The organism is Klebsiella sp. PCX (assembly GCF_021869705.1).
In the GTDB taxonomy this organism is placed as follows: domain Bacteria; phylum Pseudomonadota; class Gammaproteobacteria; order Enterobacterales; family Enterobacteriaceae; genus Klebsiella; species Klebsiella quasipneumoniae.
Genome location: NZ_CP091527.1, coordinates 920,454 through 1,381,826, shown reverse-complemented (window position 1 = coordinate 1,381,826; position 461,373 = coordinate 920,454). Strand labels below are relative to the sequence as shown.

At 57.8% G+C, this 461,373-nt stretch carries 417 protein-coding genes, 6 tRNA genes, 3 rRNA genes, 1 other RNA gene, 6 pseudogenes and 1 other annotated feature (1 of these 434 cut by a window edge); of the genes and pseudogenes, 197 read left to right on the top strand and 236 right to left on the bottom strand.

From position 1 onward, the window contains the following. Positions 1-14: 14 nt before the first annotated feature. The 3 genes from GQR96_RS06425 to GQR96_RS06415 are packed head-to-tail and all read right to left on the bottom strand — an operon-like array spanning position 15 to position 6,976. Positions 15-3,107, bottom strand: a complete 3,093-nt coding sequence (locus GQR96_RS06425; protein ID WP_065903720.1) for an efflux RND transporter permease subunit — start codon at positions 3,105-3,107, stop codon at positions 15-17. A 13-nt stretch (positions 3,108-3,120) separates the two neighbouring features. Next, complete coding sequence (locus GQR96_RS06420) at positions 3,121-4,200, bottom strand: efflux RND transporter periplasmic adaptor subunit (RefSeq protein ID WP_004202498.1); 1,080 nt, start codon at positions 4,198-4,200, stop codon at positions 3,121-3,123. 52 nt (positions 4,201-4,252) lie between these two features. After that, positions 4,253-6,976 carry a cation-transporting P-type ATPase gene (locus GQR96_RS06415; protein ID WP_004202496.1) on the bottom strand — a complete coding sequence of 908 codons (2,724 nt, stop codon included), beginning with the start codon at positions 6,974-6,976 and terminating at the stop codon, positions 4,253-4,255. Between the two features lie 501 nt (positions 6,977-7,477). Here GQR96_RS06415 and GQR96_RS06410 point away from each other — a divergent pair. Continuing rightward, the gene (locus GQR96_RS06410) at positions 7,478-7,726 is read left to right on the top strand and encodes a DUF1158 domain-containing protein (RefSeq protein ID WP_069135128.1); all 249 of its coding nucleotides are present in this window, start codon (positions 7,478-7,480) and stop codon (positions 7,724-7,726) included. Between the two features lie 17 nt (positions 7,727-7,743). Here the strand turns inward: GQR96_RS06410 and GQR96_RS06405 are convergent, their stop codons facing one another. Both GQR96_RS06405 and GQR96_RS06400 read right to left on the bottom strand, forming a co-directional pair. Further along, positions 7,744-8,085, bottom strand: coding sequence for a RamA family antibiotic efflux transcriptional regulator (locus tag GQR96_RS06405; protein ID WP_004202492.1), 342 nt, complete (start codon positions 8,083-8,085; stop codon positions 7,744-7,746). A gap of 30 nt (positions 8,086-8,115) precedes the next feature. Then, complete coding sequence (locus tag GQR96_RS06400; protein ID WP_025999133.1) at positions 8,116-9,231, bottom strand: MBL fold metallo-hydrolase; 1,116 nt, start codon at positions 9,229-9,231, stop codon at positions 8,116-8,118. Positions 9,232-9,410: 179 nt separating this feature from the next. Here GQR96_RS06400 and GQR96_RS06395 point away from each other — a divergent pair, with 179 nt between their 5' ends. From GQR96_RS06395 to GQR96_RS06355, 9 genes are all read left to right on the top strand, one after another. Continuing rightward, the gene (locus GQR96_RS06395; RefSeq protein WP_017899014.1) at positions 9,411-9,992 is read left to right on the top strand and encodes a TetR/AcrR family transcriptional regulator; all 582 of its coding nucleotides are present in this window, start codon (positions 9,411-9,413) and stop codon (positions 9,990-9,992) included. Further along, complete coding sequence (locus GQR96_RS06390; RefSeq protein WP_004202487.1) at positions 9,992-10,360, top strand: MmcQ/YjbR family DNA-binding protein; 369 nt, start codon at positions 9,992-9,994, stop codon at positions 10,358-10,360. The genes GQR96_RS06395 and GQR96_RS06390 overlap by 1 nt, the downstream gene beginning before the upstream one ends. Positions 10,361-10,479: 119 nt before the next feature. Beyond that, complete coding sequence (nfsB, locus tag GQR96_RS06385) at positions 10,480-11,133, top strand: oxygen-insensitive NAD(P)H nitroreductase (protein ID WP_004202485.1); 654 nt, start codon at positions 10,480-10,482, stop codon at positions 11,131-11,133. Between the two features lie 247 nt (positions 11,134-11,380). Beyond that, positions 11,381-11,815: a PTS sugar transporter subunit IIA gene (locus GQR96_RS06380; protein WP_002893017.1), complete on the top strand. Its 435-nt coding sequence runs from the start codon at positions 11,381-11,383 to the stop codon at positions 11,813-11,815. Further along, positions 11,808-12,278 carry a PTS sugar transporter subunit IIB gene (locus GQR96_RS06375; RefSeq protein WP_004202482.1) on the top strand — a complete coding sequence of 157 codons (471 nt, stop codon included), beginning with the start codon at positions 11,808-11,810 and terminating at the stop codon, positions 12,276-12,278. Before GQR96_RS06380 ends, GQR96_RS06375 begins: the two co-directional genes overlap by 8 nt. A gap of 14 nt (positions 12,279-12,292) precedes the next feature. Further along, a complete protein-coding gene (locus GQR96_RS06370; protein WP_004202480.1) occupies positions 12,293-13,036 on the top strand; it encodes a PTS mannose/fructose/sorbose/N-acetylgalactosamine transporter subunit IIC in 744 nt (247 codons plus the stop codon). 2 nt (positions 13,037-13,038) lie between these two features. Further along, a complete protein-coding gene (locus GQR96_RS06365; protein ID WP_004176976.1) occupies positions 13,039-13,893 on the top strand; it encodes a PTS system mannose/fructose/sorbose family transporter subunit IID in 855 nt (284 codons plus the stop codon). Between the two features lie 17 nt (positions 13,894-13,910). Next, positions 13,911-14,972 carry a glutamine--fructose-6-phosphate aminotransferase gene (locus GQR96_RS06360; protein ID WP_004176977.1) on the top strand — a complete coding sequence of 354 codons (1,062 nt, stop codon included), beginning with the start codon at positions 13,911-13,913 and terminating at the stop codon, positions 14,970-14,972. 64 nt (positions 14,973-15,036) lie between these two features. Continuing rightward, entirely contained in the window at positions 15,037-16,023 is a 987-nt protein-coding gene (locus tag GQR96_RS06355) for an SIS domain-containing protein (protein ID WP_069135131.1), read from the top strand. Positions 16,024-16,075: 52 nt separating this feature from the next. Here GQR96_RS06355 and GQR96_RS06350 read toward each other — a convergent pair whose 3' ends face one another. The 3 genes from GQR96_RS06350 to GQR96_RS06340 form a co-directional block, all read right to left on the bottom strand. Next, positions 16,076-18,805, bottom strand: coding sequence for a sigma 54-interacting transcriptional regulator (locus GQR96_RS06350; protein ID WP_069734255.1), 2,730 nt, complete (start codon positions 18,803-18,805; stop codon positions 16,076-16,078). A gap of 96 nt (positions 18,806-18,901) precedes the next feature. Further along, the gene (locus tag GQR96_RS06345; RefSeq protein WP_049004319.1) at positions 18,902-19,936 is read right to left on the bottom strand and encodes a hypothetical protein; all 1,035 of its coding nucleotides are present in this window, start codon (positions 19,934-19,936) and stop codon (positions 18,902-18,904) included. 532 nt (positions 19,937-20,468) lie between these two features. Beyond that, the gene (locus GQR96_RS06340) at positions 20,469-21,338 is read right to left on the bottom strand and encodes a helix-turn-helix transcriptional regulator (RefSeq protein ID WP_004202474.1); all 870 of its coding nucleotides are present in this window, start codon (positions 21,336-21,338) and stop codon (positions 20,469-20,471) included. Positions 21,339-21,446: 108 nt separating this feature from the next. Between GQR96_RS06340 and GQR96_RS06335 the strand changes: the two genes are divergently transcribed. Together GQR96_RS06335 and GQR96_RS06330 are read left to right on the top strand one after the other, a co-directional pair. Then, positions 21,447-22,874, top strand: a complete 1,428-nt coding sequence (locus GQR96_RS06335; RefSeq protein WP_069734254.1) for an MFS transporter — start codon at positions 21,447-21,449, stop codon at positions 22,872-22,874. Positions 22,875-22,944: 70 nt separating this feature from the next. Then, a complete protein-coding gene (locus tag GQR96_RS06330; RefSeq protein WP_004202471.1) occupies positions 22,945-24,189 on the top strand; it encodes a mechanosensitive ion channel family protein in 1,245 nt (414 codons plus the stop codon). Between the two features lie 2 nt (positions 24,190-24,191). On the opposite strand, the gene GQR96_RS06325 is transcribed toward GQR96_RS06330, so the two are convergent. Next, positions 24,192-25,172 (bottom strand): LacI family DNA-binding transcriptional regulator, encoded by a 981-nt coding sequence (locus GQR96_RS06325; RefSeq protein WP_004202470.1) that lies wholly within the window; start codon positions 25,170-25,172, stop codon positions 24,192-24,194. 248 nt (positions 25,173-25,420) lie between these two features. Between GQR96_RS06325 and GQR96_RS06320 the strand changes: the two genes are divergently transcribed. Then, positions 25,421-25,837, top strand: coding sequence for an Exc2 family lipoprotein (locus tag GQR96_RS06320; RefSeq protein WP_004202462.1), 417 nt, complete (start codon positions 25,421-25,423; stop codon positions 25,835-25,837). Positions 25,838-25,855: 18 nt separating this feature from the next. Here GQR96_RS06320 and GQR96_RS06315 read toward each other — a convergent pair whose 3' ends face one another. From GQR96_RS06315 to GQR96_RS06295, 5 genes are all read right to left on the bottom strand, one after another. Then, on the bottom strand, positions 25,856-27,007 hold the full coding sequence (locus tag GQR96_RS06315) for a Gfo/Idh/MocA family protein (protein ID WP_069734253.1): 1,152 nt from the start codon (positions 27,005-27,007) through the stop codon (positions 25,856-25,858). 1 nt (position 27,008) lies between these two features. Beyond that, positions 27,009-28,031, bottom strand: a complete 1,023-nt coding sequence (locus tag GQR96_RS06310) for a sugar phosphate isomerase/epimerase family protein (protein WP_004202459.1) — start codon at positions 28,029-28,031, stop codon at positions 27,009-27,011. 16 nt (positions 28,032-28,047) lie between these two features. Continuing rightward, the gene (locus tag GQR96_RS06305) at positions 28,048-29,253 is read right to left on the bottom strand and encodes an MFS transporter (RefSeq protein WP_025999301.1); all 1,206 of its coding nucleotides are present in this window, start codon (positions 29,251-29,253) and stop codon (positions 28,048-28,050) included. A gap of 187 nt (positions 29,254-29,440) precedes the next feature. Continuing rightward, entirely contained in the window at positions 29,441-30,817 is a 1,377-nt protein-coding gene (pheP, locus tag GQR96_RS06300; RefSeq protein WP_032455670.1) for a phenylalanine transporter, read from the bottom strand. Positions 30,818-31,063: 246 nt separating this feature from the next. Continuing rightward, the gene (locus tag GQR96_RS06295; protein WP_017900837.1) at positions 31,064-32,548 is read right to left on the bottom strand and encodes an aldehyde dehydrogenase family protein; all 1,485 of its coding nucleotides are present in this window, start codon (positions 32,546-32,548) and stop codon (positions 31,064-31,066) included. A gap of 159 nt (positions 32,549-32,707) precedes the next feature. Here GQR96_RS06295 and GQR96_RS06290 point away from each other — a divergent pair, with 159 nt between their 5' ends. From GQR96_RS06290 to GQR96_RS06275, 4 genes are all read left to right on the top strand, one after another. After that, positions 32,708-34,009 (top strand): NAD(P)/FAD-dependent oxidoreductase, encoded by a 1,302-nt coding sequence (locus GQR96_RS06290; RefSeq protein ID WP_017900836.1) that lies wholly within the window; start codon positions 32,708-32,710, stop codon positions 34,007-34,009. 13 nt (positions 34,010-34,022) lie between these two features. After that, the gene (locus GQR96_RS06285) at positions 34,023-34,388 is read left to right on the top strand and encodes a cupin domain-containing protein (protein WP_002892824.1); all 366 of its coding nucleotides are present in this window, start codon (positions 34,023-34,025) and stop codon (positions 34,386-34,388) included. A gap of 432 nt (positions 34,389-34,820) precedes the next feature. Continuing rightward, positions 34,821-36,320 carry an APC family permease gene (locus GQR96_RS06280; protein WP_002892820.1) on the top strand — a complete coding sequence of 500 codons (1,500 nt, stop codon included), beginning with the start codon at positions 34,821-34,823 and terminating at the stop codon, positions 36,318-36,320. Then, positions 36,298-36,891 carry a DUF3156 family protein gene (locus tag GQR96_RS06275; RefSeq protein ID WP_049116873.1) on the top strand — a complete coding sequence of 198 codons (594 nt, stop codon included), beginning with the start codon at positions 36,298-36,300 and terminating at the stop codon, positions 36,889-36,891. Before GQR96_RS06280 ends, GQR96_RS06275 begins: the two co-directional genes overlap by 23 nt. A gap of 6 nt (positions 36,892-36,897) precedes the next feature. On the opposite strand, the gene GQR96_RS06270 is transcribed toward GQR96_RS06275, so the two are convergent. The 3 genes from GQR96_RS06270 to GQR96_RS06260 all read right to left on the bottom strand — a co-directional run bounded on the left by GQR96_RS06270 (position 36,898) and on the right by GQR96_RS06260 (position 40,003). Then, positions 36,898-38,013 (bottom strand): class II histone deacetylase, encoded by a 1,116-nt coding sequence (locus GQR96_RS06270; protein ID WP_048323248.1) that lies wholly within the window; start codon positions 38,011-38,013, stop codon positions 36,898-36,900. Between the two features lie 16 nt (positions 38,014-38,029). Further along, positions 38,030-39,202 (bottom strand): MFS transporter, encoded by a 1,173-nt coding sequence (locus GQR96_RS06265; protein WP_049116876.1) that lies wholly within the window; start codon positions 39,200-39,202, stop codon positions 38,030-38,032. 117 nt (positions 39,203-39,319) lie between these two features. Next, positions 39,320-40,003 carry a response regulator transcription factor gene (locus tag GQR96_RS06260; protein ID WP_004202446.1) on the bottom strand — a complete coding sequence of 228 codons (684 nt, stop codon included), beginning with the start codon at positions 40,001-40,003 and terminating at the stop codon, positions 39,320-39,322. Positions 40,004-40,428: 425 nt separating this feature from the next. Between GQR96_RS06260 and GQR96_RS06255 the strand changes: the two genes are divergently transcribed. From GQR96_RS06255 to GQR96_RS06240, 4 genes are all read left to right on the top strand, one after another. Beyond that, the gene (locus GQR96_RS06255; RefSeq protein ID WP_017900833.1) at positions 40,429-41,616 is read left to right on the top strand and encodes an anaerobic sulfatase maturase; all 1,188 of its coding nucleotides are present in this window, start codon (positions 40,429-40,431) and stop codon (positions 41,614-41,616) included. Positions 41,617-41,661: 45 nt separating this feature from the next. Beyond that, positions 41,662-43,395 carry an arylsulfatase gene (locus GQR96_RS06250; RefSeq protein ID WP_049004046.1) on the top strand — a complete coding sequence of 578 codons (1,734 nt, stop codon included), beginning with the start codon at positions 41,662-41,664 and terminating at the stop codon, positions 43,393-43,395. Between the two features lie 86 nt (positions 43,396-43,481). Beyond that, complete coding sequence (locus GQR96_RS06245; protein ID WP_004202438.1) at positions 43,482-44,258, top strand: SDR family NAD(P)-dependent oxidoreductase; 777 nt, start codon at positions 43,482-43,484, stop codon at positions 44,256-44,258. Between the two features lie 25 nt (positions 44,259-44,283). Then, positions 44,284-45,075, top strand: coding sequence for a MoaF C-terminal domain-containing protein (locus GQR96_RS06240; protein ID WP_017901098.1), 792 nt, complete (start codon positions 44,284-44,286; stop codon positions 45,073-45,075). A gap of 779 nt (positions 45,076-45,854) precedes the next feature. Here the strand turns inward: GQR96_RS06240 and GQR96_RS06235 are convergent. From GQR96_RS06235 to GQR96_RS06225, 3 genes are all read right to left on the bottom strand, one after another. Further along, positions 45,855-46,808: an aldo/keto reductase gene (locus GQR96_RS06235; protein WP_057213800.1), complete on the bottom strand. Its 954-nt coding sequence runs from the start codon at positions 46,806-46,808 to the stop codon at positions 45,855-45,857. Between the two features lie 128 nt (positions 46,809-46,936). Beyond that, a complete protein-coding gene (locus tag GQR96_RS06230; RefSeq protein WP_065903692.1) occupies positions 46,937-47,713 on the bottom strand; it encodes an ABC transporter substrate-binding protein in 777 nt (258 codons plus the stop codon). Positions 47,714-47,732: 19 nt separating this feature from the next. Beyond that, entirely contained in the window at positions 47,733-48,911 is a 1,179-nt protein-coding gene (locus tag GQR96_RS06225; RefSeq protein ID WP_004202432.1) for a M20 aminoacylase family protein, read from the bottom strand. A gap of 233 nt (positions 48,912-49,144) precedes the next feature. Here GQR96_RS06225 and GQR96_RS06220 point away from each other — a divergent pair, with 233 nt between their 5' ends. After that, positions 49,145-49,732: a lipid-binding SYLF domain-containing protein gene (locus tag GQR96_RS06220; protein WP_048323237.1), complete on the top strand. Its 588-nt coding sequence runs from the start codon at positions 49,145-49,147 to the stop codon at positions 49,730-49,732. Between the two features lie 60 nt (positions 49,733-49,792). Here GQR96_RS06220 and GQR96_RS06215 read toward each other — a convergent pair whose 3' ends face one another. Beyond that, a complete protein-coding gene (locus GQR96_RS06215) occupies positions 49,793-50,248 on the bottom strand; it encodes an RcnB family protein (RefSeq protein ID WP_065903691.1) in 456 nt (151 codons plus the stop codon). 178 nt (positions 50,249-50,426) lie between these two features. Further along, the gene (locus tag GQR96_RS06210; protein WP_023288700.1) at positions 50,427-50,816 is read right to left on the bottom strand and encodes a hypothetical protein; all 390 of its coding nucleotides are present in this window, start codon (positions 50,814-50,816) and stop codon (positions 50,427-50,429) included. A 269-nt stretch (positions 50,817-51,085) separates the two neighbouring features. Between GQR96_RS06210 and GQR96_RS06205 the strand changes: the two genes are divergently transcribed. The 3 genes from GQR96_RS06205 to GQR96_RS06195 are packed head-to-tail and all read left to right on the top strand — an operon-like array spanning position 51,086 to position 54,087. Beyond that, on the top strand, positions 51,086-52,204 hold the full coding sequence (locus tag GQR96_RS06205) for an ABC transporter substrate-binding protein (RefSeq protein WP_065903690.1): 1,119 nt from the start codon (positions 51,086-51,088) through the stop codon (positions 52,202-52,204). A 60-nt stretch (positions 52,205-52,264) separates the two neighbouring features. Then, on the top strand, positions 52,265-53,293 hold the full coding sequence (locus GQR96_RS06200; protein WP_074194124.1) for a FecCD family ABC transporter permease: 1,029 nt from the start codon (positions 52,265-52,267) through the stop codon (positions 53,291-53,293). Further along, the gene (locus tag GQR96_RS06195; RefSeq protein WP_017898796.1) at positions 53,290-54,087 is read left to right on the top strand and encodes an ABC transporter ATP-binding protein; all 798 of its coding nucleotides are present in this window, start codon (positions 53,290-53,292) and stop codon (positions 54,085-54,087) included. The genes GQR96_RS06200 and GQR96_RS06195 overlap by 4 nt, the downstream gene beginning before the upstream one ends. A gap of 41 nt (positions 54,088-54,128) precedes the next feature. On the opposite strand, the gene GQR96_RS06190 is transcribed toward GQR96_RS06195, so the two are convergent. The 3 genes from GQR96_RS06190 to GQR96_RS06180 all read right to left on the bottom strand — a co-directional run bounded on the left by GQR96_RS06190 (position 54,129) and on the right by GQR96_RS06180 (position 56,394). After that, entirely contained in the window at positions 54,129-55,271 is a 1,143-nt protein-coding gene (locus GQR96_RS06190; RefSeq protein WP_065903687.1) for an HlyD family secretion protein, read from the bottom strand. Further along, positions 55,271-55,615 (bottom strand): DUF3302 domain-containing protein, encoded by a 345-nt coding sequence (locus GQR96_RS06185; RefSeq protein ID WP_004202413.1) that lies wholly within the window; start codon positions 55,613-55,615, stop codon positions 55,271-55,273. The genes GQR96_RS06190 and GQR96_RS06185 overlap by 1 nt, the downstream gene beginning before the upstream one ends. 137 nt (positions 55,616-55,752) lie before the next feature. Then, positions 55,753-56,394: a Crp/Fnr family transcriptional regulator gene (locus tag GQR96_RS06180; protein WP_004202412.1), complete on the bottom strand. Its 642-nt coding sequence runs from the start codon at positions 56,392-56,394 to the stop codon at positions 55,753-55,755. A gap of 238 nt (positions 56,395-56,632) precedes the next feature. On the opposite strand from GQR96_RS06180, the gene GQR96_RS06175 reads away from it, so the two are divergent. The 5 genes from GQR96_RS06175 to GQR96_RS06155 all read left to right on the top strand — a co-directional run bounded on the left by GQR96_RS06175 (position 56,633) and on the right by GQR96_RS06155 (position 63,147). Continuing rightward, on the top strand, positions 56,633-57,556 hold the full coding sequence (locus tag GQR96_RS06175) for an aminoimidazole riboside kinase (protein ID WP_049003806.1): 924 nt from the start codon (positions 56,633-56,635) through the stop codon (positions 57,554-57,556). 164 nt (positions 57,557-57,720) lie between these two features. Next, complete coding sequence (locus GQR96_RS06170; protein ID WP_004202408.1) at positions 57,721-59,238, top strand: carbohydrate porin; 1,518 nt, start codon at positions 57,721-57,723, stop codon at positions 59,236-59,238. Positions 59,239-59,342: 104 nt separating this feature from the next. Further along, positions 59,343-60,713 carry a sucrose-specific PTS transporter subunit IIBC gene (locus tag GQR96_RS06165; protein ID WP_004202407.1) on the top strand — a complete coding sequence of 457 codons (1,371 nt, stop codon included), beginning with the start codon at positions 59,343-59,345 and terminating at the stop codon, positions 60,711-60,713. Beyond that, a complete protein-coding gene (locus GQR96_RS06160; protein WP_065903685.1) occupies positions 60,713-62,113 on the top strand; it encodes a sucrose-6-phosphate hydrolase in 1,401 nt (466 codons plus the stop codon). The genes GQR96_RS06165 and GQR96_RS06160 overlap by 1 nt, the downstream gene beginning before the upstream one ends. Positions 62,114-62,136: 23 nt before the next feature. Further along, positions 62,137-63,147 carry a LacI family DNA-binding transcriptional regulator gene (locus GQR96_RS06155; RefSeq protein ID WP_074384381.1) on the top strand — a complete coding sequence of 337 codons (1,011 nt, stop codon included), beginning with the start codon at positions 62,137-62,139 and terminating at the stop codon, positions 63,145-63,147. Positions 63,148-63,200: 53 nt separating this feature from the next. Here GQR96_RS06155 and GQR96_RS06150 read toward each other — a convergent pair. From GQR96_RS06150 to GQR96_RS06130, 5 genes and pseudogenes are all read right to left on the bottom strand, one after another. Beyond that, positions 63,201-63,804: pseudogene (locus GQR96_RS06150) on the bottom strand (hypothetical protein). Between the two features lie 184 nt (positions 63,805-63,988). Then, positions 63,989-65,011 (bottom strand): ABC transporter permease, encoded by a 1,023-nt coding sequence (locus GQR96_RS06145; protein WP_025999105.1) that lies wholly within the window; start codon positions 65,009-65,011, stop codon positions 63,989-63,991. Positions 65,012-65,030: 19 nt separating this feature from the next. Then, complete coding sequence (locus GQR96_RS06140; RefSeq protein WP_004202401.1) at positions 65,031-66,515, bottom strand: sugar ABC transporter ATP-binding protein; 1,485 nt, start codon at positions 66,513-66,515, stop codon at positions 65,031-65,033. A gap of 32 nt (positions 66,516-66,547) precedes the next feature. Next, positions 66,548-67,471, bottom strand: coding sequence for a sugar ABC transporter substrate-binding protein (locus GQR96_RS06135; protein WP_002892597.1), 924 nt, complete (start codon positions 67,469-67,471; stop codon positions 66,548-66,550). Positions 67,472-67,900: 429 nt separating this feature from the next. After that, positions 67,901-68,920, bottom strand: coding sequence for a LacI family DNA-binding transcriptional regulator (locus tag GQR96_RS06130; RefSeq protein WP_048294337.1), 1,020 nt, complete (start codon positions 68,918-68,920; stop codon positions 67,901-67,903). 103 nt (positions 68,921-69,023) lie between these two features. On the opposite strand from GQR96_RS06130, the gene GQR96_RS06125 reads away from it, so the two are divergent. Next, positions 69,024-70,031, top strand: coding sequence for a Gfo/Idh/MocA family oxidoreductase (locus tag GQR96_RS06125; protein WP_057213776.1), 1,008 nt, complete (start codon positions 69,024-69,026; stop codon positions 70,029-70,031). Between the two features lie 242 nt (positions 70,032-70,273). On the opposite strand, the gene GQR96_RS06120 is transcribed toward GQR96_RS06125, so the two are convergent. The 3 genes from GQR96_RS06120 to iolE are packed head-to-tail and all read right to left on the bottom strand — an operon-like array spanning position 70,274 to position 73,404. Beyond that, a complete protein-coding gene (locus GQR96_RS06120; protein WP_065903681.1) occupies positions 70,274-71,305 on the bottom strand; it encodes a Gfo/Idh/MocA family protein in 1,032 nt (343 codons plus the stop codon). 9 nt (positions 71,306-71,314) lie between these two features. Further along, positions 71,315-72,487: a Gfo/Idh/MocA family protein gene (locus tag GQR96_RS06115; RefSeq protein ID WP_004202397.1), complete on the bottom strand. Its 1,173-nt coding sequence runs from the start codon at positions 72,485-72,487 to the stop codon at positions 71,315-71,317. Then, on the bottom strand, positions 72,484-73,404 hold the full coding sequence (gene iolE / locus GQR96_RS06110) for a myo-inosose-2 dehydratase (protein ID WP_069734252.1): 921 nt from the start codon (positions 73,402-73,404) through the stop codon (positions 72,484-72,486). Before iolE ends, GQR96_RS06115 begins: the two co-directional genes overlap by 4 nt. A gap of 573 nt (positions 73,405-73,977) precedes the next feature. Here iolE and GQR96_RS06105 point away from each other — a divergent pair. Then, the gene (locus GQR96_RS06105; RefSeq protein ID WP_025999107.1) at positions 73,978-74,403 is read left to right on the top strand and encodes a hypothetical protein; all 426 of its coding nucleotides are present in this window, start codon (positions 73,978-73,980) and stop codon (positions 74,401-74,403) included. Positions 74,404-74,534: 131 nt separating this feature from the next. On the opposite strand, the gene lysS is transcribed toward GQR96_RS06105, so the two are convergent. The 7 genes from lysS to GQR96_RS06070 form a co-directional block, all read right to left on the bottom strand. Beyond that, the gene (gene lysS / locus GQR96_RS06100) at positions 74,535-76,052 is read right to left on the bottom strand and encodes a lysine--tRNA ligase (protein ID WP_004202393.1); all 1,518 of its coding nucleotides are present in this window, start codon (positions 76,050-76,052) and stop codon (positions 74,535-74,537) included. A 319-nt stretch (positions 76,053-76,371) separates the two neighbouring features. Further along, the gene (dtpD, locus tag GQR96_RS06095; RefSeq protein WP_004202391.1) at positions 76,372-77,847 is read right to left on the bottom strand and encodes a dipeptide permease DtpD; all 1,476 of its coding nucleotides are present in this window, start codon (positions 77,845-77,847) and stop codon (positions 76,372-76,374) included. Positions 77,848-77,906: 59 nt separating this feature from the next. Continuing rightward, a complete protein-coding gene (gene cadA / locus GQR96_RS06090) occupies positions 77,907-80,054 on the bottom strand; it encodes a lysine decarboxylase CadA (protein WP_002892486.1) in 2,148 nt (715 codons plus the stop codon). Between the two features lie 82 nt (positions 80,055-80,136). Continuing rightward, on the bottom strand, positions 80,137-81,471 hold the full coding sequence (gene cadB / locus GQR96_RS06085; RefSeq protein ID WP_004202389.1) for a cadaverine/lysine antiporter: 1,335 nt from the start codon (positions 81,469-81,471) through the stop codon (positions 80,137-80,139). A 365-nt stretch (positions 81,472-81,836) separates the two neighbouring features. After that, positions 81,837-83,405, bottom strand: a complete 1,569-nt coding sequence (gene cadC / locus GQR96_RS06080; RefSeq protein ID WP_069135180.1) for a lysine decarboxylation/transport transcriptional activator CadC — start codon at positions 83,403-83,405, stop codon at positions 81,837-81,839. 289 nt (positions 83,406-83,694) lie between these two features. Then, positions 83,695-83,967: a YdgH/BhsA/McbA family protein gene (locus GQR96_RS06075; protein WP_004202387.1), complete on the bottom strand. Its 273-nt coding sequence runs from the start codon at positions 83,965-83,967 to the stop codon at positions 83,695-83,697. A gap of 100 nt (positions 83,968-84,067) precedes the next feature. Continuing rightward, positions 84,068-84,988: a Kdo(2)-lipid IV(A) acyltransferase gene (locus tag GQR96_RS06070; RefSeq protein ID WP_004202386.1), complete on the bottom strand. Its 921-nt coding sequence runs from the start codon at positions 84,986-84,988 to the stop codon at positions 84,068-84,070. A 508-nt stretch (positions 84,989-85,496) separates the two neighbouring features. Between GQR96_RS06070 and GQR96_RS06065 the strand changes: the two genes are divergently transcribed. After that, a complete protein-coding gene (locus GQR96_RS06065; RefSeq protein WP_004202384.1) occupies positions 85,497-86,363 on the top strand; it encodes a GNAT family N-acetyltransferase in 867 nt (288 codons plus the stop codon). A gap of 72 nt (positions 86,364-86,435) precedes the next feature. Here the strand turns inward: GQR96_RS06065 and GQR96_RS06060 are convergent, their stop codons facing one another. The 4 genes from GQR96_RS06060 to GQR96_RS06045 all read right to left on the bottom strand — a co-directional run bounded on the left by GQR96_RS06060 (position 86,436) and on the right by GQR96_RS06045 (position 89,381). Further along, positions 86,436-87,740: a citrate synthase gene (locus tag GQR96_RS06060; protein WP_049004659.1), complete on the bottom strand. Its 1,305-nt coding sequence runs from the start codon at positions 87,738-87,740 to the stop codon at positions 86,436-86,438. Between the two features lie 45 nt (positions 87,741-87,785). Beyond that, positions 87,786-87,926 (bottom strand): hypothetical protein, encoded by a 141-nt coding sequence (locus GQR96_RS06055; RefSeq protein WP_032425838.1) that lies wholly within the window; start codon positions 87,924-87,926, stop codon positions 87,786-87,788. Positions 87,927-88,294: 368 nt separating this feature from the next. Beyond that, positions 88,295-88,696, bottom strand: a complete 402-nt coding sequence (gene uraH, locus GQR96_RS06050; RefSeq protein ID WP_002892366.1) for a hydroxyisourate hydrolase — start codon at positions 88,694-88,696, stop codon at positions 88,295-88,297. A gap of 391 nt (positions 88,697-89,087) precedes the next feature. Continuing rightward, complete coding sequence (locus tag GQR96_RS06045) at positions 89,088-89,381, bottom strand: hypothetical protein (protein WP_049092949.1); 294 nt, start codon at positions 89,379-89,381, stop codon at positions 89,088-89,090. A gap of 298 nt (positions 89,382-89,679) precedes the next feature. Here GQR96_RS06045 and GQR96_RS06040 point away from each other — a divergent pair. Further along, positions 89,680-89,817, top strand: a pseudogene (locus GQR96_RS06040) (integrase); the annotation flags it as partial. Positions 89,818-89,832: 15 nt separating this feature from the next. On the opposite strand, the gene GQR96_RS06035 reads toward GQR96_RS06040, so the two are convergent. Further along, positions 89,833-89,909 (bottom strand) — tRNA-Arg (locus GQR96_RS06035). 339 nt (positions 89,910-90,248) lie between these two features. Here GQR96_RS06035 and folD point away from each other — a divergent pair. Further along, a complete protein-coding gene (folD, locus tag GQR96_RS06030) occupies positions 90,249-91,115 on the top strand; it encodes a bifunctional methylenetetrahydrofolate dehydrogenase/methenyltetrahydrofolate cyclohydrolase FolD (RefSeq protein ID WP_004143017.1) in 867 nt (288 codons plus the stop codon). 1 nt (position 91,116) lies between these two features. Further along, entirely contained in the window at positions 91,117-91,329 is a 213-nt protein-coding gene (ybcJ, locus tag GQR96_RS06025; RefSeq protein WP_004143016.1) for a ribosome-associated protein YbcJ, read from the top strand. 45 nt (positions 91,330-91,374) lie between these two features. On the opposite strand, the gene cysS is transcribed toward ybcJ, so the two are convergent. Next, the gene (gene cysS, locus GQR96_RS06020) at positions 91,375-92,760 is read right to left on the bottom strand and encodes a cysteine--tRNA ligase (RefSeq protein ID WP_004204706.1); all 1,386 of its coding nucleotides are present in this window, start codon (positions 92,758-92,760) and stop codon (positions 91,375-91,377) included. A 175-nt stretch (positions 92,761-92,935) separates the two neighbouring features. Between cysS and ppiB the strand changes: the two genes are divergently transcribed. The 5 genes from ppiB to purK all read left to right on the top strand — a co-directional run bounded on the left by ppiB (position 92,936) and on the right by purK (position 96,272). Next, positions 92,936-93,430, top strand: a complete 495-nt coding sequence (gene ppiB / locus GQR96_RS06015; RefSeq protein WP_004151319.1) for a peptidylprolyl isomerase B — start codon at positions 92,936-92,938, stop codon at positions 93,428-93,430. A 3-nt stretch (positions 93,431-93,433) separates the two neighbouring features. Next, positions 93,434-94,156: a UDP-2,3-diacylglucosamine diphosphatase gene (gene lpxH / locus GQR96_RS06010; protein WP_004204708.1), complete on the top strand. Its 723-nt coding sequence runs from the start codon at positions 93,434-93,436 to the stop codon at positions 94,154-94,156. 107 nt (positions 94,157-94,263) lie between these two features. Continuing rightward, positions 94,264-94,602: a hypothetical protein gene (locus tag GQR96_RS06005; protein ID WP_004204709.1), complete on the top strand. Its 339-nt coding sequence runs from the start codon at positions 94,264-94,266 to the stop codon at positions 94,600-94,602. A 96-nt stretch (positions 94,603-94,698) separates the two neighbouring features. Then, entirely contained in the window at positions 94,699-95,208 is a 510-nt protein-coding gene (gene purE, locus GQR96_RS06000) for a 5-(carboxyamino)imidazole ribonucleotide mutase (protein ID WP_004204711.1), read from the top strand. Then, complete coding sequence (gene purK, locus GQR96_RS05995) at positions 95,205-96,272, top strand: 5-(carboxyamino)imidazole ribonucleotide synthase (protein WP_043521417.1); 1,068 nt, start codon at positions 95,205-95,207, stop codon at positions 96,270-96,272. Before purE ends, purK begins: the two co-directional genes overlap by 4 nt. A 148-nt stretch (positions 96,273-96,420) precedes the next feature. Here the strand turns inward: purK and GQR96_RS05990 are convergent, their stop codons facing one another. From GQR96_RS05990 to GQR96_RS05975, 4 genes are read right to left on the bottom strand one after another with little or no spacing between them, the layout of a single operon-like run. Beyond that, positions 96,421-97,314: a carbamate kinase gene (locus tag GQR96_RS05990; protein ID WP_065903585.1), complete on the bottom strand. Its 894-nt coding sequence runs from the start codon at positions 97,312-97,314 to the stop codon at positions 96,421-96,423. Positions 97,315-97,322: 8 nt separating this feature from the next. Beyond that, on the bottom strand, positions 97,323-98,126 hold the full coding sequence (locus GQR96_RS05985; protein WP_057213746.1) for an oxamate carbamoyltransferase subunit AllH family protein: 804 nt from the start codon (positions 98,124-98,126) through the stop codon (positions 97,323-97,325). Positions 98,127-98,134: 8 nt separating this feature from the next. Beyond that, positions 98,135-99,394 (bottom strand): YlbE family protein, encoded by a 1,260-nt coding sequence (locus tag GQR96_RS05980; protein ID WP_043521420.1) that lies wholly within the window; start codon positions 99,392-99,394, stop codon positions 98,135-98,137. A gap of 9 nt (positions 99,395-99,403) precedes the next feature. Beyond that, positions 99,404-101,071 (bottom strand): acyl-CoA synthetase FdrA, encoded by a 1,668-nt coding sequence (locus tag GQR96_RS05975; RefSeq protein ID WP_065903582.1) that lies wholly within the window; start codon positions 101,069-101,071, stop codon positions 99,404-99,406. 314 nt (positions 101,072-101,385) lie between these two features. Here GQR96_RS05975 and allD point away from each other — a divergent pair, with 314 nt between their 5' ends. Genes allD through allE form a run of 3 tightly spaced genes read left to right on the top strand, consistent with a single transcriptional unit; the run spans position 101,386 to position 104,485 of the window. Then, complete coding sequence (gene allD, locus GQR96_RS05970; RefSeq protein ID WP_043521422.1) at positions 101,386-102,435, top strand: ureidoglycolate dehydrogenase; 1,050 nt, start codon at positions 101,386-101,388, stop codon at positions 102,433-102,435. 21 nt (positions 102,436-102,456) lie between these two features. Further along, positions 102,457-103,692 carry an allantoate deiminase gene (allC, locus tag GQR96_RS05965; protein WP_062914527.1) on the top strand — a complete coding sequence of 412 codons (1,236 nt, stop codon included), beginning with the start codon at positions 102,457-102,459 and terminating at the stop codon, positions 103,690-103,692. 10 nt (positions 103,693-103,702) lie between these two features. Continuing rightward, positions 103,703-104,485: a (S)-ureidoglycine aminohydrolase gene (allE, locus tag GQR96_RS05960; RefSeq protein WP_025714221.1), complete on the top strand. Its 783-nt coding sequence runs from the start codon at positions 103,703-103,705 to the stop codon at positions 104,483-104,485. Positions 104,486-104,704: 219 nt separating this feature from the next. On the opposite strand, the gene glxK is transcribed toward allE, so the two are convergent. The 10 genes from glxK to allA all read right to left on the bottom strand — a co-directional run bounded on the left by glxK (position 104,705) and on the right by allA (position 116,745). After that, on the bottom strand, positions 104,705-105,850 hold the full coding sequence (gene glxK, locus GQR96_RS05955) for a glycerate 3-kinase (protein ID WP_065903579.1): 1,146 nt from the start codon (positions 105,848-105,850) through the stop codon (positions 104,705-104,707). A 17-nt stretch (positions 105,851-105,867) separates the two neighbouring features. Then, positions 105,868-107,178 (bottom strand): uracil/xanthine transporter, encoded by a 1,311-nt coding sequence (locus GQR96_RS05950; protein WP_065903575.1) that lies wholly within the window; start codon positions 107,176-107,178, stop codon positions 105,868-105,870. 183 nt (positions 107,179-107,361) lie between these two features. Continuing rightward, a complete protein-coding gene (gene allB, locus GQR96_RS05945) occupies positions 107,362-108,723 on the bottom strand; it encodes an allantoinase AllB (protein WP_043521427.1) in 1,362 nt (453 codons plus the stop codon). 129 nt (positions 108,724-108,852) lie between these two features. After that, a complete protein-coding gene (locus tag GQR96_RS05940; RefSeq protein WP_025714216.1) occupies positions 108,853-110,307 on the bottom strand; it encodes an allantoin transporter in 1,455 nt (484 codons plus the stop codon). A 77-nt stretch (positions 110,308-110,384) separates the two neighbouring features. Further along, positions 110,385-111,641: an MFS transporter gene (locus GQR96_RS05935; protein ID WP_048267517.1), complete on the bottom strand. Its 1,257-nt coding sequence runs from the start codon at positions 111,639-111,641 to the stop codon at positions 110,385-110,387. 54 nt (positions 111,642-111,695) lie between these two features. Beyond that, positions 111,696-112,574 carry a 2-hydroxy-3-oxopropionate reductase gene (gene glxR / locus GQR96_RS05930; RefSeq protein WP_025714214.1) on the bottom strand — a complete coding sequence of 293 codons (879 nt, stop codon included), beginning with the start codon at positions 112,572-112,574 and terminating at the stop codon, positions 111,696-111,698. A gap of 119 nt (positions 112,575-112,693) precedes the next feature. After that, positions 112,694-113,470, bottom strand: a complete 777-nt coding sequence (hyi, locus tag GQR96_RS05925) for a hydroxypyruvate isomerase (protein WP_043521429.1) — start codon at positions 113,468-113,470, stop codon at positions 112,694-112,696. A gap of 13 nt (positions 113,471-113,483) precedes the next feature. Beyond that, entirely contained in the window at positions 113,484-115,265 is a 1,782-nt protein-coding gene (gene gcl, locus GQR96_RS05920) for a glyoxylate carboligase (RefSeq protein WP_065903726.1), read from the bottom strand. An 87-nt stretch (positions 115,266-115,352) separates the two neighbouring features. Continuing rightward, positions 115,353-116,171, bottom strand: a complete 819-nt coding sequence (gene allR / locus GQR96_RS05915; protein ID WP_012737529.1) for an HTH-type transcriptional repressor AllR — start codon at positions 116,169-116,171, stop codon at positions 115,353-115,355. A gap of 91 nt (positions 116,172-116,262) precedes the next feature. Beyond that, on the bottom strand, positions 116,263-116,745 hold the full coding sequence (gene allA, locus GQR96_RS05910) for an ureidoglycolate lyase (RefSeq protein ID WP_025714052.1): 483 nt from the start codon (positions 116,743-116,745) through the stop codon (positions 116,263-116,265). A gap of 208 nt (positions 116,746-116,953) precedes the next feature. Between allA and allS the strand changes: the two genes are divergently transcribed. Both allS and mnmH read left to right on the top strand, forming a co-directional pair. After that, the gene (gene allS, locus GQR96_RS05905) at positions 116,954-117,877 is read left to right on the top strand and encodes an HTH-type transcriptional activator AllS (RefSeq protein WP_043521430.1); all 924 of its coding nucleotides are present in this window, start codon (positions 116,954-116,956) and stop codon (positions 117,875-117,877) included. Between the two features lie 87 nt (positions 117,878-117,964). Further along, positions 117,965-119,044, top strand: a complete 1,080-nt coding sequence (gene mnmH / locus GQR96_RS05900) for a tRNA 2-selenouridine(34) synthase MnmH (RefSeq protein ID WP_043521494.1) — start codon at positions 117,965-117,967, stop codon at positions 119,042-119,044. A gap of 108 nt (positions 119,045-119,152) precedes the next feature. Here the strand turns inward: mnmH and GQR96_RS05895 are convergent, their stop codons facing one another. Continuing rightward, entirely contained in the window at positions 119,153-120,298 is a 1,146-nt protein-coding gene (locus GQR96_RS05895) for a porin (protein ID WP_065903567.1), read from the bottom strand. 91 nt (positions 120,299-120,389) lie between these two features. On the opposite strand from GQR96_RS05895, the gene GQR96_RS05890 reads away from it, so the two are divergent. Next, the gene (locus GQR96_RS05890) at positions 120,390-120,518 is read left to right on the top strand and encodes a hypothetical protein (RefSeq protein WP_032426074.1); all 129 of its coding nucleotides are present in this window, start codon (positions 120,390-120,392) and stop codon (positions 120,516-120,518) included. On the opposite strand, the gene ybbP is transcribed toward GQR96_RS05890, so the two are convergent. After that, a complete protein-coding gene (gene ybbP / locus GQR96_RS05885) occupies positions 120,480-122,894 on the bottom strand; it encodes a putative ABC transporter permease subunit YbbP (protein ID WP_065903550.1) in 2,415 nt (804 codons plus the stop codon). The genes GQR96_RS05890 and ybbP overlap by 39 nt on opposite strands. Continuing rightward, a complete protein-coding gene (ybbA, locus tag GQR96_RS05880) occupies positions 122,891-123,577 on the bottom strand; it encodes a putative ABC transporter ATP-binding protein YbbA (protein ID WP_004146399.1) in 687 nt (228 codons plus the stop codon). The genes ybbP and ybbA overlap by 4 nt, the downstream gene beginning before the upstream one ends. Here ybbA and tesA point away from each other — a divergent pair. From tesA to GQR96_RS05865, 3 genes are read left to right on the top strand one after another with little or no spacing between them, the layout of a single operon-like run. Beyond that, positions 123,548-124,171, top strand: coding sequence for a multifunctional acyl-CoA thioesterase I/protease I/lysophospholipase L1 (tesA, locus tag GQR96_RS05875; RefSeq protein WP_025999119.1), 624 nt, complete (start codon positions 123,548-123,550; stop codon positions 124,169-124,171). The two genes, ybbA and tesA, sit on opposite strands and share 30 nt — an antisense overlap. Then, entirely contained in the window at positions 124,161-124,970 is an 810-nt protein-coding gene (locus tag GQR96_RS05870) for an SDR family oxidoreductase (RefSeq protein WP_074186539.1), read from the top strand. The genes tesA and GQR96_RS05870 overlap by 11 nt, the downstream gene beginning before the upstream one ends. A gap of 58 nt (positions 124,971-125,028) precedes the next feature. Continuing rightward, positions 125,029-125,883 (top strand): co-chaperone YbbN, encoded by an 855-nt coding sequence (locus GQR96_RS05865; protein WP_004204720.1) that lies wholly within the window; start codon positions 125,029-125,031, stop codon positions 125,881-125,883. A 107-nt stretch (positions 125,884-125,990) separates the two neighbouring features. On the opposite strand, the gene fetB is transcribed toward GQR96_RS05865, so the two are convergent. Further along, positions 125,991-126,773 (bottom strand): iron efflux ABC transporter permease subunit FetB, encoded by a 783-nt coding sequence (fetB, locus tag GQR96_RS05860; RefSeq protein WP_004204721.1) that lies wholly within the window; start codon positions 126,771-126,773, stop codon positions 125,991-125,993. Further along, entirely contained in the window at positions 126,760-127,437 is a 678-nt protein-coding gene (fetA, locus tag GQR96_RS05855; RefSeq protein ID WP_032455649.1) for an iron efflux ABC transporter ATP-binding subunit FetA, read from the bottom strand. The genes fetB and fetA overlap by 14 nt, the downstream gene beginning before the upstream one ends. Before the next feature lie 140 nt (positions 127,438-127,577). Between fetA and GQR96_RS05850 the strand changes: the two genes are divergently transcribed. Next, a complete protein-coding gene (locus tag GQR96_RS05850) occupies positions 127,578-128,495 on the top strand; it encodes an SPFH domain-containing protein (protein ID WP_004204723.1) in 918 nt (305 codons plus the stop codon). Continuing rightward, on the top strand, positions 128,492-128,950 hold the full coding sequence (locus GQR96_RS05845; RefSeq protein ID WP_017898886.1) for an NfeD family protein: 459 nt from the start codon (positions 128,492-128,494) through the stop codon (positions 128,948-128,950). The genes GQR96_RS05850 and GQR96_RS05845 overlap by 4 nt, the downstream gene beginning before the upstream one ends. Here GQR96_RS05845 and cueR read toward each other — a convergent pair. Then, positions 128,947-129,357: a Cu(I)-responsive transcriptional regulator gene (gene cueR, locus GQR96_RS05840; RefSeq protein ID WP_002892208.1), complete on the bottom strand. Its 411-nt coding sequence runs from the start codon at positions 129,355-129,357 to the stop codon at positions 128,947-128,949. The two genes, GQR96_RS05845 and cueR, sit on opposite strands and share 4 nt — an antisense overlap. A 106-nt stretch (positions 129,358-129,463) precedes the next feature. On the opposite strand from cueR, the gene copA reads away from it, so the two are divergent. From copA to ybaK, 3 genes are all read left to right on the top strand, one after another. Then, complete coding sequence (copA, locus tag GQR96_RS05835) at positions 129,464-131,965, top strand: copper-exporting P-type ATPase CopA (protein WP_049117079.1); 2,502 nt, start codon at positions 129,464-129,466, stop codon at positions 131,963-131,965. 131 nt (positions 131,966-132,096) lie between these two features. Next, positions 132,097-132,891 (top strand): TraB/GumN family protein, encoded by a 795-nt coding sequence (locus GQR96_RS05830; protein ID WP_023319864.1) that lies wholly within the window; start codon positions 132,097-132,099, stop codon positions 132,889-132,891. A 201-nt stretch (positions 132,892-133,092) separates the two neighbouring features. Then, positions 133,093-133,572 carry a Cys-tRNA(Pro)/Cys-tRNA(Cys) deacylase YbaK gene (gene ybaK / locus GQR96_RS05825; RefSeq protein ID WP_004204728.1) on the top strand — a complete coding sequence of 160 codons (480 nt, stop codon included), beginning with the start codon at positions 133,093-133,095 and terminating at the stop codon, positions 133,570-133,572. A 105-nt stretch (positions 133,573-133,677) separates the two neighbouring features. Here the strand turns inward: ybaK and ushA are convergent, their stop codons facing one another. Then, positions 133,678-135,330, bottom strand: a complete 1,653-nt coding sequence (gene ushA, locus GQR96_RS05820; protein WP_004204729.1) for a bifunctional UDP-sugar hydrolase/5'-nucleotidase UshA — start codon at positions 135,328-135,330, stop codon at positions 133,678-133,680. A gap of 268 nt (positions 135,331-135,598) precedes the next feature. Between ushA and GQR96_RS05815 the strand changes: the two genes are divergently transcribed. Further along, entirely contained in the window at positions 135,599-136,819 is a 1,221-nt protein-coding gene (locus GQR96_RS05815) for an MFS transporter (RefSeq protein WP_004204731.1), read from the top strand. A 225-nt stretch (positions 136,820-137,044) separates the two neighbouring features. After that, a complete protein-coding gene (ybaL, locus tag GQR96_RS05810; protein ID WP_004204732.1) occupies positions 137,045-138,721 on the top strand; it encodes a YbaL family putative K(+) efflux transporter in 1,677 nt (558 codons plus the stop codon). A gap of 34 nt (positions 138,722-138,755) precedes the next feature. On the opposite strand, the gene GQR96_RS05805 is transcribed toward ybaL, so the two are convergent. The 9 genes from GQR96_RS05805 to GQR96_RS05765 all read right to left on the bottom strand — a co-directional run bounded on the left by GQR96_RS05805 (position 138,756) and on the right by GQR96_RS05765 (position 148,139). Then, positions 138,756-140,060, bottom strand: coding sequence for an inosine/guanosine kinase (locus GQR96_RS05805; RefSeq protein ID WP_032455647.1), 1,305 nt, complete (start codon positions 140,058-140,060; stop codon positions 138,756-138,758). Between the two features lie 63 nt (positions 140,061-140,123). Then, a complete protein-coding gene (hemH, locus tag GQR96_RS05800) occupies positions 140,124-141,086 on the bottom strand; it encodes a ferrochelatase (protein WP_017898889.1) in 963 nt (320 codons plus the stop codon). Between the two features lie 128 nt (positions 141,087-141,214). Continuing rightward, positions 141,215-141,859 (bottom strand): adenylate kinase, encoded by a 645-nt coding sequence (gene adk, locus GQR96_RS05795; RefSeq protein WP_002892184.1) that lies wholly within the window; start codon positions 141,857-141,859, stop codon positions 141,215-141,217. Between the two features lie 222 nt (positions 141,860-142,081). Continuing rightward, positions 142,082-143,956: a molecular chaperone HtpG gene (gene htpG / locus GQR96_RS05790; RefSeq protein ID WP_004177228.1), complete on the bottom strand. Its 1,875-nt coding sequence runs from the start codon at positions 143,954-143,956 to the stop codon at positions 142,082-142,084. A 111-nt stretch (positions 143,957-144,067) separates the two neighbouring features. Further along, the gene (gene recR / locus GQR96_RS05785) at positions 144,068-144,673 is read right to left on the bottom strand and encodes a recombination mediator RecR (protein ID WP_002892177.1); all 606 of its coding nucleotides are present in this window, start codon (positions 144,671-144,673) and stop codon (positions 144,068-144,070) included. Further along, entirely contained in the window at positions 144,673-145,005 is a 333-nt protein-coding gene (locus tag GQR96_RS05780) for a YbaB/EbfC family nucleoid-associated protein (RefSeq protein WP_002892173.1), read from the bottom strand. The genes recR and GQR96_RS05780 overlap by 1 nt, the downstream gene beginning before the upstream one ends. A gap of 57 nt (positions 145,006-145,062) precedes the next feature. Next, positions 145,063-146,967 carry a DNA polymerase III subunit gamma/tau gene (gene dnaX, locus GQR96_RS05775; RefSeq protein WP_069734251.1) on the bottom strand — a complete coding sequence of 635 codons (1,905 nt, stop codon included), beginning with the start codon at positions 146,965-146,967 and terminating at the stop codon, positions 145,063-145,065. Then, positions 145,666-145,730, bottom strand: a sequence feature (DnaX frameshifting element). (Overlaps the previous gene by 65 nt.) 92 nt (positions 146,968-147,059) lie before the next feature. Then, a complete protein-coding gene (apt, locus tag GQR96_RS05770; protein WP_004204738.1) occupies positions 147,060-147,611 on the bottom strand; it encodes an adenine phosphoribosyltransferase in 552 nt (183 codons plus the stop codon). A gap of 150 nt (positions 147,612-147,761) precedes the next feature. Then, positions 147,762-148,139 carry a DUF454 family protein gene (locus GQR96_RS05765; RefSeq protein WP_004204740.1) on the bottom strand — a complete coding sequence of 126 codons (378 nt, stop codon included), beginning with the start codon at positions 148,137-148,139 and terminating at the stop codon, positions 147,762-147,764. Positions 148,140-148,208: 69 nt separating this feature from the next. Here GQR96_RS05765 and priC point away from each other — a divergent pair, with 69 nt between their 5' ends. The 3 genes from priC to GQR96_RS05750 all read left to right on the top strand — a co-directional run bounded on the left by priC (position 148,209) and on the right by GQR96_RS05750 (position 149,901). Then, positions 148,209-148,736, top strand: coding sequence for a primosomal replication protein N'' (gene priC / locus GQR96_RS05760; RefSeq protein WP_065903538.1), 528 nt, complete (start codon positions 148,209-148,211; stop codon positions 148,734-148,736). Between the two features lie 12 nt (positions 148,737-148,748). Next, positions 148,749-148,922, top strand: coding sequence for a pleiotropic regulatory protein RsmS (gene rsmS / locus GQR96_RS05755; RefSeq protein ID WP_004204742.1), 174 nt, complete (start codon positions 148,749-148,751; stop codon positions 148,920-148,922). A 67-nt stretch (positions 148,923-148,989) separates the two neighbouring features. Then, positions 148,990-149,901 carry an Rpn family recombination-promoting nuclease/putative transposase gene (locus tag GQR96_RS05750; protein WP_004204743.1) on the top strand — a complete coding sequence of 304 codons (912 nt, stop codon included), beginning with the start codon at positions 148,990-148,992 and terminating at the stop codon, positions 149,899-149,901. A gap of 35 nt (positions 149,902-149,936) precedes the next feature. On the opposite strand, the gene mscK is transcribed toward GQR96_RS05750, so the two are convergent. Continuing rightward, on the bottom strand, positions 149,937-153,284 hold the full coding sequence (mscK, locus tag GQR96_RS05745; RefSeq protein ID WP_004204744.1) for a mechanosensitive channel MscK: 3,348 nt from the start codon (positions 153,282-153,284) through the stop codon (positions 149,937-149,939). 128 nt (positions 153,285-153,412) lie between these two features. After that, entirely contained in the window at positions 153,413-154,063 is a 651-nt protein-coding gene (gene acrR / locus GQR96_RS05740; protein ID WP_004204746.1) for a multidrug efflux transporter transcriptional repressor AcrR, read from the bottom strand. 142 nt (positions 154,064-154,205) lie between these two features. Between acrR and acrA the strand changes: the two genes are divergently transcribed. The 5 genes from acrA (at position 154,206) to maa (ending at position 160,396) form a co-directional block, all read left to right on the top strand. Continuing rightward, on the top strand, positions 154,206-155,399 hold the full coding sequence (acrA, locus tag GQR96_RS05735; RefSeq protein WP_004204747.1) for a multidrug efflux RND transporter periplasmic adaptor subunit AcrA: 1,194 nt from the start codon (positions 154,206-154,208) through the stop codon (positions 155,397-155,399). Between the two features lie 22 nt (positions 155,400-155,421). Beyond that, entirely contained in the window at positions 155,422-158,568 is a 3,147-nt protein-coding gene (acrB, locus tag GQR96_RS05730) for a multidrug efflux RND transporter permease subunit AcrB (RefSeq protein WP_004204748.1), read from the top strand. 484 nt (positions 158,569-159,052) lie between these two features. Further along, a complete protein-coding gene (gene tomB, locus GQR96_RS05725) occupies positions 159,053-159,427 on the top strand; it encodes an Hha toxicity modulator TomB (protein ID WP_002892066.1) in 375 nt (124 codons plus the stop codon). 26 nt (positions 159,428-159,453) lie between these two features. Beyond that, positions 159,454-159,672: an HHA domain-containing protein gene (locus tag GQR96_RS05720; RefSeq protein WP_002892050.1), complete on the top strand. Its 219-nt coding sequence runs from the start codon at positions 159,454-159,456 to the stop codon at positions 159,670-159,672. A gap of 157 nt (positions 159,673-159,829) precedes the next feature. After that, on the top strand, positions 159,830-160,396 hold the full coding sequence (gene maa, locus GQR96_RS05715; protein ID WP_004204750.1) for a maltose O-acetyltransferase: 567 nt from the start codon (positions 159,830-159,832) through the stop codon (positions 160,394-160,396). Here maa and GQR96_RS05710 read toward each other — a convergent pair. Beyond that, entirely contained in the window at positions 160,368-160,490 is a 123-nt protein-coding gene (locus tag GQR96_RS05710) for a hypothetical protein (RefSeq protein ID WP_032426076.1), read from the bottom strand. The genes maa and GQR96_RS05710 overlap by 29 nt on opposite strands. A gap of 42 nt (positions 160,491-160,532) precedes the next feature. On the opposite strand from GQR96_RS05710, the gene GQR96_RS05705 reads away from it, so the two are divergent. After that, complete coding sequence (locus GQR96_RS05705) at positions 160,533-161,003, top strand: YlaC family protein (RefSeq protein WP_004204751.1); 471 nt, start codon at positions 160,533-160,535, stop codon at positions 161,001-161,003. Here the strand turns inward: GQR96_RS05705 and GQR96_RS05700 are convergent. Beyond that, complete coding sequence (locus GQR96_RS05700) at positions 160,972-162,429, bottom strand: MocR-like pyridoxine biosynthesis transcription factor PdxR (RefSeq protein WP_065903537.1); 1,458 nt, start codon at positions 162,427-162,429, stop codon at positions 160,972-160,974. The genes GQR96_RS05705 and GQR96_RS05700 overlap by 32 nt on opposite strands. Positions 162,430-162,529: 100 nt before the next feature. Between GQR96_RS05700 and GQR96_RS05695 the strand changes: the two genes are divergently transcribed. Then, a complete protein-coding gene (locus tag GQR96_RS05695) occupies positions 162,530-163,228 on the top strand; it encodes a GNAT family N-acetyltransferase (RefSeq protein ID WP_064187826.1) in 699 nt (232 codons plus the stop codon). Here the strand turns inward: GQR96_RS05695 and ykgO are convergent. The 3 genes from ykgO to GQR96_RS05680 form a co-directional block, all read right to left on the bottom strand. After that, on the bottom strand, positions 163,225-163,365 hold the full coding sequence (gene ykgO / locus GQR96_RS05690) for a type B 50S ribosomal protein L36 (protein ID WP_002892018.1): 141 nt from the start codon (positions 163,363-163,365) through the stop codon (positions 163,225-163,227). The genes GQR96_RS05695 and ykgO overlap by 4 nt on opposite strands. Further along, positions 163,365-163,628: a type B 50S ribosomal protein L31 gene (locus GQR96_RS05685; protein ID WP_004204754.1), complete on the bottom strand. Its 264-nt coding sequence runs from the start codon at positions 163,626-163,628 to the stop codon at positions 163,365-163,367. The genes ykgO and GQR96_RS05685 overlap by 1 nt, the downstream gene beginning before the upstream one ends. A 116-nt stretch (positions 163,629-163,744) precedes the next feature. Further along, a complete protein-coding gene (locus GQR96_RS05680; protein ID WP_004204755.1) occupies positions 163,745-164,815 on the bottom strand; it encodes a LacI family DNA-binding transcriptional regulator in 1,071 nt (356 codons plus the stop codon). A gap of 270 nt (positions 164,816-165,085) precedes the next feature. On the opposite strand from GQR96_RS05680, the gene GQR96_RS05675 reads away from it, so the two are divergent. Further along, entirely contained in the window at positions 165,086-166,357 is a 1,272-nt protein-coding gene (locus GQR96_RS05675) for a maltoporin (protein WP_004204756.1), read from the top strand. Between the two features lie 136 nt (positions 166,358-166,493). Here GQR96_RS05675 and GQR96_RS05670 read toward each other — a convergent pair whose 3' ends face one another. The 6 genes from GQR96_RS05670 to GQR96_RS05645 form a co-directional block, all read right to left on the bottom strand. Next, on the bottom strand, positions 166,494-166,808 hold the full coding sequence (locus tag GQR96_RS05670) for a glucose PTS transporter subunit EIIB (RefSeq protein WP_004204757.1): 315 nt from the start codon (positions 166,806-166,808) through the stop codon (positions 166,494-166,496). 65 nt (positions 166,809-166,873) lie between these two features. After that, positions 166,874-168,931, bottom strand: a complete 2,058-nt coding sequence (locus GQR96_RS05665) for a beta-galactosidase (RefSeq protein WP_065903535.1) — start codon at positions 168,929-168,931, stop codon at positions 166,874-166,876. A 30-nt stretch (positions 168,932-168,961) separates the two neighbouring features. Next, positions 168,962-170,164 carry a glycoside hydrolase family 53 protein gene (locus tag GQR96_RS05660; protein ID WP_004204760.1) on the bottom strand — a complete coding sequence of 401 codons (1,203 nt, stop codon included), beginning with the start codon at positions 170,162-170,164 and terminating at the stop codon, positions 168,962-168,964. 4 nt (positions 170,165-170,168) lie between these two features. Further along, positions 170,169-171,020, bottom strand: coding sequence for a sugar ABC transporter permease (locus GQR96_RS05655; RefSeq protein ID WP_004204761.1), 852 nt, complete (start codon positions 171,018-171,020; stop codon positions 170,169-170,171). A gap of 10 nt (positions 171,021-171,030) precedes the next feature. Beyond that, positions 171,031-172,338 (bottom strand): carbohydrate ABC transporter permease, encoded by a 1,308-nt coding sequence (locus GQR96_RS05650; protein ID WP_017898898.1) that lies wholly within the window; start codon positions 172,336-172,338, stop codon positions 171,031-171,033. Between the two features lie 62 nt (positions 172,339-172,400). Then, a complete protein-coding gene (locus tag GQR96_RS05645) occupies positions 172,401-173,633 on the bottom strand; it encodes a maltodextrin ABC transporter substrate-binding protein (RefSeq protein ID WP_017898899.1) in 1,233 nt (410 codons plus the stop codon). Positions 173,634-173,987: 354 nt separating this feature from the next. On the opposite strand from GQR96_RS05645, the gene ugpC reads away from it, so the two are divergent. Both ugpC and GQR96_RS05635 read left to right on the top strand, forming a co-directional pair. Then, complete coding sequence (gene ugpC / locus GQR96_RS05640; RefSeq protein ID WP_023319854.1) at positions 173,988-175,097, top strand: ABC transporter ATP-binding protein; 1,110 nt, start codon at positions 173,988-173,990, stop codon at positions 175,095-175,097. Between the two features lie 235 nt (positions 175,098-175,332). Further along, the gene (locus GQR96_RS05635; RefSeq protein WP_004204766.1) at positions 175,333-176,892 is read left to right on the top strand and encodes an EAL domain-containing protein; all 1,560 of its coding nucleotides are present in this window, start codon (positions 175,333-175,335) and stop codon (positions 176,890-176,892) included. 62 nt (positions 176,893-176,954) lie between these two features. Here the strand turns inward: GQR96_RS05635 and GQR96_RS05630 are convergent, their stop codons facing one another. After that, on the bottom strand, positions 176,955-177,227 hold the full coding sequence (locus tag GQR96_RS05630; RefSeq protein WP_004204767.1) for a metal-sensing transcriptional repressor: 273 nt from the start codon (positions 177,225-177,227) through the stop codon (positions 176,955-176,957). Between the two features lie 164 nt (positions 177,228-177,391). Here GQR96_RS05630 and GQR96_RS05625 point away from each other — a divergent pair, with 164 nt between their 5' ends. Next, positions 177,392-178,219, top strand: a complete 828-nt coding sequence (locus tag GQR96_RS05625) for a nickel/cobalt efflux protein RcnA (RefSeq protein WP_048294259.1) — start codon at positions 177,392-177,394, stop codon at positions 178,217-178,219. 44 nt (positions 178,220-178,263) lie between these two features. On the opposite strand, the gene GQR96_RS05620 is transcribed toward GQR96_RS05625, so the two are convergent. Further along, positions 178,264-178,878, bottom strand: coding sequence for a membrane protein YczE (locus GQR96_RS05620; protein ID WP_017898903.1), 615 nt, complete (start codon positions 178,876-178,878; stop codon positions 178,264-178,266). Between the two features lie 88 nt (positions 178,879-178,966). Between GQR96_RS05620 and GQR96_RS05615 the strand changes: the two genes are divergently transcribed. Beyond that, positions 178,967-180,394 (top strand): MocR-like transcription factor YczR, encoded by a 1,428-nt coding sequence (locus tag GQR96_RS05615; RefSeq protein ID WP_017898904.1) that lies wholly within the window; start codon positions 178,967-178,969, stop codon positions 180,392-180,394. A gap of 134 nt (positions 180,395-180,528) precedes the next feature. Here the strand turns inward: GQR96_RS05615 and GQR96_RS05610 are convergent, their stop codons facing one another. The 3 genes from GQR96_RS05610 to ffs all read right to left on the bottom strand — a co-directional run bounded on the left by GQR96_RS05610 (position 180,529) and on the right by ffs (position 181,406). After that, positions 180,529-180,744 (bottom strand): hypothetical protein, encoded by a 216-nt coding sequence (locus GQR96_RS05610; protein WP_004142688.1) that lies wholly within the window; start codon positions 180,742-180,744, stop codon positions 180,529-180,531. After that, positions 180,741-180,998 carry a hypothetical protein gene (locus tag GQR96_RS05605; protein ID WP_004204776.1) on the bottom strand — a complete coding sequence of 86 codons (258 nt, stop codon included), beginning with the start codon at positions 180,996-180,998 and terminating at the stop codon, positions 180,741-180,743. The genes GQR96_RS05610 and GQR96_RS05605 overlap by 4 nt, the downstream gene beginning before the upstream one ends. 311 nt (positions 180,999-181,309) lie before the next feature. Beyond that, positions 181,310-181,406: signal recognition particle sRNA small type (gene ffs, locus GQR96_RS05600), an RNA gene on the bottom strand. 241 nt (positions 181,407-181,647) lie between these two features. Between ffs and GQR96_RS05595 the strand changes: the two genes are divergently transcribed. Together GQR96_RS05595 and GQR96_RS05590 are read left to right on the top strand one after the other, a co-directional pair. Next, positions 181,648-182,055, top strand: coding sequence for a hypothetical protein (locus tag GQR96_RS05595; RefSeq protein WP_049003068.1), 408 nt, complete (start codon positions 181,648-181,650; stop codon positions 182,053-182,055). 66 nt (positions 182,056-182,121) lie between these two features. Next, a complete protein-coding gene (locus tag GQR96_RS05590) occupies positions 182,122-182,433 on the top strand; it encodes an MGMT family protein (RefSeq protein WP_004204778.1) in 312 nt (103 codons plus the stop codon). A gap of 38 nt (positions 182,434-182,471) precedes the next feature. Here the strand turns inward: GQR96_RS05590 and GQR96_RS05585 are convergent, their stop codons facing one another. Continuing rightward, on the bottom strand, positions 182,472-182,963 hold the full coding sequence (locus GQR96_RS05585) for a YbaY family lipoprotein (protein WP_002891903.1): 492 nt from the start codon (positions 182,961-182,963) through the stop codon (positions 182,472-182,474). Positions 182,964-183,179: 216 nt separating this feature from the next. Here GQR96_RS05585 and tesB point away from each other — a divergent pair, with 216 nt between their 5' ends. Further along, positions 183,180-184,043, top strand: coding sequence for an acyl-CoA thioesterase II (gene tesB, locus GQR96_RS05580; protein WP_004204779.1), 864 nt, complete (start codon positions 183,180-183,182; stop codon positions 184,041-184,043). A gap of 51 nt (positions 184,044-184,094) precedes the next feature. Here the strand turns inward: tesB and amtB are convergent, their stop codons facing one another. The 5 genes from amtB to GQR96_RS05555 all read right to left on the bottom strand — a co-directional run bounded on the left by amtB (position 184,095) and on the right by GQR96_RS05555 (position 190,041). Then, the gene (gene amtB, locus GQR96_RS05575) at positions 184,095-185,381 is read right to left on the bottom strand and encodes an ammonium transporter AmtB (protein WP_004204781.1); all 1,287 of its coding nucleotides are present in this window, start codon (positions 185,379-185,381) and stop codon (positions 184,095-184,097) included. A 33-nt stretch (positions 185,382-185,414) separates the two neighbouring features. After that, positions 185,415-185,753, bottom strand: a complete 339-nt coding sequence (glnK, locus tag GQR96_RS05570; RefSeq protein ID WP_002891893.1) for a P-II family nitrogen regulator — start codon at positions 185,751-185,753, stop codon at positions 185,415-185,417. A gap of 243 nt (positions 185,754-185,996) precedes the next feature. Then, on the bottom strand, positions 185,997-187,775 hold the full coding sequence (locus GQR96_RS05565; RefSeq protein ID WP_069734250.1) for a SmdB family multidrug efflux ABC transporter permease/ATP-binding protein: 1,779 nt from the start codon (positions 187,773-187,775) through the stop codon (positions 185,997-185,999). Then, on the bottom strand, positions 187,768-189,540 hold the full coding sequence (locus GQR96_RS05560; protein WP_017898906.1) for a SmdA family multidrug ABC transporter permease/ATP-binding protein: 1,773 nt from the start codon (positions 189,538-189,540) through the stop codon (positions 187,768-187,770). Before GQR96_RS05560 ends, GQR96_RS05565 begins: the two co-directional genes overlap by 8 nt. A gap of 42 nt (positions 189,541-189,582) precedes the next feature. Further along, entirely contained in the window at positions 189,583-190,041 is a 459-nt protein-coding gene (locus tag GQR96_RS05555; protein WP_004204786.1) for an Lrp/AsnC family transcriptional regulator, read from the bottom strand. Positions 190,042-190,156: 115 nt separating this feature from the next. Here GQR96_RS05555 and GQR96_RS05550 point away from each other — a divergent pair, with 115 nt between their 5' ends. Further along, positions 190,157-191,209: a PLP-dependent cysteine synthase family protein gene (locus GQR96_RS05550; protein WP_069734249.1), complete on the top strand. Its 1,053-nt coding sequence runs from the start codon at positions 190,157-190,159 to the stop codon at positions 191,207-191,209. 44 nt (positions 191,210-191,253) lie between these two features. Here the strand turns inward: GQR96_RS05550 and cof are convergent, their stop codons facing one another. After that, entirely contained in the window at positions 191,254-192,072 is an 819-nt protein-coding gene (cof, locus tag GQR96_RS05545) for an HMP-PP phosphatase (protein WP_017898908.1), read from the bottom strand. A 127-nt stretch (positions 192,073-192,199) separates the two neighbouring features. Here cof and GQR96_RS05540 point away from each other — a divergent pair, with 127 nt between their 5' ends. Together GQR96_RS05540 and queC are read left to right on the top strand one after the other, a co-directional pair. Further along, entirely contained in the window at positions 192,200-193,897 is a 1,698-nt protein-coding gene (locus GQR96_RS05540; protein ID WP_069734248.1) for an SgrR family transcriptional regulator, read from the top strand. Positions 193,898-193,963: 66 nt separating this feature from the next. Next, on the top strand, positions 193,964-194,665 hold the full coding sequence (gene queC, locus GQR96_RS05535) for a 7-cyano-7-deazaguanine synthase QueC (protein ID WP_032421067.1): 702 nt from the start codon (positions 193,964-193,966) through the stop codon (positions 194,663-194,665). A gap of 132 nt (positions 194,666-194,797) precedes the next feature. Here the strand turns inward: queC and GQR96_RS05530 are convergent, their stop codons facing one another. The 9 genes from GQR96_RS05530 to bolA form a co-directional block, all read right to left on the bottom strand. Further along, positions 194,798-195,199 carry a YbgC/FadM family acyl-CoA thioesterase gene (locus tag GQR96_RS05530; protein WP_017898911.1) on the bottom strand — a complete coding sequence of 134 codons (402 nt, stop codon included), beginning with the start codon at positions 195,197-195,199 and terminating at the stop codon, positions 194,798-194,800. A 111-nt stretch (positions 195,200-195,310) separates the two neighbouring features. Then, on the bottom strand, positions 195,311-195,679 hold the full coding sequence (locus tag GQR96_RS05525; protein ID WP_048294255.1) for a helix-hairpin-helix domain-containing protein: 369 nt from the start codon (positions 195,677-195,679) through the stop codon (positions 195,311-195,313). A 148-nt stretch (positions 195,680-195,827) separates the two neighbouring features. Beyond that, the gene (gene ppiD, locus GQR96_RS05520; protein ID WP_043521447.1) at positions 195,828-197,702 is read right to left on the bottom strand and encodes a peptidylprolyl isomerase; all 1,875 of its coding nucleotides are present in this window, start codon (positions 197,700-197,702) and stop codon (positions 195,828-195,830) included. 214 nt (positions 197,703-197,916) lie between these two features. Next, positions 197,917-198,189, bottom strand: a complete 273-nt coding sequence (gene hupB, locus GQR96_RS05515; protein WP_002444653.1) for a nucleoid-associated protein HU-beta — start codon at positions 198,187-198,189, stop codon at positions 197,917-197,919. Between the two features lie 209 nt (positions 198,190-198,398). Next, a complete protein-coding gene (lon, locus tag GQR96_RS05510) occupies positions 198,399-200,753 on the bottom strand; it encodes an endopeptidase La (RefSeq protein WP_004151336.1) in 2,355 nt (784 codons plus the stop codon). A gap of 183 nt (positions 200,754-200,936) precedes the next feature. Further along, positions 200,937-202,211 carry an ATP-dependent protease ATP-binding subunit ClpX gene (gene clpX / locus GQR96_RS05505; protein ID WP_002891807.1) on the bottom strand — a complete coding sequence of 425 codons (1,275 nt, stop codon included), beginning with the start codon at positions 202,209-202,211 and terminating at the stop codon, positions 200,937-200,939. 249 nt (positions 202,212-202,460) lie between these two features. Further along, complete coding sequence (gene clpP, locus GQR96_RS05500) at positions 202,461-203,084, bottom strand: ATP-dependent Clp endopeptidase proteolytic subunit ClpP (protein ID WP_002891804.1); 624 nt, start codon at positions 203,082-203,084, stop codon at positions 202,461-202,463. Between the two features lie 308 nt (positions 203,085-203,392). Further along, the gene (tig, locus tag GQR96_RS05495; protein ID WP_004204798.1) at positions 203,393-204,691 is read right to left on the bottom strand and encodes a trigger factor; all 1,299 of its coding nucleotides are present in this window, start codon (positions 204,689-204,691) and stop codon (positions 203,393-203,395) included. Positions 204,692-205,036: 345 nt separating this feature from the next. Beyond that, complete coding sequence (gene bolA / locus GQR96_RS05490; RefSeq protein WP_002891649.1) at positions 205,037-205,354, bottom strand: transcriptional regulator BolA; 318 nt, start codon at positions 205,352-205,354, stop codon at positions 205,037-205,039. 302 nt (positions 205,355-205,656) lie between these two features. Between bolA and GQR96_RS05485 the strand changes: the two genes are divergently transcribed. From GQR96_RS05485 to GQR96_RS05450, 8 genes are all read left to right on the top strand, one after another. Continuing rightward, positions 205,657-206,235 (top strand): lipoprotein, encoded by a 579-nt coding sequence (locus tag GQR96_RS05485; RefSeq protein WP_004204800.1) that lies wholly within the window; start codon positions 205,657-205,659, stop codon positions 206,233-206,235. A 43-nt stretch (positions 206,236-206,278) separates the two neighbouring features. After that, positions 206,279-207,754, top strand: a complete 1,476-nt coding sequence (gene ampG, locus GQR96_RS05480) for a muropeptide MFS transporter AmpG (protein WP_004204801.1) — start codon at positions 206,279-206,281, stop codon at positions 207,752-207,754. A gap of 479 nt (positions 207,755-208,233) precedes the next feature. Beyond that, on the top strand, positions 208,234-209,178 hold the full coding sequence (cyoA, locus tag GQR96_RS05475) for a cytochrome o ubiquinol oxidase subunit II (protein ID WP_004204802.1): 945 nt from the start codon (positions 208,234-208,236) through the stop codon (positions 209,176-209,178). A 19-nt stretch (positions 209,179-209,197) separates the two neighbouring features. Further along, entirely contained in the window at positions 209,198-211,189 is a 1,992-nt protein-coding gene (gene cyoB / locus GQR96_RS05470) for a cytochrome o ubiquinol oxidase subunit I (protein WP_004204804.1), read from the top strand. Then, on the top strand, positions 211,179-211,790 hold the full coding sequence (locus tag GQR96_RS05465; RefSeq protein WP_002891635.1) for a cytochrome o ubiquinol oxidase subunit III: 612 nt from the start codon (positions 211,179-211,181) through the stop codon (positions 211,788-211,790). Before cyoB ends, GQR96_RS05465 begins: the two co-directional genes overlap by 11 nt. Further along, complete coding sequence (locus GQR96_RS05460; protein WP_002891634.1) at positions 211,790-212,119, top strand: cytochrome o ubiquinol oxidase subunit IV; 330 nt, start codon at positions 211,790-211,792, stop codon at positions 212,117-212,119. The genes GQR96_RS05465 and GQR96_RS05460 overlap by 1 nt, the downstream gene beginning before the upstream one ends. Positions 212,120-212,130: 11 nt before the next feature. Next, the gene (gene cyoE, locus GQR96_RS05455; protein WP_002891629.1) at positions 212,131-213,018 is read left to right on the top strand and encodes a heme o synthase; all 888 of its coding nucleotides are present in this window, start codon (positions 212,131-212,133) and stop codon (positions 213,016-213,018) included. Positions 213,019-213,266: 248 nt separating this feature from the next. Next, positions 213,267-213,599: a hypothetical protein gene (locus tag GQR96_RS05450; protein WP_017898918.1), complete on the top strand. Its 333-nt coding sequence runs from the start codon at positions 213,267-213,269 to the stop codon at positions 213,597-213,599. Positions 213,600-213,637: 38 nt separating this feature from the next. On the opposite strand, the gene GQR96_RS05445 is transcribed toward GQR96_RS05450, so the two are convergent. Continuing rightward, a complete protein-coding gene (locus tag GQR96_RS05445) occupies positions 213,638-214,396 on the bottom strand; it encodes an IclR family transcriptional regulator domain-containing protein (RefSeq protein WP_004204808.1) in 759 nt (252 codons plus the stop codon). Between the two features lie 152 nt (positions 214,397-214,548). Here GQR96_RS05445 and GQR96_RS05440 point away from each other — a divergent pair, with 152 nt between their 5' ends. The 8 genes from GQR96_RS05440 to GQR96_RS05405 all read left to right on the top strand — a co-directional run bounded on the left by GQR96_RS05440 (position 214,549) and on the right by GQR96_RS05405 (position 224,362). Then, the gene (locus tag GQR96_RS05440) at positions 214,549-215,370 is read left to right on the top strand and encodes a shikimate dehydrogenase family protein (protein ID WP_004204809.1); all 822 of its coding nucleotides are present in this window, start codon (positions 214,549-214,551) and stop codon (positions 215,368-215,370) included. Next, positions 215,367-217,043 carry an FAD-dependent oxidoreductase gene (locus GQR96_RS05435; RefSeq protein WP_064794535.1) on the top strand — a complete coding sequence of 559 codons (1,677 nt, stop codon included), beginning with the start codon at positions 215,367-215,369 and terminating at the stop codon, positions 217,041-217,043. Before GQR96_RS05440 ends, GQR96_RS05435 begins: the two co-directional genes overlap by 4 nt. A 13-nt stretch (positions 217,044-217,056) precedes the next feature. After that, the gene (locus GQR96_RS05430; RefSeq protein WP_004204812.1) at positions 217,057-217,377 is read left to right on the top strand and encodes an NIPSNAP family protein; all 321 of its coding nucleotides are present in this window, start codon (positions 217,057-217,059) and stop codon (positions 217,375-217,377) included. 10 nt (positions 217,378-217,387) lie between these two features. Further along, positions 217,388-219,079, top strand: coding sequence for an FAD-dependent oxidoreductase (locus tag GQR96_RS05425; RefSeq protein ID WP_032455633.1), 1,692 nt, complete (start codon positions 217,388-217,390; stop codon positions 219,077-219,079). 58 nt (positions 219,080-219,137) lie between these two features. Further along, positions 219,138-219,956, top strand: a complete 819-nt coding sequence (locus tag GQR96_RS05420; protein WP_004204814.1) for a sugar phosphate isomerase/epimerase family protein — start codon at positions 219,138-219,140, stop codon at positions 219,954-219,956. Between the two features lie 10 nt (positions 219,957-219,966). Further along, positions 219,967-221,328, top strand: a complete 1,362-nt coding sequence (locus tag GQR96_RS05415) for an MFS transporter (protein ID WP_017898923.1) — start codon at positions 219,967-219,969, stop codon at positions 221,326-221,328. Between the two features lie 331 nt (positions 221,329-221,659). Continuing rightward, positions 221,660-222,838, top strand: coding sequence for a Gfo/Idh/MocA family protein (locus GQR96_RS05410; RefSeq protein ID WP_004204816.1), 1,179 nt, complete (start codon positions 221,660-221,662; stop codon positions 222,836-222,838). A gap of 159 nt (positions 222,839-222,997) precedes the next feature. Further along, positions 222,998-224,362 (top strand): MFS transporter, encoded by a 1,365-nt coding sequence (locus tag GQR96_RS05405; protein ID WP_004204817.1) that lies wholly within the window; start codon positions 222,998-223,000, stop codon positions 224,360-224,362. A gap of 43 nt (positions 224,363-224,405) precedes the next feature. Here GQR96_RS05405 and GQR96_RS05400 read toward each other — a convergent pair whose 3' ends face one another. Continuing rightward, positions 224,406-224,897 carry a YajQ family cyclic di-GMP-binding protein gene (locus tag GQR96_RS05400; RefSeq protein ID WP_002891465.1) on the bottom strand — a complete coding sequence of 164 codons (492 nt, stop codon included), beginning with the start codon at positions 224,895-224,897 and terminating at the stop codon, positions 224,406-224,408. A gap of 218 nt (positions 224,898-225,115) precedes the next feature. On the opposite strand from GQR96_RS05400, the gene panE reads away from it, so the two are divergent. From panE to GQR96_RS05385, 3 genes are read left to right on the top strand one after another with little or no spacing between them, the layout of a single operon-like run. Beyond that, positions 225,116-226,027 (top strand): 2-dehydropantoate 2-reductase, encoded by a 912-nt coding sequence (gene panE / locus GQR96_RS05395; RefSeq protein ID WP_017898925.1) that lies wholly within the window; start codon positions 225,116-225,118, stop codon positions 226,025-226,027. After that, on the top strand, positions 225,990-226,583 hold the full coding sequence (gene yajL / locus GQR96_RS05390; RefSeq protein WP_064150602.1) for a protein deglycase YajL: 594 nt from the start codon (positions 225,990-225,992) through the stop codon (positions 226,581-226,583). Before panE ends, yajL begins: the two co-directional genes overlap by 38 nt. A gap of 51 nt (positions 226,584-226,634) precedes the next feature. Next, entirely contained in the window at positions 226,635-227,111 is a 477-nt protein-coding gene (locus tag GQR96_RS05385; RefSeq protein ID WP_048323159.1) for an SRPBCC family protein, read from the top strand. A 66-nt stretch (positions 227,112-227,177) separates the two neighbouring features. Here the strand turns inward: GQR96_RS05385 and thiI are convergent, their stop codons facing one another. Then, entirely contained in the window at positions 227,178-228,626 is a 1,449-nt protein-coding gene (gene thiI, locus GQR96_RS05380; RefSeq protein ID WP_065903502.1) for a tRNA uracil 4-sulfurtransferase ThiI, read from the bottom strand. A 181-nt stretch (positions 228,627-228,807) separates the two neighbouring features. On the opposite strand from thiI, the gene xseB reads away from it, so the two are divergent. The 4 genes from xseB to GQR96_RS05360 are packed head-to-tail and all read left to right on the top strand — an operon-like array spanning position 228,808 to position 232,866. Further along, complete coding sequence (gene xseB / locus GQR96_RS05375) at positions 228,808-229,050, top strand: exodeoxyribonuclease VII small subunit (protein ID WP_004204824.1); 243 nt, start codon at positions 228,808-228,810, stop codon at positions 229,048-229,050. Continuing rightward, a complete protein-coding gene (ispA, locus tag GQR96_RS05370) occupies positions 229,051-229,950 on the top strand; it encodes a (2E,6E)-farnesyl diphosphate synthase (protein WP_004204826.1) in 900 nt (299 codons plus the stop codon). Positions 229,951-229,968: 18 nt separating this feature from the next. Then, on the top strand, positions 229,969-231,831 hold the full coding sequence (gene dxs, locus GQR96_RS05365; RefSeq protein WP_004204827.1) for a 1-deoxy-D-xylulose-5-phosphate synthase: 1,863 nt from the start codon (positions 229,969-229,971) through the stop codon (positions 231,829-231,831). 60 nt (positions 231,832-231,891) lie between these two features. Then, positions 231,892-232,866, top strand: a complete 975-nt coding sequence (locus GQR96_RS05360; RefSeq protein ID WP_017898927.1) for an aldo/keto reductase — start codon at positions 231,892-231,894, stop codon at positions 232,864-232,866. Positions 232,867-232,911: 45 nt separating this feature from the next. Here the strand turns inward: GQR96_RS05360 and pgpA are convergent, their stop codons facing one another. The 6 genes from pgpA to nrdR all read right to left on the bottom strand — a co-directional run bounded on the left by pgpA (position 232,912) and on the right by nrdR (position 237,004). After that, positions 232,912-233,415 carry a phosphatidylglycerophosphatase A gene (pgpA, locus tag GQR96_RS05355; RefSeq protein WP_004177266.1) on the bottom strand — a complete coding sequence of 168 codons (504 nt, stop codon included), beginning with the start codon at positions 233,413-233,415 and terminating at the stop codon, positions 232,912-232,914. Further along, on the bottom strand, positions 233,408-234,379 hold the full coding sequence (thiL, locus tag GQR96_RS05350; RefSeq protein ID WP_023319837.1) for a thiamine-phosphate kinase: 972 nt from the start codon (positions 234,377-234,379) through the stop codon (positions 233,408-233,410). The genes pgpA and thiL overlap by 8 nt, the downstream gene beginning before the upstream one ends. 71 nt (positions 234,380-234,450) lie before the next feature. Continuing rightward, the gene (gene nusB / locus GQR96_RS05345; protein WP_004204833.1) at positions 234,451-234,870 is read right to left on the bottom strand and encodes a transcription antitermination factor NusB; all 420 of its coding nucleotides are present in this window, start codon (positions 234,868-234,870) and stop codon (positions 234,451-234,453) included. A gap of 19 nt (positions 234,871-234,889) precedes the next feature. Further along, complete coding sequence (gene ribE, locus GQR96_RS05340) at positions 234,890-235,360, bottom strand: 6,7-dimethyl-8-ribityllumazine synthase (RefSeq protein ID WP_001021161.1); 471 nt, start codon at positions 235,358-235,360, stop codon at positions 234,890-234,892. Between the two features lie 87 nt (positions 235,361-235,447). Beyond that, positions 235,448-236,551 carry a bifunctional diaminohydroxyphosphoribosylaminopyrimidine deaminase/5-amino-6-(5-phosphoribosylamino)uracil reductase RibD gene (ribD, locus tag GQR96_RS05335; protein WP_004204834.1) on the bottom strand — a complete coding sequence of 368 codons (1,104 nt, stop codon included), beginning with the start codon at positions 236,549-236,551 and terminating at the stop codon, positions 235,448-235,450. A 3-nt stretch (positions 236,552-236,554) separates the two neighbouring features. Next, entirely contained in the window at positions 236,555-237,004 is a 450-nt protein-coding gene (gene nrdR / locus GQR96_RS05330; protein ID WP_002890417.1) for a transcriptional regulator NrdR, read from the bottom strand. A 147-nt stretch (positions 237,005-237,151) separates the two neighbouring features. Between nrdR and GQR96_RS05325 the strand changes: the two genes are divergently transcribed. Beyond that, positions 237,152-237,691: a SadB/YajI family lipoprotein gene (locus tag GQR96_RS05325; protein WP_004204835.1), complete on the top strand. Its 540-nt coding sequence runs from the start codon at positions 237,152-237,154 to the stop codon at positions 237,689-237,691. A 300-nt stretch (positions 237,692-237,991) separates the two neighbouring features. After that, positions 237,992-238,876, top strand: coding sequence for a nucleoside-specific channel-forming protein Tsx (locus GQR96_RS05320; protein ID WP_004204836.1), 885 nt, complete (start codon positions 237,992-237,994; stop codon positions 238,874-238,876). Positions 238,877-238,918: 42 nt separating this feature from the next. On the opposite strand, the gene GQR96_RS05315 is transcribed toward GQR96_RS05320, so the two are convergent. The 8 genes and pseudogenes from GQR96_RS05315 to GQR96_RS05280 all read right to left on the bottom strand — a co-directional run bounded on the left by GQR96_RS05315 (position 238,919) and on the right by GQR96_RS05280 (position 245,835). After that, positions 238,919-239,614, bottom strand: coding sequence for a helix-turn-helix transcriptional regulator (locus tag GQR96_RS05315; protein WP_048294246.1), 696 nt, complete (start codon positions 239,612-239,614; stop codon positions 238,919-238,921). A 24-nt stretch (positions 239,615-239,638) separates the two neighbouring features. Next, positions 239,639-240,004, bottom strand: a complete 366-nt coding sequence (locus GQR96_RS05310; protein ID WP_004204838.1) for a VOC family protein — start codon at positions 240,002-240,004, stop codon at positions 239,639-239,641. Between the two features lie 137 nt (positions 240,005-240,141). After that, on the bottom strand, positions 240,142-241,113 hold the full coding sequence (gene secF / locus GQR96_RS05305; protein ID WP_004204839.1) for a protein translocase subunit SecF: 972 nt from the start codon (positions 241,111-241,113) through the stop codon (positions 240,142-240,144). Positions 241,114-241,123: 10 nt separating this feature from the next. Beyond that, entirely contained in the window at positions 241,124-242,971 is a 1,848-nt protein-coding gene (gene secD, locus GQR96_RS05300) for a protein translocase subunit SecD (RefSeq protein ID WP_004204840.1), read from the bottom strand. 26 nt (positions 242,972-242,997) lie between these two features. Beyond that, positions 242,998-243,330 carry a preprotein translocase subunit YajC gene (gene yajC / locus GQR96_RS05295; protein ID WP_002890398.1) on the bottom strand — a complete coding sequence of 111 codons (333 nt, stop codon included), beginning with the start codon at positions 243,328-243,330 and terminating at the stop codon, positions 242,998-243,000. 22 nt (positions 243,331-243,352) lie between these two features. Next, positions 243,353-244,480 (bottom strand): tRNA guanosine(34) transglycosylase Tgt, encoded by a 1,128-nt coding sequence (gene tgt, locus GQR96_RS05290; protein WP_002890395.1) that lies wholly within the window; start codon positions 244,478-244,480, stop codon positions 243,353-243,355. 110 nt (positions 244,481-244,590) lie between these two features. Beyond that, entirely contained in the window at positions 244,591-245,655 is a 1,065-nt protein-coding gene (queA, locus tag GQR96_RS05285; protein ID WP_004204841.1) for a tRNA preQ1(34) S-adenosylmethionine ribosyltransferase-isomerase QueA, read from the bottom strand. Between the two features lie 64 nt (positions 245,656-245,719). After that, positions 245,720-245,835: pseudogene (locus GQR96_RS05280) on the bottom strand (hypothetical protein). 88 nt (positions 245,836-245,923) lie between these two features. On the opposite strand from GQR96_RS05280, the gene acpH reads away from it, so the two are divergent. Both acpH and GQR96_RS05270 read left to right on the top strand, forming a co-directional pair. Beyond that, positions 245,924-246,505, top strand: coding sequence for an ACP phosphodiesterase (gene acpH, locus GQR96_RS05275; protein ID WP_004204843.1), 582 nt, complete (start codon positions 245,924-245,926; stop codon positions 246,503-246,505). A gap of 127 nt (positions 246,506-246,632) precedes the next feature. Continuing rightward, positions 246,633-247,235, top strand: a complete 603-nt coding sequence (locus tag GQR96_RS05270) for a peroxiredoxin (RefSeq protein WP_004178733.1) — start codon at positions 246,633-246,635, stop codon at positions 247,233-247,235. Between the two features lie 144 nt (positions 247,236-247,379). Here the strand turns inward: GQR96_RS05270 and GQR96_RS05265 are convergent, their stop codons facing one another. Next, entirely contained in the window at positions 247,380-247,526 is a 147-nt protein-coding gene (locus GQR96_RS05265) for a hypothetical protein (RefSeq protein WP_048326257.1), read from the bottom strand. A 55-nt stretch (positions 247,527-247,581) separates the two neighbouring features. Here GQR96_RS05265 and GQR96_RS05260 point away from each other — a divergent pair, with 55 nt between their 5' ends. The 5 genes from GQR96_RS05260 to fba all read left to right on the top strand — a co-directional run bounded on the left by GQR96_RS05260 (position 247,582) and on the right by fba (position 251,648). Beyond that, positions 247,582-248,025: a PTS sugar transporter subunit IIA gene (locus GQR96_RS05260; RefSeq protein WP_004204845.1), complete on the top strand. Its 444-nt coding sequence runs from the start codon at positions 247,582-247,584 to the stop codon at positions 248,023-248,025. A 5-nt stretch (positions 248,026-248,030) separates the two neighbouring features. Continuing rightward, positions 248,031-248,318, top strand: a complete 288-nt coding sequence (locus GQR96_RS05255; RefSeq protein WP_017898931.1) for a PTS sugar transporter subunit IIB — start codon at positions 248,031-248,033, stop codon at positions 248,316-248,318. Positions 248,319-248,338: 20 nt separating this feature from the next. After that, on the top strand, positions 248,339-249,730 hold the full coding sequence (locus GQR96_RS05250) for a PTS ascorbate transporter subunit IIC (RefSeq protein WP_004204848.1): 1,392 nt from the start codon (positions 248,339-248,341) through the stop codon (positions 249,728-249,730). A 65-nt stretch (positions 249,731-249,795) separates the two neighbouring features. After that, entirely contained in the window at positions 249,796-250,758 is a 963-nt protein-coding gene (locus tag GQR96_RS05245) for a carbohydrate kinase family protein (RefSeq protein WP_004204849.1), read from the top strand. A 35-nt stretch (positions 250,759-250,793) separates the two neighbouring features. Next, the gene (gene fba, locus GQR96_RS05240; protein WP_072140532.1) at positions 250,794-251,648 is read left to right on the top strand and encodes a class II fructose-1,6-bisphosphate aldolase; all 855 of its coding nucleotides are present in this window, start codon (positions 250,794-250,796) and stop codon (positions 251,646-251,648) included. A gap of 57 nt (positions 251,649-251,705) precedes the next feature. On the opposite strand, the gene GQR96_RS05235 is transcribed toward fba, so the two are convergent. The 3 genes from GQR96_RS05235 to GQR96_RS05225 all read right to left on the bottom strand — a co-directional run bounded on the left by GQR96_RS05235 (position 251,706) and on the right by GQR96_RS05225 (position 254,969). Then, on the bottom strand, positions 251,706-253,574 hold the full coding sequence (locus tag GQR96_RS05235; RefSeq protein ID WP_017898933.1) for an amidohydrolase: 1,869 nt from the start codon (positions 253,572-253,574) through the stop codon (positions 251,706-251,708). A gap of 24 nt (positions 253,575-253,598) precedes the next feature. Then, positions 253,599-254,144, bottom strand: coding sequence for an antibiotic biosynthesis monooxygenase (locus GQR96_RS05230; protein ID WP_004204853.1), 546 nt, complete (start codon positions 254,142-254,144; stop codon positions 253,599-253,601). 183 nt (positions 254,145-254,327) lie between these two features. After that, positions 254,328-254,969: a hydrolase gene (locus GQR96_RS05225; RefSeq protein ID WP_002890357.1), complete on the bottom strand. Its 642-nt coding sequence runs from the start codon at positions 254,967-254,969 to the stop codon at positions 254,328-254,330. A gap of 265 nt (positions 254,970-255,234) precedes the next feature. Here GQR96_RS05225 and GQR96_RS05220 point away from each other — a divergent pair, with 265 nt between their 5' ends. Next, positions 255,235-256,137 (top strand): LysR substrate-binding domain-containing protein, encoded by a 903-nt coding sequence (locus GQR96_RS05220; RefSeq protein WP_004204855.1) that lies wholly within the window; start codon positions 255,235-255,237, stop codon positions 256,135-256,137. On the opposite strand, the gene malZ is transcribed toward GQR96_RS05220, so the two are convergent. The 5 genes from malZ to phoB form a co-directional block, all read right to left on the bottom strand. Next, entirely contained in the window at positions 256,134-257,951 is a 1,818-nt protein-coding gene (gene malZ / locus GQR96_RS05215) for a maltodextrin glucosidase (RefSeq protein WP_048294242.1), read from the bottom strand. The two genes, GQR96_RS05220 and malZ, sit on opposite strands and share 4 nt — an antisense overlap. 151 nt (positions 257,952-258,102) lie before the next feature. Next, positions 258,103-259,476, bottom strand: coding sequence for a proline-specific permease ProY (gene proY / locus GQR96_RS05210; RefSeq protein WP_004204857.1), 1,374 nt, complete (start codon positions 259,474-259,476; stop codon positions 258,103-258,105). 86 nt (positions 259,477-259,562) lie between these two features. Next, a complete protein-coding gene (brnQ, locus tag GQR96_RS05205) occupies positions 259,563-260,882 on the bottom strand; it encodes a branched-chain amino acid transporter carrier protein BrnQ (RefSeq protein ID WP_004204859.1) in 1,320 nt (439 codons plus the stop codon). Positions 260,883-261,296: 414 nt separating this feature from the next. Further along, positions 261,297-262,592, bottom strand: coding sequence for a phosphate regulon sensor histidine kinase PhoR (phoR, locus tag GQR96_RS05200; RefSeq protein ID WP_017898936.1), 1,296 nt, complete (start codon positions 262,590-262,592; stop codon positions 261,297-261,299). 21 nt (positions 262,593-262,613) lie between these two features. Continuing rightward, positions 262,614-263,303 carry a phosphate response regulator transcription factor PhoB gene (phoB, locus tag GQR96_RS05195; protein WP_004204861.1) on the bottom strand — a complete coding sequence of 230 codons (690 nt, stop codon included), beginning with the start codon at positions 263,301-263,303 and terminating at the stop codon, positions 262,614-262,616. A gap of 182 nt (positions 263,304-263,485) precedes the next feature. Between phoB and sbcD the strand changes: the two genes are divergently transcribed. Further along, positions 263,486-264,691, top strand: a complete 1,206-nt coding sequence (gene sbcD / locus GQR96_RS05190; RefSeq protein WP_017898937.1) for an exonuclease subunit SbcD — start codon at positions 263,486-263,488, stop codon at positions 264,689-264,691. Beyond that, the gene (gene sbcC, locus GQR96_RS05185; RefSeq protein ID WP_069734246.1) at positions 264,688-267,831 is read left to right on the top strand and encodes an exonuclease subunit SbcC; all 3,144 of its coding nucleotides are present in this window, start codon (positions 264,688-264,690) and stop codon (positions 267,829-267,831) included. Before sbcD ends, sbcC begins: the two co-directional genes overlap by 4 nt. 200 nt (positions 267,832-268,031) lie before the next feature. On the opposite strand, the gene mak is transcribed toward sbcC, so the two are convergent. After that, complete coding sequence (gene mak / locus GQR96_RS05180) at positions 268,032-268,946, bottom strand: fructokinase (protein WP_048323138.1); 915 nt, start codon at positions 268,944-268,946, stop codon at positions 268,032-268,034. A gap of 91 nt (positions 268,947-269,037) precedes the next feature. Between mak and rdgC the strand changes: the two genes are divergently transcribed. Then, positions 269,038-269,949 carry a recombination-associated protein RdgC gene (gene rdgC / locus GQR96_RS05175; protein WP_002890285.1) on the top strand — a complete coding sequence of 304 codons (912 nt, stop codon included), beginning with the start codon at positions 269,038-269,040 and terminating at the stop codon, positions 269,947-269,949. 70 nt (positions 269,950-270,019) lie between these two features. On the opposite strand, the gene ppnP is transcribed toward rdgC, so the two are convergent. The 4 genes from ppnP to aroL all read right to left on the bottom strand — a co-directional run bounded on the left by ppnP (position 270,020) and on the right by aroL (position 272,108). Then, complete coding sequence (ppnP, locus tag GQR96_RS05170) at positions 270,020-270,304, bottom strand: pyrimidine/purine nucleoside phosphorylase (RefSeq protein ID WP_004204865.1); 285 nt, start codon at positions 270,302-270,304, stop codon at positions 270,020-270,022. Positions 270,305-270,381: 77 nt separating this feature from the next. Further along, positions 270,382-271,062, bottom strand: a complete 681-nt coding sequence (locus GQR96_RS05165) for an AroM family protein (RefSeq protein ID WP_072096489.1) — start codon at positions 271,060-271,062, stop codon at positions 270,382-270,384. A 249-nt stretch (positions 271,063-271,311) separates the two neighbouring features. Next, positions 271,312-271,503, bottom strand: a complete 192-nt coding sequence (locus GQR96_RS05160; RefSeq protein ID WP_002890278.1) for a YaiA family protein — start codon at positions 271,501-271,503, stop codon at positions 271,312-271,314. A 71-nt stretch (positions 271,504-271,574) separates the two neighbouring features. Continuing rightward, positions 271,575-272,108 carry a shikimate kinase AroL gene (gene aroL, locus GQR96_RS05155; protein ID WP_023319827.1) on the bottom strand — a complete coding sequence of 178 codons (534 nt, stop codon included), beginning with the start codon at positions 272,106-272,108 and terminating at the stop codon, positions 271,575-271,577. Between the two features lie 329 nt (positions 272,109-272,437). On the opposite strand from aroL, the gene GQR96_RS05150 reads away from it, so the two are divergent. Continuing rightward, entirely contained in the window at positions 272,438-273,139 is a 702-nt protein-coding gene (locus GQR96_RS05150; RefSeq protein ID WP_004204868.1) for a DUF2076 domain-containing protein, read from the top strand. Here GQR96_RS05150 and GQR96_RS05145 read toward each other — a convergent pair. Beyond that, complete coding sequence (locus tag GQR96_RS05145) at positions 273,136-273,594, bottom strand: YaiI/YqxD family protein (RefSeq protein ID WP_004204870.1); 459 nt, start codon at positions 273,592-273,594, stop codon at positions 273,136-273,138. The genes GQR96_RS05150 and GQR96_RS05145 overlap by 4 nt on opposite strands. 116 nt (positions 273,595-273,710) lie before the next feature. On the opposite strand from GQR96_RS05145, the gene proC reads away from it, so the two are divergent. Beyond that, a complete protein-coding gene (gene proC, locus GQR96_RS05140; protein ID WP_004204871.1) occupies positions 273,711-274,520 on the top strand; it encodes a pyrroline-5-carboxylate reductase in 810 nt (269 codons plus the stop codon). A 67-nt stretch (positions 274,521-274,587) separates the two neighbouring features. On the opposite strand, the gene GQR96_RS05135 is transcribed toward proC, so the two are convergent. From GQR96_RS05135 to GQR96_RS05115, 5 genes are all read right to left on the bottom strand, one after another. Continuing rightward, positions 274,588-274,905, bottom strand: a complete 318-nt coding sequence (locus GQR96_RS05135; protein ID WP_004204873.1) for a PsiF family protein — start codon at positions 274,903-274,905, stop codon at positions 274,588-274,590. A gap of 91 nt (positions 274,906-274,996) precedes the next feature. Then, positions 274,997-276,427, bottom strand: coding sequence for an alkaline phosphatase (gene phoA / locus GQR96_RS05130; protein ID WP_069734245.1), 1,431 nt, complete (start codon positions 276,425-276,427; stop codon positions 274,997-274,999). An 89-nt stretch (positions 276,428-276,516) separates the two neighbouring features. After that, on the bottom strand, positions 276,517-276,777 hold the full coding sequence (gene iraP / locus GQR96_RS05125; protein WP_004204875.1) for an anti-adapter protein IraP: 261 nt from the start codon (positions 276,775-276,777) through the stop codon (positions 276,517-276,519). A gap of 301 nt (positions 276,778-277,078) precedes the next feature. Beyond that, on the bottom strand, positions 277,079-278,278 hold the full coding sequence (locus GQR96_RS05120; protein ID WP_004204877.1) for a multidrug efflux MFS transporter: 1,200 nt from the start codon (positions 278,276-278,278) through the stop codon (positions 277,079-277,081). A 169-nt stretch (positions 278,279-278,447) separates the two neighbouring features. Further along, a complete protein-coding gene (locus tag GQR96_RS05115; RefSeq protein ID WP_057213621.1) occupies positions 278,448-279,131 on the bottom strand; it encodes an extensin-like domain-containing protein in 684 nt (227 codons plus the stop codon). 99 nt (positions 279,132-279,230) lie between these two features. Between GQR96_RS05115 and ddlA the strand changes: the two genes are divergently transcribed. Beyond that, positions 279,231-280,328, top strand: a complete 1,098-nt coding sequence (ddlA, locus tag GQR96_RS05110; protein ID WP_004204880.1) for a D-alanine--D-alanine ligase — start codon at positions 279,231-279,233, stop codon at positions 280,326-280,328. A 32-nt stretch (positions 280,329-280,360) separates the two neighbouring features. On the opposite strand, the gene GQR96_RS05105 is transcribed toward ddlA, so the two are convergent. Beyond that, complete coding sequence (locus GQR96_RS05105; protein WP_004204881.1) at positions 280,361-280,564, bottom strand: DUF2754 family protein; 204 nt, start codon at positions 280,562-280,564, stop codon at positions 280,361-280,363. 252 nt (positions 280,565-280,816) lie between these two features. Here GQR96_RS05105 and GQR96_RS05100 point away from each other — a divergent pair, with 252 nt between their 5' ends. After that, the gene (locus GQR96_RS05100; RefSeq protein ID WP_017898944.1) at positions 280,817-281,119 is read left to right on the top strand and encodes a YaiY family protein; all 303 of its coding nucleotides are present in this window, start codon (positions 280,817-280,819) and stop codon (positions 281,117-281,119) included. Here GQR96_RS05100 and GQR96_RS05095 read toward each other — a convergent pair. The 3 genes from GQR96_RS05095 to GQR96_RS05085 all read right to left on the bottom strand — a co-directional run bounded on the left by GQR96_RS05095 (position 281,116) and on the right by GQR96_RS05085 (position 284,091). Then, complete coding sequence (locus tag GQR96_RS05095; protein ID WP_017898945.1) at positions 281,116-282,222, bottom strand: DUF1615 domain-containing protein; 1,107 nt, start codon at positions 282,220-282,222, stop codon at positions 281,116-281,118. The genes GQR96_RS05100 and GQR96_RS05095 overlap by 4 nt on opposite strands. An 18-nt stretch (positions 282,223-282,240) precedes the next feature. Beyond that, positions 282,241-283,461, bottom strand: coding sequence for a peptide antibiotic transporter SbmA (gene sbmA, locus GQR96_RS05090; protein WP_004204884.1), 1,221 nt, complete (start codon positions 283,459-283,461; stop codon positions 282,241-282,243). A 117-nt stretch (positions 283,462-283,578) separates the two neighbouring features. Next, entirely contained in the window at positions 283,579-284,091 is a 513-nt protein-coding gene (locus tag GQR96_RS05085) for an isochorismatase family protein (RefSeq protein ID WP_074439612.1), read from the bottom strand. A gap of 219 nt (positions 284,092-284,310) precedes the next feature. On the opposite strand from GQR96_RS05085, the gene ampH reads away from it, so the two are divergent. From ampH to GQR96_RS05065, 4 genes are all read left to right on the top strand, one after another. Then, positions 284,311-285,471, top strand: a complete 1,161-nt coding sequence (ampH, locus tag GQR96_RS05080) for a D-alanyl-D-alanine-carboxypeptidase/endopeptidase AmpH (RefSeq protein ID WP_049004148.1) — start codon at positions 284,311-284,313, stop codon at positions 285,469-285,471. Positions 285,472-285,577: 106 nt separating this feature from the next. Next, positions 285,578-286,552, top strand: coding sequence for a porphobilinogen synthase (gene hemB / locus GQR96_RS05075; protein WP_004204887.1), 975 nt, complete (start codon positions 285,578-285,580; stop codon positions 286,550-286,552). 256 nt (positions 286,553-286,808) lie between these two features. Further along, the gene (locus tag GQR96_RS05070) at positions 286,809-287,300 is read left to right on the top strand and encodes an REP-associated tyrosine transposase (RefSeq protein ID WP_072013399.1); all 492 of its coding nucleotides are present in this window, start codon (positions 286,809-286,811) and stop codon (positions 287,298-287,300) included. A 178-nt stretch (positions 287,301-287,478) separates the two neighbouring features. After that, complete coding sequence (locus GQR96_RS05065; RefSeq protein ID WP_032455618.1) at positions 287,479-289,194, top strand: bifunctional ornithine lipid synthase OlsF; 1,716 nt, start codon at positions 287,479-287,481, stop codon at positions 289,192-289,194. 70 nt (positions 289,195-289,264) lie between these two features. Here GQR96_RS05065 and tauD read toward each other — a convergent pair whose 3' ends face one another. The 7 genes from tauD to GQR96_RS05030 form a co-directional block, all read right to left on the bottom strand. Further along, positions 289,265-290,116: a taurine dioxygenase gene (tauD, locus tag GQR96_RS05060; RefSeq protein WP_017898949.1), complete on the bottom strand. Its 852-nt coding sequence runs from the start codon at positions 290,114-290,116 to the stop codon at positions 289,265-289,267. Further along, on the bottom strand, positions 290,113-290,940 hold the full coding sequence (gene tauC, locus GQR96_RS05055) for a taurine ABC transporter permease TauC (protein WP_004204893.1): 828 nt from the start codon (positions 290,938-290,940) through the stop codon (positions 290,113-290,115). The genes tauD and tauC overlap by 4 nt, the downstream gene beginning before the upstream one ends. After that, positions 290,937-291,704 carry a taurine ABC transporter ATP-binding subunit gene (gene tauB, locus GQR96_RS05050; protein ID WP_004178719.1) on the bottom strand — a complete coding sequence of 256 codons (768 nt, stop codon included), beginning with the start codon at positions 291,702-291,704 and terminating at the stop codon, positions 290,937-290,939. The genes tauC and tauB overlap by 4 nt, the downstream gene beginning before the upstream one ends. An 11-nt stretch (positions 291,705-291,715) precedes the next feature. Beyond that, the gene (gene tauA / locus GQR96_RS05045) at positions 291,716-292,678 is read right to left on the bottom strand and encodes a taurine ABC transporter substrate-binding protein (protein ID WP_004204897.1); all 963 of its coding nucleotides are present in this window, start codon (positions 292,676-292,678) and stop codon (positions 291,716-291,718) included. A gap of 240 nt (positions 292,679-292,918) precedes the next feature. Beyond that, complete coding sequence (gene mmuM, locus GQR96_RS05040) at positions 292,919-293,851, bottom strand: homocysteine S-methyltransferase (RefSeq protein ID WP_004204898.1); 933 nt, start codon at positions 293,849-293,851, stop codon at positions 292,919-292,921. After that, a complete protein-coding gene (gene mmuP, locus GQR96_RS05035; RefSeq protein WP_004204899.1) occupies positions 293,838-295,247 on the bottom strand; it encodes an S-methylmethionine permease in 1,410 nt (469 codons plus the stop codon). The genes mmuM and mmuP overlap by 14 nt, the downstream gene beginning before the upstream one ends. A gap of 82 nt (positions 295,248-295,329) precedes the next feature. After that, positions 295,330-295,458: a hypothetical protein gene (locus GQR96_RS05030; RefSeq protein ID WP_161992934.1), complete on the bottom strand. Its 129-nt coding sequence runs from the start codon at positions 295,456-295,458 to the stop codon at positions 295,330-295,332. A gap of 62 nt (positions 295,459-295,520) precedes the next feature. Between GQR96_RS05030 and eat the strand changes: the two genes are divergently transcribed. From eat to eutC, 3 genes are read left to right on the top strand one after another with little or no spacing between them, the layout of a single operon-like run. Then, positions 295,521-296,900 (top strand): ethanolamine permease, encoded by a 1,380-nt coding sequence (gene eat / locus GQR96_RS05025; RefSeq protein ID WP_042939282.1) that lies wholly within the window; start codon positions 295,521-295,523, stop codon positions 296,898-296,900. 9 nt (positions 296,901-296,909) lie between these two features. Then, positions 296,910-298,298: an ethanolamine ammonia-lyase subunit EutB gene (locus GQR96_RS05020; protein WP_023288556.1), complete on the top strand. Its 1,389-nt coding sequence runs from the start codon at positions 296,910-296,912 to the stop codon at positions 298,296-298,298. Then, the gene (gene eutC, locus GQR96_RS05015; RefSeq protein WP_023319821.1) at positions 298,295-299,071 is read left to right on the top strand and encodes an ethanolamine ammonia-lyase subunit EutC; all 777 of its coding nucleotides are present in this window, start codon (positions 298,295-298,297) and stop codon (positions 299,069-299,071) included. The genes GQR96_RS05020 and eutC overlap by 4 nt, the downstream gene beginning before the upstream one ends. 465 nt (positions 299,072-299,536) lie before the next feature. On the opposite strand, the pseudogene GQR96_RS05010 reads toward eutC, so the two are convergent. Continuing rightward, positions 299,537-299,641: pseudogene (locus tag GQR96_RS05010) on the bottom strand (hypothetical protein); the annotation flags it as partial. Between GQR96_RS05010 and GQR96_RS05005 the strand changes: the two are divergent. The 5 genes from GQR96_RS05005 to GQR96_RS04985 are packed head-to-tail and all read left to right on the top strand — an operon-like array spanning position 299,634 to position 304,165. Further along, positions 299,634-300,740 (top strand): ABC transporter substrate-binding protein, encoded by a 1,107-nt coding sequence (locus GQR96_RS05005; protein WP_004147267.1) that lies wholly within the window; start codon positions 299,634-299,636, stop codon positions 300,738-300,740. The pseudogene GQR96_RS05010 and the gene GQR96_RS05005 overlap by 8 nt on opposite strands. A 19-nt stretch (positions 300,741-300,759) precedes the next feature. Further along, positions 300,760-301,659, top strand: coding sequence for a branched-chain amino acid ABC transporter permease (locus GQR96_RS05000; RefSeq protein ID WP_002890128.1), 900 nt, complete (start codon positions 300,760-300,762; stop codon positions 301,657-301,659). Continuing rightward, the gene (locus tag GQR96_RS04995) at positions 301,659-302,708 is read left to right on the top strand and encodes a branched-chain amino acid ABC transporter permease (protein ID WP_002890127.1); all 1,050 of its coding nucleotides are present in this window, start codon (positions 301,659-301,661) and stop codon (positions 302,706-302,708) included. The genes GQR96_RS05000 and GQR96_RS04995 overlap by 1 nt, the downstream gene beginning before the upstream one ends. Then, complete coding sequence (locus GQR96_RS04990) at positions 302,695-303,477, top strand: ABC transporter ATP-binding protein (RefSeq protein WP_017900983.1); 783 nt, start codon at positions 302,695-302,697, stop codon at positions 303,475-303,477. The genes GQR96_RS04995 and GQR96_RS04990 overlap by 14 nt, the downstream gene beginning before the upstream one ends. After that, on the top strand, positions 303,470-304,165 hold the full coding sequence (locus GQR96_RS04985; protein WP_004204908.1) for an ABC transporter ATP-binding protein: 696 nt from the start codon (positions 303,470-303,472) through the stop codon (positions 304,163-304,165). Before GQR96_RS04990 ends, GQR96_RS04985 begins: the two co-directional genes overlap by 8 nt. Positions 304,166-304,281: 116 nt before the next feature. Here GQR96_RS04985 and GQR96_RS04980 read toward each other — a convergent pair whose 3' ends face one another. Next, entirely contained in the window at positions 304,282-304,452 is a 171-nt protein-coding gene (locus tag GQR96_RS04980; protein ID WP_002890108.1) for a hypothetical protein, read from the bottom strand. Between the two features lie 445 nt (positions 304,453-304,897). On the opposite strand from GQR96_RS04980, the gene GQR96_RS04975 reads away from it, so the two are divergent. From GQR96_RS04975 to GQR96_RS04960, 4 genes are read left to right on the top strand one after another with little or no spacing between them, the layout of a single operon-like run. Continuing rightward, a complete protein-coding gene (locus tag GQR96_RS04975) occupies positions 304,898-305,707 on the top strand; it encodes an ABC transporter substrate-binding protein (protein ID WP_002890106.1) in 810 nt (269 codons plus the stop codon). Position 305,708: 1 nt separating this feature from the next. Beyond that, on the top strand, positions 305,709-306,527 hold the full coding sequence (locus tag GQR96_RS04970; RefSeq protein ID WP_004204909.1) for an amino acid ABC transporter ATP-binding protein: 819 nt from the start codon (positions 305,709-305,711) through the stop codon (positions 306,525-306,527). Further along, positions 306,524-307,276 carry an amino acid ABC transporter permease gene (locus GQR96_RS04965; protein WP_065903480.1) on the top strand — a complete coding sequence of 251 codons (753 nt, stop codon included), beginning with the start codon at positions 306,524-306,526 and terminating at the stop codon, positions 307,274-307,276. Before GQR96_RS04970 ends, GQR96_RS04965 begins: the two co-directional genes overlap by 4 nt. Continuing rightward, on the top strand, positions 307,266-307,955 hold the full coding sequence (locus GQR96_RS04960; protein WP_017900979.1) for an amino acid ABC transporter permease: 690 nt from the start codon (positions 307,266-307,268) through the stop codon (positions 307,953-307,955). The genes GQR96_RS04965 and GQR96_RS04960 overlap by 11 nt, the downstream gene beginning before the upstream one ends. A 3-nt stretch (positions 307,956-307,958) precedes the next feature. Here GQR96_RS04960 and GQR96_RS04955 read toward each other — a convergent pair whose 3' ends face one another. From GQR96_RS04955 to GQR96_RS04930, 6 genes are all read right to left on the bottom strand, one after another. Beyond that, the gene (locus GQR96_RS04955) at positions 307,959-308,669 is read right to left on the bottom strand and encodes a fimbria/pilus periplasmic chaperone (protein WP_017900978.1); all 711 of its coding nucleotides are present in this window, start codon (positions 308,667-308,669) and stop codon (positions 307,959-307,961) included. After that, the gene (gene ecpD, locus GQR96_RS04950) at positions 308,638-310,281 is read right to left on the bottom strand and encodes a fimbrial adhesin EcpD (protein ID WP_004204915.1); all 1,644 of its coding nucleotides are present in this window, start codon (positions 310,279-310,281) and stop codon (positions 308,638-308,640) included. The genes GQR96_RS04955 and ecpD overlap by 32 nt, the downstream gene beginning before the upstream one ends. Beyond that, entirely contained in the window at positions 310,271-312,796 is a 2,526-nt protein-coding gene (locus tag GQR96_RS04945; protein WP_065903478.1) for a fimbrial biogenesis outer membrane usher protein, read from the bottom strand. The genes ecpD and GQR96_RS04945 overlap by 11 nt, the downstream gene beginning before the upstream one ends. Positions 312,797-312,821: 25 nt before the next feature. Next, positions 312,822-313,490: an EcpB family pilus assembly chaperone gene (locus tag GQR96_RS04940; protein WP_017900976.1), complete on the bottom strand. Its 669-nt coding sequence runs from the start codon at positions 313,488-313,490 to the stop codon at positions 312,822-312,824. A gap of 57 nt (positions 313,491-313,547) precedes the next feature. Beyond that, positions 313,548-314,135, bottom strand: a complete 588-nt coding sequence (gene ecpA / locus GQR96_RS04935) for a common pilus major fimbrillin subunit EcpA (protein WP_004204919.1) — start codon at positions 314,133-314,135, stop codon at positions 313,548-313,550. Between the two features lie 73 nt (positions 314,136-314,208). Then, positions 314,209-314,751, bottom strand: coding sequence for an ECP biosynthesis operon DNA-binding transcriptional regulator EcpR (locus GQR96_RS04930; RefSeq protein WP_004144585.1), 543 nt, complete (start codon positions 314,749-314,751; stop codon positions 314,209-314,211). An 837-nt stretch (positions 314,752-315,588) separates the two neighbouring features. Here GQR96_RS04930 and phnC point away from each other — a divergent pair. From phnC to phnE (GQR96_RS04910), 4 genes are all read left to right on the top strand, one after another. Next, a complete protein-coding gene (gene phnC / locus GQR96_RS04925; RefSeq protein WP_042939290.1) occupies positions 315,589-316,431 on the top strand; it encodes a phosphonate ABC transporter ATP-binding protein in 843 nt (280 codons plus the stop codon). Positions 316,432-316,453: 22 nt separating this feature from the next. Continuing rightward, the gene (gene phnD / locus GQR96_RS04920) at positions 316,454-317,392 is read left to right on the top strand and encodes a phosphonate ABC transporter substrate-binding protein (RefSeq protein ID WP_032426081.1); all 939 of its coding nucleotides are present in this window, start codon (positions 316,454-316,456) and stop codon (positions 317,390-317,392) included. Positions 317,393-317,458: 66 nt separating this feature from the next. Next, on the top strand, positions 317,459-318,331 hold the full coding sequence (gene phnE, locus GQR96_RS04915) for a phosphonate ABC transporter, permease protein PhnE (RefSeq protein WP_017900974.1): 873 nt from the start codon (positions 317,459-317,461) through the stop codon (positions 318,329-318,331). Then, a complete protein-coding gene (gene phnE, locus GQR96_RS04910) occupies positions 318,328-319,212 on the top strand; it encodes a phosphonate ABC transporter, permease protein PhnE (RefSeq protein ID WP_060656923.1) in 885 nt (294 codons plus the stop codon). The genes phnE (GQR96_RS04915) and phnE (GQR96_RS04910) overlap by 4 nt, the downstream gene beginning before the upstream one ends. A gap of 735 nt (positions 319,213-319,947) precedes the next feature. Here the strand turns inward: phnE (GQR96_RS04910) and GQR96_RS04905 are convergent. Continuing rightward, complete coding sequence (locus GQR96_RS04905; protein WP_065903476.1) at positions 319,948-320,613, bottom strand: HAD family hydrolase; 666 nt, start codon at positions 320,611-320,613, stop codon at positions 319,948-319,950. A gap of 95 nt (positions 320,614-320,708) precedes the next feature. After that, positions 320,709-321,578 (bottom strand): DMT family transporter, encoded by an 870-nt coding sequence (locus GQR96_RS04900; RefSeq protein ID WP_065903473.1) that lies wholly within the window; start codon positions 321,576-321,578, stop codon positions 320,709-320,711. Positions 321,579-321,990: 412 nt separating this feature from the next. Here GQR96_RS04900 and GQR96_RS04895 point away from each other — a divergent pair, with 412 nt between their 5' ends. Further along, the gene (locus GQR96_RS04895) at positions 321,991-322,557 is read left to right on the top strand and encodes an NlpC/P60 family protein (protein WP_004222859.1); all 567 of its coding nucleotides are present in this window, start codon (positions 321,991-321,993) and stop codon (positions 322,555-322,557) included. 44 nt (positions 322,558-322,601) lie between these two features. Here GQR96_RS04895 and phoE read toward each other — a convergent pair whose 3' ends face one another. After that, the gene (gene phoE, locus GQR96_RS04890; protein WP_004204700.1) at positions 322,602-323,654 is read right to left on the bottom strand and encodes a phosphoporin PhoE; all 1,053 of its coding nucleotides are present in this window, start codon (positions 323,652-323,654) and stop codon (positions 322,602-322,604) included. Positions 323,655-323,942: 288 nt separating this feature from the next. Here phoE and proB point away from each other — a divergent pair, with 288 nt between their 5' ends. The 6 genes and pseudogenes from proB (at position 323,943) to GQR96_RS04860 (ending at position 331,640) form a co-directional block, all read left to right on the top strand. Next, positions 323,943-325,046, top strand: coding sequence for a glutamate 5-kinase (proB, locus tag GQR96_RS04885; RefSeq protein WP_004204699.1), 1,104 nt, complete (start codon positions 323,943-323,945; stop codon positions 325,044-325,046). Positions 325,047-325,056: 10 nt separating this feature from the next. Beyond that, a complete protein-coding gene (gene proA / locus GQR96_RS04880) occupies positions 325,057-326,310 on the top strand; it encodes a glutamate-5-semialdehyde dehydrogenase (RefSeq protein ID WP_004147253.1) in 1,254 nt (417 codons plus the stop codon). Between the two features lie 113 nt (positions 326,311-326,423). Further along, positions 326,424-326,499, top strand: a tRNA-Thr gene (locus GQR96_RS04875). Positions 326,500-326,676: 177 nt separating this feature from the next. Beyond that, positions 326,677-327,772, top strand: a pseudogene (locus GQR96_RS04870) (tyrosine-type recombinase/integrase). Between the two features lie 66 nt (positions 327,773-327,838). After that, positions 327,839-329,971, top strand: coding sequence for an ATP-dependent nuclease (locus GQR96_RS04865; RefSeq protein WP_065903471.1), 2,133 nt, complete (start codon positions 327,839-327,841; stop codon positions 329,969-329,971). Then, the gene (locus GQR96_RS04860; RefSeq protein WP_065903469.1) at positions 329,964-331,640 is read left to right on the top strand and encodes a UvrD-helicase domain-containing protein; all 1,677 of its coding nucleotides are present in this window, start codon (positions 329,964-329,966) and stop codon (positions 331,638-331,640) included. Before GQR96_RS04865 ends, GQR96_RS04860 begins: the two co-directional genes overlap by 8 nt. 484 nt (positions 331,641-332,124) lie before the next feature. Here the strand turns inward: GQR96_RS04860 and GQR96_RS04855 are convergent, their stop codons facing one another. After that, the gene (locus tag GQR96_RS04855) at positions 332,125-334,890 is read right to left on the bottom strand and encodes a LuxR C-terminal-related transcriptional regulator (RefSeq protein WP_069734243.1); all 2,766 of its coding nucleotides are present in this window, start codon (positions 334,888-334,890) and stop codon (positions 332,125-332,127) included. A gap of 254 nt (positions 334,891-335,144) precedes the next feature. Here GQR96_RS04855 and GQR96_RS04850 point away from each other — a divergent pair, with 254 nt between their 5' ends. The 12 genes from GQR96_RS04850 (at position 335,145) to GQR96_RS04795 (ending at position 347,914) form a co-directional block, all read left to right on the top strand. Continuing rightward, positions 335,145-336,104 (top strand): thiamine pyrophosphate-dependent dehydrogenase E1 component subunit alpha, encoded by a 960-nt coding sequence (locus GQR96_RS04850; RefSeq protein WP_017901009.1) that lies wholly within the window; start codon positions 335,145-335,147, stop codon positions 336,102-336,104. Positions 336,105-336,115: 11 nt separating this feature from the next. Continuing rightward, positions 336,116-337,135, top strand: a complete 1,020-nt coding sequence (locus GQR96_RS04845; protein WP_065903465.1) for an alpha-ketoacid dehydrogenase subunit beta — start codon at positions 336,116-336,118, stop codon at positions 337,133-337,135. A 3-nt stretch (positions 337,136-337,138) separates the two neighbouring features. Then, positions 337,139-338,674 carry a 2-oxo acid dehydrogenase subunit E2 gene (locus GQR96_RS04840; RefSeq protein ID WP_065903463.1) on the top strand — a complete coding sequence of 512 codons (1,536 nt, stop codon included), beginning with the start codon at positions 337,139-337,141 and terminating at the stop codon, positions 338,672-338,674. After that, a complete protein-coding gene (gene lpdA / locus GQR96_RS04835) occupies positions 338,664-340,061 on the top strand; it encodes a dihydrolipoyl dehydrogenase (protein WP_065903460.1) in 1,398 nt (465 codons plus the stop codon). Before GQR96_RS04840 ends, lpdA begins: the two co-directional genes overlap by 11 nt. A gap of 182 nt (positions 340,062-340,243) precedes the next feature. Continuing rightward, positions 340,244-340,495, top strand: coding sequence for a zinc ribbon domain-containing protein (locus GQR96_RS04830; RefSeq protein WP_023288528.1), 252 nt, complete (start codon positions 340,244-340,246; stop codon positions 340,493-340,495). A 510-nt stretch (positions 340,496-341,005) separates the two neighbouring features. After that, entirely contained in the window at positions 341,006-341,797 is a 792-nt protein-coding gene (locus GQR96_RS04825; protein WP_002889868.1) for a class I fructose-bisphosphate aldolase, read from the top strand. 14 nt (positions 341,798-341,811) lie between these two features. Then, positions 341,812-342,363, top strand: coding sequence for a glycerol-3-phosphate responsive antiterminator (locus GQR96_RS04820; RefSeq protein ID WP_002889866.1), 552 nt, complete (start codon positions 341,812-341,814; stop codon positions 342,361-342,363). A gap of 20 nt (positions 342,364-342,383) precedes the next feature. Continuing rightward, complete coding sequence (locus GQR96_RS04815; RefSeq protein WP_065903456.1) at positions 342,384-343,922, top strand: FGGY-family carbohydrate kinase; 1,539 nt, start codon at positions 342,384-342,386, stop codon at positions 343,920-343,922. An 11-nt stretch (positions 343,923-343,933) separates the two neighbouring features. After that, positions 343,934-344,695 (top strand): SDR family NAD(P)-dependent oxidoreductase, encoded by a 762-nt coding sequence (locus GQR96_RS04810; RefSeq protein ID WP_004204674.1) that lies wholly within the window; start codon positions 343,934-343,936, stop codon positions 344,693-344,695. 16 nt (positions 344,696-344,711) lie between these two features. After that, positions 344,712-345,707 carry a 2-hydroxyacid dehydrogenase gene (locus GQR96_RS04805; RefSeq protein ID WP_053810735.1) on the top strand — a complete coding sequence of 332 codons (996 nt, stop codon included), beginning with the start codon at positions 344,712-344,714 and terminating at the stop codon, positions 345,705-345,707. A gap of 88 nt (positions 345,708-345,795) precedes the next feature. Then, positions 345,796-347,058 carry a PTS galactitol transporter subunit IIC gene (locus GQR96_RS04800; protein ID WP_004204671.1) on the top strand — a complete coding sequence of 421 codons (1,263 nt, stop codon included), beginning with the start codon at positions 345,796-345,798 and terminating at the stop codon, positions 347,056-347,058. A gap of 217 nt (positions 347,059-347,275) precedes the next feature. Beyond that, the gene (locus tag GQR96_RS04795) at positions 347,276-347,914 is read left to right on the top strand and encodes a glutathione S-transferase family protein (protein WP_048323085.1); all 639 of its coding nucleotides are present in this window, start codon (positions 347,276-347,278) and stop codon (positions 347,912-347,914) included. Between the two features lie 40 nt (positions 347,915-347,954). Here the strand turns inward: GQR96_RS04795 and GQR96_RS04790 are convergent, their stop codons facing one another. Both GQR96_RS04790 and GQR96_RS04785 read right to left on the bottom strand, forming a co-directional pair. After that, positions 347,955-348,704 carry an SAM-dependent methyltransferase gene (locus tag GQR96_RS04790; protein ID WP_004204668.1) on the bottom strand — a complete coding sequence of 250 codons (750 nt, stop codon included), beginning with the start codon at positions 348,702-348,704 and terminating at the stop codon, positions 347,955-347,957. A 57-nt stretch (positions 348,705-348,761) separates the two neighbouring features. Continuing rightward, a complete protein-coding gene (locus tag GQR96_RS04785) occupies positions 348,762-349,019 on the bottom strand; it encodes a YjhX family toxin (RefSeq protein WP_002889848.1) in 258 nt (85 codons plus the stop codon). A gap of 462 nt (positions 349,020-349,481) precedes the next feature. On the opposite strand from GQR96_RS04785, the gene glaH reads away from it, so the two are divergent. The 6 genes from glaH (at position 349,482) to csiR (ending at position 356,797) form a co-directional block, all read left to right on the top strand. After that, on the top strand, positions 349,482-350,459 hold the full coding sequence (gene glaH / locus GQR96_RS04780; protein ID WP_025999352.1) for a glutarate dioxygenase GlaH: 978 nt from the start codon (positions 349,482-349,484) through the stop codon (positions 350,457-350,459). A 27-nt stretch (positions 350,460-350,486) separates the two neighbouring features. Next, positions 350,487-351,755 (top strand): L-2-hydroxyglutarate oxidase, encoded by a 1,269-nt coding sequence (gene lhgO / locus GQR96_RS04775; RefSeq protein WP_065903454.1) that lies wholly within the window; start codon positions 350,487-350,489, stop codon positions 351,753-351,755. 23 nt (positions 351,756-351,778) lie between these two features. Beyond that, positions 351,779-353,227: an NADP-dependent succinate-semialdehyde dehydrogenase gene (gene gabD, locus GQR96_RS04770; RefSeq protein WP_065903451.1), complete on the top strand. Its 1,449-nt coding sequence runs from the start codon at positions 351,779-351,781 to the stop codon at positions 353,225-353,227. Between the two features lie 12 nt (positions 353,228-353,239). Beyond that, complete coding sequence (gene gabT / locus GQR96_RS04765; protein ID WP_065903449.1) at positions 353,240-354,523, top strand: 4-aminobutyrate--2-oxoglutarate transaminase; 1,284 nt, start codon at positions 353,240-353,242, stop codon at positions 354,521-354,523. A 135-nt stretch (positions 354,524-354,658) separates the two neighbouring features. Beyond that, positions 354,659-356,059: a GABA permease gene (gene gabP, locus GQR96_RS04760; RefSeq protein WP_064794585.1), complete on the top strand. Its 1,401-nt coding sequence runs from the start codon at positions 354,659-354,661 to the stop codon at positions 356,057-356,059. A gap of 45 nt (positions 356,060-356,104) precedes the next feature. Then, complete coding sequence (gene csiR / locus GQR96_RS04755; protein WP_064794568.1) at positions 356,105-356,797, top strand: DNA-binding transcriptional regulator CsiR; 693 nt, start codon at positions 356,105-356,107, stop codon at positions 356,795-356,797. Between the two features lie 97 nt (positions 356,798-356,894). On the opposite strand, the gene crl is transcribed toward csiR, so the two are convergent. The 3 genes from crl to gpt all read right to left on the bottom strand — a co-directional run bounded on the left by crl (position 356,895) and on the right by gpt (position 359,159). After that, positions 356,895-357,293 (bottom strand): sigma factor-binding protein Crl, encoded by a 399-nt coding sequence (crl, locus tag GQR96_RS04750; RefSeq protein WP_002889793.1) that lies wholly within the window; start codon positions 357,291-357,293, stop codon positions 356,895-356,897. Between the two features lie 57 nt (positions 357,294-357,350). Continuing rightward, positions 357,351-358,595, bottom strand: a complete 1,245-nt coding sequence (gene frsA, locus GQR96_RS04745; RefSeq protein WP_042937964.1) for an esterase FrsA — start codon at positions 358,593-358,595, stop codon at positions 357,351-357,353. A gap of 105 nt (positions 358,596-358,700) precedes the next feature. Next, on the bottom strand, positions 358,701-359,159 hold the full coding sequence (gene gpt / locus GQR96_RS04740; protein WP_002889733.1) for a xanthine phosphoribosyltransferase: 459 nt from the start codon (positions 359,157-359,159) through the stop codon (positions 358,701-358,703). A 257-nt stretch (positions 359,160-359,416) separates the two neighbouring features. Between gpt and pepD the strand changes: the two genes are divergently transcribed. Further along, positions 359,417-360,874, top strand: a complete 1,458-nt coding sequence (pepD, locus tag GQR96_RS04735) for a cytosol nonspecific dipeptidase (protein ID WP_065878128.1) — start codon at positions 359,417-359,419, stop codon at positions 360,872-360,874. 48 nt (positions 360,875-360,922) lie between these two features. Here pepD and GQR96_RS04730 read toward each other — a convergent pair whose 3' ends face one another. Both GQR96_RS04730 and dinB read right to left on the bottom strand, forming a co-directional pair. After that, complete coding sequence (locus tag GQR96_RS04730) at positions 360,923-361,369, bottom strand: GNAT family N-acetyltransferase (RefSeq protein ID WP_065903446.1); 447 nt, start codon at positions 361,367-361,369, stop codon at positions 360,923-360,925. A gap of 2 nt (positions 361,370-361,371) precedes the next feature. Further along, positions 361,372-362,427 carry a DNA polymerase IV gene (dinB, locus tag GQR96_RS04725; RefSeq protein WP_004204641.1) on the bottom strand — a complete coding sequence of 352 codons (1,056 nt, stop codon included), beginning with the start codon at positions 362,425-362,427 and terminating at the stop codon, positions 361,372-361,374. Positions 362,428-362,586: 159 nt separating this feature from the next. Here dinB and GQR96_RS04720 point away from each other — a divergent pair, with 159 nt between their 5' ends. Further along, complete coding sequence (locus tag GQR96_RS04720) at positions 362,587-363,447, top strand: glycerophosphodiester phosphodiesterase family protein (RefSeq protein WP_065903443.1); 861 nt, start codon at positions 362,587-362,589, stop codon at positions 363,445-363,447. Between the two features lie 147 nt (positions 363,448-363,594). Here GQR96_RS04720 and nqrM read toward each other — a convergent pair whose 3' ends face one another. Genes nqrM through GQR96_RS04685 form a run of 7 tightly spaced genes read right to left on the bottom strand, consistent with a single transcriptional unit; the run spans position 363,595 to position 369,655 of the window. Beyond that, entirely contained in the window at positions 363,595-363,810 is a 216-nt protein-coding gene (gene nqrM, locus GQR96_RS04715) for a (Na+)-NQR maturation NqrM (RefSeq protein WP_004204638.1), read from the bottom strand. Positions 363,811-363,812: 2 nt separating this feature from the next. Then, positions 363,813-365,036 (bottom strand): NADH:ubiquinone reductase (Na(+)-transporting) subunit F, encoded by a 1,224-nt coding sequence (gene nqrF / locus GQR96_RS04710; protein WP_004204637.1) that lies wholly within the window; start codon positions 365,034-365,036, stop codon positions 363,813-363,815. Between the two features lie 12 nt (positions 365,037-365,048). After that, positions 365,049-365,645: an NADH:ubiquinone reductase (Na(+)-transporting) subunit E gene (nqrE, locus tag GQR96_RS04705; RefSeq protein WP_004177335.1), complete on the bottom strand. Its 597-nt coding sequence runs from the start codon at positions 365,643-365,645 to the stop codon at positions 365,049-365,051. 6 nt (positions 365,646-365,651) lie between these two features. Continuing rightward, positions 365,652-366,290 carry an NADH:ubiquinone reductase (Na(+)-transporting) subunit D gene (locus GQR96_RS04700; protein WP_002889716.1) on the bottom strand — a complete coding sequence of 213 codons (639 nt, stop codon included), beginning with the start codon at positions 366,288-366,290 and terminating at the stop codon, positions 365,652-365,654. Next, the gene (locus GQR96_RS04695; RefSeq protein ID WP_032455592.1) at positions 366,283-367,077 is read right to left on the bottom strand and encodes a Na(+)-translocating NADH-quinone reductase subunit C; all 795 of its coding nucleotides are present in this window, start codon (positions 367,075-367,077) and stop codon (positions 366,283-366,285) included. The genes GQR96_RS04700 and GQR96_RS04695 overlap by 8 nt, the downstream gene beginning before the upstream one ends. Next, positions 367,070-368,308, bottom strand: a complete 1,239-nt coding sequence (locus GQR96_RS04690; protein WP_004204634.1) for an NADH:ubiquinone reductase (Na(+)-transporting) subunit B — start codon at positions 368,306-368,308, stop codon at positions 367,070-367,072. The genes GQR96_RS04695 and GQR96_RS04690 overlap by 8 nt, the downstream gene beginning before the upstream one ends. 3 nt (positions 368,309-368,311) lie before the next feature. Beyond that, positions 368,312-369,655, bottom strand: coding sequence for a Na(+)-translocating NADH-quinone reductase subunit A (locus tag GQR96_RS04685; RefSeq protein WP_023319787.1), 1,344 nt, complete (start codon positions 369,653-369,655; stop codon positions 368,312-368,314). A 411-nt stretch (positions 369,656-370,066) separates the two neighbouring features. Here GQR96_RS04685 and dpaA point away from each other — a divergent pair, with 411 nt between their 5' ends. Beyond that, positions 370,067-370,807 carry a peptidoglycan meso-diaminopimelic acid protein amidase gene (gene dpaA, locus GQR96_RS04680; RefSeq protein ID WP_032455591.1) on the top strand — a complete coding sequence of 247 codons (741 nt, stop codon included), beginning with the start codon at positions 370,067-370,069 and terminating at the stop codon, positions 370,805-370,807. Here the strand turns inward: dpaA and GQR96_RS04675 are convergent. Both GQR96_RS04675 and lpcA read right to left on the bottom strand, forming a co-directional pair. Then, positions 370,778-371,545 (bottom strand): class II glutamine amidotransferase, encoded by a 768-nt coding sequence (locus GQR96_RS04675; protein ID WP_065903430.1) that lies wholly within the window; start codon positions 371,543-371,545, stop codon positions 370,778-370,780. The two genes, dpaA and GQR96_RS04675, sit on opposite strands and share 30 nt — an antisense overlap. 74 nt (positions 371,546-371,619) lie before the next feature. Next, on the bottom strand, positions 371,620-372,201 hold the full coding sequence (gene lpcA / locus GQR96_RS04670) for a D-sedoheptulose 7-phosphate isomerase (RefSeq protein WP_004145825.1): 582 nt from the start codon (positions 372,199-372,201) through the stop codon (positions 371,620-371,622). A gap of 239 nt (positions 372,202-372,440) precedes the next feature. Here lpcA and fadE point away from each other — a divergent pair, with 239 nt between their 5' ends. From fadE to GQR96_RS04655, 3 genes are all read left to right on the top strand, one after another. Then, a complete protein-coding gene (gene fadE, locus GQR96_RS04665) occupies positions 372,441-374,885 on the top strand; it encodes an acyl-CoA dehydrogenase FadE (protein WP_023319786.1) in 2,445 nt (814 codons plus the stop codon). A 178-nt stretch (positions 374,886-375,063) separates the two neighbouring features. Further along, positions 375,064-375,834 carry an amidohydrolase gene (locus GQR96_RS04660; RefSeq protein ID WP_004204628.1) on the top strand — a complete coding sequence of 257 codons (771 nt, stop codon included), beginning with the start codon at positions 375,064-375,066 and terminating at the stop codon, positions 375,832-375,834. Between the two features lie 249 nt (positions 375,835-376,083). Beyond that, positions 376,084-377,184, top strand: a complete 1,101-nt coding sequence (locus GQR96_RS04655; protein ID WP_053810739.1) for an AI-2E family transporter — start codon at positions 376,084-376,086, stop codon at positions 377,182-377,184. 28 nt (positions 377,185-377,212) lie between these two features. On the opposite strand, the gene eamB is transcribed toward GQR96_RS04655, so the two are convergent. After that, positions 377,213-377,803: a cysteine/O-acetylserine transporter gene (eamB, locus tag GQR96_RS04650; RefSeq protein ID WP_004204623.1), complete on the bottom strand. Its 591-nt coding sequence runs from the start codon at positions 377,801-377,803 to the stop codon at positions 377,213-377,215. A gap of 103 nt (positions 377,804-377,906) precedes the next feature. On the opposite strand from eamB, the gene GQR96_RS04645 reads away from it, so the two are divergent. Next, a complete protein-coding gene (locus tag GQR96_RS04645) occupies positions 377,907-378,788 on the top strand; it encodes a LysR family transcriptional regulator (RefSeq protein ID WP_012968890.1) in 882 nt (293 codons plus the stop codon). A 59-nt stretch (positions 378,789-378,847) separates the two neighbouring features. On the opposite strand, the gene GQR96_RS04640 is transcribed toward GQR96_RS04645, so the two are convergent. Next, a tRNA-Asp gene (locus GQR96_RS04640) sits at positions 378,848-378,924 on the bottom strand. A gap of 133 nt (positions 378,925-379,057) precedes the next feature. Next, the gene (gene dnaQ, locus GQR96_RS04635; protein WP_004204621.1) at positions 379,058-379,789 is read right to left on the bottom strand and encodes a DNA polymerase III subunit epsilon; all 732 of its coding nucleotides are present in this window, start codon (positions 379,787-379,789) and stop codon (positions 379,058-379,060) included. Positions 379,790-379,853: 64 nt separating this feature from the next. Between dnaQ and rnhA the strand changes: the two genes are divergently transcribed. Then, the gene (rnhA, locus tag GQR96_RS04630) at positions 379,854-380,321 is read left to right on the top strand and encodes a ribonuclease HI (protein WP_004204620.1); all 468 of its coding nucleotides are present in this window, start codon (positions 379,854-379,856) and stop codon (positions 380,319-380,321) included. Here the strand turns inward: rnhA and GQR96_RS04625 are convergent. Beyond that, positions 380,318-381,040: a class I SAM-dependent methyltransferase gene (locus GQR96_RS04625; protein WP_065903427.1), complete on the bottom strand. Its 723-nt coding sequence runs from the start codon at positions 381,038-381,040 to the stop codon at positions 380,318-380,320. The two genes, rnhA and GQR96_RS04625, sit on opposite strands and share 4 nt — an antisense overlap. Positions 381,041-381,072: 32 nt before the next feature. Here GQR96_RS04625 and gloB point away from each other — a divergent pair, with 32 nt between their 5' ends. Together gloB and mltD are read left to right on the top strand one after the other, a co-directional pair. Next, positions 381,073-381,828, top strand: coding sequence for a hydroxyacylglutathione hydrolase (gloB, locus tag GQR96_RS04620; RefSeq protein ID WP_004204618.1), 756 nt, complete (start codon positions 381,073-381,075; stop codon positions 381,826-381,828). 71 nt (positions 381,829-381,899) lie between these two features. Then, positions 381,900-383,267 (top strand): murein transglycosylase D, encoded by a 1,368-nt coding sequence (mltD, locus tag GQR96_RS04615; protein WP_004204616.1) that lies wholly within the window; start codon positions 381,900-381,902, stop codon positions 383,265-383,267. Between the two features lie 59 nt (positions 383,268-383,326). Here the strand turns inward: mltD and GQR96_RS04610 are convergent, their stop codons facing one another. The 3 genes from GQR96_RS04610 to GQR96_RS04600 all read right to left on the bottom strand — a co-directional run bounded on the left by GQR96_RS04610 (position 383,327) and on the right by GQR96_RS04600 (position 386,277). After that, a complete protein-coding gene (locus GQR96_RS04610; RefSeq protein WP_032455587.1) occupies positions 383,327-384,097 on the bottom strand; it encodes a class I SAM-dependent methyltransferase in 771 nt (256 codons plus the stop codon). Positions 384,098-384,186: 89 nt separating this feature from the next. Then, positions 384,187-384,984 carry an endonuclease/exonuclease/phosphatase family protein gene (locus GQR96_RS04605; RefSeq protein WP_002889629.1) on the bottom strand — a complete coding sequence of 266 codons (798 nt, stop codon included), beginning with the start codon at positions 384,982-384,984 and terminating at the stop codon, positions 384,187-384,189. A 102-nt stretch (positions 384,985-385,086) separates the two neighbouring features. Next, entirely contained in the window at positions 385,087-386,277 is a 1,191-nt protein-coding gene (locus tag GQR96_RS04600) for an MFS transporter (protein ID WP_065903424.1), read from the bottom strand. A gap of 104 nt (positions 386,278-386,381) precedes the next feature. On the opposite strand from GQR96_RS04600, the gene yafC reads away from it, so the two are divergent. Beyond that, entirely contained in the window at positions 386,382-387,287 is a 906-nt protein-coding gene (yafC, locus tag GQR96_RS04595) for a DNA-binding transcriptional regulator YafC (protein WP_004204612.1), read from the top strand. Between the two features lie 32 nt (positions 387,288-387,319). On the opposite strand, the gene dkgB is transcribed toward yafC, so the two are convergent. The 8 genes from dkgB to gmhB all read right to left on the bottom strand — a co-directional run bounded on the left by dkgB (position 387,320) and on the right by gmhB (position 394,540). Further along, positions 387,320-388,123, bottom strand: coding sequence for a 2,5-didehydrogluconate reductase DkgB (gene dkgB / locus GQR96_RS04590; protein WP_065903421.1), 804 nt, complete (start codon positions 388,121-388,123; stop codon positions 387,320-387,322). 164 nt (positions 388,124-388,287) lie between these two features. Further along, positions 388,288-388,364, bottom strand: a tRNA-Asp gene (locus tag GQR96_RS04585). Between the two features lie 57 nt (positions 388,365-388,421). Continuing rightward, a 5S ribosomal RNA gene (gene rrf / locus GQR96_RS04580) occupies positions 388,422-388,537 on the bottom strand. A gap of 198 nt (positions 388,538-388,735) precedes the next feature. Then, positions 388,736-391,638: ribosomal RNA gene (locus GQR96_RS04575) — 23S ribosomal RNA — on the bottom strand. 169 nt (positions 391,639-391,807) lie between these two features. Continuing rightward, a tRNA-Ala gene (locus tag GQR96_RS04570) sits at positions 391,808-391,883 on the bottom strand. Positions 391,884-391,919: 36 nt separating this feature from the next. Further along, positions 391,920-391,996, bottom strand: a tRNA-Ile gene (locus GQR96_RS04565). 69 nt (positions 391,997-392,065) lie between these two features. Then, a 16S ribosomal RNA gene (locus tag GQR96_RS04560) occupies positions 392,066-393,605 on the bottom strand. The 16S, 23S and 5S rRNA genes sit together here with 3 tRNA genes alongside, the layout of an rRNA operon. Positions 393,606-393,973: 368 nt before the next feature. Continuing rightward, entirely contained in the window at positions 393,974-394,540 is a 567-nt protein-coding gene (gmhB, locus tag GQR96_RS04555; RefSeq protein WP_004204479.1) for a D-glycero-beta-D-manno-heptose 1,7-bisphosphate 7-phosphatase, read from the bottom strand. Between the two features lie 188 nt (positions 394,541-394,728). Between gmhB and metN the strand changes: the two genes are divergently transcribed. From metN to GQR96_RS04520, 7 genes and pseudogenes are all read left to right on the top strand, one after another. Next, the gene (gene metN / locus GQR96_RS04550) at positions 394,729-395,760 is read left to right on the top strand and encodes a methionine ABC transporter ATP-binding protein MetN (protein WP_065904268.1); all 1,032 of its coding nucleotides are present in this window, start codon (positions 394,729-394,731) and stop codon (positions 395,758-395,760) included. Further along, positions 395,753-396,406, top strand: coding sequence for a methionine ABC transporter permease MetI (locus GQR96_RS04545; protein WP_004204478.1), 654 nt, complete (start codon positions 395,753-395,755; stop codon positions 396,404-396,406). The genes metN and GQR96_RS04545 overlap by 8 nt, the downstream gene beginning before the upstream one ends. Positions 396,407-396,449: 43 nt before the next feature. Further along, positions 396,450-397,265 carry a methionine ABC transporter substrate-binding lipoprotein MetQ gene (gene metQ, locus GQR96_RS04540; RefSeq protein WP_002889445.1) on the top strand — a complete coding sequence of 272 codons (816 nt, stop codon included), beginning with the start codon at positions 396,450-396,452 and terminating at the stop codon, positions 397,263-397,265. A 107-nt stretch (positions 397,266-397,372) separates the two neighbouring features. Continuing rightward, positions 397,373-397,780: an Rcs stress response system protein RcsF gene (rcsF, locus tag GQR96_RS04535; RefSeq protein ID WP_004204477.1), complete on the top strand. Its 408-nt coding sequence runs from the start codon at positions 397,373-397,375 to the stop codon at positions 397,778-397,780. After that, a complete protein-coding gene (gene tsaA / locus GQR96_RS04530; protein WP_017900660.1) occupies positions 397,777-398,484 on the top strand; it encodes a tRNA (N6-threonylcarbamoyladenosine(37)-N6)-methyltransferase TrmO in 708 nt (235 codons plus the stop codon). Before rcsF ends, tsaA begins: the two co-directional genes overlap by 4 nt. A gap of 112 nt (positions 398,485-398,596) precedes the next feature. Next, on the top strand, positions 398,597-400,315 hold the full coding sequence (gene proS, locus GQR96_RS04525) for a proline--tRNA ligase (RefSeq protein ID WP_004204474.1): 1,719 nt from the start codon (positions 398,597-398,599) through the stop codon (positions 400,313-400,315). 58 nt (positions 400,316-400,373) lie between these two features. Further along, positions 400,374-400,667, top strand: a pseudogene (locus GQR96_RS04520) (hypothetical protein); the annotation flags it as partial. Positions 400,668-400,856: 189 nt separating this feature from the next. Here the strand turns inward: GQR96_RS04520 and nlpE are convergent. Genes nlpE through GQR96_RS04505 form a run of 3 tightly spaced genes read right to left on the bottom strand, consistent with a single transcriptional unit; the run spans position 400,857 to position 402,553 of the window. Next, positions 400,857-401,555 carry an envelope stress response activation lipoprotein NlpE gene (gene nlpE / locus GQR96_RS04515; RefSeq protein WP_004204471.1) on the bottom strand — a complete coding sequence of 233 codons (699 nt, stop codon included), beginning with the start codon at positions 401,553-401,555 and terminating at the stop codon, positions 400,857-400,859. A 42-nt stretch (positions 401,556-401,597) separates the two neighbouring features. Next, complete coding sequence (gene arfB, locus GQR96_RS04510) at positions 401,598-402,011, bottom strand: alternative ribosome rescue aminoacyl-tRNA hydrolase ArfB (RefSeq protein WP_004204468.1); 414 nt, start codon at positions 402,009-402,011, stop codon at positions 401,598-401,600. Next, a complete protein-coding gene (locus GQR96_RS04505) occupies positions 402,008-402,553 on the bottom strand; it encodes a YaeQ family protein (RefSeq protein ID WP_004204466.1) in 546 nt (181 codons plus the stop codon). The genes arfB and GQR96_RS04505 overlap by 4 nt, the downstream gene beginning before the upstream one ends. Before the next feature lie 196 nt (positions 402,554-402,749). On the opposite strand from GQR96_RS04505, the gene GQR96_RS04500 reads away from it, so the two are divergent. Together GQR96_RS04500 and rof are read left to right on the top strand one after the other, a co-directional pair. After that, positions 402,750-402,950, top strand: coding sequence for a YaeP family protein (locus GQR96_RS04500; protein WP_002889429.1), 201 nt, complete (start codon positions 402,750-402,752; stop codon positions 402,948-402,950). Then, entirely contained in the window at positions 402,937-403,197 is a 261-nt protein-coding gene (gene rof / locus GQR96_RS04495) for a Rho-binding antiterminator (RefSeq protein WP_002889424.1), read from the top strand. The genes GQR96_RS04500 and rof overlap by 14 nt, the downstream gene beginning before the upstream one ends. Positions 403,198-403,209: 12 nt before the next feature. Here rof and tilS read toward each other — a convergent pair whose 3' ends face one another. The 20 genes from tilS to rpsB form a co-directional block, all read right to left on the bottom strand. After that, on the bottom strand, positions 403,210-404,523 hold the full coding sequence (gene tilS / locus GQR96_RS04490; RefSeq protein WP_065904258.1) for a tRNA lysidine(34) synthetase TilS: 1,314 nt from the start codon (positions 404,521-404,523) through the stop codon (positions 403,210-403,212). Between the two features lie 53 nt (positions 404,524-404,576). After that, positions 404,577-404,966 carry a VOC family protein gene (locus GQR96_RS04485; protein ID WP_004204463.1) on the bottom strand — a complete coding sequence of 130 codons (390 nt, stop codon included), beginning with the start codon at positions 404,964-404,966 and terminating at the stop codon, positions 404,577-404,579. A gap of 46 nt (positions 404,967-405,012) precedes the next feature. Next, positions 405,013-407,166 carry a lysine decarboxylase LdcC gene (locus tag GQR96_RS04480; RefSeq protein WP_004204462.1) on the bottom strand — a complete coding sequence of 718 codons (2,154 nt, stop codon included), beginning with the start codon at positions 407,164-407,166 and terminating at the stop codon, positions 405,013-405,015. Positions 407,167-407,279: 113 nt separating this feature from the next. Continuing rightward, on the bottom strand, positions 407,280-408,239 hold the full coding sequence (accA, locus tag GQR96_RS04475) for an acetyl-CoA carboxylase carboxyl transferase subunit alpha (RefSeq protein WP_004204460.1): 960 nt from the start codon (positions 408,237-408,239) through the stop codon (positions 407,280-407,282). A gap of 12 nt (positions 408,240-408,251) precedes the next feature. Next, positions 408,252-411,734: a DNA polymerase III subunit alpha gene (gene dnaE / locus GQR96_RS04470; protein WP_069734360.1), complete on the bottom strand. Its 3,483-nt coding sequence runs from the start codon at positions 411,732-411,734 to the stop codon at positions 408,252-408,254. Positions 411,735-411,751: 17 nt separating this feature from the next. Continuing rightward, on the bottom strand, positions 411,752-412,351 hold the full coding sequence (gene rnhB, locus GQR96_RS04465; protein WP_004204458.1) for a ribonuclease HII: 600 nt from the start codon (positions 412,349-412,351) through the stop codon (positions 411,752-411,754). Beyond that, the gene (gene lpxB / locus GQR96_RS04460; RefSeq protein ID WP_065904254.1) at positions 412,348-413,499 is read right to left on the bottom strand and encodes a lipid-A-disaccharide synthase; all 1,152 of its coding nucleotides are present in this window, start codon (positions 413,497-413,499) and stop codon (positions 412,348-412,350) included. Before lpxB ends, rnhB begins: the two co-directional genes overlap by 4 nt. Next, the gene (gene lpxA, locus GQR96_RS04455) at positions 413,499-414,287 is read right to left on the bottom strand and encodes an acyl-ACP--UDP-N-acetylglucosamine O-acyltransferase (protein WP_004204455.1); all 789 of its coding nucleotides are present in this window, start codon (positions 414,285-414,287) and stop codon (positions 413,499-413,501) included. The genes lpxB and lpxA overlap by 1 nt, the downstream gene beginning before the upstream one ends. 3 nt (positions 414,288-414,290) lie before the next feature. Next, positions 414,291-414,746 (bottom strand): 3-hydroxyacyl-ACP dehydratase FabZ, encoded by a 456-nt coding sequence (fabZ, locus tag GQR96_RS04450; RefSeq protein WP_004145858.1) that lies wholly within the window; start codon positions 414,744-414,746, stop codon positions 414,291-414,293. Positions 414,747-414,851: 105 nt separating this feature from the next. After that, complete coding sequence (lpxD, locus tag GQR96_RS04445; RefSeq protein WP_004204453.1) at positions 414,852-415,877, bottom strand: UDP-3-O-(3-hydroxymyristoyl)glucosamine N-acyltransferase; 1,026 nt, start codon at positions 415,875-415,877, stop codon at positions 414,852-414,854. A gap of 3 nt (positions 415,878-415,880) precedes the next feature. Then, positions 415,881-416,366 (bottom strand): molecular chaperone Skp, encoded by a 486-nt coding sequence (gene skp / locus GQR96_RS04440; RefSeq protein ID WP_002889325.1) that lies wholly within the window; start codon positions 416,364-416,366, stop codon positions 415,881-415,883. Between the two features lie 121 nt (positions 416,367-416,487). After that, the gene (bamA, locus tag GQR96_RS04435) at positions 416,488-418,917 is read right to left on the bottom strand and encodes an outer membrane protein assembly factor BamA (protein ID WP_004204452.1); all 2,430 of its coding nucleotides are present in this window, start codon (positions 418,915-418,917) and stop codon (positions 416,488-416,490) included. Positions 418,918-418,948: 31 nt separating this feature from the next. Beyond that, entirely contained in the window at positions 418,949-420,301 is a 1,353-nt protein-coding gene (gene rseP, locus GQR96_RS04430) for a sigma E protease regulator RseP (RefSeq protein WP_004204451.1), read from the bottom strand. A gap of 11 nt (positions 420,302-420,312) precedes the next feature. Continuing rightward, a complete protein-coding gene (gene cdsA, locus GQR96_RS04425; protein WP_004204449.1) occupies positions 420,313-421,170 on the bottom strand; it encodes a phosphatidate cytidylyltransferase in 858 nt (285 codons plus the stop codon). A gap of 12 nt (positions 421,171-421,182) precedes the next feature. Continuing rightward, entirely contained in the window at positions 421,183-421,941 is a 759-nt protein-coding gene (gene ispU / locus GQR96_RS04420) for a (2E,6E)-farnesyl-diphosphate-specific ditrans,polycis-undecaprenyl-diphosphate synthase (protein WP_002889316.1), read from the bottom strand. A gap of 237 nt (positions 421,942-422,178) precedes the next feature. Then, complete coding sequence (gene ispC, locus GQR96_RS04415) at positions 422,179-423,381, bottom strand: 1-deoxy-D-xylulose-5-phosphate reductoisomerase (protein WP_065904252.1); 1,203 nt, start codon at positions 423,379-423,381, stop codon at positions 422,179-422,181. A 228-nt stretch (positions 423,382-423,609) separates the two neighbouring features. Continuing rightward, entirely contained in the window at positions 423,610-424,167 is a 558-nt protein-coding gene (gene frr, locus GQR96_RS04410; RefSeq protein ID WP_002889308.1) for a ribosome recycling factor, read from the bottom strand. A 150-nt stretch (positions 424,168-424,317) separates the two neighbouring features. Next, the gene (pyrH, locus tag GQR96_RS04405) at positions 424,318-425,043 is read right to left on the bottom strand and encodes a UMP kinase (RefSeq protein ID WP_002889306.1); all 726 of its coding nucleotides are present in this window, start codon (positions 425,041-425,043) and stop codon (positions 424,318-424,320) included. Positions 425,044-425,190: 147 nt separating this feature from the next. Then, positions 425,191-426,042 (bottom strand): translation elongation factor Ts, encoded by an 852-nt coding sequence (gene tsf / locus GQR96_RS04400; protein WP_004151930.1) that lies wholly within the window; start codon positions 426,040-426,042, stop codon positions 425,191-425,193. A 119-nt stretch (positions 426,043-426,161) separates the two neighbouring features. After that, a complete protein-coding gene (rpsB, locus tag GQR96_RS04395) occupies positions 426,162-426,887 on the bottom strand; it encodes a 30S ribosomal protein S2 (protein ID WP_004204447.1) in 726 nt (241 codons plus the stop codon). Between the two features lie 321 nt (positions 426,888-427,208). Here rpsB and map point away from each other — a divergent pair, with 321 nt between their 5' ends. The 4 genes from map (at position 427,209) to GQR96_RS04375 (ending at position 432,073) form a co-directional block, all read left to right on the top strand. Next, complete coding sequence (map, locus tag GQR96_RS04390; protein WP_004204446.1) at positions 427,209-428,003, top strand: type I methionyl aminopeptidase; 795 nt, start codon at positions 427,209-427,211, stop codon at positions 428,001-428,003. A 57-nt stretch (positions 428,004-428,060) separates the two neighbouring features. Then, positions 428,061-430,724, top strand: coding sequence for a bifunctional uridylyltransferase/uridylyl-removing protein GlnD (glnD, locus tag GQR96_RS04385; protein ID WP_017900651.1), 2,664 nt, complete (start codon positions 428,061-428,063; stop codon positions 430,722-430,724). A 30-nt stretch (positions 430,725-430,754) separates the two neighbouring features. Beyond that, positions 430,755-431,579: a 2,3,4,5-tetrahydropyridine-2,6-dicarboxylate N-succinyltransferase gene (gene dapD, locus GQR96_RS04380; RefSeq protein ID WP_002889295.1), complete on the top strand. Its 825-nt coding sequence runs from the start codon at positions 430,755-430,757 to the stop codon at positions 431,577-431,579. A 107-nt stretch (positions 431,580-431,686) separates the two neighbouring features. Beyond that, positions 431,687-432,073 carry a DUF3461 family protein gene (locus GQR96_RS04375; RefSeq protein WP_002889292.1) on the top strand — a complete coding sequence of 129 codons (387 nt, stop codon included), beginning with the start codon at positions 431,687-431,689 and terminating at the stop codon, positions 432,071-432,073. A 116-nt stretch (positions 432,074-432,189) separates the two neighbouring features. Here GQR96_RS04375 and cdaR read toward each other — a convergent pair whose 3' ends face one another. From cdaR to dgt, 3 genes are all read right to left on the bottom strand, one after another. Next, a complete protein-coding gene (cdaR, locus tag GQR96_RS04370; RefSeq protein WP_004204443.1) occupies positions 432,190-433,347 on the bottom strand; it encodes a DNA-binding transcriptional regulator CdaR in 1,158 nt (385 codons plus the stop codon). A gap of 167 nt (positions 433,348-433,514) precedes the next feature. After that, on the bottom strand, positions 433,515-434,948 hold the full coding sequence (gene degP, locus GQR96_RS04365) for a serine endoprotease DegP (RefSeq protein ID WP_004145870.1): 1,434 nt from the start codon (positions 434,946-434,948) through the stop codon (positions 433,515-433,517). Between the two features lie 134 nt (positions 434,949-435,082). Further along, complete coding sequence (dgt, locus tag GQR96_RS04360; RefSeq protein ID WP_065904250.1) at positions 435,083-436,597, bottom strand: dGTPase; 1,515 nt, start codon at positions 436,595-436,597, stop codon at positions 435,083-435,085. Positions 436,598-436,680: 83 nt separating this feature from the next. On the opposite strand from dgt, the gene mtnN reads away from it, so the two are divergent. From mtnN to GQR96_RS04345, 3 genes are read left to right on the top strand one after another with little or no spacing between them, the layout of a single operon-like run. Next, positions 436,681-437,379, top strand: coding sequence for a 5'-methylthioadenosine/S-adenosylhomocysteine nucleosidase (mtnN, locus tag GQR96_RS04355; protein WP_004204440.1), 699 nt, complete (start codon positions 436,681-436,683; stop codon positions 437,377-437,379). After that, on the top strand, positions 437,372-438,172 hold the full coding sequence (gene btuF / locus GQR96_RS04350) for a vitamin B12 ABC transporter substrate-binding protein BtuF (protein WP_004204438.1): 801 nt from the start codon (positions 437,372-437,374) through the stop codon (positions 438,170-438,172). Before mtnN ends, btuF begins: the two co-directional genes overlap by 8 nt. A 36-nt stretch (positions 438,173-438,208) precedes the next feature. Then, positions 438,209-438,835, top strand: a complete 627-nt coding sequence (locus GQR96_RS04345) for a TRIC cation channel family protein (protein ID WP_004204437.1) — start codon at positions 438,209-438,211, stop codon at positions 438,833-438,835. 81 nt (positions 438,836-438,916) lie between these two features. Here GQR96_RS04345 and erpA read toward each other — a convergent pair whose 3' ends face one another. Both erpA and clcA read right to left on the bottom strand, forming a co-directional pair. Beyond that, positions 438,917-439,261, bottom strand: coding sequence for an iron-sulfur cluster insertion protein ErpA (erpA, locus tag GQR96_RS04340; RefSeq protein ID WP_002889275.1), 345 nt, complete (start codon positions 439,259-439,261; stop codon positions 438,917-438,919). Between the two features lie 81 nt (positions 439,262-439,342). Beyond that, complete coding sequence (clcA, locus tag GQR96_RS04335; RefSeq protein ID WP_004204436.1) at positions 439,343-440,761, bottom strand: H(+)/Cl(-) exchange transporter ClcA; 1,419 nt, start codon at positions 440,759-440,761, stop codon at positions 439,343-439,345. A 180-nt stretch (positions 440,762-440,941) separates the two neighbouring features. Here clcA and hemL point away from each other — a divergent pair, with 180 nt between their 5' ends. Further along, on the top strand, positions 440,942-442,222 hold the full coding sequence (hemL, locus tag GQR96_RS04330; protein WP_004204435.1) for a glutamate-1-semialdehyde 2,1-aminomutase: 1,281 nt from the start codon (positions 440,942-440,944) through the stop codon (positions 442,220-442,222). A gap of 136 nt (positions 442,223-442,358) precedes the next feature. Here hemL and fhuB read toward each other — a convergent pair whose 3' ends face one another. The 5 genes from fhuB to mrcB form a co-directional block, all read right to left on the bottom strand. Beyond that, positions 442,359-444,341, bottom strand: coding sequence for a Fe(3+)-hydroxamate ABC transporter permease FhuB (gene fhuB / locus GQR96_RS04325; RefSeq protein WP_004204433.1), 1,983 nt, complete (start codon positions 444,339-444,341; stop codon positions 442,359-442,361). Beyond that, positions 444,338-445,228 (bottom strand): Fe(3+)-hydroxamate ABC transporter substrate-binding protein FhuD, encoded by an 891-nt coding sequence (fhuD, locus tag GQR96_RS04320; RefSeq protein WP_004204432.1) that lies wholly within the window; start codon positions 445,226-445,228, stop codon positions 444,338-444,340. Before fhuD ends, fhuB begins: the two co-directional genes overlap by 4 nt. Then, the gene (gene fhuC / locus GQR96_RS04315) at positions 445,228-446,025 is read right to left on the bottom strand and encodes a Fe3+-hydroxamate ABC transporter ATP-binding protein FhuC (protein ID WP_057213484.1); all 798 of its coding nucleotides are present in this window, start codon (positions 446,023-446,025) and stop codon (positions 445,228-445,230) included. The genes fhuD and fhuC overlap by 1 nt, the downstream gene beginning before the upstream one ends. Positions 446,026-446,070: 45 nt before the next feature. After that, positions 446,071-448,278, bottom strand: coding sequence for a ferrichrome porin FhuA (gene fhuA, locus GQR96_RS04310; protein ID WP_004204430.1), 2,208 nt, complete (start codon positions 448,276-448,278; stop codon positions 446,071-446,073). A gap of 234 nt (positions 448,279-448,512) precedes the next feature. Beyond that, on the bottom strand, positions 448,513-451,068 hold the full coding sequence (gene mrcB, locus GQR96_RS04305) for a bifunctional glycosyl transferase/transpeptidase (RefSeq protein WP_049003560.1): 2,556 nt from the start codon (positions 451,066-451,068) through the stop codon (positions 448,513-448,515). A 587-nt stretch (positions 451,069-451,655) separates the two neighbouring features. On the opposite strand from mrcB, the gene gspS reads away from it, so the two are divergent. Next, positions 451,656-452,030: a type II secretion system pilot lipoprotein GspS gene (gene gspS / locus GQR96_RS04300; protein WP_065904273.1), complete on the top strand. Its 375-nt coding sequence runs from the start codon at positions 451,656-451,658 to the stop codon at positions 452,028-452,030. Positions 452,031-452,069: 39 nt separating this feature from the next. Here the strand turns inward: gspS and gspB are convergent, their stop codons facing one another. Next, positions 452,070-452,627: a type II secretion system assembly factor GspB gene (gene gspB, locus GQR96_RS04295; protein ID WP_048294191.1), complete on the bottom strand. Its 558-nt coding sequence runs from the start codon at positions 452,625-452,627 to the stop codon at positions 452,070-452,072. Between the two features lie 60 nt (positions 452,628-452,687). Beyond that, positions 452,688-455,978, bottom strand: coding sequence for a pullulanase-type alpha-1,6-glucosidase (gene pulA / locus GQR96_RS04290; RefSeq protein ID WP_065904248.1), 3,291 nt, complete (start codon positions 455,976-455,978; stop codon positions 452,688-452,690). 184 nt (positions 455,979-456,162) lie between these two features. Here pulA and GQR96_RS04285 point away from each other — a divergent pair, with 184 nt between their 5' ends. The 5 genes in view from GQR96_RS04285 to gspF are tightly spaced (at most 9 nt apart) and all read left to right on the top strand, a layout consistent with a single transcriptional unit that may run on beyond the window. After that, entirely contained in the window at positions 456,163-456,300 is a 138-nt protein-coding gene (locus GQR96_RS04285) for a hypothetical protein (protein WP_032426032.1), read from the top strand. Beyond that, complete coding sequence (gene gspC, locus GQR96_RS04280; protein WP_065904246.1) at positions 456,285-457,127, top strand: type II secretion system protein GspC; 843 nt, start codon at positions 456,285-456,287, stop codon at positions 457,125-457,127. Before GQR96_RS04285 ends, gspC begins: the two co-directional genes overlap by 16 nt. A gap of 9 nt (positions 457,128-457,136) precedes the next feature. After that, positions 457,137-459,110: a GspD family T2SS secretin variant PulD gene (pulD, locus tag GQR96_RS04275; RefSeq protein ID WP_004204420.1), complete on the top strand. Its 1,974-nt coding sequence runs from the start codon at positions 457,137-457,139 to the stop codon at positions 459,108-459,110. Further along, complete coding sequence (gspE, locus tag GQR96_RS04270; protein ID WP_017901153.1) at positions 459,107-460,600, top strand: type II secretion system ATPase GspE; 1,494 nt, start codon at positions 459,107-459,109, stop codon at positions 460,598-460,600. The genes pulD and gspE overlap by 4 nt, the downstream gene beginning before the upstream one ends. A 1-nt stretch (position 460,601) precedes the next feature. Then, positions 460,602-461,373: the 5' portion of a type II secretion system inner membrane protein GspF gene (gspF, locus tag GQR96_RS04265; RefSeq protein WP_069734361.1), read on the top strand. The gene runs 443 nt beyond the window's last position; the window shows 772 of its 1,215 coding nt (coding positions 1-772); it begins with the start codon at positions 460,602-460,604; the stop codon falls past the right edge of the window.

Here is a 461,373-nt window from a genome sequence, read left to right as displayed (position 1 = left end):
CGGTAACGCCGCGCTTACCCCCGCCGATGTGCCCACTCGCGCATACGCTGAAACAGAACATACAGCGAAGGAATAAACAGGATGCCAACCATCGTCGCCACCAGCATTCCGCTGAACACCGTGGTGCCGATGATCCGCCGGCTCTGCGCCCCGGCGCCGGTGGCGAGCATCATCGGCATGATGCCGATAATAAACGACACCGCGGTCATCATCACCGCGCGGAAGCGGCGGGTGGCGCCCTCGCGCGCGGCGTCGACTATCGACAATCCCTCTTCGCGCCGGCTGCGGGCAAACTCAACGATCAGAATCGCATTCTTCGCCGCCAGGGCGATCAGCAGCACCAGTCCTATCTGGACATACACATCGTTGGCATAGCCCGCCGTCCACAGCCAGAGCAGCGCTCCGCCGATGGCGAACAGCACCGAAAGCATGACGCTCGCCGGCAGCGTCCAGCTCTCATACTGCGCCACCAGGAACAGCCACGCCATCGCCACCGCCGCCAGCACGATCCACACCGCCTGATTGCCGGTCTGCTGCTCCTGCCAGGAGATGCCGCTCCAGGCGTAGTCATACCCCGGCGGCAGATGGGCCTGCAGAATCTGCTCCATAGCCGCCATCGCCGTACGGCTGCTGACCCCCTCGGCCGCTGAACCGCTCACCGACACGGACGGGAACTGGTTGTACTGCTGAATAAACGGCACCCCCACCGTCGGCGTAATGGTGACCAGATTGCTCAGCCGCACCCGCTCGCCGTCGCGGCTGCGGACGTACAGCTCGCTAATCTGCTCAGCCCGCTCGCGCCACTGCATCTCATTTTGCATCACCACATGATAGACACGGTTGTTAAGGCTGAAATCACCGGCGCGCGTGCCGCCGAACGCCGTCTGCAGGCTGCTGAAGATCTGCGCCACCGGCACATCCAGCAGCGCCGCCCGATCGCGGTCGACCGTCAGGGTCAGCTGCGGCACGTTGCTGCTCCAGGTGGTAAACACCCGGCTCAGCTGCGGATGCTGTTTCGCCAGTTGAAGGATCTCCTGCGTCACCTGCTCCAGCTCCGCCGACGACTGACCGGCCTGCGCCAGGATGCGCAGGTCAAATCCCGAGGCATTGCCCAGGCCCGGCAGGGTCGGCGGCGCGAAGGTCATGATCGTCGCCTCCGGCAGCGACAGCAGCTGGCGCTGGATATCCGCCATCACCGCATCCAGCGGCGGCCGCTGATGCCAGTCCTTGAGCATTACCGAGATAAACCCGCCGTTAGAGGCGCTGGTGCCGTTGAGAATGTTGAAGCCGGACACCTGAATCACATCCTCCACCGCCGGGTTAGCCATCAGCAGCTTGCGCGCCTGGGCCATCACCGCTTCGGTACGCTCCAGCGACGCCGCCTCCGGCAGCTGCACGCTGGCAAACAGGTAGCCCTGATCTTCCTGCGGCAGGAAGCCTTTCGGCATTGAGCTAAAGCTGAACGCCACCAGCGCGCCCGCCGCGACCGTCGCCGCCAGCGCCAGCCAGGGGCGGCGGTTCATCCAGCCAACCAGCCGGCCATAGCCGTCGCGGGTGCCGTCGAGGAGACGGTTAAACGCCCGCCACACCGCCGCCGGCCGGGCGGGACGCGGGCGCAGCAGTAGCGCGCAGAGGGCTGGGGTTAGGGTTAACGCCACCAGGCTCGACAGGGCCACCGCGGTGGAGAGCGTCACGGCAAACTGCCGGTACAGCTCGCCGACGATCCCCGGGAGCAGCGCCACCGGCACAAACACCGCCAGCAGCACCAGGGTCGTAGCGATCACCGGCCCGGCGATCTGCCGCAGCGCCTGGGCGGTGGCCTGCAGGCGATCCAGCCCTTCCGCCATTTTGGTTTCCACATTCTCCACCACCACAATGGCGTCATCCACCACCATCGTCAGGGCGAGAATGATCGCGAACAGGCTGAGGGTGTTGGCGCTGTAGCCCAGCAGATAGAGCACCGCAAAGGTGCCGATCAGTGACACCGGGATTGCCAGCACTACGATCAGCGTCGCCCGCCAGCTCTGCAGGAACAGCGACACCACCACGACCACCGCCAGCAGGGTCAGCGCCAGCGAGACGCCGATCTCTTTGATCGTCGCCGCCACAAAGCGGGTGGTATCGAACTTCACCTCCCAGGTGAGATCCGCCGGAAAGCGGGTGTGCAGGCGGTTAAGCTCAGCGCGCACTGCGCTGGCGACCTGCAGGGCATTGGCGGTGGGCGTCGGGTAGATACCCAGATAGGCCGACGCTTTACCGTTCAGCTGCGCGCCGGAGCTGTAGCTGCGGGCGCCCAGCTCAATGGTCGCCACGTCAGCGAGGCGAACCAGCTGCCCCTGCGCGCCGCGGCGGAGGATAATCTCGCCAAAGCTGGCCGCCTCGTTCAGACGCCCCAGCCCGTTGATGGTCAGCGTCTGCTGCTGACCGTTGAATACCGGCGGGGTGCCCACCTGCCCCGCCGCGCCCTGCACATTCTGCTCGCGCAGCGCCTGGGCAACGTCATCCGTGGTGATGTTGAGGGCGTTCATGCGGTCCGGACGCAGCCAGATGCGCATACTGTAATCCCGGGCGCCAAACATCTGCACCTCGCCGACGCCGGGCAGGCGCGCCAGCGCCTCGCGTACCTGGGTGCTGGCGTAGTTACTGACAAACAGCGGCGACAGCGTGCCCAGCGGCGAATAAAGGCTTACCCCCATCAGCAGGTTGCTGGCGCGCTTGCGTACCTGGACCCCATTCTGCTGCACCTCCGCCGGGAGCTGCGCCAGCGCCTGCGACACCCGGTTTTGCACGTCGATCGCCGCCAAGTCGGCATCGGTGCCCGCCGCGAAGGTAATACTCAGGCGGTACGTTCCCTCATCCGAGCTGGTGGACTCCATATACAGCATATGATCGACGCCGTTGAGCTGGGTCTCCAGCGGGGCGGCGATAGCCTCCGCCACGTCTGACGCGCTGGCGCCTGGCCAGCTGGCGGTAACGTTCACCACCGGAGGCGTGATCGCCGGGTACTGCTCCACCGGGATCAGCTTCAGCGACACCGCGCCGACAAAGGTCAGCAGCAGCGCGATCACCATGGCAAATCGCGGACGACGGATAAAAAAGGTCAGCATCCCTTCTCCTTACTTAGTTCAGCACCTGTACCGCGGCGCCTTCGCGTAAACGCTGCGCGCCGTCGGTGATCACCTGCTCGCCCGCCTGCAGCCCTTTCTCAACCGCAAACTGCTGCCCCTGCTGCCCGGCGAGGGTCAGACGACGCTGCCCGGCGGTATGGTCCGGCTTCAGCACCCAGCTGAAAAAGCCCTGCGGATCCTGCTGCACGGCGGCGGCCGGGATCATCACCCGTGACTGCAGCTCCTGCGGACGGAACAGGATTGTTACGCTGCCCCCCGGCAGCAGACGGTGCTGCGGATTGGCGAACTCCGCCCGCACCGCCACGCTGCCGGTGCGGGCGTCAATCCGGTTATCGATGGAGGTCAATACCCCATCGCGCCGTTTGCCATCCACGTCAATCTGCGCCAGCCACGCCTGCTTCAGAGCGTGGATGTCGGCATGCTGGCCGGTTTTGCTGAAAAACGCGGCTTCGTCGAGGGCGAACGACACCCGCACCGGATCCAGCTGCACAATGTCCACCAGCACTCCGCTGGATGGGTTAATCAGCGTCCCGACGTGAAAGGCGCTGTGGCCCACCCGTCCGGTCACCGGCGCCGCAATCCGGGTATAACTGAGCACAATCTGCTGGGCCTCGACGCGGGCTTTCGCCTGCTGCACGGCGGCGGCGGCGACGTCGCGCTGCATCCGGGCTGTGTCGACGTCGTTGCGGCTGATGGAGTGGTTGTTGATGAGTCGCTCGTAGCGAGTGAGCAGCTGTTGCGACTGGCGTAATGAGGCCTCTGCGCTTTTCAGCTCGGCCTGCGCCAGGGCCAGCGCCGCGCGGGGCTGTGCGTCGTCGAGGGTAAACAGCAGGTCGCCCTCGGTCACATACTGCCCGTCCTGGAAGTGGCGCTGAACAATCACCCCTTCGGTGCGCGCGCGAATGTCGACGGCGCGGATTGCCTCGACCCGTCCGGGGATGGCGCGTTCTTCAGCATGAGGAGCCAGTTCGGCCGTGGCGACGCGGACCGGCACCGCCGGCGCGGCGGTGGCCGTCAGGGCGCTGCTGGCCAGGGCGCTAGCCAGCAGCGCAAAGCGGAAGGTTTTAATCATAGGGGATCCTTGCGACAGTAACGCGCGCCTGCGGCGAGGCGCGCGAGATCGATCAGGCCGTTTTGCGGAACCGGCGCGTCAGACGCTTCTCGATTTCCACCACCAGGAACATGGCGATGCCGATGACCAGGGTGACAAACCAGTAGCGCAGCGGCAGCGCTTCCGTGCCAAACATGTTCTGCATCAGCGGGACATAGATAATCACCAGCTGCATCAGCAGCAGGACACCGGTCACCAGCCAGATGCCTTTGTTGCGCAGCAGGCCCATGCTCAGGGAGAAGCTGTCGCTGCTGCGGCAGTTGATCATGTAGACCCACTGCGCCGTCACCAGCATCTGCAGCAGCACGGTGCGGATAAACTCCGAACTGTGACCGCGCGGCGCCAGCCAGGCCTCAAGGATAAAGGCGGCAATAGCAATCATAGACCCGACAAAAGCCACCCGCCACACGGCGAAACCATCCATCACGTGCTGGCCGGTTTTACGCGGCGGGCGGTTCATCACGTTGCGCTCCGCGGCCTCAAAGGCCAGGCCGAAGGAGAGCGTCGCCGACGTCGCCATGTTCATCCACAGAATCAGCACCGGGGTCAGCGGAATCATGTTCCCCGCCAGCAGGGCGATGATGATAAGCAGTCCCTGCGCCAGGTTGGTCGGCATGATGAAGAGGATGGTCTTCTTCAGGTTGTCATAGACCCGGCGCCCCTCTTTCACCGAGCTGGCGATGGTCGCGAAGTTGTCATCGGTCAACACCATATCGGCCGCTTCTTTGGTGACCTCGGTCCCTTTGATACCCATCGCGATACCCACGTCGGCCTGGCGCAGCGCCGGCGCGTCGTTGACGCCGTCGCCGGTCATGCCGACCACTTCGCCGTTATCCTGCAGGGCTTTCACCAGGCGCAGCTTATGCTCCGGACTGGTGCGGGCAAAGATGTCGTACTCCACCGCCGCCTTCGCCAGCGCCGCATCGTCCATGTGCTCCAGCTGGTAGCCGGTCATGGCCTGGCTGCTGTTGGTGATCCCCAGCATCTGGCCGATGCTCATCGCCGTCTGCGGGTGGTCGCCGGTGATCATCTTCACGCGGATGCCGGCGGTCTGGCAGGCGTGGATAGCGTCAATAGCTTCCGGACGCGGCGGATCCATCATCCCGGCTATGCCGAGGAAAATCAGTCCCTCCTGCAGATCCTCATGGTTCAACGTGGTGGCATCAAGGCTGGCCGGCTTACAGGCCGCCGCCACCATGCGCAGCCCCTGACGGGCGAAGCGCGCCATCTCCTCTTCCCAGTACTGCGCCTCGAACGGCACCGCGCCCTGGCGGCTCATCTGCTCACGGCACATGCCGAAGATGACGTCCGGCGCACCGGTGATTAACACCCGGGCATCGCCATCGATGTGCTGCAGCGTGGACATATATTTGTACTGCGAGTCAAAGGGGATCTTGGCCACCAGACGGGCCTCCACCGCCGGGAGCTGCGCTTTCGCCGCCAGCACCTTCAGCGCCCCTTCGGTTGGCCCGCCGGTGATCCCCCACAGGCCGCGCTCATCCTGGATAAGCTGGCTGTCGTTGCACAGGTCGATGGTGCGCAGCCAGGTCTCCAGCACGGTACCCGGCTGAACCTGCACGGGCTCATCGCTCCCCTCAAGGAAGATCCGCCCCTGCGGCTCATAGCTGTCGCCTTCCACCCGGTAGCAGCAGTCGGCGGTGATGATCGCCTTGACGGTCATTTCGTTCATCGTCAGGGTGCCGGTTTTATCCGAGCAGACCACGGTCATGGCGCCGAGGGTTTCCACGGTCGGCAGCTTACGGATAATCGCCCGCTTGCGCGCCATCGTCTGCACGCCGAGCGACAGAATAATTGAGATGATCGCCGGCAGTCCTTCCGGTACCGCGGCCACCGCCAGGCTAATCAGCGACAGCAGCAGCTCGCCCATCGGGATATCCCGCAGCGCGAGGCTGAAGATAAACAGCGCCACCATCATAGCGAGGATAATGACGAAAATCGCTTTGCCGAGCTTATCCATCTGCACCAGCAGCGGGGTGCGGTGCTTCTCAATGCCCGCCATCATCTGGTTAATGTGGCCGAGTTCGGTCTGCGCGCCGGTGGCGGTCACCACGCCGACGCCGCCGCCGGCGCTGACGGTGGTCCCGGAGAAGACCATGTTCACCCGGTCGCCCAGCGGCAGGTCGCCTTCCAGCGCGTCGGTGATTTTATCCACCACCGTCGACTCGCCGGTGAGGATCGCCTCTTCCACCCGCAGGTTGTGCGTTTCAATTAGCCGCATGTCCGCCGGCACGCGGTCGCCGGCGCGCAGGATAACGATATCCCCCGGAACCAGGTCGCGCGTCGGGATAGTCTCATGTTTGCCGTTACGCTGGACGCGGGCATCGCTGGAGAGCATGTTGCGGATCCCCTGCAGGGACTTTTCGGCGTTGCTCTCCTGGATATGGCCGATCAGGGCGTTAATCACCGTCACGCCGAGGATCACCAGGGTATCGACCCAGTGCCCCATGATGGCGGTCAGCGCCGCGGCGGCCAGCAGCACGTAAATCAGTACGTCGTTAAAGTGGGCAAGAAAGCGCAGCCAGGCCGGTTTCCCTTTCTTTTCCGGCAGCGCGTTCGGCCCACAGCTATTCAGGCGCTCGGCGGCGTCTGCGGAACTTAACCCAGCGGCCTGGCTTTTGGTCTGCGCCAGCACTGCGTCAACGGTCTGCTGCCAGACCTGCCGTGGCGCGGTGTCGCCCGAGGGCGTCGTAAACTTTGGGTTATTCATCTTGGTCAAATTACATTTTCCTTATAAATTCCGTGAGTCGGAAAGCCTGAAATCATTCCTGGCCAATGCAGTAAAAGGTGGCGAAAAAGCCGATAAAAATGTGAACCAATACAAGCCTAAATTTTTCGCAAAATAAAAAATATGTGGTAAGTTAATTCCACGAGACAACTATTACAGAATATTAATAAACCAAAACTAAACGAGGTTAAATATGTTTGGAATCTACCGCGGACGCCGTCTGGCGCTGTACATCTTGCTGGCCATCATCGCTGCCACGCTGGTGGGATATAGCACTTATAGTTTTGTAAAAGCGCTGGCATAATAATGACAGTAATTTACAGGAGACTGATTTTAATTTAATTACAAATTATTTCAGATTAATTAACATGGGAATAAAAGGCAGACCATAATATTAAACAGAGGCGCATTAAGGCGAGTAAAATACAAAGCATATTGCGTTAGGGATTATTTTGCCGGACAATATGTTTTTTAACTGATGATTAACATGACATGAAACATCCGCTGGAAACGCTCCTCTCCGCCGCCGGGATCCTGCTCCTGGCTCTGCTCTCCTGTCTGCTGTTGCCCGCGCCGTCGCTGGGCCTGACGCTGGCGCAAAAGCTGGTTGAGACATTCCATATGATGGATCTCAACCAGCTTTATACGGTGTTGTTTTGTTTGTGGTTCTTAGCACTGGGCGCCATTGAGTATCTGGTGCTGCGCTGGGTGTGGCGTCGCTGGTTTTCGCTCGAACTCTAAACCAGGAAGGGCGCGCCTCAGTGGGCGCGACTGTGGTTCTCTTTACGGTAGGCGCCCGGCGGCAGATTGAAGGTCCGGGTGAAGACGCGGGTAAAGGTCTGTTGCGAATCGAAGCCATACTTCAGGCAGATATCGTAGACCCGCTGATCGGTGTCACGCAGATCGCGGGCGGCCAGCAGCAGCTTCCTTTCGCGAATATAGCGCCCCAGGCTCTCCCCTTTATACTGTAAAAACAGCCGTTGCAGATGCCATTTCGAATACCCGGCATGGCGAGCGATATCATCAATACGCAGCGGTTGATGCAGGTTGTCATCAATCCACTCGACGATAGTATCAATCACCTGAGCGGAAATCGTCATATGCTCTCTCCTCTGATACTGCACTGGCGCTTAGCGCCACCAGGCGTTAAATGATTGCGTCTTATCGGCGACCCACACCGGCTCGCCCTGCACAGGCGTCAGCAGACGCCAGGCCCTTCCTTCGCTGGCAGCCGCCAGCCGTTGATACGGTTCATCCCAGCTGTGTTTCGCCAAAACGAATCGTCCTGCATGCCCAGGCAGCACCGCGCGAGCGCGCAGGTCGTCGGCGGCCTGAGCTGTTTCATCCGGCATCATGTGAATATATTTCCAGTCCTGGTCATACTGCCCGTTCTCCATGATCGCCAGATCGACCGGACCAAATTCATCGCCTATCGCTTTAAAGTGCGGCCCATAGCCGCTGTCGCCGCTGTAATAAATCTTTTGCTGCGGGGTAACGAACAGAAAACTGGCCCACAGCGTCTGGTTGCGCTTCAGCCCACGGCCGGAAAAGTGCCGCGCCGGCAGGACGTGGACGGTGAGCTCGTCGTTAACCGGAATCGCCTGCTGCCAGTCCGCTTCGGTAATCAGCGCCCCGTCCATCCCCCAGTAACGCAGGTGCGAGCCAACCCCCAGCGGCGTAATGACCCGCTTAATTTTCGGCAGCAGAGCGCGGATGGTGGCGTAATCCAGATGGTCGTAATGATCGTGGGAGATGATCAGCAGATCGATCTCCGGCATCCCTTCCGCCCGCCACGGATAGTCGCCGGGGAAAGCTTTATTAATAAAGGAGAACGGCGCCGCATAATCGCTGAACACCGGGTCGATCAGGATGCGTTTTCCCGCCAGCTGCAGATACCAGGAGGAGTGGCCGAGCCAGACCATCACGTCCTGCCCGAGGGGCAGCGTCGCCAGATCGGTCTTCACCAGCGGCAGCGGCTGCGCGGGACGGGCGTTTTCCCGTTTAGTCATCAGGAAATCCCACCATGCCGCCAGCATATTTTTTTGCCCGGTGAACCCCGGCGTGGGCAGCTGGTTATGGAACTGGCCATCCCGGTAGTGGGGGGACGCTTCCACCTGGCTAAGCTGTGCCCCCTGCGGCGCCTTACCAAAACCGGCATTGAGGACAAACGGCAATGTCGTTGCTGCTGCGAGTAACATGATGGCGACCACGCTGAAAGTGACACGGTTCATATCCTGACCAGACAAAAGCCCCCATCCCGGAGGCTTTATGATATAACTTGATTATGAGTGAGTACGCACTCATTATTAGGAATGTGATGAAAGTCGTCAAGACGATTTTCAATTTTTGCGTTCCGCCGTTGCAGCAACCAGGTCAGACGTGCAAAGATCGGCGGTTTGTTTAAACCTGCGTGAGGAAAAAAGTAGTGGCTCGTCCAAAGAGTGAAGATAAAAAGCAAGCGTTACTGGAAGCTGCCACCGCGGCTTTCGCCCAGTCCGGCATCGCCGCCTCGACGTCGGCCATCGCCCGCAGCGCCGGTGTGGCCGAGGGGACGCTGTTTCGCTATTTCGCTACCAAGGATGAGTTGCTCAACGAACTATACCTCGCCATTAAGCTGCGCCTGGTGCGCACCATGATCGCCGGGCTGGATCCGGACGAGAAGCGCCCGAAAGAGAACGCGCGCAATATCTGGAACAGCTATATCGACTGGGGCGTGCGCAACCCGATGGAGCACAAGGCGATCCGCCGTATGGCGCTCAGCGAGCGCATCACTGACGAAACCCGCCGCCAGGTGAAAGAGAGCTTTCCGGAGCTCAACGAAATGTGCCAGCTGTCGGTGAAAGAGATATTCCTCAGCGAGGCGTATCGCGCCTTTGGCGACGCCCTGTTTTTGTCGCTGGCGGAAACCACCATCGAATTCGCCAGCCACGATCCGCAGCGCGCCCGGGAGATTATCGCCCTCGGTTTTGAAGCCATGTGGAACGCCCTGCATGAGGCGGACGCCTAATGACGCCGGAAACACTGCATCCCTGCGCTCACCGTATCGCCCTGACCTACCCGTTTACCGAACACTGCTGGCCCTTTGGGCCGGAGTACGATGTGTTTAAGGTCGACGGCCGCATCTTTATGATCACCATGACCATTCGCGGGCGGGCGCTGGTCAACCTGAAGGCCGAGCCGCAGAAGTCGCTGCTCAATCAGGAAATTTATCGCAGTATCGAACCCGGCTACCATATGAACAAGAAACACTGGATCACGGTGGTGCCGGGCGACGACATCAGCGAGGATCTGCTGGCCGAGCTGATTGACGATTCGTGGCACCAGGTGGTGAACAAGCTGAGCAAAAAGGCGCAGCAGCGCCTGCGTCCGCGCTGATTTTCAGCCAAACGCGATAAGTGTTATCGCATTTTTCACCCTTATCATTTTGCGATCTTCGCTGTACTCTTCCTCTCCTGAACGCACCGGTAAGGTGCTGTAAACTGTGAGGAAGAGTTATGGATATCGTATCGGTCGCTTTGAAGCGCTATTCCACCAAGGCCTTTGACGCCACGAAAAAGCTGACTGCCGGGGAAGCGGAACAGCTGAAAACGCTGCTGCAGTACAGCCCGTCAAGCACCAACTCCCAGCCGTGGCACTTTATCGTTGCCAGCACCGATGAAGGCAAAGCCCGCGTGGCGAAAGCCGCCAGCGGTACCTACGTGTTCAACGAACGTAAAATTCTTGACGCCTCGCACGTGGTGGTGTTCTGCGCGAAAACCGCGATGGACGACGCCTGGCTGCAGCGCGTCGTGGATCAGGAAGAGGCCGATGGCCGTTTCGCCACTCCTGACGCAAAAGCCGCTAACCACAAGGGTCGCACCTTCTTTGCCGATATGCACCGCAAAGAGCTGAAAGATGACGATCAGTGGATGGCGAAGCAGGTGTATCTCAACGTCGGCAATTTCCTGCTGGGCGTAGCGGCGATGGGCCTCGACGCCGTGCCGATCGAAGGGGTTGATTTTGCGATCCTCGATGAGGAATTTGACCTGAAAGCCAAGGGCTACACCAGCTTGGTGGTGGTCCCGGTTGGCCACCATAGCGTGGAGGATTTCAACGCTACCCTGCCGAAGTCGCGTCTGCCGCAGTCGACGACCATTACCGAGATTTAATTCCCTTCTGCCGGGAACGCCCGGGCCATGGCGCAGCAGCGTCTCGCCCGGGACTTTCTTCCCCCACTCTTTCCCCTCTTTTTCTGCCGTTTGTGCCAGGTTTCTGGCGCTAATGAGCCCGCTTGTGCCAGGAATAACGCCTTTAGTGTGAACCAGCTAGTTTAACTAATTGATAAATAATATTTTTTATTTCTGGCACGCCCTTTGCTCTTAACAGATACCGCTATCTGGATGAAGGAGAAACCGGGTGAAACATATCTATGTGGCCAGCCACGGCCATTTTGCTCGCGGACTGGTGAACAGTTTGTCGCTGCTGATTGGCGACGAACACGGCGTTATCCCGGTCTGCGCCTATGACGAAGATATCGTGACCACCGAACAGCTGGAGCAAACCCTGGAGCATCTCATCGTCCAGGCGAATGGTGATGAAGTGGTGATCTTCACCGACCTGCTTGGCGGCAGTATCAACAATAGCGCCGTGAGCGTCTTGATGCGACATCGCAACGTTTTCGTGGTCGCCGGCATCAATCTGACTTTGCTGCTGGAGTTTCTGCTGTGCGAAGAAGCCACTACCGAGGCCGCGATTATCTACGCCACCAGCGCGGCGCGTGAATCCATTGTTTTCATCAATCCTCTAATAACACAACCATCCTCTGACCCACAGGGAGAATCTCATGATTAAACTCGTGCGCATTGATTATCGGCTGCTGCACGGCCAGGTGGTTTTTGCCTGGACCCGAGCGCTGGATATCGACCATATCATCGTCGCCAACGCCAAAGCCGCGGCGGATGCCTTCATTACGATGTCGCTTAACCTGGCAAAGCCAGCGGGCGTCACGCTGGACATCGCCACCGTTGAACAGGCGGCGGAAAAGCTTAACAGCGGCAAGTTGGATCATAAAAAAGTCATGGTGGTCCTTGGCAATACTGCGGAAACCCTCGCGCTAGTGGAAAAAATCCCGGAAATTAGCGCAATTAATTACGGTGGTCTGCCACAGAAGGAAGGGGCAAGACAATTCGGCAAGGCCATCTATCTGACCGACGAGGAAATCGCCCATAGCAGAGCGCTAAAAGAAAAAGGCATTCGGCTGGAGATGCGTCAGGTACCCGCCCACTCGGCTGAACTCCTTAACGACCAACTTTAACTTCGGAGGTCACTATGTTGCTCACCGCAACGTTACTCGGCCTGATCGCCGCCCTGGGAATACTTGATGGCCGCCTGCTTGGGGTATCAATGATCGATCGACCGCTGGTGATGTGCGCCCTCACCGGTCTGGTCTGCGGTAATTTGCATGAGGGGATTCTGATTGGCGCTACGCTGGAGCTTATTTTCCTCGGCAACGTCGCCATCGGCGCCGCGCACCCGCCAGATATCGTGACCGGCTCCGTATTGGCCACCGCGTTTTCGATCATGTCCGGCCGCGGTCCGGAGGCTGCGCTCACCATCGCCATCCCTGTCTCAATGCTGGCGCAGACGCTGGGCATCCTGGTGCGCGTGGTGAACGCCCGCTTTGGTCATCTGGCGGATCGCTATGCGGCACGGGGTAATACCCGAATGGTCGGCCTGATGCACCTCGCCGGTCCGACGCTACTCTATTTTTTAAACGGATTTCTACCGGTTTTTTTTGCCATTCTGCTTGGTTCTTCGGCGGTAAGCTGGTTCCTGGAGGCCATTCCACCGGTGATAACCAACGGATTGATCGTCGCCAGTAAGATCCTGCCAGCGCTCGGCTTCGCCCTGCTGATCAGCATGATGCTCAGCAGCAAACTGATGCCGTACCTCGGTCTGGGATTTCTGATAGCGGCATATACCAAACTGGATATCATCGCCATTGCGCTGTTCGCTGTGGTGTTGGCATTTATCATCAGCCAGTTCCTTAATCTTAAGCAGCAGGAGAGCTAATCATGAGCGAAATGACGCAAACTGTGACTGGCGCTACCCAGCCGCAAAGCGATGACGCAAGCCGCATCACCGCCCGCGATTTACGCAGCGTGTTCTGGCGCTCCTTTACGCTACAGGGCTCGTGGAACTACGAGCGCCAGCAGCATATGGGCTACGCCTTTGCCATGTCGCCAGCCCTGAAGCGTATCTATCAGGACCCAACGGAGCTGGGGCGCGCCCTGCAGCGTCATCTGGTGCTGTTTAACACCACGCCCCATCTCTCGACCTTTATCTTCGGCCTGTCGATTGCCATGGAAGAAGAGAACCAGCGTAACCCCGAATTTAATGAGGAGTCGATAAACGCGATTAAAACCAGCCTGATGGGACCGCTGGCGGGCATCGGCGACTCCATTTTCTGGGGATCATTAAAGGTTATCGCCGCCGGGATGGGTATCTATTTCGCCCAGCAGGGCAGCCTGCTGGGACCGATACTGGCGCTGTTAGTTTATAACCTGCCGCATCTTTTGTGCCGCTGGTATGGCCTGAAGCTCGGCTACCGGGCGGGTACGACCTGGCTGATGAGAATTTACCAAAGCGGCCTTATGGACCGGGTGACCTATATCGCATCAATTGTTGGCCTCATGGTCGTCGGCGCGATGACCGCCAGCATGATAGATATCACCACCCCGCTCAGCTTTACCGCCGGGCAGACCACCATGAAGGCGCAGGAGTTTATTGACAAAATTCTTCCTTCGCTGCTGCCGCTGCTTTTCACCCTCGGGATGTACAAGTTGATCCGTAAGGGAGTCAATATTAACTGGATCCTGCTAGGAACCGTCGCGTTTGGCATGGCGGCCAGCGCGCTAGGCCTGCTTTAAGAAGAGGAATATCACCCATGCACGTAGAAGACTATATGAATGAAACACCCGCCCGTTTGCTCGCTATGCTGACGCAGACGCGGGAAGATCTCTGGCAGGCGGCGAAAGCGCTAACGGAGCGCGGCATCACGCGTATTATCCTGACCGGCTCCGGTACCTCTTATCACGGCGCGCTGACCGCCCGCTCGTTTATGCAGCAGTGGTGCGGGCTCCCCGTTGATGTCTACTGGCCTTTTCTGCTGGATGATTCGGCGCTGACCCTCAGCGACAAAGCGCTGGTCATCGGCATTTCTCAGGGAGGCGGCAGCCTCTCTACCCTCGCCGCAATGGAACGCGCCCGGGCAGCCGGGCATCTTACCGCTTCCATGGCCGGGGAAGCGCCAGCCGTTATCGACCGGGCGGCAGATTTGGTCTTAACAGTACCCTGTGGAGAAGAGCGGGCTGGCGCTAAAACCAAAGGGTATCACTGCACCATACTTAATCTGATGCTGCTGGCGCTTGCTGTCGCCAGTCGCCAGCGGCGCCTGAGCGATGAGGAGCGCAAAGCGCTACTCATCCGCATGGATACCACGTTTAATCATTTGCCGACGCTCATTGAGGCCTCGCAGGCGTGGGTTCTCAATCATGCCCGACCGCTTATCGACAGCGCGGACATTCGCCTGACCGGTCCGGCAAGGCTGTTTGGCACCGTTCAGGAAGGTGCGCTAAAGATGCTTGAAACGCTACGCTGTCCGGTTGCCGGTTACGAATTTGAGGAGTTCATCCACGGGATCTATAACGCCTTCGACGAGCGCTCTACCCTGATCATGCTCGATCCGTTTCCCGATGAGCGTCAGGATCGCCTGGCGGAAATACTTGGCGGCTGGACTCAGCATATTTATCGCATTGGTCCACAAGTCGAAAATAACGGCAAAAATATGCCCTTCGCATTTATTAACGATCCCGACTTTGCGGTCTTTGAATATATCATTCCGTTACAAATGGTTTGTGCCCGACTGCCACCAGTGAAGGGCATCGATCCCGCGATACCGAAGGATCCGCAGTTCCACCAGAAAATGAAAAGTAAACAACCCAATTAATTGACGCATAGTAAAAGTTATCCGCTATTCAGCGGAGGACCCGTTACATCTCAAGGAGACCAATATGTCTATAGCTCATAAAAACGCACATACTATTATTCGCGATATTTTATCTAAGCAGCACATTGAGCGCGTATGGTTTGTTGGCTGCGGTGGTTCATTAACCGGTTTCTGGCCGGGGAAATATTTTCTCGATTGTGAAGCTAAAAAGCTGGCCGTCGGCTATGTTACCAGTAATGAATTTGTCCACGCGACGCCGAACGCGTTAGGTAAAAACAGCGTAGTGATCCTCGCCTCGCAGCAGGGCAACACCGCTGAAACGGTGGAAGCCGCCCGCATCGCGCGTCAGAAAGGCGCCGCCACTATTGGACTGGTATATACCCCCGGCACGCCGCTGTGCGAACACAGCGATTACACTATTGAATACTGCTGGGCGCGCTATCCCGAAACCGTCGATCCGACGCAGCAAAAAGCGGCATACAGCCTGTGGCTGGCGCTGGAAGTGCTTACGCAAACTGAGGGATACGCCCATTACGATGAGATGGTCAGCGCCTTTGCCAGTTTTGAATCCGTGGTACGCGGCGCTCAGCAGCAGGTTCAGGCGGATGCGCGCCATTTTGCCGAAGCCTGGAAGAGCGAAAAGGTCATCTACATGATGGGCAGCGGCCCCTCATTCGGCGCCGCGCATCAGGAATCCATCTGTATTCTGCTGGAGATGCAGTGGATTAACTCCGCCAGCATCCACAGCGGCGAGTATTTCCACGGTCCCTTTGAGATTACCGAAGCGGGAACGCCGTTTATTTTATTAAAAAGCAGCGGCCGCACACGCCCGCTGGATGACCGCGCGATCCGCTTTATCGAACGTTACCAGGGAAAACTGCAGATTATTGACGTGGAAAAGGTGGGAATCGACACACTGCACGCCAGCGTGCGCGAGTATTTCTGCGGCCTGCTGCACAACTGCGTACTGGATGTTTACAACCTGGCGCTGGCCACCGCCCGCAACCACCCGCTGACCACCCGCCGCTATATGTGGAAAGTCGAATATTGATTCGCTAACCGCCTGCCAGCCCCGGCGTAACTCTCCGGGGCTGCGTTGAGAATTACCAGCTAAAATCTTCAATACGCAATTCAAAAATATCGTGAATATAGCCAATTTCCGCTACCGGTAGCGCCACGTTATAGAGTATTTTCAGGCGCTGGAACGAGTGATTCACCATGGCAATAAATTCGCCATGCTGGCGGGTAAATCGCTCAAGATCTTTATAATGGCTAATTTCATTACGCATTACCAGACGCTCAATCATACAGCTGAGATGCACATATAAACTGATAATTAAGTTATTATTAAAATGAAAACCAAGCGTATTTTGCCACTCAGCGATAATGGTTTCGATATGACCCATGGTTTTTCCGGCATTCAGTATCGTCAGAGAGTTGACAACGTTATGCAGCGAAAACTCACGAACCATATTTTTATTAATGAGCGCAATTTGCTTTTCATTAAGATAGCCACTTAAGAGCTGACTCAGATGTCGATGCCCCAGCTCGCCAAGTAGTTCCTCAATGCCAACCCAGGGCACTCCGGCCAGCTGCGGGTCGTGGGTACCCACGACCGCAATAACTTCATACTGGTGGAGCAACGATACCGCCGTACGACTGTTTTTTAAGCGCGTATACTCGCAGGCGATGATGTTAATATCAAAATCGTTGAGCAGGCTCTTCTCCATCAGATTTTTAAATTTAAATGCGGTACCGATACCTGTAATACAGGTCACCAGCAGCGCACGCTCTTTTTTTTCTGCGGGCCAGAACACATCCCAACGCGACTGATTAAGCGGCACGATCTCTTCGGCGATTTGTTCGATGTTTTTTCCCAGCGCGATCTCGCTGGCAACGTTCAGCGCCATGCGGGTCGTGACGTTATCCACCACCACCAGCGGGCCGTGAATCACCGACAAAAGCGCATCGGCAATCTCCTTGGTGTAGCCCATATCAATAAGCACCATCACACCCGCACGCGTGTCCGTATGCTGGAGATAATCAACCACGGCGCGACTGACATCGTTAAACGCCACCTCCATCGGCATATCCATGGCCTGGTAGATCTTTTCGCCAATCAGGCGGTTGGCAACGCCGGCAATGCTGCTGGCGGTCGAATAACCGTGGGCGATTATCAGCGCTTTCACTTTTCCGCCGCTGGTCGCATCAATCGCATTGCTGACGATAGCGGCAATCGCCAGGCGGTCAAGCGTATCGATGAGCAGATCGTATTTATTATTGACGACATCCAGTAGTTTCTCCGCGATACGCTGCGCCAGCCCCGCCGAGGAGTCCAGCCAGCGCTGCATCACCAGACGCACGGGCTCAGCAACGCTACGCGGCGCCAGAGGGAGGCTGGTGAGGTAGCGGCCGGTAAGATAAGCGAATTCGACATTTAGCTGAAGGTCATAATTGACAGCGATTGCTTTGCCCACATCTTCAATAAAGCGCAGCCGTTTGTCCTGCAGAGAGACCGTACTCTCCTGATTCATCAGCGCATCAAGATAGAGCGTCACGTTCTGATAAATAAGCTTTTCAAAGGTCCGCACGCTAATATTATCCTGAGCCAACTCCTCGCACAGGCTACAAATATTTTCCGTTAGCCGTTGGTATTCATGGTGACGACCAGAAAAAAGAGGCTGCGCGTCGCCATCGCGGTAAATCATAACCCGCTCGCTATTTTGCTGAAGGGAAAAAGGCGCATCCGCCAGTAATCGGTCGGGCAGCAAACCCGCTTTTATGTGTAAAAGACCGCTATCACGTTCGCCAAATGTCCAGGCGCTGGCGCAAATATTGCGAATCAAATTTTCCAGCCCACCGACATTTCCTTCAAGCGTTTCACGCATGAGCTGGCTGACGATTTCGCCATCCAGCGCCAGATCGTGGTTCAAACGCTGGGCTTCACGGCGGAAAAAGTGGTGGATAAACGCCAGCCGCTCGAATTGGCCGCGTTCAGCGATCGGCAGAATTTTTACAATTACCGGAATACGGCGAATAAAGGTCGCCAGGAAATGTTTTTCCAGATCCTCGGTTGAAGCAAAAATTAGCCGCACCGTGGCGCTGCGCTCATCGGTGCTCTCCCCCAGCCGGCGCCAGCTACCGTTATCCATAAAATGAAACAGCTTTTCCTGACCTTCGGGCGGCAGCCGATGAACCTCATCGATAAACAACACCCCACCGTTGCTGGTCTCGATAAGACCAGGAACGGCTTTATCGGCGCCGGTAAAGGCCCCCTTCGCATGACCAAATAACTTCGAGGTCAGTAGTTCTGGATTATTCGCGTACTCGGCGCAGTTAAATACGGTAAAAGGCGCATCGGCAGGTAAAATGCCTTCATCTATTGCGTAGTGCCAGAGCTGGCGAGCTAGAAAACTTTTCCCAGTGCCAGTAGGGCCCCGCAGCAGCAGCGGCAGACCTGCGCCAGGGTAGCTGATGGCAGCCTTGCACTGGCGCAATGCTTCCTGCAGGCTGCCCTGCGCGCCAATCAGCTGCGCCAGACTATCCTGACGCTCCGCGCACAGCGCCTGAATGGAGGCGTATTCGCCGTGCCGAACCGCCAGGCGGTGATGATCGCGCAGAACGGTAACGGGTAAAAACAGCACCGGGCGACCATTCACTTTGACCACCCGCTGCTCGCGATGGAGATTATTCAGATGATGGCTGATGATGCTGCGTTTTTGCTTCAAGCTATCGGCAATGGCCATAGCGTTAAACTCGCCCAGCGCTTCCGCCGTCAGCGCTCGCCCGGCGATCCGTTGTTCTAGCTGGCGAAAAATCGACTCCTTGTTCATCTCGCTCCCCTGTCAAAAGCGTAAAATTCGCTTATACGACAATTCGCGCAGGACGTCGCTGCCGTCAGCCACACTTCTTTAAAAGCGCTTAATTTTTCATGGCTTAACGTTCCCCGCGTGCCAGATGCGCTCGGCATAACGGCCAATCACCGCCAGCGAGACGGCAAGGATCAGGAAAAACAGCACCTTGTGCATCCCGTTCCAGAAAAACTCAAAGAAGCGGGTATAGAGATTGATCGCCAGGAAGGTTAACCCAAAGCCGCGCAGCATTGCGTCATCGGTTTTCAGACTGATAAAAATGCAGACGCCGGCCGCCGCGGCAAACAGCAGCCCCCACGGCAGGAGTCGCGCCTGGCTTACGTTGTACCAGCTGTCAGCGTCGTAATTGCCGAAAATCGACAGGATCCACAGCGCAATAAACAGATACGTGAGGCCCATCGCCTTGCTGACGGTAAACAGCTGCCGCTGGCGAAGCAGGGACTGCGCGCCGTAGCAGAGCGCCAGCAGCGCGCCGCCGAACAGGACGAAGCGAATCGGGTAGTTCATGCCCAGCCAGTAGGCGCCCCACCCCGAGACGTAGCCGGTTTCTGCGCCAAACCAGTTACCCAGCGCCAGCAGAAAAAAAAGCCACACCAGCCCGGAGCGGGCAACATAGCCGATAGCGCCGTAAATCATGCATCCGGCCAGAAACAGCGGCGCGATATGGCCGCTGCCGTTATCCAGCCGTTCACCCAACTGCCATAGCGCCAACGCGGTAAAGACGACGCCCAGAAACAAAATCGCCTCGGTGCTGTAGTGCCACTGCGTCTCCCGCTGCTGGCGGCGAAAACCCCAGCCGTAGCAGGCGACTGCCAGCAGTGCAGGCAGCAGGATCCGCGTCAGCGCCGAGTGGCTGAACAGGCTCAGCAGCCACGCCACCAGTTCGCTGTCGGCAAACAGACTGCCCAGAGCAATCAGCACGCAGGCCAGCGCGGTCCAGAAGGCATAGCGGCTCAGGCGCCGCCAGTCGAAGGGGGAGACGCGCAGCGTGTGCGCCAGCCGCTGACTGTCCGCCGGGGTTAACTCCCCGCTGGCCTGCCAGGCATTCAGCGCGCGCTGAATAATGCGCTGCTCTTTTCGGGTTACGTTCATAGGCATTCCTTGAGACTGATGACAAACCTGTTTTCGCTAATATGCTCGCCTTTTTGCCGGGTGGCAGCGTACGCCTTACCCGGCCTACAAACCCAAATCACCGCGGGTCCTGGGGCTGCTGAAACTGCCGGTGCTGGCGGCCTCAACATCGCTGAGACGTTCCCGGCAGGCCGGGGCAGCCCGCATGGATGCGGGCTGAGGGCCGTGTTTTGCAGGGACGCTGCCTCGGCCCGACCCGAAGCCTGCAGGGATAAGTCGAAGGCACCGCGCAGCGGCGATGTTGCTGGCCGGAGCCCGGGGGTACAGGGGGGGGCGGCGACTGGCCGCCCCCTGTGCGCTCCCTGCGTCATGAGAGATATAACGCAGAAGACTAACCGGGAGCGCAATGTGCGCTGAAGTCGCAGATAACATAAAAGACTTCCCTGCAGTGCTTTCCCTCACCCTGCCCCTCTCCCGGAGGGAGAGGGAACCGTCCAGCAGCCCGGCCGGGCAATACCCGAAGATGGCACATTCTCAACCATCTGAGTCCTTGTCATGAATGTTGGTCCAGCCACGTCAGCGCCTGCTCGCCCGCCTCGTCCATCGGCAGGTAGACCAGCAGACGCGAACCATTGCGCGGCGCCGAATACCAGTACATCTGCTGCAGGCTGAATCGCCCGAGCTGCGGGTGGTTAAAATGTTTAATCTGGTTTTCCACGCCGCGCACCTCGTAGCGCTGATGCCACAGCGCTTCAAACTCCGACGAGGCGGCGAAAAAGCGCGCCAGTTTGTTTTCCCATGCCGGATCGCCACGGTGCTCGGCCATCGCGGCGCGGAAATAGGAGACAAAAGTCGGCAGCACATCGCGATTTTCAATCCGGCTGCGCCAGGTCTCATGGGTCAGATACAGATAAATGCAGTTGCGATCTTCTTCCGCAAGGGTGGCGAAATCGACACCCATCAGGCGGCAGAAGCTGTCGTTCCAGGCCACAATATCAAAGTTCGGTTTTTGAATGCTGGCCGGCTGCGGCATCAGGCTGTCCAGCATGCGGCGGGTGCCGGGGCTGATGCCTTCGCACGCCGTCACCTGGGTGGCTTCCGGCGGGGTCAGCCCGGCGAGCACGAACAGATGCCGGGTCTCCAGCGGACTGCACTGCAGGGCATTCGCCACCCCCACCAGCACTGCCTCCGACGGATTCACCTCCCGCCCCTGCTCCAGCCAGGTGTACCAGGTAACGCCGACGTCGGCGAGCATCGCTACCTCTTCCCGGCGCAGACCCGGCGTGCGTCGGCGGCCCACCCGGGGTAACCCCAGGCGCTGCGGATCGAGGCTTTCACGGCGGGCGCGCAGAAACGCCCCCAGCTGTTTGCGCCGATCGTCCGGCACGGCGAACGTCGACTCCCGTTGCGGCATCGTGGTCATCACCCCTCCAGCATGGTAGTTCCAGTACCAGTATAGACAGGAACTGGTACCCGTTTAATTTATCGGTAATGCTACGTCGGTCTGCTGAATGACGCAATGGAGATTCCCATGAAAACGTCTGCTGTTTCACCCGGCCGCGCCGGTCTGTTGCTGCTGCTGGGCGGCCAGATGCTGCCGCTTATTGATACCTCGATCACCAATGTGGCGCTGGACGCCATCACCCATACCCTGGCGGCCAGCGCCACGCAGCTGGAACTTATCGTCGCGCTCTACGGTGTCGCCTTTGCCGTCTGCCTGGCGATGGGCAGTAAGCTTGGCGATAACTATGGCCGCCGGCGCCTGTTTATGTGGGGCGTCGCCCTCTTTGGCATCGCTTCCCTGCTGTGCGGGATGGCGAACAGCATCGGCGCCCTGCTGGCGGCCCGCACCCTGCAGGGCGCCGGGGCGGCGCTGATTGTGCCGCAGATCCTCGCGACCCTGCACGTCACCCTCAAAGGCCCCGCCCACGCCCGGGCCATCAGCCTGTACGGCGGGATCGGCGGGATCGCCTTTATCGTCGGTCAGATGGGCGGCGGCTGGCTGGTGTCGGCGGACATCGCCGGGCTGGGCTGGCGCAACGCCTTTTTTATCAATGTGCCGATCTGCCTGCTGGTGCTGGCTCTGAGCCGCCGCTATGTGCCGGAAACCCGTCGTGAGACGCCGTCGCGGATTGACTGGCAGGGCACGCTGTACCTCGCCCTCATCCTCTGCTGCCTGCTGTTCCCGATGGCCCTCGGTCCGGAGCTGCGCTGGCCGCTGTGGCTGCAGCTGATGCTGGTGGCGGTCCTGCCGCTGCTGTTCGCCATGCGTCAGAGCGCCCTGCGCCAGCAGCAGCGCGGCGATCATCCCCTGCTGCCGCCGCGTCTGCTGCAGTTGACCAGCATCCGCTTCGGGATGGCCATCGCCCTGCTGTTTTTCAGCGCCTGGTCCGGCTTTATGTTCTGCATGGCGCTGACCATGCAGGAGGGGCTGGGGATGGCGCCGTGGCAGTCCGGCAATAGCTTTATCGCCCTCGGCGTGGCCTATTTTATTTCGGCGCTGTATGCCCCGCGGCTTATCGCCCGCTACAGCATGGGGCGGATCCTGCTGACCGGTCTGGCGGTGCAGATCGCCGGTCTACTGCTGCTGTGCGCCACCTTCTCCCGCTTCGGGATCGCCACCACCGCCCTGACGCTGGTCCCCGCCACGGCGCTGATCGGCTACGGCCAGGCGCTGATCGTCAACAGCTTTTACCGGATTGGCATGCGCGATATCAGCGCCTGCGACGCCGGGGCCGGGAGCGCCATCCTCAGTACCCTGCAGCAGGCGACTCTCGGCCTTGGGCCGGCTATCCTCGGCTCGCTGTTCCTGGCGCTGGCCCGTCGCGGCGGCGGAAACTATCCGCAGGCGCTGATTGATTTTCTGCTGGTCGAGGTGGCTATGATGCTGTTGCTGGGGGCCATCGCGCTGTGGCTGCGTCATCATCTCAACCGACAGCCGGCGACGGTAGCGTCGTAATACCGGCGGCGGTGATTTGCATAATCGTTATCCAGCGGTCATCATACCCGCTGGATATTCAGGAGACGTTATGCAGGAATTAATATCGCAAATTGCCGCCTTAGGAATCGAAATAACTCCCACCCGCTCGCTGATGATTATCTTCGGCATTATCTTGTTCACCGCCGTCGTCGTGCATCTGATATTGCACAAAGTGGTGCTTCGCGCTTTTGAAAAACGGGCATTGGCCAGCAGCCATCTGTGGCTGCAAATCATCACGCAGAATAAACTCTTTCACCGACTGGCCTTTACCCTGCAGGGGATCATCGTCAACGTGCAGGCGGTGCTGTGGCTGCAAAAAGGCAGCGAGGCCGCGGAAATATTAACCACCGTGGCTCAGCTATGGGTGATGATATATGCCATGCTGTCCTTCTTCTCACTGCTGGATGTGATCTTAAAGCTGGCGCAGAAATTTCCCGCCGCCTCTCAGCTGCCGCTGAAGGGGATATTCCAGGGAATTAAGCTGGTGACGGCGATTATTATCGGCATCCTGATTATTTCCCTGCTGATAGGCCAGTCGCCAGCGATCCTGATTAGCGGGCTCGGCGCCATGGCCGCGGTGCTCATGCTGGTATTTAAAGATCCGATCCTTGGCCTGGTGGCCGGTATCCAGCTCTCGGCCAACGATATGCTCAAGCTTGGCGACTGGCTGGAGATGCCGAAATACGGCGCCGACGGCGCGGTGATCGATATCGGCCTCACTACGGTCAAGGTACGTAACTGGGATAATACCATCACCACCATTCCGACCTGGTCGCTGGTCTCCGACTCGTTTAAAAACTGGAGCGGCATGTCGGCCTCCGGCGGCCGCCGCATTAAGCGCAGCCTCAACATCGACACCACCAGCATTCATTTCCTCGATGAACAGGAGCAGCAGCGCTTGATCCGGGCGAAGTTGCTTAAACCCTATATGGATTCGCGCCACGAGGAGATTAGCGCCTGGAACCAGCAGTATGCCGGGGAACAGTCGGTTCTCAATGAGCGGCGAATGACCAATGTCGGCACCTTCCGCGCCTATCTGCAGGAGTATTTACGTCATCATCCGCGCATCCGCCAGGATATGACCCTGATGGTGCGCCAGCTGGCGCCGGATGCCAACGGCTTGCCGATCGAGATCTATTGCTTCACCAACACCGTGGTGTGGGCGGAATATGAGGGGATCCAGGCGGATATTTTCGATCATGTCTTCGCCGTGGTGGAGGAGTTTGGCTTACGCATTCATCAGACGCCCACCGGCAACGACATTCGCGCGCTGGCGGGCGCCTTCTCCCGCTGACCTCAGGCGCTGGCGCGGGCTATCACGCGCCAGTCCATCATCACCCGCTCGACGGCAGCGTCGGGATCGTCGATGCGTTTCATTAACAGATCCACCGCCGTGCGGCCGATCGCCCGGGAGGGCTGTTCGACGGTGGTCAGCTGCGGGGAGACCACTTCCGCCAGCTCGGTGCCGTCGAAGCCGATCACCGCGATATCCTCCGGCACCCGCAGTCCAGCCTGGTCAATCGCCCGTAGCGCCCCGGCGGCAAGGGAGTCCGAAACGGCAAACACCGCGTCGGGCTTCTCGTCTTGCGACAGCAGCTGCTCCATCGCCCGTTTACCGGCCGCCGCGCTAAGATCCTGCGCGTAGGTCACCTGCTGATACGCCAGACCGTGCACGTGCAGCACGCTTTTATAGCCGCGCTCGCGCAGGCGGGCGTAGCGATAGCTGAGGTCGTGATTAATGAGCGCGATGCGACGGCGGCCGGCGTCGGCCAGCCGGGACACCGCCCCCTGGGCCGCCTCGACGTCGTTAATCCCGACGCAGGAGATGCTGCCGGTATCGGCATACTCCGCACACTGCACCCAGGGCGCATCGCCAATCATGGTGGTCAGTTCCGGCAGGCTGGAGAGCGCGTTCATGGTAATAATGCCGTCGACCATTTTGCCGGAGAGCAGCTGCAGGCCCGAGGTCGAGCGGGCCAGATCCGACCCGGAATTACACAGCAGAATGCGGTAGCCGTTCTTCTCCGCCTCTTCTTCTATCCCTTTCACCACCTCGGCGCAAAAAGGGTTAGCGATATTGGAGACCATCACCAGGATCATATTGCTGCGGGCGGTTCGCAGCTGACGCGCCAGCAGGTTCGGCTGATAGTTGCTCTCTTTGATCGCCTGCAGCACGCGCTCACGGTTTTTGGCTTTTACCGTATCGCTGTTGTTCAGCACCCGCGACACCGTGGCCACCGAGACGCCGGCCAGACGAGCAATTTTCTGAATAGACATAAACCCTGCACTTCCTGCGATAGAGGTGGATCCTGCAGGCTATCATAAATGAGCTCTGGTTGGCCTGCCAGCCTGGCGCGAAAGCGTGGCTCAGTGAGACGGCGTCTCGGGACACTATTAATAATCAGGGCTTCTCTCCCGCCCCGATAACGCGCATCCTTTTGCCGTTTCATATTCTTATTAGCGCAGGAGGCGCAACAGACCGCCTGCGCCCCATTTGTTCTTTTATGATTAAGGATGATATCCCCATGAGGCTCTCCACCGCGATTCTCGCCCTCAGCTGTGCCCTGGCAACGATCACCGGCTGCACCTCGTCAAAATCGTCACCGGAACGCCACGCCTACGCGTTCGTCGCCCACCGCTCCGATTTTGTCGGCGGCAACTTCACCGTCAACCGTCAGGAAAATTACCGTTTAAACCTGCCGACCTTCACGGCGATGTACGCCCGCGGCCAGCAGGATAAAGCCGCTGGCATGAGCGAAAGCGACGCCCGCCGCACCGCGGAGGCCATCAAACAGCAGGCGGCGCAGGGCACCCGCACCGAGCACGCCTTTACCGGCAACGCCAGCGACAAATGGGATAATGCAATGGAAAATAAAGATGCCGTCCTGTTCGGCAACGAACTCTCCGGTGCCTATCTCGACGGCTATCTTGGGGTGAAATAATCCTTCGCTCCCCCGCCCTCAGCGTTCGACGCTCACCCAGCGCTGCTGCTGATGGCTTTTGACGATCGCTTCGATGATGTACATCACATCGGCGCCGTCGTCGAAAGCGGCGAAGCGCCGGGCCCCGGCCTCCGGCATCTTCCCGGCGCGCACCGCCTGATAAAAATGCCCCATCATATTCTTAAAGGCGTCCGGCCAGCCCTCAATATGGCCGCCGGGATAATGGGCGCTGTCAGCGATCTCCGGCCGCAGCAGGCTGGGGTCGTCGCTGAGCCGCCGATCCGGCTGCTCGCGGTGGCCGATCCACAGCCGCTGGGGCACTTCCTGATCCCAGGCCAGAGAACAGCGGCTGCCGTTAACCTCCACCGCCAGACGGTTTTTCCGCCCGGCGCTCACCTGAGAAACCATAAAGCTGCCTTTGCTGCCATCGTCAAAACGCAACAGCACCGAGCCAAAGTCCTCGGTATCGACAGGCCGGGTTTCATATCCCTGCGCCTCGTGAACGGCGCTGAAGGTCGCTTGGCCATTGACCGGCGCTTTACGCGTCGGCCAGACGATAGACAGATCCGCCATCACCTCGACAATCCGCCGACCGGTCATAAACTGCACGGTATCGCACCAGTGGGAGCCGATGTCAGCCACCGTCCGCGATGCGCCGCCCTGCGCCGAATCAACCCGCCAGTTGTAATCGGTCTCCAGCAGCATCCAGTCCTGTAAATAGCCGCCGTGCGCCGCGAAGATTCTGCCGACCTCGCCATGGCGGATCATCGCCGCCGCCTGCTGGACCATGGCGAACTGGCGATAGACGAAGCTGACGCCATGCACCACGCCGGCCCGGGCGGCAAGCGTCACCAGCTCCCGCGCCTCCTCCGCCGTCATACACAGCGGTTTTTCGGAGAAGACGTGCAGCCCGGCGGCGAGGATCTGCCGGTTAATCTGGGCATGCAGATGGTTCGGCGTACAGTTATGCACCACCTGTAGCCCCGGATGGGTCAGCAGCGCTGCCACGCTGTCGTAGGCATGGGCAATATTCAACGCTTGCGCCTTGCGCTGCGCCGCCTCAAGGCTGCTGTCGCACAGCGCCACCACCTCGATATCCCCCAGCCGCCGCAGCGCCTCCAGATGCGCCGGGCCAATAAACCCAGCCCCAATAATCGCAACCTGAATCATGTTATTCCCTCCCACCGGCGGCAAAGTCATCGAAGGCCCGTCCGGCAACGGGAATGATATGGCGACGAATAAACTCGCTGCCCTCGCGCGCGCCGGTCTCGGCATCCTTCAGGCAGCACTCCCACTCCAGCACCGCCCAGCCGTCAAAATCATATTCGGTCAGCTTACTGAACACCCCTTTGAAGTCGATCTGCCCGTCGCCGGGAGAGCGGAAACGGCCAGCCCGCTGCTGCCAGGGCTGATAGCCGCCGTAGACGCCATTGCGCCCGTTGCGGCGAAATTCGGCGTCCTTGACGTGAAACGCTTTAATACGCGCATGATAGATATCGATATAGGTCAGGTAATCCATTTGCTGCAGATGCAGGTGGCTCGGGTCATAGAGCATATTGCAGCGCGGATGGTTATCCACCCGCGCGAGAAAACGCTCAAAGGTCACGCCATCGTGCAGGTCTTCGCCGGGGTGGATCTCGTAGCAGACATCGACCCCCTGCTCGTCGAAGAGGTCCAGCAGCGGCCGCCAGCGCCGGGCCAGCTCGGCAAAGGCCTCATCCAGAAGCGACTGATTATGCGGCGGCCACGGATAAAAAAAGGGCCATGCCAGCGCCCCGGAAAAGGTCGCATGCGCCTGCAGCCCCAGGCGGCCGGAGGCCACCGCCGCCTGGCGCACTTTCTCCACCGCCCAGCGCTGGCGCGCCTGCGGATCGCCGTGCAGCGCCGCCGGGGCGAAGGCGTCAAACGCCGCGTCATACGCCGGATGCACCGCCACCAGCTGTCCTTCAAGATGAGTGGACAGCTCGCTGATGACCAGCCCATGCTCCGCCAGGGTGCCGCGGACCTCGTCGCAGTAGGTCTGGCTCGCCGCCGCCCGCTCGACATCGAAAATCGCCGGGTGGTTGCAGGGGATCTGCAATGCCTTGTACCCCAGGCCGGCGGCCCACTGCGCCATCCCCGCCAGGGTGTTGAACGGCGCCTGCGGGCCGATAAACTGCGCCAGAAAAATGCCCGGTCCCTTGATCGTTTTCATACCCCCTCCTGTAAAATTAGTGCGGCTCTTTCTCGTTGTACTGGAAAGAGAAAAGGAAAATCAGCGCGATAACCGCGGCGGCCACCGCCGGGATCCACCAGAAGGTCACCCAGGCCTGCGGCACGCTCTGGCCGGCCACCAGATGGTTATACAGCGCGCCGGAGATCTGCGAGCCCAGCAGCATGCCGATCCCGTAGGTGAACATCACAATCATGCTCTGCGCCTGGCCTTTGACCTTCTCGCCCGCCACGCGGTCGGTGTAGATAAAGCCGACGACAAAGAAAAAGTCATAGCACACGCCGTGCAGCAAAATACCCAGATAGAGCAGGAAGCGCCCCTCTTCGCTGACCCCGAGGGCGAAAAAGGCATAGCGAACAAACCACGCCGCCATGCCGATAAGCAGCATGTATTTCACCCCGAGGCGACGGAACAGCAGCGGGATCACCAGCATAAAGACGATCTCTGACATCTGGCCGAAGGACATCGCGGTGCTGACATCCTTAACGCCGGCATCCGCCAGATACGACGCGGTATAGGCGTAATAGGTGCCTAACGGCACGGAAATTAAGGTGGCGCAGAGGGAGAAAATCAGGAAATGGCGGGTTTTCAGCAGCGCGAAGGCGTCCGCGCACAGCAGATCGCGAAACTGAACCGGCATGCCTTTGGCCGGCGCCGGGGTGTGGGGCAGCGTCAGGCTGTAGATCGCCAGCGCCACCGAACAGAGCGCCGCCACGGTGAAGATGCCGGTGGTGTCAGAGATGCCGGTCACCCCGATGCAGATCCCGGCGATAATCCAGCCGATGGTGCCGAACACGCGGACCACCGGAAAGGTTTTATCGACGTTAGCCAGGCTGTGGAAGGCGATATTGTTGGTCAGCGCCAGGGTCGGCATATAGCACAGCGTATAGCCGAACAGCAGGCCAATCAGCAGCGCGCCATTCTGCGCCACCAGCGCCTGGGGGACAAACCACAGGATCGCCGCCCCGGCCAGGTGCATCACCGCCATCACCTTCTGCGAGGCGAAAAAGCGATCCACCAGCATCCCTAGCACAAAGGGGGACAGGATGGAGGCGATCGGCCCGGCGGAGAACGCATCGCCGATCAGCAATGACATCTCATAGCGGGTCATCACCAGCCCCAGGGTCACCGACCAGCTGCCCCAGATAAAGAACTGCATAAACATCATTAACGACAGCCGCGGCACCAGAAAACGGTGGCTCACGCGGACACTTTCCCGACCTTCTGTTGTTGTGACCATGTTGCTCGCCCTCAGAAAAGTAATCGATTACAAAATCGCTCCAAACAAAAGTAATCGATTACAAAAAGAAGATCGCCAGGCAAATGCCCCACCTGCGAAGAGGATCACAATAAAAAGCCAGGCAGCCCCGCCGGACGGCGGGGCATCTCGCTTACGCCGGGCGGCGCAGCAGTTTGAAGGCGATAAACAGGAACAGGATCCACACCGGCAGCAGGATCGCCGACAGGCGCATCCCGTCGATAGTGCACATCAGCGCCAGAATCAGCCCAAGGAAAGCAATGCAGAAGTAGTTGCTGGCGGGCGCCAGCAGCGCTTTAAACTTCGATTCGCGCCCTTTGCGGCGCTGGGCGGCGCGGAACTTCAGGTGCGCCATACAGATCATGATCCAGTTCAGCAGCAGCGTCGCCACCACCAGGGCCATCAGCAGTCCCAGCGCTTCATGCGGCAGCAGGTAGTTCAGCACCACCACCAGTGAGGTGATAATCCCCGAGAGCAGCAGAGAGTTCACCGGCACGCCGCGCTTGCTGACGCGGGCGAGGAACGTCGGCGCATTGCCCTGCACCGACAAGCCGAACAACATCCGGCTGTTGGAGTACACGCCGCTGTTATACACCGACAGCGAGGCCACCAGAATGACGAAGTTCAGCGCGGAGGCCACCAGGTTGCTGTCGAGATGATGGAAAATCATCACGAACGGGCTACTGTCGGATTTGACCTCCACCCACGGGTAGAGCGCCAGCAGCACCACCAGCGAACCGATATAGAACAGCAGGATACGATAAACCACCTGGTTGACCGCTTTTGGAATGCTCTTTTCCGGGTTTTGCGCTTCAGCGGCGGTGATGCCGATAAGCTCCAGCCCGCCGAAGGAGAACATGATCACCGCCAGCGACAGGATAAGACCGTGCCAGCCGGTGGCGAGGAAGCCGCCGTGTTTCCACAGGTTGTCGAACCCGGCTTTGCTGCCGCCGTGGCCGCCAAACAGCATCCACAGGCCAAAGGCAATCATGCCGATAATCGCCAGCACTTTTATCAGCGCAAACCAGAACTCCGCTTCGCCATACAGGCGCACGTTGACGAGATTGACGGCGTTAATAATAAGGAAGAAGGCCGCCGCCCAGATCCAGGTCGGGACGTCGGGCAGCCAGTACTGCATGTAGATCCCGGCGGCGGTCAGCTCCGCCATTCCCACCAGCACGAACATCACCCAGTAGTTCCAGCCGGAAAGGAAGCCGGCGAACGGGCCCCAGTATTTGTAGGCAAAGTGGGCAAAGGAGCCGGATACCGGCTCTTCCACCACCATTTCGCCCAGCTGGCGCATGATCAGAAAAGCGACAATCCCGGCGACGGCGTAGCCCAGTAATACCGCCGGACCGGCCATCTGGATAGCGGGACCAATGCCGAGAAACAGGCCGGTGCCAATCGCGCCGCCAAGGGCGATAAGTTGAATGTGTCGGTTCTGTAAACCGCGATGAAGCGTCGGGCCGCTCTCTTCTACGGCATCCGACGACGTTGACGCGTCTTTCACGTCGTTCCCCTGTGTGTTTTTGCGAAGGGGCACCTTTTATCACTTAGGGGGGATTGTCGCAAGTTGCGAGGGGTTATGGCGGCGGCGACATTAACCTTCGCTTGCACGGACTCAGGCCGTGCAAGGCGCCGTCGTCGCCTGGCACATTCGCGGCTGTCCATCCGCTGTCCTTGCCCGGAGGCGCTGCGCTTACCGGGCCTACGCAGACGCCTGAAGCCCGGTTAAGGCTACCTCCACCGACAAAACTTAATAGCGCACCATCACCGACTTCAGCTCCGTGTAGTCATCGATAAACGCGCTGCCGAATTCGCGCCCGATGCCCGAGCCCTTCATGCCGCCGAACGGTACCGCCGGGTCGAGGAAGGTATGCATATTGACCCACACGATGCCGGCCTCAATCGCCTCCGAGTAGCGCAGCGCCAGGCGAATATTATCCGACCAGACGCTGGCCGCCAGGCCATACGGCGAGGCATTGATCCGCGCCAGCGCCTCGTCTTCACTGTGATAACCGATAAAACTGCACACCGGGCCGAAGGTCTCCTCGCGCATCAGGGTGCTCTCTTCGCTGCGCACTTTGACCGCCGTCGGCTGCAGGAAATAGCCCTCCCCCGGCAGGGCTTCGCCGCCGCAGACGATGGTATCGCCCTCGTCGCGCGCGGTCTGAATGAGCCGCAACACTTTGTCATACTGCTGGCGGTTGGCCAGCGGCCCCATCAGCGTGCGCTCATCCAGCGGCGATCCCGGCGCGAAGGCGCTGAGCTTATCTTTCAGCAGCGCCAGCACCGCATCCAGTTTACCCTGCGGCAGATAAAAGCGCTCCGCGGCGGCGCAAATCTGCCCCTGATTCAGGTAGCCGGCTTCCAGAATGCCGTTGACCATCGCCTCCGGCGTCAGATCATCCAGGAACAGCGCGGCGTTTTTGCCCCCCAGCTCAAGGGTCACCCGTTTACCTGACGCACTGGCCGACTGCTGGACTTTCTCGCCAGTGGCCACCGAGCCGGTGAAGCTCACCTTGGCGCAGGCCGGGTGGGTAATCAGCCGCTGAGCAATCTCGCCGCCGGCGCCGTTGACCACGTTAATCACCCCGTCCGGAATACCCACCGCTTTTGCCAGCTCCGCCACGCGCAGCAGCGTCAGCGGCGTATACTCGCTCGGCTTGAGAACAATGGTGCAGCCGCAGACCAGGGCCGCCGCCAGCTTCCAGACGGCAATCATGATGGAGAAGTTCCACGGCACGATGCCCACCACTACCCCCAGCGGCTGACGGCGAGTGAAGGCGGTATATTTCTCCCCGGCCATCGACGGCAGCGACACATTCAGGGTTTCGCCGGTGACTTTCCCCGCCCAGCCGGCGAAGTAGCGCAGGAAAGCGACCGATTGATCCAGCTCGAGCATGCGCGCCAGCGTGATGGTCTTGCCGGAGCAGAGACTTTCCAGCTGCGCCAGCGCTTCGCGATGCTCAGCCAGGGCATCCGCCAGCTTCAGCAGCAAGGTTCCGCGCGCCAGCGTCGGCATTTCGCGCCACTGATTAAACGCCTGGCGGGCACTCTCTACCGCGCGATCCGCCTGGTCGCTATCCGCCGCGGTGACCTCGGCGATCGCCCGCCCGGTGGCCGGGTTGATCACCGCAAACGGCGCGCCGCGGCCCGCCTCTCGCTCACCGGCGATAAACTGCCCGTGCGGCTGGCGTAAAAAGGCGGTCACTTCCGCCAGTAAGGTTATCTCGCTCATCGTCAGTACCCGTTTTTTCAGCAACGTTGGCCCATCACAGCACGGCTTCCCGCCGCCGCCTATCGTTCTAAAGAACGTCATTCTTCCGGACGATATTCAACGCCCGCGCGGCGTGCTGTGATGAGGCACTTGAGCGAGGCAAGACCACAGGGTAACGCGATGAACATCAAAATCGATGCGCTGAACTACTACGGCGCGACGAAGAAATACCACCTCCATTTTCCGGCGCTGCGGGAAGATATTGAAGCCGACGTGGTGATTATCGGCGGCGGCTTCTCCGGTATTAACACCGCCCTTGAGCTGGCGGAACAGGGCATCACCAACGTGGTGGTGCTGGAAGCGCGCCATCTCGGCTATGGCGGCACCGGGCGCAATGGCGGCCAGGTGATGGCCGGTATCGGTCACGACATCGAAGCGGTGAAAAAGCACGTCGGCAAAGAGGGGCTGGAAACGCTGTTTAAAATAGCCAACCTTGGCGCGGGCATCATTCGCGAACGCATCCGCAAATATAATATCGACGCCGATTTCGTCCCCGGCTATGGCTATCTCGCTTATAACCAGCGGCAACTGAAAACGCTGCGCCAGTGGGAGAAGGAGTTTAAGGCTGCCACCCCGGATGAAGAGATCGAGCTGTATACCGGGAAAGAGGTGCAGCAGGTGGTGGGCTCCGAGGTCTACTGCGGCGCGCTGAAACATATGGGCGGCGGCCAGATCCATTCGCTCAATATGCTCCTCGGCTCGGCGCAGGCCGCCCATTCGCTGGGAGTGAAGATCTTCGAATCCTCGCCGGTGGTGGAGGTGAATTACGGCAAACAGGTGCGGGTACGTACCGCGATGGGCAGCGTCAAAGCCGCCAAACTGCTGTGGGCCTGCGACAGCTTCCTCAACAATATGGAGCCGGAGATCTACAACAAAACGCTGGTCACCTACTCCTATCAGGTATCGACCGAGCCGCTCTCCGATGAACTGATCGAGCGCATCAGCCCGCTGCGCGGCGCCTTCAGCGATATTCGCCCGGTGATTAACTACTACCGCGTCACCCGGGAAAACCGCCTGCTGTTCGGCAGCGCCACCCGCTTTGTGGAGTATACGCCGAACGATTTCGCCGCCTGGAACCGCACCCTGCTGGCGGAGGTCTTCCCCTATTTGAAGGATGTGAAGATCGATTTCGCCTGGGGCGGGCCAATGGCCTGTAGCGCCAACCTGTTTCCACAGATCGGCACGCTACGCGATCACAACAACGTCTTTTACGTCCAGGGGTACTCCGGCTTCGGCGTCACCCCATCGCACATCGTGTGCAAAATCCTCGCCGAAGGGATCAACGGCGGTTCAGACCGCTATCGTCTGCTGAGCAGCATCCCCCACGCGACCATCCACGGCCGTGACAGCCTGCGCCTGCTGCTGGTCACCGCCGGAAAATTGATGCATCAAACCGCCGGTTTCTGGAAAGGCCGGAGTTAACCAGGAGAACGCTATGCACGCTTTTAAACTTAAACACCCGGTGCCCGACCTGCAGCCAATCGGCAGCGTCAGCCTGCTCGGCGCGACGCCGACCGCCGGCGACCCGCAGGTGGCCGGGGCGATGATCTACGGCGAGCCGCAGGATGCCTTTACCTGCGGACTGTTTTCGTCCACTGAGGGGAGCTTTACCATGACCTATCCGTTTACCGAACACGCCACCGTGCTGGAAGGCGAAGTAGAGCTGACCGTCGCCGGCGGTGAACCGCAGCGCTTTGCGCCAGGCGATAGCTGGTTTGTTAAACAGGGCACCGAAGTGGAGTGGAAAATCCTGACGCCGCGCTTTGTGAAGCACTACCTGGCGAACGTCGAGACGCGCTAACGCGCTGATACTGCCCGGCGGCGCAGGGGGGGGACCCGGAGGCGACGCATTGCGCCTTCTCCGGGCTACCAAATCGCACAGCGCTGTAGCCCCGGTAAGCGGCAGCGCCACCGGGAGTTTTGAGGCCGCCAACACCGGCAGTTTCAGTCAGCATGGTGAATAAATTAAAGGCAGGCCGCGCGGATCGTAGGCCGGGTAAGGCGCAGCCGCCACCCGGCAGAAACAGGCGCAACGTGGCAAGACGGATGGCCCCGGTTTTCGGGGTCATCTTGTTTATCCACCCTCACATTCATGGACTGCGTCACAGAATCATGCGCCACCCTCCACCTTCCGGACGATATTCGTTGAGCAGGATGCCCGCCTAAATTATGACTATCCGGGAGTGGCGCTGGCTATTCCCTGCCCTACCCCATTATTGTGCAGAGGTTGACTATGTTTAGTAACAGACTTGCCAGCCATCTTGAGCGCGGCGTCGTCGGCTTCCCGACCACCCTCGCCAGCTCCGTCGGGCTGATTATGGCCAGCCCGGTGATCCTGACGGTGACCAGCGGCTTCGGCATGGGCGGCGATACCTTCGCGCTGGCGGTGCTGCTGGCCTTTATTATGATGCAGGCGCAGGTCACCACCTTTGCCGAGGCGGCAACGCTCATTCCCACCACCGGTTCGGTGTACGACTATATCTCCTGCGGCATGGGCCGCTTTTTCGCTATCACCGGCGCGCTGTGCGCCTATCTGATCGTCCATATTTTCGCCGGGACGGCGGAGACGATCCTGGCGGGCATTATGGCGCTGGTGAACTTCGAATCGATCAACGCCCAGATGGCCGCTCACCAAAACACCTGGATGGTGGGCGTCGGCATGGTGGTGATTTTCGGCCTGCTGAACGCCATCGGCGTGGAAATCTTCGGCAAGGTCGAAGTGGTGCTGACCTTCGGCATGTGGACCACGCTGACCATTTTCGGCCTGTGCGGCATTTTTATGGCGCCGGTGACCCATCTTTCCGGCTGGTTCGGCACGCCGCTGAACGTTAGCGATATCAACGGCCTGTTCGGCTATATCGGCATGGCGATGTTTATGTTCGTCGGTTGCGAACTGGTGACGCCGATGGCGCCGGAGATCAAACAGGCCCACCGCACCATACCGCGGGCGATGGCGCTGGGCCTGCTGGGGGTCGCCAGCTGCATGTTTATCTACGGTGCGGCGATCAACCGCCAGGTGGAGAATACCGTGCTCGACGCGGCCAACAACGTCCATCTGCTGGATACGCCGATGGCGATCCCGGCCTTCGCCGAGCGGGTGATGGGCCACGCCGGCCAGTACTGGCTGGGGGTCGGGCTGCTGCTGGCGGGCTGCGCCACCATCAATACGCTGATGGCCGCCGTGCCGCGCATTATCTACGGTATGGCGCTGGACGGCGCGCTGCCCCGCTTTCTGACCTGGCTGCATCCGCGCTTTAAAACGCCGGTAATCGCCATCGCCATCGGGGTGGCGATCCCCTGCCTGCACGCCTGGTATCTGAACGGCGATCTGGACCGCATCGTGCCGCTGATCCTCGCCGCGGTCTGCGCCTGGGGCGTCGCCTATCTGCTGGTGACGCTGTCGGTGGTGATGCTGCGCATTCGCCGCCCGGACCTGCCGCGCGCCTACCGCTCGCCGTGGTTCCCACTGCCGCAGATTATCTCCAGCGTTGGCATTATCATCGCTATCGTCAATATCACCCCGCCGGGGATGGACAGTCGCCAGGTGCTGGTGCCGTTCGGCATTATGCTCGGCCTGACCGCCGCCTACGCCCTGTTCTGGACGGTGTGCGTGCAGCGCGTCAATCCGTTCAAGCCGCTGGTGGTGGAAGAGGTAGTGGAGCGCGCCATCAACAACTACGAAAAACAGACCCGCGGGGAGATGACGCCAGATGTCCTCCGTCCCCTGGTTTGAAACGCCGTTAATGAACGCGGTGCAGCGCGATCTGGCCGGCTGGCCCTGCGAAAAGCTGAGCGAGCGCAGCGCGCTGCTGCGCTTGAACAACGCCACCGCCGTGACCTTCAGCGTGCGTCAGAAGCGGCTGTTTATGGCCAGCATTCACAGCTGCGAGTTTGTCGTCGAGGGGCCGGTGACCCGGCCCGTACGCGGTAAAATTCGCGCCCATCAATCCGGCTGGTGGAAACGCCAGCCGATCCGCTTTATCGGCGGCAAAGGCAGCGAGGCACTCGCCGGCTATCTCAATGGTTTCCCTAATCTCCAGCAGACCTTAAGCGAGCTGGACTACCGCCGCTTTTCGCTGACCTTTAACGGTCGCGGCTGGCGCTGCAGCATTGAACCCTGGGCCGCCAGCGAAGTGGTCTGTAAAATGCCGCCGCTGCGCCGTTATCTGCGGCTGGAAGCGCAGCAGCGGATGCTGCTGCTCAGCGTGCTGGCGATGATCGATCAGGCAGTAAGTCAGTGGATGCGCGGTGAAATCGTAGAAGAGAAAGCATTGACTTCCCCGCCATCACCGCGGGGAAGCTGAGGCGTTTTATAGCAGGCCAAACTGCTGCGCCAGCCGATCGAGAGCCTGCCTCTGGAACTGCGCAAACTCCGCCCGCGGCTGTTGTTGTTGAATAAATTCCCGCAGCGGATCCTGGACCTCGGTGCGGATGCCGCTCAGAGCCTCCATCACCGCCAGGCCGCAGAACGGCACGTAGGATTCGGCGTAGCCGCCTTCGTGCACCATCACCAGTTTCCCGCCGCACAGGCGATCCGCCGCCTGCTGGACCTGTTCAGTCATCGCCCGGAAGCTGTCGCTGTGCAGCTGCATGCGCGCCAGCGGATCCATGGCGTTGGCATCATAGCCGCAGGCGATGATAATCAGCTCCGGCTCAAAGCGCGCCAGCGCCGGAATAACGATGGTTTCCAGCGCATAGCGCCAGCTGTCATCCCCCGCGCCGGCCAGCAGCGGAATATTGATGTTGTAACCCTCCCCCGCCCCCACGCCGCGATCCTCCTCGCCAGAGTAGCCCGGCGGGAAGCAGCCGTCCTGATGCAAGGAGATAGTCAGCACGTCGTCGCGCTGCAGGTAGATGTGCTGGGTGCCGTTGCCGTGGTGAACGTCCCAGTCAATGATCGCCACCTTGCCGAGCCCGAGCAGCGCTTTCGCTCGCTCCACGGCAATGGGGATATTGGCAAGAAAACAGAAGCCCATCGACTGGTCCGGCAGGCAGTGGTGTCCGGGCGGACGCGACAGCGAATAGGCGTTATCCAGTTCCCCCTTCAGCACCGCTTCCACCGCCGCGCAGGCCAGCCCGGCGGAAAGACAGGCGATTTCATAACTGCCCGGCCCCAGCGGCGCCTCTTTGCCCAGCATGCCGCCGCCGTTATCGCTTATCGCCTTGAAGCGCTCCAGATAACTGTCGGGATGGATCCGCCGCAGGTCCGAAAGGCTCGCCGGCGCCGCGCTGCGCAGCGCCAGCTGCGGCGTCAGCCCGGAGACATCCATCAGGTTTTTCATCCGCCGTTTGGTCTCCGGCGATTCGGCATGACCGCCGCCGGCGGGTGGCTGTACCCACCCGCCCACCGGCAGCGTCACTGCGTGCAGCCCGGTACTGTGCCAGAAACAACGTTCATCAAAGAAGAAACCGGTTTTTCTTTTCACTCTATCCTCCCGTGGGCTAACCCTTCCCGGCGGCGGAAGCCGCCACAATTAAAATCAGTGACAGCAGCGCGCAGACACCTGCCGCCGCCAGCAGCGGGTCGGCGCTGGCGAAGTGTTGCAGTAAGGCCCCCGCGAGCGCCGGGCCGGCCGCCATGCCGCCGCCGATCACCAGATTGATGCTGTTCATCAGCCGACCGCTGTTATCGAGCCCGGCGACGCGGGCGAGAATAAAGGGCAGCACGAAGGTCCAGGTGAACTTAAACAGCAGCGCCGCGATGGCGTAGCGCGCCAGCAGCGGCTGGCCAACCAGCAGCCCGACGCTGACGATCAGCAGCCCGTAGCCCAGCCACACCGGTAAGCGATCGGCGCGCCGGGTGCCGCGCAGGGCCGCGCCGCCGGCGCCGATAATGCCGCAAACCGTCGCCGCCGCCAGCACCAGCCCCACCTGCGTCGGGCTCAGCCCCGCCGTGCTGCCGATGGTGCCGATAAAGGTCCACACTGCGCTGAGGCTGATATAGAAAGTGAGCACCGCCAGCACCGCCAGCGCCTGACGCCACAGCGCCGTCGACGGCTGCTGGCGGGAGGCAGAGAGCGGTTGAAAGCGCGGCGGGAAAGCGGACACCAGCGGCAGGCAGCAGAGCATGATGGCGGCGAGGATCAGATACACCACCTTCAGGCCAAAGATCGCGAACAGGCCGGGCAGCGCCAGCAGGCCAAGCATCCCCAACAGCAGTTGCCCGAGCACCCAAAAGGCGTAGACCCGCGACGGGTTCGGCGTTCCCGCCGCGCAGCTGATGCACAGAATCATCAGCGTGCCGCCCGCCAGTGAGGCGATAAAGCGCGCCGCCAGCAGCGTCTCATACTGGGTGACCACCGCCGAGGCGAGGTTGGCGGTCAGAAACACCGCCCCGGCCATCAGGGCGACCCGCCGCCAGTCGAGGCGACTCATCCACCACCACGCCGGGAGCGTCGCCAGGCTCATCGCCCCCAGCTCCGCTGAGAACAGCCAGCCTACCTGCCCGGGTTTTAGCTGCCATTCGCTGGCCAGCTGCGCCGCCACCGCCGGCGCGGTCATCAGAATACCCGGCGCAATAGCGGCAAAAATCACAATCGCCGCCAGCAAACGCAGGGACACCACCAGCCCGGCGGGCCGGGAAAGCGCATTATCAGTGACAGGTGTACTCGACATCGTAGGGCGTGCTCCGGTCAAAAAAGCCTCCCCCCGGAGGATCCTCCAGGGAGTGATACCCACAGGCATCAGGAAAACGCCGTGTTGCCACGGCGCGCGCGGGATGTGAAAGTCAGATCACAGATGCAGCGTCCGCTGAGCAGCCGGCATCCAGGTTCGGGAAACCAGTTCGGTACGATTGACCACTTCGGTCTTGGCGAAGATATTGCGCAGGTGCGTTTTCACCGTCGAGAGCGAGATATCCAGCTGGCGGGCAATCAGCTTATTACTGGCCCCTTCGCGCACCATGCCGACGATTTCCCGCTCTTTGGCGGTCAGGATAGCGGGCAGGTCATCTTCTTCCTGCAGGCAGTCGCGGATCGCCAGCTCCACCAGCGGCAGCACCGCCTGGGCCCGATGACGCTCTTCGCTGGAGAAAGGCACGTCGCGCATCAGCGAGATACCGGCGATGATCCGCCGCTCGCGGCGGATGAAGATCTCGGTCATGTCACGCACGTTATTCGGCAACATAAATTCATGATAATAATGTCGGTTGCGATCGCAGAGCCGCGGCGTCATCGCCGCCACGGTGGTGTTCTGGTGGCTAAAGTGCGCCGGTAAATGCGGATCCAGCGGCTGAAAGTTTTCCAGATATTGTTGGTGCGTATTATCGGAAATATTATGCAATATATAGTTTTCGGGTTTTAACCGGTTATTTACTCGATAAAACACCGCTGAAGTCAGTGGAATTAACTGAGAAATAGTCTGTAAACAACGGGCTATTATCGCATCATTACGGCTGGCTTTTAACAAAGCAGACATGATAGGGCCTCCCCGTCGAGATGATGGTGCATGACACATGGATGACTACCGATAATTGAAGCATACATTTCACATTTAAGTAACACAATCATTAACATATTAACAATGTGATAGCCGTTACAAAATTTTCAGCAATGCATTGTTATATAAAGCATTTAAAAAACACACTCGCCATGCCTTACGATAGCGGCGTTAAAACATAAACAAAAAAGATTAATACCCGGCGTACCTGCCTCTGGTGATAAAAAAACCCTATCCCGGACGCGTCTCTCTCATCCTTAAGAACGATGGATTTCTGTTTTTTTTCACTTATACCCTTAACAGGATGCCATTAATTTTCGCCGCGGCTTAATCATGTGATTACGCCTGACCCGCTGTTGCCAAAATAATAGCAACAGCGCCGGTCATTAACCGAGGATAAGCCGATGCTGAATATCGCCGCCCTGCGCCAGCAGCAAATTCCGCTGGCCGCTGAGCCGCGCTCGCCGGTGCCGTTTCATATTCTGATGAAGCCGATTGGCCCCGCCTGCAATCTCGCCTGCCGCTACTGCTATTACCCCCAGGATGAAACGCCGGTCAACAAAATGGACGAGGCGCGGCTGGAGCAGTTTATCCGCCGCTACATCGCGGCCCAGCCCGTCGGCGCGCGGGAAATCAACTTTGTCTGGCAGGGCGGTGAGCCGCTGCTGGCCGGCCTGAGCTTTTACAAAAAAGCGCTCGCCCTGCAGGCGCGTTATGCCCCCGACGGCGTCACCATCAGCAACAGTCTGCAGACCAATGGCACGCTGATCAACGACGCCTGGTGCCGGCTGTTCCGCGAGCATCGCTTTATTATCGGCTTGAGCCTCGAAGGCAGCGAAGCGCTACAGGACCAGCATCGTCCGGATAAACGCGGCCGGGCCAGCTGGCCGGCGGCACTGCGCGGCATCGGCTTTCTCCACCAGCATCAGGTGGATTTTAACCTGCTGGTGGTGGTGCATAACGAGATGGCGGCCCACGCGGCGGCGATTTATGACCGGCTGGTCAGCCTCGGCGCGCGCTATCTACAGTTTCAGCCGCTGATGAGCGAAGGCGCAGCGTTGCGCGAGGGCTATCAGCTGAGTGCCGATAACTGGGGGCGTTTTATGGTCGGCATCTGGCGGCAGTGGCAGAAGCGCTGCGACAAGGGGCGGGTGTTCGTCATCAATATCGAGCAGGCGTGGGCGCAGTACTTCACTCACACCAGCGGCAGCTGCGTGCACAGCGCCCGCTGCGGCAGCAATCTGGTGATGGAGCCCGACGGAGAGCTCTACGCCTGCGACCATCTGATCAACGCCGAACATCGGCTGGGCCGCCTTGACGACATGACGCTGGCGCACGCGGTCGACGCCTCGGTGCAGCTGCCTTTCGGTCAGCAGAAAAGCCTGCGCCGCGAATGCCAGACCTGCGCGGTCAAAATGGTCTGCCAGGGCGGCTGCCCGGCGCATCTGAACGCCGCCGGCAACAACCGCCTCTGCGGCGGCTACTACCGCTTCTTTAGCGAAATTCTGGCGCCCGTGCGCCCCTTTTCCCGCGACCTTCAAGGGCTACAAGCCTGGCGGGCCGCGTTTGTCGGGGCCGCGCATCCGGCGTAGCCCATTGCTCTGAAAGTGATACCCGCAGAAACAGGAGAATCCGTTGTGAATAAAACAGCCATGGCCGCGGCGGTCAGTGTGATCCTCGCCGGTGGCGCGCACGCCGCCCAGCAAGAGCGTCCGAACGTCATCGTGATTATCGCCGATGATATGGGCTACTCTGACATCAGCCCCTTCGGCGGCGAAATCCCCACCCCCAACCTGCAGGCGATGGCCGAGCAGGGGATGCGCATGAGCCAGTATTACACCTCGCCGATGTCGGCCCCGGCGCGTTCGATGCTGCTCACCGGTAACAGCAACCAGCAGGCCGGGATGGGCGGTATGTGGTGGTACGACAGCACCATTGGCAAGGAGGGCTACGAGCTGCGGCTGACCGACCGCGTCACCACCATGGCCGAGCGCTTTAAAGACGCGGGCTATAACACCCTGATGGCCGGCAAGTGGCACCTCGGTTTTGTTCCCGGCGCCACGCCGAAGGACCGCGGCTTTAACCACGCCTTCGCCTTTATGGGCGGCGGCACCAGCCATTTTAACGACGCCGTCCCGCTCGGGACCGTTGAAGCCTTCCACACCTACTACACCCGCGACGGCGAGCGCGTCTCCCTACCGGACGATTTTTACTCCAGCGAGGCCTACGCCCGGCAGATGAATAGCTGGATTAAAGATACGCCGCCGGAACAACCGGTCTTCGCCTGGCTGGCCTTCACCGCCCCGCACGACCCGCTGCAGGCCCCCGACGAGTGGATCAAGCGCTTCAAAGGCCAGTATGAGCAGGGTTACGCCGAGGTCTATCGCCAGCGCATCGCCCGCCTGAAAGCGCTGGGAATTATCCATGACGATACCCCGCTGCCGCACCTTGAGCTGGATAAAGAGTGGGAGGCGCTGACCCCGGAGCAGCAGAAATATACGGCGAAAGTGATGCAGGTCTACGCGGCGATGATCGCCAATATGGACGCGCAGATCGGCACCCTGATGGAAACACTGAAACAAACCGGGCGCGATAAAAATACCCTACTGGTCTTTTTAACCGATAACGGCGCCAACCCGGCGCAGGGTTTTTATTACGAATCTACCCCGGAATTCTGGAAGCAGTTCGATAACCGCTATGACAACATCGGCCGCAAAGGCTCGTTTGTCTCCTACGGCCCGCACTGGGCCAACGTCAGCAACGCTCCCTACGCCAACTACCATAAGACCACCAGCGCCCAGGGCGGGATTAACACCGATTTTATGATCGCCGGTCCCGGGATCACGCGCCACGGTCACATCGACGCCTCGACGATGGCGGTGTACGACGTAGCGCCGACCCTGTATGAATTCGCCGGTATCGATCCGAACAAATCGCTGGCGAAGAAGCCGGTGTTGCCGATGATCGGCGTCAGCTTTAAGCGCTATCTCACCGGCGAAGTACAGGCGCCGCCGCGCGGGAAATACGGCGTTGAGCTGCACCATCAGGCGGCGTGGGTCGATGGTGAATGGAAGCTGCGGCGGCTGGTGCCGCGGGGCCTCACCGCCGGTGACGCGCCGTGGCAGCTGTTTAATCTGCACGACGACCCGCTGGAGACCCATGACGTCGCGGCCCAACATCCCGATCGGGTCAAAGCGATGAGCGAGGCCTACGAGGCGTTCGCCAGACGCACCATGGTCACCAGGGCGCAGGGCAAGATGATCGATTACGTCGGTATTGACAGCAAAACCGGACGCTATCTGGCGGTCGATCCCGCCACCATGAAGCCGGTTCCGGCGCCGCAGGCGATCCCGGTGAGCGAGATCCATTAACCCCGCGGCTATCGTTCTTCCGGGCGATAGCCGGGAGCTGACGCGCTTTTTAAGGTAATCGGAAACCCCATTACAGGAGAGAGCGAATGGCGAGAGTCGTGGTGATCACCGGCGGCGGAACCGGAATTGGCGCCGCCTGCGCGCGGCTGATGCGCGCCGCGGGCGACCGGGTGTTTATTACCGGACGGCGCGAGGCGCCGCTGCAGGCTGTCGCCGATGAGACCGGCGCCACGGCGCTGATGGGCGATGCCGCCGACGGCGAGGTGTGGCGCCAGCGGCTGTTGCCGGCCATTCTCGACCAGAGCGGCGGTGTTGATGTCCTCATCTGCAGCGCCGGCGGGATGGGCAACAGCCCCGCCGCCGAGACCAGCGACCGCCAGTGGCGCGAGGCGCTGGACGGCAATCTCACCAGCGCCTTCGCCAGCGTTCGCGCCTGCCTGCCCTCGCTGATTACCCGCCGTGGCAACGTGCTGTTTGTCGCCTCCATCGCCTCGCTGGCCGCCGGTCCGCAGGCCTGCGGCTACGTCACCGCCAAACACGCCTTAATCGGCCTGATGCGCTCCGTCGCCCGCGATTACGGTCCCCAGGGGGTGCGCGCCAACGCCGTCTGCCCCGGCTGGGTCACCACGCCGATGGCGGATGAAGAGATGCTCCCGCTGATGCAGGCGGAAGGGCTATCGTTGACTGAGGCTTATCAGCGAGTCTGTCGCGACGTTCCGCTGCGCCGCCCCGCCAGCCCCGAGGAGATAGCCGAGGCTTGTCAGTTTCTCTGTTCGCCGCAGGCCGCCATCATCAGCGGCGCCACGCTGGTCGCCGACGGCGGCGCCAGTATCGTCGATGTTCCCACTCTGGCGTTTGCCTAACGCCCTACTCTGTTCAGGAGCCCCTATGACTTCAGAAGCCGTATTTATCCAGGTCGGCGCGCTGGCCGATGGTTTTGCGCCACACGGTAATTTACTCGCCACCGCCAGCCTGCCCGCAGGCGAGCGCTTTACCTTTTATGTCGCCGGAAGTGAGCCGCAGCAGCTGATCATCGAAGATGAGCAGACGCTAAGCTGGAACGGCAAGCGCGCCCCCTGGCGGGCGACCGCCCTGCGCCCGGATATTCTGTTTATCGACTTCCTTGACCCGGAGCGGGATAACGCCAGCGTCAGCGCGGTATGCAACCTGACGCAGCGCAACGCCACCCTGGTCTACGGCCAGCTGCCGGACGAAGCCGCCGCGCGGCTGGACGCTTTCAGCCGGGTGGAGCGAGGCCTGCCGCTGACCGCGGTAGAAACGCGCTTTGTCTTCGCCCGCCTGGATGCGCAGCCGGGGCCGCTGCCGGGCTTTACCGATGCGCTGGTCGGCATGCGCAATCAGTACACCTACAGCCCGACTGAGCGCTATGAGCACATCTATCTCAACGATAATTTTTACGCCTGGCAATGTCTGGACGGCGTGGAAAAGGGGCTGGCGGATGTCGATCGCTGCCACTACGTGCAGGTGGCGGAGGATCTCTATCTGTTCGTCTGGCGCGAGAAAATCATTCCCACGCTGGGGGTGATCCTGATCGATCTTCAGCAGATGCGCACCGACGGCAAGATCATGGGCTATCAGGGCAGCGACTTCGGCGCCCTCAGCAATTTCCCGGTCGGCGCCAGCGCGAAGATCCTCAACCTCACCCGCCATCAGGAATAAAGGGGCGCCGCCGGGCACGCTTTCAGGCCCCCTGCCCGTCATGTTGCCGGGTGGCGGCTGCGCCTTACCCGGCCTACAGGGTTCGTGCGACCTGTCCTTGATTTACCCACTTGCACGACTGAAACTGCCGGTGCTGACGGCCTCAAAATCGCTGAGACGTTCCCGGAAGGCCGGGGCAGCCCGCATGGATGCGGGCTGAGGGCCGTGTTTTGCAGGGACGCTGCCTCGGCCCGACCCGAAGCCTGCAGGGATAAGTCGAAGGGACCGCGCAGCGGCGATTTTGCTGGCCGGAGCCCGGGGGTACAGGGGGCGGCGGCGACTGGCCGCCCCCTGTGTGCTCCCTGCGCCATGAAAGACATAACGCAGAAGACATATCGGGAGCGCAATCTGTCCGGAAATCACATAGAAGTTGTAGCCCTGCCAGGCGCATTGCAAACAGGGAAATTGACGATTGTGCCGTTATTTCGCCGGGTGGCGGCTGCGCCTTACCCGGCCTACAGGTCCCTATCACAGGCTGATACATCGTAGGCCCGGCAAGCGCAGCGCCGCCGGGCGATGGCAGCGGGTACGGAGCCGCTTTATGCCGGGTGGCGGCTGCGCCTTACCCGGCCTACAGGTCCCTGTCACAGGCTGACACATCGTAGGCCCGGTAAGCGCTGCGCCACCGGGCGATGATAGCGGGTACGGAGCCGCTTTTATGCCGGGTGGCGGCTGCGCCTTACCCGGCCTACGGTCCGCGTCATTTGTCCACCCTCTCCCCACCGGGAAGAGGGCGTGACTCAGGCACTAGCGCTGTCCAGTCGCGCCACCTGCTCCGCGCTCAGGCTCAGCGCCGCCGCGCGGGCAAAACTTTCCACCTGGGCCACGCTGGTGGCGCTGGCGATCGGCGCGGTCACCCCTTCGCGGCCGATCAGCCACGCGAGGGCCACTTCCGCAGGCTTCGCCCCCTGCTCATCCGCGACCGCCACCAGGGTATCGATAATCCGCATCCCGCGCGGATTCAGGTACTTACCAATCTTGCCTCCGCGCTGGCTCTGCGCCAGATCCGACGGCTGACGGTACTTACCGGTTAAGAACCCCGAGGCCAGGCTGTAGTAGGTCACCACCCCGATATCGCGGCTGACGCAGAGATCGCACAGCGCGCCTTCAAACGCGGAGCGGTGGTAGAGGTTATATTCCGGCTGCAGCACCTGCCAGGCAGGCAAGCCGCCCTTGCGCGCTACCTCCAGCGCCCCCGCCAGCTGCATTGCATCGAGGTTAGAGGCCCCCATTGCGCGAATTTTCCCCGCCTGTTGCAGGCTGTGGAAAGCCTCCAGCGTTTCCGCTACCGGGGTTTGCGGATCCGGCCAGTGGGAAAAGTAGAGATCGATATAGTCGGTATTGAGGCGGCGCAGGGAGTCGTCTACCGCCTGCTGGATCCAGGCTTTGCTGAGTCCCTTATGGCCGGGAAGGCCGAGATCGGAGCCGACTTTGGTGAAGATTTTGACCTTATCGCGCATGCCGGGACGCGCCTGCAGCCAGCGGCCAATAATGGTTTCGGATTCGCCGCCCTGGTTGCCCTCTGCCCAGCGGGAATAAACATCCGCCGTATCGATAGCGTCAAAGCCGTGGTCAACAAAAGCATCAAGAAGGGCAAAACTGGTTTTTTCATCAATGGTCCAGCCAAAGACGTTACCGCCAAACACTAACGGGGCGATGGAAAATCCGGTTTTGCCCAAGGGACGTGTCATCATGCCGAGTACTCCTTAGCTTATATTCTGCTTCCCTCAGGTAACCACAGGGGTCAGGAGAGGAGGTCGATTGGATAATCAGAAAAGGAATCTTACGGCGGGCGATCCGTGCCCGCGGGTACACTCAGACATTATGTCCCGGAATAAACATCAAAGCTAAAATATTTGCTGGCTAATTTTTTATAGGTGCCGTCGGCAAGGATCTTCGCAATCGCGCCGTTTATTTCCTGACGCAGCGCCTCATCGTCTTTACGTAAGCCGATAGCCGCCCCGGCGCCAAACAGCGTATCATCCTGCAGATGGCCGCCGACAAAGGCGAATTCCTTGCCCTGCGGCTGCTGCAGGAAGCTGTAGTCGGCCATCATGCCGGAGAGCACCGCGCCGTCGATGCGCCCTGACTCCAGGTCACGCACCACGCTATCGGCCCCCTGGTAGGCCACAATGTTGATCCCCTGCGGACGCCAGTGCTGATTAACGTAAGTCTCCTGCGCCGAGCCCTGCTCGACGCCAATGGTTTTGCCTTTCAGCTGCTCCGGCGTATTGCCTTTCAGGGTATTTTTACGCGCCACGAGGAACACCGGCCCGTTATACAGCTTGTCGCTAAAGGCAATCTGCGCTTTACGCTTCTCGGTCATGTACATCCCGGAAAGGATGGCGTCGAATTTCCGCGCCTTCAGCGCCGGGATAATGCCGTCGAAATTGCTTTCCACCCACACGCATTTCGCCTGCAGCTGCTGGCAAATGGCGTTGCCTAAATCGATATCAAACCCCGCCAGCTTGCCCTGCGGATCCTTCCATTCAAACGGCGCGAAGGTCGGGTCGACGCCAAAGCGGATCGCCTTTTCCCCTTCGGCCAGCGCCGACGTCGACGCCATTAACGCCAGCCATAGCAGTAGTGATTTTTTCATTCCAGTTCTTCTCCAGAGGTTAACGGCAGTGCTTTTCCACCAGACGGGCGAACAGCGTCGCGCCGGTGGTGATAATGTCATCGTTGAAGTCGTAGCCGGGGTTATGCACCATGCAGCCGCCTTTCTCCCCCTTCTCGCCGTTGCCCAGCAGGAAGTAGCAGCCCGGACGTTCGCGCAGCATAAAAGCGAAATCCTCGCTGGCGTTCATCGGCGAGACCGACTCCAGCACCCCTTCGCGGCCAAACACCTCCAGAGCCAGCGCCCGGGCGAAGTCAGTCTCTTCAGGGCTGTTGGTTAATACCGGGTAGGAGTCGTAAACCTCCACCGCGCTGCTGGCACCATAGCTTTTAGCGGTAAATTCGCTGAGCTCGTGAATACGTTTGATCAGCAGGTCGCGGATTTCCGGCTTCATCGCCCGCACGCTGAGCTCCATCACCGCGCTCTCCGGAATGACGTTGGAGGCGATACCGGCCTGGAAGGTGCCGACGCTGACCACCGCCGTTTCGCCCGGCGGCACGTTGCGCGCCACGATGCTCTGCAGGGCCATCACCAGCGCCGCGCCGGCGACAATCGGGTCGACGGTGCGCTCCGGATGGGCGCCGTGGCCGCCGTAGCCGGTAAGGGTGATTTTGACGGTGTCCGCCGAGGCCATAAAGTTGCCGGCATAGAAGCCCAGCTTGCCCACCGGCAACCCCGGCATGTTGTGCAGACCGAAAATGCGTTCGCAGGGGAACTGCTCAAACAGGCCGTCTTTAATCATTAAATCGGCGCCGCCGATAGCCTCTTCCGCCGGCTGAAAAATCAGATGCACCGTGCCATTGAACTGACAGGCCGGCGAGGCGATGTATTTCGCCGCCGCCAGCAGAATGGTGGTATGGCCGTCATGACCGCAGGCGTGCATTTTCCCCGACACCGTGCTGGCCCAGGGTAAACCGGTGGTTTCTTCGATCGGCAGTGCGTCCATATCGGCGCGCAGGCCGATGGTGCGCGGCGAGTCGCCTTTACTCAGGCTGCCGACCACCCCGGTCTTGCCGAGGCCGCGCGTCACCTGATAGCCCCACTCGGTCAGCTTGCTGGCGACCAGTTCGCTGGTATTAAACTCTTCCAGACTTAATTCCGGATTGGCATGTAAATAATGACGCAGAGAAATCATTTCCGCTTCCGTCGCTTTAATTTCTGGAATTACATAATCACTCATGCCGCTCTCCGGGAAATATCGTAAGGACTTAACACGGTATCGTGGTGAAAACTTTATGCAAGCAGGATTTCTAATATCGGAAATGACGGCATCTTATTTAATAATGCGTTCACGGCAGTGTAAAAAGCATTCGAAACGGTGAAATTTAAAAATAAATGTTTATTTTATGGAGGATTAACCGTTATTTACCCTACTATTTCCGGCCGTATTCAGATTTAAATAAAAAGACTTCTATGAGATTACAGACGCTTTTCCTCGTCGCCATGACCGCGCTGGCGGGCTGCAGCGCGCAGGGGGATACCGCCAGCCAGCAGCGGGCCAGTATTCAGAAGATGCGCAACGAAACCCTCAATAAACTTTACACCCTGCAGCCCGAGGCCCGCAGCGATATTCAGCATGCGAAGGGTTATGCGGTCTTCGCCAACAACAGCAGCAAGATCCTGCTGTTCGGATTTGGCAGCGGCTACGGCGTGGTGCGGGATAAGGCCACCGGGAAGGACACCTATATGAAAATGGCCCAGGGCGGCGCCGGCCTGGGGATGGGGATTAAACAGCAACGCACGGTGCTGGTTTTCCATGATAAAGCGGCCCTGGAGACCTTTATCCGCCAGGGATATATGGTCGGCGCCGATGCGAACGCCGCGGCGAAATATGATGACAAAGGCATCGCGCCGATCGCCGCCTCCGCGAACGGCGTAGCGAAGGACACCTCCTCGCTGCCGTCAAAAGTGAACGTCTATGAAATCACCGACAAGGGGCTGGCCGCCCAGGCGATGGTCAATGGCTATAAATACTGGCCGGATGACAAACTGAACCCGTAGCCACGACGGTGATCCATCGCCGGATCAGGTGTTCCCTGCCCGGCGTTGGGAGACGCGCATTTAGTGGCTGAGGGCGCCGCTCACCAGAATCGAGGTAATGATCCCGGTCGCCGCGGCGATCAGCACATAGTTACCGTCGATATAGGACCAGTGATGGCCCTCCGGCGGGGGCGGCAGGCCGCGGTCGCTCCAGTCGCGGACGCGATATTCATCGCCACGGAACGGCGCCGGGGCCGGATGGCCTTTGCGGAAATCGTTACCGCGCCAGGCGAAATGGTCCTGCTCATGCCGTGCCTGATCGCGCTTGTCATGCCCGTCACGATCCGGGCCACGCTGGTCATGGTCACCCTGATGATGCACGTCAGGTCCGCCCTGCGGCGCATGCCCATTATGATCCGGACCGTTCTGCCACACCGTTGGCTGCCCCGGGCGATGGCCGTCGTTCGGGCCATCGGCAAAGGCCGGGACGCTCAGCACAGTGGATAATATTACCGCCAGAGAAATCATCTTTTTCATCGTACACCTCCTGATTGAAGTTCTTTGTAACGGGAAAATGTGAAGAAAGAGTGAGTATCCGCTTAACCAGGACGATTCCTGGCATCTGGGGTTTCTGCTGTCGGGGAAGGCATTATGGGGGAGTACGAGCAATAAAAAAGGCCGCTCTCGCGACCTTTATTCAGACTGATATCAGGACTTACTCAGTCACTTTATTTTTTAACTCTTCAGCGCCGGATTTGGTTTTATCCCAGCCCTTTTCTGCGCCGGATTTGGTGGCGTTCCAGCCTTTTTCGCTGACCTCTTTGGTCTTATCCCAACCTTTCTCAGTCCCTTCTTTGGTCTTGTTCCAGGTCTTCTGCGCGCCTTCGCTCACCTGGCTGCCGACGCTATCCTGTTTGCCTTCGGCCGCATGTTTCGCCTTCAGCTGCTGCTCTTCGCCCTCGTGCTGGGCCTGGTGCAGCTTCTCTTTAGCGGTGTTGGCGTTGGCATTGGCCGCCGCGACGGTATCATCTGTTGCATGTGTTGTCGCAGCAAAAACCGGAGCCGCAACCAGAATAGCCGATAACGCAATCATTGCTTTTTTCATAATATCCTCTCTCACGTGTCGTGTTATGAGTCGTATTCAGGATGGCACAACGAACCGGGGATGACATTAGGAATTAGCCTGAAAAACGTCTTCGACCTGCAACCATGGCAGAAAATGCTGCCGCTGCGCGCCCTGTCGGCGTTGGCATAATTTCCAACATGTTTGTTACATTTCGTGAAATTTGCGCTTGATATACTTGCCGTTGACGTTTACTCGAGAATAATTCTCAGAATCATTATATTTATAAATTGGCAAACGGAACTCATTTTATGGCAAGAAAATCAGTAAGATCGCTGTTGCTTACTGCGCTGATCGCGACTCCCTTCTTCAGCTATGCAACCCAATATCCTCTGACGGTTACTGACCTTGACGGCCGGCAGGTCACCCTGGCTAAAGAGCCGCAGCGTATTATTTTGCAGGATGGCCGCGACATTATGACCCTCGCCCTGCTGGACCGGGACAATCCGTTTAAGCGGCTGGTGGCATGGAATAATCTGGCGAAAAAGCAGGACGTTGCCACCTGGCAGATGCTGAAAACGACGTGGCCGCAGTCGGCCACGATCCTTGACATGGGCTTCAGCGACAAGGGGAATGTCGATCTTGAAAGTGTCATCGCCCGCCAGCCGGATCTGATGATCGCCCAGCTGCGCGCCAGGCCAGCGCTGATGGAGAGCGGCGTCATCGACAAGCTCAGCGCCCTGCACGTTCCGGTGCTGTTTGTCGACTATGAGATCGACCCGGCGAAAGATACCGCTCCCAGCATCGACCTGCTGGGCAAAGTCCTCAACCGCGAGAGCCAGGCCAAAGCCTTTACCGATTACTATCGTCAGCAGCTGCAGTCGATTCGCCAGAAAACCGCGACCATCACGCCGAAGGCCAACGTCTTCGTGGAAGCGCTGGCCGGCAACAGCGACGCCTGCTGCTTTACTCACGGCCGCAGCGGCTGGGGCGGGCTGGTGGAGGCGGTCGGGGCGAACAATATCGGTTCGCAGCTGCTGCCGGGCGCCTCCGGGTTCGTCTCGCTGGAGAAAATCATCAGCATGAAGCCCGACGCCTGGATCATGACCGGCTCGAAGCGCGGAAACAGCCAGGTGCTGCCCCTCGGCTATGAGGTTAAGCCGGAGGCGGTGAAAGCCCAGGCGCAGACGCTGCTGGCGCGACCGGGGGTCAGCCAGATCCCGGCGGTGCAGGAAAAGCGGGCCTATGGCGTCTATCACCACTTCTATAACCATCCGTGGAATATTGTCGGCATGGAATATCTGGCGAAAGATATCTATCCGCAGGCCTTCCGCGATCTCAACCCCGATGAGACTTACCATTATATCGTGCGTCACTTCACCGACCTGCCGGACCAGCCGTTCGTCTTTTCCTGGCAGCAGAGCGAGTAATCCGGCATGCGTTTAACCTCCGACTCCGTGCTCGACGAGCTGCCCGCCGGGACTTCTGGCGTGATGGATCATTATCGCCATATCGTGCGTCGCCGCCTGCTGCTGTTGCTGCTGCTGGCGCTGTTGATTGTCGCTTCACTGCTGTTCGATTTTATGCTCGGCCCTTCCGGACTGCCGCTGCAGAGCCTGTGGCAGACGTTAACCGATCCGGCCAGCGCCGATCCGGGCATTCGCGCCATCGTCTGGGATATCCGCCTACCCTATGCGGTGATGGCGATTATCGTCGGTCTGGCGCTGGGACTGGCTGGTGCCGAAATGCAGACCATCCTCAATAACCCGCTGGCCAGCCCATTTACCCTTGGCGTCTCCTCGGCTGCGGCGTTTGGCGCCGCGCTGGCGATTGTGCTGGGTATTGGTCTGCCCGGTATTCCCGGCCAATGGTTTATCTCGGCCAACGCCTTTATCTTCGCCCTGCTGGCGGCCCTGCTGCTGGATGGCATTACCCGCTGGACCCAGGTGGCTACCTCCGGCGTCATTCTGTTCGGCATCGCGCTGGTCTTTACCTTTAACGCCCTGGTCTCGATGCTGCAGTTCATCGCCAATGAAGACACTCTGCAGGGGCTGGTGTTCTGGACCATGGGCAGCATCGACCGCGCCTCCTGGAGCAAAGTCGCCATCCTGCTGGTCGCCCTGGCGCTGGTGATGCCCCTGTCGCTGCGCAGCGCGTGGGCGCTGACCGCCCTAAGGCTGGGCGAGGACCGGGCCATCAGCTTTGGCATTAACGTTCGCCGTCTGCGCCTGAGCACGCTGCTGCGGATCAGCATTCTGTCGGCGCTTTCGGTGGCCTTTGTCGGGCCAATCGGCTTTATCGGCCTGGTGGCGCCGCATATTGCGCGGATGCTCTTCGGCGAAGATCATCGCTTTTACCTGCCCGCCAGCGCGCTGATCGGCGCCCTGGTGCTCTCCCTGGCCTCCATCGCCTCGAAGAACCTGATACCGGGGGCCATTATTCCGGTGGGGATCGTCACTTCCCTGGTAGGGGTCCCGTTCTTTTTGAGCATTATTTTACGTCACCGGGGGCAAGTATGAGCGACCAGACGTTATCCGGGCTGTCGCTGTCTCACTTCAGCGCTGGCTACCCCAGACGCAAGGTGATCGAGAACCTGACGGTTCCCCATCTGCCGCGGGGGAAAATCACCGCGCTGCTGGGGCCAAACGGCAGCGGTAAATCGACGTTAATGCGAGCGATGGCGGGACTGGGCCCCTGCCGCGGCGAGCTGCGCCTAGAGGGAGAAAATCTGCTGACGCAGCCGTTCTCACGTCGCGCAGAACAGGTGGTCTATCTTCCGCAGACGCTGCCCGCCGGCGTGCATCTGCATGTGCTGGAGTCGATTATCGTGGCCCAGCGCGCCGCCGGGGGACGCCACAGCGCCCAGCAGCAGGAAGAGGTGATGGCGTTGCTGCGACAGCTGGGAATTGCCCACCTGGCGATGAGCTACCTCGATCAGCTCTCCGGCGGGCAAAAACAGTTGGTGGGTCTCGCCCAGTCGCTGATTCGCCAGCCGCGCCTGCTACTACTCGATGAACCGCTCAGCGCGCTTGACCTCAACTACCAGTTTCACGTGATGGATCTGGTGCGCCGGGAGACCCGGCGGCGCAACATCGTGACTCTGGTGGTGGTGCACGACATCAATATTGCCCTGCGTCACGCCGACCACGTGCTGATGCTCAAAGCGGGCCAGCTGCTCGGCGACGGCACCCCGGCCACGGTCATCACCCCTGAGACCCTGGCGGCCGTCTATGGCGTGCGCGGCCGTATTGAACCCTGTTCGCAGGGGGTGCGGCAGGTGATTATTGACGGGCTGGTGGACCGCGAGGCCTGACCGCGGCGCGGGGATGGTTGGTCCTACCCGCGCCCGCCGGCTTAGTGATCGAGATAGATGTAGTTTTCCCAGCTCTTCATGCGGATCAGGATCTTCCTGATCAGCGACAGCTCTTTCAGGTGATCTGAGTAGACCGCCGCCTCGAGGGTAGCACCCTGCGGCAGGGCGTATTCGGCAAAACGTGGATCGGTCACCTTTAGTACCACCAGCGCCCGGCCATGGGTATTGAGCGCGTCCGTGGTCAGCAGTTTGCCCTGGCCCTGAAACTGACTCTCGCCAATCGCCGGCAGCACATCGGCCACTTCCCCGCGGAAGACGGTGCCCGGGATGGCCGGAAACATCAGCTCCGCGGGCTCGCCTTTGTACAGACGCTGCAGGGCGTTCTGGCGAAATGCCGCGACATACTCCCGCGAGGCGTCACCTTCCACCGGCACAAAGGTCATCAGCGGCAGCATCCCCAGCGCGGTGGACATGGTGCCTGGCCGTAAGCCGACGGTGCTGACATAGCCGTCTTCCGGGGCGCGGACGACGGTGTTATCCAGCTGAAACTGCGCCTTCTGCAGCTGCGCCAGCAGGGAGGCCACGGTGGTATTTTTGCCCTTCACCACCGAGTCCAGCGCGTTACGCGCCTGAACCACTTTCGCCTGAGCCGCGCTGACGCTGGCTTCATCGGCTTTCCACGTCTGCAGACGGGTATCGACCATTTGATCGGAGAAGGCGCCCTGGGCATGCCCATCCCGAAAGCGGGCATACTCCCGCCGCGACTGGTCGCGCTGAGCCACCGCTCTGCTCAGCTCGGCCTCCGCCTGGCTTAACGCGGCGTTGAGGGAGAGCGCATCCTGGCTGGCCGCTTTAATCTGCGCCTGCAGATCGTCCACCTTTGCCTGGAACGGCGTCGGGTCGAGAGTAAACAGCACATCGCCCTTATGCAGCCTCTGGTTAGGTCTCACCGGTACGCTCTGCACCCGACCGCGCACCTGCGACACAATCGGTACGGTGCGAAACACCTGATTGCCGACGTCGGTATAGGGGAAGTTGTAATTCATCCCGAAGATCACCGCGCCAATCAGGGCGATACCGCCGAGCACCGCCGTCGGCACGGTCCACTTATTGAGCGGGATGCGGAAGACTTTAAACACCACGATGCATAGCGCGGCGTAGGTCAGCAACATTAACGTTTCCATTATTTTGCCTCCTTAGCTTTCAGAAGGTCCACTTCGCGCTGCACCTGCTCCAGCCGCTGGACCACCGTTTCCAGACGCTGATGCAGCACCTGCTGGTCGTCAGCGATGCGGCGCATCCCCCATCCGCGGTCTTCGCGCCACAGCGTCGCCCAGATCCACAACAAGGGCCACAGGGCATGCAGGGTAAATAAGCTGACCCAGCCAGCATAATGAATCGCATCCTGATGAGGATGGCGCCGCTCTTTGGCGATTTCATAAGGAATATCGTGAATAACAATCACGCCATAAAAAAGTATTAAGGCCACGGCGATCAGAATCGCCAGCGCCACATAGTCCAGGGTCATAAAATAACTCCAGAGTGCAAGGTTAAATAAATAAAACGGCCAGATTCAGGCGTAGCAGGGCCGGGAGAAAACGCGCGCTTAGCGCTTTCCCCGGGCGGATTTTAGCGACGTTATGTCGGGGAGCCGACGAATCTGAATCAGAATTTCTCAGGAATAGAGCGGTCGATGGAAATCAGTTTGCCTTTTTTCACCGTGATATATCCCCCTTCGCGCAGGGCGGCCAGCACCTGATAAACATAGCTGCGCGAGAGATTGGTCCGTTTAATAATAAATGCCGACAGACTTTCATGTTGCCCGCCATCGATTTCACCGCGATATAAATAGCGCGACAGCATCGACTTAATAGTCTGAAAGCTAGTCTGGCTGCCGCGTTCATAGTGGGCATCAAGGGCAAATATACCCATATAGGCCAGGATCGTGGTCAGCTCTTGCATATAGCCCGGCGACGAATGAAAGAATATCCGTTCAAAATCGCTGGCAGATATTTTCGCCAGCTGGCATTCGCCCAGACACTGATAATAGAGCGCCACCGACGGACAATAATGTTCCAGCAACCCTAACGGCATATGCGCGATAACAATCCCGATCAGGTTCTGCTCGTCACCAAAGGCCAGCGTCATTTGCCCCTGCAGCAAAAAATAGAGATAGCCCGGCTGCGGCAGAAACGGCTGGTCTTTACTCAGGCTCAGGGTTTCACTGCAGGCGATCACCGCCGGCAGGTGCGTGGTCAGCGTCAGCTTCTGGTACCGATCGTAAATATCGCCAAAACTGGGGTTCATCGCGCTACGCACTCCTTCACCTTTTATCACCGCGGCGGGGCTAACCGCGGCCTGTGGAACTATACCTAAGCGGGTCAGGAAGGAAAAGTCCAGATCTGGAGTGGCGAAATATTCCGCCTGGCTCACATTTTTCACCCTCGCCCCGCCCTTTCGTCCGCCGATCGTTCCGCTTGCCGCCAGGCTGTGCTTTAATTAGCTAAAACGGTTTAACAAAGTTTAGCTAAGAGGAACTAGTCCTATGAATGGTAAAATCTGGGTACTCGGCGATGCGGTCGTCGATCTCCTGCCCGACGGAGAGGGCCGCCTGCTGCAATGCCCCGGCGGCGCGCCGGCCAACGTCGCGGTCGGCGTGGCGCGGCTCGGCGGCGATAGCGGGTTTATCGGCCGCGTCGGCGACGATCCCTTCGGCCGCTTTATGCGTCACACCCTGGCGCAGGAGAAGGTGGATGTGAACTATATGCGCCTCGATGCGGCGCAGCGCACCTCCACGGTGGTGGTCGATCTCGATCGCCACGGGGAGCGCACCTTTACCTTTATGGTCCGCCCGAGCGCCGACCTGTTTCTTGCGCCTGAGGATCTTCCGCCGTTTGCCGCCGGTCAGTGGCTGCACGTTTGCTCTATCGCTCTCAGCGCGGAGCCGAGCCGCAGCACGGCATTCGCGGCGATGGAGGCGATAAAGCGCGCCGGGGGCTATGTCAGCTTCGACCCCAATATCCGCAGCGACCTGTGGCAGGATCCGCAGGAACTGCGCGACTGTCTCGACCGGGCGCTGGCCCTCGCCGACGCCATAAAACTCTCGGAAGAGGAGCTGGCTTTTATCAGCGGCAGCGACGACATCGTCAGCGGCATCGCCCGGCTGAACGCCCGCTTCCAGCCGACGCTGTTGCTGGTGACCCAGGGCAAAGCGGGGGTTCAGGCCGCGCTGCGCGGGCAGGTTAGCCACTTCCCTGCCCGCCCGGTGGTCGCCGTCGATACCACCGGCGCCGGTGATGCCTTTGTCGCCGGGCTGCTCGCCGGACTCGCCGCCCATGGTATCCCTGACAACCTCGCCGCCCTGGCTCCCGACCTCACGCTGGCGCAAACCTGCGGCGCGCTGGCCACCACCGCCAAAGGCGCCATGACCGCCCTGCCCTACAGGGACGATCTTCAGCGCTCGCTGTGATCCCGTTGGGCCGGCTAACGGCCCACTTTGCTGGCGACATCACAATTCTTAAACCGGTTTAGCAATTTTTATTTTCACCGCATTACCGACATGTTTACCATATTAACTAAACCGGTTTAGCAAACGTTAGCACACTCACTGATTTACCTTTGGATGTCACCAACATGTATAAAAAACGGAAGTTAGCCATTCTTATTGCTTTGCTAACCGGCGCCGCCGCCGCCCATGGGCAGACAGACCTGAACAGCATTGAAGCGCGTCTCGCCGCCCTGGAAAAACGTCTGCAGGATGCCGAGACTCGCGCCAGCACTGCCGAAAGCCGCGCCGCCTCGGCGGAGCAGAAAGTTCAGCAGCTAACCCAGCAGCAGCAACAAACCCAGGCCACCACCCAGCAGGTGGCCAAACGCACCACCCAACTGGAAGAAAAAGCCGAACGGCCCGGCGGCTTTGAGTTCCACGGCTACGCCCGCTCCGGGGTGATCATGAACGACTCCGCCGCCAGCACGAAATCCGGGGCCTATATGACCCCCGCCGGAGAAACCGGCGGCGCCATTGGTCGTCTGGGCAACCAGGCCGACACCTATGTGGAAATGAACCTCGAACATAAGCAGACCCTGGACAACGGGGCGACCACCCGGTTCAAAGTGATGGTGGCCGACGGGCAAACCACCTATAACGACTGGACGGCGAGCAGCAGCGACCTGAACGTGCGCCAGGCGTTCGTCGAGCTGGGCAACCTGCCGACCTTCGAGGGTCCGTTCAAAGGCTCGACCCTGTGGGCCGGGAAGCGCTTTGACCGCGACAACTTCGATATCCACTGGATTGACTCGGATGTGGTGTTCCTCGCCGGGACCGGCGGCGGGATCTACGACGTGAAGTGGAACGACAGCCTGCGCAGCAACTTCTCGTTATACGGCCGCAACTTTGGCGATATCGCCGACAGCAGCAACAGCGTGCAGAACTATATCGTCAGCATGAATAACTTTGCCGGCCCGGTGCAGATGATGGTCAGTGGGATGCGGGCGAAAGATAATGACGACCGCCAGGACGCGAACGGCAATCTGGTGAAAGGCGATGCCGCTAACACCGGGGTTCATGCCCTGCTGGGTCTGCACAATGAGAGCTTCTATGGCCTGCGCGACGGGACCAGCAAAACGGCCCTGCTGTACGGTCACGGCCTGGGCGCCGAGGTCAAAGGCATCGGCTCCGACGGCGCGCTGCGTCCGGGAGCCAACACCTGGCGTTTCGCCAGCTACGGCACCACCCCGCTGAGCGATCGCTGGTTTATTGCCCCGGCCGTGCTGGCGCAGAGCAGTAAAGATCGCTATGTCGATGGCGACAGCTATCAGTGGGCCACTCTCAACCTGCGTCTGATTCAGGAAGTGACGCAGAACTTCGCCCTCGCCTGGGAGGGCAGCTATCAGTACATGGATCTGCAGCCTGAAGGCTACAACGATCGCCATGCGGTCAATGGCAGCTTCTACAAGCTGACCTTCGCCCCGACCTTCAAGGTCGGCAGCATCGGCGACTTCTTCTCGCGCCCGGAGATCCGCTTCTATACATCGTGGATGGACTGGAGCAAAAAGCTGGATAATTACGCCAACGACGACGCGTTAGGCAGCAACGGGTTCAAATCGGGCGGCGAATGGTCGTTCGGTATGCAAATGGAGACCTGGTTCTGACGTGAACCCGGGCGACAGGGTAAGTAAAACATAAATATAAGGTTCGCGGTGCCAGCCATGGCCGGCGCCGCCCACGCCATATCATCATGCATTCAGAGGGTACTATGGATTTTGAACAGATTTCCCGCTCACTGCTTCCCCTGCTGGGCGGCAAGGAAAATATCGCCAGCGCCGCGCACTGCGCCACCCGGCTGCGGCTGGTGCTGGTCGACGACGCGCTCGCCGACCAGCAGGCGATTGGCAAAATCGACGGCGTGAAAGGCTGCTTTCGTAATGCCGGACAGATGCAGATCATCTTCGGCACCGGGGTGGTCAATAAAGTCTATGCTGCCTTTATCCAGGCGGCGGGCATCAGCGAATCGAGCAAATCCGAAGCCGCCGACCTGGCGGCGAAAAAGCTGAACCCGTTCCAGCGCATTGCCCGCCTGCTGTCCAACATCTTTGTGCCGATTATTCCCGCCATCGTCGCCTCCGGCCTGCTGATGGGCCTGCTGGGGATGGTGAAAACCTACGGCTGGGTCGACCCGGGCAACGCTATCTATATCATGCTGGATATGTGCAGCTCGGCGGCGTTTATTATTCTGCCGATCCTGATCGGCTTTACCGCCGCCCGCGAATTTGGCGGCAACCCTTATCTGGGCGCGACCCTCGGCGGGATCCTCACCCACCCGGCGTTGACCAACGCCTGGGGCGTCGCCGCCGGCTTCCACACCATGAATTTCTTCGGCATCGAAGTGGCGATGATCGGCTATCAGGGCACGGTCTTCCCGGTGCTGCTGGCGGTGTGGTTTATGAGCCTTGTCGAAAAACGGCTGCGCCGCGTTATTCCTGACGCGCTGGATCTGATCCTCACGCCGTTCCTGACGGTGATTATCTCTGGCTTTATCGCCCTGCTGCTGATCGGCCCGGCCGGCCGCGCGCTCGGCGACGGCATTTCGTTTATCCTCAGCACGCTTATCAGCCATGCCGGCTGGCTGGCGGGCCTGCTGTTCGGCGGCCTCTATTCGGTGATCGTCATTACCGGTATCCATCACAGCTTCCATGCCATTGAGGCGGGTCTGCTCGGCAATCCGTCAATCGGCGTCAACTTCCTGCTGCCTATCTGGGCGATGGCCAACGTCGCTCAGGGCGGTGCCTGCTTTGCCGTGTGGTTTAAAACCAAAGATGCCAAAATCAAAGCCATTACCTTGCCGTCGGCGTTTTCGGCGATGCTGGGGATCACCGAGGCGGCGATCTTCGGGATTAACCTGCGCTTTGTGAAACCGTTCATCGCCGCACTGGTGGGCGGTGCCGCCGGCGGCGCCTGGGTGGTGTCGATGCACGTCTACATGACCGCGGTGGGCCTGACGGCGATCCCGGGAATGGCCATCGTGCAGGCCAGTTCGCTGCTGAACTACATTATCGGGATGGCGATCGCCTTCGCCGTGGCATTCGTACTCTCTCTGACGCTGAAATACAAAACGGACGCTGAATAATGTCATTACCGTCACGCCTGCCTGCGATCCTGCAGGCCGTTATGCAGGGCCAGCCGCAGGCGCTGGCCGACGACCATTACCCGCAATGGCATCTGGCGCCGGTCAGCGGACTGCTGAACGATCCCAACGGCTTTTGCCAGGTCGCCGGGCGTTATCACCTGTTTTATCAGTGGAATCCGCTCGCCTGCGACCACACCTATAAGTGCTGGGGACACTGGAGCTCAGCCGACCTGCTGCACTGGCGGCATGAACCTATCGCCCTGATGCCGGATGAAGAGTATGACCGCAACGGCTGCTACTCCGGCAGCGCAGTCGAGTGCGAGGGCGCACTGACCCTGTGCTACACCGGCAACGTGAAGTTCCCCGACGGCGGGCGCACCGCCTGGCAATGTCTGGCGACGGAAAATGCCGATGGCACCTTCAGCAAGCTGGGGCCGGTACTGCCGCTGCCGGAAGGCTATACCGGCCATGTACGCGACCCTAAGGTGTGGCGCCAGGACGAGCGCTGGTACATGGTCCTCGGGGCGCAGGATGTGCAACAGCGCGGCAAAGTGCTGCTGTTTACCGCCAGCGACCTGCGGGATTGGCGCCTGGTGGGCGAGATAGCCGGGAATGACGTTAACGGCCTGGCGAACGGTGGCTATATGTGGGAGTGCCCGGACCTGTTTCCGCTGGCGGACACCCACCTGCTGATCTGCTGCCCGCAGGGGCTGGCCCGCGAAGCACAGCGTTTTCTCAATACCTATCCTGCGGTGTGGATGGCAGGCCGTTTCGACGCCGAACGCGGCGCCTTCGACCATGGCCCGCTGCACGAGCTGGACAGCGGATTTGAGTTCTACGCGCCGCAGACCATGCTGGCCGAAGATGGCCGCCGCCTGCTGGTCGGCTGGATGGGCGTCCCGGACGGGGAAGAGATGCATCAGCCCACCCGCGCGCAGGGATGGATCCACCAGATGACCTGCGTGCGCGAACTGGCGTGGCAGGCGGGTGCCCTGTATCAGCGTCCGCTGCGCGAACTGACCGCCCTGCGTGGGGAAGCCCAGGGCTGGCGCGGGCAGACCCTGCCCCTCGCCCCGATGGAGCTGGCCTTTGACATCGCCCCCAACAGCACGCTGGGGCTGGATTTTGCCGGCGCCCTGCAGCTCACCGTCAACCGCGACGGCCTGCGCCTGTCGCGCCGCGGCCTGCAGACGGCGGAGATGCATCATCGCTACTGGCGCGGCGAGGCGCGGCGGCTGCAGATCTTTATCGACCGCTCCAGTGTGGAAATTTTCATCAACGATGGCGAAGGGGTAATGAGCAGCCGCTTCTTCCCGGGCTATCCGGGGCAGCTCATCTTCAGCGGTGCGACGCCGGTGGCATTCTGCCGCTGGCTGCTGCGGCCATGCATGGTAGAATAAGCGTTTTGCTTTCAGGCTCCCGGGTGCTGATGAAAACCAAACGCGTAACTATCAAAGATATCGCCGAACTGGCGGGCGTCTCCAAAGCGACCGCCAGCCTGGTACTCAACGGTCGTGGCAAAGAGCTGCGCGTGGCGCAGGAGACGCGCGAGCGCGTGCTGGCGATCGCCCGCGAGCAGCACTATCAGCCGAGCATTCACGCGCGCTCGCTGCGTAATAACCGCAGCCATACCATTGGCCTGGTGGTGCCGGAAATCACCAACTACGGGTTTGCCGTTTTCTCCCATGAGCTTGAGACGCTCTGCCGGGAAGCCGGCGTGCAGCTGCTTATCTCCTGCACCGACGAAAACCCCGGCCAGGAGAGCGTGGTGGTCAATAACATGATTGCCCGCCAGGTCGACGGTCTGATCGTCGCCTCGTGCATGCACAGCGATGCCGACTACCTGAAGCTCAGCGAACAGCTGCCGGTGGTGCTGTTTGACCGCTCCCCCAGCGACAGCGCCCTGCCGCTGGTGATGACCGACTCGGTCACCCCAACGGCCGAACTGATCTCCCGCATCGCCCCTCAGCATGCGGACGAGTTCTGGTTTCTCGGTGGCCAGCCGCGGCTATCGCCTTCGCGCGACCGGCTGGCGGGATTCACCCAGGGCCTGGCTCAGGCGGGGGTCGCGCTGCGTCCCGAATGGGTGATCAACGGCAACTATCACCCCAGCTCCGGCTACGAGATGTTCGCCGCGCTCTGCGCGCGGCTGGGACGGCCGCCGAAGGCGCTGTTCACCGCGGCCTGCGGCCTGCTGGAAGGGGTCCTGCGCTATATGAGCCAGCACCATCTGTTGGACTCCAATATTCATCTCGCCAGCTTCGACGATCACTATCTGTACGATTCACTTTCCCTGCGCATTGATACCGTGCAGCAGGATAATCGCCAGCTGGCCTGGCACTGCTACGATCTGCTCAGCCAGCTGATCGACGGCCAGGCGCCGGAGCCGCTCCAGCGCTATCTGCCCGCTACCCTGCAGTTTCGCCATGCCTGACGGCGCCGGCGGCGATTAGCGTTTTCGCCGGGCGCGCGACGCCTGCCTCAGCGTCAGCAGCACGCTGGCGAGCACCACGCCGAGGCCAATTGTTACCTGCCAGCGGTAAGCCATCAGCAGCGAGGGCAATCCGCCGTCCGGCGCCAGCATCACGAGATTCCAGCCCGCCAGGCCGGCATTGCCGTTCAGCGCCCGGCTTAACATCCGCTGATGCGGGGCGAAGGGCTGAATGGTCTGGTAATGGCTGCCGAACAGCGGCGGCTGCATCTCCCGCGGGAACTGTGCCTGCACCTGGGCCAGCACGCTGGCCGGCAGCGCATGCGATGCCGCCAGCAGATGCCCGTCGCCATTCACCAGCAGTAGCCGATAATGCCGCTGCCGGGCCAGGGTATGCAGATCGGCGCGCATCACCGCCAGCGGCCAGGTCGCTTCCCGCTGCGGAGCGGGGGTGTTCATCCGCTGTTCAAAGCGTTCCGCCACCCACCGCGCATCCTCCTCCAGCTGCCGGGTATGCATCTCACGGTAAACCTCTCTGGCCGGCAGGTTCACGCCCCGACTGAGGATCAGGATCGCCAGTCCCGCCAGCAGGCTGACGATAATGCCCCTTCTCCCCGGTCGCGAGAGCGGCGAGGATTTGATTAAGGATGGTGTATTCATACGACTCCAGAAACAGGGGGCAAGGCGTGGCCCCCTGGCGAATGGACAACAAAAGTCGCGAAACTGTACAGGATGCGCAGCGCGGGAAAAACAGACAGCCGGCGCCTGGCGGGACGTATTTTGTTTATTTCTGGACAGGGCTGGCGGTAACGACGCGCTTCGCCGTTGCCGCCAGTTGATAAGATTAGCGTTTTTTCCGGTTGCGGCGCATGTCGATGGTCACCGCCGCGACGATAATGATCCCTTTAATAATATCCTGCACGTAGGCATCGACGCCGACAAAGGTAAAGCCGCTCTTGATCAGGCCAAGGATCATCGCGCCAATCAGGGTGCCAGTAATGCGCCCCACCCCACCCATTAAGCTGCTGCCGCCGATCACCGCCGCGGCAATCGCGTCCAGCTCGTAGGACATCCCCATGCTCGACTGGCCACTGCTGACGCGCGCCGCCAGCACTACCCCAGCCAGCCCGGAGAGCGCCCCGGCGATGGTGTAGACGATCACCAGGTATTTATTCACGTTGATGCCGGACACTTTGGCCGAGGTCATGTTGCCGCCGATGGCATACACATATTTGCCATACCGGGTATGCTTCAGCGCAATGTGAAACACTGCGGCAATCACGAAGAAGATGATCACCGGCATCGCCCCCTGGCCTATCGCCGTAAAACTGTCGGAGAGGAAGCTTATCGGATTGCCCTGGGTGTAATACTGCGCCAGACCGCGCGCCGAGACCATCATCCCGAGGGTGGCGATAAATGGCGGGATGCCGGTTCGCGTCACCAGGAAACCGTTGGTCAGCCCACACAGCAGGCCGACGCCGATCCCCGCGCAAATCGGGATCACCGCCGGCAGGTTGACCAGCGCCGGGAACATTGGCGACAGGCTGTCGGAAGTTTGCGCCAGGCTCGCCGCCACCACCGCCGCGAGGGCGATAACCGAGCCGGAGGAGAGGTCAATCCCGGTGGTGATGATCACCTGGGTGACGCCGACGGCGATGATGCCGATGATCGCCACCTGCAGCACAATCAGCACCAGGCGGTTGGTATTGAGCAGGAACGACTGGTCGCGAACATACCAGCCGGCGATTTCAAAGGTCAGGGCAATCACCAGCATCACCACAAAGATGCCGGTATCTTTCGGCATTTTATGCCGCAAATTAGCGAAGAAGGAGGAACCCTCGCTGGCCGGAGCCGCCGTTAATTTCATATTACTCATTCTCTGTGCCTCAATGGGATGCCAACGACAAAATGGTTTCCTGGTCGGCTTCGTCTTTTTCCAGGATGCCGGTGATACGGCCTTCATGCATCACCATGACCCGGTCACTCATGCCAAGGATTTCCGGCAGCTCAGAGGAGACCATAATGACCGCCACCCCCCGGTTCGCCAGTTCACTGATAAGATGATAAATTTCCGCCTTCGCCCCGACGTCGATGCCGCGGGTCGGCTCATCGAGAATTAAGATTTTCGGTTGCGCTAACAGCCAGCGCGCAATCAGAACTTTTTGCTGATTCCCCCCGCTGAGGTTATTAATAATTTGATCCATCGTCGGCGTTTTAATATTGAGCCGACGGATTTGCTCCATGCAGTCTTCGGCCATTTTCACGTGCTGGACAAAACCGCTCTTGCCGATATATTCCGGCATTTTGACGATACTCATATTTTCCAGCACCGACAGCACCAGAAACAGGCCCGACTTTTTACGGTCTTCGGTTAATAACGCCATTCCCTTTTCAATCGCCACGGAGGGGGAATCAATGGTCACCGGCGCCCCGTCGATCAGCACTTCGCCGCTGTCGAAGCGTTCCATGCCAAACAGGCTTTCCATCACCTCGCTGCGCCCGGCGCCCACCAGCCCGGCCACGCCAAGGATCTCGCCGCGACGCACGGTAAAGCTGACATCATGGAACACGCCCTGGCGCGTCAGATTGCGCACCGTCAGCACCTCTTCGCCGATGGTGTTATTAAATTTCGGGAACAGCTGGGTTAATTCGCGGCCCACCATCTGGGTAATCAGCGACTGGCGGGTAAATTCGGTGGTGTTTTTGCTCCCCACCCAGGTCCCATCGCGAAAGACGCTGATCTCATCGGTGATAGCGAAGATCTCATCCATTTTATGGCTGATATAGATGATCGCTTTGCCCTGGGCCCGCAGGTCGCGGATGATGGTGAACAGGTGAGCTACCTCGCCTTCGGTCAGCGCCGAAGTGGGTTCATCCATGATCACAATATCCGCGTTCCATGAGACCGCTTTGGCAATCTCCACCATCTGCTGGGCGGCGATGCTCAGGTCGCCCACCAGCCGGTCGGCGGTTAAGCGAATATTCAGCTTATCCAGCAGCGCCTGGGTCTGGCGGGTCAGCTGGCCGTGGTCGACAAAGCCGTACTTCATCGGCTCGCGCCCCAGCCAGATATTCTCCGCCACCGTCATATGCGGCACCAGATTCAGCTCCTGGTGGATCATCGATATCCCCGAGCGCAGCGCATCCATGGTGTCGGTAAACTCCACCGGCTCACCTTTCACGCGAATCGATCCTTTATCCGGGCGATAGATACCGATCAGGCACTTCATTAGCGTGGATTTACCGGCGCCGTTCTCGCCCATCAGGGCGTGCACCGTTCCCGGGCGCACGCGTAATGAGACATTGTCGAGCGCCTTCACGCCGGGGAAGAACTTACTGATACCTTCGGCTTCAAGGGCAAAAGCGTTCATACATCCACCTCCGTACCACAGGTTGGCCAGGATTATTTCTGATTACGATTGGTAAATTCAGCCATGTTCTCTTTGGTGATCAGCTGATACGGCACGTCGATGATTTTCTCGACTTTCTCACCGTTCGCCAGCTTGATGGCCGCGTCTACGGCGCCCTCGCCCTGGCCTTTCGCATCCTGGAAGATGGTGGCGATCATCTTGCCGCTCTTCAGCATCTGCAGCGCATCCGGGGTGCCATCCACGCCGGCGATGAGAATATGGTTCGGATTTTTACCCAGCGCCTGCAGGGCGCCGATCGCCATTTCATCGTTGTTGGAGGCGATGGCCTGGATATCCTCGCCGCTGGTCATCCAGTTGCTGACCACGTCCACGGCGTCATTGCGGGTGAATTTCGCGGTCTGCTTCTGCACGATTTTGATGTTCGGGTATTTGGCGACGACCTCTTCCACCCCTTTGGTGCGGTCGCGAGTAGATTCATTCGCCAGGTCGCCGAGCAGGATCGCCACATTGCCCTTACCGTTCATCGCCTTCGCCAGCGCTTCCATCTGCAGACGGCCGGCGAGAATCGAGTCCGACCCCACATAGGCCATCTTGTCGGTCAGCTCCGCCTGCGGGCGACGGTTCACAAATACCAGCGGGATCCCGGCCTTGGTGGCCTGATCCATGATCGGTTTCACCGCATTGGTATCCACCGGGTTAACGATAATGGCGTCCACCCCCTGGCCGATAAAGTTCTGCACCTGCTGCAGCTGCTGGGAGACATCCCCTTTCGCGTCCTCGATCTGCGATTTCACCCCATCTTTTTTCATCTCTTTTTGCATCGAGGTACGCAGGATCGTCAGGAAGTTATCGTCAAACAGCGCCATCGAGACGCCAATGGAGACATCTTTTGCCATAACCACCGCAGGCAGCATGCAGGCTAACAAAGAGGCAACAATCGTTTTCTTAATATTCATAGTTGATCCTTGATTTTGTAGGTACGCCGGTGAATGAAACAAAATGAAAAATTAATTTCAGTCAGGTTGCGACAAATGTCTGTTGTAACGGCGACGGCGCTGCGGGGTTTTCCGCATTTCGTCGTGATCGGAATCACAAATAATGGCTGTTTTATCATCACTTTTTTGAAACATCAGTCCATTTATGCCACACCGTGAATTCCAGACCATTTATTTCATTAACAAGACATTTGAAACTTTTATAAGTAAATAACTGAAATGAAAATTTTAAAACTATGCAGTAACAGAATTTTGACAGACATCTAACATTGCTGCATAAATGAGCGAAAAATGAGAGGCAGACAACGCTTTAAAGCGATCGCCCCCGGCGGGGTTGGCATTTACCCGCCGGGGAAATCCGTGTTGTCAGGAAGGGAGGCGCCGCACGCCTTAGTCCACGTTCTCGGCGCTGTAGAGGATAAAGTCGACTTTCCCGTCGGCATAGGTTTGCGGCTGATAGCCGGACTCCAGATGGCGCAGCATCAGGTCGATCGCCAGCTGGGCGTGCTGGCGGGTGTTCTGATCGAGCGTTAACGCCAGGCTGCCCCGGGCCAGCTGCTGGCGGGTGGTATTGTAGCGCTCATGGGTGATCCAGCAGACGTCGCTTTCGCGGCGGTGGCGAGCCAGCGCCTCGGCTATCTGAGTATTGCCAAGCCCGGTGTTATAGATCCCGACAATATGCCGGCTGCGGCACAGAGCCTGCTCCAGCAGGCGGGTGATCTGCTCCCGCCGCTCCTCGCCCGCCAGCACCTCATTAAGCTGCAGGTGGGGAAAGCGCTGGCTCAGCACCTCGCGGAACCCCTGGATGCGCAGGCGATGCGCGCTGTAATCCTCCCGGCCGCTCACCATCAGCACCTCCCCGGGCCGCGGCGTCATTCTCCCCATCATTAACCCCGCGGTGCGGCCAGCCTGCAGCTGATTGATCCCGACGTGGCAGAGCCGGTCGGCGCCGGGCAGATCCGTCGCCAGGGTGATGGCGGGGACGCCCGCTTCCCGGCAGCGGCGCAGCGCGTCATGCACCACAGGGTGGTCATTGCCGAAGACGATGATCCCCTGACGCTGCTGGCAGCTGCGCATAATGCGCCGGGCCAGGGTCGCCGGCTGCGACTCCGGGACAAAGGTGCGGTGCAGGGTCAGACGGCGATAGCCGAGGCTATCCGCGACGGCGGCGAAATCCTGCGCCAGCTGCGGAAAAAAGAACGAGTCATTGCTACTGAGAAAGAGCTCAATCTGCCACGGAAAGCGGTGCTCCTCCGGCAGGATCCGCTTCAGCCCCGCCTCCCGCGCCGCCTGCAGCACTTTGCGCGTGGTCTGCGGCGATACGCCGCCGCGTTCGTTCAGCACCCGGTCCACAGTGGCCACGCCGACGCCAATCTGTCTGGCCAGCATCGCCAGTGACATGTTTTTCATCGCCCCTCTCTTCAATGATGGAAATACATCAAAACGGCAGTGTCAGTGAGTTTAGCAAACCGATTATGGTGGCACCGTCCCTTCGCCATTCTGGAGAAAAATAATGAATTGCAAACGTTTTGCCCTGGTAGGCAGTGGTTTTATCGGTCAGGTTCATGCCGCCAGCCTCGCCCGTCATGACGGGAGCGAGTTGACGATGGTAGCCGATGTCGCGCCGGAGCGCGCCCAGGCGCTGGCCGCCCGCTATGGCGCCCGGGCGGTGACGGTGAGCGAGGCTCTCCGTAGCGACGCCATCGACGCTGTGCTGATCGCCAGCTCGACCCCGTCGCATGCCGAACTGCTGGAAGCCGCCGCCCGGGCGGGCAAGGCGGTCTATTGCGAAAAACCGATCGACCTCTCCCTGGCGCGCGCCCGCGAGGTGGTGGAGCGGGTGCTTCCCCTGAACGTGCCGGTCACCGTCGGCTTTAACCGGCGCTTCGACAGCAGCCATCAGCAGCTCCGCCGCCAGCTGGAGCAGGGCGCGATCGGTCGGGTGGAGCTGGTGCAGATGGTCTGCCGCGCCTCCAGCATGCCGCCGCTCGACTATCTGCGCAGCTCCGGCGGTCAGATGCGCGATCAGGCGATTCACTTCTTCGACCTTCTGCGCTTTCTCACCGGCGATGAAGTGCATACCGTGGCGGCGATGGGCGCGGCGCTGGCCCTGCCGGAAATCGCCGAATTTGGCGATGTTGACACCTCCATCCTGATGATGCAGATGCGCGGCGGCGCGCTGGCGCAGCTGGACAACACCCGCCGCACCGGCCACGGGTATGATGAACGGATCACCCTGCTGGGCGCAGAGGGCGCGCTGGAGTCCGGCAGCCAGTCGCCGGTGGGCCCTACCCTGTGGCGCGGCAATCAGCGCATTGAGCCAGGCCTGTGGCCGGACTGGTTCAGCCGGGTGCAAGGATCTTATTACCAGCATCTTGACGCCTTTATCCGCGCTCTGAATGGCGAAACCGTGGCCGACCTGCCCGGCCTGTTGGACGGCCTGCAGGCGCAGGCGATTGCCGAAGCGGCCGTTCAGTCTCTGCAGCGCGGCCAGTTTGTCGCCGTCGACGACTGTCGATGAGGGGTTGCGTGGCACCAGCTATCAGGCTCTGAACCTGCCTTTATGCCGGGCGGCGGCAACGCCTTGCCCGGCCTACATAACACAGGCATTAATCCGCTTTAATATCAAATAGTTGCATAGATATCTCAGGCCCGCGCAAGCGCAGCGCCGCCGGGCCAGGACAGCCGGCACCGTGCGCGTCCCGGTGCCGGGCAATGGCGGACACGCGCGCGCTGCCTGCAAACCAAAGCCTGGCCGGCCCCTTAGCGTTCTTCGTTAAACACCGCGCCCACCTGGCGCCGCACCTCATCCATCACCTGCAGATTCTGCAGCACTCGACTGAGCGGCCGCAGCGGCGAGTCCTGCAGCCCCTGACCGACGCACCAGGCAAAATGCTCCGCCTGCCAGAACAGCTGGTCGTAGCGATTGCGCGGCTCTTCCCAGCGCAGCGCCTGCCCGCCCTGGCTGGCGGCGAGCGTGAACCCGCCGGGGGCGTAAAACTGACCGTCGATCGTCAGGGTCGCCTGGCGTCCGGCCACCACCGCCCCGCCCGGCGTGTTGCTGAACAACGTCGTGTTTAACAGCCCCTGCATCCCGTTCCGCCAGCTGAACAGCATCGACGTCTGGCCGTTAAGCCCCTCCGCCGTCGCGCTGCCGCGGGCGACTATCTCCTGCGGCATGCCGCCCACCATTAGCGCAAATGAGGTCAGATAGCTGCCGAGATCCATCATCGGCCCGCCGGCAAGGTCGGCATTAAAGATGCGGTGGTCGGTAGTAAAATACTCGCCGTGATCGGCCAGCAGGGTATGCAGGTCGCCGAGCACCCCATCCTCCATCAGCTGGCGGATCACATCATACTTCGGCGCGTAATCGCACCACATCGCCTCCAGCGCCAGCTTTCCCTGGCGGGCGGCTTCGGCCTGCAGTTCACGTCCTTCGCCAAGGTTGAGCGCGAAGGGCTTCTCGATCAGCACGTGTTTGCCCGCCTTCAGCGCCTGCATGCCGTCGGGAAAGTGATGGTTGTGCGGCGTCGCAATATACACCGCATCAATATCCGGACGCGCCAGCATCTCCGCCACATGGCCGTAAGCCTGGGGGATCCCCCATTCCGCGGCTACCCGGTCGGCCTTCGCCTGGCTGCGGGAGGCAACGGCCACCACCTGCTGCCGGCTCTGGGTTTTCAATGAGTGCACAAAGCGCTCGGCGATCCAGCCTGGACCGATGATGCCCCAGCGCAGGGAGGGAATGCTCTGCGCCGCCGGGCGGCGCGGGGTCGGTAATTGTGAGGGAAACATAGCGGCTCCTTAATCCTTAACCACGTTAACCCAGCGACGGCTGACCATCGAGGCTTCAATCGCCGACAGCACGCGCTGATTCTGTAAACCAAATTCAAAGCTGGGATAGCAGTCGTCGTCCCCGCAAATCCCCTGCACCAGGTCATGTACTTCAATCACCTTGACGTCAAAATAGCCCAACCCGCCGCCGCCAAAATCGAAGCCGAAGAAGCCGGCATAGGCCGGGATCTGGCTCCCGGCATACAGCGTTTTAAAGCCGCGGTCGTGTTTGTCATCGCGGAAGCGATAGACCTGCAGTTCGTTAAAGCGCTCCCCGTCCATATACAGCGTGCCTTCGGTGCCGGAGACCTCCCAGAACACGCCGAAGATACGCCCGGCGGCGATGCGCGAGGCTTCAATCACCCCCGCGGCGCCGCTGTCAAAATTGACCAGACACTGAACCTGATCGTCATTTTCCACTTCCCGCCACTCGGCATCGGCCGCGACCCGGCTGGCATACCCGGCATCGGTCTGCGGTACCGGACGCTGGCGCAGACAGGTTTGCGCGCTGGCGGTCACTTCACGGATCCCGCCCATCAAAAACTGGGCGACGGACAGGGTATGGGCGCCGAGGTCGCCAAGCGCCCCGCTGCCGCCGAGGGTTTTCGAGCAGCGCCAGGACCAGGGCAGGTTCGGGTCGTTATAAAACCCCTGATCAAAGGTGCCGCGAAAGCGCACCGGTTCGCCAATATCGCCCCGGGCGATAATCTGCTTTGCCAGCAGCGCCGCCGGGGTTTTGATGTTATTAAAGGCCACCATGGTCTTCACCCCCGCGCGCCGGGCCGCCTGCGCCATCTCCTGCGCCTGCTGCTCGTTAACCGCCAGCGGCTTCTCGCAATAGACATGTTTACCCGCCGCGATCGCCGCCATCGCCATCGTGTAGTGCAGATGGTTCGGCGAGGTAATATCCACCACGTCCACCAGCGGATCGTTCACCAGTTCGCGCCAGTCACCGTAAGCCTTCTCCGCCCCCAGCTTCACCGCATGACGTTCGGCCAGCGCCTGATCCTGATCCGCCAGCGCGTAAAGATAGGGGCGCTTCGGCAGATCGGGATAGAACATGGCCGCGCGACGGTAAGCGTCGGCGTGCGCCTGGCCCATAAAACCGGAGCCGATGAGACCAATATTTAACCGCGCGCTCATGATGCGTGCTCCTCTGATGATGAAGGGGACGAGAAATGGTGCGCCAGCCAGGCGAAGGCGCGGCGGGCGGTGGCCAACGGCGGCGCCATCGCCGGGTCCTGCTCGGCTTCGATAATCAGCCAGCCGCGGTAGTCGCTGTCGCGGGCAAAGTCGAGGATCGGCGCATAGTCGATGCAGCCGTCGCCTGGGATGGTAAACAGCCCGGCGCGCACCGCCTCGTTAAAGCTCAGGTTTTCGCGATACAGGCGCCCCAGCACCTGCGGACGGACGTCTTTCAGATGCAGATGGCGGATACGGTGACCATATTTTTCCAGCACGCGCGGGATATCGACCCCGGCGACGAAGGCGTGTCCGGTATCAAACGCCAGCCCGACGTTGTCATGGGTCTGTGACAGAAGCCGCTCCAGCTCGTCGTCGTGCTCCACCAGCATCATCAGGTGATGGTGATAGGCCAGCCGCAGACCGTAGTCCCGCAGCAGCAGGTCGGCAAAGGTATTCAGCTTATGACAATACGCCGTCAGACTGACGCGGCTTAACGGCGGTGAGAGCGAGATCGGCTCATCAAGCGGCGTTTCACCGGGCAGTTGCCCGCACTCGCCATAGACCATGACCCTGGCGCCGAGCTGCTGCAGGAGCTGCGCGTGGCCCCGCACCGCCTCCAGCTCCGCTTCCACGCTGCGGTCAGCCAGTAAGCCGCTGTACCAGCCGGACGCCAGCCGCAGGTCAGCCGCCGCCAGCAGAGGCCCCAGCGTCTCCGCCTGGCGGGGAAACTTGCGCCCTAACTCAATGCCCTGAAACCCCGCCTCCCGCGCCTCGCGCAGACAGGTGTCGAGAGGGATATCGCCGCCTAAATCCTCCAGCACATCGTTGGTCCAGCACAGGGGGCTAATGCCCCACTGCAGGTGCTCTGTCGCCATGTTTATCTCCTTTTCAGCCAGTCGTCTGGTGTGCCGTCACTATAAGCAGGCGACGACCAGCGATGAAAACGGAGAAATGATGGAAATCCATCATTGCCGCGGGCGGAATATCCGTTGTCGCCAGTAGCCCTGAAAAATTAATGGAAATAATGCTTGCCGCAGGCTTATTTTGCAGATAAAAATTACTGGCTTAATAACCCGTTTCAGAGGTTATCCCTTTCATTCAAAATATGATGATAGCAATATGAAAAAAACTCAATACCGCACCAGCGCGGGCTTTAGCCCTGCGCCCAGGCCTGGCCTGCTGTTATTTGCGTAAGTGACAAATAATCGCTTTTAAAACATCAATTACTTAACATTCTCTCTGCAATAATATGACAAGCAGCGGGAAGATACGGTGATAAATAAAATCAGGGTAATGATGTTTTTACAAATAAATAACCCTTCGCCTTTCTGCTCATTATTTGACAGGAATGGCTGCGGTTATATTTATTCTGACGCCCCCGGAGAATACACCAATGTGTATCAACCTTTATGACAATGCGCGCCGCTATCGCAATGAGAAACAATAAGATGAATAAGACCTGGCTTTTCACCACCCTCACCCTGGCGCTGGTCGCCGCCGCGCCGGCCCACGCCATTAGCGCGAAATACCGGGAGCAGCTTGAACGCTCCGGCTGTACGCAGATGACCGACGGGACCACCTGCGATATTCATAAAACCAAAGCCGAGAATGCCGCCGCCGCGCAGCAGGCCAGCAGCGGCTTCGGCCCCTGGCTGGGCACCTGGTATGTTTATACTGAATATGGCGATAAAATTGATGAGATTACCGTCACCGCTAAAACGGTGAAAACTCATGGTCATCTGGTGGAGGACGCGAAAGCGAGCCAGGGTAAGCTGACTTTCCGGGTGAAAAACTCAACCTTTACTCTCAACGACGCCTTTAACGGCAACTGGACAAACGGCAGCCAGCGCGGCACGTTGCAAAAAATAGAGTAAACTCCCTGCTCCCCGGCGGGGGCACACCATGCCGATAGACTGCGGTGACCGGTTCATCCGGCCAGGCAAGCAATGTGATGTGACTCATGCGGGGAGACCTCCCGGCGCGGGCCGGGAGGGAGTGCAACAGATTACTTCTGCGGACGCATGGCCGGGAAGAGGATTACGTCGCGGATGGTATGGCTGTTGGTAAACAGCATCACCATGCGGTCGATACCGATGCCCAGACCGGCGGTCGGCGGCAGGCCGTACTCCAGCGCGGTGACGTAGTCTTCGTCATAGAACATCGCTTCGTCATCGCCCGCCGCTTTGGCGTTGACCTGATCCTGGAAACGCTGCGCCTGATCTTCCGCATCGTTCAGCTCGCTGAAACCGTTACCGATTTCGCGGCCGCCGATGAAGAACTCGAAGCGGTCGGTGATTTCCGGGTTCACGTCGTTGCGGCGCGCCAGCGGGGAGACTTCCGCCGGGTATTCGGTAATGAAGGTCGGCTGGATGAGGTGCGCTTCCGCCACTTCATCGAAGATTTCGGTGACGATGCGCCCCAGACCCCAGCTTTTCTCTACCTGAATGCCGAGAGATTCCGCCAGCGCTTTCGCCGCGTCGAAGTTATCCAGATCCGCCATGTTGGTTTCCGGACGATGTTTTTTGATCGCCTCGCGCATGGTCAGTTTTTCAAACGGCTTGCCGAAGTCAAACACCTGGTCGCCATACGGCACTTCGGTTTTGCCCAGCACCGTCTGCGCCAGGGTGCGGAACAGCGACTCGGTCAGTTCGATCAGGTCTTTGTAGTCCGCGTACGCCATGTACAGTTCCATCATGGTGAACTCTGGGTTATGACGTACCGAGATCCCTTCGTTGCGGAAGTTACGGTTGATTTCAAACACGCGTTCGAAACCGCCGACCACCAGACGTTTCAGATACAGTTCCGGCGCGATGCGCAGGTACATATCGAGATCGAGCGCGTTGTGATGAGTGATAAACGGACGGGCGGACGCGCCGCCAGGGATCACCTGCATCATCGGGGTTTCCACTTCCATAAAGCCGCGAGCCACCATGAACTGACGCATGGTCGCGAGGATCTGCGAGCGGATGCGGAACGTATGGCGCGACTCTTCGTTAGCGATCAGATCCAGATAGCGCTGGCGATAGCGGACTTCCTGATCCTGCAGGCCGTGGAATTTATCCGGCAGCGGGCGCAGGGCTTTGGTCAGCAGGCGCAGCTCGGTGCAGTGGATGGAGAGTTCGCCGGTTTGCGTTTTGAACAGCTTGCCGCGGGCGGCAATGATGTCGCCGAGATCCCATTTCTTAAACTGTTCGTTGTAGACGCCTTCCGGCAGGTCATCGCGGGCCACGTACAGCTGGATACGGCCGCCGACGTCCTGGAGGGTGACGAAGGAGGCTTTGCCCATCACGCGGCGGGTCATCATCCGGCCGGCCACCGCAACTTCAACGTTCAGGGAAGCGAGTTCATCGTTATCCTTCGCATCGAATTCAGCGTGCAATTGGTCAGAGGTATGATCGCGACGGAAATCGTTGGGGAAAGCTACGCCCTGCTCACGCAGCGCAGCCAGTTTTTCGCGACGAGTTTTCAGTTCATTATTAAGGTCAATGGCCTCATCGGCACCTTGTGCTTGTTGTTCAGACATATGGGTTCCTCATAACCTTGCTTTCAAACTAGCTTCGATAAATTGAACCAGGTCACCCTTCCGCGCGGCCTGTCTCCGGCTTTACACCGAAGAACAAGAGTAACGAATCTGGCTTCACTTCAAGCTGATCTCACTCAGCTATGCCTTCACTAACGGTATTTTTTATCGTTGGCTTCCGCGCCTGCCAGAATATCCTCCTCCTGTTCACTACGCTGTGCAAGGAGCGGCTTTGCGCTCCGCTGTTGATGGAATACCCCCGGTCGCGCTGCGCTTACCGGGGCGATAAATCGCGCTGGCCGATAGCCCGCCGGGACGCGCATCAGGCGCCGCCGCCGGGAAGTTCGCCAGCCGCCGCGCGGCGTTTGCCGACGCTACAGGCTGCGGCAAAGGCGATAATCACCATCACCGCCACGCAGCCGAGGGTCCATTCCCCCATCTGCGAGAAGAAATGCTGATAGGCGGCAATCGCCGTATCGCTGATTTGCGATTCGGTGGTCTGCTGGGCGACCACGCCCGCCAGCCAGTTGGCCACCGCGCCGGTGGCCAGCATGTAGATCCCGGTCAACACCCCGGTGACGCCGGGCATGTTCAGGCGGGTGATTTGCGCCATCGCCACCGGGTCGATAAACAGTTCGGCAAAGCCCATCATCGCCAGCCCGGCGACCATCATGCCCATCGAGGCCTGACCGTCAGCGGCGCCGTGGCGGGCATTAAGCGCCAGCAGCATAAAGCCGCCGCCCATCAGCAGCAGGCCGAAAGCGAATTTCAACCAGACGCGCAGCACCGAACGTACGCTGCCTTCCGGGCGCATCAGCCACGCCAGTACCACGCCGGCCGCCATCACCGCCACCGCATTAACCGACTGGAACAGCGCCGTCGGCACCTCCCAGTTCAGCAGGCGGCGGTTAACAAAGTGGTCGATAAACAGGCTAATCGAGCTCCCGCCTTGCTGAGCCAGCACCCAGAACAGCGTCCCGGCAAGCATCAGCAGGACGATCTGCCATAGCGCGCGACGATGCTCGGGCGCTTTGATCATGATCCGCGCCACCATCTGGGCGGCAAACAAGCAGACGATCGCCAGCAGATAGCCGGACCAGTTGTTTTGCAGTAGCAGTGTGAAGAACACCGGCGCAAGGCACAGCATCACCAGCAGCCAACCCCAGGTCGGCAGCACGAATTTCACCGCCCGCAGCGCCGGTTTATCGACGCCGCGGGTATGCCGGAAATGGCGGCTGCCGCTTAAGAAAATCATCAGTCCGATGAACATACCGATTCCCGCCAGGGCGAAGCCGATATGCCAGCCGTACCACTGGGCCGCCAGCCCGCAGGCGATGGGCGCGGCGATGGAGCCGACATTGCCGGCGGCGTACAGCAGCGAAAAGCCGCCGTCGCGACGCGGATCGTCGTGGGCGTAGAGTTCGCCAAGCAGGCAGCTGATATTGGATTTGAACAGGCCATAGCCGCAGATAATGATCGCCAGCGCGACGTACAGGCTCCATGCGGAGGTCGACTCAACGCCCAGCACCACGTGGCCGAGAGTCATCAACAGCGCCCCGGCAATCACCGCCGTGCGGTTGCCGAGCAGGCGGTCGGCAAGCCAGCCGCCGAGAATAGGGGTAACGTAAACCAGAGATGCGTAAGCGCTGAACAGGCTGATGGCGTGGCTGTCGTCAAAGCCAAGCTGGTGGGTGAGGTAGAGGATGAGTAAGGCGCGCATGCCGTAAAAGCTGAAGTACTCCCAGATCTGGATCGCAACGATGTAGTAAATCGCGCGCGGCTGTGAGGGTGTTTTCATGTGTTCTCCTTGCAGCGTGAAAAAGGGAAGTGGCAAGCCACTTCCCTGGTGTGCGTCTATTACTTGTTATTCTCTTCTTTCAGCACTTTAACGGTGTAACGACCATCCGCCTGACGATAGGCGCCGTGGATATCGGTTTCGAAGCCCGGGTAGTGGGCGCCGATTTCGCACAGCATCTGCAGGAACTCCAGCACCGGACGGCTCTCTTCGGTGATCATTTCACCCGGCATCACCAGCGGCACTCCCGGAGGATACGGCAGGATCATGTTGGCGTTGACGCGGCCGACCATCTCTTCGAGGTACACTTCTTCCGTCTGACCGTGCAGCTCTTTCTGGAACGCGGCATACGGGGTCATCACCATCGATGGCAGCACTTCGAAGGCGCGGAACATCAGATCCGGCAGGTTGTGGTGCTCAATCAGTTTGTGAATGTTCTGCGCCAGGTCCTGAATACGCATGTTCTCATAGAATTCAGGATCTTCACGGTACAGCGACGGCAGCATGTTTTTCACCCGCAGGTTCAGGTCGAACGCGCGTTTGAAGTCGGTCAGCGCACGCAGCAGGCTCAGCGCTTTGGTTTTGTCGATACCGATGCTGAACAGGAACAGCAGGTTGTACGGACCGGTTTTCTCCACCACGATGCCGTGTTCGTCGAGATATTTCGCCACGATGCTTGCCGGAATACCGAAGTCATCCATGGTGCCGTCTTTCTTCATCCCCGGGGTCAGCAGCGTGACTTTGATCGGGTCGAGGTACATGTGTTCGTTATCGATGTTTTTGAAACCGTGCCATGCGCTGTCGGAGCGCAGCGGCCAGCATTCAGGGCCGTCGATATGTTCCGGCTGCCATACGTCGAAGAACCAGCCGTCAGACTCGCCTTTCAGACGTTTGATCTCTTTACGGAACTTGATGGAACGTTCGATAGAGCCGTCGATCAGGCGCTTACCGGCGTTGCCTTTCATCATCGCTGCCGCGGTTTCGGTGGACGCCACGATCCCGTAGTGCGGAGAGGTGGTGGTGTGCATCATGTAGGCTTCGTTAAAGGTCTCTTCGTTAACGTCGCCTTTCACGTGGATCATCGACGCCTGAGAGAACGCCGCCAGCAGTTTGTGCGTGGACTGGGTTTCGTAAATCACTTTCCCTTCGACGCGGCCGCCGCTCATCCCGCATTTGCCTTCATAGATCGGCGAGAAGTTGGTGTAAGGCACCCACGCGGAGTCAAAGTGGATGGATTTCACATCCAGGGTTTTCTTGATGAAGTCAGTGTTGTACAGCAGACCATCGTAAGTCGAGTTGGTGATCACCGCATGTACCGGCCAGGTCGCGTTCGGCGTCTCTTTCACACGCTTGGCGATAGTCGCGTGCTGGAATTCGCTCTGCGGGATACCGCCGAGGATGCCGTAGGCGTTACGGGTCGGACGGAAGTAGATCGGCGTAATGTCGCTCATCATCATCAGGTGAGTCAGCGATTTGTGGCAGTTACGGTCAATCAACACGGTGCTGCCGGCCGGCGCGGAGTACATACCGACGATTTTGTTGGCGGTAGAGGTGCCGTTGGTCACCATATAGCTGCGTTCAGCGTTGAATACGCGAGCGATATACTCTTCCGCTTCTTTGTGCGGGCCGCTGTGGTCCAGCAGGGAACCCAGTTCAGAAACCGAAATCGAGATATCGGATTTCATGGTGTTGGAGCCAAAGAAATCGTAGAAGATGCTGCCTACCGGGCTTTTCTGGAAGGCGGTACCGCCCATGTGGCCCGGGGTACAGAAGGTGTATTTGCCTTCACGCACATATTTGAACAGCGCTTTGGTCAGCGGCGGCAGAATGGTGTCGATATATTCGTCAGTGTTCTGTTTGATTTTGTTCGCGATATCTTCCGCAGCGCCCAGCGCATATTCGAAGAAGCGAACCTGCATGCGCAGATCGTTCAGGCTAACGTCCAGCGTGGAGTAGGTGTTAGCGAACGCATACAGCGGCATGTACTCGTTCATTTTGCTGATTTCTTCGCACAGCTCGAGATTGTATTTATCCCAGTCGAAGATCACGCCGCACAGACGAGAGTTGTTTTCGATCAGTTTTAATAAGTCGTCACGGTCGTTCGGGTAGACAATGCGGAAGTCCAGGCGTTCGAGAGCACGATGCAGTTCACGGATGGGTTCTTCTTTGAAGTAAACCCCCATGTGATTCATGATTGCAATAACGTTCATAGTCAAATCTCCAGATGTAGAAAGCCCCTCCCGTCGCGCTATGACAGGTGATGGAAGGAGCCTCAGGAAAAAGGGTTACTGATTAGTGCGCGTTAGCGGGGCTGTTGCTATCCGATGTGTTGTTCTGGCGCTGGTGCATTTTGCGACCGTAGAACATCAGGATAATCAGGCTAACGATAAAGGTGCCGGCCAGTTCGAAGGAGCTTGCGCCCATCAGCGCGATGAAGCAGAACACGCAACCCAGTACCGAACAAATCAGGCTGACAAAGTTACGGATGTTGATGCCTTCAAAACGAATCAGGTCAACACAGGAGTAGAAGTAAGGCAGCATGGTCAGCAGTACCGCGATACCGGTCAGTTCGCCGAACAGGTCAGAGGCTTTACCACCGGCGGAGTTCATCAGGGTAATCAGTACCATCAGCGCGGTCATTTTCACTGCGGCCAGCAGCAGGCCTTTTTTCGGGATACCGTTGCTATCAACTTCGCCATACACTTTCGGGAAGTTACCGTCGTTGGCGGCGCGGACACCGGCCTGGCCAACCAGCATCATCCACGAGCCCAGAGAAGTCAGGCAGGCAAAGGCGGTGAAAGCGGATACCATCGGCGCAGCCCAGCCGCCGAGAATAGTAGAGGCGCTAATCGCGAACGGCGCACCCGACGCGGCCATCTGAGAAGCAGGATACATACCGGCGATAACCTGAGTCGCGGCGATATAGACGATACCGGCCATCGCAGTACCCAGCATGGTAGCCAGCGGTACGGTACGTTTCGGGTTTTTCACCATCCCGGTACTCACGGCGGCGGATTCTACGCCAACGAAGGCCCACAGGCAGAGCAGGATACTTTTAATGACCGCGTGGCTATCGGTGGTGCTGGAGGTGTTCCAGTTCGCCTGATAGGTAGCGACATCAAACCAGTGCCAGCCGACGACCGCGGTCATCACCACTGGAATAAGCACCAGCACCAGACCAATGGTGGTCAGACGGCTGACCCAGGTCCCGCCGAGCATATTAACGAAAGTAAAGATCCACACGATGGCAATACAGGCAATCCCTGCTGGCACCGGGTTATTTAAAATGGGGAAGAACGTAGACAGATAAGAAACCGCGGTAATCCCGATAGCCAGGTTACCAATCCAGTTTGCATGATAATAAAGCACACCGGTCTGGAAACCGAATGCCGGAGATATTTCTCCTGCGTAAGCAATTGGGCCACCCTGCTGCGGGTTTTTAGTGGCCAGTCGGGCATAAACATAAGCCAGAGACATCGCACCAATAATTGAAATTACCCAGCCCCAAATGGCAATACCACCGATGCTGGCCAGGTTCGCAGGTAATAATGCAATACCGCTCCCCATCATATTACCGGCGACGACACCGGTACAGGCAAATAGCCCGATCTTCTTGGCAGAACTCATGGTTGTTTTTCTCCTAAGTTTATTTGGGAGGTACAGATCATGATACAGAACCATTAATTGACCCGACCAACTGCCAACAAGATTACTGATTTGTACGAGATAAGTCCTAAAGATAAAGTGAAATAACAACAAACATCAGACAAATGATATTTTGACCTTTTTCGCTTAACATATAAACATGACAACAGGGTGTCAGAAAAAGATAAACATTGTTATTTTACATGCACTTAAACCAGATGCGGTGTGTTGCCGAACTGTTATTTAAAGCCTCCTGAATGCTAAATACAAATAACAACATGAGGCTTCATGAGAAACATAAATTTAACCTCATCATGCCCAAAACCTTGTACACGATGAGGGTTTACTTATTCTGAAGAGAGGAAATTATCGAGATACGGAACCACCCGGTTGACCGACGTCTGGAAAACCCCGTTTTCAATCCAGTACAATGTGTCTCCCCCGGGGCGTAAATTAAACGCCGTAATGTAAGAATCCGCTGCCAGCCGGTTCTCACCTTTCATCTCATAGACTTTGCCTAACAGCACATAATTCAGCCACGACATCTCTAAATCGATCGCACTGTTAATCGCGGTATTCGCTTCATCGACTTTGCCCTTCCCCAGTAAATCCACCGCTTTTACTTGATAATAAATCGCCATGTCTTTAATACCCGGCATCTCCCCTACCCGCTCAACTTCGCTATAGAGGGCTGCCAGCTGTTTATCATCCAGCGGCTGTTGCGAATGGCGTAATACATCCACCAGCGTTTTTTCGGCATACGCGTAAATAAAATCAGGCGCCCGCTTAATCACATCATCCAGCAGGCTGCTGGCCTTGCTTAATGAGTCAACATCGCCCTTCATTAACAGCTGATGCGACTGGTAGAAATAGGTTAACGCCACGCTTTGCGAGGGTTGATACTGCCTGAGCATCGCCTGCATCCGCGCCGGCCACGGCTGCGTCAGGGCATCCGACAGGCTGTTCATCAGATCGTTCTGGATGGTGAGCTGGTTGTCATTGGTCACAAAGTAGCGCTTATCGAGCATCGTCGAGCTGTCGGCATTATCCACCAACTGTACCGACATAAAGCACTGCTGCGCCCGGTAGTGGCGCTGATTGACGAACTCAATGGTTAGCGTTTTACCGGAACTGCTCGGCTCATTGATGTTGTAGTCCGTTTTGTCATGCACCATAAAGGTCGAGAAGGTGTTCAGCGAGGTGGTGATCAGGCTGGCCAGGCCGACCGCGTAGGAGTGCTGCGACGACCAGTTGGTGCAGGAGTTACCATTCACCAGGTGGATATCGATATCGCGCGGATTAAGCAACAGGCGCGCCTTGTTGACCGGCGGCCGCGATTCCATGCTCGACAGCGCCACCAGCGCCACGCAGGTGCCCAGCGCCAACAGGAACAGTCCCCACACCAGGGCGGTGGTGAGCCGTTTACGCACTGACGGCGCACTGGCCACTGTCGGAGCGGGAGCTGGCACGGCGGGATCGGCGGCGGAGACGGGCGCATCGGGCGGCGCACCGGCAGCCGGCGGCGCGGTCGCGGCGACCGAAGGCGAAGGCGTCAGCGCCTGCATCTGTGGGGCGAGTTCCTCCCCTTCTTCGGTGCACCAGATCACCGGCACCGTGAGCTTATACCCCCGTTTGGGTACCGTCGCGATGTACTCAAGGCTAACGTCGTCGCCGTCTTTGAGCGACTTGCGCAGTTCAGAAATACTCTGCGTGACGACGTGGCTGGTCACAACGTTCCGGGTCCAGACGTTTTCGATAAGCTCGTCCCGGCTAAGCACTTCCCCCGGATGGCGAGCGAAAAAGACCAGAAGGTCGATTAAACGCGGTTCAAGGGTAAGCTGGCGCCCCTTCCTGCTGATTTGGTTTACAGAGGGGGTTACCAGCCATTCACCGACGCGAACAACAGGTTGTAGCATACAAGAAAGCCCCAGACAAAAAGGGAAAGGCGCGATGATAACACATTTGTCCTACCTATTTTTGCCAGGGGTCACTCCCTCAGGCATTAGGTTGGAATTCGCCTTTTAGCGACAATAAAAAGCAATATTTCATTAACATCGTGATCATCAAATTCATATATAGCGATAAAAAACGTTTTCGCTTCCGCTTAGCCGTCGGAACGTGGGCAGCGGAAAAAAATAAGCCCGGAGGCGTAATGCGCTCCAGGCTCAGTCAGTGGCGTGCCGTTATGGCACGCGGAAGAATCGATTATTTATACACTTCCGCTGTGGCTTCAAAGTTAGGACCATGCTCACGCGCAGCAGTAATCACGTAGTACTTTCCGCCTTTCTCATCGGCCAGCTTGGAGAGCTGATCGTGCAGATCGGAAGGTGAAGAGAACTGCCCACCTGACGGCCCCACCGAGATCGGTCCGACCTTGGTCAGTTTAAAGTGTTTAGCTTCTTCTTTGGTGATCAACTGCGCGGCGGACGCGCCAAACGCAACGGCGGAAAGGGCTAACGCGACTATCACTTTTTTCATCCTGCAATCTCCTTGGAATGGGCCTTAGATCAGGCTCTTTCAGTATAGACGGCGATTTAATAAGCGTGCTACCGGTGCGCTGATTTTTTGGCCGCAGCGTTCAGTAACGCGGCGGCACCCCTTCCGGGCGGGTCTTAAAGCGCCGGTGCAGCCACATATATTGTTCAGGCGCCATCAGGATGCACTGTTCGATAATCTGGTTCATCCACGCCGCGGTAACCTCGGCGCTGGCCAGCGGCGGCGTGCGCTCCGGCGTCAGGGAGATCAGCTCATATCCCATACCGTTAGGCTTGCGTCGCGGAACAAACGGCACAATCGTCGCCCCGGACATCTTCGCCAGCATCCAGGTGCCGGTGGTGGTCGCCGCCTGCTCGACAGCAAACAGCGGCGCAAAAACGCTGCTGGCCGGCCCGTAATCATGATCCGGCGCGTACCAGAGGATCTCTCCCTCTTTCAGCGCCCTGACCATGCCTTTCAGATTTTTTCGATCCAGCATGGTCTTGTTCGAGCGCAAGCGTCCCCAGGTCTGCAGCCAGTCAATCAGCGGGTTATCATTGGGCCGGTAGACGCCGATCCCCGGGGTAAACATGCCATACATTCGCGCCCCCATTTCGAGGGTCAGAAAATGGATACCGATCAGTAAGATGCCCTGCTTTTGTTCCAGAAGTTCGACCACCTCGTTTACGCCGCTGGTCTCGGTCCAGCGCGCCACCCGGTGCGTCGGCCAGAACCAGGCCATGCCGGTCTCCATCAGCCCCATGCCCAGCGATTCAAAGTTTTTCACCAGCAGTGCCTCACGCTCGGTGACGCTCATCGCGGGAAAGCAGAGTTCGAGATTACGTCTGGCAATCCGTGCGCGGCTTTTCATCACCCGCATTGCCAGCCGCCCGAGCGCAGTGCCCAGTCGGTAGATCACCGGATACGGTAATTGCACCAGCAGCCATAAGAGGCCAATTCCCAGCCATAATAGCCAGTAACGCGGGTGCAATAGCGCGCGGGAAAATTTGGGTAAATTTGACATAGTAATCCTGTTAATTCACTCAATAATAGCTGAGCAAAAACCGCGAAATAAAGTAGCGGATCCTGCCGGTTGTATTTTTCCAATTCGTGCGGTAACACTAAGACACAAAGCACGATATTATACGTTGTTCAATCACTAATTTCAGTATTGCGATTGCGGCTACTCTATTATTAGCCACATCGCGTAAAACTTCCTTTTTTATGCATAAAAAAATAAACCAGACCTCTACAGCGCGACTGGTTGCCCAAAAAACAAACAGCATATTTTCTCATCGCCTGTTGCATTGGCCCCGTGGTTGCTCTGCAGCACGGAGATAACATGCTGCACGGCGGGATGTTCAACGTCATTTGTGACGCCTTCATGCGGTTATTTGTGACTCGGGCAAAGGTTAAGCATCGACATTGCGGATCCTTTTCCCAGATATGCTACGTTTACAGCGCTCATTCGACGCAAGTGCCTTTGCCGACGTCGTCGCTTTCAGAAGCCATAGTGAGAAGGAACTATGACAATGAATTATCAATTAGTGAAGCAAGTCAGAGAAAATAACATATTAAGAAAAAGCTTCATTGACCTTGCCGTTAAGACTTTCGACCTGTCTTTTGAAGAGTGGTATCAACAAGGTTACTGGACCGACGCCTATATCCCCTACGCCTTTGTCGAACGTAATAAAATTATCGCTAACGCCTCGGCCAACATCATCGATCTGCGCTGGCAGGGCGAGCCCCGGCGGTATATTCAGATTGGTACCGTGATGACCGAACCGGACCACCGCAATAAGGGATTAGCCGGCCAGCTTATCCACCATATTCTGCAGGACTGGCAGCAGGAGGCGGACGCCTTCTTTTTATTTGCCAATCCCACCACGGTGGATTTTTACCCCAAATTTGGTTTCACCCGCAGCGAAGAGCATCAATATATTATGCCGGTCGCTCCGCGCGCTGGTGATTTTCGCAAACTGGATATGGACAGCGCTGACGATGTCGCCCTGCTCCGCCATTACTATGAAAAATCCAACCCGTTCTCACCGCTGCGGGTGGAGCACAACTTTGGCCTGCTGATGTTTTATTGCTCAGCCTTTATGAAGCATTTCGTTTACTATTCGGCAAAAAATGAGGCAGTGGTTATCGCCATGCAAAACGGTCCGGTGCTGATCTGCTTTGACCTGTTCTGCGATGCGGGCAAAAGCCTGTCGACGCTGGTCAACGAGCTGGCCGATGACCATGTTTACCAGGCTATCCTCGGCTTTACCCCCAATGAAGACCGGCTCGGCGAGTACGAGAAGATTGAAGGAGAAGATATCCTCTTTGTCTATGACCAGAAGGAAAACTTGTTTAAAGACAGGAAGTTGATGTTTCCTTTACTGGCGCATGCCTGACGGCGCCGCGCCGTCAGGCCGATCAGTTATAGGTCACCACGAAGGTCGCGCTGGCGTTCGCTTCGCCCGCTGTCACTGCGGGCCCGTTGACCGCTCGCCGCGTCGGGAGACGTAATCCCGATAGCCCTCGCCAACGTAAATCTGCCGTGGCCGGTAGATGGTCAGCGGCGCCTGGTGCATCTCGTTCCAGTGCGCCACCCAGCCGACCGTCCGACCGACCGCGGTGACCACCGCAAACATCGACGAAGGCAGATTCATCGCCTTGAGGATCACCGCGGTATAAAAATCCACGCTCGGCGACAGGCCATTTTCCACAAAGTAGGGATCGGTCAGCGCCACGTCCTCAAGGGCCATCGCCACCTGCAGCAGACGGTCAGACATGCCTACCTCCGCCAGGACCCGATGGCTGGTTTCACGCAGGATATCGGCGCGCGGGTCACGGTGACGGTAGCGCGAGTTGCCAAAACCGAGGCGGCGAAATGCCTGCGGGTCGCGCTTTGCCTGACGCAGAAACGCCGGAACCTGATCGACGCTTTCAATTTCCTCCAGCATCCGCATGCTCGACTCATTGGCGCCGCCGTGCATCGGTCCCCATAATGATGCCAGCCCGGCGGCGACGCAGGCGAATAAGTTCGCTCCGGAGGAGCCCGCCGCGCGCACCGTGGTGGTGGAGGCGCACTGCCCGTGATCGGCATGCAGGACCAGGATCTGGTTCATCGCCTGCTCGATAACCGGATTGAGGACGTACTTTTCGGCCGGGATAGCAAACAGCATCTGCAGGAAATTTCCGGCATAGGAGAGATCGTTGCGCGGATAGGCGGCGGGTTGTTCAATGGTGTACTTGTAGCTCATGGCGGCGATAGTGGGCATTTTCGACAGCAGCCGCGTGGCGGCCAGCGCCCGGTGCTGCGGATTTTCCACGTCCAGAACATCATGATAGAACGCCGCCAGCGCCCCCACCAGAGCACACATCAGCGCCATCGGGTGCGAATCGCGGCGAAAGCCGCTGCACATGCGGGCTATCTGCTCGTGCACCAGGGTATGGCGGGTGATGGTCTCGCGAAACGTTTGATAGCTGGCCTCATCCGGCGCGTCGCCCCGCAGCATGATGTACGCCACCTCGAGAAAATCACACTGGCGAGCCAGCTGATCCACCGGATAGCCGCGGTGCAGCAGCACGCTGTTTTCCGTATCGATCCACGAGATCGCCGACTGGCATCCGGCGGTGTTGGCAAAGCCAGGGTCGTAGCTGCAGAATCCGGAGTGATTCAGCTCGCGTATGTCGACTCCCACATGGCCCCGGGTTCCCGGCACCTGCGGCAGGGTGATGGGCGTCGGTTGCCCGGCAATAGAAAGCGTTAACGGTGTGGTGCTCATCCTGTCAGTTCCCCCAGCAGCTTATCAGCGACCTGAAGTCATTCTTCAGGCGGAAAGAGCAACATAACCAATGTGATGCAGCTTATTCATTGATGTCATCACTATAACTCTGACAAAGAGGATATTTTGCTGGCCTTTCCGGGGAAACAGGCCATCTTTCCCCACCCCATCGTCGGATAGCGGCACAAATCGCCAAGGATAAAGGCGATCAGCGCTGTCAAAATTTACGCTGAGTACAGAAAGGATGAAGAGGAGCTACCATGAATTTTGTGCTGTCGATGACGCTTATCTGCATCGCCATCGCCTGGCTGATGATGAGCCTCCTGCCGGTGTAGGCGCAGCGCTTTCCGGCCCGCCAGAGATTTATCCCTGGTATTGACCTTTCCTCACGGTCTGCGTATCTGAGGATTTCCCACCCTGCCAGCGATGTCCGGCGAGGCCATTAACACGTAAAAGAGGAAGAGACCGGGCGTTAGGCGTGGAGGTCGTTGTGCGGGGAAAGGGTGACGCCTGCGGGAGACGCGCAGGCGTTGGCTGGATAGCGGCTTGGGTCATCAGCTGCCGCGGTAGGTAGAGTATCCGTACTGACTGAGCAGCAGCGGGATATGCAGTTTTTGATTTTGCTTTGTGACATTGAAAATAACCGGAATCACCGGGAAGAACGTATTCATGTTTTGGCTTTTAAAATAGTCACCGGTTTTAAACGTCACTTTATAAACCCCCGGCTCCATATTCTCTGCCTGCGGATAGAGCGATTTAATCCGCCCATCGGCATCCGTTTTGCCGGTGGCGATATGCTGCCAGCTCTCCCCTTGCTGCTTATCCAGCTCAATCTGCACACCCGGCGAAGGGAGCCCGGTTTGCTGATTAAGAATGTGTACGCTGAGCGTGCCCTCTGGCGCCGCCAGCGCGCTGAAGCTGAGAAGGGAAATTACAGAGGCGATAACTAATTTCATAATCGTGACCTTTTGGGCAAGTGAAAGTGCCCTAACTATAGTCAGGGCGGCGGGGAAAAAAATTAAACTTTTTGTTATCAGATTGAGTTGATGGGTACTGTCCCCACACACAACACGCTGAACCGGTTTTGTCGTGAGAAGAGGGAGTGTCTGATGTGTGAGTAACCCCGTGCTCTTCGTAACAGGATACGTGGCACTTAATCCGTCAGAGAGGGAAAAGATTAACTGGGGTCAAATATCAAAAGGTTAAATAATATATGCCGTGGCCTCTGCCGCCTCTAACAGAACAGTGCTTACTGCAAATGGCCTGCCGTATTCGAAATAATCATTTAATATAATTTAACCTACTATTCCAGTGTAAGTAATCACCTGGTTCAGATAATGATTATTATCATTGATTCTCTTGTCGCCACGCCTTCACCATCTCCTTTGTTACCTCTTTCTTGTAGCAAATAGGTGAGTACCCACCAGCTTTGCTCCAGGCGCTGCGGCCACCGCACGAGCTGCCGTTCCGGGCGGTATTGAAGGGACAGGCACAGGTACCGGGATAGGATGCGACAGAGTCATCAATAATTCTTTGCCTGACCTGATCATCGCTTAAGGAATTCGATTTGGCGATGGAAATATCTGATGCAAAGACACACACAACAGCGAATACGGAGATGACGACGAATTTGATGTTCATTTGGATCTTTCCAGGCAGTGGATGAACATCGAGGGTATGCTTTCAAATAGTGTTCAATATTGATCTTTAACAACTGTACTTCACGCCAGCTTAAAATGCGATACTTAACCCAGTCAGACATAACCTAAAGCTATAATGACTATTAGCCTGTTACCGGCAACATATTTTCACATTCCTGCAGAGCGCTTATTCTGCACTCAGCTATAACCAGCATTAACCATTCTGTTCGATATTGCAGAGCCGTAATGCTGTACTCTCACTGGCCATCGTCCGACAGATACTGCAAGACATTAGAATCATCGAAATGGTCCGTCGCTATGCTCACCTGGCGCCGAACCACCTGACTGAACACGCACGGAAAATTGACTCGATTTTTGCAGAAGATGTCCCACATATGTCCCACAAGGAAAAATCAGCGACTGGAGGAAGTAATTAAGTGATTGATTATTAATGGCACGCCCTACAGGATTCGAACCTGTGACCTACGGCTTAGAAGGCCGTTGCTCTATCCAGCTGAGCTAAGGGCGCCCTGAGAAGCGAGTGCTTCGCGGAGTGAAACGCCTGGAATTATACGGTCCACGTCGGTTGAGTCAATCCATTTTGCCAGGAAACTGTGGAGCTTATACGACGCTGGCGAAATATCCTCCACCAACTGTACAAGAAGCGTACCAGCGGGGCTCTTACGCCAGTAAATCGACTGAGTGGCCAGGCGCAACGCACCAATAACCATGTAATAACCAGGGTCAAAACAGGCTAAATTCGCCCCGGACAGGATAAAACAGCAAACGAGGACTGACAGCGAGGCCGGCTTCTGACAAAATATCCTCATCCCCCTTTCGTAAAGATACAGATGGAATCCTCTCTCTGATGGCAGCAAAAATTATTGACGGTAAAACGATTGCGCAGCAGGTACGCTCTGAGGTTGCGGAAAAAGTGAAGGCTCGCGTTGCGGCCGGAAAACGCGCCCCTGGGCTGGCCGTCGTGCTGGTCGGCAGCAACCCGGCCTCGCAGATTTATGTCGGCAGCAAGCGCAAAGCATGTGAAGAAGTGGGCTTCGTCTCCCGCTCTTACGATCTCCCGGAAACCACCAGCGAAGCCGAGCTGCTGGAGCTTATCGACACCCTGAATGCCGATAAGACCATCGACGGTATTCTGGTTCAGCTGCCCCTGCCTGCAGGGATAGATAACGTCAAAGTTCTTGAGCGCATCGCGCCGGATAAAGACGTTGACGGCTTCCATCCTTACAACGTTGGCCGCCTGTGCCAGCGGGCGCCGCGCCTGCGTCCGTGCACCCCACGCGGTATCGTGACGCTGCTGGAACGCTACAATATCGACACCTACGGCCTGAATGCGGTGGTCATTGGCGCCTCCAATATCGTTGGCCGCCCAATGAGCATGGAGCTGCTGCTGGCCGGCTGCACCACCACCGTCACCCACCGCTTTACCAAAAACCTGCGCCATCATGTCGAAAACGCCGACCTGCTGATCGTCGCGGTGGGTAAACCGGGCTTTATTCCTGGCGAATGGATCAAAGAAGGGGCGATTGTGGTCGATGTCGGCATTAACCGTCTGGAAAGCGGCAAAGTGGTCGGCGACGTGGTGTATGAAGATGCCGCTGAACGCGCCTCCTACATCACCCCGGTTCCCGGCGGCGTTGGCCCGATGACCGTCGCCACTCTGATTCAGAACACGCTGCAGGCGTGCGAAGAGTACCACGACGTTGAGGAGGCCTGAGATGGCGACATTTTCCTTAGGAAAACACCCGCACGTTGAGCTGTGCGATCTGCTGAAACTCGAAGGCTGGAGCGAAAGCGGCGCCCAGGCGAAGATCGCCATCGCCGACGGGCTGGTAAAAGTCGACGGCGCGGTGGAAACCCGCAAACGCTGCAAAATCGTCGCCGGTCAGACGGTGAGCTTTGAAGGCCAGAGCGTCACCGTCACGGCCTGACAGCGAAAAGGAAAACGCCCGCTTAAGCGGGCGTTTTTTTATGGCTTACTTCCGGCGCCAGGTGGTGCCCTGCGGGCCATCTTCCAGCACGATACCCATCTCGTTAAGACGATCGCGCGCCGCATCCGCCGCCGCCCAGTCTTTCGCTTTACGCGCGTCCAGACGCTGCTGGATAAGCGATTCAATTTCCGCCACTTCCGCGTCGTCAGCCTGCGCGCCGCTCTGCAGGAAGGCGTCCGGCTCCTGCTCCAGCAGCCCCAGCACCGACGCAAGCTTACGCAGGTGGGCCGCCATGGCGTTCGCCGCGGCCGCGTCCTCGGTTTTCAGACGGTTCACTTCGCGAGCCATATCGAACAGCACCGAGTAGGCTTCCGGGGTGTTGAAGTCATCGTCCATAGCCTCGATAAAGCGTGCTTCGAAGGCTTCGCCGCCCGCCGCGTCGACGGATTTGTCGGTACCGCGCAGCGCGGTGTACAGACGCTCCAGCGCCGAACGCGCCTGCTTGAGGTTCTCTTCGCTATAGTTCAGCTGGCTGCGATAGTGGCCGGACATCAGGAAGTAGCGAATCGTCTCGGCATCGTAATACTTCAGCACGTCGCGGACGGTAAAGAAGTTGCCCAGCGATTTCGACATCTTCTCGCGGTCGACCATCACCATGCCGGAGTGCATCCAGTAGTTGACGTACTCGCCGTCATGGGCGCAGGTGGACTGAGCGATTTCGTTTTCGTGATGCGGGAACATCAGATCGGAACCGCCGCCGTGAATGTCAAAATGGTTGCCCAGCTGTTTGCAGTTCATCGCCGAGCACTCAATATGCCATCCCGGACGGCCTGCGCCCCACGGCGACGGCCAGCTTGGCTCGCCCTCTTTCGACATTTTCCACAGGACGAAGTCCATCGGATTACGCTTGACGTCAACCACGTCGACGCGCGCCCCCGCCTGCAGCTGATCGAGATCCTGACGCGACAGCAAACCGTAGTTCGGGTCTGTCGGCACATCGAACATTACGTCGCCGTTATCCGCCACATAGGCATGGCCTTTGGCGATCAATTGCTCGGTAATCTCGATGATCTCCGCAATATGATGCGTCGCGCGCGGCTCGCTGTCGGGACGCAAAATATTCAGGGCGTCAAAATCCTTGTGCATTTCGGCGATCATCCGATCGACCAGCGCGACAAAGCTTTCGCCGTTTTCATTAGCGCGCTTAATGATTTTGTCGTCGATATCGGTGATATTGCGCACGTACTTCAGCTTATAGCCGAGAAAACGCAGATAACGCGCCACAACGTCAAAAGAGACGAAGGTACGCCCATGGCCGATGTGACAGAGATCGTAAACGGTAATACCACACACGTACATGCCGACTTCCCCGGCATGGATAGGTTTAAATTCCTCTTTCTGGCGCGTCAGTGTATTAAAAATTTTTAACATCGAAGATTCCGTGTAGACGTGTGTGGGTAATGAAGCCTCTATAATACCCATAATTCAGACAGGACGCAGCACACATTGCAAGGTGCATCGACCCCCGCGGTTATGCTATAACACCCCCCTATATCTCACCCGACACCGGGTGCTGGCACCACACTCATCGGAACAGGATGCAAAAATGGTTACTTTCCACACCAATCATGGCGATATCGTAATCAAAACGTTTGACGACAAAGCGCCGGAAACAGTTAAAAACTTCCTGGACTACTGCCGCGAAGGTTTCTACGACAACACCATTTTCCACCGTGTTATCAACGGTTTCATGATTCAGGGCGGCGGTTTTGAACCTGGCATGAAACAAAAAGCGACCAAATCTCCGATTCAGAACGAAGCGAACAACGGTCTGAAAAACACCCGCGGCACGCTGGCGATGGCCCGTACTCAGGCGCCGCACTCTGCCACCGCGCAGTTCTTCATCAACGTGGTTGACAACGACTTCCTGAACTTCTCCGGCGAAAGCCTGCAGGGCTGGGGCTACTGCGTCTTCGCGGAAGTGGTTGAAGGCATGGACGTGGTTGACAAAATCAAAGCGGTTGCCACCGGCCGCAGCGGCATGCACCAGGATGTGCCGAAAGACGATGTGATCATCAAAAGCGTCACCGTCAGCGAGTAATTCGTGGCGACACTTTTTATTGCAGATTTGCACCTGCAAACAGAAGAACCGGCGATCACCGCCGGTTTTCTGCGTTTTTTACAGGGGGAAGCCCGTCAGGCGGATGCCCTGTATATCCTTGGCGATCTGTTTGAGGCGTGGATCGGCGATGACGATCCCAACCCGTTGCATCAGCAAATCGCTACGGCAATCAAAGCCGTCGTCGACGCCGGCGTGCCCTGCTACTTCATTCACGGCAACCGCGATTTTCTCGTCGGCCAGCGCTTCGCCCGTCAGAGCGGGATGATCCTGCTCGCCGAAGAAGAGCGACTGGACCTCTATGGCCGTGACGTCTTGATTATGCATGGCGACACGCTGTGCACCGATGACCAAGGCTATCTGGCGTTTCGCGCGAAAGTCCACACCCCGTGGATCCAGCGTCTGTTCCTGGCTCTGCCGCTGTTTGTCCGCCGCCGCATCGCCGCCCGCATGCGCGCCGACAGCAAAGCCGCCAACAGCAGCAAATCAATGGAAATTATGGATGTGAATCCACAGGCGGTGGTTAACGCCATGGAGCGGCATCACGTGCAGTGGCTGATCCACGGCCATACCCATCGCCCGGCGGTCCATGACCTGCAGGCCAACGGCCAGCCCGCATGGCGCGTGGTACTCGGCGCCTGGCACAGCGAAGGTTCGATGGTGAAGGTGACGCCGGACGACGTCGAACTGATCCATTTCCCGTTCTAATTCCTGCGCGAGCACAATTCTGAAATCCCCTCTTGCCGGGACGGAGGTATGCTCCTGCCGGCATTGCGCATGCTAGTCTTCCACAACATCACTCTCAAGGAACGAGCATGAGCAGGAAAAAGTGGAGCCAGCCGCTGATCTGGGGAATGATCATCACGATCCTCAATCCGTTAGGGATAAGTTATATCGCCTTAATCGGCGTCGCTCTCGGCAACACGCTGACGTTTGTCTGGTGTGCGATGCTGGCGTGGGCTATTTATTTCTATGCCATTTATTTGCTCTGTACCCGCCCTCACGAGAGCCGACTGGTACAAATCTATTTACTGATGATGGGTACCCTGATGCTCCCCTGGGGGTTAGTACTGCTTATCACTTGTTGCATGAATGAGATCAAGGCCAATAAGCCGCGATCGTCGTCATCGCAGAGCGAGACAAAAGACGGCTAACCATGCACACGCAACCGTTTTCCTTGCCGGCAGTTCATGCTATTCTCTGTGGCCTCTAAAGCAGTGTGAAACACACCCACAGGAGTTTTAAGACGCATGTCTTCCCGCAATAATTCGGCGCGTATCGCCATCGTGATGGGGTCCAAAAGCGACTGGGCTACCATGCAATTTACCGCAGAAATTCTTGATGCCCTGAACGTTCCGTACCATGTCGAAGTGGTCTCCGCCCATCGCACGCCCGATAAGCTGTTCAGCTTCGCTGAAAGCGCCGAAAGTAATGGCTATCAGGTGATTATTGCTGGGGCAGGCGGCGCGGCGCATCTGCCGGGCATGATTGCGGCGAAAACCCTGGTGCCAGTGCTCGGCGTACCGGTTCAGAGCGCAGCCTTAAGCGGTGTCGACAGCCTTTACTCCATTGTTCAGATGCCGCGCGGTATTCCGGTCGGCACACTGGCCATCGGCAAAGCCGGCGCCGCGAACGCCGGTCTGCTTGCCGCGCAGATCCTCGCCCAGCATGATGCTGAACTCCACCAGCGCCTGAGCGCCTGGCGCCAGGCGCAAACCGATGAAGTGCTGGATAACCCGGACCCGCGGGGTGCGGCATGAAACAGGTATGCGTACTCGGCAACGGCCAGTTAGGCCGCATGCTGCGCCAGGCCGGCGAGCCGCTGGGTATCGCCGTCTGGCCGGTGGGGCTGGAAGCCGATCCGGAAGCGGTGCCATTCCAGCAGAGCGTCATCACGGCAGAAATTGAACGCTGGCCGGAAACCGCCCTCACCCGCGAGCTGGCCCGCCACCCGGCGTTCGTCAACCGCGACGTCTTCCCGATTATCGCCGATCGCCTGACGCAAAAGCAGCTGTTTGACAAGCTTGGTCTCGCCACTGCCCCGTGGCAGCTGCTGGCGGATAAAAGCGAGTGGCCGGCGGTGTTTGCCCGCCTTGGCGAACTGGCGATCGTTAAGCGTCGCGTTGGCGGTTACGACGGCCGCGGCCAGTGGCGTCTGCGGGAAAACGAGATCGATCAGCTACCGGCCGATAACTACGGCGAGTGCATCGTCGAGCAGGGGATTAACTTCTCCGGCGAAGTGTCGCTGGTGGGTGCCCGCGCCCATGACGGCAGCACCGTCTTCTACCCGCTGACCCGCAACCTGCATCAGGACGGTATTCTGCGCGCCAGCGTCGCCTTCCCGCAGGCCAATGTCCGCCAGCAGGAGCAAGCGGAAAGGATGCTGACGGCGATCATGAACGAGCTGAACTACGTCGGCGTGATGGCGATGGAGTGCTTCGTCACTGCCGAGGGACTGCTGATCAACGAGCTGGCGCCGCGCGTGCACAACAGCGGCCACTGGACGCAAAATGGCGCCTCCATCAGCCAGTTTGAGCTGCATCTGCGAGCGATTACCGGCCTGCCGCTGCCGCCGCCAGTGGTTAACAGCCCGTCGGTAATGATCAACCTGATCGGCACCGATCTCAATTACGACTGGCTGAAGCTGCCGCTGGTCCACCTGCACTGGTACGATAAAGAGGTGCGCCCGGGTCGTAAAGTCGGCCACCTGAACCTGACCGACAGCGATACTGACCGTCTGAGCGCGACGCTGGAAGCGATCAAGCCGCTGCTGCCAGCGGAGTACACCAGCGGTCTGTTCTGGGCGCAATCGCAACTGGCGTAACGCCTCACCTTTGTCTTGCCGGGCGGCGGCTGACGCTTGCCCGGCCGATAAAAGCCCAGCTATTCAGAACTCGTCGCCCTGGCAACGCGTCGCCGTCCCGGGGCAGAATGCACGATATTCAGGCATCCTCACCGACAGTAGTCCCCCGTCAGGGCTTGATACAGGTTCCCGCCCGACCGGCGAGAGTCTCCTCAATGCGTGATAACGCGCCAATCCACGCCCGCTTGCCCCTGCGGCGAACATAGCTGCTGACTGCCGAAATTTTCGGCCCCATCGCGCCATCGTCGCGAGCAAAAGGCGCCAGCGCCTCCGGGGTCGCTTCACGGATCGGTCGCTGCATTGGGGTGCCCCAGTGTTCATATACCGCATCCGCATCGGTGAGGATCACCAGACCATCGGCATCAATCTGTTCCGCCAGTAGCGCTGCGGCCAAATCTTTATCGATAACCGCCTCTGCGCCCTGCCCGCTCTCGAGCACCGGAATGCCTCCGCCGCCACAGCAGATCACGACATGTCCCTCATTCAGCAGACGCTCAATCGAGTCGCTCTCCTCAATTCTCACCGGCCTTGGCGAGGCGACAACCCGACGCAAGTATTTGCCGTCGCGCTTCATCGTCCAGCCGTACTCCTCTTCCAGCTGCTGCTGCAACTCAGGGTCATAGACCGGACCGATAAATTTCTCCGGCGCCGAAAAGGCCGGATCGTTCGATGCCACAGTAATACGCGTCATCACTGCCGATACCGGCGGTACCGACGATTCCTGCGCCAGGCATTGGGCCAGCATATAGCCAATCATGCCCTGGCTCTCCGCCACCAGCACGTCCAGCGGGTAAGGTTCGACGTCGCTATAGGCCAGATTTTGCAGCGCCAGCAGGCCTACCTGCGGCCCGTTGCCGTGCACAATGGCCAAACGGTAATGCTGCGCCAGACGCGCCAGCGCGGGAACGGCACTGTGAATATTGCGATATTGATTTTCTACCGTCAGCGCTTCTCCGCGCTGTAATAAAGCGTTACCCCCGAGGGCAACAACCAGCGTTTTCATAAAAGTCCTTACATTATTTGTTGCGCCAGCCAGAACCCCAGAAGCGTGTCGGCACCAGAGGTGTGCCCCATCGCCAGCAGGGCTTCGACGGCAGGTTCAATTCGTCGTCCGCACTGAAGCGCGTTAACAACATGCAGTAGCGGTGAAGCGAAGCATCCCTTACTGGCGTAGCGTAAATAGTTGACGCTGACCTGCGTTGTGGCGGCATGCAGATCGCCGGAGGCACGAAAGAAATGGTGTCCGCTGTTGCGCGACATCTGTCCAGAACACCACGCGGACAGCATCATGCCGATCAGCATATCGTCCATGCTCGGCGTCAGGCCTGGCCCCTTCCCCAGCCACAGCCGCCAGTCAACGGCGCTCCCGGCCAACGCAGAAGCAAAACAGTGGCGTAATTGCCGCAACTCAGGATGATGCGGCAGATGGATAGCCTGTGACAGCGGCCCGAACAGGCCCGTCTCTTCCGGGCGCTTCATGAGCGCTGTCGGTAGATAAGGGCCACCAGGCTGATATCGAGGCCGCAGGGAGCAGCGCCTTCGCGGTGGTAACAGCAACAGGTTATCGACCTGAATGCCGTCATCCCGTGCTATCGGCAGCCCCCCCGCCTTCAGCGCCGCGTGTAAACGGATAAAATCATGGTGACGTAATACCCATCCGCCGGGGCTCACGCCTTGTCCCCGATGATGCAGCGTCAGCAGCGCGCCGTCTGCAACATAGAGATTGATGGTGCGCTGCCAGAGGCCGCCGGTTCGCCATGGCTGGCGATGGTCCGGCGCGTCAATGCTGCCTGTCAGCGGACGGATCTTATCCATTGTGTGCCTCAGCTCACGCCCAGCTCGTCCGCCAGCGCTTCCAGCGCCAGTTCAAAGCAGGCCAGTGGGGCTCTGACGGTTCCGGCGCCAATCTGGCCGATCCCCGCCTCTTTATGCGCGATACCGGTGTTGATAAGCGGTGTAATGCCGGTTTCAACCACCCGGCGAATATCCAACCCCAGACAGGCACCCTGGAAATCCCAGCCCGGAATTTGCAGTTGCATATTGCGTTCAAGGAAGATTTCCGCCATCTCCTCGGAGACCGATTTCGCCGCCTCCATCCCACCCGCGCCGACAAAGCGAGTCACGCCCGGGGCCGCGATCATCGCCGCCCCGCCGATGCCGAAAGTTTCAGTAATGGCGCTATCGCCCATATCCGGGTTGGCCTGCTCCTGCGAGAAGCCAGTGAAAAACAGCCCCTGCGGCGTATTGACCGGCGCGGTAAACCAACGGTCGCCCAGCCCGCTGACGCGAATACCGAACATATCGCCGTTGCGGGTCATCGCGGTGACGATACTGCCCGCGCGGATCTGCGCCCCGGCATCCATCGCCGATTTACAGTAGGCCATCGCCAGGTTGAGGAAGAACTGGTCGGTAATGGCGAGGAAATCCATCACTTCAGCTATCTGCTGTTTGTCGTGATTTAGGCGCGCCAGATGCGGCGCCAGCGTGCGCATTAGCAGCGCGGAGGTGGCGATATTACGCTGGTGAAACTCATCCCCCATGGTGATGCCCTGCGCCATCATCGCCGTCAAATCGATGCCGCGCTCCATCTGCTTCAGCGCCGCGCTAAGCACCGGCATCAGCACATCGCGCATCCAGCGCAGGCGCTGCTGCACATCTTCACCGTAAGCGCCGAAACGCATCACCTTGCCAATCCCTTCGTTCAGGTTGCAATAGGCGCGGTTGCCTTCAGCGATGTTTTCCACCACCAGCATCGGCATGTTCGGCGAAGTAATGCCGCCCATTGGCCCCACGGCGTTAACGTGATGGCATGGGATAAAGGTAATTTCGCCGCTTTCCAGCATCGCATGGGCGTTTTTTTCATCCTGCGCCCAGCCTTCGAACAGGCATGCGCCAATGCAGGCCCCTTTCATTGGGCCGGTCATCGCCTGCCAGCGCATCGGCGGCCCGGCGTGGAGCAACGTTTTGTTCTGATTCAGCGCCCCGATTAGCGCACCTGCCGGCTTCACATCCAGCCAGTGCGGACGTGCATTCCGAATTCGTTCAATTACTGCCTCATTGGCCTGCGCCACTGATGTAAACATAGGGACCTCTTATTGCAAACGCTCTAATAAACGAGCCAGTTTTTTATTTCCTCCGGCAATCGGCGCCCACTGATAGTGAACAACCGGCGTTCCGGCGGACTGTAAATCGATCGCAAAACTGCGCAGACCGGCATTAATTACCGCCACCCCGTCCAGCAGACTGGAACGCGGTGCGGGCTCCGCCATCCGCTGAGGGCTAATCAGCGCAACAGCAAGCAGCGCGGCTTCCGGGAGGCTATCGACCACCACCACGCCTGCATCTTCCAGCTCGGCAATCTGACGGGAACGACACTGCGGGTCATTTTCGGTACCGGTCACGGTCGCGATAACGTGCAGCGGATGGCTTTCACTCCTCAATGCCCAGGCCCGCCGGCATGCTTCCACCAGCGATCCCGCCGGGTCGGCGGTGGCGCCATAGCCAATCACCACATCCAGCAGCAATACGCCCACCTGCGTTTGCTCGCCGAGTTCAGCAATCAGTTGGTTACGCAGGGAGGGATCAATCATCGGGTGTGGACGACCGACGGTGTAGAAATCATCGCCGAGGTCGACGACCTGGTGGCCCAGAGCGTTGAGCATCATGCCCTGCGGGTGATGCTCATCGGGAGTGATGTTCAGGCGCTCAGCCAGCAGCCCGGCGGATTCCGCCGCCAGCGTGCCGCCGGTGTATAAACCGCGGATATGCTTACCCGCGGCTGCGGTCAGATTTTCCTGATGGCGTACCACTCGGGCTAACAGACACGCCAGCCGACCGGCCTCGTCAAGCGTGCGGGCAAACCAGACGTTTTCATCACGGTTGACTGGCGAGACATAGCCAAGAAATAGCGCCACCATCGGTTTAGCACTGCGTTTCATTGCGTTAATTATCTTCAGGCGCACCGCCTCAGCAGGTGGCTTGGAAACAAAGGCCAGTACCTGGCTCTGTGCATCCTGGGTTAACATTTCCAGCGCCGTTTGCGCACTAAGCCCCCCCACTTCCGCGCTCAGGTCACGGCCGCCGAGACCAATCGCATGGCTGATCCCTTCGCCGCCGAGGGCAATTTGCGAGACCAGTTCCTGGATACCGGTACCGGAAGCGCCAATCACGCCGATGTTGCCCTCCGGTGTGACGTTGGCGAAGGCCAGCGGGGTGCCGGCGATCATGGCGGTGCCGCAGTCCGGCCCCATCACCAACAATCCTTTGTCACGGGCGCGGGTTTTGAGGGCAATTTCATCTTCCAGGGTGACGTTGTCGGAGAAGATCATCACGTTTTTCTCGCTACTGAGCGCCTGATGGGCCAGCTCCGCGGCATATTCTCCGGCAACGGAAATTAAGGTCATGTTGGCCTGCGGCAGTTTTTGCATCGCACTTTGCCAGCGGCGAACCACGTTCAGACTCTGACTTTGTCCGCTTCCCTGCGCCAGGGCGGATAAGGCGTCATCCAGACGGGCGATAATCATTTCCGTCACCGACGCATCTGCGCAATCGGTACGGATCGCCACGCAAATATCATTCGGCGTCGCCGTGGCAAAATCGTCATGCCAAAAACCGGTAGTTTCCAGCAGCGCTTTATTTGCCGGCGTGCCCATCATGACCGAAACATCGTCGACATTTTCTGACTCACTCAGCTTGCGTGAAATAATCATTAAACTGACTGAATCCTGAAAACAGCCCTTTTTAATAAAGGCATGGATCATAATAACTCCCCAATAATTGCACCCATTGCAATTGAATGAGCATGGTTAATCTGCCATCAGGCTAACGAGATGAAATTCTTAATGGCGTGACCAAAATCACATGAGGATTATTACCACAGGCTTTCAAACAAACCACCTGACATTAGCAGTGATTTTTTAATAAATCGATTACACGGCCATTTATGATAAATCCGTTACGATTATCAAATAAAATCTAACACTGGTCATTTAACTATACAGATCACAATTTCAGTTTCTTTTCCCCGTATTTTAATCAGCAGTCAGGCTCTACACCGTCGTTAAAAGGAAGACAGATGAAAGTCAGTCGGGAAACACTTCATCAGCTTATTGCTAATAAGCTGAACGCAGCAGGACTTACTCATAATCACGCGGATATTATTGCCGATGTGTTGGTTTATGCTGATGCCAGAGGCATTCATTCGCACGGCGCGGTTCGTGTTGAATATTATGCTGAACGAATTTCAAAAGGCGGCACCAATCGTCATCCCACCTTTAGCTTTGAAAAAACCGGCCCCTGCAGCGGCATTTTGCATGCCGATAACGCCGCCGGCCAGGTCGCCGCCAAAATGGGCATGGAACATGCCATTGAGATCGCCCGGCAAAATGGCGTAGCCGTAGTGGGTATCCGCCGCATGGGACACAGCGGGGCCATCTCGTACTTCACACAGCAGGCGGCTCGCGCCGGGCTGATTGGCCTCTCGCTGTGTCAGTCAGACCCGATGGTCGTCCCTTTTGGCGGGGCGGAGATCTACTACGGCACAAACCCGCTGGCCTTCGCCGCCCCCGGCGAGGGCGACGATATCATCACCTTCGATATGGCCACCACCGTCCAGGCGTGGGGAAAGATCCTTGATGCTCGTTCTCGCCATGAAAGCATTCCCGATAGTTGGGCGGTGGACAAAAACGGCGCCCCAACCACGGATCCCTTTGCCGTCCATGCTCTGCTTCCTGCCGCCGGCCCGAAAGGTTACGGGCTGATGATGATGATTGACGTCCTATCCGGCATTTTGCTCAACCTTCCTTTTGGTCGCCAGGTCAGCTCGATGTACGACAACCTGAGCCAGGGGCGTGAGTTAGGACAATTGCATATTGTGATTAATCCTGACTTTTTCTCCTCCAGCGCCTTATTTCGCCAGCACATTAGCGACACCATGCGCGAATTAAGCGCCATTACGCCAGCGCCTGGATTTAGTCAGGTTTATTACCCGGGGCAGAATCTGGATATCAATGAGAAAAACAGCGCGGTCAACGGGATCGAAATCGTTGATGAGATTTATGACTATCTGGTTTCAGACGCTTTATATAACCGCTCTTATGAAACCAATTCCCCTTTTGCTCAATAAAATAAGTAACAGGAGTTATGTATGACTCATTCTTTTCGACAGGCAATTGAAGAAACATTGCCCTGGCTTTCATCCTTCGGCGCCGATCCTACCGGCGGACTCACCCGCTTGCTTTATTCGCCGGAGTGGCTGCAGGCGCAGCAGGCGTTTAAACAAAAGATGAGCGACAGCGGGCTGGAAACACGCTTCGATGAAGTGGGTAACCTTTATGGCCGCCTGCCCGGTAGCCGTTTTCCCGACGACGTTATCCTCAGCGGCTCGCATATTGATAGCGTCGTCAACGGCGGTAATCTTGACGGTCAGTTTGGCGCGCTGGCGGCCTGGCTGGCGGTCCGCTGGCTAAAAGAGACCTACGGGGCGCCGCTGCGTACCGTGGAGGTGCTGGCGTTAGCGGAAGAAGAAGGCAGCCGCTTCCCTTACGTCTTCTGGGGCAGCAAAAATATCGTCGGCATCGCTAACCCGGCGGACGTGCGTGAGATTAAAGACGCCAAAGGCGTGGCGTTTGTCGATGCGATGAAGCAGTGCGGTTTCAGCCTGCCCGCCGCCCCGCTGGCGCCGCGCCGGGATATTAAAGCCTTCGTTGAACTGCATATCGAACAGGGCCGCGTGCTGGAAACCAACAAGCAGTCCATCGGTGTGGTCAACGCCATCGTCGGTCAGCGCCGCTACACCATTACCCTCAACGGCGAGTCTAACCATGCCGGCACCACCCCAATGGGCTACCGCCGCGACACCGTCCATGCTTTCAGCCGCATCTGCTGCGAATCTATCGCCAAAGCGAAAGCCCACGGCGACCCGCTGGTGCTCACTTTCGGTAAAGTCGACCCGCAGCCGAATACGGTCAACGTGGTGCCGGGTAAAACGGTCTTTACCATGGATTGCCGCCACACCGATGCCCTTGCATTAACGGCATTTACTGAAGTGATCGAAGGCGATATGCGGCGGATCTGCAAGGAAATGGATATTGGCATTGAAATCGACCTGTGGATGGATGAAGCTCCGGTTCCCATGGACAAGAGGCTGGTCGCCCAGCTCACTGCCCTGTGCGAAAAGGAGAAGGTGAATTTCCGCGTGATGCACAGCGGCGCGGGGCACGACGCGCAAATTTTCGCCCCCTGCTTCCCGACCTGCATGATCTTTATGCCGAGCATTAAAGGTATTAGCCATAACCCGGCGGAGAGTACGCATATCGACGATTTGGCGGAAGGCGTAAAAACGCTCGCCTTAATGCTGCACCAACTGGCCTGGACTGAATAAGGAAAAGATAATGGGATATTTAAATAATGTCGTGGGTTATCGCGATGATTTACTGGCCAGCCGTTCCATCGTGCGCCACGGTAATTATGCCCTGCTGACGCCGGACGGTCTGGTCAAAAATATTATTCCGGGTTTTGCTAACTGTGATGTGACTATTCTGTCGACGCCGAAATTAGGCGCATCCTTCGTTGATTATCTGGTGACGCTGCATGAAAACGGCGGCAATCAAAGCGGGTTTGGCGGCGAAGGCATTGAAACCTTCCTGTATGTCATAAAGGGGGAAATCACCGCCGGGGCGCAGGGTAAAACCTTTGCGCTGACCGAAGGCGGCTATCTTTACTGCCCACCGGGTGAACGGATGACGTTCAGTAATAGCCATTCAGCCGACAGTCAGCTATTTCTCTATAAGCGCCGCTATATTCCGACAGAGGGCCATGCGCCTTATCTGGTCACCGGCAACGTCAGCCAGCTGGAGCGTATTCATTATGAAGGAATGGAAGACGTTATTCTGATCGACTTCCTGCCAAAAGAGCTGGGCTTCGATATGAATATGCATATCCTCTCTTTCGAGCCGGGCGCCAGCCACGGCTATATCGAAACTCATGTGCAGGAGCACGGCGCCTATATTCTTTCCGGCCAGGGCGTGTATAACCTCGATAACAACTGGGTTCCGGTGAAGAAAGGCGACTATATCTTTATGGGCGCTTATTCCCTACAGGCGGGATACGGCGTTGGGCGCGAGGCGTTCAGCTATATCTACTCGAAAGATTGCAACCGTGACGTTGAGATCTGATTGCTAACAATCTGCGCTCGTTGGTATTGCCCGGCGGCGCTTTGCTTGCGTGTTCCTACGGGTACATCTCGCCGCTTTCGTCGGCCGGGTAAGGCGTCATCCGCCACCCGGTGAAATGCGGACACAACGGTAAAGGCGGATTTGTTACCCATCGCATAACATTCTTTTTTGTTTAGCTATGTTGGATTTTGCCACGGTGAGAACCGTGGCATTTTTTATTCAGGCGGGAATGTTCTGGCCGAGCTTGATAGCACAGGCAATATTGCGCGCGCAGGCATACAGATTTTGCTCACCGCGATCCAGCACTTCGGCAAGCGGCGCCAGCGCGGGCAGAATGCTGAATACCGCATCAATGCCATGCTGATGCACCGCTTCCACGCCGTCCCCCAGAACGCCAGCGATACCGATCACCGGGATGCCATGCTTTTTCGCAAGCCGCGCCACGCCAATCGGCGCTTTGCCGCCGACGGTTTGCGAATCCATTCGCCCTTCACCGGTAATCACCAGATCCGCGTCGCGCAGCGCCTCCTCCAGTTGCATCGCCTCAATCACGATATCGATGCCCGGCTTCAGCGCCGCGTTAAGGAATACGCAGGCCGCCACGCCCATTCCGCCCGCCGCGCCGCCGCCGACAATCTTCGTCACCTCCGCACCCGTTGCCATGAGCAGCACCTGCGCGTAATTTTGCAAACCGCGCTCGAGGGCAGCGACCATCTCTGCGCTGGCTCCTTTTTGCGGGCCAAAGACCGCCGCCGCGCCGCGTTCGCCGAGCAGTGGATTATCCACATCGCAGGCCACATCAATCCGGCATTTGCGCAGGCGCGGATCGAGGTCGCGTAAGTCAATGCTCGCCAACCGAGCCAGCACGCCGCCACCGAATCCTACGCTCTCGCCGCGCTCGTCAAGAAAACGTGCCCCCAGGGCCTGCGCCATGCCCATTCCACCATCTACCGTGGCGCTGCCGCCTATACCGAGGATAATATGGCGAACGCCGGCGTCCAGCGCGTGGCGAATCAACTCCCCGGTCCCGAAGCTGGTGGCCCGCAAGGGATCGCGTCTCCCGGCGGGAACCAGCATCAGCCCGCTGGCTGCCGCCATTTCAATAAACGCGGTTTGCCCGTCGCCGCTCAGGCCATAGAAGGCGCCTACCACCTCCCCCAGCGGCCCCATCGCCGGCAGCATCACCATTTTGCCGTCGGTCGCCTCAACCATTGCCTCAACCGTCCCCTCGCCGCCGTCGGCGATCGGCAGGCAGATGCACTCCGCCTGAGGGAAAATGGAGACGAAGCCCGCCTTAATCGCCTGAGCGCAGCGACTGGCGCTGACGCTTTCTTTGAACGAGTCTGGTGCAATAATAATTTTCATTGTTCATCCTTTTAATGTCATGACTTAATACGATCCCAGGGAATGAGATTCTCCATGGCTACCGCCAGCAGCACCCCGATTAGTAAGCCGTTACCTACGAGGGGTCTGATTGTCAGAGGCAACGTCTCGAGATAAACCGGCGGTAGTCCCATCAAAAAAATGCCGACAAATAACGGTAGAGCCAGCCGATAGATATTTCGCGCGGTAAAGGTAATTTGCTTACTGAAAGATAAACTGGAATATAACAACGGCAGATAAGAGACCAGCATAACCGCACTGCTGATCGGTAAAGGCAGGGTGGTAAAAAAGTGGGTCAGCGGCGTAAATAATCCAACCAGCAGACAGCACAAGCAGCCGATAATAAATGGCCGGCGCGAGGTGTCGCCCGTTTGAGTTAATAAAGCTGTCGACGAAACAAACGGGGAAAATGGCACCACGTTGAGCGGAACCGTTATTAATGTTATCAAACCGGAGATCATAAAGCTGCGTCGATAGCGGGTATTACTGGCCCCCTGTTGGGGGTAAAAAACATCGGTGCTGCGAATGGCGCCATAGGTATTGGTAATATTAACCAGTCCCGCCAGCAGGGCGGTTAAAATGATGCCGGGTCGTAGCTGGCCGCCATAACCCAGCGGGAACCACTGCCAGTGAATGGGGCCTGAGGCTACCGTAGCGGGAGGTATGCGAAACAGCAGATACCAGCCTGCCCAGCCCGCCAGAGTGCCGATCAGCAGGGCGTAGCGAGCGATACCATCCGGGAGAAAAATGATCATTCCCAGCACCAGAATCATCACCGACAGCGCCAGGCAAAATGGCGCCAGCTGAATACCCGGATTAACCTGCGTCGAACTAAAGGGCAGCCCAAGCATGCCTTTAAAAAAGATGGTAGTCAGCTGCGCGCCCAGCAGCAGCATGAAAAAGACCATTACCGTTGGGCTGAAGAGCTTAGCCAGGCGATGGCCAATGCCGCTTACGCCAATGATGATGGTGAGCACCGCCGAGAAAAATATGCCGACAGCCAGGCTGGAGGCGATGCTGTCGAACGGCGTCCCCCGTGCGGCTTCGCCCACGGTGACCGTCAGAATGGTGCTCCACCACAGGCCCGTCGGTCCTTCCATAATCGCCCGACGATGTCCCAGTAACGCCTGTGCCAGACAGGCCAACCCGGTGGTGATAAACCCGTACTGGGTAAGCGTAATTAACGCGCTGGCAGGGAGCTGAAAAGCAGACTGTAATGTTGGCGGTACCACAACGGTGTTGCAGAAAATAAAGAAGAACCATTGAAACCCCGCCAGGGTGTTACGTTTATTTAGCGGCAATACCACCATGATGAAATCCTGAAAAAGCGCCTGCCGTTAAACAGGCGCTAAATATGGAATGGGGCGAGAAACGGTCCCCTCTCCCTTTTGGGAAGAGGGATAGGGTGAGGCGAAATGTACCCACCTATGCCCTCACCCCGGCCCTCTCCCAAAGAGAGAGGGAGAAAACCATCCCAACTGTTTATTCACCCGTTACTGCTGATGCTTAAGGATAAATTTCCCCTTCGGTGCGCGCGGGAAGCCCTGTTCGATGTCATAGATCACCTCGCCGCGCAGGATGGTTTTAGCAATCCGAGCGCCAATCTTGCGACCAACGTAAGGGCTGACTTTATGGCGATATTCGAGGTCTTCTGCTCGTAAGACGTAGCTGCTGTTCGGCTGAATAAACACCAGGTCGGCATCTTTACCCGGGGCAATGCGGCCCTTATGCTTCAGGCCGAAAATATCGGCGGCGTTGGTCGCCATCAGACGGGCAAACTGCGGCAGAGACATACCGCGTTTCTGCACCGCTTCATCAAACATCACGTCCATGCAGTTTTGCAGACCGGCAATCCCGCCCCAGGCCTGCATGATATTGCCAGCCTTCATCTCCGGTGGGCACGGCGAATGGTCGGAGACCAGGCAGTCGATTTCTCCGTTGAACAGCTTTTCCCACATGCCTTTCTGGTTTTCCGCATCGCGGATCGGCGGAGAGCACTTCGCCAGGGTACCAATCTCTTCGAACTGATCGGTATCGAGCACAAAGTAGTGCGGGCAGGATTCACAGGTGACGTCCTGCCCTTCCTGACGGGCGCGGGTCACTTCGGCGACCCCTTCCGGGCTGCTGACATGACACACGTGCAAGCGGCAACCGGCGACTTTCGCCAGATACAGAACGCGGCGAATGGCTTCCACTTCGGTGAAGACCGGACGAGAGGCTACGTAATCATGCGCCGTCACGCGGCCTTCCCTTTTCGCCTCTTCGCCCAACTCGTCGCAGATCAGCGCGTTTTCGCAGTGCACCAGCACGGTCTGCTTCATTTCGGCCAGCTTTTGTATGCCTTTGAAGAATTGCCAGTCGTTGACGTCGCGGAAGTCGTTATCGATCCCGCGGTCTCCGCAGGTGGCGACGAAGCATTTGAATCCCACTACCCCCACTTCATCCAGCTCATGCAGTCGGTCGAGGTTATAAGAGACCAGGCCGCCAAGCTGCGCAGCATCGATGGTCAATTTGCCTTTCGCCGCGTCGAATTTCAGCTCAATGGTCTGCCGGTCGACGGTGGCCGGTAGCTGATTCAGCGGCATTTCGATCATCGTGGTGATGCCGCCTTTTGCCGCAGCGCGGGTCCCGGTTTCGTAACCTTCCCAGTGGGTACGGCCAGGTTCAGAGATATGCGTATGCGCATCGACCATGCCCGGCGAAACGATCAGGCCCGTGGCATCCATGACCTGCTTCGCCTCGCCCAGGTGTTCACCGATAGCGGCGATTTTGCCGTCGTTCACCGCGATATCGACTACCCGGGATTCGTTTTCCAGAATAACAGTGCCGTTTTTAATGATTAAATCAAAAGACATAATAACTCCTTGTATGTGTACAGATGGGTCAGCCGCCATACTTCTGCTGCGACATTGCGTGCCGCAATAACAATGGCTTTGGCCGGTAATGCTTCATCCATGAAATAAACTTTCCTGGTTAAAATTAACTTAACTAACCGTATTTGGCCGTGTCAGATTATTGGGTTGCGCCCGTTTCTTCAGCAACGCGTACGCAACAAAAGCGACAATAACACCGACAAACCATGACACACGGGAGAAGGGTTCCAGCAAAGGAATAAACTTTCCACCGAGCGATAAAATGACCGCCACAATGGTTACCAGGAATGCGGTAACATTAAAACCATTATCAAAATATTTATAATCTCCTGGCGCGGTATAAAGTTCATCAAGATTTATTTGCCCACGCATAACGATGAAATAGTGCGCCATCATTACACCAATAACCGGCCCTAACATCCCGCCAATAATATCGAGGAAGAGATAAATACTGTCTTGATTCTCCATTAATTTCCATGGACAAATCAGCAAGCTAATAATACTGGCGATAAGCACGCCATTTTTATAGGTCAGTTTGGCTGGGGCGATCGCCGCGATCTGATAACCTGCCGGTATAATATTACCGGTAGCATTGGTGGAGATCGTGGTCATCAATATCACCAACACCGCAAAGAACGAGGCAAACAGGCTGTCCCATTTCTGCACAATATCCAGCACGTTCCAGGTATCCATACCATAGTGGATACTTGCCCCGGCGATAATACAGACGCCGGCGACCGCAAACAAAATATAGGCCACCACGAGTCCAAGCGTCTGACCAATAGCCTGCTCGCGAAATGAGCGCGCGTTCTGGGTGAAATCCGAGGCACTGACAGCCGGAGCGGCCCAGACGGCCACCACCGCGTTGATCACCACCAGGAACAAGAAACCGGTATGTTCCGCTTTTGCCACCCCGGTAGGCAGGTAGTCGAGGATCGGGCCGAATCCTACCAGCGAAATGGCCCAGATAGCCATGCCGCCGAAGACAATATAGATGCAGGGGTTGAGGATTGCGGTAAATTTATTCAGCACTTTTCCGCCACCAAAGCCAATCCCGACGTTAATCAACCAGAACACCAGAAAGGCGATCAACCCCGGCAACGACAGCCCCAGCAGCTTAAAATCACCGCCAAGCGTCAGAAACGCAGGCCATAATTTGCCTAATAAGATCAGAAATGCCAGCGATCCGGCGTAGCATTGCAAGCCAAACCACATAATCGCCGCGATACCGCCTCTGAGCAGTCCGGGCAATAATGCACCGCGTACTCCATATGAGGCTCTTAATATCATCGCGAAGGGTACGCCATATTTACTTCCGGCAGCACCATTAAACACCATGACCAGGGCAATAATAAAGGCACTTAATATTATCGCCATCATGATGCTAAAAGTGGAAAGTCCAAGGATAAAAAAACCACCCACCATCACATAATTTGGTACGTTGTGTACAGAACCCATCCACAACGTGAAATAATTGAATGTTTTCCAGTTACGCTGAGTGTCTGATTTCGGCAATAGATCATCACTATAGCCCCTGGTTTTGTATAGGTCTTGAGTTTGTTCCATAATTCCCTCTTAATACGCATCGGATTACGTTTGTAGGTTTAGCTATGTGGAACAACAATTTTTATTATTTATTTTTATTATACGGTGATGGTCTTTGACGGTATTTTATTCTTGCGCAAGGTGATCAGAGCAAAAAGTATCGTCCCGGTAACAACCAATCCGGCAGACATCACAAAACTAATTTCTTTCGATCCGGTCAGGTCGGAAATAAAGCCGGTGAGCGTCGGTGCAACTACCGCAGAACTCATACCAAAGAAATTAAATAAGCTGAAGGCGCGGCCTAACGTTTTCGCTGACGCCTGCTCGGAGACGAACGAGATAAGAATCGGATCAACGGCCATTTTGCCCAGCAGCCCGTACAGTACCAGGCTAATCATCAGCATGGTGGTATTCGGCGACAGAACGGTAAACATCAACATGGCCGCTGCGACTATCTCCAGCCCGAGAATAACTTTGACTTTACTGTCACGGAATTTATCCGAGAGATGGCTAAAGAACAGCGCGCCCGGTACCCCGACCACCGCCACCAGCGCGGAAGCAAAACCAATCGCCCCACCGTCAAACCCGCGTTCGGTCTGAAGATAAGAGGGCAGCCAGGTTACAATCAGATAGTAGCCGTAGCAGGTACAGAAATAGAGAAAGTACACGCTGCACAGTAATGGCGAGAACAGCGGCGCCGATTTCTCTTCCGCAACCGGCGCTGACGCCGCTGCGCTCGTTTTATTTTCCGCCGTGGCGGGTTCTTTCAGTTTGCGGCGAATGACCAGGGTAAACACGCAGAGCATCACCAGTAAAATCGCAGCGACGATAAACAACACATTTTGCCAGGCCATGTGCATGCTCTTGACCAGAATACTTGAGCCAATCAGGCCAATCCCCATGCCAATGGCAGAGCCGCTGTTGATGATGGCATTCGCCAGCGCCCGGCGTTCCTGCGGCACGTTGGCCGAGGAGAGCGAATAGGCGGAACTAAAGAAGGAGGCACAACCGGCGCCGGCCAGTAGCGAGCCGATATAAATCAGCGTCAGATTTCCGGCATTAGCGATACTCAGGGTACCGATAATAAATAGCGAAAAACCGCACATCAGCATAATTTTCTGGCCCAGTTTATCCACCAGAATGCCGCAGGGGATCTGCATGCCGCAGTAGGCCAGAAAATAGAAGCTGGCAATCGCGCCAATTTCAGCATTACTGACGTTACCCAATGACGCCTGAATCTCCGGATAAATCGGCGTTAACACGGTACGATAGATCCAAATTGCCACCCAGCCCAGACTCATTACCACGACTATTTGTTTCCAATAGTCGACACCTTTTTTATTGATCGTATCCATAAAGTCACCTGTGAGGTTCAAATAAAGCTGCCGATTTCGGCAGCTTTACGCTTATTATGCTATTTGATGATTTGCCATTAATTCCAGAGCCTGAATCAGAGACGAGTGATCTAATTCGCTGCCGCCATTCGCGGCACAGGTATTAAATAGCTCCTGACAGGTAGCTGTATTCGGCAGATTAAGCGCCAGGGCTTTAGCGCTCTGCAGAGCCAGATTGAGATCCTTCTGGTGCAGAGAAATTTTAAAGCCTGGATTAAAGGTGCGGTTAAGCATTCTTTCACCATGCACTTCCAGAATACGTGAGGAAGCGAAACCGCCCATCAACGCCTGACGAACGCGAGCGGGGTCCGCCCCGGCTTTAGAGGCAAAAACCAGCGCTTCGGACACCGCTTCAATATTCAGCGCGACGATAATCTGATTGGCGACTTTACAGGTCTGACCGTCGCCGTTTCCTCCGACGAGGGTGATATTTTTACCCAAAATCTCAAACAGCGGTTTTACGCGGGCAAAGATGTTTTCATCGCCGCCAACCATAATGGAGAGGGTGCCTTCACGTGCGCCAATTTCGCCGCCGGAGACCGGGGCATCAAGGTAATCGGCGCCCAGATCCCGCACCTGCTGCGCAAAACGTTTGGTTTCTATCGGTGAGATAGAGCTCATATCCACGATAATTTTGCCCTTCAGCGCCGCTTTAGCACAACCATGTTCGCCAAACAGCACCTCGGCAACCTGCGGGGTATCGGGTACCATAATAAAAATAATGTCTGACTGCTCCGCCACCTGTTCCGCGCAGGCCAGATGTTGTGCCCCGTGCTTGAGTAATTCATCAGCAACAGGCCCAATGGTGGTAACGTGCAGTGCGTGCCCTGCTTTAGCAAGACGGAGCGCCATCGGGGTGCCCATAATCCCCAAACCAATAAATCCCAGCTTCATAAGTGTCCTCTCACGATGTGTATTTCGATTTATCTGGGCAATAGCTATCCCTTCCTGTTGTCAGGAAATAAAATCCCTGAGTCTGGAATAATAAATACTGCCCAACGATAAATTTAAAATTAGCGGTAGCGATTAAACCAAGTCAGTCCCGCTTCGGTGGTGGTCAATGGTTTATATTCACAACCTACCCAACCGTCATAGTTTGATTTATCGATGAAATTAAAAAGATACTCATAATTAATTTCACCGGTCCCGGGTTCGCCGCGATTCGGATTATCGGCGATCTGTAAGTGACCAATACGATTAGCATATGTTTGCATCGTATGGGTTAATTCCCCCTCCATACGTTGCATATGGTAAATATCGTACTGAATTTTCAGATTATCATTACCCACTTCATCAATCAGCGCCAACGCCTGATGCGTGGTATTCAGATAAAAGCCCGGCATGTCGAAGTAATTGATTGGCTCAATTAGCAGTAGAATACCTTCCTGGGCCAGCGCGGCGGCAGCAAAACGTAAATTCGCCACCAGCGTTGAGCGAATATGTTCTTCGCGATAGCCCACCGGAGTTTTGCCGACCAGACAGTTAATTTTACGATTGCCCAGCGCTTTGGCGTAGCGGATTGCGGCGTCGACACCTTCGCGAAACTCCGCTTCCCGGCCTGGAATACAGGCGATGCCGCGTTCCCCTGCCGCCCAGTCGCCAGCGGGTAAATTGTGTAAAGTATGCTCCAGCTGGTTGTCGCTCAGCTTTTGCTTTAATAGCTCAGGCGCATAGTCGTAGGGAAACATAAATTCAACAGCGCGAAAACCACAGGCCGCCGCTTTCTCAAAACGATCCAGAAAATCATATTCCTGAAATAACATGGAAAGGTTGGCAGAAAAGCGCAACATAATGTCACCTCATTTATTCATATTTCATGAAACAAGTTTCGGTTGGTGCGTCAATGGCGCTATCGGCAACGTCTTCGAACTCCATAACGTTATCCAGTTCGCTGCCCATGGAGATATTGGTTACGCGCTCGAGAATCACTTCCACAACGACCGGCACGCGATAGGCTTTCATCCAGGCTTTGGCCTGCTCAAACGCTGGGGCAATATCCTCAGGCTTGAAGACGCGAATTGCTTTACAACCGAGTCCCTCCGCGACCTTCACATGATCGACGCCGTAGCCGTTTACTTCGCTGGAGTTAATATTTTCAAACGCCAGCTGAACGCAGTAGTCCATGTCAAAGGCACGTTGCGACTGGCGGATCAAGCCGAGATAGGCGTTGTTCACCAGGACATGGATATAGGGAATATTGAACTGGGCGCCTACCGCCAGCTCTTCAATCAGAAACTGGAAGTCGAAGTCGCCGGAAATCGCGACCACGTTGCGCTCAGGATCGGCAACGCAAACGCCCAGCGCGGCGGGAAGCGTCCAGCCCAGCGGCCCCGCCTGACCGCAGTTGATCCAGTGGCGGTCTTTGAACACATGCAGCATCTGCGCGGCGGCGATTTGCGACAGGCCAATGGTGGTGACATAGCATACGTCCCGGCCAAACGCTTTGTTCATCTCTTCATAGACGCGCTGCGGTTTAACCGGCACGTTATCGAAGTGGGTTTTACGCAGCAGCGTACGCTTGCGTGCCTGGCACTCGCTAACCCAGCTCTCGCGACGTGGCAGGCGACCCTCTTTTTGCATCTGCTGCGCAATGTCTACCAGCTGAATTAACGCCGCTTTGGCATCGGAGACAATGCCTAAGTCCGGGCACAGTACACGGCCAATCTGCGTCGGTTCAATGTCGATATGAATAATTTTGCGGCCTGCGGTGTACTTCTCGACCGAGCCGGTATGACGATTAGCAAAGCGGTTGCCAATCCCGAACACCAGATCTGAGGCCAACAGCGTGGCGTTGCCGTAGCGATGCGCGGTTTGTAAGCCGACCATTCCGGCCATCAGTTCATGGTCGTCCGGTATACAGCCCCAGCCCATCAGGGTCGGGATCACCGGGACATGGGTGATTTCCGCAAATTGTTGCAGCAGCGCGGCGGCATCGGCGTTAATCACCCCGCCACCGGCAACAATCACCGGGCGTTCCGCCTGGACTAACAGCGCCAGTGCCTTTTCAATTTGCGGACGCGTGGCGACCGGTTTATAAGCCGGCAGCGGCGAGTAAAGCTCAGGGTCGAATTCGATTTCTGCCACCTGGACATCATAAGGCAGATCGATGAGCACCGGTCCCGGTCTGCCGGAGCGCATCAGATGGAAAGCCTGCTGCAGCACGCCCGGAACCAGCGCCGCCTCACGCACCGTCACCGCCATCTTGGTGACCGGTTTAGCAATGGATTCAATATCCACCGCCTGAAAGTCCTCTTTATGCAGACGCGCGCGCGGCGCCTGGCCGGTGATGCACAGAATGGGAATCGAGTCCGCGGAGGCAGAATACAGAGCGGTGATCATATCCGTACCGGCCGGGCCGGAGGTCCCCAGACAGACACCGATATTACCGGCAGTCGCGCGGGTATAGCCTTCAGCCATATGAGACGCGCCTTCAACATGGCGGGCAAGAATATGGCGGATCCCGCCGTGCTTACGCATCGCAGAATAGAACGGGTTAATAGCCGCGCCAGGCACGCCAAATGCTGTGTTAACCCCTTCTTTTTCCAGAACATACATTGCCGCGTCAACGGCTCTCATTTTTGCCATTTTTACAACCTCACTGTATTGGAAAATTTTTCCAAATTTAAACATAACCAAAAAAGTCCCGCTCAAGAGAGCGGGTTGGATCGGCGATCAGTCGGCCTGGGGTTTAAGGCCCAGTGCGGTACTGATATTCCTTGCCGTCTCCCTTACCAGCTCGCCCTGGCTGACAAAACGGTCCGGGGTTAGCCTGGACGCAGGTCCGGAAATCGAAATTGCCGCTACCACAGAGCCCACATCATCGTAAACCGCTGAAGCAATACAGTTTAATCCTGTCACATGCTCCTCCTGGTCAATGCTGTAGCCGCAGGCTCGCGCCTCATCCAGATTTCGCTGCAGGACCGGCAAATCCACAATCGTCGTCGGCGTAAACCGCTGCAGGCCGGTCTTCACAATCACATCCACCAGCTCTTCCGCAGGGAGCGGATACAACAGCGCTTTCCCGGCGCCTGAAGCATGGAGCGGGAGTCGACTGCCGAGCGGCGCGCACATTCGCACCATCGACTTACACTCCTGCTGACCAATCAGCACCGCTTCGTTGCCGTTGCGAATCGCCACGTTGACTGTCTCCCCCGACATCAGCATCAGCCGCCGCATGAAGGGCCCGCCGACGGATAAAACGTCCCGGTTATGGATGTAGGCCGAGCCGATATTGAACGCGCCAAGACCGATATGCCACCAACCTAACTGGCTGTCCTGATAGACAAAATCCGCGCCTTCCAGCACTTTTAGCAGGCGAAAGGTGGTCGATAACGGTAAGTCCAGATTCAGGGAAATATCGCTAACCGACGAGCTGCCGCCGCTCTTTTCCAGGTATTGCAATATCGCGATCCCTCTCTCCAGCGCCTGTGCGCCTTTTTGCGCGGAAGGCTCCTGCTGGCCAGGCCTTCCACGCCTTCTCACTTCTGTCATACCTCGATTATCTCCGGCTCAAAACCTGAGCATAAATAGTGTGTAAGCGCCCACATGTTATGCAAGATAATCGACAGCGTCACGTGTAACCTCACGCAAAGCTCAGCTCCACGGTCGGGATCTTTACGACATCGCAGTTGTCTTTTCCGCCGCGATCGACGGTTAAAAAATCGGTTTCCGTCTGCCAGGCAAACAGCGGATGGTGCCAGACATTACGGTGGTAATTCACCCCCTGACGGCCATTTGAGATAAACGCACGCAGCGTGTTCATGTCCGGCTCATCGCCGCCTGCCGCGACCACCACGACAAAGGCCTCCCCCCGCATCGGCACAAACGCCTGGGTACCCAGCGGATGGCGCTCCAGTTCGGTGACAATAATCGGCAGCGCGGCGGGTTGCGCACGATTAATGCTGATGAGCGTACGATCCTGCTGTAACGTCTCCACCATCGCCAGATCGTGAAAACGCTGTACTTTTCCATCATTGATGTGAAAAAAATCCTGTCCTTCCGTTTCGATAACATCCCCATACGGGCGGAATGCATCTCGCGTCAGGGGCAATACTTCAAGCTTCATGAGCTGTTCCTTATTCATTTAAAACCGTTCCCCTTCCCAACGTTGAAGGGGGTAGAGAAGCTGCACAATCCACAGCCATCTAAGCGTGACAACACTATAAGTTGGAATAATTTTCCAAAATCTGATTTAAACCACATTATTGAAAAGGTTATTATGAAAAAATACTTAAAAATCATGGGTGAATTATTAAATAACGAGGAATATGGCGATGCTCGATCCCGAAACATTACGCACCTTTGTCAGCGTCGCTGAGACCGGCAGCTTCTCAAGAGCAGCGGAAAAACTTTATAAAACAACCGCCACCATCAGCTATCGCATCAAATTACTGGAGGACAACACCGGTGTCGCACTCTTTTCCCGCACAACGCGCAGCGTACTGTTGACGCCGGCCGGGATGCACCTGCTGGCGCAAGCCAGAGAGTGGCTGGGGTGGATTGATAGTATGCCCGGTGAGCTTCAGCAGATAAACGACGGGGTAGAGCGCCAGGTCAACATTGTGGTGAATAACCTGATGTACGACCCGCAGGCCATTGCCCGGCTGCTGGCCTGGCTCACCCAGCGCTACCCTTTTACGCAATTTCATTTTTCACGACAAATCTATATGGGCGTCTGGGATACGCTGCTACATGACGACTTCTCCCTGGCGATTGGCGTGACCGGCACCGAACCGTTAGCGGAAAACATGGCCGTCTACCCACTGGGTGAGGTGACCTGGCTCTTCGTGATGTCGCCGCATCACCCGCTAAGCCAGCAACCCGACCCGCTATCAGAGGCGCAATTGCGGCGCTATCCGGCGGTGAATATTGAGGACAGCGCCCGACGGCTGACGAAGCGCGTCGCCTGGCGTCTGCCCGGGCAAAAAGAGATAGTGGTTCCCGATATCGAAACCAAAGTTGCCGCCCATCTCGCCGGCGTCGGCATCGGCTTTTTACCGGAACCGCTCTGCCTGCCGCTTATCGCTCAGGGCAAGCTGATCGCCCGACACATTCCGACCATGCGCCCCCCTTCGCCATTGAGTCTCGCCTGGCGCAAAGATCATCATGGTAAAGCGGTGCAGGATATCGCCTCGCTGTTCAGCCATTCTGCGCCGGAAATAACGGGGTTCCTGACGCTATTCAGCAATACACCGTGAAAAATCAATCCTCCCGAGCGCTCACCGCGTACAATAGGAGAATTATCGCGTCGAGCGACGCGTCTGGATTGCCTAACGGTTTAAATGATGGAATCAGTACTAAAAAATATTCTGCAGATCCTCGCCAGCGATACGCCACTGATTGACGTACGCGCCCCGGTGGAGTTTAGCCAAAGCGCGATGCCGGCGGCGATCAACCTGCCGCTGATGAATGATGAAGAACGCGCCGCGGTCGGCACCTGCTATAAGCGCCAGGGGCCGGAAGCGGCGCTGGCGCTCGGCCATAAGCTGGTTCAGGGCGATCTGCGCGCCAGCCGGATCCGGGCATGGCTGGAAGCATGCGCCCGTTACCCGCACGGTTACCTGTGCTGCGCCCGCGGCGGCCAGCGCTCGCATATTGTCCAGCAGTGGCTGAAAGAAGCTGGCGTGGATTACCCCCTGATCGTCGGCGGCTATAAAGCGCTGCGCCAGGCGGCGATCCAGGCTACCGACGCGCTGGTACAGCGGCCGATCGTGCTGATTGGCGGCTGCACCGGCAACGGCAAAACCCAGCTGGTTTGCTCGCGACCGGACGGTATCGATTTGGAGGGCCATGCCCACCACCGCGGCTCTTCGTTTGGCCGCACGCTACAGCCGCAGCATCCGCAAGCCACCTTTGAAAACCACCTGGCGGTCAGCCTGCTCAAAAAAGCCGAACAGCAGACGCGCTGGGTGCTGGAAGATGAAGGCCATATGATCGGCGCCAACCATCTGCCGGAGTGCCTGCGCATCCGCATGGCGCAATCGCCGCTGGCGGTGGTGGAAGATCCGTTTGACGTTCGCCTCGAACGGCTGCGCGAGGAGTATTTCGATCGCATGTATCGCGACTTTATCGCCGCGTATGGCGAAGAGAAAGGCTGGCAGGCATACGGCGAGTATCTGCATCACGGCCTGTTTGCCATCCGCCGTCGCCTGGGGCTGCAGCGTTTTGCCCAGCTCACTGAACGCCTCGATGAGGCGCTGGCGCAGCAGCAGCGCACCGCCAGCACCGAGGCGCACTTCGCCTGGCTGGTGCCGCTACTGGAAGAATACTACGACCCGATGTATCGCTATCAGTTGGGGAAAAAAGCCGGGAAGATTATTTTTCGCGGCAGCTGGCAGGAGGTCGCCGCCTGGCTGGAGAAGTAATCGCATGCTCGATTGTCCCGGCTTGCGGCGTAAACGCCTTAGCCGGGCTACCGGTCGGCATGATTTGTAGCCCCGGTGAGCGCATCGCGACCGGGGAGATGTGACCGCTTAGAAGTCGTAGCGCAGACGCACCAGGTTCATATCGCCCAGATTGTCGGTGCTGGAGGTAAACACGTGCTCGTAGTCAACGCGGAAACCGTAATCCAGCTGGAAGCTAATCCCCAGACCGTTATCGATACGCTGGTAGTTGCGGCCATTCACGTACTGCAGGCGGTCGCCCATAAAGTACGGCTGAATAGATTTAACGGCATACTGATTGATCGGGAATTTATAGCCCGCAAAATATTCAATCCCCCAGGCGTCGCCGGCGAAGTAATTATGCACATCGGTTTTTTTGGTGGTGAGGAAGTTCTGATACCAGCCGCCGCCGAAGGAGAAGGTCCAGTTATCCGGGGTCCAGCTCAGCGCGGTACCGACGATGTTCTGGTCATAGGTTTTGCTGTCGGAAGTTGACGGGTCGCGCATTTCGGCGCGGGTGTAGTTCCACGCAGTCCCCCAGGTCAGATCCTTCATGATGTGGTAGTCCGCGCCAACAGAACCGCCGCCTTTACGTTTATAGCGCAGACCGTTACCCGGCAGGTATTCGCTGTCTTCGAACAGATAAGAGCCGTAAAGATCGACATCGCCAACGGTTTTCTTATATTTCAGCATATTACGTGAACGATAAGAACCATCGTAATCGCCGTTAATACCGTTGCCCGGGGCCTGGCCGATCATGTCGTAGTCCCAGATATCGGTTTTCACCCCCACCACATCATAGTAAATGCTGTTCTGCTGCCCGTAGGTTAACGTCCCCCAGGTATCGCTTTTCAGGCCGGTATACAGCATGCGGCGGGTAGTATTGTTCGCCCCTTCTGCGTAGTGGTTATCCCAGTCAAACAGCGCCGGAATGTTCACCCCCAGTTCGTAGTAGCTGATCCAGCTAATATCATCGAACAGGTAGTAATCCGCCGCGAAGCGGAAACGAGTGCCGCCGTCGAAACCGTTACGCTTATAGGAGCCTTTATCGCCATCGCCGGTCATCATGTTGAATTGCGGACGAATACTCCCGCCGACGGTAAAGTTAAGCCGGCTTAACGGATCGCCCGCCTGCGGATCTTGTTTCAGCAGCGTGATCTCCGCGTGAGAAGCAAATGTAGTGAACACCAGTGTTGCGCCGATCGAGATCGCCAGCGCTTTTATTTTATGTGCCATAGTTTTTCCTTGATTAATAAGCAACCTTATATTTACCAGCTGAATATTAACCGCGAATCAGTACAGGGTGTTGTCGGTTTTTTAATGTTTTGTGCGCTTAAAAATCAACGAGTTATCAATTTGTGCGCTTAAAATAAAAGCGCCGCCAAAAACGGCGGCGCATCATCAAAATGCAATAATCTTACTGGCTAAACTGACGGAACAACGCTTTCCCTTTTAACAAACGCAGCCCCAGCCCGCCGCCGCACAGGGATAACAACACCGCCCCCGTCAGCGGCAGCATCACCCACAGCCGCCAGTCCGGCGTCCAGGGGAAATCAAAGACTTTCGTCTGCAGCATCGCCAGCGCCACTTCGGCGCCTATCGCCGCCACCAGGCCGGAGACCAGCCCCAGCAGGGCAAACTCCGCCCACAGCGTGGCGCGCAGCAGCGATTTTCCGGCCCCCAGCGTGCGCCAGACCACCAGCTCCTGATGCCGCTGGCGCATACCGACCTGGACCTGCGCCAGCAACAGCAGCACACCGCAGGCCGTGACCAGGCCCACCATCACCTCCAGCGCCCGGCTGACCTGGGAGAGCACCTGGCCGACCTGACGCAGGATAGCGCCGATATCCAACAGGCTAACGGTAGGAAACTCGCGGTTCAGCTGGGTCAACATCCCGGGACCGTTATCCCAGCGGAAGCTGGTGAGCCAGCTCTGCGGCTGCCCGTCCAGCGCCCCGGAGGGGAAAATAAAGAAGAAGTTGGGCCGCAGGCTCTCCCAGTCGACTTTGCGCACGCTGCTCACCTTCGCGCTGAAGTCCTGAGTATCGCCGGTAAAGGTCACCGTATCGCCGATCTTCACCCCCAGTCGCTGCGCCAGTCCCTCTTCAATCGATACCTCGCCCGGCTTCGGCGGCCAGTTGCCAGCCACCAGTGGATTATGATCCGGACGCTGTTCGCTCCAGGTGAGATTAAGCTCGCGATTCAGCGCTTCGTCTTTGTTCCCGTCCGTGGAGTGGCCGTTGATCTGCGTCAGACGAGCCCGGACGATCGGATAAAATTCCGCCGCCCGCGTCTGGTGTTCGGCGAGGAAAGTCTTCACCGGCATTATCTGCTCAGGGGCGATATTGATCAGAAAGTAGTTTGGGCTCTCCGGGGGCAGCTGCTGCTGCCAGCGGTCGAGCAGATCGCCGCGCAGCACCAGCAGGAGCGCCAGCAGCATAAACGACAGGGAAAACGCCGCCAGCTGGCTGAGGGTCGACCACGGCTGGCGCAGCAGGCGGTTCACCGCCAGACGCAGCGGCAAGGCGCTGAGCGTCAGGCGTTTGAGCAGCCACAGCAATCCCCAGCCCACCAGGCCGCACAGCAGCGCCAGCACCACCGCCCCGGCCAGCACCGACCACAGCAGGGGGCTGCCGCCCATCAGCCAGGCCAGCAGGCCCACCACCACGGCGCTGACCGTCGGGATCCAGATTTTCAGCGGCCAGACGTTAGCCACCACGTCCTGGCGCAGCACCCGCAGCGGCAGGGTCGCCAGCAGCAGCCGATAGGGGCGCAGGCCCACCAGCAGGGAAATCACGCCGGTCGCGCCCACCGCCCACAGCCACGGCCAGCCGCTGGCCGGCGGGAGCGCGGCGGGCAGAACCGGTTTGAGCATCAGCAACAGCAGGCGCTCCAGCGCTAGCCCTGCTGCCCCGCCGGTTATCAGCGACAGCGTCAACAGCAGCAGCCATTGGCCGACAATCAGCTTGCGCAGCTGCGCCCGTCCGGCGCCCAGCGTCTTGAGTATGGCGACCAGATCGTAGCGGCTGCGGCAGTAGTGGCCCATCGCCACGGCCACCGCCGCGACGGCCAGCAGCAGCGTCAGCAGCGCGGATAACAACAGGAATTGCTGCGAGCGTTCGAGGGATTTGCCCAGCGCGCTGTCGTCCTGGTCAAGACCAATCCAGCGATGCTCCGGGCCGAGTTTCGGCAGCAGCCACTGCTCATAATTGGCCAGCTGTTCAGCGTCGCCGGCGAACTTATAGCGCCATGCGACGCGACTCCCGGGCTGCACGGCGCCGGTCTTTGCCACGTCGGCCATATTCATCATCAGCCGCGGCGCCATCTGGAAGGGGTTGAACCCCGCATCCGGCTCCTGAATCACTTCCCCGGCAATGCGCAGCGTGGCGTCGCCAACGTCAATCGTATCGCCGGTTTTCAGGTTCAGCAGCGCCATCAACCTTGCCGCCAGCAGCACGCTGCCCGCCTGGGGCTTCAGCCCCGGCGGCTGCGTCTCGAGAGTGCCATACAGCGGATAGCGGTCATCCACCGCCTTGACGTCCGCCAGCTGCGGCGTATCGCCCGCAAAGGTCATGGTGGCGAAGCTCAGCTGTTCGCTGACGCTCAGCCCTGACTGGCGCGCATGCGCGATCCACTCAGCGGGCACCTCGCGCGAACTGCGCAGCGTGCGGTCGCCTGCCATAAACTCACGGCTTTGCTGGCTGAGGCCTTTCTCCATCCGATCGCTTATCGACCCCAGGGCCAGCACGCAGGCCACGGCGAGGCTTAACGCCAGCCAGACGATCAGCAGCGACGGCGAGCGCCATTCGCGCCAGAACCAGCGGGCGATCATGCTTCCTCCCGCAGCTGGCCATCCACCAGGCGCAGACGACGGTCGCAGCGCGCCGCCAGCAGCGGATCGTGAGTGACGAGGATCAGGGTGGTGCCGTGTTCGCGATTAAGCGAGAACAGCAGATCGGCAATTTTATCCCCGGTCTGGCGATCGAGGTTGCCGGTGGGCTCATCGGCGAACAGAATGGCCGGACGACCATTGAAGGCCCGGGCCAGCGCGACCCGCTGCTGTTCACCGCCGGAGAGCTGTGCCGGCAGGTGGTGCAGGCGTTTGCCAAGCCCCAGCTGCTCAAGTAGCGCGCGGGCATCGCCCCGGCTCTGGCTATCGCTGGCGCCACGCAGCAGCGCCGGCAGCTCGACGTTCTCCAGGGCGTTGAGCGTCGGGATCAGCATAAACGACTGAAAGACAAAACCGACGTGCTGCGCCCGCAGCGCCGCCCGCGCCTCCTCATCCATCCGATGCAGCGGTTTGCCCAGCATCGATACTTCCCCACTGCTGCCATCGTCCAGGCCGGCGAGGATCGCCAACAGGGTCGATTTACCGGAGCCCGACTCGCCGATCAGGGCGATGGTCTGCCGCGGTTTGACAACCAGCTCAACTCCGGTAAGGATGGAGAGCTGATGCTCCCCCTGACCGACGGACTTCTTAAGATGATGAACTTCAAGTATGTTTTCCGCTGGCATGTGCCTTTCCTGTTTTTGTTCCTGTTTACCTGCCGCGCGATGGCGGCGGATACGCTGCTGATCCTCGGCGACAGCCTGAGCGCTGGCTATCGGATGGCGGCCAACGCCGCGTGGCCTGCGCTGCTCAATGAGAAGTGGCAGGCGAAAACGCCAGTGGTGAACGCCAGCATCAGCGGCGATACCTCCCAGCAAGGGCTGGCCCGTCTGCCTGCGCTGCTTAAACAGCATCAGCCGCGCTGGGTGCTGGTTGAGCTCGGCGGCAATGACGGGCTACGCGGCTTTCCGCCGCAGCAGACCGAGCAGACGCTGCGCACCATTATTAAGGATATCAAAGCGGCCAACGCCGAGCCGCTGCTGATGCAAATTCACCTGCCGGCGAACTATGGCCGCCGCTATAATGAAGCCTTCGGCGCGATTTACCCGGCCCTGGCCAAAGAGTTCGCTATTCCTCTCCTGCCCTTTTTTATGGAGGAGGTGTATCTGAAACCCCAGTGGATGCAGGACGACGGCATTCACCCGAATCGCGACGCGCAGCCGTTTATCGCCGAGTGGATGGCGAACCGGCTGGCTCCCTTAGTTAATCATGACTCCTGAACGCCAGGGGTCGCTGACAGGTAAAGTTATGCAAAAAACGGTTTTAGTGACAGGCTGTTCCAGCGGAATTGGTCTGGAAAGCGCACTGGATTTAACCCGCCAGGGCTTTCGCGTGCTGGCGGCCTGCCGCAAGGCAGAGGACGTGGCGCGGATGCAGGAGCTGGGGCTAACCGGTATTTTGCTCGATCTGGACGACCCGCAGAGCGTGGAGCGCGCGGCGGCGGAGGTGCTTGCGCTGACCGATAATCGTCTCTACGGCCTGTTCAATAACGCCGGATACGGCGTCTATGGCCCGCTGAACACCATCAGCCGCCAGCAGATGGAACAGCAGTTTTCCGCTAACTTTTTCGGTGCCCATCAGCTCACCATGCTGCTGCTGCCAGCGATGACGCCGCACGGCGAAGGTCGCATCGTGATGACCTCGTCGGTGATGGGGCTTATCGCCAGCCCCGGCCGCGGCGCCTACGCCGCCAGTAAATACGCCCTCGAGGCATGGTCCGACGCGCTGCGCATGGAGCTGCGTCACAGCGGTATCAAGGTCAGCCTGATTGAGCCGGGCCCGATCCGCACCCGCTTTACCGATAACGTCAACCAGACGCAAAGCGACAAGCCCGTTGAAAACCCGGGCATCGCCGCCCGTTTTACCCTCGGGCCGGAGGCGGTAGTGGAAAAAGTGCGCCACGCTTTTATCAGCGATAAGCCGAAGCTGCGCTACCCGGTCACCCTGGTCACCCACGCGGTGGCGCTGCTCAAACGCCTGCTGCCAGCCCGCGCGATGGACAAAATTATCCACGGCTGAGTTGAAGCGCGGCATGCCGCCCCCATGTAAAACAGAAATCGACTAACGAGAAATGCCCATGTCCGAACAGAATATTGTCAACATTAGCGAAGCGAACCTGCAGCAGACGCTACAGCAGTCCATGAACGTCCCGGTGCTGTTTTACTTCTGGTCTGCCCGCAGCCAGCACTGCGAACAGCTGACCCCGGTTCTTGAGCGCCTGGCCGCTCAATACAACGGCCAGTTTACGCTGGCGAAGGTCGATTGCGACGCCGAGCAGATGCTCGCTTCACAGTTTGGTCTGCGCGCCATCCCTACGGTTTATCTGTTCCAGAACGGCCAACCAGTGGACGGTTTTGAAGGCCCGCAGCCGGAAGAAGCGATCCGCGCCCTGCTGGATAAAGTCCTGCCCCGCGAAGAGGAGCTGAAAGCGCAGCAGGCCCTGGCCCTGATGCAGGAAGAAAAATACGCCGATGCCCTGCCGCTGCTGAAGGAAGCCTGGCAGCTGTCGAATCAGGACAGCCAGATTGGCCTGCTGTTGGCGGAAACGCTGATTGCTCTGCACCGTTCCGATGAAGCGGAAAACGTACTGAAGACTATTCCGCTGCAGGATCAGGATACCCACTATCAGGGTCTGGTGGCGCAGATTGAGCTACTCAAACAGGCCGCCGACACGCCGGAAATCCAGCAGCTGCAGCAGCAGGTGGAACAGAATCCGGAGGACGCGCAGCTGGCCTCCCAGCTGGCGCTACAGCTGCATCAGGTCGGGCGTAACGAAGAAGCGCTGGCGCTGCTGTTCAGCCATCTGCAGAAGGATTTAGGCGCTGGCGACGGCCAGGCGCGCAAGATGCTGCAGGAGATCCTCGCCGCCCTCGGTACCGGCGATGCGCTGGCCGCCAAATACCGCCGTCAGCTCTATTCGCTGCTGTACTAATCCGTTGCCAGCCCCGGATAGCGCTGCGCTTATCCGGGCTACGCGAACGATGCGGAACCTAGCCTTAGTCGCCCGGGTGAGGTGTGAACGCCGCAACCCGGGATCGTTCACGGGCGCTTTTTCAGCTGCGTCACCACCAGCTGATGGCGGGCGTTGAAGAACTTCCGGTAGGTCAGATAGCCGGCGATAATCGTCGACAGACTGGCGGTCGACAGCAGCATAAAGGTCACCATGATCTGGTACTTAATCGCCTTTACCGGGTCAATACCGGCAAAAATTAGCCCCGACATCATCCCTGGCAAGCTCACCAGCCCCACCGTTTTCGCTGAATCGACGGTGGGTATCAATGACGCCCGAATGCTGTCGCGGATCAGCCGCGCCGAGGCCATTTTCGGCGTCGCGCCGAGGCTCAGCTTCTCCTGAATCTGCTGCTGCTCGCTGCTGAAGCGCTGGCCCATATTGTTGTAGCACAGTCCCACCGCTACCATGGCGTTCCCGGCCACCATCCCGGCAATCGGGATCACCTGCATCGGGACGAAGGCTATCGATCCAGAGAACACCAGCACCGCCAGCGTCAGCCCGGCGCCGGTGGTGATGGCGATAAATGACGAGACAAAAGCCTTATCGATATACTTGCTGCGCTTTTTGGCATTCCACGCCGCGTTAAAGCAGATAAACAGCACCATCAACAGCGTCAGAACCGCATGATTGACGTTAAAGATATATTTCAATACATAGCCGACGATAATCAGCTGCACGATCGCCCGGCAGATGCTCCAGAGAATATCTTTTTCCAGCGCCAGCTTTTCCCGATAGCTCACCAGAATAGCGATCAGCACCAGCACCATCGACAGCGCCAGCGATTCGTTCGTAATGTTATGCCCGTTCATGCCGTACCTCCTGCATGTTTCCGCCGGCAGGCTGCAAGGTAATCACTTCATCGGCATGCGAAATTTCGTTGCGATCGTGGGTGACCCACAGAACAGCGACCTGCTTTTCCGTCGCATAGCCATGAATAATGTCATTCACATTCTGTTTATTACTGTCATCCAGCGCGCTGGTAATTTCGTCCAGCAGCAGCACGCGCGGCAGGAATTGTAAATTGCGGATCAGCGAGACGCGCTGCTTTTCCCCGCCGGATAGTTCATTAATCGATTTTTCCAGCATATTTTCGCCAAGACCAAAGCGCTGCAGGTCGGCCACCAGCGCCTGCGGATCCGGTTGTTTATTGCGGATCTGCCACGGAAAAATCAGGTTATCGTAAACCGAATCCCCGAACAGCGCCGGCGTCTGCGCACAGTAAGAGACCTGCTGGCGATACCTTTCCGGCGACAGCGTCGCGACATCGGCATTGTCGAAAAACAGGCGTCCGGAGGTCGGACTGAGCAGCGAGGCGATAATTTTTAGCAAGGTGCTTTTCCCGCAGCCGGAAGGCCCGGTAATCAACTTAAATTCCCCGGGTCTGAGCTCAAGATTGATATTGTGTAAAATAACTGCGTCGTCGGTCTTAAATCCCACATCCTCGAGACGCAAAAGCGCGTTATTTTCCTTCATGAGGCTTCCTGATTATTTTCTGAAACACCGCTAGTTTACCGCACTTTCCTTTCTCCCGGTGGTGGAGAAAGATATACTCAGTTTAAACACACGCTATTTCTTTGTAGCGCTTCACCAGGCAACAAGACAGGAGGTTTTTGATGCTGATTTTTATTCCTATCCTTATTTTCGTCGCGCTGGTCATTGTGGCCGCGGCGGTGAAAATCGTCCCGCAGGGCTACCAGTGGACGGTGGAGCGCTTCGGGCGTTTTACCCAGACGCTGCAGCCGGGATTAAGCTTAGTCGTGCCGTTTATGGACCGCATCGGCCGCAAAGTGAACATGATGGAGCAGGTGCTCGATATCCCCTCACAGGAGGTTATCTCCAGAGATAACGCCAACGTCACCATCGACGCCGTTTGCTTTATTCAGGTGGTTGACGCGCCAAAGGCCGCCTACGAGGTCAGCAATCTTGAGCAGGCGATCGTCAACCTGACGATGACCAACATTCGTACCGTGCTCGGCTCGATGGAGCTGGACGAAATGCTCTCCCAGCGCGACAGCATTAACACCCGCCTGCTGCATATCGTTGACGACGCCACCAACCCGTGGGGGGTGAAAATCACCCGCGTCGAAATTCGCGACGTTCGCCCACCGGCGGAGCTTATCGCCTCGATGAACGCCCAGATGAAAGCCGAACGTACCAAACGCGCCTATATCCTTGAGGCCGAAGGGGTGCGTCAGGCGGAAATTCTGAAAGCGGAAGGGGAAAAGCAGTCGCAGATCCTCAAGGCGGAGGGCGAGCGGCAGTCCGCCTTCCTGCAGGCGGAGGCCCGCGAGCGTTCCGCTGAAGCGGAAGCCCGCGCCACCCAGATGGTCTCCTCAGCGATCGCCTCAGGCGATATTCAGGCGATCAACTACTTCGTGGCGCAGAAGTACACCGATGCGCTGCAGCAGATTGGCGCCGCCAACAACAGTAAAGTGGTGCTGATGCCGCTGGATGCCAGCAGCCTGATGGGATCGATCGCCGGGATCAGCGAGCTGATCAAAGAAGGCGCTGGCGATCGGAAAAAATCATGATCGACATGATCCTCGCCCACCCTCATCTGTTCTGGCTAAGCCTCGGCGGGCTGCTGCTGGCGGCCGAGATGCTGGGCGGCAGCGGATACCTGCTGTGGAGCGGCGTCGCCGGCGTGGTGACCGGCGCCCTGACCTGGCTCCTGCCGCTGAGCTGGGAATGGCAAGGCACGCTGTTTGCCGTCCTCACTCTGCTGGCGGCGTGGCTGTGGTCGAAGTGGCTGCGCAAGCGCGTCAAACTGCAGCGTCCTGCCGATGCTCAACTCAACCAGCGCGGGCAGCAGCTGATAGGCCGCCGTTTGACGCTGGATGCCCCGCTGGTAAACGGCCGCGGCCACGTGCGCGTGGGCGACAGCTCATGGCCGGTGATGGCTGACGAGGACCTCGCCCCAGGCAGTCAAGTCGAAGTGGTCGCCGTGGAAGGGATTACGCTACGGATCAGACCCGTCGTTCGTTAAGCCTGCGCCTTGCGATGACAGCAGCCGGAAAGATTATCGATAATCGGGCATTCCGCGCTGTCGTCGCCGGGACAGGATTCGGCCAGCGCCAGCAGGTGCGCGCGCATATTTTGCAGCTCGCGGATATGGTTCTCGATATCCGCCACTTTCTCCAGCGTGCGTTTTTTCACATCGGCGCTGTGCCGCGACGGGTCGTTGAACAAGGCCACCAGCTCGCGGCACTCTTCCAGGTTAAACCCCACCTGCCGCGCCTGGCGCAGCAGCGTCAGCTCATCGAGATGCTGCTGACTGTAAGTGCGGTAGCCGTTTTCGCTGCGCAACGGCGGCGTCACCAGCCCCTTCTCTTCGTAAAAACGAATCGCTTTGCTGGTTAAACCGGTTTTTTTCGCCACATCGCTGATATTCATTTTTTCTCCTTGACCTTCCCCTTGCTGGAAGGTTTAACCTTCTTAATACTCGATGAAAGAGTGGTTCTGGTCAATCGTTGACCGGAAAATTATTCAGGAGTTATTTATGTCTAACACTATCGACCTGACGCTGGATGGCCTCTCCTGCGGCCACTGCGTCAAACGCGTGAAAGAGAGTCTGGAGCAGCGTCCTGACGTTGAGCAAGCGGAAGTCACCCTCACTGAAGCCCATGTGACGGGCAGCGCCAGCGCACAAGCGCTGATTGAAACCGTTAAACAAGCCGGATACGGCGCGGAGCTCAGCCACCCAAAGGCTAAACCGCTGGCAGAATCATCAATCCCGTCGGAAGCACTGACAGCGGCCACTCCTGAGCTTCCGGCAGCCCATGACGAAGATGACAGTCAACAGCTGCTGATCAACGGCATGAGCTGCGCCAGCTGCGTCTCCCGGGTACAGAACGCGCTTGCCGCGGTGCCGGGCGTCTCACAGGCGCGGGTTAACCTGGCGGAACGCACGGCGCTGGTGATGGGCAGTGCGTCCGCCGCAGAATTAGTGCAGGCGGTGGAGAAAGCGGGCTACGGCGCGGAGGCGATCGAGGACGATCTGGAACGCCGCGAACGTCAGCAGGAAACCGCCATCGCCACCATGAAACGTTTTCGCTGGCAGGCGATTGTCGCTCTGCTGGTCGGCGTGCCGGTGATGGTCTGGGGCATGATCGGCGATAACATGATGGTCAGCGACGACAACCGTTCGCTGTGGCTGGTCATCGGCCTCGTCACCCTTGCGGTGATGGTCTTCGCCGGCGGGCACTTCTACCGCAGTGCGTGGAAAAGCCTGAAAAACGGCACCGCCACCATGGATACGCTGGTGGCCCTCGGTACCGGCGTCGCCTGGCTGTACTCGATGAGCGTCAACCTGTGGCCACAGTGGTTCCCGATGGAAGCCCGCCATCTCTATTACGAAGCCAGCGCAATGATTATCGGCCTGATTAACCTCGGCCATATGCTGGAGGCCCGCGCCCGCCAGCGCTCCTCAAAAGCGCTGGAAAAACTGCTCGACCTGACGCCGCCTTCAGCCCGCGTGGTGACCCCTGAGGGAGAAAAGGATCTGCCGCTCGCTGAAGTTCAGGCCGGCATGACGCTGCGCCTGACCACTGGCGATCGCGTTCCGGTTGACGGCGTGATAAGCCAGGGCGAAGCCTGGTTTGATGAAGCGATGCTCACCGGCGAACCGGTACCACAGCAAAAAGGCGATGGCGATGCCATTCACGCCGGCACCGTGGTGCAGGACGGCAGCGTGCTGTTCACCGCCAGCGCCGTCGGCAGCCAGACCACGCTGGCACGTATTATCCGCATGGTGCGCCAGGCGCAGAGCAGCAAGCCGGAGATCGGCCAACTGGCGGATAAAATCTCCGCGGTGTTTGTCCCGGCGGTGGTCGCCATTGCGCTGATTAGCGCGGCGATCTGGTACTTCTTCGGCCCGGCGCCGCAGATCGTCTATACCCTGGTGATCGCCACCACGGTGCTGATTATCGCCTGTCCGTGCGCCTTAGGGCTGGCGACGCCAATGTCGATCATTTCCGGCGTTGGCCGGGCGGCGGAATACGGCGTACTGGTGCGCGACGCCGATGCTCTGCAGCGCGCCAGTGAACTCGACACCCTGGTGTTCGATAAAACCGGCACCCTGACCGAAGGCAAGCCGCAGGTGTTGGCGGTGAAAACTTTCACTGGCGTTGATGAGATTACCGCGCTGCGTCTTGCCGCCGCGCTCGAGCAGGGCTCAAGCCATCCGCTGGCGCGAGCGATCCTCGATAAAGCCGGAGACAGCCCGTTGCCGGAAGTGAGCGGCTTCCGCACCCTGCGCGGCCTTGGTGTCAGCGGTGAGGCGGAAGGTCATCGCCTGCTGCTCGGCAACCAGGCGCTGCTCAACGAGCAGCATATCGCCACCAGCGATATAGAAAGCGAGATGATGGCGCAGGCCTCGCGCGGCGCTACGCCGGTGCTGCTGGCGGTGGATGGTCAGGCGGCCGCGCTGTTCGCCATCCGTGACCCACTGCGCGAAGACAGCGTCGACGCCCTGGCGCGCCTGCATCGTCAGGGCTACCGCCTGGTGATGCTCACCGGGGATAACCCCACTACCGCGAATGCCATCGCCAAAGAAGCCGGCATTGATGAAGTGATTGCCGGCGTGCTGCCGGACGGTAAAGCCGACGCCATTAAGCGTCTGCAGAGCCAGGGGCACAAAGTGGCGATGGTTGGCGATGGGATTAACGATGCCCCGGCGCTGGCGCAGGCGGATGTCGGGATCGCCATGGGCGGCGGCAGCGATGTCGCTATTGAAACCGCGGCGATCACCCTGATGCGCCATAGCCTTCACGGCGTGGCCGATGCGCTGGCGATTTCGAAGGCGACCTTACGCAATATGAAGCAGAACCTGCTGGGGGCCTTTGTCTACAACTCGCTGGGTATCCCGATTGCCGCCGGGATCCTCTGGCCGCTGACCGGCACGCTGCTCAATCCGGTGGTCGCCGGCGCGGCGATGGCGCTGTCGTCAATCACCGTGGTGAGTAACGCTAACCGACTGTTGCGCTTTAAACCAAAAGAGTAAACGCTGTTGCAGGAAAGCGGACGCTGACAGGATCGGCGCCCGCTTTTTTTCCGGGACAAGAAAAGCCCGCCGGAAGGGTGACGTGTATCACCATATGCGCTAGCATGAATGCCTCACACTTCGGAGCGCGTATGGGCCTGTTAAACCGGATAAAAATGCTGTGGCGAGCCGCCGTCGGCTCGTCTTATTCCTGGCCTGCGATGGATATCGTCCTGCCCGGCGAACGTTATCTGCACCTCGTCGGCAGCATCCATATGGGCACCCGCGACATGGCGCCGCCGCCAGCGAAACTGCTGAAAAAAATACGCCAGGCCGATGCGTTAATCGTCGAGGCCGATATCAGCGGCAATGAAACCCCGTTTAGCAATCTCCCCGCTTATCCGCCGCTGGCGGAGCGCCTGAGCGACGCGCAGCTGAGCGAGCTACAAGCGCGAGCCGGCGAGCTGGGCCTGTCGGTCGAGCTGTTCGACAGCCAGCCGCTGTGGCAGGTGGCGATGGTTCTGCAGGCCACCCAGGCGCAGAAGCTGGGGCTGCGGCCGGATTACGGTATCGATTATCAGTTGCTGATGGCCGCCCGCGAGAGCAACATAGCGGTGATGGAGCTGGAAGGCGCCGACAGCCAGATCGCGCTGCTGCGCGACCTGCCCGATGGCGGAATGGCGCTGCTGGAAGATACGCTGACCCACTGGCGCACCAACGCCCGTTTACTGCAGGTCATGATCGGCTGGTGGCTGGAGCAACCGCCGTCGCGCGGTGCGGTATCGCTGCCGACGACCTTCAGCCAGTCTTTATATGATGTGCTGATGCATCAGCGCAATCTCGCCTGGCGCGAGACGCTGCTGGCCTTGCCGCCGGGGCGCTACGTGGTCGCCGTCGGCGCGCTGCATCTGTATGGCGAAGGGAATCTGCCGGATATGCTGACATAAAAAAATGGCCAATATTGCTATTGGCCCGTCAAAGAGGAATTTCATCATTATTATTATCCCGGGATTTGTATCCCGGATCGTCTGATTGTCGCTCAAAGTGACCATCACTGCCAACACTATTGCGCAAGATGGTACTATTTTTTAGACAACCTGCGGGCGTATTCTGACGTCACGCAAAACCGGTTGGTAAGAAGGATAGCTATGACTCCCGCCGTTAAATTACTCGAAAAAAACAAAATTCCCTTTCAGATCCACAGTTACGATCACGATCCCAATGAGACCAACTTCGGTGATGAAGTGGTGCGCAAGCTCGGCCTCAATGCCGATCAGGTTTACAAGACCCTGCTGGTCGCCGTTAATGGCGATATGAAGCATCTGGCGGTCGCCGTCACCCCGGTCGCCGGGCAACTGGATTTGAAGAAAGTGGCGAAAGCGCTGGGCGCCAAGAAAGTCGACATGGCCGACCCGATGGTGGCGCAGCGTATCACCGGCTATCTGGTGGGCGGTATCAGTCCGCTGGGGCAGAAAAAGCGCCTGCCGACGGTGATTGACGCCCCGGCGCAGGAATTTGCCACTATCTATATTTCCGGCGGCAAACGCGGGCTGGATATTGAGCTGGCGGCCAGCGATCTGGCGCAGCTTCTGGATGCGAAGTTCGCCGATATCGCCCGCCGCGATTGATAACACTATCCCGGATAGCGGCGCACGCGCCTTATCCGGGCTCCCCAACTCGTAGCCACGGTAAGCGTAGCGCCACCGTGGAAATAGCTCACCCGAAACCCAGGCTTACTGCCAGCTCACCTCGCCTTTCGGCTCATAGGCGGCGGCATCCAGCGGCGAGTTTTTCTCGATATACTCTTTCAGCACTTCGGCATCGATAAAGCCGGTATTCACATACCCGGGTTTATCGGCGATGTTCGGGTAACCATCGCCGCCGGTGGCGTTAAAGCTCAGCGTCGCCATCCGATAGGTCTTCGACGGATCCACCGGTTCGCCTTTGATTTTCAGATCGTTCAACTTGCCGTCTTTGGCCACAAAGCTGACGTTGGCAAACTGCGGATAGGCGCCGGAATCTGGCTTCATCTGCGCGACGGCGGTCAGGTAATCCACCACCTCCTTGCCGCTCATATCGACATAGGTCAGCACATTGCCAAACGGCTGGACCTTCATCACATCCTTGTAGGTGATATCGCCCGCCTCAATGGAGTCGCGGATCCCGCCGCCGCTCATCACCGCGAAATCCGCATTACTGCGCGCCATCTGCGCCGCCAGCAGCAGGTGGCCCATATTGGTCTGCACGAAACGCACTTTACTGCGATCGCCCTCCAGATGACCATTCACGCTGCCGATCTTGACCTGCAGTTGCGCCTTACCTTTGTTCTGGAACGGCGTCAGCAGCGACATCATCTGCGGGTTCTCCGCGATCTGCGGCGTATACAGCACCCGCTCGCTTTGGCCGTTATCGTAAGTCACTTTTTTCTTCAGGTTGACCGGGATCAGCTGATAGTGCACCAGCTTCATCTCGCCGTTGCGGAACTCAAAATCGGCGCGGCCGACGTATTTGCCCCACTCATGCGCCTGGACGATCCAGATGCCGTTCTGACGATCCGGGGCGCACGGCGTCCCCGGCACATAGTCGACCTGCTTTTTATTTTCCGACGCCATGCACACCGGATCCTGCGAGTGACCGCCGACGATCATCGCCAGCGAGCCCGCGGGTAAACTCCGCGCCATCTCGACATCCCCCGGCGCGTTAGAGCCGTGGTTGCCGTTGTCATAGTGGCCCATATGGGTGGTGGCCAGGATCACGTCCGGCTTTTCATTCTGCTGCAGCTCCTGGATCACCAGCTTCGCCTCTTCCGCCGGTTTGCGGAATTCGATATCGGTGAAATATTCTGGATTGCCAATCTTGGCCGTATCGTCAGTGGTTAAGCCAATCACCGCGATTTTTAACCCGCCGCGCTTAAACAGCGCCCAGGGTTTGAACAGCCGTTCGCCGGTGCTTTTCTGATAAATATTGGCCGACAGGAACGGGAACTTCGCCCACTTTTCCTGCTGGCGCAGCACGCTCAGCGGATTATCAAACTCGTGGTTCCCCACCGCCATCGCGTCGTAGCCGATCAGGTTCATGCCGCGAAAATCGGGCTCTGCATCCTGTAAATCAGACTCCGGCACCCCGGTATTGATATCCCCGCCGGACAGCAGCAGAACGCTACCGCCTTCAGCCGCCACCTCTTTACGAATACCGTCCACCAGCGTTTTCTGCGCCGCGAGGCCATATTCGCCGTAGTCATTGCGCCAGAAATGGCCGTGGTGATCGTTGGTGTGCAGGATGGTAATTTTATAGGTTTTATCCTGCTCATAGGCCTGCGCGGACAGGCTGCCCAGCGATAACGCGGCGAATAACGCCAGCGCCACGCTGTGTTTTAAACAATGCATGCTTCACTCCCTGACTTAATCCCAAGTGCCGAAAGTATAGCGAGTTAGTCGCATTGACAAATATGTTTTCAGAATTGCGACTTCCTTCAAACCTTGTCAGCAGGTATGTTAGTTGGATAATAATTCCACCTGCATCCTCTATACGCCTTCGCGTTGTATGGCAGTGCGTTAGCCCGTTCGTCATATTTCCCATGCAGTAGCCGGGAAAATCAGGGCAGTCGCATGGCGTACAAATAACGAAAGCTATATAAAAAAGTGACGTGAACCTATGGCAATCAATCAGACCGCTCAACCCGTGTCCGGCCCCGCTGCGCCGCCGCAAAAAGCGCGCACCTCGTTTGGCATCTTAGGCGCGATCAGCCTGTCCCATTTGCTTAACGATATGATCCAGTCGCTCATTCTCGCGATCTACCCGCTGCTGCAGGCCGAGTTCTCCCTTACCTTTGTGCAGATCGGGATGATCACTCTCACCTTCCAGCTCACCTCATCGCTGTTCCAGCCGGTGATTGGCTATATTACCGATAAACGATCGATGCCGTGGTCGCTGCCGGTGGGCATGTGCTTTACCCTCTGCGGTTTGATCCTCCTGGCGCTGGCCGGTAGCTTCGGTATGGTGCTGCTGGCCGCCGCGCTGGTGGGTACCGGCTCCTCGGTTTTCCATCCGGAATCGTCCCGCGTAGCGCGGATGGCCTCCGGCGGCCGTCACGGCCTGGCCCAGTCGCTGTTCCAGGTCGGCGGCAACTTCGGCAGTTCGCTTGGTCCGCTGCTGGCGGCGGTGATCATCGCCCCGTATGGTAAAGGCAACGTCGCCTGGTTCGTACTGGCCGCCCTGCTGGCTATCGTCGTGCTGTCGCAAATCAGCCGCTGGTACGCCGCACAGCACCGGATGAATAAGGGCAAACCGAAGCCGGCGATCGTCAATCCGCTGCCGCGCAATAAGGTGATTCTGGCGGTAGGTATTCTGCTGATGCTGATTTTCTCGAAATATTTCTATATGGCGAGCATCAGCAGCTATTACACGTTTTATCTGATGCATAAGTTCGGCTTATCGGTGCAAAATGCCCAGCTGCATCTGTTTGCCTTCCTGTTCGCGGTGGCCGCCGGGACGGTGATTGGCGGGCCCGTTGGCGATAAGATTGGGCGAAAATATGTTATTTGGGGCTCTATCCTCGGCGTGGCGCCCTTCACCCTTGTTTTACCCTATGCCAGCCTTGAATGGACCGGGATTTTAACGGTGATCATTGGTTTTATCCTCGCCTCGGCCTTCTCCGCTATCCTGGTCTATGCCCAGGAGCTGCTGCCGGGACGTATCGGTATGGTTTCTGGTCTGTTTTTCGGCTTCGCCTTTGGCATGGGCGGCCTTGGCGCCGCGGTGCTGGGCCTGCTGGCGGACCATACCAGTATCGACCTGGTGTATAAAATCTGCGCCTTCCTGCCGCTGCTGGGATTCCTGACGATATTTCTTCCTGATAACCGGCAAAAAGCCTGATTATCCGGCGGCCAAAGTGTAACGTTGGCCGCCGTTACCCCTTGCGCCATCGGCCTGATGCGCGTATTCCTCCCTCGATTTTCCCTTCTGTGCCTTTTCATCCCCTAATTGCATTTTTTTGCACAATTCAAGAATTATTCATAAACAAAGTGAACGTTTTTGTCATAAACTATTACGCGGACAGGGTAGCAAAATGGACCGATTCACCACTGGAAAGGAGACGGAATGCACCACGCAACACCGCTAATCACCACCATTGTCGGCGGCCTCGTGCTCGCCTTTATTCTCGGCATGATTGCCAATAAGCTACGTATTTCTCCTCTGGTGGGATATCTCTTAGCGGGCGTGCTGGCCGGACCTTTCACCCCTGGCTTTGTTGCTGACACCAAACTGGCTCCGGAACTGGCGGAACTCGGCGTGATCCTGCTGATGTTCGGCGTCGGGCTGCATTTTTCCCTCAAGGATCTGATGGCGGTAAAGTCGATCGCCATTCCCGGGGCCATCGCCCAGATAGCTGTGGCGACGCTGTTGGGTATGGCGCTCTCCGCCGCCCTTGGCTGGTCGCTGATGACCGGCATCGTCTTTGGCCTGTGTCTCTCCACCGCCAGTACCGTGGTGCTGCTGCGCGCCCTGGAGGAACGACAGCTGATTGACAGTCAGCGCGGGCAGATCGCCATCGGCTGGCTGATTGTGGAAGACCTGGTGATGGTCCTGACGCTGGTCCTGCTGCCGGCAGTGGCCGGTATGGCGGAGAAAGGCAACGTCGGCTTCGCCTCCCTCGCCCTCGACCTCGGGATCACCATTGGCAAAGTGGTGGCCTTTATCGCCATCATGATGCTGGTCGGCCGTCGGCTGGTGCCGTGGATCATGTCGCGCAGCGCGGCCACCGGCTCGCGCGAGCTGTTCACCCTGTCGGTACTGGCCCTGGCGCTGGGCATCGCCTTCGGCGCCGTGGAGCTGTTTGATGTCTCCTTCGCCCTCGGCGCCTTCTTTGCCGGCATGGTGCTTAATGAATCCGAGCTGAGCCACCGCGCCGCCCATGACACCCTGCCGCTGCGCGACGCCTTTGCGGTGCTGTTCTTTGTCTCCGTCGGCATGCTGTTTGACCCAATGGTGCTGGTCCAGCAGCCGCTGGCGGTGCTGGCGACGCTGGCGATCATTATCTTTGGTAAATCCGCAGCCGCCTTTTTCCTCGTGCGTATGTTTGGCCACTCGCCGCGTACCGCACTGACGATTGCCGCCAGCCTGGCGCAGATTGGTGAATTTGCCTTTATTCTCGCCGGCCTGGGGATGGCGCTTAACCTGCTGCCGCAGGCCGGGCAAAACCTGGTGCTGGCCGGGGCGATCATCTCGATTATGCTCAACCCGGTGCTGTTTACCCTGCTGGAGAAATATCTCGATAAAACCGAAACCCTCGACGAGCAGACCTTGGAAGAGGTGCTGGAAGACGAGAAGCAGGTGCCGGTCGATATCTGCAACCACGCGCTGCTGGTCGGCTTCGGCCGCGTCGGCAGCCTGCTGGGCGAGAAGCTGATGGCCCAGGGGATCCCGCTGGTGGTGGTTGAAACCTCGCGCACCCGCGTGGATGAGCTACGCGAGCGCGGGATCAGCGCGGTGCTGGGCAATGCCGCCAATGAAGAGATCATGGAGCTGGCGCATCTCGACTGCGCTCGCTGGCTGCTGCTGACCATTCCCAACGGCTATGAGGCCGGCGAGATTGTCGCCTCCGCACGGGAAAAATGTCCGAATATCGAGATTATCGCCCGCGCCCATTACGATGATGAAGTGGATTACATTATCGACCGTGGGGCCAATCAGGTGGTGATGGGCGAGCGGGAAATTGCCCGCGCCATGCTGCAGCTTCTGGAAACGCCACCCGCCGGTGAAGTGGTCACTGGCTGATGTACAGCCCTCTCCCGTCGGGAGAGGGACTCGCTTATCGATCCCAGTACGCCTCTTCCAGGCTGTCCTCACGTTCCGGCAGGCCGCGGGTTAAACGCGGCGAGTGCTGGTTCAGCACCTGATAGCTCACGCGGTTGGCATATTTACACACCTGCGCCAGCGAGGAGTAGGTCAGCCATTTGCATTTGTGTTTGCTGGAGTTGGGTACGTTATTGCGATGGTAGTTATTGGCGGTGATGTCATGCAGCAGCGCCGCCAGCGCGCCGTCGCCTGCGCCGTTGGTGTTCATGATCTTCTCCGGGCCGCCCATATACGGTGCGATGTGCGAATAAATACGCAGCGGATTGACGCAGTCCTGGTGACGCATCGCGCGACTGAATTCAAACTGGTTAAATTCCGGGATCGCCCCCGGCAGCAGCGGATGCTGGGTTTTACGCTTCGCCTCTTCTTCGGTGAAGCCCGCCATATATAGCCCCGCCGGTCCGGCGGTGCACAGCACCAGGTCGACCCAGTCCAGCGCTTTGTCCGCCGCCGACAGCGGATCGGCAAAACCGGTCAGCGCTTCCCCTTCCTCTTCATTCATCGCCAGAATCGAGACATGATCCTGCAGGAACTGCTGCCACCACGCCGGGTTATCGGCAATCACGTATTTGGTACCAAGAGTTAACACCACCGGCACATCATGCTTTTTGGCATACTCGATAGCTTTCATCGTCGCGTCCGGCATCGGCTCGCCCGGCTTGCAGCGTACCAGGTAGGAGGTCAGCACCAGCGCCGAGGCGCCAGCGATCACCGCTTCCGGAATGCTTTCCGGGCGCAGCTTGTTCATATGACCCGGGCTAATGGCGAAGGTGCGCTCGCCGCTATCGCTGATCAGGGTGAAGCAGCGGCCAATGGCGCCGTCAACGCCCTGCAGATAGTTCAGATCGGTACGGCTGGAGGTATTGCACAGGTAGCGATAGGCATAGCCGCCGATTTCGATATTACTGCACATGACGCCAAGCAGCACCGAGCGATCGTCCGCCAGCACCGAGTAGTTGTGCATGGTATTGCCGATCGTGCCGCCGGCAAACTGATGAGTAATAAGATTATTGCGCACCAGCTCCTGGTACAGCGCCTCGGCGACATCATCTTCAATCACCAGAGAGTGGCCCGCGCTCAGGCCGTAGCGCACGATAAACGCCTCATCCACTTTCGCTTCGATATCCACCAGCGTCTGGTCAATACCCACCACCCAGGAGACGCTGGATTCATTCTCCGGCTGAATTTGCTGCAGCAGCGGGTCGCGGGCGTTAACGGGAAAATAGTGTTTGGACTTGCGTTTACCGGGAAATTTCATAGTGGCGCTTAAATAACAGGGAACAAGCGGGAAATAGTAGCATATTCCCCGCCCTGCGCGCGATCAGCGATAAGGCGCCGTCAGGTTGACCATCATCTCAATATGCGCGGCGTCCGCGTTAAGCGCCGGAATGTATTCATATTGCTTGCCACCCGCTTCGAGGAAGATTTCCCGGTTCTGGACGGCGATCTCTTCCAGCGTTTCGAGACAGTCGGCGGCAAAGCCCGGGCACAGCACCTGAATATGCTTCGTCCCTTTCTCGCCGAGCATCTTCAGCGTCTCATCGGTGTACGGCGTCAGCCAGGGTTCCCGCCCAAAGCGCGACTGGAAGGTCATCATCACCCGCTCCGGTGGCAGCCCCAGCGCGGAGACCAGTTCCCGCGTGGTATCACGACAGCGCTGAGGATAATCATCTCCCTGGTTGGCATAGCGCTGCGGGATCCCATGATAGGAAAGCAGCAGCAGATCCGGTTCCCCATGAACGGCAAACGAGGCGCGCACGCTGGCCGCCAGAGCATGGATATAGTCCGGGTGCCCGGCGTAATCGCGAATAAACGAGATACCGGGAATGGCGCGTTTTTTCGCGAGGATCCGCGCCAGCTCATCCCAGACGGCAGCCACCGTCGAGCAGGAATATTGCGGATACAGCGGCAGCACCACGATGTGCCCCACCCCTTGCGCCAGTAAATCATCCACCGCGCTGGCCAGCGACGGCGTTCCATAGCTCATGCCCAGCGCCACCGGGGTATCCGGCAGTCTGGCAGCCAGCGCCTGCTGCTGGCGACGGCTGTATACCATCAGCGGCGACCCCTCTTCCATCCAGACGGACTGATAGAGTTTAGCCACGCGGGGAGAGCGAATCGGCAGTATGACGCCCCGCAGCAGCGGCCACCATAGCAGACGAGACGTATCCACCACCCGTTTGTCGCTGAGGAATTGTCGCAGATAACGCTTCACCGCACCGGGGGTGGGCGCATCGGGAGTGCCTAAATTGGCCAGCAAGATACCTGTTTTCGTCTGATGCATTACCGCCTCTTAACCATTTGAATCGCAGCCAATTGTAGCTGAAATGGCGCTAAACGGAACCAATCATAGCAAAAGGTAGGAATGAGAGGAGTTCTCATCCTGCCGCAGCAGGATGAGAAAAGGCTTTATCAGCCGAGGATTTTTTCCAGTTCGGCGCGCACGTCAGCCACCGCTTTGGTGCCGTCGACTTTGGCGTATTTGGTGTTGCCCGCCTGCGCTTCTTTGGTGTAGTAGCCGATCAGCGGCGCCGTCATCTGATGATATTCCACCAGACGCTTACGCACGGTCTCTTCCTGGTCGTCTTTACGGGTGGTCAGCTCTTCGCCGGTCACGTCGTCTTTGCCTTCCACCTTCGGCGGATTGAATTTGATGTGGTATACGCGACCGGATGCCGCGTGAACGCGACGGCCAACGATACGGTCGACAATCAGTTCGTCCGGCACGTCGAATTCCAGCACGTAATCAACGGTAATGCCCGCTTCTTTCATGGCGTCAGCCTGCGGAATAGTGCGCGGGAAACCGTCCAGCAGGAAGCCGTTACGGCAATCTTCCTGGGCGATACGCTCTTTAACCAGCGCGATAACCAGCTCATCGGTCACCAGCTTGCCGGCGTCCATGATGTCTTTCGCCTGCTTACCGAGCTCAGAGCCGGATTTTACCGCAGCGCGCAGCATATCGCCGGTGGAGATTTGCGGAATACCGTATTTCTCCATGATGAACTGAGCCTGAGTTCCTTTACCCGCGCCCGGAGCGCCAAGCAGAATAATACGCATTACGAAAATCCCCTCAAAAGTCGATTCAATTTTTCAAAAACGCTAAACCATACCACCAGAACGGCGATGGCTCAAGGAAGGCGGTGCGGCTGAAACGGTTAATGGTGAGATATTTTATGCAATCCAATGTGAAATGCCCCGTCTGAGCAAATCGCTCAGACGGGGCATTTATCCCGTTCCCGGCGTCGCGTCGCTCGGCCGGGCTACTCGTTCAGGTTCGCGTCAGGAAGCCAGCAGCTGGTTCATACGGCGGATAAACTGGTTCGGATCTTCCAGCGTGCCGCGCTCGGCCAGCAGCGCCTGATCCAGCAGCAGTTCCACCCATTCGCCGAACTGCGCGTCATCCTGGGTATCGGCTGCGCGTTTCACCAGCTGATGCGCCGGGTTCAGTTCGAAGATGTATTTCACTTCCGGCGCCGCCTGGCCCGCAGCCGCGAAAAGCTTCGCCATCTGGGTGCTCATCTCGTCGGCATCGGTGGTGACAATCGCCGGGGTATCGGTCAGACGATGGGTCAGACGCACCTCTTTGACCCGGTCGCCAAGCAGGTTTTTCACACGCTCAACGAACGGCTCCAGCGCTTTTTCGGCTTCTTTGGTGGACTCGTCCACTTCATCCGCCAGCTTGTCCAGCGACTCGTCGGCTTTAGCGACAGACTGGAACGCTTTGCCGTCGAACTCGGTCAGGTAGCTCATCATCCACTCGTCGATGCGATCGGAGAGCAGCAGCACTTCGATCCCTTTCTTACGCAGCAGCTCGAGGTGCGGGCTGCTCTTCGCCGCCGCATAGCTGTCGGCAGTGATGTAGTAGATCTTCTCCTGACCTTCTTTCATGCGTGAGACGTACTCTTCCAGCGACACGGTCTGCGCGGAGGAGTCAGTATGGGTGGTCGCGAAGCGCAGCAGTTTGGCGATCGCCTCCTGGTTGCTCGGATCTTCCGCCGGCCCCTCTTTCAGCACCAGGCCGAACTGTTTCCAGAAGGTCTGATATTTTTCGGCGTCGTCTTTCGCCAGCTTATCCAGCATCTGCAGTGCGCGTTTGGTCAGCGCGGTGCGCAGGTTGCGGGTCACGCTGCTGTCCTGCAGAATTTCACGGGAGACGTTCAGCGGCAGATCGTTGGAGTCTATCAGGCCGCGTACGAAGCGCAGGTAGTTCGGCATAAACTGCTCGGCGTCGTCCATGATGAACACACGCTGGACGTACAGCTTCAGGCCGTGTTTATGATCGCGGTTCCACATATCCCACGGCGCCTGCGACGGGATATACAGCAGGCTGGTGTACTCCTGCTTACCTTCCACGCGGTTGTGGCTCCAGGTCAGCGGGTCGCTGTAGTCATGGGCAATGTGCTTGTAGAATTCTTTGTATTCGTCGTCGTTAACTTCAGACTTGCTGCGAGTCCACAGGGCCTGCGCCTTGTTGATTTTTTCCCAACTGATAACGGTTTCGCCGTCTTTCTCTTCCCGTTTCTCAATCTCAACCGGCAGCGCGATATGGTCGGAATACTTGCTGATGATGGAGCGCACGCGCCAGTCGTTGAGGAAATCGTCCTCACCTTCGCGCAGATGCAGGGTGATTTCGGTCCCGCGATCGGCTTTGGTGATGTCAGCCACGGTATATTCCCCTTCGCCGGCGGATTCCCAGAACACGCCGTTCTCAGGTTTATCGCCTGCCGCACGGGTACGGACGGTCACTTTATCCGCCACGATGAAGGCCGAATAGAAGCCGACACCGAACTGGCCAATCAGCTGGCTATCTTTTGCCTGGTCGGAACCCATCGATTCGAGGAACGCTTTGGTGCCGGATTTGGCGATGGTGCCGAGATGGTCGATAACCTCTTCCCGGTTCATACCGATACCGTTATCGGCAATGGTCAGGGTACGGTTGTCTTTATCAAACGAAACCCGCACGCGCAGCTCGCCGTCTCCCTCATACAAATCCGGCTGCGACAGCGCGCGGAAACGCAGCTTATCGGCCGCATCAGAGGCGTTGGAAATCAGCTCACGCAGAAAGATTTCTTTGTTGGAATAGAGGGAATGGATCATCAGGTGCAGAAGCTGTTTTACTTCTGACTGAAAACCACGAGTTTCTTGTCCTTTCATCTGATTCAACCTCAACAATGCCATTTTAAATGGGTAAAAAACCGTTGAGTGGGAGATGGGGACAGCGGGGAAATTTTTCAAGCGGAGGCGGCGATAGCCGCCTCCATTTGTTCAGAAAGTAATCTTGTGGCGACCGGCCAGCGAGTGGGACAGCGTGGTGCCGTCGACCATCTCCAGCTCGCCGCCCACCGGCACGCCGTGGGCGATTCGGCTGGCGTCGACGCCATACTGCGCGCACAGCTCCGCGATATAGTTGGCTGTCGCCTCGCCCTCAACGGTCGGGTTGGTGGCAAGGATCACCTCGGTGATCGACTCCGCCTCCAGCCGTTGCTCCAGGCGATCGAGCCCGATGTCATCAGGCCCGATGCCGTCGAGCGGCGACAGGTGCCCCATCAGCACGAAGTAGCGGCCGGAATACTGCCCGGTCTGCTCAATGGCGTAGATGTCCGCCGGACTCTCCACCACGCAGATCTGGCCGTTTTCCTGGCGACGCGGGTTGCTGCAGATATTGCACACCTCCTGCTCGGTGAAGGTGCGGCAATCGGCACAGTGGCCGATCTCCGACATCGCGCGCGTCAGCGCCTGCGCCAGACGCATCCCGCCGCTGCGATCGCGCTGCAGCAGGGTAAACGCCATGCGCTGCGCCGACTTCGGGCCGACGCCCGGCAGACAGCGCAGTGCTTCCATAAGCTGAGTTAACAGCGGGCTGGTTTGCATCAGAACGGCATCTTGAAGCCTGGCGGCAGCTGCATACCGGCAGAGACGGAAGCCATCTTCTCTTTCTGGGTCTCTTCGATACGGCGCGCAGCGTCGTTGAACGCGGCAGCCACCAGATCTTCCAGCATCTCTTTGTCATCTTCCAGCAGGCTTGGGTCGATCTCCACGCGGCGGCAGTTGTGCGCGCCGTTAATGGTCACTTTCACCAGACCCGCGCCGGATTCGCCGGTCACTTCCAGCTGAGCGATCTCTTCCTGCATCTTCTGCATTTTTTCTTGCATCTGCTGGGCCTGCTTCATCAGGTTACCCAGGCCGCCTTTTCCACCAAACATAGGCTTCTCTCTCAGTCAGTCATCATTAAAGGTACTGACTGCAAGTCAAACTTGCAGTCAAATGGGGCGGATACTCTCTTCATCCAGATCGGCGTCAAAGAAACGACGCAGGGTCTGAATGTTATTATCCGCAATAATCGCTTCGCGCGCCTGCGCGAGCTTCTCTTCATAAATAGCCTGCCGCCACTCCAGCGGCGTGCGCATCGCGGGATTATCGTCTTCCACGATGGTCAATTCAACGGGCGTACCGTACAACACCCCCAGCGCTTCAGCCAGCTTTTGCTGTGCGCCGGCGGAATTGAGGTGGCGCTGGCTGGTGCGCAGATGCAGACAGACGCGATTGCCCTCCTGCTCTTTCCACGCGTTGAGCGCCACCTGCTCGACCAGCTTCGGTACTGCCAACTGGCTCACTTCTGCCGCCCAGCTGTCGCGCTCGACCGCTTCAACGGCAAGCTTGGCCGCCAGCTCAGGCGTTTTTTCATGCTCCAGCGCTTTTTTCAGCGCTTTAGGCGTGGCGACTTCGACTTTGGTCTCTTCAACCACCGTCGTCGCCTTCCAGCGATAAGCCTCTTTCTTCGCCGGGGCCTGCTCCAGCGCCGCCGCGGCCGGACGAGCCTGGACGCGCTCGGTAATCGAACTCAGTCGCTCCAGCGCAGCGTTATTCACCGGCCGCGCGCGGGAAGCGGCTGCCGGTTCACTCTTTTTTGGGGTGGTTGCTCCCTGGCTGCGCTGCAGGTGGCTGCGGGCCGCCAGCACCTGGCTGGTGGTCGGCGGCAAACTCTGCGGCGGCTGTGGCGGCGCTGCGGGGGAAACCGGCGGGCGCGGCGCGGGCGCGGCGGCCTGCGCCGGCTGCACCTCGGGCTCCGGCAGCGGCTTACGCGGATGAAACGCCAGGGCGCGCAGCAGCGTCATTTCGACGCCCATCCGCCGGTCCGGGGCATAGGGTAGCTCTTTGCGGCCAATCAGCAGCGTCTGGTAGTAGAGCTGAACGTCGCCCGGCGGTACGGTGCGCGCCAGTTCGCGCATCCGCACTTCGACCGCGGCCATGTCGGCGCCCAGCGCCGAAGGGGACAGCTGAACCATGGCGATGCGGTGCAGCAGGCTCTGCATCTCCACCAGCAGCGCCTCCCATTCAACGCCGCGCGCGGCGGCGTCATTGACGCCCGCCATGACTCGCTCGCCATCGGCGGCGACCAGGGCTTCAATCAACGACAGTGCCTGATCGTCATCGAGGGTGCCGAGCATGGTGCTCACCGACGCCGCCGTCAGTTGCCCTTCTCCACTGGCAATAGCCTGATCGGTCAGGCTTAAGGCATCGCGCAGGCTGCCGTCGGCGGCGCGCGACAACAGCTGCAGCGCGCGGGGCTCGAAGGCAATCTGCTCTTCGCCAAGAATATGCTCCAGCTGATGGCGGATCTGTTCAACGTCCAGCGCCTTCAGGTGGAACTGCAGGCAGCGGGATAAGATCGTCACCGGCAGCTTCTGCGGATCCGTCGTCGCCAGCAGGAATTTGACGTGCGCCGGCGGCTCCTCCAGCGTCTTTAATAACGCGTTGAAGCTGTGGCGCGACAGCATATGGACTTCGTCGATGAGATAGACCTTGAAGCGGCCGCGGGCCGGCGCGTACTGGACGTTATCCAGCAGGTCGCGGGTATCTTCGACTTTGGTGCGTGAGGCGGCGTCAATCTCAATCAGATCGACAAAGCGCCCCTGTTCAATTTCCCGGCAGTTATCGCACACGCCGCAGGGGGTGGCGGTGATGCCGGTTTCACAGTTTAACCCTTTCGCCAGCAGGCGGGCGATGGAGGTCTTACCGACTCCGCGGGTACCGGAAAAGAGATAAGCGTGATGAATGCGCCCTAACGACAAGCCGTTCGCCAGTGCGGTCAGCACATGTTCCTGGCCGACGACGTCAGCAAAGGTTTGTGGGCGCCATTTACGGGCTAAGACCTGATAACTCATGGGCTGGCTCTGAAACGCTGGAAGGTGAAATCACGAAGGGGTCATGCTATCACAGCCCCGCCCGATCGGCGAGGCTATGTGGAGGGATTTGCTTAGTGGCCCGGGAACGGCACCAGACTGAAGCAGTGGATCCCCAGCTTCTCCAGGCGCTGTTCGCCGCCCAGATCGAAGAGATTGATAATGAAAGCGGCATCCTGCACTTCGCCGCCGAGACGGCGGATCAGTTTGACCGTCGCGTCGATGGTTCCGCCGGTCGCCAGCAGATCGTCCACCACCAGCACTTTGTCGCCCGGTTTGATGGCGTCAACGTGGATCTCCAGCTGATCGGTGCCGTATTCCAGCTCATAGCTCTCAGCGATGGTTTCACGCGGCAACTTACGCGGCTTGCGTACCGGAACAAAGCCCACGCCCAGCGCCAGCGCAACCGGTGCGCCGAAAAGGAAGCCACGCGCCTCAGTCCCTACCACTTTGGTAATTCCCGCGTCTTTGTAGCGCTCGGTCAGCAGTTCAATGCTGAGCGCGTAAGCTTTCGGGTCTTCCAGTAAACTGGTGACATCGCGGAAAAGAATGCCCGGTTTTGGATAATCCTCGATACTCTGGATGCTGTTCTTCAGATATTCAAGCTGCTGTGCAGTTGCGGTCATAAGTGTATGCCTGATTGAAACGGTGTTACCCACGGGCGTGCAAAAGGGGCCAAAGAAACATTTGTTTAACCTTTGACCAGGCTTACCCGCGCTCGAAAACGCCAGAATTTACTGGCTGTCAGCAACAATTGCAACAGGCATTATTGCGCATCAGTGCTTTTGTTGCTTTGCGTCAACCACCGGAATGCGCCACATAAAGATCAGCAGACAGGCCAGAATGACCAACAGCATGATGCGCACCCACGTAAGCTTAACCAGCCACAGCGAAATAGCAAAAGTCGCCACGATCATGGCAATGGCGCGCGGTTTGGCGCCGCGAGGCATGGCGCGGTACTGTTGCCAGTGGCGAAGATAGCCGCCGAACCATGAGCGATACAGCAGCCACTGGTGAAAGCGCGGCGATGAGCGGGCAAAGCACCAGGCAGCAAGCAGAATAAACGGCGTCGTCGGCAGCAACGGTAAGAAGACGCCCAGCGTACCCAGCGCTACCGCCAGCCAGCCGATAATGGTTAAAATAACAGGTGGCATAATGCGAATCGTTATCAAACAGATACGGCTACTGTAGCACAGTTGGCTGATGGAGAATGGAGGGGGTTGGTGAAAACAGCTCAACTTTTACAAACGCTGAACAATCAGCTCAGCGAGCTGGCCGCGCAGGTGGCGCCGCTGGCGGAGCACGCGACCCTCAGCCCGCGCTTTGACCGCCAGCTCTTCCACTCCCGCAGCACGCTGATGCAGGCCTATCTGGCGGAAGCCCAACACAACTTTCACCAGCTCCGCCAGGCCGTCGAGCGCCAGCAGTTGCCGCAGGTAGCCTGGATCGCCGAGCGTCTGGCGGCGCAAATCGCTGCGCTGCGTCGCGAAACCGCCACCTGGTCGCTGCGCAGTTGGGACCATGCCTCGCCAACGCTGAGCCGCTGGCAGCGCCGTCGCCTACAGCATCAGGAGTATGAGCGCCGCCTGCTGGCGATGCGCGACCAACGCCAGCGCCAGCAGACGCAGGCTACCAGCCTCGACGAGCAGCAGCGGCTGGCCAGGGAAGTCGAGGTCTACAGTGGACGGCTGGCGCGCTGCCGACAGGCGCTGGATAAGATTGAAAACGTACTGGCGCGGCTGACGCGCTAACAGGAGAGTCCGATGTCGCTGGAAAATGCCCCCGATGAGGTCAAACTGGCCGTCGATTTAATCATGTTGCTGGAATCACATCAGATCCCGGCGCAAACCGTGCTGGACGCGCTGGAAATTGTCAGGCGGGATTATGCAAATAAGTTAAAAAACGCGGAAAGCGCCTCGCAAACGCCGCAGAAGTGAGATGTTGCCCACGGCGGAGTGCTGGCAGAGTGGTCCTCTGCGCATGACGCCGATGGAGGCAATATTGATGGAAAAGGTCAGTCAAACCCCGCACGATGCGGTTTTTCGCCAGATGCTGATGCATCAGGCGGTGGCGAAGGATTTCCTGCAGCTGTATCTGCCCGCGCCGTTTCTGGCAATCTGCGAGCTGGATTCGCTGCAGCTGGTCTCCGGTAGCTTTGTTGAAGAGGACCTGCGCGCCAGCTATTCCGATATCCTTTACTCACTGCGCACCCGCCACGGACCGGGCTATGTTTACGCGCTGATTGAGCACCAGAGTACCCCGGACAAGCTGATGGCGTTTCGCCTGCTGCGCTACGCGCTGGCCGCCATGCAGCGTCATCTGGACGCTGGCCACGACACGCTGCCGCTGGTGGTGCCGATTCTGTTTTATCACGGTAAGGTCAGCCCCTGGCCCTGGCCCCGCAACTGGCAACAGCTATTCGCCGAACCGGCGCTGGCGAAGGCGCTCTATAGCGGTGATTTTCCGCTGGTGGACCTCACCGTTATGCCAGATAATCAGATAGTCCGTCATCGGCGGATGGCCATGCTGGAGCTGTTGCAAAAGCATATCCGCCATCGCGATCTGGCCGAGCTGCAGGTGCCGCTGATCGCGCTGATGACGCAAGGCTATCTGACAGAAGCGCAGTTGAATACGCTGCTGCGCTATATGTTGCAGGCGGGTACAACGGAACATCCGGGGGCGCTGATCCGCGCGCTGGCGGCGCAGTCGCCCAGGCATAAGGAGCTGATGATGACCATTGCCGAATGGCTGGAAGAGAAAGGCCGTAAACAGGGGCAGCAGGAGGGCGAGCAGGAAGGTCGAGAAGCCGCCACTCGCAGCATCGCCGCCAGAATGCTGGCGCGCGGCCTCGAACGACAAATCGTGAGAGAACTCACCGGGCTTAGCGACGAGGAGCTCGCCGCGCTGGCGCCCTGATGCAACAGGGGCGGCGTTGCGCCGCCCCTCTTCAGTTAAGACGCGACGGAGGGAGCTAAATCGTCGCCCTTTCCATCCCGCTTCACTTCCGTGACTTCATCACCCTTTTCATTTCGCAGATGGACTTCCAGCTGGTTAAAGGCAATGTTGATGTCATTCTCCCGGCACAGACGGTCGATGGCGCGGTTGAGCTCATCCACCGTGTAGCTGCGATCGCGCAGTTCACGGACATACAGACGTAGTTCATGATCCAGCGTACTGGGGCCGAATGTAGTGAAGAAGACCGCTGGCGCTGGCTCCTGCATCACTTTCGGATGATCGTGCGCCACCTTCAGCAGCACCTCCTTCACCTTATCCAGGTCGGAACCATAGGCGACGCCGAGGCGGATCACCACGCGGGTCACGGTGTCGGAGAGCGACCAGTTGATCAAGCGCTCGGTAACGAACGCCTTGTTCGGGATGATCACCTCTTTGCGATCGAAGTCGGTAATGGTGGTGGCGCGAATACGGATTTTGCTTACCGTACCGGAGAAGGTGCCGATAGTCACCGTATCCCCGATGCGCACCGGACGTTCGAACAGAATAATCAGGCCGGAGACAAAGTTACCGAAGATCTCCTGCAGACCAAAACCCAAACCAACCGACAGCGCGGCCGCCAGCCATTGCAGTTTGTCCCAGGAGACGCCCAGCGACCCGAATACCGTCATCGCCCCAATGGCGATAATCGCATAGTTAAGAATGGTGGTGATGGCGTAGGAAGTCCCCTGACGCATATTGAGCCGCGACAGGACCAGCACCTCCAGCAGCCCCGGCAGGTTGCGGATTAGCGCCCAGGCAACCATCGACGCCACAATGGCAAACAGCAGGCTGCCCATCGTCACGCTGCGCACCACGCTGGCCCCCGCCTCGGTGCCGTTGTAATGCCAGAGGGTGATGCTGTCGAGATAGGCGAAAACGGTGATCAAATCCGACCAAATCGCCCAGAACATGACCGCGAACAGCGCGATCATCACCAGCATGGTGATGCGCAACGTCTGCTGGTTAACCTGCTCGAGGGCGATAGTCGGCTCCTCCTGCGGCTCGGCGCCTTCCGCGCCCTCCTTCACCAGATGCTGACGGCGCGCCAGCGCCCGGCGCCAGGCGATACGCCGCGCCGCCACGCTCAGGCCACGCAGCACGGTCTGGTACAGCAGGTTCCAGATCATTACCAGATAAACCGTCTCGATCCAGCGTCCCGCCAGGCGCAGCGTGGTGTAGAAGTAGCCGGTCGCCGTCAGCACCATCAGGGCCACCGGAACGATAGACAGCACCGTGATCGTCAGCAGGCGCAGGCTGTGCGACTCTTTATCGCGCCAGCTTTCCCGGCACATCGGCCAGACCAGCACCGCGATCAGCAGTAAGTTGAAGAAAATCACCAGCTGCCCCAGCACATCGTCCATCAGGTTCAGCGGCGACAGCTCGGAAATCACCGACCAGAAATTCAGCGGCAGCAGCGCCAGGCTGACGCGGACAATCTGCCGCCGCCAGTGGCTGGTCAACTGCGCCGGCATATTAAAGTGGCTGACCGCCACGCCGTTCTTTTCCAGCACTTTCCAGCACAGGCCAAACACCAGCCAGAACATCGCCAGTTTTTTACTGTACGCCCACAGCAGTCCGCTGATATTTAACTGCATGGTGAGTAAGATCAGGCCAATCGCCAGAATCACCAGCACCACCGGTAAGGCGCGGATCAGGTCGATAAAGATCGCCTTCGGCGTATGCAGTTGGGTATCATTGCGTAGTTGGCCTACCTGAGAAGCCAGCTTCGCCTGATAATCCTTGAGCCACTGCAAACGCCAGCGGATCAGGCCGGCAATTAGCAGCAGCGGTAATCCGGCGAGGAAAGCGATAAATACCGCCGGCCACGCTTTTTCCCAGTTCACGGTGATTTTCATCGCCTTAAACTGACCTTTCAGCGCTTCCGGGAAGGCCTTAATCCACTCCCAGTCCATCGGTTTATTGCTGTTCACCCAGAAAATTTGCTGGGTCAGGATTTCTTTCAGGCTGCTGGAGACGCTCATCAGCTGCTGCTGGTTGATCTGCAGGTTGATGGCCATCATCAGCTGGTTCCCCAGCTGTTTATTGAACTGGTCAAGCAGCTCGCGACGCATGTCGATCACTTCCAGCAGCGCGGCGTGCACTTCATCGGTTACTTCAGCGCTGTGCCCCTCTTCCAGCTTAGCGACATAGGCATCGCTCTGGAACAGGGCGTCGCGCTGCTGGTTAACTTCAAACTGTTCGAGCCGCAGGTCGGCAATGCGATTAGTCATATCCTGCAGCTCATCCGCCGACGGCAGCGTCTGCTGCTGCTGATAAAGAATGCGCGACAGCAGCAGGCTGCCCTTGAGCACGGAAATTTGCTCTTTAATATCCCGCTCAGACTGCAGAGCGCGGTCGAGCCAGTTCTTTACCTGGATATTGCGCTGCACCAGCTGGTTGCCATTCTCCGTCGCCTGGATCAGCTTCTCGCTCAACTGGTGGTTAACATCCAGCTCCTGCTTGACCAGCGGGTTGGCCTGAATACGCGTGGTTTCATCCGGCGTGACCGCCTCCTGGGCGGTTTTCTCAGTCAGCGTCAGCCGCTTGCTGTTCACCGCCTCCTGCAGCAGCTGCAGCTGATGCTCCAGCCGGTTGCTCCAGGCGGTTACATAGTCACGCTGCTTCTGCAGGGTATCCTGCAGGATAGTGTTGCCTTCGAGGCTCTTACGCTGCTGCTCGATCTGCGCGTTGAGCAACGCCTGCTGGGCCTGCAGCAACACCTGCTGGGTCGGACGCAGAGTCTCATCGCCCACCGAGGTGCCATTCAGACGATTACGGATCTGCTGCAGCTGCTGGGAGGCGTTGTACATCGCATTTTGCACCCGTTCCGGCTGCGTTTGCAGGGAAACCAGCTGGCTGTTGTAGGTTGCCAGATCGTTTTGCGCATTCTGCAGATCGTCCAGCGTTTGGGTGACGCGTGATTCCAGCTGACGCAGGGAGAGCGTGCTCAGCGTCTTGCGCGTCGCGTCGTCGTTCGGGACATCGCTCAGGTTGTTAAGGTTATCCACCGCCTGGCGCAGCTTCGCCGGGGCTTGCTCGACCTGCTGGCGGAGCTGCGTCGTCTCGCTCTTGATGCGATCGATTTTATCCAGCGTTTCCAGGGTCTGGGTCAAATCCTGCTGGACCAGTTTATCCTGCGGAGTCAGTTCCTTTTGCTTGTTTAATGTGTTGAGCTGACTCTGCACCTCCGCCCGGTCAGGGAGGTCTGCGGCGCGGCCCTGAACTGGACTGAAAAGGCCAATAAAACAGAGCAGCATAATGGTAAAGATGAACGTGGCGCGTTGCCTGGAGATCGTGTGCAGCATAGTTAATATGAATGAATGCAAATGCCGGAGAATACCGGGGGTCGTCGCAAGCGCGCAGAATAGCACTTCTCATCGCTGGCGAATAGCGGCGGACCGCGCTAAAAATTCACGCTCATCCGCACGCTTCGTTAAGCTGGCAGGCTCTCCGGGCCGCGAAGCGTGGGGCAGAATTGATACATCTCCAGCAGGATGGCGACGTAGTCACGCGCTTCCGCATGCAGGTCGAACGAGTCGGGAGCAAACAGCCAGTTCTCCATCAGGCCTGAAAGGTAGCTGCGCATTAAAATCGCCGCTCGCCGGGTGAGTAAATTGGCAGGCAACAGCTTCGCCGCGATACACTCTTTTAAGGTTTGCTCGATACGCTCGTAGCTCGCCAGGGAGAGCTGCCGCTGGGCCTGCTGCACTACGGTCATTTCTCCGACGAATTCGCACTTATGGAAGATAATCTCCATCATCAACCGACGACGCTCTTCTGTCACTGTCGCTTCAAGAACATAGACTAATATCTCCCTGATAACTGAGAGTGGATCGTTGGGGAATTTTGCCCGATACTCAATTTCGAGATCGCTAATACTGGCGTCTGACAGCTCCCAAATTTCGTTGAATAAATCTGATTTATTCTTGAAATGCCAGTAGATAGCCCCCCTCGTTACACCCGCAGCTTTTGCAATTGTTGCCAACGAGGTAGATGATACGCCTTGCTGCGAAAACAGACGCAGAGCAACATCCAGAATCAGTTGCCGGGTTTCACGTGCCTGTTGTTTGGTTTTTCGTGCCATAGGTTAATGACTTTACAGAGGTTACGTTTACATACATTTGTGAATGTATGTACCATAGCACGACCATAATAGAAAGACTGTAGTGGGTTTGTGGTTGTTTGAGCCACTGAACATTTTGAAATTGGACACTCGAGGTTTACATATGAACAAAAACAGAGGGTTAACGCCTCTGGCGGTCGTTCTGATGCTCTCAGGCAGCTTAGCGCTAACAGGATGTGACGATAAACCGGCTCAACAAGGAGCCCAGCACATGCCGGAAGTCGGTATTGTGACGCTCAAATCCGCACCTCTACAAATAACCACCGAACTGCCAGGCCGCACCAGCGCCTATCGCATTGCGGAAGTTCGTCCTCAGGTCAGTGGCATTATTTTAAAACGTAACTTCGTGGAAGGTAGCGATATCCAGGCCGGCGTTTCCCTGTATCAGATCGATCCAGCCACCTATCAGGCCAGCTATGACAGCGCCAAAGGCGACCTGGCAAAAGCCCAGGCGGCGGCAAACATGGATCAACTGACGGTCAAGCGTTATCAGAAACTGTTAGGCACTAAATATATCAGTCAACAAGACTACGATACCGCCGTCGCGACGGCGCAGCAGAGCAATGCGGCCGTGGTCGCGGCGAAAGCAGCCGTTGAAACCGCGCGCATCAATCTGGCCTACACCAAAGTCACCTCGCCGATTAGCGGTCGCATTGGTAAATCCGCGGTGACCGAAGGGGCGCTGGTGCAAAATGGTCAAACAACCGCCCTGGCAACCGTTCAGCAGTTGGATCCGATCTATGTCGACGTCACCCAGTCGAGCAATGATTTCCTGCGCCTGAAACAGGAGCTGGCCGATGGCCGTCTGAAACAGGAAAACGGGAAAGCGAAAGTGGAGCTGGTGACTAACGACGGTCTTAAGTATCCGCAGGCCGGCACGCTGGAATTCTCGGATGTCACCGTCGATCAGACCACCGGCTCTATCACGCTGCGCGCTATTTTCCCTAACCCGGATCACACCCTGCTACCGGGGATGTTTGTCCGTGCCCGTCTGGAAGAAGGGGTTAACCCTGACGCCCTGCTGGTACCGCAACAGGGTGTCACCCGTACGCCGCGCGGCGATGCCAGCGTCATGGTAGTGGGTGAAGGCGATAAGGTCGAAGTCCGCCAGGTCACTGCTTCTCAAGCGATTGGCGATAAATGGCTGGTCACTGACGGTCTGAAATCCGGCGATCGCGTTATCGTCACTGGCCTGCAAAAAATCAAACCAGGCGTGCAGGTAAAAGCGCAGGAAGTAGCTTCTGATGATAAACAGCAAGCCGCAGGCAACGCGCCATCAGAACAAACCAAGTCTTAACTTAAACAGGAGCCGTTAAGACATGCCTAATTTCTTTATCGATCGCCCCATATTTGCATGGGTGATCGCCATCATCATCATGCTGGCTGGGGGATTATCGATCCTCAAATTGCCGGTGGCGCAATATCCGACGATTGCGCCGCCAGCAATTTCCATTACCGCCATGTACCCCGGTGCTGACGCCGAAACCGTGCAGAACACCGTGACTCAGGTTATCGAACAGAATATGAACGGTATCGATCACCTGATGTACATGTCCTCGAATGGCGACTCCACCGGTACGGCGACCATCACCCTGACCTTCGAATCCGGTACCGATCCGGACATCGCCCAGGTTCAGGTTCAGAACAAGCTGGCCCTGGCCACCCCTCTGCTGCCGCAAGAAGTACAGCAGCAAGGGATCAGCGTTGAGAAAGCGTCCAGCAGCTTCCTGATGGTTGTCGGCGTTATTAACACCAACGGCACCATGAACCAGGACGATATTTCGGACTACGTGGCGGCCAACATGAAGGACCCGATCAGCCGTACCAGCGGCGTCGGCGACGTTCAGCTTTTCGGTTCCCAGTACGCGATGCGTATCTGGATGGATCCGAATAAACTGAATAACTTCCAGCTCACGCCGGTGGACGTGATCAGCGCTCTGAAAGCGCAGAACGCCCAGGTAGCCGCTGGTCAGTTAGGCGGTACGCCGCCGGTGAAAGGCCAGCAGCTCAACGCGTCCATCGTCGCACAGACGCGTCTGACCAATACGGAAGAGTTTGGCAACATCCTGCTGAAGGTGAACCAGGATGGTTCCCAGGTTCGTCTGCGTGATGTCGCCAAAATTGAGCTGGGTGGCGAAAGCTATGACGTGGTGGCGAAGTATAACGGCCAGCCAGCGTCCGGTCTGGGTATTAAACTGGCTACCGGCGCGAACGCGCTGGATACCGCCAACGCGATCCGCGCTGAACTGGCGAAGATGGAGCCGTTTTTCCCGTCGGGGATGAAAATCGTTTACCCGTATGACACCACCCCGTTCGTGAAAATCTCTATTCACGAAGTGGTTAAAACGCTGGTGGAAGCGATCATCCTGGTCTTCCTGGTGATGTATCTGTTCCTGCAGAACTTCCGCGCCACGCTGATCCCGACCATCGCGGTGCCGGTGGTCCTGTTAGGGACCTTCGCTGTGCTGGCGGCGTTTGGCTTCTCGATAAACACCCTGACGATGTTCGGGATGGTGCTCGCCATCGGCCTGCTGGTGGATGACGCCATCGTGGTGGTCGAGAACGTCGAGCGCGTCATGGCCGAAGAAGGCCTGCCGCCGAAAGAAGCGACGCGTAAATCGATGGGGCAGATTCAGGGCGCGCTGGTAGGTATCGCCATGGTGCTGTCGGCGGTATTTATCCCGATGGCATTCTTCGGCGGTTCAACCGGCGCCATCTATCGCCAGTTCTCCATCACCATTGTTTCCGCAATGGCGCTATCGGTACTGGTCGCGCTGATCCTGACGCCGGCGCTGTGCGCCACGATGCTGAAGCCGATTCAGAAAGGCAGCCACGGCGCGACCACCGGTTTCTTCGGCTGGTTTAACCGCATGTTCGATAAGAGCACGCACCATTACACCGACAGCGTAGGCAACATTCTGCGCAGCACCGGTCGCTATCTGGTGCTGTATCTGATCATCGTGGTGGGCATGGCGTGGCTGTTCGTTCGTCTGCCGAGCTCGTTCCTGCCGGACGAAGACCAGGGGGTATTCCTGAGTATGGCCCAGCTGCCTGCCGGCGCCACCCAGGAGCGCACGCAGAAAGTGCTGGATGAGATGACGAATTACTATCTCACCAAAGAGAAGGACAACGTGGAATCCGTGTTTGCGGTTAACGGCTTCGGCTTCGCCGGCCGCGGCCAGAACACCGGTATCGCGTTCGTCTCGCTGAAAGACTGGAGCCAACGTCCGGGCGAAGAAAACAAAGTTGAAGCGATCACCGGTCGGGCGATGGGCTACTTCTCGCAGATTAAAGACGCGATGGTCTTCGCCTTTAACCTGCCGGCTATCGTTGAACTGGGTACCGCGACCGGCTTTGACTTCCAGCTGATTGATCAGGGCGGCCTGGGACACGAAAAACTGACCCAGGCACGTAATCAGCTGTTTGGCATGGTGGCGCAGCATCCTGACGTGCTGACCGGCGTGCGTCCTAACGGTCTGGAAGATACACCGCAGTTCAAAGTCGATATCGATCAGGAAAAAGCCCAGGCGCTGGGCGTCTCCATCAGCGACATTAACACCACGCTGGGCGCTGCCTGGGGCGGAAGCTATGTCAACGACTTTATCGACCGCGGCCGCGTGAAGAAAGTGTACATCATGTCCGAAGCGAAATACCGTATGCTGCCTGAGGACATCGGCAAGTGGTATGTTCGCGGCAGTGATGGCCAGATGGTGCCGTTCTCCGCCTTCTCCACCTCGCGTTGGGAATACGGTTCGCCGCGTCTGGAACGCTACAACGGTCTGCCATCGATGGAAATTCTTGGCCAGGCAGCGCCAGGCAAGAGTACCGGTGAGGCGATGAGCCTGATGGAAGAGCTGGCGGGTAAACTGCCGTCGGGTATCGGCTACGACTGGACCGGGATGTCTTATCAGGAGCGGCTGTCCGGTAACCAGGCCCCTGCCCTGTATGCCATCTCGCTGATTGTCGTCTTCCTGTGTCTGGCAGCGCTGTATGAGAGCTGGTCGATTCCGTTCTCGGTCATGCTGGTCGTACCGTTAGGTGTGGTCGGCGCGCTGTTAGCCGCCACCCTCCGCGGTTTAACCAATGACGTTTACTTCCAGGTTGGCCTGTTGACCACCATCGGCCTGTCGGCGAAAAACGCGATACTGATCGTTGAATTCGCCAAAGACCTGATGGAGAAAGAGGGCAAAGGGCTGATTGAGGCGACGCTTGAAGCGGTGCGTATGCGTCTGCGTCCGATCCTGATGACCTCCCTGGCGTTTATCCTTGGGGTTATGCCGCTGGTTATCAGCTCCGGTGCTGGCTCCGGTGCGCAGAACGCCGTCGGTACAGGCGTAATGGGCGGGATGGTGACCGCGACGATCCTGGCTATCTTCTTCGTGCCGGTGTTCTTTGTGGTGGTTCGTCGCCGCTTTAGTAAGAAAACGGAAGATATTGAGCACAGCCATCAGGTTGAGCATCATTAATCTGCACTACTGAACAAAGGGCCGCCACCGCGGCCCTTTTTTTGTTCATTACCGACAGGGCACATATTGCCATTGTTTATTTTTCGCGCTGCATTTAATATCTATTGATGTGTTGCAGACTATATCTATCGCGCTGTTTAGCCCTTAGGATCTTCTTACGCTCATTTACCAGGAATAATCCTAATATCATCATTCACGGCCGGCGGTTTCTGAACGCGACGACTGCCTGTCTTAAACCAATGATTGATAAGACATCTCTATTTTTCAGGCTGCGCGCCCGGGCCGCAGAAATTAATTCGTCTATTTTTAAGATAATTTCTCTCTGATAATTGTAATTTTTCGTAATAGCACGATGAAATCTCCTGGAGAGTGGATTATAGTTAAATCAGCAGGATTACTCAGTTAGTGTCAGGTCAGTTAGTCGTGTTCATCCCACAACGGTGTTTGTTAGTCGTCGTTTAAACCACTCAAAAGGGGATGCGTTATGGACGAATACTCGCCAAAAAGACATGATATCGCACAACTACGCTTTCTCTGCGAAACGCTGTATCATGACTGCCTTGCAAACCTGGAAGAGAGCAACCATGGCTGGGTCAACGACCCGACATCGGCTGTCAATCTCCAGTTAAATGAACTGATCGAGCACATTGCCACATTCGCCCTTAATTATAAAATTAAGTACGCTGAGGATAATAAGCTGATCGCTCAGGTTGACGAATATCTGGACGACACATTTACGTTGTTCAGTAACTACGGCATTAACTCTACGGATTTGCAAAAGTGGAAAAAATCCGGTAATCGGTTATTTCGTTGTTTTGTCAACGCCAGCCGGGAAAATCCGGCCAGTCTTTCGTGTTAGGATTATTACAATCAAAAGGTGGAATTATGTCTGATAAGCCATTAACTAAAACAGACTATTTGATGCGCTTACGTCGTTGCCAGACAATTGACACGCTGGAGCGCGTCATTGAAAAAAACAAATATGAACTTTCTGATAATGAGCTGGCGGTATTTTACTCAGCCGCCGATCATCGTCTGGCTGAACTGACTATGAATAAGCTGTACGATAAAATCCCGACGTCCGTCTGGAAATTTATCCGCTAATTAGTGCGCCCGACGCGGTCTGCTGACCGGATGGTAATCGCCAGCCTCAGCAGGACATCTTTGTGATAGTCATCACAGCATTCAGCCAACAGCAAACTTGTAACCGGTTTCTTTTTTATACTATTGCGACCTCTAACGTCAGGTATAAGGAAGACCAATGAGTGAAGAAAAACGCAAAATGATCGCCGGTGAGCTCTATTTATCTGGCGACCCAACGCTTCGCGCCGATCGCCTGCGCGCCAGACAGCTGCTGCACCGTTATAATCATTCCGCCCCGAATGCCCAGGAAGAACGTCAGCATATTCTGGCCGAGCTGTTCGGTCGCGCTGGCGATGCGTATATCGAGCCAAGCTTTCGCTGCGACTACGGCTACAATATCTTTCTCGGCGCCGGTTTTTACGCCAATTTCGACTGTGTGATGCTGGACGTCTGCCCTATCCATATTGGCGATAACTGCATGCTGGCGCCGGGCGTCCATATCTATACCGCCACCCATCCGCTGGATGCTGAGGCCCGAAACAGCGGCCAGGAATATGGCAAACCGGTGACCATTGGCCACAATGTGTGGATTGGTGGTCGGGCGGTGATCAATCCCGGGGTGACCATTGGCGATAATGCGGTCATCGCCTCCGGAGCGGTGGTCACTAAAGACGTTCCCGCCAGTACCGTTGTCGGCGGCAACCCGGCGCAGATCATCAAGCGCCTTCCGCCGCCGAATGCGTAACTGTTATGCTTTTCTGTAACTGATCTGTTACTTTCTCCGCAGAATACTGCAACATAAAATAACCTTCAGGCTGAGCCTGCCGCACCTGATCCATCGGGCGCACGGGGCGGGCTTATTGCAGAATTCGGGGACCAAGATGACAGAAATACAACGCCTGCTGACTCACACCATTGACGAACTTAACGTGCAGGAAAAACGCGATAATCGCCCGCGTTTTAGCATCAGTTTCATCCGCAACCATCCGGGCCTGTTTGTTGCCATGTATGCTGCGTTTCTGGCGACGCTGGTGGTCATGCTGCGCTCTGAAACGCTGGTAGATTCGGTCTGGTTGTTGGTGGTGCTGTTCATCCTGTTCAACGCTTTTTTCTTCTTTGACGTCTATCCACGCTATCGTTACGAAGATATCGATGTCCTCGACTTTCGCGTGTGTTACAACGGCGAATGGTACAACACCCGCTTTGTCCCCCGACAGCTGATCGACCGTATCCTGCAGTCGCCAGACGTCGATAGCGAGCAGAAGGCACAGCTTAAAAAAATGGTCGACACCAAAGGCGAGCTCTCCTTTTACGATGTCTTTACGCTGACCCGCGCCGGTACTGCGCAATAAGACGATTCAGCGTCCGCAGCGCCAGCGGATAGCGGGAAGCCGAAGTATTGCCATACCCCAGCACCAGCCCGCTCCGCCCCCGCCGCGGGTCGAGATAGAAATGACTTAGCGCAGCGGGCGCCAGCTGAAACTGACGCGCCTGCTGCGCAATCGTTCGATCGTCGATCCCCTCTATGGCCAACGTCAGATGGAGTCCCCCTTCCCCACCGAGGACTTCGCACGGCACGGTAATCTCTTGCGCCAGCGCCTCGCGCAGCTGTTGCTGACGTTTGCGGTACAGACGACGCATCGCTGCCAGATGACGCGCATAGTGTCCCTTCTCGATAAAGCTGGCCAACGCACGCTGTTCAGCGCGGTGCCCGCCGCGCAGCAGCGCGCCAATGGCCTCCTGAGCGGCATCCGCCAGCGCGGACGGCATGACCATAAAACCGATACGCAGCGCCGGAAACAGGGTTTTGCTGAAGGTGCCGAGATAGACCACCGGGGCATCCGGGACCATCCCCAGCATCGCCGGGATCGGCTCTCCGCTGTGGCGAAACTCGCTGTCGTAGTCATCCTCCACAATCCACGCGCCGTGCCGATGGGCATACTCCACCAGCGCCAGACGCCGCGCGGCGCTCATGACGCTCCCAAGGGGATACTGATGAGAGGGAGAGGTGAAAATCAGCCGGGGTGGCTCTGCCACGCCGTTGGCGATACACATCCCTTCACCATCGACGGCCATCCCACAGACCCGCAGCCCCGCTCGCTGGAAACCACTCCTGGCGCCCAGGTACCCCGGCTCTTCCAGCCACACGCTGTCGCCCGGGTTGGTCAACAGCGAGGCGCATAAGTTGACCCCTTCCAGCGCCCCCTCGGTGATGACGATCTGCCGGATATCGCACCGGATGCCCCGGGAGAGCGCCAGATGGCGGGCGATAGCCTCCCGCAGTTGGGGATCGCCCGCGGCCTCACCGTAGCCCAGCAGCGTGCTGCCTTCGTCGCGCAATGCCTTATCGATTAACCGCCGCCATAGCGGCAGCGGGAAATAGTTCATCGCCGGCATGCCAGGCGTAAACGGCAGCGCCGGCGAGTCACGGCGCATAGCGGCTGGCAGCCCCTGCAGCCGCTCAGACAGCACAACGGGTGGCGCGATTACCTCCTGCCGACGGCTAGCGGCGAGCGGCACCACTTGCGTCCCCTGACGGCTTCGCGTCAGGTATCCCTCCAGCGTCAGCTGCTCCAGTGCGGCATTCACCGTATTACGCGACAGATGCAGTCGACCGGCAATCACGCGCGATCCTGGCAAACGGCAGCTGGCCGCCAGGGTTCCCTGCAGGATGGCATGGCGCAAAGTGTGGTAAAGGGCGCGCTGCAGGGTTTCGTCCGTTCGCTGCCGCATCCCCTGCGTCACCAACCCATAAAACGCATCGTCCGGTATATTCATGTCGCCTCCTCGTGGATCCATAAAAACATACTCTAATGGCACTTTTTATGGAACCAGCCAGCGCGTACGCTGCCTGTACATCCCCAATAAGGAAACCGCAATGTGTGAATACAATCAGTTTGGACAGGCGCTCGGCGCCGCGCTGCCCGACTGGCAACCCCGCCCCTGGCCGACCCGGCTGGTACTTCAGGGCAGCCGCTGTCGGCTCGAACCACTCACCCTCGCCCACGCCAGCGATCTGTTTGCTGCCCATCAGCTGGCGCCCGACGCCCGCAGCTGGACGTGGCTGCTGCGCGAACCGGAAACCAGCCTGGCTGAATTTAGCGCCTGGGTGGCGCAGGTTGCGACGCTGGCCGATCCGATCCATTTCGCCGTCGTTGACCAGCAGCGTGGAACGGCGGTCGGTTCGCTGGCGTTAATGCGCATCGATGCCACCCATGGCGTGGTCGAGGTGGGGCATGTCCATTTCTCTCCGCTGCTAAGCCGAACGGCTATGGCCACCGAAGCGCACTGGCTGTTGATGCAGTATGTGTTCGAGACGCTCGGCTACCGTCGCTATGAATGGAAATGCAATAGCCTCAATACGCCGTCAGGCCGGGCGGCAAGGCGACTGGGATTTCAGTACGAAGGACGTTTTCGTCAGGCGCTGGTGAGCAAAGGACACAACCGGGACACGGACTGGTTTTCAGTGATTGATGGCGAATGGCCGCAGCTGGATAGCGCCATGCGCCAATGGCTGGCCGCCGACAATTTTACCGCCGACGGCCAGCAGCGCCGTCCCCTGGAAAGCTTCCGTTAACGACGTTTTTTGCGCCCCTGCACTGCTTTGAAGCGGGGGTTGCTCTTGCAGATCACGTACAGCCGCCCTTTGCGTTTGACCAGCTGGCAATCCGGGTGGCGCTGTTTGGCGCTGCGTAATGAGTTAACGACCTGCATCATGCTTTCCTTTTTGCATCAATGAAGCCGCCAAAGCGCTGGCGGAAACGGGCCGCGCTACCCTCGCTGGCGAACGTTTTTTGTTTGCCGGTGTAGTACGGATGCGATTTCGAGGAGACGTCGATCGTCACATACGGATACGTCTCACCGTCGAGCTCAATCACGCGTTCGGTGCGGATGGTTGAGCCAACTTTAAAATATTCATTGGCGCTGGTGTCGTGAAACACCACCGTGCGATAGGGAGGATGGATATGGGCTTTCATGATGACCTCATCATTATGTTATAACATAACAATTAAGGTACGCCGTTCCACGACAAAGATCAACCATGGTCATATCAGGGGTAATAACAAAGAGGCGAGTTTCCTCGCCTTTGGCTTCAGGGCGCCAGACGGTGGGCGATAGCGCGAAGTTGCTCCGCGATAGCCTGCAGATCTTTCCCCTGCTCGACTCTGGCGCCGCTGGAATGGCGAATCACCAGGCGCGCCGGCAGGATGGATGAGGTATGCGCCGCGCCGCTGGTACTGGCGAGGATCCGCCGCACCGCCTCTTTCCCCTGCAGGTCGAGGTCCAGCGATACCGTACTCAATGCCGGATAGAAAAAGGAGCTTTCGTAGGTATCGTCATAGCCAATCACCGACTTCTCTCCCGGCACCGCCACCTGATGCTGATGGAAGGCGCTGAGCACCCCCAGCGCCATCTGGTCATTGCCCACCAGCACGGCGCTGAAATTAGGCGTTTCCCGCAGCATCTGCAGCGCGCCGGCGTAGCCGCTCTGCGCATCCCAGTTGCCCCGCAGGACGGTCACCGGCTTCAGACCGTAGCCATCCAGGGTCTCGAGCCAGCTTTTCAGCCGCAGTTTCGCCGATACGGAGCTGTCCGGGCCTGCCAGCAACGCAATCTCCCGATGCCCCATCTCATAGAGATATTTGACGCTGGCCCGGGTGCCGTCCGCCGGGTTAAACGAAACGTTAAACACGGAACTGTAGGGATCAACGTCGAGAAACAGGCAGACGATATCATCATTGTCAGCGGCGATTTTCTGCGCCTGTTCAGTCTCCAGCGGCACGTTGATAATGACCTTATCCACCCGCTGAGACTTCAGCTCATTGATGGAATCCTGGATGCTTTGGTTGACGCTCTCATCAATCATTGAAATCAGGACCTGGTAACCTTCCAGATTGGCATAGCGTTTTACCGCCGCCGCCACCTGAGAGGGGGCATGCCAGGCCAGCGAAATCGTCACCAGTCCGACCGTCTGGCTCTCCTTCCCCACCAGCTGCTGCGCCAGCCGGTTTGGCACATAGCGCAGAGCCTCTATCGATTTCTCCACCTTGCGGCGCGTCGCTTCGGATACATTGGCAGATTTGTTGAGTACCCTGGACACGGTCTGGTAAGAGACGCCCGCATGACGAGCGACGTCTTCCAGAGTAGCGCTTTTAGACTTCATGGTCCGGTTCCTTATGTTGTTATCCCATGATTGTAACAGGGGCCATTTGAAAAAACGCTCACCGCTACCTCTCATCGCAAAATTACACCACAAAAAGTATTACGTTCACAACCAGGTTAATTGTGAATCACCTCACTCATCACAACAAAAACCAGCGTTATTATTTGCAGTTAGTCACACAATAACCATATCTCATTTGCCTGAAGTTACATTTAGGCATTTTATGACATCAGTTATGTGAACGTAATACAAAACAATAAGAGGATAGAGATGAATACGACACTGCGCGTCCTTTCCACAGCATTAGCCGCTGCGCTAATCGCCCCTTCCGCCTTTGCGGCTACCGCTGCGATCCCGACCGTTGATTTTCATGGCTATTTGCGTGCCGGGGTTGGGGTCTCCGGCGACGGTAGCGAAGCGGAATGGCAAAAGAACAAGCTGGGCCGGTTGGGGAACGAATCGGATACCTATGGCGAGCTGGAGTTAGGCTCCGAGGTCTACAAAAAAGATGATGTCAGTTTCTATCTCGACAGCATGGTCAGCATGGTCTCCGATGGCTCTAACGATAATGAAACCACGCTGAACGATGACGCGCAGTTCGGCTTACGTCAGCTGAACCTGCAGATCAAAGGGCTGATCCCGGGCGATCCGAATGCGGTGATCTGGGGCGGCAAACGTTACTACCAGCGTCACGACCTGCACATCATCGATACTAAATACTGGAACATTTCCGGCTCCGGGGCCGGGGTGGAAAACTACACCCTTGGCCCGGGCGCCGTCTCGCTGGCGTGGATCCGCGGCGATGCCAACGACGTTGACTATCGCGTCGATGGCGACAGCAACGTCAATATCAACTATATCGATTTACGCTACGCGGGATGGAAGCCGTGGTCCGGGTCGTGGACCGAATTCGGCATCGACTACGCCATGCCGAACACCACCAAAAAACAGGACAGCTACGGCGGACTGTACGATGCCGAAAATGGCGTGATGCTGACCGGTGAAATCAGTCAGGATATGCTGGGCGGCTATAACAAAACCGTGCTGCAGTATGCCAACAAAGGTCTGGCGCAGAATATGGTCTCCCAGGGCGGCGGCTGGTACGATATGTGGAACTACGTGAACGACGCCACCGGCTATCGCGTGATTAACACCGGTCTGATCCCAATTACCGAGAAGTTCTCCATCAACCACGTTCTGACCTGGGGCTCGGCGGATGACATTACCGACTATACCGATAAAACGCGGATGCTGTCGCTGGTCGCCCGCGGGCAGTATCAGTTCACCGACTACGTGCGCCTGATTGGCGAAGTCGGCGGTTTCTATCAGAAAGACAGCTATAACAATGGCACCAGCTACAAACAGGCCGGTGAGAAATATACCATTGCGCTGGGCCTGGCGGACGGGCCGGACTTTATGTCACGCCCGGAATTACGTATTTTCGCGTCGTATCTGAATGATTCCGAAGATGGTAAACCGTTTGAAGACCAGACGGCGAATAATACCTGGAATTTCGGCGTACAGGTTGAAGCCTGGTGGTAATATCGCGCTGGTAAGACAAATACGTTATTGATATCTCCAACTGTAAGGTCATTAATTTCCCTCCGGTAATCATTATTGCCACTGCTGTCTTTGTCTTATTTTCGGGATAACCTGTTTTCAGGTTATCCCGTTTTATTTATTTCCGCGCGGCAAAATGGTCATCCAGCAATTGACGTAGCGCATCGGACTGCTTACCGAAAATAGCATGAACCTGCTGGCCAAGAATAATGACACCCAGCGCGCCCTGCTGCTGTAATGCGTCCGAGTCCACGGCTGCCAGATGACGAACCGTTACCCGTAGACGGGTAATACAGGCGTCCACTTGGGTAATATTCGCTTCACCGCCGAAGGCCTGAACCAACGCCTCGATTTGCTGTTTTTCCGCTTCGCTTAACGGCTGTGCCGGACGTGCAGGAGAGAAATAGTGCAGGAAAGATTTTAAACTCACCATCATAAACTCCAGGGTACAAGATAAAAAAAAGCCTGCTCGGCAGAGCAGGCGTGGAGAAAAAAGGATTAGGCGTGGCGACGGAGAATACGGCAATCCCATGCTGACAGGGTCAGCGGGTCCGACACCGCCGCGTCGGTCAGGCAATCCCGATACCCTGACGGCAGGCTCAGGGTATGGCTTTGCGCGCTGTAGTTCTGCAGGAAGACAAACGTGCTCTCACCGTCGGTGCGCGCAGTAGCCACCACGCCGGGCGGTAAATCCGCCGCGATCGCCCGCGGTAGCGCCAGCTCCTTGCTCAGGGCGGCAAAGAAGTCGCGCTGGAAGGCCAAATCGTTGCGGGAGGCCACATGCCAGGCTTTACCTTTCCCGAAGCCGTTCACCGTCACCGCTGGCCTTCCGGCATAAAAATCATCCCGGTAGGTGGCCAGCGTCTGCGCGCTTTCGGTATGGATCAGTTCACAGAGATGGCGCACCTGATACGGGCCCTGCAGACCGCACTGATTCCCGGCCAGGCCCTGCACCAGATTAAACTCGCCGTCATTCAGGCAGTCGATCTCTTCCGCCCAGATGCCCAGCAGATTGCGCAGCGGGCCCGGGAAGCCGCCGAGATAGCAGAGATCGGATTCGTTGACGATGCCGGTCCAGTAAGTGGTCACCAGATGGCCGCCGCTGGCGACAAACGCCTCCGCCCGCGCGGCAAAGCCGTCGCGCACCATGTATAACATCGGGGCAATGACCAGCCGGTACGGCGTTAAATCAGCGTCGGCGTCAATCACATCGACGGCGATGCCCTGCTCCCAGAACGGACGGTAGTGCTCATTGACCGTCTTCTCATACTCCATACCCAGATTGCGCGGTCCCTGGGCGTCATCAAGCGCCCAGCGGTTCTGCTGGTCGAAGATAATCGCCACTTTAGCCTCGGTGCGACAGCCCCGGACCTCCGGTAGCTTGCTCAGTATCTCACCGAGTTTGCTGACTTCACGGCCAATACGGGTATCGATGTGCCCGACATGGTCGACCACCGCGCCGTGAAATTTCTCAACCGAACCGCGACTTTTCCGCCACTGGAAATACTGCACCGAGTCGGCGCCATGCGCCACCGCCTGCAGCGAGGAGAGAATATGCATGCCCGGTTTCTTCAGTTTGCTGGTCGGTTGCCAGTTAGTCGCACCCGGCGTGGACTCCATCAGCACAAACGGCTGGCCGCCCTTCAGGCTGCGCATCATGTCGTGATACATCGCGGTGTAGCAGGCCAGCGCGGTTTCGTCTTTGTCGCGGTGCCACATCGGATAGCTGTCCCACGAGATAAAGTCCAGCACCTCCGCCAGCTGCCAGTAGTCATAATCGTAGAAATACTCCATAAAGTTGGTGGTCACCGGGAGGGCGGCATTCGCCGCCTTCAGCGGGGCGATTTCATGGCGGCAGAAATCGGTCACCTGAGCGGTGTTAAAGCGATGCCAGTCAAGGTTGAGACCGTGGATCGACGTTTCACCCTGCGGCGCAGGCGATTCAATCTGCGACCAGTCGCTATAGGTATGGCTCCAGAAGGTGCTCCACCAGGCCTGGTTGAGGTTCTCCAGGGTCTGGTACCGCGTCTTCAGCCAGCCGCGAAAGCGGGTCTGGCAGCGCTCGCAATGACATTCGCCGCCATATTCATTGGAAATATGCCAGCCCAGCACAGCCGGGTGCGCAGCATAGCGCTCCGCCAGCAGGGTATTGATTTTCAGGGTCTTCTCACGATAGACCGGCGATGACATACAGTGGTTGTGACGGCCGCCGTGCAGGGCCGGCACCCTATCGCGCCCCACCCGCAGAACCTGCGGATAGCGTTGAGACATCCACGCCGGACGCGCGCCGCTCGGCGTGGCCAGAAATACATGAATGCCGGCGGCATACAGTTTATCGAGGATAGTATCCAGCCAGGCGAAATCAAATACCCCTTCGCGCGGCTCAAGTTTCGCCCAGCTAAATATGCCCACCGACATCACATTGCATTTTGCCTGCTGCATCATGGCAATGTCTTTATCAATAATGTCGGGGTCATTCTCCCATTGTTCCGGATTATAATCCGCGCCATGCAGCAGCGTATTAACCTTTGGATGTAAAGGTGCAAATTTATTCATAATAAACTTCCTGAAAAGAACGACAAATAATTAATTAAATACTTTTACCGACGGCAGTACTTTTCCCTGGCAGTCAAATAGCGCCTGATTTTCCCGCGCATTACCCTCTTTCCATTCGTCATGGATATATTTCATCCCCGCCGGGGTGGCCCAGGTATTTCCCGGCACAGCAATCCACGTCGGCTCCCAGTAAAAAATACCTTTGCCGCGCTGGTCGGGAACATCTATTACGGCCTGCATCAGATCGTGGATATAGCGATATTGCCCCTGCACGGTGGCGGGATAGCCTCCGTCCTTTTCCTCTTTGGCCTGAAAACTGTTTTCCGCGTTATCGCAGTTAGCCAGGGTATAGGCATAGGCCGCCTCGACGACAATGACATCTTTGTTATAACGTTTGCTGATGTCATCCATATTGGCCTTCAGGGCGCTGATCGGCCCGTTCCAGTAGGTGTACATCGACAAACCAATCACGTCATAGGGCACATGACGTTTCTCTATTTCGTCAAACCACCAGCGGAAGGTATCGTTCTTGGTCCCTTCAGCCAGATGCAGCATGATTTTCACCTGCTCGCCATTGCGCAGATTCGCCTTCAGACCATCAATGGCCGCGTTCAGCAGCCCGGCCAGCCGGTCGAACTCGCCGCCCCCCTGCCCCCAGCTTTTCCCTTCCGGCCACAGCATACCGCCGTTGATCTCATTGCCGATCTGCACCATATCCGGCAGGACGCCCGCCTGCTTAAAGCGGGCGATGGTATCCCGGGTATAGTCATGAATCGCCGTTTTCAGCTGCGGATAATCCATCTTTTCCCAGGCCTTGGGTTTGAACTGCTTGCCGGGATCGGTCCAAAAATCGCTGTAATGGAAGTCGAGCAGCAGCTTCATTCCCTGGGCTTTCGCCCGTTTCGCCAGCGCCAGAGTAGTGGCCAGATCGTTATTCCCGCCGCCATAGCCCTCGCCGCTTGCCGATTGCGGATCCACCCACAGGCGGAGGCGAACATAGTTGACGCCGTTCTCTTTCAGAATGGCGATCGGATCCTTACGCTGGTTATTCTGGTCGTAGAAAATTGCCCCGTGCTTTTCGGCATCCAGCAGCGTGGAGATATCCGCGCCTTTAATAAAGTCCGCCGGCATACCCTGAAAGGCGCGGGTTTCAAGCGCATCCGCTGCCAGCGAAGGGAGGGAAAAACTGCATGCCAGACAAACCGCAAGCCATGCGGGTGTAAATCTTTTCATGTGCTTATCCTTTAGTACTGCCCGAGGTCAGGCCGGAGACGAAGTATTTTTGTAACGCCAGATAGAGGATCGCGACCGGCACGGCAATCAGCACCGCCCCCGCCGCGTAGGTGGTGTAGCTGGCCCCCATTTTTTGCGCCACCAGGTTATACAGACCGATAGGCAGCGTGTATTTATCCGGGGTACGCAGGATGGTGCTGGAGAGGATGAAATCCCCCAGCGGGCCGGTGAAGGAGAACAGCGCCACCACCGCAAGGATCGGCCTCGACAACGGCATGATGATCTCAATAAAGATGCGAAAGCTACTGGCGCCGTCCATGCGGGCGGACTCATCCAGATCTTTAGGGATCGCGTCGAGATACCCCTTCATCAGCCAGGTGTTCATCGGGATCATTCCCCCGACGTAGATCAGCACCAGCGCCAGATGGCTGTTTATCAGGCCAAGCAGTTGCGACAGCACAAAGATGGCAATCAGCGCGGAAAACTGCGGGATCATCTGCAGCAGCAGGAACAGCATCAGCCCGTTCTGCCGCCCTTTAAAGCGGAAGCGGGAGAAGGCGTAAGCGGTAAAGCTGACGCTAATCAGGGTCAGCACCATGGTCAGAAAGCTGATTTTCATCGAGTTCCAGTACCAGGTGAGGTAATTCACATTGCCATTGAACAGATCGGCATAGTGCTGGAACGACAGGTTTTCCGGAATGATCGAGGTACTGAGCAGGCTATTGCCGGCGTTCAGCGACGCCCCGACGGTCCAGACCAGCGGGTAGATAATCACCACCGAGACCAGGATAACCACCAGCCAGGTGAGAGAGAGTCGGATCCACTTTTCGCGTTTAATACTGGGTGATTGAGCCATGTTGCTTCCCTTACGCCATGTCGTCATTTTTGAAGGATTTGGTGGCGCGGAACTGCCACAGCGCCAGGCCGACGACGAAGATCGACAGCAGGATAGTGATGGTCGCCGCGATGGCGTACTGCGACGAGGACATCGTCAGCTTATAGATCCACGACACCAGAATATCCGTCCCGCCGGCGTTAGATCCCGCCACCGCAGGGCCGCCGTTGTTAAACAGATAAATAATGTTGAAATTATTAAAGTTGAAGGTGTACTGGGTGATGATGATCGGCGCGATCGCGTACAGCACCAGCGGCAGGGTGATGGTGCGCAGGCGGGTAAAGGCGCTGGCGCCGTCCATCGTCGCCGCTTCATACAGATCGTCCGGGATCGCCTGCAGCACGCCGGTGGTCATGGCAAAGACAAACGGAAAGCCAAGCCAGGTCTGCATCATGATCAGCGCGGTTTTGGTCCAGAACGGATCGGTTAGCCATGCCTTCGGGCTGATGCCGAAGAATGACAGGATCGCGTTGTTAATCACCCCGAAGGAGTCATTGAACATCCCGGCAAAGACGAGGATAGTGACAAACCCCGGCACCGCCCACGGCAAAATAAAGATGGTGCGGATCAGCGGCTTAAAGCGCAGATCTTTTTGGTTCACCAGAATCGCCAACAGCACGCCCACCGTACACTGCAGGGTGGTCGCCAGCAGCGTCCACACCACGGTCCACTGCAGCACATCCAGGAAGGTGGAGCGCCAGATGGAGAGGGTGAAAATATTGACGAAGTTTTTCAGCCCCACCCAGTCCACCAGCTTCGCCGGCGGCGTGTGGTACAGGTTGTAGTTGGTGAAGGCGATGGCAAAACCAAACAGAATGGGAAAGATCACCACAAAGACCAGCAGAATAAAGCCCGGGGTGATCATCAGGTACGGGAAGCCGTCGCTCAGCAGCATCTGGTACTGCTTACGCACGCTGTTCAGCGCGACCCCTTCATCGCGTTTTTTGCCGTTCAGCCACGCGTCCCGCAGCGAGAGAAAATAGATCAGCACGCCAAAAGCGACGATCAGCACGCTGATAATCCCCTCCGCTAACAGGAAGATAGAGTTATCCCGGGGCACCTCTTCACCCAGGGTATAGAGCCCCCACAGCCCCTCGCGCAGGAAATCGTAAAAAATACCCAAAAAGCTGCTCAGCAGCACCAGGAAGACCAGCCCCTTCAGCCACTGGCGATGATAAAACTGGCCGAAACCCGGCACGATTGCCAGCAACAGGCCGCACCACGCATGGCGCCCGGGCCCGCGCGCGTCGCTAAAATTTTCGCTGGAATGGATGCTCACACTCGACTCCTTCTACAAACGGGAGGTCCCCCTCCCGCTCGGTGACTTCACGTGACGGTAAATTACTGATTGCTGGCCTGCATCGCTTCAATCTGCATCTTGATCTGTTTCACCGCATTATCGAGCGCGGCCTGCGGCGCCTGCTTGCCGGTGAGGCTCAGTTCAAGCGCGGCATTGGCCGGCCCCCACACTTCCCCCATCTCCGGAATGCCCGGCATAGCCATCGCCCGAGCCGACTGAACGGCGACGGCGCTGGCCTTTTCGTCATTTTTAATCACCGGGTCGTCAATCATCGCCTTCAGCGGCGGGATTTCGCCGGTGGCGACATAGCGGGCTTTTACATACTGCGGCTGGTTGATGAACTCGATAAACTGTTGCGCCAGCGCCTTGTCTTTACTCCAGGTCGATACCACGTAGCCCTTAACGCCGAGGAAGGAGCTCATTGGCTTGCCGTCCGGCAGGGTCGGCAGCGGCACCACGCCATAGTTGATACCGGCGGCTTCATACGGCTGGAAGGCCCAGGGGCCGTTGATCACCGCCGCCGCTTTTTTCTCGGTAAACAGCGAATCAATGGCGTTCAGCCCGTTATCGCCGAGGATCCCTGCGGGGAAGGCCTTCTCGGCATAGAATTTTTTCAGGAAGGTCACGGCTTCCACGGCGCCGGGCGTATTGAGCCCCACCTGCTGCGGATTAAAACCGCCGCCGTCGTTCTTCGCGAAGATATAGCCGCCCATCGGGCCAATCGCCCCCCAGCTGTAGTAGATCTGATCAAACTTGGCCAGCAGGCCGTATTTGTTCTGCTCGCGCTGGGTCTTCGAGTAGTCCAGCCAGGCCTGCAGACTGTCCAGCGGCTTGTCGATCAGGTCCTTGTTGTAGATAAGCACCAGGGTTTCCACCGCTTTCGGGATCCCATACAGCGCGTTGTCCATGCGGAAGGCGTTGATAGAGGCTGGCGTAAAGGCATCCTGTTTCGCCTGCTCGACGTTGAGCGGCGAGAGAAGTCCCTGAACGACGGCGCCGCCGAGCTGATCATTCGGGATCACCAGCACGTCCGGCCCAATGCCCGCCGGGCCATCGAGGCGCAGCTTTTCCAGCTGCTGGGCATAAGGCATCTCCTGCAGATTGACCTTCACGTTGTACTGCTTCTCAAAATCGCTGACCGCGGTTTTGATGCCAGTGGATTTTTTAATGTCTTCCCAAACGTTGAGCTGCCCGGCGGCATGCGCCTGCAGGCTGGTAAGTTGCCCCGCCGCGAGGGTGGTAAGGATCAGTGCAGCAAGCGTGTTCTTTTTCATTATCAACCTCATGTGAAGGTATAACAATTTAATGGTTTTTATTTGACTTACGTCTGCCAGTTAGGAAAAAAATCATTTCAAACTGGCTTGTTACATAGAAAACAGACTCTGGTTCGCTTTTGTTATACGCTACGCTTTGATTAGGGATAAAACTACCATAAGCTGCCAGTTGTGTGATCATCCTTGCAGAAATGAAACGCCGCTGTATGGCGCAAAAACCGCGGAAGTTATAGTCAGGACATGATTTTAGCGCTGTTGAATATTGTCACGCTGATTTGTTACACGTAATACAAACACACTCAAATCAGCGACACGCCAACGGCAAACAACGGCTACTCACTTCGGGGAATGTGGATGTCCAATATACGACTGAGGAATGTCACCAAAAGGTTCGGCAGCACGGTGACGCTGCACCAGGTCAATCTCGATATTGAAGATGGCGAGTTTGCGGTCTTCGTCGGCCCTTCCGGCTGTGGAAAATCGACGCTGTTACGTATGATTGCCGGGCTGGAAGAGGTCAGTGACGGGGAAGTGCTGATTGGCGATGAGGTGATGAACGATGTGGTCCCCGCCCGCCGCGGCGTGGCGATGGTTTTTCAGTCCTATGCGCTCTATCCGCACATGACGGTGGCGGAGAATATGGGCTATGGGCTGAAAGTCAATAAAGTGCCGAAAGCGGAGATCCGTCGCCAGGTGGAAATGGTGGCCAAAACGCTGCAGCTCTCTCACCTGCTGGATCGTAAACCGAAGCAGCTCTCCGGCGGCCAGCGGCAGCGTGTGGCCATTGGCCGCGCTATCGTGCGTAATCCCCGGGTGTTTATGTTCGATGAGCCGCTTTCTAACCTCGATGCGGAGCTGCGCGTCGATATGCGCCTGCATATTGCCCGCCTGCACCAGGAGCTGAAGACCACCATGGTGTATGTCACGCACGATCAGGTGGAGGCGATGACGCTTGCCGATAAAATCGTAGTCATGAACTACGGGAAGGTCGAACAAATGGGTTCGCCGATGGCGCTGTACTACAATCCGGTCAACAAATTCGTCGCCGGTTTTATCGGCTCGCCAAAGATGAACTTTTTGCCGGCCACCGTCAGCGACTGGCAGGCAGAGCGCTTAACGGTCACCCTCGCCCAGGACCAACAGCTCACCCTGAACGTTGCCACCCAACCGCTGAAGCCCGGCGCCGCGGTCACGCTGGGGATCCGGCCAGAGCACCTCACGCCGGAAGTCTCCACCGGTACCGTGGTGGAGTTTCAATGTGAAGTGGTGGAGCGTCTGGGCAACAATACCTACCTGTTCGGCCAGTGCTACGGTCACGATAACGTCAAGGTTCTGCTGCCCGGCGACGTCCATTTCCGCCCGTGGCAGAAGATTAATCTGGCCTTCGATGACCGCTTCTGCATGGTGTTTGATGAGAACGATCTGCGCATCAGCGCCGATATCACGGCGCCGGACGCCCACTAAGCCAACATATTGCTGTCATCTGCGCAGCGTATGCTGCGACTGAATGCCGGAATACATCCTGCCCGGCATTCACACCCTCATTTTTATTCTGCTGCATCGGAATCATCCTTCTCTCCCGGCATCGCAGGTTATTGTGATGCCGGTTTTTTTGCCCACGCAGCACGATTTCTCCCGCTGCGCCCGGTTTATCTTTCGCATATACTGATGACACCCGGCGAACGATAAGGATACAGGCATGAGGACCCGGCATCTGATGGCGCTGTTTACAGGAGTGCTGATACTGGCCATCATCCTGCCTATCTCGCTCAGCATCTGGCAGGCGGCGCGGCAGGCCAAAATGCAGTTCTATCGTGAGCTGGATGATTATTCCAACCGTATTGTCGTCCGCACGCTGCAGGTCGCCGATCAGGCCCGGGAAGCACTGCGGGAGGCCGACTCACACTCTGCCGCTTCCTGTAGCCCGGAGCATCTGCTCGCCCTCCGCCGGATCGCCTATACCCATCGCTACGTGCAGGAAGTGCTCTGGCTGGAAGATTCCGTACCGCAATGCTCCTCCCTGGAAGACCATAGCGTTGCGGTGACCTTCCCGCCACCGGACCACATTGCCCCCGACGGCTATCGCACCTGGCTGACCTCGATTAACGATCTTGGCCTTAATCACCAGATGACGGCCATGGCCAGCCGGCAGCATATGGTAATGATCGATCCCATCTCCTTCATTGATGTGGTGCCCGCCAGCGAGGAGAAGATCCATACCATGCTGTTTGGTTTGGACCATCTGAAAATGGTGATCAGCAGCCAGCCGCTGCCGGCGAAGGTCTGGCAACGGATTAAAGATCCGCACCTGAATATGCTGACCCTGGATAATACGGTCTACCGGATCCAGCGCATTCCCGAGCTGGGATCCGGCATTGTGACCTGGTCATCCACGCTGCCGCTACAGCAGCGTATTCGCCAGCAGCTGATCTTCTGGCTCCCTGTCGGCATCTTCACCAGCCTGCTTGCCACCTGGCTGCTGCTGCGCCTGCTGAGACACCTGCGTTCACCGCGCAACAGTATGCTGGACGCCCTCAATTCCCAGGCGATTCAGGTTCACTATCAGCCGATTATTTCATTGCAGGACGGAAAAATCGCCGGGGCCGAAGCGCTGGCGCGCTGGCAGCAACCCGACGGCACCTTTTTATCGCCGGATATCTTCATTCCCCTGGCCGAGCAAACCGGACTGATCACCCAGCTGACGGAAGATATCGTCAGGAAAATTTTTGCCGACCTGGGTCCCTGGCTGAGGCAGCGGCCGGAAGTGCATATCTCCATCAACCTGTCGGTGGATGACTTACGCTCTCCCACCCTACCCAAGCTATTACACGATCAGCTGCAGCACTGGGGGATCGCCGCGGAACAGATTATCCTTGAGATCACCGAGCGCGGGTTTGTTGACCCGGAGACCACCATGCCGGTGATCGCACACTACCGCGAGGCCGGGCACCGCATTTCGATTGACGATTTCGGTACCGGCTACTCCAGCCTGAGCTATCTGCAGAAGCTGGACGTCGACACGCTGAAAATCGATAAATCCTTTGTCGATACCCTCGAGTACCGGCCGCTGACGCCGCACATTATTGAAATGGCCAAGGCGCTCAATTTGGCCACCGTCGCCGAAGGGGTGGAAACCGTAAGCCAGCGCGATTGGCTGAGACAGCATGGCGTTCAGTACGCCCAGGGCTGGCTGTACAGCAAAGCGCTGCCAAAAGAGTCGTTTATTCTGTGGGCGGAAGAGAACCTCCATGCGCATTAAGCGGCAGGCGGCCTGCGCAGAAGGTCAGCGGGCGCGGCCTCTTCGCCGCCCTCTGCCGGAGGCTACTTCAGATAGGATTTAATCACCTGCATCACCGTCTCCAGATCCGCCTCACGCTGCGTCTCGTCTGGCTCTTTCACCACATGGTCGGTGAGATGTCCCTGGATAACCTGCAGCATCATGCCATTGACCGCGCCGCGGATCGCCGCCAGCTGCTGTAGCACCTCAGCGCACTCATGCTCGCGATTAAGCATTTTCTCTAATGCGGTACTCTGCCCCTGAATTTTCTTCAGCCGGGTCAGTAACTTCTTTTTGTCTCTCACTGTGTGTGACATTACGCGATCCACCGTTTTTTTCTGTCCGGGATTACCGACCTGCGTGGTCAGCAACGCCTGCCAGCATACCATGATCCTTTTTATTAGCCGCTTTATCTACTGGGGGGTAGTATTTTACTACTGGGGGGGAGTAGGATAAACGCACTTTTGGCAAGGATCCCGATATGAACGATTTCACTTCCCTTTTGCAGCAGGGCAATGCCTGGCTGTTTATTCCCAGCGCAATACTGCTCGGCGCGCTGCACGGCCTCGAACCCGGGCACTCAAAAACAATGATGGCCGCCTTTATCGTGGCGGTGCGAGGAACCTTAAAACAGGCGGTACTGCTGGGGCTGGCGGCCACGGTTTCGCATACGGCGGTGGTCTGGCTGATCGCCATGGCCGGTCTGTGGTTTGGCCGCGGCTGGAACGCCCAAACCTCTGAACCCTGGTTTCAGCTGGTCTCAGGGATTGTCATTGTGCTGATTGCCTGCTGGATGCTCTGGCGCACCTGGCGCGAATCGCAGCCCCACACGCACCATGATCACCACCACGAACATGATCATCACCACGAACATGATCACCACCATGACCATCACCATGCGTCCTCATCCGCCGCGCCGCTGGTGGCGGAAGAGTGGCAGGATGCGCATCAGCGGGCCCATGCTCAGGAGATTAACCGGCGCTTTGATGGCCGTCAGGTGACGACCGGGCAGATCGTGCTGTTTGGCCTGACCGGCGGGCTGATCCCCTGCCCGGCGTCCATTACCGTGCTGCTTATCTGTTTACAGCTGAAGAAATTCTCGCTGGGCGCCACGCTGGTGCTGGGCTTTAGCGTCGGTCTGGCGCTGACGCTGGTGGCTTCAGGGGCTATCGCCGCCCTGAGCCTTAAACATGCCGCCCGCCGCTGGCCGTGGCTTAACGACCTCTCGCGCAAGGCTCCCTGGTTTTCAGGCTTACTGATTATTGTGGTGGGGATCTACATGATGCTTCATGGCCTGAGCGGCCTGTAAGCGATGAAAGGCCCTCTCCGTGATGAAGAGGGCGATGGGTTAATTCAGGAGACTATTTCCCGGGGAGGGCTGACCGCGTTGCGGTTGACGGGCTGACTGAACCACGGCAGGCACAGCTGGATAAGCGGTCCAATCGACAGCGCGTAAATGACGGTTCCGACGCCAAACTTGCCCCCCAGCAGACAGCCAATCAGCAGCACGGAAAGCTCGATCGCCGTCCGGATACCGCGCAATGACCAGCCGGTGCGAGCGTGCAGGCCGGTCATCAGGCCATCGCGCGGACCCGGGCCAAACCCCGCGCCAATGTACATCCCGGTGGCGATAGCGTTCAGCACAATCGCCACCACCAGCAGCGCACTGCGCGCCACCAGCGATTCCAGCGGCGGCAGGACGGCCAGCGTGGCGTCCGCCGCCAGCCCCAGCACGATCACATTGCTCACCGTGCCGAGCCCCGGCATCTGCCGGATCGGGATCCATAGCAGCAGCACCGCGGCGCCGGTCAGAATAATCACAGTCCCGAAACTGATCCCCAGCTGTTTAGCCACTCCAAGATGAAAGACGTCCCACGGATCGGCGCCGAGATTAGCATGCACGAAGAGCGCCGTGGACACGCCGTAGAGCACCAGACCGATATATAACTGCAGCAGCCGACGAAGCATATTTTTTCCTCAACATCATTGCGAATGCCCTCATCATCAGCAAAAATGGACTGATAATTAATGGCCAGTTTTGGAAAAGTGGATCGCTATGTCAGCCCGACGCTTTGGAACACAGTCCCTGGTACGCCTGCTCGGCAACTGGCAGGAGTCCAGTTCTCGCACACCGCTATGGCGCCAGCTGGCGGAAGCGCTCCGCCTGCTGATCCTCGATGGCCGTCTGACGCTACAGACGCGCCTGCCCGGCGAGCGCGAGCTGGCGGCGGCCCTCAACGTCAGCCGGACGACCATCGCCAGCGCCCTCGGCCAGCTGCGGGAGGAGGGATTTATCCAAAGCCGCCAGGGGAGCGGGTCGCGCATTGTTTTGCCGGAACGCCCTGCCGACCTGCCGCCGCCCTCTGCGACTCCCTCGACGATCAATCTCTCTACCGCCGCCCTCAGCGCCGGTCCGGAGGTCCATCAGGCCTTCCAGCATGCCATGACCCTGTTGCCGCCCTATCTCGCCCAGACCGGTTACGATCAGCAGGGGCTCCCGGTGCTACGGGAAGCGATTGCCCGGCGCTACAGCGAACGTGGCCTGCCGACGCGGCCCGATGAAGTGATGGTGGTCAACGGCGCGCTCAGCGCCTTCGCGCTGATCCTGCGTCTGTTCACCGGCCCCGGTGACCGGGTGGTCATTGATGCCCCGACCTATCCAATGGCCATCAGCGCCATTCAGGGCGCCTCCTGCCGGCCCATTGGGGTCGCACTCCCACAGCAGGGGTGGGACTGCGATGGATTCGCGGCGATCATTGCGCAGACCGCGCCGCGTCTGGCATGGCTGATGCCGGATTTTCACAACCCCACCGGGCGCTGTATGGATGCCCTCACCCGCCAGCGGGTCGCGGACATCGCGGCCAGGACGCGAACAACGCTGGTGATCGATGAGACCATGGTCGACCTCTGGTATAACGCCCCGCCCCCGCCGCCGCTGGCCTGCTTTAATCCCGACGCCGCGGTGATCACCATCGGTTCGGCCGGGAAAAGTTTCTGGGGGGGACTGCGCATCGGCTGGATCCGCGCCAGCACGCGAACAATCGCCTCGCTTATTCAGGCCCGCGACTCTCTGGACTTGGGTACGCCGCTGCTGGAGCAGCTGGCCTGCAGCTGGCTGCTGGCAAACGCCGCCACGCTGCTGCCGCCGCGACGGGAGATGCTGAAGGCGCGCCGGGACATGTGCGAAGAGCTGATGAAAGAGTATTTTCCCCGCTGGCGCTTTACGCCACCGGAAGGCGGGCTCTCTTTTTGGGTGGAACTCCCTGACATGCTAGCCACTTTGTTCTCTGCACGTGCGGAAAGCCAGGGGATCCATATCGGCACCGGCACGCGGTTTGGTCTGGAGGGCGCGTTCGATCGCTATTTACGTCTGCCGTTTACGCTGCCGGATGAAGCATTGCGCCAGGCCTTCTCCACGCTACAACCATTGTGGCACAGCCTTGCAGAACAGCGGGAAAGTACGCGTTTGCGGAAAATAATATAAGAAAATATCGACGGGCTGGCTTCAGCCCGTCAAAAGTCCGTCATCCATGAGGTATATGAGATGTTTTTATAAAATTGCCTGGGTATCCTGCCATCTGGTTATGGCAACCCGGTGACGGAAATAAGGCAATTTCATTAATGCTGGCGCGGAATAGGAAACCCTTTCAAGGAAATAATAAAGCCATCTTCATCTTTTTTAATTTTAGCGCCGGTGTCACACCAGTCGGAGGCAATGCGAAAGAACTCATCACTACCGATATTCCAGTTCAGGCGAACGTGTTTCACGTATCCTGAGCGCAACATATCGCAGGCTTCGCTGTAGTTGCTGGCTGTAGAGAATTGTTGTTTCATTTTTTCTTCTTCAGAAGTTTTCTTAATGCTTTGATTTCTTTAGGGGTTAATGGCGTCGCTTCCTCTTCGGTATGCTGGCTGTCAATGTCCTCTTCCGTCACCCCCGCCTCATCTGCTGACGCCTCCAGCTGAAAAGCCAGCTGCAGCAGCTTTTCCGTTGCCGTACCCAGGTTCTCGTTATTCACTTCCGCATAATGACGCAACTTCTCTTTTAACTCAGCGTCAATTTTTACATTCAAAACCACTGTGGTCATAGCTACGCTTCCCGTGCAATAAAATCATCATAATTAATACACGAAGTTAACATGCTGATCCAGAGATATATTTTATAGCATGGATCTGGCAACAAATTCCCACCAATAAGATGCGCTTTATTTATGACACGCAAATGACATTAATATGTCAGTAGAATTTCAGATTTATGACAAGTAAATATTATGGAATAAGTAGAGGGTGTTTTAGCAACTAAAAATAATATGTGATCTGTATTAGGAATAAATTCTGGCCAGCAGAGAAGACCGCACAAATACAAGGGGAAAATTACGAAGGCCGAAATGGGTGGGGGCCCTGCCAGCTACATCCCGGCACACACGTCGTCTGCTCTGGCTGCTTCCTTCCGGACCTGACCTGGTAAACAGAGTAGCGTTGCGGGAGAACCAACAGAGCCCCCATTGAGAGCGTTGTTACCCAACGCGCTGGCGCATTATCCCTGCTGACCTGGTGAATTGCAAGCACGCCCCGACTGCCTGCTGGTTTATTGCGCAATAATGCGAATAAAACCAGTCACTCACGCTCAACCTGTGAGATTGCGAGCGCGCGCTCAGCACACAGTCGGGATATCCACCATACTTAGCCATCTTGCGTCCCCTTTTATCATCAGCACCTTGTCTCGACGGTAATCGAATGACTGACTCATCACCACAGACCATCACTCTGCCTTTACCCGCCATTGAAGGGATGACCATCGCCTTTCAGGGGGTGAATTATCTGCGCCCTGAAAAAATGCTCGACTTCGTGACCATTACTCAGGCGCCGGTGCGGGCGGTCACGCCGCTGGCGCTGCTCTATTCCACCGTCGGCGTCCTGCGCCAGGTGGAACTGCGCAAGCTACCGGTCTACATCAGCGGTCGGGTGGTATACCCCATCTCGTCGTTGACCATGCCGGGCCTGCGCGCGAAGCTGATCATCAACGCGACCTCGCAGCGGTTAAAATTCCTTGAGAGCCTCATCGCCAGTTCACCTTCCGACAATGTCCATGGCATGCAGATCCTCGGCCTCGCTCTGACGTTCACCATCGAACAGCCCGCCTGATCGGGCAGGCTGTACAGCCTGAAGATCAGCGCTTATGCTGGCGTTTTTCGGGTAACAGGACTGAATATGGATCCGCACGATACATTTCCCCAACGTGTCTGGCACATTGTGGCGTCGATACCGGAAGGGTATGTCACGACCTATGGCGATGTCGCCAGGCTGGCCGGTTCGCCGCGCGCGGCGCGCCAGGTGGGCGGTGTGCTGAAGCGTCTGCCGGAAGGGTCCACTCTGCCCTGGCATCGGGTGGTCAATCGCCATGGCGATATCTCCCTCACCGGCCCCGATCTGCAGCGGCAGCGTCAGGCGCTGCTGGCCGAAGGGGTGCAGGTCTCCGGCGGCGGCCATATCGATCTCCAGCGCTATCGCTGGGTTTACTGAAGACCAAAAAAAAGCCCCCATTCGGGGGCTTAGCGAGCTTACTGTGCGACAGGCACGGCGGTCTGCTGAACCGGAACCAGCGTCAGGTCGGCATGGGTGCCACCCTGGTTGATCACCGTCTGCACGGTATCGGTAATGAACATCAGCTGGCCGTTAACCGTAATCGCTGCGCTCAACAGAATGCGGGCGTTCGGTTGAATATCTGCCGGGTTGTAAGGCAGTGCAAAGTTGAATGGCGCCTGCTTGCCTTCGGTACGCACCGCTTTTTGCGACAATACGCGGGCTGGCGCATCGGCCAGAGAAGCATCCGACAGGGTCACCGTCAGCACCGCATCCGGCGGCAAAGCGATTCTCTGGCGGATATTAATCGTCCCCGTGACGCTCGGCTGCTGCTGCGCCACGCTCAGCGTCGCAATACCGTAAGGGTCGGGTGCGGCCGCCTGCGTCGAAGAATTGTTCGAGTGGTGATTAGCACAGGCGGTCAGCGTCGCGGCGACGGCTAAGGCACTAAACATATAGGCAAATTTCATGATGTTCTCCTTATCATCCCTTAATACCCAGGAGGATGTTCCGCCGCTTCGCCGGCAGGAACTTTCGTGTCGTCAATAAGTGTGGCACAGATCGCAGATTTCTTCCTGTTGACCGGTTGTTATTCAGATTATTACACCCATCGGACCACTTGCGATTCCAGGTTATACTTTGCCACATTACGCGCGCGGCGCCGCCATTGTTAACTGAGGAAAAGTATGAGTCAGGCACTCTCTAACCTGCTGGCATTATTAGATTTGGAAAAAATTGAGGAAGGGTTGTTCCGTGGACAGAGCGAAGACCTGGGATTGCGCCAGGTTTTTGGCGGCCAGGTGGTGGGCCAGGCGCTGTATGCGGCAAAAGAGACCGTGCCCGTTGAACGTCTGGTGCATTCGTTTCACAGCTACTTTCTGCGCCCCGGCGACAGTCAAAAACCGATCGTCTACGATGTGGAGGTGCTGCGCGACGGCAACAGCTTTAGCGCCCGCCGGGTCGCCGCCATCCAGAACGGGAAGCCGATCTTCTATATGACCGCCTCCTTCCAGGCGCCAGAGCACGGCTATGAACATCAGAAAGCGATGCCGGCCGCCCCCTCCCCTGATGGGCTGCCTTCGGAAACCGACATTGCCCGCAAGCTGGCGCATCTCCTGCCGCCGCAGGTGAAAGACAAATTCCTCTGCGATAAGCCGCTGGAGATCCGCCCGGTGGAGTTTCATAACCCGATGAAAGGCCATATCGCCGAGCCGGTGCGTCAGGTGTGGCTGCGCGCCAACGGCGCCGTTCCCGACGATCTGCGCATTCATCAGTATCTGCTGGGCTATGCCTCGGACTTTAACTTCCTGCCGGTGGCGCTGCAGCCGCACGGCGTTGGTTTCCTTGAGCCCGGCATGCAGGTCGCCACTATCGATCACTCGATGTGGTTCCATCGGCCGTTTAATATCAATGAGTGGCTGCTGTACAGCGTCGAAAGCACCTCGGCCTCCAGCGCCCGCGGCTTCGTCCGCGGCGAGTTCTACACCCAGGATGGCACGCTGGTTGCCTCAACGGTGCAGGAAGGGGTGATGCGCAACCGCAACGCATAAAAAAAGCCTCCCCTACGGGAGGCTTTTTGCTACATGGAGAAGGGTTTTCTGTCAGGCGTTGTAAGCGTTTTCGCCATGGCTGTTGACGTCCAGCCCTTCGCGCTCCTGCTCTTCCGGCACGCGCAGCCCTACGGTCATATCCGCTACTTTGTAGCCGATAAAAGCGACGACGCCGGACCAGACCACGGTAATGCCGATACTTTCCAGTTGCACCAGCAGCTGATGGCCCATGGTGACGCCTTCCGCATAACCGACGCCGCCCAGAGAAGTCGCCGCGAAGATACCGGTCAGAATACAGCCGACGATGCCGCAGACGCCGTGAACGCCGAAGACGTCGCAAGGGTCATCCACACGCAGCCAGCGTTTCAGCGCAGTCACGCCCCAGATACCCGCCAGGCCAGAGGCGATACCGACGATCAGCGCGCCGCCGACACCGATATAACCACACGCCGGCGTAACGCCAACCAGACCGGCAATTGCCCCGGAGCAGGCGCCCAGCAGTGAAGGTTTGCCGCGCAGAGCCCATTCGCCAAAGGTCCACGCCAGGATAGCAGCGGCGGTCGCCACGACGGTGTTAACGAACGCCAGGGCCGCGATTTCATTCGCTGCGCTGGCAGACCCGGCGTTGAAACCGAACCAACCCACGTAGAGGATAGCGGTGCCGGTGAACACCATCGGCAGGTTATGCGGTTTGAACGCTTCTTTGCCGAAGCCCACGCGTTTGCCCATCATATACGCGCCCACCAGCCCGGCGACCGCGGCGTTGATGTGCACAACGGTGCCGCCGGCGAAATCCAGCGCGCCATGCGTCGCCAGCAGACCGCCGCCCCAGACCATATGCGCAATCGGCACGTAGGAGAGCGTCATCCACACCACCACGAAAATCAGCACGGCGGAGAAACGGATACGTTCAGCCAGCGCCCCGACGATCAGCCCGACGGTGATGCAGGCGAACGAGCCCTGGAAGGCGACGTGGATATACTGATAGAAGGTGCCCATCAGCGCTTTCAGTTCAATATTTTTCAGCATCACCCAGTCAAAGCTGCCGAAGAAGCTGCCGCCGGTGCCAAAGGCCAGGGTATAGCCATAAATGACCCACAGTACGCAGACCAGGCCAAAGGTGACAATCACCTGCGTCAGCATGGAAAGAACGTTCTTACCGCGGATCAGGCCGCCGTAAAACAGCGCAATCCCCGGGATAGTCATAAACAGAACCAGCGCGGTGCAAATCATCATAAACGCGTTATCGGCTTTGTCCGCCACCGCAGGCGCGGCCATCGCCAGCCCCGGAAGAAGGGCTAATGCCCCCAGACCCGATTTCATTGTTGCCATTTTCATTGTTTCGTTCCCCATCACTGTGTGGTCTGGAAATTACAGTGCCGCTTCGTCAGCTTCGCCGGTACGGATGCGAATGACGCGCTGCAATTCAGCGACAAAAATTTTGCCGTCGCCAATTTTTCCGGTGTAAGCCGCTTTGCTGATGACATCGATAACTTCATCCAGCTGATCGTCGGCGATCGCCACATCAATCTTCACTTTTGGCAGAAAGTTGACGCTATACTCGGCGCCGCGGTAGAGCTCCGCATGTCCTTTCTGACGGCCAAATCCTTTGACTTCAGTGACCGTCAGGCCCTGAATGCCGATGGAAGACAAGGCTTCACGCACGTCTTCCAGTTTGAATGGTTTGATTACCACGGTAACCAGCTTCATAAGTCCCCTCCAGTCAGTATTCGGTAATGGCCGCAGCTAACACGATGGATATAAAGCAAGGGCTATGCCAGAAATGAAAAAAGGCCGCTGAGCGGCCCTTTGATGGCAAAAAACAGGCGAGAGGTCAGGCATTAGCCGGCGTAAAGGCATTTAACGGGCAAAAATGCACCACAGCGGTGCATTTGATGTAACGTTTTTGCACCACGACAGGCCGCCCAGCCTTCGCTGCCTGCTGGTGGTGCATCAGGCGCTGAGCGACTCTTCTCTGGCGCTGGCCGCCAGCTCTTCACCAGCCAGCTGTAGCTGATACATCTGCCAGTAGCGGCCTTTCGCCGCCAGCAGCTGCTGGTGGTTGCCCCGCTCGACGGCCTGACCACGATGCAGAACCAGAATGGTATCCGCCTCGACGATGGTCGACAGCCGATGGGCGATAACCACCAGGGTGGTATGCTGGCGAACCTTCGCCAGCGCCTGCTGGATCGCCTGCTCGGTACCGGAGTCGATGTTTGCCGTCGCCTCATCCAGAATCAGTACCTGCGGGGTGTCCACCAGCACGCGCGCCAGCGCCAGCAGTTGCTTCTGTCCGACGGAGAGATTATTGCCCTGCTCGCCCAGTTGGGTGTACAGGCCGTCGCTCATGCTGCGCGCCACAGCCGCCAGCTGCACCGCCTCCAGCGCTTCCCAGACCTGGGTGTCGCTGATGTCCCGGCCCAGCGCGACGTTGGCGTAGAAGGTATCCGCCAGCACCACCGGATCCTGTTGCACCATCGCGATGCCCCGACGCAACGCGCTGTGGCTAAGAGAAGCGAGCGGCCGGCCATCGATGCGGATCTCCCCGTGGGTTAACGGATAATAGCCCATCATCAGACTGGCGAGGGTACTCTTCCCGCTGCCGGTATGCCCGACCAGGGCCACAAAGCTGCGGGAAGGGATATCCAGCGTGATATCCTGGAGGACCAGACGATCCCCGCGGTAGGCGAAGGAGAGATGGTCGATTTCCACCCGACCGCTGCTCAGCGGCGCGTCATCGGCGCCCCACGCCTGGCGCGGACGGTCCATCAGTTCGAAAACGCGTTCGCCGGCGACCACCGCCTGCTGCAGCATCGACTGCTGGGTGGTCAGCTCAATGAGCGGCTCGTTAAGGCGCCCGAGATAGCTGATAAACGCATACAGGACCCCGACCTCAATCGTGCCCGCCGCGCTAAAGCCGAACAGCATCAGCAGCCCGCACAGCACCAGCGAGGAAAAAAGACTCAGCAGCGGACGCAGCAGAAAACCGTCGAGGCGTAGCGTCTGCATCCGCGCCAGGTAGTGGGCGTAGCTGGCCTCACGCATCCGTTCGCCAAAACGCGCCTGCTGGCGGAACTGCTGAATGACCCCCATGCCGTTGATCACTTCGTTAAAGCCATCGTTGATGTCGGCAAGCCAGGCGCGCACCCGGCGCACGATCGGCGTGCTATAGCGCTGATAAATGATCATCACGATCAGCACCGCCGGGAAAATCGCGATCGCCACCAGCGCCATCCGCCAGTCGAGGCTAAACATCGCCACCAGCATCGCGCCGATCAGCGCCGCGCTACGCAGCACCGTCGCCACTACCGTCACGTACAGGTCGCGAATGACTTCCGTATCGTTGGTTACCCGGGAGATAAGCTGCCCGACCGGCTGAGTATCAAACTCGCTGAGCGGCTGATGCAGGGCGGCATCCATCACATCGCTGCGTAACTGCTGGACCACGCCAACCGCGGCGCGGTTAAACAGCAGCGACTGGCTATAGTGCAGTAACGCCGCCAGCAGCTGCAGACCGATATAGGCTGCCGCCAGGCCTGCCACCAGCTTCAGCGGCAGAGTATGTTTCGCCACCATATTGTCGATGAAATAACTGATAAGCAGCGGACCGCTCACCTCTGCCGCCGCCGCGATCCACATCATCGCCACCGCGATGGCCAGCGGCTTACGCCACGGTGAACCATAGGCCAGCAGGCGTTTAAGCGTCGGCCAGAGTTCGGTAAAGCTACGCATCCAGGACCTCCTCTTGCTCCTGGGGAACCTCGTCGAGCGCGGCCTCCAGCTGCTGATAGCGATACATGTCGCGATACCAGCCTGGCTGCACGGCCAGCGCCTCATGGCGGCCGCGCTGGGCGACATGCCCATGCTGCAGCACCAGAATTTCACTGGCCTCGGTCAGCGCCGACAGCCGGTGGGCGCTGATGATCACCGTCCGGCCCTCTCCCCACTGGCGCAGGTTATGCAGGATCTGGTGTTCGGTGCGACCATCCACCGCCGATAAGGCATCATCCAGGATCAGAATTTCGGCCTCCAGCAGCAGGGCGCGGGCAATAGAGATACGCTGTTTCTGGCCGCCGGAGAGCATCACGCCGCGCTCGCCCACTTCGGTATCGTACCCCTGGGGCAGACGCAGAATGTCGTCATGCACGCTGGCCAGCCGCGCCACCCGCTCAATCTGTTCCGGCGTCGCGTCCGGTTTTCCCAGCGCGATATTATTGGCGACGGTATCGGAGAATAAAAACGGCGTCTGATTGACCACCGCCAGCCGTTCGCGCCAGCTGTCGAGCTGCAGACGCGGTAGCGGCAGATCGTGAAAGCGGATCTCGCCGCTGGTGACGTCAAAATGGCGCTGCAGCAGGGCCAGAATGGTGCTTTTGCCGGCGCCCGTCGGCCCGCAGATGCCCAACATTTGCCCCGGCTGAAGGGTAAAATTAACCTGTTCCAGTGAAGGTTTGCTCGCCTGCGGATAGATGAAATCGCGGATAGCGACCTGCAGGACGCCGCGGCCTGCCGGCACCGTCTCGGTCCCGTCGTCCACCGCCGGCGCCTCTTCGAGCAGGGTGCGGATACGACCATAGGCCGCGCTACCGCGCTCCACGATGTTAAACATCCACGCCAGCGCCAGCATCGGCCAGATCATCAGGCCAAGGTACATCACGAAGCTGGTCAGCTGCCCCAGCGTCAGGCTGCCGTGGATCACCATCCAGCTGCCGCCGCCGATGGCCAGCAGGTTCGCTGCCCCGATGGCGATATAGATGGTAGGGTCGAAGCGAGCGTCAATTCGCGCCACGCGCATATTTTTCGCTCCGGTATCAGCCGCATCGGCGGCAAACTGCGCCGACTGGCGATCCTCCAGCCCGAACGCCTTAATCATGCGGATGCTGGTCAGGCTCTCCTGCGTGCGATCGTTGAGGCTGGAAAAGGCCGCCTGGGCGACGCGAAAACGTTCGTGAAGGGCATCGCCGTTGCGTTTGATCGCCAGGGCCATCAGCGGCATCGGCAGCAGCGCCAGCAGGGTGAGCTGCCAGCTAATCTGCGTCGACATCACAATCAACACCGCACAGCCCATCACCAGGGAATCCACCAGGGTTAACACCCCTTCACCGGCGGCAAACACCACCCGGTCCACGTCGTTGGTGGCGCGGGCGATCAGATCCCCGGTGCGATGGCGCAAATAGAACGCCGGATGCTGGCGGCTCAGCTGCCGGTAAAAGTCTTCCCGCAGTTCGACCGCCAGCTGGTAAGAGGCGCCGAACAGCAGCACGCGCCAGACATAGCGCAGCAGGTAGACCATCACCGCGATCAGCACCAGCGCGCCGATCCACATCCACACCTTCTCCGCGGTGTAATGTTGTTGCGTCACGCCGTCGACCACAATGCCCACCACCTTCGGCGGAACAAGCTGCAGGACGGCAATAATGGCCAGCAGGGCAATTGCGCCAAGATAGCGGCGCCACTCCCGGCGGAAATACCAGCTGAGTTGTGCAAATAATCGCAAGCAGTAAGATCCTGATTTGTTATGGGTTACGGCGCAATACCGTTATTCGACAGGCAAGGCGGTGGTGTATTTTATCTGTTCCATGGCAAAACTCGAAGTGACATCCGACAGCCCCGGCACGCTGTTCACCAACCGTTTATAAAAGTCGTCATAGCGCTTCATATCGGCCACCTGCACCCGCAGCAGATAGTCATACTCCCCCGCCATCCGCCAGAAGCCGAGCACTTCAGCCATCTGCGTCACTTCGCTCACAAAATGGCAATACCAGTCGCTGCTGTGATGCTGGGTCTTGATCAGGACAAACGCCGTCAGCCCCAGCCCCACCTTTTCCGCATCCAGTAAGGCGACGCGCCCGCGGAGAATACCCTCATCCTCGAGTCGTTTCAGGCGTTTCCAGCAAGGGGTCGTGGTCAGATTAACGGCATCGGCCAGCGCCTGCAAAGAGAGGGTGCAATCTTCCTGCAGCAGCGCCAGCAGCTTACGGTCAATTTTATCTAACATAAGGCCACCAGAGAGAATAATTTACTCCCGCAATTGTAATTGAAAGGCCAAATAGCAACAATTTTTCCCGCACAATCCGCTAAGCTGGGCACAAAATGACAAACAGGAATCCGAGATGAATAGCGCCTGGGTAAAACACGCCATTAGTGAAATTAACGCCGACTATCAGCGTTCCGCCGATACACACCTGATTCGCCTGGCGCTGCCTGGTTTTCCGGGGATCCCGATTTATCTGAAGGATGAAAGTACGCATCCGACCGGTAGCCTCAAACATCGTCTGGCGCGGTCGCTGTTTCTCTATGGCCTGTGCAACGGCTGGATCAAAGAAGGCACCACGATTATCGAATCGTCTTCGGGTTCGACTGCAGTTTCTGAGGCCTATTTCGCCCGCCTGCTGGGGCTGCCGTTTATCGCCGTGATGCCCTCCTGCACCGCCAGACGCAAAATCGAACAGATCGAGTTCTACGGCGGACGCTGCCATTTTGTGCAGAGCGCCTGCGAAATCTACGCGGCTTCCGAAACGCTGGCGCGTGAACTGAACGGCCACTATATGGATCAGTTTACCTTCGCCGAGCGGGCCACCGACTGGCGCGGCAATAACAATATCGCCGACAGTATTTTCCGCCAGATGAGCCATGAGCCGCACCCGCAGCCGTCGTGGATCGTGATGAGCGCCGGCACCGGGGGGACCTCGGCGACCATTGGCCGCTATATTCGCAGCCAGGGTTACGAGACGCAGCTGATGGTTGTCGACCCGCAAAATTCAGTATTCCTCGATTACTGGCAGACCCGCGACGCCAGCCTGCGCAGCCCGATCGGCAGCAAAATTGAAGGCATCGGCCGCCCGCGCGTCGAGCCATCGTTTATTCCCGATGTTGTCGATGAGATGCTGTGCGTGCCGGATGCGGCGAGCGTGGCCACTGCTCTGTGGCTGGAAACGCAGCTTGGCCGAAAAGTCGGCGCCTCGACCGGGACCAACATGTGGGGCGTGCTGCAGCTGGCCGCGCGGATGCGCGAGGAAGGACGCACGGGTTCCCTCGTCACCCTGCTGTGCGACAGCGGCGAGCGTTATCTGGAAAGCTATTACAACCCGCAGTGGGTGGCGGCCAACATCGGCGATATCGCACCCTGGCAGGCGGAGATCGCCCGGCTGGTCGGCAGAACATAAAAAAAGCCAGATAGAATGCTATCTGGCTTGCTGGAAGGGTCTCTCTATTCGGGGGAATAAGGAAGATCAGGATTATCCAGCCAATGCGTTAAAAAATGGGAGACCGCCTGATGCCGGCAGTCGCCAATAACCGGGAGATGCGGCAGCTCGGCTTTCAGCTGCGGCATCGCGTTGCCCATGATGAACCCCCGCCCGACGCTGCGAAGCATCTCGCGATCGTTCATCGCATCGCCGAAGGCCATGCACTCCTGTAGGGAGAGTCCCAGGTGCTGGCTCAGCCTCGCCAGCGCCGCGCCTTTATTGCAGCCAACCGGCAGCACTTCCAGACAGTCCATCGCCGAGAAGCAGAGAAACGCGCGCTGGCCCAGCGCCTCATTCAGTTGGATCCGCAGGCGGCGCAGATCGTCATGATCGCCGCAGAAGCAGATCTTGGTGACATGATGCGCCGACATACGTTTCGGATCGCACAGTTGATAGCGAAACCCGCTGAAGACATGCGCCTTCAGCAGCTCAGGTCTTGCCTGGCCGGTGAACCAACCGCCGTCATTAAACACGTGCATGCTGGCCCGGGTATCCCATCGACTATGCAGCACGTCTTCCGCTACCTCGGGATTGAGATCCTGACGGTACAGCTCCTCCCCTTCCAAAGAGTGGATGCGCGTCCCGTTGCCCGTGATCAGAAATGCGTCCAGGGAAAATTCACCCATTACATGGTGCATCTCCAGCGCATGGCGGCCGGTGGCGAACGTCAGGGTGATATCGCGTTCCCGCAGCCGTTTCAGCGCGGTGAGCGTCTTTTCTCCGAGACGATGGTCCGGCATCAGCAAGGTGCCGTCCATATCAAATGCTGCCAGTTTTGCCATGGTGTTTTCCCCGATGTGTGATGGGCTTCGCTTGTGTTGCAGTATCACCTGGGATATACGGAAGTAATAGTGAATAGATAATATAAATTGTTCCGGGTTTATTGCGGCCCGGTGGGCGACAGCGCTTATGCGACTCTTACACCGTTTAAACCAGTACCAGCGGCTGTGGCAGCCCTCTGCCGGGGCGCCGCAGCAGGTCACCGTCGGCGAGCTGGCGGAACGCTGTTTTTGCAGCGAACGCCACGTCCGTACCCTACTGCGTCAGGCGCAGGAAGCTGGATGGTTAAGCTGGCAGGCCAGCTCCGGGCGCGGCAAGCGCGGCTTGCTCTCTTTTTACAAAACGCCGGAACGTCTGCGCAATGAGATGATGGAGCAGGCGCTGCATAAAGGTCAGCAGCAAAACGCGCTGGAGCTGGCGCAGCTGGCCCCGGTGGAGCTGAAAGCCCTGCTCCACCCCTTTCTGGGCGGTCAATGGCAAAACAATACCCCGACGCTGCGTATTCCCTACTATCGCCCGCTGGAGCCGCTGCGTCCCGGCTTTCTGCCCGGACGCGCCGAGCAGCATCTGGCCGGGCAGATCTATGCCGGGCTGACGCGCTTCGACGAAGGTGACAATATGCCGATCGGCGATCTGGCGCACCACTGGCAGATCTCCCCTGACGGCCTGCGCTGGCAGTTTTATATCCGCTCCACACTGTGCTGGCACAACGGCGATGCGGTGGAAACCGCACAGCTGCGGCAGCGCTTACTGCTGCTGCTGGATCTGCCCGCCTTGCGGACTCTGTTCGCCAGCATCAGCCGCATCGATGTCACTCACGCCCAGTGCCTGACCATCACGCTGCATCGTCCTGACTACTGGCTGCCGTTCCGCCTCGCCAGCTATTGCAGCGTGCTGGCCCATCCTGACGATCCGGCCATCGGCTGCGGACCGTTCCGCCTGAAGCGGTTTAGTCCGGAACTCGTCCGTCTGGAGAACCATCCCCGCTACCACCTGCGGCATCCGCTGATCCAGGCGGTGGAGTACTGGATCACCCCCCAGCTCTTCGATCGCGATCTCGGGACCAGCTGCCGCCACCCGGTGCAGATCACTATTGGCGATCGCGAAGAGCTGCATAACCTGCGCCAGGTCAGCAACAGCATCAGTCTTGGCTTCTGCTATCTGACCCTGCGTCACAGCCCTCGGCTTAGCAAAGCGCAGGCCCAGCGGCTGGTATCGATAATTCACCGCTCGTCGTTGCTGGACACGCTGCCGCTCGACGAGGATCTGATTACGCCAAGCCATGAGGTGTTGCCGGGATGGTCCATCCCGCAGGGGCCGGAAAACAGCGCGGTGCCGCTGCCGGCCAGGCTCACGCTGCTCTACCATCTGCCGGTCGAACTCCACGCCATGGCCGAACAGCTGAGACAGCGGCTGGCTGTGCTCGGCTGCGAGCTGACGCTGCTGTTCCATGACGCCAAAAACTGGGAAGGCTGCCAACATCTGGGGCAGGCCGACCTGATGATGGGCGACCGCCTGATCGGCGAAGCGCCGGAGTATGCCCTGGAGCAGTGGCTGCGCTGCGATATGCTGTGGCCCAATTTGCTGACCGGGGCGCAATATGCCCATCTGCAGGCGACATTAGACGCGGTACAGGCGCAACCGGAAGCCCGCAGCCGCAACGATGCGCTGCGCAACGTATTTAACAGCCTGATGGAAGACGCCATCATGACGCCGCTGTTTAAATACAACTATCGGATCAGCGCCCCACCGGGAGTCAATGGCTTGCGCCTCAACGCCCGCGGCTGGTTCGACTTCGCCAGCGCCTGGCTGCCGGCGTCGACGTGACAGAGCTGGTGGTGGCGGGCGTCTGGCGCTACCATATCGCCTTTACTCATTTAGTCAGGAATTGCCATGAAACGCGCCGTAGTTGTCTTCAGCGGAGGACAAGATTCAACCACCTGTCTGGTGCAGGCTCTGCAACAGTATGATGAAGTGCATTGCGTCACTTTTGATTATGGCCAACGCCACCGCGCGGAAATCGACGTTGCGCGCGAACTCGCCCTGAAACTTGGCGCCGTCGCGCATAAAGTGCTGGACGTTACCCTGCTCAATGAACTGGCGGTCAGCAGCCTGACCCGCGATAACATTCCGGTACCGGACTATCAGCCTGATGCCGAGGGCATTCCCAACACTTTTGTCCCGGGGCGCAATATTCTGTTTTTAACCCTGACGGCCATCTACGCCTATCAGGTAAAAGCCGAAGCTATCATCACCGGCGTGTGCGAGACCGACTTCTCCGGCTACCCGGACTGCCGCGATGAGTTTGTCAAAGCGCTGCACCACGCCGTCAGCCTTGGAATGGCGAAAGACATACGCTTTGAAACACCGCTGATGTGGCTGAACAAAGCCGAGACCTGGGCGCTGGCCGACTACTGGGGTCAGTTAGATCTGGTGCGCCGGGAAACCCTTACCTGCTACAACGGCATTAAGGGCGATGGCTGCGGCCAGTGCGCCGCCTGCAACCTGCGCGCTAACGGGCTTAACCAGTATCTGGCCGATAAAGTCGGGGTAATGGCGGTGATGAAGCAAAAAACCGGGCTGACACAGGCATAGCCTCCGCAGAGGTATCTTCCAAAAGCTTCAGTTCAACTTCCCCGGTAGCGCTACGCTTACCGGGGCAAGGGGTTCATCACCTTCCGTGGGTCGAGGTGCGCCACCGCCCGGCACGCACGCACGCGACGGTTGTCAGCGCAAGTTCATCTGGTCGAGTTTCTCACGCAGTTCCCCTTCCAGCGGCAGCGCCTTCTGGGTTTTCAAATCGATACAGACGAAGGTAATCAGCGCATCGGCCACCACCTCGCCGTTGGGGTTGAGAGTGACCACCTGGCTGAGCGTGCCGCTTTTGCCGTTGAGTTGCTCCAGTTTGCTGCTCACCGTCAGCACATCGCCCAGGACCGCCGGACGGCGGTAGTTAATATTAATATTCACCACCACGAAGGCGATGTTTTTCTCGGTCATCCACTGAAATGCCGGACTCTTTTCCAGACCATCCCAGCGGGCCTCCTCAAGGAACTCCAGGTAGCGTGCGTTATTCACATGCTGGTAGACGTCCAGATGATAGCCGCGAACTTTAATTTGTGTCTGCATAGCATCAATGCCTTTCTGTTATTGTTGTTTATGAGGTAAGAGGTCACACCACTTGATGCAACCTCTTTATCCTGGCAAAAAATCACCGCTGTGCAAGCGCTGGCAAAAAATTTACAGCGTCAGATGGGATAAATTCCGCTCCACCAGCGCGCTGCCCATCCCCGGGACCTGCTTCAGATCATCAAGGGTTTTGAACGGTCCGTACTCCTCACGGTAGCTGACAATCGCCTGGGCTTTTTTCAACCCCACGCCATTCAGAGCCTGCGCCAGCTGTTCGGCGCTGGCGTGGTTAATGCTGACTTTGGTCGCCCCGTTGTCGGCCTCGCCGGGCTCCGCTTTCGCCTTCGCCGAAGAGGACGCCTGGACATGCTCTTTGGTTACCGCCGCTTTGCCGCTGGCGGGGGCAGCCAGCGCGCCCTGTGCGCCTACCGCGAAAACCAGAACGCCCGCGGCCATCAGTGCTTTTATTCCATATTTCATGCTGATATCTCCTTGTGTATAGACAGCAAGGCTACGATAGCGTCAGTACGGATGGCCGACAAAAGGCAAATCACAGAAATGGAAAGGGCCGCGAAAGCGGCCCTTGAGGATTACATGGTGTTGCGTATTTTTGCGAAACGACGCGAAATTACTGCTGCTGGTCGATGCTGTCGCCCAGCTTAATTTTCGCCGCCTTGCGCAGGTTGCTCATCAGCGCTTCGAAAGCGATTTGGGCATTGTTCTGGGTAATCCCCTGAACCATAGCCTTCTTCTGCTCTTCCGGCATGCTGCCTGCTTTCACTTCATCGAGCGCCACCAGCACCACATCGCCTTGCATGTTGCTGCCAACGCCATAGACCGGTTTGCCCTGCTGCGGCAGCGGCAGAGTAAATGCCAGCTGGCTCAGCGGATCCTGGCCGGTACGGGAAAGCGTCTGCGGTGCGCCAAAGCTCAGGCCAGCCGCCTTCATCGCCTCATCGCCTTTGCCGTCTTTCAGCGCCGCCAGCAGCTTATCGGCATCCCGCTTCGCCTGCTGTTCCGCTTTATTGTGCTTAACGATATCGCTGACCTGCGCCTTCACTTCGGCCAGCGGTTTCACCGCCTCGGCTTTGTGCTCGCTGATACGCAGAACAAAGGCGCGATCGCCGTCAACGGTAATGATGTCGGAGTTGCTGCCCGGCGCCCCGTTCACACCGACCAGACCGCCGTTGAAGATAGCGTCAGCGACCGGTTTAAAGTTCAGCTCTTCCGGCAGGTTATCGCGGCCAAACCAGCCGGTTTCCACCACCTGCAGTCCGGCGACCTGCGCCGCGCCCGCCAGCGATTCATTATCGTTGCTGGCCGCATCGCTCACCTTCTGCTGCAGCGCATAGTAAGCATCCAGCGCTTTCTCCTGCTTCACTTTCGCCGCAATGTCATTGCGCACGTCAGCCAGCGGCTTGACCTGCGCCGGCTGGACGTCGTCCAGACGGGCCACCAGGAAGCCAACCGAGGATTTGATCACCCCGGAGAGCTGGCCTTTCTCTTTCAGGCCGGCGTCTTTCAGCTCAGGCACGGTAGAGGCATCTTCCATCCACCCCATATCGCCGCCGTTGCGGGCAGAGATAATATCGGTCGATTTTTCTTTTGCCAGCGTGGCGAAATCGGCGCCTTTTTGCAGCTCGGCCAGTACCGCTTTCGCATCAGCTTCAGTTTTAGTCTGAATCACGCTGTAGCGATTACGCTGCGGCTGAGTGAACTGATCTTTGTGCTGGTCATACCATGATTGAATTTCTTCGTCAGAGGCGTTTTCCTGCATGCTGGCGGCATCCATCTTGATGTAGCTCACGCGGAACTGCTCCGGCGCCATAAAACGGGCCTGATTCTGCTGCCAGAAAGCGTTGATTTCCTCATCGCTGGCGGTCTGTTTTTCCGCCAGGGCGTTGACGTTGATGGTCGCTTCGCGAACGACACGCTGCTGAGACACCAGCGCCGCCAGCTGATCGGACTCGCCGGGCAGCATGAAGTCGGTACCTGCAATGGCGTTAATCAGCTGCTGCGTGGTCAGCTGGTTACGCAGCGCCTGGGCGTACTGATCGGTGGTCATCCCCATCTGGGCGACAATACCGCTGAAGCGCTGGTTGTCGAACTTACCGTTCGTCTGGAACGCCTGGGTCTGGAAGATCGCCTGCTTCACCTGCTCATCGCTGATGCTGAGGCCCAGCTCGCGGGCATACTGATCCAGAAGCGACTCGTCAATCAGGCGGTTCAGCACCTGCTGGCGCATGGTTTTCATGTAGTTTTCGTTCGCCGCCAGCTCGGAGAACTGGTCGCCAAGCTGCTGCTGCATACGGTTACGTTCGCTGGCGACGGCGTTTTCAAACTGCCCACGGCCAATCTCCTGGCCATTCACTTTTGCGGCATAGTTTTTGCCACCGCCAATCAGGTAACCACTCACCCCGGTCAAAATGAACGAGACGATAATGATACCGAAAATAATCTTGAGCACGACGCTGTTGGCGGCCGTGCGTAGGTTGTCCATCATGGTGTAACAACGCTCCGCTGTAGATGACTTTAGCTCGCGCAGCATAGCACGTGATGGCCGCCGCGCGTGAGGACGTATTTTGACAAGAAAACAGGGTGATTGTCAGCCCACAAGTGGCGATAAACACACATAAAGTGGTCTGAAAAGGCAATAAAAAAGGCACATCTCACGATGCGCCCTTGTACTTCGTCACATTCCCTGACGGGAAAGCCGATCAGTTCACCGCGTCTTTCAGCGCTTTACCAGCACGGAAGCCCGGCACTTTTGCGGCAGCGATAGTAATTTCTTTACCTGTTTGTGGGTTGCGACCAGTACGGGCGGCACGTTCTTTAACAGCAAAGGTACCGAAACCTACCAGCGCAACGTCATCCCCAGCCTGCAGAGATTCAGTAACAGAAGCGATTAAAGCATCTAACGCACGTCCAGCTGCAGCTTTAGAAATGTCCGCACCCGCAGCAATTTTGTCAATCAGTTGAGATTTATTCACTGTTCTCTTCCTCTCTTTATAATTTATATCGCACCAGAGTCCTTCATAGTGCGACCGCGCAGCAGTTATATCAGGACTGTCATGCCCTTACAACAGCAGTTGTCGATGACCCCCCTGCCAGCGATCTAAGTTAGCTACACAAAAAAAGGCTGGCAAGTCCGAAATGACTTACCAGCCCTATTTTTATTAGCGCAATTTGCGCAGAATCACTATTTCGCGGTCACAACCTGCATGCCAAACGGTTCGTTTTGCAGCGCAAGTGTCAGAACTTCCTCGATTCGTTTCACCGGATGGATATCCAAATCAGCGATAACGTTATCCGGAATTTCTTCAAGGTCGCGTTTGTTCTCATCAGGAATCAGAACAGTCTTAATACCGCCGCGATGCGCCGCCAGCAGTTTTTCCTTCAGACCGCCGATCGGCAGCACCTGTCCACGCAGCGTAATCTCCCCGGTCATCGCCACATCGGCGCGTACCGGGTTGCCGGTCAGGCAGGAGACCAGCGCCGTACACATGGCAATCCCCGCGCTCGGACCGTCCTTCGGCGTCGCCCCTTCCGGTACGTGGACGTGAATATCACGCTTCTCGTAGAAGTCGGCGTTAATGCCCAGCTTGTCCGCCCGCGAACGTACCACGGTCAGCGCAGCCTGAATCGACTCCTGCATCACCTCGCCCAGCGATCCGGTGTAGGTCAGTTTACCTTTGCCCGGTACGCAGGCGGTTTCGATGGTCAGCAGGTCGCCGCCCACTTCCGTCCACGCCAGACCGGTCACCTGACCGACGCGGTTCTCGCTATCGGCGCGGCCATAGTCGAAGCGCTGCACGCCGAGATAATCATGCAGATTCTCACCATTAATTTCGATGTGTTTCAGCGATTTATCCAGCAACAGCTGCTTAACGGCCTTACGGCACAGCTTGGAGATTTCACGCTCCAGGCTACGAACGCCCGCTTCACGGGTGTAGTAACGAATAATGCCGATAATGGCGCTGTCGTCGACGGTCAGTTCGCCTTTTTTCAGCGCGTTGCGTTCGATCTGCTTCGGCAGCAGGTGACGCTTGGCGATGTTCAGTTTTTCATCTTCGGTGTAACCCGAGAGGCGAATCACTTCCATACGGTCCAGCAGCGGCGCCGGAATGTTCATGGAGTTGGAAGTCGCCACGAACATCACGTCGCTGAGATCGTAATCCACTTCCAGATAGTGGTCGTTAAAGGCCACGTTCTGCTCCGGATCCAGCACCTCAAGCAACGCAGAAGCCGGGTCGCCGCGCATGTCGGAAGACATTTTGTCAATCTCATCCAGCAGGAACAGCGGGTTTTTTACCCCCACTTTCGCCATTTTCTGGATCAGTTTGCCCGGCATCGAGCCAATATAGGTTCGACGATGACCGCGAATTTCCGCTTCATCGCGCACGCCGCCTAGCGCCATGCGGACGTATTTCCGGCCGGTCGCTTTGGCGATAGATTGCCCCAGCGAGGTTTTACCTACCCCCGGCGGTCCCACCAGGCAGAGGATCGGCCCCTTGATTTTGTTCACCCGGCTCTGCACCGCGAGATACTCAAGGATGCGGTCCTTCACGCGCTCCAGACCATAGTGATCGGTATCGAGGATCTCCTGGGCCTGACGCAGGTCTTTCTTGACCTTACTGCGCGCATTCCACGGCACCTGCACCATCCAGTCGATGTAGCCACGCACGACGGTCGCTTCCGCAGACATCGGCGACATCATCTTCAGCTTCTGCAGTTCCGCTTCGGTTTTCTCTTTCGCCTCTTTCGGCATTTTCGCCGCGTCGATCTTGCGCTTCAGCGCTTCGTTTTCGTCCGGGGCGTCGTCCATCTCGCCGAGTTCTTTCTGAATCGCTTTCATTTGCTCATTCAGATAGTACTCGCGCTGGGATTTCTCCATCTGCTTTTTGACGCGGTTGCGAATGCGCTTCTCAACCTGCAGCAGATCGATTTCCGATTCCATCATCGCCATCAGATATTCCAGACGTTCGTTGACGTCGGACATCTCAAGCACGGACTGCTTGTCCGCCAGCTTCAGCGGCATATGCGCCGCGATGGTATCCGCCAGGCGCGCCGGATCGTCGATGCTGTTCAGCGACGTCAGCACTTCCGGTGGAATCTTCTTATTCAGCTTGATATAGCCTTCAAACTGGCTGATAGCGGTACGAACCAGCACTTCCTGCTCACGTTCGTCAATCGCCGGCGAGTCGAGATACTCCGCTTTCGCCGAGAAATGCTCGCCATTATCAGACAGCGCAGAAATGCGTGCACGCTGTAGCCCTTCGACCAGCACCTTCACGGTGCCGTCTGGCAGCTTCAGCATCTGCAAAATAGACGCCACGGTTCCAACGGTGAAAAGATCGTTTACACCCGGCTCATCCGTCGACGCTTCTTTCTGCGCAACCAGCATGATTTTTTTATCATGGTCCATGGCCGCTTCGAGGCAACGGATAGATTTTTCCCGCCCTACGAACAGGGGTATGACCATGTGCGGATAAACCACCACATCGCGCAACGGCAATACGGGGATTTCAATGCGTTCAGAACGCTCAGGATTCATAGAGCTCTCTCTTAGTTTAAAGTCCGCCAGGTAGCCGACGACGCCACACTTCACTGCATCGTCGTTAATATGTAATCCAGTATATGGGGATGTATTCCACACATTCAACGGCGGGAATGCAGGAAAAATAAAAGGGGAGATAAAATCCCCCCTTTTTGTTAACTGCTTGAGTGAAATGGCTAATTATTCGCCAGATGCCTGCTGCGCTTCCGGTTTGCCGTAGATCAGCAGCGGTTTGCTCTGACCGGCGATAACCGACTCATCAATGACCACTTTTTCGACATCTTCCATCGAAGGCAGATCATACATGGTGTCCAGCAGCGCCGCTTCCACAATGGAACGCAGGCCACGGGCGCCGGTTTTACGCGCCATCGCTTTCTTGGCGATGGCATCCAGCGCTTCGTCGCGGAATTCAAGCTCTGCGCCTTCAAGGCTAAACAGCGCCTGATACTGCTTGGTCAGGGCGTTTTTCGGCTCTTTCAGGATCTGGATCAGCGCTTCTTCGCTCAGCTCGTTCAGGGTCGCCACGACCGGCAGACGGCCGATGAATTCCGGAATCAAACCAAACTTGATCAGATCTTCCGGCTCGACCTGGGCCAGCAGCTCGCCTTCGCTCGCTTTGTCGGACTTCGCTTTAACCGTCGCGCCAAAACCAATGCCGGAGCCGGTTTCCACACGGTGGGAAATCACTTTGTCCAGACCGGCAAACGCGCCGCCGCAGATAAACAGGATCTTGGAGGTATCAACCTGCAGGAACTCCTGCTGCGGGTGTTTACGCCCGCCCTGCGGTGGAACGGCGGCGACGGTGCCTTCGATAAGCTTCAGCAGCGCCTGTTGCACGCCTTCGCCGGAGACATCGCGAGTAATCGACGGGTTATCGGACTTACGCGAAATTTTGTCGATTTCGTCGATATAGACGATGCCGCGCTGCGCTTTCTGCACGTCGTAATCGCACTTCTGCAGCAGTTTCTGAATGATATTTTCTACGTCCTCACCCACATAACCGGCTTCGGTCAGGGTGGTGGCGTCCGCCATGGTAAACGGCACATCCAGCAGGCGCGCCAGCGTTTCCGCCAGCAGCGTTTTACCGGAGCCGGTCGGCCCGATCAGCAGGATGTTACTTTTACCCAGCTCTACGCCATTGCTGGTATCGCCATTGCGCAGACGTTTGTAGTGGTTGTATACCGCGACCGCCAACACTTTTTTCGCCTGTTCCTGACCGATGACGTAGTCATCAAGGTGGTGGCGAATCTCGTGCGGCGTCGGCAGCGCGCTGCGCTCGCGGTGCGGCGCAACTTCTTTAATCTCTTCGCGAATGATGTCGTTACATAAATCAACGCATTCGTCGCAGATATACACGGATGGCCCGGCGATCAGCTTACGCACTTCATGCTGGCTTTTGCCGCAAAAAGAGCAATACAACAATTTGCCCGATCCATCTTTGCGTTTATCTGTCATGAGTCCAAACCTCTTTTTAAGTTCTTTGTGCCGCACACGACGACGCAAATGCCATTCTCAGGCGCAAGCCGCCATATAGCGTTGTGCCGCCCTTCATTAGTATATACACAAAATCCTTCGCGCTACATCGCGGCGGTAGCGAAGCGACCGGCCGCCTGCCTGCCCGGCAAGCGTCCGGAAAAATGCCAACCGCTCAGCAAACGTGGCGAGAAGGATGAAGCGTAAAGCGGCACCCTTACGCCCAGGGCATCAATTACGATGGGTCAAAATAGAGTCGACCAGTCCGTACTCCACGGCTTCCGCAGCAGACAGGAAGCGGTCACGCTCGGTGTCACGCTCAATCTGCTCAAGAGACTGGCCGGTATGATGCGCCATCAGCTCATTCATGCGTCCTTTCACCTTCAGGATTTCACGGGCGTGGATCTCAATATCCGTCGCCTGCCCCTGATAGCCGCCCAGCGGCTGGTGGATCATCACGCGGGAGTTCGGCAGGCAGAAACGCTTGCCCTTCGCCCCGGCGGTCAGCAGGAACGCGCCCATGGACGCGGCCTGGCCCATACAGATGGTGCTGACGTCCGGCTTGATGAACTGCATGGTGTCATAAATCGACATCCCGGCGGTGATCACCCCGCCCGGAGAGTTAATGTACAGGTAAATGTCTTTTTCCGGGTTTTCCGCTTCCAGAAACAGCATCTGCGCCACGATCAGGTTTGCCATGTGGTCTTCGACCTGGCCGGTCAGAAAAATGACGCGTTCCTTAAGCAGACGGGAGTAGATATCAAAAGAACGTTCACCGCGTGAGGTCTGTTCAATGACCATCGGCACCAGGGCCATATGGGGTGCAAAGTTGTCTCGTTCGCCACTGTATGACATTTCCGTCTCCTGGAGTAATTTTAAAATACCTGCTGCACTGATTGTAACCTTACGGACGGATTATCAGCCACAGTTTCTATCCGCTGAACGCGTCACCGCCTCTTCAACACGCGTGCGATTGCGGATGCAGTTGCCTCCCTCGGTAATGGGGATGGCGTTGCCATATTTCAAGCATAACAAGCTTTTGCTGTAACGCTATCATGGTAAATGCGTTTTAGCACCGTGCCTGAGGCTATCATTAGCTAAAAAAAAACCCGCCGCCTTTCGGCAACGGGTTTTTGCCCGAACCTTGAACAATCGCGGCGAAATTACGCCTGCTGGTTCATCAGTTCGTTGAAGGAAGTGGCTTTTTCAGACACTTTGGCTTTCGCCAGCACGGCTTCAACAGCCTGCTCTTCCAGCGCCACGTTGCGCATGTTGTCCATCAGCTCTTTGTTCTTGCTGTAGAACTCAACCACTTCTGACGGATCTTCGTAAGCAGAAGCCATCTCTTCGATCAGGCCTTTCACGCGCTCTTCGTCAGCTTTCAGCTCGTTGGTGCGAATCACTTCGCCCAGCAGCAGGCCAACCACTACGCGGCGTTTAGCCTGCTCTTCGAACAGTTCGCGCGGCAGTTCCAGAGCCTGTTTCTCGTTGCCACCGAAACGCTGAGCAGCCTGGCGACGCAGCACGTCGATTTCGCTGTCGATCAGAGCTGCCGGAACGTCGATGTCGTTAGCTTTAACCAGACCTTCGATAGCCTGAGACTTCACGCGGTTACGCACAGCGCCTTTCAGCTCGCGTTCCATGTTTTTACGCACTTCAGCGCGCAGGCCAGCGACGGAACCATCTTCCACGCCGAAACGTTTGATGAATTCTTCGGTCAGCTCCGGCAGTTCACGTTCTTCAACTTTCTTCAGGTTGATAACGAACTTAGCCGCTTTACCTTTCAGGTTTTCTGCGTGGTATTCTTCCGGGAAGGTCACGTCGATGGTGAACTCGTCACCCGCTTTGTGGCCTTTGATACCGTCTTCGAAGCCCGGGATCATGCGACCCTGGCCCATCGCCAGTACGAAGTCAGAAGCTTTGCCGCCTTCGAACTCTTCACCATCTACGGAACCGGTGAAGTCGATGGTTACGCGATCTTCAGCGTCAACCGCGCCTTCTTTTTCTTTCCAGGTTGCCTGCTGCTTGCGCAGGGTTTCCAGCATGGTGTCAACGTCAGCGTCGGTCACTTCAACAACCGGTTTTTCTACTTCGATCGCTTCCAGACCCTGCAGTTCAACTTCCGGATACACTTCGAACTCTACCGCGTAGGTGAAGTCTTCACCCAGTTTGTATTCGCCCGGAACGTAGTTCGGCGCGCCGGCCGGATTGATTTTTTCTTTGATGATCGCGTCAACGAAATGACGGCTCATCAGGTCGCCCAGCACGTCCTGACGAACGGAAGCGCCATAGCGCTGAGCAACAACATTCATCGGCACTTTGCCTTTACGGAAGCCGTCAATGCGAACTTTTTTCGCTACGTTGACCAGCTCGCTTTTGACAGCATTCTCGATGCTGTCAGCGGCGATAGTAATCGTTACACGGCGCCCAAGGCCCTGAGTGGTTTCAACTGAAACTTGCATCTTGTTACCTCAAAAAAATCACAGTGCTCGGTCAACTCTGGAAGCGCGTGTAGGTGGCTTCGCAGAACCGGGATGCCCTCTTCAAATCAGAAACACATTCCCTGTCGTCAGAATCATCCCGAAGACATTCATATATAAGACGCGGCATTATAGCGGCATCACTTTTGTGAGTCGAGAACGGTTGTCGCCTGGTGCTGCGGCATTTTTCACATTTCCCGCTCAATTTTGTCCGCAAAAGCGCTGAGTTTGCGCATTTTCCAGGCAAAACAAAACGGCCCGTAGGCCGTTTTTGCTAAATCTGCAAGCAACATACTGGAAAAGCGCCAGCGGTTGCAAATGGGATTTCTAGGCGATGCTCCCCGCGCCGCGGCACGGCGGCGAGGCGAAAACCGTATCCTGTAGCGCTTCCCATTCTTTAATCGTGTAGGTGTGCAGCGCCAGGGCGTGCACCGTATTCGACAGCTCCTCGGTTAGCGTGCCGTAGATCATACGGTGGCGATTAAGGAAACGCTCGCCAGTGAAGCGATCGCTCACTAATACCACTTTAAAATGACTTTCAGAGCCCGCAGGGACGTTGTGACGATAACTTTCATCCACGACTTCGAGATACATCGGGTCGAACGCTGCTCTAAGTTTTGCTTCGATCTGTTCACGTATCATCATGAATTTTCTCCTCCGACAACGCTGAGATGCCGCCACTCCATTTAAATGTTAGCCGCTTTTACCGCTTCCATTAGGAGAAAACAACAAAAAATTAGCATTGTTCTGATATTTTCATTCAAAAGTATCACGTTTACTGGCTCTGGTCGCCAGATCCGCCGGGGAAAGAGCGATTAACCGTGGCGGGACGCTCAGAAAACCGCCAGGGCGATGGATTTACACGCGTTGCCACTTCCCCTTGCCGTTGGCAATGCTATGATGGCGGTAATTTTCCTTATAACAACACCATGCGTTGAGACCTGAACATGCTTAAGAAGATCCTTTTCCCGTTGGTCGCCATGTTTATGCTGGCAGGATGCGCCACGCCGCCGACCACCATTGAAGTATCGCCGAAAATCACGCTGCCGCAGCAGGATCCTAGCCTGATGGGCGTGACCGTCAGCATCAACGGCGCCGACCAGCGTCCGGACCAGGCACTGGCGAAAGTGACGCGCGACAACCAACAGGTCACCCTTACCGCCTCCCGCGATCTGCGCTTCCTGCTGCAGGAAGTGCTGGAGAAACAAATGACCGCGCGCGGCTACATGATTGGCCCGAACGGCGCAGTCGATCTGCAGATCATCGTCAACAAACTCTACGCTGACGTCTCCCAGGGCAACGTGCGCTACAACATCGCCACCAAAGCCGATATCGCCATCATCGCCACCGCGGCAAACGGCACGAAGATGACCAAAAACTACCGCGCCAGCTACTCGGTTGAAGGTGCCTTCCAGGCCTCGAACAAAAACATCGCTGATGCCGTCAACAGCGTCCTGACTGATACCATCGCCGATATGGCGCAGGACACCAGCATCCACGATTTCATCAAGCAAAACGCGCGTTAATGCCACCACGAACCCGGCCTCCGCCGGGTTCGTGCTTTATGCTATGTCCAGTCACTACTTACGCATTTTTCAGCAGCCTAAATCAGCGATTTTGCTGATCCTCGGCTTCGCCTCCGGTCTGCCGCTGGCCCTCACCTCCGGTACCCTGCAGGCCTGGATGACGGTGGAAAACATCGATCTGAAAACGATCGGTTTTTTCTCGCTTGTCGGCCAGGCCTATGTCTTTAAATTCCTCTGGTCCCCGCTGATGGACCGCTACACGCCGCCGTTTCTCGGGCGCCGTCGCGGCTGGTTGGTGACCACCCAGGTCCTGCTTCTGCTGGCCATCGCGGCGATGGGTTTTCTCGAACCTGCCTCCCAGCTGCGCTGGATGGCGGCGCTGGCGGTAGTGATCGCCTTCTGTTCGGCGTCGCAGGATATTGTTTTTGACGCCTGGAAAACCGACGTTCTGCCAGCGGAAGAGCGCGGCGCTGGCGCCGCGATCAGCGTGCTGGGCTATCGCCTCGGGATGCTGGTCTCCGGTGGTCTGGCCCTGTGGATCGCCGACCGCTATCTCGGCTGGCAGGGCATGTACTGGCTGATGGCGGCGCTGCTGGTGCCCTGCATCATCGCCACGCTGCTGGCGCCCGAGCCAAGCGACGTTATCCCGGTTCCCCGGTCGCTGGAGCAGGCGGTAGCTGAACCGCTGCGCGATTTTTTCGGCCGTAACAACGCCTGGCTGATTCTGCTGCTCATCGTTCTTTATAAGCTTGGCGATGCCTTTGCCATGAGCCTGACCACCACCTTTCTCATCCGCGGCGTCGGTTTTGACGCCGGCGAAGTGGGAATGGTGAACAAAACCTTAGGCCTGTTCGCCACCATTCTTGGCGCCCTGTACGGCGGCGTCCTGATGCAGCGATTGACGCTGTTCCGGGCGCTGCTGATCTTCGGCCTGCTGCAGGGGGTTTCCAACGCCGGCTACTGGCTGTTGTCGATTACCGATAAGCACCTCTATTCCATGGCGACCGCGGTATTCTTTGAAAACCTGTGCGGGGGAATGGGGACGGCGGCATTTGTGGCGCTGCTGATGACGCTGTGCAACAAGTCGTTCTCCGCCACCCAGTTCGCGCTGCTCTCGGCGCTGTCCGCGGTTGGCCGCGTGTACGTCGGGCCGATTGCCGGCTGGTTTGTCGAGGCCCACGGCTGGTCCACCTTCTATCTCTTCTCCGTGGTCGCGGCGGTGCCGGGGATCGCGCTGCTGCTGCTGTGCCGACAAACGCTCGAGCATACCCAACGCACGGCAAGCTTTATACCGCGTAGCGAATATCCGCAGGCCTATGCGCTGGCGCTGGGGATCCTGACGCTGGGCTGCCTGCTGCTGGCGGTATGGCTGGGTCTGCTGATCCTCAACGCGCTGGATTATACGTCGTTCAGCTTCCTGTCCGGACTGCTGGAGGTTGCCGCGCTGACCGCCGTTAGCGGTATTTTGTTCGGCGGCCTGCTCGACTACCTGGCGCTGCGTAAAACCCACCTGATTTAAGGACGCTGCATCATTATTAGCCGTTGTAATTACGAAACGTAATTATAACGGCTTATTAACGCTTTTATATTGCCCGCCGCGCTATTTGTTGTTTTGTGCGTTTTTGTTTTCTGGAAATTATTGACAGTTTTCATTCGATTCTTTAAATAATTTAACCGATTCAGCTACGCCGTTTTTATTTCACGTTTCCACAATGTCTTTTATTTGATAATTAAATGTTAAACAATTGTTCTAATTTTTGGGTGGTTATGCCCATTCGCCGCTAAGTACACCTTTTCTTATCCCTTTCGTTATCGATCCCACGAAAATCAGGCTTTGCAAGCGATTACGTAACACTACGTAACATATGTGACAAACCAAGCAGAAGCCGCTAACACAGAACTGACAGAGATCCAATCATGTTTACAGTAATGCAACCTTACCGTAAAATGCCCATACACTTTAAACGCCACCAGATCCCGTGGAATTGAGGTCGTTCAATGAGACTCAGGAAATACAATAAAAGTTTGGGATGGATGTCATTAATCGCAGGTACTGTATTACTCAGTGGTTGTGATTCTGCACTCCTTGACCCAAAAGGACAGATTGGACTGGAGCAACGCTCTTTGATTCTGACGGCCTTCGGCCTGATGATGATTGTCGTTATTCCCGCCGTCTTGATGGCAGTAGGATTTGCCTGGAAGTATCGCGCGAGCAATAAAGATGCGAAGTATAGCCCGAACTGGTCACACTCCAATAAAGTGGAAGCTGTGGTCTGGACGGTACCTATTCTGATCATCCTGTTCCTGGCCGTTCTGACCTGGAAAACCACTCACGCACTGGAGCCAAGCAAACCGCTTGTCCATGACGAGAAACCAATCACCATCGAAGTCGTATCGATGGACTGGAAATGGTTCTTTATCTATCCGGAACAGGGTATTGCTACCGTTAACGAAATCGCCTTCCCGGCGAACGTACCGGTACACTTCAAAGTGACCTCTAACTCGGTGATGAACTCGTTCTTTATTCCGCGCTTAGGCAGCCAGATCTACGCAATGGCCGGGATGCAGACTCAGCTGCACCTCATTGCTGACGAAGCTGGTACTTATGACGGTATCTCCGCTAGCTACAGTGGCCCGGGCTTCTCTGGTATGAAGTTCAAAGCGATTGCTACCCCGGATCGTGCAACTTTCGATCAGTGGGTTGAAAAAGCGAAACAGTCTCCGAACGCCATGGACTCTATGGCCGCGTTCGAGAAAGTGGCTGTGCCTAGCGAATACAACAAAGTGGAATACTTCTCTAACGTGAAACCGGATCTGTTCAAAGATGTTGTGAACAAATTCATGTCTCACGAGAGCATGAACATGTCCAAACCTGAAGGCGAGCATGCCGCTCACGACGGGATGGAAGGCATGGACATGAGCCACGCGGAAACCGCTCACTAAGGGGCCGAGGAAGAAAACGATGTTCGGAAAACTTACACTGGATGCAGTGCCCTACCACGAACCTATTATCGTGGTAACGGTGGCTGCGATTATCATTGGGGGACTGGCGCTTCTGGCAGCCATCACTTACTTCGGTAAGTGGTCCTACCTATGGAACGAGTGGCTGACTTCTGTCGACCACAAACGTCTCGGTATCATGTACGTTATCGTGGCAATCGTCATGCTGCTGCGTGGCTTTGCGGACGCCATCATGATGCGTAGCCAGCAGGTGCTGGCCTCGGCCGGGGAAGCAGGCTTCCTGCCGCCTCATCACTACGATCAGATCTTTACCGCCCACGGCGTTATCATGATCTTCTTCGTGGCGATGCCGTTCGTTATCGGTCTGATGAACCTGGTGGTTCCGCTTCAGCTCGGCGCACGCGACGTAGCCTTCCCGTTCCTCAACAACCTGAGCTTCTGGTTCACCGTTGTGGGCGTGATTCTGGTTAACCTGTCTCTGGGCGTCGGTGAGTTCGCGCAGACCGGTTGGCTGGCTTATCCGCCGCTGTCGGGAATTGAATACAGTCCTGGCGTAGGGGTCGACTACTGGATTTGGGCGCTGCAGCTCTCCGGTATCGGTACTACCCTGACCGGTATTAACTTCTTCGTGACCATTATCAAGATGCGCGCCCCGGGCATGACCATGTTCAAGATGCCGGTATTCTCCTGGGCATCTCTGTGCGCTAACATCCTGATTATCGCCTCTTTCCCAATTCTGACCGTCACCATCGCGCTGCTGACCCTGGATCGTTACCTGGGCACCCATTTCTTTACCAACGATATGGGTGGCAACATGATGATGTACATCAACCTGATTTGGGCCTGGGGTCACCCGGAAGTGTACATCCTGGTTCTGCCGGTGTTCGGGGTCTTCTCCGAAATCGCCGCGACCTTCTCGCGTAAGCGTCTGTTCGGTTACACCTCTCTGGTGTGGGCAACCGTCTGTATTACCGTTCTGTCGTTCATCGTTTGGCTGCACCACTTCTTCACCATGGGTGCTGGCGCGAACGTAAACGCCTTCTTCGGTATTACCACCATGATTATCGCGATCCCGACCGGGGTTAAGATCTTCAACTGGCTGTTCACCATGTATCAGGGCCGCATCGTCTTCAACTCGGCGATGATGTGGACTATCGGCTTTATCGTCACCTTCTCCGTCGGTGGGATGACCGGTGTGCTGCTGGCGGTACCGGGCGCAGACTTCGTTCTGCACAACAGCCTGTTCCTGATCGCGCACTTCCATAACGTTATCATCGGCGGTGTGGTGTTCGGTTGCTTCGCCGGTCTGACCTACTGGTGGCCGAAAGCCTTTGGCTTCACCCTGAACGAAACCTGGGGCAAACGCGCTTTCTGGTTCTGGATCATCGGCTTCTTCGTGGCGTTTATGCCGCTGTACGTGCTGGGCTTCATGGGGATGACCCGTCGTCTGAGCCAGCAGATCGATCCGCAGTTCCACCCGATGCTGGTTGTTGCAGCTTGCGGTGCGGCGCTGATCGCCTGCGGTATCCTGTGCCAGCTGATTCAGTTCTACGTCTCTATTCGCGACCGCGATCAGAACCGTGACCTGACCGGTGACCCATGGGGTGGCCGTACGCTGGAGTGGGCAACCTCTTCTCCACCGCCGTTCTACAACTTCGCTATCGTTCCTCAGGTTCACGAGCGTGACGCCTTCTGGGAAATGAAAGAGAAAGGTGAAGCGTACAAACAGCCTGCTCACTATGAAGAAATTCATATGCCGAAGAACAGCGGCGCCGGCATCGTCATTGCCGCCTTCGCTACGGTATTTGGTTTCGCCATGATCTGGCATATCTGGTGGATGGCGATCGCCAGCTTCATCGGCATCGTAGCGACCTGGATTATTAAGAGCTTTGACGAGGACGTGGATTACTACGTACCGGTTGCAGAAGTCGAAAAACTGGAAAAACAGCATTTCGATGAGATTAACAAAGCAGGGCTGAAAAATGGCAACTGATACTCTTGCGCATACTGCCCACGCGCATGAACACGGGCACCATGATACAGGACCGATGAAGGTATTCGGTTTCTGGATCTACCTGATGAGCGACTGCATTATCTTCGCTACGCTGTTTGCTACCTATGCCGTTCTGGTGAACGGCACAGCCGGCGGACCAACTGGCAAAGATATTTTCGAACTGCCGTTCGTTCTGGTTGAAACCGCACTGCTGCTGTTCAGCTCCATCACCTACGGCATGGCGGCTATCGCCATGTACAAAAACAACAAGAGCCAGGTGGTTTCCTGGCTGGCGTTGACCTGGTTGTTTGGCGCCGGATTTATCGGGATGGAAATCTATGAATTCCATCACCTGATCATGGAAGGCTTTGGTCCGGATCGTAGTGGCTTCCTGTCCGCGTTCTTCGCGCTGGTCGGCACCCACGGTCTGCACGTGACCTCCGGTCTTATCTGGATGGCGGTGCTGATGTTCCAGGTTTCACGTCGTGGCCTGACCAGCACTAACCGCACCCGTATCCTGTGCCTGAGCCTGTTCTGGCACTTCCTGGACGTGGTGTGGATCTGCGTGTTCTCGGTTGTCTATCTGATGGGGGCGATGTAATGAGTCATTCTACCGATCATAGCGGCGCTTCTCACGGCAGCGTGAAGAGCTACATGACAGGATTTATCCTGTCCATCATCCTGACGGTCATTCCGTTCGCCATGGTGATGAGTGGCTCCGCCTCGCATGCGGTTATCCTTGGCACCATTCTGGTGACCGCTGTGGTGCAGATCGTGGTACACCTCGTGTACTTCCTGCATATGAACAGCAAGTCCGATGAAGGCTGGAACCTGACCGCATTTATCTTCACCGTAATCATCATTGCGATCGTGGTTGTCGGCTCCATCTGGATTATGTGGAACCTGAACTACAACATGATGATGCACTAAGAGCGGCGAGTATGTTTAAGCAATACCTGCAAGTTACGAAACCAGGCATTATTTTTGGCAACCTGATCTCCGTGATCGGCGGTTTCCTGCTGGCCTCCAAAGGCCACATCGACTATCCGCTGTTCGTCTGGACGCTCCTTGGAGTATCCCTGGTGGTCGCCTCGGGTTGTGTATTCAACAACTACATCGACCGGGACATCGATCGTAAGATGGAACGGACGAAAAACCGGGTGCTGGTCAAAGGGCTGATCTCGCCAGAAGCTTCGCTGGTGTACGCCACCTTGCTGGGTATTGCTGGCTTTATGCTGCTGTGGTTCGGCGCAAATCCGCTGGCCTGCTGGCTGGGGGTGATGGGGTTCGTGGTTTATGTTGGCGTCTACAGCCTGTACATGAAACGCCACTCCGTCTATGGCACGCTGATTGGCTCACTCTCCGGCGCAGCGCCGCCGGTGATTGGCTACTGCGCAGTGACCGGTGATTTCGACAGCGGTGCGGCTATCCTGCTGGCTATCTTTAGCCTGTGGCAGATGCCTCACTCCTACGCCATCGCGATTTTCCGCTTCAAGGATTATCAGGCGGCGAATATTCCGGTGCTGCCGGTAGTGAAAGGTATATCGGTCGCCAAAAACCATATTACGCTGTACATCGTCGCCTTTGCCGTTGCGACCCTGATGCTCTCGCTGGGCGGCTATGCCGGGTACAAATACCTGGTCGTAGCGGCAGCGGTCAGCGTCTGGTGGCTGGGCATGGCGCTGCGCGGCTACAAAGTGGCAGATGATAAAGTCTGGGCGCGTAAGCTCTTCGTCTTTTCCATCGTCGCCATCACTGCGCTGTCCGTGATGATGTCCGTTGACTTTATGGTGCCGGATTCACATAGTCTGCTGGCTTATGTGAGATAATCACCGGCTCCAGTATGATATAAAGCCCCGTTTTTACGGGGCTTTTTCTTTTCTGTTTCACGTCTTTTTCCTTTCTCAATTCATACTTCCCTCCCCTCCCCCACACCGTTTTCGTAGCTACCCGCTAATAAATGAGGAAAAAATGAGCTTATACCAACCGGACGTCGCTCGCCCCGTTCAGCTCTACGGTGCTACCTTTCGCCTCGGGCTTATGCCCGTTTTGGAAATATTCAATACAAGGAATTGCAATGAAAGAGTTAACACTGAACGAAATGGACTACATCTCCGGCGGCTTTAACCTGTTCGGCGCGGCCAGCGGCTTCGCCAGCTTCGTCGCCAACTCGGGCATCGGTTTCACCTCATTTGTCCTCACCTCTGGCAACGCATTCGCCTCGTTCGTCTGCGACAGCACAATGGCGTTTGGTTCCTTCCTGACCGGTCAGTCAAATTGGGAAACCTTTGTGACCGCCGGTAAGGATAACTGGGGAAGCTTCGTCAATACCGCCGGCAACAGCTGGAACACCTTTGTCGATAACGCCGCCAGCGACTGGAGCAGTTTCCTGAACAAAGCATCAGCCTAAGCGACATCTTGCCGAGGGCAGCGCATCGGCTGCCCTGTTTACCCCACCAGCATCGCCTGCGCGCTGTAGAGCAGATCGAGATGATCACGGCATAACGCTTCCAGCGAGGTCCGTGATTGATGGCTGGTCAGACTTAGCGCTCCCCACCAGGTTCCTTCCCTGTCGGTTAACGGTACCGCCAGCACCAGCATGCCAATCTCAAACTCCTGTTCAATGGTGGCGTATCCCTGACGCCGCACCTGAGCGATTTTCTCCATCAGCGGCGCGACGTCGGTCACCGTATAGGGCGTGCGTTGTTCCCGGGTAATGCGCTGCAGAACCGCTTCACACTCCGCTTCCGGCAGCGAAGCCAGCCATAATCGCCCCCCGGCGGTACAGAAGATGGGCACCCGCTCCCCTAGCCGAACCGACGTGGAGTTAAACGGCGTATGCCGGCTGCGGGCGATATAGACCAGCTCATCTTCATCCACCACCCCCACCGAGGCGTGCTCTTCGGTCCGGCTGGCGATGTATTCGACAATCGGTCGCACCATGCGTGGAAACTGCGCCGAATCAACATAGGCCTGGCCAAGCCGCAGGGTCTTCGGGGTAAGCCAGTAATAGCGCCCATCGGTTTGCAAATAACGATCATGCAGCAGCGTCAACAAAAAACGTCGTGCCGCGCTTTGCGTCAGACCGCTCATTTTCGCCGCCTGGGCAACAGTGAGCTTTGGGCAGTTTTTGGAAAAAAGCTGGATCAACGCCAACCCTTTTTGTAAACCGACGATCAGATCGCGTGGATGAATGGTGTTTTGCATATTCGCTCACATTTTTGCAACATCATTATCGATTTCCTGCGATTATCGCAGCGATGGTGCGATTAACAAGCAACATGTCCGAATTCTGCGTTGTCGCTCCCAGCTTCCGCTGAAATACTTTCACAACATTCATTTAACAAATGAGGTTTGAAATGGTCAGTGGAACTACCCAGGTTGTCGCCGTGATTGGTCATCCGATCGCCCAGGTGAAATCACCGGATAACTTCAACCGCTACTTTGCCGAACAGCACATGGACAGCGTCATGATCCCGGTGGATATCGTCCCGGACGCGGTGGCCGCCTACCTCAACGCCCTGCGCGGCTGGCAGAACATGAGCGGCGTGCTGGTGACGGTACCGCATAAACAACGCGCCGCCGCGCTGGTCGACGAGCTTACGCCGCGCGCTCGCCGACTCAACGCCATCAATGTGATCCGCAAGCTGGCGGATGGCCGGTTACAGGGCGATATGCTGGACGGCGTCGGATTTCAGCTTGCCGCCGAGGCACAGGGTTTTCAGCCGGCAGGTAAGCAGGCGCTGCTCTCCGGTTGCGGCGGCGTCGGCAGCGCCATCGCCTGGGGATTGTGCGAGGCGGGGATCCGCCAACTGGCGCTGCACGATCAAAACCCGGCCACCCGGCAACGCCTGCACGATCTTCTGACCGAGGCCTTTCCGGCGGTGCAACTGAGCACGCTGCCGGACAGCCTGCACGGTGTCGATCTGCTGATCAACGGCTCGCCGGCCGGCATGGCCGGGTTTGATGCACTGCCCCTACCCCAGGCGCTGCTGGAGACGCTCGACAGCGCCACCCACGTGGCCGACGTTGTCACCGCCCCGGTGATGACGCCGTTGCTCACCTTCGCCGCCGCCCGCGGCTGCCGGGTACAGACTGGGCCGGAAATGGCGCTGGCGCAGATGACGCTGATGGGCCAGTTTATCGGCGCCATCCCGTCGGCGCAGGGAGCGGCGGCATGAAAAGCTGGGATGTGATCGTCATCGGCAGTGGCGCCGCTGGCTTTGCCGCCGCGGTCACCGCCAGCTGCAAAGGGCTGTCGGTGCTGATGCTGGAGAAAGCCGGTCAGTTCGGCGGCACCTCGGCTATCTCCGGCGGCGCCGTGTGGCTGCACGATACCGACCAGGCGCGCGCCGAGGGCAAAAGCGGTAGCGCCGAAGCGATCAAAACCTATCTACGAACCATTATCGGCGAGGCCCACTACCGCGAAGATATCGCCGAGGCGTTTGTCCGCGCCGGGCGAGAGGCCCTCTCCTTTCTGGAGCGCGAGGGGGCGGTGAAATATAGCCTGCGCCCGCTCTCACCCGATTACTATCCGGATGAGCCCGGCGCCGTCGACGTCGGTCGGGCGCTGGAGGTGGTCGAGTATGACGGCCGTGAACTGGGGGACGCGTTTCGCGACCTGCGCTCGCCTCCGCCGGGGATGCTGCTGTTTGGCGGGATGATGGTCAACCGCGTCGACATTCAACATTTTCTCGATATGCGTCGCTCGCTGCGCTCCCTGGCCCATTGCACCCGGCTGCTGCTGCGCTACGCCCGCGACCGGGTGAAATATCCTCGCGGCACCCGCCTGGCGATGGGCAATGCGCTGATTGCCCGCATGGCGACCACGGCGCTGCGTAAAGGCATGAGCCTTCGGCTGAATGTCAATGTGCTGGCGCTGTGCGAATCGCAAGGCGCGGTCACCGGGGTAGAGATTGACTATCAGGGGCAAAAAGAGACGCTACACGCCCGCCGTGGGGTGGTGCTAGCCGCAGGCGGCTTTGCCGCTGGCGCGCTGGCGGCGCGCTATCGGCCTCACACCCGAGAGCACTTCACCATGTCGCCGCCAGCCAATGATGGCGCCGCTCTGCGTCTTGCGGCGGCACTTAACGCTCGCGAGGGAGCCGATCGCGCGTCCAACTTTTTCTGGGCGCCGGTATCGGTGCTGACCCGTGCCGACGGCAGCGAGGAGCGCTTCCCCCACCTGGTGACCGACCGGGCCAAGCCGGGCGTGATTGCCGTCAATCAGCGGGCGGTACGCTTCGTTAACGAGTCCAGCTCCTATCACCATTTTGCCAGCGCGATGCAGCGTGCAGCGGAGAATGCCCCCTGCTTTTTACTGTGCGACGCGCAGGCGATGAAGCGTTATGGCCTCGGGCTGGCGCGCCCGGCGCCGGTGAACAATGACGCCCTGATCGCCGCTGGCTATCTGCATAGAGCCGATACCCTGGCCGCGCTGGCGCAGCAGCTTGGGCTGGATGCCCACGCCCTGAGCGAGACGGTCGCCCGCTACAATCGTGACGCCGCGCAGGGTGTGGACCGTGAGTTTGCCAAAGGCGGCAACAGCTATAACCGGGCGATGGGCGATCCGGGCCGTCATCCTGACGCCTGCAACGCTCCCCTGCTCAGCGCGCCGTTCTATGCCATCAAACTCTATACCGGCGATCTGGGGACTTCTCGAGGTCTGGTCACCACCGCCGATGCCCAGGTCGTCAACGCTGAAGGCAACCCCATTGCGGGGCTGTACGCGGTGGGAAACGACATGGATTCGCTGATGGCCGGCACCTACCCGGGTCCCGGCATCACCCTTGGCCCGGGGCTGACGTTTGGCTACCTCGCCGCCTGCCATCTGGCGCAACCCGCCACCCACTAATCAGGAAAACATCATGATCTACGAAAAACGCACCTACACCATCAATCCGCTGAAAATGGCCGACTGGCTGGCGCTGTACCAAAGCGATGCCCTGGCGGTGCAAACTGACCATCTTGGCAAACTGATCGGCTTCTTTTTTACCGAGATCGGCGTGGTCAATCAGGTAGTGCACATCTGGGCTTACGAAAGCCTGGACGATCGTCTGGTACGCCGCGCACGGATGGCCCAGGACGAGCGCTGGCAGACCTTCTCGCGGAAAAACCGCGAACTGGCCGCCGTGGAGCGCCTCGAATCGGTGCTGATGCGCCCCACCGCTTTTTCACCATTGCAATAAGGAGTCCATCATGAGCGGGCCTGTGAAGGTGGATGTGCTGGTGGTCGGATCCGGCGCGGCGGGACTCTCTGCCGCGGTCACCGCGGCAGTGCACGGCGCCAGCGTCATGGTGGCGGAGAAAGCGTCAGTGCTCGGCGGGACCAGCGCCTGGTCCGGCGGCTGGCTGTGGATCCCCTGCAACCCGCTGGCGCGAGCGGAGGGCATCGACGAAGCGGCCGATGCCCCGCTGACCTATCTGCAGCATGAGATGGGGGGAGAAGCCGCCGACGTTCGCTTGCAGACCTTCCTGCATTACGGGCCGGAAATGGTGGATTTTTTTCATCAACGGACGGCGGTGAAGTTTCTGTCGGGCAGCACCATGCCGGACTTTCACGCGTCGCCGGGCGCGGCGAACGGTGGGCGGTCGGTCACCGCTCAGCCCTACGATGGCCGCCTGCTCGGCGACTGGCTCCACCGACTGCGCCCGCCGCTGGAGACCATCAGTCTTGCCGGGATGGGCATCGCCGGCGGCGCGGACATGGCGCATTTTTTCAACGCTACCCGCTCGCCGCGCTCTGCGCTGTATGCCGCCCGCCGCCTGCTGCGCCACGGCTGGCAGCGGCTGCGCGCCGGACGAGGGCTGCATCTGGTCAATGGCAATGCGCTGGTCGCCCGTCTGCTGCGATCCGCCCTCGACGCCGGGGTGCGTTTTCAGCTCAACGCCCCGGCGGTCAGACTGCTGCAGGGTCCGCAGGGAGTGTCCGGTGCAGTGCTGCGCAGCGACGGCGGGGAGATACTCGTCGAAGCGGGCGCCGTGGTGCTGGCCTGCGGCGGTTTTCCCCACGATCGGCAGCGCCTGGCGCAGGTGGTGCCTCATGCCGCGGAGGGTTACGGCCATTTCTCCGCCGCGCCGCCTGACAATCAGGGCGAGGGGATCCGCCTTGGCGAATCCGCCGGCGGCCAGTTCGATACCCGCCTGCGCCACCCGCTGGCCTGGGCGCCGGTGTCCCGCGTCACCCTCGCCAGCGGCCAGCAGCTGATGTTTCCCCATCTGGTGGAACGCGCCAAGCCCGGGGTGATCGCCGTCCTGCCTAACGGCAAACGCTTTGTTAACGAGGCCGACTCCTATCACGACTTTATCGCCGCCCTGCTGGCGGCGACGCCTGCGGGCGACACGCCGCAGGCCTGGCTGCTGGCCGATCGGCGCGCGCTGCGCCGCTATGGCCTGGGCCACGCCAGGCCCTTTCCGTTCTCCCCTACCGCCTGGCTGCGTACCGGCTATCTGCGGCGAGGAAACACCCTTGCCGAGCTGGCGAAGCGGTGCGCCATCGATACCGATGCGCTGGCGGAAACCGTTGCACGCTTTAACCATTTTGCCAGCACCGGTGAAGACATCGATTTTCACCGCGGCGCATCGGCCTATAACCGCGCGCAGGGTGACCATCAGGTGACGCTCGGAGCGCTGCGCGAAGGGCCGTTCTACGCGGTGCGCATTCTGCCCGGCTCGCTGGGCACCTTTAGCGGGTTACAAACCGACGAACACGCTCGGGTGTTGGATGGGCAGCAGCAGCCGATACCGGGCCTGTTCGCCATCGGCAACGACATGTCGAGCGTGATGCGCGGCTATTACCCCAGCGGAGGGATCACCCTCGGGCCGGCTATGACCTTCGGCTACCTGGTGGGCAAAAATCTGGCGGCAAACACAATAAAAACAAAGCAATAAAAACCAGGGACGGCAATACCCCTGGCTAACTTCACCTGCAACTGTACCGGAGCCCTTTATGAACATGCGTACCCTATCGCTCGCCGCGCTGAGCCTGCTCGATGTCCCTCCCCCCGAACAGGTGCGGATAGCGGCCAGAACCGGTTTTACCCACGTGGGACTGCGGCTGCTGCCCGCCACACCCGCCGACCCGGACTACGACATGCTGGGCGATACCCCCGCCGTCCGCGCGACCCTGGCCGCGCTGATGGAAACCGGCATCCGCGTCTCGGACGTGGAGATCGTCCGCCTCAGCCCGGGGTTTACCCTCGACGATCGGCTGCAGCGCTTTATGGAGACCGCCGCGCGGCTTGGCGCCGGACAGGTGTTAGTCGCCGGGAATGACGACAACCTGCAGCGCAGCGCCGACAACCTGGCCACTCTCGCCGCGGCCGGTCGCTCATTTGGCCTGACCATGAACCTTGAGCCGATGCCCTGGACCCAGCTGCGCACGATCGCCGATGCGCAGGCGCTGATCGCCGCCAGCGGGCGGGAAGATATCGGCATCCTGGTGGACGCCCTTCATTTCTGGCGCGCGGGGGAATCGCTCGCCGCCCTCTCCAGCCTGCCCGCGCATCATCTGAACTATATGCAACTCTGCGATGGCGCGGCGCAGCGGCCGGAAAGCGAGCAGGAGCTCATCCGCCAGGCCCGCTCAGCGCGCAACGTGCCGGGGGAAGGCGGTCTGGATCTGCACGGTCTGATGGCGGCACTGCCGGCAACGCTACCGGTCTCCCTCGAAGTGCCGCTGGACGGTGAGCAGGGCGCCCTGCCGCCCCTCCAGCGGGCGCAATTACTGTTCAATGCCGCGCAGCCCTACCTGCGCTCCTGCGCATAAGGAATACGCTATGACACAGACTCAACGCCTGGATGTCAGAGAGTTAATTAACCGTAATCCTCTGAGCCGCTTTCAAAAGCAGATTATTTTTCTCGGCTTTTGCGTTATCGCTCTTGATGGGTTTGATATCGCGATCATGGGCTTTATCGCCCCGACGCTGAAGCTGGAGTGGGGGGTAAGCAACCACCAGTTGGGCCTGGTGATTAGCGCCGCGCTGATCGGCCTCGCGCTGGGCGCGATTTTCTCTGGCCCGCTCGCCGACTGGCTGGGACGCAAGAAGATCATCATCAACAGCGTCTTCTTCTTCGGCTTCTGGACCATCGCCACCGCCTTCTCGCACAACATTGAGCAGATGATGTTCTTCCGCTTTATGACCGGCCTCGGACTGGGCGCCGCGATGCCGAACATCGGGACGCTGGTGTCGGAATACGCTCCGGAACGCCAGCGCTCATTTATTATTACCGTCATCTTCTGCGGCTTCACCTTCGGCGCGGCGGCCGGAGGATTTACCGCGTCATGGCTGATCCCGCAGTTTGGCTGGCACTCGCTGATGGCGCTCGGCGGCATTCTGCCGCTGCTGTTTGCCCCCCTGCTTATCTGGCGGCTGCCGGAATCGGTTCGTTTTCTGGTGATCAAACAAGCGCCTGCGGCGCGCATTCGCGCCATCCTCAATCGTCTTTATCCCGGACAAATCAGCGACAACGTGACGTTTATCCTGCCGGCGCAGCCGGCGGCCGGGAATGCGATGCGCATTGTGCTCTCCCGCCAGTATGGCTTTGGCTCGCTGATGCTATGGCTGGTCTACTTTATGGGGCTGTTCCTCGTCTATATTCTCGGCAGCTGGCTGCCAACGCTGGTTAAGGAGGTCGGGCTTACCGTCAGCCAGGCGGCCGTCATGACGGCCATCTACCAGGCGGGAGGTACCCTCGGCTCGCTGTTTGCCGGCTGGCTGATGGACCGCATCAATCCCCATCGCGCGCTGGGGATGATCTACGCCGTCGGCGGCCTGTTTACCATGGCGATGGGCTACGCGGCGGGCAGCTTTGCCCTGCTCTGTATGCTGGCGTTTATCAGCGGCGCCTGCCTGAACGGCGCCAATACCGGCATGAACGCCCTCTCCGCCCGTTACTACCCCACGCAGGCGCGGGCGACGGGATCCAGCTGGATGCACGGCGTCGGGCGGATCGGCGCGATCCTCAGCGCCTTTGCTGGCGCTGAGATGATGGCGCTCAACCTGCCCTTCGAAAGCGTCTTTTTGATCCTCGGCATCCCGGCAGCCCTCACCGTCGCAGGCCTGGCGGCGAAGGGTATCTTTGCGGCCGGTAATCCTCCCGCCGCTTCGCCAGCCCCCGCATCTGTGCGCGGAGCGTAATGTCGTCGTCTTCCTCCGGTGCAATCTGCGGATTGCACCGCACGTTGAGGTTAAAAAGAAAATTTATTTCATCTTGCTCTGTAACGAAAAGCATTCCGCCACATTCCGGCCTGTACCCGTCGCCGTTGATTCCCCTCTCCTTTTCAACCCAGCGGAAAATAAACTTCTGCTTATTCGATCCCCTTCGCATATATGAAAAATAAATTCCACAATACAATTGAAACAGAACAAACATTTCCTTAAGTTTAGGTCAGTCTATCCGGATGCGCGTTGCCGCAGGCGTCGGCATTGAGCGCCTCAGAGTGCGAATGATTTCAAAAAGGAGAGCACCATGTTAAACGGTCTGAAACCCTTATCCCGTTCCCTGCGTTGGGGCATGGTCGGCGGCGGGGGAACCAGCCAGATCGGCTACAGCCACCGCTGTGCGGCGCTGCGTGACAATGTTTACACCCTACTGGCCGGCGCGCTTGACGTCGATGCCGAGCGCGGGCGCGCGTTCGGTGAGCAGCTTGGCATCGCGCCGGAGCGCTGCTACGCCGACTACCAGACCCTGTTTCGTGAAGAGGCGCAGCGTCCTGACGGGATCGAGGTCGTCTCGGTCACCACCCCGAATAATACCCATTTCGCCATCACCAAAGCGGCGCTGGAAGCGGGCCTCCATGTCATCTGTGAAAAGCCCCTCTGTTTTACCGCCGAAGAGGCACGCGAACTGGTGGACCTGAGTAAAAAACAGAACAAAATCGTCGGCGTCACCTACGGCTATGCCGGCTATCAGATGATCCAGCAGGCGCGGCAGATGATTGCCGATGGGCTGCTCGGCGAGATCCGCATCGTCAATATGCAGTTCGCCCACGGCTTTCATAACCAGGCCGTGGAGCTGCAGGCAGAATCCACCCGCTGGCGCGTGACGCCGAAGTTCGCCGGGCCCAGCTATGTGCTGGGAGATTTGGCCACCCATCCGCTGTTTGTCGCCGAAACCATGGCGCCACAGCTCAATATCAAACGGCTGATGTGCTCCCGCCAGAGCTTTGTTCCCTCTCGCGCGCCGCTGGAAGATAACGCCTTTGTCCTGATGGAATATGACAACGGCGCGGTTGGCTCGATGTGGACCAGCGCGGTGAACAGCGGCGCCATGCACTCGCAAAAAGTACGCATCGTCGGCGAAAAAGCGAGTATCGAATGGTGGGATGAGCATCCTAACCAGCTCAGCTATGAGGTGCAGGGCGAGCCGGCGCGCATTCTGGAACGCGGGATGCCCTACCTGAGCGCAAACGCGCTGGCGGACGATCGCATCGGCGGCGGTCATCCGGAAGGGCTGTTTGAAGCCTGGGCCAACCTCTATCGCCGCTATGCGCAGGCGATTGACGCTACGGACCGTGACGATCGCGCCTTCCTGCAAGACTTCTGGTATCCGGACGTCGAAGCCGGTCTGCACGGCGTCTATTGGGTCGAGCAATGCGTCAAATCGGCTGATGCCGGCAGCCAGTGGGTTGACTTTACTTTACCTTAATTTTCCCCCTCGCCAGTGGAGTCCTCCTCCACTGGTTTATTGATTTTTACCAACTTGTCGCATCGCGCAACAGCCCCGTAATATCTGTTAAACAAACATTTATTTACGCTTCTTACCCCCCGCCGCTACACTAGGCGCAGTTTTTATATTGAGGTGGTAATGAACGATAACAAAATGACGCCAGGGGAACTGCGCGCGACCTGGGGTTTGGGGACGGTATTCTCCCTGCGCATGCTTGGCATGTTTATGGTCCTGCCGGTTCTGACCACGTATGGCATGGCATTGCAGGGCGCCAGTGAAGCGCTGATTGGCCTGGCGATCGGCATCTACGGTCTGGCGCAGGCGGTGTTCCAGATCCCCTTTGGACTGTTATCTGACCGTATTGGCCGTAAGCCGTTGATCGTCGGCGGCCTGCTTATTTTCGTGCTCGGCAGCGTCATCGCCGCGCTCACCGACTCCATCTGGGGCATCATTCTTGGCCGCGCCCTTCAGGGCTCCGGCGCCATCGCCGCCGCGGTCATGGCCCTGCTCTCCGATCTCACCCGCGAACAGAACCGCACTAAAGCGATGGCGTTTATTGGCGTCAGCTTCGGCGTCACTTTCGCTATCGCCATGGTGCTGGGGCCGATTATTACCCATCAGCTGGGTCTGCACGCCCTGTTCTGGATGATCGCCATCCTGGCGACCGTCGGCATTCTGCTCACCCTGTGGGTGGTTCCCAACAGCCAGAACCACGTGCTTAACCGCGAATCCGGGATGGTGAAGGGCTGCTTTAGCAAGGTGCTGGCGGAGCCGCGCCTGTTGAAGCTCAACTTTGGCATCATGTGCCTGCACATCATGCTGATGTCCACTTTTGTCGCGCTGCCCGGACAGCTGGAGGCCGCCGGCTTCCCGGCCGCCGAGCACTGGAAGATTTACCTGGTCACCATGGTTATCTCCTTCATCTCGGTGGTGCCGTTTATCATCTACGCCGAAGTGAAGCGTAAGATGAAGCGCGTCTTTTTGCTCTGCGTCGCCATCCTGCTGATTGCGGAGATTGTCCTCTGGGGCGCCGGAGGCTACTTCTGGGAGCTGGTGGCGGGCGTTCAGCTCTTCTTCCTGGCGTTTAACCTGCTGGAAGCGCTGCTGCCGTCGTTGATTAGCAAAGAGTCGCCGGCGGGCTACAAAGGCACCGCGATGGGCGTTTACTCCACCAGCCAGTTCCTCGGGGTGGCGATTGGCGGCGCCCTTGGCGGTTGGGTCGATGGTTTCTTTGATTCGCAGACCGTGTTTCTGCTGGGCGCCCTGCTGGCGATGCTGTGGCTGCTGGTGGCCAGCACCATGAGCGAGCCGCCCTACGTCAGCAGCCTGCGGGTAGAGGTACCGGACGGCGTGGTGGTCGACAGCGCGCTGCAGGCGCGTCTGCTGAATGCCAGCGGGGTTCATCAGGCGCTGGTGGTGCCCGAGGAGCGTTCGGTGTATATCAAAATCGACAGCAAAGTCACCAACCGCTTCGAGATAGAGCAGCTCATCAAAGGGGTATAAAAAAAGCGGGGAATTCCCCGCTTTTTGCTGTCTGTCGGCCGCCTTAGTCGCGGAAGTTTTTGAACTGGAACGGTTGTCCCAGATCGCCACCGCGCACCAGCGCCATCACCGACTGCAGATCGTCGCGGGACTTACCGGTCACGCGGATCTCTTCGCCCTGAATCTGGGCCTGCACTTTCAGCTTGCTGTCTTTGATCAGTTTAACGATCTTCTTCTGCACCGCGCTTTCAATGCCCTGCTTCAGCTTCGCTTCAACAAACCAGGTTTTACCGCTGTGTACGATATCTTCCGGCACGTCGAGGGAGGTGCCTTCAATGCCGCGCTTGAGCAGCTTGGCGCGCAGGATATCCAGCAGCTGGTTCACCTGGAAGTCAGACTCGCTCAGCACTTTAATGGTCTTGTTGGCGTCGTTTAATTCAAACGTGGCTTCAACGCCACGAAAATCAAAACGCGACTCGACTTCGCGGCTCGCGTTGTCTACCGCGTTACGGGCTTCCTGAAGATCAACTTCAGAGACAATATCGAAAGATGGCATCTTTTCCTCTCCTTCCGTTTCTTTTGCGTTGCATAATACCTGCAACGCGGCATAACTCAACTTGTTATCCCGGAAGCTTAGCTGATTACGCAACGCTCGCGCTATTTTCCCCATGCTGCCCGACGACGCCGAAACCCCCTTTCCGTGCGACGATGCGAAAAGCGACGAGATAGACTTTAGTCATCAGCGCCTGGGGTAGCGGCAGATGAGGAGGAACAATGAAAGTAACCGTACTGGGATGCGGTGCACTGGGACAACTATGGCTGACCGCGTTGTGCAAACAGGGACATGAAGTCCAGGGCTGGCTGCGCGTGCCGCAGCCATTCTGTAGCGTCAACGTCATTGAAACCGACGGCTCGGTGTTCAACGAGTCGCTGACGGCCAACGATCCCGATTTTCTTGCCAGCAGCGAGCTGCTGATTGTCACTTTAAAAGCCTGGCAGGTTTCAAACGCGGTGAAGCACCTGGCCGCGATCCTGCCGGACACCACGCCGATTGTGCTGGTGCATAACGGCATGGGAACCGTCGAGGAGCTGCGCAGCGTGAAACAGCCGTTGCTGCTGGCCTCCACCACCCAGGCGGCTCGCCGGGACGGGAATGTCATCATCCACGTCGCCCAGGGCACCACGCATATCGGGCCGGCGAAAAGCTACGAACAGGACTACAGCTACCTCGCTGAAGTGCTGCAGAACGTGCTGCCGGATGTCGCCTGGCACAACAATATTTTCTCGGCCACCTGGCGCAAACTCGCGGTTAACTGCGTGATTAACCCCCTGACCGCGATAAAAGGGTGTAAAAATGGCGATCTGCGCGACTATCCGCAGGAAGTTGCGGCCATTTGTCGCGAGGTGGCGGCAGTGATGGAGCGCGAAGGTATTCATACCTCGGCGGAAAACCTGCTATTTTATGTCGAACAGGTGATTGAAAGTACGGCAGAAAATATCTCATCCATGCTGCAGGACGTTCGCGCCCAGCGGCACACGGAGATCGACTATATCACCGGTTTTCTGCTCAACCGCGCCCGCGCCCACGGCGTTGCCGTACCGGAAAACGCCCGCTTATTTGAACTGGTCAAGCGTAAGGAGAATGAATATGAGCGCGTCGGCACTGATTTGCCTCGCCCCTGGTAGCGAAGAGACCGAAGCGGTCACCACTATCGACCTGCTGGTCCGCGGCGGGGTGAAGGTGACCACCGCCAGCGTCGCCAGCGACGGCGGCCTGACCATCGTCTGCTCGCGCGGCGTCAAGCTGCTGGCGGATGCTCCTCTGGTCGAGGTGGCCGATGGCGATTTCGATATTATCGTCCTCCCGGGCGGCCTCAAGGGAGCGGAGTGCTTTCGCGACAGCCCGCTGTTGGTGGAAACCGTCCGCCAGTTTCATCTCTCTGGGCGCATTGTGGCCGCTATCTGCGCCGCTCCGGCGACCGTGCTGATACCTCATCATCTGTTCCCGATCGGCAACATGACCGGTTTTCCAGCGCTGAAGGCGCAGATCCCCGCCGATCAGTGGCAGGATAAGCGGGTGGTCTGGGATCCGCGGGTGAATCTGTTAACCAGCCAGGGTCCAGGGACATCGATTGATTTCGCCCTGAAAATGATCGATCTGCTGGTGGGGCGCGAGAAAGCGTATGAGGTCGCCTCACAGCTGGTGATGGCCGCCGGCATCTATAATTACTACGAAGCCTGATAGCCGGTCCGCGCCGCGGACTGGCTCCCCCTTTTCCTGAGGAGTCGTAGCATGTCCCGTAGCGCAACCGATTCTCGCGATCTTGTTATCAGCCGCCTGCTCAGCGCGCCCGCCGCAGCCCTGTGGCGCGCGTGGGCCGACCCGGCATTACTCCGAACCTGGTGGTGCCCGAAGCCCTGGCAAACCGAGGTTCTGACCTTTGATTTTCGCGCCGGCGGGGCCTTTCACACCGTGATGCACGGCCCTGACGGTGAACGCAGCGATAACCCCGGCTGTTTTCTTGAGGTTATCCCGCAACAAAAAATCGTCATGACCTCGATGCTGACGGCGGATTATCGCCCCGCCGTTTCCCCCTTCGCGATGACGGCCATCATCACTTTTGCCGATGAACAGGGCGGGTGTCGCTATACGGCCACAGTGCTGCATGCCGATGATGAAACCCGCGAGCAGCATGAGCAGATGGGATTTTTCGAGGGCTGGAATATTGTCATCGATCAACTCAATGACCTGGCGCTGACCCTGCGCTAATACACTCCCCAGCCAATAGTAAAAAGGCCTTCCATCAGGGAAGGCCTTTTGCATCATAACAATCTGTTACGGGCGATAAACTTTCACGTTGCTGAAGCCCTGCTCGCGCAAATAAAGCGCCTGCAGACGGCTCATCACTCCGCGTTCGCACCACAGCAGCCAGGTTTTACTCTGATCGAGATCGCCAAACCTGGTGCTCAGCTTGTAGAACGGCAGAGAAACAACTTCAACCCCCTCGACCTTAAGCGGCTTGTCTTCCTGCTCGTCGATGGAGCGAATGTCGAGGATCGCGTCGTTGGCGCCAAAGCCGTTCACGGTTTCCACTTCCACCACCGTCCCTTCCGTCTGCTGGGCGATTTCGCGGATATCGATATTGCTCGCCTCTTCCACCACTTTATCGAGGATGCTGAAATCGAAGTGTTCTTCTTCCGCTTCAATCTTCGCCTTCACCGCCTTCACGGTCGGGCTCTTGGAGATCACGCCGCAGTACTCCGGCATCGTGCGGGCGAAATCTTCCGTACCGATCTCGCGGGCCAGGTCGATGATGTGCTCTTTATCATGCGAAATCAGCGGACGCAGGATCAGGGTATCGGAGACGTTGTCGATCAGGCGCAGGTTGGTGAGAGTCTGACTGGAGACCTGGCCCAGCGCTTCGCCGGTGACCAGCGCCTGCACGCCGTAGCGTTCCGCGACTTTTGACGCGGCGCGGACCATCATGCGCTTGAGCACCACGCCCATCTGGCCGTCATCCACTTTTTCGAGGATTTCGCCGACCACCGGCTCAAAGTTAATCGCCACAAAGCGAACGCGGTGAGAGCTGCCGAAGCGGTTCCACAGGTAATGCGCGACCTGGCGGACGCCAATCTCATGGGCGGCGCCGCCAAGGTTAAAGAAGCAGTAGTGCACGCGGCAGCCGCGGCGCATCAGCATGTAGCTGGAGACGCCGGAGTCAAAGCCGCCGGAAATCAGCGACAACACATCTTCCTGCGTGCCGATCGGGAAACCGCCGATACCTTCATAGCGGCCTTTCACCAGCAGCAGGCGATCGTTTTCAATCTCAAGATTGACGGTAACGTCCGGGTCGGTCAGCTTCACGCGCGCCGTTTCAATATGCTGATTCAGGCCGCCGCCGACGTAGCGCTCCACCTCAATTGAGGTGAATTCATGTTTGCCGCGACGCTTCACCCGCACGCAGAAGGTTTTGCCTTCCAGCGCCTCGCGCCACAGCGGCAGCGTCTGCTCAAAAATATCGTGCAGCGAGGTGAACGGTACGTCTTCGACTTCCAGAATATGGTGGATGCCGGGAATACGGGTCAGCGCATCGCGAATAGCCGGGCGCTGATTTTCATCTTTCGCGCGAACTTCGATATGATCCCAATGGCGAACGACGGCCAGCGTCTCGTCATAGTTTTTGAGAACGTTACGAATGTTCCCGGTTAAGATTTTAATGAAGCGCAACCGCACAGATTGGCTTTTGATGGTGATTTCCGGGAACAATTTAATGATAAACTTCATGGCGACAATAGTTCGTTGGCAAGCCCGACGGGGCTTTAAGCAAAAGTTGTAAAGCAGCGCACACCGGTGCCTGCATCCTGGGCGCGGAGTATATCACCATTGCGCGTTATTTGCTTACACGCGTGACTTCGTTACCATACCCGGTATTGCCGTCGCGAAATAACAAGAGTCTATATTCACTATGCCAAAGAAAAATGAGGCCCCGGCCAGCTTTGAAACTGCACTGGGCGAACTGGAGCAGATCGTAAACCGTCTGGAAAGCGGCGATTTGCCGTTAGAAGAAGCGCTCAGCGAATTTGAGCGCGGGGTCCAGCTGGCCCGCCAGGGGCAAAGCCAGCTGCAGCAGGCCGAACAGCGCGTGCAGATCCTGCTGGCGGATAGTGAAGATTCCCCGACCACGCCTTTTACGCCGGACGCTGAATAAATGGATTTCCCGCAACAATTGCAGGCCTGTGTGGAACAGGCTAACGAGGCGCTGCGCCGTTTTATCGCGCCGCAGCCCTTTCAGAACACTCCGCTGGTGGAAGCGATGCATTATGGCGCACTCTTAGGCGGTAAACGCCTGCGTCCCTTCCTTGTCTACGCTACCGGCGAGATGTTCGGCGTGAGCCGCACCACGCTGGATGCCCCTGCCGCCGCGGTCGAATGCATTCATGCTTATTCTCTGATGCATGATGATTTGCCGGCGATGGATGATGACGATCTGCGTCGCGGACTGCCGACCTGCCATATTAAATTTGGCGAAGCCAACGCAATTCTTGCGGGAGATGCCCTGCAAACGCTGGCGTTCTCTATACTCAGTGATGCGCCGATGACGGACGTCCCTGACCGGGATCGTCTGGCGATGGTTTCCGAACTGGCGCAGGCCAGCGGCGTGGCGGGCATGTGCGGCGGCCAGGCGCTGGATCTACAGGCGGAAGGACAGCAGGTGAATCTGCAGGCGCTGGAACGTATCCACCGCCACAAAACGGGCGCGCTAATCCGCGCCGCCGTCCGCATGGGGGCGCTGAGCGCCGGCGAGCGCGGGCGTGCCGCCCTGCCCGCGCTGGATCGCTATGCGGAAAATATCGGCCTGGCCTTCCAGGTCCAGGATGACATTCTCGACGTGGTAGGGGATACTGCGACCCTTGGCAAACGTCAGGGTGCCGACCAGCAATTGGGTAAAAGCACCTATCCCGCCCTCCTGGGTCTTGAGCAAGCCCGGAAGAAAGCGCACGACCTGATCGCTGATGCCCGCCGTTCGTTAGATGAACTGGCCGCACAATCTCTGGATACTTCGGCACTGGAAGCGCTCGCGAATTACATTATTCAGCGCGATAAATAAACAATAAATGAGTCTCTGATGAGTTTTGATATTGCCAAATACCCGACCCTGGCGCTGGTAGATTCCACCCAGGAGTTGCGCCTGTTGCCAAAAGAGAGCCTGCCGAAGCTGTGTGATGAGCTGCGGCGCTACCTGTTGGACAGCGTCAGCCGCTCCAGCGGTCACTTTGCCTCTGGCCTCGGCACGGTGGAACTGACCGTGGCGCTGCACTACGTCTATAACACGCCCTTCGATCGCCTGATCTGGGACGTCGGTCACCAGGCCTACCCGCATAAAATTCTGACCGGCCGCCGCGACAAAATCGGCACCATTCGCCAGAAAGGCGGCCTGCACCCCTTCCCGTGGCGCGGTGAAAGCGAGTACGACGTGCTGAGCGTCGGTCACTCCTCCACCTCCATTTCCGCTGGCATCGGGGTGGCTATCGCCGCCGCGAAAGAGGATAAACAGCGGCGCGCGGTGTGCGTGATTGGCGACGGGGCGATCACCGCCGGGATGGCGTTTGAAGCGATGAACCACGCCGGGGATATCAAACCCGACCTGCTGGTGGTGCTGAATGACAATGAAATGTCGATCTCCGAGAACGTCGGGGCGCTGAATAATCATCTGGCGCAGCTGCTCTCCGGTAAGCTCTACTCCACCCTGCGCGAAGGCGGCAAAAAGGTCTTTTCCGGCGTACCGCCGATTAAAGAGCTGCTTAAGCGGACCGAAGAGCATATCAAAGGCATGGTGGTGCCTGGGACGCTGTTTGAAGAGCTGGGCTTTAACTACATCGGCCCGGTGGATGGCCACGATGTGCTCGGTCTGGTCAGCACCCTGAAGAACATGCGCGACCTGAAGGGCCCGCAGTTCCTGCATATTATGACCAAAAAAGGCCGCGGCTATGAGCCCGCCGAGAAAGACCCGATCACTTTCCACGCGGTGCCAAAGTTCGACCATACCAGCGGCGTACTGCCCAAAAGCAGCGGCGGTCTCCCTTCCTATTCGAAAATCTTCGGCGACTGGCTGTGCGAAACGGCGGCCAAAGACAGCAAGCTGATGGCCATCACCCCGGCGATGCGCGAAGGTTCAGGGATGGTGGAATTTTCGAAGAAATTCCCCGATCAGTACTTTGATGTCGCCATCGCCGAGCAGCATGCAGTCACCTTCGCCGCCGGACTGGCGATTGGCGACTACAAACCAGTGGTGGCCATCTACTCCACCTTCCTGCAGCGAGCCTACGATCAGGTGATCCACGATGTGGCTATTCAGAAGCTGCCGGTGCTGTTTGCCATCGACCGCGCCGGGATTGTCGGCGCAGACGGCCAGACGCATCAGGGGGCGTTCGATCTCTCCTTCCTGCGCTGTATTCCGGATATGGTGGTGATGACGCCGAGCGATGAAAATGAATGCCGCCAGATGCTGTATACCGGCTACCACTACAGCGACGGACCCTGCGCGGTGCGCTATCCGCGCGGCAGCGGCACCGGCGCGACGCTGGAGCCGCTGGCATCGCTGCCGATCGGCAAAGGGGTAGTGAAGCGCCAGGGCGAGAAGGTAGCGATCCTCAACTTCGGCACCCTGCTGCCGGAGGCCGCAGCGGTGGCGGACAAACTCAACGCCACCCTGGTGGACATGCGCTTTGTGAAGCCGCTGGATACCGCGCTGATCCTGCAGCTGGCAGGCGAGCACGACGTTCTGGTGACGCTGGAAGAGAACGCCATTATGGGCGGCGCCGGCAGCGGCGTGAATGAAGTGCTGATGGCCCATCGCCGGGCGGTACCGGTGCTCAATATTGGCCTGCCGGACGTCTTTATTCCGCAGGGCACTCAGGAAGAGATCCGCGCCGACCTCGGCCTCGATGCCGCCGGTATTGAAGCCAAAATCCTCGACTGGCTGGCATAATCGCCCCTCCCGCTCCTGCTATGCTTAAGGGATACCCTTGATGAATAGCAGGAGCGCACCATGCACTATATCCCCCTCGGCGATACTGCCTTACGTGTTTCCCGACTCTGCCTCGGCTGCATGACCTTCGGCGAGCCGGACCGCGGCAGACACGCCTGGACGCTTCCGGAAGAGAGCAGTCGCCCGCTCATCCAGCACGCCATTGAAGGCGGCATCAACTTCTTCGATACCGCAAACAGCTACTCCGACGGCAGTAGCGAAGAGATCGTCGGCCGCGCTCTGCGCGACTTTGCCCGCCGCGACGAGGTGGTTGTCGCCACCAAGGTCTATCACCAGGTCGGCGATCTGGCGGAAGGGCTTTCCCGGGCGCAGATCCTGCGCTCTATCGACGACAGCCTGCGCCGTCTCGGTATGGACTATGTCGACCTGTTGCAGATCCACCGCTGGGACTACAGCACCCCGATTGAAGAGACGCTCGAAGCGCTGGACGAGGTGGTGAAAGCCGGCAAAGCGCGCTATATCGGCGCCTCGTCCATGCATGCCCGGCAGTTTGCCCAGGCGCTGGCGCTTCAGCAGCAGAACGGCTGGGCGCGCTTCGTCACCATGCAGGATCACTACAACCTGATTTACCGGGAAGAAGAGAATGAGATGCTGCCCCTGTGCCAGCGTAACGGCGTGGCGGTGATCCCGTGGAGCCCGCTGGCGCGCGGCAGGCTGACCCGCCCATGGGGTGAGACCACCGCCCGGCTGGTCTCGGATGAGTTCGGCAAATCGCTTTACAGCACCAGCGAAGAGAACGACGCGCAGATCGCCGGGAATCTCGCGGACGTGGCGGAAGAGCTCGACGCCAGTCGCGCGCAGGTCGCCCTCGCCTGGCTGTTAAGCAAGCCCGGCGTCGCCGCGCCAATTATCGGTCCGTCGCGTCAGGAACAGCTCGATGACCTGTTGCAGGCGGTGGATTTGACGCTATCTCCGGAACAGATCGACAAACTGGAGGCGCCCTATCAGCCGCATCCGGTGGTGGGATTTAAGTGACGGGCGTGGTTTCCCCGACAGCATGGCGCTGCCGGGGAGAAGCGGTCAAAGCAGACCGATGGGCCAATGATGGCCAATAACATACAGCACGCCGGCGGAGATCACGCCGGCGACGATATCGTCCACCATGATCCCCATTCCGCCGTGAATATTGCGGTCAAACCAGCGAATCGGCCACGGTTTCCACATATCGAAGATACGGAAAATGACGAAGCCGGCGGCCACCCACTGCCAGTCCAGGGTCGGCAGCGCCATCAGGGTGATCCACATCCCGACGAACTCGTCCCAGACGATGCTGCCGTGGTCATGGGTGCCCATATCTTTGGCCGTGCGATGGCACAGATAGACCCCGATACAGATGCTCATCATCACCACCAGCGAGTAGAGCTGCCAGGGGAGAAAAGTCATCAGATACCAGAACGGGATCGCCGCCAGCGACCCCATCGTGCCCGGCACCACCGGGCTTAAGCCGCTGCCAAAGCCGGTCGCCAGCAGATGCCATGGATTACGCATACTCAGGCGGCTAAGCGCCTCGTCTCGACTACGCAAAGTGATCGTATCCCTTTAAATCAAGCGTGACCGGCTTACCGTCGCGGATAAACTGCAGACCTTCGCTCTCCGGCGCAATCTGTCCGATACAGGTAAAACGCGCGCCAAGATGGCCAAGGGCCACGTCCAGCGCCCCACGGTTCAGTTCCGGTACGGTAAAGCACAGCTCGTAGTCTTCGCCACCGGCGAGCGCCCAGCGTAGCGCCTGCTCAGAATCAACCTGGCTTAGCATCGCGTCAGAGTACGGCATGGCATCAAGATCGATGCGCGCGCCACAGCCGCTGGCTTTGAGAATATGACCCAGATCGGAGATCAGGCCGTCGGAGAGATCGATCGCCGACGTCGCCAGGTCGCGCAGCGCCTGGCCCTGCAGCACGCGGGGCATCGGACGCAGGTGACGGGCCAGCAAATAGTCGGCGTCAGTCGGCGTATCCACCGTCAGCCGGTTCTGCAACAGCGCCAGGCCGGCGGCGCTGTCCCCCGGGGTACCGGTGACATAGATCCAGTCTCCCGGCTTCGCACCTGAACGTTTCATGGCGCGCCCAGGCGGCACAAAGCCGTGGATACCCAGGGTCATGGCGAGCGGGCCACGGGTGGTGTCGCCGCCAATCAGCTGCATATCGTAGTAGTCAAGCTGGACAAACAGGCTGTCGCTGAAGGCTTCCAGCCAGGCTTCATCCACCTCCGGCAAGGTCAGCGCCAGGGTGAGCCACGCCGGCTCCGCGCCCATCGCTGCGAGGTCGCTCAGGTTCACCGCCAGGGCTTTATAGGCGAGGTCGGCCGGGTCGATATCGGGTAAGAAGTGATTGCCCGCCACCAGAGTGTCGGTGCTGATTGCCAGCGTTTTTTTCTCGGGAATATTCAGGAGAGCGCAGTCGTCGCCGATACCGGTCTCGACATCAAGACGAGCGCTTTTAACGCGATCAAAATAACGGGCAATCAGGGAGAATTCGCCACATGCCATACGTTATGCCTCAGCAAAATAATAAATAAGGCCGGGTTGCGAGACGACCCTCGCAAAACCCGGCCTGCAGTTTACTTCTTGTGGGGACGAATTACCGGAGCCGCTTTGTCCAGCACACCGTTGACGAACTTGTGGCTATCTTCAGCGCCGAAGGTTTTCGCCAGTTCGATAGCTTCATTGATGGCCACTTTATACGGTACGTCATCGCGTTTGGACAGCTCAAACAGCGCGATACGCAGCACCGCTTTTTCCACCTGACCCAGCTCTTCCAGCTGACGGGACAGGTAGGGCTTCATCAGGCCGTCGAGGTACGCGCTGTTAGTCGCCACTCCGGACAGCAGTTCGCGGAAATACAGAACATCAACATCTTTTACGTCCTGTTCCGCCAGGAACTGGTATTCGACATCAGCGATGTCGTTCTGGGACAACTGCCAGGAGTAGAGCGCCTGAACGGCACACTCACGGGCGCGGCGACGAGCAGCAGGTTTCACGGAATTCCCCTTACAAAAATCAGGCCTTGATGGCTTTCAATACGTTAATCATTTCCAGCGCGGTCAGCGCAGCTTCTGCGCCTTTGTTACCGGCTTTGGTGCCAGCGCGCTCAATGGCTTGTTCAATACTTTCAGTGGTCAGAACACCAAAGGCTACCGGGATTTCGCTGTCCTGAGCGACGTGCGCCAGGCCATTGCTGGCACCGCCTGCCACATATTCAAAGTGGGCGGTACCGCCGCGAATCACCGTACCCAGCGCGATCACCGCGTCATATTTACCGGTTTTCGCCAGTGCGCCAGCCGCCAGCGGCAGCTCATACGCGCCTGGAACCCAAACAACGGTGATGTTTTCATCTTTTACCTGACCAATGCGTTTCAGGGCGTCAATCGCACCTTCCAGCAGGCTGTCATTGATAAAGTTGTTGAAACGCGCAATGGTGATGGCGACGCGGGCGTCCGGGGTAGCAACGTTAGCTTCAATAATGTTCATACTCTTCCTTCGGGTTCATGTGCCCCGCAAGGGGGGCGGATTTTATCATATTATTCTGAGCGCTGCTTCCTAATAATCAGCAAAGCCTCACGCAGTGGTTAAATGCAGGCAGACATCCGGGCCAACCTGACGTATCTCATTGAATTTAAAATGGGGCGCCTGGCTCAGTTCTTCAAGCCCCGGCAGCGCGCATAATCCACGCGCCGCATTGCCTAACAGTTTAGGCGCAATATAGACGATAAGCTCGTCGACCAGCCCCGCCTGCAGCAGCGCCCCGGCAAGCGTGGCCCCCGCCTCCACCCAGACGCTGTTGATCTGCTGTTTGCCAAGCAGCATCATCAGCAGCACCAGATCGAGATGGCCGTTATGTTCCGGAACCAGCAGCGTGCGCACGCTGTCCGGCCACTGGCGCTCATCGGCGCCCAGGCGGGCAAACAGCGTTTCCCCCGCCTGCTGCACAATACGATGCTCAGGCGTGACGCGGTTCTGACTGTCGATCACGACGCGCAGCGGCTGGCGCAAATTCTCTTGGGGATACAGCGCCTGGGTATCGGCGCTCAGCTCCTGCCAGCGCACGGTCAGCGCCGGATCGTCCGCCAGCACGGTGGCGCTGCTGGTCAGGATGGCATGGCTCTGTGCGCGCAGACGCTGCACGTCGCGTCTCGCCTGCGGGGAGGTGATCCACTGGCTTTCGCCGCTGGCCATCGCCGTGCGGCCGTCCAGCGAAGCACCCAGCTTGAGCTGCACCCAGGGAAAACCGGTGCGCATCCGCTTCAGGAAGCCCTTATTCAGCGCTTCCGCCTCGTTCATCATCAGCCCGTGGCTGACTTCAATACCGGCCTGCTGCAGACGGTACAGGCCGCGCCCCGCCACCTGCGGGTTCGGATCCTGCATCGCGGCGACCACGCGGCTGATGCCGGCGGCAATCAGCGCATCGCAGCACGGCGGCGTACGGCCGTGGTGGCTGCAGGGCTCAAGGGTGACATAGGCGGTGGCGCCTCGCGCCTGTTCCCCCGCCATCCGCAGGGCGTGCACTTCGGCGTGCGGCTCGCCGGCGCGATAGTGGAACCCTTCGCCGACGATCTCGCCGTCTTTTACAATGACACAGCCAACGTTAGGGTTAGGATGGGTGGTAAAGCGACCGCGGGCGGCGAGCTTAAGCGCACGCGCCATGTACATTTCGTCCTGCATGGCTTAGTCCTGTAAGCGGGCGATCTCTTCGCCGAATTCTTTGATATCTTCGAAGCTGCGATAGACCGACGCGAAGCGAATATAGGCGACTTTATCCAGTTTTTTCAGCTGTTCCATCACCAGATTGCCGATCATTTTGCTGGCCACTTCGCGCTCGCCGGTGCCGCGCAGATGGGTTTTGATATGGTTGACCGCCATTTCGACGTCATCGGCGCTGACCGGACGTTTCTCCAGCGCTTTCAGCATCCCACTGCGCAGCTTGTCTTCGTTGAAGGGTTCACGCACATCGTTACTCTTCACCACCCGGGGCATCACCAGCTCCGCCACTTCGAAGGTGGTAAAGCGCTCATTACAGACCAGACACTGCCGACGGCGACGCACGGAAGAGCCTTCCCCCACCAGACGAGAGTCAATCACTTTGGTATCCACGGCGAAACAGAAAGGGCAATGCATAGCGCGTCCTGACAGGTAGTTAAACTGAAGGGTAGTTTACCGCGAAGTGACCTGACTACAAAGAAAGAGCTTTTGAGACAAAGGATCTATGGGAGAGACAGGCGGTTTGGCTACCATTAAGCATCCTCTGCAAACGGAATCCTGACCATGACAAGACGTTACCTGAAACTCGCCATCGCGGGCAGCCTGTTTACCCTGACCGCCTGCGCCCAGCAAAGCGAAATCCGCCAGATGCACCAGAGCGTGAGCACCCTGAGCCAGGAGATGACCCAGCTCAATCAGCAAACGATCAAAATTACCCAGCAAAACGCGCTGAACGCGAAATCTACCCGCGGCGTCTATTTGCTGCCGGAGGCGAAAACCCCGGCGCGGCTGGAGAGCCAGATCGGCACCCTGCGCATGTCGGTGGCGAGCATTACGCCGGATGGCGACGGGTCACGCCTGACGTTACGTATTCAGGGCGAATCCAACGATCCGCTGCCGGCCTTTACCGCCACCGTCGCCTCCGGACAGATCACCGGCACTACCCACAGCTACCAGGAAGTGAATGTTCAGGATCAGTTGATCAGCGCCCCGGCCAGCATCCTCGCCCCCAGCGATGTCAACATCCCGCTGCGCCTGAACGTAACGCCGGACAAAGTCGGTTTTATTCGCGTCCACGATATCCAGCCCGCCGCCGCACAGTAAGCCTTTGCGCCGGGCTTTCCCCTGCCCGGCGACATCCTGCCCCGTCATTCTTCTCCACTTACAACTTTTCACAAGAGTTCATTAGAAATCGTTCTGCATCGCGATTTTCAGTAGCATTTTGTCAAGAAATGCATAGAATCGTGAACGCAATCGATTACGCATGTTCTGGTTATGTGAAACAACACGTATTTTTGTGAGCAATGATTCCTATAATAGACCCCCACAGAAAGACGAAATATTTAGAAACGCTTCGGCACTTCTTTTAACGCCTTCAGGCTCAATTTAAACAGTGGCATTACTATGAAAAAAACATTACTGGCAGCGGGTGCGGTTGTGGCGCTCTCCACTTCTTTTACCGCGGGCGCGGCAGAAAACGACAAACCGCAGTATCTGTCTGACTGGTGGCACCAGAGTGTTAACGTGGTAGGGAGCTACCACACCCGTTTCGGACCGCAGATCCGTAACGATACCTATCTGGAATACGAAGCGTTCGCCAAAAAAGACTGGTTTGATTTTTACGGCTATATCGATGCTCCGGTGTTCTTCGGCGGCAATAGCACGGCAAAAGGTATCTGGAACAACGGTTCTCCGCTGTTTATGGAGATCGAACCGCGCTTCTCTATCGACAAGCTGACCAACACCGATCTGAGCTTCGGGCCGTTCAAAGAGTGGTATTTCGCGAACAACTATATCTACGATATGGGCCGCAATGATTCCCAGGAGCAGAGCACCTGGTATATGGGTCTGGGTACCGATATCGACACCGGCCTGCCGATGAGCCTGTCGCTGAACGTCTACGCCAAATACCAATGGCAGAACTACGGCGCGTCCAATGAGAACGAGTGGGACGGCTACCGCTTCAAAGTGAAATACTTTGTGCCGCTGACCGACCTGTGGGGCGGTTCGCTGAGCTACATCGGCTTCACCAACTTCGACTGGGGTTCTGACCTCGGCGATGACAACTTCTACGATCTGAACGGGAAGCACGCGCGCACCAGCAACTCCATCGCCTCCAGCCACATCCTGGCGCTGAACTACGCGCACTGGCACTACTCGGTAGTGGCCCGTTACTTCCATAACGGCGGCCAGTGGGCTGACGATGCCAAGCTGAACTTCGGCGATGGCGATTTCAGCGTCCGCTCAACCGGCTGGGGTGGTTACTTCGTGGTTGGTTACAACTTCTAATTGCTGAAACGGCAAGACAGCGCCCGGGCCATCCGGGCGTTTTTATTTCTCCCACACGTCGCACCGGACCTTGCGCAGAAAATCGCTTAACGAGCGGTCGGCGCACTCGCTGAATCGACGCTCGGTCGCCCTGACCGCCAGACAGCGGTCGAGGCGAAAGTTGCGATAATCATTGCGCAGCTCACACCAGGCTACCAGCAGCCAGCGCTCCCCCCAGAAAAACAGCCCCAGCGGCAGCACGTCGCGCTCGGTCACCCGACCGGACTCATCCTGATAGCGCAACGCCAGCACCTGCTGGCCGGAGACCGCCTGATGAATGATGTCAAAGAAGGTTTTGGCATAGCGATGGGCGCCGAGATCGGGGGCAAACAGGCGGGTCTGCTCCGCCTGGCGTCGGCGCGCCTCCGGCAGGATCGCCAGCATCTTCTCCTGTGCGGATTCCAGCGATTGCGACAGCGCCTCGCCGCCCCAGGTTTTCAGCAGCCGGATCGCGGCGATCAGCGCTTCGGATTCTTTGGTGGTCAGCATTAGCGGCGGCAGATCGTAGCCCGCCAGCAGCCGGTAGCCGCTACCCGCCTCCCCCTCCACCGGCACGCCGGAGAGGGAGAGATCGCGAATATCGCGATACACGGTGCGCTCCGACACGCCCAGCCGCTCCGCCAGCAGCGAGGCGGTGGTGAGCCGCCTGCCGCGCAGGATCTGCACAATCTGAAATAAACGGTCGGCGCGTCGGGTCATGTTTCACTTCACAAAAAGTTCAGGTTAAGCCGGTTGGTGCAGGCCGACGCGGTTGCCCTCGCTGTCAGTAAACAGCGCGATGGTGCCAATATTATTCGGCAGCGTCAGCGGCCCGAAAACACACGCCCCACCCGCCGAGGCGACGCGGTCGAGTGTGGCGGCAAGATGGTCTGTATGCAGGTAAATAATAGCGCCCTGCGCTGAAGGCGCGATACCCTCAAATTTGGCCAGCGCGCCGCCGGGAGCCGGGTCCTGATGCGGGAACACCGCCAGCTCGGCGCAGTCCATGGTTTCGCGACGCAGCGTCACCTGCATCACCGGCTCATAAAACGCGACGGCGCGATCCATATCGGCGACCGGAATTTCAAACCAGTTAATCACGTTATTCATACTTCCTCCTGCTCGTTATTGAGTTCAAAAGGAGTGTATGGGAGGGCTCCTGACAGCATACTGTCAGCAGGTTTTGTCGCGGGCAAAAAAAATCCCGGCCGCCTGGGCCGGGATTGCTTTATTTCAACTGAACCGTATTACGGCAGAATTGACGGCTGGTCCGCCCCTTCTTTTTCCACCTTCTGCTGCAGCAGATGCTCGCGCTTCATGCCCAGCTTCAACGCCAGCGCGGAGGCGACGTAGATAGAAGAAGCCGTACCGATGGAAACACCGATCAGCATGGTCAGCGAGAAGCCTTCCAGAATCGGGCCGCCGAACAGGAACAGCATCAGGATCACCATCAGGGTGGTCCCGGAGGTGATCAAGGTACGGTGCAGCGTCTGGGTCAACGACACGTTGAAGATCTCGTACGGCGTACCGCGGCGGATCTTACGGAAGTTTTCACGGATACGGTCCGATACCACGATACTGTCGTTCAGCGAGTAGCCGATAACCGACATCAACGAGGCCACAATGGTCAGGTCGATTTCGATATGGAACAGCGACAGCACGCCCATGGTGATCACCACGTCGTGCGCCAGGGCGATAACCACCCCCGCCGCCAGACGCCATTCGAAGCGGAAGCCGACGTAGATCAGGATACAGACCAGCGCGGCAATCAGCGCCAGGGCGCCAGTTTGCGCAAGGTCCGCGCCGACGCTCGGGCCGACAAACTCAATGCGCTTCACCGCTGCGTTCTGGCTGGTCGATTCGTTAATCACCGTCACGACCTTACTGCCCAGCTCCTGGCTGCCGTTGGCGTCATGCACCGGCGGCATACGTACCATGATGTCGCGGCTGCTGCCAAAGTTCTGCACCTGCGGCTCTTCAAAGCCCGCTTTTTGCAGGGAATCGCGCATCTGGTCGAGATCGACCGGCTTCTCAAGGGTAATTTCGATCACCGTACCGCCGGTGAAATCGAGACCCCAGTTAAAGCCGCGGACGCCGATGATGGCGATCGACACAATCAGCAGAAAACCTGAAATGCCGAAGGCCCAGTAGTCCCAGCGCATAAAGTCCCAGACTTTACGGCCGTGGTTCAATTGTTCAACAGTATATTCCTGTGCCACAACGCACTCCTCAGATAGACAGCTTTTTAACGCGCTTGCCGCCGTACAGCAGGTTCACGATGGCACGGGTGCCGACGATAGCGGTAAACATTGAGGTCGCGATACCGATACCGGTGGTAATCGCAAACCCTTTAATGGCACCGGTACCGACCGCGTACAGGATGATCACTTTGATAAGCGTCGTCACGTTGGCGTCGAAGATCGAGCTGAACGCGCCGCGATAACCTTCGTCAATCGCCTGCTGAACGGTACGCCCGTTGCTCAGCTCTTCTTTGATGCGCTCGTTGATCAGAACGTTAGCATCGACCGCCACCGCAAGGGTTAACACGATACCCGCGATGCCCGGCATGGTCAGCGTCGCCCCCGGGATCAGGGACATAATGCCGACAATCAGCACCAGGTTGGCAATCAGCGCCGAGGTCGCAATCAGACCGAACTTCTTATAGAAGAGGATCATGAACAGGATGGAGACCACCAGGCCGGCCAGACAGGCTTCCAGACCCTGCTTGATGTTCTGCATACCAAGGGTTGGGCCGATAGTCCGCTCTTCGACGATCTGAATCGGCGCAATCAACGCGCCGGCACGCAGCAGCAGCGACAGCTGGCGCGCTTCGTTCGGGTTGCTGATACCGGTAATACGGAAGCTGTTACCCAGACGCGACTGGATGTTGGCGATGTTAATCACCTCTTCCTCTTTCGCCAGGATAGCCCGACCGTTGGCGTCTTTCTTACCGCTGTCTTTATACTCCACGAACAGGGTCGCCATCGGCTTGCCGATATTGTCCTTGGTGAAGTTGGACATGATGTTACCGCCCGCGCTGTCCAGCGAGATGTTGACCTGCGGCTGGTTGTACTCATCCATGCTGGAGGTCGAGTCGGTGATATGGTCACCGGTCAGGATCACCCGCTTGTACAGCACCACCGGCTGGCCTTCACGCGTCTGCTTCACTTCCGAGTCGCCCGGTACGCGGCCAGAGGCGGCGGCGGACTGGTCAACGTTGGTATTGACCAGACGGAACTCGAGGGTCGCGGTCGCGCCAAGGATCTCCTTCGCCCGCGCGGTATCCTGGATACCCGGCAGCTCAACGACGATGCGGTCAGCGCCCTGACGCTGAACCAGCGGTTCGGCGACGCCTAGCTGGTTCACACGGTTACGCAGAATGTTAATGTTCTGCTGAACCGCGTACTCACGGGCTTCTTTCAGGCGCTCATCGGTCATCACCGCTTTCAGGCTGTTGTCACCCTGAGAGGAGATCACCAGATCGCGATGGCGAGGGCTGAGATAAGAGATAGCCTGGTCGCGCGCCGCGCTGTCGCGGAAGACGATGCTCAGACCGTAGTTGTCTTCCTTGCGCACGGTCGCGTAAGGAATGCCTTTGTCGCGCAGCTCGCTGCGCAGGCTGTCGATGTTCTGTTCCTGCAGTTTGCCTAACGCGGTGTCCATGTCGACTTCCATCAGGAAGTGCACGCCGCCGCGCAGATCAAGACCCAGCTTCATCGGTTCGGCATAGAGTGCCGCCAGCCAGCGTGGGGTTGCCGGAGCAAGGTTTAGCGCCACGACGTATTTGTCACCCAGCACGGTAAGCAGCGCTTCACGCGCGCGCAGCTGGGTATCAGTGGTGTCGAAGCGCGCAAGAATAGCGCCCTCTTCCAGTGCCACAGACTTCGCGGTAATTTTTTCTTCTTGTAAAGTTTTCTGGACCTGGATCAGCGTTTGCTCACTGGCGGCGACGCCGCGCGCGCCAGTGATTTGAACAGCCGGATCCTCACCATACAGGTTGGGAAGCGCATAGATCAGGCCGACGACAATGACGACGACCAGCATGACATACTTCCACAAAGGATAACGGTTTAACACGGCAGTTCCCTTTGGGAAAAGTTAGATTACAGCGCCTTCATGGTGCCTTTCGGCAGAACGGCAGCAACGAAGTCACGTTTGATAACCACTTCAGTGGTATCGTTCAGCGCGATAGCAATGTAGCCAGTTTCCGCTACTTTGGTCACGCGACCGACCAGACCGCCGTTGGTCAGCACTTCATCACCTTTGGCGATGGAGTTCATCAGGTTCTTATGTTCCTTGGTGCGCTTCTGCTGTGGACGCAGGATCATGAAGTAAAAAATCAGACCGAACACCACCAGCATCAGAATCAGAGACATCGGGCTGCCCTGCGCCGGTGCACCCGTTGCCGCTACCGCATCAGAAATAAAAAAGCTCATTGAAATTCCCTCATTATTAAAATTAATCAACGTTCAAAGGAGGCACGGTGCGCCCCTGACGTTGGTAAAAATCGGTCACGAAGCTCTCTAATTTACCCTCTTCGATAGCCTTGCGTAAACCAGCCATTAAACGCTGATAGTAGCGCAGGTTATGAATGGTATTGAGACGCGCGCCCAATATTTCGTTGCAACGGTCAAGGTGATGCAAGTAAGCGCGTGAATAATTGCGACATGTATAGCAATCACACTCGGCGTCCAGCGGCGCGGTATCGCTTTTGTGCTTCGCGTTGCGGATTTTCACCACGCCGTCGGTGACGAACAGGTGGCCGTTACGCGCGTTGCGCGTCGGCATGACGCAGTCGAACATATCGATACCGCGACGTACCCCTTCCACCAGATCTTCCGGCTTCCCGACGCCCATCAGGTATCGTGGTTTATCGGCCGGGATCTGCGGGCAGACGTGCTCCAGAATACGGTGCATGTCTTCCTTCGGCTCGCCGACCGCCAAACCGCCGACAGCGTAGCCATCAAAGCCAATCTCTACCAGACCTTTCACCGAGATATCACGTAAATCTTCGTAAACGCTGCCCTGAATGATGCCGAACAGCGCATTTTTATTGCCAAGGCTATCGAAACGGTCACGGCTGCGCTTCGCCCAGCGCAGAGACATCTCCATTGAGCGCTTGGCGTAATCCCAGTCCGCCGGATACGGCGTACATTCGTCGAAGATCATTACGATATCAGAGCCGAGATCGTACTGAATCTCCATGGATTTTTCCGGATCGAGGAAAATCGGATCGCCGTTGATCGGGTTGCGGAAATGCACGCCCTGCTCGGTGATCTTACGGATATCGCCAAGGCTGAACACCTGGAAGCCGCCGGAGTCGGTCAGGATCGGTCCTTTCCACTGCATAAAATCGTGCAGATCGCCGTGCAGCTTCATGATCTCCTGACCCGGGCGCAGCCACAGGTGGAAGGTGTTGCCGAGAATAATCTGCGCGCCGGTGGCTTCCACCTCTTCCGGCGTCATCCCTTTGACGGTGCCGTAGGTGCCAACGGGCATAAAGGCAGGTGTTTCCACCACGCCGCGCTCAAACACCAGGCGACCGCGGCGGGCGCGACCGTCGGTGGTATCCAGTTCAAATTTCATGCTTGCTCCTGCGTCAGAAAAACAGTCCGACGTTTTCATACTCGCCACGGAATGATTCCGTGGCTAAAAAAATGCGTCATGGCGTCCAAAAAGCCGGCGGGCCGGCCTCTTCAGGGACGCTCAGAAATAGCCTGCGGATTGTACGTGATAAACATCGCATCCCCGTAGCTAAAAAAGCGATATTTCTGCTCCACCGCTACCTTATAGGCGTTCATGGTGTGCTGATAACCCGCAAACGCCGACACCAACATAATCAGTGTGGATTCAGGGAGATGGAAGTTGGTTACCAGCGCATCGATCACCTGGTACTGATAACCCGGGTAGATGAAAATCTGCGTATCGTCGAAGAACGGCGCAATCAGGGCGTCTTTCGCCGCCTGCGCCGCGCTCTCCAGCGAGCGTACCGAGGTGGTGCCCACCGCGATCACGCGATTGCCGCGCGCCTTCGCCGCCAGCACCGCATCGACTACCTCCTGCGGCACTTCCGCATATTCAGAGTGCATGGTGTGCTCTTCAATGCTGTCGACGCGCACCGGCTGGAAGGTACCCGCGCCCACGTGCAGGGTGACAAACGCCATCTCAACGCCTTTGGCGCGCAGTTTATCCAGCAGCGGTTCGTCGAAGTGCAGACCAGCGGTCGGGGCGGCTACCGCACCCGGCCTGGTGCCGTAGACGGTTTGATAGAGCTCGCGGTCAGCGTCTTCATCCGGGCGGTCAATGTAGGGCGGCAGCGGCATATGGCCAATCCCGTTAAGGATCTCCAGCACCGGGCGCTCGTCGTTAAATTCCACTTCAAACAGCGCGCCGTGACGCGCCAGCATGGTGGCCTGAATGCTCTCGTCGTCGCCCAGCAGCAGCTCGGCGCCCGGCTTCGGCGCTTTCGAGGCGCGAATATGGGCGAGGATGCGCTTATCATCCAGCATCCGCTCCACCAGCACTTCGATCTTGCCGCCGCTGGCCTTACGACCGAACAGACGCGCCGGGATCACCCGGGTGTTGTTAAACACCAGCAGATCGCCGGGATTGAGCTTATCGAGGATGTCGGTGAAGGTGCCATGCGTCAGCGCGCCCGTCGGCCCGTCCAGGGAAAGTAAGCGGCAGCTGCTGCGCTCAGGCATCGGATAGTGGGCGATCAGAGATTCGGGTAGTTCAAAAGCAAAATCGGTAACGCGCATGACGGTAACTCAGACTGAATAAAGAGGCGGGTAGTCTAGTGCCGGGGCGTTCTGCCTGCAACCTTTACCCCTCCGGACGAATGACATAATCTATATTCCAAATCATTCCGAATGCCGCCATGCGGCAGCCGAATGCATCACCGGTGGCAGAGGGCCGCGCGCGGCCAGACAGCACGCCATTCGGGCACCGGGGCTGCCGTTCAGGGCGACGCGCAGCGCTACACCGCTCACTCTGCTCGCCATAAAGTATTTAAAGGATGTCGTCGCTATGAATTTTCTCGCCCACCTGCACCTGGCCCATCTCGCCGACAGTTCGCTGCCCGGCAATCTGATGGCCGACTTTGTGCGCGGCAACCCGCAGGGCGACTATCCGGCGGCGATCGTCGATGGCATCTATATGCATCGGCGAATTGACGTGCTGACTGACAACCTGGCGGAAGTCAAAGAGGCGCGGGAGTGGTTTCGCCCGCAGACCCGCCGCGTCGCCCCCATCACCCTCGACGTCATGTGGGATCATTTCCTGTCGCAGCACTGGGCGCAACTCTCCCCAGACCTGCCGCTGGACGAGTTCGTGCGCTACGCCGAGCGGCAGATCGTGCCGATCCTGCCCGACTCGCCGCCCCGCTTCGTCAATCTCAATCAATACCTCTGGTCGGAGCGCTGGCTGGAGCGCTACCAGGAGATGGATTTTATTCAGCGCGTGCTCAATGGCATGGCCAGCCGCCGCCCGCGTCTCGAGGCGCTGCGCGACTCCTGGCAGGATCTGGATACTCACTACGACCGGCTGGAGGGGCAGTTCTGGCGCTTTTATCCGCAGATGATGCGTCAGGCGAAAAACAAACAGCTGTAATCGCTGCGACATTGATAGGTAAAAGCTGGCTGAACGATTGTCAGCGCCTCTTTGTGTTATTGGCGGACAGGCTCTATACTTGCCCGCGTTGCGTTCCAAATAACCTTAGTAATTACAGGAGAATCAAATGGTTCTGGTCACTCGTCAAGCGCCGGATTTTACTGCAGCCGCTGTGCTGGGTAATGGTGAGATCGTTGAGAAATTCAATTTCAAACAGCACACCAACGGTAAACCTACCGTTCTGTTCTTCTGGCCGATGGACTTCACCTTCGTTTGCCCGTCTGAGCTGATCGCGTTCGACAAACGTTACGAAGAATTCCAGAAACGCGGCGTGGAAGTGGTTGGCGTTTCCTTCGACTCCGAGTTCGTGCACAACGCATGGCGTAATACCCCGGTAGACCAGGGCGGTATCGGCCCGGTTAAATACGCGATGGTTGCCGACATCAAACGTGAAATCCAGAAAGCTTACGGTATCGAGCATCCGGACGAAGGCGTAGCGCTGCGCGGCTCCTTCCTGATCGACGCCAACGGCGTGGTTCGCCACCAGGTGGTTAACGACCTGCCGCTGGGCCGTAACATCGACGAAATGCTGCGCATGGTTGACGCGCTGCAGTTCCACGAAGAGCACGGCGAAGTCTGCCCGGCGCAGTGGGAAAAAGGAAAAGAAGGTATGGCTGCCTCTCCGGAAGGCGTGGCAAAATACCTGACCGAAAACGTCTCCAGCCTGTAATCGACACACGTTTTTATAAAAGGCCCGCTCAAGCGGGCCTTTTTTGTTAGCGGCGTCAAAATTTAAGAAAATGACCCGCTGATATTTGTGACCAGCAATACACTTTTGCTGAAAAATTTCGCTCTGCCTCTCATTTTTTCTCTGTCAAATTTCAGCGTTAAATCTCAACCATTTCATAACACACTGAAAAACAAATAAATTATTTATATGATTTTCAGCCAGCACTTTGCCGTCGATGTGATCGCCATCAATATTTAAAACCGCGGATGTGATCCCATCCATCATTTTTATCAATGTATTTGGTCATGATTTTACTCAGGAACAGGAATACGTTCAGGAGAAGAGAATGGATATTATTTTTGACCCGACGTTAATCGCCCTGAAGCAGAATATTTCCCATGCGGAGGAGGCCATCGAACTGGCGGGTTCATTACTCGCCAGGCGCCAGATTTGCAGCGCCGAATATGTCAACGAGATGCTGACAGTATACGAGGATTTTGGCGCCGCCATCGTGATAGATGACGGGATTGCCATGCCGCACGCCCGCCCGGAAAAAGGGGCATTGCAGACCGGATTTTCGCTTGTCACCACCGCCACGCCAGTGACCTTCGGCCACGATGAGTTCGATCCGGTTACCGTCGTCATCGCGATCGCCGGCGCCGATGCTGACAGTCATATCAAAATGATCCAACTGATTGCCTCGCTGATCGAGTCAGATATCGTGACTTTTCTTCAGCAGGAAAATGACGTGAATTCAGTCTTACATTTCATCCAAAAACAAATGGAGTAGTCATTATGTTAGTTATCAGAACGGTTTGTGGTAACGGTATTGGCAGTTCATTGATGGCTGCGAATAATGTGAAGAAGATCTGTGAAGAATTAGGTATCAAAGCGGACGTCGCTTCGGTCGATTTTGCTAACGCCGTCGGGGAAAAAGCCGACCTTTACGTCACGATCAAAGAACTGGCAAATCAATTTCCGGCCCACTGTCATGTCGCCATTATTCGCAGCTACGTCCATAAAGCAAAAATCGCCGAGGATATTACCGACGCGCTGATGAAAATTGCTGCGACTCACTCTTAATCAGCATAGAGGGAACGACCATGCAGGCTATTCTTAGTTTCTTAACGGAAATATTCAGTCAACCCGCTTTTTTAATGGGGCTTATCGCCTTCGTTGGCTTAGTGGCGCTGCGCTCCCCCGGCAACAAACTCCTTACCGGTACATTAAAGCCGATTTTAGGCTATTTGATGCTGAGCGCTGGCGCAGGCGTTATCGTTGCCAATCTCAACCCGCTGGGCGGTATTATCGAAGCTGGATTTAATATCCGCGGCGTTATTCCTAATAATGAAGCCATTGTCTCCGTCGCCCAGAAAATGCTGGGCGTGGAAACCATGAGTATTTTGCTGTTGGGCTTTATTTTCAACCTGATCATAGCCCGCTGCACCAAATATAAATATATCTTTCTCACCGGCCATCATTCGTTCTTTCTCGCCTGCCTGTTCTCCGCCGTCCTGCAGGCGGCGGAGTTCCAGGGCTGGATGTTGATCCTGATCGGCGGATTCCTGTTGGGCTCATGGTCGGCCATTTCCCCGGCCATTGGCCAGCGTTACACCAGGCAGGTAACCGAAGACGGCGGGATCGCCATGGGCCATTTCGGCTCCCTGGGCTACTACCTCTCGGCGTGGATCGCCAGCCGGACCGGCAATCCGGCAAACTCCTTCGCCGATACCGAAATCTCAGAGAAATGGGGATTTCTGCGCGATACCACCGTCACCACCGGTATCGTGATGTTTGTTATCTACTTCATCTGCAGCGCTGTCGCCGGGTCGGCGTACCTGAGCACCATCACCGACCAGAATATGCTGATCTTCTCCGTGCTGACCGGTCTGCAGTTCGCCGTTGGCGTAGCCATTGTCTACAACGGCGTGCGGTTGATCCTCGGCGATCTGGTGCCGGCATTCCAGGGCATCAGCCAGAAACTGATCCCGGACTCCATCCCGGCCGTTGACTGCGCGGTGTTCTTCACCTTTAGCCCCACCGCGGTGGTGGTGGGATTCATCAGCTCCTTTGTGGGCGGTCTGGTCGGGATGCTCATGCTCGGCGGACTGGGCATGGCGCTGATTATTCCCGGCATGGTGCCGCACTTCTTCTGCGGCGGCACCTCCGGGGTCTTTGCCGACAAGCTGGGCGGTAAGCGCGGGTGTATCATCGCCGCCTTTATCGGCGGGATCTTCCTCGCCTTCCTGCCGGCGATGCTGCTGCCGGCGCTCGGCAACCTCGGGTTTGAAAACAGCACCTTCGCCGATTTCGACTTCGCAGTGTGGGGCATCATTATCGGTAACGCGTTCACCCAGTTTGGCCAGGTCACTATCTACCTGATTTGTCTGGCGCTGCTCGTCGCGCTGCTGGTGCCTTTCTGCTTCCGTCAGGTACGGGTAGTGGGCAACACGCTCAGCTATGAGGAGCTTACTGCCAAGCAGAAAAATGAATAAGCGAGGTCATTTTTCCCTGCGGGAAGGTCACGCTTCCCGCCGCTGACAAATAATCAGGAGTGGTTATGGCTATTTTGTCCATTGGATTTGCCTGTTTCGATCAGTTTTTCTTTCTCAATGAATGGCCCCAGGAGAATACCAAAAACTTTTGTCATGATTTTATAGAAAGCGGCGGCGGCCCGGCGGCCAATGCGGCATGGCTGCTGGGATTATGGGGTGAGGAGGTCTATTACATCGGCCATCTGCATCAGGACCTTTACGGTCAGCGCATTATCGATGAGTTTGCCGAAGCGGGGGTGGATACCAGCCAGGTGGTTTTCTCCGATGACATGATCACCCCGCTGGCCTCGGTGCTGGTCAATCGCTTAACGGGTTCGCGGACGATTATTACCCGCAAGATGCAGACACCGCCTTCCCTGACCTACGATCAAAAGCTCAAACTGGACGACCTCGCCGAACGACTGATTGCCGCCGAGGAGCCGGTCACCATTTTAATTGACGGCCATGAGCCGGAAATCAGTGAATATTTAATTAAGAAACTGCCGAACGCCAGAGTGGTGATGGACGGCGGGTCACTGCGCGCCAGCAATATAAAACTCGCAGCCTGGACCGACTATTTTGTAGTGAGCGAACATTTTGCCCGCGATTATATGAGCTATCGCTCGCTGAGCACCGAAGCAGAAATTAAAGCGGCGCTGATTGAGCTGAATAAAATTTGCCGCGGTGAAGCATTTATTACCCTTGGCGAAAAAGGCTGCGCTTTTTTAAAAAGCGGTATGCTGCAGATCGTTCCTTCCTGGCTGTGCAATGCCGTTGATACCACCGGAGCCGGAGATGTATTTCACGGTGCCTTCACCTATGGCGTCCACTACTCATGGCACATAGATAATATTATTTTATTTGCCAGCCTGACCGCCGCCATTTCTATTGAGAAAAAAGGGGTACGGGAATCTATGCCGGACCTGGCGGTCGTCCACCACTCGTTAAATAACTACGAGAGAAACTTAAAGCAATATTTTGAAGAATAACTGCATTTAATAAATATCAAGAGGTGAATATGTTAGTGTCGATGAAGGACATGCTTCAGCATGCCCTGCGGGACGGCTACGCCGTCGGTCAGTTCAACATTAATAATCTGGAATGGGTCGGCGCCGTATTAAGCACCGCCCAGCAGTGCCGCTCACCGGTTATTTTGGGCGTGTCCGGCGGCACGGTTAAGCATATGCTCGGGTTAAAATGTATTCATGACATCGTAGTTAACGCCATGGAGTATTTGCATATTGATGTTCCGGTGGCGCTGCATCTGGATCATGGCACCTCCCGGGAGGCCTGCGAAGCGGCGATCGCCGCCGGCTTCAGTTCCATTATGTTTGATGGCTCGCATCTGCCGTTCAGGGAAAACCTGGCCATTACTCACCATCTGGTGACGCTGGCGCACAGCAAAGGTATCTCCGTGGAGGCCGAACTGGGGACTATCGCCGGCAGTGAAGACGGCATTGTCAATTCCGAAGTCATCTACGCCGATCCGCAGGAGTGCTACACTCTGGTGACAGAAACCCAGGTGGATTGCCTCGCCGCCGCGCTGGGCTCCACCCATGGCCTGTATAAAGGCAAAGCCCGACTGGGATTTACCGAGATGAAAGCCATTGCCGAGCGGGTGAAGGTTCCGCTGGTGCTGCATGGCGGCACCGGTATTGCCGATGAGGATATGCGCCGGGCGATTGCCTGCGGCACCGCCAAGATTAACGTTAATACCGAAAATATGTACGCCTGGTGCCAGCAGGTGAAGGCGATCTTTGCTGCCGATACCGGGCACGATGTGAACGATCCGCGGAAAGTGATCGCCCAGGGACTGCAGCCAGTACGCGAAATGATTGCCCGCCGCATGGCGCTTTTTGGCTCACAGCAGCGCTATTGATGCGTGAAAGGTGGCTGAGACCTCCGCCCTTAGCAACCGGGGCGGAGGCGTCAGGCATCAGAAGGCAAAGCAGGAGCAACCCAGCACGCCCCAGAAGGCCTGCTCGTCGGAGACCGGGATCGACGATTTTCGCGCGATATCATGCTGATGGCCGTGGACACCGCAGCTACCGCAGCACTGGTGCATCTGGACTATGGCGCCAATTTTGGCCGCCGCTGGCGGAGCGGAACGGTAATGGCCCGGGACCTTCACCACCGGCGACCACTCCGGCAGCACCGGGATCGGCGGCGGCGCCAGCGGCGAGAAGTGACCGGCGGCGTACACCACTTTGCCATCAACCACCGTCAGCACCGACTCAATGCCTTTGATCTCCTCTTCCGCGACGCTGAAATAGTCCTTCGACAGCACCACCAGATCGGCAAGCTGACCGGCGGCCAGACGGCCCTTTTTACCCTGCTCGCTGGAGAACCAGGCGCTGCCCGCCGTCCACAGCTCCAGCGCGACATCGCGCGGCAGGCGGTTGTTGTCGTCATACATCGCCATCCCGCCAACGGTGCGCCCGGAGACCAGCCAGTACAGCGCGGTCCACGGATTATAGCTGGCGACGCGGGTGGCATCGGTCCCTAACCCTACCGGTACGTCCAGCTCCAGCATTTTCGCTACCGGCGGCGTATGTTTCACCGCCTCTTTGCCGTAGCGATCGACAAAATATTCGCCCTGGAAGGCCATCCGGTGCTGCACCGCAATGCCGCCCCCCAGCGCCTTCACCCGCTCAATGTTGCGCTCGGTAATGGTCTCGGCATGATCGAAGAACCAGTGCAGGCCATTAAACGGAATGTCACGGTTCACCTTCTCAAACACGTCCAGCATCCGGCTGATGGACTCGTCGTAGGTGGCATGCAGGCGGAACGGCCAGCGATGTTCCACCAGATGGCGCACCACCCGCTCCAGCTCATCTTCCATGCCTTGCGGCAAATCCGGCCGCGGCTGCAGGAAATCTTCAAAATCCGCCGCCGAAAACACCAACATCTCGCCGGCGCCGTTGGCGCGATAGAAATCGGTTCCCTGCCCCGGCTTCAGCATATCGGTCCAGCGCTCGAAGTCCTCCAGCTCCTGCTTCGGTCGCTGGGTAAACAGGTTGTAGGCGATGCGCACGGTCATCTGATCTTTTGCGTGCAGCTGCTCGATAATTTCGTAATCTTCCGGGTAGTTCTGGAAACCGCCCCCGGCGTCGATGGCGCTGGTCAGCCCCAGTCGGTTCAGCTCGCGCATAAACTGACGGGTGGAGTTCACCTGCAGATCCAGCGGCAGCTTCGGCCCTTTGGCCAGGGTGGCGTAGAGGATCATGGCGTTTGGTTTGGCAATCAGCATCCCGGTCGGGTTGCCGTGGCTATCGCGGACGATCTCTCCGCCCACCGGATCCGGCGTCTCTTTGCTATACCCCACGGCTTTCAGCGCCGCGCGGTTCAGCAGTGCGCGATCGTAGAGATGTAGCACAAACACTGGCGTATCGGGCGCCGCGTCGTTTAGCTCTTCCAGGGTCGGCATCCGTCGTTCGGCGAACTGGAATTCGCTCCAGCCGCCGACCACCCGCACCCACTGCGGCGACGGTGTGCGATCCGCCTGATCCTTAAGCATTCGCAGGGCATCGGCCAGCGAGGGCACGCCCTCCCAGCGGAGCTCAAGGTTGTAGTTCAACCCTCCGCGGATCAGATGCAGGTGAGAATCGTTGAGGCCCGGGATCACCGTATGCCCTTTGAGATCGACGATCTGCGTTCCCTCGGCGGCAAAGCTCATGATCCGATCGTGGCTTCCGGTGGCAACAATTTTTCCGTCGGCGATGGCCACGGCTTCCGCCAGCGGATTCGCACGATCGAGGGTATGAATCTGGCCGTGGGTCAGAATCAGTGTGGCAGTTTGCGACATAACACACTCCTTGGGGAGGCTGACTCAGTTTTTCTTCAACCAGCCAGCAAACAGGCGGGTCACGATGGGCATCCAGAACCAGACCACCAGCGCAACCACGCAGGCATCATTGATCAGGTGCAGCAGCAGGCTCCCCTTAAGCGACGGCAACAGCATGCCGGTCACCGTCGGCACCAGGTTGGTGCTGGGGAAAATCACCAGCAGGGTGATCAGAAACTGTTTCCAGCGCCGCGGCTGGCGCACATTCGCCACCGGCGGGGTAAACCAGAAGGCCGGTTCGGTCCGCACCTCCGTCCGATCGCCCTCCGTCAGCAGCGGGGCAATTTCCGCCACCAGCTGACGACGGGTTTCCGACTGCGTCCAGGCATAGAGATGCTCCAGGGTGTCGAAGCGGATAATCACGCTCCACAGATTCTGCCCTGCGGCGGGCCGGATCACATTCGCCCCGAGATGGCCGGGAAACTCAGCCGCGATGGGCATGATTTTGCCGAGCCACTCTTCGTAGCGCTGGCCGTGTTGCGGATCGAGCAGATGGCTGATGACAAGGGTCACCGATTTTTGCTGCGCCATAAAGATTCCTTGCTTCAGGGGAATGGCAGGATGATTCTCGCCATTAGCCATAGATGACCATACACAACGTCATTCATGCTGCGTCGAGGCGGCAAGCCGGCACGTCCCGGGAGCTGACATCAGTCAGTGACCGGGGCGGGCAAACCCAGCTAACAAAGAGGCAGCCTGAAGGGTGAAGTGTATTTAAGCTTTACGCTCTGGCGCGCCATGCACCATGGTATAAGCGTAATCCACGCCCATCCCGTAGGCGCCGCTGTGTTCGCGCACCAGGTCCATCACCGCATCGTAAGTCGCTTTGCGCGACCAGTCGCGCTGGTACTCCAGCAGCACCTGCTGCCAGGTCACCGGCACCGCGCCCGCCTGCACCATCCGGTCAATGGAGCGCTCATGGGCGTCGACAGAGGTACCGCCGGAGGTATCGGTGACCACATACACTTCGTAGCCCGCCTCCAGGGCCATCAGCGCCGGAAACGTCAGGCAAACTTCGGTCCACAGAGCGGAGATCACCAGCTTTTTACGGCCGGTCGCTTTCACCGCCGCAACGAAGGCATCGTCTTCCCAGGAGTTCATTGAAGTACGCTCAATCGGCTTGACGTCAGGATGCACGGCCAATAATTCCGGCCAAATATAACCGCTGAAGCTTTTGGTCTCTACGGAAGTGTAAATCACCGGTACATTAAAAATTTTGCCGGCTTTAGCCAGCGCCACGGTGTTATTTTTGAGGGTCTGGCGATCGATATTCGCCACGCCGAATGACATCTGTGGCTGATGATCAATAAAGATAAGGGCGGAATTAGTGGGATCGAGCAGTTCACGAATAGACATTAAATACCTTCTTAATCAATTAGTTAAAAAGATGACATGATGGTTAATGCGTCGTGTAGATCCTGACTGATAAAGCATGGTGAGTATAGCCAGTTATTTCTAACAAGTTATTAAAGTTTTTTTGTGGTTTATATTTTATCAGCGGTTAGTATTTACTCATGCCAGCGTTCATCAAAATTTTACGGCAAACTGTTCTGATTTATTCACTGGCATTGATTATTGCGCTTAGGTACAACAAGGGGAAATTAATGAATGGAAACTCCTGATGCGCGTAAACTTTGATGTTCTGATGATCCTTGATGCGCTGGACCGACACGGATCCTTCGCCACCGCCGCAGAGTCGCTGTATAAAACCCCCGCCGCTCTGAGCTATATGATCCAGAAGCTGGAGAGCGATCTGGAGATCGTCTTGTTGGATCGTTCCGGCCATCGGGCAAAATTTACTGATACCGGGCGGCTGATGCTGGAGAAGGGGCGACAGCTTTTAAGCGCCGCCAGAGATCTGGAAAAGCAGGCCCAGCAGCTGAGCGCGGGCTGGGAGCGAGAGCTGGCGATCGCCCTCGACGCCTCGTTTCCCTTTTCGGCCCTGCTGCCGCTGATCGCCGAGTTCTACGCGCAAAACCCGCAGACCCGGCTGAACTTCAGTCATCACACCCTCGCCGGTTCATGGGAAGAGCTGACCCACCATGGCGCGGATATTATCCTCGGCGCCATCAATGAGCCGCCCACCTCTGCCGAGTGGTCATGGCAAACCCTCGGCGCGCTGGATAACATTTTCGTGGTCGCCCCGGCCCACCCGCTGGCCGGAGCGGAAACGCCGCTCAGCAATAAGCAGCTCAGCCAGCACCGGGCGGTGGTGATCCGCGACAGCGCCCGCTATTGCCATCCGCTGAACAGCAATCTGCTTGATGAACAGCCGCAAATCGGCGTCGATGATTTCGCCAGCAAAGTCGAACTGCTGTGCGCCGGGCTGGGCTGCGGCTTTCTGCCGCGTCATATCGCCCGCCCGTGGCTGGAAAAAGGCTGTCTGGTGGAGAAAAGCGTCGCCGGCTGGCGGGAAAAAGATATCACCTACATGGCCTGGCGCAGCGGGAATGACGGACTGGCTCAGCGCTGGTGGCGGGAGGCGCTCCTCCGCGACGACCTGCTGAGCCAGCTCTATCGTTAACGACCGGACCAGACGCAGGCGGAGATAGCCGGGAGCGTCAGTACCCCGTCATGGAAGGCGCCGGCGCCCTCCTGCAGCGTCCAGGCTCCCACGTCCAACAGCGGCGAATCCTCGATAACCACTTCGCAGGCTTCGCCGCGGTTAATCGCCACCAGTACCCGCTGCTGTTTGTAGACGCGGACAAACACCACCACGTTATCCTCGGCGTAAATCACCTGGCAGCCGCCGTAGCGCAGCGCCTGGTGGGCTTTACGTAGTTTCGCCATTCGCTGATACAGCGCCAGCAGCTGGGTATCCTGCAGCGCCGGATCCCACGGGAACGGTTTGCGGCAGAACGGATCGTTATTGCCATCTACGCCCACCTCATCGCCGTAGTAGATACACGGTACTCCGGGCCAGCTGAACAGCCACACCACCGCCAGCGGCAGACGCGCTACGTCTTTGCCAAGGAGAGATTTAAAACGCGCCGTATCATGGCTGTCGAGCTGGTTGAACATCCGCAGCTGCTGCTGATGCGACAGCCCGGCGCGATAATTATCCATCCACGCCATACAGGTCTGGGCGTCTATCTTCTGCGGATCGTAAGAGATATCGGTATTGGCGAGGAATCCCCAGATCGGGAAGGTGAAGCCGCGGTAGTTCATTGCCGCATCTTCAGCATCCGCCTGCAGCCACTGGCGCGCGTCGCCAAAATGTTCGCCAAAGACAAAGGCTTCCGGCTGCGTTTGTTTCGCCGCCTGGGTGATGCCGGCGATATGCCGCAGGTTATTCCGCGCCCCGCCGCCTTCGCCCAGCATGTGCACCACGTCCAGACGCCAGCCGTCCATACTCCACGGCGCCTTCAGCCAGTGGCGTACGATGCTGTCCTCGCCGGCATAGATCTCGTTGACCAGGCTGGTCGACCGATAGTCGAGCTTCGGCAGACTGGCATAGCCCAGCCAGTTGTGCGCCTGCCCCTCCCCGGAGAAGGTAAACCAGTCGCGCCACGGGGAGTCCGGATGGTGGCCGGCGCCGCCGCTGCCCTGCTGGTGGCGATCGAACCAGGGATGGGAATCGCCGGTATGGTTGAACACGCCGTCGAGGATCATGCGCATCCCCGCCCGCTGGGTGTTGTGGCGCAAGCGGAGCAGCGCCGCGTCGCCGCCAAACTGCGGATCGACGCGCCGATAATCCTCGGTGTCGTATTTATGCACGCTGGGGGCGGCGAAGACCGGGTTCAGATACAGGGCGGTGACGCCGAGCTGCTTCAGGTAAGGCAGTTTTTCGCTGATGCCGTCGAGATCCCCGCCGTAGAACGTCGACCCGCCCGCCTCGCCGGTAAGCGGTTCGTCCCACGCCTTGCGCACAATCTCCCGTCCCGCCGCGTGATGGTAATAGACCGCATCCTGTTCGGCGTCACGCGCAGCGCTGCGGGCAAAGCGATCGGGGAAAATCTGGTAGAAAACCTGATCGGCCACCCACTGCGGGCCGGCGTCCGGCAGGTCGACGGCGAACTGCTCCAGCCTGGCCGGCGGGAAACGGCTGAAGCCCTGCGGCGTAAACCAGCGCTGATGGTCGGCCCACAGTAGCTTAAAGCTGTAGCGGCGGCGCGGCTGACCGCTGGCGAGATGGATTTCACCGCGCCATGCCACTACACCCGGCCTCGGCGCCTGGCGGAGGCGCTGCATCGGCAGCGACAGCTCTTCGTTATCTTCTTCCGCGCGCAGCGTGATCCGCTGCGGCAGCGACTCACCGCTCAACCACAGGGTAATAAACAGTCGGTCCTGTTGCACCTTGATAAAGGGTGCAACCGGAAGGTGCCATGCCTTCAACATCGTGAATCCTCATTGTGCAGAATGGGCACACCTTGCCATAGCCGTCAGGCGCAGAACTCATCGTCACAGGATTTTTTGGGGGAGGATAACGGGGGAGGACGCGGGTCGGCAAGCCGCCCCGGTCGCGCGATGCAGACCGGGGCGATGTTGATTACTGTGCCTGCGCCAGGCGGCGCTCACGACGGGTCTTAAAGACCCAGCCCAGCAGCAGCAGTGCAATCCACGCCATACCGACGTACAGCGAGATGCGGGTGTCCGGATGATAGCCGATCAGGGCGATAATAAACGCCAGGAACAGCAGGCCGACAACCGTGGTTGCCACCCCACCGGGAACTTTGAATTTCAGGGCTTTGACCTCCTCCGGCGACAGACGGCGGCGGAAGGCAATCTGCGACAGCAGGATCATAATCCACACCCACACGGTGGCGAAGGTGGCCAGCGAGGCGATCACCAGGAAGACGTTTTCCGGCATGATGTAATTGAGGTATACCGCAAACAGCAGCGCAATGGTCATCACCATCACCGTCACCCACGGAATACCGCGACGCGAGGTTTTAGCGAACACCTTCGGCGCGCTCCCCTGCTCGGCCATGCCGTGCAGCATACGACCCACGCCGAACACGTCGGAATTAATCGCCGACAGCGAGGCCGTCAGGACCACGAAGTTAAGAATGCTGGCCGCGAAGGTAATGCCCAGATGCTGGAAGGTCAGGACAAAGGGGCTGCCGTCGGTACCCACCTGGTTCCACGGATAGATAGACATAATGACAAACAGCGTGCCGACATAGAACACCAGAATGCGCATCGGCACCGAGTTGATAGCGCGTGGAATGGATTTCTCCGGATCTTTCGCCTCACCGGCGGTAATACCGATGATTTCGATACCACCGTAGGCGAACATCACCATCTGCAGCGACATCACCATTCCCAGCCAACCGTTGCTGAAGAAGCCGCCGTTGCTCCACAGGTTATGAATGCCCGTCGGCTGGCCGCCGTTGCCGATCCCCCAGATAATGATGCCGAACCCGGCGAGGATCATAATGATGATGGTGGCCACTTTGAAGAACGAGAACCAGAACTCCAGCTCGCCAAACACCTTGACGCTCATCAGGTTGACGGCGCAGATGATGAGCACCACGCTGAGCACCCAGATCCAGTGCGGCACCGTCGGGAACCAGACGCCCATGTAGATACCGAAGGCGGTGACGTCGGCGATGGCGACGATCAGGATTTCAAAGCAGTAGGTCCAGCCGGTGATATAGCCCGCCAGTCCGCCGAGGTTTTCCTGAGCATAGCGAGAGAATGAGCTGGCGGAAGGGTTATGCACCGACATCTCACCGAGCGCGCGCATAATGATATATGCCGCGACGCCGCCGATAATGTAGGCCAACAGTACGCTGGGTCCGGCCATTTTAATCGCGTCGGCTGAACCGTAAAAAAGCCCGGTGCCGATGGCGGAACCCAGGGCCATAAAGCGGATGTGCCGGGTGCTTAGCCCGCGCTTAAGCTTGTTACTACTTTCCATCGTGGTTTTTCAATGCCGTTTAACACAAAAAATAAAAAACCACGGAACCCGAAGTCCCGTGGTTAAACGCTTGTCCTCAACGCCGGTTAGTGCGCGCTGGAGGTCACCTGACGTCCGGCGGCACGGTCCCAGATCACCGCGAGGATTGCCATCACGGCGGTCGGCATCAGCCAGGCCAGACCTTGCTCCGCCAGCGGCAGACGCGCGGTCCAGGCCGGCAGGATAGCGGCAAACGCCGATGACTTAATCCCGTCAATGATACCAAACATCAGACTGATAAACATGGCCGGCGCGATAACACGTGACGAATTATGCCACCAACTGCGGGTAAAGCTTAATACAACCAGTGCGATACACGGCGGATAGATAGCGGTCAACACCGGAATCGACACCTGAATCAGGTGGCTCAGACCAAGGTTGGAGACCGCCATCGAGAACAGGCCGAGGATGAAGACCAGCGTGCGATAGGAGAACGGCAGATACTGGGCAAAGAACTCAGCGCAGGCGCAGGTCAGACCCACCGCCGTCACCAGGCAGGCGATGAAGATCAGCGCTGCCAGCAGGAAGCTGCCCGCCCCGCCGAAGGTATGCTGCACGTAAGCGTGGAGGATTGCCGCGCCGTTAGCGGACTGGTCCACGAGGGTGGCGCTATCAGAGCCCAGACGGAACAGCGCCAGATACAGCAGGGTCAGACCGACGCCTGCCATCAGGCCCGCCCAGACGGTGTAGCGGGTCAACAAACGCGCTTCGCTGACGCCGCGGGAGCGTGCGGCATTGACAATCACGATCCCGAACACCATCGCGCCGAGGGTGTCCATGGTCAGGTAGCCGTTGACGAAGCCATTGGAGAATGGCGCGGTACGATACGCTTCCATCGCGTCGCTGATCGGGCCCGCCGGCCAGACAACCGCGGCGACCGCCAGCACAATCAGGGCGATAATTTTCAGCGGCGCAAGGAAATTTCCCACCGTATCCAGCAGTTTGCCCGGATAGAGTGAGACCAGGATCACCAGCGCGAAGTAGATAACGCTGTAGATCAGCAGCGGCAGCGGGCCGTCGCCGGTCAGCGGCGCAATACCGACCTCAAAAGAGACGGTCGCGGTGCGCGGGGTCGCGAACAGCGGTCCTACCGCGAGATAACACACCACCGCCAGCAGGATACCCGCCACTTTACCAATCGGGGTGCTCAGGCTTTCAACGCCGCCGCCGACTTTCGCCAGCGCCACCACCGTCAGCACCGGCAGACCCACCGCAGTGATCAGGAAGCCGATCGCCGCCGTCCAGACGTGCTCGCCCGCCTGTAAGCCAACCATCGGAGGGAAAATAATATTGCCTGCGCCAACGAACAACGCGAAGGTCATAAAGCCCAACGCTATGATGTCGCGAGATTTTAACTGATGGGTCATAAATTCATTACTGCCTGTGGATGTGGTGTTGTAAAAAAACGGAAAAATACCGCGCTACCCTCTCAGGGACGATACAGCGGCGATTGCCGGTAAACTCAGCGAGATATGCTCCCGAAGCGGCGTGGGAAAGAATTGTTTTTGGTATTACCACGCAAAAGCAGTCTGTCATCGACTGCGCAGGCGCAATTTAAACGCTTATAACGTTTTAAAGCAAGGCACGATCGCAAAAGCAGATGATTATGCTGGTTATCAGTTTCACACCAGAATCATTTACCATATTGATGGAAAACCCGTGGCTTATCATGCGAACAAAAAAGCAGCGCACGTTCATTAAAAAGGCGAGGGGAAAATGACTGCCAATGAAAATGACCAGCCGAAGCCGGTCATTGGCAAGATAAGCTGACAGTGCGCCGCTCAGGTGTCGTTTCTGGCAATTAATCGTTCCGGGAGCAGGAAGCTAAAACGGGTTCCCTTGCCCACCGTACTTTCTATTTCCAGTCGGCTGTCATGATGGTTGACCGCGTGTTTGACAATCGCCAGCCCCAGGCCGCTGCCCCCCGTTTGCCGGGAGCGGGCTTTATCCACCCGATAGAAACGCTCGGTCAGACGGGGAATATGCTCCGGCGCAATGCCTGGCCCATTATCTTCGACGCTGAACAGCGCCCCCTGCGGCGTTCGCTGCCAGCTGACGCGAATTTCAGTGCCCGGCGGGGTGTGGTTCACCGCGTTATAAACCAGGTTAGAAATGGCGCTGCGCAGCTGCTCCTCGTTGCCCAGCACCTTGAGCTGCTCATCGACGGTAAAAAACAGCGTCTGCTTATCCTGGCTGAGGGTCTGCGCCTCGCGCTCCACCACCCGCAGCATCATCGGCACGTCGATGCGGTCATTCATCGCCAGCGCCGGCGCGGCTTCAATACGCGACAGCGTGAGCAGCTGCTTCACCAGCCCCTCCATACGCTGGGTTTGCTCACGCATGGTGTGCAGGGCCTTTTCACGGGTCGCCCCTTCCAGCACCTGCTCCTGCATCATCTCCAGATAGCCTTGCAGCACCGTCAGCGGGGTGCGCAGCTCATGGCTGACGTTAGCGAAGAAATTACGCCGCGCCCCTTCCAGTTGGTGCATCTGCGTCACGTCGCGCGCCACCATCAGCCACTGCTTGTCGCTGTAGGGCATCACGCGAATTTCCAGATGACGGGCATTATTCAGCACCAGATTGAGCGGTTTTGAAAAATCACGCTGTTTCAGGTAGGTGGCGAATTCAGGATAGCGCAGAAGGTTAAGAATGTTTTGCCCACTGTCGTCCGGCCAGCGCAGGTTTAAAATCTGCTGCGCCAGGCCATTACACCAGAAAATGGCTCCCTCCTCCGTGGTCAGGACCACCGCGTCCGGCAACGATTCCGCTCCACTGCGGAAGCGTTTAATCAGGCTTCCCAGCTCACGTCGACGCTTTTTATTACGCATCTGCATCTGGTGCAGACCATACAGCAGCGGCTCCCAGCTGCCGCGGCCGGGCGGAGGGGTCATGCTCCGGTCCACCCACAGCCACCACGACAGGCGCATCAAATTCCAGAAATGCCAGATCAGCAAACCGGTCACTGCCGCCAGTAAAAACCACGGCAAATGCCCCACAAACGCCCCCAGAATCAGGGCCGGAATACACGCTAAAAAGAGCTCCAGCGCCAGCCTTTTCCATGACAGCCGTTCCAGCACGGGTCACACTCCTGTCAAAATTCAGAAACGGGCGGAGAAACGATACCCCGTGCCGCGAACCGTTTGCACCATCCGATCATGGCCACTGTGTTCCAGCGCTTTGCGCAGGCGACGAATATGGACGTCCACCGTGCGGTCTTCCACATAGACGTTGGTTCCCCAAACGTGGTTCAGCAGCTGCTCGCGGCTGTACACCCGCTCCGGATGGGTCATAAAGAAATGCAATAATTTAAATTCCGTTGGCCCCATGTCCAGCGGACTTTCGCCGGTCATCACCCGGTGCGATGAGGGATCGAGGCTCAGCCCCTGCATTTCAATCACCTCTTCCACCGCCATCGGCGAAATACGGCGCATCACCGCTTTGATTCTCGCCACCAGCTCCTTCGGTGAGAAAGGCTTGGTAATGTAGTCGTCCGCCCCGGTCTCCAGGCCGCGAACGCGATCCTCTTCTTCTCCGCGCGCGGTCAGCATCACCACCGGAATATCACGGGTCATCGCCTCGCGCTTGAGCAGCTTAATAAACTGCAGCCCCGAACCGCCCGGCAGCATCCAGTCAAGGAGAATCAAATCAGGCCAGGGTTCATTGAGTTGATTCACCGCGCTGTCATAATCTTCCGCTTCGACAGGCTGAAAGCCATTTTGCTCCAGAACAAAGCAGACCATTTCGCGGATTGGAGCTTCATCTTCAACGACCAGAATTCTTCTCGCCATTATTTACCCTGTGTTTTTTAGCCATCAGTATAGAAGTGCGGCGTCATTATGCGTCACTTTTGTGACAGATTTATGAAAAAAATGACCGTCTGATGATCGGGTATTTTGAAGCATGACGCGGACTTACCCCTCTCCGACAAATGGTATACTGCCGCTCATGCTTTTTTCGCTAGGGAAGATTTATGCGCATCCTTCACACCTCCGACTGGCACCTGGGCCAGAATTTTTACAGCAAAAGCCGTGCGGCCGAACATGACGCCTTCCTGAGCTGGCTGCTGGCCCGCGCGCAGGAGCATGAAGTCGACGCCATCATCGTGGCCGGCGATATTTTTGATACCGGATCGCCGCCGAGCTACGCTCGCGAACTGTATAACCGCTTTGTCGTCCAGTTGCAGCAGACCGGCTGTCGCCTGGTGGTGCTGGCGGGCAACCACGATTCGGTGGCGATGCTCAATGAATCCCGCGATATCCTCGCCTTTTTACACACCACCGTCGTGGCGAACGCCGGCTGCCCGCCCATTGAGCTGCCGCGGCGCGACGGCACCCCTGGGGCTATCTTCTGCCCGGTGCCGTTTTTACGCCCGCGCGAGCTGGTCATCAGCCAGGCCGGCCACTCCGGTCGGGAAAAACAGCAGCAGCTGCTGCACGCCATCAGCGACTATTATCAGGAACAGTATCAGCAGGCCTGCGCGCTGCGCGGCGATCGCCCGCTGCCCGTCATTGCCAGCGGCCATCTGACCACCGTCGGCGCCAGCAAAAGCGATGCCGTTCGCGACATTTATATCGGCACGCTGGATGCCTTCCCGGCGCAGCACTTCCCCCCTGCCGACTACATTGCGCTGGGCCATATTCACCGGGCGCAGGTGGTCGGCGGCTGCGAGCACATCCGCTACAGCGGCTCGCCGCTGCCGCTGAGCTTTGATGAAACCGGCAAAGCGAAATCGGTGCATCTGGTGAGCTTTAGCGATGGGCGACTCAGCGCCGTGGAAACCCTCGAGGTGCCCGTCACCCAGCCGCTAGCGGTCATCAAAGGCGATCTGGCCGCCATCACCGCCCAGCTGGAGCAGTGGCGCGGCGTTGAACAGGACCCGCCGGTGTGGCTGGATATCGAAATCACCACCGAGGAGTACCTGCACGATATTCAGCGTCAAATTCAGGCGCTGACGGAGGATCTGCCGGTGGAAGTATTGCTGGTGCGCCGCAGCCGCGAGCAGCGCGAGAAAATACTGCTCAACGCCCAGCGGGAGACCCTCAGCGAACTGAAGGTGGAAGAGGTGTTCGAGCGCCGGCTGGCGCTGACCGAGATTGACGATGAGAAGCGCGCCCGGCTGCACGAGCTGTTCGCCCATACGCTGCATACGCTCACCGCGGAGGACGAAAACGCATGAAAATCCTCAGTCTGCGTCTGAAAAACCTTAACTCCCTGAAAGGGGAATGGAAGATAGACTTTACCGCCGAGCCGTTCGCCAGCAACGGCCTGTTCGCCATTACCGGCGCCACCGGCGCCGGGAAAACCACCCTGCTCGACGCCATTTGCCTCGCGCTTTACCACGAAACGCCGCGCCTGAATAAAGTCTCCCAGTCGCAAAACGACCTGATGACCCGCGATACCGCCGAGTGTCTGGCGGAGGTGGAGTTTGAAGTGAAGGGCATCGCCTACCGCGCCTTCTGGAGCCAGAACCGGGCGCGTAACCAGCCGGATGGCAACCTGCAGGCGCCCCGCGTCGAGCTGGCGCGCTGCGCCGACGGCAAAATCCTCGCCGATAAGGTCTCGGATAAGCTGGAGCAAACCGCGACGCTCACCGGCCTCGACTATGGCCGCTTCACCCGCTCGATGCTGCTCTCCCAGGGACAATTTGCCGCCTTCCTGAACGCGAAGCCGAGCGATCGCGCGGAGCTGCTGGAGGAGCTGACAGGCACGGAAATCTACGGTCAGATTTCGGCGATGGTCTATGAGCAGCACAAAGCCGCTCGCCATACGCTGGAGAAGTTCGAAGCCCAGGCGGCGGGCATCGTCCTGCTGACGGAGGCCCAGCAGCAGGCGCTGCAGGAAAGTTTGCAGGTGCTTACTGACGAAGAGAAAGCTCTGCTGGCGCAGCAGCAAAACCAGCAGCGGCAGCTCCAGTGGCTAACGCGCCGCGACGAGCTGGCGCAGCAGCAGCAGCATGCGGTCAGCGGCCAGCAGCAGGCCCGCCAGGCGCTGGCCGACGCCGCGCCGGCGCTGGCGAAGCTTGAGCTGGCCCAGCCCGCCGCCCAGCTGCGCCCCCTGTGGGAGCGCCAGCAGGAGCACGCGGCAGGCCTGGAGCAAACCCGCCAGCGAATCAATGAAGTAAATGCTCGCTTACTTGCCAGCACGGCGCTGCGCGCGCGCATCCGCCGCAGCGCCCTGCACGCTCAGCAGCAGCGGCAGGCTGAACTGACCGATCTGGCGCAGTGGCTGGCGGCCCATGAGCGATTCCGCTTGTGGGGCCAGGAGATTGCCGGCTGGCGGGCGCAATTTTCGCAGCTAACGCGGGATAAACAGCAGCTGACGGCCCAGACCAGCCGCCTGGCCGCGCTGCGCCAGAAGCTGACCGCGCTGCCAGCCAGTCCTCTGTCGCTGAGCGCCGATGACGTTGCGGCGGCGATAGCGCAGCAAACCCAGTCGCGACCGCTGCGCCAGCGGCTGCTCTCCCTGCATGAACAGCATCAGCTGCTGCGCAAGCGTCTGCGCCAGAACGCCGAAAGCGTACAGCAGGCGCAGGCGGAGCAGGCAAAACTCAACGCTACCCTGGCGCAACGCCGGGCGCAGTACAAAGAAAAAAACCAGCACTATCTCGACCTGAAAGCGCTCTGCCAGCGGGAAGAAACAATTAAAGATCTGGAAGATTACCGCGCCCGGCTTGAGGCGGGTAAGCCCTGCCCGCTGTGCGGCTCCTGTGAACATCCAGCGATTGAGCAATACGCTTCGCTAACAGTCACGGATAATCAGCGCCGCCGCGATGCGCTGGAAAAAGAGGTCGCCGCGCTAAAAGAAGAAGGTCTGCTGATCCTCGGGCAGGTCAACGCCCTGACGCAGCAGCTCCAGCGTGAGACCGAAGCGGCCGGGCGGCTCGCTGAGGAAGAGCAAGCGCTCACTAAAGCATGGCAGGAAACCTGCGCCTCTCTGCAGGTCACGCGGGATATTGCGCAAGAGATAAACGACTGGATCCAGGAGCAGGAGCGCTACGAGCAACAGCTCTACCAGCTCAGCCAGCGCCTGATGCTGCAGAGCCAGCTCAACGATCAGGAGGCGCTGGAGCGCCAGGCTCTGCAGCAGCTGACGGCCACGCGCCAGGGGCTGGAGAGCGCCCTGCAGGCCCTGACGCTGACCCTACCGGAAGAAGGGACAGAATCCGCCTGGCTGAACGCTCGCGAAAGCGAATTTTCCCAGTGGCAGGCGCAACAGACCCGGCATGGCGCCATTCAGGAGCAGATTGCCGCCCTGCAGCCGCTGCTGGAGACGCTGCCAGCCAGCGACGAAGCAGAGGCTGAAGCTGAAGCGGAACCGGCGATCCCCGACAACTGGCGCGCGATCCACGAAGAGTGCCTGGCGTTGCACAGCCAGCTTGTCGCCCAGCAGCAGCTGGAGACCGAAGAGAAGGCGCGCCTGGACCAGTCGCAGGCGCAATTTACCGCCGCCCTGGCCGCCAGCCGCTTTAACGATCGGCAGGCGTTCCTCGCCGCGCTGCTGGACGACGAGACCGCCCAGCGGCTGACGCAGTTAAAACAGACGCTGGAGCAGCAGCTTCAGCAGGTGACGGCGCTCTGCGAGCAGGCGACCCGGCAGCAGCAGGCGCACCTGGCGCTGCGTCCGCAAGGGACGGACGCGGACATCCCCGCCCTGCAAACTCAGCTGCACGACCTGGCCCAGCGGCTGCGGGACAACACCACCCGCCAGGGCGAGATCCGTCAGCAGCTCAGGCAGGACGCAGAGAGCCGTCAGCATCAGCAGGCGCTGGGGCGGCAGATTGCAGAGGCGGCGCAGCTGGCGGATGACTGGGGCTATCTCAACTCGCTGATCGGCTCCAGCACCGGCGATCGGTTCCGCAAATTCGCCCAGGGGCTGACGCTGGATAATCTGGTCTGGCTGGCAAACCAGCAGCTTAACCGCCTGCACGGGCGCTATCTGCTGCAGCGCAAAGCCAGCGAAGCGCTGGAGCTGGAGGTGGTCGATACCTGGCAGGCCGACGCCGTGCGCGACACCCGCACCCTCTCCGGCGGCGAAAGTTTCCTCGTCAGCCTGGCGCTGGCCCTGGCGCTGTCAGACCTGGTGAGCCATAAGACGCGGATTGACTCTCTGTTTCTTGATGAGGGCTTCGGCACCCTAGACAGCGAAACGCTGGACACGGCGCTGGACGCGCTGGATGCCCTCAACGCCAGCGGCAAGATTATCGGGGTGATCAGCCACGTGGAGGCGATGAAAGATCGCATTCCGGTGCAGATCAAAGTGAAGAAGATAAATGGCCTGGGCTACAGTCGGCTGGATAGAGCGTTTGCGGTGGAGTGAGGTCTGAGTCATTGCGATGTTCCCTCACCCTAACCCTCTCACTGGGGAGAGGGAACCGTCCGGCGCTGGTTTTCCGTTTCGTACGCTGTTGCGATTACCCCTCTCCCCGCAAGAGACCGGGGGTTCCTGCCACACCCCCAACCACCGACGCCGCCTTCCCCCTCTCCCTCCGGGAGAGGGCCGGGGTGAGGGGGAGTGGTTCAGGTCCCCTGCAGCGGCCACAGCCATGCCGCGCCGCGTACTCCACTGGAGTCGCCGTGCATCGCTTTACGGATCGGCGTTTCACACTCGCCGCCAAAGACCCACTGTTTTACCAGGTCCGGCACCGTCTGATACAGCCGCTCGACGTTGCTCATCCCGCCGCCCAGCACGATGACGTCCGGATCGAGGATGTTGACCACGTGGGCGAGCGATTTCGCCAGCCGCTGTTCATAGCGGCTCAGCGCCAGTTCGGCTTTTTCGTCACCTTCCCCCACCAGGCGCATAATCTCGCTGCCGCTTAACCCCTTGCCGCTCAGCCGCTGATAGTCAGTGGCAAAGCCGGTGCCGGAGATAAAGGTTTCGATACACCCCTGTTTACCGCAGTAGCAAGGCACTTCCGCACGGTAGCGCAGCTCATCGTCGTTCATCCACGGCAATGGGTTATGTCCCCACTCGCCGGCGTTACCGTTGCCGCCGATATGCGCCCGCCCGTTAAGCGCTACGCCCGCGCCGCAGCCGGTGCCGATGATCACCGCGAACACCGTGTGCGCCCCCGCCGCCGCGCCGTCCACCGCTTCCGACACCGCCAGACAGTTGGCGTCGTTAGCCAGCCGGACTTCACGGTCAAGGCGCAGGCTGAGGTCCTTGTCAAAGGGCTGACCGTTGAGCCAGGTCGAGTTGGCGTTTTTCACTACCCCGGTATAGGGCGAAATCGAGCCCGGGATCCCCATCCCCACGGTGCCACGCTGTCCGGTCGCCTGCTCGGCCATCGCCACCAGGGTAGCGATAGTCTCGATGGTTTGCCGGTAATCCTCCCGCGGCGTGGGTAACCGATGGCGAAACAGCTGCTCTCCCTGGTCGCTCAGGGCTATCACTTCGGTTTTTGTACCACCTAAATCAATACCAATACGCACGCTCAGCTCCTCACCCCGATTAACAATGCAAGCATAGCGACAATTCGCTATCATGCCCGCCTGATTTAACGACAAAGCCGTGGAAATTATCATGCTGTGGTTCAAAAATTTAATGGTTTACCGTCTCAGCCGCGATATCGAATTGCGCGCCGAGGAGATGGAAAAACAGCTGGCCGAGCTGACATTTACCCCTTGTGGCAGCCAGGATATGGCGAAAACCGGTTGGGTATCGCCGATGGGATCGCACAGCGACGCGCTGACGCATACGGCGAACGGCCAGATCATTATCTGCGCGCGTAAAGAAGAAAAGATCCTGCCGTCGCCGGTGATCAAGCAGGCGCTGGAGGCGAAGATCCAGAAGCTCGAAGCCGATCAGGGGCGCAAGCTGAAGAAGACTGAGAAAGATTCCCTGAAAGATGAAGTGCTGCACTCGCTGCTGCCGCGCGCCTTCAGCCGCTTCAGCCAGACGATGATGTGGATCGACACCGTCAACGGCCTGATCATGGTGGACTGCGCCAGCGCGAAGAAAGCGGAAGATACCCTGGCCCTGCTGCGTAAAACCCTCGGCTCGCTGCCGGTGGTGCCGCTGACCCTGGAGAATCCGATCGAGCTGACGCTGACCGAGTGGGTCCGCTCCGGCACCGTAGCGCAGGGCTTCCAGCTGCTGGACGAAGCCGAGCTGAAAGCGATGCTGGAAGATGGCGGCGTGATCCGCGCCAAGAAGCAGGATCTGGTCAGCGACGAAATCGCTGTGCACATTGAGGCCGGGAAGGTCGTCACCAAGCTGGCGCTGGACTGGCAGCAGCGTATTCAGTTTGTGATCTGCGACGACGCGTCAATTAAGCGCCTCAAGTTCTGCGATGAATTACGCGACCAAAACGAAGATATCGATCGGGAAGATTTCGCCCAGCGCTTTGACGCCGACTTTATCTTAATGACCGGCGAACTGGCTGCCCTGATCCAAAGCCTGGTGGAAGGGCTCGGCGGCGAAGCGCAGCGCTAAGCGCCGCTTTCTTTCCTGCCAGGCAGGAAAAAAATACAACCCGGCGGCAAGCGCCGGGCGTTACGCTGACTTACAGATAGCGGCACAGATAGGAGGTTGGCTCAGCCACCTGCAGATGGAATTCGCTGTTGCCTGGCACATTGAAGGCTTCGCCGGCGGCGTAAACTTTCCACTCAGTCTCACCCGGCAGCAGGACATTCAGCGCCCCGCTGACCACCGTCATCTCTTCCGGCTGCGCCGTACCAAAGGTGTATTCTCCTTCCGCCATCACGCCAACGCTGGCGCGACCGGTACTGCTGCTGGTGAAGCCAATGGATTTCACTTTTCCGTCAAAGTATTCATTGCTTTGAAGCATAAACAAGCCCTTCTGATCGTCGTTGAAAGGCTCAATATAGGGGGCGCTCCTTGCCCCTGTCACGTGAAATTAACACTTTAGACTAATAGTTCTGCCGCCAGTCGGGAAACCAGCACATTCGACAGCAAAACCGGGACATCAAGGGCTTTTTGTAACACATCGCGATGATGCTGATAGTAACCGAGACAGTCGAGGACCAGCACGTCGGCCCCCTGCTCCAGCAGCGCTTTACCGGCGGTTAACAGCTCACTGTCGCTACCGGTAAACGGGTTGGCCAACGCGTAGTACGGTGACTTCTCCAGTGAATGCCACTTTTGTCGCTGCATGGGCATGATCTCTTCCACCGGCACGATCACCCCGACCTGGTGCCCATCGACGATCGACGCCACCAGCGGCGGAATGATCCGCTGCGGCTCGAGGAGGATCGCGTGGTGGGTGGTAAAACCGGTCAGCTGTTCGGAGCTGAGCAGCAGGATCACATCAAAATGCTGTCGATCCAGCATGGCGATCACGCTGCGAACATCACGTTCAATTTTTTGTCGCGACACCATCACCAGCTGGTTATCGCTGAGCAAGGTCAACAGACCCTGTTCGCCGTCACCCACGGCGTACTCTGCCATCACGTCGTCACGCGTCATCTCGCCCAGCAGGCTGATGTGAGCGATCTGTTCTTCCCTGATATGTTCGGTCAGGAGCGGTAATACTCCCGCCAGCGGCACAACGCCGATGGTCAAAATTGCCATCGTTGCACTACTCATATCATGTACCTTTTCACTACCACTGCTTCAACACAGGCTTACCACACACAGCATTCGCCCCCCTGGTGAGTAAAAATCAACCGTCGAGAAGCGTAGCAGCTCCACGCCGCGGTTGAATGTAAAGATTACCGGGCGGCGGCGGCGTGCCTGAAAAATCCGTGTGTTAGAAATTCATTAGTACGACTGATAAATAAAAAATGTGAGATACGCCCGATATTGCCCGCAGGACAGGCAATCCGGGCTCAGGGGTTAAGACTTGTCGGGATCTTCATAACGCCGCTTGGCATCCACGGCTTCCTGCTCGGTAGGATGTTCGCTGATTAGCGAATCGGGCTCAGGATAGTCCGCGCGGAGTTGATACCAGGTCACCGTCTGACCCTGAGGACCTTTCTCTACCGCAACCACGCGCGCTTCTCTCGGATATGGGGGTCTGTTTGGCATAGTTCTTCCTTCTTCCGGTATCAGAACTATCAAGTATAGGCGCCCCTCGCCGCCTTAATGTAAGTAAATTCTTAACTTACCGGAGCTGCCGTCGCGCCGCACAGCATGGTCATAATTTGCTCCACCACCCGATCCGGGGAGGCTGTAGCATCGACAATATGATGGGCAGCATCACGGTATAACGCTTCACGCTGCGCCAGCACCTCGCCCACTTCCTCACGCACCGGTTTCCCGGTGAGCGTCGGCCGTTGTTCGGCTTTCGGGTAGGCTTCCAGACGGTCAATCAGCGCCGACACCGACGCCTGAAGATAAATCACCACGCCGTTCTCCCGCATAAACTGACGGTTACATTCCGCGAGGATGATGCCGCCGCCGGTGGCGATCACCGTATTCGGCAGGGTCACGGCCTTCAGCGACAGGGTCTCCAGCTCGCGAAAGCGCGCCCACCCTTCCGCCTGCACGATCTCCGCCACCGTCCGCTGCTCATGGGCCTGCAGCCGATGATCGGTATCGGAGAACTGAAAATGTCGCGCTCGCGCCAGCGCATGGCCGACGGTGGTTTTACCGCAGCCGCGTGGCCCGATGAGAAAGATTGGCTGTGTCATAACCGAAGACCCCCTGGTTCCGTCTGTCGCAAAAAAAGGAAAACGAAAGAACGTATTATCGCTGTCTGTTCCGCAACGTAGTCGTAAAGAAAACGTTACACAACTTCTTTACACCCCATCACCGCAGTGAGACAAAGGGCTCTTAATGTAAACTTATCATTGCATTTGGTGTTTAACCAGCTTTACTTTTCTGCCTGGCGTTATTTTTTATCCACTGCTGGCGTAAACGGTAACACATTTATGCATAGCTTTACGAAGCAACATATTTACAACATCGTGTTTCAGACGCACCCTGATGCCTATTCGACAGTGTGACAGAGGAATGTAACATGCAATCTGAAGAACAACGCCTTATTGATGGACTGTTTTCCCGGCTGAAAGAGGCTGAGGCGCACAGTGCATCGCGCGATGCCAGCGCCGAGGAGCGGATTGCCCAACACGTGAGCGCGCAGCCGGCGGCCCCCTACTATATGGCGCAAACCATCCTTATCCAGGAAGCCGCGATTAAACAGCTCAACGATCGCATCCAGGCGCTGGAGAGCCAGGTCAGCCAGCTGCAGGCGGCGAAGCCCAGCAGCGGCGGTTTCCTCTCCGGCCTGTTTGGCGGCGGCGGCTCGTCACGCGGTTCTGACCCGATCCCGGGCGCGGAGCAATACGGTCGCCCGCAGGCCAGCTCACAGCCGCAGTATGCCCCACAGCAGCAGCAGAGCTATGCCCCGCAGGCTGCCGCACGCGGCGGCGGCTTTATGGCGGGCGCGCTGCAAACGGCCGCAGGCGTAGCGGGCGGGGTGGTGCTGGGCAATATGCTGACCAGCATGTTCAGCGGCTCGCACCCGCAGGAGATTGTGAATATCATCGAAGAGAAGCCGCAGCCTGATGCTGACGCCCCCGCCGCGCAGGAGACCGCCGCGGGTGACGATCCGTTCCGTCAGGGAGACGATCAGTTCCTTGCCGACAACACCTGGAACGACGACTTCGACGCCGGCTTTGGCGATGATGATATTGGCAGCGATGACGACAGTTGGGTTTAACCCTGCTGACGTTTAACCGCCAGCAACCACTTCTCCAGCTCGGCGGCAAACTGTTGCCGATCGCGCTGCGATAAACTATCCGGGCCGCCGGTCTGAACGCCGCTGGCCCGTAATGTCTCCATAAAATCCCGCATCGTCAACCGCTCGCGGATCGTCGCTTCGCTGTAGCGCTCTCCGCGCGGATTGAGCGCCGCCCCGCCCTTCGCCAGCACCTCCGCCGCCAGCGGAATATCGGCGGTGATCACTAAATCCCCCGCCGCGCACTGACGGACGATTTCGTTATCCGCCACGTCAAAACCCTGCTCAACCCGCAGGGTGCGGATGAAACGCGACGGCGGTACGCGCAGCGGCTGGTTCGCCACCAGCGTCAGCGGCGTCTGGGTCCGCTCTGCCGCGCGGAACAATATCTCTTTAATCACGTTCGGACACGCGTCTGCATCCACCCAAATGGCCATGCCAGCTCCTGTTACCTGCAATAAGTGTCGCCAATGTTACCTGCTTTTCTCCCCCATGAAAGCGCCAGGATGATAAGCTAATCAGATCGTAACGAAAAAAGCAGAGGGGAATGGTGATGGATAAGAAAATTGGCTTTATCGGCTGCGGCAATATGGGTAAGGCCATTCTGGGTGGACTGATCGCCAGCGGCCAGGTACAGCCGGGACAAATTTGGGTCTACACCCCGTCGCCGGACAAGGTTGCGGCTCTGCGCGACCAGTACGGCATCAACGCCGCCGATAGCGCCCAGGAAGTGGCGCAAATTGCCGATATCGTCTTCGGCGCGGTGAAGCCGGGGATCATGACCAAAGTGCTGGGCGATATCGCCTCCAGCCTGAATAAAGAGTCGCTGGTGGTCTCCATCGCCGCCGGCGTCACGCTTGACCAGCTGGCGCGCGCGCTCGGCCACGATCGCAAAATTATTCGCGCGATGCCCAATACCCCGTCGCTGGTTAACGCCGGCATGACCTCCGTTACGCCAAACGCGCTGGTGAGCAGCGAAGATGTGGCTGAAGTGTTGACCATTTTCCGCTGCTTTGGCCAGGCGGAGCAAATTGCCGAGCCGATGATCCATCCGGTGGTGGGTGTGAGCGGTTCGGCGCCAGCCTATGTCTTTATGTTTATCGAAGCGATGGCCGATGCCGCCGTTCTCGGCGGGATGCCGCGCGCCCAGGCCTACAAATTCGCCGCGCAGGCGGTGATGGGCTCTGCCAAAATGGTGCTGGAGAGCGGTGAGCATCCGGGAGCGCTGAAAGATATGGTCTGCTCTCCTGGCGGGACCACCATCGAAGCCGTGCGCGTGCTGGAAGAAAAAGGCTTCCGCTCCGCGGTGATCGAAGCCATCAGCCAGTGCATGGAAAAATCAGAGAAGCTGAGCCGCTCCTGAAGCTGAGCTGGCGGGCTGCAAGCCCTGAGAGGTCAAAGAACAAGGGAGCGCGTGCGCTCCCTTTTTTTCAGGCTTTCTTCAGGCAGCTACTCATGAAGGTACTGCGTTCATCGCCCTTCAGTGATTTTGCCGAAGCCGCTTTGTTGCAGTCGCTCATCTTCTGCTGTTGGGGCGTGAGGGGCTTTCCTTGCGAGGTCGTGGTCTCTTTTTTGAGGCACTGACTCATAAAGGTTTTGCGCTCCTCCCCTTTCAGCGTTTTGGCTGACGCTTGCTGATTGCAGTCCGTCATCCTTTGCTGCTGAGGAGTGGGCGTTTTTTCTGCCGCGCCAACCGCGCTGATAAAGATCAAGCCAAACAGTAGGGTCATCAGTAAGGTTATTTTCATCGCACCATCCTTCTGTGAGTGGATCGTTGTAAGTCTGGACGCAGATAGAAAAAAAACCAGCCGGTGACGCGATTTCGCCACCGGCAGCGACTTATTTCAGACTCAGGGCAGCTTTCATAGTTGAGAAGAGGTCGGTCTGATCGGTCAGGCCGACGACGTTAGCCGCATGCGGACCGTAGGCCGCAATGCGCAGCTGGGTGCCGGTGTGCTCCATCGACTCTTCCTCTGAGTTGCCGTAGCTCATGACCATCACTGCGCCATCGCGAGTATTCAGAGCCTGAGTCAGGCCCGGGGCTTTGCTATCCGCCGGGATGATCTGGCTGGCGTGCGCATGGTCGGCGGTGACGATCACCAGGGTATTGCCGTCTTTTTTGGCAAATGCCAGCGCCTTCTGCACCGCCTCGTCGAGATCAACCGTTTCGCCGATCTGGCCGCACGGATTCGCCGCATGATCCTGCTTATCGATGGAGGCACCTTCCACCTGCAGGAAGAAGCCTTTCTCGTGGCGGCTCAGCAGGTCAATCGCTTTCTCCGTCATCTGCGCCAGCGTCGGCACCGAGGCGTCGCGTTTCGGGTTTGGGGTACAGGTTACCGGCGGCTTATCGATATTACCGTGATAAGACGCCTTGGGCCCTTCCCAGCGTACCGGCATATTGCCGTCGGCGAAGAGTCCCAGCAGCGGTTTATCCTGGCTGGCTTCCGTCGCGGCGGCAAGAGAGGCCGCGTCGGTCACAATCTGGTAGCCGCGCGCTTCCGCCTGCTCACGCAGGGTTTTGCCCTGCCACTCGCCCGCCGTCGCCGTTTCGGCAAAAGTCTTCGCGCCGCCGCCCAGGGTGACATCCGGCCGGGCGTTCAGCAGCTGTTCGGTAATGGAGCCTTTGCCCCCTTTCTCCAGCGCATTGCTGGGGCATTTTTCGCTGGTGACCGTAGGGCCGTAGCATTTACGCGATGTCACATGCGCCACCAGCGCCGCGGGGGTGGCGTCCTGCAGCTCGGCGGTAGAAACGTTGCCGGTGGCCAGGCCCGCCGCTTTCGCCAGCTCGAGGATGGTCTGATGCGCGTTCTCATGAATATCGACGCCCAGCGCGCCGTTATAGGTCTTCACGCCGGTGGTCCAGGCGGTGGCGGAGGCCGCCGAGTCGGTGACGTAGTCCGGTTTACCGGTTTTTTTATCCAGCGAATAGTGCGTGTACTGCCCGGTTAACGGCAGGGCGTCAATGCCTTTAAAGAAACCGCCCGCCCCTTCCGCATAATTTCGCGCAGCGGTAATTTCAGAATCACCCATCCCATCGCCAATCAGCAAGATAATGTTTTTGGCCGGCTTATTGATTATCGAGGCGCGCAGCGCTTCGGTTTGATCGCCCGTTAAACGACGCGCGCCGCCGGGAGTGGTGATATCTCCCTGGGCAGCGCGATTTTCCAGAACCGGCGCGGTCGTGGTTTCCGCATGAATAACCGGCGAGCCCAGCAGAGGCAGCAGGGCAATAAACAGGGCGCTTAATTTCACTTTTGTCATCTCCATGTAAAAAATACTTAAAAAAACAAAACGTGGGAGACTTTATAAAAGGGAGATGACAGAAAAATGACGGCATCCTTGTCGCGTCGCAAAGATTAGCTACGAGGATGCCGCAACAGCTTCTTTAGATATTGCTGCAGCAGGATGGCATCCTGGTCGTTGACCGGCGGACAAGGCGTCACCTGGTCTATCGCCTGCTCAATATCCTGAATCAATGCCTGCTGGGCATCATGCTCCATATGGCGCAATAATGCGGTGACCACGATCTCCAGCGCTTCAACCTGCACCGTCAGTTCCTTTGCTTCTTCTTCTTTTTGCGCCAGTTTAACCAGTAACTCAGCAATGAGATTCTTCATAGCACCAGTTCCTTATGCGAGGCCTGTTTTTCGATTGAGATGTCATACCTGATGACGGACCCCAGAATTACTTAAAATAAGAATCGTCGCAACACCCAATATACAGCGAAACGTTTTACCACAACAAAATACCACTATAAATAGTATTGTTTAATCACAACCGGGTCTGTTTATAACTAAATGACGTCGGAAATAATAAAATGGAATAGCGCTCACGCAATGGCGATAACAAAAAGTAATGGTAAATCGACCGACGTTGAATAACGCTGACGGTATTGCGTTAAATACCGTCAGCAGAGGTTCAGGCATTCGCCCGGCGGGTACGGCGCAGCATCCATGCCAGTTGCCAGAGGTTAATGAAAACGATAATGGCGGTAGCAATAAACACCCAGCGGAAGCCGGCCATCGCTGATACGGAAGCGCCAATTAGCGGCCCGGCGACGTTGCCAAGATACATAAACGACTGGTTATAGCCAAAGATGCGCCCGGTGACGCTGTCGCTGCTGTATTTCAGCAGCAGGGTCTGCACCGCCGGAAGCATCGCGCCATCGGCAAAGCCGAGCAGAAAACGCAGCGTACCTAATTGCAGCGGGGTGGTGACAAAGGACATGGCGAAGAACATCACCACCGCGCAGCAGAGCGTCGCCAGCAGGATCCGCGAGGTGCCGATGCGGTCGCCAAGCTTACCCAGCCGTGGCGCAGAGATCAGCGCCGACACCCCGGGCACCGCGGCGATCATCCCGGCCAGAAAAGCGATATTGTTGCTGTCCGGCGCCATCGACTTGATAAACAGCGCCAGAATCGGGCCGATTGAGCCGTTGCACAACTGGATCACCAGGGTGGTGAAAAAGAGGCTGATCACCAGCCCCGGATAGGGCAAGGAGGCAAAGACCTGTTTCCCGGTGAGACGATCGCTTTTGCTGACCTGCGGGCGAACGCCCTCTTTAATCAGAAACAGGGTCACCAGAAAACTGATGGTCAGCAGGATCGCCGTAATAAAAAAGACCATTCGCAGCCCGACGTGGTCCGCCAGGAAGCCGCCCAGCAGCGGGCCGCCGATCACGCCGCTGATTTGCGCCGTCGACAGGGTGCTCAGCGCCCAGCCGCTGCGCTCGCGCGGCACCTGGGAGGCCACCAGCGCCATGGCGTTAGGGATATAACCGGAGGTTAAGCCCATGATCGCCCGCAGGATAAACAGCTGCCAGACATTAGTGGCGAAGGCCTGCAGTAAAATGGCGATCGCCATTCCCAGCGAGGCGCGCAGCAGCATCAGCTTGCGGCCTTTGCGGTCCGCCAGGCTCCCCCACATCGGCGAGACGATCGCCGAGACCAGGAAGGTGACGCTGAAGGTCAGCCCCGACCACATCGACAGCGCTTCATGCGAGGTGACGCCCAGCTGGGAGACGTAGAGCGGTAAAAAGGGGAGAATTTGACTGATCGCCAGGCCGGTAAAAAAGCAACCAAACCAGACGGAGATAAGATTAACCTTCCAGGATTCCATAACTACGCGTATTCATTAATGATTTGCCAATTATTACCTAGCTTAGCAATTTCATTGCACTGGTGTACTACCATAGATGCGCTGGCGGTGAGTTTGGTGTTTTATGACTGCGCATGAGAGGCTGACGAAGCATTTTCTGGTCATTCAGGCTGCTCACAGGGCTTTATGCTCAAAAGCAGAAGCCCTGCCCGCGCATCCCAAAGTGAAAATGGTTGGCGTGCGCCGCGTTGTACTCCGGCCCCAGGGCGTTGCCGAAGTAAGGGCAGCTGTTGCTTAACAGCGCCGCCAGCCAGGGGTGAGAGCGATCGCTGCGCCAGCCCTGCAGGACGCTGATGCGTCTGCCGTCCGTCAGGCGGAAGCCGCTAACATCAAGGGCATCCGCCGTCGCGTGTTCACTACGCCGCGCCTGTTCCCGATGGTAGATATTGCGGCAGGCGAAGCTGCCGAGATGATCGATCTGGCGCAGATCGCTGGCCATCAGCTGACGGGTTAGCGGCTTCGCCTGTTGCTCGACGTACAGCGCGCTGCTGAGCGCCAGCGGGCAGCTGGCGAGGAAACTGCTGCTCAACTGCACCGAGCCAAAATTAGCCACCCGCACCACGTTACGCAGCGGGCAGGCGCCCTCGCTGTCGGCCACCGGCTGGCTGGCGATGAGCCGCCGGCGGTTGGCCTGCGCCAGCAGGGAGGCGCACTGGTCGGCCGTCAGGCTGCGCAGCTTGAACGACGTCAGCCAGCCCGGGGGATCGTCAAGGGCCAGCGGCGCCAGCGGATTCAGGTGTGGCGGCAGATAGCGATATCCCACAAGGCCCGCGCCGAGCAGCCCGGCCAGCACCAACAGCGTCTTTCCTCTCACGCCCGCTCCCGTCAATTGATCAGGTAAATATTATGGCAGGCAGGCGGCGGTTTCACATGGTATGTTATGCCCTTTGATGTAATCTGGATGGAAGTTGAAATGGCAAAGATGAGGGTTGGGATCGTTTTTGGCGGTAAGTCGGCAGAGCATGAAGTGTCGCTGCAGTCAGCGAAGAATATCGTGGAAGCGATTGATAAATCACGCTTCGATGTGGTTCTGTTAGGGATTGATAAACAGGGGCTATGGCACATCAACGACGCCGGCAACTACCTGCTCAACGCTCAGGATCCTGCCCGCATCGCCCTGCGCCCTTCAACGGTGACCCTGGCGCAGATCCCGGGCCGCGAGGCGCAGCAACTGATTAACGCCGAAAGCGGCCAGCCGCTGGCGGCCATCGATGTAATTTTCCCCATCGTCCACGGCACGCTGGGCGAAGACGGTTCCCTGCAGGGGATGCTGCGCATGGCCAATCTGCCTTTCGTCGGATCCGATGTGCTGGGCTCTGCGGCCTGTATGGACAAAGATGTGACCAAACGCCTGCTGCGCGACGCCGGTCTCGCCGTCGCACCGTTTATCACCCTAACCCGCGCCAACCGCGCGCAGTTCAGCTTTGCCGATGTCGAAGCGAAGCTGGGCCTGCCGCTGTTCGTTAAGCCGGCCAACCAGGGATCGTCGGTTGGCGTCAGCAAAGTTAAAAACGAAGAGCAGTACCATCAGGCGGTGGCCCTGGCCTTTGAATTTGACCATAAAGTGGTGGTGGAGCAAGGCATTAAAGGGCGGGAAATTGAGTGTGCGGTGCTGGGTAACGACCATCCGCAAGCCAGCACCTGCGGTGAAATTGTCCTCAACAGCGAGTTTTACGCTTACGACACCAAGTATATCGACGACCAGGGCGCGAAGGTGGTGGTCCCGGCCGCTATCGCCCCGGAGATCAACGACAAGATCCGCGCTATCGCGGTGCAGGCTTACCAGACCCTGGGCTGCAGCGGCATGGCCCGCGTCGACGTCTTCCTCACCGCCGACAACGAGGTGGTGATCAACGAGATCAACACCCTGCCGGGCTTCACCAATATCAGTATGTATCCGAAGCTGTGGCAGGCCAGCGGCCTCGATTACACCAGTCTGATCACCCGCCTGATTGAGCTGGCGCTGGAGCGCCATGCCGCGGACCGGGCGCTGAAAACCTCCATGAACTAAAACGCGTTTTACCCCGCCTGGCAGCGGCGGCCTCAGGCCTCTTCTGCCGGGCGGCGGCGGATCACAAAGCCCGCAATCCAGAAGCTTATCACCCAGGTGACCAGACCGACGGCGTAGGATTGCCAGCCCTGAGTCTCAAACCCCAGCAGCCCCACCACGCCATTAAGAATAAAAATTAACCCCAGCGCCACCGCGTAGTAGTGCCAGTCGCGGCGAATTTTATCAGTGAGCTTCATGCGGCCTCCAACAGCAAAAAACGCATCTTCGCATAGCCGCCCGCGGCGGTCTGTAGCGATATGGATAATGTTGCTGGATTGCGACGCCGCTCTCCCTTTTGTGCTCCTGTGGCGCGGTTAACACAACGGCGAAAACAGGATTATTCCTGGAGGGCAATTACCAGCAATCTGATACTGGCGACGGCGTCGCACTGCCAGAATACCTGCCATAGAGCTGGAGAAAAAACCAGCAGTACAGAGGTGGGAGGGCCTATGGCTGAATTCAGTTTTTCAAAATCGCTTTTGGGAAATAAAAAAAGAGGGGCGCTGACCGGCAGCCATGTCGCCTACGGGCTGTTCGTGCTGATCTGCTGCTGGGCCGGCGCGCAGATGCTCAGCATGCTGATCCACGCCCCGGGGGTGTTTGAGCGCCTGATGCAGGCCCAGGACGCCAGCCGTCCGCAGGTCGACATCAGTCTCGCCGTTGGCACCCTCTTTGGCCTGATCCCTTTCCTGGTCGGCTGCGCGTTCATCGGGCTGCTGGCGATCATTGTACGCTGGCGTCGGCGCCGTTAACGCCGCGCCATACAGCTTGCCCGCCGCTCATCGACCCGTTTCGCAAACCACGCCGTCGTCAGATTACGGGTGATTTTCGGACTCTCAAGCTGGATCCCCGGCAACATCTCCCGCGGCAGGGTTTTGCCCGCTTTTTTATCAGCGAGACGGAAAACCTGTTGATAGAGGTCGGTCTTCTCAAACGCCAGGCTGTCGCCCTTTTTCAGCTGGCTGTGGATCTCGCTGTCGCTCATCCCCAGCTGGCCCGCCAGGCGACGTACCGCCAGCTCGGTGCTGCCCGGCTCGTCGCTGTCATAGCGGATAAGGTCGCCGTCGAGCGCCAGTTTCACCCCGCTGGCTTTCACCACCGCGTTCTGGAAGGCGGCGTTACGGCTGGCATACCAGCCGGCGTTAAAGTCGGCAAAACGGTACAACGGCACGCTGTAGCTGGCCGGGTAGTTCAGCAGATGATAGGTGCCAAACCACAGGCCGCCGCGCAGGCTGAAGACCTCCTGGCGCACCGTACCGTTCATTTTCCACGGGTAGCCGGAAGTATGCTGCTCAGCAAAGGCGATGCTGACCTGCATTGGGCCGCCGGTGTGCACCGGGTTCAGGGAGCCGAACAGCTTCTGCCCCATCGGCACCATCCCGATAAAGTCATCAAAAATAGCGCTCAGCTGCTTTTCCGTCTTCACGTTGTCCAGACGGTCGCTGTAGCTTTTGCCGTTTGGCGAGGTGATCTTCAGCGCGGTATGGACCAGAAACAGCGGAATGTGCATTTTTTCCGCCCGGCGGTCGATCTCCTGCCAGGCGATTTTATTCAGCCCCGGCACCACCGGATCGGACTGATAATTGGACTCCTGCTGCGCGACCGCCAGCACCGAGCAGACGTTCTCTTCCGTCGGCGCCAGCTTCTGGCTGTCAAAGGCGGTGGCGATGGCTTGCGCCCAGGCCTCCCGATCCTTGACGCTGGCGGGCATTTTCTGCCGCACCACCGACGCCACGTCAACGGGCTTCTCACCCTCTTTCAGCACCGGCGCCTGCTGGCTGGTACAGGCGCTGAGCACCACGGCCGCCAGCAGCGTCAATGAACCGGGTATAATGCGCGATAAACGTGCGGCCATCCTGCTTCCTTGTCTTGATTAACGTAATGTCGGGATCGCTTCCTGCAGCGGCTTGCCGTCCAGTTCGCGCTCAAAGCTGCGCAGACGTTTGTAGATGGACATCAGTTCCACCAGCGTCGTCCACGAGCTGATCAGGTACTGGAACGAACCGCGCACCTGGCCGAAAACGTTGGTAATTTGCGTCATCAGCCCGAGGGTAATCGTACCGGCAACGATCGACGGAAACAGCAGGAAAAGGCCGAAAACGTTATCCACCTGCAGATAGAGAATGCGGGCGATATTGAAGTACATATAGTGAAAATAGAGACGGAAATAGTTGCGACGCACCGCGCTGAACAGCTCGCGCACCGTCGGCGGCGTGGCGCGGGTTTCATCGTCCTCGCCGTAGACCAGCTCTTTACGATAGGCCGCTTCCACGCGCTGGTTTTTAAACTCCAGACCCGGCAGCTTAATCCCCACCACCGCCAGCAGGCCGGTCCCCATCAGCGACCAGACGATCGCGGCAATCACCAGGCCATACGGCAAGTGACCGACGATGGGCAGGTCGGGAACGTGTTCGGAGAGCGTCACCAGCACCGGCAAGAAGGCGATCAGGGTCATCACCGCGTTGATAAAGCTCACGCCCATATCTTCCAGGGTGGAGGCAAAGCGCATGGTATCTTCCTGCACACGCTGCGCGGCGCCTTCGATATGGCGCAGATGCTGCCAGTGGGCCATGTAGTGTTCGTTCATCGCCGTGCGCCAGCGGAAGACGTAGTGGCTGACGAAAAAGTTGTTCATCACGCCGATGATCACCGCGATGAGCGCGATGCCGAGAAAGATGCCGATCTCATGATAAAACTGGTTGATACTGACCTTATGCGGGGTGGCCAGCGCGCTCTGGATCAGATCATAGAACGGCGCATACCAGGCGTTGATCGCCACCCCCACTTCCACCAGAAACCAGGTGACGAAGATGATGAGCGACGTGCCGAGAATCGACCAGTACTGCCAGCGATGCGGGCAGTAGACAAACCAGAACAGCGCAAACACGCCGACGCAAAACAGATAGTAAGCGTAGAACACCAGATAGTTGAGCGACCAGAAGCGCGCCGCGCTGATCGCCACATCCTTCGATGCCCCGGTGACCCGCAGCAGCCAGTCGCCGCCGCCCGCCTGCCAAAAGATCACCGCCAGCAGCGACCAGATAAAGGCAGAAATAAAAAACGGCCCCGGTTTGGGGAAAAAAGATTTAAACATCATTGTCTCCTGCTAACTTCTTATCGTTCTGCTATTGCTGTATACGACGCATACGTCGGCCGCCGCGTGAAAGCGCTCTCGCGGGGAAGACGGATGATAAGACCGGATATCAACAGCTTAGTTCTGCTGCCAGGCGTGCAGAATTGTTTCTGTGGGTTTCACCTGTAAAGGATTGCCAGGAACGGTCAGCGTACGCCACACCTCATTGTAGTGGGCGATCAGCGTCGCGGCCTGCGCGGCGGGGCGGTTGGCGGTGGTGTGGGCATCTTCCGCGATAACAATGCCGTACCCGCGGCTGGCGCCGTTTTTAATGGTGGTGTCGAGGCAGTAGTCGGTGGCGCAACCGCAGATGACGAACTGCTGAATGTCGTGTTCCCGCAGCACCTGCTCCAGCGAGGTGTAGTAGAAGGCGTCGCAGGCGGTTTTGGTGACATACAGCGCGCCGGCCGGCTGTTCCAGCTCAGGGAGCAGGGCGAAGCCTTCGCTGCCGGCTTCGAGGCCGCCGGCCTCATCATGCTGAATAAAAATCACTTTATCCGCCGCGCGCACCAGACGATTAATTTGCGCGACGCAGCGCTCGCGCGCCAGACGCGGCGTGGCGAACACGCCGTTTTGCATATCCACGACCATCACTACCCGTTGAGCCGCCATTGTTTTCTCCCGCAAACCTTCAGCCAAACGGTCATCATACGCGCCGGCGAAAAAAGCCGGTATCCGAAAGCGTAAAAAAGTCTTTTTTACGCACCGTTACCTTTTTCCTGCAGGAATGTCGTGAATCCCGCTTTGTTCTGCGCCACTTCGTAGTATAAATACCCTCTTCTTTTTTATTTATTTAATGGATGATCTCCGTTGAAACGTAGTTTGCTCATTTTTGCTGCGCTGTGCGCGGCGTCGTGGACCTCGGTGCAGGCCGCACAGCCTACCGTTGACCCGGTTTTCGCCTCGGATGTGGTCGATCGTTACGCCAATCATATCTACTACGGCAGCGGCGCCACCGGCATGGCGCTGGTGGTGATCGATGGCAATCAGCGTGTGTTTCGCAGCTTTGGCGAAACCCGCCCGGGGAATAATCAGCACCCGCAGCTCGACTCGGTGATCCGTATCGCCTCCCTCAGCAAACTGATGACCAGCGAGATGCTGGTGAAGCTGCTCGACCAGGGGGTGGTGAAACTCAACGATCCGCTGAGCAAATACGCTCCGCCGGGCGCCCGAGTGCCTGACTGGCAGGGAAAACCAATCACTCTGGTGAATCTCGCGACCCATACCAGCGCCCTGCCGCGCGAGCAGCCTGGCGGCGCCGCTCATCGTCCGGTGTTTGTCTGGCCAACCCGCCAGCAGCGCTGGAACTGGCTCTCAACCGCCACCCTGAAGACCGCGCCGGGCTCACAGGCAGCCTACTCCAATCTGGCCTTCGATTTACTGGCGGACGCGCTCTCCACCGCCGCCGGCAAACCTTATCCGCAGCTGTTTGAAGAGCAGATCACCCGGCCGCTGGGGATGAAGGACACTACTTTTACCCCATCGCCGGATCAGTGCCAGCGGCTGATGATCCCGGAGAAAGGCGCCAGCCCATGTAACAACACTCTGGCGGCGATCGGCAGCGGCGGCGTCTACTCGACGCCGGGGGATATGATGCGCTGGATGCAGCAGTTCCTGTCATCCGATTTCTATACCCGCAGCCAGCAGGCCGACCGGATGCAGACGCTGATTTATCAGCGTAACCAGCTGACTCGGGTGATCGGTATGGACGTGCCTGGCCGCGCCGACGCGCTGGGGCTTGGCTGGGTGTATATGAAGCCGAAGAATGGCCATCCGGGGATTATTCAGAAAACCGGCGGCGGCGGCGGGTTTATCACCTATATGGCGATGAATCCGCAGGCTAACGTCGGCGCTTTTGTGGTGGTGACCCGCTCGCCGTTAACCCGTTTCAACAATATGAGCGATGGCATCAACGATCTGGTCAGCGAGCTGAGCGGCATGCAGCCCAACATGCAGACGGCCAGTCAGTAAGCCCGGGGGAGGTTTCGCCGATGCGACATAACGATCGTTTTGGCGAAACATCCCGCTGCCATTTCAGTTACACTACCCTCTTTCATTTCACAAAATCAGGCAAACCATGACAGATTTAATCACTCGCCCCCGCCGCCTGCGTCAATCCGCTGCGCTGCGCGCCCTGTTTGAAGAGACAACACTGAGTTTGAACGACCTGGTGTTGCCGATCTTTGTTGAAGAAGAAATTGATGATTACAAAGCGATCGAGGCGATGCCCGGGGTGATGCGCATTCCGGAAAAATATCTGGCGCGCGAGATCGAACGCATCGCCAATGCCGGCATTCGCTCGGTGATGACCTTTGGTATTTCTCATCACACCGATGCCACCGGCAGCGATACCTGGAATGAAAATGGTCTGGTGGCGCGTATGTCGCGGATCTGTAAGTCCACGGTGCCGGAGATGATCGTCATGTCCGATACCTGCTTCTGCGAATACACCTCCCACGGCCACTGTGGCGTGCTGTGCGACCACGGGGTGGATAACGACGCGACCCTGGAAAACCTCGGCAAACAGGCCGTTGTCGCTGCCGCCGCCGGCGCGGATTTCATCGCCCCTTCCGCCGCGATGGATGGTCAGGTGCAGGCGATTCGCCGCTCGCTGGACGCCGCCGGCTTCACCAATACGGCGATCATGTCCTATTCGACCAAGTTCGCCTCTTCCTTCTACGGCCCGTTCCGCGAAGCGGCCGGTACCGCGCTGAAGGGCGATCGTAAAACCTATCAGATGAGCCCGATGAACCGCCGGGAAGCCATTCGCGAGTCGCTGCTCGATGAAGCCCAGGGCGCCGACTGCCTGATGGTGAAACCGGCGGGCGCCTACCTGGATATTCTGCGCGATATCCGCGAGCGCAGCGATCTGCCGCTCGGCGCGTATCAGGTCAGCGGGGAGTACGCGATGATCAAATTCGCCGCCCAGGCGGGCGCTATCGATGAAGAGAAAGTGGTTCTGGAAAGCCTCGGCGCTATCAAACGCGCGGGCGCCGATCTGATCTTCAGCTATTTCGCCCTCGACCTGGCCGAGAAAAACATCCTCCGTTAAGCCTCCCTCTCCCCGGTGGCGCTGACGCTTACCGGGGCTACCAAACCTCATCTCCGGTGCGCTGTATTTATCGCGACCACCACACCGTAGCCCGGATAAGGCGCTTGCGCCGCTATCCGGGGACAGGCGCTAAACAATATCTGTAGCTAAAATTTTGCACGCCGCTTTCCATCTTCTGCGCGTTCTTCTTGGCGTACCGGATTTCGCCTTCTAACGTGTTAAACCACATCATAAATACCGAATTCCAGGAGATCCTGTGGTGGCTTATCGACGTTATTACATTAAAGGGGGAACCTGGTTCTTCACCGTTAACCTTAAAGACCGTAGAAGCATGCACCTAACTGAAAACATAGAATTATTGCGCTACTCTGTCGCCGTAGTTAAACAACATCGCCCCTTTATTATTGATGCCTGGGTGGTGTTGCCTGAACATCTGCATTGCATCTGGACACTACCTCATAATGATGACGATTTTTCTTCACGCTGGAGAGATATCAAAGGCTGTTTTACCAGAACGTTAAAACGACAACCCCTCTGGCAACCGCGCTTTTGGGAGCATGCCATACGCGATGAAGATGATTACCGCCGACACGTTGATTACATCCATATCAATCCACTTAAGCATGGCTGGGTCACCCGAGTGATCGATTGGCCATTTTCAACCTTTCATCGCGATGTCCAGCGCGGGCTATATCCCCCAAATTGGGCTGGCGATAGCTTTGATCTTAGCTGCGGTGAACGCCGATAGCCTCTCCCCGGTGGCGCTGACGCTTACCGGGGCTACAAATCGGCGCCAACCGTAGCCCGGATGAGGCGTTAGCCGCTATCCGGGAAACCTCGCTTGCTGCGACCGAATCTTCACCCAACTGTAATCTGAACGACATCTCCACCTTCTACTGTCTGGGCAGGACGGAGGAGAAGCCACTATGTTTAGTCTCGACAACGTACTCGATGACCTGTGGCCTCAGGCGAGGCCCGCACCCTGGCAAAAGAAACTGTTAAAAAAGCTATTTTATGAGGAAGAGTTTCAACAATTTGCCGACCGTCACCGCCACCTGAAGGGGCTTGATACGGTCGAACAGGTGCTGGAATACCTCAATATCCGCTGCGCCATCCCGGCGCACGATCTCGAACAAATCCCCGAATATGGCCCGCTGGTCATTATCGCCAACCACCCCACCGGCACCCTCGACGGCCTGGCGCTCCTGTATGCGGTATCCCGCGTGCGACGCGACGTCAAAGTGGTCACCAACCGCATGCTCACCCACCTTGAGCCCCTGAGCTCGCTGTTTATCCCGGTGGATAATATTCATGGCCGCACCGCTAAAACGGCGCTGCAGCAGATGGACCAGCAGCTACAGGCTGGTGGGGTGCTGATCTTCTTCCCGGCGGGGGAAGTCTCTCGCCTTACCCGTCGCGGCATTCGCGATAAAAAATGGCACTCGGGCTTTATTAAGCTGGCGGCGAAATATCGCGCCCCGCTGCTGCCGGCGTGGATTCATGCCCACAACAGCGCCCTGTTTTACGCCAGCACCCTGGTCTCCGACAACCTGCCGCTGCTCCTGCTGATGCAGCAGATGTTTCGCCGGCGCAACAGCAGCCTGCCGGTGCGTATCGGCCAGCAGATCCCCTGGTCGAGCTGGTTCGATGCCCAGTCCAGCGCTCGCGAACTTACCGGCCGCTGCTATCAGCACCTTGAACAACTGCGCAAAGGGCTGCCTGGGCAGTTCAAAACTGAAAGCGCCATCGCCCGCCCGGAAGATCGGGCGCGGCTCAAACGCGAACTGCACAAGGCCGAATGCCTGGGCCGCACCGCCGATGGCAAAGTGATTTACCTCTGGCAGCGCAACGGTCAGGAGGAGGCGCCGCTGCTGCGCGAGCTGGGACGCCTGCGGGAAATCGCCTTCCGCGCGGTTGGCGAAGGCAGCGGCAAACGGCGGGATATCGACGGGTATGACGACGACTATTTGCATCTGATCCTGTGGGATGAAGAAGACCTCGAGATCGTCGGCGCTTACCGCTTTATGCCGACGGCCATCCAGCTGGCAAAGCGCGGCCTGGAGGGGATCTACAGCTCCAGTCTGTTCCACTACGACGGGCGAATGGACGACATCCTGCAGCACGGCATTGAGCTGGGGCGCAGCTTTATCCAGCCGCGCTACTGGGGTCGACGCGGGCTGGACTACCTGTGGTCCGGCATCGGCGCTTATCTGGCGCGCTACCCGCACTATCGCTATCTGTTTGGCCCGGTATCGATTTCTGGTGGGCTGCCGCCCGCCGCTCGCGATCTGCTGGTGGCGTTCTACCGGCTGTGGTTCCCGGCCACGCACCCGCTGGCGGAGTCCCGTCGCCCTTATCCGGCGTCGCTGCCCGATGTGCTGGCGCAGTTTGGCGGGGAGGATTACAACGACGACCTGGCCCGGCTGAAGTCCCTGCTCGGCAACCTCGGCTGCGCGATCCCGCCGCTGTATAAGCAGTACTCGGAAGTGTGCGAGCCGGGCGGCGTGCAGTTTATCGATTTCGGCAGCGATCCGGATTTCAATAACTGCGTGGATGGTCTGGTGCTGGTGGATTTGACCTATCTGAAAGCGAATCGCTATCAGCGCTATATTGGCGCGCATTTAGCTTTGCAGGCCGGATAGCCGGTTTACCCTGCCATCCGGCCAGGATGGCGGATGGCAGGGGTAGTCCTGCAGGCAACATTAACCGCGGCTACGACGCCCGGAAATACGGCTTATCGCCGAGGATCGTCGCCCGGTGCATAATGCGCCGCTGCGGCAGATAGTCGGCATTGGCGTAATGCTGGGTTACCCGGTTATCCCAGATAGCGACATCGTTCGGCTGCCAGCGCCAGCGCACCTGAAACTCCGGTTTGGTGATATGGGCAAACAGGAAGCTCAGCAGCGCCGCGCTCTCTTTCTCGGTCACGTCGACAATCCGCGTGGTAAAGCCTTCATTAACGAACAGCGCCTGCTTGCCGGTCACCGGGTGGGTACGCACCACCGGATGCAGCAGGGGTGGATGCTTCGCCACCGCCTCCTGCCAGCGCCGATGCTCGGCTTCCGTGTGGTTGTACTTATACTCCTGGAACGATTTACGGAAATCGTGTTCCGCATGCAGGCCGCTCAGCAGCTGCCGGAAGGGTTCTGACAGCGCTTCCCAGGCGGCAATGCCGCTGGTCCACAGAGTATCCCCGCCGGTCGCCGGCAGCTCTTTCGCCGCCAGAATGGCGCCGGCGGGCGGCGTGTCGATAAAGGTGACATCGGTATGCCAGTTGTCATTATCCGGCGGATTATCGTTGTGGGTATCGAGGACGATAATCTCTTCCACGCCAGGGGCGTGAGGGTAGACCGGATGAATATGCAGGTCGCCAAACCGCAGCGCCAGGTCGCGCTGTTGCGCCGGGGTGATATTCTGTTCGCGCAGGAATACCACCTGATGACGCAGCACCGCGTGATACAGCTGCTCAAACTGGTTGTCGCTCAGCGGACGGGTTAAATCCGCCCCGGTCACCAGCGCGCCAATATACGGCCCCAGCGGGGTAATGCTCAGACGTTCACTCATTGTACTTCTCCATGCCAGGGCGTCAGGCGGCGCTGCAGCGCGCGCAGCCCCAGTTCCAGTAAAAAGGCGATAATGGCAATGACTGCGATCCCCGCCAGCACCACATCGGTGGCGAGAAACTCGCCGGCGGACTGCACCATAAACCCTAACCCACGGGTGGCGGCGATCAGCTCAGCGGCCACCAGCGTTGACCAGCCCACCCCGAGACCAATGCGCAGCCCGGTGAGGATCTCCGGCAGCGCGCCGGGCAGGATCACCAGCCACAGCACCTGCGCCCGGCTGGCGCCCAGCGAACGGGCGGCGCGAATCCGCACCTGCTGCGCGCTTTTTACCCCCGCCAGCGCCGACATCGCTACCGGCGCGAAAATCGCCAGGTAGATCAGCAGGATCTTTGACGTTTCACCGATGCCAAACCAGATCACCATCAGCGGTAAGTAGGCCAGCGGCGGCACCGGACGATAAAGCTCGATCAGCGGATCGAGGATCCCGCGCACCGTCGAGTTGAGCCCCATGGCGATCCCCACCGGTACGCCAATAAGCACTGCCGCCAGCAGGGCGATGACGATCCGCGTCAGGCTCGCCGCCAGATGCTGCCAGAGCGTCGCATCCATAAAGCCCTGCGGCCCGGCGATGGTGATAAGCTTCTGCAGCACCTGTCCCGGCGGCGGCAGAAACAGCGGGCTAATCAGCTGCAGCGCCGCGACCGCCCACCAGACGGTCAGCAGCACCGCCAGGGTCGCCACGCTGAGGGTAAGCTGACGGGAGAGCGGCCAGCGCCATTTCAGCGTCGTCTGACGCGGTTTGTCGTTCAGTACCACGCTCATGAGAAAGCCTCCCGTTGGTCAAACACCCGGCTCAAAATGTATTCCCGCTGTTCAATAAAGCGCGGGTCGGATTTGATGCTGCGGCAGGATTCGCCCGCGACAAAGCGACGGCTGAAATCAAGCGGCAGCCGCTCCACCACCCGTCCCGGCCCCGGCGACAGCAGCACCAGCTCGGTGGCCATAAAGATGGCCTCTTCAATGTCATGAGTGATCAGCAGCACCTGTTTGCCGGTCTCATGCCACAGTTTCAGCAGCAATGTCTGCATCTGCTCGCGGGTAAAGGCGTCAAGCGCGCCGAAGGGCTCATCCAGCAGCAACAGCTGCGGATTCGCCGCCAGCGCCCGGGCGATGCCCACCCGCTGGCGTTGACCGCCGGACAGCTGCCAGATAAAGCGTTTTTCCGCCCCTTCGAGACCCACCTTCTTCAGCATCTGCGCCGCCGCTTGCCGGCGCTGCGCTTTATCCACGCCCGCCAGCTGGAGGCCCAGCGCCACGTTATCCTGCACATTGCGCCACGGCAGCAGACCTTCGTTCTGGAAGACCACGCCGCGCTCTGCGCCCGGCCCGGTCACCCGCTGACCTTCGAGGGTGATGCTGCCGTGCTGATAGGGCACGAATCCGGCAATCAGGTTCAGCAGGGTAGTTTTACCGCAGCCCGAGGGCCCCAGCACCACCAACAGCTCCCCACTCTCCAGCGTCAGGTTGATATCCGCCAGCGCCGGTTTACCGCCGTAGTCGGCGGAAAGATGCGAGATTTGCAGCATCGCCGCCTCCTTTACTTCACAAAGCGGTCAGTCACGTACTGACGATAATCAGTTCCCGCCGCAGGCACTTTGCCCTGCTCTTTCAGGAAGCGCGCGGTATCCACGATGGCCTGATTGACCGGCCCGTTCAGCGCCTGCGCCTGCTCAGCGGCGGTGAGATAGGTGTTGCCCTTCACCAGCCCCGGGACATCGGCTTCCGGCACCCCGCTCAGGCGCGCCAGCTTGCTGATGTTGTCCGGCTGTTTCAGCCATGCCTCCGGGTTGGCGATGTAGGGCTGCTGGGCGTCGATGGCGCTTTTAGCGAACGCTTTGACAATCTCCGGATGCTGCTCGGCGAAGTCCTTACGGACCACCCAGACGTCGAGGGTCGGCGCGCCCCACTCCCCAACCTGCGCGGAATCGGTCAGCACCTTGCCCTCTTTTTCCAGTTCATTAACCGCTGGCGCCCAGACGTAAGCGCCATCGATATCCCCGCGCTGCCAGGCGGCGATAATCGCCGGCGGCTGCAGGTTAATAATCTGCACCTGGCCCGGCTTGATGCCCCAGTGTTTGAGCGCCGACAGCAGGCTATAGTGGGTGGTGGAGATAAACGGCACGGCGATGCGCTTGCCGATCAGATCTTCCGGTTTGGTGATGCTTTTCTTCACCACCAGCGCTTCGGAGTTGCCGAGCTTTGAGGCAAGCAGGAACACTTCAATCGGCACCTGCTGGCTGGCGGCCACCGCCAGCGGGCTGGAGCCGATATTGCCGATCTGCACATCGCCGGAGGCCAAAGCGCGCACCACGCTGGCGCCGCTGTCAAATTTCCGCCAGTCGACGGTCGCCCCGCTGGTTTTGGCGAAGGTGTTGTCCGCCTGGGCGACTTTCGCCGGCTCAGCGGAGGTTTGATACGCCACGGTCACGTTGACCGCCTGCGCCTGGAAGGCGGCGACGGCCAGCGCCGCCAGAAGAGTAATTCGCGATGTGAATGCCATAATGTCTGCTTCCCCTGAGTTGTTATAGGTGCAGTATTTCCGGCATCAGGATGGAGATGAAGTAATTAAAAATTCTGGCTAATAGCGAATCGTTTTTAGAACAAAAGCGGGAAAGGATAGTTGATTTTGAGCGGTTGGTTGGTGGCAAATGGTTGGCGCCGGGTGGCGGCTGCGCCTTGTCCGTCCTAAGGATCGCGCAATATGTAGGCCGGGTAAGCGCAGCGCCACCCGGCAAAAAACTCAGCGCTTCGCGTTAAGCTCAGCAATATCCTTCGGCGTGGTGCGGCAGCAGCCGCCGATCAGCTTCGCCCCGGCCGCCAGCCACTGCGGCAGATAATCCGCCAGGCTGGCGCAGGCTTCGCCATGATGGTGCCAGGTCTTGCTCACCGCATCATAATGCTCGCCGGAGTTAGGATAGACCACCAGCGGCAGCGCCGTCAGGCTGTGCAAATGCGCCAGCGCCGCGGGCGTATTTTCCAGCGCGATACAGTTGATCCCCACCGCCACCACCTGCGGGTTATCCGCCAGGGCGGCCATCACCTCGCGCAGCGGCGTGCCGTCGCTCAGATGTTCGGCGTCGCGCAGCGTGAAGGAGTACCAGGCGCGAGCGCGGGGATACTCCTGCAGCAGGGCCGCCAGGGCCTGGATCTCGGCGAATGACGGCAGGGTTTCACAGGCCAGCAGGTCGGCGCCCGCATCCAGCAGCGCTTCGACGCGCGGCCGGTGGAAGGCCTGGAACTCTGCCGCGCTGCGCTGATAATCGCCGCGATACTCCGAGCCGTCGGCAAGAAACGCGCCATACGGCCCCACCGAACCGGCGACCAGCAGCGTGCCGGCCTGCGGGTTCTCGGCGAGGTACGCCTCGCGCGCTTTGCGCGCCAGCTCGACGCTTTTGCCGATCAGCGCCCGGGACTGCGCGTCATCCAGCCCGCGTACGGCAAAACCCGCCGGGGTGGCCTGATAGCTGGCGGTGATCGCCACCTGCGCCCCGGCGCGAAAGTAGTCGAGATGCACATCGCGGATCAGCTGCGGGTTCTCCAGCAGCACTTTCGCCGACCACAGGCTGTCAGCCAGATCGCAGCCGCGGGCCTCCAGCTCGGTGGCCATAGCGCCGTCCAGCAGCACGAAAGGCTGGGCGGCAAGCAGGGCGGTAAACGGATTAGTCTGCGACATGTTGGGGCTCCTGAGTCATTTTCCGTGAACGAGTAAGATACCAGGCACCATAGCACAGGGCCACAAAGGGGATCCCGCACCACAGCGCAATTCTCTGGCTCGGGTCAAAAGCAAGGCCCACGCAGGCCACCAGGCACAGCACAAAGCCCAGAATCGGCACCACTGGATACCAGGGGGCGCGATATTGCAGGTCGCTCAGCGCCTTACCCTGCTGCAGATGGCGGCGGCGGAACATAAAGTGCGAGGCGCAGATGCTCAACCACACCGCCACCACCGCAAAACCGGAGATCGCCGACAGCGCCACAAACACCGTGTCGGGCGCCACCACGCTGGAGAACAGCGCCAGCACGCCGCCCAGCATACTCACTGACAGCGCGGTCACCGGCACGCCCCGTTTATTGACTTTGGCAAAGCAGGCCGGCAGCGTCTTCTCGTTCGACAGCGACCAGAGCATCCGCCCGGAAGCGTACAGGCCGGAGTTGGCCGCCGAGAGGATCGCCGTCAGGATCACGAAGTTGAAAATATCCGCCGCGTAAGGGATACCCACCTTTTCAAACACCAGCACGAAGGGGCTTTTCTCCACCCCCGCCTGCTGCATCGGGATCAGCGCCGCCAGCACAAATACGGTGCCGATAAAGAAAATAATCAGCCGGGCGATGGTGGTGCGGATGGCGACCGGAATAACCTTATGCGGGTTTTCCGTCTCCCCGGCGGCAATGCCGATAAGCTCCGTCCCGGAGAAGGCGAAGTTCACCGCCACCATGGTCATCAGGATCGGCAGGCCGCCGTGCGGGAACCAGCCTTCGGCGGTGATATTGCGCAGGCCCGGCGCCGGGGAGCCATCCTGCATCGGAATGATGCCGAAAATGGCCGCGCCGCCGAGAATAATAAACGCGATGATGGTGATCACTTTCACCAGCGAGAACCAGAACTCGCCTTCGGCGAAGAAGCGGGTCGAAATGATGTTAAGACCGAAGATCACCGCGCAGAACACCACGCACCAGATCCAGACCGGCACCTGCGGGAACCAATACTGCATACAGAAGCCGGCGGCGGTAAAGCTCGAACCCAGCGCCACCGTCCACGTCAGCCAGTAGAGCCACGCCACGGTATAGCCCGTCGCCGGGCCAAGGTAACGCGCCGCGTAAACGTGGAAAGCGCCGGTCTCCGGCATCGCTACCGACAGTTCGCCGAGGCACTGCATCACCAGCCAGACCACCAGGGCGCCAATCAGATACGCCAGCAGCGTCCCGGCCGCGCCGGTGGTGGAGATGATATAGCCGGTATTAAAGAACAGGCCGGTGCCAATCACGCCGCCGAGCGACAGCATGATCAGATGACGCGTTTTCATGGTGCGCTTCAGTTGCCCACCTTGTTGTTGTGTTGTGCTTTGCATTTTATTTTCTCACGCCAGCCCGCTTGCCCGGGTCATGATGCGTATAAACGTATAGACATCTAAACATCCAAAAGAAGAAGTGTTATACCGTGCCGCCGCTGAAAAAGCAAAGCCGCTGCACCAGGTCGCGCGCCGACAGCGTGCAGCCTGCCCCATTTTTGCGCAGCGCCGACGGGCGCTCCCCGAACTGGCGCCTCATCGCGACGGACAACGTTCTGGCACTCTCTTTGCAGCCTGTCGTTCAGAACCTTTCTATCTGGCGAGGCAACACGTATGACAGAGCACACCACCACCTTAAAAAGAACGCTCGGCAGTTTTCGTTTATGGGGGATCGCCGTCGGACTGGTGATATCCGGGGAGTACTTCGGCTGGAGCTACGGCTGGTCGCAGGCGGGCACGATGGGGTTTATGGTCGTCGCCCTCGCGGTCGCCGCCATGTACTGCGCCTTTATTTTCAGCTTTACCGAGCTGACCACCGCCATCCCGCACGCTGGCGGCCCTTTCGCCTATGCCTACCGCGCCTTCGGGCCCACCGGCGGCTTTATCGCCGGTTTTGCCACTCTGATTGAATTCGTCTTCGCCCCGCCGGCCATCGCCATGGCCATCGGCGCCTACCTCAACGTGCAGTTTCCGGCGCTGGATCCGAAATGGGTCGCCTGCGGCGCCTACGTGATCTTTATGACGCTCAATATCCTCGGCGTCGGCATCGCCGCCACCTTCGAGCTGATCGTCACCCTGCTGGCCATCTTCGAGCTGCTGGTGTTTATGGGCGTAGTCGCCCCCGGCTTCTCCTGGAGCCATTTCACCACTAACGGCTGGGCGGGCGCGGAAAGCTTTAGCGGCCTGGCGCTGCCGGGTATGTTCGCCGCCATTCCGTTCGCTATCTGGTTCTTCCTCGCCATTGAGGGGGCTTCCATGGCCGCCGAAGAGGCCAAAGATCCGCAGCGCACCATTCCCCGCGCCCTGGGCGGCGGCATTCTGACGCTGACGGTGCTGGCGATTGGGGTGATGGTCTTCGCCGGCGGCGTCGGCGACTGGCGCGCGCTGTCCAATATTAACGATCCGCTGCCCCAGGCGATGAAGACGGTCGTGGGCAACGGCAGCGGCTGGCTGCATATGCTGGTGTGGCTGGGGCTGTTTGGCCTCGTCGCCTCCTTCCACGGCATCATTATGGGCTACTCGCGGCAGATCTACTCCCTCGCCCGCGCCGGCTATCTGCCCGCCGGTCTGGCCACCCTCAATCGCCGCACCCGCACTCCGCATCTGGCGATCCTCGCCGGCGGCGTGGTGGGCATCGCCGCGATTTTTTCCGACTCGCTGATCACCATCAGCGGCATGCCGCTAACCGCCTGCATCGTCACCATGTCGGTATTTGGGGCTATTGTTATGTATATCACTTCCATGGCGGCGCTGTTCAAACTGCGCCGTAGCGAGCCGAAGCTGATCCGTCCGTTCCGCGCGCCGCTCTACCCGCTGGCGCCGGCCTTTGCCCTCGGCATGGCGGTGCTCTGCCTGGTGGCGATGGTTTGGTATAACCTGCTGCTGGCGCTGATTTTCGCGGCGATGATGCTCGGCGGCTACCTGTGGTTCCGCAAAACCGCAGCGGCCCGTGAACGGGCGCCAGTGGATCCTCAACTGCGAACGGTCTCCTGAGGAGGCGGCATGTATAAAACCACGCTATCGGGCCAGGTATGGCGCTTTGATAGTCTGAAAACGCTGATGGCGAAAGCGTCGCCGGCTCGCTCCGGCGACGCCCTGGCGGGGGTTATCGCCCACTCAGCCGAAGAGCGGATGGCGGCGAAAATGACCCTCGCCGAGGTGCCGCTGACCGACATCCTCGACAATCCGCTTATCCCTTACGAGCAGGACGAAGTGACCCGCCTGATCCTCGACACCCACGATGCGCAGGGCTTTGCCGCCCTGCGTCACCTGACGGTCGGCGATTTCCGCGACTGGCTGCTGGACGATGCCACCGATACCGCCACGCTGCAGCGGGTCGCCCGCGCTATCACCCCGGAGATGGCGGCGGCGGTAAGCAAGCTGATGCGCAATCAGGATCTGATCCTCGCCGCCAGCAAATGTCAGGTGGTGACGCGCTTTCGCAACACCATCGGCCTGCCCGGCCACCTCAGCGTGCGCCTGCAGCCCAACCATCCCACCGATGACCTGAAAGGCATTGCCGCCAGTATGCTCGACGGGCTGCTGTACGGCGCCGGGGACGCGGTGATCGGCATCAACCCGGCCAGCGACAGCTTACCGGTGCTGGCGCAGCTGAACGTGATGCTGGACGATATTATCCAGCGCTTCGCCATTCCCACCCAGTCCTGCATTTTGACCCACGTCACCAATACGCTGCAGCTGATTGAGCGCGGCGCGCCGGTGGATCTGGTGTTTCAGTCGGTGGCGGGAACCGAAGCGGCCAACAGCGGCTTCGGCATCAATCTTGCCATGCTGCAGGAGGCCCGCGAAGCGGCCCTCAGCCTCGGTCGCGGTACCCTCGGCAACAATGTGATGTATTTTGAGACCGGGCAGGGGAGCTGCCTGTCGGCCAACGCCCACCACGGCGTCGACCAACAGACCTGCGAGGCGCGGGCCTACGCCGTCGCCCGCCACTTTGAACCGCTGCTGGTCAATACGGTGGTCGGCTTTATCGGTCCGGAGTATCTCTACGACGGCAAGCAGATTATTCGCGCCGGGCTGGAGGATCATTTTTGCGGCAAGCTGATGGGCCTGCCGATCGGCTGCGACGTCTGCTATACCAACCACGCGGAAGCGGATCAGGATGATATGGACACCCTGCTGACCCTGCTGTGCGCCGCCGGGCTCACCTTCCTGATCGGCGTGCCCGGGGCGGACGATATCATGCTCAATTACCAGAGCACCTCGTTCCATGACGCGCTGTACGCCCGTCGCCTGCTGGGCTTAAAGCATGCCCCGGAGTTCGCCGACTGGCTGGCGAAGATGCAGATTATCGATCCGCACGGCGCGCTGCGGCTCACCGACGCCCGCCATCCGCTGCTGTCCGTCCTGCCGCAAGGAGCCCCCGTATGAACCGTCCCGACGCCTGGAACCCGCTGCGTGAATTTACCGATGCGCGGATCGCCCTGGGGCGCAGCGGCGCCAGCCTGCCGACCCGCGAAGTCCTCAACTTTGGTCTGGCCCACGCCAGAGCGCGGGACGCCATTCATCAGCCGTTCGCCAGCCAGCAGCTGGTGGCGCCGCTGGCGGCGCTCGGCCTCGACGCTCTGACGGTGCACAGCGCCGCGCCGGACCGTCACACCTATCTGCGGCGTCCGGATCTCGGAAGGCAGCTTGCCGACGAAAGCCGCGCCGACCTCGCCGCCAGCGGCGTCCGCCCCGCCGACCTGCTGCTGGTGATCGGCGACGGCCTCTCTTCATGGGCGGTAGAGCGCCAGGCGGTGCCGTTGATCCGCGCCCTGCTGCCCTATCTGCAGACGCTGGGTATCGGCCTGGCGCCGGTGGTGCTGGCCCATCAGTCACGGGTGGCGCTGGGGGATGATATTGGCGAAACCCTGAAAGCCCGCGCGGTGGCGATCCTGATTGGCGAACGACCGGGTCTCTCCTCACCGGACAGCCTCGGCGTCTACCTCACCTGGCAGCCGCATCGGCAGCGGCTGGAGTCGGAGCGCAACTGTATCTCCAATATTCGCCCGGAAGGGCTGAGCCATGACGCCGCCGCCTTTAAACTGGCCTGGCTGCTGGAGCAGGCTTTTTTACGACGGCTTACCGGCGTGCGCCTGAAAGATGAAAGCGATAATCCGGCGCTGCATGGGAAAATAAAACCGTTGCCCCCTTTTAAATAATAAGTCACGTGAGCCGCAGAATAGATTGTTAATATTACCGGGCGCGCCTGAATATTATATTCGGGTGCACGCTGAAATTTCCCGGCGGCGCTTCGCTTGCGCGGGCCGACGAAAACCGTTTAACCGGTATATTGCCTGTTTTCAGGCCGGGTAAGGCGCCTGTCGCCACCCGGCAAAATGCGTTCACCGTATCAAAAACCGTGTGGTCGCCAGCCTTATGCCCTTGCCTGCAGGTAATAAGAATATTGCATGAGTAAAAACGAAACGGACGTTGTAAGGTAATTCAGCGCATTAAAAATACCCGTCATACTTCAAGTTGCATGTGCGTTGGCTGCCAGTCACTTACTTCTGTAAGCGCCTGGGGACTCGCTCACTTGCCGCCTTCATGCGACTCGAATTATTTAGGGTATATATCTCGTTATCTATTCAACATAACAGCCAATAATTCGCCGGACACGCTGGCTAATTATTCCTCAATGTTATGCAGTCATTGATGGTTAAAGATAAATAATCGACCGACGGAGAAATACCCATGAAATCGTTTTCCGGGAAAGCGTCTTTAATGGCCACGCTGGTTGCCGCGCTGGTCGGCGCCAGCAGCGCGCAGGCAGCGGAAATTAAAATCGGGGTGGTATTACCCCTGAGCGGCGCCCTCAGCGGCTATGGCCAGCCGTCGCAGAAAGGTCTGGACATTATTCAGGCCATCACCCCGACGTTAAAAAATGGCGATACCATCAAGCTTATCGTTATCGATGATAAAAGCGATAAAGTCGAAGCGGCCAACGCCATGCAGCGGCTGGTCTCCAGCGATAAAGTGGATGCCGTGATCGGGGAAGTCACCTCCTCCAACACCCTGGCGATGACCAAGATCGCCGACGACAGCAAAACGCCGCTGGTCTCCTCCACCGCCACCAACGACCGGGTCACCCGCAACCATCCCTACGTCAGCCGGGTCTGCTTCTCGGACAGCTTCCAGGGGGTGGTCGGGGCCAATCTGGCCTCCCGCGATCTGAAAGCCAAAACCGCCGCCATCGTGTTTGACAGCAGCAACGATTACTCCGTCGGCCTGGCGAAAGCGTTCCGCACCCAGTTCCTGAAAAACGGCGGCACCATTCCCATCGAGGTCCAGGCCCCGGGCGGCAGCAAGGACTTTAAAGCCCAGCTGGCAAGCGTCAAGGCGAAGAATGTCGACATGATTTACATGCCGATCTACTACACCGAAGGGGCGCTGATTGCCGTGCAGTCTAAACAGCTGGGGCTCAACAAACCGGTGGTGGGCGGCGATGGTCTGGCCGCGGATCAGGTCTTCTTCGATGTCGGTAAAGACGCGGTCAACGGCTATATGACCACCGATTATTACTCGCCGAACGCCAAAGAGCAGACCCCGGCGGGGGAAACCTTCATCAAAGCCTGGGAAGCCAAATACCAGCAGCCGACCCATACCTGGGGCGCAATGGCGGCGGATGCCTATAACGTCATCGTCAACGCCATGAACCAGTGCAGCGATCCCCACGATCGGGTCTGCGTAAATGAAAAAATCCGCGCCACCAAAGATTTCCAGGGCGTGACCGGCACGCTGACCTTACAGAACGGCGATGCCATTCGCAGCGCGGTCATCAACGAAGTGAAAGATGGCAAGCTGGCGTTTCGTACCGTGGTTAACCCTTAAGTTGTGACGAGGCTACAAAATGGACGGCGCCATTTTTCTCCAGCAAGTGGTCAATGGAATGAGTCTTGGGGGCATGTACGCCCTGATTGCCATCGGTTATACGATGGTTTATGGCGTGCTGCGGCTGATCAACTTCGCCCATGCGGACGTGATGATGGTCGGCGCGTTTAGTACGCTGTTTTTATTTTCTTCGGTTGGGCTACCCTTCGGGGTAGCCGTTTTCCTGACCCTCGGGCTGTGCGGCCTGTTTGGTATGCTGATTGACCGGGTTGCCTATCGTCCGCTGCGTCAGGCCTCGAAAATCTCCATGCTGATCACCGCCATCGGCGTCAGCTTCTTCCTCGAAAACCTGTTTAACGTGCTGTTCGGCGGCAGCTCGCGCTTCTTCTCCGCCCCGGACTTTTTCAACCAGACCCGGGCCTTTGGCAGCGTCATCATTACCAACGTGGCGTGGATTGTGCCGCTGATCACCGTCCTGCTGCTGCTGGCGATCCTCTGGCTGCTGTACCGCACCCGCTATGGGATGGCGATCCGCGCGGTGGCCTTTGACGTCAACACCGTGCGCCTGATGGGTATTGACGCCAACCGGATCATCTCCCTGGTCTTCGCCCTCGGCAGTAGCCTCGCGGCGCTCGGCGGCGTGTTCTACTCCATCAGCTACCCGACGATCGATCCCCTGATGGGCGTGCTTATCGGCCTGAAGGCCTTTGCCGCCGCCGTGCTGGGCGGGATCGGCAGCGTCACCGGCGCGGTGCTGGGCGGCTTTATCCTCGGTTTTACCGAAGTGGTCGCCGTGGCGATCTTCCCCGAACTGGGCGGCTATAAAGATGCTTTCGCCTTCCTGTTCTTGATTCTGGTCCTCTTGTTCCGCCCGGTCGGCATTATGGGCGACGAACGTCTGGAAAGGAGCCGTTTCTGATGCTCAACGCGACGACGACCGCCGGGGCGCAGCTGCGCAACCTGGCCATTATTGTCATCTGTATCGCGCTGCTGGCCGGAATCAACGTGGTTTTCAATGACTACATTGTTCGCGTCATCAGCACCATTTTTATCTTTATGATCCTCGCGGTCAGCTACAACCTGATCAACGGCGTGACCGGCCAGCTGTCGCTGGAGCCGAACGGCTTCGTGGCGGTGGGCGCCTACGTCACCGCCCTGCTGATCCTCTCCAGCGACAGCAAGGTAGACATGTTTGAAATGGCCGCCCCCAGCCCGTGGATCCTCAGCCTGCACGCGGGTTTCCTCCCCGCCCTGCTGATAAGCGGCCTGTGCGCGGCGGCGCTGGCGGTGTGCCTCGCCGTACCGGTCTTCCGGGTGCGCGGCGACTACCTGGCCATCGTCACCCTCGGCTTCGGGTTTATCATCAAGATCCTCGCCATTAACAACCCGCAAATCACCAACGGCGCCATCGGGCTGAACGATATTCCGCAGCAGCCGCATCTTCTGTTCTGGTGCGGGCTGTTCGCCCTGCTGGCCACCGGCATGATCCTTCAGCTGGTGTGGTCGAAGTATGGTCGGATGATGAAAGCTATTCGCGACGACGAAGATGCGGCGATCGCCATGGGGGTCAACACCTTCCGCATTAAAACCTGCGCCTTCGCCACCAGCGCCTTCTTCGAAGGGATCGGCGGCGGTCTGCTGGCTTCCCTGCTGACCACCATCTCCCCGGGGCTGTTCGACTTTATGCTCACCTTCCAGCTGCTGATTATTATCGTCCTCGGCGGACTCGGCAGCACCACCGGCGCCCTGCTCGGCACCGTGCTGGTGGTCGGCAGCGGCGAGTGGCTGCGCTTTCTCGACCAGCCGCTGCAGTTCTTCGGTCACGATCTCGGCGCCTATCCGGGCCTGAGAATGGTGGTCTTCTCCCTGCTGCTGCTGATTATCATGCTCTTCGCCCGCGAAGGGCTGCTGGGGAAAAAAGAGATTTGGCAGACCGGAAGAAGGAGCGGCGGCTATGGCGGAAAATAAAATCATCCTGCAGGTGCAGGACGTCACCATGCAGTTTGGCGGCCTGCGGGCCATCGACAACGTCAGCTTCCATGTTGACGAGGCGGAGATCTTTGGCCTTATCGGCCCGAACGGCGCGGGTAAGACCACCCTGTTTAACGTCATCACCGCCAACTATAAGCCCACCAGCGGCAGCGTCACCCTCGCGGGCGCCTCGCTGAAGGGGCTGAAGCCCAACCAGGTGGTGAACGCCGGGATCGCTCGCACCTTCCAGAATATCCGGCTGTTTAACTCTATGACGGTGCTGGAGAATGTGATGGTCGGGCTCGACCGGGCCAGCCGCTATTCGTTGCTGGAGGCGGCCCTGCACATTGGCCGCTACTTTCCGGCCGAGCGGGCGGCGAAGGCCAAAGCGATGGCCATTCTGGAGGATATCGGCATCGCCCACTTCGCCCATATGCAGGCCACGAACCTGAGCTATGGCAACCAGCGCAAAGTGGAGATCGCCCGCGCGCTGGCCACCGCGCCGAAGCTGCTGCTGCTCGATGAGCCGGCTGCCGGGATGAACCCAAAGGAGACCGAGGATCTGGCGGAGCTGATCTTCCGCATGCGCCATGACTATCAGCTCAGCGTCCTGTTAATCGAGCACGATATGCCCTTCGTCAACCGCCTGTGCGAACGGGTGATGGTCCTGGAGTATGGTAAGCCATTGTTCAGCGGCCTGATGGCCGAGGCGATCCAGCATCCGGACGTCATTTCCGCTTATCTGGGAGAAGCCAATTATGCTTAACGCCCGGGAACTGAAGGTTTTTTACGGCGTGATCCAGGGGCTGAAGGGCGTCGATATCGACGTCTATGACCGGGAGATCGTCACCCTGATCGGTAGCAATGGCGCCGGTAAAACCTCCACCCTCAATGGGATCGTCAACCTGGTGCGCTCCAGCGGGCGCGTCAGCTTCCTTAACGACGATATCTCGCGCAGCCAGACCCACCAGATCGTGCGCCGCGGGCTTGCGCTGGTGCCGGAGGGACGCCGGGTCTTTACCAACCTGACCATCGAAGAGAACCTGCGCATGGGCGCTTACAATAATCTCGCCGGCTACACCCGCCTGCGCGATCGCATGTACGCCCTCTTTCCACGGCTCAAGGAGCGGCGCCATCAGATGGCTGGCACCATGAGCGGCGGCGAGCAGCAGATGCTGGCCATCGCCCGGGCGCTGATGAGCGAGCCGGTGTTATTGATGCTGGATGAACCGAGCCTCGGACTGGCGCCGAAAATTGTCGGCGAGCTGTTCGGCATCATTAAGCAACTGCGCGAAGAGAATATGACGGTGCTGCTGGTGGAGCAGAATGCGACGGCCGCGCTGGCGATCGCCGATCGGGCGTATGTCCTGGAGAATGGCCGGATCACCTTGTCAGGCGCGGCGCGGGAGATGCTGACTAATCCGGAAATTAAGCGGATGTATCTGGGGGGATAGGCATGGTCAAAACTGCCTGGGCTGCGGCGGCGCCTCCTGCGAGGCCGCAACCTCAGGCAGTCTCTTGCTACACAAAGCACACCTCGTTCCAGTAGGCTTCTCGCGTCCTGCGTCGCTCAGTATGTCTTATCATGACGGAACCACCGGGTTTCCACGTTGCCAATGTCCACGCCGTAAAGGCTGGCCACCGGCAGGATCGCCTCCATGACGCGTTGGGTATCTTGCTGTCCGGCTTCACCGTTGGACAAAAAAGCCAGCCAGCCCGTTAACCGTTGCCACAATGCCACTTTCGTTTTCTCCTCTGTCGGGAAGCGTATCGCCTGGGTCTATTTCAACCACAGTTGGCCGGGCGCGGGAAATATTAATTCCGAATTTGCAATCCTGGCTGGCGCATATTACCCCCGGTGCTTTTCCCCTCACCCTAACCCTCTCCCTGAGGGAGAGGGAACCGCCCGGCAGTCGTTGCAGCCCCGGTATACACCGCGGGGCTAACGCCCATGCGCACGATGAACGGAAAATTACCCCTATCCCCTCCCCCTCTCTCCGGAGGGAGAGAGGGCCGCCCGGCAATCGTTGCCGCGCCGGTAAAACGCCAGCGGCGCATAAAGAATACCCACAGGTTTGTTAAGTTCTTTTTGGTTATAGATAAGAATTTTTTCTTCTTTGCCGCCGATGGGCAATTTATGGGAGCGTGATGTCCACAAAACAAAACAGGGATTCAGGGGAAAAACTATGCGCAACAAAACCACAAAAATAGCACTGGCGCTGGGTATGCTGCTGCTCGCCTCGCAGGCGCAGGCCGACCAGCTGGCTGACATCAAAGCCGCTGGCGTCGTGAAAGTCGCCACCTTTGACGCCAACCCGCCGTTCGGCTCCGTAGACGCCAAAACCCACCATATCGTCGGCTACGACGTCGACTTTGCCCAGGCGCTGGCGAAAGCGCTCGGCGTCAAACTCGAGCTGGTGGCCACTAACCCGGCCAACCGTATTCCGCTGCTGCAGTCCGGCAAAGCCGACCTGATCGTCGCCGACATTACCATCACCCCGGAGCGGGCCCAGGTTATTGATTTCTCAACGCCGTATTTCGTCACCGGCCAGCAGTTCCTCGTGCCGGCCGGTTCTCCGGATAAGCTTGATGAGTACAGCAAAGCGCGCATCGGCGCGGTGAAAGGCACCACCGGCGAACAGGCCCTGCACCAGCGTTTCCCGCAGGCTCGCGTCCTCTCCTATGACGATATTCCGCTGGCCCTGACCGCTCTGCGCAACGGCAACGTCCAGGCCATCACCCAGGACAGCACTATCCTTGCCGGTCTGTTGGCGGAAGCGCCGGATAAAGCCAAGTTTAAAATTCTGCCCGATCTGCTCAGCAAAGAAGAGATTGGCGTGGGCGTGAAGAAAGGCGAACCGGCCCTGCTGAAAGCCGTCAACGATGAGCTGGTGAAGCTGGAGAAAACCGGTGAAGCCGCGAAAATTTACGATGTCTGGTTTGGCCCTGCCACTAAAACGCCGCAGCCGCGCGCCTTTACCATAGAAGCGAAATAATATGTTCTCGGGTTTATTCTCCCACTCCGCGGCCCCGGCCGCGGATTTTTCACGTCTGCAGCGCGCCAGCATAACGTTTCGTGAGGTAGCCAAGCGCTACGGCGATCATCAGGTGCTTAACGCTATCAACCTGCAGGTCGAGCCCGGCGAAGTGGTGGCGATCCTCGGTCCTTCCGGATCGGGAAAATCGACGCTGATCCGCTTGATCAACCAGCTCGAATCCTTAAGCGGCGGCGAGATCCTGATCGACGGTAAACCCACCAGCCGGCTGAGCGGCAGCGCCTTGCGCCAGCTGCGTAGCCGCGTCGGCTTTGTCTTCCAGCAGTTCAACCTTTACGCCCACCTGACGGCGCAGGAGAACATCACGCTGGCGCTGGAGCGCGTCCACGGCTGGGGAAAAAGCGCGGCTCAGGAGCGGGCGCTTGCGCTGCTGCGCCAGGTCGGGCTGGAGGAGAAAGCGCAGCAGATGCCGGCGCAGCTCTCCGGCGGCCAGCAGCAGCGGGTGGCCATCGCCCGCGCTCTGGCCTCCTCGCCGCAGATTATCCTGTTCGACGAGCCCACCTCGGCCCTCGACCCGGAGATGATCGGCGAAGTGCTGCAGGTGATGAAAAACCTCGCCCACAGTGGGATCACCATGCTGGTGGTGACCCACGAGATGCAGTTTGCCCGCGAAATTGCCGACCGGGTGGTGTTTATCGACGGCGGCGACATTCTCGAGGTCGCCCCACCGGCTGAGTTTTTCGCCCATCCGCAGCATGCCCGCGCGCGGCGTTTTCTGCAGAAGGTGCTGGATCCGCTGCACCAGGAGAGCCTCGAGTGACGCCGATGCTTGACTGGCACGGCGTCCTGAGCGGACAGCCGTTGCAATGGATTATCTCTGGTTTTCTCACCACCGTCTGGGTCAGCGTCGCCGGGATCCTGCTCGCCACTGCGCTGGCGGTCCTGCTGCTGGCCCTGCGTCTCGGCGGCGGCCGCGTGGGGCGCGGGCTGGTGGCCGCGTGGGTCTCGCTGTTTCGCAATACTCCGCTGCTGGTCCAGCTGCTGTTCTGGTACTTTGCCGCCTGGAACCTGCTGCCGCTGGCGGTGAAGGACGTGGTAAACGACGAGCACGCCTGGTCCATTCTGCCGGGCAACGTCTGGTGGCTGACGCCGGAGTTCCTCTGCTCGATGTGGGGGCTGGGGGTCTTTACCTCTGCCTTTCTGGTGGAAGAGATCGCCTCCGGACTGCGCGCCGTCAGCCACGGGCAGCGGGAAGCCGCGCTGTCGCAGGGCTTTACCCCGTGGCAGGAGCTGCGCTTTATCCTCCTGCCGCAGGGACTGGCCAACGCCTGGCAGCCGATTGTCGGCCAGTATCTCAACCTGATGAAACTCTCATCGCTGGCCAGCGGCATCGGCTTTGCGGAACTGACTTATCAGGTGCGGCAGATTGAGAGCTATAACGCGCACGCCCTGGAGGCGTTTGCCATCGGCACCGCGCTGTATCTGGCGCTGGGGGTGGCGATGGGCGTGGCGCTAACGCGTCTCGGCCCGGGAAGAAAACTGCAACGGAGCGCCCAACATGAACGCTAATCTGGCGGTGATCGCCGATAACCTTGATTACCTGCTGTGGGGCCGGCTGGCGGAGGGCCAGCCCGGCGGCGTGGCCCTGACCCTGCTGATGGCCATCGGCGCCACCCTGCTGGCGCTGCCGGGAGGCATTGCGCTGGCGGGCCTGGCCTGGCGCTACGGCGGGCTGACGCGACGTCTGCTGTTCCTGTGGGCGGAAATTATCCGCGGCATCCCGCTGATATTTGTCATCTTCTGGCTGTGGTATCTGCTGCCGATGCTGACCGGCGGCGATCTGCCCGGCGCGGTGACCGTGACCCTGGCGCTGGCGTGGTTTACCGCCGCCTCGGTGATGCATTCGGTGCTGGCCGGGCTGCAGTCGCTGCCGAAAGGACAGTATGAGGCGGCGCTGACCCAGGGGTTCGCCCCCGGGCAAACGCTGCGCCTGGTGCTGCTCCCGCAGGCGCTGCGCAACGTTCAGCCGTCGCTGGTGGGGATCTTTATCGGCCTGCTGAAGGACACTTCGCTGGCGTTTATCGTCAACGTCCCGGAGCTGACTACCGTGGCCGGCCAGGTCAACAACCGGGTGCAAATCTATCCCCTGGCGATCTTCGTCTTCACCGGCGCGGTGTACTACCTGCTGTGCTGCGGTCTGAGCCTGCTGGCCAGCCGGCGCTTTACCCGCCGCGCGACCGCCGGATAAGGCTCACTCCGCGGGACGGGGCTTCAGCGGACAGGTATCGCTGATCTTAATAAATTTGTCGTTATAGACCAGATAGTGGTTCCCCGGCTGGCGCAATGCCGGCTGGCGAACCACGTCCCCGGGACGCAGATACCACGCGTCGCCCTCCTCTTCGGTCGAATCGCACCCGGGTTTAATCAGCAGCTTAAACCAGGTATTGCCGGTGTTGCTCACCGTCCCGGCCGCCTTATCGAAAGACCATTTAAACTGTACCTGCCGCGGGCGCACCACCAGAATGGTATCCATCACCACCACTGGCTCCATGCTGACTTCGCCGCCGGTCGGGCTGCGCCTCGTCAGGTTACGGGTGGGAATTTCACGAAACGAGACCCGATAGTAGCGCTCGCGGTTATCCCGCGGCCCATGATAATAAAATTTGAAATATTCGCTCTCCCCGGCCTGCAGCGCCAGCTGGCGGGGGGCGAACAGCAGTTCGCCATCCACCGGCCGGGAGCGCACTTCGCTGCCGCCAGGGCGGTCGATGGCGCTGACAGTGATCCGGTACAGCCGCGCGCTTTTATTGTTATTGACCACCCGTTTGCTGGCGAAATCCGCTTCAGCCGGCAGGGAAAAGGTCAGATTGCCGACCGAGATCGCCTGCGCCAGCGGCGCCGCCAGCAGGCAGCTCAGCGTCAGCAGGGCCTTAGTTAATGTTGCGCCACGTCGCCTGGACATGAATCTCTCCTGAAGCGCTGACTTCGCCAAACCAGCCGTTATCGTCTACCGTCCGCAGCGAAATGGCGTTATCCATCGGAATCGAAAATTTCACCGTGGTCTTATCCATCTGCCCCACTTCGCCGGAGATATCGGTCCACGGCGTGGTCAGCCACAGCGCATCGGTCATATCCCGCCAGCTGTCATCGCACCCGGCGTCGTAGGTCTGCGTCGCGCCGCTGCGGGTGATAAAAGAGAGCGTCGCCGGGAACGGCACTTTCGCCGTACCGTCATCGGAGCTGAAGAGACAGTAGGAGCGCCCACCAATCACCTGCGCCGGTCCGGTCACTTTGATCAGCACTTCGTCGGCGGCCGTTTTACCGCTGGTGGTGACGATGTAGCCGAAATCGAGCGCCGGTTCACCACTGCCGACATACCCCTCCCGCGACGGCGCCGAGGTATATTCGTCAGAGATAATGCTGATGCTGAAATCACGGGGCTTGATAATCAGCGTATTGGAGGTGGAAAACTCATACCAGCCTGACTCCGGCGAGGTGGTGTTCTGGAAGCGAAAGTTGAACAGATCCTTGGTATTGATATCGCTGATCCCGAGATTCACCATCTGCTTAAAGAAGTTACTGGAGAAGAACACATAGATCGCATCTGAGCTCTTCATCTCATTGAAGGTGTAGTAATAGGCGGTATTGCTCACCGGCTTCCATGAGCTGCCGTTGAGGCTGAACTGCATATCATACGCCCCGACGGCCGAGGCCAGCGACGAGTTGGCGATCGCCGGGAAAATATGGATCGACGTATTGCTTAACCCATTGGTCTGCAAGGTATAATTGACCATCTTACAGCTTAATCCTGAACGGCTGCCGATAGTCTGTGTCCGGCAGTCGGCGTTCCCTTCCCCAAGGGTTGGCACGCCATCGCTGTTGATAAACACCTCCGCCAGCGAGTGGGTGTTTATCAACCGCAGGTTCGCGGCTTTGGTGTGGGTGACGTTGCGCACATACCAGTTGCCGGAGGCCTGATCCTTACAGCGCGCGCCGCTGCTGGCGTCGTAGTTCACCGAGGTCTGGCAGGCATTGATGGTCATCGTGAAGCTGCCGCCGACCGGCATCTGTTGCAGATACTGATAAAACGCGTCCGACATCATACCGTGCATCCACTTCGCGCCGCCGCTGGTCACCGTCGCGCCATAGAACCCGCTGGCGTCAGTGGTCTGCGGCAGGATCAGGCTGGTGGCCATATCGCACCCGGCGTACCAGTTGATGCAGCGCAGGCCGGTTAAGGGGTGCGAAACCGGCGAGTTTTCCAGCCACATATCAAACTTCCAGTTGGCATTGAGCCCGGTGTTGTAGCCGTTATCGATATAGCCGAGACTCTGCTGATAGATGGTCCCGGAGCCGGTGTATTTTAAGCCGGTCCAGCGGTTGGCGCCGGTCATGCGCGGATCCAGCGCCCCGCCGGGAGTGACGAAAAAGTTGTCGTCGGAGTTGTTTTCCACAAACACAAACTCGCGCGCCGGCGCATCCGACCAGGTGGTCTTGGTCACCGCCGCCCTGAGCGCAGCCGCCGGCCAGAGCAGCGCGAGGATCGCCAGGGCGATTAATGGGTTAACTTTCATTCTCTTCTCCTGTCTGCTGCACCGCCGCCCACGACGAGAGGCCGCTGCAAACCACATCCCCCACCCACACGGCGCCGCGCGCCTGGCTGAGCTCCAGCGCCACTTCGCAGGTTTTATTGCCGCCGTAGCTGAAATCGATCGTGGGGTATTTCTTATCCACATCCATAACAAACTCGCCGTTTTCATCGGTGCGGGTACGGCCGATATGGTTGTTAATCCGCGCATTCGCCAGCAGCGTGCCGTCTTCCGCCCGAATACGACCGGAGACGGTGACCATCTGCTTCACCTCTGGCTCAATCACCGCCACGTTGCCGGGATAGAGAGTCAGATGACTCTTGCGCCCGCTGACGATGTCGTAACTGTCGAGCGAGTTTTTGCTGTTCTGCAGCTCCACCTCATAGCGGCCATAAGGCGAGAGCGGCAGATAGTTACGCTTACCGCTGAGCGGGAAGATCCGCCCGTTGACCCTGGCGCTGATTTGACCATCGTCCTCCAGCCCGGTGTTGAAGATCACCCCGGCGTTGCCGTCGGTTCGTCCGCTGGCGGCGATATTTTTGCCCTGCCAGCCGACGCTGCCGCTGGCGGTGAGGTTGGTGTTGACGTAGCCGTCCGCTGCGCTGTTGACGTTCAGCGTGCCGCTGGCGTAGCGGGCGTCGAACTGGGCATACGCCCCGCCGCTGAGGGTTTTGTCATCCCCGGTATCGCCGGAGATGGCCCGCGACAGATTGGCGCCGATGGTGCGAATGGTGCCTTCATCAAACTGTTTACGCGCTGAGAGGTTAGCCATGGTGTAGCCGTTCTGATGGGTCATCCCGGCGCTGAACCAGTTGCCCAGCGGCAGCGACAGATCGAGGGCGATATATTTCCCGGTGTTGGCGCTGCTGTCGCCATTGTTATAGCGCTGGATCCCCGCCCGCAGGCCAAGCGAGCCAAAGGCGCCGCTGTAGACCGTCTGATAGTAATCCGCGGTGTAGTAATGGCTGTTGTAGCGGCGATCATCGTTGTAGCTCACGCTGAACGTTCCCAGCTTCGACCACAGCGCATTCAGGTTGAGGGTGCCGCCGATCGCCCGGTTATCGGCATCGCTGCGCCGCAATTGATCGCCAATGTGGGTTCTCTCCTGGTTGACCCACACTGAACTAAAGCCCCCCGGCAACGTGGCACTGATGCTGCCGACGCTGCTCCACGAGCTGTCGCTGGCCAGCATGTTTTGCAGGTTAACGTTGATCGCCTCGCCCAGCGGCAGCGTCAGGCGAGTTTCTCCCACCGCCTGGTTGTCGTAGCCATAGCCCGTTGCCGCCCAGCTCAGGGTGCTGAGCGACCCGGAGGCCGAGAGGCCCGCCAGCCAGCTCTCTTTCGCCGGTCGGGTCTTTTTTCCGCTCTCCGACCAGCGATCCATATGAAAACTGCCGCCCCATACCTGCCACGCCAGCGGCGCGCCGGCGCCGCGTCCCCGGCTGAACAGCTTATTGACCCGCTGGGTGCGTTTGCTGACCACCCGCCCGTTGACGATCACCTCCACTTCCACGTCGTAAATACCGTACGGCAGGCCGCGGGTATCCACTTCATGGTTGCCCATGGCGAAGTTCTGGACGCTCAGCAACCGGCCGTCGCGGGTGAGATGCACCTCGCCCGCCGCCGGTAAAAAGGCAATCACCGGCGTGGCGGACTGGCTGTTGTCGAAGACGGTGGAGCTGGCCTGGTTCCCCCAGGAAAGGCCGTAAATCTTGCCCGCCGAAATAGCGGTCATCGGTCCCAGAGACTGCAGGTTCCAGGTGTCAAGCATCCCGCCGGCAAAGCGGTGGCCGGAGAAATCGCGTTCATACATGGCTTTATATAATTCACTGTCCTGCTGACCACTGCCGATGCCGTACAGCGAGCCGTCGAGCACCACGTGATGCTCACGCAGCGCCGTGACGTTGTTCAGCGACAGGTAGCTGGAGGTGTTGCTTCCGCCGTTGCGCATCTGGTTGTTATAGACGCCGAGGTTATAGCTCAGGTTGCTGCTCAGGGCGTTGACGCTCGACTGGCCGATGTCTTCGCTGCGCGAGCGCAGCACAGTGCCCAGCGCCTCGCGCTTGACCACCAGCTGCAGCAGCAGCTGGCGCAGGCTGAGATCCAGCTGCGCGCTGTCGGTCAGAGTAATGGTGAGCGCCTCGCTGAACGGGGCGTTGGCGAGGCCGATCAGCTGCTGTCGGGTCTGTTCGCTGACGCTGGCGTTACCCTCATTGTCCTCCAGCCGGATCTGCCGAACGCGCAGCTGGCCGCCATCCAGCCAGATAAAGGCGCTGCCGATCCGCTGATCGTCCCGGGTGTCCTGGCTGCCGGCAAGATGAATATAAAGAGGAACGCTCATGCCGTCCTGCAGCGCCTGGCTGAAGGCCTGCGGAATAATCACCCCGCCAATCTGCTGCGCGCCTGGGGCCGCCGCACTGGCGTCGGGCTGAACGAACAAAAAAAACATGCCGAAGGCAAGCCGCGTTTTCAGTCCTGGGGAAATCCGTTGTAGAGGCATCGTCGTTATCCATCTGCACAGCTGTCTATTTCACGGGAACAAACTGCTCACCCTGCCAAAGCGCAACCCGTCCTTTTTTATCCGCCGTGTCCACGCGCGTAAAACGGCGTGATTTACCCGGCATCAGGTAGTAGTTCTCTTTGCACTCCTTACCGTCGGCGGCCTTCAGGCAGGGGCCGTAGGCGAGGATCCGCAGCGTCGCATTCCCGGTGTTGGTCAGGGAGCCGTTGGCATACTGAAAGCGGTAGTTCACCTGCCGGGGCGCCACCACCAGGATGGTGCCGATGCGAGCGGAAGCGGTGGCAACCGCGCTGCGGGTGGCGTTATCGCGCTGGGCATCGCTGAGCGCCTGGTCGAACCAGACAATGCGGTAGTAGCGCTCTTTGTTATCCGCCGGGCCTTTGTAGAAGAAGCGGATCACATCGCTGGCCTGGGCGGGTAGCAGCAGGCTGGCGGGAGTGAGCAGCACCTCATCCGGTTTATCCATCGGGATAACCTGTCCGTCGTCCAGCGGGGAAGAGAGCCTTTCGAGATGGATATTGATCAGGCGGCCGCTGTCGGTGCTGTTCTTGATCGTTTTGCTCAGTGTGCTGCTGCCGCTGTTCATAAACGATGAGATATCGCCGACATCCAGCGCCTGCGCCGGCGATACTCCGGCAAGCAGCAGCCCGAGGGCCAGAAGGTGCTTTTTCATAACAATTCCGTCCGTGAAAAAAGCAGGGGGAGCCCCCCTGCTGGCGCATCACAAGGATCAGCTGGTCCAGGTGGCGTCGAACTGTACGCTGACGTCGCCGCTCCAGATCCCTTCCGGCAGGGTGCTGTAATCGGTCACGGCGGTGGTGCCGTCGGTGGTGCCGCTGATGATCGAGAAGGTGAAACCATCCTGCGCGGTGGTACGGCCGCTGGCGTTGTAGCCGTTAGCCAGCGCGCTGAGGTTGCCGCCCAGAACGTTGTTGGCGGTATCGATCATCACGGTATCACCGGTTTTTTCCACCGCTGCGCCGTTATAATCCACGCCCACGCTCAGCGTGGAGCCGGAGGTATCCAGCTGGGTTAAGGTGTTGGTGATAAGACGCGAGGTCAGCTTAAAGGCGGTCGCCGTTGCGTCACCCTCAATCGCCACGTCAAACAGACCTTTCTGTGAGTTAAAACCTTTCACGCCTTCGGCATACTGGAACGCCAGGCTGCCGAGCGGGGTGACCACCAGCTTGCTGGTGGTGTCTTTTTTGGCGGTCGCAGACCAGGTCGCTACAGCCTGAGCCGTTACGTCAGCAGCCTGCGCCACGCCCATACCGGTAAACGCCGTTACCAGAGCTATTGCCAGAACCTTTTTTTTCATCGCTTTTTCTTCCTGAGTTGAATTAAGGACATGATGTCCCGGTGAACCATTCAAAAATTAACTTACCTGGGTGTTACTGAACTAATTTGTATATTTTGGAATACAGCTTGGCCTCGGCATTGCGCCGATGGGTATATACTGTCTTCACGCTACAATTTTCAATTCTGGCGATCGATTTCGGCTGCATGCCCTGGGCGGTCATGCGGATAATTTTCATTTCCCGGTCTGTAATTTTATCTTTCTTAATATCTTTACGGAGAAACCTGCCATTAATCACATAGGCCAGCTCTTTTCGAATATCGCGACTCAGGCCAACATATACCACGCCGCGAATATCGCTATTGTAATACCAGTAATTCGCTAAGGCTTCTGACTTCCTGGCCGCAATTAATACGACCTGTTTCCCCTTTACCGCGGATAGCCATTCGCTGTCGCGCCTGATAAACTCGTTTAACGAAGCCGTATTGAGATTGATAAACACGAAATCTTTTCTGATTTTCTCTAGCGACAGATAAATTAACTCGTCGATATCTACAATCAGTTCAGACAATCCTTTATAGAAGTAGGAGTCATCGGCAGACCAAATATACTTATCGGAACAGCTTTTATATTCCATATAGTTTTTAACCTCATAGTCCTTGAAGTAATCATTTTTAAAACGTCACTGCTTGCCAGGCCTATAAAGTTTACTGGCGTATTCGATTCCTTTAGTAAATCGCCATTAAATAAGACACGCATTACTTATCAGTATTGAATAAGCGGGGTTAAACTATAATTATTTTCTGCTTGGCGTTGAATTTAAGTTTTTTCCTATGGAGTGTCAACATGCGGGAAGGCAATGAATTTCGCGCCCAGGTCAATATTTACAAAAACTGAAAATATCTCATTTTTGAGCGAAAGAAAAAGGTATTTATTTTCATAAGGTTATTAGCAATATAACCCTCAATTCTTAGCAGAATTTTATATTACCCAGGATCTTCACCCTATTATGTTAGGAATATTCTTAATGAAGGGCAGAATGCAGTTGTCAAATAAACCAAATTTATTCAAAAATAAAGAATATAAGTCTAAAAATCAGCAATAACCAGGATGATTCACCAATGCATAAGACTCATAAATAGATTAACATGCCGCACAAAATAGTTATATATATGTTAATTTTGCGGAATGATGAATGCTAAACAAAGGCAGAAGCATTATCTATTCGATTAAACAGACCTCATTAGCAAGATAAAACGAGTTTTGCCGATGGGTTCCTGCCGCACGGGGACGCCAGCCTCCGCGTTCCCGAAAGCATAGCCGCTTTTCGGCGCTTCGCCAGCGTACCGCGCACGGTGAACCGCTCACCGCCGCCCTTTCCCGCCTGTTCACGGTTTGTTCGCAATACCGTCATCGAAATTTCACATAAAGACCTATTAATAGTGGCCAGTTAATGACGAACCTGGACACTCTTATGAACAGCTCTCTTGCCGCGGTGGCCGAAACTGATTTCCAGCCGTTCACCGAACTCAATGCCGGCCGGCAGCGGAAGGTCTTAAGCGTGCGTAATCTGAGTAAAGCTTATCAAGCCCAGCACAAGGTGCTGGACGGCATCAGCTTTGATCTGCACGCTGGCGAAATGGTTGGCATCATAGGCCGCTCCGGCGCCGGTAAATCGACGCTCCTGCATGTCCTCAACGGCACCCACAGCGCCAGCGGCGGAGAAATTCTTAGCTACCCGGAAGTCGGTACCCCGCACGATGTCTCACAGCTGAAAGGTCGCGCGCTCAATGCCTGGCGCAGCCACTGCGGAATGATTTTTCAGGACTTCTGCCTGGTGCCCCGTCTCGATGTGCTCACCAACGTCCTGCTGGGCCGCCTCAGCCAGACTTCAACCCTGAAATCGCTGTTTAAAATCTTTCCTGAAGCTGACCGGGCGCGCGCCATTGCGCTGCTTGAGTGGATGAACATGCTGCCGCACGCGCTGCAGCGGGCGGAGAACCTCTCCGGCGGGCAGATGCAGCGGGTGGCGATCTGCCGGGCGCTGATGCAAAACCCCGGGATCCTGCTGGCCGACGAGCCTGTCGCCTCGCTGGATCCGAAAAACACCCAGCGCATCATGGATGTGTTGCGCGAAATTAGCGAGCAGGGCATCAGCGTGATGGTAAACCTGCATTCGGTAGAGCTGGTGAAGACCTACTGCACCCGGGTTATCGGCGTCGCCAGCGGCCAGCTTATTTTTGACGATCACCCCTCCCGGCTGACGCAGGATGTGCTGCAGCGGCTGTACGGCGATGAAGTTAGCCAATTGCATTAATTTCACTCACACGGGCAACATAATGAAAAAATCTATGACTGGCGCAGTTCGTTTATCCGCAATGGTCGCGGGCATGATGATGGCATGGCAGGCAGCGGCGGCGCAGCCGAAAGAGCTGAATCTGGGCATTCTCGGCGGACAGAACGCCACCCAGCAAATCGGCGATAACCAGTGCGTGAAGGCCTTCCTCGATAAAGAGCTGAACGTGGACACCAAACTGCGCAACTCTTCCGACTATTCCGGGGTGATCCAGGGTCTGCTGGGAGGGAAAGTCGACGTGGTGCTGAGCATGTCTCCCTCCTCTTACGCCTCGGTTTATCTTAATAACCCCAAAGCGGTGGATATCGTCGGTATCGCCGTGGACGACAAAGATCAGTCTCGCGGCTACCACTCGGTGGTGATTGTCAAAGCTGACTCCCCGTATAAAACGCTGGACGATTTAAAAGGCAAAGCCTTCGGCTTCGCCGACCCGGACTCCACTTCCGGGTATCTGATCCCTAACCATGCGTTTAAAGAAAAATTTGGCGGTAACGCCGACAACAAATACAACAACACCTTCTCCAGCGTCACCTTCTCCGGTGGCCACGAGCAGGACATCCTCGGCGTGCTGAATGGCCAGTTCGCGGGCGCGGTCACCTGGGCCTCGATGGTGGGCGATTACAACACCGGCTACACCACCGGCGCGTTCAACCGCCTGATTCGCATGGATCATCCGGATCTGATGAAGCAGATCCGCATTATCTGGCAATCGCCGCTGATCCCGAACGGCCCGATCCTGGTGAGCAATGCGCTGCCAGCGGACTTTAAAGCGAAGGTCGTGGCGGCGGTGAAAAAACTGGATACTGAGGATCACGCCTGCTTTATCAAAGCGATGGGCGGTACTCAGCACATCGGCCCGGGCAGCGTGGCTGACTTCCAGCAGATTATTGATATGAAACGCGAGCTGGTGAGCGCGCGTTAATCCTGCCTCAACGCCGCCTGCTTGCCCCAGGGTAAGCGGCGGCGCTACGTTGAAGATCCCCGACGCATGAAGACGACCCACACCGAATTTGAACACTATTACCAGCAGGTACGCTCGCGGCAAAAGCGCGATGCCGTCTGCTGGTCGCTGCTGCTGCTGGCGCTCTATTTTGCCGCCGGCAGCGCCGCGGAATTTAATCTGCTGACTATCTGGCACTCGCTGCCCCATTTCTTTGACTATATGGCAGAGACCATTCCGCCCCTGAGCGCCGGCAACCTGTTCGCCGACGTGCAGACCAAAGGCTCGCTGGCCTGGTGGGGCTATCGCCTGCCGATCCAGCTGCCGCTGATCTGGGAAACTCTGCAGCTGGCGCTGGCCTCAACCCTGGTGGCCGTCGCCATTGCCACGGTTTTCGCGTTTCTTGCCGCTAATAACGCCTGGTCCCCGGCGCCGGTGCGCTTTGCCATTCGCGTGCTGGTGGCGTTTTTGCGCACCATGCCCGAGCTGGCGTGGGCGGTGATCTTTGTGATGGCGTTCGGCATCGGCGCGATTCCGGGCTTTCTGGCGCTCATGCTGCATACCGTCGGCAGCCTGACCAAACTGTTCTACGAGGCGGTGGAAAGCGCGCAAAACAAACCGGTACGCGGCCTGGCGGCCTGCGGCGCATCCCCGCTGCAGAAAATTCGCTTCGCCCTGTGGCCTCAGGTGAAACCGCTGTTTCTCTCCTATGGCTTTATGCGGCTTGAAATCAACTTCCGCTCGTCGACCATTCTCGGGCTGGTGGGCGCGGGCGGCATCGGCCAGGAGCTGATGACCAACATCAAGCTCGACCGCTACGATCAGGTGAGCATCACCCTGCTGCTGATCATTCTGGTGGTGTCGGCGCTGGACATGCTGTCCGGTCGTCTGCGCCTGTGGGTACTGGAGGGTAAGAAATGAGCGTCTGGCACATGCAACCGGATCTCGCCGCCAGCCGGCGGCAGCATAAGCAGCTCTATCAGGTCCAGGGGCGCTACCTGCGCTACGTCGGGCTGGTGGCGCTGGCCTGCGTGCTCTATTACGTCTGGTTTTTTCTGCAGTTCGGCATCAGCGGCGAACAGCTGACCACCGGCCTGCAGCAGATTGGCCGCTATCTGGCGCGGATGTTCGTCTGGCACGACTTCTGGAACTGGCCGTTCGGCTATTACTTCACGCAAATCGGCATCACTCTGGCTATCGTCTTCGCCGGGACGCTCACCGCCACGGTGCTGGCGCTGCTGCTCTCCTTCTTCGCCGCCCGCAACATCATGCGCGGCGTGGTGCTGGGGACCCTCGCCCTGCTGATGCGCCGCCTGTTTGATGTGCTGCGCGGGATCGACATGGCTATCTGGGGGCTGATATTCGTGCGCGCGGTAGGCCTCGGGCCGCTGGCCGGGGTGCTGGCGATCATCATGCAGGACACCGGCCTGCTGGGACGGCTGTACGCGGAAGGCCACGAAGCGGTGGACCGCTCCCCCGGGCGCGGACTGACCGCCGTGGGCGCGAATGGCCTGCAAAAGCATCGCTTTGGCATTTTTACCCAGTCGTTCCCGACCTTCCTCGCGTTGAGCCTGTATCAGATTGAATCCAACACCCGCTCCGCGGCGGTGCTGGGCTTCGTCGGCGCCGGCGGTATTGGGCTTATCTATGCCGAGAATATGCGCCTGTGGAACTGGGATGTGGTGATGTTTATCACCCTGCTGCTGGTGGCGGTGGTGATGATCATGGACACCCTCTCCGCCTGGCTGCGCCGTCGCTATATCGGCGGCGCCGTGGTGCCGCTGTATCAGGACGAACGCTAGCGCACCTTTGTGCCGGGTGGCGGCTACGCCTTACCCGGCCTACAGGATCCTCTCACAGGTTCACACGCCGTAGGCCCGCGCAAGCGCAGCGCCGCCGGGCGAGGGCATCAGGCACGGCGCTGCTTTTATGCCGGGTGGCGGCTGCGCCTTACCCGGCCTACGGCCCGAGCAACCAGTCATTAATTTACCCACTTGCGCGACTGAAACTGCCGGTGCTGGCGGCCTCAACATCGCTGAGACGTTCCCGGAAGGCCGGGGCAGCCCGCATGGATGCGGGCTGAGGGCCGTGTTTTGCAGGGACGCTGCCTCGGCCCGACCCGAAGCCTGCAGGGATAAGTCGAAGGCACCACGCAGTGGCGATGTTGCTGGCCGGAGCCCGGGGGTACAGGGGGCGGCGGCGACTGGCCGCACCCTGTGCGCTCCCGGCGCCGTAAGTGACATAACGCAGAAGAACTAACCGGGAGCGCAATCTGCCCGGCATTAAAATAGAAGTTGTAGCCCTGCTAAACGCAGCGCGAGCAGGGACATTTCCGGTTGCGCCGATATTTCGCCGGGTGGCGGCTGCGCCTTACCCGGCCTACAGGGCCCTCTCACAGGCTCACACCCCGTAGGCCCGCGCAAGCGCAGCGCCGCCGGGCAATGACCGCCGGCACGGAGCCGCCTGTATGCCGAATGGCGGCACACGCCTTATCCGGCCTGGAACGACTGAACCCGCAGAAACATTTATCCGCTCCGCTATTCCAGCCGCCAGCTCAGCACCGGCCAGCCGTATCCGGCACCGGCCGCCTGCAGCTGCGGACAGGGATTGACCAGCCGCACGCGATCCGCATGCAGGCACAGCGGCAGATCGTTAATGGAATCGGTATAGAACGTCACCTCGCCGTTATACTGCGGATGCGCCTCGCGCCACTGCGCCAGACGCGCCACCTTTCCCTGCTGATAGCTGGGGATCCCGGCAATGACCCCGCTGTAGCCGCCGTCGACCATCGCCACGTCAATGCCCAGCGCCTGATCGATCTCCAGCGCGGCGGCCACCGCCTGCACCAGCAGGCTAACCGAGGCGGAGATAATCAGCATCTGCTCCCCCTCGGCCCGCAGACGACGAATGAGCTCCCACGCCTGCGGATAGACCCGGGGCAGGATCGCCTCGCGCACGCAGCGGGCCACCAGCGCATCAACGTCCGATTTCGGTATTCCGGCCAGCGGCGCCTGGATCAGGGCCACATAATCGGCGATATTCATCTCTCCCCGGTCATAATCCGCCATTAGCCGCGCCTCGCGGGCAAGATACCCCTTCTGCGTCGCCAGCCCTTCGCGAACCATAAACTGGCTCCAGACCGTACTGCTATCGCCCTGTATCAGGGTGTTATCGAGATCAAAAATCGTCAGCGTGTTGCCCATGGTACTTTCCCTTACTGGTCAAAATAAGCTGCCGGGAGCATGCGTAAAAAAGATGACAGGAAAATGAACCGGACGCCGCAGCGCCCGGCTCGTCGTCAGCCAGCGCGGACCTTGCCGGTGCGGAACACCAATACGATCCCGCCGACGATCGCCACCATACCGACCATCGCCGCCGCCGGCAGCCGGTTGCCCAGCAGCAGATAATCCAGCAGCGCCGTGATCGCCGGCACCAGATAAAAGAGGCTGGTGACATTGACGATATTTCCCGCGCTCAGCAGACGATACAGCAGCAGCTGGGCGACCACCGAAATCAGCAGCCCGAGAAACAGCACCGGAATAATCAACCCGACGTTAACGGTAAACCGGAAGCCGCTGACCGGGGCGAGCAACAGGCACAGCCCCAGACTCACGGCGTACTGCAGCGGCAGGACATCCGCCGGCGACTGACGGCTGCGCTTTTGCCACAGCGCGCCAAAAGTCATCAGCAGCAAAGCCGCCAGCGCAAACAGGATCCCCGCCATCGCCATTGGCGACGCCGCCAGGCTGCGCCATACCAGCAGCACCAGCCCCGCCAGGGCAAGCAGCAGCCCCAGCAGCCGCCGCCCCTGCAGGCGGCGCTCCACCACGCAAAGCGTGAGGATGGGCTGGATCCCCATCATGGTGGCGATAAGTCCCGGCGTCACGCCGTTGGCCATCGCCTCGAAGTAACAGACCGAATAGCCGCCAATCAGCATCAGGCCGGTGGCCGCGGTCTGCAAGCGGGTGCCCGGCGCGGGCAGCCAGCGCCGACGGAGGATGGCCAGCGGCGCCAGCGCGACCAGGGCAATCAGAAAACGAAAGACCAGCAGCGCCACCGGCGAGGCGTTGTCCAGTCCCCAGCGGGTGAAAATGGCCGCACTGCCCCACAGCAGCACAAAAATGGCCGTTGTCGCCTGCGAGGCGAGCAGAGAATAGCGAACGTGCATAGCATGCTCCAGAACGTCAAACACAAGGTATCAAGCGTCATACCGGCAGGTAAGCGCCTGCTAAAGACGGCGCTAAGCGCCGAAAACAACCCGGTCTGGAGGGGGAGGCGGTGGGCAGAGCGTGGCGAAGCAATGATGAGGCGCAGACGTCATCCACCCCGCGTCGAAAGCGGCGCCGGGTAAAGTCTCGGTGGCGATGGCGTTATGCGTCATGGAATGCCTCGTGAGATGTTGATGACAGAATCCTGGCACAGACTGTTGCGAAGTGACAACTGCCCTTTATGGCTGATCCATCCCATCGTTGTTTATTTTTAATCGTAAATAAACGTAAAGGCGGCCTCGGCTTATTCAGCCGTTCTTTTTAATCGGCTATAAAACAAAGCAGTCTGCTTGCTACTTCGAAAATAACGATATGAAGCCAAAACTGACGCATGCTCTCTTTTTAATTCCTTTTTTGTTGTTGGCAGGATGCTCCTCCTCACCGAAACAGGCAAAGAACACAAAATCTCATGCGGATATGACCATTGACGGCGGATCGGACGATCTGATCCCGGTGGTGGCGGCCCTGCATGATCAGATGCACACCTGGCAGGGAACCCCCTATGAATGGGGCGGTACTGAACAAAGCGGCGTCGACTGCTCGGGTTTCGTCTGGCGCACGTTGAAGGATCGCTTTAACCTGCCGATGGAGCGGATCACCACCCGCGAGCTGCTGCACATGGGCGTGCGGGTCAATAAGCGCGATTTACGTCCCGGCGATCTGGTTTTCTTCCGCACCCGGGCCGGGATGCACGTTGGCTTTTACGATACCGATCATAATTTCCTTCACGCCTCGAGCAGCCAGGGCGTGATGCGTTCTTCGCTGGACAACCCTTACTGGGAATCCGCGTTCTATCAGGCGCGTCGTCTGCCGAAGGAGTATAACGCGCAGATCACCATGAACAGCGACACCCTGCATCTGGCGAAGAACCGCCGCTAAAAAAAAGCCGCAGCCTGGGCTGCGGCGGGTGGTTCTGAAGTTGATCAGAACTGGTAGGTCATGCCCAGCGCGACGATGTCGTCATCGTTGATGCCGAGTTTGTTATCGCTTTTCAGCTGGTTGATTTTGTAATCCACGAAGGCGTTCATGTTTTTGTTGAAGTAGTAGGTCAGGCCCACGTCAATGTAGTTAACCAGATCTTCACTCCCCACCCCTTCGATATCCTTCCCTTTCGACAGCACATAGCCGAGGGACGGACGCAGACCGAAGTCGAACTGATACTGGGCCACCGCTTCAAAGTTCTGCGCTTTGTTGGCAAAACCGCCGCTGATCGGGGTCATTTTGCGGGTTTCAGAGTACATGGTCGCCAGGTAGATATTGTTGGCGTCATATTTCAGGCCGGTCGCCCAGGCTTCCGCTTTCGAACCCTGGCCGCGGGCCAGCAAGTTCTGATCGTTGGTACGGTCGGAGCTAGTGTAGGCTGCGCTGACGGCGAAGTCGCTGCCGCCGAAATCATAGCTTAACGAGGTGCCGACGCCGTCGCCGTTCTGTTTCTTCGCTTCACGGCCTTCGTTTTTACCCTGGTACTGCAGGGTCAGATCCAGGCCATCCACCAGACCGAAGAAGTCGGTGTTGCGGTAGGTCGCCAGGCCGCTGGCGCGCTTGGTCATAAAGTTATCGGTCTGAGCGGATGAGTCGCCGCCGAATTCCGGGAACATATCGGTCCAGGCTTCCACGTCGTACAGGGCGCCAAGGTTACGGCCGTAGTCGAAAGAACCGTAGTTCTTCAGCTTCACCCCAGCGAACGCCAGACGAGTCTTCTGGCTGGAGTCGCTCTCGGTTTTGTTACCCGAGAATTCAGATTCCCAACGGCCATAGCCGGTCAGGTCTTCGTTAATCTGCGTTTCGCCTTTAATACCGAAACGCACGTAAGTCTGATCGCCATCTTTGCTGTCATAGTCGCTGAAATAGTGCATGGCTTTGATCTTGCCGTACACATCCAGCTTGTTCGCGTTCTTATTATAAACTTCCGCTGCCTGCGTCGCTGTTGAAGCCACAAACCCCATCATCATTAATGCCAGAGTACTCTTTTTCATTATTCAGTCCTGGTGATTTATTTATACGCGCTATTCAATTGCGGGCTCTCGCCCATCAAAAACAGGAGTTTTTTAACGCCGGCATATTAAATATTTATGACAATGTGGAACTTTTTATAAAAAAGAGTATTTAAATGTATCTGACATATTTTTGTCACATATCCTCTCCAGAATGCCCGATCCCGCGCAATAAAATGGCGCGCCCGCCGCCCCGGGTGTTGGCAAGCGGGCCGACTCCTGCTACAACATCAGCTCGATATCGATATTCCTTTTGAACGGCAGAGAATCATGAGTGAAAGCCAGACGCTGGTGGTAAAACTGGGCACCAGTGTTTTAACAGGCGGGTCCCGTCGCCTGAACCGCGCCCATATCGTCGAGCTCGTGCGCCAGTGCGCACAGCTGCACGCCATGGGACACCGTATTGTCATCGTGACCTCCGGGGCCATTGCCGCCGGGCGCGAGCACCTTGGTTACCCGGAACTGCCCGCCACCATCGCCTCCAAGCAGCTGCTGGCGGCGGTGGGACAAAGCCGTCTTATCCAGCTGTGGGAACAGCTGTTTTCTATCTATGGCATTCACGTTGGCCAGATGCTGCTGACCCGCGCCGACATGGAAGACAGAGAACGGTTCCTCAACGCCCGCGACACCCTGCGCGCCCTGCTGGATAACAGCATCGTCCCGGTCATTAACGAAAACGACGCCGTCGCCACCGCGGAAATCAAAGTGGGCGATAACGACAATCTCTCCGCGCTGGCCGCGATCCTCGCCGGGGCGGATAAGCTGCTGCTGTTAACCGACCAGCCTGGCCTGTTCACCGCCGACCCGCGCAGCAACCCGCAGGCGGAGCTGATTAAAGACGTCTACGGCATCGACGACGCGCTGCGCGCCATCGCCGGCGACAGCGTCTCCGGACTCGGCACCGGCGGCATGGGCACCAAGCTGCAGGCCGCGGACGTCGCCTGCCGCGCGGGGATTGATACCATCATCGCCGCCGGCAACCGCCCGGACGTCATCGGCCACGCGATGGCAGGCCTGCCGGTAGGCACCTGCTTCCACGCCCAGGAGTCTCCGCTGGAGAACCGTAAGCGCTGGATCTTCGGCGCGCCGCCGGCCGGTGAACTGACCGTCGATGCGGGCGCGACCCAGGCGATCCTCGAACGAGGCAGCTCGCTGTTGCCAAAAGGCATCAAAATCGTCAGCGGCAACTTCTCCCGCGGCGAAGTGATCCGCATCCGCAATAGCGAAGGACGCGACATCGCTCACGGCGTCAGCCGCTACAACAGCGATGCGCTGCGCCTTATCGCCGGCCAGCACTCGCAGCAAATCGATGCCATTCTGGGCTACGAATACGGCCCGGTGGCCGTCCACCGCGATGATATGATCATCCGTTAAGGAGCTGAAAATGCTGGAACAAATGGGCATTGCCGCCAAAGCGGCCTCCTGGCAGCTGGCGTTACTCTCCAGCCGGGAAAAGAACCAGGTGCTGGAAAAGATCGCCGATTATCTGGAAGCGCAGACCGACGATATTCTGCGCGCTAACGCGGAAGATTTAGCGGAAGCTCGCGCCAATGGTCTGAGCGAAGCGATGCTTGATCGCCTCGCGCTGACCCCGGCGCGCCTGAGCGGTATCGCCAGCGATGTGCGCCAGGTGTGCAATCTGGCCGACCCGGTCGGCCAGGTGATCGACGGCGGGCTGCTGGACAGCGGTCTGCGTATTGAGCGTCGCCGCGTCCCGCTAGGGGTGATCGGCGTGATTTATGAAGCGCGTCCCAACGTGACGGTCGACGTCGCCTCCCTGTGCCTGAAAACCGGCAACGCGGCGATCCTGCGCGGCGGGAAAGAGACCTGGCGCACCAACGCCGCCACGGTGAAGGTGATCCAGCAGGCGCTGCAGGAGTGCGGCCTGCCGGCCGCCGCGGTACAGGCCATTGAGAGCCCGGATCGCGCACTGGTGGGCGAAATGCTGAAGATGGATAAATACATCGATATGCTGATCCCCCGCGGCGGCGCGGGCCTGCACAAGCTGTGCCGCGAGCAATCCACGATCCCGGTGATCACCGGCGGGATTGGCGTATGCCATATCTTCGTTGATGAAACCGCCGAGATCGCCCCCGCGCTGAAGATCATCGTCAACGCCAAGACCCAGCGGCCGAGCACCTGCAATACCGTGGAAACGCTGCTGGTGCACCGCAACATCGCCGACACCTTCCTGCCGGCGTTAAGCAAGCAGATGGCCGAAAGCGGCGTCACCCTGCACGCCGCCCCTTCCGCCCTCCCCGCGCTGCAAAACGGCCCTGCGAAGGTCGAGCCGGTGAAAGCGGAGCAGTATGACGACGAATATCTGTCGCTGGATCTGAACGTCAAAGTGGTGGCTGATATGGATGAGGCTATCGCCCATATCCGCGAACATGGCACCCAGCACTCCGACGCCATCCTGACCCGCACCCTGCGTAACGCCAACCGCTTTATCAATGAAGTGGACTCTTCCGCGGTATATGTGAACGCCTCCACGCGCTTCACCGACGGCGGCCAGTTCGGCCTCGGCGCGGAGGTGGCGGTCAGCACTCAGAAGCTGCACGCCCGCGGCCCGATGGGACTGGAAGCGTTAACCACCTATAAGTGGATTGGTTTCGGCGACGATACCATTCGTGCGTAAATGAGAACGGGCGATGCAAAAATAGGCAGTTGATTCCACTGACTATTGACGCATCGCCCGCTAAGTTCTAACCTTTTGCCTCGTGATTCACGCTCGTGAACACCTCTTGCAGGGCCGATATAGCTCAGTTGGTAGAGCAGCGCATTCGTAATGCGAAGGTCGTAGGTTCGACTCCTATTATCGGCACCATTTCAACTTCCCCCAACGTCCGTATTTATCCGTAACTACCCTGATTTGTAACGATTTTACTGTTCTTCAGTCCATCGCTACCCTTAATTTTCAAGTAAATCATATACTTAATGTATTTAGGATTGTGTATATGTCCTTGTTCGGTCCTGGATTCCTATACACACGCCTTTCAATGATATGCAGATTCACTGCACTAAGCCCAAAGATAAACCCTATACGCTTGGGGATGGGCAAAGCTTGTCATTGCTTATAGAACCTAATGGAAGCAAAAGCTGGCGGTTCCTCTATCGCTATGTCGGTAAGCCCAAAATGATCTCGCCTGGTGTGTATCCGACAATCAACCTTGCCGATGCTCGCTCTCATCACGACGATACCCGAAAGCTGGTCGCGGAAGGAAAGAACCCGAATGAGGTTCGAAAAGAGCAAAAGCTGGCTCTGCAAAGAGATTTAGAGAACGCTTTCGAAAAGATAGCCAGAGAGTGGCATCAACTTAAATCTGCTAAATGGTCGGCAGGATATGCATCAGACATCATAGAAGCGTTTTAAAAACAACACTTTCCCTTATGTTGGAACAAGGAAAGTGGGAAAGATAAAACCGCTGGAGCTGCTTAACGTACTGCGTAAAATTGAGAAACGTGGTGCGTTGGAGAAAATGCGGAAAGTGCGTCAGCGTTGTTCTGAAGTGTTTCGCTACGCAATTGTAACGGGTAGAGCGGAGTACAATCCTGCGGCAGATCTTTCCAGCGCTCTCGAAGTACACCAATCCAATCATTTCCCCTTCCTAAAAGCTGATTAGATACCCGAATTTCTGCGTGCCTTAGACAGTTACAAAGGCAGTCGGCTTGTCCATATTGCTAAGAAATTACTGATGATCACGGGTGTGAGAACCATCGAATGACGTGCTGCATTATGGCAAGAATTTGATCTGGATTACGCAATTTAGGAAATTCCTACTGAAAGGATGAAAATGCGCAGGTCACATCTTGTGCCATTGTCGACTCAAGCGTTAAATTTACTCCATGAACTCAAAGTCATGACAGGGAACTATCGTTATGTTTTTCCAGGGCGGAACGATCCGAACAAACCTATGAGTGAAGCTAGTGTTAATCAATTAATCAAGCGAATTGGCTATGTTGGGAGAGTGACTGATCATGGCTTTCGGCATACTTTTTCTACTATCCTTCACGATCATGATCTTGATACTGCTTGGATTGAGCTTCAGTTGACCCATGTTGACAAAAATCCAATCAGAGGTACTTATAACCATGCTTAATATCTCATTGGTAGAAAAAAATGATGCAATGGTATTCTGATTTTATATTTAAGGGATGAAAAACATATGTTTATCAAGACCCTCTCGGTAAGAAATTTTAGAAATTTTAAGGCAGCGTCTCTTTTCTTCAAAAAAGAATGCGTCAATACAATTGTAGGTGAAAATTCATCGGGGAAAACAAATGTCTTTGAGGCGATGAGACTTATACTTGACGATACCTTGCCATATTATAAGCGATATCTTGTAGAAAATGACTTTCATCGAGGGCTAGGGACAGCGTTTGGTCATTGGGTTATAATTAGTTTGGAGTTTGATGAAATAGGTGGGGATGAAGAGTCAGAGTTACTATGTCAATTAAATACCACCGTTAATGGTGGTGGAACAGGGCGAATAACTTATATTTACAGACCGCAACTTTACATCAGAGAACAACTTTTCAATTTAAATGATATTGAAGATGTTGATGCGCGTAGAAGCGCATATAATATACTGAAAGAACAATATTCTATTGATAAGACCACGTATGAATCCTTAGTGTTATGTCAAGGCACAGCAGATTTTAGCGATGATGGATTATACTCTCATGTGGTTGGTGATTTTAATGATTATTTATTCCCTGACCCAAAGTTAGAGCGGATTGATTTAATTGGTAATAGACAACGTGGGTATAATATTCAGGATAATATCAGTTGTACTTATGCTCGTGCTTTGAGAGATGTGGTAAGTGAACTTAAGAATAATCGATTCAACCCATTCCAAAAGCTTTTAGAATATGTTTCTAAAGGAATTGATAATGATGACGCATTGAGCGAAAACATCAAAAACGTGAATAACAGAATATCATCGATTGAAGAGGTTAAGAGGCTTTCTGAGGGCATATTATTATCAATAACCAATGCTGTTGGTACCACTTACTCGCCGGTTTTGAATGTTACATCTGAATTGCCCTGTGAGCTAAAAGAGTTGGTAAAGGTTCTTCAACTCAAGGCTGGCGACTCTCTTTGTGAAGGATATGTATCAGAGCTATCAGAGATGAGTCTCGGGGGTGCTAATTTAATATATTTAGCTTTGAAATTGTATGAGTACGAAGAAGGTATCAGTAAAAACCTCTTAGCTAATTTTTTAATAATTGAAGAGCCTGAGGCTCATATTCATACGCACATACAAAAATCTTTATTTAGCAATCTGAAAAATAATAAAACGCAAGTTTTTATATCTACTCATTCAACTCATATATCATCAGTATCAAATATATCCACTACAAATGTGCTTGTAAAAAATGGTCTTGAAACAATTTCTTGCTCTCCATCTAACGGATTGGAAAAAGAGAGAATTAATCGCATTGAGAGATTCCTTGATGCCATAAGAACAGATATTCTCTTTGCCAAGAATGTTATCCTAATTGAAGGTGATGCTGAAGAAATATTAATACCTCATCTCGTTAAAAATAGTTTCGGTATTACACTTGATGAACTTGGCATATCCTTGATATCTGTGCGGGGTACTGGGTTTGAATTACTATCATCTTTATTTCACTCAGACCGAATTAAAAAGAAATGTGCAATTTTGACCGATGATGACATAAATTTGTATGGAGATAATAAGCCTGATTATTTATCTCAAGATGATTATAATAAAGCTGTGAACTCAGCAGAGTCTGGTGTCGCTCGTAAAGTAATTCTGGATGAAATAGTTAGAAATAACGCTTTTATTCGTGCCTATTTTTCTAAGTATACTTTCGAAATTGATTTAGTGCTATCAGGCGCCGTAAGATACTTTGATGCGATAGCCGCTGAATCATTTGAGAAAAGAGCATATTACACACCATACCAAGAAGCATTCCAATCCTCTGATAGACAAAAAATAGGCTGCTACGCTTTAAAGTTAGCTAATAAGCATAAAAAAGGTTGGTTTGCAATGATGCTTGTTGACAAGCTTGATGCAGATTTTCCTATCCCTAAGGCACTCTGTCAGTCGTTAGGGTTCACTGGTGATTTTAATAAATTCACTCTAGCAAAGATGGTTCGATATCGTAGTGAGGTTATTAAGAATAGAGATGGGTCTGATTTATTAAATAATATATTGGGACAGGATGATTTAGCATTTATTATAGATAACATAGATACTGCTTTGGACATATTTAAAACACATTACCCTAACGATCCTTTAACTTCTTTGCTTGAGGTTCATCATGGATAATCAAAAGAGACAATTAATTAATATTAAAGACAATCTATTGGTCAGCGCCTGCCCTGGGGCTGGTAAAACAAAACTATTGATTGGTATGTTAGAGGACAATTTATATCGAAACGAAGGTTTTCGTTGGCATATTGTGTTAACTCACACTAACGCAGCAGCTGATGAGATCTCTAGCAGGATAGATAATCTAAGTATAGAGATAGATAGAGTTTGGTGCGGGACTATTCATTCTTTCCTTTTAGAGTGGGTTGTTAAAAAGTATGCTGGAGCTATATCAAGATTAAAAGATGGATTTTCTTTACTTTCAGAATATAAACAAAGAAAAATAATCCAGAGCATAGAAAGTGATAAAAAACTAGGAGTAAGAATACGTTATAATTGTGATGAGCAAGGTAACGCATTTGTGGAACCTTATTGCCATTCGTTAGATGATAAGCACAAAGAGTTACTTGTAATTCAGGAGTATAATACCTTCAAGAAAAATAATAGACTGATTGATTTTGATGATATTATTAAGCTTGGCGTAGAATTTCTTGAAAACAATCAAAACATATGTGAGCATCTTTCCAAGTTAATTGGTAATATTTATTTAGATGAATCACAAGATACAAGTCTGATTCAGCTTAAAGCATTGTCATATATAACCAGATATAATCGCGCCTCAGTATTTATTGTTGGTGACAATGACCAAGCCATTTATCAAGATCTTGGCGTTTCTATAAAGGATAAAGATATAATTAAATCTGTACTGCAATTATCTGAACTAAAGCATGAAGCTTTGTCTGGATGCTATCGATCTTCTGAATTACTGGTGAAATATTACAAGAAATATTCTTCTTCGCGAAATGATGTTACTTCTCTGCGTGAATTTGAGGGGAAACCTCCAATAATCAAAGATATTTCTCAAGATGAATTGCCACAAAGAGTGTTTAATTTAATAAATCAATACCAAACAAAATATAATAGCGTTTCCGGGATTGCTATTATAGGGCCTGATAAGTACTATCTTATGGCGCTAATAAATGCTTTATATGACCTTTCAGAAAACTTCGTTTATGATTTTCAATCAACAAACCCCCTATATTGTGCTAGGAATACTGTATTTTACGAGTTGATAAGTTTGGTTCTTTTGGATGTAAATGTTATTAACTACCAAAGAAGAAGTTCTCTTGCAAGGAAAGTTGTTGATTCTGTTCCTGAATTGAGTCATTTGACGCCATTACAACTTAAGCGTGATTTAAAGGAGTTTCAGTCAGTAAAAAATAATTTTATATTGTGGTTGAGGGAGTTATATGATTTTTTAGAAATGAAGTATCAAAAATCCATTAAACTTGAGACAGATTACAAAATATGTAATGCAGCGGCTTCTGTGGCAAAAATCAGGGCTGGCATGGGCGCAATTAGTAAGATGATTAATAAAGACAAAAATGTTGTCTCTGTATCTACTATACATGGTTCGAAGGGTGAGGAATATGATTATGTAATCTCTATTGGGTATCATGATCAGGTGGTGCCTCATCAATCATCTTTTGAAAAAGGAAATGAATATGCTCGCGATATTGCTAATAGATTAATGTACGTGGCTTTTTCTAGAGCTAAGGATTATATGAATATATTTATAGATGATCGAAGAAAAGTTAGTCCTTTCTTTATTAGAGAACCTGACTAAACATATTAGAACAAGACTCTTGGGTTGTAAAAATGCCAGCAGGTACAAAAAGGAATTTATTACATTTTTACCCCAAATGGCGCGCTCGTAGCCCCGCCACGCCACGTCTGCCCGCTTTATGGAGTGGTTTTGATGCAGTTGCATGATAGGCTCTCAACCGGGCCTTATCTGGCCTGGGAAGTAAAAATGCAAGTGCATAAAGTCATGCGATTTCATGCAGTATATACATGCACTCAGGCTACAGACATCAAAAACCCGGCACTGGCCGGGCTTAAGTGAGCTTTTCTGTTCAGGTCAGAATGTAAGTATCCCGCATAATCTTGCCATTAATATTTAGAAATCATCCGGCATAATCAATCTGCCAACGAAGGAGATCGCTATGCATAAAGCCCGTCTATCCATGGCTCATAGCACCGTAACGTAAGCGGCTATAAGCAATGACGTCTGAATAATATTTTGCGCCCAGCCCCCCCTGTTCAAACCATTAATCCAGTAGTTTCATCTCCAGCGCCCGGCTCATCGCTTGAGTGCGGCTATTCACTTTAAGCTTCGCGTAGATGTTTTTGATATGCCATTTGACCGTCTCGGCAGAAATAGCGAGGGAGCGAGCGATTTCTTTGTTCATCTGACCTTCAGCGATCAGTTGTAATATCTGAAACTCTCGCTCGCTGAGCTCCCCAGGAATATCGGGGCTTCCACTATTAAACGGTGTTCTGTCTGCAGGCGCGCGCTTGTCTGCCCAGGGTCCCTGCACTCCCCTTTCCTCTGTCCAAGCCGAAGAGGAATCGTTCATACCGATAAGCAAAGGTTGCAAGGTATCGCCAGCGTCAAGAAAGAGGCCCGTGAGATGCTGTTGTTCAGCCAGCTGCACGACTGGCTGAAATGTCGTGCGCGCAGCGGCAGTTTTGCCGCTGTGCCACAAGGCTAATGACCAGAGCGTACGCAGACGCGCTGCGGTTAACCCGTCCCCCCGGCTTTCCTGATCGGAGACCATCTCAGCCAGGAGAATACAGGCTTGCGGCGCCTGCCCTCTGGCGAGAAGAAGGCGACAGTGGCTAAGGGATGCATACAGAGCGATAGCGCGTTGACAGGGATGTTCGGCATCCATTCTGAAGCTGGCGGCCATTTGTTCAAGTTGTCGCTGCAGTTGCTCTGCGCCTGTGAAATTGCCGCTCTGCAGTCGCACCCTCACCTGCTCGGCTAACATCATGGCCTGGAGCCGTTGCCAGCCGCGAGACACCGCAAGGCGCTGCGCATGCTCCAGCAATCGCTCGGCCTCATACGGCATATCGCCGTCCAGGGCCTGACGCGCGAGATAGGTATAGCAACGACTCAGCGCGTCGGGTGGACTGAATCGGTCGATGAATTCGAGCCGGTCGGCTAACAGATGATCGGGCGAGTCCCCCCTCTGACATTCATAGGCTATCTCCGCCAGCAGCGGCGCCAGCGTCGCGCCACTGGTCGACTGGGTACCGGTATAACATTCAGCCTGGCGCAACGTTTTCTCTGCATACCACCCGGCTTTTCCCAGATCGCCCTGACAAAGATGGCACTGGGCAATGATAAACGCGCGATAAACCGAGACAAACAGATTATCTAAAGGACTTTCCGGAGAGGGCATATGCTGTTGAACCTCCAGCGCGTCGTGATAGCGCTGGTTAACAACATGGCAATAGCTGAGAATATTGCATATCAGACCATCAACCCAGGTGTCACCGCAGGGCACTTCGGCCAGCAACGGCTGAACAATAGCCAGACTCTCCGGGATGTTTTCCGCAAAGGCTTCGCAAATCGCCCGCACAACGCGCAATTTACACCAGGTGCTGCGAGTTAAATCCTCACGATGATGAAGTACCATCTGATCGAGGTTATCAAGCAGCTGCCTCGACTCATCAAAGTGGAAATAATGCGCCAGTGCCCAGGCCAGGTTAATTTGCAGGTCAATGCGCGAAGGATCGGTGCTGGGCGGTAAATGATGCATCCATGAGATCAGGGTATCGATATCCCCTTCTTCCGCCAGTGACTGAGCGCTTGCGCCATCCTGTACGGGGCTATGCACCGGCTTGCCTGCGCTGAGCGCATGGCGTACCGCCTCAGACCACAGCTTCTGTTCGACGAACCAATGACTGGCTAATTCATGTAGCTGTTTGCGATCAATAGCGTTGTTCTGCTGCAGCATAGTCCGAAGATTTTCCTGTAACAGAGGATGGTAGCGAAACCAGTAGCCCTGTTCGTCAAGGGCTGACAAAAAAAGGTTGTGTCGCTCAATCCATGCCAGCATCGCTTTACTATCATCACGTCCAGTCACTGCATTGCATAGTTCGGCATTTAACCGGCTGAGGAAGGACGTTTTTACCAGGAAATCGAGAACCTCTTCCGGTAGCGGGTCCAGTACCACCTCTTTCAGATAGCGGGCAATGGACCGTGTTCCTCCATGCATATTGCGCAACAGATGCTCGGGATCATGCTGTAATTCTGCCGACAATGAAGCGATCTTCATCCCTGCAATCCAGCCCTCTGTCACGGACCGTAGCCGCTGTGCATGGTGGTTGCTGAGGGGTAGCGCAACCGTGCGGCTAAAATAGTGTTTTGTTTCTTCGAGCGTGAATTGCAGGTCTCGATCATAGATCTCCACCAGTTGGTCCTGGGCCTGCAGCTGGCTCAGCGCAAGATTCGGGTGAAAACGGCTGCCAATGATCAGATGCAAGGCGGCAGGCGCATGCTTGATTAAATACCCCAGCGCTTCATAGACCCCACGATCGTTAATCACGTGGAAGTCGTCGATAATCAGGTACACGTCATGCGGGCAGTAGTGTAGCTGGTTAATGAGCCCGGCCAGCAGTTGCTCGGAGCTGGAGAGCTTCTGTTCTTCCATGTCACGCCAGAAATCGGCGTCCCAGTCAGCATAGAGTGGACGCAATGCTTGCAGCAGATAAGGAATAAACTGCCATACGTCATCATCATCCTCATCGAGGCTCAGCCAGGCGATACGTTCACCCTGGGCGACCATCTGCTGATGCCATTGCGCCAACAGCGTGGTTTTGCCAAATCCAGCGCCGGCGCAAACGACGCCCAGCCGGCACTGCTGAACGGGACTGAGAAGCTGAAGCAGCCGGGGGCGCTCCAGCAATTGTATCGAGGAGCGAGGCGGGACGAATTTGGTCAGGATTAGCGGCAAGCCTCGCGTCAGCCGCAATGGCCCGGAGACCAGTGAGGGTGATTGGCGACTTTCTAAATCCGATGGCTTCATCCGTGGTTATCTACTCGCTTTGTTTTTTTTCAATTGTACGCCAGCCCCCGGGATGACATGGGACAGCCAAACTTTATTACTACACAAAATTTAGAAAGTTTGACCTCAAGCATGAAAACCCCCACCTACCCCCCCATGAAGGTGGCTTCGCACTCCCTTTAACCGCTCGTAGATTCATTGCATGGGTGTGGCCAGGGTTATCCGCCCTGTCTGTTGGCCCCGCCTGGGTGACCTTTATTGAGGAGAATTAAACGATGCTCAGCAAACAGGCGTTATTGCAGGCTTACCGCAAGATGCGGGAGATCAGGACCTTTGAAGAGCGGTTGCATCAGGAAAATACCAGCGGTGATATTCCGGGCTTCATTCACCTTTACACCGGCGAGGAAGCCATCGCGGTGGGGGTCTGCGAAAATTTAACGAGCGCAGATTTCATTGGTTCAACACACCGTGGACATGGCCACTGTATTGCTAAAGGTTGTGACATTCACGGCATGATGGCCGAAATATTCGGTAAGGACAGCGGGTTATGTCGCGGTAAGGGCGGGTCGATGCACATTGCCGATCTGTCGAAAGGAATGCTGGGGGCGAACGCTATCGTTGGGGGAGCCCCTCCCCTGGCCATCGGCGCCGCGCTAACGGCAAAGACGCTAAAAACCGGCAACGTCGGTGTCTCTTTTACGGGCGATGGTGGTTCTAATCAGGGCCTGGTCTTTGAAGCCATCAATATGGCCGTCGTGCTCCAGCTTCCAGCCGTCTTTATTTTCGAGAATAACGGTTACGGCGAAGGGACCGGCCACGACTACGCCGTGGGCGGGCGTGATATCGCCCGACGCGCCGCTGGCTTCGGCCTGCCGGCAGTGACCGTTGATGGCACCGATTTCTTTGCCGTTTATGAGGCAACCTCAGAGGCGGTCAAGCGTGCGCGAGAAGGCGGTGGCCCAAGCGTCATTGAGGCCAAAGCCTTCCGCTGGCATGGTCATTTTGAGGGCGATCCCGCGCTATACCGCGCGGAAGGTGAAGTGCAACGCCTGCGTGAACAACATGATCCGCTGAAGATTTTCACCGCTAAGGTCAAGCAGCATATCACCCAGGAAGAACTGACGGCGATTGACGAGGAAGTAGAAGGCCTGGTCAACGATGCCGTATTGAAGGCCCGCGCCGCTGCCTATCCGGCTCCGGAAGACCTGCTGACAGACGTTTATGTCTCATACTGAGGGTGATAACCATGACAATAAAAACCTATCGTGAAGCGGTCAAGGAAGCCCTGGCCCAGGAAATGGAACGCGATGAACGCGTGGTGCTGATCGGTGAAGACTTACGTGGCGGTCATGGCGGAAATGCGCCCGAAGAGGCGAAGATAGAAGCCTTTGGCGGTGTGCTTGGGGTCACTAAAGGGCTGTGGACGCAGTTCGGCTCCGATCGGGTGATCGACACGCCCATTACCGAGTCGGCCATTATCGGTATGGCGGCCGGCGCCGCAGCGACGGGTCTGCGGCCGGTCGCGGAATTGATGTTCATGGATTTTTTTGGCGTGAGTCACGATGCGCTGTACAACCAGGCGGCTAAGTTCCGCTACATGTTTGGTGGCAAAGCCAGGGCCCCGCTGGTGATGCGAGGTATGATCGGCGCGGGGTTTTCCGCCGCGGCCCAGCATTCACAGTCACCCTATAATATCTTTGCCACCACCCCAGGGCTGAAGGTGGTGGTGCCCTCGACGCCTTATGACGTCAAGGGTCTGTTAATCCAGTCCATTCGCGACGACGACCCGGTGGTATTCTGCGAGCATAAAATGCTGTACGACCTCAAGGGCGAGGTACCGGACGAGAGCTATACCATCCCGCTAGGTGTAGCCAACTATACCCGCGAAGGAGAGGACGTCACCATCATTGCGCTGTCGGCAATGGTGCATAAAGCCAACCAGGTGGCGGACAAGCTGGCCAAAGAGGGGATCTCGGTCGAGGTGGTCGACCCGCGAACCATTTCGCCGCTGGATGAGGAAGGTATTCTGGAATCGGTGGCTTCCACAGGGCGGGTCGTGATTGTCGACGAATCCGCGGCACGCTTCGGTTTTGCTCATGATGTCGCGGCGCTGATTGCGTCCCAGGCATTCCATTTCCTCAAAGCGTCCGTTGTGCTGGTGACGCCGCCACACACGCCGGTCCCGTTCTCCCCTGCTCTCGAAAAACTCTGGATCCCTGGCGTAGAACGTATCGAAGCCGCCGTCCGTCAAGTGCTGGAGGATTAACCTATGAGCGAAATCAAGACGCTTGAAATGCCAAAGTGGGGGCTTTCCATGGAGGAAGGCTTGCTCGCTCGGTGGGCAATCCAGGAGGGTGACAGCTTCACCCCAGGGCAGGAAATCTGTGAGATTGAAACCAGTAAAATCGTTAATGTGCTGGAGGCACCCTTTGCTGGTACGTTACGTCGGATAATCGCCCGCGAGGGTGAGACGCTTCAGGTAGGCGCCGTGCTGGCCCTGGCGGCTGACGCGTCGGTCAGCGATGCTGAACTGGACAAATTTGCTGCCAGCCTGGCTTCGGCGAAACCCGCAGCCCCTGGCCCGGAGTGTGCCGCGCCGGGCGTAGCGGCACAGGCAGGCGCTAAGCCAGCTTCCGTTGTTTCCCCGCCATCCAACAGCCCCGAGCCCCCTGTTGGGCAGACCGATATCCCCGTCAGTCTGCAAGGCGTGACCGATGTGACTCAGGTTAATGCCACGCCCCATGCGTTAAGACTGTCTGCCCGCTGGGGTGTCGACCTGAAAAAAGTCCGCGGCAGCGGGCGCGGGGAGCGTATCTCTGTTTCTGATCTGGAAAGCGCGATCGTGGCCGCCGGCGGTCGTCTGGCCTCTCCGACGCCCCCCATTCGTCGCAGCAAAGCGCCCCGCTCGCATGCCGATGATAGCCAGGTATCGGCCACCCCGCTGGCGCGCCGTCTGGCCGGCAAACTGGGTATCAACTTACATGACTGCCGAAGCAGCGGTTCACGCGGTCGGGTGAGTCGCGATGATGTGCTGGCCGCAGCGTTGTTACTCGACGAGCAACCGCAGACTAGCCCAGTGCAGGAGAGTGCCCCGGCACCCTTTGAGAGCATCCCGATGTCCGGTATGCGGCGGGCTATCGCTTCTCGCCTGCAAACGTCCAAGCAACAGTCTCCCCATTTCCGTTTGAACGTCGATCTCGATCTGGAACGACTGTTAGCGTTACGTCAGGACATTAACCGCGAAGTACCCGGCGCCAAGATTTCGGTTAATGACCTGCTGGTGAAGGCCTGCGCCCTGGCTCTAGTGGCCGTGCCTGACGTCAACATCCAGTTTGATGAAGCGACACAAAGTATCCGCCGCTTTGCGGATGCCGACATTTCGGTGGCCGTTGCGCTGCCTGCCGGGCTAATTACCCCTATTGTTCGCTCGGCGAACCGGAAATCGATTAGCGACATATCGAACGAAATTCACTCGCTGGTGACCAGAGCCAAAGCGGGCACGCTGAAGCCGGAAGAGTTCCAGGGCGGGACCTTTAGCGTGTCAAATCTGGGAATGCTCGGCGTCCGGCAGTTTGACGCCATCATCAATCCACCGCAAAGCGCAATCCTCGCCATTGGCGCCGGCGAGCTCCGGGCGGTAGTACGCGACGGGCAAATCGTCGCGCGCCAGCAAATGACGGTATCGCTATCCTGCGATCACCGGGTCATCGATGGCGCGGCAGGTGCGGCTTTTCTCCGGGAACTCAAGCGACTGATTGAAACCCCGACCTTGATGTTTATCCAGGAGACGAGCTATGCACGATAAATACGATGTGCTGATCATCGGCGGTGGTCCTGGGGGATACGTTGCCGCCATCCGTGCCGGTCAGCTAGGGCTTCGTACCGCATTAGTGGAAAAACAGCATCTGGGCGGCATCTGCCTGAACTGGGGATGCATTCCAACCAAGGCGCTGCTGCATGGCGCTGAGGTTGCGCACACTATCACCCATGCCAGTCAGCTGGGCATCAGCGTGGGCGAGGTGAACGTCGATCTGCAAAAACTGGTGCAATTTAGCCGTACCGTATCGCAACAGCTCACCGCAGGGGTTGCGTACCTGTTGAAGAAAAATGGCGTGCAGGTCATTGATGGCACCGCGCGGCTGCGCGGCAAGGGGCAAATAACGGTCGAGGATGGCCGAGGGGAGGCGCGCGATTACCGGGCCGATCACGTGATCCTGGCAACCGGCGCCCGACCACGCGCATTACCAGGCATCACGCCAGATGGCGAATATATCTGGACCTATTTCGAGGCGCTGCGGCCTAAGCGATTGCCCAAGTCGCTCTTAATCATCGGTTCAGGGGCGATTGGCGTCGAGTTCGCCAGCCTTTATAACGATCTGGGCTGTAAAGTAACGCTGGTCGAGCTAGCTTCGCAGATTTTGCCAGTGGAAGATGTCGAGGTGTCTGCAGCAGTGCGTAAGTCATTCGAAAAACGCGGTATTCAGGTCCATACCCAGACCCTGGTGACGCAAGTACAGCTCACCGATACCGGGGTGCGCTGCACACTGAAAAACACCGGCGGCGAATATTCCCAGGATGTCGAACGTGTGCTGCTGGCGGTCGGCGTACAGCCGAATATTGAAGATCTGGGGCTGGAAACGCTGGGCGTTGAGTTAGACCGCGGTTTTATCAAGACGGACGCGGCTTGTCGCACTAACGTATTCGGGCTTTATGCCATCGGCGATGTAGCCGGCCCGCCGTGTCTGGCGCACAAGGCCAGCCACGAAGGCGTGATCTGCGTTGAGACACTGGCCGGTGTCGAAGGCGCCCATCCGCTTGATCGCGACTATGTGCCCGGTTGCACTTATGCCCGGCCTCAGGTTGCCAGTCTGGGCCTGACGGAATCGACGGCTCTGGCCAGGGGACGGCCCGTCAGGATCGGTAAGTTCTCTTATCAGAGCAATGGTAAGGCGCTGGCCAGCGGCGAGACAGAGGGTTTTGTGAAGACGATTTTCGATGCTGAAACCGGCGAGTTGCTGGGCGCGCATATGGTTGGCGCACAGGTCACGGAACAGATCCAGGGCTTTGGCATCGCCCGTCACCTGGAGGCCACAGATGAAAGTCTCCTGTCGATGATCTTTGCGCATCCGACACTTTCCGAAGCGATGCATGAATCCATACTCGCGGCCTGCGATCAACCGTTGCATCAATAAAAAATAAGGGAGGCGATAGCTGTGCGATACGGAGTAAGTTCCCGTTATCCCTCCCGCACTCCCCCTCCCCGACAGAAGATCCCCAACAACGGTTACGGCAGGATCTATTGATCTGAAACGCTAAGCGCCATGCGTAAATTCTGTATGTTTAGTAGACAACCAAACGACAGGAGGAGCGATCTATGACACAGCACGAAAGGTTTTGCCAGGCCTGCGGAATGCCGATGTCCGCACCTGATGCGCAAGGGGCCAGCGATAAATATTGCGCGTATTGCAGCGACAGCGACGGTAATCTGAAATCCTGGGAAGAGGCCGTATCCGGTCTGGCGGCTTTTCTCGACTCCTGGCAAAAGGTGGGCGTAGCGGAATCACGGAAACGGGCAAAACGTTATCTGACGGCGATGCCTGCCTGGGCGCACAAAGCGGACGAGTAATTTGCCCGGGCGGCAGGATGAAATCAGTAAGGACAGATCGCCATGCCGACAACATTGCTATAGCGTTTTTGTACGCCATCCGGACAGGAATAAATGCGCGTTGTAGATGACGACCTGCAGGCATAGGCATGCATGGATGCGATCTTCATGCGGATGAAATAAACGCCTGGCGTTCTCACCCTTGACCGGATGCGTTATTGCCTGGTTTTTAAAGGTTCTGTTTCTGTATTTAACCCGGCACTTCTCATGGAATACAACATATTGATGTGATGAATCTCTCATTTCAACGATACCAACTGGACAATAAGTTATCGCGTGTGTTAGTTATTTAATCACGCAAGAGAACAGATTTAATTTAAACAAGTTAAACCTTTCTCACTTTGCTAAAAAATTGCATTGATAATGCTTTGGAATCCCGAACCATTATCAAAAGGGTATGTGAACAGAAAGCCCTCAGAGACGCGAGTCTCTGAGGGCTTTTTTTTGTTTTTTTATCTCAGGAGTAAATAAATGTCTAAAGAACGTCGTCTCTCAAGAATATTCGCAAAAGATGGTAAATCCGTGACCTTAGCGCTGGATGGCTACTATTTTTCCACGAAAACAAATGGTATTGATAATACGATAAATCAGCTCCCTGCTCTGGTGGAACACGGCCTGGATTGTGCGCTCGTCACGTACGGCATGTTGAAGAATTATCGGGAAGCATTAAACAGCGTTCCCGTTGTCTTACGCGTCGACAGCACGGTCAGTATCTTTGACAATACCGTTCCCGATACTACCCCCGTTTTTTCCGTCGAAGATGCGCTTAAAGTCGCTGCCGAGGGCGTGGTCTGCATGACCTTCCCCGGCGCCTTCAATGAAGAAAAAACCCACATTATGGCGATGCAACTCGCGCAGGCAGCGGATCGCTGGAACGTACCGCTGATTGTCGAATCGCTCCCGTATGGTTATCCCGTCACCAGCGATGATTCTAACAATCCGGCCATCATCGCTGCATCGGCCCGCGCAGCGGTGGAGCTGGGCGCGGACGTCATCAAAACGCGTTTTACCGGTTCACCAGAGGACCGACTGATCGTTGAAGCTGCCGGCGTGCCGGTGCTTGCCTTAGGAGGGCCAAAAACCGGCATCGACGGTTACTTCAAATTTGTTCAGCACTGTATGCAGATGGGTGCGAAAGGCGTGGCTGTGGGACGAAACATTACCCAGGATCCGCAGCCGGCGAAAGTGGTAGCAGGCCTGAATGCCATCATCCATGAAAACGCAACAGCGGAAGATGCATACAGCCTCTACATGGCTAAATAACATCGGAAATTAATATGATTTCGAATAACACCATCATCCCTTCCATCAGGAAGTATAAATACTTTGAAAAAGCATTATCCTGCCAGTCAGAATATGTGCTGCTATCCGAAGCGAATATCGGCAATCTGCAGTCGCTGATTGGCAAATGCCATCAAAGCGGTAAGAAGGTCCTCGTTCACCTTGAATTACTGGGCGGCTTCAAACCGGATCAGGCGGGGATCAATCTGCTGAAAAATTATTACAAGGTTGATGGTGTTATTTCTTCCAATCTCTCCGCGCTACGCTACGCCAAAAAGGAGGGATTGCTGACCGTATATCGGGTTTTACTTATCGATTCGCGATCGCTTGATCAGTCGCTCGATATTGTTAAACACAGTCCACCGGACGCAATTGAAATCTTACCTGCTGAATATGCCTGCCAGTGTCTGGAGTTGATTAGCCGAAATTTGAAAGGCTTTGATGTGGTATTCATCGCCGGAGGCTTTGTTAAGCGCAAATACCTTGTAGATAAAATATTCCATGCCGGATTTAAAGGGATAACCACCAGCGAGCCCGGCTTATGGTAACCAATAAGGAGTCCACGCGAATGAAAGATGAATACGTCATGGGCATCGACAATGGTGGAACCGTCACCAAGGCAGCCATCTATGACCGTAAAGGACAGGTGCTCGCCATCGCCTCAAAATCCACGCAGATGCTGACACCCCGGGAATTCCACACAGAGCGCAGTATCGATGAGCTGTGGGCCGCTAATGTCGAAGTGATTAAAAAAACGATTGCGCAATCAGGTATCGACGCCAGCCAGATAAAAGGAGTGGCCGTCACCGGTCATGGTAACGGTCTGTATCTGGTCGACGAAGAAGGTCACCCGGTGCGTAACGGCATTATATCCACCGATAGCCGGGCAAAAGAGTACGTTGAGAGATGGCAACGCTCGCCAGAATTCCTTACCGACATTTTGCCAAAAACAATGCAGTCCATCTGGGCCGGACAACCTGTCGCCCTGCTGGCATGGCTGAAGGAGTTCGAGCCCGAGACGCTGCAAAAAGCGCGTTATATTTTTATGGTCAAGGACCTGATCCGTTTTTACCTGACCGGAGAGGCTTTTCTTGAGCTGACCGATATCTCAGGGACCAACCTGATCAACGTACGTGACTGCCAGTATGACGATGAACTACTGGCATGGTGGGGACTTGATGAACTGCGGGACAAATTGCCCCCCATCAAACGCTCAACAGAATGCTGCGGAAAAATCACTGACGACGTGGCCCGTCTGACCGGTTTATGCGCAGGTACGCCGGTTTCTGGCGGGGTGTTTGATATCTCGGCCTCTTCCATTGCCTCGGGGATTAATAGTCTCGATAAGATGGCGATCGTCACCGGCACCTGGAGCATAAACGAATACGTTACCGACCACCCGGTTATTGATAAAGATCTGTTTATGACCTCCATTTATCCCATTGAGGGTAAATGGCTCATCACCGAGGCCAGCCCCACCTCCGCGAGCAACCTGGAGTGGTTTATTAACAACTTTATGGAGAGCGACCGGAAAACCTCCGCCGAACAAGGATCGTCGGTCTATGACCTGTGCAATAAGCTGGTTTCATCAACGACGCCGGATGAAAGTCACCTGCTGTTCTTTCCGTTCGTGTTTGGCTCTAACACCATTCCCGACGCCTCGGCCGGCTTTATCGGTGTCAACAGCTTCCATAAAAAAGCCCATTTTCTGCGGGCGATTTATGAGGGCGTGGCCTTCAGCCATCTCTACCACACCGAGCGCTTACGCAATATTAACCCGAAGTTAAGCCGCACTATTCGTATTGCTGGCGGCGTCACGAACTCCCCGGTCTGGCTGCAGATATTCGCCGATATCTTCCAGGCCACGCTGGAAATCGTTGACGTCAAAGAGCACGGGACCCTGGGTACCGCGATGACCGCCGCCGTCATGGTGGGCTGGTTTGCGGAGGTATTTGCGGCCTCAAACGACATGGTCCATGTCTCACGCACCGTCTCCCCTAATCCGGAAAACCACCGGGTCTACCAGACCAAATACCAGCTTTATAAAAACCTGTTATCAGAAATGCAGTCGCCGTGGAAAAGCTGCAGCAACTACATCGCGCACTAAGTGAGGAAAAAATGGATCTGAATTTAACGAATCGTACGGCCATCGTGACAGGCGGCGCAACCGGCCTGGGGAAAGAGTTTGTTCTTTCTCTCGCCAAAGAAGGCGTCAATATCTGCTTTACCTATATGCGTGAGGAAGAGCATCCCGAACGGCTGATCGAAACGGTGAAGGCCAGCGCGAACGTAGAGATCATCGCGGTCAAAACCGATCTCTCTGACGAGCAGAGCCGGGAAAATCTGTTTGCCACCTGTATCGACAGACTGGGCAAAGCCGACATTCTGGTGAATAACGCCGGGATCTGGCTGAGCGGCTACGTCACCGAGATCAGCCCGCAGGACTGGGATCTGGTGATGAATGTCAATCTGAAAGCCATCTTCCATCTCAGCCAGCTGTTTGTAAATCACTGCCTGCAGCATGACCAGATGGGCAGCATTCTGAATATTACCTCGCAGGCCGCGTTCCACGGCTCCACGACGGGACATGCGCACTACGCGGCAAGTAAGGCCGGCCTGGTCGCCTTTGCTATCTCTCTGGCGCGGGAAGTCGCCAAACAAAAAATCAATGTGAACAATATCGCCGTCGGGATCATGGATACTGCGATGATCCGTAAGAACATTGAGCAAAACCCTGACTATTACGTCAGTCGTATTCCGGTGGGCCGCGTGGCCCAGCCGCAAGAAATTGCCGACATCGGAGTCTTCATGGTTTCTCCTAAGACCAGCTATATGACGGGAGCAACTCTGGACGTTACCGGCGGTATGTTGATGCGTTAATCTAGGGAGAATCATTATGAAATGTCTGGCAATTGCCGATCTGTTTATCAATGCAGCGATGATGGAATCAGGACTGAAAGCGCTCAGGGATAAGGGAATTGAAGTAGAAATACGCGAGTGGTCACATGACTCCGTTGAGAAACTTCAGGAAGATAATCTGCGGGTTGAACAGGAAGGAGCAGAAGCGGTGGCCTTACCGGAAGCGCTGCTTCAGGGAACGGATGATATTGACATCCTGATCACTCAGTTTGCCCCCGTCAATACTGCGGTGTTCGATAAACTACCAAAGCTGAAATATGTAGGCGTGCTCCGCGGTGGCGTTGAAAACGTGAATCTTCAGGTGGCGAACGCCCGGGGCGTTGAGGTGATAAACACACCGGGGCGTAACGCTCGCAGCGTCGCCGAATTCACGGTCGGCATGATCCTGGCGGAAATGCGCAATATCGCCCGTTCACACGATGCCCTGCGTGACAAATACTGGCGTAAAGACAGTCCGAACCATCAGGCGATCCCGGAGCTTGGCGGAAAAGTCGTGGGGCTGGTTGGCCTCGGTCATATTGCCCAACTGGTTGCGGGATTTCTCAGCGGCTTTGGCACGGAGATTATCTTTTACGATAAGTACGTTGCAGACCATGAACGTTATGAGAAAGTCGATTCTCTGGACGAACTGGTACAACGCGCCGACGTTATCTCGTTACATGCTCGCCTGACGCCGGAAACCGAAAATCTGATTAACGCACACCATTTCGCGCTAATGAAGCGCAGTGCCATCATTGTTAACACGGCACGCTCTGGGTTAATCAATGAAAAAGAGATGATTGATGCGCTCAGATCCGGGCAAATCATGGGCGCCGCGCTTGATACCTTTGATGACGAGCCACTCCCTGACGACAGTGCATTCTATACACTGAATAACGTGACCATTACGCCGCATATTGCCGGGAGTACCATTGACGCATTCAGTAATTCGCCCAAACTCTTCGCTGAGATCCTTTTAAAGAAACTCAGTTAAATACTAAAAGAACCATTAAAGGTATTAACAGGGCCCAATGGGCACGGGTTAACTCGTGCCCAATTCGCCCGCCTTTTAAGGAATCATTATGGATATTATCAACAGCATTATTAGTCTGGGGGCATCAGTAATGATGCCAGTAATATTCTTTATTATCGCGCTTTGCTTTGGCGTTAAAATCGGTACGGCATTTAAAGCAGGAATGCTGGTAGGCATTGGTTTTGAAGGGGTGGGGCTGGTGATTGGCCTGCTGCTGACAAATCTGGGCCCCGCATCGCAGGCGATGGTTGAGCGTATCGGCCTGCAGTTAACGGTCGTTGATACCGGTTGGCCTACCGCATCGACCATTGGCTGGGGTTCGCCGCTGATGCTGCCCGTCGTGGTGGGCTTTATCGTCATCAACTTGGCTATGCTTCTGTTGAAATTAACCAAAACGGTGAATATCGATATTTTTAACTACTGGATTTTCCTGATCATGGGGTCTGTGGTCTATGCCGGAACGGGAAATTACTGGCTTTCGGTCGGTATTACATTCGCTATTTTTGTGTTGACGCTATTGGCGGCAGATTTAACGGCTCCATATTTACAAAAAAACTATAATCTTAAAGGGATATCATTCCCACATCTTACCTGTATAGCTTACGTGCCGTTTGGCATTGCCTGTAATTACATCATTGATAAGATCCCGCTTATCAATAAAATCAATTTCGATCCGGAAAGTATTAATAAAAAATTCGGCGTTTTTGGCGAGCCTCTTACCCTGGGATTTGTGCTGGGACTGCTGTTGGCCTTCCTGGCGGGATATGACGTTTCTGCTGCCGTTTCACTGGCCATTAAGGTTTCAGCCGCCATGCTGCTACTGCCTAAAATGATTGAAATTCTGGTGCAGGGATTGTTGATTGTCCGTGATGCCGCTGAAGCAAAACTGAAGGCTAAATTCCCGGGGCGCGATTTTTACATCGGGATGGATACGGCGTTACTGATCGGTGAACCTTCGGTACTGGCGACCGGTCTGCTGTTAATCCCTATGGCTGTGGTGCTGTCTATCATTCTGCCCGGCAACCGCGTACTGCCCTTTGTCGATCTGGCTTCATTAATGTTCCTGCTGGCAATGGTCACGCCGTTCTGTAAACGAAATATGTTCCGCATGTTCATAACCGGAACCCTGATCGTGACCTGCATCCTGTATGTCGGGACGGACATTTCGCAAGAATACACTCAGGCGGCGGTGAACTCGCATATTCCAGTGCCGGAAGGGATGGCCGAGATCACCAATATCGTCGGCGGCGCCACGACGCCTGTCGGCTGGCTGGCCGTCAAGTTTGGCGAGTTTTTTAGTGCCACACCTTAGTACAAAACCACACAAGTAAACAGAGGGCAAACTGCTGCCCTCTGTTTCTTCCTCTTATACTGTGCACTGAATAGCTGGCTCAGCTACGCCCCTGGTTTGAACATCTGACCAGCGCGTCCGCCCCCTGCGCGGCGAGGTGGTTCATTTCTTTTGTGCCCCCTCCTCTTTTCAACCCAACCTGCTATGCTCCTTCTTTCATTATTCTCTGGAGATCCCGATGCTGACCATCTGGGGCCGAAAAACCTCCTCTAACGTGCAGGCGCTGATGTGGTGTGTTGGCGAGCTTGGGTTGGACTATCTCCGGTTCGACGTGGGGCATCGCTATGGCGGTACCGACAGCGAGGCGTTTTATCAGCTCAATCCCAATCGTACGGTGCCAGTGCTGCAGGATGACGAAAATCCGCCGCTGTGGGAAACCGGCGCGATCCTTCGCTATTTAGCCAGTCGCTACGCCGACGACGCCTTCTGGCCGGGCGAACTGCTGGCTCGTACAGAGGTTGATCGCTGGGCCGAGTGGTCAAAGCAGAATATCGCCCTCGGCTTTACGGCGCCGGTGTTCTGGCGCGTGGTGCGCACGCCCGCCGCCGAGCGGGATCCGCAGGCCATCGCCGCGGCGGTGACGGCCCTGGAGCAAAAGCTGGCGATTGCCGAGGCACGTCTCGCCGGCAGTCGCTATCTGGTGGGCGATACCTTCACCCTGGCCGATATCCAGTTTGGCCATGTGCTGTACCGCTACTTTGCAATCGATATCACCCGTCGTCCCCTCCCCCACCTTGCGGCGTATTATGCACGGCTAACCGCACGGCCCGCCTTTCGCCAGCACGTCATGGTCAGCTACGACGAGCTGAAGGTCTGAAAATGGTCGGTAGCGCCTCCTGACGCTACCGACATACCGGTTAACGCGCCATCAGGACAAACACGCCCCAGCCGAGATATTCCCGGGTCCAGGTGACGTGGTGTAGCGGCGCAGTGGTCAACTGCTGGCGAACCTCCGGCGCGAAGTCATCGTGCGGATTGGCCTCCAGCCAGCGGCGCATCGTCAGCCATTTCGCCGCTTCATAACGATCCCAGCCCTCCTGGTCGGCCAGTACCATCTCCACCACGTCATAGCCCAGTTCGCCAAAGTGAGCGACCAGCGCCGGCAGCGTCAGGAAGTCATCGGGTGACTGCGCGCCGCAGGCAACCGCTTCTTCCGCCGTGGCGGGGCGTTTGCGCCACCATGGCTCGCCGATAAGCAGCATGCCGCCTGGGTTAAGACTCTGCTTCAGTAGCGCAATCGTGCCTGCCACTCCGCCGCCGATCCACGTTGCCCCCACGCAGGCGGCAATATCGCACGGCTGGCTGGCGACATATCCGCTGGCATCCTGGTGCACAAAGGTCACCCGGTCGCTCACCCCGAGCGCCTCTGCCCGGGCGGCCGCCTGCTGACTGAATAGCAGACTCATGTCCACCCCGGTGCCGACGATCTGATGATCGCGCGCCCAGCTACAGAGCATCTCGCCGGAGCCGCTGCCGAGGTCAAGAATGGTGGTGCCCGGCGCCATTCGCAGCGCCCGTCCCAGCGTGGCGTACTTTTCCGGGGTAAAAGGGTTATGAATACGGTGTTCGCTTTCACTGATAGTAAAAATGCGAGGGATATCGATCATGGGTGTTTCTCCTTGAGAGCCATACGCCCGGGCAGCGACCCTGCCCGGGTCGCTGTATCAGCGGTTGTCCGCCTGCGCGCGAACGTTATTCAAACCGGTGGTGTTGATCCGGTACGGCTGGCCATTCACCGACTTAATCAGCTTTTTGGTTTTGAGCTTTTTGAAGACCGCGAGGGTACAGTCGCTCAGCAACAGCCCTTCCCGGGTGTAGCATTCGACGGCGGTAATGCGGCCGGAGGTATCGCGGACGTGCGCAATACGGCCACCTTTGGCGAGTACGTGTAAGGTCCGTTGTTCCTGACGGGATAAATTCATACTGAAACCTGTTCATTATCATGTGCGAAAACATGCCTACACCCGCAGGTGTGTGCGTAAGGTTTAAGCGCAGCGATAATCAGTCCGGCCTGGGCAGGTCGGGAAGCTGATTATCTGATAATGACATTCTCCAGCATCGAAGCCTCGGTGAGCATTGAAAGGTATTTACCGGCTGAATATTAACACCTTCATCTGGTAAGGGTATTGTGCAGATTAAAAACTGTGACCGGTATTACGATTTCCCGTCAGCCTACCCCCATTTTTTGCGCTATCCGCCGCTCGCTCTGCTCCTCAACTTTCACCACCACCTTATCCCCCTCCCGCATTGTTAAATAATTGTTGTCAGATCACAAAATGGAAACAAAAAGGCTATTTCGTACGCATTTTATAAAAATGTAGATATTTTTAATTTATGGCTACGAAATGAACATCACCCTGACCTTACAGCGAGGAACGATCCTGATGAACGCCCTGACCGCAGTAAAACCGACACCCGCGCCGTTAGCCCAGCAATACCCTGGCTTTACCGTCTCCCCTTCCGCCCAGTCGCCGCGCCTGCTGGAGCTCACCTTTTCCGCGGACACCACCACCCAGTTTCTGCAGCAGGTCGCGCAGTGGCCGGTGCAGGCGCTGGAGTACAAATCTTTCTTACGCTTCCAGGTGGGCAAGATCCTCGACGATCTGTGCGGCAACCAGCTGCAGCCGCTGCTGATCAAAACATTGCTCGATCGCGCGGAAGGCGCGCTGCTGATCAACGGCGAAGGGATCGATAACGTCAGCCAGGCCGAAGAGATGGTCAAGCTGGCCACCGCCGTCGCCCACCTGATTGGCCGTTCCAACTTCGACGCCATGAGCGGCCAGTATTACGCCCGCTTCGTGGTGAAAAACGTCGATAATTCCGACAGCTACCTGCGCCAGCCGCACCGGGTGATGGAGCTGCACAACGACGGTACCTACGTCGAAGAGCAAACCGACTACGTGCTGATGATGAAGATCGACGAGCAGAACATGCAGGGCGGCAATTCCCTGCTGCTGCATCTCGACGACTGGGAGCACCTCGACGAATTCTTCCGCGACCCGCTCGCCCGCCGCCCGATGCGCTGGGCCGCGCCGCCGAGCAAAAACGTCAGCAAAGATGTTTTCCACCCGGTGTTCGACGTCGACCAGCTGGGTCGCCCGGTGATGCGCTATATCGACCAGTTCGTCCAGCCGAAAGATTTCGAAGAGGGCACCTGGCTGAGCCGCCTCTCCGACGCGCTGGAGACCAGCAAAAACATTCTTTCTATACCGGTGCCGGTAGGCAAATTTCTGTTGATTAACAACCTGTTCTGGCTGCACGGCCGCGACCGCTTTACGCCGCACCCGGACCTGCGCCGCGAGCTGATGCGCCAGCGCGGCTACTTTGCGTATTCCACGAATCATTACCAGACTCATCAATAAGGGTTTTCAGGCGAAGGAATTGAGCGGATGTATGATTTCGTGATTATCGGCGGCGGCATCATCGGCATGTCGACCGCCATGCAGTTAATTGAGATTTACCCGGACGCCCGCATTGCGCTGCTGGAAAAAGAGTCCGGCCCGGCCTGCCATCAGACCGGCCACAACAGCGGCGTGATCCACGCCGGGGTGTATTACACCCCCGGCAGCCTCAAGGCGCAGTTTTGCCTCGCCGGCAACCGCGCTACCAAGGCCTTTTGCGAGCAGAACGGCATCCGCTATGACGTCTGCGGCAAGATGCTGGTCGCCACCTCGCCGCTGGAGATGGAGCGGATGCGCGCCCTGTGGGATCGCACCGCCGCCAACGGCCTGCAGCGGGAATGGCTGAGCGCCGGGGAGCTGCGCGAGCGCGAACCGAACATTACCGGACTCGGCGGGATATTCGTCCCTTCCAGCGGCATCGTCAGCTACCGCGACGTGGCGGCGGCGATGGCGAAGAACTTCGAATCGAAAGGCGGCGCCATTGTCTACAACGCCGAAGTCACCGCCCTGAAAGAACACGCCAGCGGCGTGGTGATCCGTACCCGTCAGGGCGGTGAGTATGAGGCCTCGACGCTGATTACCTGCTCCGGGCTGATGGCCGATCGGCTGGTGAAAATGCTCGGCGTCGATCCCGGGTTTATCATCTGCCCGTTCCGCGGGGAGTATTTCCAGCTTGCCCCGCAGCACAATCAGATCGTCAACCATCTGATCTATCCGATCCCCGATCCGGCGATGCCGTTCCTCGGCGTCCACCTGACCCGCATGATCGACGGCAGCGTCACCGTCGGCCCCAACGCCGTGCTGGCCCTGAAGCGCGAAGGCTATCGCAAGCGTGATATCTCGCTGGCCGATACCCTGGAGATCCTCACCTCGCCCGGCATCCGCCGGGTGCTGCAAAACAACCTGCGCTCCGGACTGGGTGAAATGAAGAATTCGCTGTGCAGAAGCGGCTATCTGCGGCTGGTGCAGAAATACTGCCCGAGCCTGACGCTCAGCGATTTACGCCCGTGGCCGGCCGGCGTGCGGGCGCAGGCGGTGTCGCCGCAAGGCAAACTGATCGACGATTTTCTCTTTGTCACCACCGCGCGTTCCATTCACACCTGTAACGCGCCGTCGCCGGCGGCGACGTCGGCTATCCCGATCGGCGCGCATATCGTCAGCAAGGTGCAGACCCTGCTGGCCAGCCAGAGCAATCCCGGACGCACGCTGCGTGCGGCACGTAGCGTGGAGACACTACACGCCGCTTTTACCCGTTAACCCCCTGAAGACAGGAAGCGATTATGCAACTCAACGATATGACTCTGTTTCGCCAGCAGGCGCTGATTGATGGTCAGTGGCGCGATGCGCCCAACGGCGACGTGATTGCGGTGACCAACCCGGCCAACGGCGAGCAGCTCGGCAGCGTGCCGAAAATGGGCGCCGACGAAACCCGACAAGCGATCGAGGCCGCTAACCGCGCCCTTCCCGCCTGGCGTGCCCTCACCGCCAAAGAGCGGGCGAACATTCTGCGCCGCTGGTTCGATCTTATGATGGAGAATCAGGACGATCTCGCTCGTCTGATGACCCTCGAGCAGGGGAAACCGCTGGCGGAAGCCAAAGGTGAAATCAGCTACGCCGCCTCCTTTATTGAATGGTTCGCTGAAGAAGGTAAACGCATTTACGGCGACACCATTCCTGGCCACCAGGCCGACAAGCGCCTGCTGGTGATTAAGCAGCCTATCGGCGTTACCGCCGCCATCACCCCGTGGAACTTCCCGGCGGCGATGATCACCCGCAAAGCGGGCCCGGCGCTGGCTGCGGGCTGCACCATGGTCCTGAAACCGGCCAGCCAGACGCCGTTTTCTGCGCTGGCGCTGGCCGAACTGGCGAATCGCGCCGGGATCCCCGCCGGGGTGTTCAACGTGGTCACCGGCTCAGCCGGCGCGGTCGGCGGCGAACTGACCAGTAACCCGCTGGTGCGCAAGCTCTCCTTTACCGGCTCGACCGAGATTGGCCGCCAGCTGATGGAGCAGTGCGCGAAAGACATCAAAAAAGTCTCCCTGGAGCTGGGCGGCAACGCGCCGTTTATCGTCTTCGACGATGCCGACCTCGACAAAGCCGTCCAGGGGGCGCTGGCATCGAAGTTCCGCAACGCCGGGCAAACCTGCGTCTGCGCTAACCGCCTGTACGTCCAGGACGGGGTGTATGACCGTTTCGCCGAGAAGCTGCAGCAGGCGGTGGAAAAACTGCGCATTGGCGACGGCCTGCAGGACGGGGTCACCACCGGCCCGCTGATCGACGAGAAAGCCGTCGCCAAAGTTGAAGAACACATTGCCGACGCCATCGCCAAAGGCGCGAAGGTGGTCACCGGCGGCAAACCGCACGCCCTGGGCGGCAACTTCTTCCAGCCGACCATCCTGGTCAACGTTCCTGACAGCGCCAAAGTGGCGAAGGAGGAGACCTTCGGCCCGCTGGCCCCTCTGTTCCGCTTTAAAGATGAAGCCGACGTCATTGCCCAGGCCAACGATACCGAGTTCGGCCTCGCCGCCTATTTCTACGCCCGCGATCTGAGCCGCGTGTTCCGCGTCGGCGAAGCGCTGGAGTACGGCATCATCGGCATCAATACCGGCATTATCTCCACCGAAGTCGCTCCGTTCGGCGGCGTTAAGGCCTCCGGCCTCGGCCGCGAAGGGTCGAAGTACGGTATCGAAGACTACTTAGAAATCAAATACATGTGCATTGGCCTTTAACAGGAGTGTCGGATGAACAGCAATAAAGCATTAATGGCGCGTCGCAGCGACGCGGTCCCGCGCGGCGTCGGCCAGATCCATCCTATCTTCGCCGAGCGCGCGGAGAACTGCCTGGTGTGGGACGTCGAAGGGCGGGAATATCTCGATTTTGCCGGGGGGATCGCGGTGCTCAATACCGGCCACCTGCATCCGCAGATCGTCGCCGCCGTGGAGGACCAGCTGAAAAAGCTGTCCCATACCTGCTTCCAGGTGCTGGCCTACGAGCCCTACCTGGCGCTGTGCGAAAAGATGAACCAGAAGGTGCCAGGTGATTTCGCCAAGAAAACCCTGCTGGTCACCACTGGGTCGGAAGCGGTGGAGAACGCGGTGAAGATCGCCCGCGCGGCAACCGGGCGCAGCGGCGCTATCGCCTTCACCGGCGCCTATCACGGCCGTACCCACTACACCCTGTCGCTGACCGGTAAAGTGAATCCTTACTCCGCCGGTATGGGCTTAATGCCGGGCCACGTCTATCGCGCCCTCTACCCGTGCGCGCTGCACGGCGTCAGCGATGACGAGGCGATCGCCAGCATCCATCGCATCTTCAAAAACGATGCCGGGCCGGAAGATATCGCCGCCATCATTATCGAGCCGGTGCAGGGTGAAGGCGGATTCTATGCCGCCTCCCCGGCCTTTATGCAGCGCCTGCGCGCTCTGTGCGACGAGCACGGCATTATGCTCATCGCCGATGAGGTTCAGAGCGGCGCGGGCCGCACCGGTACCCTGTTCGCCATGGAGCAGATGGGCGTCGCGGCGGATATCACCACCTTCGCCAAATCCATCGCCGGCGGTTTCCCGCTGGCGGGCGTCACCGGCCGTGCGGAGGTGATGGACGCCATCGCCCCCGGCGGACTGGGCGGCACCTACGCCGGCAACCCCATCGCCTGCGCCGCCGCCCTGGCGGTATTGCAGATTTTCGAGCAGGAAAACCTGCTGGAAAAAGCCAACCAGCTCGGCGATACCCTGCGCCAGGGCCTGCTGGCGATCGCTGAAGAGCATCCGGAGATCGGCGATGTCCGTGGTCTGGGAGCGATGATCGCCATCGAGCTGTTTGAAGAGGGCGACCGCAGCAGACCGAACGCAAGACTCACGGCGGATATCGTCGCCCGCGCGCGCGACAAAGGCCTGATCCTGCTCTCCTGCGGGCCGTACTACAACGTACTGCGCATCCTGGTGCCACTGACCATCGAAGAGGCGCAGATCGAGCAGGGGCTGAAGATCATCGCCGACTGCTTTACCGAGGCAAAACAGGCATAGAACAACAGATATGCGGACATGAAGTACGTTAGTAAGGGAATGAAGACGAGACCTGCAAAACAACAATAATACGCGTGCCCCGGCGCGGGAATGTCGGGGCGCTCTCCCAGGTGACACACTTCGAGAGGGTAAATGATGGGGCAACTGTCGCAATCACAGGATTTAGGGGCGGGACTGAAGTCGCGCCACGTCACAATGTTATCTATCGCCGGGGTGATCGGCGCGAGTTTATTTGTCGGATCCAGCGTCGCCATTGCCGAGGCGGGCCCGGCGGTGCTGCTGGCCTATCTGTTTGCCGGGCTGCTGGTGGTGATGATTATGCGTATGCTGGCCGAAATGGCGGTCGCCACGCCGGATACCGGCTCCTTTTCCACCTATGCTGATAAAGCCATCGGCCGCTGGGCGGGGTATACCATCGGCTGGCTGTACTGGTGGTTTTGGGTCCTGGTTATTCCGCTGGAAGCCAATATCGCGGCGATTATTTTGCATTCATGGGTGCCGGGCGTCCCGGTGTGGTTGTTCTCCCTGGTCATCACCCTCGCCCTCACCGGCAGTAACCTGCTGAGCGTCAAAAACTACGGCGAATTCGAGTTCTGGCTGGCGCTGTGCAAAGTGGTCGCTATTCTGGCGTTTATCGTACTGGGCGCGGTCGCCATTACCGGTTTTTATCCCTATGCCGAGGTGAGCGGCATTTCGCGGCTGTGGGATCACGGCGGCTTTATGCCCAACGGCTTCGGCGCGGTGCTCAGCGCGATGCTGATCACCATGTTCTCGTTTATGGGCGCGGAGATTGTCACCATTGCCGCCGCCGAATCAGATACTCCGGATAAACATATCGTGCGCGCCACCAACTCGGTGATCTGGCGTATCTCTATTTTTTATCTGTGCTCGATCTTTATCGTCGTCGCCCTCATCCCGTGGAATATGCCGGGGCTGAAGAGCATCGGCTCCTACCGCTCGGTGCTCGAGCTGCTGCATATTCCCTATGCCAAGCTGATTATGGACGGCGTGATCCTCCTGTCGGTCACCAGCTGTCTGAACTCGGCGCTGTATACCGCTTCGCGGATGCTCTACTCCCTGAGCCGCCGCGGCGATGCGCCGGCCATCATGGGCCGGACCAACCGCAGCAAAACGCCGTACGTGGCGGTGCTCCTCTCCACCGGCGCGGCATTCCTCACCGTGGTGGTGAACTACTACGCGCCTGCCAAGGTGTTTAAATTCCTCATCGACAGCTCCGGCGCCATCGCTCTGCTGGTCTATCTGGTGATCGCCGTTTCGCAACTGCGGATGCGTAAAATCCTTCAGGCGCAAGGTGGCGAGATCCGTCTCAGAATGTGGCTCTATCCGTACCTGACCTGGCTGGTGATCGCCTTTATCACCTTCGTGTTGGTGGTGATGCTGTTCCGTCCGGCGCAGCAGCTGGAGGTGCTCTCTACCGGCCTGTTAGCATTGGGAATTATTTGTACGGTACCGATTATGTCGCGCTGGAAAAAGCTGGTATTGTGGCAAAAACTGCCGCTGCAAAATACGCGTTAACCCTCTTCCCGGCGCCCGCCGGGAAGAGTATTCAGGAGTAAGAACATGACCGCCATTCCCCAGGCGACGGCCATTGACGGATACCGTTGGTTAAAAAACGACATCATCCGCGGGGTCTACCAACCCGATGAGAAGCTGCGGATGAGCCTGTTGACCTCGCGCTATGCCCTGGGGGTCGGTCCGCTGCGCGAGGCGCTTTCGCAGCTGGTGGCCGAGCGGCTGGTGACGGTGGTCAATCAGAAAGGCTATCGGGTAGCGCCCATGTCGGAACAGGAGCTTCTCGATATCTTCGACGCGCGCGCCAACATGGAAGCCATGCTGGTGCGCCTCGCCATTGAGCGCGGCGGCGATGAGTGGGAAGCCGAGCTGCTGGCTCGCGCCCATCTGCTCAACAAGCTGGAGTCGTGCGAAGCGAGTGAGCACTTACTCGATGAATGGGACCAGCGCCATCAGGCATTTCACACCGCCATCGTCGCCGGCTGCGGTTCGCAGTATCTGCTGCAGATGCGCGAACGGCTGTTCGACCTGGCGGCCCGCTACCGCTTCATCTGGCTGCGCACCACTGTGCTGTCGGTGGAGATGCTGGAAGATAAGCATGTCCAGCATCAGACTCTGGTGGACGCTATTCTGGCGCGCGACGCTGAACAGGCCAGCGCGCTGATGCGCGAGCACTTACTGACTCCGATCCCGATTATTCAGCAGGCGATGGCCGGCAAGCTGCAGCCGCAGGTAGTGTGAGTCAGATGGCGGGGTTGAGCGTAGGGGTATGGCGGCAACGTCTTCGTCACGCTCCTCCACGCCGCACGGGCGTGGAGAAATCGTATCCGTAGATCAATCAAGCCCGCAGACGAACCGGCTCGCTGAAATCGTCGGCCGGTTCCAGCTTCAGATTAAACGTGGTCAGCAGCGCTGCCGCGCGCTCGTGAAATTCGCGCAGCGTTTTTTCCAGTCTGTCGCTCACTTCCGGGTCGTCAATGTCGACCGCCTGCCATGACCCTTCTTTATTGAACAGACCAAACTGGTAGCTATAGGTGAAACGTGACTCTTGTGCTTCCATTTCCATCCACCAGCCCCAGAATTCACGCTTCTCCGGCGCGGGCTTAACATTGACGCAAACTGCCAGGCAATCGAAAAAGAAACGGTTGTCATGGCACTGCTCTTCGCGAATGTAAGGCCCTAGCGCCGTGAATTTCTTGATCAACTTACTTTTCAGGTGTCCACTCGGTAACGTCATTGCGATCTCCTTTAGTGATGCAACTGTTTTACCAAACCAATAGAATTTAGCAATAAATTAACCAAATCTATGATTGATCCAGCGGGCGATCTGTCGCAATGCGTGATCAAAATTGCGATACACCGGGTTAAACGGGATCTCCAGCAGTTTGCCATCGGCAGATGACGAGGTGATTAACCGCGACTCCTCTTCAGGGCTGAACGGATCATCCTTCCAGAAGCCGGAGAGCATCGGCGTCGGGCAACGGCGCCCCAGCAGTCCCTGGGTTTTGAGCGAATAGCGATTGAGCTCCACGCGCAGCGCTTCATCGGATGCGTCATGCATGCCCAGCCGCGAGGCCAGCACGTCGAGATACATCTCCGGCACGCGCCCCTGATGCAGGGGATCCACCAGCAGACCGTGGACCACCGGCCCCAGACAGGCTACGGCCTTCAGCCGCTGCGGCTCCAGGTAACCGAGACGCACCGCGATATTGGCGCCAAAGCGGAAGCCGAAGGCGGCGACTCGGGTATGGTCAATCCACGGCACATTTTCCAGATGGCGCAGCGCGTGCTGATGCAGCAGGCTGGTGTCCTGATTCAGCGTCCATTTTGATGAGAAGCCGATGGAGGGCATATCAAGGGTCAGCATGGCAATGCCGAGCGGTGAGAAGTAGTTTTCATACAGGTTGTAATAATCGGTCTGCAGCGAGTCCAGCCCCCCGCACATCAGCACCGTCGGAAACGGCCCCTCGCCTTTCGGCATATGCAAAAAGCCGGTTATCGGCGAGCCGCCAGGGATAGTAAACTCCAGCTCGCGCAGGGCGCCAGGCAGTCGCTGGGCGGCCTCTTCATACGCCCGGTTGGCTAAAGCCTGCGCCTGTTCCGCCAGCTCATCGCCTTTGATATGCGGATAAGCGGCAATGCTGTACAAGTTCGAAGCATGCAGCCAGTGGCGGCCGCTCAGCAAAGGATCGGCTTCCTGCCCGGCCTTTTGCTGCCACTGCATGGCTTCTTTCGCCCACTCAAAAATCCAGTTGCCGCCGCGATAGCCGATAACGGTATCGAACAGCTCGGGATCGGTTCGTTCGGCCTCGCTCATCACAATGCGCGCTTGCACATCGAGGATCTCCTGCGGGGTTACGCCGCGCCAGATCCACATTAAGCGATTGATCAGACGGTACCAGTGATCGACGTGATTGCCGCTCAGCGCTGACTGCATCGCCTGGGGTTTTCCGGCAGAAAACCGGCGCACCAGCGTAGAGGTTTCTGGATGTTTGAAGCGAGGTTTAAACAGCGTTTCGCTAAGGTTAGCCTGTGACATGTGCAGTCTCCGTCGTAGTGCCACTCCGGATATTGTAACCTGCTAAAGGATAAAAAAAACCACGCCCGGCAAGCCGGGCGTGGTAAATAGCACTGTCCTGAAGAATTAACGACCTGCGATAGGCGGTACAAACACCACGCCCATATCCCACGGCTGTTCAATCCAGGTATCCTGCGGAATATCAACCACGTAATCATCAACCAGCGGACGGCCTGCCGGTTTGGCGAAAATGGTGACAAAGTGCGCTTTGGGATACATTTCGCGGATCGCCACAGCGGTCCCGCCGGTATCCACCAGATCGTCGATAACAATAAAGCCTTCGCCATCGCCTTCCGCACGTTTCAGCACTTTCAGCTCGCGCTGGTTATCATGGTCGTAGCTGGAGATGCATACGGTATCAACATGACGAATGCCCAGTTCACGCGCCAGTAACGCTCCCGGTACCAGTCCGCCGCGGCTAACGGCAATAATGCCTTTCCATTGCTCAACCGGCAGCAGACGGCTGGCCAGTTTGCGGGCGTGAATCTGCAACATGTCCCAGGTGACGACGTATTTTTCGCTCATGTGAAGTGTCCCAGCCTGTGTAATACGGCTTAAATAATGTTCGAGGGGGAAAATGGTTGCGCGAGATTATAGAGATCTGACGCACTAAAAACCAGTATTAAGCGGTTTGCGCAACGCTTTTTGCGTTGTTTACACTACCTGCGGCGGTGGAAAGTGGTATTCTCAACCCCATCGCGCAAGCCCGGGCTTGTTGTGTATTTTAACGCTAACCCTCGTCCTGCAACCGCTGTATGCAGGAGTCTGTAAGGAGACTTACCGTGTCTGAACTGTCTCAACTATCCCCGCAGCCGCTTTGGGATATTTTTGCCAAGATTTGCTCCATCCCGCACCCGTCCTATCACGAAGAACAGCTCGCCGAGCACATTATGGGTTGGGCAAAAGAAAAAGGCTTACATGCGGAACGCGACCAGGTTGGCAACATTCTGATTCGTAAAGGCGCGACTGCCGGTATGGAAAACCGTAAGCCGGTAGCGCTGCAGGCGCACCTCGATATGGTGCCGCAGAAAAATAACGACACCATCCACGACTTCGCCAAAGATCCGATTCAGCCGTACATTGACGGCGAATGGGTGAAAGCGCGCGGCACCACGCTGGGCGCGGACAACGGTATCGGGATGGCGTCCGCACTGGCGGTACTGGCCGACGACAGCGTCGCTCACGGCCCGCTGGAAGTGCTGCTGACCATGACCGAAGAAGCCGGCATGGACGGTGCCTTCGGTCTGCAGGCCAACTGGCTGCAGGCCGATATCCTGATCAACACCGACTCCGAAGAAGAAGGCGAAATCTACATGGGTTGCGCCGGCGGGATCGATTTCACCTCTAACCTGGCGCTGACCCGCGAAGCGATTCCGGCCGGGTTCCAGAGCTTTAAAGTCACCTTAAAAGGGCTGAAAGGCGGCCACTCCGGCGGTGATATTCACCTTGGTCTGGGTAACGCCAACAAGCTGCTGTCGCGCTTCCTCGCCGGCCACGCCGATGAGCTGGATCTGCGTCTGGTCGATTTCAACGGCGGCACGTTGCGCAACGCCATCCCGCGTGAAGCTTACGCTACTGTCGCCGTCGCCGCGGATAAAGCCGATGCGCTGAAAGCGCTGGTGAATACTTACCAGGCGCTGCTGAAAAACGAGCTGGAGGCCAAAGAGAAGAACCTGGTGGTGCTCCTGGAAGCGGTCGATAACGACAAAGCGGCGCTGACTCAGGCTTCCCGCGACACTTTCATCCGTCTGCTGAACGCCACGCCGAACGGGGTTATCCGCAACTCTGACGTGGCGAAAGGCGTAGTGGAAACTTCGCTGAACGTCGGCGTCGTCACCATGACCGATGACAACGTACAGATCCACTGCCTGATCCGCTCGCTGATCGACAGCGGCAAAGACTACGTGGTCAGCATGCTGGATTCTCTGGGTAAGCTGGCGGGGGCGAAAACCGAAGCCAAAGGCGCTTACCCTGGCTGGCAACCGGACGCCAATTCGCCGGTGATGCACCTGGTGCGCGAGACCTATCAGCGTCTGTTCAACAAGACGCCGAACATCCAGATCATCCACGCCGGTCTGGAATGCGGCCTGTTCAAAAAACCGTATCCGGAAATGGACATGGTCTCCATCGGGCCGACCATTACTGGTCCACACTCTCCGGATGAGCAGGTACATATCGAAAGCGTCGGCCAGTACTGGACGCTGCTGACCGAGCTGCTGAAAGCCATTCCGGCTAAATAAGCACTACCACCGGCGGCAGTCCGCCGCCGGTTTTTCACCCGCCTCACCTTAGCGACCCGCGCTTTCCATCCGGTAGTTAATAAACCACTCTCCGCGCGCCGCTACCCGCTGCTCAGCCACCACCTTAAAGCCATGGGCTGTAAAACAGGGTTTCGCCGTAATGCTGGCGTCCACCGTCAGGATTTGCGCAGGATACTGAGCGCAGAGCGCCTCGATAAGCGCGCCGCCAATACCCTGCCGGCCATGATCCGGCGAGACGAAGAGTAAATCGATATGCGTCCCGATGGCGGTGATAAAGCCAACCGGTTGATGCTCTACTTCCGCCACCAGCCCGATTGAATCAGCCAGCTTTTGCCGCCAGCGCGTCTCATCCACCTGCGCCCAGGCCGCAATCTGCGCCGGGGTATAGTCCCGGCTGGCCGTTTCCCGCACCGCGCGCAGAAAGATCTGGCAGAGCAGTGGCAAATCGCTGTCGCGGTAAGGGCGAATGTGCATGGTTAAATCCCTAATAAAAGCTGTCTTTCCAGCTGCGGATCGAGCAGCGTTACGTGGAGCCCAACCAGACGCACGCCACGTCCGCCACGGCGCTCATCCCAGGCCTTGTGCGCGGTGGCAATCAGATCCGCTTTGTTCAGCCGCGGCCAGACGTGCTCCTGGGTGGTCAGCTGGAAGTCATTGAATTTCAGTTTAATCCCCTGACGGGCGATCAGCAGGTCCGGTTTAACCTTCGCCAGCCGGCGCTCCAGCTCCGGGTAGAGGTTTTCGATTATCGCTTCGCACTCCGGCCATTCGTGAATATCTTCCGCCAGGGTGCGCTCCACGCCCACCGACTTGCGCTGCCGGTCGTTATGGATTTCCCGCTCATCAATCCCGTGGCTGCGCTCCCACAAAATACGGCCAAATTTACCGAAGCGCTTAAGCAGCATGGCCAGATCGCTGTTCTGCACATCGCCACAGGTACGCAGGCCCATATTTTCCAGCTTCGCTGCCGATACCTTCCCGACGCCGGGTATTTTCGCCAGCGGCAGCGCCCGCACAAACTCAGCCACCTGATGGGGAGCGATAACGAACTGGCCGTTGGGTTTATTCATGTCAGAGGCGATTTTGGCAAGAAACTTTACCGGCGCGACCCCCGCCGAGGCGGTGAGGCGCAGCTCCCGTTCAATGGTTTCGCGGATCTCCTGGGCTATCAGGGTGGCCGACCCGTGACAATGCACGCTGTCGCTGACGTCAAGATAGGCTTCATCCAGCGACAGCGGCTCAATGCGCGAGGTGTAGCGGGAGAAAATTTCGCGGATATGGTTCGAGGCTTCTTTGTAGGCATCGAAGCGGCCGGGAAGCAGTGTGAGATGCGGGCACAGCTTGAGCGCTGTCGCCGTCGGCATAGCGCTGCGCACGCCAAACTTGCGCGCAGGATAGTTCGCGGTACTAATCACGCCACGCTGTACCCGACTGCCGCCTATTGCGAGGGGGATATCGCGCAACGCCGGGTTGTCGCGCATCTCCACCGCCGCAAAGAAACAGTCCATATCGACATGGATAATTTTACGCATCGTCAGACTCAACACTGTATACCCATACAGCATAGCAAAACTCGCTGCGAATTTGATGCTTTTTTTATTTCATCGGCTAAAAAAGCGGTCAAAACATAAAAATGCAATGAATTATGTTTATTTTCATAAAGTTAACCGATGAGTCTGGAAGGTGTAATCATGAAGAAAATACTTACCGCACTTTGCCTGCTGGCCACCGCCAGCGCCTGGGCAGACCCACAGCTGATTGCCCACCGCGGCGGCACCGGCGATGCGCCGGAAAATACCCTGCCAGCGATCAAGCTGGCGCTGGAGAATAACGCTGAGGCCATTTGGGTCACCGTGCAGTTAAGCCGCGACGGCGTGCCGGTGCTCTACCGGTCAAGCGATCTTTCCACATTGACCAATAGCAAGGGCAAAGTTTCCAGTTTGACCGCCGCCGAGCTGGCGAAAGTCGATGCCGGCTGGAAATGGGGTGATGACAGCCACCCCTGGCGCGGCAAGCAGGCCACCATTCCCACGCTGCAAGCCGTTTTGCAGCAATGGCCGCACACGTTTTTCTACATCGACATTAAATCTCCGGATGCCGACCCGACCGTGATGGGCGAGCGCCTGCTTGCGGTGTTAAAAGCCACGCACAGCCTCAATCGCGTACGGGTCTATTCCACCGAAGACCGCTATATCGCCGCGCTGCCGCCGGCTATTCCCCGCTTCGTCACCCGTAGCGAAACCCGCACCAGGCTCGCCAGTATTTCGCTCAGCCATCAGTGCCAGCCTGCCAGCCAGCGCGAAGGCGAACAGTGGTATGGGCTGGAGCTGAAGCGCAAGGTAGAGGTGGTGGAGAAATTCACCCTTGGGGAAGGGATCTCCCCGGCGACGCTCACCTGGGATAAAGAGGCGATGGATTGCTTCCGCTCGCAGGGCAAAGCGCACATTATCTTCTTCGGCATCAACAGTGCGGAAGATTACCGTACGGCGAAGGCGCTGGGCGCTGACGGCGTGATGGTTGATTCCCCGGCGCAGGCGAAAAGCTGGCAGTAAGGGCGCAAAGGGAGAAAAAAGGCCGCGAAAGCGGCCTCACATTGCTGGCATGTTGTTGCCGGGTGGCGGCTGACGCCTTTCCCGGCCTACAAAACCGAAGCAGCAGGCCCGGCAAGCGCAGCGCCTCCGGGCCAAAATGGCCAAAGATTACAAAATGCGCCGCTGCTGGCGCTGCGCCTCTCGGGCGAGACGTTTCTTACGCGCGTCGCAGGGCTCAGGACAGTCGCAGACTTTCTCCAGCCCCAGCGAGGAGATCCCGCCGCAGCTTCCCTGAATGCTCTTGCGCTTCACCAGGTAGCCCAGCGACATCCCGAGGATCACCAGCGCAAAAATCACAAAGGTTGCGACAAACACCGTCAGCATCGTCAGCCTCCAAAGTCGTCGAGCAGAATATTCTCGTCCTCGACGCCCAGATCCTTCAGCATCTTAATCACCGCGGCATTCATTACCGGCGGCCCGCACATGTAGAACTCGCAGTCTTCCGGCGCCGGGTGATCGCGCAGATAGTTCTCGTACAGAACGTTATGGATAAAGCCGGTATGCCCCGTCCAGTTATCTTCCGGCAGGGGATCGGAGAGCGCGACGTGGAAGGTAAAGTTCGGGTTATCCCGCGCCAGCTGTTCAAACTCATCATCGTAGAACATCTCGCGCAGCGAGCGCGCTCCGTACCAGAAGCTGATTTTGCGTGTGCTGTGCAGGCGCTTGAGCTGGTCGAAAATATGCGAACGCATCGGCGCCATCCCGGCGCCGCCGCCGATAAACACCATCTCGGCGTCGGTTTCTTTGGCAAAGAACTCGCCGAACGGCCCGGAAATCGTCACCTTATCACCCGGCTTCAGCGACCAGATATAGGACGACATGATCCCCGGCGGGGCATCCGGCACCTTCGGCGGCGGCGTCGCAATGCGCACGTTGAGCATAATGATACCCTTCTCTTCCGGATAGTTAGCCATCGAGTAGGCGCGCAGGGTCGGCTCTTTCACCTCGGAGACGTAGCGGAACAGGTTGAACTTGTCCCAGTCCGAGCGGTATTCATCCGGAACATCGAAGTCAGCATAGGCCACTTTATGCGGCGGGCATTCGATCTGAATATATCCCCCCGCGCGGAACGGCACCACCTCCCCCTCCGGGATCCGCAGCTTGAGCTCTTTAATGAAAGTGGCTTTGTTATCATTGGAGATAACTTCACACTCCCATTTTTTCACACCGAAGATTTCCTCCGGTAGCTCAATCTTCATGTTCTGCTTCACCGCGACCTGGCAGGCCAGACGGCAGCCGGCTTTGGCTTCACGTTTGGTAATATGCGAAAGCTCGGTCGGCAGGATATCGCCGCCGCCCTCTTTGATAGTCACCCGACACTGGCCGCAGGAGCCGCCGCCGCCGCAGGCGGAGGAGACAAAAATCCCGTTGCTCGACAGCGTGTTCAGCAGCTTATCCCCCGCCGGGGTGCGGATCTGCTTATCCGCTTCGTTATTGATCTCAATAACCACGTCGCCCGCGTTCACCAGCTTTGAGCGCGCTGCCAGGATAAGCCCCGACAGTACCAGCACAATCAGCGTGAACATCACGACGCCAAGAATAATTTCCATACTTATACGCCCTTATAGCTGCACGCCGGAGAAGGACATAAAGCCCAGCGCCATCAACCCGGTGGTGATAAAGGTGATCCCTAACCCGCGCAAGCCGGCAGGCACGTTGGCGTACTTCATCTTTTCGCGGATCCCCGCCATCGCCACAATCGCCAGCATCCAGCCGATGCCGGAGCCGAAGCCGTAGACAATGGATTCCGGGAAGTTGTAATCACGCTGCACCATGAACGACACACCGCCAAAAATCGCGCAGTTAACTGCAATCAGCGGCAGGAAGATCCCCAGCGCGTTGTATAGCGCCGGGAAGTACTTATCGAGGATCATCTCGAGGATCTGCACCAGCGCGGCGATCACCCCGATAAAGGTGATGAAGTTCAGGAAGCTGAGGTCCACCCCTTCCACCAGCGCGCCGTCGCGCAGCACCAGGTTATACACCAGGTTGTTGATCGGTACGGCAAGACCCAGCACCACCGTCACCGCAACGCCGAGGCCGAAGGCGGTGGAGACCTTTTTCGACACCGCGAGGAAGGTACACATCCCGAGGAAGAAGGCCAGCGCCATGTTCTCAACGAACACCGCGCGGACAAACAGGCTAATGTAATGAGCCATCATCGATTACTCCTTTTCCTGCTGTTCAGGCTTCCAGCTACGCAGGGCCCAGATCAGCAAACCGATAATGAAGAACGCGCTCGGCGCCAGCAGGAACAGGCCGTTCGGCTGATACCAGCCGCCGTTCTGCACCGTCTCCAGCACCGTGATCCCGAACAGCTTGCCGCTGCCGATAAGCTCGCGCAGGAAGCCGACGATAATCAGGATCGCGCCGTAGCCGAGACCGTTGCCGATACCGTCCATAAAGCTGGCCAGCGGCGGCGACTTCATAGCGTAAGCTTCGGCGCGGCCCATCACGATGCAGTTGGTGATGATAAGCCCGACGAATACCGACAGCTGCTTGGAAGTCTCATAGGCGAAAGCCCGCAGTAGCTGATCCACCACGATAACCAGCGAGGCGATGATCGCCATCTGCACGATGATGCGCACGCTGTTGGGAATGTGGTGGCGGATCATCGAGATAAACATGCTGGAGAACGCCGTCACCAGGGTTACCGCAATGGTCATCACGAAGGCGGTTTCCAGTTTAGTGGTGACCGCCAGCGCGGAGCAGACGCCCAGCACCTGCAGGGCGATGGGGTTATTGGCGATGAGCGGGCCCACTAGCACGCGCTTCACCTCTTTCATATCGCTCTGTTCAGCCATTGTTCAGCCCTCCTTCACGCACCTTTTTCAGGAACGGACCAAAGCCCAGTTCACCCATCCAGAAATCAAAGCTGTGCTGTACGCCATTTGACGTCAGCGTGGCGCCCGATAAGCCATCAACCGCATGCAGGTCACCAGCGCGCGCGCCGCCTTTGACCACTCTCAGCGCCGGCATGCCGTTGTCATCCAGCACCTGCTTGCCGACAAACTGCTGGCGCCAGTTCGGGTTCTCCACTTCGCCGCCCAGCCCCGGCGTTTCGCCCTGATCGTAGTAAGTAATGCCTTTTACCGTGCGGCCATCGACGTCCAGCGCCACGAAGGCATACATCATCGACCACAGGCCGTTGCCATAAATGGGCAGCACCACCTGCTCAATCTTCTGCTGCGCGTCACGCACCAGGTAAATTTCCGCGAGGTTGCTGCGTCGCTTTATACCAGCCGGATCCTGGCTGGCGTCCAGCGCCATACTCTGTTGCGGATCCTTCAGCGCCTGGGCCTGATTGAATTTTGACGGGTCTTTCTCCAGCAGCTCACCAGTCGCCAGATTCACCAGTCGCGGCGAAATGCGCGCCGCGAAGGTGTCGGCGACCGCATCAGCATCCATGCCGGGCTGCATCAGGCCGGACACCGCCAGGATATTACGCTGCTTATCCAGCGCCCGCTGCGCCTGCTGGCGGGATTTCAGCCCGACGGCCGAGCCCGCTACTACGATGGAGCAGACCAGACAAAGCACCAGCACCACCAGCAGCGTTTTGCCGATGCTATCGTTACTTTTCTTCTCAGCCACGCGACTTCCTCCGCTTAATATTGGCCTGCACCACCAGGTAGTCGAACAGCGGTGCGAAGAGGTTGGCAAAGAGGATCGCCAGCATCATCCCTTCCGGATAAGCCGGGTTCACCACGCGGATCAGCACGCACATCACGCCGATCAGCACGCCGTAACTCCATTTCCCTTTATCAGTAAACGAGGCGGATACCGGGTCCGTCGCCATAAACATCATGCCGAAAGCGAAGCCGCCGAGCACCAGATGCCAGTACCATGGCATAGCGAACATCGGGTTGGTGTCAGAGCCGATAACGTTAAACAGGGTGGCGGTGGCGATCATGCCGATCATTACCCCGGCGACGATGCGCCAGGACGCGACGCGGCCAAAGAGGATGATCGCGCCGCCGATCAGGATCATCAGCGTGGAGACTTCGCCAATCGAGCCCGGAATATTACCGAGGAAGGCGTCCATCCAGCTTACCGGGATGCCGGTAGCGACGTTAACCAGCGCTTCACCGCCGCCGCTGGCCCACTGAGAGAGCGGCGTAGCGCCGGAGAAACCGTCCGCTGCCGTCCACACCAGGTCGCCGGAGATCTGCGCCGGATAGGCGAAGAACAGGAACGCGCGCCCCGCCAGCGCCGGGTTGAGGAAGTTGCGCCCGGTGCCGCCGAAAATCTCCTTAGCGATCACCACCCCGAAGGAGATCCCCAGCGCCGCCTGCCACAGCGGCAGCGTGGGCGGGACGATCAGCGCAAACAGAATCGAGGTGACAAAGAAGCCTTCGTTGATCTCATGCTTGCGCACGATAGCGAACAGCACTTCCCAGAAGCCGCCGACGATAAAGACAGTGATATAGATAGGCAGGAAGAAGACCGCGCCCAGGGTCATCATGCTCAGCCAGCCGGCGTCGGCGCTGAAGCTCACCCCTAACCACTGGGCGACGCTATAGTGCCAGTTGTTGGCGATCGCCTGCTGCAGTTGTTCGGCGCCGTAAAGCTTATGTAGCGCCGGAATGGTCTGTAGCCCGACGTTGTACATCCCCCAGAACATCGCCGGGAATACGGCAAACCACACGAGGATCATCATCCGCTTGAGGTCGATGGCGTCGCGCACGTGCGCCGCGCCGCGGGTGACCTGGCCTGGAGTGTAGAAGATGGTCGCCGCCGCCTCATACAGCGGGTAATATTTTTCCAGCTTGCCGCCGTGCGTGAAATGCGGCTCAAGTTTTTCAATCAGATGCTTTAAGCCCATCTCTTATCCTTCCTGCTCAATCCGGGTTAAAACGCTGCGCAGCGCCGGGCCATATTCATACTTCCCGGGGCAGACGTAGGTGCAGAGCGCCAGATCTTCTTCATCCAGCTCCAGACAGCCCAGCGCCTGAGCGCTGTCGGTGTCCCCGGCCAGCAGATCGCGCAGCAGTATGGTCGGCAGGATATCCAGCGGCATCACCCGTTCGTAGTTGCCGATCGGCACCATCGCCCGCTCGCCGCCGTGGGTATCGGTGGAGAAATGAAAGCGCTTGCGCCTGAAGAAATGGCCAAGCGTAGTGCGGGTTATCGAGAATTTCTCTTTGCCCGGCATCACCCAACCGAAGAGCTCTTTTTCCCGCCCTTCTTTGACCACGCTCACCTGCAGATGGAAGCGCCCGAGGAAGGCGTGAGGGCCATGGGCGCGGGTGCCGCTGAGCACCGAGCCGGAAATGACCCGGTTTTCCCCCTCCTGTAGCTCGCCAGCCAGCAGATCGTCCAAGCTGGCGCCGAGCGTCGTTTTAACCAGCCGCGGCGATGTCACCTGCGGGCCGCCGAGCGCAATTATCCGTTCGCAGCAAAGCTCCCCGTCGAGGAAAAGCTTACCAATGGCGATCGCGTCCTGATAATTGAGGTGCCAGACCTGCTTATTCAGGCTCACCGGCTCCAGAAAGTGAATATGCGTTCCCGGCAGCCCCGCCGGGTGCGGCCCGGTGAACTGGTTAAAACAGACCTGGCCGGCTGGATGACCGCCGAGCTTACCGCCGCTGGGCTGGCAGACGTGGACTTTCCCGTCGGTCAGACGCGTCAGCACGGTAAGGCCGGCGTCGAAAGCGGCCCGTTCGGCCAGAATAATCGGCTGCGGCTCCGCCGCCAGCGGATTGGTATCCATGGCGTTAACAAAGATAGCGGCCGGCACGCTGCCCGGTTGCGGCGTTTTACTGAACGGCCGTGTGCGCAGCGCCGTCCACAGGCCCGACGCCAACAGCTGCTGCTGCACGGTGTCGCGCGGCAGTTCAGCCAGCGCGTCCGCGGCGTAACGGGTAAACGCCACCGCGTCATTGCCCTCGATATCAATCACCACCGACTGCAACACGCGCCGTTCACCGCGGTGGATCGCGCTGACGACCCCGCTCGCCGGGGCGGTAAAGCAGACGCCGGGGATCTTTTTATCTTCGAACAGGATCTGACCTTTTTTGACCCGATCGCCTTCTTTGACCGCCATGGCGGGACGCATGCCGACGTACTCTTCGCCGAGTAGCGCGACGCGCTTCACCGCTGGCGCGGAAGAAATCTGCTGTAATGGCATGCCAGCTATGGGCAAATCCAGCCCTTTCGTGATTTTAATCATATCGTTAGCAGGTATCCGTAACCTCAACCCCGACGCAGGCCGGGGCCAGCTTATTGACAGAATGGTAGAGAAGAAAGGGCAAAACGGCGCCAGTAGCGCTCAGGACGGAAGAGAAGCATCCTTTCTTACTCTGGTGATGAACCGGCGCAAGTGTAACATTTCGTGAGCGGCGGCTGTAGCGCAAGGGGCGATAAGTGCTTCTAAAATGCGAGCTATTGCGCAAAGTTCTCACTGTGTTTTCGTCGCCGTCAGGGTATAAAGTGAGGCGGAATTGTAAACGCCGCCACGTCGCCCTTGCGAAAAAATGCCGTGATGCTAATGTGAGCGCTCTAAATCCAGAAAACTCTGATTTCGGGTCTCTCTTGCCGTCCTGGCAATGTGGCTATTTTGTTTTATCAAGGAACAAGCAGTATGCGCAAAATCGCATTATTTATTGCGATGCTTCTGCTGCCGTGCGTGTCATTTGCCGGGCTGCTCAGCAGCAACAGCCCGACGACGCCGGTTAGCAAAGAATATAAGCAGCAATTAATGGGTTCACCGGTTTACATTGAGATCTTTAAAGAAGAGCGCATGCTCGACCTTTACGTCAAAATGGGTGAGACCTACCAGCTCCTCGACAGCTATCGGATCTGCAACTACTCCGGTGGCCTGGGCCCGAAACAGCGCCAGGGCGATTTCAAGAGCCCGGAAGGGTTCTATAACGTCACCCGCAGCCAGCTCAAACCCGACAGCCGCTTCTATAAAGCGATTAATATCGGCTTCCCGAACGCCTACGATCGCGCCCATGGTTATGAAGGGAAATACCTGATGATCCACGGCGACTGCGTCTCTATCGGCTGCTACGCCATGACCGACCGCGGGATCGATGAGATCTTCCAGTTCGTGACCGGCGCCTTAGTCTTCGGTCAGCCAAGCGTGCAGGTGAGTATCTATCCGTTCCGCATGACCAACGCCAATATGGAACGCCACAAATACTCCTACTATGCGGATTTCTGGAAACAGCTAAAGCCTGGCTATGATTATTTCCAGCAGACCCACAAACCGCCGATCGTATCAGTGACCGACGGCCGCTATGTGGTGAGCAAGCCGCTCAGCCACGAGGTTGTCCAGCCGCAGCTGGCCTCAAACTATACGCTCCCCGAGACAAAATAACGCCCACTCGCCTGGCATGATCTTATGCCAGGTCTCATTGGCCGTCAGCGGCTGTGTGGCGATAACCGTGACCACATCGTTGGGTGTGGTCTCGCGTTGAAAGTCGATCTCCACATCCTGGTCCAGCAGTTTTGCCACGCCGAACGGCGCCCGCCGGGTGATCCAGTGCAGGTTGGTCGAGCAGAACGCCATCACATAGCGTCCGTCCGACAGCAGCATGTTGAACACCCCTTTCTCACGCAGCTCCCCCGCCAGGGTGGCGATATACTTAAATACGCCCAGCATATTGCCCGGCGTACGCGGGTAGCGCTCGGTTAAGCGGTGCAGCAGCCAGCAGAAGGCCTTTTCACTGTCGGTTTCACCTACCGGGTGGAAATTGGCGGTTTTCAGCGATTTATAGCCTTTGAGCTGCCCGTTGTGCGCGTAGGTCCAGTTGCGCCCCCACAGCTCGCGGGTGAACGGATGCGTATTCTCCAGGGCCACCATCCCGCGGTTGGCCTGACGGATATGCGCGACGACGGAACAGGACTTAATCGGGTAATCCTGGACCAGTTTCGCGATCGGCGACTGAAAGCTCGGCTGCGGATCTTTGAATGTGCGACAGCCTTTGCCTTCATAGAAGGTGATGCCCCAGCCGTCTTTATGCGGCCCCGTCCCGCCTCCGCGCTGTACCAGCCCGGTAAAGCTAAAACAGATATCTGTTGGCACATTGGCGCTCATCCCGAGCAGTTCGCACATAGATCACCTCACCATCACAAATCACGACGGCGCCAAAGCGAGGCCGCCGTCAACAGTACACACTCACCTGCCTGTTAGCCTTTCGCCATCTCTTTTTCGATCAGCATAATCAGGATATGGATCACTTTGATGTGGATCTCCTGAATGCGGTCGGCGTAGCCAAAGTGCGGCACGCGAATTTCAACATCGGCGCTACCGGCCATTTTACCGCCGTCTTTACCGGTCAGGGTGATCACTTTCATCCCCTGCGCCCGGGCGGCTTCAATGGCCTTGATAACGTTGCCGGAGTTGCCGGAGGTGGAGATGCCAAGCAGCACATCGCCCGCGCGGCCGACGGATTCAACGTAGCGGGAGAATACATACTCATAGCCAAAATCATTGCTCACGCAGGAGAGATGGCTGACGTCGGAGATCGCAATGGCCGGATAACCCGGGCGGTTTTCGCGATAACGTCCGGTCAGCTCTTCCGCAAAATGCATCGCATCGCAATGGGAACCGCCGTTACCGCAGGACAGCACTTTACCACCCGCCTTAAAGCTATCCGCCAGCAGGACAGCGGCACGCTGGATAGCATGGATATTGGCTTCGTCCTGCAGAAAGTTAGCCAGCGTTTCCGCGGCTTCGTTCAGTTCGTTACGAATAAGATCCTGGTACATGAGGATAATCCTTCAGTATGAGTGGAATAACCCTGGCAGTGTACCGGATAGCCGCCGAAGCGAGAAGCAGCAGGCAGCGTTATCCCCCGCCCTTTTGATTTTATGTGCCGCTTTTGCATACAACAATGTGAGCAAGGTTGTAATTATTTTGTAAACACATTGCTAAATAAAAAAGCATGCACTACAACCAATACATCACAAGTGGTCAGACCTCCTACAAGCACAGGGAGCATTTCTCTATGATGATTTTGAGTATTGTTGCAACCGTTGTTTTACTCGGTGCGCTCTTCTATCACCGGGTCAGCCTGCTGCTCAGCAGCGTGATCTTGCTCGCCTGGACCGCAGCGCTCGGCGCGGCCGGTCTGTGGAATATCTGGCTGCTGCTGCCGCTGGCGATCATTCTGTTGCCGTTTAACTTTGCGCCTATGCGTAAATCCATGATTTCCGCACCGGCGTTTCGCGCTTTCCGCAAGGTGATGCCGCCGATGTCGCGTACTGAAAAAGAAGCCATCGACGCCGGGACCACCTGGTGGGAAGGGGATCTGTTTCGCGGCAACCCTGACTGGCACAAGCTGCATAACTATCCGCAGCCGCGTCTGACCGCCGAAGAGCAAGCCTTCCTCGACGGCCCGGTGGAAGAAGCCTGCCGGATGGCCAACGACTTCGCCATCACCCACGAAATGGCCGATCTGCCGCCGGAGCTGTGGGCGTATCTGAAAGAGCATCGCTTCTTCGCGATGATCATTAAGAAAGAGTATGGCGGGCTTGAGTTCTCCGCTTATGCCCAGTCGCGGGTGCTGCAGAAGCTCTCTGGCGTCTCCGGCATTCTGGCGATCACCGTCGGCGTCCCGAACTCACTGGGGCCGGGCGAGCTGCTGCAGCATTACGGTACCGAAGAGCAGAAAAACCATTATCTGCCGCGTCTGGCGCGCGGGCAGGAGATCCCCTGCTTCGCTCTCACTAGCCCGGAAGCGGGCTCTGACGCCGGCGCCATCCCGGATACCGGCGTGGTCTGCATGGGTGACTGGCAGGGCCAGCAGGTGCTGGGTATGCGCCTGACATGGAACAAACGCTACATTACGCTGGCGCCTATCGCCACCGTGCTGGGACTGGCGTTTAAACTTTCTGACCCGGATCGTCTGCTGGGGGGAGAAGAAGAGCTGGGCATCACCTGCGCGCTGATCCCGACCTCCACCCCGGGCGTGGAAATTGGCCGTCGTCACTTCCCGCTTAACGTCCCGTTCCAGAACGGCCCAACCCGCGGCAAAGATATCTTCGTGCCGATCGATTACATCATTGGTGGGCCGGGGATGGCCGGTCAGGGCTGGCGCATGCTGGTTGAATGTCTGTCGGTGGGACGCGGTATTACTCTGCCGTCCAACTCCACCGGCGGCCTGAAATCGGTGGCTATGGCTACCGGGGCTTACGCCCATATTCGCCGCCAGTTCAAAATCTCGATCGGTAAAATGGAAGGGATTGAAGAGGCGCTGGCGCGCATTGCCGGTAATGCTTATGTAATGGACGCTGCGGCGTCGCTTATCACCTACGGCATTATGCTCGGCGAGAAACCGGCGGTGCTCTCCGCGATCGTGAAATATCACTGCACCCACCGCGGCCAGCGCTCCATTATCGACGCAATGGATATTACCGGCGGGAAAGGCATTATGCTGGGCGAAGGCAACTTCCTCGCCCGGGCCTATCAGGGCGCGCCTATCGCCATCACCGTGGAAGGGGCGAACATTCTGACCCGCAGCATGATGATCTTCGGTCAGGGTGCGATCCGCTGCCATCCATACGTGCTGGAGGAGATGGCTGCCGCGCAGAACAACGACCTGAACGCCTATGACAAGCTGCTGTTCAAACATATCGGCCACGTCGGTAGTAACAAAGTACGGAGTTTCTGGTTGGGCCTGACCGGCGGACGCACCAGCAGCGCGCCGACCCGCGACGTCACCCGCCGCTACTATCAGCAAATGAACCGCCTGAGCGCGAACCTGGCGCTGCTGTCAGACGTCTCGATGGCGGTGCTGGGGGGCAGTCTCAAGCGTCGCGAACGTATCTCCGCGCGTCTGGGGGATGTGTTAAGCCAGCTGTACCTGGCCTCGGCGGTGCTGAAACGCTATGACGATGAAGGACGCAACGAAGCCGATCTGCCGCTGGTTCACTGGGGGGTGCAGGATGCGCTGCATCAGGCCGAGCAGGCCATCGACGATCTGCTGAAAAACTTCCCCAACCGTCTGGTGGCTGGCGCAATGCGGCTGGTCATCTTCCCGACCGGTCGTCATCATCATGCGCCGTCGGATAAGCTGGACCATAAAGTCGCTAAAATTCTGCAGGTGCCCAGCGCCACCCGCTCCCGCATCGGTCGCGGTCAGTACCTGACGCCGAGCGAGCATAACCCGGTCGGCCTGCTGGAAGAGGCCCTGCTGGAAGTGATGGCGGCCGATCCTATCCATCAGCGTATCTGTAAAGAACTGGGTAAAAATCTGCCGTTCACCCGTCTCGACGAACTGGCCACCCATGCCCTGGCGAAAGGCTTAATTAATCAGGATGAAGCCGCCATTCTGACCCGAGCAGAGCACAGTCGCTTGCGCAGCATTAACGTCGACGACTTTGCGCCAGAGGAGCTGGCAACCCAGCCGGTAAAGCTGCCGGAAAAAGTTCGCAACGTTGAAGCCGCATAATAAAGCAACAACCACATCACAGGCCGGGCGGGGAATTTTCCCCGCCTTTTTTTCGTCTCGCCTTCACCCGTGGTTCCTGTTAGTAGCATTTTTTTAACAAAATATTCCGCGGACCGCCGCGAGGCTGATAAGGTGTTACAGTTAACCTAACCCCCTCATGAGAATGGAGTTGACCATTGTGCCTGGCCTGAAAATTACGCTGTTGCAACAACCGCTGGTCTGGATGGACGGCCCTGCTAACCTGCGCCATTTTGATCGCCAACTGGAAGGGATTGTCGGGCGCGATATCATTGTTTTACCTGAGATGTTTACCACCGGCTTTGCGATGGAAGCGGCAAAACAGTCTTTACCCGAGGCCGAGGTGGTGGCGTGGATGCATGCCCGGGCGGCGCAAACCCAGGCGTTGATCGCCGGCAGCGCCGCGCTGCAAACTGAGCGCGGGGCCGTTAACCGCTTCCTGCTGGTCGAGCCTGACGGCACAGTTCATCATTATGATAAACGGCACCTGTTTCGTATGGCGGATGAACACCATCACTATGAGGCCGGGGACAAGCGCGTGGTCTTTGAATGGCGCGGATGGCGGATCCTGCCGCTGGTCTGTTACGACCTGCGCTTCCCGGTATGGTCGCGTAACCTTAACGATTATGATCTGGCGCTGTATGTGGCGAACTGGCCGGCGCCGCGCTCGCTGCACTGGCAGTCGCTGCTGGTCGCCCGCGCGATTGAGAACCAGGCCTACGTCGCCGGCTGTAACCGGGTCGGCACCGACGGCAACGGTCATCATTACCGCGGTGATAGCCGGGTTATCAGTCCCCAGGGGGAGATTGTCGCCACCGCCGATCCGCATCAGGCCACTCGTCTTGACGCCGAACTGTCGCTGAGCGCCCTGCAGGAATATCGTGAAAAATTCCCCGCCTGGCGCGATGCCGATCCTTTTACTCTGGATTAATCCCCCTCCGCTTTCTTCCCCCCTTCTGCGGGAAAAGAAAGCGGAATTTCCTCTTGCAGCGCCCAACAGAATATTTACAGGGCGCCTTTCATTTCTGTTCTACACTCATTAAAAGACCCCACAACCAAACGGGCGGAGATCATTTTCAATTCACTTCTGCTTTGTAAATCATGAGTTTTCTATTGCCAGCTTGTTTTGTTGAACCCGGCTGAGCGTTGGCGTATGAATATTTAATGAGCGTAATGGAAAATGGATAATAATAATCTTCAGTTAATAGAAAAACGGCTGGTCACCCGCTTTCTCGATATGTTTATTCGGTTCGGTCTTATTCTGGCGCTGGCCTCATTCTGTTTTACCGTCTTTTCTCCCTTCGTCAATATGATGCTCTGGGCGTTGATTCTGGCCGTGGCGCTCTATCCTTTACATCAGTATTTTGCCAGACTGTTAGCGGGAAAACAGGGACTGGCGTCGGTGGTGCTGGTGCTGTTAGGTATTTTACTGATTGTTATCCCCACGGTGCTAATGATCACCTCGCTGGCGGAAAGCGCCAGCGCCATGATTGACAAGATGGGTAGCCAGAGCTTTACCATTCCCCCGCCCTCTTCACGAATTGCCTCTTTACCGATCGTTGGCGAGCGGCTTAGCGCCCTGTGGATGCGGGCTTCCGTGGATCTCCCGGGACTGCTCAACAATTACCGTTCGCAAATCGGCGATATTGCCAAACAGTTCCTCAGCATATTAGCCAGCATGGGCGGCGGACTGATTGGCTTTATTATTTCGTTTATCGTCTCGGGCATTATGATGGCCTGGGGCGCCGCGGGCGCCATCAGCGCCCAGCGTATTGCCATCCGTATTACCGATGAAAATAAAGGCGTGACCCTCACCCGCCTGTGTACCAGCACCATCCGCGCGGTCGCCCAGGGCGTCATCGGGGTGGCATTGATCCAGGCGCTGCTGGTCGGTGTGATCATGCTGATGGCCAGCATTCCCGCCGTCGGGATCTTCTTTATACTTGCCCTGATCCTCGGCATTGCCCAGGTGCCGGTGATCCTGGTGACGGCCCCGGCCATCGCACTGATGTGGAGTCTCGGCACCCACAGTACCGGAATGGATATCTTCTACACCATCCTGCTGATCGTCGCCGGTATGGCCGATAACGTCCTCAAACCTCTGCTGCTGGGGCGCGGAGTCGATGCGCCAATGCCGGTGGTGCTGCTGGGCGCCCTCGGTGGAATGGCCTCTAACGGCATTCTCGGTATGTTTCTCGGCGCCACCCTGCTGGCCATCGGTTATCGGATCTTCATGACCTGGGTAAATGAAGGGCAACCCGCCCTGCCGCAGGATAAATAACCGCAGGGGAGCGTTACGCTCCCTTAATTCATTCCATAAACATTCGTACCGCGCACCAGACCAGCAGCAGCGCCAGCAGCAGATTTAACCCTCTTCCATGGCGTTCGAACACCGGCTGAAACAGATGACCGGCCAGCGCCCAGCAAAGATTGCCGGCAACGCCTATTACTGATAGCAACAGGCTTATCATCACCAGCCAGAATGGCTCGCGAGTCACCGGCAGAACAAAGGTCGACAGGGCCGTGATGCCGTACAGGATAATTTTTACATTCACAAACTGCAGCCCCAGGCTGGCCCAGAAGCTGACAGGCCGCTCCTCCTGCCCACCGCTGGCCGGGTCGCTACGCGCAATGTGCCAGGCCAGCCACAGGATATACCCTGCGCCGACCCAGCGTAGCAGGGAGGTTATCCCCTCATCCAGGGTAACGAGAGTGAACGTCAGCCCGGCACAAATCAGCATGATGATCACAAACCCCAGGCTCATGCCGGCCAGAACCCGCATGCTCCGTCGAAAGCCGTGCGCGGTGACGCTGCTCAGCGCCAGAATATTATTCGGCCCGGGCGTCAGGGCGGTGATCAGGGTGTAAGTTAAAAATGCGCTAATCAGGGTAGGTGTCACGGGTTTTCTCCTCTTGACTGGCAGACAGTACCCGAAGCTGATAATTTAAAAAAATGAATGTTTTTTCATTCTGAATTCGAGAATGTCGATATAAAGAGGAAATATGGATCTGCGACGCTTTATCACTTTCAAAACGGTTGTCGAAGAAGGATCCTTTCTGCGCGCCTCGCAGAAACTGTGCTGCACCCAGTCCACCGTAACCTTTCATATCCAGCAGCTTGAGCAGGAGCTTGCTATCCCACTGTTTGAGAAAATTGGCCGGCGGATGTGTCTCACCGCCGCGGGTAAGAATGTCCTGCCGCACGTCTACGATCTGACCAAAGTGATGGCGTCGATTCGCCAGGCGGCGCGCCAGGACGATGAACCCGGCGGCGAACTTCGCGTCGCCACTGGTGAAACCCTGCTGGCGTACAAAATGCCGCCGGTGCTGCAGCGTTTTAAGCAACGCGCCCCGAAGGTCCGCCTGTCACTACAGTCGCTCAATTGCTACAGCATCCGTGATGCGCTGCTCGCTGACGAAGTCGACCTGGGGGTGTTTTACCGGGTTGGCAACGATGATGCACTCACCATGATGGAACTTGGCCCGCAGCCGCTGGCGCTGGTCGCATCAGTCGATCAGGCGCCGGTCGACTTCCTGCGCCCGCGGCAGCATATCCCATTGAGCTTTATCATCAACGAGCCCCAGTGCGTGTTCCGGCAGATTTTTGAAAGTACCCTGCGCCAGCGCGGCATTACCATGGAGAACACCATCGAACTGTGGAGTATTGAAAGCATCAAACAGTGCGTGGCGGGCAATCTTGGGGTGAGCTTCCTGCCGCGCTTTGCGGTAGAGGAGGAACTCAAACGCGGGACGCTGGTCGAGCTGCCGTTCAGCGAGACGCCGCTGACGATCCATGCGCTCTGCGCCCATCACGCCGGGAAAGCAATCAGTCCTGCGATGCGGGTATTCATGCAGTGTATGCAGGAGGAACAAGAGGCGCGCTGAAATTCGGCGACGAAAACGACGAAAGCCTGAATCATTGCTGATTCAGGCTTTCTGAATAGTGGCGGAACGGACGGGACTCGAACCCGCGACCCCCTGCGTGACAGGCAGGTATTCTAACCGACTGAACTACCGCTCCGCGTTGTTGTTCCGTTGGGAACGAGGCGAATATTACGGATTCCCCTCTACCCCGTCAACGCTTTTTCTACCGTTTTGAATCGTTTGCTGCAAAAATCGCCCAACCGCCTACTTTTAATCCATTTTAGTGGTTATCAGGCACGCCACAGGCAGCTTCCGCCTTTCTTTTGTACCAGATCGAGGCGGGATTCATGGTTCACCAGTTCTTCATCAGAGGCATAAACTACCCGTAACTGGCTGGCGGCGCGGACGACGCGCTGAATGCCCATCTCTCCCGCCTGCTGCTGGCTTTCGCCTTCCATAGAGAACGCCATCGACGTCTGGCCGCCGGTCATCATCAAATAGACATCGGCAAGGATCTGGGCATCGAGTAATGCCCCGTGCAGCGTACGCTTGCTGTTATCTATTTCGTAGCGCGAACATAACGCATCCAGACTGTTGCGCTTGCCGGGGAACATTTTCCGCGCCAGTGCCAGACTGTCGGTGATTTTACAAAAGGTCTCGGTTTTTCCAATGCCGCGGTTCAGCTTACCGAACTCATAATCCATAAAGCCGATATCGAACGAGGCGTTATGGATCACCAGCTCCGCGCCGCGGATGTAATCCATAAATTCATCGGCAACATCGGCAAAGGTGGGTTTATCCAGCAGGAATTCATCGGCGATCCCGTGCACGCCGAACGCCTCCGGATCCACCAGCCGATCGGGCTTCAGATAGACGTGGAAATTGTTACCGGTCAGGCGGCGGTTGATCACCTCCACCGCGCCGATCTCAATGATCTTGTGTCCTTCGTAGTGCGCCCCGATCTGGTTCATACCGGTGGTTTCGGTATCGAGAACAATCTGGCGCGTAATTGCAGTGCTCATAGCGGTCATTTATGTCAGACTTATCGTTTACAAATCGATTTCAATTACAGGAAGTCTACCAGAGATGCTCAAACAGGTAGAAATTTTCACCGACGGCTCTTGCCTGGGAAATCCAGGACCCGGCGGTTACGGCGCCATCATGCGCTACCGCCAGCACGAAAAGACCTTCAGCGCCGGCTACCGTCTGACCACCAATAACCGCATGGAACTGATGGCGGCGATCGTCGCTCTCGAAGCGTTAAAAGAGCATTGCGAAGTGGTGCTCAGCACCGACAGCCAGTATGTCCGCCAGGGGATCACCCAGTGGATCCACAACTGGAAAAAGCGCGGCTGGAAAACGGCAGAGAAAAAACCGGTAAAGAATGTCGACCTCTGGCAGCGGCTGGACGCCGCGCTTGGCCAGCATAAGATCAAATGGGAGTGGGTGAAGGGCCACGCCGGCCATCCAGAAAACGAACGCTGCGACGAGCTGGCCCGCGCGGCGGCCTCCCATCCCACTCAGGACGACATCGGCTACCAGCCGGAGAGCTAATTTTGCCCCTTGCGCCACTGCCGGGTGGCGCCTACTGCTGGCCGCAGCTGGGTTTTCGCTTTCCCTGACTTCATCGGATTAAGGGTGAGCGGAATGGTCCGTTTGCGGGCGACAATCAATTGCAAACAGCCCAGCGCCGGCAGATGGGTGCTCAGCAGTTTGCCGCCATGCCGCGACCAGGGTAAAACCTGATAACGCCCATAATGCAGCACTTCAAAGTTGAGCAGCGACAGCCAGTCCAGCTGGCGCATCAGCGTAAACATACGGCTGTTGTACGGCGTGCTTTTGCGCAGGACCGGCACCAGTTTACGCAACCCCATCAGGCTCACCGGATTAAACCCGGTCAGGATCATCCAGCCATCATCGATCAGGACGCGATCGGCCTCCCGCAGCAGGCGATGCGGATCGCTGCACCACGGCAGGGTATGCGCCAGCAGGCAGGCGTCGACGGACTTTTCGGCAAAGGGCAAATGCAGCGGGTCGGCCCGGACCTGCATTGGGTTTCCCGCCAGCGAGACATTCACCTGGTGCGAGATGGCGCAAGCTTCGGTATTGATTTCCGCGCTCAGATTGCCAATCTTAAGCAGATGAAAGCCATATAATTTAGCCAGCCATGGCTTCATCTGCTGTTCAAGCGTTTCGCGATAGTATTCGCCCCACGGCATACTGGACCAATGCTCAGGCGCTGTCACTGTATGAGGTATCCTTGCCGGCTTCATTGCCACCTTCCGCTACGCTTTAGAGGTAATTTATGAATCTTATCAGTATTCCCGCGTTTCAGGACAACTACATCTGGGTTCTCATTGAGAATCACGGCCGCTGCATCATCGTTGACCCGGGCGAGGCCGCGCCGGTTCTGGCGGCAATCGAGGAAAACCAGTGGCAGCCCGAGGCCATTTTACTGACCCATCACCATCAGGATCACGTCGGCGGCGTAAAACAATTACGTGAAAAATTCCCCTCTCTGGTGGTTTACGGGCCGGCAGAAACCCAGGATAAGGGGGTTACTCAGGTAGTAGACGATGGCGATCGGTTGTCAATTCTGGGTCACGATTTTTCCATTTTCTCCACGCCAGGTCACACATTAGGACATATCTGTTACTACAGCGAACCTTATCTGTTTTGCGGCGACACAATGTTCTCCGGCGGCTGCGGAAGGCTGTTCGAAGGCACCGCAGAGCAAATGTATCAATCATTTATGAAAATTAACGCCCTTCCTGCAGAAACCATTATATGTTGCGCACATGAATATACGTTAGCGAATATGAAGTTTGCGTTAAGTATCCTGCCTGATGATAGGGACATAAACGATTACTATCATAAAGTTAATGAGTTACGTGCAAAAAAACAAAAAACACTACCCGTAATTCTGAAAAACGAGCGGCGTATAAATTTATTTTTACGCGTAAATGATGTTGATTTAATTGATAAAATTAACAAAGAAACAAAATTGCAACACTCTGTGGCGCGATTTGCGTGGTTAAGGTCAAAGAAAGACGAATTCTGACATTTAATTCTTGTCATCGGCTAACTTCGCCGTTATCCTTGGTCGTCTTTTAAGCAACTATTGACACACACATGAAGGCACGAGCGATATTATTCGCCTCTGTCCTGCTGGTGGGGTGCCAGGCGTCTAAGCACGATGGCACCGTCGAACAGCGAGCACAGAGCCTTTCTGCGGCTGGTCAAGGGGAAGCAGGCAAGTTCACAAGTCAAGCGCGCTGGTTAGATGATGGAACCTTCTACGCGCAAGACCAGGATCTGTGGACTTCCATAGGCGACGAGCTAAAGATGGGAATACCGGATAACCCCCGGATTCGCGAGCAAAAACAGAAGTACTTGAGAAATAAGAGCTATCTCCACGATGTAACTTTACGGGCAGAGCCGTATATGTACTGGATAGCCGGGCAGGTTAAGAAACGTAACATGCCAATGGAACTGGTATTACTACCCATAGTGGAGAGCGCTTTTGACCCACACGCGACGTCTGGCGCCAATGCCGCAGGCATCTGGCAGATCATTCCGAGCACAGGGCGCAATTATGGTTTAAAACAGACCCGCAGTTACGATGCGCGTCGTGACGTTGTCGCATCGACAACCGCGGCGCTGGACATGATGCAACGTCTGAACAAAATGTTCGACGGCGACTGGTTGTTAACGGTCGCGGCATATAACAGCGGCGAAGGTCGGGTCATGAAGGCAGTGAAAGCGAACCGTTCGCGTGGCAAACCCACCGATTTCTGGTCGCTGTCTCTGCCGCATGAAACGAAAGTCTACGTACCGAAAATGCTGGCATTGAGCGACATCCTCAAAAACAGCAAACGTTACGGCGTAAAGTTGCCTACGGCTGATGAAAGCCGTGCGCTGGCGCGCGTTCGCCTCGACAGTCCGGTTGAGATTTCTCAGCTCGCGGATATGGCCGGTATGCCGGTCAGCAAGCTGAAGACCTTCAACGCCGGCGTAAAGGGGTCAACGCTGGGCGCTAGCGGGCCAAAGTATGTCATGGTGCCGCAGAAGCACGCAGCCCAACTGCGTGAATCGCTGGCCTCTGGCGACATTGCCGCCGTACAGCCGACGCAGCTCGCGGATAATACGCCGCTGACCAGCCGAAGCTATAAGGTGCGTTCCGGCGACACCATTTCCGGGATTGCTTCCCGTCTCGGTGTGACGACCCGCGATCTGCAGCAGTGGAATAACCTGCGCGGCTCTGGGTTGAAGGTTGGACAAAATCTGGTTATCGGCGCCGGCAGCAGCGCGCAGCGTCTGGCGAATAACAGCGATAGCATCACCTATCGCGTTCGCAAAGGTGACTCGCTGTCGAGCATCGCCAAACGTCATGGCGTTAATATTCGCGACGTCATGCGCTGGAACAGCGATACCGACAATCTGCGGCCTGGCGATCAGCTAACCCTGTTTGTGAAAAACAGCGATCGACCAGAGTCCTGATACGTCAGGGTTCGATAAAAAGGCACCGACTTCCCCCGGTGCCTTTTTTGTTGTCTGTATTAAACCGCTTTATGCGCTTCAAACATGATGGTATCGCTGGTAAAGGAACCATCCTGCTGTAACTCAAAGTAGGCTTTCACCTCCGCCGAGGCGCTCTGCTGGTATAAACGAATCGCCTCCACCAGCGGCTCAGGGGTACGCATCCGCGCCACCCACGAACTGAATTCCAGCGGCAGGCGATCGGTCAACAGCCGATTAATCACCAGGCCCGCCTCTGTCGCCAGCGTCAGCCACTCGCCGCTGGAAAAATTACGCACGTGCGAGGTATCGCGCAGTGCTTCCACGGTCTGCAGCCAGACATCACGCACCGCATGGCCCGGCGACATCACGTCCATCACGATCATCACCCCACCCGGCTTGAGAACACGCTTCACCTCGCGCAGCGCCTGGCCAACGTCATGCCAGTGATGAGCGGAATAGCGGCTGATAACGATATCAAAGCTGGCATCAGCGAACGGCAGCGTTTCGGCATACCCCTGCTGGGTCACGATATTGCTAAAGCCTTTTTCCTTTGCCGCGGCGGCAACGACCTCCAGCATCTGGCTCGATAAATCATAGGCGATCACCTCGGCAACCTGTCCCGCCGCGGTAAAGCTGGCGTGCCCTGCCCCGCAGCCCATATCCAGCACTTTCGCCTGCGGAAAATCAGCCAGACGTTCCGCCAGCCGCTGCAGATCGCGACCAGAGGCGTGTACGGCGCTGGTCAGATAGGCGCTGGCCTGGGAGCTGAACTGCTTTTCAACGTTGTCATGGTGAGAGCGTGTTGTCATGTTGTCTTGTCCTTACGGTTTTTTGAGTAATAAAAGGCAGCACCATGCATGCGCAGGCCTGCCCCATGGCAGGCCTGACCAACCTTAAATTAATCAGGCTTGCCGGGACTGAATTCGACTAGTAGCGGGTTGTGGTCGGAGGCGCGGGTTACCAGCACGGAAGCATCGTGCACGCTTAACCCACGGTAGAACACAAAATCGAGCGGGCGACCAAACGCGCGGCGGCGCTGGTCGTCAGAGAAACGAACTTCACGCAGCGACATCTCGCGTGCAAAGCGGTACAGGGCGTTCATCCGCGGGCGGCTCCAGGCATTGAAGTCGCCGGCCATGATCACCGGCCCGCTGTGATGGGCAATCTGATCGCCAATCGGCAGCAGCTGTTTGCTGTAGACGTCGACGCCAAGGCTGAAGTTGACGGCATGGATATTGACCACCATTAACAACCGCGCATCGGGCAGCGGATAGACAGTCACTAATGCTGATTTAGGCAGACGCAAAATTGGTTCACGCTCGCGCAATGGGCAGCAATAGATAGGATGGGCGGAGGCCAGCGTCATCACGCCGGAAGGATGCTGCGGCAATACCAGCGCCGGCACCTGATCGGCGGCCAGATAGTTTGAAGTCGCGAACCTGACCAGTTCTGGGGTGGTTTGCGCCTCCTGCAACAGGACCAAATGCGCATCTTTGCCGAAATTTTTGAGGACCGACTGCCACTCTGCACGCTGCTGCTTGAAGATATTCCACACCAGCACGCGGATCTTCTCATCGCTGCTTAACGGCGTGCCGGCGGGATAAACCGGACTCACGCCCGCAAACGCCCCCGGAGGCAATATTCTCTCCGCAGGTTGTCCGGCGACATAGCGCATGGCGTAGGTGTTCTTTCGCAATTTGGGCATTAATCCTCGATAACAGAAACCAGCCCGACGACGACTGGTTCTTCTGTTATAGGGATTTTCCCATACACTTTCAATGCAATTTGCGAGAAACCCTTAGCCTTCGGGAGAAAGCGCTGCCGAACGGCGCGGCAATTTATCTAAACGCCCGCTCAGAACCACCAACAGCAAAGCGACCAGCACAATCACCGCGCCAATCCACGGCGTCTGCGCCAGACCGTACCGCTCGACCGTCTGTCCACCGACGATCGATCCCAGCGCGATGCCGACGTTGAAGGCGGCGATATTCAGACCGGAAGCGATGTCGACAGCCCCCGGGGTATACTGCTCTGCTTTTTGCACCACATAGACCTGCAGACCCGGCACGTTGCCGAAGGCGAAAACGCCCATCACCAGCACCGTTGCCAGCGCGGCATAGTGAACGCTGGCGGTCAGCTGGAACACCAGCAGCAGCACAACCAGCGCGGCGAAGATAAACTTCAGCGCGGAGACGGCGCCATGCTTATCGGCCAGTTTGCCGCCCCATACGTTGCCGATAGCCACCGAGACGCCATAGCCCAGCAGGATCCAGCTCACCGCTGAGGGGCTGAAGCCGGCCAGCTCCTGCATCATCGGCGCAAGGAAGGTAAAAGCGGTAAACACGCCGCCATAGCCCAGCGCGGTAATGGCATAGATCATCAGCAGGCGCGGATGGGTTAAGACTTTCAGCTGATCGCGCAGGCTGACGCTGGCGCGGCCCGGAATATTATTCGGCACCAGAATCAGACTGCTGACAAGCGCAATTACACCCAGAATCGATACCGCGAGGAAGGTTTCACGCCAGCCGAAATGCTGGCCAATAAAGGTGCCAAAGGGAACGCCGGTCACCAGCGCGACCGTCAGGCCGCCGAACATAATGGCGATAGCCGAGGCTGCTTTCTCTTTTGCCACCAGGCTGGTGGCGATTGTCGAGCCGATAGAAAAGAACACGCCGTGCGCCAGGCCGGTCAGCAGGCGCGCCAGGATCAGCGTTTCATAGCCTGGAGCCTGCCAGGCCAGCACATTACCCGCCGTAAACAGGACCATCAACGCCAGCAGCAGCTGTTTACGCGGCATACGCCCGGTTAATGCCGTCAGCACCGGGGCGCCGATCGCCACGCCCAGCGCGTAGATAGAGACCAGCAGTCCCGCAGAAGGTAGAGAGATAGAAAGTTGTTGGGCAATCGTCGGGACCAGGCCGACAATCACGAATTCAGTGGTGCCAATTGCAAAGGCACCGATGGTTAAGGCAAATAGCGCCAGTGGCATAATTTACTCCGTAGCATCAGGATTAAGATGACACGTAGTATGAAGGGTTGTATAAATAACAAAAACTATCAAAGTATCAATATAATTTTGCTACAGGTGCAATAATGAGAGCCACATCCGAGGAGATCGCCATCTTTGTGGCGGTAGTGGAAAGCGGGAGTTTCAGCCGGGCAGCCGAACAGCTGGGTCAGGCCAACTCTGCCGTCAGCCGGGCAGTCAAAAAGCTCGAATCAAAGCTTGGTGTCAGCCTGCTTAATCGGACCACCCGCCAGCTCAGTCTGACAGAGGAAGGCGAGCGCTATTTTCGGCGGATGCAGGTGGTATTGCAGGAGATGGCGGCGGCAGAAAATGACTTGCTGGAAACGCGCACGACGCCGCGGGGCTTGCTGCGGGTGGATGCCGCGACGCCGGTGATGCTGCATTTTCTCATGCCGCTGGTGAAGCCGTTTCGCGAGCGTTACCCGGAAATGACGCTGTCGCTCGTCTCTTCAGAGACGTTTATTAACCTGATTGAACGGAAAGTGGATGTAGCGATACGGGCCGGAACCTTAACGGATTCCAGCCTGCGCGCCCGACCGCTGTTCACCAGCTATCGTAAGATCGTCGCCTCGCCAGCGTATGTCTCGCGCTACGGTGTGCCGCAGCATCCGTCAGATCTGAAACAACATCAGTGTCTGGGCTTCACTGAACCCGTCTCTCTGAACACCTGGCCAGTCTCCTGTTGCGATGGTCAGTTGTTAGAGATTGAGGCGGCGGTGTCATCAAACAGTGGGGAAACCCTCAAACAACTGTGTCTGACCGGCAACGGTATTGCCTGTCTGTCGGATTATATGGTGGATAAAGAGATAGCCAGCGGGGAGTTTGTTGAACTACTGGCCGACAAACGCTTGCCGGTGGAGATGCCCTTCAGTGCGGTGTACTACAGCGACAGAGCCGTCAGTACACGTATCAGGGCGTTTATTGATTTTCTAAGCGAACACGTAAAACAGCTCCCGAAGGAGCTGTCGTAGTACTCTCTGATAGGCATGCCGGAAGCGGGAGATTAATCCCACTGCGGCGCCAGACCTTCCGGGCTCACCAGCCGATCGTTGCAATCCAGCGCAGCGATCGCCTGGCGATCTTCATCATCCAGCTGCAGATCCAACGCCTTCAGGTTGCTGGCCAGGTTCTCACGCTTCGTCGAGGACGGGATTACCGCGTACCCCTCGCCCATCGCCCATGCCAGGATAACCTGCGCCGGTGTCGCATTATGTTTCGCCGTGATACGGGCAATCACCTCATCTTTCAGTGCCTTACCGTAGGCCAGGGTCATATAAGAGGTGATATGGATACCGTGCTCACGCGCCCAATCGACGACTTTACGGTTTTGCAGATACGGCGAGAGTTCAATCTGATTGGTAGCAATGTTTTCAGCGCCAACGGCGGCAATCGCGCGCTCCATCAGTGGAATAGTGAAGTTGGAGATACCGATCTGACGGGTCAGGCCGAGCGTCTTCGCTTCCATCAGAGCGGCCATAAACTCTTCAACAGCCACCGCATCGTTCGGTGACGGCCAGTGGATCAGCGTGAGATCAACATAGTCAGTACGCAGCTTCTGCAGGCTCTCTTTCAGGCTGGCGATGAGTTTGTCTTTGCTCAGGTTCTCGATCCAGATTTTGGTCGTGATGAACAGCTCATCACGCGGCACGCCGCTTTCGGCGATGGCCTGACCCACCGCGGCTTCGTTGTCATAGATTTGCGCGGTGTCGATAGTACGATAGCCCAGCTCCAGCGCGGTTTTTACGGATGCGATAACAACATCATCTTTCAGACGGAAGGTGCCAAGACCAAATGCAGGGATTGCCATGTTTTTCCTGGTTATTTGTTCATTTCGGTTAACGGATGAAATTATGGCTGATGGTGTGGAGGGGAAAAAGAGCGATTAATGCAGAGGATTTTTGCTGATTTAGCAATAATCGGGAACAGATGAAACAAAAAAGCCCTGAGCAAATGCTCAGGGCTCTTAATAAGTGGCGGAACGGACGGGACTCGAACCCGCGACCCCCTGCGTGACAGGCAGGTATTCTAACCGACTGAACTACCGCTCCACCGAATTTTTTCGCTTTATGACCACCGGTTGTCACCCCGGCTTACTGCAATTTGATGCCTGGCAGTTCCCTACTCTCACATGGGGAGACCCCACACTACCATCGGCGCTACGGCGTTTCACTTCTGAGTTCGGCATGGGGTCAGGTGGGACCACCGCGCTAGTGCCGCCAGGCAAAATTCTTTGTGCTCAGTACGAAATATTTTATCGCATCAGCTGCGTTGGCTGCATTCGCCCGCAGCAGTCACATACTTATGTATGCTCCTGCTGACGTGCATCATTTGCCGCCTTGCTGCTGCGCAAACTATTTCGTACTTCTGAATCAGTGCTGAAAATCTTCTCTCAAATCCGCCAAAACATCTTCGGCGTTGTAAGGTTAAGCCTCACGGTTCATTAGTACCGGTTAGCTCAACGCATCGCTGCGCTTACACACCCGGCCTATCAACGTCATCGTCTTTAACGTTCCTTCAGGAGACTTAAAGTCTCAGGGAGAACTCATCTCGGGGCAAGTTTCGTGCTTAGATGCTTTCAGCACTTATCTCTTCCGCATTTAGCTACCGGGCAGTGCCATTGGCATGACAACCCGAACACCAGTGATGCGTCCACTCCGGTCCTCTCGTACTAGGAGCAGCCCCCCTCAATTCTCCAGCGCCCACGGCAGATAGGGACCGAACTGTCTCACGACGTTCTAAACCCAGCTCGCGTACCACTTTAAATGGCGAACAGCCATACCCTTGGGACCTACTTCAGCCCCAGGATGTGATGAGCCGACATCGAGGTGCCAAACACCGCCGTCGATATGAACTCTTGGGCGGTATCAGCCTGTTATCCCCGGAGTACCTTTTATCCGTTGAGCGATGGCCCTTCCATTCAGAACCACCGGATCACTATGACCTGCTTTCGCACCTGCTCGCGCCGTCACGCTCGCAGTCAAGCTAGCTTATGCCATTGCACTAACCTCCTGATGTCCGACCAGGATTAGCTAACCTTCGTGCTCCTCCGTTACGCTTTGGGAGGAGACCGCCCCAGTCAAACTACCCACCAGACACTGTCCGCAACCCCGATAAGGGGCCAACGTTAGAACATCAAACATTAAAGGGTGGTATTTCAAGGTTGGCTCCACGCAGACTGGCGTCCACGCTTCAAAGCCTCCCACCTATCCTACACATCAAGGCTCAATGTTCAGTGTCAAGCTATAGTAAAGGTTCACGGGGTCTTTCCGTCTTGCCGCGGGTACACTGCATCTTCACAGCGAGTTCAATTTCACTGAGTCTCGGGTGGAGACAGCCTGGCCATCATTACGCCATTCGTGCAGGTCGGAACTTACCCGACAAGGAATTTCGCTACCTTAGGACCGTTATAGTTACGGCCGCCGTTTACCGGGGCTTCGATCAAGAGCTTCTCCTTACGGATAACCCCATCAATTAACCTTCCGGCACCGGGCAGGCGTCACACCGTATACGTCCACTTTCGTGTTTGCACAGTGCTGTGTTTTTAATAAACAGTTGCAGCCAGCTGGTATCTTCGACTGGTCTCAGCTCCATCCGCAGGGACTTCACCTACACACCAGCGTGCCTTCTCCCGAAGTTACGGCACCATTTTGCCTAGTTCCTTCACCCGAGTTCTCTCAAGCGCCTTGGTATTCTCTACCTGACCACCTGTGTCGGTTTGGGGTACGATTTGATGTTACCTGATGCTTAGAGGCTTTTCCTGGAAGCAGGGCATTTGTTACTTCAGCACCGTAGTGCCTCGTCATCACACCTCAGCCTTGATTATCCGGATTTGCCTGGATAACCAGCCTACATGCTTAAACCGGGACAACCGTCGCCCGGCTAACATAGCCTTCTCCGTCCCCCCTTCGCAGTAACACCAAGTACAGGAATATTAACCTGTTTCCCATCGACTACGCCTTTCGGCCTCGCCTTAGGGGTCGACTCACCCTGCCCCGATTAACGTTGGACAGGAACCCTTGGTCTTCCGGCGAGCGGGCTTTTCACCCGCTTTATCGTTACTTATGTCAGCATTCGCACTTCTGATACCTCCAGCAACCCTCACAGGTCACCTTCGCAGGCTTACAGAACGCTCCCCTACCCAACAACACATAGTGTCGCTGCCGCAGCTTCGGTGCATGGTTTAGCCCCGTTACATCTTCCGCGCAGGCCGACTCGACCAGTGAGCTATTACGCTTTCTTTAAATGATGGCTGCTTCTAAGCCAACATCCTGGCTGTCTGTGCCTTCCCACATCGTTTCCCACTTAACCATGACTTTGGGACCTTAGCTGGCGGTCTGGGTTGTTTCCCTCTTCACGACGGACGTTAGCACCCGCCGTGTGTCTCCCGTGATAACATTCTTCGGTATTCGTAGTTTGCATCGGGTTGGTAAGTCGGGATGACCCCCTAGCCGAAACAGTGCTCTACCCCCGAAGATGAGTTCACGAGGCGCTACCTAAATAGCTTTCGGGGAGAACCAGCTATCTCCCGGTTTGATTGGCCTTTCACCCCCAGCCACAAGTCATCCGCTAATTTTTCAACATTAGTCGGTTCGGTCCTCCAGTTAGTGTTACCCAACCTTCAACCTGCCCATGGCTAGATCACCGGGTTTCGGGTCTATACCCTGCAACTTAACGCCCAGTTAAGACTCGGTTTCCCTGCGGCTCCCCTATACGGTTAACCTTGCTACAGAATATAAGTCGCTGACCCATTATACAAAAGGTACGCAGTCACACCATAAAGGTGCTCCCACTGCTTGTACGTACACGGTTTCAGGTTCTTTTTCACTCCCCTCGCCGGGGTTCTTTTCGCCTTTCCCTCACGGTACTGGTTCACTATCGGTCAGTCAGGAGTATTTAGCCTTGGAGGATGGTCCCCCCATATTCAGACAGGATACCACGTGTCCCGCCCTACTCTTCGAGTTCACAACCTGTGCATTTTGGTGTACGGGACTATCACCCTGTACCGTCGGACTTTCCAGACCGTTCCACTAACACACAAGCTGATTCAGACTCTGGGCTGCTCCCCGTTCGCTCGCCGCTACTGGGGGAATCTCGGTTGATTTCTTTTCCTCGGGGTACTTAGATGTTTCAGTTCCCCCGGTTCGCCTCGTTAACCTATGTATTCAGTTAACGATAGTGCAACGAATTGCACTGGGTTTCCCCATTCGGACATCGCCGGTTATAACGGTTCATATCACCTTACCGACGCTTTTCGCAGATTAGCACGTCCTTCATCGCCTCTGACTGCCAGGGCATCCACCGTGTACGCTTAGTCGCTTAACCTCACAACCCGAAGATGTTTCACTTCGTGTTGCGAAAATTTGAGAGACTCGAACACACATTAACTGTGTGTCGTTTCAATTTTCAGCTTGATCCAGATTTTTAAAGAGCAAAACTTCGCAGTGCACCTTTTCAGGTTCACTCTGAAGTTTTCTTGTGTTCGCAGTAAAGATGGTGGAGCTATGCGGGATCGAACCGCAGACCTCCTGCGTGCAAAGCAGGCGCTCTCCCAGCTGAGCTATAGCCCCATCGTTTGCAACCTCTTCAAATTTGCTTCGCAAATTTGGTAGGCCTGAGTGGACTTGAACCACCGACCTCACCCTTATCAGGGGTGCGCTCTAACCACCTGAGCTACAAGCCTGTAGAGGTTTTTACTGCTGTTTTTCATCAGACAATCTGTGTGAGCACTGCAAAGGCAGGTTCTTTAAGGTAAGGAGGTGATCCAACCGCAGGTTCCCCTACGGTTACCTTGTTACGACTTCACCCCAGTCATGAATCACAAAGTGGTAAGCGCCCTCCCGAAGGTTAAGCTACCTACTTCTTTTGCAACCCACTCCCATGGTGTGACGGGCGGTGTGTACAAGGCCCGGGAACGTATTCACCGTAGCATTCTGATCTACGATTACTAGCGATTCCGACTTCATGGAGTCGAGTTGCAGACTCCAATCCGGACTACGACATACTTTATGAGGTCCGCTTGCTCTCGCGAGGTCGCTTCTCTTTGTATATGCCATTGTAGCACGTGTGTAGCCCTGGTCGTAAGGGCCATGATGACTTGACGTCATCCCCACCTTCCTCCAGTTTATCACTGGCAGTCTCCTTTGAGTTCCCGGCCGAACCGCTGGCAACAAAGGATAAGGGTTGCGCTCGTTGCGGGACTTAACCCAACATTTCACAACACGAGCTGACGACAGCCATGCAGCACCTGTCTCACAGTTCCCGAAGGCACCAATCCATCTCTGGAAAGTTCTGTGGATGTCAAGACCAGGTAAGGTTCTTCGCGTTGCATCGAATTAAACCACATGCTCCACCGCTTGTGCGGGCCCCCGTCAATTCATTTGAGTTTTAACCTTGCGGCCGTACTCCCCAGGCGGTCGATTTAACGCGTTAGCTCCGGAAGCCACGCCTCAAGGGCACAACCTCCAAATCGACATCGTTTACGGCGTGGACTACCAGGGTATCTAATCCTGTTTGCTCCCCACGCTTTCGCACCTGAGCGTCAGTCTTTGTCCAGGGGGCCGCCTTCGCCACCGGTATTCCTCCAGATCTCTACGCATTTCACCGCTACACCTGGAATTCTACCCCCCTCTACAAGACTCTAGCCTGCCAGTTTCGAATGCAGTTCCCAGGTTGAGCCCGGGGATTTCACATCCGACTTGACAGACCGCCTGCGTGCGCTTTACGCCCAGTAATTCCGATTAACGCTTGCACCCTCCGTATTACCGCGGCTGCTGGCACGGAGTTAGCCGGTGCTTCTTCTGCGGGTAACGTCAATCGACAAGGTTATTAACCTTATCGCCTTCCTCCCCGCTGAAAGTACTTTACAACCCGAAGGCCTTCTTCATACACGCGGCATGGCTGCATCAGGCTTGCGCCCATTGTGCAATATTCCCCACTGCTGCCTCCCGTAGGAGTCTGGACCGTGTCTCAGTTCCAGTGTGGCTGGTCATCCTCTCAGACCAGCTAGGGATCGTCGCCTAGGTGAGCCGTTACCCCACCTACTAGCTAATCCCATCTGGGCACATCTGATGGCATGAGGCCCGAAGGTCCCCCACTTTGGTCTTGCGACGTTATGCGGTATTAGCTACCGTTTCCAGTAGTTATCCCCCTCCATCAGGCAGTTTCCCAGACATTACTCACCCGTCCGCCGCTCGTCACCCGAGAGCAAGCTCTCTGTGCTACCGCTCGACTTGCATGTGTTAGGCCTGCCGCCAGCGTTCAATCTGAGCCATGATCAAACTCTTCAATTTAAGTTTGATGCTCAAAGAATTAAACTTCGTAATGAATTACGTGTTCACTCTTGAGACTTGGTATTCATTTTTCGTCCGAGGACGTTAAGAATCCATGTCACTTTGAGTGCCCACACAGATTGTCTGATAAATTGTTAAAGAGCAGTTGCGACGCGCTTTAGCGCTCTGTCGCGAGGTGGCGTATATTACGCTTTCCTCTTTCAGAGTCAACCCGTTTTTCAGGATTTTTCTCTTCAACCGAACCGGCTGTTTGTGTGAAGTGATTCACATCCGCCGTGTCGATGGAGGCGCATTATAGGGAGCCCGCCGGGAATGACAAGCGGAAAAATACAATTTTATTTCAACCGCTCATCTTTTATACGCAACGCTTATTTTTGCTGCTTTTTAATCGCCGCCGGCAGCTCGGTCAGGCTATTTAGCACCCAATCCGCGGCTTTTTCCGCTTCTTCAGTAACAGGCTTACCGGTACGCACCAGCACTTTAGTACCGACATCAGCGGCCGCTGCAGCCTGCATATCTTCCAGTTTGTCCCCTACCATATAGGAAGCGGCCATATCGATATGCAGATAATCGCGAGCGGAGATCAGCATCCCCGGATGCGGTTTACGGCAATCACAGGTCTGACGGTACTCCTCAACCGCACCCTGCGGGTGATGCGGGCAATAATAGATACCGTCCAGATCTACGCCACGGTCTGCCAGAGACCAGTCCATCCATTCGGTCAGCGTTTCAAACTGGGCTTCGGTAAATTTACCGCGAGCAATACCGGACTGGTTAGTGACCAGCACCAGCGCGTAGCCCATCTCTTTGAGCTCGCGCATTGCGTCAATGACGCCATCGATAAATTCAAAATTGTCGATTTCGTGGACGTAGCCATGATCGACATTAATGGTGCCGTCACGGTCGAGAAAAATTGCGGGTACTGACTTTGCCACCGGTTTGCTCCTGAAAAAGGCTAGTGCCGTTAGTATCGCATGTTTCCGCATGCAAGAAAGTGCTCATTATAAAGAGTCAGATTGATTTAGACGTCTGGATGCCTTAACATCCATTTCATTGCCAGGCATCGCCTGGATACGGCAGAAGAAAATGCCACGGCAAACGGCTAAACGATAATAAATAACTGATGATTAAACTTTCCAATATCACCAAAGTGTTCCAGCAGGGGAATCGCAGCATTCAGGCGCTGAACAATGTCAGCCTGCATGTCCCTGCCGGACAAATTTACGGCGTCATCGGTGCCTCAGGCGCCGGTAAAAGTACGCTGATTCGCTGCGTTAACCTGCTGGAGCGCCCGACCGAGGGCAGCGTACAGGTTGACGGTCAGGAACTGACTGCGCTGTCGGAAAAAGAGCTAACCCGCGCTCGCCGTCAGATTGGCATGATTTTCCAGCATTTTAACCTGCTGGCATCCCGCACCGTTTTCGGCAACGTGGCGTTACCCCTGGAGCTGGATAACACGCCACAGGCAGAAATCAAACGCCGTGTGACGGAGCTGCTGGATCTTGTCGGCCTGGGCGATAAGCACGACAGCTATCCGGCTAATCTCTCCGGCGGTCAGAAACAGCGTGTCGCCATTGCCCGCGCGCTGGCCAGTAACCCCAAGGTGCTGCTGTGCGATGAAGCCACCAGCGCCCTGGATCCGGCCACCACCCGTTCCATTCTCGAACTGCTGAAAGACATTAACCGTCGTCTGGGGCTGACCATCCTGCTGATCACCCACGAAATGGATGTGGTGAAACGCATTTGCGACTGCGTGGCGGTGATTAGCAACGGCCAGTTGATTGAGCAGGACACGGTGAGCGAAGTCTTCTCCCATCCGAAGACGCCGCTGGCCCAGCAGTTTATTCAGTCGACCCTGCACCTGGATATTCCGGATGACTACCAGGCGCGCCTGAAACCTACCGCTACAGCGGATAGCTTACCAATGCTGCGCATGGAATTTACCGGCCATTCCGTCGATGCGCCGCTGCTTTCTGAAACCGCGCGTCGCTTCAACGTGAATAACAACATTATTAGCGCGCAGATGGATTATGCCGGCGGGGTGAAGTTCGGCATCATGCTGACTGAAATGCACGGTACACAGGAAGACACTCAGGCGGCTATCGCCTGGCTGCAGGAACATCATGTAAAAGTAGAGGTATTGGGTTATGTCTGAGGCAATGATGTGGCTGCTGTTGCGCGGCGTATGGGAAACGCTGGCAATGACCTTTGTCTCCGGCTTCTTCGGTTTTGTCCTTGGCCTGCCGGTGGGCGTGCTGCTGTACGTGACCCGTCCGGGGCAAATCGTCGCCAATGCTAAACTGTACCGGACGCTGTCGGCGCTGGTGAACATTTTCCGCTCCATCCCGTTCATTATCCTGTTGGTCTGGATGATCCCGTTTACCCGCGTAATCGTCGGCACCTCAATCGGCCTGCAGGCGGCGATCGTGCCGTTGACAGTGGGCGCCGCGCCGTTTATCGCTCGCATGGTGGAGAACGCGCTGCTGGAGATCCCGACAGGCCTTATTGAAGCCTCCCGGGCAATGGGCGCTACGCCGCTGCAGATCGTGCGTAAGGTTCTGCTGCCTGAAGCGCTGCCGGGTCTGGTCAACGCCGCCACTATCACTCTTATCACCCTGGTGGGCTATTCCGCCATGGGCGGCGCGGTGGGCGCCGGCGGTTTGGGGCAGATTGGTTATCAGTATGGCTATATCGGCTACAACGCCACCGTGATGAATACCGTACTGGTATTGCTGGTTATTCTGGTTTATTTAATTCAATTCTCTGGCGATCGCATCGTCCGGGCTGTGACTCATAAATAACGTTATTGGCAGACAACACTCATTCTTACAGGAAGGAAATAACATGGCCTTTAATTTCAAAACCTTTGCGGCAGTTGGTGCGTTAATCGGTTCTCTGGCGCTGGTGGGTTGCGGTCAGGATGAAAAAGATCCGAATCATATTAAAGTCGGCGTTATCGTCGGGGCGGAGCAGCAGGTCGCTGAAGTCGCGCAGAAAGTGGCAAAAGAGAAGTATGGCCTTGACGTTGAGCTGGTGACCTTCAACGATTACGTTCTGCCGAACGAAGCGCTGAGCAAAGGTGATATCGACGTCAACGCCTTCCAGCATAAACCGTACCTCGACCAGCAGATTAAAGACCGCGGCTACAAGCTGGTGGCTGTCGGCAATACCTTCGTCTACCCGATCGCGGGTTACTCGAAGAAAATCAAATCGCTGGACGAACTGCAGCCGGGCTCGCAGATCGCCGTCCCTAACGATCCGACCAACCTCGGTCGTTCTCTGCTGCTGCTGCAGCAGGTGGGCCTGATCAAACTGAAAGACGGCGTTGGCCTGCTGCCGACCTCGCTGGATATCGTCGAGAACCCGAAAAACCTGAAGATTGTTGAACTGGAAGCGCCGCAGCTGCCGCGTTCTCTCGACGACGCGCAGATTGCGCTGGCCGTTATCAACACCACTTACGCCAGCCAGATTGGCCTGACCCCGGCGAAAGACGGCATCTTTGTTGAAGGGAAAGAGTCGCCGTACGTGAACCTGATCGTGGCGCGTGAAGACAATAAAGATGCTGAGAATGTGAAAAAATTCGTTCAGGCTTACCAGAGCGATGAAGTTTACGAAGCAGCAAACAAGATCTTTAACGGCGGCGCAGTGAAAGGCTGGTAATCTTTTCTCACCGTAATATCATTCAGGACGGGCTTCACGCCCGTCTTGTCATTTATGCAAGCACCTGATTCAATAACGCCCTGTTTTTTATTCATTGAGGAAATATTATGCGTGCTTTACCGGTCTGTTTGATAGCACTCATGTTAAGCGGTTGTTCCATGCTAAGCAGATCTCCCGTCGAGCCTGTTCAAAGCACTGCAACTCCTCCGGTTAAATCGGAGCCGACCAAACCACGCGCAACCCGTCCGGCGCCGGTACGTATTTATACCGATGCGTCAGAGCTGGTAGGTAAACCGTTCCGCGATCTGGGTGAAGTGTCTGGCGAGTCCTGCCAGGCTTCGAATCAGGATTCTCCGCCGAATATCCCTACCGCCCGCAAGCGCCTGCAGATTAATGCCGCACGAATGAAAGCCAATGCTGTCCTGCTGCACCGCTGCGAAGTGACCAGCGGTACCCCAGGCTGCTACCGTCAGGCGGTTTGTCTGGGCTCGGCGCTTAACGTATCGGCGCAATGAGTGCATTTCAGTTCGCGCAGATAGGCGTTATCCGCTCGCCGTATAAAGAGAAGTTTGCCGTGCCTCGCCAGCCGGGTCTGGTCAAGCACGGCGGCGGAGAACTCCATCTGATCGCGCCCTACAACCAGGCCGACGCCGTGCGTGGTCTGGAAAGCTTCAGCCATCTGTGGATCTTGTTTGTGTTTCATCAGACCATGGAAGGCGGCTGGCGTCCGACGGTGCGCCCTCCCCGTCTCGGGGGCAACGCGCGTATGGGCGTCTTCGCCACCCGCTCCACGTTTCGCCCCAATCCCATTGGCATGTCGCTGGTTGAGCTGAAGGGCGTTCGCTGTCAAAAAGAGCAGGTGATACTGGAGCTCGGCAGCCTCGATCTCGTCGACGGTACGCCGGTGGTCGACATCAAACCCTATCTGCCGTTTGCCGAAGCGCTGCCCAACGCGCACGCCAGCTACGCGCAACAGGCACCGCAGGCGGATCAGGTCGTCAGTTTTACCGCCGAGGTCGAAACGCAGCTTTTGCATCTGGAGAAGCGTTATCCGCATCTGAAGGCGTTTATCCGAGAGGTGCTGGCGCAGGATCCGCGTCCGGCCTATCGTAAGGAAGAAGAGGCAGGTAAAAATTACGCCGTCTGGCTGCTGGATTTCAACGTCCGCTGGCGGGTGACTGCCGCCGGTTTTGAAGTCTTTGCCCTCGAAGCGCGCTAATTTTATTTTCCTCTCTTTTGGCATCTTTGCCACACTGGTAAACTAAACCACTTTTTTTGTTTCAGGCTGGGCAACCAGCCTGTTCCGCTCGTTTAACTGGAACCGTTACAACATGCGTACTAGCCAATATCTGCTCTCCACTCTGAAGGAGACACCTGCCGACGCCGAGGTAATCAGCCACCAGCTGATGCTGCGCGCCGGGATGATCCGCAAGCTGGCCTCCGGGTTATACACCTGGCTGCCGACCGGCGTGCGCGTCCTGAAAAAAGTCGAAAACATCGTGCGTGAAGAGATGAACAACGCCGGTGCGATCGAGGTGTTAATGCCGGTCGTTCAGCCATCTGAACTATGGCAGGAGAGCGGTCGCTGGGAGCAGTACGGCCCGGAACTGCTGCGCATTGCCGATCGTGGCGATCGTCCGTTCGTCCTCGGTCCAACCCACGAAGAGGTCATCACCGACCTGATCCGCAACGAGCTGAACTCCTATAAGCAGCTGCCGCTGAACTTCTATCAGATCCAGACCAAATTCCGCGACGAAGTGCGTCCGCGTTTCGGCGTGATGCGCTCCCGCGAATTCCTGATGAAAGATGCGTACTCTTTCCATACTTCGCAGGAATCGCTGCAGGAAACCTACGATGCGATGTACGCCGCTTACAGTAAAATCTTCAGCCGCATGGGGCTGGACTTCCGCGCGGTACAGGCTGATACCGGCTCTATCGGCGGCAGCGCCTCTCATGAATTCCAGGTGCTGGCGCAGAGCGGCGAAGACGATGTGATCTTCTCCGACAGCTCCGACTACGCGGCAAACATCGAGTTTGCGGAAGCCGTTGCGCCGAAAACGCCGCGCGCGGCCGCCACCCAGGAGATGACCCTGGTCGACACGCCGAACGCCAAAACCATCGCCGAGCTGGTTGAGCAGTTCAACCTGCCGATCGAAAAAACCGTGAAAACCCTGCTGGTGAAAGCGGTTGAAGATAGCGCTTCCCCGCTGGTTGCCCTGCTGGTGCGCGGCGATCACGAGCTGAACGAAGTGAAAGCCGAAAAACTGCCGCAGGTCGCCAGCCCGCTGACCTTCGCCACCGAAGAAGAGATCCGCGCCCTGGTGAAAGCCGGTCCGGGCTCCCTGGGTCCGGTGAACCTGCCGGTGCCGGTGATTATCGACCGTACTGTGGCGGTGATGAGCGATTTCGCCGCCGGCGCCAACATCGATGGCAAACACTACTTCGGCATCAACTGGGACCGCGATGTCGCCACGCCGGAAGTCGCGGACATCCGTAACGTCGTCGCCGGCGATCCGAGCCCGGACGGCAAAGGTACCCTGCTTATCAAGCGCGGTATCGAAGTGGGTCATATCTTCCAGCTGGGGACGAAGTACTCCGAGGCGATGAAAGCCGCGGTCCAGGGCGAAGATGGCCGCAACCAGATCCTGACGATGGGCTGCTATGGTATCGGGGTCACTCGCGTAGTGGCGGCGGCGATTGAGCAGAACTTTGACGATCGCGGTATCGTCTGGCCGGATGCGATTGCGCCGTTCCAGGTGGCGATCCTGCCGATGAACATGCACAAATCTTACCGTGTGCAGGAGCTGGCGGAGAAACTGTACGCCGAGCTGAGCGCCCAGGGTATTGAAGTGCTGATGGACGATCGTAAAGAGCGTCCGGGCGTGATGTTCGCAGATATGGAGCTGATCGGTATCCCGCACACCATCGTGCTGGGCGATCGTAACCTCGACAATGACGATATCGAATACAAGTATCGTCGCAACGGTGAGAAGCAGCTGATTAAGACCGGGGATATTGTGGAATATCTGGTTAAAGCGATAAAAGGCTAATCACCCAACCAGGGCCCTGAACGGATGTCAGGGCCTTTTTTTTACAAGTACTGCACCCGTGACTGGACCTCTCCTCAGTAGCGGGCTGCTGACCTCCGCCCTGCTCCTGCCTACCGCCTGCACTGTAGACGTCGGCCGCAACGCCCCTTCCGCATCCGCTACCGATAGCCGCTCACTGCCATGGGCGGTCCCCCTCCAGCGCCAAAGCTCGATTGCCGGCAGCGGACTGCGCGAAATCGCCGAAAGCGACCTACGTTCCGGCGACCTGCTCTTCTTCTCCAGCCTCGGCGTCACTTCGTTTGGGATCCGCGCCTTCAGTCCCTCTTCCGTGAGCCACGTCGCGCTGTATCTGGTGAACAATCCGAAGGCCGGTGCGGAGTAAAAGAACGATTTGCCCTTTCCCACCCGTCATGAGGCTCATGATTCGTGCGCTATGGTTGGTGGAAAAGGGGGGGACGGTAAAACCACCATAACCGAAGTCCGCTGGCCGGCTACCGCTGAGGCGTATCTCCTGCCCGTTTCCCGGGCAGGAGCCGGACAATCAGTGTCCGCAGTCTTTCCCTGGAATAAATTTGCCGGCCTGATCCGTCATCAGCGTTTTCATCATTTCGCCGGTATCCGGGTTCGCCTCGAGGGTAAAGTGCCCTTCCACCACCAGCAGAACCGGACGTGAATCATTGCCGCGGGCAGCGGCATAATCCCGCTCAAGCTGGGCATTGTTCGCCACCGCGACGCGTTTACCGGTCGCGCAATCAGTAAAGGTTGCCGCATCGGCCATATAGAAGTACATGCCACGCATCGCCATCGGGGTGGTCGGCAGGCTGGCCTTCACCGGCTCCAGGGTATAGTTGAGAGGAGACTGAATGGGACTCCCGTTGCGGTCGAGCATCTCCAGCTTGTCGCCCTTCGCGCGAAAGTACGATTTTTCGCCCTTGCTGTTGGTCAGTACCAGCTTATCCGCTGTACGCGCCCAGGTGCCGTAAGAGGCAAAGGAAGATGGTTCACGACCAGCGCCCTGGTAGTGCTCATTCATCACCCAGGTACCGTCTTTTTCCAGGAACAGCGAGGTGTCGATGCCTTCGCAATCCGCGCAGGGCAGCACCCCACGCCAGCTTTGCTGCATCGGTTTGAGCTCTTCCATCGCTGCCGGCTGAACCGTGTCATTTTCGGCGCGATGGTTACAACCAAACAGCGCGAACAGCGAACAGGCCGCTATCACGGAGAATATGATTTTCTTCACTCTACTTTCCTTATGATCCATTCCACCCGTTCGCCGACGCCTTCACTGGCGAACTTTTCCACGCAGCGCCTTGACTGAGGACTTTTGCGCCTTAGAAGCAAGGCGACGCTCTTTGGATGCCCGAGTCGGTCGCGTCTCCCGGCGACTTTTTTGCACTGCGGTTAATTCTTTGATAAGGGCCACCAGCCGGGCGATCGCCGCTTCGCGGTTCATCTCCTGACTGCGATATTCCTGAGCCTTAATGATAACCACACCGTCAGCAGAAATTAAGTGATGGCTGGCGGCGAGCAGGCGCTCTTTGTAAAACGCCGGCAGGCTCGAGGCTTTAATATCGAAGCGCAGATGGATCGCGGTCGACGCTTTGTTCACGTGCTGGCCCCCGGCCCCCTGGGCGCGAATACCTTCCAGCGTGATCTCGTTGTCAGCAATGGCCACACTGCGGCTGATAGTAATCATGCCGGCGCTTGCCAGGCGGTAAGCTGAATTTCCAGATTATTCTGAGCATCGGATAACCAGATGCTCCCCTCCTGCAAAGTGGCCTGCAGCGTCATCGTGCGGTCGGCAAAAGCGCTAAGCTGCGCCAGCTGGGCATCATCAAGATACCAGATGGTCAGCTTCGGGTACGCCGCAAGCTTGTTCTGATTTTGCTGCCACCAGATTTCAGCCGCCCGGCTGTTATAGGCGAACAACGCCACCGCCTGCGCCCGCGAGCAGGCTTTCTTGATACGTTTCTCGTCCGGCAGCCCCAGCTCGATCCACAGATCAACCCCGAGATGATCGTTAAGCAGCCACAGCTCCGGCTCGTCGTCTGACGAGAGGCCGCGCGTAAACTGCAGCCGTTCATCGGCATATTTGATCCACGCCAGCAGGCGCAGCATCATGCGCTCCTGGGTTTCCGACGGGTGCTGCGCCAGCGTCAGGTTAGCATCCAGAAACTGGTTGCGATCCAGATCGGCTACATTCACCGCGGCTTTATATATCGTCGCTTTCAGCGCCATGAATAAACTCCTGAAAAAAATGGCGTACATTGTAGCGAAACTGGCGGCAAAAGGCTGTCAGCAATCGCAGCAACCTGTTTCATCCTGCTGAAATTGCTTAAATGACTATGATATAGTTCCCTTGCTAAACAGAGTTTATCTTCGTAGGCTTAAACTTGCATCCCACGGTTGAGTCAGAACGCTGACAGGAGGGCATGTGGACCACTATTGTGAGTTAATACGCAAGCGGTATGCGGAAATAGCCAGCGGAGACTTAGGGTATATCCCGGATGCGCTGGGTTGCGTGTTGAAAGTATTAAATGAGATTGCGGCGGATGAGGCCCTTTCGGAGTCAGTCAGGGAAAAGGCCGCTTATGCGGCAGCAAACTTACTGGTGAGCGATTATGTCAATGAATGATACTTATCAACCCATTAACTGCGATGATTACGACAACCTGGAGCTGGCCTGCCAGCATCACCTGGTGCTGACGCTGGCGCTGAAGGATGGCGAACAGCTGCAGGCGAAGGCCAGCGATCTAATCTCGCGTAAAAATATCGAGTATCTGGTGGTCGAACTCGCCGGCAACGTCCGCGAGCTGCGCCTGGATAAAATCGCCAGCTTCAGTCACCCGGAAATCGGCACCGTGGTGGTGAGCGAATCCTGAATCAAAACGGGCTTAACCGCCCGTTTTCCTCCATGTCAGACTGACTCCTTCCCCGTCTTTGACTTCACCTTCGTGGGTCACAAACAGATCGTCCGCTGCGGCAATCGGCGTTTCACCGTAAAACAGCAGCGGCGTGGTGTCTCGTCGCCACGGAGCAACGCCCAGCTCCTGCCAGATCTTCTTTAGCTTTCGGCCGCCATGACGCCCGACGATATGCAGATTGCCGCTGGCGCGAAAGCGGACGGTGATCGGCTCATCCGCCGAGGGCGGGCGCAGCCTGCCGCCCGGCTGCAGCATCAGCTCGCCGAGACCGTCCGCCAGCCGCAGCGGCTGGCGCCAGTCGGGCCAGTGCTGGACGCTATCCGCCTGCCCGGGTACATATCTCACCCAGTACAAGCGCTGCTGAAAACGACGGACGGTAAATTCCCCCAACCGCAGGCAGGGGCTGGCATCTTCCCGCGCCAGCGCCACCTCGTGCCAGAGGCGCTCCGGCACCTCGCGGGCCGGCATCGGCGCCCGCTGCCCGGCGAGCCAGCGACGCAGCAGCGCCGCGCGGCGGGGAGAACTCATCGACGTCAGTGGTGCGATAGCCAGCGACCCGTCTTCGGCCACCAGCGACGCGAGCTCCGCCGCCAGTATCTCGTCCAGCAGTTGCTCCTGCTCGGCGCACAGACTGGCGCTGCGGGCGACGGCCTCGCTAAAGTGCGGCCAGCGCTCGCGCAGCAGCGGGATCACCCGCAGGCGCAGAAAGTTGCGGTCATAGGTATCGTCCTGATTACTCTCATCTTCAATCCACGACAACTGATGGGCGAGCGCCCACTGGCGTAGCGATTCGCGGGTTTCATTGAGGAGAGGACGCAGTAGTCGGCTGTCGGCAAAGGCAGAGGATGGCGCCATCGCCGACAGACCAGTAGGACCGCTGCCGCGTTTTAACGCCAGCAACAGCGTTTCGCACTGGTCATCCTGGTGCTGGGCGGTCACTAACACCTCGCCGGCATTGAGCGTATCCTGAAAGGCCTGATAGCGCGCCGCACGGGCATGGGCCTCGACGCCCAGGCCGCCCCGGGCTAACGTCACGCGATGCACCACCAACGGCACCTGCCACTGCTGGCAAATCTGCCGACAGTGCGCCACCCAGTCGTCTGCGTGGGCGCTAAGGCCGTGGTGAACATGCACCGCCCGCAGCGTCAGCGAGGGATCCTGTTCCCGCAGCAGCACCAGCTGATGCAGAAGAACCGTCGAGTCCAGACCGCCGCTGAAGGCCACCAGCAGCTGGCGATGGGGATGAAGCGTATGCGCAATGTCAGCCGTCATAACCACAAACATACCAAGAAGTGATGGCCCGGCACGTTACCGGGCCAGGGTCGCGCTGGCAAGGTTTACTGCTGATATATTTCCAGCGGCAGGTCGTCCGGATCGCTAAAGAAGGTAAAGCGTTTACCGGTAAAGGGATCGACGCGAATCGCTTCGCACTCCACGCCATGCGCAGTCAAATGCGCTACCGCAGCGTCGATATCATCCACGCTAAAGGCCAGATGACGCAGCCCGCAGGCTTCCGGACGACTGGGGCGGGCCGGCGGAAACGGGAACGAGAACAGCTCAATCACATACTCGCCGTTGAGCGCCAGATCGCCTTTCCAGGAGTCACGCTCGGCGCGATAAAACTCGCTTTGCAGCGTAAACCCCAGAGTATCGCAATAGAACGCTTTACTGCGGGCGTAGTCGGTCGCAATGATGGCAATATGGTGAACCCGTTTCAAACCCAGCATGGTCAAACTCCTTCTGTTAAGCCAGCCACGTTACTCGTGCGCGCCGTTAACGCGCAAGCCTTTCGTCATTTTTTAAGACTCGTACCCGATAAACGCCGTCCTCATCGCGCTTCGCGCCGTGAATATCGGTCTCAAACCCCGGGTAATGACGTCCTATGGAGCAGAGCATCAGCAGGAAGTCGAGCACCGCCCGGCTCTCCTCCGTGATCATCTCTCCTGGCATCAGCAGCGGTACCCCCGGCGGATAAGGGAGGATCATGTTGGCCGAAATCCGGCCCACCAGGTTCTCCAGTTCAATAGTTTCCACCTCACCTTTAATCTGGCGCTGCCAGGCATGATGCGGCGTCATTTTCATTTCCGGCAGGACGTCAAAGGCGCTGAGCATCAGCTGCGGCAGCTGGTGCTGGCGGATCAAGCGGTGGATCCCCTGCGCCAGATCCTGGATCCGCATATTGCGGTAGAAGTCGGGATCTTCGGCGTACAGATCCGGCAGCATATTCTTCACCCGCAGATTGAGATCGTAGGCACGCTTAAACTCGGTCAGGCCGCGCAGCAGCCCCATCGCCCGGGTTTTATCGATACCGATGCTAAAGAGGAACAGCAGGTTGTAGGGGCCCGTTTTCTCTACCACCACGCCCCGCTCGTCGAGGAACTTCGCCACCAGCGCCGCCGGGATCCCCTCTTCATCCATATTCCCCTGCTCGTCCATGCCCGGCGTTAGAATGGTGACCTTCACCGGATCGAGATACATATGATCCGCATCGGCATCTTTGAAACCGTGCCAGTCTTCGCCCGGTGCCACCGGCCAGCACTCGGCTTTATCCACCGCTTCCGGCTGCCAGATATCAAAGAACCAGCCGTCCGACTCTTCGCGCAGTCGCTGCACCTCTTTGCGGAAGTCCAGCGCCCGCTCAATGGAGCGCTGGATCAGGCGCTTACCGGAGTTACCGCGCAGCATCGCCGCCGCGGTCTCAATCGACGCGACGATGGGGTAGCTCGGCGATGTAGAGGTATGCATCATAAAGGCTTCATTAAAGGTCTCTTCATCATAGTTGCCCTTAATGTGGATCAACGAGGCCTGCGACAGCGCGGCCAGCATCTTATGCGTCGACTGCGTCTCGAAGATGACTTTACCGGGGATCCGCTCACCGCTCATGCCGCTTTTCCCCTGATATATCGGATGGAAATGGGTATACGGCACCCAGGCGGAATCGAAATGGATCGACGGGACGTCGAGCGTCTCTTTAAGCCAGGTGGTGTTGTAGAGCAGGCCATCGTAGGTGGAGTTGGTGATCACCGCATGCACGGGCCACTGCGCCCCGCCCGTGTCGCGCACTTTCTGCTGAATACTGTCGCGGGTAAACTCGCGCCGGGGGATACCGCCGAGGATCCCCAGCGCGTTGCGGGTCGGCTTCAGCCACAGGGGAACCACATCGCTCATCATCAGCAGGTGGGCCAGCGATTTGTGACAGTTACGGTCAATCAGCAGCGTGCTGCCGGCGGGCGCCGAGTACATGCCGACAATTTTATTGGACGTTGAGGTACCGTTGGTCACCATATAGCTTTGCTCGGCGCCAAAGGCGCGAGCGATATACTCCTCCGCCTCCAGATGCGGGCCGGTATGATCCAGCAGGGAGCCCAGCTCGGTGACCGAAATCGAGACATCCGCCTTCAGCGTATTCCCGCCAAAAAAGTCATAGAACAGGCAGCCCACTGGGCTTTTCTGATAGGCGCTGCCGCCCATATGACCCGGCGTACAAAAGGTATATTTACCCTCCTGCACATAGTTAAACAGCGCGCGGGTAAACGGCGGGGTGATATTGTCCAGGTACTCGCGGGTATACTGCCCGATGCGGGTGGCGATCTCTTCGGAGAGTCCCAGCGCATATTCGAAGAACCACAGCGTCATGCGCAGATCCTGACTGCTGACATCCATCGTCGAGTGGGCGTTAATAAAGGCGTACAGAGGCAGATATTCATTGAGCTGATTGATATCGCTGCACAGATCGACGCTGTACTCATCCCAGTCGAAGATCACGCCGCAGATGCGCGGGTTGTGCTCGATAAACTGCAGCAGGTCGGCGCTGTTTTGCGGCCAGATGGTCTGAAAGCCCTGGCGCTGCAGCGCCGCCTCCAGTTCTTTGATCGGCTCGTCTTTGTGATAGACGCCGTGAGGCCCCATGATGGCGATGATATTCACGCTTTCCTCCTGGTATTCACCTAAGTCCAGCATCATAGCAATCCCCTGGGCGCATCGCACATAAAAAAAGGGCCGGAAAATCCGGCCCTTAGTCTTTTGCGCTAGCGGAATACTTAGGCGTAACCGTAGCTCATCAGACGTTGATAGCGGCGGTTAAGCAGCTCTTCTTCGCTGAGAAGATCGAGATCGGCCAGGTCCGCCAGCAGCTGCGCTTTCAGGTTTGCCGCCATCGCTTCCGGGTTGCGGTGGGCGCCGCCCAGCGGTTCCGGAACGATAGAATCGATCAGCTTCAGCTCTTTCAGACGCGGGGCGATAATACCCATCGCTTCAGCAGCCAGCGGCGCTTTATCCGCACTCTTCCACAGAATGGAGGCACAGCCCTCCGGCGAAATCACCGAATAGGTGCTGTACTGCAGCATGTTGACCTTGTCGCCCACGCCGATAGCCAGCGCGCCGCCGGAGCCGCCTTCGCCGATCACGGTGCAGATCACCGGCACGCTCAGACGCGACATTTCACGTAGATTGCGAGCGATCGCTTCCGACTGGCCGCGCTCTTCCGCGCCAACGCCCGGGTAGGCGCCCGGGGTGTCGATGAAGGTGATGATCGGCATTTTAAACCGCTCAGCCATCTCCATCAGGCGCAGCGCTTTGCGGTAGCCTTCCGGGGCCGGCATACCAAAGTTGCGACGAATTTTTTCTTTGGTTTCGCGACCTTTCTGATGGCCAATGATCATCACCGGACGACCATCAAGACGCGCAATACCGCCGACAATCGCTTTATCGTCAGCGTAGGCACGGTCACCGGCCAGTTCGTCAAACTCGTCGAACGCCAGGCGGACATAATCCAGGGTGTAAGGACGGCGCGGGTGGCGCGCCAGTTGCGCAACCTGCCATGCACCGAGATCGGAGAAGATTTTGCGCGTCAGCTCTACGCTTTTCTCGCGCAGACGATGCACTTCTTCGTCGATGTTAATATCCAGTTTCTCATCCTGACGGCTTACCGCAGTCAGGGAATCGATTTTCGCTTCCAGCTCTGCAATCGGCTGTTCAAAATCTAGGAAATTCAGACTCATAGTATTCCTGTATTAGTCAAACTCCAGTTCCACCTGCTCCGAGCCGATAAGGCCACGCAGATCGTTGAGTAAACGATCGCTCGGAGAGACGCGCCATGTTGCGCCGAAACGCAACCGCGCGCGTGCATCCGCCCTCTGATAGTAGAGGTGCACTGGAATGGTTCCCGAACGGTGGGGTTCCAGAGACTGACGGAGTCGGTTTAAAAGCTGGTCATCAATTTGCCTGTCCGTCAGCGAGATAGCAAGCCCGCGAGCATATTTTTCCCGGGCTTCGTCAATGTCCATGACTTCACGGGCGGTCATTTTAAGCCCCCCGCTAAAGTCATCAAAGCTGACCTGTCCGCTGACGATAAGTATGCGGTCTTTTTCCAGCAACTGCTGATATTTATCCAGCGCGTCGGTGAATAACATCACTTCCAGCCGCCCGGAACGGTCATCCAGGGTACAGATGCCGATACGATTGCCGCGCTTGGTGACCATTACCCGCGCCGCAATCACCAGCCCCGCCGCCGTGGTCACTTTTCCACGATCGGTCGGATGCATGTCTTTGAGCCTCACGCCGCCGACGTAGCGCTCAATCTCTTTAAGATACTGGTTAATCGGGTGCCCGGTCAGGTACAGCCCCAGGGTCTCCCTTTCACCATCCAGCACCACCTGCTCAGGCCACGGCTGGCAGCTGGCGTAGGACTGTTCAATCTGCTCAGGCTCTTCCGCCAGTACGCCGAACATATCAGCCTGGCCGATGGCCTCGGCTTTGGCGTGCTGGTCGGCGGCTTTCAGCGCATCGCCCAGCGAATTCATCAGCGCCGCACGGTGCGGACCGAGACGATCGAACGCCCCGGACATAATCAGCTTTTCCAGCACGCGACGGTTGAGCTTTTTAATATCGGTCCGCGCGCAGAGGTCGAACAGCTCGCGGAAATAACCGCCGTTGTTGCGCGCCTCAATGATCGCTTCGATCGGCCCTTCGCCGACGCCCTTGATGGCGCCGATACCGTAGACGATCTCGCCGTCGTCGTTGACGTGGAAATGGTACAGGCCGGAGTTAATATCCGGCGGCAAAATTTTCAGCCCCATCCGCCAGCACTCGTCCACCAGGCCAACGACCTTCTCGGTGTTATCCATATCGGCGGTCATTACCGCCGCCATAAACTCAGCCGGATAGTGCGCCTTAAGCCATAGCGTCTGGTAAGAAACCAGCGCGTACGCGGCGGAGTGCGATTTGTTAAACCCGTAACCGGCGAATTTCTCCACCAGGTCAAAGATTTTCATCGCCAGTTCGCCGTCAATGCCGTTTTTCTTCGCCCCATCCTCAAAGATAGAACGCTGCTTGGCCATCTCCTCCGGCTTTTTCTTACCCATCGCGCGACGCAGCATATCCGCGCCGCCGAGGGTATACCCGGACAGCACCTGGGCAATCTGCATGACCTGTTCCTGATACAGGATGATGCCGTAGGTCGGCTCCAGCACCGGTTTCAGGCTTTCATGCTGCCACTGCACGTCCGGATACGAGATCTCTTCTCGGCCGTGCTTACGGTCGATAAAGTTATCTACCATCCCCGACTGCAGCGGGCCCGGGCGGAACAGGGCCACCAGAGCGATCATATCTTCGAAGCAGTCCGGCTGCAGGCGTTTAATCAGATCTTTCATGCCGCGCGATTCAAGCTGGAAGACCGCAGTGGTTTCCGAGCGCTGCAGCATGTCGAAGCTTTTCTTGTCATCCAGCGGGATGGCGGCGATATCCAGCGGCCCTTCACCGTTCTTCTCACGGCGCTTATTAATCATCTCCAGCGCCCAGTTAATGATAGTGAGCGTACGCAGACCGAGGAAGTCGAATTTCACCAGCCCGGCGTATTCCACGTCGTTCTTGTCAAACTGGGTAACCGGATGCAGCCCCTGCTCATCGCAATACAGCGGGGCGAAGTCGGTGATCTTGGTCGGTGCGATAACCACGCCGCCCGCATGCTTACCGGCGTTTCGCGTCACCCCTTCCAGCTTACGCGCCATGTCGATCAGCGCTTTCACTTCTTCGTCCGCCTCGTAGATCTCCGGCAGCTGCGGCTCGGCCTCGAAGGCTTTCGCCAGCGTCATGCCCGGATCGGGCGGCACCAGCTTGGAGATGCGGTCGACAAAGCCGTACGGGTGACCCAGCACGCGGCCCACATCCCGGATGACCGCTTTCGCCGCCATGGTACCGAAGGTGATGATCTGCGATACCGCGTCGCGGCCATACATATCCGCCACGTGCTCGATAACCTGGTCGCGTTTCTCCATGCAGAAGTCGACGTCAAAGTCGGGCATTGAGACACGCTCTGGGTTAAGGAAACGTTCGAACAGCAGGTCGAACTCCAGCGGGTCGAGATCGGTGATCTTCAGCGCGTAGGCCACCAGCGAACCGGCGCCGGAACCGCGGCCCGGGCCGACCGGCACACCGTTATCCTTCGACCACTGGATAAACTCCATCACGATCAGGAAGTAGCCGGGGAAGCCCATCTGGTTGATCACCTGCAGCTCGATATCCAGACGCTCGTCGTATTCCGGCCGGCGCTTCGCGCGCAGTTCCGGATCCGGGAAGAGGAATTCCAGCCGCTCCTCCAGACCTTCTTTCGATTTCATCACCAGGAAATCTTCCGTGGTCATATCGCCGGTCGGGAACTGCGGCAGGAAATATTCGCCAAGCCGCACGGTGACGTTGCAGCGCTTGGCAATTTCAACGCTGTTTGCCAGCGCTTCCGGAATATCGGCGAACAGCTCGCACATCTCTTCCTCGCTGCGCATATATTGCTGCGGCGAGTAGTTGCGCGGCCGTTTCGGGTCGTCGAGGGTGAAGCCGTCGTGAATAGCGACGCGGATTTCATGGGCGTCAAAGTCGCCAGTGTCGAGGAAGCGGACATCGTTGGTCGCCACCACCGGCAGACCACGCGCTTCCGCCAGCGCCACGGCGGCATGAAGATAACTCTCTTCATCCTGACGACCGGTGCGGATCAGCTCCAGAAAATAGCGATCCGGGAAATGCTCTTCATAGAAGGCGACGCACTGCTCAACCAGCGGCATGTTGCCGCGGATCAGGCTGACGCCGACGTCGCCTTTACGGCCGCCGGAGAGCAGAATCAGCCCTTCCTGATGTTCCACCAGCCAGTCGCGATCGATCCACGGCCCCAGGGCGCCGTAGCCGCGCTGATAGGCGCGGGAAATCAGCAGAGTCAGGTTCTGGTAGCCGGTGTTATTCGCCGCCAGCACGGTCAGCTCGGTAAATTCGTCGCCGAGCAGGTCGCACTGCACGTGGAAATCGGCGCCGACGATCGGCTTAATCCCCGCGCCGTGTCCCGTCCCGTAGAACTTCACCAGCCCACAGAGATTGGTGAAATCAGTGATCGCCAGCGCTGGCATGCCAAGCGAGGCCGCCTTTTTGACCAGCGGCCCGGTCTTTGCCAGCCCATCGATCATGGAATAGTCGCTGTGCACCCGCAGGTGTACGAAACGTGGTTCAGCCATCTTTAGATCCCGGTGACTTAGTTGGACGCCAGGCCCAGGGCACGCTTCACCGGGCCAAAACTGCGCCGGTGATGCTCTGTTGCGCCGTGTTCCTGCAGCTTCTGCAGGTGAACAGCGGTGGGATAGCCTTTATGCTGGGCAAATCCGTAGTGGGGAAATGCGAGGTCCAGCGTGGCCATTTCGGCGTCACGAGTGACTTTTGCCAGAATAGACGCTGCGCTGATTTCTGCCACCCGGCTGTCGCCTTTGACTACTGCCAGAGAGGGCATCGGTAGCGATGGGCAGCGGTTGCCATCGATCAGAACAAACTCGGGTACAATGCTCAGGCCGGCGACGGCGCGCTGCATCGCCAGCATAGTGGCATGCAGGATATTCAGCTCATCGATTTCGTGCGGCTCGGCGCGTCCCAGGCTCCAGCACAGCGCTTTCTCTTTAATCTCATCGAACAGCGCCAGACGACGCTTCTCGCTGAGTTTTTTGGAATCATTCAGACCCACAATCGGCTTCGCCGGATCGAGGATCACCGCCGCGGTCACCACCGCGCCAACCAGGGGGCCACGCCCGACCTCATCGACGCCGGCAACCAGATGGGTATGCGGATAGACGAACTCCATCATTGTTTTGCTAACTCCAGTACGGCATCCGCCGCCTGCTCATCGGCGTTGCAGCGGATCTGCTGATGCAGCGCGCGGAATGTCTCATGCATCTCATGACTGGTTTTGCCATCGGCCAGCAGCGGCTGCAGAGCGGCAGCCAGCGCCTCCGGCTCGCACTCATCCTGCAGCAGCTCTTTAACCAGCTCGCGCCCGGCCAGCAGGTTCGGCAACGAGACGTAGTCGGTTTTAACCAACCGCTTCGCCAGCCAGAAGGTGAACGGCTTCATGCGATAGCCAACCACCATCGGGCATTTCGCCAGCATACACTCCAGCGCCGCCGTCCCGGAGGCCAGCAGCGCGGCGTCGCTGGCGATCATCGCATCGCGCGCCTGACCGTCCAGCATATGGACGATCATATCCGGCGCCGTTTCAGCTTTAATTCGCTCAAACTGCTCCCGCCGTTTGGCATTAACCAGCGGCACCACCACCTGCAGATCGGGATAGCTAGCCCGCAGAAGCTGAGCGGTTTTCAGAAAGTCCGCGCTGAGCATTTCGACTTCTGCGCCGCGGCTGCCGGGCAACAGCGCCAGGCAACGCACGTCGTGCGGGATCCCTAACCGATCGCGCGCGGCGCCTTTGTCAGGATCCAGCGGCATCGCATCCGCCATGGTATGGCCGATAAAACGGCAGGGAACGTTAAATTTGTCATAAAACGCTTTTTCGAAAGGCAGAAAGGCCAGCACCAGATCGGTGGATCTGCCGATTTTGAAAACGCGTTTTTGTCGCCAGGCCCAGACCGACGGGCTGACGTAGTGAATGGTTTTGATGCCCTGCTTTTTCAGATTCCCTTCGAGGGTAATATTGAAATCAGGGGCGTCGATGCCGACGAAGACGTCGGGACGCAGCTCGCCGAAGCGGCAGGTCAAATCGGCGCGAATATGGAGTAAGCGACGCAGGCGACCGAGCACTTCAACAATACCCATCACCGCCAGCTCTTCCATTTCGTACCAGGCTTCACACCCTTCCGCCTGCATCAGCGGTCCCGCCACGCCGACAAAGCGCGCATTCGGGATGCGTGCTTTGAGGGCGCGGATGAGGCCGGCGCCAAGAATATCGCCGGAGGTTTCTCCGGCGACCAGGGCAATCGTCAGGGGACGCTGTTCAGTCATTAACGAATCAAGCCGCGGGTAGAGCGGGCGAAGAAATCGACAAACGGCTGAACTTCAGGATGCTGAGTCGCCAGTTCGGCGATCTCCGGCTTGGCTTCTTCCAGCGTCTTGCCGCTGCGGTACAGCAGTTTATACGCGTTGCGGATCGCGGTAATCGCTTCCCGGCTGAAGCCGCGGCGTTTCAGGCCTTCGATATTGACGCCGAATGGCGTCGCATGGTTGCCCTGGGCAATCACGAACGGCGGAACGTCCTGCGCCACGCCGGAGCAGCCGCCAACCATAACATGTGAGCCAATGACGCAGAACTGGTGCACCGCGGTCATGCCGCCGATAATGACATAATCATCCAGCGAAACATGGCCCGCGAGCGTCGCGTTATTGGCCAGGATGCAGCGATCGCCAAGCGTACAATCGTGCGCCACGTGGGCGTTGATCATCAGCAGGTTATCGTTGCCCACCTTTGTTAATCCACCGCCCTGTACTGTGCCGCGATGAATGGTGACGCTTTCGCGAATGCGGTTGCGATCGCCAATTTCCACCCGGGTCGGTTCGCCAGCATATTTCAGATCCTGGTTAACTTCGCCGATGGAAGCGAACTGATAGATCTCATTGTCACGGCCGATTTTGGTGTGGCCATTAACGACAACGTGAGACTTCAGTACGGTGCCTTCGCCGATTTCGACGTTGGCGCCAACAATACAAAACGGACCAATGTGGACGTTAGCGCCAATCACGGCGCCTTCTTCTACAATGGCGGTAGGATGAACAAAAGCGGTTTTATCAATCACGTATCAGGCCTCCCGGCTACGCGCACACATCATCGTCGCTTCGCAAACCACTTTACCGTCAACCAGCGCAACGCCTTTGAAACGGGTCAGGCCGCGGCGGGTTTTCTCGAAAGTGACTTCCATAATCATCTGATCGCCTGGTACTACCGGGCGTTTGAAACGTGCTTCATCGATGCCCGCGAAGTAATACAGCTCGCCTGGTTCCAGTTTTCCAACGCTTTTGAATGCCAGAATCCCGGTGGCCTGCGCCATTGCTTCCAGAATCAGGACGCCCGGCAAAATCGGCTTACCAGGGAAATGCCCCTGGAAAAACGGCTCGTTTACAGAAACATTTTTTACTGCGCGCAGAAAACGACCTTCTTCAAAATCCAGCACGCGATCTACCAGCAGGAACGGGTAACGGTGAGGCAGAAGTTCCAGAATCTCTTCAATGTGCAGAGTATGAGTGTCAGTAGTCAAAATACTCTTCCTGTCTAAATGTACTAAAAGGCAATAATAACACGGCCTGCGGCAATCTTTTAGCGAATGCAACAGGCCGGAAATGTCATGTGACCAAATGATGAATTAGTCTTGTTGATTAACCTTGCGCTCAATCGCTTTCAGGCGCTTGCTCATCTCGTCAATATTCATCACCAGCGCAGCGGTTTTACGCCACGCCTTGTTCGGCTGCAGCGGAATACCGGAGGAGTATACGCCAGGTTCGCTGATAGGACGCATCACCATCCCCATCCCCGTGACGGTGACCTTATCGCAGATTTCCATATGGCCGTTAATCACGCTGGCGCCGCCAATCATGCAGTAGCGGCCGATTTTCAGGCTGCCTGCCATGATAACGCCGCCGGCAACCGCGGTATTGTCGCCAATCACCACGTTATGCGCAATCTGGCACTGGTTATCAATGATAACCCCGTTGCCAATCACGGTATCGTCCAGCGCGCCGCGGTCAATTGTGGTGCAGGCGCCGATCTCCACGCGATCGCCAATAATGACGCGACCCAGCTGCGGGATCTTCACCCAGTTGCCGCGATCGTTGGCGTAGCCGAAGCCATCCGCGCCGATCACCGTGCTGGACTGGATCAGGCAATTCTCGCCGATCTCAATCTCATGGTAAACGGTCACATTGGCCCACAGACGCGAGCCGGCGCCTATTTTCGTATTTTTCCCAACGAAGCAGCCTGCACCGATGACCACGTTATCACCCAGCACTACCCCGGATTCGATAACGGCGTTGGCGCCGATGGCAACGTTGCTACCCAGCTTCGCCGTCGGATCGATAACCGCGCTCGGCGCGATATCCTGTGCCGGCTGCGGCGTGGTATCCAGAATTTGAGCCATGCGCGCGTAGGTCAGGTAGGGATTACGCACTACCAGCGCGGCGCTATGGGCAAAAGGCAAATCATCCTGCGTCATCACAACGGCAGAAGCCTGGCAAGCGGCCAGGTGCTCACGGTACTTAGGGTTGACCATGAAAGTGATTTGGCCCGTTTTCGCGCTCTGCATGGACGCAACGCCGGTGATGACGATATCGCCATCACCGTGTAATTCTGCATCCAACTGCTGCGCGAGATCAGCCAGTCGAATTGAAGGCATTACTTATTTAACCTGTTTCAGCACATCAGCGGTGATGTCTTTTACATCGCTGCTGTTGTATGCAACGGCATTCGCGTCAACCACCAGATCGATGCTCTGATCTTTCGCTACGCTCTGTACGGCAGTCTGGATACGGGTCACCAGTTTGCCACGCTCTTCGTTGGAACGACGAGCGCGATCCTGTTCAAACGCCTGCGCTTTCTGGGAGAAGGTCTGGCGCTGAGCCATCACGTCTTTTTCCAGTTTGGTACGATCGGCGCCCGGCTTCATGGACTGCAGACGCTGCATTTTAGACTGCAGGTCGCCTTCCATACGCTGCAGTTCGCTAGCGCGGCCTTTGAACTCGTTTTCCAGCGTGTTGGAAACGCCAGTTTTCTGGGCAACCTGTTGGAACAGGCTGTTCATGTTCACCAGGGCAATTTTATCTGCCGCCTGAGCGGAAGTTACCATTGCCAAACCCAGACCTGCAGCTAATAACCACTTTTTCACAATAAACTCCTTACCATCCCATGAGTACCCAGGGGTACCGTTATTTGCGTGGCGAGGCGATAAACGCGTTATCGCCTACGGTCAGCGCTATACTGCACTTGCATTCCGTTGCCGCCAACAATTACCAGGTTTTACCAATGTTAAACTGGAACTGTTCGGCTTTGTCTCCATCGTACTTTTTGAACGGTTGGGCGTAGGAGAAGACCAACGGCCCCAACGGCGACATCCACTGCACGGCAATACCCGCAGACATACGGATGTTGCTCGGATCGCTGTAATCCGGATATCCAGCGTACGCGTTCGAATCCCAGTGAGTATCCCATACGGTACCCATATCCCAGAAGAAGGAAGTCCGGACCGAGTTCGCATATTTGTCACTAATAAACGGCGTCGGGGTAATCAGCTCCAGGCTGGCCACCGCCATGGCGTTACCGCCCACCGCATCATCGGATTTACACGGTGCGGATTCGGTGCTCTTACAGTCGTTGGTATAGCCGCTGTCGCCATCATGACGGCTGCTCGACGGGAAGTACACCGCCTTCGGACCAATGGTGTTCGACTGGAAGCCACGCACGGTGCTGGAGCCACCTGCATAGAAGTTCTCATAGAACGGCATCTCTTTGCCGCCGATACCATCGCCATAGCCAAAGCGGGTACGACCCAGCACCACCCATTCATGATCGTTGTCGATCGGCACATAGGTGGCGGTATCCAACGTCGCTTTGTAGTATTCGTTGTCCGAACCCGGAATGGTCACTTTACCGTTCAGGTTGACGCGCGAACCTTCGGTTGGGAAGAAGCCGCGGTCAAGCTTGTTATAGGTCCAACCGTAGTTGAAGGTGAAGTCATTCGCACTGAACGAGTTCCGGTCGTTGGTGTTGTCCGGATACTGGCCCATCGAGTTCAGGTAACGCCACATCGCCACCTGCGGCTGCATATTGGACAGGGAGTTATGCACATACCCGACGCCCGCGCGCAGCGTGTTGTATTCGTTGACCGGGAAGCCCAGCGTGACGTCTGTACCATAGCTTTTGTTGGTATAGTCAGACAGATCCGCATCGTTCGCGTCAAAGTCATTATAGAAGATACGACCGCCGAGGCTCACACCGTCTACGGTGAAGTACGGGTTGGTCACCGACAGCTCGGTATAGGTCTGGTAGTCGTTTTTGGTGCCGTTGATCCCGACAGCATAGCCAGTACCTAACCAGTTATCCTGCTGAACGCCCGCCTGGAAGCTGACGCCGCTCTCGGTACCGTAACCGATACCGAAGTTGAAGCTACCGGTGTTACGCTCTTTCACCTTGTAGACTACGTCGACCTGGTCCGGACTGCCTGGTACGCGCTGGGTATCGGTATCGACCGTTTCGAAGAAGCCTAAACGGTTGAGACGGTCTTTACCCTGATCGACGAGGTCGCTGCCCAGCCACGCGCCTTCCATCTGGCGCATTTCGCGGCGCAGAACGGCGTCTTTGGAGGTGTCATTGCCTTCGAAGCGAATTTTACGCACGTAATAGCGGTTGCCCGCGTCGACGTTGACGTGCAGCTTAACGGTTTTATCGCTGTCGTTGATCTCCGGCTGCGACTGTACGCGCGGGTAGGCGTAACCATAACGACCCAACAGTTTCTTGATGTCGTTTTCCATCTTGGTCACTTTCGCGCCGTTATACAGTTCACCCGGCTCGACTTTGGTCAGCGCTTCGATTTCCGCGGAATGGCCGGCGAGGTTGCCCGTCACCTGCACCCCGGAAAACTTGTACTGATCGCCTTCGGTGATGTTGACGGTGATGTAGATCCCTTTCTTATCCGGCGTCAGGCTGACCTGGGTAGAATCGATGTTGAAACGGGCATAGCCGCGATCCAGGTAGTAGCTGCGCAGGGTTTCAAGGTCGCCCGCCAGTTTCTGCTTCTGGTATTTACGGTCGCCGACCACGTTCCACCACGGCACTTCATCGCGCAGCTGGAAGTGGGAGATCAGCTCATCAGTCGAAAACGCATGGTTGCCGACGATGTTGATCTGCTGAATTTTAGCGGAGACGCCTTCCTGGAAGACCAGTTTCAGGTCGACACGGTTACGCGGCAGCGGGGTAACGACCGCTTTGACGCTGGCGCTGTATTTACCGACGCTGTAGTAGAAATCCTCGAGGCCCTTCTCGATATCCGCGATGGTCGTGCGGTCAAGCGACTCGCCCACCCGAACGCCAGAGGCCTCAAGGTTCTGCTTGAGCATGTCATCTTTCACCGACTTATTGCCGGAGAAGGTGATGCTGGCGATCGTCGGACGCTCTTTCACCTGCACCAGCAGGGTATCACCATCGCGCAGGACGCGGACGTCCTCGAAGTTGCCAGTGGCAAACAGCGCGCGAATAGTGTTACTGATATCATCGTCGGTCACCGTATCGCCAGGACGCACTGGCATACTGAGGAGGGCCGCACCAACAGCGACACGCTGCAAGCCTTCGAAATGAATGTCCTTCACCACGAACCCTTCAGCACCGTATACAGTCGCGCTGCTAAACAGCAGCGACGCTATGAGCAACTTTTTCATCGCCATCGTTATTATGCGTTCTTCCTAACAAACTCTCTTATAACCGAGAGAAATCATTGAAAAGTGCAAGCCCCATTAACAGCACCAGCAGTATTGAGCCAATGCGATAACTAAAGTCTTGAACTCGCTCGGATACCGGCCCGCCCTTCAGCTTTTCAATCGCCAAAAACAGCAGATGTCCCCCATCCAGTACGGGTAGTGGGAACAGGTTGATGATTCCGAGGTTCACGCTAATCAGCGCAAGGAACATCAGATAATAAATCAACCCAAACTCCGCTGACATTCCAGCCCCCTGAGCGATAGAGATCGGCCCACTGAGGTTGTTCAGTTTGACATCACCGGTTATCAATTTACCCAGCATCCTGACCGTCAGTGACATCAGCTGCCAGGTTTTATCCGTGGCTTCAGCGATGGCGGCAAACGGTCCGTACTGACGTACTGTCTTGTATTCTTCAGGCAGCGGGATGACCTTTGGCACCACCCCTGCGAACCCTTCTGCCTTACCTTTCACCGTTTTTGCATCCGGCGTCAGGGTTAACGGCAGCGCACTCCCCTGCCGTTCAATCTCCAGCGCCAGCGCTTTGCCCGGATTATCGCGCACCAGATTAACAAACGTCATCCACTGCGTTAACGGTTGACCATCGACTTTAACGATCCGGTCGCCCGCTTGCAAACCTGCTTTCTGCGCTGCCGAGCCCGCCTGGACCTCCGCCAGCACTGTATCAATCTGCGCGCTGCGCGGCTGGATCCCCAGCGACGTGACGGGATCTTGCTTGTCTGGCTCAAACGCCCAGTGCCGCAGATCGACGATTTTATCCTGGCGCTGATTAGTCCCGAAAGGGGCGACGGTAAGTATTGTTTGCGGGTTGCCGATTTTGGCCACCAGCTGCAGACGCACCGCATCCCAATCAGGCGTTTCGATACCATCTATCGCTTTAAGTTCCGTTCCTTTTGCAATTTGTGCTTGCGCGGCAACCGAATTGGGCGTTATTTCACCCACTACCGGACGGACCCCAGGAACGCCGATGATGAAGACCAACCAGTAGGCAAAGATAGCGAAAAGGAAGTTAGCGATGGGACCGGCGGCAATCACCGCCGCACGCTGGCCGACGGTTTTATTATTGAACGCGTAGTGGCGCATCTCCGGCGCCACCGCTTCAACACGCTCATCCAGCATCTTGACGTAGCCGCCCAGCGGGATCAGGGCAATGACGAACTCCGTACCCTGCTTATCCATCCGCCGCCACAACGCTTTGCCGAAGCCGATAGAAAAACGCTCAACCCGGATACCGCAGCGACGCGCTACCCAAAAATGGCCAAACTCATGCACCGTAATCAGTACGCCAAGCGCAATGATAAAAGCTGCCAGATTCCAGAGCACGCTCAGCATATCACCTTCCGTCAAATCGTCCTGAAGACCAACAGTAGCAGACAGGCGAAGACCGGCACCGCCGCCGTCAGGCTGTCGATACGATCGAGAATACCGCCGTGTCCGGGAATCAAGTGCCCGCTGTCCTTAATGCCGGCCTCGCGCTTAAACATACTTTCCGTCAGATCGCCCAGCACCGAAGCCAGGGCGGCTACTACCGAACAGACCAGCAGCACCGTTGGCGTAACGTCAAGATGGGCCCACACCCCGTAGGCCCAGGAGATCACCGCCGCGGTCAGCAAACCGCCAAAAAAGCCCTGCCAGGTTTTTCCCGGCGAAACCTTCGGCGCCAGCTTGTGCTTGCCAAACATTTTGCCAAACATATAGGCGCCGGAATCCGCGCCCCAGACCAGAATCATCACGTACAGGAGCCACAGCGCACCGCTGTAATGGTTATCGGTATAGTGCCAGGCGCGTAGCGCCAGCATGCCCCAGAAAAACGGGACAATGGTCAGGATACCGAAGATGAGGCGCAGCACTTTAGAGTGACGCCAGAATGCCGCCGACGCCGGATAAGAGAGCACCAGCAGCAGCGCGACGATCCACCAGACGAAAGAGGCCCACAGCGAGCCTTCAACCATCGGTTGATGAACGTCATAATGGTATTCCGGCAGCAGAAACAGCATCGCCGCCAGCAGAAGGCCGCACAACACCGCCAGCCAGACCCGCTGCGACGTCGAGGTGAAACCACTCAGTTGCCCCCACTCCCATGCGGCGAGCATACAGACCACCAGGGTCACGATAGCAAACCCCATAGGCGGCAATAAAAACAGCGCCGCAATGACGACGGGGATTAAGACGAAAGCAGATATCAGGCGATACTTCAGCAAAAGTGACCCCCATCAGGCATGACTGCCACCCGGCTCAGTGCCGCCGAAACGACGCTCTCGATTAACAAAGGCATGGAGTGCACCTTCAAAGTCCTGTTCAGCAAAATCGGGCCAAAGAACATCCGTAAAGTAAAGTTCGGCATAGGCAATTTGCCAAATCAGAAAATTACTTATTCGGTGCTCTCCCCCGGTCCTAATAACTAAATCTACGGGAGCCAGTTCATGCATGCAGACCTGCTGACTCAGCATGTCTTCCGTGATCTGCTCAGGCAGCAGCGTCCCGTCCTGTACCTGTTTCGCCAGCAAACGAACGCCCTGGGTAATATCCCAGCGACCGCCGTAATTGGCCGCAATATTCAGCGTTAAGCCGGTATTGTTCGCGGTCAGCGCTTCCGCTTTGCGGATACGCTCCTGCAGGCGCGCATTGAAGCGCGTGGTGTCGCCAATAATCCGCAAACGCACATTGTGTCGGTGCAGGCTTTTGACTTCGCTATCCAGCGCCCAGACGAACAGCTCCATCAGCGCACTGACTTCCTGAGCCGGACGGTTCCAGTTTTCGCTGCTGAACGCGTATAACGTTAACGCCTCAATCCCATTATTCGCCGCGAAAGAGACCGCGCGACGCACGGATTTCGCACCGGCCTTGTGCCCGAAAGCGCGAATTTTACCTTGCCGTTTCGCCCAACGGCCGTTGCCATCCATAATAATGGCGACATGACGGCAGCCATGTGTGGGCGATATTTCGCTGACAGTTTGATTAGCAGACAACATCACGCGTTTTAAGTCCATAATAAGGATTAACTAGCCACCAAACAGAGGCCACCGGGCCGCGCTGGATACGCATTTTTATCCGGTGCCGGGGCTGCAGCCAATCGCAGAGAACAACCAAAAGCTTTACGCAAAAAAGCCGTGTTTTGCCACGGCCACCGTAATCTTTAACAACAAAATGCAACGATCGGGTGGCGCAGACTATATCACTGAAGCTTTGCGCCCACAAATATCACCGCGTTACGCCTGGGTGACCAACCGTTTCAGCTGTTGATGAGCAACCGCGCGGGCCTCAGCGTCGATAACCAGAACGTCATCAATGCTTTGCGGCTCCTGCAGGTTCATCTTATCCAGCACAATCTGGTTAACCGCCGCAATATCGGTAAAGCGGATATCGCCATGCAGAAACGCGGCAACCGACTCTTCATTGGCCGCATTCAGCGTGGTGGTCGCCGCCTGGCCGACGTCAAACGCCTCCATCGCCAGCTTCAGGCACGGATACCGCGTATAGTCTGGCGCGGAGAAGCTCAGATTGCTCAGCTGGCAGAAGTCCAGCGGCTTAGCGCCGGAGTTAAGCCGTTGCGGCCAGCCCATGGTATGGGCGATCGGCGTGCGCATATCCGGCTCTCCAAGCTGCGCCAGCACGCTGCCGTCCTGATAGCGAACCATCGAGTGGATCACCGACTGCGGATGGATAAGGACCTCCATCTGCCGGGCCGAGGCGTTAAACAGCCAACGCGCTTCAATATATTCCAGGCCTTTGTTCATCATCGTAGCGGAGTCAACGGAGATCTTGCGTCCCATCGACCAGTTAGGATGACGGCAGGCCTGATCCGGCGTCATCGCCGCCAGTTCAGCTACCGCTGTATCACGGAAAGGCCCGCCCGAGCCGGTCAGCAGGATGGATGAAACGCCATTCTGCGCCAGGTCAGCGTATCCCAGATGCTGCTGAATTGTCTCCGGCATACTCTGAAAAATCGCGTTATGTTCGCTATCGACCGGCAGCAATCGCGCCCCCGACCGTTGAACCGCCTCCATGAACAAGCGACCGCAGGTCACCAGCGACTCTTTATTCGCTAACAACACCGTTTTCCCGGCGCGGATCGCCGCCAGCGTCGGCACCAGCCCCGCCGCGCCGACGATAGCCGCCATCACCTGATCGACCTCCTCCAGCGCTGCGACCTCTGCCGCCGCCTGCTGGCCGCTCAGCACCTCGGTACGGCAGCCATGTTCCTGCAGACGGGTGCGCAATCGCTCAGCGCTTTGCGCATCGTCCATCACGGCGTAACGGGGGGTAAATTCAAGGCATTGTTCAACCATACGGTCAACGTTTTTCCCCGCGACCAGCGCGGCGACGGAAAAGCGACCGGGATTATGGCGCACCACGTCCAGCGTGCTACAGCCAATGGAGCCGGTCGAACCGAGAACGGTTAATTGCTTCATGAGACGTCCAGAAGAGTGGAAACAGAATAAAAAGCAAAACGCCGCCAGCAAGCCCCTACGCAGCAATTATCAGGGATAAGACGGCGGCATTAGGCCTTCAACTTAGCGCTAAAGGCTACAAGGCCAGCGGTCGCAACGCAATCCCGAGAATTGAGCGTACAGTCTTCTGTACGGCGTTTCGGATTTTACTCAGACCAGACGCTGTCAGGCCCGAGTAAGGGCAGAGCATCAGAACTGCATCAGTTCTGCTTCTTTGTCTGCCAGCGCCGCGTCAACTTTCTTGATGGCGGCGTCAGTCATTTTCTGCACGTCGTCCTGAGAACGGCGATCGTCATCCTCGCTGATCTCTTTCTCTTTCAGCAGCGCTTTGACTTTGTCGTTGGCGTCGCGGCGAACGTTACGTACGGCAACGCGCGCCTGCTCAGCTTCACCACGCACGATCTTGGTCAGATCTTTACGACGCTCTTCGGTCAGCGGCGGCAACGGAACACGAATATCGCTGCCGGCAGAGCTTGGGTTCAGACCGAGGTCGGACGCCATGATCGCTTTTTCAACGGCCGCGGACATAGAACGGTCAAAGACGTTGATTTTCAGGGTACGGGAGTCTTCGACGGTGACGCTGGCCAGCTGGCGCAGCGGGGTCGGCGTACCGTAGTATTCAACAACAATCCCGTCCAGCAGGCTCGGAGAAGCACGACCCGTGCGAATTTTGCTGATTTGGTTTTTGAATGCTTCGACGCATTTTTCCATGCGGATTTCAGCATCTTTTCTGATATCGCTAATCACGTTACGAATCCTTGAAAGCTTGTCTCAGTCAGACCAGACGGGGCACCCGTCGGAAAATGAGCTAAGTATAGTCAGATTTAATGAAAATCACCGGGTAATATCCCCGCGAAAGTAAAGCGGAATATTACCCGGATTTGGCGCTGACGGGAATTATTCCGTGATCAATGTGCCTTCTTTTTCGCCCATCACCACGCGACGCAGGGCGCCAGGTTTGTTCATGTTGAAGACGCGAATCGGCAATTTATGGTCACGCGCCAGGGTAAAGGCCGCCAGATCCATCACTTTCAGCTCTTTTTCCAGCACTTCGCTGTAGGTCAGCTGATCGTACATCGTGGCGGAAGGATCTTTGGCCGGATCAGCGGTGAATACGCCGTCAACCTTGGTGGCTTTCAGCACCACATCGGCTTCAATTTCAATACCGCGCAGGCAGGCTGCGGAATCGGTGGTAAAGAACGGGTTGCCGGTACCCGCGGAAAGGATCACCACGCGGTTGTTGCGCAGCAGGCTGATCGCCTCTGCCCAGCTGTAGTTGTCGCACACGCCGTTCAGCGGAATGGCGGACATCAGACGAGCGTTCACATAGGCGCGGTGGAGCGCATCGCGCATCGCGAGGCCATTCATAACCGTTGCCAGCATGCCCATGTGGTCGCCCACAACGCGGTTCATACCCGCTTTCGCCAGACCAGCACCACGGAACAGGTTACCGCCACCAATTACTACGCCAACCTGAATACCCAGCTCAACCAGCTCTTTGATCTCCTGAGCCATGCGGTCAAGTATGCTTGCATCAATACCGAAGCCTTCTGAGCCCTGCAGCGCTTCGCCACTTAATTTCAGCAGAATACGTTTGTAGACGGGTTTTGCATTGGTAGCCATGTTTCTTTCCTGAGACTGTCAACGAATGAGATGTGAGAATTCCGGCGACATTGTATGTCGCATTTCAGCGCGGTCACTATAAGCAGTTGGCTGAATTTACAAAATGGGCGCAAAAAGAAGCCGCCCTCAGGCGGCTCCTTGTAAAAATTAAGACTGCTTGGACATCGCAGCAACTTCTGCTGCAAAGTCAGTCTCAACTTTCTCGATGCCTTCGCCCACTTCAAAGCGGATGAAGCCAGTCACGTCAGCGTTGTGCTCTTTCAGCAGCTGACCAACAGATTTGCTCGGCTCCATGACGAAAGGCTGACCAGTCAGAGAAACTTCGCCGGTGAATTTCTTCATGCGGCCTTCAACCATTTTCTCTGCGATTTCTTTCGGCTTACCGGACTGCATCGCGATGTCCAGCTGAACCTGGTACTCTTTCTCTACCACTTCAGCAGACACGTCTTCCGGCTTAACGAATTCCGGCTTGCTTGCAGCAACGTGCATTGCCAGCTGCTTAACCAGCTCTTCGTCAGCGCCTTTAGCGGCAACCAGAACGCCGATGCGCGCACCGTGCTGGTAGCTGCCCAGAACGTCGCCTTCCAGAACAGCGATACGACGGATGTTGATGTTCTCACCGATTTTAGCAACCAGGGCAACACGTTCTTCTTCGAACTGCGCTTTCAGAACTTCAACGTCGGAGATTTTACCCGCAACAGCGGCGTCCAGTACTTTGTCAGCAAATGCCTGGAAACCACCATCTTTAGCAACGAAGTCAGTCTGGCAGTTAACTTCCAGAATGTAACCGTAGTTGCCTTCGATTTTGGTTTTGATCACGCCGTCAGCAGCCACGTTGCCTGCTTTCTTCGCCGCTTTGATCGCGCCGGATTTACGCATGTTTTCGATTGCCAGCTCGATGTCGCCATTCGCTTCAGTCAGCGCTTTTTTGCAATCCATCATGCCTGCGCCAGTACGTTCGCGCAGCTCTTTTACCAGGGAAGCGGTAATTTCAGCCATTCTAAAATCCTCGGGAGATGTGGATACTGCCCGGCCAACGGCCAAACAGCGTAAATTGAAAAAAGGGGCCGATAATGGGCCCCTATTCATACACGGTACTAATAAGGGCTTAAACCTTATTATTCAGCTTCTACGAAGCTTTCTTCCGCCTGAGAAGCCAGGTCCTGAGAGCGACCTTCACGAACGGTAGCAGCAACAGCGCCCAGGTACAGGCTTACTGCGCGGATTGCATCGTCGTTACCCGGGATAACGAAGTCTACGCCGTCCGGATCAGAGTTGGTATCAACGATAGCAAATACCGGGATGCCCAGGTTGTTTGCTTCTTTGATAGCGATGTGCTCGTGGTCAGCGTCGATTACGAACAGTGCGTCCGGCAGGCCGCCCATGTCTTTGATACCGCCCAGGCTGTTTTCCAGCTTGTCCAGCTCACGAGTACGCATCAGCGCTTCTTTCTTGGTCAGCTTGTCGAAAGTACCGTCCTGGGACTGAGTTTCCAGGTCTTTCAGACGCTTGATGGACTGACGAACGGTTTTCCAGTTAGTCAGCATACCGCCCAGCCAGCGATGGTTCACGAAGAACTGGTCGCAGCTCAGAGCAGCGTCTTTTACCGCTTCGCTTGCAGCGCGCTTAGTACCAACGAAAAGGATTTTACCTTTACGAGCAGCGATCTTGTTCAGTTCAGCCAGAGCGTCGTTGAACATCGGTACGGTTTTCTCAAGGTTGATGATGTGAACTTTGTTACGCGCACCGAAGATGAACGGCTTCATTTTCGGGTTCCAGTAACGGGTCTGGTGACCGAAGTGAACACCAGCCTTGAGCATGTCGCGCATGGAAACAGTTGCCATGTTTAAAACCTCTATAGATTAAATTGGGGTTATGCCTCCACGTATCCCATATTACCGACCCCAAAGGGCACCCCGGAATATGTGCCGATACGTGTGTGTTGTTACACAAAGTGAGATTTGTCGCTCCCGTCCATCCTGTGTATCTGAGATGGATCGGAAGTCCGGCGCGCTTTATACCACAAAATCCACCCAGACACCAACTCTTGTTGACGTCGCGTGCTGTTAATGATTCTCAGTTTGGCACCAGCCTGCCCGGACTGTTACCATTGACAGGACTTACTCTATTATTGTCGAAAATATCGACACTGCTGGACATACTCCATGGCTATCTCTATTAAGACATCTGAAGATATTGAAAAAATGCGCGTTGCCGGTCGCCTGGCCGCTGAAGTGCTGGAAATGATCGAACCCTGGGTTAAGCCGGGCGTCAGCACTGGCGAACTGGACCGTATCTGTAACGACTATATCGTTAACGAGCAGAAGGCCATTTCCGCCTGTCTCGGCTATCACGGCTATCCGAAATCCGTCTGCATTTCGGTCAACGAAGTGGTCTGTCACGGTATCCCTGACGACGGCAAACTGCTGAAAGATGGCGATATCGTGAATATCGACGTGACCGTCATTAAAGATGATTTCCATGGCGATACCTCCAAAATGTTTATCGTCGGCAAACCGACGATTCTCGGCGAGCGCCTGTGCCGCATCACTCAGGAAAGCCTGTACCTGGCGCTGAAGATGGTGAAGCCGGGCATCAACCTGCGCACCATCGGCGCGGCGATCCAGAAATATGTGGAAGCGGAAGGGTTCTCTGTGGTTCGCGAATACTGTGGTCACGGCATCGGCCGCGGCTTCCATGAAGAGCCGCAGGTGCTGCACTACGACTCGCCGGAAACCAACGTCGTGCTCAAACCAGGCATGACCTTCACCATCGAGCCGATGGTCAATGCCGGTAAAAAAGAGATCCGCAGCATGAAAGACGGCTGGACGGTGAAAACCAAAGACCGGAGCTTGTCTGCGCAGTATGAGCATACTATTGTGGTGACAGACAACGGCTGCGAAATTCTGACGCTACGTAAGGATGACACCATCCCGGCGATAATCTCGCACGATGAATGATGAAAAGCCGGCGCCCGCCGGCTTTTTTATTAGATAGTTTTTTCTTATGGTGACGCGATGAGCAACTCATTACCTGACACAGCCTCCCCTCTTCTGCCCATCCCGCCGGAACATCCGGTGAGCTGGCCGCAGGGCGATCTGAACTGTGCTGCAATAAAGGCGCACATCGATACCTTTCAGCACTGGCTGGGCGAGGCGTTTGACGCCGGTATCGCCGCGGAGCTGCTCATTGCGGCGCGCACCGAATTTATCGACCAGCTGCTGCAGCGGTTGTGGATCGCCAGTGGATTCGAATCCGTCTGCGACCTGGCGCTGGTGGCCGTCGGCGGCTATGGCCGCGGCGAGCTGCATCCGCTTTCTGACGTCGATCTGCTGATCCTCAGCCGCAAAAAGCTGCCGGACGACCAGGCGCAAAAGGTCGGCGAACTGCTGACGCTGCTGTGGGACGTCAAACTGGAGGTAGGCCATAGCGTACGCACTCTCGAAGAGTGTTTACTGGAAGGGCTTTCAGATCTCACCGTCGCCACGAACTTAATCGAATCGCGCCTGCTGATCGGCGATGTCGCGCTGTTCCTTGAGCTGCAAAAACATATTTTTAGCGACGGCTTCTGGCCATCAGAAAAGTTCTTCGCCGCCAAGGTCGAAGAGCAGAACGTCCGTCATCAGCGTTATCACGGCACCAGCTATAACCTCGAGCCGGACGTGAAAAGCAGCCCCGGCGGCCTGCGCGATATCCATACGCTACAGTGGGTGGCTCGCCGCCATTTCGGCGCCACCTCAATGGATGAGATGGTCGGCTTCGGCTTTCTGACCGAAGCCGAGCGCAATGAGCTCAACGAGTGTCTGCATCAACTGTGGCGTATCCGCTTCGCGCTGCATCTCGAACTCACTCGCTATGACAACCGCCTGCTTTTCGACCGCCAGCTCAGCGTCGCCCGCCGGCTCGGCTATGAAGGCGACGGCAACCAGCCGATTGAGCATATGATGAAGGACTTCTTCCGCGTCACCCGCCGGGTGAGCGAGCTGAACCAGATGCTGCTGCAGCTGTTTGAAGAGGCCATCCTTGCGCTGACCGAGGATGAAAAACCGCGCCCGATCGATGATGACTTCCAGCTGCGCGGCACGCTGATCGATCTGCGTGACGATACGCTGTTTATTCGCGAGCCGCAGGCCATTCTGCGCATGTTTTATATTATGGTGCGCAACAGCACCATCACCGGCATCTACTCCACGACGTTGCGCCATCTGCGCCACGCCCGCCGCCATCTGACCCAGCCGCTGTGCTATATCCCGGAGGCGCGCACGCTCTTTCTCAGCATGCTGCGCCATCAGGGGGCAGTGAGTCGCGGACTGCTGCCGATGCATCGTCACAGCGTGCTGTGGGCCTATATGCCGCAGTGGTCCCATATCGTCGGCCAGATGCAGTTCGACCTGTTTCACGCCTATACCGTCGATGAACACACCATCCGCGTGATGCTCAAGCTGGAGAGTTTTGCTAAAGAAGAGACTCGTAGCCGCCACCCGCTGTGCGTGGAGCTATGGCCGCGCTTAACGCACCCGGAGCTGATTTTAATCGCTGCCCTGTTCCACGATATCGCCAAAGGGCGCGGCGGCGACCACTCGATCCTCGGCGCACAGGATGTGCTGAAGTTTGCCGAGCTGCACGGGCTGAACTCCCGGGAAACGCAGCTGGTCGCCTGGCTGGTGCGTCACCACTTGCTGATGTCGGTCACCGCCCAGCGGCGCGATATTCAGGATCCGGAGGTGATTAAGCAGTTCGCCGAGGAAGTGCAAACGGAAAATCGCCTGCGCTATCTGGTGTGTCTGACCGTCGCCGATATCTGCGCCACCAACGAAACCCTGTGGAACAGCTGGAAGCAGAGCCTGCTGCGCGAACTCTATTTCGCCACTGAAAAACAGCTGCGTCGCGGCATGCAAAGCACCCCGGACATGCGCGAACGCGTGCGTCACCATCAATTGCAGGCGCTGGCCCTGCTGCGGATGGACAATATTAATGAAGAGGCGCTGCATCAGATCTGGAACCGCTGCCGCGCCAACTATTTCGTGCGACATACGCCGACGCAGCTCGCCTGGCACGCCCGCAACCTGCTGCGCCACGATCTGAATAAGCCGATGATCCTCCTGAGCTCGCAGGCCACCCGCGGCGGAACGGAGATTTTTATCTGGAGCCCGGATCGCCCTTACCTGTTCGCCGCGGTGTGTGGCGAACTGGACCGTCGCAACCTCAGCGTCCACGATGCGCAGATCTTCACCACCCGCGACGGTATGGCGATGGACACCTTTATTGTCCTCGAACCCGACGGCAGTCCGCTGTCCGCCGATCGCCACGAAGCGATCCGCCAGGGTCTGGAACAGACCATCACGCAGCGCAGTTGGGAACCCCCGGCGCCCCGTCGTCAGGCGGCAAAACTGCGTCATTTCTCGGTGGACACCGAGGTAAATTTCCTGCCGACCCATACCGATCGGAAATCGTTTCTCGAGCTGATAGCCCTTGACCAGCCCGGGCTGCTCGCCCGTGTCGGTCAGGTATTCGCCGACCTCGGAATTTCGCTTCACGGGGCGCGAATTACGACAATTGGTGAGCGAGTAGAAGATTTATTTATAATCGCTACCGCCGACCGGCGTGCCCTTAATAATGAGCTGCAACAAGAAGTGCAACAACGGTTGACAGCGGCCCTCAATCCAAACGATAAAGGGTGACGTATTTTTTTTAGTGAATGGAAAGAAACAATGCAGCAGTTACAGAACGTTATTGAGTCCGCTTTCGAGCGTCGCGCCGACATCACGCCGGCTAATGTGGATACCGTGACCCGCGAAGCGGTTAACCAGGTTATCGCCCTTCTGGATTCCGGCGCGCTGCGCGTCGCTGAGAAGATCGACGGTCAGTGGGTGACGCATCAGTGGCTGAAGAAGGCGGTACTGCTCTCTTTCCGTATTAACGATAACCAGGTTATCGATGGTGCGGAAAGCCGCTACTTCGATAAAGTCCCGATGAAATTCGCTGACTATGACGAAGCGCGTTTCCAGAAAGAAGGTTTCCGCGTGGTGCCGCCGGCAGCGGTTCGTCAGGGCGCGTTCATCGCCCGCAACACCGTGCTGATGCCGTCCTATGTGAACATCGGCGCCTACGTTGACGAAGGCACCATGGTTGACACCTGGGCCACCGTCGGCTCCTGCGCGCAGATCGGTAAAAACGTTCACCTGTCCGGCGGCGTCGGCATTGGTGGCGTACTGGAGCCGCTGCAGGCGAACCCGACCATCATCGAAGATAACTGCTTCATCGGCGCGCGCTCTGAAGTGGTTGAAGGGGTGATTGTCGAAGAAGGCTCCGTGATCTCCATGGGCGTTTACCTCGGTCAGAGCACCAAAATCTACGATCGCGAAACCGGCGAAGTCTTCTACGGCCGCGTGCCGGCTGGCTCGGTAGTGGTATCAGGCAACCTGCCGTCGAAAGATGGTAAATACAGCCTGTACTGCGCGGTGATCGTGAAGAAAGTCGATGCCAAAACCCGCGGCAAGGTCGGCATTAACGAACTGCTGCGCACCATCGACTAAAGCAAATAAAAAGCGGGAGATATCCCGCTTTTTTTATATTTGATGCTGGCGAAAATGGATTTTTTCGTTAATTATTCAATGGTTATGATGCTATCAAAGGTACCGTTATGTACGATAATCTGAAAAGTCTTGGCATTACCAACCCTGATGAGATCGATCGCTATAGCCTGCGGCAGGAAGCTAACAACGACATTCTGAAAATTTACTTTCAGAAAGACAAAGGCGAATTCTTCGCCAAGAGCGTGAAGTTCAAATATCCGCGTCAGCGCAAAACCGTCGTCGCCGACGGCGTCGGCCAGGGCTACAAAGAGGTCCAGGAGATCAGCCCGAACCTGCGCTACGTTATCGATGAGCTGGATCAGATCTGCCAGCGCGATCGCACTGAAATCGATCTCAAGCGTAAAATCCTCGACGATTTACGCCATCTGGAAAGCGTGGTCACCAATAAGATCAGCGAAATCGAAGCCGATCTGGAAAAACTTACCCGTAAGTGACAGCGTTCCCGGCGGCGCACCGCCTGACCGGGCAACCAATATAATCTGCCGCTTACGCCATGCATCCTCCAGGCCGGGTAAGGCGAACCGCCTCCCGGCATTTTTATCTCGACGCCCTATCGTTGCTCATCCAGCTGCAGGGCTATATAGAGCAGCAGCCGATCGTCAAAGCTGCCGAGATCCAGACCGGTCAGCTCCGAGATACGGTTCAACCGATACTCCAGGGTATTGCGATGAATAAACAGCGCCTTTGACGTCGCCAGGGGCTGCACGTTATGGCGAAACCACGCCTGCAGCGTTCGCCGCAGCAGCCCGTTGTTGTCCATCGCCTTGAGACGCGCCAGCGGACGGGCCAGCTCATTGGCCTGCCAGCCGCCGCGCAGGCTGTCAAGCAGCACCGGCAGCATCAGATCCTGATAGAAGTAACAGCGGCTCTCCGGCATCCGCTGCTTGCCCACCATCATCGTCGTGCGTGCGGTACGGTAAGAGCGGGCGATACTCCCGGGACCGGTGAAGAAGTTGCCCAGCGCCACGCGGAAGCGGAGCTGCCCATTCTCTTTCATCCTGGCGATAAGCTGCTCGACGCGCCGGACGTGATCGTCTGCGTCCCAGCGGCCAAAGCTGTTCAGCGCCGGTTTCAACACCACCATTTCCGTGAGCGAGACAATGGCCACCAGATTATTGCGATCGGGGGTGGTCAGCGCGTTCTGCAGCTGCTGTAGCTCCGCCATCGCGCTGTCCACGCCGAGCTGGCCGCTGTCCACCTCAATCATCGCCACTACGCGCGGCTGATTCAGATCAATTCCTAAACGCTGCGCCCATTCGTTCAGCGCCGGGGTATGCTCTTCCGCCTGAATCAGGTTCATCACCAGCTCTTCGCGCAGACGGCTGTCCTGCGCCAGGAGATGCATCAGTCGCGACTGCTCAAGCATCATCTCAGCCGTCATGCACACCAGCTCGCCATATTTTCGCAGCGACTCCGGCTCGCCGGTCAGGCCGATCACCCCGACAATCTCCCCCTCCAGGCGCAGCGGCAGGTTAATGCCCTGGCGCACCCCGTGGAGATGGCGAGCCACCGCATCGTCGATATCCACCACCCGCCCCTGGGAAAGCACCAGCAGCGCGCCTTCGTGCAATTCACCAATCCTTTCCCGATCGCCGCTGCCGATAATCCGCCCGCGGGCATCCATCACGTTGATGTTGGTATCGATGATGCGCATCGTCCGCGCCACAATATCCTGCGCCATTTTGGTATCAAGATGCCAGCCAGCCATGTAATCCTCCCCTTTGCAGGGCACCAGCATAAAAGAGTCGTTGCTCTGCTGCATTGTGCATATGCCCGAAGCCCGGGTGAGATATGTGGAGTTGTGGAAGCGGTCACAGAACGAAAAAAAGCCCCTGCCCTCGGCGAGGGAAGGGGCTGGAGAGCGAGCGCTGACTGTTACTGCAACAGCAGATAGATAGAGGCGTCGCCGCGCTGAATATTCAGCGCCAGCACGGACGGTTTGGCGTCGAAGATTTTCCGCAGATCGGCGATGTTTTTCACCGGCTGCTGGTTCGCCCCGACGATGACGTCGCCTTTCTTGAGGCCAATCTGCGCCGCCGGGGTACCGGCTTTCACATTATTGACCACCACACCTTTGTCCTGACCCTTGTTGCTCATTTCCGCCCCTTCAATCCCGTTGAAGATGGTGCTGGAGTCAACCTGGGTCTGGTTGCTCTGCTGCAGTTCGACGGTCACGGTCACCGGTTTGCCGTCGCGCAGCAGACCAAGCTCAACTTTGCTGCCGATAGGCATGGTGCCGACCTGGGCACGCAGCGCGGCGAAGCTGCTGATCGCCTTCCCGTTGAGAGAGGTGATCACGTCGCCGGCTTTAATGCCCGCTTTCGCGGCCGCCGAACCCGGCATCACCTGGCTGACAAAGGCGCCGCGCTGAGCGTCGACTTTCATCGCTTTCGCCAGCTCAGAGTTCAGTTCGGTCCCCATGATGCCGAGCTCGCCGCGTTTCACCTGGCCATATTTCACCATCTGCTCGGTCAGGTTTTTCACCATGTTGCTTGGGATAGCAAAACCGATACCGATGTTGCCGCCGTCCGGCGCCAGAATGGCGGTGTTGATGCCGATCAGCTCGCCGTTAAGGTTCACCAGCGCGCCGCCGGAGTTCCCGCGGTTAATCGCCGCATCGGTCTGGATAAAGTTTTCGTAGTTTTCCACGTTCAGGCCGCTACGGCCCAGCGCGGAGACAATCCCGGAGGTCACGGTTTCGCCCAGACCAAACGGGTTACCGATAGCCACGGTGTAGTCGCCGACGCGCAGCGCATCAGAGTCGGCGAGCTTAATCGCCGTCAGGTTTTTCGGATCCTGAATCTGAATCAGCGCGATATCGGAGCGCGGATCTTTGCCCACGACTTTGGCATCAAACTTACGGCCATCGCTCAGTTGAACCTTAATCGTGGTGGCGTTGTCCACAACGTGGTTGTTGGTCACCACATACCCTTTGGCCGCATCAATGATGACGCCGGAGCCCAGCGCCATGAATTTCTGCTGCTGGCCGCCGTCAGGCTGACCGCCCTGTCCACCGCCCTGGCAAAACGGCGAACTCTGGAAAGGAGAACCGTCCTGGCAGAACGGCGAGTTATCGCCAAAGAACTGCTGGAAGTTACGTGGCATCCGTGGGGTATTAACGGTGGTGCTACCTTCAACGTTAATGCTCACCACCGACGGCATCACCTTCTCCAGCATCGGGGCCAGGCTTGGCATCTGCTGTGCATTAGTGGCCGAAGATGCCGTTTCTGCCGCGCTCGCAGAGAGCGGGGACAACGCCAGACCTAAACTCAGAGCCAGTGCACTCATTGCTAACGTGGTTTTTTTCATCAGTTTCAATCTCAATATCAGAAAACGAAAGTTGCTGTGTACGTGACTATCAGAGTCATTTTATAGCGCTAAGTTCCGGAATTAAGTTTCTGGAAAAAGTAAAAATTTATTGTCCATCTTTACAAAACTCCAGCTTATTCCACCGCCATTAGCCGCCGATATTCATCCCACGCATACAAATCCGTCATCCCGCTGATATAATCCTGAATCAGACGGCAGCGATAATAGTATTCCATCAGCGCAAATTCAGGCGCCGTGCACTCCAGCTTATTTACCGCTTCCACATAGGCCAGCCGGTGGCGGGTTGATAGTTTCTGATACAGCCGGGAGGCAATGGGTAAACGCCGTACCCGCTCCTGCGCCACTAATTCGCTGAAATCCTCGAGCGATAATTTCAGCAGCGGCTGATAGATATCGAGCAGGCCACTGATCACCCGGTAGCCCTGCAATTCCAGCTGCTCGACATCCGGATGGCTAAACACCTGTTTCATCGCCACATTTTTATAAAGCTCCAGCAGCTGACTGCAATCGCTGTCGTCCTCAAGCAGCGCATGATTAAAGTCGCCCGTAAAGATGGCCGGCAGGTTGTCAATAAATCGGCGCGCCGCGTAGGGTACCAGCTTATTCAGCGTGTTCACCCGCAAATACATAAAAAACTGATCTTCCGCGCTCTGTTTCAGGGAATTGGCTCGTGATTTCTCCCAGGCATTTTCCACTACCTGCGAGAATAACGATCCTTTTTCATGGCAGCCCCAGGCGTCGTAAAGATGCTGATAAAGCTGCTCAGCGCTGAAAATACGTTTTTCCACCGCGTCCTCAAGATCCGCGACGCAATATGAGATGTCATCCGCGGCTTCCATAATCCAGGTTAATGGGAACCGATTGTAAGGCGCCAGATCCAGTTCTTTACGCAGGCGCGCCACATACTCCTCTTCGGCTAAATAGTAGCCAGGCTTTTTCATTAAATAGCTGTGGCTGGCTGGCGTCGCCTCAGACCACCACGCCGGCCGAGTATATTTCAGAATACAGCCGACCTGCGCCCAGGTCAGATTCATGCGCATCAGCGTATGGACCAGACGAATGCCCTGGGCGTTGCCCTCAAAGCTGCAGAGATCCTGGCGCACTTTGCGGCGCAGCGCGTTAAGCGACGTTTCCCCTTCATGCAAGCGTAATGCCTGCACTTCACAGCGATCGTCGGTCAGCGGCTGCCCGAGCGCATCGCCGGGCGCCAGACGCTGGCGGAACCAGTCGTTAATCGCCGCCTCGCCAAAATGGCCAAACGGGGGATTGCCGATATCGTGCATCAGGCAGGCCATCTCCACCACGCTCTCGAATGGCCCGGTCAGCTCTTCCAGGCCATACTCTTCCAGCAGCCTCAGCTCTTTCAGCCGGCTCAGCACCTCTTTGGCGATATAGCGTCCCACCTGCTGCACCTCCAGCGAGTGGGTCAGGCGGGTACGCACCGCCGCGTTGCGCTCCAGCGGGAAGACCTGAGTTTTTTGCTGTAAGCGACGGATTGCCGGCGAGTTGACGATCCGTCCCCGATCGCTTTCGAAGATCCGCAGGATGTCGCGCTCCGTCTCGACACGCGGCGGCGAACGGAAGCGTCGACGCCAGTTTATCTTGTTGCGAAAATCAATCTTTGCCATAGCCTCTCCCGCGCGAGCAATACGCTTCCCCTTAAGCGCATGATAGACTATGCAACTAAACCTGACACATCGCGAGTAAATCTATGAAAATTGGCATTATTGGCGCTATGGAAGAGGAAGTTACCCTTCTGCGCGACAAAATCGAAAACCGCCAGACTATCACTATTGGCGGGAGCGAAATCTATACCGGCCAACTTCACGGCGTTGACGTCGCGCTGCTGAAGTCTGGTATCGGGAAAGTGGCCGCGGCGATGGGCGCGACCCTGCTGCTGGAGCGCTGCCAGCCTGACGTGATCATTAATACCGGCTCTGCCGGCGGCCTGGCGCCGACGCTGAAGGTCGGCGATATCGTCGTCTCCGATGAAGCGCGCTACCACGACGCCGACGTCACCGCCTTCGGCTATGAGTACGGCCAGTTGCCTGGCTGTCCGGCCGGCTTTAAAGCGGACGAAAAACTGGTGGCCGCGGCGGAGAGCTGCATTAACGCGTTAGATCTCAATGCCGTTCGCGGCCTGATCGTCAGCGGTGATGCCTTCATTAACGGCTCTGTCGGTCTGGCGAAGATCCGCCATAATTTCCCGCAGGCGATCGCTGTGGAAATGGAAGCGACCGCCATCGCTCACGTCTGCCATAACTTTAAGGTTCCTTTCGTGGTGGTTCGCGCCATCTCCGATGTGGCCGACCAGCAGTCTCACCTCAGCTTTGAGGAGTTCCTTGCGGTCGCCGCCAGACAGTCCACCCTGATGGTGGAGAATCTGGTACAGAACCTGGCACGTGGCTAAGTCGCTCTCCTTCGCGCTTGCCGCGCTGCTGTTACTCGCCCCGGCGTGGCTGCTGGCCGCGCCGCGGGTGATCACCCTCTCCCCCGCCAATACCGAACTGGCCTTTGCCGCCGGGATCACGCCGGTCGGCGTCAGCAGCTATTCCGATTATCCGCCGCAGGCCAAAACGATTGAGCAGGTTGCCAGCTGGCAGGGAATGAACCTGGAGCGCATCGTAGCGCTCAAGCCAGACCTGGTGCTGGCCTGGCGCGGGGGCAATGCCGAACGTCAGGTTAACCAGCTGCAGTCGCTGGGGATCCACGTCCTCTGGGTGCAGACTTCGACCATCGAAGAGATCATCGCCACCCTGCGTCAGCTGGCGCAGTGGAGTCCACAGCCGGAAAAAGCACAGCAGGCAGCGCAGGCGATGCAGCAGGAATACGATGCGCTGAAAGCGCGCTATGCCAGCGCGCCGAAGAAACGCGTCTTCCTGCAGTTCGGTTCCGCACCGCTATTCACCAGCGGCCCCGGCTCAATTCAGGATCAGGTGCTGAGGCTGTGCGGCGGCGAGAATATCTTTGCCGCCAGCCGCGTTCCCTGGCCGCAGGTGAGCCGCGAACAGGTGCTGGCCCGTCAGCCGCAGGCGATTGTGGTGACCGGCGACGCCAGCCGCATCGCCGAAGCGCAGCGCTTTTGGCAACATCAGCTCACCATTTCGTTGATTGCGTTACACAGCGACTGGTTTGAACGCGCAAGCCCACGTATTATCCTCGCCGCCAAACAACTTTGTGCGGCGCTCGACCAGGTAAAATAACCATCCGGCATACCGGATGTTCAGTGGGAATCAACGATGCTTGTCTATTGGCTGGATATTATTGGCACAGCTGTCTTCGCGATCTCCGGCGTTCTGCTGGCGGGGAAATTGCGTATGGACCCATTCGGCGTGCTGGTGTTAGGCGTGGTGACGGCCGTGGGCGGCGGTACCATCCGCGATATGGCGCTGGCGAATGGCCCGGTATTCTGGGTCAAAGATCCCACCGATCTGGTGGTGGCGATGGTCACCAGCATGCTGACCATCCTGCTGGTCCGCCAGCCGCGCCGGCTGCCGAAATGGATCCTGCCCGTTCTTGATGCCGTCGGTCTGGCGGTGTTTGTCGGCATCGGGGTGAATAAAGCGTTTCTCGCCGGCAGCGGCCCGCTGGTCGCGGTGTGCATGGGCGTGGTGACCGGCGTTGGCGGCGGGATAATCCGCGACGTGCTGGCGCGCGAAATTCCTATGATTCTGCGCACCGAGATCTACGCCACCGCCTGTATTGTGGGCGGCATTGTCCACGCCACCGCGCACGACACCTTTCATCTCCCGCTGGAGAATTCGGCGATGATGGGGATGGTGGTGACCCTGGTGATTCGTCTGGCGGCGATCCGCTGGCACCTGAAGCTGCCGACGTTTGCGCTGGACGATAACGGACGGTCATAAAAGCAAAACGGTAACCTGAGGTTACCGTTTTTAACGTTGGCACCCTCTCGCAGAAGGGGAAGACGCCCGGTCGCACTCGCTTTACACGCTGAACGAGGATCCGCAGCCGCAGGTGCTTTTCGCGTTCGGGTTGGTCACGATAAAGCGCGAACCTTCCAGCCCTTCGGTATAGTCGACAGAGCCGCCGACCAGATACTGCAGGCTCATTGGGTCAACCACCAGGCCGACACCCTGTTTCTCAATGGTCATATCCCCTTCGTTCACCTGATCGTCGAAGGTGAAGCCATACTGGAAACCGCTGCAACCGCCGCCGGTAATATACACGCGCAGTTTCAGGTTCGGATTATCTTCATCCGCAATCAGGTGTTTTACTTTATTGGCTGCGGCTTCGGTAAACTCCAGCGGCAACGCTACGTCATCACTCATTTTTTGCTCCCATTGATACTTCCGGCCGGTTAAAGAATAACCGGGCCTTTTGAGCCATTATCTAATACCCTGGTAAATCGTTCAAGTATTCTCCCGGGGCGCCTGCTGCGCTTTTGCCGCCTGCTCGGCCTCCTGCTTCGCCAGAGTACGTTGCAGAATGGTCGAATACAAAGGCTTACCGCCGAGGAATTGCGCCAGTAGTGTTGCGCCAAGGCAGGTAATAATCATTGGCAAAATGAGCTGATAGTTATCGGTCATCTCCAGCACCAGCACAATCCCGGTCAGCGGCGCGCGCACCGAGGCGGCGAGCAGCGCGCCCATGCCGGCGATAGCGAAGGTGCCGGCATCGAGATGGTAGGACGGAAACAGCGGGATAGCCGCCATGCCGAACGCCGTGCCCAGCAGCGTGCCGAGCGCCAGCATCGGGGCGAAGATGCCCCCCGGCGCGCCGGAGGAGAAGCAGATCAGCGTGGTCACCACGCGGGCAATAAAGATAAACAGCAGCAAACCGACGGAGAAGTTACCGGCGGCGGCGATGGGGATCAGGTTAAAGCCACCGCCCACCGCGGAGGGCTGCATCAGCCCCAGCAGACCGCAAAGCCCGCCGATAATCCCGCCCATTAACACCCATTTTTTGATGTTGCCACCGTGAATGCGCTGGAACAGATCCTGGGTGCGCAGCACCAGAAAATTAAACAGCGGGCCGAAGCAGCCAAACAGCATCCCCAGCACCAGGTACAGCCACAGAGTGTTCACCGGGGCATTGCTCAGCTTGCCCACCTCTATAATTGCCGCCTCGCCGTTAAAAATGCGAAACACAATGCTCGACATGATCACGCCGGTAAATACCGCTTTAATGGAGATCAGGTTGTAGCGGAACTGCGGGCGCATCTCTTCGATGATAAACAGGATACCAGCCAGCGGCGCGTTAAAAGCCGCTGAGAGACCCGATGCCGCGCCGGTCGCCAGCAGCGTGTGCCGCGCTTCCGGACTGCGCATGCGGAAAATATCCAGCACCATGCGCCCAATGTTGCCGCCAAGCTGCACCATCGGCCCTTCGCGTCCCAGCACCATTCCGGCGCCCAGGGTTCCCATGCCGCCGATGAATTTCACCGGCAGCACGCGCCACCAGCGCACCGGCCGCAGCTCCTCCAGCGCCCCTTCGATCTCCGGGATCCCCGATCCGCCAGCCTCCGGCGCAAAGCGGCGCACGAGGAAATAGCCGACCATCGCCAGCAACGCCGACAAGATAAACGCCAGCGGCCAGACCAGATACCAGTGGTCCGCTACCTGCGCCAGCGCGCCGATCCGCTGGTTCTGCACCCAGTTCACGCTCTTTTCAAACGCCACGCCCACCAGCCCGGCCAGCGTGCCGACCACCGCCGCCATAAACAGCACCGCCAGCGGCGTTTTATCGCGCTGAATTAAGCGGCGCACCGCATCGCCGCGACGCACCCGCACGAACTGATGTGCTTCAAAAGAGGGAGTTTCTGCTTTCATGCCGTTATCAATTATTGGTAATACAAATGAAGAGAGAGGCATTTTAGCCGCCCCGGCGCGCTGCGTCGTCAAAAAAATGCCCTTGCGGCACATTGTTTCAATTGGGCAAAACTTTCATAACCATCCTGGAATAACTTAGAATAGCCGATAAAACATTTTTCACGAACCAGGACCCTGGCCATGAGCAAATCTGAAAATCTGTACCATACTGCGCGCGAACTGATCCCCGGCGGCGTTAACTCGCCGGTGCGCGCCTTTACCGGCGTCGGCGGCACCCCGCTGTTTATCGAACGCGCGGATGGCGCTTACCTCTATGACGTGGATGGAAAGGCCTATATCGATTATGTCGGCTCCTGGGGTCCGATGGTGCTGGGCCACAACCATCCGGCGATCCGCAACGCGGTGATCGAGGCGGCGTCACGCGGCCTGAGCTTTGGCGCGCCGACCGAAATGGAAGTGAAAATGGCGGCGCTAGTGACCGAGCTGGTACCGACCATGGATATGGTGCGGATGGTGAACTCCGGTACCGAAGCCACCATGAGCGCGATTCGCCTGGCGCGCGGCTTCACCGGCCGCGACAAGATCATCAAGTTCGAAGGTTGCTACCACGGCCATGCCGACTGCCTGCTGGTGAAAGCCGGTTCCGGCGCGCTGACCCTCGGCCAGCCGAACTCGCCGGGCGTGCCGGCTGATTTCGCCAAACACACCCTGACCTGCACCTATAACGACCTCGCCTCGGTGCGCGCGGCGTTCGAGCAATATCCACAGGATATCGCCTGCATCATCGTCGAGCCGGTCGCCGGGAATATGAACTGCATTCCGCCGCAGCCGGAGTTCCTGCCGGGCCTGCGCGCGCTGTGCGACGAATTTGGCGCCCTGCTGATCATCGACGAAGTGATGACCGGCTTCCGCGTGGCGCTGGCGGGCGCGCAGGCTTATTACGGCGTGGAGCCGGATCTGACCTGTCTCGGGAAAATCATCGGCGGCGGGATGCCGGTAGGCGCTTTCGGCGGCCGTCGCGAGGTGATGGACGCTCTGGCCCCCACCGGCCCGGTTTATCAGGCCGGTACCCTCTCCGGTAACCCGATCGCCATGGCCGCCGGCTTCGCCTGCTTAAGCGAAGTGGCGCAGCCGGGCGTACATGAAACCCTCACCGAGCTGACCAACCAGCTGGCGCAAGGTCTGCTTGATGCGGCGCGTGACGCCGGGATCCCGCTGGTGGTCAATAACGTCGGCGGCATGTTCGGCATCTTCTTTACCGATGCCGAAACTGTCACCTGCTATCAGGATGTGGTGAAGTGCGATGTCGAACGCTTCAAGCGCTTCTTCCATCTGATGCTGGAGGAAGGCGTGTACCTGGCGCCGTCAGCATTTGAGGCTGGCTTTATGTCCGTGGCCCACAGCGAAGAAGATATCGACAATACCATCGACGCCGCGCGTCGGGTGTTTGCCAAACTGTAAGGTGCTTGAATGCCTGGTGACGCAGGGATTTTCCCGGATGCGGCGCATTGCGCCTTATCCGGGCTACCAAATCGCACAGCGCTGTAGCCCCGGTAAGCGATAGCGCCACCGGGGATGTTGAGGCCATCCGGGATCGTTAGCGGCTCTGCTTCCTCAGCAAATAGATAAAGTACGGCGCGCCGATAAAGGTCGACAGCAGCCCCGCCGGGATCTGGTAGGGAAACATGATCATTCGTCCGCACCAGTCGGCGAAGACCAGCAGCAGCCCGCCAGTCAGCCCGGAGATCACCATATGCGGCAGCGTGCGCCGGAAGCCCATCATCCGTGCGATATGCGGCGCCATCAGCCCGACGAAGCTCAGCGGGCCGATGGTCAGCGTCGCCGCCGCCGTCAGGCAGGCCGCCAGCAGCAGCAGAACAATCCGCGATGAGGTCAGCGCCATGCCCACCGCTCGCGCCGCCTCCCCGCCCAGCGGCAGGATGGTCAGCCAACGGCGACAGAGCGGCGCCAGCGCCAGCAGGAGCAGCATCACCGCGCCGCTGCGGACCACCCTCTCCGGCGTCGCGCTGTAGGTCGACCCTGAGATCCACGTCAGGATCTGCGCCATGCGCGGATCGCCGCTGGCCTGCAGCATCATCAGCAGCATGGTGAAGGCGGTACTGAGCGCCATCCCCGCCAGCAGCATCCGATGCGGCGAAAAGCCGCCGCGCCCGGCGGCCAGCATAATGATCAGCAAGGTGCCGGCCGCGCCAAGGCTCCCGGCCGGCAGCAGCCAGCCAAAGGCGTCGCCAGGGACGAAGAACAGCATCAGCACCACGCCAAAGGCGGCGCCGGAGCTGATGCCCAGCACTTCCGGACTGGCCATCGGGTTGCCGGTCAGGCGCTGGATAATACAGCCGGCGACCGCCAGCATCACCCCGGCGAACAGCGCCGACAGCACTCGCGGCCAGCGCCAGGGCAGCAGTTGCTCCAGCAGATCGCCGTGAGCCCACAGCCAACCGTGGGCATCGCGACCAAAGGCCAGCGCCACGCTCACCGCCAGCAGCAGCAACGCGACGCCCCCGAGAACAAACCCTTGCACGTGATAGCGCTCAGGCTGCACGTTATCGCCGCCGTTCATCACCGGGGCGCTGATGCTGCGCAGCCGCGGCAGCAGCCACAGCAGCAGCGGCGCGCCAATCAGGGCGGTGACCGAGCCGGTGGAGACTTCCCGCCATACCCTGCTCAGCCAGAGGATCACCTGATCTGAAAGCCACAGGAGCAGCGCGCCGATCAGCGCCGCCAGCAGCAGCCGGGCCAGCAGTCGACGGGCGCCGAGCATTTTCGCCAGCAGCGGCGCGAACAGGCCGATAAAGCCGATAATCCCGACCGCGTTGACCAGCAGCGCGCTCATTACGATCGCCAGCGTCAGGGCGCCGAGGCGCGCCAGAGACAGCGCCAGCCCAAGGTTGCGCGCCACTCCGTCATCAAGCCCCATCAGGGTCAGCGGACGCAGCAGCAGCAGCGTGAGTACTGCGCCGCCCAGCAGCTGCGGCCACAGGCGCTGCGCCACGCTCCAGTCGGTTTGCGTCAGCGTCCCGGTGCTCCACAGGAACATGCTCTGCAGCTGGTCGTGATGGAAAATCACCATCAGCTGGTTAAGCGCCCCGCAGTAGAGGCTGACCACCAGGCCCGCCAGGATCAGCGTTACCGGCGACAGGCGCTTGCCCCAGGAGACGCCAAACACCAGCGCTCCCACCAGACAGGCTCCGGCCAGCGCGGCAAACTGCGACGCCAGCACGCCGGGGATGGCCCACAGCGTAGTGACTGTGATCCCCAACTGCGCGCCGGTGGCGACGCCAAGGGTGGTTGGCTCCGCCAGCGGATTGCGCAGCACCTGCTGGAACAGTACGCCGACCAGTCCCAGCCCGGCCCCCACCAGCAGTGAAACGGCCACCCGCGGCAGCAGGCTGTAATGAAACAGCATCTGGGCAATCCGATCGCTATCCGGCTGCCACAGCGCCTGCCGCCATTGCGCATAGGGCAAGGCGACGTTGAGATTGACGATGCTCAACGCGAAGGCGGCAACCAGCAGCCCGGCCAGCAGGATAATGGCTAACGGTGAAATACGCCTATTCATGCCGGATTCCCCTGGGCCTCGGCCAGCACGCGGGCAAAATGCATCGCCGACAGCGTCGCGCCATAGAACCACACCGCCGGAACGCGCTGGAAGCGCCCCGCGCGCACGAACGGCATCGCCTGCCACAGCGGGGTCGCCAGCAGTTGGGTCATCTCCCGCTCGTTACCATGATCGAAACAGATCACATCGGCCTCGTTAAACGCCGCCAGCCGGTCGATGCCAACGCTGACGCTGCCCCAGAACGCCGCTTCGCCGCGCCAGGCGTTTTTGATGCCAAAGCGATCGAGCACTTCCTGGAACAGGCAGTTTTCGCCAAAAACCAGTACATGGCGCGGATCGAGCAGGGAGATCATCAACAGCGGACGGTCGCCGCGCCCGGCAAAACGCGGCTTCAGGCTCGCCATCAGCGCCTCAAACTCCGCCAGGTGGTGCTGAGCCTGTTGTGTTTTGCCCAGCAGGTCAGCCATCTCCAGCAGCGAGCGCTGAGCCATCGCCAGCGGACGTTTGCCATCGCTGAAGGTAAATCCGCGGCCGGGGGCGATACGCGCCAGCTTCTCCGGCGACGGGCCGTAGCCTGCCGACCAGACGATAAATGACGGTTTCATCTGCGTCAGCAGTTCAAGATTGGGTTCGGTACGCAAACCGACATCGATCACCGAGTCGGGCAGCGCGGGTTCGTTCACCCACAGGCGATAGTTGGGGATATCGGCCACGCCGTAAGGCGTGACGCCCAGCGCCAGCAGCAGCTCCGCCGGCAGCCACTCCAGGGCGACCACGCGCTGCGGGTCAACGTTCGCCGCCTGCGCGCCGCGCATCTGCCACAGCAGCGGCGAGAGCGCCATCGCGGTCAGCAGGCGGCGTCGGGTTATCTGAGTCGGGGTCATCATCAATAGACAAAGCTTACCGGCGCCGCGCCGGCCGGGTGCGGCAGGATCCCCATCGGGATGCCGTAGATTTGTTCCAGGGTGTCGCTGCGCATCAGTTCCGCCGGCGTCCCCTGGGCGATCATTTCTCCACCGCGCAGGGCCACCAGATAGTCGCAGTAGCGGGCCGCCATATTAATGTCGTGCAGGACGGCGATCACCGTCAGGCCGCGGTGCTGGCTGAGACGATGCACCAGCGCGAGGACATCAACCTGATGGGCGATATCCAGCGCCGAGGTGGGTTCATCGAGCAGCAGACAGCGGCTATCCTGCGCCACCAGCATGGCGATCCACGCCCGCTGGCGTTCGCCGCCGGAGAGGCTGTCCACCAGGCGATGGGCGAGCGGCTTCAGCCCCACCAGCGCAATCGCCTCTTCCACTTTCTCGCGGTCCGCCGCGCCAAAGCGACCCAGCGCGCCGTGCCATGGGTAGCGGCCGATGGCCACCAGCTCACGCACCGTCATACCCTCGGCCGGCGGCAGCTGCTGCGGCAGATAGGCCACTTTGCGGGCAAAGGCTTTGCTGCCCCAGCTCTCCAGCGGCTGGCCGTCCAGCAGCACATCGCCTGCGGAAGGCGGCTGATGACGGCCAAGCATTTTCAGTAACGTCGACTTGCCGGAGCCATTATGACCGATCAGGCCTGTGACTTTTCCAGCCGGGAAGGTGAGCGAGAGCGGATGGAGCAACGTGCGGCCAGGCACACGGAAAGTGACGCGATCCAACGCGAAGGTGGTTTCTGCGTGCGGAGTCTGTTCCTGCATAGCGATAACCTGATAAAGGGCGCGGCGAACCGCGCCCGTAGGTGGTTAGAAACGGAAGGTGGCGGTGGCGACGACCTGACGTCCGGCCCCCCAGTAGCAAGCGTATTCGCTGTAGCAACTGGAGACATATTCGCGGTCGAACAGGTTGTTGACGTTGACGCCGACCGACGATCCCGGCAGGCCAAAGCGCGCCAGATCGTATTTCACCGTCGCATCCATCAGCGCATAACCGGCCACACTAAAGGAGTCATTTTTCTTACCGGTGCTGGTGTCATTTTTGTAGTAGCTGACCGTTGAACCGATATAGCGCGCCCCGGCCCCAATCGTCAGACCGCTGAGCGCGGTTTCGTGGAAGGTATAATCCGCCCACAGGGAGGCCATATTACGCGGCACTTCCGCCGGACGTTTGCCGTTGAACACCGTATCGTGAGTGTATTCCGCATCGGTATAGCTGTAGGCTGCGGTCAGGTTGATATTGGCGTTAACTGCCGCTTTCGCCTCCAGCTCAAGGCCGCGGGAGCGGATCTCGCCGGTCTGGATGCTGAACGCCTGGTTAGCCGGATCCGCCGTCAGGTTCTTGTCTTTGGTCAGCTGATAGACCGCCGCGGTGACCACCACCGGCATATCTTTCGGCACATATTTCACGCCGGCTTCATACTGCTTACCGCGCGACGGATCGAACGGCTTGCCGCTGCTGCTGGAGCCCGATACCGGTTCAAACGATTCGCTGTAGCTGAAGTACGGAGAGATACCGTTATCGAACAGGTAGTTGATGCCGCCGCGCCAGCTGAACTGCTGGTCGTGGTTCTCCGCCAGGCTGTTGGTGGCGCGGGTTAACGTTGAGGTGGTGGCGTAGTCGTAACGACCGCCCAGGGTCATGACCCACTTATCCCACTCCATCTGATCCTGCGCGTACAGGCCGGTCTGTTCCATCCGGTTGAGCACCGCGTACGGGAAGGTAACCTGAATATTCGGGTTGCCGTACTGCGGATTATTCATGCTGATAGGATCCGCCGTCCCGTAGTCGGCATCCACATCATTACGCATCCGCGAGTAGTCCACGCCGGTCAGCAGCGTATGGCTGACCGCGCCGGTGGCGAAATCAGACTGCAGCTGGGTATCGACGGTAAAGGTGTTCAGGTGCTCGTCGGAGCGCACATAGGCGCGATTCATGTAGCCCGGCGCGACATAGCCATTGCCGTACACCGAGCGATACAGGGTATCGACCTCGGCATAGCGCAGGTTCTGCCGCACGGTAAAGGTGTCATCGAACTGATGGGAGAAGCTGTAGCCCACCATCTTCTGGCGGCGGGAGATTTTATTATCCGCCTCGCCTTCATTGAAATCGGTTGGCAGCTTGTGCGCCTTACCGTTGGCGTCGTAATACGGCACCACGGTGCCTTCACGCGGCAGCCAGCCGTAGTAGCCCGCATCCGGGTCATTCTGGAAGTTGCTCAGGAATGTGAAGTCGGTTTTATCGTCCGGACGCCAGCTAAAGGAGGGCGCCACCGCGTAGCGGGTCGATTTCGCCATCTGCTGCTGGGCATCCTGGCTGCGGCCCAGGCCGGTCAGGCGGTAAGACCAGACGCCGGCATCATCAATGGCGTCGCTGAAGTCAAACCCGGTCTGCCACAGATTGTCGGTGCCCATCTTAAACTGCACTTCTTTCAGCGGCTCGGTGGTCGGGCGTTTGCTGACCATGCTGACGATACCGCCCGGGTTGCTGTTGCCGTACAGCACCGAAGTTGGCCCGCGCATCACTTCCACGCGCTCCAGGAAGTAAGGATCCATGGAGACTTCAGAGTAGTTATTCCCCTGCAGCTTCATGCCGTCCAGATACTGGTTGGTGTTGACGGTCGTCGAGGTGGTGAAGCCGCGAATGGTGACCACGTCATAGGTGGTCGAACTGCCGCGGGTGGAGAAGACGCTTGGCGTATAGGAGAGCGCCTCTTTTACCGTCGTCGGCTGGCGCATCTCCATCTCCTGGCGCGTCACCACCGACACAGACTGCGGCGTTTTTTCAATCGGGGTATCGGTTTTCGTCGCCGTAGCGGAGCGTTTCGCCGCGATGGTCGGCGCCGGTCCCCAGGCGCTTTCCTGGGCGGCCGGGGCGGCAACGACGGTGATGGTTTCTTCTTGCTTCGGTTGTTCTGCTGCCTGTGCGTAGACAGACATGCCGCTAACCGCCGTGGCTACTACAGCTGCGACTTTACGCAGCGAGTGATTTGGCTGAGCAGTTTTTGGACGCGCCATGGGTATATCTCTGATGAAAGTGAATGATAACGTAAACGAGAATTATTATTATGACGGGCGATATAATAGGCGAAACGTCGAAGGCAAGGCAAGCGATATGCCTGTCGCTGCGGGTCGAGGGCTGAATTAATAACCAGATAGTTATTATGGAGTTAAAGAGCCGTTAACTTTTTTACAGGCGTAAAAAAACCCCTTAATACTTTCGTCTTAAGGGGTCTGGTCTTAGGGCTTAAATCAGTTACTGCCGAACATATCCTTGATCCAGCCCGCGACGCCGTCGCTCTTCTCCTGCTGCTTCGGCGGCTGTTGCTGCGGTGGCTGTTGCTGCTGAGGCTGCTGCTGCCCGGACTGATTGAACGGGTTGTTCGCTTCCTGCTGCTGCAACTGCTGCTGCTGCATCATCTCGCCCTGGCGGCACAGCGCATCCGGCTGCGTCGTCCACACTGGCAGCGAACGCATCCCGCCGCTGCAGACGAAGTTGCCGTTGCTGTCCACGCCCATGTCGACCACATCTTCCGGCGGCGTCAGCACCAGCGGCGTTGGCGTCTGGTTCGCCAGATAACGCTGATAAATCGACATCGCACCGCTGGCACCGTACAGTTTGGTTGGCTGGTTATTGTCGCGACCCACCCAGGTGATGGTCACCTGGCTACCGTCGATCCCGGCAAACCAGGTATCAACGTTATTGTTGGTGGTCCCGGTTTTCCCCGCCAGATGGAGGCCCGGATACTTCGCCCCCAGCTGACGCCCCGTCCCGCGCTGCACTACCTGCTGCATGGTCCACAGCGTCATGTAGGCCGCCTGGGCAGGCACCGCGCGCTCCGCCTGCGGGTAGCTCTGATACAGCACCGTGCCATCTTCCGCAATCACTGACCGCAGGGCGGAGAGTGGTGCACGGTTGCCGCCGCTGGCGATGGTCTGGAAGGCCTGGGCCACTTCAATCGGCGTCAGGTTCAGCGCGCCAAGCAGCATCGCCGGCACGGCGTTGAGCTGATTCTTCGGCGCCCCCAGTTTGGTCCAGGTATCGACCACCGCCGGCAAGCCCAGCGCCATCCCGAGGTTAACCGTCGGCACGTTCATCGAACGAGTCAGGGCATCTACCAGCATCACCTGGCCGCTGAAGCGACGATCGTCGTTCTGCGGCGACCAGGTCTGGCCATTGGACAGGCGAATGGTCACTGGCGCATCGGCGATCCACGTATTCAGGCGATACTGATTCGGCTGGCTCAGCGCGGTCAGATAGGTCGCCGGCTTGGCCAGAGAACCAATCGACCGGCGGGCCTGCATCGCGCGGTTGTAGCCGGCGAACTGCGGCTCCGCGCCGCCGACCATCGCCCGCACTTCACCGGTAAAGCGGTCCACCACCACCATGGCGGTTTCCAGATCTGCCAGCTTGCGCTGTTTCTTCAGTACCGGGATCCCTTCAGTAGCCGCTTTTTCCGCGGCATCCTGCGCCACCGAGTCGAAGGTAGTGAAGATCTTCACGCCGGAGAGATCTTTTACTTTATCGCCCAGCTTCGCCTGCAGCTCCTGACGCACCATCTGCATGAACGCCGGCTGTGGTGAAATGACCCCGCCGCGCGGCTGCACGCCCAGCGGACGCGCGCTCAGCATGTCGTACAGCTCCTGGTCGATGACCTGCTGCTGCTGCAGCAGACGCAGCACCAGATTGCGTCGCTCAAGGGCCAGCTTCGGGTTGCGCCACGGGTTATACACCGAGGCCCCTTTCACCATCCCCACCAGCAGCGCCTGCTGGTCGAGGCTCAGCTCTTCCACCGGACGGCCAAAGTAGTACAGGCTGGCCAGCGGGAAGCCGCGAATTTCGTTATCGCCGCTCTGACCGAGGTACACCTCGTTCATGTACAGCTCAAGGATGCGATCCTTGCTGTAGCGGGCGTCGACGATCAGCGCCATGTACGCTTCGTTGGCTTTACGCCAGTAGGAGCGCTCGCTGGAGAGGAACAGGTTTTTCACCAACTGCTGGGTCAGGGTACTTGCCCCTTGCACCGTCCGGCCTGCCGTCAGGTTCGCCAGCACCGCACGGCCGATGGAATAGAGGCTGATGCCATCGTGCTCGTAGAAGTGGCGGTCTTCGGTCGCCAGCAGTGTATCCACCAGCAGGTCAGGGAAGCCGCTGCGCTTCACGAACAGACGCTGCTCGCCGTTCGGCGACTGCAGCATGGTAATAAGCCGCGGATCGAGGCGGAAGAAACCGAACTGGCGGTTGTTATCCATATTCTCGATGGTTTCCAGATGGTCGCCGTCGAAGGTCAGACGCGCGCGCACCTGTCCTTCTTTACTGTCCGGGAAATCGAACGGACGGCGGATCATCTCGATGCTGTTGGCCTGCACCGTATATTCGCCGGGACGCGTCATCGCGCTAACCTGACGATACTGGGTGGCGTTCAGCAGACGCACCATCTCGTTTTTGCTGATCTGCATGTCCGGCTCAAGGTTCACCATCCGGCCATAGACCGCAGCCGGCAGCTCCCAAACTTTACCGTCGATGCGGCTGCGGATTTTCTGGTCGAGGTAGACGCCATAGGCGGCAATCAGCACCGCGAAGACAATCCCCAGCTTGACCAGCAGCCACAGCCAGCTGCGCTTACGACGAGGCTTGCCACCTTTGCCTTTGGCTTTTCTCGGCACCGGTTTCTCATCCTCATAATCATCGTCATCATACTCGTCGTCGTAGTCCTCTTCCCGGACCCGGCGACGGGTGACTTTCTGTTTTGTCGGACGTGAGGGTCTTCCCTTACGTCCGATAGGCTCGCGGTCATCTCCCGCCATGCTTTTTCTCCGCAACGTTCAGGCGCAAAGGCCTGATTCTCAATACTTCCTCCGTTCAGAGGAAGAAGAAATCTCTCAAATTAACGTTCAGGCTGCTCATCCTCAGGACGACAACCTGCTGGCGGGCAGAACGCGCCGCCCACCTTTCAAAGGGTTGCTTTGCTTCGCTTCACATGATACTAACAATAGAAATTCACCATAAAATCAATGTGTTAAACGCATCACTGGCAGAATAAGTCAGAACATAGCACGTAATGTTCAGGGCATACAGGATAGCACTAAAATGCGACATTCTTAACCAGCATTTTACCTCGTGCTTACGTAACAAGATGGGAAAGAGTATGTTTTTTAATAACATAAAAAATGACGCTCGCCCTGATGCCAAATGCGGCGGCATCGCCTCAGACTGAAAATATATTTCCTGGACGACAGCATTTATTATTGAGAGAAGTAAAGGGGATGAATCGAGTTTCTGCCAATAAAAATGAGAGGCTGTTAACATTTATGTAGAATAATATTTTATGATGACACCAGGGAAATATTTGTTAAACTAGCGGCCAGTGATTCATTATTTTGATTACTCTACTATGCGCATTCCACTTATATTCCCGCTTTGCGTGGTGGCCTTACTCTCTGGCTGCCAACAGAAACCCGCCTCAACGCTCAGTCCGGCCATCAGTAGCCAGGCACAGCTCGAGCAGCTCTCGTCCGTGGCGGCAGGAACGCGCTATCTCAAGAATAAATGTAATCGTAGCGATCTGCCCGCCGATGAAACTATTTATCGGGCGGTGGTGAATGTCGGCAAAGCGCGCGGATGGGGAAATATTGACCCGGCAACGTTAAGTCAAAATAGCGACCGGCTTTACCAACAGCTTTTACAGGACAGCACCCCGGAAGCCACACAGTGCAGTCAATTTAATCGCCAGCTTGCTCCCTTTATTGCCAGACTACGCGGCGACTAAGCAAAATATCTTCAACGCGCATTGAATTGCGCTTGCTCCTTATTCGCCTTTCGGCTCCTCGTCAATTTTCCCGCCGGGCCAGTCCTCCAGCGCCGCGAGGGTAAAGGTCGTGCCATTGAAGCTAAAGATCGTCACATCCTGCTGGATCTGCTCCACCACCAGATTGGGCAGCGGGGAATCGCCCTCGGTCCACGCTTTGCCGTTTAACACAATGCTGCGCTTTTCCGCTAACGAGGCGTAGACATGGGCGCTGTAGCGCAGAGGCGGCAGCGTATCGCTGTCCACCACCGGCGCGGCGGGCGCGCTGGCTTTTGCCGCCGGTGGCGGCGTCTTTGGCGCGGCCTCTCCGGCAGCGGTTAACGGCAGAAGCGCCGCATGCGCCACCGGCAAGGGCAGCGTTTGCGGCGGTGCCGGGTGACGCCACTGCTCGCCGCCAAACCAGCCGAGCGCGATAAATAATCCGGCGTACAGCGGGATAATCCAGCCAGGGATCTGCACCATCCGGCCGCGGACCACCGGCGCGTCCGCCAGTGTGGTGGGCGACTGATGCGCCACCAGCGGGGGGATCCCTCTTTCACTGTCATCACGAACAATCACAACGGTCTCCTGTTCCCTCATGATAACGAGAAGGCGCCCTTACGGGCGCCCCACGTCACCTTATTTACTGCTCACCGGCAGGCCGGCGCCCTGCGATTCGCCCTGCGGCAATTCGAGGACGGCAACCGACCAGGCCGGCAGCGTGACTGAGCCGTCAGCGGCAACCTGCACGCCGCTGGCCAGCGACCGGTCGCCCGCCGCCTGCTGAATAGCGCTCAGCTGGAGCGATGTGCCGGCGAAATCCTGCAGCGTCCGACTTTCCGGGGCAGCGTTGATCGCCACCACGATGCCGTCGACGCGGCTGTCCAGGCTGGCGCCAGCCTGCATCCCGTCATCGATGGTCATCACCAGCAGACCAGTCTGCTGATCGGCGCCGGTATTGCGGAAGTCCACGCGCTGCATCACCGTCGCGCCGTCGCCGAGGGTAAACAGCGGCGACGATTTACGCAGCGCGGTCAGCTCCTGATAAAACGCGGTCATCTGCTTGAGCTCGGCTTCGCCCGGGGTGGCCACCCAGTCCTTCACGCGGGCGATGATGTCATAGTTGCTGCCATCATCGCTGCTGCGCGGCATACCGACGTTGTAGTTGTTGTCCTGCAGGGAGTAGTCCACGCGGTTAAACCAGTCGCCGGAATCATACGAGTCGCGGGTAAAGGATTTAGAGCGCAGCAGCTCTGAGCCCTGCTGGTCAAAGGCGATCCCCTGGCCGAGCATCACCGTCGCCAGCGACACCGCCTGCATCCGGACGCGGGTATCGAGATCTGCCTCCTGAGCGGCTTTATAGCTGATCATGTCCCACAGCGTCTGGTTATCGTGTTTTGACACATAGTTCACGACTTCCGTCGGATCAGCCGCGTAGCCGCCTGGCGCGCCGTTATAGTCAATCTCGCTGCCTCTCTTCACCGCGCCGTCTTTGTCGATCAGCACGAAGTCCGCAAGGTTACCGGCCATGCCGAGACGGGTCAGATCGGCGAGGTGACGCGCCTGATCGTCGGTCAGGGTGGTCAGCTCATTCGGCAGAACGCCGGCCCCGCTGCCCACGCCCTGGTTCTGGCGCAATGCATCACCGGAGTCGAACGGCCCGCCGCCGCGCACAGCGTCGCGCAGACGATCGGAGAACGTGCCGATCCCGGTGCCTTTGAGATTGATTTGCGAGGCAATTTCAAAGCGATCGCTCTGGTTGGAATCCCAGCCTTCGCCAAAGAAGTAGATATCCGGGTTGAGCGCTTTAATGCGTTCCCAGGCCGAGAGGATCTGCGCTTTCGGGTGGTAGCCCATCAGGTCGAAGCGGAAGCCATCGATCTTATAATCGGTGGTCCATACCGCCAGTGAATCGGCGATAAGCTTGGCGAACATCCGGTGCTCTGGCGCCGAGTCGGAGCAACAGGTAGCCGATTCCACGCTGCCGGTAGTTTCGTTCAGACGCTGATAGTACCAGGGGACGATCTTATCCAGTACCGAAGTGCGGTCGGTCGGGCCGGCGGCGTTGGTGTGGTTGTACACCACGTCCATAATGACGTTCATTCCCAGATCCTGCTTGATCGCCTGAATCATGGTGCGGAACTCTTTAATGCGCGCCGTGCCTTCCGGATCGGTGGCGTAGGATCCTTCCGGTACCGTGTAGTGGAACGGATCGTAGCCCCAGTTATAGGAGTCGGTCTGCGCCACCAGCGTATTCAACGCCTGCACCTGCGGGTTATCCTTGCTGTCGTTCTGCTTCAGCTGAGTCAGCACCTCTTCAACCGTCGAACCGCTGTCGCAATAGCCCGCGAACTCGCTGCTCTTCACCGCGCTGTTGACCTCGCACAGGCGACTGAACGGCTGCTGAATATCGGCGACTTTGTCGCTGAACTCATTGACCGTCGCCAGATCGAAGACCGGCAGCAGCTCAATATGGGTCACGCCCGAGGCCGACAGCTGTTTCAGATGCTGGACCATATTGCTCTCCTGGGCGGTGAGCGCCAGATACTTGCCGCGCAGCTCCGCAGGAACGGTTTGATCCCAGGCGGAGAGATCGCGAATATGCGATTCGTGGATCGTCATTTTCGCCAGGTCGGCTTTGGTTTTCTGCGCGTGCGGCATCGTCAGCCCGTCCCAGCCTTCCGGCTTCAGCGCGCTGTCGTTCAGATCGACCACCTGGCTGTACTCCGAGTTGGTCGACAAACTGTGGGCGTAGGGATCGGTCACTTCGTACTGCTCGACTTTACGCGACTGCGGGTGGTAGACCGTCATCGCGTAGCGGTAGAACGCGCCTTTCAGGTCGCTCCCGCCCTGCCAGGACCAGGCGCCGGAGGCGCTGTCGCGAATCATCGGGTGACTGGCTATCACTTTCTTGTCCGCGCTATAGATCACCAGCTCGACCTGCTGCGCCGTGGGCGCCCAGACGCGGAAGGTCACGCCGCTATCGGTTAGCTGGGCGCCATAGCTCAGCGCCTCGGCGGCGGCGGCATAGGTATCGTCCAGTACGCCGGCGGTCTGCACCTGGGTGGCGGAGCTCAGGATCCCGTCGCTTTCGGCGGATATCGCCACCGTCTCGCCCTGCAGCAATTCATCGACGTTGACGTCATCCGGCAGCTTAAAGGCAGGATAGCTAGCGAGATGCGGGAAGCGCATGCTCACCTGCTGGCTGACGGTGGTGGGGGTCAGCTTGACATATTTATCGGTAAATTCGCCGTTACTGTCGGCAGCCACCTTACTGCTGTGGCTGTAATAGAGGCGCACAATGGGTTTATTTTCCCCGCCCGGCCACAGCAGAGTGGTCTTATCGACCCAATGCGCATCGGCCAGCGCCACGCCAAAGGCGGCGCGGAAGGCGTCGGCGCGGGAGTCATAGACCGCGCTGTTGCCGGCGATGACCGATACCGTCCGATCGGTGAAATCGCTGAAAGAGACGCGCAGGTCGCTGTCGATAAGCTTATTGGTGCCATCGCGGACGATAACGTTGATACATCCGCTCTCTTTGGTCAACGGGATCACCCAGTAAGGGCCATATTTGTCGCTGCCGGTCGGCGTGGTGCTGACATCATTCCAGTCCGCCACCGGCGCGCTCAGCGCATCGCAGGTTTCGTTATTCCACAGATAGAGGTTTTTGCTGGCATAGTCCGCCGGCGTGCTGCTGGTGATGCCGGCGATATCGACGAGATGAATGACAGCCTGGTTGGCAGAGGCCTGTACCGCTTCGCCAGGGACGGCAACGTCCGGTAAACGGACGACGACATCCTGTGGGTCGGGCGTGCCGGGATTACCTGGGTCGCCAGGTGAGCCAGAGGAAGAGGAGGAAGAGCTGTTATCACAGCCACTCAATAATACTAACGATCCAATAAATAGGGCATGACAGGTATATCTGAGCATTCGATAGTCCCTAATATGCTTATTAAATTATAAAAGGTAAGAAAGGATGAATATCTTTACAGCGCGCTAATTAGATATTTTTGCTTTCCCAGGCGCAATCATCCCCCACAAATGAGAGGGGGGCGTAGGAAGCCGGGGGAGTAAATGAATAAAGGGAATGACGACCGCAAACCGCAAACTGATTATGATTCGCCACGCTTATCGCCACTCTCCGGCAATAATTCATTCAAAAGCCAATAATCACCTACCTGTTTCGGTAGGGTATTACGCCAGCGTGCAGAAAAATAAATTAGCAAAGGAATTAAAATGCCAGTTTCTGTGATGGGGTTAACAAATATAAATAAAGGGATAATTAAATTATTACCCCAAATTGTGACGCTCATCATATTAATAACCGCCATTCCGCAGCTGGCGAAATTAACCTGGCGGGTGGTATTCCCTGTGAGTCCTGAGGATATTTCCGCCCTACCGTTAACCATGCCTCCGGCGGCAGATCCGGAATTTAAAAATGTGCGGCCCGCATTTACCCTGTTTGGCCTGGCGGCTAAAAACCCCCCCGCGCCAGCGGTGGCCACCAGCCTCAATCAGGTGCCGGTTTCCAGCCTGAAGCTACGTCTGGCCGGGCTGCTCGCCAGCAGCAACCCGGCGCGATCCATCGCGATTATTGAAAAGGGAAATCAGCAGGTTAGCCTTAGCGTCGGCGATACCACCCCGGGGTACGATGCGCAGATCGCTGCCATCCTGCCAGACCGGATCATCGTCAACTATCAGGGGCGCCAGGAGGCCATTTTATTATTTAACGATACCCGCGCGCCGTCGTCATCGCCCGCCGCCGCGCCCCGTCCGCCCCTGATGAAGCGACTCCGCGAGCAGCCGCAAAATATCCTCACGTATTTAACGATTTCGCCGGTACTCAGCGGCGACAAACTGCAGGGCTATCGACTTAACCCTGGCAAAGACCCCTCGCTGTTTCGCCAGGCCGGCCTACAGGCAAATGATTTGGCGATTACCTTAAATGGCATCGATTTACGCGATCAGGAACAAGCGCAACAGGCGCTGCAGAATTTGGCCGACATGACTGAAATAACGCTAACCGTTGAGCGGGAAGGCCAACGACACGATATTGCTTTCGCCCTGGGGGATGAATAATTGCCAACCATGAAACGCCTGCGAAAAATGCTGCCTGCGCTGCTGATATTAACCCCGCTGCTATTTTCCCCGGCCGCCGCGGAGGAATTTTCCGCCAGTTTTAAAGGCACCGATATCCAGGAATTTATCAATACCGTCAGCAAAAACCTGAATAAAACGGTGATTATCGATCCCAGCGTACGCGGTACTATCACCGTGCGCAGTTACGATATGCTCAATGAAGAGCAATATTATCAATTCTTCCTCAGCGTGCTGGATGTATACGGCTTCGCCGTGATTAATATGAATAACGGCGTGCTGAAGGTGGTCCGCGCTAAAGATGCCAAGACCTCGGCCGTTCCGGTCGCCAGCGAGGCCGCGCCAGGCGAAGGCGATGAGGTCGTCACCCGGGTGGTGCCCCTGACCAACGTCGCCGCCCGCGATCTCGCGCCGCTGCTCCGCCAGCTGAACGATAACGCTGGCGCCGGCAGCGTGGTCCATTATGAACCCTCCAACGTCCTGCTGATGACCGGCCGCGCGGCGGTCATCAAACGCCTGCTGACTATTGTCGAACGCGTCGACAACGCCGGGGATCGCAGCGTGGTGACCGTGCCTCTCTCCTGGGCCTCCGCCGCGGAGGTGGTCAAACTGGTTACCGAACTCAATAAAGACACCAGCAAATCGGCGCTGCCGGGATCGATGGTGGCGAACGTGGTGGCCGATGAGCGTACCAACTCGGTGCTGGTGAGCGGCGAGCCAAACTCGCGCCAGCGCATTATCGCCATGATCAAACAGCTCGACCGCCAGCAGGCGGTGCAGGGCAACACCAAAGTGATCTACCTGAAGTACGCCAAAGCCGCCGATCTGGTGGAGGTCCTGACCGGGATCAGCAGCTCGTTGCAGAACGATAAGCAAAGCGCCAAACCGGTGGCCGCGATCGATAAAAATATCATTATCAAAGCCCACGGCCAGACCAACGCCCTAATCGTCACCGCCGCGCCGGACGTGATGAACGATCTGGAGCGAGTGATCGCCCAGCTGGATATCCGCCGCCCGCAGGTGCTGGTGGAGGCGATTATCGCCGAAGTGCAGGATGCCGACGGCCTCAATCTCGGTATCCAGTGGGCCAATAAAAACGCCGGCATGACCCAGTTCACCAACAGCGGTTTGCCGATATCCAGCGTCATCGCCGGCGCCAACCAGTACAACAAAGACGGCACCATCAGCAGCTCGCTGGCCAGCGCCCTCGGCTCGTTTAACGGTATCGCCGCCGGTTTCTATCAGGGGAACTGGGCGATGCTGCTGACCGCCCTCTCCAGCAGTACCAAGAACGATATTCTGGCCACCCCCAGCATCGTCACTCTCGACAATATGCAAGCCACCTTCAACGTCGGCCAGGAAGTCCCGGTGTTAACCGGCTCGCAAACCACCTCCGGCGACAACATCTTTAATACCGTCGAGCGCAAAACCGTGGGCATTAAGCTGAAGGTGAAGCCGCAGATTAACGAAGGCGATGCCGTGCTGCTGGAGATTGAGCAGGAAGTATCGAGCGTCGCCGATTCGGCCTCCAGCACCAGCAGCGATCTCGGAGCGACCTTTAATACCCGGACGGTGAATAACGCCGTGCTGGTCGGCAGCGGCGAAACGGTGGTGGTTGGCGGGCTGCTGGATAAAAGCGTCACCGATACCGCCGACAAAGTGCCGCTGCTCGGCGACATCCCGGTGATCGGCGCACTGTTCCGCTCCGACAGCAAGAAAGTGTCGAAGCGCAACCTGATGCTGTTTATCCGCCCGACCATTATTCGCGACCGCGATGAGTACCGCCAGGCCTCTTCCGGCCAGTACACCGCCTTCAACGATGCGCAAACCAAACAGCGGGGCAAAGAGAGCAGCGAAGCATCGCTCAGCAACGATCTGTTGCACATCTACCCGCAGCAGGAGACCCAGGCCTTCCGCCAGGTCAGCGCCGCCATTGACGCTTTTAACCTCGGAGGCCGCCTATGACGCCAGCCGCCGAACGCCGTCCGCTGCTGCCCTTCGCCTGGGCCCGCGCGCACCATCTGGTGCTGCTGAGCGACGGCGAACGCTGCGAAGCGCTGTGCCGCGCGGACACCGCCGCCCGGGCGCTGCTGGAAGCGCGCCGCCTGGCGGACGGGCCGATGAGCGTCAGCCGTCTGGCGCCGGACGCGTTCGAGAAAGCGCTGGTGCTCAGCTATCAGCGCGACTCGGCGGAAGCGCACCGGATGATGGCCGACATCGGCAATGAGCTTGACCTCTATACCCTCGCCGAAGAGCTGCCGGATACCGACGATCTGCTCGACAGCGAGGACGATGCGCCGATTATCCGTCTGATCAACGCCATGCTCACCGAGGCTATCAAAGAGAAAGCCTCCGATATCCATATCGAAACCTATGAGCGCCATCTGCAGATCCGCTTTCGCGTCGACGGCGTGCTGCGGGAAATTCTCCGCCCGCAGCGGCGGCTGGCCGCGCTGTTAATTTCGCGTATCAAGGTGATGGCGAGCCTGGACATTGCGGAAAAACGGGTTCCCCAGGATGGCCGTATGGCGCTGCGCATCGGCGGGCGGGCGATAGACGTGCGCGTCTCCACCCTGCCCTCCAGCCATGGGGAACGCGTGGTGCTGCGCCTGCTGGATAAAAACAGCGTCAACCTGGATCTGCTGACGCTGGGCATGCCCCCCGCCCTGCTCGACCAGGTCGACGCGCTGATCGCCCGGCCACACGGCATCATTCTGGTCACCGGGCCGACCGGATCCGGGAAAAGCACGACGCTCTACGCCGCCCTCAGCCGCCTCGACGCCCGGGAGCGCAACATCATGACCATTGAAGATCCGGTGGAGTATGAGCTGGAGGGCATCGGCCAGACCCAGGTCAACGCCAAAGTCGAGATGACCTTCGCCCGCGGCCTGCGCGCCATCCTGCGCCAGGATCCGGACGTGGTGCTGGTGGGCGAAATCCGCGATGGCGAAACCGCGCAGATCGCCGTTCAGGCCTCGCTCACCGGCCACCTGGTGCTGTCGACGCTGCACACCAACAGCGCGCTGGGCGCTATTTCCCGCCTGCAGGATATGGGCGTGGAGCCTTTTTTACTCTCCACGTCGCTGCTGGCGGTGATGTCGCAGCGGCTGGTGCGCCAACTGTGCCCGCACTGCCGTCAGCCCACGCAGGCGGATGCCGACACCGCCCGGCAGATGGCGGTCCCGACCGGCACGCCGCTGTGGCGGCCAAAAGGCTGCGCCCGGTGTAATTTCACCGGCTATCGCGGACGCACCGGCATTCACGAGCTGCTGCCGATCGACGACCGCGTCCGCGCCGCCATCCACCGCGGCGAAAATGAGATCACCCTGATCCAGCAGCTGGGGCCGGCCTGGCAGACCCTGCGCCATGCCGGGCGCGATAAAGCGCTGGCGGGGATCACCAGCTGGGAGGAGGTGATGCGGGTCACCGAACAGCAAACGGCGGACAGCGTCTGAGATGGCCCAGTTTCGCTATCAGGCGCTGGACGCGCAGGGCAAAACCCGCCGCGGCGTTCAACAAGCCGACTCCGCCCGCCACGCCCGCCAGCTGCTGCGGGACAAAGGCTGGCTGGCGCTGGAAGTGGCCGCCGCCGACCCGGCGAGCCGGCTGTGGCGCGGCGGGCTCCTTACCCGGCGCACCAGCGCCGGTGATTTAGCCCTGCTCACTCGCCAGCTGGCCACCCTGGTCGCCGCCGGCATTCCGCTGGAGAAAGCGCTCGATGCCGTCGCCCAACAGTGCGAAAAGGCGCCGCTGAGAACGTTAATGGCCGGGGTGCGGAGCAAAGTGCTCGAAGGCCATTCGCTGGCGGAGGCGATGCGCGGCTATCCCGCCTGCTTCGACGGCCTGTTCTGCGCCATGGTGGCGGCTGGCGAAACCTCCGGCCATCTCGACGGCGTGCTGAATCGGCTGGCGGACTATACCGAGCAGCGCCAGCAGCTTCGCGCCCGCCTGCTGCAGGCGATGATCTACCCCATCGTGCTGACGCTGGTCGCCATCAGCGTGATCGCCATTCTGCTCTCCACCGTGGTGCCGAAAGTCGTCGAGCAGTTTGTCCATCTTAAACAGGCCCTGCCCTTCTCTACCCGGCTGCTGATGAGCCTGAGCGACATGGTGCGCAGCGCGGGCCCCTGGCTGGTGCTGCTGTCGTTACTGGCGCTGCTGGGGCTGCGCTATCTGCTGCGCCAGCCTGCCCGGCGGCTCGCCTGGGACCGGGCGCTGCTGCGCCTGC

What these genes read in the sequence shown, in the direction of transcription:
- dinB (WP_004204641.1), bottom strand. Translation starts at nt 362,427, where the DNA reads ATGCGTAAAATTATCCATGTCGATATGGACTGTTTCTTTGCGGCGGTG.
- lpcA (WP_004145825.1), bottom strand. Translation starts at nt 372,201, where the DNA reads ATGTACCAGGATCTTATTCGTAACGAACTGAACGAAGCCGCGGAAACG.
- GQR96_RS05255 (WP_017898931.1), top strand. Translation starts at nt 248,031, where the DNA reads ATGTTAGTTATCAGAACGGTTTGTGGTAACGGTATTGGCAGTTCATTG.
- GQR96_RS04895 (WP_004222859.1), top strand. Translation starts at nt 321,991, where the DNA reads ATGAAGCCAAAACTGACGCATGCTCTCTTTTTAATTCCTTTTTTGTTG.
- GQR96_RS04840 (WP_065903463.1), top strand. Translation starts at nt 337,139, where the DNA reads ATGAGCGAAATCAAGACGCTTGAAATGCCAAAGTGGGGGCTTTCCATG.
- GQR96_RS06145 (WP_025999105.1), bottom strand. Translation starts at nt 65,011, where the DNA reads ATGAAATTAACGGCGGCTCCGGCCAGCGAGGGTTCCTCCTTCTTCGCT.
- GQR96_RS05615 (WP_017898904.1), top strand. Translation starts at nt 178,967, where the DNA reads ATGTCAGCCCGACGCTTTGGAACACAGTCCCTGGTACGCCTGCTCGGC.
- GQR96_RS05845 (WP_017898886.1), top strand. Translation starts at nt 128,492, where the DNA reads ATGATCGACATGATCCTCGCCCACCCTCATCTGTTCTGGCTAAGCCTC.
- GQR96_RS05410 (WP_004204816.1), top strand. Translation starts at nt 221,660, where the DNA reads ATGTTAAACGGTCTGAAACCCTTATCCCGTTCCCTGCGTTGGGGCATG.
- GQR96_RS05670 (WP_004204757.1), bottom strand. Translation starts at nt 166,808, where the DNA reads ATGGTGAGTTTAAAATCTTTCCTGCACTATTTCTCTCCTGCACGTCCG.
- GQR96_RS04625 (WP_065903427.1), bottom strand. Translation starts at nt 381,040, where the DNA reads ATGAAGCCGGCAAGGATACCTCATACAGTGACAGCGCCTGAGCATTGG.
- GQR96_RS05620 (WP_017898903.1), bottom strand. Translation starts at nt 178,878, where the DNA reads ATGCTTCGTCGGCTGCTGCAGTTATATATCGGTCTGGTGCTCTACGGC.
- gcl (WP_065903726.1), bottom strand. Translation starts at nt 115,265, where the DNA reads ATGGCAAAAATGAGAGCCGTTGACGCGGCAATGTATGTTCTGGAAAAA.
- rcsF (WP_004204477.1), top strand. Translation starts at nt 397,373, where the DNA reads ATGCGTGCTTTACCGGTCTGTTTGATAGCACTCATGTTAAGCGGTTGT.
- cadB (WP_004202389.1), bottom strand. Translation starts at nt 81,471, where the DNA reads ATGAGTTCTGCCAAGAAGATCGGGCTATTTGCCTGTACCGGTGTCGTC.
- GQR96_RS05685 (WP_004204754.1), bottom strand. Translation starts at nt 163,628, where the DNA reads ATGAAAGCCCATATCCATCCTCCCTATCGCACGGTGGTGTTTCACGAC.
- yajC (WP_002890398.1), bottom strand. Translation starts at nt 243,330, where the DNA reads ATGAGCTTTTTTATTTCTGATGCGGTAGCGGCAACGGGTGCACCGGCG.
- proC (WP_004204871.1), top strand. Translation starts at nt 273,711, where the DNA reads ATGGATAAGAAAATTGGCTTTATCGGCTGCGGCAATATGGGTAAGGCC.
- GQR96_RS06350 (WP_069734255.1), bottom strand. Translation starts at nt 18,805, where the DNA reads ATGAACAAGGAGTCGATTTTTCGCCAGCTAGAACAACGGATCGCCGGG.
- adk (WP_002892184.1), bottom strand. Translation starts at nt 141,859, where the DNA reads ATGCGTATTATTCTGCTTGGCGCTCCGGGCGCGGGTAAAGGAACTCAG.
- maa (WP_004204750.1), top strand. Translation starts at nt 159,830, where the DNA reads ATGAGTGAAGAAAAACGCAAAATGATCGCCGGTGAGCTCTATTTATCT.
- GQR96_RS05635 (WP_004204766.1), top strand. Translation starts at nt 175,333, where the DNA reads ATGAGGACCCGGCATCTGATGGCGCTGTTTACAGGAGTGCTGATACTG.
- GQR96_RS06275 (WP_049116873.1), top strand. Translation starts at nt 36,298, where the DNA reads ATGTCCTCCGTCCCCTGGTTTGAAACGCCGTTAATGAACGCGGTGCAG.
- GQR96_RS05695 (WP_064187826.1), top strand. Translation starts at nt 162,530, where the DNA reads ATGTGTGAATACAATCAGTTTGGACAGGCGCTCGGCGCCGCGCTGCCC.
- malZ (WP_048294242.1), bottom strand. Translation starts at nt 257,951, where the DNA reads ATGTTGAAGGCATGGCACCTTCCGGTTGCACCCTTTATCAAGGTGCAA.
- tilS (WP_065904258.1), bottom strand. Translation starts at nt 404,523, where the DNA reads ATGTTTGTGGTTATGACGGCTGACATTGCGCATACGCTTCATCCCCAT.
- ybbA (WP_004146399.1), bottom strand. Translation starts at nt 123,577, where the DNA reads ATGCCAGCGGAAAACATACTTGAAGTTCATCATCTTAAGAAGTCCGTC.
- phoA (WP_069734245.1), bottom strand. Translation starts at nt 276,427, where the DNA reads ATGGAGATGACAAAAGTGAAATTAAGCGCCCTGTTTATTGCCCTGCTG.
- gspS (WP_065904273.1), top strand. Translation starts at nt 451,656, where the DNA reads ATGCGCATTCCACTTATATTCCCGCTTTGCGTGGTGGCCTTACTCTCT.
- GQR96_RS05095 (WP_017898945.1), bottom strand. Translation starts at nt 282,222, where the DNA reads ATGGCCGCACGTTTATCGCGCATTATACCCGGTTCATTGACGCTGCTG.
- cysS (WP_004204706.1), bottom strand. Translation starts at nt 92,760, where the DNA reads ATGTTAAAAATTTTTAATACACTGACGCGCCAGAAAGAGGAATTTAAA.
- ppiB (WP_004151319.1), top strand. Translation starts at nt 92,936, where the DNA reads ATGGTTACTTTCCACACCAATCATGGCGATATCGTAATCAAAACGTTT.
- ribD (WP_004204834.1), bottom strand. Translation starts at nt 236,551, where the DNA reads ATGCAGGACGAAATGTACATGGCGCGTGCGCTTAAGCTCGCCGCCCGC.
- dnaE (WP_069734360.1), bottom strand. Translation starts at nt 411,734, where the DNA reads ATGGCTGAACCACGTTTCGTACACCTGCGGGTGCACAGCGACTATTCC.
- GQR96_RS06425 (WP_065903720.1), bottom strand. Translation starts at nt 3,107, where the DNA reads ATGCTGACCTTTTTTATCCGTCGTCCGCGATTTGCCATGGTGATCGCG.
- cyoE (WP_002891629.1), top strand. Translation starts at nt 212,131, where the DNA reads ATGTTTAAGCAATACCTGCAAGTTACGAAACCAGGCATTATTTTTGGC.
- rsmS (WP_004204742.1), top strand. Translation starts at nt 148,749, where the DNA reads ATGTCGCTGGAAAATGCCCCCGATGAGGTCAAACTGGCCGTCGATTTA.
- gabD (WP_065903451.1), top strand. Translation starts at nt 351,779, where the DNA reads ATGCAACTCAACGATATGACTCTGTTTCGCCAGCAGGCGCTGATTGAT.
- GQR96_RS05675 (WP_004204756.1), top strand. Translation starts at nt 165,086, where the DNA reads ATGAATACGACACTGCGCGTCCTTTCCACAGCATTAGCCGCTGCGCTA.
- pulA (WP_065904248.1), bottom strand. Translation starts at nt 455,978, where the DNA reads ATGCTCAGATATACCTGTCATGCCCTATTTATTGGATCGTTAGTATTA.
- GQR96_RS06230 (WP_065903692.1), bottom strand. Translation starts at nt 47,713, where the DNA reads ATGAAAAAATCACTACTGCTATGGCTGGCGTTAATGGCGTCGACGTCG.
- tsaA (WP_017900660.1), top strand. Translation starts at nt 397,777, where the DNA reads ATGAGTGCATTTCAGTTCGCGCAGATAGGCGTTATCCGCTCGCCGTAT.
- GQR96_RS06045 (WP_049092949.1), bottom strand. Translation starts at nt 89,381, where the DNA reads ATGAACATCAAATTCGTCGTCATCTCCGTATTCGCTGTTGTGTGTGTC.
- queC (WP_032421067.1), top strand. Translation starts at nt 193,964, where the DNA reads ATGAAACGCGCCGTAGTTGTCTTCAGCGGAGGACAAGATTCAACCACC.
- lpdA (WP_065903460.1), top strand. Translation starts at nt 338,664, where the DNA reads ATGCACGATAAATACGATGTGCTGATCATCGGCGGTGGTCCTGGGGGA.
- GQR96_RS05425 (WP_032455633.1), top strand. Translation starts at nt 217,388, where the DNA reads ATGAGCGGGCCTGTGAAGGTGGATGTGCTGGTGGTCGGATCCGGCGCG.
- GQR96_RS06405 (WP_004202492.1), bottom strand. Translation starts at nt 8,085, where the DNA reads ATGACGATTTCCGCTCAGGTGATTGATACTATCGTCGAGTGGATTGAT.
- phoB (WP_004204861.1), bottom strand. Translation starts at nt 263,303, where the DNA reads ATGGCGAGAAGAATTCTGGTCGTTGAAGATGAAGCTCCAATCCGCGAA.
- GQR96_RS06195 (WP_017898796.1), top strand. Translation starts at nt 53,290, where the DNA reads ATGAGCGACCAGACGTTATCCGGGCTGTCGCTGTCTCACTTCAGCGCT.
- GQR96_RS05975 (WP_065903582.1), bottom strand. Translation starts at nt 101,071, where the DNA reads ATGATCCATGCCTTTATTAAAAAGGGCTGTTTTCAGGATTCAGTCAGT.
- GQR96_RS06130 (WP_048294337.1), bottom strand. Translation starts at nt 68,920, where the DNA reads ATGAAAAACATGTCACTGGCGATGCTGGCCAGACAGATTGGCGTCGGC.
- GQR96_RS04975 (WP_002890106.1), top strand. Translation starts at nt 304,898, where the DNA reads ATGCGCAACAAAACCACAAAAATAGCACTGGCGCTGGGTATGCTGCTG.
- GQR96_RS05235 (WP_017898933.1), bottom strand. Translation starts at nt 253,574, where the DNA reads ATGTCGCAAACTGCCACACTGATTCTGACCCACGGCCAGATTCATACC.
- gspC (WP_065904246.1), top strand. Translation starts at nt 456,285, where the DNA reads ATGCCAGTTTCTGTGATGGGGTTAACAAATATAAATAAAGGGATAATT.
- GQR96_RS06235 (WP_057213800.1), bottom strand. Translation starts at nt 46,808, where the DNA reads ATGATGACACGTCCCTTGGGCAAAACCGGATTTTCCATCGCCCCGTTA.
- GQR96_RS04690 (WP_004204634.1), bottom strand. Translation starts at nt 368,308, where the DNA reads ATGGGCTTAAAGCATCTGATTGAAAAACTTGAGCCGCATTTCACGCAC.
- ddlA (WP_004204880.1), top strand. Translation starts at nt 279,231, where the DNA reads ATGGCAAAGATGAGGGTTGGGATCGTTTTTGGCGGTAAGTCGGCAGAG.
- GQR96_RS05085 (WP_074439612.1), bottom strand. Translation starts at nt 284,091, where the DNA reads ATGGTCGTGGATATGCAAAACGGCGTGTTCGCCACGCCGCGTCTGGCG.
- GQR96_RS05465 (WP_002891635.1), top strand. Translation starts at nt 211,179, where the DNA reads ATGGCAACTGATACTCTTGCGCATACTGCCCACGCGCATGAACACGGG.
- GQR96_RS05450 (WP_017898918.1), top strand. Translation starts at nt 213,267, where the DNA reads ATGAAAGAGTTAACACTGAACGAAATGGACTACATCTCCGGCGGCTTT.
- nqrF (WP_004204637.1), bottom strand. Translation starts at nt 365,036, where the DNA reads ATGGAAATTATTCTTGGCGTCGTGATGTTCACGCTGATTGTGCTGGTA.
- GQR96_RS05865 (WP_004204720.1), top strand. Translation starts at nt 125,029, where the DNA reads ATGTCCGAACAGAATATTGTCAACATTAGCGAAGCGAACCTGCAGCAG.
- GQR96_RS04730 (WP_065903446.1), bottom strand. Translation starts at nt 361,369, where the DNA reads ATGCACATTCGCCCTTACCGCGACAGCGATTTGCCACTGCTCTGCCAG.
- tig (WP_004204798.1), bottom strand. Translation starts at nt 204,691, where the DNA reads ATGCAAGTTTCAGTTGAAACCACTCAGGGCCTTGGGCGCCGTGTAACG.
- GQR96_RS05555 (WP_004204786.1), bottom strand. Translation starts at nt 190,041, where the DNA reads ATGTTAGATAAAATTGACCGTAAGCTGCTGGCGCTGCTGCAGGAAGAT.
- GQR96_RS06310 (WP_004202459.1), bottom strand. Translation starts at nt 28,031, where the DNA reads ATGAAAACGATCAAGGGACCGGGCATTTTTCTGGCGCAGTTTATCGGC.
- phnC (WP_042939290.1), top strand. Translation starts at nt 315,589, where the DNA reads ATGAACAGCTCTCTTGCCGCGGTGGCCGAAACTGATTTCCAGCCGTTC.
- tauB (WP_004178719.1), bottom strand. Translation starts at nt 291,704, where the DNA reads ATGCTGCAAATCTCGCATCTTTCCGCCGACTACGGCGGTAAACCGGCG.
- allA (WP_025714052.1), bottom strand. Translation starts at nt 116,745, where the DNA reads ATGAAGCTTGAAGTATTGCCCCTGACGCGAGATGCATTCCGCCCGTAT.
- eat (WP_042939282.1), top strand. Translation starts at nt 295,521, where the DNA reads ATGACAGAGCACACCACCACCTTAAAAAGAACGCTCGGCAGTTTTCGT.
- GQR96_RS04800 (WP_004204671.1), top strand. Translation starts at nt 345,796, where the DNA reads ATGGATATTATCAACAGCATTATTAGTCTGGGGGCATCAGTAATGATG.
- ybaL (WP_004204732.1), top strand. Translation starts at nt 137,045, where the DNA reads ATGCACCACGCAACACCGCTAATCACCACCATTGTCGGCGGCCTCGTG.
- GQR96_RS06255 (WP_017900833.1), top strand. Translation starts at nt 40,429, where the DNA reads ATGCTGAATATCGCCGCCCTGCGCCAGCAGCAAATTCCGCTGGCCGCT.
- gspE (WP_017901153.1), top strand. Translation starts at nt 459,107, where the DNA reads ATGACGCCAGCCGCCGAACGCCGTCCGCTGCTGCCCTTCGCCTGGGCC.
- GQR96_RS05765 (WP_004204740.1), bottom strand. Translation starts at nt 148,139, where the DNA reads ATGCCACCTGTTATTTTAACCATTATCGGCTGGCTGGCGGTAGCGCTG.
- GQR96_RS04485 (WP_004204463.1), bottom strand. Translation starts at nt 404,966, where the DNA reads ATGCTGGGTTTGAAACGGGTTCACCATATTGCCATCATTGCGACCGAC.
- lysS (WP_004202393.1), bottom strand. Translation starts at nt 76,052, where the DNA reads ATGTCTGAACAACAAGCACAAGGTGCCGATGAGGCCATTGACCTTAAT.
- GQR96_RS05260 (WP_004204845.1), top strand. Translation starts at nt 247,582, where the DNA reads ATGGATATTATTTTTGACCCGACGTTAATCGCCCTGAAGCAGAATATT.
- GQR96_RS04825 (WP_002889868.1), top strand. Translation starts at nt 341,006, where the DNA reads ATGTCTAAAGAACGTCGTCTCTCAAGAATATTCGCAAAAGATGGTAAA.
- GQR96_RS04995 (WP_002890127.1), top strand. Translation starts at nt 301,659, where the DNA reads ATGCTCAACGCGACGACGACCGCCGGGGCGCAGCTGCGCAACCTGGCC.
- GQR96_RS04700 (WP_002889716.1), bottom strand. Translation starts at nt 366,290, where the DNA reads ATGGCTGAACAGAGCGATATGAAAGAGGTGAAGCGCGTGCTAGTGGGC.
- allS (WP_043521430.1), top strand. Translation starts at nt 116,954, where the DNA reads ATGCTCGATCCCGAAACATTACGCACCTTTGTCAGCGTCGCTGAGACC.
- lpxB (WP_065904254.1), bottom strand. Translation starts at nt 413,499, where the DNA reads ATGACTGAACAGCGTCCCCTGACGATTGCCCTGGTCGCCGGAGAAACC.
- phnE (WP_017900974.1), top strand. Translation starts at nt 317,459, where the DNA reads ATGAAGACGACCCACACCGAATTTGAACACTATTACCAGCAGGTACGC.
- tesA (WP_025999119.1), top strand. Translation starts at nt 123,548, where the DNA reads ATGAACTTCAAGTATGTTTTCCGCTGGCATGTGCCTTTCCTGTTTTTG.
- hyi (WP_043521429.1), bottom strand. Translation starts at nt 113,470, where the DNA reads ATGTTGCGCTTTTCTGCCAACCTTTCCATGTTATTTCAGGAATATGAT.
- GQR96_RS04905 (WP_065903476.1), bottom strand. Translation starts at nt 320,613, where the DNA reads ATGGGCAACACGCTGACGATTTTTGATCTCGATAACACCCTGATACAG.
- fhuC (WP_057213484.1), bottom strand. Translation starts at nt 446,025, where the DNA reads ATGCAGGAACAGACTCCGCACGCAGAAACCACCTTCGCGTTGGATCGC.
- GQR96_RS06180 (WP_004202412.1), bottom strand. Translation starts at nt 56,394, where the DNA reads ATGAACCCCAGTTTTGGCGATATTTACGATCGGTACCAGAAGCTGACG.
- gabT (WP_065903449.1), top strand. Translation starts at nt 353,240, where the DNA reads ATGAACAGCAATAAAGCATTAATGGCGCGTCGCAGCGACGCGGTCCCG.
- GQR96_RS06355 (WP_069135131.1), top strand. Translation starts at nt 15,037, where the DNA reads ATGTCTATAGCTCATAAAAACGCACATACTATTATTCGCGATATTTTA.
- GQR96_RS05935 (WP_048267517.1), bottom strand. Translation starts at nt 111,641, where the DNA reads ATGGATACGATCAATAAAAAAGGTGTCGACTATTGGAAACAAATAGTC.
- iraP (WP_004204875.1), bottom strand. Translation starts at nt 276,777, where the DNA reads ATGAAGAATCTCATTGCTGAGTTACTGGTTAAACTGGCGCAAAAAGAA.
- GQR96_RS05660 (WP_004204760.1), bottom strand. Translation starts at nt 170,164, where the DNA reads ATGAAAAGATTTACACCCGCATGGCTTGCGGTTTGTCTGGCATGCAGT.
- GQR96_RS06210 (WP_023288700.1), bottom strand. Translation starts at nt 50,816, where the DNA reads ATGAAAAAAGCAATGATTGCGTTATCGGCTATTCTGGTTGCGGCTCCG.
- accA (WP_004204460.1), bottom strand. Translation starts at nt 408,239, where the DNA reads ATGAGTCTGAATTTCCTAGATTTTGAACAGCCGATTGCAGAGCTGGAA.
- rpsB (WP_004204447.1), bottom strand. Translation starts at nt 426,887, where the DNA reads ATGGCAACTGTTTCCATGCGCGACATGCTCAAGGCTGGTGTTCACTTC.
- pyrH (WP_002889306.1), bottom strand. Translation starts at nt 425,043, where the DNA reads ATGGCTACCAATGCAAAACCCGTCTACAAACGTATTCTGCTGAAATTA.
- GQR96_RS06420 (WP_004202498.1), bottom strand. Translation starts at nt 4,200, where the DNA reads ATGATTAAAACCTTCCGCTTTGCGCTGCTGGCTAGCGCCCTGGCCAGC.
- erpA (WP_002889275.1), bottom strand. Translation starts at nt 439,261, where the DNA reads ATGAGTGATGACGTAGCGTTGCCGCTGGAGTTTACCGAAGCCGCAGCC.
- GQR96_RS06065 (WP_004202384.1), top strand. Translation starts at nt 85,497, where the DNA reads ATGAATTATCAATTAGTGAAGCAAGTCAGAGAAAATAACATATTAAGA.
- GQR96_RS04820 (WP_002889866.1), top strand. Translation starts at nt 341,812, where the DNA reads ATGATTTCGAATAACACCATCATCCCTTCCATCAGGAAGTATAAATAC.
- csiR (WP_064794568.1), top strand. Translation starts at nt 356,105, where the DNA reads ATGACCGCCATTCCCCAGGCGACGGCCATTGACGGATACCGTTGGTTA.
- dnaQ (WP_004204621.1), bottom strand. Translation starts at nt 379,789, where the DNA reads ATGAGCACTGCAATTACGCGCCAGATTGTTCTCGATACCGAAACCACC.
- GQR96_RS05815 (WP_004204731.1), top strand. Translation starts at nt 135,599, where the DNA reads ATGGCAATCAATCAGACCGCTCAACCCGTGTCCGGCCCCGCTGCGCCG.
- GQR96_RS04600 (WP_065903424.1), bottom strand. Translation starts at nt 386,277, where the DNA reads ATGCCACTGGCGCTATTTGCCTTAACCATCGGTGCCTTTGCAATTGGC.
- GQR96_RS06390 (WP_004202487.1), top strand. Translation starts at nt 9,992, where the DNA reads ATGACGCCGGAAACACTGCATCCCTGCGCTCACCGTATCGCCCTGACC.
- GQR96_RS06105 (WP_025999107.1), top strand. Translation starts at nt 73,978, where the DNA reads ATGAATAAGACCTGGCTTTTCACCACCCTCACCCTGGCGCTGGTCGCC.
- proY (WP_004204857.1), bottom strand. Translation starts at nt 259,476, where the DNA reads ATGGAAAGTAGTAACAAGCTTAAGCGCGGGCTAAGCACCCGGCACATC.
- GQR96_RS05780 (WP_002892173.1), bottom strand. Translation starts at nt 145,005, where the DNA reads ATGTTTGGTGGAAAAGGCGGCCTGGGTAACCTGATGAAGCAGGCCCAG.
- tsf (WP_004151930.1), bottom strand. Translation starts at nt 426,042, where the DNA reads ATGGCTGAAATTACCGCTTCCCTGGTAAAAGAGCTGCGCGAACGTACT.
- purK (WP_043521417.1), top strand. Translation starts at nt 95,205, where the DNA reads ATGAAACAGGTATGCGTACTCGGCAACGGCCAGTTAGGCCGCATGCTG.
- GQR96_RS06280 (WP_002892820.1), top strand. Translation starts at nt 34,821, where the DNA reads ATGTTTAGTAACAGACTTGCCAGCCATCTTGAGCGCGGCGTCGTCGGC.
- queA (WP_004204841.1), bottom strand. Translation starts at nt 245,655, where the DNA reads ATGCGCGTTACCGATTTTGCTTTTGAACTACCCGAATCTCTGATCGCC.
- GQR96_RS04850 (WP_017901009.1), top strand. Translation starts at nt 335,145, where the DNA reads ATGCTCAGCAAACAGGCGTTATTGCAGGCTTACCGCAAGATGCGGGAG.
- nrdR (WP_002890417.1), bottom strand. Translation starts at nt 237,004, where the DNA reads ATGCATTGCCCTTTCTGTTTCGCCGTGGATACCAAAGTGATTGACTCT.
- GQR96_RS04795 (WP_048323085.1), top strand. Translation starts at nt 347,276, where the DNA reads ATGCTGACCATCTGGGGCCGAAAAACCTCCTCTAACGTGCAGGCGCTG.
- GQR96_RS05405 (WP_004204817.1), top strand. Translation starts at nt 222,998, where the DNA reads ATGAACGATAACAAAATGACGCCAGGGGAACTGCGCGCGACCTGGGGT.
- GQR96_RS04545 (WP_004204478.1), top strand. Translation starts at nt 395,753, where the DNA reads ATGTCTGAGGCAATGATGTGGCTGCTGTTGCGCGGCGTATGGGAAACG.
- GQR96_RS04805 (WP_053810735.1), top strand. Translation starts at nt 344,712, where the DNA reads ATGAAATGTCTGGCAATTGCCGATCTGTTTATCAATGCAGCGATGATG.
- ecpA (WP_004204919.1), bottom strand. Translation starts at nt 314,135, where the DNA reads ATGAAAAAAAAGGTTCTGGCAATAGCTCTGGTAACGGCGTTTACCGGT.
- acrR (WP_004204746.1), bottom strand. Translation starts at nt 154,063, where the DNA reads ATGGCACGAAAAACCAAACAACAGGCACGTGAAACCCGGCAACTGATT.
- GQR96_RS06225 (WP_004202432.1), bottom strand. Translation starts at nt 48,911, where the DNA reads ATGAGTGATTATGTAATTCCAGAAATTAAAGCGACGGAAGCGGAAATG.
- GQR96_RS05605 (WP_004204776.1), bottom strand. Translation starts at nt 180,998, where the DNA reads ATGACCACAGTGGTTTTGAATGTAAAAATTGACGCTGAGTTAAAAGAG.
- GQR96_RS05325 (WP_004204835.1), top strand. Translation starts at nt 237,152, where the DNA reads ATGACAAGACGTTACCTGAAACTCGCCATCGCGGGCAGCCTGTTTACC.
- GQR96_RS05020 (WP_023288556.1), top strand. Translation starts at nt 296,910, where the DNA reads ATGTATAAAACCACGCTATCGGGCCAGGTATGGCGCTTTGATAGTCTG.
- GQR96_RS04790 (WP_004204668.1), bottom strand. Translation starts at nt 348,704, where the DNA reads ATGATCGATATCCCTCGCATTTTTACTATCAGTGAAAGCGAACACCGT.
- GQR96_RS06370 (WP_004202480.1), top strand. Translation starts at nt 12,293, where the DNA reads ATGTTGCTCACCGCAACGTTACTCGGCCTGATCGCCGCCCTGGGAATA.
- xseB (WP_004204824.1), top strand. Translation starts at nt 228,808, where the DNA reads ATGCCAAAGAAAAATGAGGCCCCGGCCAGCTTTGAAACTGCACTGGGC.
- ykgO (WP_002892018.1), bottom strand. Translation starts at nt 163,365, where the DNA reads ATGCAGGTCGTTAACTCATTACGCAGCGCCAAACAGCGCCACCCGGAT.
- apt (WP_004204738.1), bottom strand. Translation starts at nt 147,611, where the DNA reads ATGACCGCAACTGCACAGCAGCTTGAATATCTGAAGAACAGCATCCAG.
- GQR96_RS06205 (WP_065903690.1), top strand. Translation starts at nt 51,086, where the DNA reads ATGGCAAGAAAATCAGTAAGATCGCTGTTGCTTACTGCGCTGATCGCG.
- mmuM (WP_004204898.1), bottom strand. Translation starts at nt 293,851, where the DNA reads ATGTCGCAGACTAATCCGTTTACCGCCCTGCTTGCCGCCCAGCCTTTC.
- map (WP_004204446.1), top strand. Translation starts at nt 427,209, where the DNA reads ATGGCTATCTCTATTAAGACATCTGAAGATATTGAAAAAATGCGCGTT.
- allD (WP_043521422.1), top strand. Translation starts at nt 101,386, where the DNA reads ATGAAAGTCAGTCGGGAAACACTTCATCAGCTTATTGCTAATAAGCTG.
- lon (WP_004151336.1), bottom strand. Translation starts at nt 200,753, where the DNA reads ATGAATCCTGAGCGTTCTGAACGCATTGAAATCCCCGTATTGCCGTTG.
- GQR96_RS04610 (WP_032455587.1), bottom strand. Translation starts at nt 384,097, where the DNA reads ATGACAACACGCTCTCACCATGACAACGTTGAAAAGCAGTTCAGCTCC.
- hemH (WP_017898889.1), bottom strand. Translation starts at nt 141,086, where the DNA reads ATGCATCAGACGAAAACAGGTATCTTGCTGGCCAATTTAGGCACTCCC.
- recR (WP_002892177.1), bottom strand. Translation starts at nt 144,673, where the DNA reads ATGCAAACCAGCCCGCTGTTAACTCAGCTTATGGAAGCACTGCGCTGT.
- GQR96_RS04845 (WP_065903465.1), top strand. Translation starts at nt 336,116, where the DNA reads ATGACAATAAAAACCTATCGTGAAGCGGTCAAGGAAGCCCTGGCCCAG.
- GQR96_RS05065 (WP_032455618.1), top strand. Translation starts at nt 287,479, where the DNA reads ATGTTTAGTCTCGACAACGTACTCGATGACCTGTGGCCTCAGGCGAGG.
- uraH (WP_002892366.1), bottom strand. Translation starts at nt 88,696, where the DNA reads ATGAAATTAGTTATCGCCTCTGTAATTTCCCTTCTCAGCTTCAGCGCG.
- GQR96_RS06245 (WP_004202438.1), top strand. Translation starts at nt 43,482, where the DNA reads ATGGCGAGAGTCGTGGTGATCACCGGCGGCGGAACCGGAATTGGCGCC.
- clcA (WP_004204436.1), bottom strand. Translation starts at nt 440,761, where the DNA reads ATGAAAGCAGAAACTCCCTCTTTTGAAGCACATCAGTTCGTGCGGGTG.
- GQR96_RS05645 (WP_017898899.1), bottom strand. Translation starts at nt 173,633, where the DNA reads ATGAAAAAGAACACGCTTGCTGCACTGATCCTTACCACCCTCGCGGCG.
- ispU (WP_002889316.1), bottom strand. Translation starts at nt 421,941, where the DNA reads ATGTTGTCTGCTAATCAAACTGTCAGCGAAATATCGCCCACACATGGC.
- copA (WP_049117079.1), top strand. Translation starts at nt 129,464, where the DNA reads ATGTCTAACACTATCGACCTGACGCTGGATGGCCTCTCCTGCGGCCAC.
- crl (WP_002889793.1), bottom strand. Translation starts at nt 357,293, where the DNA reads ATGACGTTACCGAGTGGACACCTGAAAAGTAAGTTGATCAAGAAATTC.
- mmuP (WP_004204899.1), bottom strand. Translation starts at nt 295,247, where the DNA reads ATGCAAAGCACAACACAACAACAAGGTGGGCAACTGAAGCGCACCATG.
- rseP (WP_004204451.1), bottom strand. Translation starts at nt 420,301, where the DNA reads ATGCTGAGCGTGCTCTGGAATCTGGCAGCTTTTATCATTGCGCTTGGC.
- GQR96_RS04855 (WP_069734243.1), bottom strand. Translation starts at nt 334,890, where the DNA reads ATGAAGCCATCGGATTTAGAAAGTCGCCAATCACCCTCACTGGTCTCC.
- allR (WP_012737529.1), bottom strand. Translation starts at nt 116,171, where the DNA reads ATGACAGAAGTGAGAAGGCGTGGAAGGCCTGGCCAGCAGGAGCCTTCC.
- lhgO (WP_065903454.1), top strand. Translation starts at nt 350,487, where the DNA reads ATGTATGATTTCGTGATTATCGGCGGCGGCATCATCGGCATGTCGACC.
- GQR96_RS05120 (WP_004204877.1), bottom strand. Translation starts at nt 278,278, where the DNA reads ATGGAATCCTGGAAGGTTAATCTTATCTCCGTCTGGTTTGGTTGCTTT.
- acrA (WP_004204747.1), top strand. Translation starts at nt 154,206, where the DNA reads ATGAACAAAAACAGAGGGTTAACGCCTCTGGCGGTCGTTCTGATGCTC.
- GQR96_RS05655 (WP_004204761.1), bottom strand. Translation starts at nt 171,020, where the DNA reads ATGGCTCAATCACCCAGTATTAAACGCGAAAAGTGGATCCGACTCTCT.
- GQR96_RS04785 (WP_002889848.1), bottom strand. Translation starts at nt 349,019, where the DNA reads ATGAATTTATCCCGTCAGGAACAACGGACCTTACACGTACTCGCCAAA.
- sbcC (WP_069734246.1), top strand. Translation starts at nt 264,688, where the DNA reads ATGAAAATCCTCAGTCTGCGTCTGAAAAACCTTAACTCCCTGAAAGGG.
- fadE (WP_023319786.1), top strand. Translation starts at nt 372,441, where the DNA reads ATGATGATTTTGAGTATTGTTGCAACCGTTGTTTTACTCGGTGCGCTC.
- ppnP (WP_004204865.1), bottom strand. Translation starts at nt 270,304, where the DNA reads ATGCTTCAAAGCAATGAATACTTTGACGGAAAAGTGAAATCCATTGGC.
- dtpD (WP_004202391.1), bottom strand. Translation starts at nt 77,847, where the DNA reads ATGAAAACACCCTCACAGCCGCGCGCGATTTACTACATCGTTGCGATC.
- GQR96_RS04645 (WP_012968890.1), top strand. Translation starts at nt 377,907, where the DNA reads ATGGATCTGCGACGCTTTATCACTTTCAAAACGGTTGTCGAAGAAGGA.
- glnK (WP_002891893.1), bottom strand. Translation starts at nt 185,753, where the DNA reads ATGAAGCTGGTTACCGTGGTAATCAAACCATTCAAACTGGAAGACGTG.
- GQR96_RS05005 (WP_004147267.1), top strand. Translation starts at nt 299,634, where the DNA reads ATGGCCACGCTGGTTGCCGCGCTGGTCGGCGCCAGCAGCGCGCAGGCA.
- GQR96_RS06345 (WP_049004319.1), bottom strand. Translation starts at nt 19,936, where the DNA reads ATGAACGTAACCCGAAAAGAGCAGCGCATTATTCAGCGCGCGCTGAAT.
- GQR96_RS05895 (WP_065903567.1), bottom strand. Translation starts at nt 120,298, where the DNA reads ATGGCACATAAAATAAAAGCGCTGGCGATCTCGATCGGCGCAACACTG.
- GQR96_RS05680 (WP_004204755.1), bottom strand. Translation starts at nt 164,815, where the DNA reads ATGAAGTCTAAAAGCGCTACTCTGGAAGACGTCGCTCGTCATGCGGGC.
- rdgC (WP_002890285.1), top strand. Translation starts at nt 269,038, where the DNA reads ATGCTGTGGTTCAAAAATTTAATGGTTTACCGTCTCAGCCGCGATATC.
- GQR96_RS06320 (WP_004202462.1), top strand. Translation starts at nt 25,421, where the DNA reads ATGAGGCTCTCCACCGCGATTCTCGCCCTCAGCTGTGCCCTGGCAACG.
- folD (WP_004143017.1), top strand. Translation starts at nt 90,249, where the DNA reads ATGGCAGCAAAAATTATTGACGGTAAAACGATTGCGCAGCAGGTACGC.
- GQR96_RS06315 (WP_069734253.1), bottom strand. Translation starts at nt 27,007, where the DNA reads ATGATTCAGGTTGCGATTATTGGGGCTGGGTTTATTGGCCCGGCGCAT.
- proB (WP_004204699.1), top strand. Translation starts at nt 323,943, where the DNA reads ATGAGTGAAAGCCAGACGCTGGTGGTAAAACTGGGCACCAGTGTTTTA.
- phnD (WP_032426081.1), top strand. Translation starts at nt 316,454, where the DNA reads ATGAAAAAATCTATGACTGGCGCAGTTCGTTTATCCGCAATGGTCGCG.
- GQR96_RS04655 (WP_053810739.1), top strand. Translation starts at nt 376,084, where the DNA reads ATGGATAATAATAATCTTCAGTTAATAGAAAAACGGCTGGTCACCCGC.
- rnhB (WP_004204458.1), bottom strand. Translation starts at nt 412,351, where the DNA reads ATGATGGAGTTCGTCTATCCGCATACCCATCTGGTTGCCGGCGTCGAT.
- GQR96_RS05460 (WP_002891634.1), top strand. Translation starts at nt 211,790, where the DNA reads ATGAGTCATTCTACCGATCATAGCGGCGCTTCTCACGGCAGCGTGAAG.
- GQR96_RS04810 (WP_004204674.1), top strand. Translation starts at nt 343,934, where the DNA reads ATGGATCTGAATTTAACGAATCGTACGGCCATCGTGACAGGCGGCGCA.
- GQR96_RS05430 (WP_004204812.1), top strand. Translation starts at nt 217,057, where the DNA reads ATGATCTACGAAAAACGCACCTACACCATCAATCCGCTGAAAATGGCC.
- GQR96_RS04985 (WP_004204908.1), top strand. Translation starts at nt 303,470, where the DNA reads ATGCTTAACGCCCGGGAACTGAAGGTTTTTTACGGCGTGATCCAGGGG.
- nqrE (WP_004177335.1), bottom strand. Translation starts at nt 365,645, where the DNA reads ATGGCTCATTACATTAGCCTGTTTGTCCGCGCGGTGTTCGTTGAGAAC.
- fhuA (WP_004204430.1), bottom strand. Translation starts at nt 448,278, where the DNA reads ATGGCGCGTCCAAAAACTGCTCAGCCAAATCACTCGCTGCGTAAAGTC.
- nfsB (WP_004202485.1), top strand. Translation starts at nt 10,480, where the DNA reads ATGGATATCGTATCGGTCGCTTTGAAGCGCTATTCCACCAAGGCCTTT.
- GQR96_RS05830 (WP_023319864.1), top strand. Translation starts at nt 132,097, where the DNA reads ATGGGCCTGTTAAACCGGATAAAAATGCTGTGGCGAGCCGCCGTCGGC.
- GQR96_RS05525 (WP_048294255.1), bottom strand. Translation starts at nt 195,679, where the DNA reads ATGAAATATGGAATAAAAGCACTGATGGCCGCGGGCGTTCTGGTTTTC.
- dpaA (WP_032455591.1), top strand. Translation starts at nt 370,067, where the DNA reads ATGCGCAAAATCGCATTATTTATTGCGATGCTTCTGCTGCCGTGCGTG.
- GQR96_RS05550 (WP_069734249.1), top strand. Translation starts at nt 190,157, where the DNA reads ATGAATAGCGCCTGGGTAAAACACGCCATTAGTGAAATTAACGCCGAC.
- GQR96_RS06360 (WP_004176977.1), top strand. Translation starts at nt 13,911, where the DNA reads ATGCACGTAGAAGACTATATGAATGAAACACCCGCCCGTTTGCTCGCT.
- tauD (WP_017898949.1), bottom strand. Translation starts at nt 290,116, where the DNA reads ATGAGTGAACGTCTGAGCATTACCCCGCTGGGGCCGTATATTGGCGCG.
- GQR96_RS06175 (WP_049003806.1), top strand. Translation starts at nt 56,633, where the DNA reads ATGAATGGTAAAATCTGGGTACTCGGCGATGCGGTCGTCGATCTCCTG.
- GQR96_RS05400 (WP_002891465.1), bottom strand. Translation starts at nt 224,897, where the DNA reads ATGCCATCTTTCGATATTGTCTCTGAAGTTGATCTTCAGGAAGCCCGT.
- clpP (WP_002891804.1), bottom strand. Translation starts at nt 203,084, where the DNA reads ATGTCATACAGTGGCGAACGAGACAACTTTGCACCCCATATGGCCCTG.
- GQR96_RS05630 (WP_004204767.1), bottom strand. Translation starts at nt 177,227, where the DNA reads ATGTCACACACAGTGAGAGACAAAAAGAAGTTACTGACCCGGCTGAAG.
- GQR96_RS06120 (WP_065903681.1), bottom strand. Translation starts at nt 71,305, where the DNA reads ATGTTTCCCTCACAATTACCGACCCCGCGCCGCCCGGCGGCGCAGAGC.
- GQR96_RS04285 (WP_032426032.1), top strand. Translation starts at nt 456,163, where the DNA reads ATGATTCGCCACGCTTATCGCCACTCTCCGGCAATAATTCATTCAAAA.
- glxK (WP_065903579.1), bottom strand. Translation starts at nt 105,850, where the DNA reads ATGAAAATTATTATTGCACCAGACTCGTTCAAAGAAAGCGTCAGCGCC.
- lpxD (WP_004204453.1), bottom strand. Translation starts at nt 415,877, where the DNA reads ATGCCTTCAATTCGACTGGCTGATCTCGCGCAGCAGTTGGATGCAGAA.
- GQR96_RS04860 (WP_065903469.1), top strand. Translation starts at nt 329,964, where the DNA reads ATGGATAATCAAAAGAGACAATTAATTAATATTAAAGACAATCTATTG.
- GQR96_RS06070 (WP_004202386.1), bottom strand. Translation starts at nt 84,988, where the DNA reads ATGTCAAATTTACCCAAATTTTCCCGCGCGCTATTGCACCCGCGTTAC.
- eutC (WP_023319821.1), top strand. Translation starts at nt 298,295, where the DNA reads ATGAACCGTCCCGACGCCTGGAACCCGCTGCGTGAATTTACCGATGCG.
- dkgB (WP_065903421.1), bottom strand. Translation starts at nt 388,123, where the DNA reads ATGGCAATCCCTGCATTTGGTCTTGGCACCTTCCGTCTGAAAGATGAT.
- GQR96_RS05485 (WP_004204800.1), top strand. Translation starts at nt 205,657, where the DNA reads ATGCTTAAGAAGATCCTTTTCCCGTTGGTCGCCATGTTTATGCTGGCA.
- GQR96_RS05950 (WP_065903575.1), bottom strand. Translation starts at nt 107,178, where the DNA reads ATGGTGGTATTGCCGCTAAATAAACGTAACACCCTGGCGGGGTTTCAA.
- cyoA (WP_004204802.1), top strand. Translation starts at nt 208,234, where the DNA reads ATGAGACTCAGGAAATACAATAAAAGTTTGGGATGGATGTCATTAATC.
- fhuB (WP_004204433.1), bottom strand. Translation starts at nt 444,341, where the DNA reads ATGAATAGGCGTATTTCACCGTTAGCCATTATCCTGCTGGCCGGGCTG.
- bolA (WP_002891649.1), bottom strand. Translation starts at nt 205,354, where the DNA reads ATGATGATACGTGAACAGATCGAAGCAAAACTTAGAGCAGCGTTCGAC.
- cadC (WP_069135180.1), bottom strand. Translation starts at nt 83,405, where the DNA reads ATGCTACAACCTGTTGTTCGCGTCGGTGAATGGCTGGTAACCCCCTCT.
- GQR96_RS04830 (WP_023288528.1), top strand. Translation starts at nt 340,244, where the DNA reads ATGACACAGCACGAAAGGTTTTGCCAGGCCTGCGGAATGCCGATGTCC.
- GQR96_RS05230 (WP_004204853.1), bottom strand. Translation starts at nt 254,144, where the DNA reads ATGGCGCAGCAAAAATCGGTGACCCTTGTCATCAGCCATCTGCTCGAT.
- metQ (WP_002889445.1), top strand. Translation starts at nt 396,450, where the DNA reads ATGGCCTTTAATTTCAAAACCTTTGCGGCAGTTGGTGCGTTAATCGGT.
- mnmH (WP_043521494.1), top strand. Translation starts at nt 117,965, where the DNA reads ATGGAATCAGTACTAAAAAATATTCTGCAGATCCTCGCCAGCGATACG.
- fhuD (WP_004204432.1), bottom strand. Translation starts at nt 445,228, where the DNA reads ATGATGACCCCGACTCAGATAACCCGACGCCGCCTGCTGACCGCGATG.
- GQR96_RS04930 (WP_004144585.1), bottom strand. Translation starts at nt 314,751, where the DNA reads ATGGAATATAAAAGCTGTTCCGATAAGTATATTTGGTCTGCCGATGAC.
- GQR96_RS06060 (WP_049004659.1), bottom strand. Translation starts at nt 87,740, where the DNA reads ATGAGCACCACACCGTTAACGCTTTCTATTGCCGGGCAACCGACGCCC.
- GQR96_RS05270 (WP_004178733.1), top strand. Translation starts at nt 246,633, where the DNA reads ATGGTTCTGGTCACTCGTCAAGCGCCGGATTTTACTGCAGCCGCTGTG.
- GQR96_RS06260 (WP_004202446.1), bottom strand. Translation starts at nt 40,003, where the DNA reads ATGTCTGCTTTGTTAAAAGCCAGCCGTAATGATGCGATAATAGCCCGT.
- GQR96_RS06165 (WP_004202407.1), top strand. Translation starts at nt 59,343, where the DNA reads ATGGATTTTGAACAGATTTCCCGCTCACTGCTTCCCCTGCTGGGCGGC.
- yafC (WP_004204612.1), top strand. Translation starts at nt 386,382, where the DNA reads ATGAGAGCCACATCCGAGGAGATCGCCATCTTTGTGGCGGTAGTGGAA.
- cyoB (WP_004204804.1), top strand. Translation starts at nt 209,198, where the DNA reads ATGTTCGGAAAACTTACACTGGATGCAGTGCCCTACCACGAACCTATT.
- GQR96_RS05135 (WP_004204873.1), bottom strand. Translation starts at nt 274,905, where the DNA reads ATGAAAATAACCTTACTGATGACCCTACTGTTTGGCTTGATCTTTATC.
- ribE (WP_001021161.1), bottom strand. Translation starts at nt 235,360, where the DNA reads ATGAACATTATTGAAGCTAACGTTGCTACCCCGGACGCCCGCGTCGCC.
- glaH (WP_025999352.1), top strand. Translation starts at nt 349,482, where the DNA reads ATGAACGCCCTGACCGCAGTAAAACCGACACCCGCGCCGTTAGCCCAG.
- GQR96_RS04675 (WP_065903430.1), bottom strand. Translation starts at nt 371,545, where the DNA reads ATGTGCGAACTGCTCGGGATGAGCGCCAATGTGCCAACAGATATCTGT.
- tgt (WP_002890395.1), bottom strand. Translation starts at nt 244,480, where the DNA reads ATGAAATTTGAACTGGATACCACCGACGGTCGCGCCCGCCGCGGTCGC.
- nqrM (WP_004204638.1), bottom strand. Translation starts at nt 363,810, where the DNA reads ATGCTGACGGTGTTTGTCGCAACCTTTGTGATTTTTGCGCTGGTGATC.
- GQR96_RS06265 (WP_049116876.1), bottom strand. Translation starts at nt 39,202, where the DNA reads ATGTCGAGTACACCTGTCACTGATAATGCGCTTTCCCGGCCCGCCGGG.
- GQR96_RS04375 (WP_002889292.1), top strand. Translation starts at nt 431,687, where the DNA reads ATGTACGATAATCTGAAAAGTCTTGGCATTACCAACCCTGATGAGATC.
- acrB (WP_004204748.1), top strand. Translation starts at nt 155,422, where the DNA reads ATGCCTAATTTCTTTATCGATCGCCCCATATTTGCATGGGTGATCGCC.
- GQR96_RS05665 (WP_065903535.1), bottom strand. Translation starts at nt 168,931, where the DNA reads ATGAATAAATTTGCACCTTTACATCCAAAGGTTAATACGCTGCTGCAT.
- gloB (WP_004204618.1), top strand. Translation starts at nt 381,073, where the DNA reads ATGAATCTTATCAGTATTCCCGCGTTTCAGGACAACTACATCTGGGTT.
- allE (WP_025714221.1), top strand. Translation starts at nt 103,703, where the DNA reads ATGGGATATTTAAATAATGTCGTGGGTTATCGCGATGATTTACTGGCC.
- ybaK (WP_004204728.1), top strand. Translation starts at nt 133,093, where the DNA reads ATGACTCCCGCCGTTAAATTACTCGAAAAAAACAAAATTCCCTTTCAG.
- thiL (WP_023319837.1), bottom strand. Translation starts at nt 234,379, where the DNA reads ATGGCATGTGGCGAATTCTCCCTGATTGCCCGTTATTTTGATCGCGTT.
- GQR96_RS06140 (WP_004202401.1), bottom strand. Translation starts at nt 66,515, where the DNA reads ATGAACGCTTTTGCCCTTGAAGCCGAAGGTATCAGTAAGTTCTTCCCC.
- tesB (WP_004204779.1), top strand. Translation starts at nt 183,180, where the DNA reads ATGAGTCAGGCACTCTCTAACCTGCTGGCATTATTAGATTTGGAAAAA.
- GQR96_RS06285 (WP_002892824.1), top strand. Translation starts at nt 34,023, where the DNA reads ATGCACGCTTTTAAACTTAAACACCCGGTGCCCGACCTGCAGCCAATC.
- proA (WP_004147253.1), top strand. Translation starts at nt 325,057, where the DNA reads ATGCTGGAACAAATGGGCATTGCCGCCAAAGCGGCCTCCTGGCAGCTG.
- GQR96_RS05415 (WP_017898923.1), top strand. Translation starts at nt 219,967, where the DNA reads ATGACACAGACTCAACGCCTGGATGTCAGAGAGTTAATTAACCGTAAT.
- ppiD (WP_043521447.1), bottom strand. Translation starts at nt 197,702, where the DNA reads ATGATGGACAACCTACGCACGGCCGCCAACAGCGTCGTGCTCAAGATT.
- tauA (WP_004204897.1), bottom strand. Translation starts at nt 292,678, where the DNA reads ATGGCATTCACATCGCGAATTACTCTTCTGGCGGCGCTGGCCGTCGCC.
- GQR96_RS05000 (WP_002890128.1), top strand. Translation starts at nt 300,760, where the DNA reads ATGGACGGCGCCATTTTTCTCCAGCAAGTGGTCAATGGAATGAGTCTT.
- GQR96_RS05870 (WP_074186539.1), top strand. Translation starts at nt 124,161, where the DNA reads ATGACTCCTGAACGCCAGGGGTCGCTGACAGGTAAAGTTATGCAAAAA.
- GQR96_RS05250 (WP_004204848.1), top strand. Translation starts at nt 248,339, where the DNA reads ATGCAGGCTATTCTTAGTTTCTTAACGGAAATATTCAGTCAACCCGCT.
- cdaR (WP_004204443.1), bottom strand. Translation starts at nt 433,347, where the DNA reads ATGGCTGGCTGGCATCTTGATACCAAAATGGCGCAGGATATTGTGGCG.
- allB (WP_043521427.1), bottom strand. Translation starts at nt 108,723, where the DNA reads ATGTCTTTTGATTTAATCATTAAAAACGGCACTGTTATTCTGGAAAAC.
- GQR96_RS05320 (WP_004204836.1), top strand. Translation starts at nt 237,992, where the DNA reads ATGAAAAAAACATTACTGGCAGCGGGTGCGGTTGTGGCGCTCTCCACT.
- degP (WP_004145870.1), bottom strand. Translation starts at nt 434,948, where the DNA reads ATGAAAAAAACCACGTTAGCAATGAGTGCACTGGCTCTGAGTTTAGGT.
- GQR96_RS04945 (WP_065903478.1), bottom strand. Translation starts at nt 312,796, where the DNA reads ATGCCTCTACAACGGATTTCCCCAGGACTGAAAACGCGGCTTGCCTTC.
- GQR96_RS05585 (WP_002891903.1), bottom strand. Translation starts at nt 182,963, where the DNA reads ATGAAATTTGCCTATATGTTTAGTGCCTTAGCCGTCGCCGCGACGCTG.
- GQR96_RS04955 (WP_017900978.1), bottom strand. Translation starts at nt 308,669, where the DNA reads ATGTCCAGGCGACGTGGCGCAACATTAACTAAGGCCCTGCTGACGCTG.
- GQR96_RS05985 (WP_057213746.1), bottom strand. Translation starts at nt 98,126, where the DNA reads ATGGATAAGATCCGTCCGCTGACAGGCAGCATTGACGCGCCGGACCAT.
- phnE (WP_060656923.1), top strand. Translation starts at nt 318,328, where the DNA reads ATGAGCGTCTGGCACATGCAACCGGATCTCGCCGCCAGCCGGCGGCAG.
- arfB (WP_004204468.1), bottom strand. Translation starts at nt 402,011, where the DNA reads ATGATTACTATCAGCCGCAGTGTGGCCATTGCTGACAACGAGATCACG.
- GQR96_RS06005 (WP_004204709.1), top strand. Translation starts at nt 94,264, where the DNA reads ATGAGCAGGAAAAAGTGGAGCCAGCCGCTGATCTGGGGAATGATCATC.
- GQR96_RS04970 (WP_004204909.1), top strand. Translation starts at nt 305,709, where the DNA reads ATGTTCTCGGGTTTATTCTCCCACTCCGCGGCCCCGGCCGCGGATTTT.
- GQR96_RS05750 (WP_004204743.1), top strand. Translation starts at nt 148,990, where the DNA reads ATGGAAAAGGTCAGTCAAACCCCGCACGATGCGGTTTTTCGCCAGATG.
- proS (WP_004204474.1), top strand. Translation starts at nt 398,597, where the DNA reads ATGCGTACTAGCCAATATCTGCTCTCCACTCTGAAGGAGACACCTGCC.
- bamA (WP_004204452.1), bottom strand. Translation starts at nt 418,917, where the DNA reads ATGGCGATGAAAAAGTTGCTCATAGCGTCGCTGCTGTTTAGCAGCGCG.
- GQR96_RS06410 (WP_069135128.1), top strand. Translation starts at nt 7,478, where the DNA reads ATGAAACATCCGCTGGAAACGCTCCTCTCCGCCGCCGGGATCCTGCTC.
- GQR96_RS05625 (WP_048294259.1), top strand. Translation starts at nt 177,392, where the DNA reads ATGAACGATTTCACTTCCCTTTTGCAGCAGGGCAATGCCTGGCTGTTT.
- GQR96_RS05710 (WP_032426076.1), bottom strand. Translation starts at nt 160,490, where the DNA reads ATGGATCAGGTGCGGCAGGCTCAGCCTGAAGGTTATTTTATGTTGCAG.
- mscK (WP_004204744.1), bottom strand. Translation starts at nt 153,284, where the DNA reads ATGCTGCACACGATCTCCAGGCAACGCGCCACGTTCATCTTTACCATT.
- rof (WP_002889424.1), top strand. Translation starts at nt 402,937, where the DNA reads ATGTCAATGAATGATACTTATCAACCCATTAACTGCGATGATTACGAC.
- GQR96_RS06125 (WP_057213776.1), top strand. Translation starts at nt 69,024, where the DNA reads ATGAATTGCAAACGTTTTGCCCTGGTAGGCAGTGGTTTTATCGGTCAG.
- GQR96_RS06160 (WP_065903685.1), top strand. Translation starts at nt 60,713, where the DNA reads ATGTCATTACCGTCACGCCTGCCTGCGATCCTGCAGGCCGTTATGCAG.
- GQR96_RS06115 (WP_004202397.1), bottom strand. Translation starts at nt 72,487, where the DNA reads ATGAGCGCGCGGTTAAATATTGGTCTCATCGGCTCCGGTTTTATGGGC.
- GQR96_RS05145 (WP_004204870.1), bottom strand. Translation starts at nt 273,594, where the DNA reads ATGGCCATTTGGGTGGATGCAGACGCGTGTCCGAACGTGATTAAAGAG.
- dapD (WP_002889295.1), top strand. Translation starts at nt 430,755, where the DNA reads ATGCAGCAGTTACAGAACGTTATTGAGTCCGCTTTCGAGCGTCGCGCC.
- cof (WP_017898908.1), bottom strand. Translation starts at nt 192,072, where the DNA reads ATGGCAAAACTGGCAGCATTTGATATGGACGGCACCTTGCTGATGCCG.
- GQR96_RS05150 (WP_004204868.1), top strand. Translation starts at nt 272,438, where the DNA reads ATGCAATCTGAAGAACAACGCCTTATTGATGGACTGTTTTCCCGGCTG.
- GQR96_RS06135 (WP_002892597.1), bottom strand. Translation starts at nt 67,471, where the DNA reads ATGAATATTAAGAAAACGATTGTTGCCTCTTTGTTAGCCTGCATGCTG.
- GQR96_RS05700 (WP_065903537.1), bottom strand. Translation starts at nt 162,429, where the DNA reads ATGAATATACCGGACGATGCGTTTTATGGGTTGGTGACGCAGGGGATG.
- amtB (WP_004204781.1), bottom strand. Translation starts at nt 185,381, where the DNA reads ATGAAAATGGCAACAATGAAATCGGGTCTGGGGGCATTAGCCCTTCTT.
- clpX (WP_002891807.1), bottom strand. Translation starts at nt 202,211, where the DNA reads ATGACAGATAAACGCAAAGATGGATCGGGCAAATTGTTGTATTGCTCT.
- phoE (WP_004204700.1), bottom strand. Translation starts at nt 323,654, where the DNA reads ATGAAAAAGAGTACTCTGGCATTAATGATGATGGGGTTTGTGGCTTCA.
- cueR (WP_002892208.1), bottom strand. Translation starts at nt 129,357, where the DNA reads ATGAATATCAGCGATGTGGCGAAAAAAACCGGTTTAACCAGCAAAGCG.
- GQR96_RS05225 (WP_002890357.1), bottom strand. Translation starts at nt 254,969, where the DNA reads ATGTCTATTCGTGAACTGCTCGATCCCACTAATTCCGCCCTTATCTTT.
- GQR96_RS06185 (WP_004202413.1), bottom strand. Translation starts at nt 55,615, where the DNA reads ATGACCCTGGACTATGTGGCGCTGGCGATTCTGATCGCCGTGGCCTTA.
- GQR96_RS04900 (WP_065903473.1), bottom strand. Translation starts at nt 321,578, where the DNA reads ATGCACGTTCGCTATTCTCTGCTCGCCTCGCAGGCGACAACGGCCATT.
- GQR96_RS06365 (WP_004176976.1), top strand. Translation starts at nt 13,039, where the DNA reads ATGAGCGAAATGACGCAAACTGTGACTGGCGCTACCCAGCCGCAAAGC.
- GQR96_RS05165 (WP_072096489.1), bottom strand. Translation starts at nt 271,062, where the DNA reads ATGAGTAGTGCAACGATGGCAATTTTGACCATCGGCGTTGTGCCGCTG.
- acpH (WP_004204843.1), top strand. Translation starts at nt 245,924, where the DNA reads ATGAATTTTCTCGCCCACCTGCACCTGGCCCATCTCGCCGACAGTTCG.
- GQR96_RS05445 (WP_004204808.1), bottom strand. Translation starts at nt 214,396, where the DNA reads ATGCAAAACACCATTCATCCACGCGATCTGATCGTCGGTTTACAAAAA.
- GQR96_RS05530 (WP_017898911.1), bottom strand. Translation starts at nt 195,199, where the DNA reads ATGCAGACACAAATTAAAGTTCGCGGCTATCATCTGGACGTCTACCAG.
- ampG (WP_004204801.1), top strand. Translation starts at nt 206,279, where the DNA reads ATGTCCAGTCACTACTTACGCATTTTTCAGCAGCCTAAATCAGCGATT.
- GQR96_RS06295 (WP_017900837.1), bottom strand. Translation starts at nt 32,548, where the DNA reads ATGAGCGAGATAACCTTACTGGCGGAAGTGACCGCCTTTTTACGCCAG.
- sbcD (WP_017898937.1), top strand. Translation starts at nt 263,486, where the DNA reads ATGCGCATCCTTCACACCTCCGACTGGCACCTGGGCCAGAATTTTTAC.
- ybbP (WP_065903550.1), bottom strand. Translation starts at nt 122,894, where the DNA reads ATGATCGCCCGCTGGTTCTGGCGCGAATGGCGCTCGCCGTCGCTGCTG.
- GQR96_RS05980 (WP_043521420.1), bottom strand. Translation starts at nt 99,394, where the DNA reads ATGTTTACATCAGTGGCGCAGGCCAATGAGGCAGTAATTGAACGAATT.
- gabP (WP_064794585.1), top strand. Translation starts at nt 354,659, where the DNA reads ATGGGGCAACTGTCGCAATCACAGGATTTAGGGGCGGGACTGAAGTCG.
- GQR96_RS05940 (WP_025714216.1), bottom strand. Translation starts at nt 110,307, where the DNA reads ATGGAACAAACTCAAGACCTATACAAAACCAGGGGCTATAGTGATGAT.
- GQR96_RS04990 (WP_017900983.1), top strand. Translation starts at nt 302,695, where the DNA reads ATGGCGGAAAATAAAATCATCCTGCAGGTGCAGGACGTCACCATGCAG.
- aroL (WP_023319827.1), bottom strand. Translation starts at nt 272,108, where the DNA reads ATGACACAGCCAATCTTTCTCATCGGGCCACGCGGCTGCGGTAAAACC.
- ispC (WP_065904252.1), bottom strand. Translation starts at nt 423,381, where the DNA reads ATGAAGCAATTAACCGTTCTCGGTTCGACCGGCTCCATTGGCTGTAGC.
- fetA (WP_032455649.1), bottom strand. Translation starts at nt 127,437, where the DNA reads ATGAAGGAAAATAACGCGCTTTTGCGTCTCGAGGATGTGGGATTTAAG.
- dnaX (WP_069734251.1), bottom strand. Translation starts at nt 146,967, where the DNA reads ATGAGTTATCAGGTCTTAGCCCGTAAATGGCGCCCACAAACCTTTGCT.
- GQR96_RS06375 (WP_004202482.1), top strand. Translation starts at nt 11,808, where the DNA reads ATGATTAAACTCGTGCGCATTGATTATCGGCTGCTGCACGGCCAGGTG.
- GQR96_RS06215 (WP_065903691.1), bottom strand. Translation starts at nt 50,248, where the DNA reads ATGAAAAAGATGATTTCTCTGGCGGTAATATTATCCACTGTGCTGAGC.
- fetB (WP_004204721.1), bottom strand. Translation starts at nt 126,773, where the DNA reads ATGAACGGGCATAACATTACGAACGAATCGCTGGCGCTGTCGATGGTG.
- GQR96_RS05540 (WP_069734248.1), top strand. Translation starts at nt 192,200, where the DNA reads ATGCGACTCTTACACCGTTTAAACCAGTACCAGCGGCTGTGGCAGCCC.
- yajL (WP_064150602.1), top strand. Translation starts at nt 225,990, where the DNA reads ATGAGCGCGTCGGCACTGATTTGCCTCGCCCCTGGTAGCGAAGAGACC.
- rnhA (WP_004204620.1), top strand. Translation starts at nt 379,854, where the DNA reads ATGCTCAAACAGGTAGAAATTTTCACCGACGGCTCTTGCCTGGGAAAT.
- metN (WP_065904268.1), top strand. Translation starts at nt 394,729, where the DNA reads ATGATTAAACTTTCCAATATCACCAAAGTGTTCCAGCAGGGGAATCGC.
- GQR96_RS06170 (WP_004202408.1), top strand. Translation starts at nt 57,721, where the DNA reads ATGTATAAAAAACGGAAGTTAGCCATTCTTATTGCTTTGCTAACCGGC.
- GQR96_RS05310 (WP_004204838.1), bottom strand. Translation starts at nt 240,004, where the DNA reads ATGAATAACGTGATTAACTGGTTTGAAATTCCGGTCGCCGATATGGAT.
- GQR96_RS04345 (WP_004204437.1), top strand. Translation starts at nt 438,209, where the DNA reads ATGCTTGTCTATTGGCTGGATATTATTGGCACAGCTGTCTTCGCGATC.
- GQR96_RS05100 (WP_017898944.1), top strand. Translation starts at nt 280,817, where the DNA reads ATGGCTGAATTCAGTTTTTCAAAATCGCTTTTGGGAAATAAAAAAAGA.
- GQR96_RS06220 (WP_048323237.1), top strand. Translation starts at nt 49,145, where the DNA reads ATGAGATTACAGACGCTTTTCCTCGTCGCCATGACCGCGCTGGCGGGC.
- GQR96_RS04815 (WP_065903456.1), top strand. Translation starts at nt 342,384, where the DNA reads ATGAAAGATGAATACGTCATGGGCATCGACAATGGTGGAACCGTCACC.
- GQR96_RS04685 (WP_023319787.1), bottom strand. Translation starts at nt 369,655, where the DNA reads ATGATTAAAATCACGAAAGGGCTGGATTTGCCCATAGCTGGCATGCCA.
- GQR96_RS05105 (WP_004204881.1), bottom strand. Translation starts at nt 280,564, where the DNA reads ATGAAGCTCACTGATAAAATTCGCCGCGACTGGCACTACTACGCGGTG.
- GQR96_RS05850 (WP_004204723.1), top strand. Translation starts at nt 127,578, where the DNA reads ATGCTGATTTTTATTCCTATCCTTATTTTCGTCGCGCTGGTCATTGTG.
- mtnN (WP_004204440.1), top strand. Translation starts at nt 436,681, where the DNA reads ATGAAAATTGGCATTATTGGCGCTATGGAAGAGGAAGTTACCCTTCTG.
- purE (WP_004204711.1), top strand. Translation starts at nt 94,699, where the DNA reads ATGTCTTCCCGCAATAATTCGGCGCGTATCGCCATCGTGATGGGGTCC.
- glnD (WP_017900651.1), top strand. Translation starts at nt 428,061, where the DNA reads ATGAGCAACTCATTACCTGACACAGCCTCCCCTCTTCTGCCCATCCCG.
- GQR96_RS06340 (WP_004202474.1), bottom strand. Translation starts at nt 21,338, where the DNA reads ATGACCACGATGCCGCAACGGGAGTCGACGTTCGCCGTGCCGGACGAT.
- GQR96_RS05720 (WP_002892050.1), top strand. Translation starts at nt 159,454, where the DNA reads ATGTCTGATAAGCCATTAACTAAAACAGACTATTTGATGCGCTTACGT.
- GQR96_RS05440 (WP_004204809.1), top strand. Translation starts at nt 214,549, where the DNA reads ATGGTCAGTGGAACTACCCAGGTTGTCGCCGTGATTGGTCATCCGATC.
- glxR (WP_025714214.1), bottom strand. Translation starts at nt 112,574, where the DNA reads ATGAAGCTGGGATTTATTGGTTTGGGGATTATGGGCACCCCGATGGCG.
- ushA (WP_004204729.1), bottom strand. Translation starts at nt 135,330, where the DNA reads ATGCATTGTTTAAAACACAGCGTGGCGCTGGCGTTATTCGCCGCGTTA.
- mltD (WP_004204616.1), top strand. Translation starts at nt 381,900, where the DNA reads ATGAAGGCACGAGCGATATTATTCGCCTCTGTCCTGCTGGTGGGGTGC.
- cadA (WP_002892486.1), bottom strand. Translation starts at nt 80,054, where the DNA reads ATGAACGTTATTGCAATCATGAATCACATGGGGGTTTACTTCAAAGAA.
- sbmA (WP_004204884.1), bottom strand. Translation starts at nt 283,461, where the DNA reads ATGTTTAAATCTTTTTTCCCCAAACCGGGGCCGTTTTTTATTTCTGCC.
- GQR96_RS06075 (WP_004202387.1), bottom strand. Translation starts at nt 83,967, where the DNA reads ATGAAAAAAGTGATAGTCGCGTTAGCCCTTTCCGCCGTTGCGTTTGGC.
- ybcJ (WP_004143016.1), top strand. Translation starts at nt 91,117, where the DNA reads ATGGCGACATTTTCCTTAGGAAAACACCCGCACGTTGAGCTGTGCGAT.
- GQR96_RS06330 (WP_004202471.1), top strand. Translation starts at nt 22,945, where the DNA reads ATGCAGGAATTAATATCGCAAATTGCCGCCTTAGGAATCGAAATAACT.
- GQR96_RS06325 (WP_004202470.1), bottom strand. Translation starts at nt 25,172, where the DNA reads ATGTCTATTCAGAAAATTGCTCGTCTGGCCGGCGTCTCGGTGGCCACG.
- GQR96_RS05435 (WP_064794535.1), top strand. Translation starts at nt 215,367, where the DNA reads ATGAAAAGCTGGGATGTGATCGTCATCGGCAGTGGCGCCGCTGGCTTT.
- GQR96_RS05595 (WP_049003068.1), top strand. Translation starts at nt 181,648, where the DNA reads ATGACTGACTCATCACCACAGACCATCACTCTGCCTTTACCCGCCATT.
- GQR96_RS04505 (WP_004204466.1), bottom strand. Translation starts at nt 402,553, where the DNA reads ATGGCGCTGAAAGCGACGATATATAAAGCCGCGGTGAATGTAGCCGAT.
- ecpD (WP_004204915.1), bottom strand. Translation starts at nt 310,281, where the DNA reads ATGAAAGTTAACCCATTAATCGCCCTGGCGATCCTCGCGCTGCTCTGG.
- GQR96_RS05245 (WP_004204849.1), top strand. Translation starts at nt 249,796, where the DNA reads ATGGCTATTTTGTCCATTGGATTTGCCTGTTTCGATCAGTTTTTCTTT.
- GQR96_RS05385 (WP_048323159.1), top strand. Translation starts at nt 226,635, where the DNA reads ATGTCCCGTAGCGCAACCGATTCTCGCGATCTTGTTATCAGCCGCCTG.
- dgt (WP_065904250.1), bottom strand. Translation starts at nt 436,597, where the DNA reads ATGGCAAAGATTGATTTTCGCAACAAGATAAACTGGCGTCGACGCTTC.
- GQR96_RS05805 (WP_032455647.1), bottom strand. Translation starts at nt 140,060, where the DNA reads ATGAAATTTCCCGGTAAACGCAAGTCCAAACACTATTTTCCCGTTAAC.
- GQR96_RS05315 (WP_048294246.1), bottom strand. Translation starts at nt 239,614, where the DNA reads ATGACCCGACGCGCCGACCGTTTATTTCAGATTGTGCAGATCCTGCGC.
- GQR96_RS04865 (WP_065903471.1), top strand. Translation starts at nt 327,839, where the DNA reads ATGTTTATCAAGACCCTCTCGGTAAGAAATTTTAGAAATTTTAAGGCA.
- gpt (WP_002889733.1), bottom strand. Translation starts at nt 359,159, where the DNA reads ATGAGCGAAAAATACGTCGTCACCTGGGACATGTTGCAGATTCACGCC.
- htpG (WP_004177228.1), bottom strand. Translation starts at nt 143,956, where the DNA reads ATGAAAGGACAAGAAACTCGTGGTTTTCAGTCAGAAGTAAAACAGCTT.
- ispA (WP_004204826.1), top strand. Translation starts at nt 229,051, where the DNA reads ATGGATTTCCCGCAACAATTGCAGGCCTGTGTGGAACAGGCTAACGAG.
- GQR96_RS04940 (WP_017900976.1), bottom strand. Translation starts at nt 313,490, where the DNA reads ATGAAAAAGCACCTTCTGGCCCTCGGGCTGCTGCTTGCCGGAGTATCG.
- brnQ (WP_004204859.1), bottom strand. Translation starts at nt 260,882, where the DNA reads ATGACCCATCAGTTAAAATCTCGCGACATCATAGCGTTGGGCTTTATG.
- GQR96_RS05420 (WP_004204814.1), top strand. Translation starts at nt 219,138, where the DNA reads ATGAACATGCGTACCCTATCGCTCGCCGCGCTGAGCCTGCTCGATGTC.
- GQR96_RS05220 (WP_004204855.1), top strand. Translation starts at nt 255,235, where the DNA reads ATGCGCGTAAACTTTGATGTTCTGATGATCCTTGATGCGCTGGACCGA.
- frsA (WP_042937964.1), bottom strand. Translation starts at nt 358,595, where the DNA reads ATGTCACAGGCTAACCTTAGCGAAACGCTGTTTAAACCTCGCTTCAAA.
- thiI (WP_065903502.1), bottom strand. Translation starts at nt 228,626, where the DNA reads ATGAAGTTTATCATTAAATTGTTCCCGGAAATCACCATCAAAAGCCAA.
- tauC (WP_004204893.1), bottom strand. Translation starts at nt 290,940, where the DNA reads ATGAGCGTGGTACTGAACGACAAACCGCGTCAGACGACGCTGAAATGG.
- GQR96_RS05610 (WP_004142688.1), bottom strand. Translation starts at nt 180,744, where the DNA reads ATGAAACAACAATTCTCTACAGCCAGCAACTACAGCGAAGCCTGCGAT.
- tomB (WP_002892066.1), top strand. Translation starts at nt 159,053, where the DNA reads ATGGACGAATACTCGCCAAAAAGACATGATATCGCACAACTACGCTTT.
- GQR96_RS05565 (WP_069734250.1), bottom strand. Translation starts at nt 187,775, where the DNA reads ATGCGTAGCTTTACCGAACTCTGGCCGACGCTTAAACGCCTGCTGGCC.
- GQR96_RS05160 (WP_002890278.1), bottom strand. Translation starts at nt 271,503, where the DNA reads ATGCCAAACAGACCCCCATATCCGAGAGAAGCGCGCGTGGTTGCGGTA.
- GQR96_RS06240 (WP_017901098.1), top strand. Translation starts at nt 44,284, where the DNA reads ATGACTTCAGAAGCCGTATTTATCCAGGTCGGCGCGCTGGCCGATGGT.
- GQR96_RS06290 (WP_017900836.1), top strand. Translation starts at nt 32,708, where the DNA reads ATGAACATCAAAATCGATGCGCTGAACTACTACGGCGCGACGAAGAAA.
- GQR96_RS06335 (WP_069734254.1), top strand. Translation starts at nt 21,447, where the DNA reads ATGAAAACGTCTGCTGTTTCACCCGGCCGCGCCGGTCTGTTGCTGCTG.
- mrcB (WP_049003560.1), bottom strand. Translation starts at nt 451,068, where the DNA reads ATGGCGGGAGATGACCGCGAGCCTATCGGACGTAAGGGAAGACCCTCA.
- iolE (WP_069734252.1), bottom strand. Translation starts at nt 73,404, where the DNA reads ATGGCGACAGAGCACCTGCAGTGGGGCATTAGCCCCCTGTGCTGGACC.
- pulD (WP_004204420.1), top strand. Translation starts at nt 457,137, where the DNA reads ATGAAACGCCTGCGAAAAATGCTGCCTGCGCTGCTGATATTAACCCCG.
- allC (WP_062914527.1), top strand. Translation starts at nt 102,457, where the DNA reads ATGACTCATTCTTTTCGACAGGCAATTGAAGAAACATTGCCCTGGCTT.
- GQR96_RS04960 (WP_017900979.1), top strand. Translation starts at nt 307,266, where the DNA reads ATGAACGCTAATCTGGCGGTGATCGCCGATAACCTTGATTACCTGCTG.
- GQR96_RS05705 (WP_004204751.1), top strand. Translation starts at nt 160,533, where the DNA reads ATGACAGAAATACAACGCCTGCTGACTCACACCATTGACGAACTTAAC.
- GQR96_RS05990 (WP_065903585.1), bottom strand. Translation starts at nt 97,314, where the DNA reads ATGAAAACGCTGGTTGTTGCCCTCGGGGGTAACGCTTTATTACAGCGC.
- GQR96_RS06190 (WP_065903687.1), bottom strand. Translation starts at nt 55,271, where the DNA reads ATGGAAACGTTAATGTTGCTGACCTACGCCGCGCTATGCATCGTGGTG.
- dxs (WP_004204827.1), top strand. Translation starts at nt 229,969, where the DNA reads ATGAGTTTTGATATTGCCAAATACCCGACCCTGGCGCTGGTAGATTCC.
- GQR96_RS05360 (WP_017898927.1), top strand. Translation starts at nt 231,892, where the DNA reads ATGCACTATATCCCCCTCGGCGATACTGCCTTACGTGTTTCCCGACTC.
- GQR96_RS05590 (WP_004204778.1), top strand. Translation starts at nt 182,122, where the DNA reads ATGGATCCGCACGATACATTTCCCCAACGTGTCTGGCACATTGTGGCG.
- hemB (WP_004204887.1), top strand. Translation starts at nt 285,578, where the DNA reads ATGACAGATTTAATCACTCGCCCCCGCCGCCTGCGTCAATCCGCTGCG.
- panE (WP_017898925.1), top strand. Translation starts at nt 225,116, where the DNA reads ATGAAAGTAACCGTACTGGGATGCGGTGCACTGGGACAACTATGGCTG.
- GQR96_RS04720 (WP_065903443.1), top strand. Translation starts at nt 362,587, where the DNA reads ATGAAGAAAATACTTACCGCACTTTGCCTGCTGGCCACCGCCAGCGCC.
- hemL (WP_004204435.1), top strand. Translation starts at nt 440,942, where the DNA reads ATGAGCAAATCTGAAAATCTGTACCATACTGCGCGCGAACTGATCCCC.
- ugpC (WP_023319854.1), top strand. Translation starts at nt 173,988, where the DNA reads ATGTCCAATATACGACTGAGGAATGTCACCAAAAGGTTCGGCAGCACG.